This window comes from Streptomyces sp. NPDC127097, assembly GCF_042724075.1.
GTDB lineage: Bacteria > Actinomycetota > Actinomycetes > Streptomycetales > Streptomycetaceae > Streptomyces.
Genome location: NZ_JBHXFI010000002.1, coordinates 1 through 403574 on the forward strand (window position 1 = coordinate 1; position 403574 = coordinate 403574).

The following is a 403574-nucleotide window of genomic DNA, read 5'->3' on the forward strand; positions in this document are numbered from 1 at the left end:
TAACCTGCACCCCGGCGGCGATCGGCGGCCGGCCCGGCCCCGCGCGCCGCGGGGGGGGGTGGGGCCCGCCGGGGGGGCCGCCGGGGGGGGGGGCCGGGGGGGCGCCCGCCGACGCGGGCCCCACCGCGGGAGTCGTGACTGGCATGGGATCGGGCCCTCGGTCCTTACTTTCCGTACGCCTTGGCAGCGGCGGCCTCGAGCCTGCGCGCCGTGGCCTCGGGGTCCGAGGGGTCGCGCAGGAAGTCCTGGAGCAGCTTCCACTCGCCCGCGCCCTGGGTGCCGCCGAAGGCCGCGGGGGCCTGGTCGGACATGTCGAAGCGCACGGAGTTCCCGGCGTCGGTCAGCGACTGCGCCGCCTTGCGGGTGACCTCGTCGTGGTACGCGCCCGCGGGCACCTTCTTGTTGGGCGAGATATAGCCGCCGGCCTTGGCCCACACGCCGGACGCCTCGGGCGTGGCCAGGTACTTCACCAGTTCCATGGCGGCCTTCTTGTGCTTGCCGGCCTTGAGCACCACGGCGGCGTCACCGCCGCTGACCACCGGCGCCTTGCCCTTGTCGACCGCGGGGAAGGGGAAGAACTTGGCGTCCTTGCCGACCTGCTTGTGCAGCTCATCGGTGATCAGTGCGCTGACGAAGTCGCCCTCGTAGACCATGCCCGCGCCCGGCTCGGGGCCGAAGACCTGCTGGACGGACTCGGGGAAGTCGGTGCGCAGTGCGCCCGAACCGCCGCCGGCCACCAGGTTCTTGTCGCCGAAGAGCTTGCCCAGCGTGGTGAGCGCCTTCACCACGGTGGGGTCGGTCCACGGGATCTTGTGGGCGGCGAGCTTGTCGTAGTTCTCCTGCCCGGCCTGGGAGAGATAGATGTTCTCGAACCAGTCGGTGAGCGGCCAGCCGGCCTCGCCCGCGACGGAGAAGCCCGGCACACCCGAGTCGGAGAGCGTACGGCCGGTCTTCAGCAGCTCCTGGTACGTCTTCGCGGGCTTGACCCCGGCCTGCGCGAACGCCTCCGGGCTGTACCAGACCGTCGACTTGTGCGAAGCCTTGAAGTACAGGCCGTAGTAGGTCTTGTCGACCGTGCCGTAGTCCTTCCACACCTGCGCGAAGTTCTTCTTGGCCTCGGCGGCGATCTCCGGCGAGAGGGGGGCCAGCCAGCCCTTCTTGGCGAACTGCTGGAGCACCCCGACCTGAGGCACCATCACCACATCGGGGGCGTTGCCGCCCTCGACCTGGCTGCCGATCACCGTGGAGACGTTGTCGCCGGTGGAGGAGAAGGTGACCTTCGCGCCGGTCTTCTCGGAGAACGCGTCCAGGACCTTCTTGAAGTTCTGCTGTTCCACACCGGTCCAGACGCCGGCGACGGTGATGTTCTCACCGCTCAGCTCCTGCTTGCCGCCCCCGGCGGAGGCCCCGCCGCCGCAGGCGGTGGCGGAGAGCGCCAGGCCGAGCACGGCCGCGCCGGACAGGGCGGCTCGGGTGTGTCGTACTGCGGGTCGTCTCATCGTGGGATTCCCTTCGGGAGAACTGCGGAAGAGTGGGGAGGCGTACGGAGGTCGGGCTGTCGGGGGCTATCGGGGCTCGGGGGTGCCCATCCACCAGGCGGCGGTGGAACCGGGGAGCGTTCCCGCGGGGCAGTCGCCGCTCGCCAGCAGGGGGGCACCCGATACGGGGGCCGACACCGGCTCGGTGCCGAAGTTGATGGCGCAGACCAGGCCGTCGCCACGGACGAACGCCAGGACCTGGGGCGGGGTGTCCAGCCAGCGCAGGGTGCCCTCGCCGAGCTGCGGAAGACTGCGGCGCAGCGCCAGCCCTTCGCGGTACAGGTGCCAGAACGAGCGGGTGTCGGCCAGCGCCCGGTCCGTGGCGTGATCGGCGAACCACTCGGGCTGCGGCAGCCAGGGCCGGGCCGCGTCGGTGCCGCTGGTGAAGCCGAACGGCGAGGCGTGCCCGGACCAGGGCAGCGGCACCCGGCAGCCGTCGCGGATCTTCTCGCGGCTGCCCGTGCGGTGGTAGATCGGGTCGGTGAGGACCTCGTCGGGCAGGTCGACGACCTCCGGCAGGCCCAGTTCCTCGCCCTGGTAGATGTACGCCGCGCCGGGCAGTGCCAGCATCAGCAGCGCGGCGGCACGGGCCCGCGCCGGGCCCAGCCCGCCCGCGGACCCGGCCTGGCCGGCGCCCCCGGGCTCGGCCGCGTACCGGGTGACGGTGCGGACCTGGTCGTGGTTGTTGAGCACCCAGGTGACCGTGGAGCCGGTGCCCGCGATATCGGTGAGCGCCTCGGAGATGACCTTGCGGAAGGTGTCGACGTCCCAGCGCGCGGTCAGCAGGTGGAAGAAGAACGCCTGGTGCAGCTCGTCGGGCCGGACGTAGGCGGCCTGCTCGCTCGGTGTGCGCACCGAGACCTCGCCGACCAGCAGCCGGTCGCGGCCGTCCTGGGCGGTGTACTCCTCGCACAGTGCGCGCCAGTCGCGCCACACCTGGTGTACCTCGGGCTGGTTCCAGGCCAGCGGGTTGACCGAGTCACGGGTCCGCTCGTCGGCCGCCGGGTCGGGGGAGTCGGGCAGTTCGGGGTGCTTGAACAGCCCGGCGGCCACGTCGATACGGAAGCCGTCGACCCCGCGGTCCAGCCAGAAGCGCAGCACGCTGTCGAAGTCGGCGCGCACGGCGGGGTTGCGCCAGTTCAGATCGGGCTGCTCGGGCGTGAACATGTGGAGGTACCACTGGCCCGCGCCGCCCTTCGCCTCCGTGACCCGGGACCAGGCCGGGCCGCCGAACATCGCCCGCCAGTTGTTGGGCGGCAGTTCACCGTGCTCCCCGCGCCCGTCGGCGAAGTGGAAGAGCGACCGTGCCGCGCTGTCCGGACCGTCCGCCAGGGCGGCGCGGAACCACGGGTGCTCGCTGGAGCAGTGGTTGGGGACGATGTCGAGAAGCACCTTCAGACCCAGCCGGTGGGCGTCGGCCACCAGGCGGTCGAACTCGGCGAGATCGCCGTATACGGGGTCGACCTCGCGGTAGTCCGCGACGTCGTAGCCGTGGTCGTGCTGGGGGGAGGGGTAGAAGGGGCTGAGCCAGATGCCGTCCACCCCGAGCTTCTTGAGGTACGCCAACCCCGCCCGCACACCGGCCAGATCGCCGATGCCGTCGCCGGTGCTGTCGAGGAAGCTGCGGACGTAGACCTGGTAGATCACCGCGTCGCGCCACCAGCGCTGTGCCGAGTTCCGGGACGCGGCCCCGGTGGCCGGACCGGGGAGGGAGGGGGAGGGCGTGGAGTCGGCGGAGGAGCCGTTCCCTGCCGTGGCTATGAGCATCTGCCGTGATCCCGTTCTTGCCTGGGCATGCCGTGCGGCTGCAATCGCTGTTATGCATGCATGTTAAGTAGGCATGTCTTTTCGGTGTCAACGAAATGGTCGAAAGTCGCTGAGAGATGCCCGAATTTGCGGGGAATTGTCCATCCGGTCTGTACTTAACAAGTAAGTAGAGCAGGGGTGGGGAAGGTGCTGAGGAGCTCCGAGGTCAGCCGCGGCCGACGAGGGCCGTCAGCTCTCGCGTCAGACGCGCGACGGTGGCATCCGTGCTCCGCCGGTGGAGCAGCGCATCATGCATGACCGCCTGCACCGCCAGGCTCACCTGGTCGTACTGCGGGCTCTTGATCCGCGGCTTGGCCGCCAGCACGGCCCGCTGAAGCGTCGGGAGGTACGGGAATCGCCGCACCAGCTCCGGGTCCTTGTACAGATCGGCCCAGACCGGTGGCAGCGCGCCCTTGGTGAGCACCCGGCGCTGGACCGACTCGGTCGTCAGATAGGAGATCAGCTCGGTGGCCGTCTTCTGGTGCCGCGACTGGGTGTTGACCGCCAGATTGGAGCCGCCCAGCGCGCTGGAGCCCGGCCCGTCGGGACCCGGCAGCGGCACCGCGCCGACCTTCCCCGCCACCTCGGAGGGCCGGGCATTGGCCAGCGCGTAGGCATACGGCCAGTTCCGCAGGAACAGCAGCCGGCCCTCCTGGAAGTCCTTACGGGACTCCTCTTCCTTGTACGTCAGGGCCCGCCGCGGGATCCAGCCCTCGCGCACCCCGTCGAGCAGGAACGACAGACCGCGACGGGCCGCGGGGGAGTCCACCGTCACCCGCGAGCCCTCGCCCGCGAGCACCGTGCCGCCGGCCGACTGCACGGCCTCGACGACATTGGCGGTCAGCCCCTCGTACGGCAGGAACTGGCCCGCGTAACCGTCGAGCCCGTACTTGGGCGCGACCGTCTTCGCCAGGTGTGCCAACTCGGCCCAGGTGCGCGGCGGCCGCGCACCCTCCCGGGCGAGCACGTCCTTGCGGTAGTAGAGCAGCCCGGCATTGGTCACATAGGGGACCGCGTAGAGCCGCCCCCGGAAGGTGGCGGTGTCCACCACGGGAGGAAGGAAGCGCTTCAGCGGGAACCGCGCACCGTCCACGGGCTTGATCCACCCCGCGGCCGCGAACTCCGACGTCCACGCCACATCGATGTTCAGCACATCGAAGCGGTCGCTGTGCGCGCGCAGCTCGGTGACCATCTGCGCCCGCACCTCGTCGGCCGCGTCCGGCAGCTCGACCAGGGTCACCTTCTCGCGCGGATGCCGGGCGTTCCAGCCGTCGAGGACACCCCGCAGATAGCCCGTGAGGTCTCCGCCCGTCACCAGAGTGATCGGGCCCCGCCCGTCCGAACCGCCCGCCGGCTCCCCGGCCCGGGCGCCCGCATGGCCCGCGAACAGCAGAGCGCAGACCAGCAGAGCCCGGCTTGCGGCACGCTTCCACCGCATGGGCTCCTCCTTGAACCAGGCGTCGACGGGACACTGAACCGACAGCCCGCCCCATGTATACCTGTTAGCCATGCGGGATACTAGATCCCGCAGGAAGATGTGACAGCGACCCGGCTCACAGCCGTATGGGGTCAGATGACCGGCAACTAGGGCTGTCCGACAGAACGCCCCGGTGCGGGGAGGGAGAGGGAGAGCGTGCGGCTGCCACTCCTGGCATTGTTGGTCAGCGGCCCCGCGCACGGTTACGAACTCAAACAGGGCCTTGAGAACCTCCTGGGCGCCGCATACCCTCAGCCGAACGTCGGCCAGATCTACGTCACCCTGGGCAGGCTGGAGAAGGCGGGCCTGATCGAGGGAGAGGACGTCGAGCAGTCGGACCGCCCGAACAAGCGCATCTACCGGATCACCGCGGCGGGGCGCGAGACGGTGGACGCCTGGTTCGAGGAACCGACCGCCGAACCACGGGTCCGGGACGAATTCTTCATGAAGCTCGCCCTGGCCCCCCACACCGGGACCGCAGACCAGATCGCCCTGATCAACAAACAGCGCCGCCACTACCTCAACACCATGCGTGACCTGTCGAAACTCGCGGCGGGTGAGGACCGGGAGAACCGGGTGGCACAGCTGCTGATAGAGGGCGCGATGCTGCATCTCCAGGCGGATCTGGACTGGCTGGAGCGCTGTCAAGAGGAGTTGGAATGAACCGGGACGAGCCGTCCGGCCCGATAGTCCGGGCAGCCGGCCTGGTGAAGACCCACCGGCCCGAAGGCGCTGCCCCGGTCCACGCCGTACGTGGCGTCGACCTCAGCATCGAACGGGGCGAGTTCGTCGCCCTCACCGGCCCCTCGGGAGCCGGCAAATCCACCTTGCTGCACCTCCTCGGCGGCCTCGACCGCCCCGACAGCGGCTCCCTCTGGATCGACGGCCGCCAGGTCGACGCCTACAGCGAGGCACGCTGGGCGGTGCTGCGCCGCAACCACATCGGCATCGTCTTCCAGTTCTTCAACCTCGTCTCCAACCTCTCCGTCGCCGACAACGTCGAACTCCCCGCCCTGCTCGCCGGCCGGTCCCCGCGGCAGGCCCGCACCGACCGCGCCGAGCTGCTCGACGAGCTGGGGCTGACCGGCAAGGAGAACAGCACCCCGGGCGAGCTGTCCGGCGGCGAGCAGCAGCGCGTCGCCCTGGCCCGCGCCCTGGTCAACACCCCCAGCCTGCTGCTCGCCGACGAACCCGCCGGCAGCCTCGACAGCAAGGGCACCAAGGAGGTGCTGCGGCTGCTCGCCCGCTTCCACCAGCGCGGCCAGACGATCCTGCTGGTCACCCATGACGCCAGGATGGCCAGCGCCGCGGACCGGGTGATCAGCTTCTTCGACGGCCAGGTCGTCGACGACGCACACCTCGGCGATGCCCCGAAGCGCCCCGCGGCCGGTGTGGCCGACGTACTGAAGCTCAAGGGCTGACCCGGTGCGAGCAGCGGCGCGCTGGACGCAGGCGCATCTGACGGCACACCGCCCCGCGGCGGTGCTCACCGCGCTGGCCACCGCCGGGATCACCATCTCGCTGCTGCTGGCCAGCGCGCTGTTCGCCTATGCGGCCGACCCCTGGCAGCGGGCCTTCACCCAGTCCTCCGGCGCCCACGTATGGATCCACACCCAGGGCGGCGCCCCCGCCGGATCGCTCGCCGGCCTGGACGAGGTACGGGCCACCTCCGGCCCCTTCCGTACGGTCCGCACCACCGCGAGCCTCCAGCCCGGCGACGCCAGGGCGACCCTGGAACTGCGCGGCGCGGCGAAGCGCCCCACCACCGCCGCACCCCAGATCGTCGCGGGCCGCTGGCTGGATGCGGACACCGACGCGGGCACCACCAAGGGCATCGTCCTGGAGAGTTCGGTGGCCCGCGCGATGTGGGCCAAGCCGGGCGACACCATCGTGCTGAGCGGCTTCGCGGCACATCTGCGCGTGGTGGGCGTCGCGGACACCGCCGAGGTCACCTTCCGTGCGGGCGAGACCCCGGGCGTGGCCTGGGTGCTCCCCACCACCCTCGACGCCTCCGACGCCGGCCGTGACCAGCGCGGACGCACCATCGGCCTCCAGCTCGGCGACCCCGCGGACACCGACTATGTCGTCCAGCGGGCGGTCACCCGGCTCGGCGCCGACCAGATCACCGATGTCTCCACCTGGCGGCAGGCCAAGGCCGAGGCCGAAGGTGACAACCAGCTGCTCGGCCGGCTGCTCGGGCTGTTCGGACTCGGCGCGCTGCTCGCCGCCGCGCTGGCGGTGGGCGGTGCCATCAGCACCAGGATCCGCGGACATCTGCGGGACATCTCCATCCTCAAGGCCATCGGCTTCACGCCCGGCCAGGTGGTCCGCATGTTCGTAGCCCTCCACCTCGGCCTGGCGCTGCTGGGCGTCGCCCTCGGGGCGCTGCTCACCCAGGTCGTCGGCACGCTGGTCCCCGGGCGGATCGGGGACGCGATGGCCCTGTGGCGGCAGCTCCCCGGGCACGCCTGGCTGACGCTGGTGATCTCCGGCGGTGTGGTGGCCTTCATCGGCGCGGCGACCTGCCTGGCGGCGTGGCGGGCCGGGCGGGTGTCTCCGGTGCCCGTCGCCCGCGCCGCCACGGCCGCCGGTGGCCGGGCCTCCGCGCTCACCCGCCGGGCGCTCGGCCTCCGGGTCCCGCCGGCGCTGGTCCTCGGCTGGCGGGGTGCCTTCCACCGTCCGCTGCGCTCCTCGGCGGCCGTCGCACGGCTGGCCGTCCCGCTGCTGCTGATCACCATCGCGCTGGGCTCCTGGACCACCCTGGACCGCTTCACCTCGCACCCCGAGAACGTCGGGCTGCCCGCGGCGCTCACCGCGCGCTCCGACACCCTGGACGACCGGGAGCTACGCCAACTCCTCGGCTCCCAGCGGGAGATCACCGCCTACCCGGGCGCCGAGGTCCAGGCACTCGTACCAGGTCAGACCGGGACGATTACCCTGCGCGGGCTCGGCACGGACGCCCGGCCGTACCCCGGTGCCGTGGTGGAAGGGCGCGCCGCCCACGGTCCCGACGAAGCGGTCGCCGGACAGGGCCTGCTCGATCTCCTGGACGCGCGGGTCGGCGACTGGGTCCGGATGACCGTCGCTGGCCGCCCGCATGTCCTCCATATCGTGGGCCGCAGCATCGAGACCACCGACGCCGGCCGGGTCGTCTCCACCACCCTGGACACACTGCGCGAAGGCGACAGCGACGAGGCGGCGCCCGGAGCGTCCGCCCCGCCTCGCCCGGATTTCTACCAGTTGGTCCTGCACCACGGCGCCGACCCGGACTCCGTGCGGGAGGCCCTGTCCAAGGCGTCCGCCGGCCGTCTTGAGGTACGCGAGACACCCAACCCGGCCGACCAGCTGTCCGCGGTCCGCGCCGTCAGCGTCGGGCTGATCGCCGTACTGACCCTGATCGGGCTGGTGGAACTGGCGACGACGGTCGGCGCCGGTGTCCGTGACCGCAGCCGTGACCTGCTCGCCCTCCGGGCCGTCGGCCTCACGCCACGTCAGATCACCGCCGTCATCGTCTCGGCCACCGCCTTCATCACGCTGGCCGCCGCGCTGGCCGGCACGACCCTGGGCGTCCTCGCCTCCCAGTGGCTGATCGACCTCCAGGGCCGCACCAGCGGCTGGGGGAGCGGCATCGCCCAGCGCCCCGCCCCGGGCATCCTTCTGCTGGTCATCGTCGTCGCCGTCCTCATCGCCGCGACGGCCGCGCTCCTCCCCGCCGCCCGCGCGGCACGACGCCGGCTCGCGGACTCGGCCACGGATCTGCTCTAGGGCGACGCCGGGGGGCGCGTGTTCCGTGGCCGGACAAGCGCGAGGTCCCCGACCGGAACCCGGTCGGGGACCCTCATACGCTCGGTGCCGATGCCCGCTAGCGCGCCGTACCGAAGTCCTGCGTCCAGTAGTCGTCGGGCTGTGCGTGACCGACGCCGATCTCCTTGAAGGAGCAGTCGAGGATGTTCTGCTTGTGGCCGGGGCTGGACATCCAGCCCTTCATCACGCTCTCGGGCGAGGAGTACCCGTAGGCGACGTTCTCGCCGTAAGAGCTCCAGTTGTAGCCGGCCCGAGTGATCCGGTCCTCCGGGGACGAGCCATCGGATCCCGTGTGCGACATGTTCCGATGGTCCGCCATGTCCTTGCTGTGGTCCTGAGCGGCCTTTGTCAGCTTTGCGTTCACGGTCAGCGGCGAGCACCCGGCCTTGCGGCGCTCGCTGTTGACGAGTTCCACCACGCGGGCCGTATCGCCGGATGCGGTAGTGGTGGCCTTTGAAGCGCTCGGGGACGCGGCGGGCGCCGGAGTGGTCTTCGCGGCCGGCTTTGACCCCTGATGGGATTTCGACCACCGGTGTTCGTAGGAGGCGTTCTTCCACTGGTCGTGGTGCCGGCCGCCTGCATTTCCCTGCTCGTTCAGACAGGCCATGGCGGCAGAGGGCACGCCCACGGCGCCTATGGCGAGAGCAGCAATCGTTATCTGCCGGTAGCGCCGCGTCTTGCGATGTTTACTCATGCGTGACCTCACTCGGTAATTGCGGAGCGTCCCTGGCGCGGCTGGCTCTGTGCAATCCCCGCGCCTGAGCTGCGAAGACGCCTTGCGATTCGTCATTCTTGGGGCCGCCGTAGGGCAAGGCAACGCACCTCAGTACTACTGCGCTTCGTAGTGCCCGAAGACTCTTGCCACGGATGTCCGGGCATGCTGGTCCGCATTTCGACGCTTTTGGCGTCGCTGTTGCCCCGTCAGATGAACTTGTGCGCTCAAGGCGTGGGTAAAAGCGCCGAGCGGGCCGCGTGGTGGCCGACACGGTGCGAGAAATTCACCGCTCAAGGCGGACAAGTCTCCTATGTCGCCAGGGCGCTCTCTACTATTGGCCGTAGTAGATGCCGCCAATCAATATGACGGATGTCACGATGCTGCGAAATCCGATGGAGGCGGGCGTCGCGGGGGAACCGGACGGCGCCGGTCGGCGTCCTTCCGGCCGTCCGAAGATCGCGAATGCCGGCGGAGGATCTCGCACATGACCGGAACGGCTGCCCGCCACCTCTATCTCGCGCGGCACGGTGCAGCGTCCCCGGACGAGACCACACTGACGGAGAACGGCCGCCGTCAGGCCGCACTGCTCGGTGAGCGGCTCCGGCGCGCCCCGCTCTCGCGCCCGACCGCCCCGCTTCCGTGCTCTTCTACAACGACATGGGCCATCTGCCACCGGAACTTCACTGGACCGGTTTTCCGCCCGAGCTGCACGTCTGAGGGCCGCCTATTCCAACGACTTCTCCGCCTCGATACATGGCATTCCGAGCGGTAGTTGGAGGGCACGGGCCTTTGGCTGTGCCCTCACCTGCCCGTTTTGGAGGGCGAGTGGTATGGCTCTCAGCCGGCGTCGAGCATGGTGCGCCGGAACCCGGGTACCGGGCCAGGACGTCACCCGTACCCATGGAGGAGGGACGTCAACTGATGACCCGTCATGATGCGACCGGTGAGGACCGCACTCCACTGCCCCATGACCTGCCGAGCCACCAGGCCGATGCTTCCAGCCCGGTCCCCGACCCATGGGACCCGGAGCTGTCGGAGGACGAGAGCGACGGGCCCGACGAGACGGTTCCCGACACCGACCAGGCGGGCACCGGGCGGACCGGCGGGCAGAAGGCCGCGGGGTTCCGCACCGACCAGCCCGTTCCGCACGAGCCGGTCGACTGAGCCTGCTGCCGGGGTGTCCGGCCGCCCGATCGTCCTGCTGCCCGACCGCCCGATCGCCCGACCGCCCGACCGCCCGATCGCCCGACCGCCCGATCGCCCGACCGCCCGATCGCCCGATCGCCCGATCGCCCGACGGCCCGGCCGCCCGATTGTCCGGTTGCCTGGCTGTCCGGCCGGCGGGGGGGATCGGCAGGGAACACGCGCCGGGGGGCGGGCGCCAGGGGGCGGGCCCGTCCGTGGCCGTCGGACGGGTGCCGCCCCTCCGCCGTCCGGCGCGGAGGCGTCTTCCGTAGGGCGGCCAGGTGAGGCGGCCCCCGACCCGGCCTGTGCTTCCGGCTTCCGTCACGCACCGCGACGTACATTGCCGTGGGGGCCGTACCGGACCGCCTCACGAGATCGGAATGTGCCAATGAACTGCTATGACTGCACGCCGGACCACGCCGCCACCGCCGCGGTGGCGATCTGCCGGAACTGCGGTGCCGCGCTGTGTCACCAGCATGCCGAGGCCGCCCCGCAGACGGTGGCCCGCGTACAGGGCGTCGGTCAGAGCACGCTGCCGGAGATGGCCCGCCGCATCATGTGCGCGATCTGCCGAGGCGCGCAGCCGGCCTGAGCCGTTCCCGCGGAAGATGTCGCCGGACTCCGTCCGCGGTGCGGGCGAGTTCTGGAGGGAAGAACCGGACCTGACAGCGAGGCGCGCCACAGGCCCGGCCACACCCGTACCCGGGCCGGCGCCGTGGCCGACGGGAGACGGACCATGACGACGACCTTTGTGTTGATTCCCGGTGCCGCGTGCGACTCCTGGCACTGGCATCTGCTGGCGGCGGAGCTGCGGGCCCGGGGGCGTGCGGTGGTGAGTGTGGATCTGCCGTGCGAGGACGACGCGGCGGGTCTGGAGGAGTACGCGGACGCCGTTGTCGCCGCTGTTGCGGGGCAGGGCCGGCTGACGCTCGTGGCGCATTCGTTCGCCGGGTTCACCGCGCCGTTGGTGTGTGCGCGGATGCCGGTGGATCTGCTGGTGCTGCTGGCGGCGATGGTGCCGTTGCCGGGGGAGGCGCCGCAGGAGTGGTGGGCGGCGACGAAGCACCCGGACGCGCAGGTCAGACGGGCCGGGCGGGCGGCCCAGCGGGCGGGGCACGGCACGGGTGCGGAGGGGGTGCCGGAGTCCGCTGTGCCGGGGTCCGCCGCGGACCCGTTCTTCCAGGACCTGCCGCCGGACCTGGCCGCGGAGGCAGCGGTCCGGTGGCGGCGGCAGTCCGAGACCCCCGCCGCGCGGCCATGGCCGCTGGCGGCCTGGCCCGGGGTGCCGACCCGGTTTCTGTTGTGTCGTCAGGACCGGCTCTTCCCGGCACCGTTTCTGCGCGCGGTGGCGGCGGAGCGCCTGGGACTGGTGGCCGACGAGATGGAGGGCGGGCATTTCCCGATGCTCTCCCGCCCGGTTGAGCTGGCGGACCGGCTGGAGGCATACAGCCCGCCTACGGCTGGGTGACCGCCGGCCGGGCGGGGGGCCGGCCATGGGCGTGCTGGCCAGCAGGCCAGGCCCAACGGCGAGCCCGCCGACCGGCGTGACTGTCGAGCCCGACCGGCGTGACCGGCGAGCCCAGCCGACGGGCCCGGCCGGCGAGCCCGGCCCGCAGGCCGCGCCCCCTCCTCAACGCCCCTTAGGGGAAGCCGTGTTCGCCCCCGCGGCCCCGTACGGCAGATGGGAGAGGGCGGCAATCAGCCGCACCGGCAGATACGCGGGCCACCCGGGCCGGGCCACCTGGTAGGAGAAGTATCCGAGGGAGCGGCCCACCTGTACCTCGTCCGGCGTCTCCGCCTCGTAGACGACTCGGCAGGAACCCGCGGCCTTTTTGGCGCGTTTCCAGAGGGCGGGTGCGGGCTTGCGCTCCGCCTCGGTCCGCGGGGTGAAGATCCGGTCGCCGAAGTCCGACCAGGCGAACGGGCGGCTGCCCACCCAGTCCTCGTCGATCACCCTCTTCAACTCCGCCGCACGCTCCGCGTCGGTGGAGCCCCAGGAGGGCGGCACGTTGGTGATCAGGCCGACGGGAATGTGGCGGGCGCGCAGCGCGCGCAGATAGGCGGCGGCACCCGGCGAGTAGCGCACGCTCTTGTCCTCGGCCGTGTGCACCAAGGTCTCACCGAGGTCGAAATACACCACGACACAGCGGCCCGCACGGCCGCCGTCCGCCGCGGTGCGCGGTGCGGCCTCGGCGGCGCCCGCACCCGGCACGGCTAACGCCGCCATACCGCCCAGAGCGAGCAGCATGCGCCAGGTGACTTTGCGCGCGGAGGTGTCTTTCGCGGATGTCTTCTTCATGTGGGGGAGTCCTTCGCGTAGGGGGCAGTCGATCGTATACGCGCCATGTGCACGTCACTAGCGTCTTCGACCGACCCGGGCCGGAAGCGGGGGTGTTGTGCTGCCAAGGGCCGAATTGGCCCACTCCGACGGGCCGTAAGTGGACCTGCCCCCGAACCCGCCGGCTGTCTAACGTCATTGCGTCCACGCGTCATGGGAGAGGCCGGCCGTCCGGCCGTCGTACTCGGGAGACCTGTGTCCCTACGGATCCTGCCGCCGGCCGGTGCACCACGCGTCCTGGCCGCGGCGCAGCTCAGCAACTCGGTCGGCGACGGCGCCTTTTACGTCTGCTCGGCGCTCTACTTCACCCGGGTCATCGGCCTCTCACCCACCCAGATCGGCCTGGGGCTGACCCTGGCATGGGCCGTCGGTTCGGTTGCGGGGGTGCCACTGGGCGCGCTCGCCGACCGCCGGGGGCCGCGTGGCACCGCGATGCTGCTCGCCCTCGCCACCGGCATCGCCGTCGCCTCGTTCCTGTTCATCCGCTCCTTCGTGCCGTTCCTCCTCGTCGTGTGTCTCTACGCCACCGCGCAGTGCGGACTGGCCGCGGCCCGCCAGGCGCTGCTCGCGGGACTCGTGGACCGCTCGGCCCGTACGGGCGTGCTGGCCCACCTCCAGTCGACGCTCAACGCCGGGCTGGCCCTCGGCGCGGCCCTCGGTGGACTGGCCCTCCAGTACGACACCCAAGGGGCCTACCTCGCGGTCTTCGCCCTGGACGCGGTGGGCTTCCTGATCTGCACGGCGGTGCTGCTCCTGCTGCCCGCGGTGGCCCCGGTCGCGGGCCGTACGGGCGATGAGCCGCGGTTCGCGGTGCTGCGGGACCGGCCGTACGCCGTGCTGACCTTCCTCAACGCGGTCCTGCTGCTGCGGATGCCGCTGCTCAGCCTCGCCATCCCGCTCTGGATCGTGGCGCGTACGGACGCGCCGAGCTGGCTGGTCTCGGCACTGTTCGTCCTCAACACCCTTGGCGTCATGGCCTTCCAGGTCCGCACGGCCCGGACGGTGACGGGACTGCGCACCGCCACCCGGGCCGTGCGGCACTCCGGCCTGATCATGCTCGCCTCGTGTCTGGTGTTCGCCTTGTCGGCCGCGGGCCTGGCGCCGTGGGGAGCCGGTGTGGGGCTCGTGGTCGGTGCGGTGCTCCAGCTCGTCGGCGAGATGCTTCAGTCGGCCGGCTCCTGGCAGATCAGCTTCGACCTCGCGCCGGCTCATCAAGTCGGCCAGTACCAGGGCTTCTTCGGCACCGGCGTCCCCTTGGCGCGCACACTGGGCCCTCTGCTGCTCACCTCGCTGCTGGTCACGTGGGGGGTGCCGGGCTGGCTCCTGCTGGGGGCGCTGTTCCTGGTGACCGCGCTGGCGATGGGCGCGGTGGTGCGCTGGGCGGAACGGGACCGGGCACGGCGGCCCGGCCGGTCGGTAAACGGGGCGGAGACGGCACCGCTGACCGCCCAGGCGCCCTGACCACGAGCCCCGCGCCTCCTGCTCCCGAGCCGCGTCCCGTCCGTCCTCCGCTCACTCCCCGCCGCCTCCCGCCTGCCGTTTAGTGATCGTTCAGGGCGCGGCGGGAGCGTGGAGTCCGCATCGGCCAGACGCAAGACAACCGGGGAGCGGCATGCCCACACTTCACCTGAAGAAGATCAAGTGCATCGAGCAGGAGGACTGGACCTTCCATGACGACGTCGTCATCAAGGTCGATGGCGCCGTGGTCAACTTCCATTCGATGGATGCGGGCGACACGGACACCATCGACGAGTACGTCGAGTTCACCGGCAAGGCCGTGATCCAGATCTACGAGGCCGACTACGCCGGCGATGACGACGACTTTCTCGGTGAGCACACCGTCCGGCGCGGCAGCGGCGTGCTGGAGTTCACCGAAGACGACGCCCACTACAAGCTGTCCTACGCGGTGGAGTAGGAAGCCGGCAGTCCTCGGGCGGGCGGCTGAGTACGAGGACTGAGCCGGGACAGTTGAAGACGGTGTGGGCCGGGCGGAAGAGAGCCCGGCCCACACCGTGCTGTGCTGCGGACGACGGCCGGAGGGACGGCACCCGCCGCTCCGGCGCACCGGCACGGATCTGAGTAGAGCTACTCATGACAGCACCGCGCGTCGGCCGCGACGCTGAAGCCGACCCGCACCCGACGCTTCCGAGGCTCATCCATGAAGGCGACGACCGCGAAGGCGACGACCGCTCCCCGCATCCTGCCGCCGGTTCTGCTCGTGGCGGTGCTCCTCGCCCTGGCCCTCTCGGGCCTCCAGCCGCACGACCGCACCACCTGGCTCATGGAGACCTGCTGGGTGATCCTCGGCCTGCCGGTACTGGTCGTGGTGTGGAAGCGCTTTCCGCTCAGCCCGCTCCTGTGCTGTCTGCTCGGCGCGCACGCCCTGGTCCTGATCGTCGGCGGCCACTACACCTACGCCGAGGTCCCGGTGGGGCACTGGCTTCAGGACGCGCTGGACCTCTCCCGCAATCCCTACGACCGCTTCGGCCACCTCATGCAGGGCTTTGTGCCGGCCATCCTGGTACGTGAACTCCTGGTCCGGACCTCCCCCTTGCGCGGCAGCGGCTGGCTGGCCCCGCTGACCGTGTGCGGGTGCCTGGCCTTCAGCGCGTTCTTCGAGATGATCGAGTGGTGGGCGGCGCTGGCCGGCGGTTCCGCGGCCGATGCGTTCCTCGCCACCCAGGGGGACCAGTGGGACACCCAGTGGGACATGGCCTGCGCCCTGCTCGGAGCGATCGTCTCGCTGCTGCTCCTGAGCCGTCTCCACGACCGCCAGCTCGCCCGGCTGGGCACTGGGGAGGCCCGGACCGCCTGATGGCCTCCGGGCCGCTGGTGAGGGTGCTCAGCCCCCGCCGATGGCGAGGGCTATCAGGCCCGTCTTCGTGGCGCCGCCGTCCAGGAACGAGGACCGGGCGGGCGGCGGATACGCGTCGCAGCGCGCGGCTCCCGGCCGAGGCCGGCGGGCTCAGCCCCGGGCGGAGAAGGGGCAGGCCCAGTCGGCAGGCTTGGGACGGCCCGAGTAGCGCCGGGCCTCGGAGAGCTTCTCGTACTCCAGGAGATTGGGGTTGATGGTGCCCTGAAGCTCGATGTCCTGCTTGCGGATCTTCTCGGCCAGCCGGTCCCAGAGGCCGGCGGCCTTTATCCGGTCGAACTGGCGGTGAGAGTTGAAGGCGAGCATCGGGAACGGTGGGCGGCGGCCGACGCGGCTGTGCGTCTCGTGCAGCCCGATCACGAAGAACGGGTGCCCGGCGACGCTGTACGCGAAGGCGCCCGACGACGGGTCGCGGTCATAGCCCTCGGCCCAGGAGTGCGTACGGCTGTCGTGGTCGTGCACCGCCTGGAGCTGCTGCCACAGCAGCTGCTCGAACTCGATCTCCGACACGTTCAGCGGCCCCGAGAAGGTGGCCACGAAACTCGTGAAGGGTTTCGCGGCCCAGTCCACCGTCGCCACATAGGACTCCAGATCCGCCGCCATCTGCTCGGCCGCGGTGTCATCACCGAACCATGTGTAGTGGCGATGGGTGATGCCACCCTGTCGCCATGCTGAACGGCCGGCCAGACAAGCAAAGGAGTCGCCGAGCAGGAACTGCCCGACTTCAGTGGCGGCGGAGACGTCAACCGTCATGTTTGTGACCTTCGGTGAGTAGGCCAATACCCCTGGTGGGGGCCCTGGCGGGGTGGGACCCTGGCAGTCAAGATCGGGCGAGGCCGGTTCGTCAAGACTCAACCGATTCACCCGCTGCGACTGCCCTCACCGACAGCGTCCGGACTGCGGCTGCGATGACCCGCGGCCCCTTGGGACGCGACCTCGCGCGGGCCCGCCGGACGGCTCGTTCCGGCTCGGCGAATGTGGCTCGATCTGCCACGTTTTCGCAGCTCGGGACCATGATCGCCGTGGTGGACCAGGGCGCCCCGACTCTACAGGCGAGGGGGCCGATCGCACGACCGCGGTGTCATTCCGCCTGCGGTGACCGCCCCCGCGGCACGGCCGGCCCGTTCCTGCCGGGGACCTCGTCCCGGGACGGGGTCCGGCTCGGCGCACCGTCGGCGAGGCCCACCACGAGGCAGGGGCCGACGGCGTCGCCGAGCACCGGACGGCGTACCCGTCAGGCAGGGGTGGACGCGGCCTCCTTCTGGGCGGCGGGCGCGTCGGTTCCCTTGGCTTCGGCGCCGGCCGCGGGGCGCGAGTAGAAGACGGTCCTGCCCTGCTTGCTGCGGTGCGCGAGGCCCTTGGCGACCAGCGAGGTCTCCAGGGTGTTGCGGACGGCGGTCTCCGGCGCGGCGTGCTCGGGATGCTCCTGCGTCAGCAGCTTCGTCATCTCCGCGACCGTGCGCGGCTGCTCGTCAAGGAGTCCGAGGACGCGGTCGGCGCGGGTGGCACTCCGCCGTCCCGCGGTGGACCGGGCCGCCTTGGCCTTCCGCGGCTTCTTCTTCGCGTTCGTGCTCTTCGCCGTCTTGGCCGGGGCCTTCGCCGCCGGCTTCGCCTTCGGTGCGGTGGCCTGTGCCCGCCGTGCCGGGGGGACCGTCGCCGGTTTCGTCACCGCGGGTTCGGGCTCGGCCGGCTGCGGTGCGACGGCCGACTTCCGGGCACCGGTTCCGAGGTGCTTCTGGAGGTCCTCCAGCTTCACCCTGAGCTTCTGGAGCTCGTCGATCTCCTTGTCGATGCTCTCCAGTTTGGCAGCTACCTGCGCAGCGAATTCCGAGTCTGACATGACACAGCCTGCTCTCTATCGCCTGGTCGATCTACGGTTGGCTGGATGTTACTCATCTCTCCTGGCAATTAACCCAGAGTTGGGCTTCCTCATCCTCGGGGACATGGCGTACAGGACGGGTTCCACGGCTCAACCGGCTTACTCTCATGGCGAGTTAGAGGCCGGCGCAAGCGTCCGGTGTCAGTCAAGAAATGAGCAGTGAATGAGCCATACGGGACTCACCCGCAGCCGCGTGGACCGCGCACCGGCGAGCTGAACTCTGTCCGCATGTCACTCCTTTGAGGCTTTCCTGCGGTCAACTCATCGATGCCCCGGGAGTCGGTGCCCCGGGAATCGTCCGCCGAGGGGGAGGGGAACCGCGACTCCGATACCCGGTGACCTACGGCTGTGACGACAGACAACTTGTGGGTGTGAAGTGAACTCTCCATGGCGCGCTATTGCTTTTGACAGCTCCGGAGGGGCTCGCTCGGCCGGGGCCGCACGTGAGGGCGTGGTCGTGCCATTGGACGGGAGCTCCGGGACCGCGGGCTGCCCAATACCCGGACCATCCGCCCACACCTGTGCACACCCCGCGTAAACCCTCGAACGGCCGAGCATCATCTGCGCCGCGCCGTCACCGGTAGTAGGACGGAGAAGACCGGTGTGGCGGTGGGCGGTGGGAGGAGTGGCTCGGGTTGAACGTCGTCGTGGATCTCAATCGCTGTCAGGGCTATGCGCAGTGCGCGTTCCTCGCTCCCGAGGTGTTCGCGATGCATGGTGAGGAGTCCCTGCTGTACCACCCGGTCGTGCCGGACGGGCAACTGGAACAGGTGCGCCGGGCCGCGGTGGCGTGCCCGGTGCAGGCCATCGTCATGGGCGAGGAGGCGGGCCCCGGTGCACGGTGAACCACGCGACGGCCGGATCGTCATCGTCGGTGCGTCGCTCACCGGGCTACGGGCTGCCGAGAGGCTCCGCGAGGAGGGATTCGCCGGCTCGCTGACCCTGGTCGGAGAGGAACCGCAGCCCCCTTACGACCGGCCCCCGCTGTCCAAGCAGGTGCTGCTCGGGAAGGTTCCCGCGGGCCACACCGGGCTGCCGCAGCGCCGTGAGCTGGACGCGCGGTGGAAGCTCGGCGTGCGTGCCACCGGCCTCGATCCGATCGAGAAGCGGGTGCTGCTCGCCGATGGCGCGGAAGTGCCCTTCGACCGGCTGCTGATCGCCACCGGAACCCGCGCCCGGCCCTGGCCCCACCCGGCCGAGGCCGCCCTGGACGGGGTCTTCACCCTGCGCACCAGCGACGATGCCCGCCGCCTCGCGGAACGCCTGGACGCCGGACCGCAGCGGGTCCTGGTCATCGGTGCCGGCTTCACCGGTTCGGAAATCGCCTCCGCCTGCCGGGAACGCGGTCTGGCGGTGACGGTCGCGGAGCGGGGACCGGCGCCCCTCGTCGGCGCGCTCGGCGGCACACTGGGCGCGCTCGCCGCCAAATTGCAGCGCGCGCACGGTGTCGACCTGCGCTGCGGAGTGACGGTCACGGCCCTGGAGGGCAACGGCCGGCTCACGGGCGCTCAGTTCTCCGACGGCACCCGGATCGACGCCGACCTCGCCGTGGTCGCCCTGGGAGCGGTCCGCAACACCGAATGGCTGGCCGAATCGGGACTGGCCGCCGGCCCGCGCGGGGTGACCTGCGACGCCGGGTGCCGCGCCTTCGACATGTACGGAATCGTCACCGACGACATCTTCGCCGCCGGTGATGTCGCGCGGTTCCCGCACCCGCTCTTCGAGTACCAGCTGCTCTCCCTGGAGCACTGGGGCAACGCGGTCGCACAGGCGGAGGTGGCGGCCCACAACATGGTCAGTCCGGGGCCGCGCAGACTCCCGCATCTGACCGTACCGGCCTTCTGGTCCAGCCAGTTCGGCCTCAACATCAAGTCGGTGGGTGTGCCCACCTTCTCCGACCAGGTGGTCATCGCCCAGGGCTCGCTGAAGGACGCCCGGCTGGTCGCCGTCTACGGCTACCGGGGGCGGGTCACGGCGGCCGTGAGCGTGAATCAGGCCAGGTCACTGGAGTACTACCAGCGGCTGATCGAGACGGCCGCGCCGTTCCCGCCCGCGCCGGGAGCCGCCGACCAGATGGAGTCCCCGGACCCCGTCCCCTCCGACGTACCGGATCCGAAGCTGCTTTCGCACGGTCCGACCGTCGCCCTCACCGGTCATCTGCCGGACCGACGTCTGACGGTGGTGCAACCGGCCCGCTGAGACCACCGCCAGTTCACAGCGACAGCGATGAGGAGCCCCGCGCATGGCTGCGGACACCTTGTTCCAACGGATCACCGACTACGCCCACCGCGCCGACCCCTATCCGCTCTACGCCGAACTCCGTGAGCATCGGGTGGCGCGGCAGGAGGACGGCAGCTATCTGGTCGGGACCTACCACGAGATCGAAGCGCTGCTCCACGATCCACGGGTCAGTTCGGACCGCCGCAACCGCACCGTCCCGGACGAGACCGAGGCCGGTGACGCGGGACTCCCGCCGGCCTTCATCGGGCTCGACGACCCCGAACACCACCGGTTGCGCAGCCTGGCGATGCGGTCCTTCGGCCCGCCCCACACGCCCGGCCGGATCCATGCCATGTACGGCGAAATCACCCGCATCGTCAAGGGCCTACTGGCCGGCCTGGAGGGCAGGGAACGGATCGACATCGTCGACGACTTCGCCTACCCGCTCCCCGTCACCGTGATCTGCCGCCTGCTGGGCGTACCGATCGAGGACGAGCCGCGGTTCCGCGAGTGGTCGGACGCGATCGTCGCCGGCATCGACCCCAACCCCAAGGAGGACCCCGCGGAGCGCCAACGCGCCGCCGCGGAAGCCCGTAAGACGATGGCGCTGTATCTGGGAGACCTCGCCGAGAAGCGCCGCGACCATCCGTCCGACGACATGCTCTCCGCGTTCGCCGGCGGCGACGACCCCGAGGGCCGGCTCACCCCGCTCGAAATCATGACCACCTCCGTGCTGCTGCTGATCGCCGGCCATGAGACCACGGTCAACCTGATCACCAACGGCGTCCTCACCCTGCTGCGCCACCCCGACCAGCTGGCACGTCTGCGCAGCGACCCCACCCTGATGCCCCGGGCAGTGGAGGAACTGCTGCGCTACGAGCCTCCCGTACAGATGCTCCCGCAGCGCACCCCGTTGGCCGACATCGAGGTCGCGGGGCTCACCGTCCCCAAGGGCGCCCCGCTCATCCTGATGCTCGCCTCCGGCAATCGCGACCCCGAGCGGTTCCCTGACCCCGACCGCTTCGACCCGCTCCGCGAGGACATCCAGCACCTCGGCTTCGGCAGCGGCATCCACAGCTGCTTCGGCGCCCCGCTCGCCCGCCTGGAGGCCCAGATCGCCCTGAACGAACTCCTCCACCACCTCGGCACACCCCGCCTGGCCGAGGACCCGCCGCCGTACCGGCGCAGCCCGGTATTGCGCGGGCCCCGGCACCTGCTCGTCGCGCACGGCTGAGGGGCGGCGCCGCGAAGAGCGCGAGCTCGCCGTTCATCGCCCCCCGGTGTCGGTCAGGGTGTCTTTCCTCCTTCGACAGGCCGCCACGCCTTGACCCGGTACCTAGCTTGCTAGGATGCTAGCATTCCCTCGTGAGTGATGAGGAAGTCAAGCAGTTCAACGTGTACCTGCCGATCGGCCTGATCAAGCAGGTCAAGTACCGCGCCATCGAGTCGGGGATGTCGCTGTCGGCGCTGGTCGCTGACGCGCTGCGGGCCTACCTCGACGACACCGACGGGCAACGGCAATCGACGGAGAAGGAGACCTGACATGACGACCGAAGGAATCGAGGCCGTGTTCCTGACGACCCACAACTGGGGCAAGGCGGCGAAGTTCTTCCAGACGCTGGGCTACGAGCTGGAGTTCTCGACCGACCACAACTCCGGCCGGCTCCGCAATGGCGACGGGCCCTACGTCTTCATCGCCGAGGTCCCCGAGGACCAGGAGCCCCGGACGCAGATCGTGCTGAAGGTGCCGGACGCGGCCGCGTTCCGCCCCGATCCTGCCGTCGAGGTGGTCACGCCGTTCGAGGAAACCCATTACGGGACCCAGGAGATGACCGTCCGCGACCCCGACGGGCGACTGTGGAGCCTCCAAGCTCCCGCCGGCAACTGACCGCATCGGTAACGGAAGGGGACACCATGGCAGGCAAGCAGACCGAGACGCCGGACAACACCGCGCTGCGGACCGCCCTCTGGCGGGCGCTGCACGTTCAGATCGACCCACCACCGCACGTGCTCAAGGACGAGATCGGCTTACAGCTGGCGGCCCCCGACGCCCATTGGCGCAGCCGTCCCGACATGGACCCGCAGGCCACCAGAGGATTCCGGGCGGCCATGGTGGCCCGTGCTCGTTTCATCGAGGACCTGATGGCCGAGCAGGCGGACCGCGGCATCATCCAGTACGTCATCCTGGGAGCCGGCCTGGACACCTTTGCCCAGCGCAGGCCGGAGGTCGCCGCCCGCCTACGGGTCTTCGAGGTCGACCAGCCCGCCACCCAGGCATGGAAGCGCCGCCGCCTGGTCGCACTCGGATATGGCATCCCCGACTGGCTGCACCTGGTACCGGTTGACTTCGAGGCGAGTGAGGACTGGCTGGAGCAGCTGACCGCTGCCGGGTTCGATGCCGGCCGGCCGGCGGTCATCGTCTCCACCGGTGTCACCATGTACCTCACCAAGGAGGCCACCGCGGCCACCCGGCGCCAGATCGCCGGACTCGCACCCGGCTCGACGCTCGCCATGAGCTTCCTGCGGCCGGCCGAACTCGTCGCCGAGGCCGACCGCCCCGGCCTCCGGGCGAGCGAGGCGGGCGCCCAAGCCTCCGGAACACCGTTCCTCAGCTTCTACACGCCACCCGAGATGCTGGCACTGGCCCGCGCAGCCGGGTTCGCGGACACCCGGCACGTGTCGGGAGACGCGCTCGCCGAGCGCTACTTCGCCGACCGCACCGACGGCCTCCGCCCGTCAAGCGGAGAGGACCTCATGCTGGCCACCACCTGACCGCTCGCCAATGCCCGGGGAAGGGTGCTCACCGCTCGCCGCACGGCAAATATTCCCTGTGCGCCGACATGGGTACGTCCCTAGGATCGACGGCGTGATCGACATCCCGGAAGAGCTCGTTGCCACCCAGACCAGGTTCAACGGTGCGGCGGGTCGCGACTTCATCGCGGCGTTGCCGGGGCGGGCCGCGGAGTTCCTGGATCGTTGGGAGCTGAAGCCGACCGGGCCCTCGCTGTGCGGGATGGCGGCGCTGGTCCTGCCGGTGGAGCGGAGTGACGGGACGCCCGCGGCACTGAAGATGCAGTTGCTTGACGAGGAGAGTGAAGGGGAGCCGGTCGCCCTGCGGGTCTGGGACGGCGAGGGCGTCGTACGGCTGCTGGAGCATGACGCGGGCACCAACACCCTGCTGCTCGAACGCCTCGATGAGAAGCGCCACTTGTCGACCCTCGATGACTCCCGTGAGGCCATCCGGATCCTCGCCGAGCTGCTGGCAAGGCTGTGTGCCGTGCCCGCGCCCGCCGGTCTGCGGCAGCTGGGCGACGTCGCGCGGAAGATGCTCGACACGGTGCCGGACGCCGTGCGTGCCGTCGCGGACCCGGCCGAACGGGCGCTCCTCAAGAGCTGTGCGGCGGCCGTGCGCGAGGTCGTCGATGAACCCGGTGAGCGGCTGCTCCACTGGGATCTGCACTACGACAACATCCTCGCCGCGGACCGCGAGCCCTGGCTCGCCATCGACCCCAAGCCGCTGGCCGGCGACCCGGGCTTCGAGCTGATGCCCGCGCTCGCCGATGACTTCGACCCGTCCGAGGTGCGCTACCGCTTCGACCTGATGACCGAGGTGCTCGGCCTCGACCGGCAGCGGGCGGTCGCATGGACGCTGGGGCGGGCGCTACAGAACCTGCTGTGGAACATCGAGGACGGCGAGGACGAGCTGGAGCAGGAGCAACTCGCGATCGCGCGGCTGCTGCTCGGGCGGTGAGTGGGATGACGTCGCGCCGCGGTGGCGCTCTCAGCGTCCCTCGGCCGGCATCGTCGCCCTGGCCGTCCGGGGGCGGGAGTCCTGATCACGTAGGCTCGACGGATGGCGAAGTATTTCGACGTACACCCCGAGAATCCTCAGCGGCGCACCATCAGCAATGTGGCCGACAGCATCCGCTCCGGCGCGCTCATCGCATACCCGACGGACTCCTGCTTCGCGCTGGGGTGCCAGCTGGGCAGCCGCAGCGGCATCGACCGGATCAGGTCGATCCGGAACCTCGACGACCGGCACCACTTCACCCTCGTGTGCCAGAACTTCTCGCAGCTGGGCCAGTTCGTGCACATCGACAATGATGTGTTCCGCGCGATCAAGGCAGCCACCCCCGGCAGCTACACCTTCATCCTTCCCGCGACGAAGGAGGTGCCGCGCCAGCTGCTGCATCCGAAGAAGAAGACGGTCGGCGTCCGCATCCCGGACCATGTCGTCACTCAGGCGCTGCTCGCCGACCTCGGTGAGCCGCTGCTCTCCAGCACCCTGCTCCTGCCCGACGAGGAGGAGCCGATGACGCAGGGGTGGGAGATCAAGGAACGGCTCGACCACGTCGTGGACGCCGTGATCGACTCGGGCGACTGCGGCACCGAGCCGACCACGGTCATCGACTTCTCCGGCGGCGGCGCCGAGATCGTCCGACGAGGGGCGGGCGACGCCTCGCGGTTCGAGTAGCCGCTTTCGCTGAGGGTGTCGCGGTCGTGACGGCCGGCTACCGGTGGAGTTCGCCGCCCACCGGGCCGGGGCGGGCGAATACGTACTCGCCCGCCCGCGGTCGGCATCGTTGCTGGGCGGAGATCAGGAGCGCGGGGTACCGGGCTCCTCGCCTCGCTCCGCCTTCTTCTCCTTGATCCGGGCCGCTTCCTTGCGGACCTCGGCCTGCGTGGCGCGCTCCCGCTCCAGCCACTCGGGGCCTTCCTGCTTCAGCGCCTCGATCTGCTCCGTGGTGAGGGCTTCGGTGACACCGCCACGCGCGAGACCGGAGATGGAGACGCCGAGCTTGGCGGCGACCACCGGCCGGGGGTGCGGGCCGTTGCGGCGCAGTTCCACCAGCCACTCGGGCGGATCGGTCTGGAGTGCGTTCAGCTCGGTGCGCGAGACGACACCCTCCTGGAATTCCGCGGGGGTGGCCTCGAGGTACACCCCCAGCTTCTTCGCCGCGGTCGCGGGCTTCATCGTCTGGGGGGTCTGGTGCGACTTCATGCTGTCAAGGGTATCGAGCATGTGCGCTACCTCCGACCACGACCGGTAACCTGGCGGCGTGACAAGCTCGGAAGCATCCCCGTCGTTCCGGCTCGCGTATGTCCCGGGAGTGACGCCCACGAAATGGGTGCGGATCTGGAACGAGCGGCTGCCCGACGTCCCCCTGACCCTGATCCCGGTGCCCGCCACCGAAGCCTGTGCGCTGCTGCGGGACGGTGGCGCCGACGCGGGTTTCCTGCGGCTGCCGGTCGATGGCACGGATCTCGCCGCGATTCCCCTCTACACCGAGACGACCGTCGTCGTGGTCCCGAAGGATCACCTCGTGACGGCGGTCGACGAGGTGGCCGCGGAGGATCTGGCCGACGAGATCGTGCTGCACCCGCTCGACGAGACCCTCGACTGGGAGCGCCGGCCGGGGGTGCCCGCGAAGGAGCGTCCCGCCACGACGGCGGACGCCATCGAGCTGGTGGCGGCAGGGGTGGGTCTCCTCGTGGTCCCGCAGTCACTCGCCCGTCTGCACCACCGCAAGGACCTCACCTACCGGCCGGTCTCGGACGCCCCCGCGTCGCGTGTCGCGCTGTCGTGGCCGCAGGAGGAGACCACCGACCTGGTGGAGGACTTCATCGGCATCGTCCGCGGCCGGACCGTGAACAGCACCCGCGGCCGCGCGCAGGCTCCGGCCCCGGCGCAGCCGAAGGGCAAGCGCCCCGAGGCGGGCGGCGCACGGCGGAAGCCCGCGGGCGGCAAGCCAGGGGGCAAGGCGGCAGGAAAGCCGGTGGGCAAGTCGGGCGGCAAGGGTTCCCGGAGCGGTTCCGGTGGTTCGGGCGGTTCCGGCGGCCCCAAGGGCGGCAGGCGCGGCAAACCTCGCCGTCGGCCGTAGCTCCGGCGCCGCGCGGCGAGTGCGGGGCTTGGTCGAGTGCGGGTGTCCCTGGGGCCCAACTCCCCGCGGACATATGGAACTTGTTCCGCCGACGGGGCTACCTCGCAGCGGTGTGGACCTACCGCGTGGCGGCGCGCACCGAGCTGGAGGGGCGGCCCCTGTCGCCCGCGGTGTTCGGGTGGGACGGCTGGGACGGCAAGGACCGCTGCGCGATATGTGAAGAGGTGGGCGCGGGGGGCGGGTGAACGCCGTCCCCTCGCGCAACAGGGCTCAGGGCGTGGGCAGTGCGGGGCGTAACTCGGCTCAGGGCGTGGGCAGTCCGGGCCCCGTGCAGTGCACATCGGCGCGTGGCACGGTGCCGTTGGTCAGATAGGCCGCGGCGGTCTCGTCCACACAAGCGTTGCCCCGGCTGGCGAACACCCCGTGTGAGTAGTCGTCGTGGAGGGAGACCAGACGGGAGCCGGGCAGTCGCCGCTGTAGGGCCCGGGCGCCTTCGATGGGGGTGACGGGGTCGTGCTCGGAAGCGATCAGCAGGACCGGTGGCGCCTCGGGGCTGCCGAGCGGCGTACGGTGCGCGGGCCGGTGGTGCCAGTACGCGCACACCGAGGTCTCCATCCCGGTCAGCACCGGCTGGGGGTCGAGCCGCCGCAGCCGCCGGATGTCGGCGAGGACGCGGGCAGGTGAGGGCGCCGGTCCGTCCGCGCATTTGACCGTGCGGTTGGCGGCTTCGTACGTGCGTGACGCGGGGCCGTCGAAGGGTTCCGCCGGGCGCAGCGGGCCGGTGGTGCCGTCGCGCAGATACGTCCGCAGGCCGTCGGCGAGGCCCGCCCAGCGTTCGGTGCGGCCCAGCGCCCGGTAGACGGCGCGGTCGAACTCCGCCGCCCCGAAGCCGTCCACGGGGCGCTCGGCGAGACCGTCCCGCACCCGCTGGTACGCGGCCCGTACGGCAGCTGCGTCGGCACCGAGCCCGAAGCGTTCCTGGTGCCGGGCCACCCAGGCGAAGAACACCGCCCGTTGGCGCACCATGGCCCGGCTCTGAAGGAGATCGAAGTCGTACCACTCCTCGGGGCCGACGACGCTGTCCAGCACCATCCGGCCCACCCGCTGCGGGAATTGCGCGGCGTAGGCGGCCCCGAGGTAGCTGCCGTAGGAGACGCCGAGGTAGCCGATCCGGCGCTCGCCGAGGGCCTCGCGCAGGGCGTCCATGTCCCGTGCGGTCTCGGTGGTCGACAGATGCGGCAGGGCGTCCTTGAGGTGCCGGGCGCAGTCGTCGGCGGTCCGCCGCAGCCCGTCGAGGTAGGTGTGCTCGGCCGTCCGCCCCGCCGGCACCGGGTCCGGTCCCGGGCTGTCGAAGAGGCCGCCCATCGGACCGCAGTCCGCGGGTGCGCTCGCGCCGGTGCCGCGCGGGTCGAAGCCGATCACGTCGTACGAACGCCGCACCGGCTCCGGCAGTTTGGCGCGCTTGGTCACGGCGTAGGGGAGACCTGATCCGCCGGGCCCGCCCGGGTTGACCAGCAGGACGCCCCGCCGCTCGGCGGCCGTTCCGGAGGCGCGGACGCGGGATACGGCGAGGTCGACGTGCTTGCCGTGCGGGTGATTGCGGTCAAGGGGGACGCGCAGCCGGCCGCACTCCACGTGCTCGGGCGCGGGCGGCTTCGGTATGGCGTCCGGGCAGGCGCCGAAGCGGAGCGCCGGTGGTGGGGGAGCGGCGGGCGCGGGGGCGGCCGGGAGCAGGGCGGCGGTGGCCGTGAGGGCGCACAGCAGGCCGGTGCGGCGTACGGCAGGAATCACTGGTCTCGCATTCGGGAGTGCGGCGCAGGGTGCCGCGGGGGTTGGTGATGAAAATGATTATCGTTTACAGTGTGGCTCGGTCAAGCGGACGGCCTCACCAAGGGGCCGCCGCTTCGTCAAGTACCGCCGTCACCACGCCCGTACGACGCTGCGAAGAAGGGACACCGTGGCTCATCTGCTGATGGTCGAGAGCTGGGTCGGAGCGATGAGCAGGCTGCTCCCACGTGCGATCCGGGAGGGCGGAAACGAGTTCAGCTTTCTCACCCGCGACCTGCACCACTACCTGCGCTCCGCGCCCGAGGGCACCGCTCACCCGCTGCTCGGCGCCCGCCATGTGCTGACCGCCGACACCAACGACCTCGAAACGCTGCTGCCGTACGCCGAGCGGCTGCACGCCGCGCTCGGCTTCGACGGTGTGATCACCTCCTGCGACTACTACCTCCCGGCCGTCGCGCGGATCGCCGGCCGGCTCGGGCTGCCCGGCCCGGCGCCCGAGGCGGTCGAGCACGCCTGCCGCAAGGACACGACCCGGCGGGCCCTCGCCGATGCCGGGCTCCCCGGGCCGCGCTTCGCGGTCTGCGCGGACCGGTCCGAGGCGGCCGCCGCCGCGGCGGAGATCGGCTATCCGCTGGTGCTCAAGCCGGTCGACCTGTGCGCGGGGATGTTCGTACGGCGGGTCGACGACGAAGCGGAGCTGGCCCGCGCCTACCGCGCCGTCGAGGGCTTCCCCGTCAACGCCCGCGGCCAGCGCCGGGCGCCCGTGGTCCTCCTAGAAGAGCTGCTGCACGGTCCCGAAGTCAGCGTCGAGACCGTGACGTTCGAGGGGAGCACCCAGGTGGTCGGGGTGACCGACAAGAGCGTCGGCGGGGCACCGGCCTTCATCGAGACGGGCCATATGTTCCCCGCGGCGCTTCCGGCGGCCGATACGGCGGCGGCCGGGGAGACGGCCCGGCAGGCCCTTGATGCGCTCGGACTCGACGGCGTCGTGGCGCACACGGAGCTCAAGCTGACGCCCGACGGGCCGCGTCTGATCGAGGTCAACCCCCGCCCCGCGGGCAACCGCATCACCGAACTGATCCGCCATGTCACCGGTGTCGACATCGCCGCCGCCGCGGTGGAGCTGGCCCTGGGGAAGCGGCCTGACCTGCGTATACGCGACACCGGGCTGCGCAGTGCCGCCATCGGCTTCCTCGTTCCGGATGCCCCGGGGGTACTGGAGGAGGTCGACGGCGCGGACCTCGCGCGCACCGCGCCCGGAGTGCTCGAACTCCGGCTCGCCGAGCCCGGGACGGCGGTCAGGGCGGCCGGCAGCAACAACGAGTACCTGGGACATGTCATGGCCGGCGACGCCGAGGGCCCGGACGCGCGCCGGTGCGTCGAAGCCGTGCTGTCCGGGCTGCGCCCGCGGGTGGTGAACCGATGACCACGCCCACCACCCAGCTGCCTGCCGCGGCCGCTTCGTACGACGACCTCGTGGCCCGTGTCCTCGGCGGTGACTTCGGGCCCGACCCGCGCACCCAGCGGGTCGCCGTCGCCTTCAGCACCCGGCAGGCCGTACGCCATGAGAGCCGCAGCAGCGGCTACCGCAACGAAGTGCTGAGTCTGCGGCTGGCCGGCGCGGTCGGCTCGTGCGCGGTGGAGCCCGGTGAGCTGCCGGACGCCGCGATCGAGGACTGTGTCGGTGCGGACCTGGCCCGCCTGATGGCGCACGAACTGCGCCCGGTGCAGGTGGCCGCCCTCGACACCTATCTGATGCACGTACTCCCGCACACCCCCGCGAACGGCGCCCGGCCCTGGTCGCTGCCGGCCGGGTCGTCCCTGCGGAAGTCCCGGGCCAGGGCACGGGCCGTCGCCGGATTGGTCGACGCCGATCCGGGCGCCCGGGTGCTCGTGGTCGGCGTGGTCAACTCGCTGCTGGAGGCGCTCCGTGCGCGCGGACTGTCGTACGTGCCCTGCGACCTCAAGGGCGGCACGACGGAGTGGGGCGAGCCGGTCCGCACCGATGCGCTCGCCGAGTTGGCGCACTGCGACGCGGTGCTCGCCTCCGGGATGACGCTCGGCAACGGCAGCTTCGAAGCGCTGCGGGAGCACGCCCTGCGCCACGGCAAGCCGCTGGTGATGTTCGCCCAGACGGGCAGTGCGGTGCTGCCGCGGTTCCTCGGCTCCGGGGTGAGCGCGGTGTGTGCGGAGCCGTACCCGTTCTTCTGGCTCGACGGCGGGCCGGGCACCCTCCACCGCTACCGCGCCGACGCACCCGGAGCCGCCCGGTGACCACGGCCGTCCGGCATCTCACCGGTAACCGCGAGCTCCTCGGCCTGCTCGGCCGCACACCGCTCGCCCGGGTCACCACCGACCTCCCCTGCCCGCACCCCGGATTCTGGGCCAAGCTCGAAGGACTCGGCGCGGGCGGTATGAAGGCTCGGGCCGCGGTGTCCATGCTGCTCGGCGCCCGGGAGCGCGGCCAACTACGGCCCGGCGCCCCCGTCGTGGAGTCCACCTCCGGCACCCTCGGCATCGGTCTGGCCTTCGCGGGTCAGGCACTCGGCCATCCGGTCGTGCTGGTCGGCGACACCGAGCTGGAGCCGGCCATGCGCCGGCTGCTGCGGACCCACGGGGTCCGGCTCGAACTCGTCGACCGGCCGGCGGCCGAGGGCGGCTGGCAGGCGGCCCGGCTCGCCAGGCTGCGGCAGCTGCTCGCCGAGCTGCCCGGCGCGTACTGGCCCGACCAGTACAACAACCCCGACAATGTCGCCGGTTACGCCTCCCTCGCCGCCGAGATGGCCGCCGAACTCGACCACCTCGACGTCCTGGTGTGCAGCGTCGGCACCGGAGGCCACAGCGCGGGCGTCGTCGGTCCGCTGCGCCGGCACTGGCCGCGGCTGCGGCTGATCGGGGTGGACGCCACCGGCTCGACGATCTTCGGCCAGCCCGCCCGGGCCCGGCTGATGCGGGGCCTGGGCAGCAGCATCCACCCCCGCAATGTCGCCTACGACGCCTTCGACGAGGTGCACTGGGTCGGCCCGGCCGAGTCCGCCGACGCCTGCCGCAGGCTCGCCACCGGCAACTTCGTCAGCGGCGGCTGGAGCACCGGCGCGGTCGCCCTGGTCTCCGCATGGGCCGCGCGCGTCCACCCCGGAGCCGTCGTCGCCACCGTCTTCCCCGACGGGCCCCAGCGCTACCTCAACAGCGTCTTCGACGACGACTTCGCCACCGCCCACGGCCTGGACCTGGCCACCGCCGCCAGCCGCCCGGTCGAGATCCCGCACCCGACGGCCGCGGAGGCGACCGGATGGACCCGGTGCGGGACGGTCACCGACCCGCTCGTGCCCCCGGGCGCGGGGAGCGGACGCCCGCCCGCCGCGCTGCCCGCCGCCACGCACCACCCCGCCCGCCCCACCACCTGGGAAGAAGCCCCGTGAAGGTCAGCCAGCGCACCGTACGACTCGAACTCACCGAGCCGCTGCGGATCTCCCGCTCCACGATGGCGGCCCGCGATGCCATATGGCTCGCCGTCGAGCACCAAGGCATGCGCGGCTACGGAGAAGCCGTCACCAGCACGTACTACGGCCTGGACGCCGCCCGCCTCGGCCGGCTGCTGCACGAGGCCGGGCGGGAACTCGCCCGCTGCGCCACCCCCGAGAGCGCCCTCGACGCCCTGAGCGCGGGCGAACTGCCCTCGCCCGGCACGCCTCCAGCGGTGACCGCGGCCGTGGAGTCCGCCCTGCTCGATCTCGTCGGGAAGCGCGCCGGCGTCCCCGTCCACCGGCTGCTCGGCGCCCCGGAAGCGCCGCACGCCGCCACCGCCCGCACCATCGGCATCACCTCGTACCGGGCGGCCGCGGAGCAGGCACGCCGGCTGACCCGCCGCGGCTTCTCCGTCCTCAAGATCAAGGCCGGTGCCCCGGACCCCGAGGACGACCTGGACCGCGTCCTGGCGGTCCGCAACGCCGCACCGCACGCCCGGCTGCTGCTCGACCCCAACGGCGCCTGGAGCCCGGCCCTGGCCGACTCCTTGCTGCCCCGCTACGCCGGCCTCGGCGTCGAGGCGGTGGAGCAGCCGCTCGCCCCCGGCGACCCGGAGGCGCTGGCCGCACTCGCCGAGCGCTCGCCGCTGCCCGTCATCGCCGACGAGGACGCGGTCGGCTTCGAGGACGCCCGGCGGCTGGCCGGGCGGGTGCACGGCATCAACGTCAAGCTCGCCAAGTGCGGTGGGGTCACCGCGGCGCTGCGCATCGCCGACCTGCTCGCCGGCAGCGGCACCGCACTGATGCTGGGCTGCCTGACCGCCAGCACCCTCGGTCTCGCCCCGGCCGTCCACCTCGCCGACCGGGCCCGATGGACGGACCTGGACGGCCACTTGCTGCTCGCCCACGACCCCTGGACCGGCATCGGCGGCACGGACGGCACCGTACGCGCCGGCCGCGAACCGGGCCTGGGCGTACGGCCGGTAGACGGCGCAGCACCACCGGGCGAGGAGCCGGCCGGCCGGGAGACGGCGGGCCGGCAGGCGCCGGTTCCGGGCCGTGACGGGGAGGCGGCACAGTGAAGACCTGGCACGAGATGCGTCGCTTCCCGCTCGCCATCCGCCTGCTGCTGATCAATCAGCTCGGCGTCAACACCGGCTTCTACCTGCTCATTCCGTACCTCGCGGTGCACCTGGGCGAAGACCTGGGCATGTCCGCCGCGGTCGTCGGCATCATCCTCGGCGTCCGCAACCTGAGCCAGCAGGGCCTGTTCCTCATCGGCGGCTCGGCCGCCGACCGGCTGGGCGCGCGGCGCGTCATCATCGCCGGCTGCGCGCTGCGGACCGTCGGCTTCGGCCTCTTCGCGCTCGGCGACGGTCTGGCCGTCCTCATCGCGGCATCCGTGCTCAGCGGACTGGCCGGCGCGCTGTTCAACCCCGCCGTACGGGCCTACCTCGCACAGGAGGCGGGCACCCGCAAGGCCGAGGCGTTCGCCCTCTTCAACGTCTTCGCGACCACCGGCGCCCTGATCGGGCCGCTGCTCGGCAGCGTCCTGCTGCTGGTCGACTTCCGGGTCTCCGCGCTCACCGCCGCCGCGATCTTCGCCCTGCTCACCGTCGCCCAGGCCGTCGTACTGCCCGCCTCCGAGGTCGCCCCCGCGACCAACAGCGTCCTCGGCGACTGGCGCGAAGTCCTCGGCAACCGCGTCTTCCTGGCCTTCGCACTGGCCATGGTCGGCATGTTCACCATGCAGAACCAGCTGTATCTGCTGCTGCCGGACGGCGCCCGGCGGGCCACCGGCTGGGACGGCGCGGCCGGTCTGGTCTTCCTCATCGGCACCGTCGCCAACCTCCTGCTCCAGATGCGGATCACCCGCGCCCTCAAGGAGCGCGGGAACCGGGCGCGGTGGATCAGTGCCGGCCTCGGCCTGATGGGGCTCGCCTTCGTCCCGCCGATGGCCGTCGCGGGTCTGGGGGCGCCGTCCGGCGGCCCGGGCGACGCCGTGCTGCGCGCACTGCCCGTACTGGCCGGGGCACTGCTGCTCTACCTCGGCGTCATGGTCGCCCAGCCGTTCGTGCTGGAGCTGATCCCCGCCTTCGGCCGCGCCGAACTCACCGGCACCTACTTCGGACTGTTCTACGTGGTCTCCGGTATCGCCGCGGCGGTGGGCAACACCGTCGTCGGCTGGGCCATGGACACCGGCGAGCACACCCGTACGCAGTGGCTGCCGTGGGCCTGCTGCCTGGGCTTCGGCCTCGTCTCCGCGGCCGGTGTCGCCTGGCTGCACCGGCTGCGCGGTCTGCCGGAGCCCGCCACCGACCCGGCCCCGGCCGCCGCGGCGCCCACGACGACGGCAAAGACCTGACCCCACCATGGAACCGGACATGCACCCCGACAACCTGCTGACCGACAACCTGCTGACCGACAACCCGGAGCTCTACGAGGCCCGCTTCCCCGACACCGAACGGCTCGCCGGCCGCTGGGCCGAGGACTGCCTGCGCCGGCACCGCGCGGGCAGCCGCGTCCTGGACCTCGGCTGCGGCACCGGACGCGACGCCGCGTCTCTGCACCGGGCGGGCCGCACCGTCGTCGGGGCGGACCTCTCCGCCGCGATGCTCGCCCACGCCCGCACCCACCACCCCGGACCGGCCTACGTCCACGCCGACCTGCGCGACTTCGCCCTCGACCAAGGCCCCTTCGACGCCGTCGTGTGCCTGGACAGCGCCCTGCTCTACTGCCACACCAACGCCGAACTCGACGGCTTCCTCGCCTCCTGCCGACGTGGCCTCACACCCGGCGGGCTGCTCGTGGCCGAGATGCGCAACGGCGCCTTCTTCCTCGGCCGCACGGAACTGCTCGACGCCCCGGCCGTCCACGACTTCACCTGGCGCGGCACCACCTACACCTCCACCACCACGCTGTCCGTCGACCGCGCCGCCCAACTCCTGCGCCGCACCCGCATCTGGACCGCCGACGACGGCTCCCCGCCCCACGCGCAGCGCTCCGCATGGCGGCTGCTCTTCCCCCAGGAGCTGCGGTACGCCCTCGCCGCGCACGGCTTCGAGGTCCTCGAACTCCACGACGGGCCGGGGCCGCGCACCGACCCGGCCTGGCACGAAGGCGCCGCGCCCGGCGCATCCGCCGACGGGGACCGGCTGCACCTCGTCGCCCGGCTCGCCCGGCACGACTGACGCCCGCCCCACCTCCCGCCACCCACCCGCGCACAGCAAGGAAACCGCCATGTACGAAGGTCCCGTCCACGACCCACGCTTCCCCGGCCTGCGCCGCCGAGGCTTCCTCGCCGCGGCCGGCGGGGCGGCCGGCCTCGGCGCGCTCGCCCTCGCCGGCTGCACGGGCCCCGGCGAGGGCGCCGCTGAGGGCGGCGGCAAGCCCCGGCGCGGCGGGAAGCTGCGCGCCGCCTTCGCGGGCGGCGGCGCGAGCGAGACCCTCGACCCGCATCTGGCCAACCTCTTCGCCGACGCCGCCCGCGCCAAGGCCCTCTTCGACAAGCTCGCCGACTTCGGCGCCGACCTCGCCGCCGAGCCGCGGCTGGCCGCCTCCTGGGAGCCGAACGCCGCCCTGGACCGCTGGACGGTGCGGCTGCGCAAGGCGACCTTCCACAACGGCGAACCGGTCACCGCCCGCGATGTCCTCTACAGCTTCCGCCGGATCGCCGACCCCAAGAAGGCATTCCGGGCCAAGGCGTCACTGGAGCCCCTCGACCTCAAGGCGAGCCGGGCCGCCGACGAGCGCACCGTCGAGTTCGCACTGAAGCGCCCGACCGCCGATTTCCCCAACCTCCTGGCCGCGTTCGGCGCGTATATCGTCCCCGACGGCGCGACGGACTTCGACACGAAGCCGGTCGGCAGCGGCCCGTTCCGCTTCGTCTCCTTCACGCCCGGCCGCTCCGCCGTCTTCCGGCGCAACGACGACTACTGGGACGGCGCGCCCTACCTGGACCAGCTGGAATTCCTGGTCGCCAACGAGGAGTCCGCACGCCTCAACTCCCTGCTGGGCGGCCAGGTCGAATACGCCCACGAGCTGACACCGACGACCGCCCGCGCCCACGAGGGCAAGGGACAGATCGAGATCGTCCGGCTGCGCAACAGCGCGATGCAGGCGTTCGCGATGAAGACCGACCGCCCGCCGTTCGACGACAAGCGGGTGCGCGAGGCGTTCTTCCTCCTCGCCGACCGCAGGGAACTGGTCGACGGCGCGCTCTCCGGCGCCGGCGAGATCGGCAACGACCTGTTCGGCAAGGGCTACGAGTACTACGCCGACGGTCTGCCGCAGCGCGAGCAGGACCTCGACCGGGCCCGCCACCTGCTGAAGAAGGCCGGCGCCGACGGGCTGCGGGTCACCCTCGACACCTCGCCCGTCGCCGCCGGGTTCACCGAGTCCGCCGCCATCTTCCGGGACCAGGCCGCCAAGGCCGGCGTGCGGGTGAAGGTGGCGATGGGCAGCAAGGACAGCTACTGGCAGGACACCCTCGACTCCGGAACGCTGTGCTGCTACCGCTCCGGCGCGATGCCCATCGAGTCGCACTTCTCCCAGCGCCTGCTGTCCGGCTCCACCACCAACGCCACCAAGTGGCACCACAAGGACTTCGACGCGCTCTACCAGCAGGCCCAGTCCACCCGGAACAAGGAGGACCGGGCCGCCGTGTACGCCCGCATGCAGCGCCGGCTGCACGCCGAGGGCGGCTTCCTGGTCTGGGGCTTCGCCGACTGGATCCTGGGCACCGCCCGCACGGTCCGCGGCGTGGCGCACCGGGCCCCCGCCAACACGCTCGACTGGGCCCGCTTCGACAAGGTGTGGCTCGCGTGACCGGTCTGCGGTCATGGCTGGTCCGGCGGCTGCTGCTCGGTGCCGGACAGACCGTCGCCGTCGTGCTGCTCGTCTTCGCCCTCACCGAGGCGCTGCCCGGCGACGCCGCGGTGGTGCTCGCCGGTGACCAGCCCGACCCCGGGCGGATCGCGGCCATCCGGGAGACCCTGCACCTCGACCGGCCCGCCCACGAACGCCTCGCGGCCTGGACGGCCGGGCTGCTGCACGGCGACCTCGGCACCTCACTGGCCTCGGGCCGCCCGGTCAGCTCCTACCTCGCCGACGGCTTCGGACCGACCCTGCTGCTCGCCGCGCTCACCCTGCTCCTGTTGGTGCCGCTGGCCGGCGGCCTCGGCGTGCTGGCCGCCCGCCACGAAGGACGGCTCGTGGACCGCCTCATCAGCTCGGTGACCCTGGGGGTGTACGCGGTACCGGAGTTCGCCTTCGGGGTGCTGCTGGTGACGGTCTTCGCGCTGCGCCTGGGCTGGCTGCCGCCGACCGCCGTCGGCTACGGCGACGATCTGCTCGCCCATCCCGCGGCGCTGGTGCTGCCCGTAGTGGTGCTGCTGTCCCGCCCGGTGTGCTCGCTGGCGCGGCTGGTCCGCGCCGGCATGATCGAGGCGCTGGCCTCGCCGTACGTCGCACAGGCCCGCCGCTACGGCATCCCCGGCGCGCGCCTCCGCTATGCGCACGCCCTCCCCAACGCCCTTGCGCCCGCCGCCCAGCAGCTCGCCCGCACGGTCGACTGGCTGCTGTGCGGTGTCATCGTCGTGGAGGCCCTGTTCGTGATCCCCGGACTCGGAACGGTCCTGATGAATGCCGTCGCGGAACGCGATGTCCCCGTCATCCAGGGCCTGGCCGTCGTCTTCGGCTGCACCGCCGTCGTCCTCAACCTCGGTGCGGACCTTGCCACTTACCGCCTGGTGCCCCGAACGGGGGTGGCGGCATGAATCCCCGTACGGCCCCCGGCCCGCGCCGCTTCACCCTCGCCCTGCTGATCATCACCGTCCCGCTGCTCATCGCCCTGCTCGGGCCGCTGTTCGCCGGGGAGCCGGGACCACGGGCCGCCTCCTTCACCCTCGGCGGCGGGCACTGGGCCGGCACCGACTTCGTCGGCCGGGACGTCTGGCGGCAGGTACTGCTCGGCGGCCGCCCGGTGCTCCTGACCGCCCTCGCGGCGACCGCGCTGGCCTATACGGTGGCGATCCCGCTGGGCCTCATCGCGGCGCTGACCCACCGCGGTTGGCTGGAGGAGCTGGTGATGCGGCCGCTGGACGTGCTGCTCGCCGTGCCGTCGCTGCTGTTCCTGCTGCTGGTGGCGGCGGTCCTGACGCCCGATGCCGGTGGCCTGGCGCTCCTGGTGGCACTGGTCAACATCCCCGACGCCGCGCGAGCGGTCCGGGCCGCCACCGCCGAAGCGGCCGCCCGGCCCGCGGTCGAGGCACTGCGGATGCAGGGCGAGACCTGGTGGCGGACGGCCATCGGCTACGTCGGCCGGTCGGCCCTGCGCACCCTCGCCGCCGACGCCGGGGTCCGGCTGACCGGCGTGCTGTACCTGGTCGCCACGGCCGCCTTCCTCGGCGTCGGCGCCGAACCGGACGCCGCCGACTGGGCGGTGATGGTCGACCGCAACCGGACGGGCATGTTCATCCAGCCCTGGGCCGTCGTGCTCCCCGCCGTGCTGATCATGGCGTTGACCATGGGCACCAACCTGCTCTTCGACGCCGCCCTCACCCGGCGCGACCGCAGGCCGGGACGGGACCGCCGTGGCCGGAGGCCGGGACGGGGCCCTCGTAGCCGGGGGCTCGCGCAGGACGGTCGCGACGAAGGGCTCGCGCAGGGCCGTCGCGACCAGGGGCCCGCGCATGACCGTCGCGGCCAAGAGCCCGCGCATGACCGTCGCGACGAAGGGTCCGCGCAGGACCCTCGTAGCCGGGGGCCCGCACCAGACCCTCGCGACCAAGAGCCCGCGCCGGACCGAGCACCGAGGCCCGGCCGCACCGCCGCCCCTCCGCCCACCGACGGCCCGCCCCGCGCGCCCGGACGAGACGAGAAGAGCCACCCGTGCATCTGAACGAGGCCGCTGAGGTCCAGGACCTCCGCGTCGACATCGACGGCCGGGCCCTCGTCGACGGAGTGAGCCTGCGGGTGCCACCCGGCCGGATCACCGCCCTGATCGGCGCCTCCGGCAGCGGCAAGACCACCACCGGACTCGCCCTGCTCCACGAGTATCCGCCCGGTGCCACGGTGACCGGCGAGGTCCGCGTCCCCCACCCCCTCGTCGGCTACGTACCGCAGCACCCCGCCACCGTCCTCAACCCCGCCCGGCCGGTCGCCGCCCTCCTCCAGGACATCGCGCGCACCCAGGTACGCCATCTGCCCCGCCGCGCCCGCTGCGCCGCGATCCGGCAGCGCATCCTGCACGCGCTCGCACAGGCCCGGCTCCACGACGGCGAAACCCTGCTGCACCGCTACCCCCACCAGCTCTCCGGCGGCCAACAGCAGCGCGTCGTCCTGGCCCAGGCCCTGCTGACCGGCGCCGGCCTCCTCGTCGCGGACGAACCGACCACCGGCCAGGACGCGGTGACGAAGCAGCAGGTCGCCGAGCAGCTGGCCGCAGTGGCCCGGGAGGGCATCGCGGTACTGCTCCTGAGCCACGACCTGGAGGTCGTCCGCACCCTGGCCGACCACGTCCATGTCCTGCGCGCCGGCCGCATCGTCGAATCCGGCACCCCGGAACAGCTCTGGAGCGGCCCCCAGCACTCCTGGACCCGGGCACTCCTCACCCCCGCCGCCTCCACCGAGCCGCCGCGGAGCCCGCTCGCCCCGACCCCCACGGACGCCGGCAGCCGGGCCGACGAAACCGCCCCCGCCCCGGCTGCCGCCAAGGCGGTGCTCCAGGTCCGGAACCTCACCGCCCGCCACGGCAGGTCCACCGTCCTGCGCACCCCCGAACTGCTGCTCCCGCCCGGCTGTTCGGCCCTTGTGGGCCGCTCCGGCAGCGGCAAGACCACCCTCGCCCGCTGTCTCGCCGGTCTCCACCGCAGCTACGACGGCGAGATCCTGCTGGACGGTGTCGCGCTGCCCCGCAGCCTCCGCTACCGCACCCGCGACCAACTGGCCGCCGTCCAGTACGTCTTCCAGGACGCCCGGGCCGCCTTCGACGAACACCGCCCGGTCCTCGACCAGGTGGCACGCACCGCCGTCCGGCTGCGCGCGGTCCCGCGGTCCGATGCCCTGACCGAGGCCGAGCGCACCTTGAGCACCCTGGGGCTGCCCGGTGACCTCATACGCCGCCGGCCCACGGAGCTCTCCGGCGGTGAACTCCAGCGCGTCGCCCTGGCCCGCGCCCTGCTGGCCCGCCCCCGGGTCCTGATCTGCGATGAGATCACCTCCGGCCAGGACGCGGTCACCCGCCGCAGCCTGTGCACGCTCCTCGCCGACCTCGTACGGACCCACCCGGACCTGTCCCTGGTCCTCATCACCCATGACCGCGACACCGCGACCCTGGCCACCCGTATCGCCGTACTCGACGACGGCCACCTCGTCGAACAGGGCCCGGCCGGCCAACTGCTCACCGCCCCCCAACACCCCCTCACCGCCGCCTTGCTGCAACCGGCACCCGATGTCGGGGTTCACGTCCCCATGAGGGCCTGACGGAGCGTGCCATCAAACGCCTGGGGGGGCCGCCGCCGAGAGGAGCCGCACCACCGGCTCCCCGCCGCCTACACCCCGCTGGGAACGTCCACCAGCCGCATCGGCAGCGACTTCAGCCCGTGAATGAAGTTCGATACCAGCCGCTGCGGCGGACCGGCAACCGCCAGAGCGGGCAGCAGACGGCACGTCTCCTCGTACAGCACCCGCAGTTGCAGCCGGGCGAGGTGGGCGCCCAGGCAGACATGCGGCCCGTCGCCGAAGGAGACATGGGGATTGGCGGACCGGGCCAGGTCCAGGCGGTGCGGGTCGGCGAAGACCCGCTCGTCGTAATTCGCCGAACCGTGGAAGACCACCACCTTGTCACCGGCGCGAAGGGTGCGGCCGGCCAGTTCGGTGTCGCGGGCCGCGGTACGGCGGAAGCTGAGCACCGGCGGATGCCAGCGCAGCAGCTCCTCCACAGCTGCCGCCGTCCCCACGGCGCCCGCGCGCAGCCGGCGGTACGCGTCCGGGTGCCGGGCCAGTGCCAGCAGTCCGCCGGGAGCCGCGCTGCGCACCGTGTCATTGCCCGCGATGGTCAGCAGGAAGAAGAACATCTCCAGCTCGGGCGTGGCCAGTTCCGGGTCCGAGGCGAGCACCGTCATCACATCGTCGCCCGGACACCGGCGCTTGTGGGCGGCCAGGTCCCGTGCGAAGCCGAACATGTCCTGGAGCAGCGCCGGGGAGCGCGGGTTGGCGGGCCGCCCGTCCGGGCCCGCGGTGGCCGGGCCGGCCTCGTCCGGGTCCTGGTAGCCGATGACCCGCCGGGTCCAGTCCAGGAGCAGCCCGCGCTCAGCGGCCGGCACCCCGAGCAGATCCGCGAGGTTGAGCAGCGCGAAGTCGTCGGTGACGGCGGTGACGAGGTCACCCACCCCGTCCCCGGCGCGCGCTGCGGCGACCGCTTCCGAAAGCAGCGCACGGGCCCGCTCGCGGATGACGGCGCCGAAGCGGTCGACCTGGCGAGGGGTGAAGGCCCGGCTGACCGAGCGGCGCAGCCGGCCGTGGTCCGGGGGATCCTGATTGAGCATCATGCGGCGGATGAACGGCAGGTCGGCAGGGTCGGGATCGCGGATCTGGGTGGCGCCCAGGTGCGAGGAGAAGGTGCCGGCGTCCTTCAGGACCCGTACGACGTCCTGATGGCGGGTGACCGCCCAGAAGCCCGGCCCGGCGGGCCAGCCGAGCACCTCGGGCTCCTCCTGCCAGGCCACCGGATACCGGTCGCGCAAGAGCCGGTACGCCGCGTGCGGCAGCCCGTCGGCATAGCCGCGCGGATCGAAGACGTCCGGCACTTCCCGGTCCGCGCCGTCGGCTGCGGATGCCGTCATCCCGCCGCCGCTCCGTCATCGTCGGCGCGCAGGAAGTCCTCCACGGCCCGGATCAGTTCGAGCGGTGTCTCGTCCATGGCGTAATGCCCCGCCGAGGGCAGCTCGACCAGCTCACTGCGGGTGTACCACCGCAGCCAGGTCTGCCGGGTCAGCTCCGCGTTGAGCGCGGGATCCAGCGTGCCGGTCACCGCCAGCGCGGGCACCGCCGACCCCTCGACCTCCGCGACGAACCCCTCCCCGGACCAGGAGTCCAGCCAGGAACGGAACGCCTTCGGATCGCTGCACTCCAGCGACCGCCGCACCATCCGGTCCAGCCAGGCGGCGGGCCGCCGCCCGCCCGTGGTGAAGTCGAGGATGGCCCGCCGGCTCCCCGGGGCGTGGGCAGCGGAGGAGAACAGCTCCCACTGCTCCGGCGGCAGCGGCAGCCCGGAGGCGGGGACCGGAGAGATGCCGACCATCCGGCGCACCCGGCGCGGCGCCGCGGCCAGCACCCGCTGGACGACGCTCGCCCCCATCGAATGGCCGATCACCGAGAACCGCTCCCAGCCCAGCCGGTTGGCGAGCGCCAGCACATCGGCCGCCCCCTCACCGGTGGTGTACGCGCCGGCCGCGTCCTTCGCCTCGCCATAGCCACGGAGATCGACCAGGGTGTACTGGAACGCGTCCTGGTCCAGATCCGGCCGGACCGGGTCGAAGGCCGTCCGGTCGGCGAACCATCCGTGCACGGCGATGACCTTGTGCGATCCCGAGCCGTGCAAGGCATGGGGCAGTACGAAGGAAGCCACGCTCACTCCAACCGTGTGACGGAACCTGCCGGCCGCGCAGGCCAACTACCCAGTGCGACCACAGTGTCCTTAACCTCCCTGCCCTGCAAGGGCGCCACGGGCCTGGTGGGCGGGGAGGAGACAGGTTCACCGGGCGCATCAGCCCGCGTAGCCCTCCTGGTCCTCGCCGTCTTCGTCCTCCTCCTCGTCGTACCAGCCTTCGACCATCCCGACGAGCCGTTCGTCCATCGGATTGCCCACCTCGTCGTCCTCGGCGAGCAGGCGGCGCAGCGTGTTCAGCGGGTACCAGTGCTCACCGGGACCGGCCGCGGGTGCGCCCACGCAGGGGGTGTCCAGGAGTCCCGGCGCTTCTGTCTCGCCGTAGAACGGCGGTACTTCGCCCGTGTCGAAGTCCGGCTCGAACTTCCATACCCACCCCTTGCGGCGGCACAAGACTTCGCCGATGTACCACACGGAGCCTTGGATGAAGAGGGTGCGGCGCTGCTGCGTGATCTCCTCCGTCTCGGTGTACGACTCCCTCACCAGGTCTTCCAGCGCGTCCAGGGAGGCATTGGAGAAGTCGAACGGGGTGACGCCGCCGGCTTCGTGGGCCCAGCGTTCGAAGCCGGTCTGTCGTTCGGTCAGCCATGCCAGGAGATCGGGATGACGGGTCGAGTCGTAGCTATCAGGGGGAGCAGACATGCCGGGAACCGTACCGAAGCCGATCCCTTGGCAGCTTGGCTCCGCACGCACAGATCCTTTGCAGGGACCGGGCCGGTGTCGGCCGGTTGTCGGCCGTGGACGGTGACCTGTCGGTGAGCTGTCGGGGGCTGCCGGGACATTGGAGCTGTGGGCGCCGGTCATCAACGGGGCCGGCCACCAGCACCGGAGTGTCCCGGCTTACGGGAGCGGCGCTTCCGGCGTGACCTGCCGGGTGTCCGTCCGGCGGTGCACGATCTGGAAGGAAGCTCCATGACCACTGACGTGACGATCATCGGCGCCGGGCTCGGCGGCCTCACGCTCGCCCGCGTCCTGCATGTCCACGGAATACCGGCCACGGTCTACGAGGCGGAGCCCTCCCCGGCTGCGCGTTCGCAGGGCGGGATGCTCGACATCCATGACTACAACGGTCAACTCGCCCTTGCGGAAGCCGATTTGATGGACGAGTTCCGCGGCCTCATCCTGGAGGGCCGCCAGGCAATGCGGGTCCTCGACCCGGACGGAACGGTCCAGTTCGAGCAAGCCGATGACGGCACGGGTGGACGCCCCGAGGTGCAGCGCGGCGAGCTGCGACAGGTGCTCCTCGACGCGCTCCCGGCCGGCACCGTCCGGTGGGGCCACAAGGCCAGCGGCGTCCGCGCCCTCGGCGGGGGCCGCCACGAGGTGACGTTCGCAGGCGGCGGAACCGTCGTCACGAGCATGCTGGTCGGCGCGGACGGCGCGTGGTCACGGGTCCGGCCGCTGCTGTCCGCCGCCACACCCGAGTACCTCGGCAGGTCGGTCGTCGAGACCTACCTGTTCGACGCCGACACCCGGCACCCCGCCGCCGCGAAGGCGGTCGGCGGCGGGTCGATGATCGCGCCCACGCCGGGCCGGGAGATCTTCGCGCACCGGGAAAAGGGCGACACCCTGCACGCCTACGTGGGGCTGTCCGGGCCGCAGGACTGGTTCGGCGCCATCGATTTCACCGATGCCGCCGCGGCCACCGCGCGGATCGCGCAGGAATTCGCCGGCTGGGCGCCGGAGCTCACCGCGCTGATCACGGACGCCGACATCCCACCGGTCCTGCGCCCCCTCTACGCTCTGCCGGCCGGGCACCGGTGGGGCCGGGTGCCGGGGGTGACCCTGCTCGGCGATGCCGCCCACCTCGCGGCCCCGAACGGCGAAGGCGCCAACCTGGCCATGCTCGACGGTGCCGAACTCGGCAAGACCCTCGCCGCGCGCCCGTACGACATCGACGCCGCGCTCGCCGAGTACGAGCAGGCCATGTACACCCGCAGCACCGAGGCTGTCACTTTCGAAGGCGCCGAGGCCCACGGGCTCGACTCCGAAAACAACACAGCCCAAGGTCTGATCGCCGCGTTCACCGGACACGAGCAGGCCCAATAGGGCATTCGCCCAGGCGTGCGCCGTAGTCGTGCGGGCCTCGGGCGTCGATGAACCGGCCAGGACCCCGAACCGCGCCCGCCCGGGGCGTCGGCCGGGGGCGCGCCCGCCGCGCGTATGTATCGGATGATCGACAGGGTATGCCACCGGCGCATTCGGACCGCAGCGGCGCGCGCCCGGCCGGAGGGGGGAATCTGTCCCTTAAACCTCCGCTTCGGCTGTCGCGTTTTCCCTCACCACTCGTTGTCGCTCACGTGATTCCCTGCACCAGCCCGACCTCGGGCATCAACAGCACCAAGAGACCGCAGAGCGTCAGCTGGGCCGGACGTATCGCCCTGATCGAACCCGCCCCCAGGTGGGCCCGCTACGCCCGCTATCTCGCGCCCCATTGGAAGGGCATGGCGCGCCTCGACAGCGCCAATGGCATCGGCGCCCTCCCGGCCGCGCTGCTGCTTCTGCTCGCCGGGGCCCTGCTGTTCGGCGCCGGGGGAGCGGGGGCGGCCCTGGCGGTACGAGCCGTCTGCGGCGAGACCCATCTGCTCGGCTTCTGGCTGGCCTTCGACGCCGCCACCGCCCTCGTCCTGGCCACCTCGTATTGGCTGGTGAGCCGCTACGGCCTGCGGTTCTACGACACCGACCCCGCCGACAACGAGATCTGGCGTCTGGTCACCGTCGCCAACACGGCCTGGCGCGCCCTTCCCCGCCCCCACCGCCGTATCCACCAGCCCCGACTGCGCGCCGCCAATACGGCCGCCCGTCTGCTGCTCACCGACCACACCGATACCCGCACCCGCCAGGCCCTGGCCACGCACACCGAACTGCTGCGTCAGCTGTCCGTCGCCGTGCTGCCGGACGCCCCGCCGCACGACCAGGCGGAGGAAGCCCTCACCGCCGCCCTCGCGCATCTGACGGACGAATGCCAGAACCTCCGGGACAGCGCCGCCCCCACCTCACCCACGCCCCTCCCGTCGCTCACCGCCGCCCGGGCATAACGGGCCCGCACCACCGGCCTCGCCCGGCGCCCCTGTCCCTCCCCACGGCGTGCCCGCGCTCTGCCTATCCACCACCACTGAACAGCAGCGCTGCCGGGTCACACCGTGCCGTGGGGCGGACCCGGGTACAGGGGGCCCTGACACCCCGGCCGTGACACCCGGCCCTGACACCCCGGCCGCGTCACTCCCGCACAAGCGCCTCAAGACTGCGCTGGAGATAGCGGCGTTCCGCCGTGTTGTCGGTGCGGGCGAGGGCCTGCTCGTACGCCTGGGCCGCCTCGGCGTCGCGGCCGAGGCGGCGGAGCAGATCGGCGCGGATGGCGTGGAAGACGTGGTAACGGTCGAGGGGGAGACTGTCGACGAGGGCGAGCCCCGCCTCCGGTCCCTCGACCTCGGCCACCGCGACGGCGCGGTTCAGGGCCACGACCGGGCAGCATGAGGGCGAGCAGCCCCACCGGCTCCGGCTCGTCGGGCAGCAACTCGGCCAGGAGCCGTCCGAGCCGGATCGCCTCCCGGCAGAGGTCTTCGCGGACCAGGACGGCGACCGCGCGCCCGTACTCCTCGCGGAACACGCGCCCGACCTCGGCCGCGGTCGCCTCCGGCATACCGGAAGCCACCCGCAGGAGCCGTGCTGAAGCGGCCTGACCTCGATGGGGAGGGTGGTGGCGCGGGCGAGCTTGCGGCCCCATGCGAGCGCGGCGTCGAGGTCGGGCGCCTGGATGACGGTGAACCCGCCGATGTGCTCCTTGCCCTCGACGTAGGGGCCGTCGGTCGTGAGCACCTGGTTGTCCTTCTGCCGCACCACGGTCGCCGTGCTCGGCGGGTGCAGACCTCCGGCGAACACCCAGGCGCCGGCCGCTCGGAGCTCGGCGTTCAGGGCCTCGACGTTCCGCATGACCGGCTCCAGGACCTCCGGCGCCGGCGGGGGCCCGTCCGGCTGGTAGATGCTGAGCAGGTAGTGCGTCATGGTGGGCCTCCTCGGCCGTCGCCTCGCCGGCGCCGGGCCGGCCTCTCACCCTCTATACGAACGGCCCCCTCCCGAATCGACACCGTGACACGACCGGTCGCAGATTTCCTGGCCCGGCCGGGCCGACCCGGTTCGCCGCGGGGCGGCGGAGGCGTTCTCGGCAGGTGCGCCGGCCGCCTGCTCCATTGGGGGAATGCCCGCCCGCACACGTTCGAAGACCGCTTCGCGGTGATACCACCTCTGGGTATGCGCCGAGCGTGCGCACCAGCTCGCGCGCGGCAGTCGTCCCCCTTCCGGCGCTGGTCACGGGAGGGGCGGGAGGCGGTGACGGCCAAGTGCGGAACCGGTCCGGCGGGGAGCGCGAGCGTTCCCCCGACGCCCACGGGAACCGGCCCCGGCGGCCCCGGGGCACCGCGCGGCGTACCGCCCGCGGGGTCCGGGCCCTGGGCGTGCGCCGGGCGAGGGGAGGTGCGCCGGACCGCGGCCCGGGGGAGGGCGCCGAGGTCTCGCCGACACTACGGGTGGTGGCCGGGTACGCCTGGCGCCTGATCATTGTGGGGGCGGCCGCCTACGCGATCTTCGCGGCGCTGGGCCGCTTCCATCTGGTGACGCTGGCCGTCTTCCTGGCCCTGGTGCTGACCGCCCTCCTGGAGCCGGCGGTCAGTCTGCTGAGCCGCTGGATGCCACGCTCGGCGGCGGTCGCGCTCGGCCTCGTGGTCGGCATCCTGCTGCTCTTCACCGTGCTCAGCCTGATCGGGGCGACCGTCGCCGGTGAGTGGGACGGACTGCGCCGGGAGTTCGTCGGCGGCGTGCAGCGCATCGAGCGCTGGCTCGAAGGGCCGCCGGTCCATCTGCGTCCGGGGACGCTCTCCGATCTCCAGGCCCGGATCTCGCGCTTCGTGACCAGCCATCGCGCCACCCTGATCAGCACCGCACTCAGCGGCGTCGGCCAGGTCGTGGCCGTCCTGACCGTGGGAGTACTGGCACTCTTCTGCTCGATTTTCTTTCTGCATTCGGGCGACCGGATGTGGGAATGGTTCGGCGGCCAGCTGCCGGTGGGCGGGCGGCATCCCGTGCATGCCGCCGGGTGCGCGGCATGGATCACCTTCACCGGCTACACCCGGGGCATCGTGGTGGTGGCCGCCATCAACGCCGTTCTCGTAGGAGCGGGACTCTTCGCGCTGGGGATTCCCCTCGCCCTTCCCCTGGCGGTGCTGGAATTCTTCGCCGCGTTCATCCCGCTGGTGGGCTCGCCCGTGGCACTGGCCATCGCCGCCGTGGTGGCGCTGGCCGCGAAGGGACCGGTGGTGGCCGCCGTCGTCGTGCTGCTGATCGTGGTCATCGGACAGATCGAAGGCCATGTGCTGCACCCCCTCGTGATGAGCAAGGCGGTCCGGCTGCACCCGGTGGTGGTGGCCCTCACCGTCATCTGCGGCAGCGTCACCGCGGGAGTGCTCGGCGCGGTGGTCGCCGTCCCGATGGTCTCGGTGGCCTGGTCCGTCTACGGCGTCCTGCGGAGGCCACCCGCCCCGGTCTCCCCGGGGCGCTGAACGGGGATCCGCTCCCCGGGTGAGGCGAGCGCCGGGCCCGGGACGCTCCCCGGGCGGGCCAGGCCGCGGTGCCGCGCGCGGGCGTCCACCTGGACGAAGGCGCGGGCGACCGCGGACAGCCGGGCCACTTCCTTCGCGAAGTCGTCGTGCGGGGTGTGGGGGAACGAGGCCGACGACGCGGGCGGTGCCGGCGGGCCGCTCCGCCTCGCCTGCAAGGCGGTGTGGAGCAGCAGCGCCTCACCCGTCGGCGAGCCGGGCTCGACCGTCAGGCGCAGCGCCTCGGCCCGGCGGCGCACGGCGTCGGTATCGGCGTACGGACGCAGGGCGAGTTGTCCGTCGCGGATCTCGATGACGGCGCGGTAGAGGCAGTAGCCGATGTCGCGCGGCGGCAGTGGACCGCGGCGGCGGAACGGCGGCGGGTCCAGGGTGATGGCGGGTACCGCTTCGGACACCGCGTGCCACAGCGGACGCAGCCGACGGTGGGCCCGGTACTGCGCCGGCCACCGGTACGCGGCGGACAGGTGGACACCCCAGGCCGGCAGCGTCCAGCCGATGATCTGGAGGAGCGAGCCGACATCACCGGAGAGCCAGCCGACCGGGTCGAACGCGTCCATGTCCAGGCCGAGGCCGCGGCCGGTCAGGGTGGTGAGGCGACAGCCGCAGTAGAGCAGGACCAGCGAGGCGCCGAGGCTCATGACGATCATCCCGCGCCGCAGCCAGGAGCGTTGGGCGAGCCCCACGAAGCGCAGCGAGAGCCGGAGCGCCTCGATCTGCCCGATGGCGCAGAGGGAGACGTACAGGCCCATGTGGATGGCGTAGTGCGGTTCCGTCTGGTACATGACGGAGACGGTCTGGGCGCTCCCGTAGTGCTTCAGGGGATCGAGCAGGAAGAAGACCGTGACCACCACGATCAGCGCGGCACTGCACACCTGTATCCGGCGACGGGACTCGGCGTGCGCCCTGTCCGGCGGGTCTGCCCAGTGGACCAGGGCCACCTGCTGGGCGGCGGTCAGCACGATCACCGCGGCCTGGGACAGGACGGTGGTGATGTTCGGGTAGCGCAGGACGCCCGAGAGGACGGTGCGGAAGGGTTCGAGGTCGACGAGGAAGCTGAGGGCGGACGTGAGGAAGTAGACGCAGAGGGCCACCAGCGCGGGGTCATTGCCCGTGCGCCGTGCGGCCGGAAGCTTGTAGCAGAACGCCATCAGCGCGCTGACGCCGGTGATCCAGGCGACGACGGTGAAGAGCATGCGTCAGACCGGGCCCCGGCCGGTACGGCCGAGGGAGTGTTCAAGGCGCGCGAGGAGGCCGGCGGCCTCCGGGGCCGTGCGCTCCGGCCGCACCGGTGGTCTGCGCGAGGCGGCCATCAACAACAGCGAGGCCATGGTCTCCGCCTCACGCTCCTGATGGTCGGCGTAGGTGGAGCGCGCCAGCGTGCGACGGACCAGCGACGGGTCGAGGTCGGGGAAGAGCCGGTACAGATCGGAGGGATCGCCGTCCAGATGTGAGCCGTGGTGGTCGTGGACGATATGCGCGAGTTCATGGGCGACGATGTGGTGCTGATGAAGGCGGGTGGTGCGGCTCTCGTACGCGATGACGTCCGCGGTGGCGGTGGCGAGCCAGAGCCCGTAGAGACTGCCCGCGCCGAGCTCCAGCGGAGTGAGCACGATCGGGCGGCCACGGCGCTCGCCCAGTCGTTCCGCCACCATGGGAATGGTGAATTCCGGCGGTAGGCCCAAGTCGTCGATGAAGTCCTGGCAGGCGTGGCGCTGGCGTTTCAGGTGCCGTGCTGAAAGGGCGCCGACGCGCTTGGCTGAAGGGCGCATGCTCACCGTTCCTCGCGCTGTCCGGGGTCGCTCTGGCGGCTCGTGCACAAGCTGAGGCGCGGAGGTCTACGGAGCACCGGTGCCCGGTGCGCGCTCGCGCGCCGCATCCGGGTCCCGGGGCAGGCCCTCCAGTTCGCGCACCCGCTCGATCACCTCACGGATGGACTCCAGGCTCGCCGGCGAGAGACCGGCCGCCCGCAGCGCCACGGAGTGCACCCCGCTGTCGTGCAGCGCGGTCAGCAGTCCGAGCTGCGCGTCGACCTGCGCGGTGACCTGGTCGTCGAAGAAGTAGGCCGGCGGCACACCGAAGAGCTTCGCGAGCGCCTCGAGATGCCGGAGCGTGGGATTGTCCCGCTGCCCTCGGCGCAGCAGCCAGATGTAGCTGCCGGAGATCGGTACTCCCGATGCGGTCAGGAGCCGCGCCGCTTCCTCGCTGTTGTACGGGCCGCGCCCCGTCGGCGAGACCGTCTCGAAGAGGTGGTTGAGCTTGTCGGCGAGCGAGCGGCCGCCCGGCGTACTCGACTTGTCCACGTGTGGCCTCCCGTTCCGGGCATCAATCTAACGCCACCGCGCACTCCTGGTCGAACGCCGTCTCGGCTGAACGCCCAGGCACAGACGCTGCGTTGACACCTCGTACATGGCTGCCTAGCGTGGCAGCCTTGTGTGATCTCGACTCATGTTGGATCGATCCCCCTGGCGACCCTTCACCAGTCGGGCACCGGACCCGTCCGCGGGCCGGGGTGCCCGCGCTCCGTTCGCCGCTGCCCGGACCCGGCCGGACCGTGGTGCCGGCCGGGCGTGGACCGGAGTGGCAGGAAGCGGGGTCGGCCGCGGCAAGAGGACAAGACGAAAGGGTGTGACGGCAGTTGGAGCGGTTACCAGTCGCGGCGGACGGTGCCGGGCACGAGGCGGGCGGCTGCGGCCGCGACGGGGGAGCGGCGGGCCTACAGGGGCACCGGACCTGGGAGGGGCAGGAGCCCACCCTGGTCGCCCTCGCGCTGCTGCGACCGTCCGACTCGCCCAGGACGGCCGGCGAGGACTCCCGGCATGTACAGGTGCTGGCCGAGTCGGAGACGCCCCTGCCGCCGATCGTCGTCCACCGGCCCACGATGCGGGTGATCGACGGGATGCACCGGCTGCGGGTCGCCGAACTGCGCGGTGAGACGCACGCCAAGGTCCTGTTCTTCGACGGAAGCGAGCCGGACGCCTTCGTCCTCGCCGTACGGCTCAACGCCACCCATGGCCTCCCGCTCTCGCGCGCCGACCGGGCGCAGGCCGCCGACCGCGTGATCCGCAGCCACCCCCAGTGGTCGGACCGGCTCATCGCCGCGGCCACCGGACTCGGCACGCGCACGGTCAGCGCGATCCGGAAGCGTTCAACTGAGAACGGGCGGCAGTTGAACACCCGGATCGGGCGCGACGGGCGTTCCCGGCCCCTGAGCGCGGCCGAGGGGCGGCGCCGGGCCGGCGAACTGATGGCCCGTCGGCCCGAGGCATCGCTGCGCGAGATCTCCGAGGCGGCCGGCATCGCCCTGGCCACCACCCGCGACGTCCGCGAACGCCTCCGTCTCGGCCAGGATCCCGTCCCGCCCAAGCTGCGGGCGGCGGAACTGAAGCAGACGAGTCCGGCCGGCACGGGAGCGGGCGGGGGCCGGAAGGGCGGGGCGGTCACGGTGCGCACCGCGGAGCCGGCGGCGGAGCCGGCGACGGCGCCCCGGTCCGGGACGCATCCCGCCCTCGACATCCTGCGCCGGGACCCCTCGCTGCGGTTCACGGAGGTGGGCCGGCGGCTGATGTTCCTGCTGAGCCTGCACTCCATCAACGCGCCGGAGTGGCAGCGGCTGGTGGACGCCGTCCCCGCCCACTGTTCGCGTTCGGTGGCGCAGGTGGCGCGCCAGTGCGCGGAGGAGTGGCTGTGGTTCGCGGACCGGATCGAGAACAACGGGCGGATGGCGGGCTGACCCGGGCGGCGGGCCGGCCGGCCCGGGAACGGCGGGGAAACACCAAGACGGAGGAGTTTTCGGTGCACAGCAGGGTGGGGAAGTCGGCGGCGACCTGCCGCTTGAAGTGCGGACAGGCGTGTGCGGGGCAGGCGCCCAACACGTCGGGCAATGTCTACTTCGGGGAGGTGCTGCGGCAGGTGGTCTCCCGCCGGTGGTCCCTGAAAGCGGGCACCGTGACGGCCGGGGCGCTGGCTGCCGCCCCGCTGACCGGGACGCCGCGTGCGGCCGCCGCCGGACCGGAGGCCGCCGGACCGGCGGCGGAGGGCCCGGCGGCCGAGGGCACGGCCTTCACCCCGGTGCCGACCGACACCGGGGACCGGGTGGTCGTCCCCGAGGGGTACCGGCACGAGGTCCTCATCCGCTGGGGCGACCCCGTCCTGCGGGACGCCCCGCCCTTCGACTTCGACCGGCAGACCGCGGCCGCCCAGGCCCGCCAGTTCGGCGTCAACAACGACTTCTGCGCACTGCTGCCGCTGCGCGGACACGACCGGTGGCTCATGGTCAGCAATCACGAGTACGCCAGTGAGCCGCTGATGTTCGGCCACTGGGACCCGGACCGGCCCACCGAGGAGCAGGTCCGCACGGCCTGGGAGGCCCACGGACTCTCGGTGGTCCTGCTGGAGCGGGCGCCCGGCGAGGCGGTGCCGCGGGTGCGGACCGATGCGCGCTGGAACCGCCGGATCACCCTCACCACCCCCTGCGAGGTGCGTGGTCCGGCCGCGGGCTCCCGCTATCTGCGTACCTCCGCCGATCCGGAGGGCGTACGGGTCCTGGGCACGATGGCCAACTGCTCGGGGGGAAAGACCCCATGGGGCACCGTGCTGTCGGGGGAGGAGAACGTCCATGTGCCGTTCGCGCACGCCGATGCCGCCCCCACCGCGCAGGAGCGGGCGGCGCTGCGCCGCTACGGCTTCGCGCCGGGACCGTCGCTGCGCAAATGGGAGCGCCACGACCGGCGGTTCGACCTCGGGCGGGAGCCCAACGAGGCCAACCGCTTCGGCTGGATCGTGGAGATCGACCCCTACGACCCGCACTCGACACCCGTCAAACACACCGCGCTGGGGCGTTTCAAGCACGAGGCGGCCAATATCGTCGTCGCGCCCGACGGCCGGGTGACGGCTTACATGGGCGACGACGAACGCTTCGAGTACCTCTACAAGTTCGTCTCCGACCGCCGGATGCGGACCGGCGGTTCGGCGGCGGACCGGGAGCACAACACGACCCTGCTGGATTCCGGCACGCTCTACGCGGCACGGTTCAGCGGCGACAGCCCGGCGGGAGAGACCGACGGTTCCGGACGGCTGCCGGCGGACGGCGAGTTCGACGGGTCGGGGCGCTGGCTGCCGCTCGCCCACAACAGCCGCAGCTTCGTCGACGGCATGACCGCCGAGGAGGTGTACGTCTTCACCCGGCAGGCCGCGGACCGGGCCGGTGCCACCGCCATGGACCGCCCGGAGGACGTCCAGCCGCACCCGGAGACCGGCCGGGTCTACGCCGCACTCACCAACAACGACTACCGGGGCGCGGCCGGTGCGCCCGCCCCGGACGAGGCCAACCCGCGCGCCACCAACCGCGACGGCCACGTCCTGGAGCTGGAGGAACACGGCGGTGACGCGACCGCCGAGCGGTTCCGCTGGCGGCTGATGCTGGTGTGCGGCGACCCGGCCGCGCCCGGCACGTACTACGCCGGATACGACAAGAGCAGGGTCAGCGCCCTCTCCTGCCCGGACAACATCGCCTTCGACCGGCACGGCAACCTCTGGCTGACGACGGACAACTCCGGGCGTCTGGGCAACGACGGGCTCTACGTGGTGCCCACCGAGGGGCCGGAACGCGGCAGGGTGAAGCGCTTCATGACGATCCCCGTCGGGGCCGAGGCATGCGGGCCGGTGATCGAGGACGACTTCGTGCTGCTGTCCGTGCAGCACCCCGGCGAGGTGGAGGGCGCCGACGCGCAGCACCCCGCCTCGCACTGGCCGGACGGCGGAACCAGCCGGCCCCGGGCCGCGGTCGTGGCCGTATGGCGTCCGGACGGCGGCGGCATAGGAATGTCCGGGCCTTCCGGGGCGTAACACATACGGTTCAGGAATCCTGGCCTGCGGTTTTCGGGGTGCATTCTTTCTTCCTTCCCCTGGGCAAAGCGCGGCGCATATAGTCCCCCTCGTGCAATATCCGGGTCCCCTTGGGGCGGTACGGAGTATTCGCCCCGGACGTAGGCAGGTGGCGTGCAGCAATCCGTCAATTTCTCTCCGGCAGCGGATTTCTACGACAAGACGCGAGGAGGTGAACAGCGTGGGCGCCGTATCGCTCCGGCAATTGCGGAACGCACGGACCCCGGCAAGCTCCTCCTCGACGCGGGGATGGGCACCGGTGTGGTGGCCCTCGCTCTGAAGGAAAGTGGCCGCTCCGTCGTGGGGATCGATCTCTCCCACGCGATGCTCACCAAAGCGGTCGCCCGGATCGGGCCCGCGGTGGCCAACGCCTCGCTCACCCAACTCCCCTTCGGCGACGTGAGCTTCGACCAGGCGTACAGCGTCTGGGTGCTGCATGTCGTCGGGGACCAGCGCCGGGGCCTCGCCGAGGTCGCCCGGGTGCTCCGGCCGGGCGGGCGCTATGTCGTCGTCCCCGGCATGATCCTCTTCGACGACCAGCCGGTCAGCCGCATCATGGAGGAGATCCAGCGGCGCACCTCCGAGGCCGACGACCGGGCCGAGCGGATCGTCCCGATCGCCGAGCAGGTGGGCCTGAAGGCCGTGGAGATCGGCGAGCTGGAGGCGGCGGTGCACGAGCACACCCCCGCCCAGATCGCCGACGGTCTCGAACAGCGCATGCTCTTCCACCTCTGGGCGGTGGACGACGCGGTCTTCGACGAGAAGGTGGCACCCCTGGTGCGGGAGCTGCGGGCGCTGCCCGAGCCGGATGCCCCGGTCGTCCGCCGCACCCGCCGGCAGATCGTCGTCTTCGAGAAGCAGGGGTGACCATGGCCGCGGACGAACCCCTCGATCTCGCGGCCGAGCTGGCCGGCACCGGACTGATCGCGATGATCACCGAACCGGATGCGCCCGGTGTCCCGGACGTGGTGCGGGAGTTGGGCGCCGCCGGGCTGCGCGCGGTGGAGCTCACCCTCACCACCCCCACGGCGCTGGACGCCGTGACCCGCGCCGTCGCCACCGGTGCCACCCTCGTGGGGGCCGGCACCGTGCGCGACCGCGCCACCGCCCGGGCGGCGGTGGAGGCCGGTGCCCACTATCTGCTGACCCCGGGAGTCCTCCCCGAAGTCCTCGACGAGGCCGGGCGGCTGGGCGTACCCGTGGTCTGCGGGGCCTTCACCACCACCGAGGTCATGGACGCCTGGCGACTGGGCGCCGCGCTGGTCAAGCTCTTTCCGGCCCGGCTCGGCGGACCCGCGTACACCGCCTCGCTGTGCATGGCCTTCCCCGACATCCCGATCGTGCCCACGGGCGGGATCACCGCGGCCGACCTGCCCGACCACTTCCGGGCGGGCGCCCACGCGGCCGCGCTGGGCCGGCCGCTGATCGGTGACGCCCTGCACGGCGGGGACCTGGCCGAGGTGCGGCCCCGTACCGCCGAACTGCTGGCTGCCGTCAGGGCGGTACGCGCCCGCTGACCGCGCGGTACGCGCCCGGCGCCGCGCGACCGGCCGGCCGAGCGCGCCCCGCCCGTCGCCACCGCCTGCTCTCAATTTCTCCGAGAGAGGAATTCCCGTGTTACTGGACCGTTCGTTCGAGCTTGCCCGGAAAGCCGAAAGAATCGATGCGCTGGCCGCCAAGCGAAAGAATGTCATCGCCTCCGACCAGATGATTGAGGGGGAGTACCCCATATTCGTCGACCGGACCAGCGGCGCATACTTCTGGGACGTCGACGGAAACCGCTATCTCGATTTCTTCCTGTCGTACGGGACCGTCGTACTGGGCCACGCCGACCGCGATGTCGACGACCAGGTCATCGCCGAGATCCGGAAAGGCTTCGCCACCGGGCTGAGCAAGCCCGTGCAGACCGAACTCGTCAGCGAACTCCTGGAGGTGATCCCGGGCGCCGAAATGGCGATGCTGATGAAGACCGGCTCCGATGCCACCGGCGCCGCGGTGCGTCTGTCGCGCTCCTTCACCGGCCGCGACCGCGTCGCCCGCTTCGGCTACAACGGCTGGCACGACTGGTGCGCCCAGTGGGACCACGGCATCCCCCGTGCCACCCGCGACCTCGTGCACACCTTCGCCTACAACGATCTCGACTCGCTGCGCGCGCTGTTCGAGCGGCACCCGGGTGAGATCGCCTGCGTCGTCATGATGCCCTTCGAAGTGGAGCCGCCGGCCCCCGGCTTCCTCGAAGGCGTACGGGAGCTGACGCGCGCGCACGGCGCCCTGCTGGTCCTGGACGAGATGCGTTCGGGCTTCCGGATGGCCGTCGGCGGCGCCCAGGAGTACTTCGGGGTCACCGCGGACCTGGCCACCTTCAGCAAGGCGTTCGCCAACGGCTATGCGATCTCCGCGCTGACCGGCCGCGCGGATGTACTGCGCCGCCTGGACCACGTCCACATCTCCTCGACCTTCTACGCCAACTCCGACGCCATGGCCGCCGCGCTGGCGACCCTGCGGAAGTTGCGCTCGGGGCCGTACCTGGAGCGCATCCACACCCTGGGCAGCCGCCTCCAGGACGGGCTGCGCGAACTCACCGAGAAGTACGCCGCGCCGGTCGAGGTCGTCGGCCATCCGCCCATGCCCTTCCTCGACTTCCGGCTCGGCAGCGCGGAGGAGAACCAGGCGGCCAAGCGGTCCTTCTACACCGAGACCATCCGGGCCGGGGTGTTCTTCCACCCCAATCACCACTGGTTCGTGTGCGCCGCCACCACCGAGGAGGACATCGACACCGCGATCGAGGCGGCGCGCGGCGGGTTCGAGGCGCTGGTTCGGGACGGCTACGCGGGTGTTGCCCGCGCCGGGGAGGCCGCGCGATGACCGCCACCGGGGAGTGGGGGCTGCGGCACCCGCGGACGGTGACCGAGGAGCACTGGGCGGCCGAACAGGAGGTGATCGGTCCCGGACTTCAGGCCGTGATGCTCTGGTCCAGGCTGTGTGTGGAGCGTGCGGACGGTGCGACGCTGACCGATGTCGACGGCAACCGCGTCATCGACTTCCAGGGCGCCGGCGGGGTCAATTCGATCGGGCACGCCGAGCCGCGGTTCGTCGCCGCGATGGGGGCCCAGCTCGCGGTGTCCACGGCCGGCGCCTTCGGCTCACCCGCCCGCCTGGAGATGACCCGCGTCCTGAAGGACTTCCTGCCGCCCGAACTGGACACCGTCCAGCTCTACAGCGGTGGCACCGAGGCCGTCGAGGCGGCGCTGCGGCTCGCCAAGTCCGTCACCGGCAAACACGAATTCCTGTCCTTCTGGGGCGGCTTCCACGGCAAGACCATGGGCAGCCTGGCCCTGACCGCCGGAGCCCGGACGGGCCTGGGCCCGCTGCCGCCCGGCTACTTCTCCGCGCCGTACGCCAACTGCTACCGCTGCCCGTTCAAGCTGAAGGCGCCCGAGTGCGGCTTCGCCTGCGTCGAGCACGCGCGGGACGTCATCAAGGAGAACAGCACGGGGGCGATGGCGGCCATCGTCGTGGAGCCCGTCCAGGGCCGGTCGGGGAACGTCGTGCCGCCGCCGGGCTATCTCGGCGCACTGGCCTCCGTGGCCGAGGAGTTCGACGCCCTGCTGATCGCCGACGAGATGATGACCGGCTTCGGCCGGACCGGCGCCGCCTTCGCCTACCAGCACGAGGACGTCACCCCGGACGTGCTCACCGTCGGCAAGGGCATGGGCGGCGGCTACCCCGTCACCGGTGTCATCGCCGCGGCATCGACCATGGCGGCGGCACCGTTCTCCGACCCCAGCGCCAGTTCCTCCAGCTTCGGTGCCTTCCCGATGGCCTGCCGGGCGGTGGCCGCCACCACGGAGATCCTCACCTCCGACAAGCTCGTCGAGCACACCGCCGACCTCGGCGAACGGCTGCTGACCGAACTGCGCGGCCTGGTGGCCGACGCCCCCCTCGTCGGGGACGTCCGCGGCCTGGGCCTGGCCATCGGCATCGAGCTGGTGACGGACAAGGAGACCAAGGCGCCCGCCCCCAAATCCCTGGTACGGGATGTCTATCTGGCGCTGCTGCGGGCCGGGGTCCTGGTGATGCTCGGCGGCAACAGCCTGCGCCTCTACCCGCCGCTGAACGCCGACCCGGAGCAGACCATGACGGCCGTGGAGATCATCCGCGACACCCTCACCCGCTTCCCGGACGTGCCATGAGCCGCGCACTCGACCGGACCGGCCTGGACCGGCACCGCGCGGCGGCGACGGAGGCCGCCACCCGCGCGGCCGCGGAGCTGCTGCGCCGCCGCACCGCTCCCGGTGACGTCCGCGTCAAGGCCGGGGACGGGCTGGTGAGCGAGGCCGACACGGCGGCCGAGCGGGCGGTGCTGGAGGTGCTGCGGGAGCACACACCGGAGTGCGGGGTGCTCTCCGAGGAGGCCGGGGTCCTGCCCGGACCCGGCCCCCGGTGGATCGTCGACCCGCTCGACGGCACCACCAACTACCTGCGCGGTCTGCCCGACTACGCCGTCGCCCTCGCGCTGGCCGAGGGCGACCGCCTGCTGCTGTGCGTCATCCACTTCCCGGAGACCGGCACCGTCTTCACGGCCGTCGCCGGGGACGGCGCGTACCGCGACGGGGTGCGACTGCGCCCCGCCGGGCCGCCCCCGGGCCGTCCGCTGGTCGGCACCGGCTTCGGAACCGAGGGGGTGGTCCGCGAGGAGCAGTGCTCGGTCGCCGACCGCCTGCTGCGCGCCGGGTTCGAGATCCGTGAGCCCGGCAGCGCCTCCACGGGGCTGTGCCGGGTCGCCTGCGGGGCCTACGACGGGTACCTCGAATTCGGCATCGGCCCCTGGGACGCCGCTCCCGGCGCACTGCTGGTGACGGAGGCCGGCGGCACGGTCAGCGGCTGGGGCGGCGGGCCGTTCGCCGTGGACGAGGGGCATCTGGTCGCGGCGGCACCGGCATTCCACGACAGCTTGGTGACGGCCGGCGGGCCCTGCCCGCCCGCCGTCCGACAGAAGGAGACGGCATGAAAGTGGCGATCGTCGGATTCGGCACCGCGGGCGGGGCCCGGCTCAGCGGATACCGCTCGGTGCCCGGCGTCGATGTGGCCGCGATAGTCGAGCCCGCCCCCGAGCGGCGGCAGGCGGCGGCCGAACAGCTGCCCTACGGGCGGGTGCGGGCGTCCCTGGACGACCTCCTCGCCGAGGGTGGCGTCGACGTGGTGGACGTCTGCACCCCGCCCGCCTACCACGTGCCCCTGGCCCACCGGGCACTGACGGCCGGCTGTCATGTGATCTGCGAAAAGCCGGTCGCGGTCAGCCTCGCGGACGCACAGGGGCTGATCGGGACGGCGCGGAGCCACGAGCGGCTGCTGTATCCGTCGCACAACTACGGCACCTCGCCCATGATGCGTCTGCTGCGGCAGGCCGTGGACGGCGGCATCGGACGCCTGGAGTCGGCCCGCTTCCAGATCCTGCGCGACCGGCACGCGCGCGGGGTGCGCGGCTTTAGGCCCGACTGGCGGCGCTCCAGGGAACTGGCGGGTGGGGGCATCCTCCTCGACCACGGCACGCACTGCGTCTACATGGCCCTGCGCCTGTTCGGCGAGCTGCCCGCCAAGATCTCCTGCACGGTGGGCCGGCCCGCGGGGGCGGCGGACGCGGTCGACGAAGAGGCCGCCGTCCGCATGGACTTCGGCTCCGCGGTGTGCGACATCGAACTGAGCTGGCGGGCCGGGCTGCGGGCCAACCACTACTCGGTCACCGGCACGGACGGCTTCCTGCGGATCGACGACGACCGGGTCACCGCCGACGGGCCCGACGGGCCCCGGGCCCGGGACCTGGCCTCACCCAGCCGTGACCAGGCCCATCTCGACTGGTTCCCGCCGATGTTCGCCGACTTCCGGCAGACGCTGGCGGATCCCGGGCACTGGCACGTACCCGCCGACGAGATCGCCGGGACCGCACGGGTCATCGAGACGGCGTACCGCTCGGCCGCGGCCGGGGGCGCACCCCTGGCGCTGGTCGGCGACGCTCACCTGCCGGGTGTGCACACCGCTTCTCCCGTGTGAGGACGGCCGGACGGGCGCCGGACCGCCCGCCCGGTCCGGGGCGGCGCACCGGCCGCCCCGGACCGCGGGAGCTATCCCGCGTCGGCCCTCGTGCCCCCGTCCAGTGCCCGGGAGAGCAGATCCCGTTCCTCGACCAGGTTGTCGTAGGTCGTCGCGCGTTCATGGGAGGCGAAGTAGTGGCAGATCACCCGGTCGTCGATGCGCGGCAGCCACTCCAGCCGGCCGGAGCGGTAGGGCTCGCCCAGTCCCGCCACCCGGTCCTCGCCCGCCCGTCCGCCGAGCAGCGAGTACGACATCTGCGTCACATAGCGCGGGGCGAACCGGATCTCCGGAGGCAGCCGGGTGAGCATCTCCTCCAGGTAGGCCGGGTCGAAGAACCCGGCCACGTCGGCGCAGGCGAAGCCGCAGCACATGTACGGCACGTACGGCACCCCGGGGAGCCGGTCGGCTATCCAGTGCACGCCCTGCGGCTCCCAGCCCTCCTCGGGCGAGTAGAGGAACGTGGCCCGCTCCGTCGACGGCGCCCCGGCCCAGTGCACCAGCCGGTCGGGACGGGCGAGGAACACCACGTCGCTGTCCATGCTCACCACCGAGCGGCTCCGGCTGAGCAGGAAGTAGTCGACGAGCTGGAGGATGCGCACATTGCCCCGGCGGACGGCCGCGAGCTGCGGATAGCCGGCGAGCAGCGGCTCGATCCGCTCGTCCGCCTCCCGGCGTCCGATGACCCGCAGCCCCGGCACATGCCGCAGCAGCCGGGACCGGTCGCGCGCGGTGAGCGTGCCGTCGTCGTGCACCACCGGGCTGACCTCGGGCCAGTGCAGGGCGAGGGACTTGGCCGCGAAGAGATAGAGCGGCACATGGTCGGAGGAGACCAGGGTGTGCACCTCCGTGTCGCTGCCACCGGTGAACGAGGCCGCGGGGGCGGTCAGCAGCTGACGAGTGAGCGCGGCGGCGGCCCGGTCGTCAACGGCCGGTCCGCCGGCGGGCGTGAGGGCGTGGTGCTGGCTCATGTGGCTCTCCCTAACAGAAGGAGGGAAGCAGTGGATATCGCGACAGAGTATGACGAATCGCCGTTACGGCAAGGGGAGTTGAGGCCGCTCTTCTTCACCTCGCACGAAACCGCGGTGGTGCGGGAGGCGACCGCCCGGCTGATCCCCGGCCCCCGTGACGACCCGGCCGAGGCGTCCCCGGGCGCCCGCGAAGCGGACGTGGTGAGGTACATCGACCGGCTGCTCGGCGCGTTCACGGCCGACCCGCCGCTGATCTACCCGGCCCCGGCCGGGCAGGGCGGTTTCCTGCCGCTGACCCCGGCCCAGCGGGTGGGCTGGCGGCGCCGGATCGACGCGCTCCAGCAGGTCTACCGCGAGGGCACCGCGCTGCTGGACCGGCTGGCCGGCGGCGACTTCACCGCCGTCCCGGCCACCGAGCGCGACACGGTGCTCGGTGACCCGCAGTTGCGGGAGTTCCGCGGGGTGCTCTTCGACCACGCGATCCAGGGCTTGTACGCGGCGCCCGTCTACGGCGACGCCACGGCGCGGCATCCGGGCGGGACGGCCCCGCACACCGCCCTCGGGATGCCCGGCGGCAGCCGGTCGGTCGCCGCGGACGGACCGACCGCCGCGCTCGCCGGCCGGTTCGAGGAGGCCGTACGGCAACTGGTGGCGGGGGTGCTGGATGAGTGAGCGGGCCGTCGTGGTCGGCAGCGGGCCCGGCGGATCGGTGGCGGCCATGGTGCTGGCCGAGGCGGGCTGGGACGTCCTGGTGCTGGAGCGCGGCCCCAACCACTTCGCCGACCTCTCCGCCGCCGCCCCGGACCACCACTTCTCCCCGGACGAGATCCTGGGCCCGCTGCGCCGCTTCGAGTTCCCGGACGCCCTGGCGGAGCCCCGCAGCTACCGCGACCGGGCGCTTCCGGGCGCGGAGCACACCGGCTTCGTCAATGCGCTGCCCGCGGCGGTCGGCGGCGGCACCGTCCACTGGGACGCCAAGACACCCCGCTACTGGGACATCGACTTCGCCAAGCGCTCGCTGCTCGGCCCCGTCGAGGGCGCCGACATCACCGACTGGCCCTTCGGCTACCCGGACCTGGCCCCGTACTACGACGAGGTGGAGACGCTGCTCGGCGTACAGGGCGACGCCACGCAACTGCCCGCCGACCTCACCCTGCGGCACGCCCCGCGCGACACCGCCTTCCCGATGCCGCCCGGCCCTCCGCAGAGCTCGTCGCTGCGGATCGCCGAGACCGCCAAACGCCTCGGGCTGCGGCCCTACCCGATGCCGATGGCCGCCAACTCCCGCCCCTACGACGACAGACCGGCCTGCACCGACTGCGGCGCCTGCTGCGGATACGGCTGCGTCACCCTCGCGCGGGGGAGCGCGCTCACCCCGCTGCGGCGGGCGGTCCGGGCCGGCGCCGAGGTCCGGCCGCTGAGCACCGCGGTCCGGGTGACCCACCGCGGCCGACGGGCCCGCACCGTCGAATACCTCGACTGCACCGGACCGGAACCGGCCCGCCGGAGCGCCCCCGCGGACCTGGTGGTGCTCGCCGGCTCCGCCGTGGAGACCTGCCGGCTGGCGCTGCTCTCCCAACTCCCCGATCCACACGGTCTGATCGGCCGCCATCTGATGTTCCACTGGTACTCCGTCGGCTACGGGCTCTTTCTCCACGAGCGGGTGCACAGCCCCCGCAACCGCAACATCACCCATGCCCTCGACGACTTCGCCGACCCCGGCCACCCGGGCGCACGGGACGCCGCACGGGAGGCCGGACTGGTCCACCTGAGGGGCGGCGTCGTCGAACTGGGCTCGGCACCGCCCGGACGCATCGAGGAGGCGATGCTCTACCGCCGGCTGCTGCCGCGGCTCACCGGCGCCGGATTCGGGCGCGACTTCAAACGCCTGCTGCGGGAGAGCCCGCTGCGCGAGCGGCTGCTGGGCGTCCAGATGCACGGCGAGGACCTGCCGCAGCGCTCCAACACCGTGGCCCTCGACCCCCGGCTGCGGGACTGGCTGGGCGTGCCGGTCCCACGGATCTCCTACGCCCCGCACCGGCACGAGCTGGCCGCCCAGTCCTTCTATCTGCCGCGGCTGGCCGCGCTGTTGCGCGCCACCGGCGCCGACGAGGTCGCCGCCCTGCCGGAGACACGCTCCCTGGCCTTTCCGGACGGTCCCGGGGCCGTACCGGGCAACTTCCACACCCTGGGCGGCATGCGGATGGGCGCCGATGCCCGGACGAGCGTCACCGACGGCACCGGACGGCTGCACCGCATGGACAACGTCCTCGTCGCCGACGGGAGCCTGTTCCCCACCGCGGGCGCCCACAACCCCACCCTCACGATCATGGCCACCGTGCTGCGCAACACAAGGAGCGTGTGATGAGCGAGCTGACCGAGGACGCCTTACGAGTTCCGGGGCCGGCCGGCACCTACGCCTTCGACCCGCGGACCGCGCTGGGCTGGAAGGACATCGGACTGGACGGGCTGGGCTGCTTTCTGCGCTCCGTCGAATCCGTGCTGCTGCACGCGGGATACGACGCCGGCCAGGTGGCCAGGGGGCTCTCCCGTCCGCTGGACCTGGTACGCCGCGGAGAGTGGTACGGACCGGAGAGCGACTACCCGGCGTGCCGACTGCGCTGGGTGGACGAGGAACAGGGCGCCGACGCCTGGCCGGTGATCGAGCGGACGCTCGCCGACGGCCGCCCGGTGGTCCTGATGTACGACGGTTTCCATTGGCCCGGCGACCCCTACGAGGGCGCGCACCACTACCACCACCACATGGTCCTCGCACACCGCCTCGACGCGGACGGGCTGCATCTGCTCGACACCGACGCCCCCGCCGACGAGGGCTACGCCCGCCGGCTGCCGGTCACCGACGGTCTCGTCGCCGCATGCAGCCGCTACGCCCTCGTCGACCACATCGCCCCGCCCGCCCGAGGACGCGGCGCACTGGAGCTGGCCGAGGACGTCATCGCCGCGTCCGTGCGCCCCCTCGCCGAGGACCTCGCGGAACTCCGGGCCTTCCACCGGGACGTGTGGTCCGGAGCGCGGCTGCCGCTGCTGGCGGCCAAGGGCCTGGACGTGATGGTGCTCGGGGACATCCAGCCGCAGCTGTTCCTCCTCGGGCACGCGCTGGACGGCTCCGGGGACACCCGGGTGCAGACGGTGGCCGACGCCCTGCTCGCCGCCGCCCGGCGCGCCCAGAAGCTCGGACTGCTGGTGATGGGACTGCACCGCTACCAGGCCGAGGGCGTCTACAGCCTGGCGCACGAAGAGGTGCGGGTGCTCACCGACCGGCTGGAGGAGCTGCTCGCCGCCCTGTGCGCCTGCGCGGACACCGCCGTGCCGCATGCCGAGGGCGACGGCAGCCGGCTCGTGCGACGGCTGCGCGGCGAGACGGCCTGGTGTTTCGGGGAAGGGCGTCCACTGCCCGAAACCCCCTTCGCGTAACCCGGCCGGCAAAGAGCGGAGAAACCCTGTGGGAGCGTGTGCCACAAGGGTGTTCAGGCATTCCCGGAAACCTGTCACGGTGAATGCGAGTTGCCGAACGACTCCGTTGACATCACTTTCGGGCGGCTATAGCGTCGCGGCTCGAATCGATTTTCCCATTGCTTGGGCAAGGAGGGATTCGCATGGCTGGCGCGGACCGGACGGCCGTTGGGCAGGAACACGCGGACGCCGTTCTCGAAGAAGTGCGACACGTACTGGAAGAGCAGTGTGAAATCCCCTCGGAGCAGGCGAACGCGGTGACCGCGGCCGCTCCCATGGCCGATCTCGGACTCGACTCCATCACGCTGGCTTATGTCTTCACCTATTTCGAGCGCAAGCACGACCTGACATTCGAGAACGGTGACATCGACCCGACGCGCTACACCACCGTCGGGGAACTCGCCGAGGCCATCGCCCGGCGCGTGCACGACCCGGCGGGCCACTGATGAACCCGGCCGTGCCGGGCGCCGCCGGCCTCGCGGACGAGACCGCCCCGGCACCGGACGACCGCCTGGTGATGGCCACCTTCATGGGCCAGTACGACCTGCCGGCGGTCGCCGTGGCCGACACCCTCGGGCTCTTCCCGCTGCTGGCCCGGAGCCCGGCCGGTGCCGCCGAGGCGGCCCGTCGCCTCCGGCTCCACCCCTACAACACCGAGGTGCTGCTCTCCCTTGTCGCGGCCCTCGGTTACCTCACGGTGCACGAGGGTGCCTATCACCTCACCCCCGCCGCCCGCGCGTTCCTGCTCCCCGGCACCGGCCGCTACTGGGGCCCCATGCTCCAGCTCGGCTGGGACGAGAAGTGCACCGCCGTGCAGCTCGCCGTGCGGGAGGGCAAGGCCCACGGCTACCGTGGCCACGCCCTGTGGGAGACACACAGCCGACTCCCGCGCCGGGCCGACCTGTTCACCGCCGCCATGCACGCCCACTCCACCGGGCCGGCCGCCGCGCTGGCCGCCCGGCTGGACCTGGCGGGCGCCGGCACCCTGCTCGACGTCGCCGGCGGCGCGGGAACCTTCGCGGTGGCCCTCGCCAGGCGGTATCCGCAGCTCACGGCGCAGGTGCTGGACCTGCCCGCGGTGGCGGACGTGGCGCGCCGCACCATCGAGGAGGCGGCGGTCGCGGACCGGGTACGGCTGTGTCTCCAGGACATGTTCGACGGCCCCTGGCCCGACGGACAGGACCTGGTCCTGTTCGCCGACACCCTCTGCGACTGGGACGACGACTCCTGCCGCGAGATGCTCGCACGGGCCCGCGCGGCGCTGTCCCCCGACGGCCGGCTCCTCGTGCACCAGGTGATGCTGGACGACTCCCGCACGCTGTCCGCCACCGCGGCCGGCTATGCCCTCGCACTGGCCACGATGTCCGGCGGACGGCTGCGCACCGCCTCCGAACTGGCCGGTCTGCTCACCGAGGCCGGTTTCACCGGCCGTCAACTCACCCCCCTGTACGGCCACTACTCACTCATGACCGCCCGGCGTGTCTGACGCCGGCCGCCGCGCTCCAGGTACTCGACGGGAGACAGACGAAACATGGACACCGTGCCCCGGGTGACCGCGATCATCACCAGCCGCGAGCGGTTCTCCTACGCGGAGGAATCGCTGGCGAGTTTCTTCCGGTACACCAGCATTCCGTGTCAGCTGGTGTACGTCGATGTGAACTCTCCGCAGGGCCGCTGGAACCGCATCAAGCGCATCGCCGAGGAACACGGCATCATCGCCGTCCGTGTCAACAAATACGTATCCCCGAACTGCGCACGCAACATCGGCCTGCGCTATGCGGAAGGCGAGTACGTCGTCTTCCTCGACAATGACGTGGAATACACCGAGAACTGGCTGGAGCCGTTGGTCGCCTGTGCCGACGAGGAGAAAGCGGCCATGGTCGGTCCGCTCTATCTGCATGGTCCGCTGCATGAGCAGACCGTGCATATGGCGGGCGGCGATATGGAATTCTCCGGGGCCTGGGGCGAGCGGGAGTTCGTCCAGACACAGCGCCACTTCATGAAACCCCTCGCCGAGGTGCCCGAGCAGGAACTCCACCGGCAGAAGTGCGACATCATCGAGTTCCACTGCGCCCTGGTGCGGCGGGAGATCTTCGACGCGGTCGGCGGCATGGACGAGGGGCTGCTCACCACCCGTGAACACCTCGACTTCAGCCAGCGCGTCCTGGACGCCGGCGGCACCGTCTGGTTCGAACCCCGGTCGGTGATCACCTACCGGATGCCGCCGCCCTTCGCCCTCACCGACCTGCCGTACTTCATGCTGCGGTGGAGCGACGAGTGGACCAAGGACACCCTGCGCCACTTCGCGAACAAGTACGGCATCAAGCCGTCCTACGTGGAGCGGGTGACCAAGAACCGCAAGGGCCGCCAGTACCTGCTGTTCGAGCAGGTCAAACCCTTCCTGACGAGCGTCCTCGGCGACTCCGGCACCCGTGTCGTCAAGAAGGCGTTCCAGGCCGTGGAACCCGTCGGGAACCGCGCGCTGGTCGAACTGGCCGCCCTGCGCGAACCGGAGCTGCGCTGGGAGACCTACCGGCCCGCGACACCGTCCGCCCGCAAAACCACCACCGGCTCGTGAACGGCACACCACCAGCCGACGAGCCCTTGCCCCGCCTCTTCGTCATCACCGGCATCTGCGGCAGCGGGAAGTCCACCGTCGCCCGCCTGCTGGGGGAGCGCTTCGCGCGCTCCGTCGTCATCGAGGGGGACGTGCTGCGCCGGATGGTGGTCGGCGGCCGGGCCGAGATGGAGCCGGACGCGGGCTGGGAGGCCGTCGCCCAGTTCGAACTCCGCCTGCGCCACCTGGCGTTCCTCGCGGAGTCCTACCTCCACGCCGGCTTCACGGTCATCACCGAGGACAACCTCCTCGGCAGCTACCTCGAACGCTTTGTGGCCCAGCTCAGCACCCGGCCGGTCCACGTGGTGGTGCTCGCCCCGAGCGCGGCCGCGGCCGCCCGCCGCGACGCCGGACGGGACAAGCAGGCATACGGCGCGGAGGGCTGGACGGCGCAGTCCCTCGACGACGCCTTCCGCCGGGAGACCGCCGAGATCGGCCTGTGGCTCGACACCTCCGAGCAGCGGCCGGACGAGACGGTGGACGACATCCTGCGCCGCACGGACGAGAGCGCGCTGTGGTGACCGGCCGGGCGGCGCGGAGCCGGACGGCCGGCTGCCCGCGCCCCGCGGCGGCCGGGGTACTCCCGCCCCGCGGCACGCTCCGCACGGCCCGGTACGGGCCGGCACCCGACGGGATACGCAACGGAAGGGAGACGTGGTGAGCCACGCGTACGAGGGGCGACCTCACACCGCCGCCCCGGGGATCGAGGAACTGGTGCGCCGCACGCTCGCCGAGCGCGTCGGCGCGGAACTCGCCGGTGCCATATCCGCCGAGGAGAAGTTCTCCGACCTGGGCATCGACTCCTTGGACCTGGTGGTCACGCTCGCCACGCTGGAACGGGAATGCGGCGTGCAGCGCATCGCCGACGGCGAACTGTGGGACATCGCGGATTCGGTCGGCTCCCTCACCGCGTATCTGGCCGAGCACGCCACCGTTCTCCCGGGGGAGACCCGGTGACGGCCCGGACCACCACCCCGCAGGCCGTGGCCGTCACCGGGCTCGGCGTTCTCAGCGTCGGCGGCACCGGGACCGACGCCCTGTGGCGGCTGTGCGCCAACGGCGGCGGCACCTTCCGCCCGGTCGAGCACTTCGACGTCTCCGGCACCGGTGCCCGCACCGCCGGATTCGTCCCCGACATGCCCGGCGCGCCCGCGCCGGGCACCGACGGACGGCTCCCGTACCTGCTGCACCGCGCGCTGGCCCAGGCCCTCGCCGACGCCGCCCGGCGCGGCGCCCGTGACCGGGCCCGCACCGCACTCGTGCTCGCCACCACCGACAGCGCGGGCTGCGCCACCGCCGAGGCTTGGCGGGCCTGGGCGGACGGCGGCCGGGAGAGCTGCCGTACCGCCTGGGCCCCGCCCGCCGAGGCCGTCCGCTTCGACGGCCCCGTGCTCCCGGTGGGCAACGCCAGCGCCGCCGGGGCCGCCGCTCTCGGCGTCGGCGCCGATCTGATCCGCAGCGGCGTCACCGAACGGGCCGTGGTCTGTGGGGTGGACACCGTCACCGAGACCGCCTTCCAGGGCCTGGCATCGCTGCGCACCCTCAGTCCCGGTGGCTGCCGCCCGTTCAGCCGGCGCCGGTCCGGCATCCGGATCTCCGAATGCGCGGCGGCCCTCGTACTGGACGGCGACCCCGGCGACGGCTCCGCTCCGCCGCACGCGTATCTGCGCGGCTGGGGGAGCAGCAACGAGGCCGACCAGGCGGCCCGCCCGGCGTCGGAAGGCGTCGCCAAGGCCGTGTCCCGGGCGCTGGCGGATGCCGCGGTGACCCCCGGCGACATCGGCTACGTCAACGCGCACGCGGCCGGTACCCGCCACGGCGATGTCGCCGAACTCGACGCGCTGGAAAGCGTCTTCGGCGACCGGCTCGCCGAGATACCGGTGTCCGGATCGAAGGCCGCGCTCGGCCACTGCCAGGGCGCGGCGGGAACCGTGGAGGCGATCGTGACCGTTCTGACCCTCGCCCGGGGCGAGGTGCTGCCCACCCTCGGCCTGGAAGACGTCCCCGAGCAGTGGTCACACCTCGACTTCGCGCTCGGGCCGCGCAACAGCGCCCCACCGAGCGCGGGCCTCTCCGTCTCCTGCGGGCTGGGCGGCTCCAACGTCGCGGTGGTGTTCGGCCGTGCCGCCGCGTAACGGGGCGGGTGTGGCCGGCCTCGCCGTGCGCAGCGCCCCGCACGACGTCCCCCGCATACCCGACGACCCGGCCGGCTTCCCCCGGATGCCACTGGCCGTACAGGACACCCTCGGCCCGGAGCTCACCCGGGCGGCCGAAGCGGCCCTCGCCGACGCCGGCCTGACCAGGGCCGAGGCCGCGCCGATGGGCTGTGTCACCGCCTCGCACCACGCCACCGCCGCGACCGCCCAGTACATCGCGGCGGTCCTGGACGGCGCCGGGCCCCGGTGGCTCGCCCCGCAGTGCTTTCTGCACTACTCACCGCACGCCCTGACCGGCCGGCTCTGCATCGACCTCGGCCTGGACGGTACGGCCCTGACCCTCACCGGCCCCGCCGCCGGCGTCGACGCCCTCGGATACGCGGCGATGATGGTGGAGTCGGGCCGGTGCTCCAAGGTTCTGGTCGCCGCCGCGCACTGGCCCACACCGTCGCCCGCCGCGCCCGACCGGACCACCCGGCTGACCGTGGCCGCCGCCGTCGTCACCCCGGACGGCGGCCGGGCCCGGCTGACCGGCTGGCAGCCCGGCGGCGGCCACCCCGCCGTACGGCCGGACACCGGTCCGGAGGCCGCTGCCCCGCCGTCCGCCGAACTGACCGATGTCACCGCAGCGTTGCGTGCCCTGGCGTCCTGGCGTGATGGGGACGACGGTGCCGGCACGCAGCTCACGGCGGCCGGTTCGCGCCTGACGGTGCTTCCCGGGAGCGGCCGATGACCACGTCCACGCCGTACCAGGCCCTCGCCCGGTGGGCCGCCGAAGCCCCTGACCGGCCCGCCCTCGTCCACGAGCACGGCAGCCTCGGCTACGGCGCGCTGGCCCGCCTGGTGGCCGGCGCACGGCGGCACCACCTCGGCCGGGGCCACGCCGCGGGACAGCGGGTGGGCCTGGTCGTGCGCAACGATCCGGAGAGCATCGTCGCGCTGCTCGGCCTCGCCGCCACCGGAGCCGAGGTGGTGCTGCACGATGCGCGCAGCACCCGGTACGAACGCGACCGCGCCGACCAGCTGGCCGGCAGCCGGCACCGGATCGACCCGCCCGCCCTCGACGCGGCGCGGGAGGCCGGGGCCGGGGCCGAGCCGCCCGGCGCCGCGCACGCCACCGCGCTGAGCCTGGTCACCTCCGGCACCGGCGGGCTGCCCAAGGTGGTACGCAAGGAGTGGGCCGCGACCTGCGCCAACTCGGCGGCCTTCGCGCACTCCGCGGGCATCACGGGCAGCGACCGCATCCTCTGCACGACCCCGCTCCACCACGCCTTCGCCTTCGGTGCGGCGCTGCTGCCCGCCCTGCACACCGGCGCCGCCCTCGTCCTCGCCCCCCACCCGCCGGCCCCCTCGGCACTGGCGGATGCCCTGCGCACGACCGGCGCCACCGTCGTGCAGTCGGTGCCCTTCCTGTACAGATCTCTGCTCTCCCGTAAGGAAGCGCTGTCCGCGCCCGCGCTCCGGTTATGTGTGTCGGCCGGCGAACCGCTGGACCGGGAGACGGCGCGCGCCTGGCGGTGCGCCACCGGCCGCAACCTGCGCGACCAGTACGGCGCCACCGAACTCGGCCAGCTCGCCTTCGCCGACGACCGCCCCGAAGGGCCCCTCCGGCTCGTGCCGGGCATACGGGCGGCGGTCCGCGACGACCACGGCGTGCTCCGGGAGGGCACCGACGCCGAGGGCGAACTCTGCTTCCGGCACGAGGGACCGCCCGTCGTCTACCGCGGCCTCCCGGAGCTGACCGCCCAGGCCACCACCGACGGCTGGTTCCGCACCGGCGACATCGGCGTCCTGCCCGGCGGCGGCACCGTGCAGATACGGGGCCGGGCCGGCCGCCGTATCACCGTGGCCGGGCGGAAGGTCGACCCGGCCGAGGTGGAACTCGCCCTCAGCTGCGTACCGGGCGTGCGCGAGTGCCTGGTGAGCGCGCCGCCGGCCGGTGCCCCCGGCCCGCCCGACCGGTTCGTGGCCTTCATCGCGGCCGGCCCGGAGGTCACCGAACTGGCGGTGCGCCGCCATCTGGCCGGGCTGCTCTCCCCTTACAAGATCCCCACCCGTATCCATCTGACCGGCCGGCTGCCCCGCACCGGATCGGGCAAGGTGCACGCGGCCCGGCTGTGGCAGGAGGCGGAAGAGCGGTGACCGTACAGACCATCGGCGAGGGCCGGTACGCCCTGGCGTTCCCCGGCGCCGGCTCCCAACTCCCCGGCATGGCATACCGGCTGGTCCGCGACCACCCGGCCGCCCGGGAGGTGCTGGCCCGCGCCGACGAGGCCACCGGACTGCCGCTGGCGCGGCTGTGCACCGACGGCACACCCGCCGAACTCCGGCCGCCCGAACTGTCCCACCCCGCCATCGTCGCCACCGGCCTCGCCTGCGCGGCGGCGCTGCGCACGCACCTGGGCACGCGCTGGGCCCCGCCCGCGCTGCTGGGCGGACACAGCCTCGGACACTTCGCCGCGCTGGTGGAGGCGGGCGCCCTCGGCTTCGCCGACGCCCTGCGCATCGTCGCCGAACGGGCCCGGCTGATGGGGGAACAGGCCCGGGTACGCCCGGCCCTGATGACCTCGGTCACCGGACTGGCGCCCGACCTCGTCACCGGCTGGTGCGCCGACTGCCCGCCGGACCTGGGACAGGCGGTGATCGCCTGCTATAACGGCCCGCGCCACCTCGTCGTCTCCGGCGACGCGGACGCCGTGCGCTGGGTCGCCGGCCGGGCCGCCGAGAGCCCGGACGTCCGCGTCAGCGATGTCGCCACCGGAGTGGCGTCCCACTCCCCGCTGATGGCGCCCGTGCAGAAACAGCTGCGCCCGGCGCTGACCACCGTGCGACTCGCCCCGCCCACCGTGCCCGTGCTGCTCAACAGCGACGGCCGGCCGGCCGACGACGTCGGTGCCCTCCGCGCGGACCTGCTGTGCCAACTGGAGGTCCCGGTGCGGTGGCACACGGCGCTGCGCGCGGTGGTGCGGTCCGGCACCCGGCTGCTGCTCGACACCGGACCGGGCCAGGTCATGGCCAAGACTGCCCACCGGCATCCGGAGCTGACGCCGTTGGCACTGAACGCCATGGAGCCCCTGAAGGCGGTGCTTCCCCTTGGCTGAGCCGCACCCCGGCCCTGCCGCCGCCCCCCATCGGCCCGCCCCGCCCCCGGCCGCGACGGCCCGTGTCGCGCTGGTCAGCGGTGGCAGCCGCGGCATCGGACGGGCCACGGCCACGGCCCTGGCCCGCCGCGGCCATCGCGTCCTGGTCGGCTCCCGCTCCGGGCGGGCCGGCGCCGGACTCACCGGCCTGGTCTGCGATGTGACCGACGCCCAGCAGGTCGAGGCGGCCTTCGCCCGGGCCGAGCGGGACCACGGCCCGGTGCAGATCGTGGTGTCCAACGTCGGGGCCCGCGACGACGGACTGCTGATGCGGATGGAGGAGCGCGCCTTCCGCCGGACCCTCGACACCAATCTCACCGGCGCCTGGCGGCTGCTGCGCCGCGCCGCCGCGGGCATGGCGGACACCGGCTGGGGGCGGGTGGTGCTGGTCTCCTCCGTCGCAGCGGTGCTGGGCACGCCCGGACAGGCCAACTACGCGGCCGCCAAAGCCGGTCTGGCCGGGCTGGCGCGCTCGGCGGCCCGCGAACTGGGCCCGTCCGGCATCACGGTCAATGTCGTGCTGCCCGGCTTCGTCGACACCGACCTCACCCGCGATCTGCCGGCCCGCCGACGGCAGTCGATCCTCTCCGGCGTCCCGCTGGGACGGCCGGGCACGGCCCGGGAAATCGCGGAGACCGTCGCTTTCCTCACGGACGAGCACGCCGGCTATGTCACCGGCGCCGTCGTTCCCGTCGACGGGGGGCTGGCGATGGGGCACTGACGCAGCCGGGCGCGCCGATGCGTCCACGGCACCGGAGATTCCGATGGTCCGGCGGCGGGCGGCCGCCGCAGCAGGGAGCACCCATGCACACACTCCTCGTCGACAACTACGACTCCTACACCTACAACCTCCACCAGCTGATCGCCCAAGTGACCGGCACCGAGCCGACGGTGCTGCGCCACGACGACCCGGCGCTGCGCGGCCCGGACCCGGACCTCGCCGGCTTCGACAATGTCGTCGTCTCGCCCGGACCGGGCCGGCCGGACAACCCCGGGGACCTGGCCCACGCCGCCGGGCTGCTCGCCGCGCCCCGGCTGCCCACCCTCGGCGTGTGCCTCGGGCACCAGGGCATCGCGCTGACCGCGGGCGCGTCGGTGTCCGCCGCACCGCGGCCGCGTCACGGGCATCTGACCCGGATCGAGCACACCGGCAAGGACCTGTTCCACGGTCTGCCCCAGCACTTCACCGGCGTCCGCTACCACTCACTGTGCGTCGCGGACCCCCTGCCTCCGCAACTGGCGGCCACCGCCTGGGCCGAGGACGGCGTCATCATGGGGCTGCGCCATCGCGAACTCCCTTTGTGGGGCGTGCAGTTCCACCCCGAATCCATCTGCACCGAATACGGCCCGGAACTGCTGGCCAACTTCGCCCGGCTCACCGCGGAACACCACGCCACCCGGCCCATACGCCGCCCGGCGCCGTCGCCCGCCAGGCTCCGCGCCCCCGCCGCTCCCGCGGCCCGCGCCGGCCGGACACCGGGCCCGTACCGGCTGCGCACCCGGCGGCTGGGCACCGCCGTCGACACCGAGGCGGCGTTCACCACCCTGTACGCCGACCGGAAGCACGCGTTCTGGCTCGACAGCTCCCGCACCGCACCGGGTCTGTCCCAGTACTCCTTCCTCGGCGACGCCCACGGCCCACTGGCCGAGGTGGTCCGCTACCGCGCCGGCACCGGCACCGTCGAGGTGACCGCATCCGACGGCACCGTCACCCGCACCGACGGCGACATCTTCCGCTACCTGGACACCGAACTGGCCCGGCGCCACCTGCCCGACCCGGGGACGCCGTTCGACTTCACCTGCGGCTACGTCGGCTACTTCGGCTACGAACTCCGCGCGGATCTCGGCTCACCGACCCGGCACACCGCCGCCGAGGACGACGCCGTCTGGATCTTCGCCGACCGTCTGCTCGCCGTCGACCACACCGCGGACGAGACACACCTGCTGTGCCTGTACCGCCCGGAGGACCCCGAAGGCGCGGCCGGTGCCGACCGATGGCTGGACCGTACGGAAGCCACCCTGCGCGCCCTGCCCGGCCCCGCGCGGCTGCTGGAGTGGCCCGCGTCCGACGCCCCGGCCCCCGGCCACCGCACCGAGGACGTCTCCGCACGCGGCGAGGAGCAGTACACCAAGGACATCGCCGTCTGCCGGGACAAACTCCACGAGGGCGAGAGCTACGAGATCTGTCTCACCGACTCCCTGCATGTCGCGTCCACGGCGGACGCGTTGGCCGCCCACCTGGCGCTGCGCCGCGCCAACCCCGCCCCTTACGCGGCGTTTCTGCGGCTGGGCGGCACCGAAGTGGTCTGCTCGTCACCGGAACGCTTCCTGCGCATCCGGCCCGACGGCACCGTGGAGACCAAACCGGTCAAGGGCACCGCACCGCGGGGCCGCACCGCCGACGAGGACGCCCGCCTGCGCCGCGACCTCGCCGCGGACCCCAAGACCCGGGCCGAGAACCTCATGATCGTCGATCTGCTCCGCAACGACCTCGGGCGGGTCTGCCGGGTCGGGAGCGTCGGGGTGCCGCGCCTGATGCACGTCGAGACCTATGCCACCGTCCATCAGCTGGTCTCCACCGTCCGCGGCACGCTCACCCCGGACACGACCGCGGTGGGCGCGCTGGCGGCCTGCTTCCCGGGCGGCTCGATGACCGGTGCCCCCAAGCTGCGCACGATGGAGATCCTCGACGAGCTGGAGACCGAGGCCCGCGGCGTCTATTCGGGGTCGCTCGGCTACTTCGGTCTGGGTGGCGGTGCCGACCTCAACATCGTCATCCGCACCGCGATCCGCACCGGCGGACGCTGGCGGGTGGGAGCCGGCGGAGCGATCGTGCTCGGCTCCGACCCGCAGGAGGAGTACGCGGAGATGCTCCTCAAGGCCGCCGCCCCGCTCCGGGCGCTGCGCCGCCCCGCCGCGGCCGGCACACCGACCACGAACGACCCGTCCACACCCGATCCGGAATGGAGCTCCACCATGCTCGACGCGCGACTGCTCGACCTGCTGGCCTGCCCCCTGTGCAAGGCCGCGCTCGCCCCCGCCGCTTCGGGGGACTCCCTGGTGTGCACCGCCACCGCCTGCGCCCGCAGCTACCCGGTGGTGGACGACATCCCGGTGCTGACGGTGCCGCCGGCGGACGCCACGACGGCCTGAGACCGCGGCACGGGGGAGGACGGCGATGAGCGTCGAGGAGTCAACGGCCCGCGCCACGTCCCGTACACGGCACCCACGAGGGCTGCCGGCCCTGTGGGGGACCGAGATGTGGGAGCGGTTCAGCTACTACGGCATGCGCGCGATCCTCGTGCTCTACCTCGTCGCGCCGGCCGCCCAAGGCGGCCTCGGTCTGCCGCCGACCACCGCGGCCGGCGTCTTCGGCGTCTACGGAGGTCTGGTCAACCTGCTCGCCGTCCCCGGCGGCTGGCTGGCCGACCGCGTGTGGGGCGCACACCGTACGGTCCTCGGCGGCGGTCTGGTGATCGCTGCCGGGCACTGTGCCCTCGCGCTGCCGCTCGGCGCGCCCGGCACTTACCTGGGCCTGCTGCTCATCGCGGTCGGCACCGGTCTGCTCAAACCCAATATCTCCACCATGCTCGGCGGGCTCTACGACGTGCCCGGCGCCCCGGACGCGCACGGCACCGCACGCCGGGACGCCGGCTTCTCCCTCTTCTACCTGGGCATCAACATCGGGGCCTTCGCCGCGCCGCTGGTGACCGGATGGCTGGGCGAACGCGTCGACTGGCACGCCGGGTTCGGCGCCGCGGCCGTGGGCATGTTCCTCGGTCTCATCGTCTACCTGCGCGGCACACGACAGCTCCGCCCGGCCGGCCCACCGCCGCCCACCCCCGCCACCCCACGCCAGCTGCGGCGGGCCGCCGCCTGGGCCGGAGGCGCACTCGGGGGGACGGCGGCCGTGGTCGCCGTCGTCGCGGCGACGGGTCCGGGGGTGCTGGCGGGCGTGCTGTACGCGCTGTCCGCGCTGACCCTCGTGGTGCCCGCCCTGTACTTCGTGGTGATGTTCCGCGCCCCCGGACTGGACGCGGTGGACCGCAGCCGCCTGCGCGCGTACATCTGGATCTTCCTCGCCGCCACGGTCTTCTGGACGATCGCCGAACAGGGCGGCTCCCTCATCAGCCTGTTCGCCCAACGCCACATCGACCGGGCCCTCTTCGGATGGCAGATCCCCACCGGCTGGTTCCAGTCGGCCGGTCCGCTCTACGGCATGCTGCTGGCGGGTGTGTTCGCCGCGCTGTGGCTGCGCCTGGGCCACCGGCAGCCCAGCACCGCGGCGAAGTTCGCCCTGGGGCTGGCCGGCCTCGGCGTCGCGACGCTCCTCATGGCGGGCGCCGGCCTGGCCGCGTCCGACGGCCGGCCGGCCTCCCCCCTGTGGCTGCTCGCCGCCTTCCTCGTCCAGGTGCTCGCCGAACTCTGCCTCAGCCCGACCGGCCTGAGCGTGACCACCCGGCTCGCGCCGCACCGTTTCGCCGGGCAGATCATGAGCCTGTGGTTCCTCTCGGTCGCCGCGGGCAGCGCACTGAGCGCCCACGTGGTGCGGCTCAGCGACACCCTCCCGTACGGCGTGTACTTCGCCGTCCTGGGCGCCGCCGCCCTGCTGTGCGCCGCGGCGGTCGCGCTGGCCCGCACCTCGCTGCGCCGCCTGATGCGCGGGGTGTCCTGAACGTCCCGCCCCGCCGTCAGCGCCGGGCGCCGTGCCCCGGCCCCGTGCTCCCCGTCGCGGACACCCACGCCGCGTACAGATCCGCGTACACCCCCGGCCGCCCCACCAGTTCCTCGTGCGTGCCCTGCTGCACGATCCGGCCACGGTCGAAGACGAGGACCAGGTCGGCGTGTTGGGCCGTGGACAGCCGGTGCGCCACCGAGACCGAGGTGCGGCCGCGGGTCGCGCTCTCCAGTGCCTGCTGGAGCCGTACCTCCGTCGACGGGTCCACCGCCGAGGTCGCCTCGTCGAGGATCAGCAGATCGGGGTCGGCCAGATAGGCGCGGGCGAGCGCGACCAGCTGCCGCTCACCGGCCGACAGGGCATCACCGCGCTGCCCGACGCGGGTGTGCAGACCCGCCGGCAGGGACGCGAGCCAGTCGTCCAGCCCCAGATCGGCCAGCGCCCGGCCGATCTCCTCGTCCGAGGCGTCCCGGCGGGCGAAGCGGATGTTGTCGGCGACGGTGGCGTCGAAGAGGAATCCGTCCTGGGGCACCATCACCACCCGGCGGCGCAGCGATGCGAACCGCACCGTCGTCAGCGGCGTACCGGAGAGCAGCACCTGCCCCGACGACGGATCCGACAGCCGGGCCAGCAACTTCACGAACGTCGACTTCCCCGACCCGGTCTCGCCCACGACCGCGACCCGGCTGCGCGGCGCCACCTCGGCCGACACCTCGTGCAGCACCCGGGGCCCGTCCGGGTACGCGTAACTCACCTGGTCGAACCGTACGGACACCGGACCCTCGGGCAGGTCGGTGCCGCGCTCACCCGGGTCCTGGACCTCCACCGGCGCATCCACCACCGACAGCACCCGCCGCCAGCCCGCCAGCGCGTTCTGTAGCTCGTTGAGCACCTCGTTGGTCATCTGCATCGGACCGATGAACAGCGTCACCAGGAACAGGAACGCCACCAGCTCACCGGCCGTCAGATGGCCTCCGACACCCAGCAGCACCCCCAGCACCACCACCCCGCCGATGGCCGCCGCTGCCGCCACCTCCCCGCCGGAGAGCGTCACCGCCACCAGCCGCTGGGCCCGGCTCTGTGCCCGCCGGTGGCGCTCCACCGCCGTGTCGATCCGCTCCCCGATCAGCTCCTGCGCGTGGTAGGCGTGAATCACCGTGGCACCCACGACGGCCTCACCGGTCACCGCCAGCATGTCCCCGGCCCGGTCCCGCACCCGCCCGTAGGCGTGCGACAGCCGGCGCTGCAACCGCGGCAGCACCAGCAGCAACGGCAGGAACACCGCCCAGACCATCAGCGCCAGCACCCACGAGAACGCGAACATCACCACGCTGCCGACCAGCAGCTGACCGAAGCTGATCACGAGCATCCCCGCGAATTGCAGAAAGGTGCTGAACTGGTCGACGTCTCCGGTGACCCGCGCCACCAGCCCGCCCCGGCGCTCCCCGTCCAGGGACGCCGGGGACAGGTCGTGCACCCGCCGGAACGCCTTGGTGCGCAGCGTGGCCAGCCCCCGCTCGACGGTGCGGTAGAGGCGGTGGTTCATCGCATACGTGATCCACGCGGTGGCCAGCACCGCCACCGCGCACACCGCCGCGGTCACCAGCACCTGCCCCGGCCGCGCCCCGCCCGGTGCCCGGAACCCCTGGTCGATGGTCTGCTGCACGGCGATCGGCACCACCACCCGCCCGGCCGCCGCGAGCAGCGCCAGTACCGCCACCGTGCCCAGCCCCTCCCGCAGTTCGGGGGAGACCTGCACGGCCCGCCGCAGCACGGCGGTGCCGGACAACTGCGGGGTGACGGTGGCCTTCATGCGCTCTGTCCTTCCGTGGTGTCCGCGACGGCGACGACCGCCCCCGGGCCGTTGTCACCGTCGTCGCGGCTGTCGTACGCGTTGACCAGCTCCCGGTAGCCGCGGCAGCGCGCCAGCATTTCCTCGTGCCGGCCCCGGTCCAGCACCCGGCCGCGCTCGACGTAGACGACCTCGTCGGCCAGCGCGATCGTGGCCCGGCGGTAGGCGACGACGAAGACGGTCGAGGGCCGGCGGGCCTCCCGGAGACCCCGCAGGATGCGGGCCTCCACCTGCGGATCCACGCTGGAGGTCGCATCGTCCAGGATCAGCAGCCGCGGCCGCCGCACCAGCGCCCGGGCCAGCGCGATGCGCTGCCGCTGCCCGCCCGACAGGGTCGTTCCCCGCTCCCCGACCCGCGCGTCCAGCTGCTGCGGCAGCCCCCGGACGACATCGGCGGCCTGGGCCAGCTCCAGCGCCTCCCACACCTCCTCGTCACGGAAGTCGAGGCCCAGACAGATGTTGCCGCGCACCGTGTCGTCGAACAGCAGGGTCTGCTGCGGCACGAACGCCAGGGCGGAGGCCAGTTCACCGGGGCGCATATGACGGGCGTCGACCCCGTCCATCTGCACCACGCCGGTGTACGGGTCGGCGAGCCGGACCAGCAGGGTGGCCAGCGTCGACTTCCCCGAGCCGGTGGGGCCGACCACGGCCACGGTGTGTCCCGGCGACGCCTCCAGGCTCACCCCGTGCAGCACATCGGTGCCGGAGTAGGCGTAGCTGACCTCGCGCACCCCCAGCCCGATCGGCCCGCTGTCGGCCAACTTCAGCTCGCCGTGTGGGAGTTCCTCCCGGGCGTCCAGCACGTCGTGCACCCGCTGCCAGCCGACGGCGCTGCGCGGCAGCTCGGCCAGCAACCACCCGAAGGCCCGCACCGGAAAAGCGATCATGGTGAACAGATAGGCCACCTGCACGATGTCGCCCACGGTCAGCGCACCGGCCGCCAGCCGCGCGCTGCCCACGGCCAGCACCGTGAGGATGCCCAGATTGGGCAGCGCGTCCAGCACCGGGTCGAACGCGCCCCGGGTACGCCCCACGGCGATGTTCGCGTCCCGTAACCGCTGCGCGGCCTCCGCGAACCGCCGGGTCTCGGCGTCCTCCTTGCCGAGCGTCTTGACGACCGTCGCCCCGTCGAAACTCTCGTGCGCGATCTCGCTCACCTCGGCGCGCAACGCCTGCGCGCGGGACGCCAGCGGTGACAGCCGCCGTTGATAGACGACGTTCAGCAGGCCCACGGCGGGAAAGACACCCACACTGACCAGGGCGATATACGGATCGACCGTCAGCATCGCGGCCATCGCGGCGAGCAGCATCGCCACCACACCCACCGCGGTCGGCAGCGGAATGACCGGAGCCCAGACCGCCTCCACATCCGCGTTGATGTTGGACAGCAACTGCCCGGCCGGATGCCGCTGATGCCACGCCAGCGGCAGTCGCAGATAGCGGTGCGCGACCTTCCGCCGGTAGGTGGCCTGTAGTCGGAACTGCATGATGCCCGCCCCGACGCGCCGCCCGATGACCCCGATGACGCGCAGCATCGCCACACCGAAGATCGCCAGACCGGCCGCGGCCAGCGCCGCGAACCCCGTGCGGCCCGCGCGGAACGCCGGCATCACGACGTCCTCGGTCACCCACCCGAGCGTCCACGACGTCGCCACCGGGGCCCCGCCGTACAGCAGGCTCGCCGCCAGGGCCCCGCCGAACACCCAGGGTTCCTCCCTGATGGCGACCCGCAGGACGCGCAGCCCTCTTCTCCGCAGGGACGCCCTGCTGCCGGTTGCGGACGGCACATCGGTCGTCACGTCGATCCTTTCGTACGAACAGCGGGCACGGCACCGGTGGCCGGCACCCTCACCCGCGGACTGCCGGGCGGGTCACTGACGGGCTCCCACCGGCTCGGGCAGCCCGTCCAGCACCCGCAGGTCTTCCGGTGTCAGCCGCACCTCGGACGCCCGCGCGTTCTCCTTGAGGAAGGCGGGGTTCTTCGTGCCGGGAATCGGCACCACATACCGGCCGCGCGTCATCACCCAGGCCAGCGCGATCTGCGCGGCGGACGCGCCATGGCGCTCCGCCACCCCCCGAATCCGGTCGACCATCGGCAGATTCGCCGCGAACGCCGCATCCTCGAACCGCGGATTGCCACGCCGCCAGTCGCCCTCCGGCACGTCCTGGGCGCTACGGAACCGGCCGGTGAGGAATCCGCGCCCCAGGGGCGCGTACGCGATACAGGCGATCCCCGACCGTTCCGTGAACGGCAGCAACTGCGCCAAGGCGTCCCGGGTCCACAGGGACAACTCGGCCTGCACCGCCGTCACCGGATGGACCTCGTGCGCGGTGCGCACCTGCTCCGCGGTCACATCGGACAGCCCCAGCATCCGCACCTTTCCGGCCCGGACCGTCTCGGCCATCGCGCCCCAGGTCTCCGCCAGCGGCACCTCGGGGTCCACGCGGTGCAGCTGGTACAGGTCGAGATGGTCGGTCCCCAGACGTCGCAGGCTGGCGTCGACCGCGGCCCGGATGTGCTCGGGCCGGCCGTCGCGGCGCAGCCGCTGCTCCCCGGCCACGAACCCGACCTTGGTGGCCAGCACGGCCTGTTCACGCCGCCCGGCCAGCGCCTTGCCGACCAGTTCCTCGTTGGTGAACGGGCCGTAGACATCGGCCGTGTCGATGAGGTTCACCCCCAGATCGAGGGCCTGCCTCAGGACCCCGGCCGAGGTGCCCTCGTCGCGTCCCGACGGATCGTAGGCCCAGGACATGCCCATACAGCCCAGACCGACGGCGCCGACCGCGGGGCCGTGGGAACCGAGAGTGACGGTGTGCAGCAAGACGAACCCTTTCGTCGGCGGACGCGGATCAACTTCGGCAGGAGCAGGAGCAGGAGCAGGAGCAGGAGCAGGAGCAGGAGCGGGGACGGGGACGGGCCCAGGGCTCAGGGTCCCGGCCGGTTCCCGCGCCGCACCGGCGGACGACCGGCGGACGACCGGCGGACGCGGGAACCGGCCCAGGAGCCGCGGGACACCCGTCAGGCGACGGCGCCCTCGGTCCAGGCCCGGCTGAGGATCTCGTCGACGGTCTCGTCCACCGTCTGTTTCGAGGTGTCCAGCCACAGTCCGATGTCCCGGGGCGTGTCGGCCCGCATCAGCTTGTCCAGGTCCCGCACGGTCCAGTCGGGCCCGTACGCCGTCTTGGGACGGGATGCCTCGCGCGCCTCGACCGCCGCCGGATCGGGGAGCAGCACGACGACCGCGAGCGGCCTGGTCTTGATGAACCCGGTCATCTCGGCGAGGTACTCGCCGATGAGGATGTCCTGCGCGATGACGGTGAAGCCGGCCTGTGCATACTCGTCGGCGCAGTGCGCCGTCAGCCGGTAGCGCAGTTTGAGCTGGGCGACGGCGTGCTTCTCCGCGTCGGGCGTCATATTGATCTGACCCCGGACGATGTTGCGGCGGAAGGTGTCACCGCGCAGGTGGACGGAGCGGGACAGGCGCTCGGCCAGCGCCTGGGCCACCGTGGACTTGCCGGCTGCCTGGATGCCGGTGATCACCACGACGCCGCCGTCGTTCCACGGCCCCTCCGGTGTCACTCGTCCGGGAGCGTGTGCGGTCATAGTGCGGACTCTGCCTTTCTGCTGTGGGCTGGTCGGAACCGGCCGTGCCACCTCAGGCGCGCTCCAGGACCAGCAGGTCCATGGACGCCGGGCGGGCCGTCGAACTGCTCCAGGTGCCGAGCTGCGGCTCGCGTTCCAGCCGCAGCCCGTGCCGCGCGGCGGCCTCCTGGATGTGGTCGAGGCGGTAGGCGATGGCGTAGGTCGGTTCCTGTTCCGAGTGGATGAAGTGCGTCCCCCGGGAATGCGTGAAGGTGAAAGCGGTACGTCCTTCCCGCACCCGCTCAGCGACCATATCGTCCACCAAGTACGCCGTCGCAAAGCATTTGCCGCCGGGTCGCAGAACACGCGCAGATTCGGCCAGATAGTTGTCTACTTCTTCGGGCAGCAGATGGCTGATCAGCCCCACGAGAGCGACCATGTCGAACGCCTGGGCGTCGGCCGGAAATCGGAAGTCCGCAGAGGTGAGAGTCCCTTCCGGGTTATAGATTTCCTGTTTGATGTCGACGTGTGAGAAGCGGAAGTTCGGGTGGCGTGACGTGATGGCCGAATGACACCAGTCGATGGCGTGCGGCACGATATCGAAGCCCAGATAGCTGCCCTCGGTCAGGTACGAGGTGAGCGGAACGGCGATCCGGCCCACGCCGCAGCCGGCGTCGAGCACGTCGTGCGAGGGCAGCAACCCCAACTCCGCGCGCATGTAGTGCGTGATGGACGCGCCGACCTTGGTGAAGTCACCGTTGCCGATGAAGCGGCGGTAGCGCCGCGGCGGCACCATCTTCCGGTCCCGGCCCAGCACCCGGTCCGCGAGGTCGAGCGCCCGCAGCCCACTGCGGTAGCCCAGCGCGCGTAACCGTTCGACGCCTCCTTCCGTACGGGCCGAAGAGGTGTATTTCGTCGACCTGAGGGACTTGAGCTCGGACCTGCTTGCTCCCATGGACATTCCTGTTCCTGGAGGTTTCGTCGCGGACACATCGGGCCCGGCCGGTACCCGAATGCAAACGGAAATCGAGCCACAAAGAAATCCCAGCATGACCACCACGGCGGCAGCCGGTCAACGCGCCGGACCCCGAACACGTACCCCCGTGTTCGGGGTCCGGAATTCCCTTCCCGAACACCCTTGCAAAAGCCCGGAATCCTGTGAGCGTTTTCTGCGGCCGCCGGCCGGGCACCTCCCGGAACGCCACCGGGCCGGCCGGACAGGGCCGGAAAGGCCGCGCCCGGGCACCGAAGAGAGTGCCCGGCCGCGTACGGTCTGCCGGTGATCGCCCGGTCGGCCGCACGGATTGTTGGGCCGGGGCCGATCCGGGTACCTGGCCCTGGAACCGGTCTTCCGGATCGGACCGCCCACGAACGCAGGATTCACGAACCGACGAACCGACGAAACCGCTATCCCGCGGACCCGCAATCCCGCAGACCCCAATCCCGCAAACCGCAGACCCGCAGCCCGCAGACCCGTACACCCCGAATCCGAGGGAGCCGCTGTGAAGTTCGGTGTGTCGACCTTCCTCACCGACCAGGGCATCGCGCCCGCCGCGCTGGGGCGCGCCGTCGAAGAGCGGGGGCTCGACTCCCTGCTCATCGCCGAGCACACCCACATCCCGGTGGACCGCCGCTCGCCCTACCCGGGCGGCGGCGAGCTGCCGCAGATCTACTACCGCACCCTCGACCCGTTCGTCGCGCTCAGCGCGGCCGCCGCGGTGACCGCGCGGATCCTGCTGGGCACCGGCATCGCCCTGGTGGCCCAGCGGGACCCGCTCATCACGGCCAAGGAGGTGGCCTCGCTGGACCTCGTCTCCAACGGGCGGGCCGTCTTCGGGATCGGCGTCGGCTGGAACCGGGAGGAGATGGCGAACCACGGCACCGACCCACGCACCCGCGGCCGTCTCGTGGACGAGCGGCTGCGGGCCATGCGCGAGCTGTGGACGCGGGACAAGGCCGAATTCCACGGGGAATTCGTCGACTTCGACCCGGTCTACTCCTGGCCGAAGCCGGTACAGCGGCCACACCCGCCGGTCTACGTGGGCGGCGGCGAGGCGGCCTTCGAACGGGTGGCCGCCCTGGGTGACGCCTGGCTCGCCAACAGCCTGCCGCCCCAGGAGCTGGGGCCGAAGATCGACCGGCTGCGCGGCATCGCGGGCCGCAACGTACCGGTGACCGTCTATGCGGTGGCGAACGAGCCGGAGATCATCGAGCAGTACACCCAGCTCGATGTGGAGCGCCTGCTGTTCTACCTTCCGACGTTGCCGGAGCCCGAGACCCAGACGTATCTGGACCGGTTCGCGGACACCGCGGCCCGCTTCCGGTGAGCGGCCGGGTGTCGCGGCGTCTGAACGGCCGGGTGCGGCAGTGCCGCGGATGACCGGCGGCCGGGCCCGGGAGTGCTTCGCCCGGGCGCGGATCGCCCGCCTCGCCACCGTCGGCGACACCGGCCGCCCGCATCTCGTTCCGGCGGTCTTCGCGCTGACCGGTGACACCCTGGTCTTCGCCGTGGATCACAAACCGAAGCGCTCGGACCACCTCAAGCGGCTGGCCAACATCCGCGCCCACCCCGAGGTCTGTCTCCTCGTCGACGGCTATGACGAGGACTGGGACCGCCTGTGGTGGGCGCGCGCCGACGGCACGGCCACCGTGCTGCCACCGGCCGAGCGGGCGGCGCCGTCCGCGCACTACGTCGACCTGCTGACGCGCAAGTACCGGCAATACACCGACCGCTCTCCGCACGGACCCGTGGTGGAGATCCAGGTGGCCCGCTGGTCCGGCTGGCACGCCACCTGACCGCTCAGGGCCGGTCCGGTGGGTCGGGGGGAAGGCCCGCACCCGCCCACCGGACACACACGGGTGTCAGGCGCCGATCACGCCGGACTTCGCGATGACGATATCGGCCTTGGTGGCGCCGCTGTGCGAACCGAGCGACTCGATCTTCCGGACCAGGTCCATGCCCTCGGTCACCTCGCCGAACACGACGTGCTTGTTGTCGAGCCAGTCGGTGACGATGGTGGTGATGAAGAACTGCGAGCCGTTGGTGTTCGGGCCGGCGTTGGCCATCGAGAGCTGGCCGGGCTTGGTGTGCTTGAGCTGGAAGTTCTCGTCCGCGAACTTCTCACCGTAGATGCTCTTGCCACCGGTTCCGTTGCCGGCGGTGAAGTCGCCTCCCTGGAGCATGAAGTCGGGGATCACGCGGTGGAAGCCGGACCCTTCGTAGCCGTAGCCGTGCTGGCCGGTGGCGAGCTCGCGGAAGTTCCTCGCGGTCTTGGGGACCACGTCGTCGAAGAGCGTGAAGACGATCCGGCCGGCCGGGTCGCCGTTGATGGTGATGTCGAAGTACACGTCGTTGTTACTCATGACGACAATCCTCACATCCGCCGATCTCGGGCCGGCACCCAGCCCCGGTTTGCCGGTCACGGAGGGGTGCGTCTCCCTGCTCCGCCCTCTCACGCCTTGATCATTCCAGCCGGATTCCGCCCCTCGGCCAGCACCGCCTCGCCGCCGCGCCCGGCCGCGCTCCGGTAGGCGAACCAGGGCAGGAAGAACTGGGTGACCGGGCCGACCGCGAGCGCGTACAGCACCGTGCCCACCCCCACGCTCCCACCGAGCAGCCGCCCCACCACCAGCACGGCGATCTCGATCAGGGTGCGGACCAGCCGGATCGAGTGCCCGGTCACCGCGGACGCACCGGTCATCAGCCCGTCCCGGGGCCCGGGGCCGAAGCGCGCGCCGACGTAGACGGCGACGGACAGTCCATTGAGGACGATGCCACCGACGAGCAGACCGACGCGGGCGGGGAGCCCGAGGTGCTGGGGGAGGAGCCGCAGACCGAGGTCGGACGAGTACGCCAGCACGACGATGTTGGCGACGGTGCCGAGCGTCGGCCGCTGCTTGAGGGGGATCCACAACAGGAGCACCAGCACCCCCAGGACGGCGCTGATCGTGCCGAAGCTCAGCGAGGTGTGCTGCTCCAGCCCCTCATAGAGAACGCTCCAGGGGTTGACGCCCAACGACGCCCTGACCAGCACCGAGAGACTGAAGCCGTACAGGGCGAGGCCGATGAGCAGTTGGGGAAGACGGCGCAGCGGACGCTCACCGACCGGGACGTAGCCGAGCAGGGGTGGCGACGGGCGCGTACGGGAGAGGAGCCGCGCGGACCCGACGGGGCGCCCACCCGGCACCGCAACCTCGCTGCGCTCCTCGCCACGGCGCCGATGGTGACGCTCATGACGTTCCGCACGGTCCTGCTCCATACCGGTCCCCTCCATGGGCGCGCTCCACGCACGCTCGCTGCGCCGTGTGTGCCTCAAGGCCAATGCGGCGAGTCTGTAGAGTGATTGGTCTGGGAAACACGGCCAATTGGGGGAGGGTGGTATGGCGGACCCACATCCGTTCCGGCCGGTGGACCGGGTGGATCGCACCCAACGGACCCTGGGGAGCCGGCAGCTCGCCGCGCTGCTGCCCGACCTGTCGGGGACCCGGCCCGCCTACCGCCACCTGGCCCGGGCCATCAGCGGACTCATCCTGGACGGCCGTATCGCGCTGCACGTCAAACTCCCCGCCGAACGGGAACTGGCCACGGCCCTGCACATCAGCAGGGCCACCATCACCGGCGGGTACGACCTGCTCCGCGAGAGCGGCTACGCCCACAGCCGCCAGGGCTCCGGCACCTGGACGGCCCTGCCCGACGGCCGAGCCCCCAGCGGCATCACCCGTCTCCTCGGCCCCCAGGACACCGCGATCGACCTGGCCAGGGCCGCCCCCGGACTCCCGGAACAGACGCTCACCGAAGCGCTCGCCCGGATCGCCCCGCAACTGGCCGCGCACGTCGACACCCCCGGCTACCACCCCTACGGCCTGCCGGAACTGCGCGCCGCCATCGCCGAACGCTTCACCCGGCGGGGACTGGCCACCATGCCCGAACAGATCCTGGTGACCTCCGGCGCCCAGCACGCACTCACCCTCGTCCTGGGGCTGCTGTGCCGGCCCGGCGACCGGGTCATGGTCGAGAACCCGTCCTACCCGAACGCCCTGGAGGCGATGCGCCGCGGCCGGCTGCGGACCGTGTCGGTCCCGGTGACCGACACCGGCTGGGACATCGAGATCATCGAATCGACCCTGCGTCATGTGGTGCCTCAACTCGCCTACCTAATACCGGACTTCCACAATCCGACCGGCTGTCTCATGCCCGGGGACGAGCGCGCCCGCATCCTGACCGCCGCGCAACGCTCCGGCACCTGGCTGGTCATCGACGAGACCCTGGCCGGCCTCGCCCTCGACGTCCCCGCCCCGCCGCCCTTCGCCACCCACACCACGCCCGGCCGAACCGGCCAGGTCATCACCCTCGGCTCGATGAGCAAGACCCACTGGGGCGGTCTGCGCATCGGCTGGCTGCGCGCCCCCGCGCGGCTCGTCACCGAACTCGCCGGCCAGCGGGTCGCCACCGACATGGGCGGCTCGGTCCTGGACCAACTGCTGGCCCTCACCCTGCTGGCACAGGCCGATGACCTGTTGCCGCCCCGCCTGGCGCAGCTGCGCCGCCGGCGCACCGCCCTGACCGCGGCGCTCACCGCACACATCCCGCAGTGGACCTGGCACCTGCCGCCCGGCGGCCTGTCGCTCTGGGTCGACCTCGGTGAACCCGTCGCCTCGGCGCTGGCCGAGCGGGCGCTGGACTACGGGGTCCGCATCGAGAGCGGCACCCACTTCGCCCCCGACCCGGGCCTCTTCGAACAGCGCCTCCGCATCCCGTACACCGTGCCGCCGGACACCCTGCACGAGGCCGTACGACGCATGGCCACCGCCCTCGCCGACGGCCTCCCGCACCCGCCCACCACCCGGCAACAACCGCACTGGGTCGTCTGAGACCGACCGTTGCGGCTTGCACCTCCCGTAACGGGAGGTCCTACGGTCCGAGTCATGAAGATTGTTGTGCACGACACGGCGTCCACCATGCTCGACCTCCTCCAGCGTCCCCTGGAGGAACGGCCCGACGCCTTCCGGGAAATGCTCAGTCCGCTGAAGAGCGCGATGTCCGCGATGGGAGACATCGATCTGGTCGAGATGCACCAACAGGGCAGTGGCTTCCGCCTCGACCGTGAGGACCCGCGCTATGTGCCCGCCCTGCGCCAGATGCAGGACGCGGGGGTGTGGCACCGCATCGAGGAAACCCTGACCGCCGGGTGGGAGCGGATCAGCGATGCGGTGCCCGGCATCAAGCACGCGGAAACCGTGCATGTCGTCCTGGTGCTCGGCAACCCCGACGACCATCACCTGACGGTCCGCAGCGCCGGCTACTTCGGTGCGGGCGGGTTCCCGGGTGCGATCCACCTGACGATGTGGCCCACCGACACCGCCCTGAAGAAGATCGAGTACGCCGCCGCGCACGAGCTCCACCACAATGTGCGCTACGCGAACGTGGCCTGGGACCCGATGGCCGTCACGGTGGGGGAGCACGTCGCCGCCGAGGGCCTGGCCGAGGCATTCGTACGGGAGCTGGCCGGCGAACAGGCCATGGGCCCGTGGTCGACGGCGCTGACCGGCGCCGGACTGGACAGCGCCTACGAAAGGATCACCGCCGACATCGACGTCGCCGGCATGCAGAACCTGATCGCGTATGTCCTGGGCGACGCCACCGCACAGCTCATGGGCCAACCGCCCGTGGGACTCCCGGACTTCGCCGGTTACCCGGTCGGACTGCGCATCGTGGACGCCCACTTGGCGGCCTCCGGCCTGACCGCCGCCGAGAGCACCGCGCTGCCGGTGCGCGAGATCCTCGCCAACGCGGGCGTAGCGACCAGCGCGTAAGGGGCCCGGCGGCATTCAGGGGGTTGGGGCGTCGGGGGCTTGCCCACGGCGCCCCGCCATGCCTTTTAAATGCGCATTCGGCGGTCCTGGCCCCGAAGAGGGTTACCGGACGGAAACCTCAGATCTCGCGCAAACCTTGCAGCGCGGCGTTGCTCCGCAGGTCGAGCGGTGCCAGGGTTTCGGAAATCACACGTCACCCCACAGTGAAGACCTGGAGGCCGTATGGCTGTCCGTCGTGCCGCTGTCGCCGCTGCGTCTGCGGCTGCGCTCAGTCTTTCCCTGCTGGCCACCTCCTGCGGTGTCAACGGCACCGCGTCCGCCGCCGAAGCCAAGGACCGGCCGCCAGCGAAGAAGGCCGTGGCCACCGGTAGCGGCGGCGCGGTGTCCAGCGTCAATCCGTACGCCTCCCGGGCCGGGATCGAGGTGCTGCGCAAGGGAGGCAACGCCGTGGACGCGGCGGTGGCAACTGCCGCCGCGCTGGGCGTAGTTGAGCCGTACTCCGCGGGCGTGGGGGGCGGCGGCTACATGGTCTACTACGACGCCAAGGCCAAGAAGATCCGCACCATCGACGGCCGGGAGACCGCGCCGCGCCGTATGCGCGCGGACTCCTTCCTCGACCGTTCGACCGGCAAGCCCCTGCCAACCAATGAAGTGATCAACTCGGGTCTGTCGGTCGGCATCCCGGGCACGCCGGCGACGTGGGACAAGGCGCTCAAGAGCTGGGGCACGGTCCCCTTGGCGAAGGCCCTTCGCCCGGCCACCCGAATCGCCCGCGACGGCTTCGTGGTCAACGACGAGTTCCGCGCGCAGACGGAGATGAACGAGAAGCGCTTCCGCGACTTCAAGTCCACCACCGACCTGTTCCTGCCCAAGGGCAAGCTGCCGGTGGTCGGCTCGCGCTTCCGCAACCCCGATCTCGCCCGGACCTATCGCGAGCTCGCCCGTGAAGGCGTCGGCGCGCTCTACCACGGGGACGTCGGGCGCGATGTGGCTCGGACCGTCCAGAAGCCGCCGATGGCTGCCGGCGCCTCGCACAAGGCCCGCCCCGGCCTCATGAACGCGAAGGATCTCGCCGACTACAAGCCCCTGCACAGGGAGCCGACCCGGACCACGTATCACGGCCTGGACGTCTACTCCATGGCACCGTCCTCGTCCGGCGGCACCACGGTGGGCGAGGCACTGAACATCCTGGAGAACTTCCACCTCTCGAAGGCCGACAAGACCCAGGCCCTGCACCACTACCTGGAAGCCAGCCGGCTCTCCTTCGCCGACCGCAACCGCTGGGTGGGCGACCCGGCGTTCTCGGACGTGCCCGCCAAGGAGCTGCTCGGCAAGGACTTCGCCAAGGACCGGTCCTGCCTGATCCGGTCCGACAAGGCGCTGACCAGCCCCGTCGCCCCCGCCGACCCACGCCACCCCGGCTCGGGCTGTGACCACAGGACCGGCAGCAAGCAGCCGCACGAAGGGCCCTCGACCACTCATCTGGTGACCGCGGACCGCTGGGGCAATGTCGTTTCCTACACCCTGACGATCGAGCAGACCGGTGGCTCGGCCATCACGGTGCCCGGACGCGGATTCCTGCTCAACAACGAGCTGACCGACTTCGACTTCGCCCCCCTCACCAAGGGGACGCCGGACCCGAACCTCCCGGGCCCCGGCAAGCGCCCGCGCAGCAGCATGTCGCCGACGATCGTCCTGCGGGACGGCAAGCCGATGATCGCGGTGGGTTCACCGGGCGGTGCCACCATCATCACCACGGTGCTACAGACCCTGGTCAACCGTCTGGATCTCGGGATGCCGCTCCCGGCGGCGGTCGCCGCGCCGCGCCTCTCCCAGCGGAACCAGACCGCGACCGAAGCCGAACCGGCCTTCCTCTCCTCGCCCGAACGGAAGAAGCTGGACGGCATGGGCCACAAGTTCGTCCTCGCCCCGAAGGCATTCACTCCGTCACCGGAGATCGGGGCGGTGGCCGCCCTGGAATTCCTTCCGAACGGCAAGCTCTCGGCGGTGGCGGAGCCCAAGCGCCGTGGCGGGGGATCGGCCATGGTGCTGAAGGAATCCCACTGAGGCCGGGCCTGCGCAGGCCGCCCAATGAAGGCCCACTGATGCACCACGAATGATGCCCGTCCAGTAGGGCCATCCAGTAAGGCCATCCAGTAAGACCGTCCCCCTCCGGGTCATGATCCGGAGGGGGACTGGTCTTTACTGGGTCGTCGCCTCGGGGAACTGCGGTCTTTACGGGGCCGTCACCGTAGGGAACGGAACTGCTATACGGTGCGCCGGGTTCGGTGTCTGTGATGCGGCCGGTGGAGGACGCGATGGGTGGATCGGTGGGGTCGGCGGGCGCGGCGGACGCGGGGGACGCGGGGGAGCTGCAACGACGGCTGGGGGTGCCCGACGCCGTGGTGATCGGCTTGGGGTCGATGATCGGTGCGGGGGTCTTCGCGGCCCTCGCCCCCGCCGCCGGGGCGGCAGGTTCCGCACTGCTCGTGGGCCTGGCGCTCGCGGCGGTGGTCGCCTTCTGCAATGCCACCTCCTCGGCCCGGCTCGCTGCTCGCTACCCGGCCTCCGGCGGCACCTACGTCTACGCCCGGGAGCGGCTCGGCGACTTCTGGGGCTACCTCGCGGGCTGGGCCTTCATCGTCGGCAAGACCGCCTCCTGCGCGGCGATGGCCCTGACCGTCGGCTCGTACGTATGGCCCGGTCAGGCCCATGGGGTCGCCGTCGCGGCGGTGGTCGCGCTGACCGCCGTGAACTACGCCGGCGTGCAGAAGTCCGCCTGGCTCACCCGGGCGATCGTGGCGGTGGTCCTCGCCGTACTCGCCGCCGTGGTGTTCGCCGCCCTCACCTCCGGCCAGGCGGATCCCGTACGGCTGGACATCGGCGACGATGCCTCCTTCACCGGCGTACTCCAGGCCGCGGGCCTGCTGTTCTTCGCCTTCGCCGGATACGCGCGCATCGCCACCCTCGGCGAGGAGGTCCGCGACCCCAGCCGGACGATTCCCCGCGCCGTCCCGCTCGCCCTGGGGATCACACTCGTCGTCTACGCGGCGGTCGCCGTCGCCGCCCTGATGGTGCTGGGCCCGCAGCGGTTGGCGGAGGCGGCGGCCCCACTGTCGGACGCCGTACGGGCCGCCGGTGCCGGTTGGCTGACGCCCGCCGTACGGGCCGGCGCCGCCATCGCTGCCCTCGGCTCTCTCCTCGCGCTGATCCTCGGCGTCTCCCGCACCACCCTGGCCATGGCCCGCGACCGTCATCTGCCGCACGCGCTGGCGGCGGTCCATCCGAAATTCAAGGTGCCCCACCGCGCCGAGCTCGTCGTCGGCGCCGTCGTGGCAGCACTCGCGGCGACCGCGGACGTGCGCGGGGCCATCGGCTTCTCCTCCTTCGGCGTGCTGGCCTACTACGCCCTCGCCAACGCCTCCGCCTGGACCCTTTCCCCCGCCGAAGGCGGCCCACCGCGACTCATCCCGGTGGCCGGACTGGCCGGTTGCCTCGTCCTGGCATTCGCGCTGCCGCTCACGTCGGTGATCTCGGGCACCGCGGTCCTGGCCTGCGGCGCCGCCGCGTACGGCGCCCGGCGCCTGCTCTCCGCCCGCAGTCAACGAGGCTCATGAGCAGGGGCCTCTCCGCCTCCACGGCTCCGCCCGGACTTCCGCACGTGCACCGGCGGCGGCGCGGTGGGACCTCGATGAGGCGCTACGCCCCGGCCTCCCTCCGGGCAAGCACCCTCACAGCGCCCTCGTCATGAACGTACTGTTCGGGTCGGGCTTGTAGTCCGCGAAGGGGCCGCAGTACTGGAACCCGAACTTCTCGTACAGCCTTCGGGCGGGCAGGAAGAATGCGGCGGCACCGGTCTCCAGGCTCAGCCGTGTGAAGGCCATGCCCTGAGCCTCGGCGATGATGTGCTCCAGCAGTTGGGAGGCGACCCCACTCCGCTGCCGCGTCGGCCTGGTACGCATCGACTTCAGCTCCGCATGGCCCGCGTCCAGTCTCTTGATCGCGCCGCAGCCCACCAGACTGTCCCCGTCCGAGGCCGACCAGAAGGTGATGCCGGGCTTCCGGAGGCTGTCGAGGTCCAGGGCGTGCTTGCTCTCCAAGGGCGTGAGGGACCGCATCTGTTGGACGTGCTCGTCGAGAAAACTGGCTATCTCCGGGCCGGAGAGATCGTCCACCACGATCTTCAATGTGCTCACTCTTCTTCCGCCCTTCTTCCGTTCCTGTCGACTGCCGGGCCGGGCCGGGCCGCACCGTGATCAACCGTACCTGGCCGACGTCGCGCCTCCGATCGGCTCCACCAATCGGGCTGACGCCCGGTCAGACCTCACCGCACCCGCTCAGCGGCTCCGTGCCCGCATCAGAGTGGGATGCGAGCTGATTGCTTAGCCCACCTGGCCCCATGGGGGTGGCGGAGACGGCGTGGGCGGCACCTCGTCGTGCTTCCATCTCGCCATGGAGGTGATCACGTGATGACCGCAGACTCATCGCAGGAAAGCTATCCGCAGAGGGGTGCGCCGCGGCGGCGCGTACTGGCCGCGGCTGCCCTGACTCCGATGCTGGCCGGTGCCGCGGCCCCCGCTCGTGCCCTGGGCACCAGGACGGGCGAGGCGCAGGGCCGCCAGGTGATCCAGCCCGTTCCCACCGCCTTGCCGGACTGGGAGGAGGTGGCCCGCGTGCTCAGGCGAAAAGGCGACATGAAGCGTGGGCTGATGTATCACACAGCGCTGCCGCGCCACGACCTCCGGGTGCGCTCGCACCGCGTCGACGTCAAACCGGCGCTCGCTCTCGGCTCGCATGTGTCCTTCGTCCGGTACGCCGACAAGAGCACGTTGTTGATGGGTGACGTGGTGGTCACCGAGCAGGAAATGCAGGAGTTCACTGATGCCCTGCACAAGCACAAGATCGGGCAGACCGCGATCCACAAGCATCTGCTGTCCCAGACTCCCGACATCTGGTGGATCCACGTCCATGCCCACGGCGACGACCCGGTCTCCCTGGCCCGCGGCCTGCGCGCGGCGTTCGACTGTACGGACACCCCGCCCCCGGTGCCGTCGTCCCAGTGGGAGCCCGGCGACCTGGACACCGCCGGCATCGACGCCGCGCTGGGAGTCAAGGGCGTCGTCGACGACGGCATCTACAAGAGCGTCTTCGTCCGCCGCGAGACCATCACCGACGGACATCTGGTACTGCCACCGGGCCTGGGCTCGACCAGCGCGTTCAACTTCCAGCCGCTGGGTGACGGGTTGGCCGCGATCAGCGGTGACTGCGCCATGATCGCGAGTGAGGTCCAGGACGTCCTGGTGGCGCTGCGGCGCGCCGGAGCCCAGCTCGTCGAACTGCACAACCACGGCTTGACGGACGAACCCCGCCTGTTCTTCGTCCACTTCTGGGCCGTGGGTGACGGCGCCAGACTCGCCCGCGCCCTGCGCCCCGCGGTGACCGCCACCAACGTCGTACCGGTCGGCTGACCTCGCGCGGGTGGATGGGCCCGACCCCTCGGGTACCACGTCCGAGCCTCGCCCACCCCCGCCTACCTCACGGTCGGGTCCACCCACAGCCCCCCCATCTGCCCTCCGGAGGGGCCCGGCGCCACCTGGTGCCGGCCCGGCCCCACCTGATGCCACCGCGCACCTCAAGAGTCTTGCCCGCTGTCCTCGGCCAGCTCGTACTCCTCCTCCAGCACTTCGGTGACGTTCTCCCACAGATCGGACTCCACGAGCGGGTCCAGCTGCTGGATCGCTGTGCGGAACTCCGCCAGCGCCTTCAGAGGTTCCGCCCCCTCGAAGCGCGGAGCGAACTGCGCCGCCAGTCCCAGGGCGCCCGCCAGCGCCTTGAGAGAGGAGTGCGCCTCGCCCGCGAAACCCGCCGCGTGGTCCCAGCCGTTGGGGTCATACAGATCGACGCATCCCACCACACCGTGCACCATCAGCGCGAAGTCCTGGCACTTGCCGAACTCGAACGCATACGAGCTGGGCGGCGAATCGTCGTCGGGGGTCCGCCGCCCGAACAGCTCGTCCGGGTCTGCGGCCCACGGACCCCCGGTCTTCAGCCTGCTGGAGTCGAAGTCGATGAACTCGAGGAACCCGTCGAACCGCACGGCGGGGAAGCCGACCGTGGTGAGAAACTCCCGTGTCCCCTCATGCTCCAGCCGCTCGGGCAGCTCCGCCTCCGCAGGCCGCCACAGCGACCCCACCCCGAAACAGGACTCCAGCCACTCCGCCGTGGGGTTCCTGGCTGCCGCCATCCACTCGTTCATGCTCACGTGACTCTCCCGGGCCGCTCCGCCGATGTGACACCAACAGTGAACCCCACGGCACTGACAACCGAGCGAGCGTCAGGCACTCGGCGAGGGACAGGTCTCCAGGCGCCAGATCAGGTCAATGCCGGTCTCACTCGGGGCCGCAGGCCCTTCCGGCAGTTCCACGCGCTCCACTTCCGTGAAACCCAGGCGCCGGGCGACGGCCCCACTAGCGGGGTTCGCCTCGTCATGATGGATCTCGATGCGATCGATGCCAGGCATCCGGCGCCCCGCATGCACCAGCGCGGCAGCGGCCATCGTGGCCAGCCCCTTCCCCGTCCACGCATGGTGGAGCCAGTAGCCGATGTCCAGTCCGCCCGGACCGATCCGACGCATCAGACTGATGCTGCCGACCGCCGCACCGTCCGTGGTGATCGCGTAGTGGTACGCCTGCCCCGAGGCCCACTCCTCCTGGCACCGGGCCAGAAACGCTTCGCCCTGCTCCCGGTCATGACTGGCCGCGAAGGGCATCCAGGGAAGCAAGTGATCACGTGACTCGGTAATCAACTGGTGCAGGATCTCGAGGTCTTCGCCACGCCAACGGCGCAGTGCGACCTGATCCGAGCGGACGGTTTCAGGGGGATGCTCCATGGCCGAGATCCTGAGGGAGCCACGCCGGATCGACAACGTAATTTCCGGGGGGACCAAGAGAACGTCATAACCGGGGCTCGCCCGGCGGCGGGAGAGCTCGAAAGAGGGTGGAGCCCGCAGGCTGATTCAGCCGGTGGACTCTTCGGTGTCGCGTAGCCCGACGCAATCCAGCGCCCAGAAGGTGTCGGAGTAGACGAGGGTGCCGGTCATCCAGGGTTCGTGTGCTGCCAGCCGGACGACTTGGAAGGCGGGGGGCGGGATGCGCAGGGAGGGGGAGCGGAAGCCGAGGGTGTCGGCGCGTTCGAAGCCGCGCCGTGCGTAGTAGTGCGGCGCGCCTTCGAGGAAGACCAGGGGCACCTGCCGGGCGTCGGCCGCTGCGAGGGCGTGCTCGATGAGCCGGGTGCCGATCCCCTGGTCCTGGAACTGCGGGAGCACTCCCAGCGGTGACAGCACCAGTACGTCCACGATCTGCCGCGGCGCGTCCAGCCGGCCGGCGCTCAGCAGCACATGCCCCACCACCTGCCCGTCGACCGTGGCGACGAACGACACCGGCGCCAGGGGCGCTGCCGCGCTCCGAAGGGCGTCCGCGAGAGCCGGCACCCGCTCCTCGCCCTCGAACGCGGCCAAGTGGAGCGCATGTACCGCCGGATGGTCACCGCTCCGCTCCTGACGGATCGTCAATCCTGAATTGCGCGCCGCTGCACCGGTGTTGTCTGTGGTCACGGCCGCGAGCGTAGAGGCACCGCACCCTCCATGCCATCGCATTCCGGCCCACGGCCCGCGGCCTGCCTACCCAGGAAGTTAGCGGGAGGCGGCGGCCAGTCCGCGGATCTCGGTGGCGACGCGGTCCCACGCGCATGCGGGGAATTCGTGGCCCACCTGCGGCAGGAGGACCAGGCGCGCGTCGCGGATCCGGGCGGCGATCGCCCTGCCGGCGCTGGGCTTGATGAGGGGGTCGTCCGCCCCGTGGAGGACGAGCGTGGGCCGGGTGATGGCGCTGATCGGCGGTCCGTGCCACTGGGCGCCGATCTGGCGGCTCTGCGCCTGCTGGTCGTGCATACCGCGGTCGGCGTTGCGCTCGGCGGCCTCCCGGGCGGCCGGCTCGTCGAAGGTGCGGTGGGGCGAGGCGAGGAGACGGGAGACGGCGACGCCGGCCGCGACGGCTCCGTCGGGGGTGTCGGGAAACCTCAGGCGGGCGAACTTCGCCAGGGTCCGCAGGCGTATGTACCGCATGGTCCGCAGCCCCGAGACGTCGCCGGGGACGGCGGCCATGGAGGTGAGGGTCCGGACGCGGCCCGGGTGCCGCAGCGCCACACGTTGAGCGACGGCTCCACCGAGGGAGACGCCCAGCAGATGCGCCGACCGCCACCCCAGGGCGTCCATGACGGCGACGGCGTCATCCGCCATGTCCTCGGCCGTGTATGCCGTCTCGCGCTTGGCGAAGAGCGCGGAGATCGGGGTGCGGGCGGGGGTGGGCGGCAGATGGGTGGAGTCCCCGCTGTCGCGCTGGTCGTACCGGGCCACCGCGAAGCCCCGCGCCGCCAGCATCCGGCACAGCCCGTCCGGAATCCACAAACGGTTGACGCCCAGCCCCGTGGCCAGCAGAAGCGGCTCACCGTCGGCCCCTTCGGTCAGCGCATCGAAGGCCAGCCGCACCGCACCGTTCTCGGCCCAGCGGACCGGGCTCCACAGGTTTTCCGGGGTCGAGGACATACGTACCTCCCATAGTTGCCACCGACGATAACTGCGATCGTTGTTCGCAGTTTAGAGTAGGGGAGGCGTCAGGGGAACGGACGAAGGCAGGTGGGCGAGTGGCTCAGGAACCGGTGACGGTGTGGACGAGGGCTGAACGCGGTGCCCGCGGCCCCCAGCCCGCACACAGCCGCGCGGACCTGACCGCGGTCGCCGTCGAGCTGGCGGACCGGGGCGGCCTGTCAGCGGTGTCCATGCGCCAGGTGGCCAAGGAGCTGGGCACCGGCCAGGCATCCCTCTACCGCTACGTCACCGGCCGTGAGGACCTGCTCGACCTGATGACGGACGCGGTGGCGGGGGAGATCGACGTCGACGTCCCGCTCCAGGGGGATCCCGTTGCGGACCTGGTCGCCCTGGCGGCCCGGGCCAAGGCCGTCCATCTGCGGCACCCCTGGCTGCCCGACATCCCGCCGGAACCTCTGCGGCTGGGCCCGCGGAGCATGGACTACCTCGAATACGCGCTGCGGGCGATGGCGTCCGTACGGCTGCCGGGCCGGACCAAGATGGAAATCGTGGCCCTCATGAGTGCCCTGGTGGCGCAGTTCGCCCGGGCGGAAATCCAGGGCGGCCGCGGGACCACCGGCCGCCAGGCGGCGCAGGCCGCCTACCTGAGTCAGACCGCCTCCCAGGGAGCTCACCCCCATGTCGCGGCCGCCATGGCCGATCAGCCCGGAGCGGCCCCCGCGGAGGATCCCCAGCAGCTGTTCGAGCGGACTATGCACCGGGTGCTCGCCGGGCTCGTCGTCGACGACCTCACCGCGGGCGACGTCGAGAGCGCAGCGACAAGACAGGACGCAGAAGCAGAGCGCGAAGGCGGTGGCCACACTCGGTGAGCCGGCGTCCCTGAGGCCGAGCGGACCGCCCAGGACACCCGCGACGCACCCGTGATGCACCCACGACGCCCACGAAGCCGGCCGCCGTGCCCCCGCCATCCAGACCAGCCACGCCCTGAGCAGGGCCAGGAGCGCGGCAGACGCAACCGATCCCGGTTCGGCACCGCAGGTATTTCTCGACGCCGCGCCGCCCCGGATCACCCCATCGATGTCGGCTGTATGGCTGCGGCGGCGGTGTCGTCGCGGACACGTCCGTCCTCATGGGCACACCGAGAGGCATCATGGTCTGATGAGGGTGTTGCCGGTGTGGTCACGGGTGCGCCGTTGGGTTCCGGCCTTGGTGATCGCTCTTGCGGCGTTGGTGAATCTGCTGACGCCGACCTCGGTGTCGTCCGCTCCACTGCTGGCCGTGGCACCGGTGACGGCGGTTTCGCTGTTCGGCCCGGCCGGGATCGTCGGTGTCGGCCTTTCGGCGATGGTGGTGGAGGCGGGTCTGGCCTTCCTCGGCGGCTCGTACGACTGGCAGGGGGACGCGGCCGTGCAGATCACGCTGGCGTCCGTCACCGCGCTGGCGGTCGGCCTGAACCGTTCCCTGCGCATGCAGCACGCGAGCGCCAGCCGGGCCCGGTACGCCGCGGAGATGGCCCAGCGGGCCGTGCTGCCCAGCCCGCCCAGCCGGCTGGGGGACCTGCGGATCGCCGCCCGCTATGTGCCGGCCGAGGACATGGCGCTGATCGGTGGCGATCTCTACGTGATGCAGGAGACCCCGTTCGGGGTGCGCGCCATGGTCGGCGACGTACGGGGCAAGGGCCTGGCCGCCGTCACGGCCGTCAGCGTCGACATCGGTGTCTTCCGCTACGCCGCCGATCATGAACCTGACCTGCCTGCCCTGGTGGCCTGCATGGAAGAGGCCCTGCTGCGCGAAAGTCAGCGCCGGGAGGGGCTGGACGCGACGGAGGGGTTCACCACCGCCCTGATCGTGCAGTTCGCCGACGATCTGAGCCAGGTCCATATCGTCAACCGCGGCCATCCCGCCCCGGTGCTGCTGCATGCCGACGGCCGGGCGCGCGTCCTGGAGCCGGCGGAGGAGGCGCCGCCCCTGGGCCTCTCCGGCCTGGACTCCTGGGCCTCCCCGGTCGAGACGCACCCCTTCCCGCCCGGGGCGATGCTGCTGTGCTTCACCGACGGCGTCACCGAGGCGCGCGATCCCGCCGGTGTCTTCTACGACCCCGCGGACCGGGTCCCGCACATGGTGCAGTCCTACCTGCGCCAGACGAGCCACTTCCCGGAGCCGTCGACGGTCCTCGACCTCCTCGCCCGCGACGTCAGCCGGCACAGCGGTGGTGCACCCCAGGACGATCAGGCCCTCCTCGCGCTGCACCGGCCGCTGCCGCAGCAGGACCTCCTCGCCCGGCCGCGCCAGGCGTAGCCACCGGGGCCCCGGGGCGCTCCCGGCCCCCACCACGGCCATGGCGGAAGCCCACACGAGCATGTCCGATTGAGGTGTGCCGATTGCCGGCTGTGCGGCTCGGGCATCCTCGCATTGGCATATGCCGCAACGGTGCGCGAAGGGGACATCATGGAGTGGCAGAGCGAGGAGTTCGGGGCTTCCCATGAAGGCATGGCGGGGGCGGTGCTCGCCGATGGCAGTGAGCCCGGACCGGTGTATCTGGACGCCGGCAGCGGCAGCCATATGCACGAGACCAAGCAGTGGTGGGCCTACAACGGCAGGCTGGGCAGACAACGGGCGGACCACATGCGGGGATCGTGCTCATGCGGCTGGCGCGGTGCGCGCCACTACCCGATCGACTGGGATCAGCTGAACGACCGCCGCTACTACGACTACGACCCGCCGGGCCCGTACGAGGACTGGCAGGCGCACATCGACGAGGTGGAGTCCCGTTCGGTGCCGCTGCCCACTGAAGTGGCGGATCTGCTGGACCGGTTGGACGACCAGCTGACGGCGCTGGCCGACCAGGCGCCGCTGGCCGCACTGAAAGCCGTGGCGTCACTGGAGCGCACCACCGGCCGCGTCGGCCGCGAGGCCGCCTGCGCTGCGGAGGCGGATGAGGATTCGTGGGAAGCGATCGGCCAGGCGCTCGGTCTGACCGCGAAGGACGCCCGTTCGCGCCTCACCCGCTACTACCTCAGGAACTGACTCCCGGGCCAGGTCGGCCCGAAGCCTCCGCGTCCTTTCCGCCGCGGGCGGCCGCGCGACCGGACCTGGCTCGCGCGGCCGACCAGGGCCGATCGCCGTTTTCCCGGCGCCCCGAAAGCAAGATCAGCACCCCTCGCCGCCTGCCTGCTCTCTATGCTGACGACATGTTCGATATACCTCTTTCGGCGCTTGAAGTCGCGATGGTCCAAACAGGCGCCCGGGCCGTGGACACCTTGCGCGACACCGCGGCGTTCGCACAGGGAATGGAACGGCTGGGCTACCAACGGATCTGGTACGCCGAGCATCACCATTCGCCCGCGATCGGCGCGTTCCCGCCGGTGGTGCTGACCGCGCACGCTGCCGCTTCGACCGCGTCGATCCGTCTCGGTTCGGGCGGCGTGCTGGCGCCCAACCACGCACCCCTCATGCTGGCCGAGCAGTTCGGAACGCTGGCGGCCTTGCACCCGGACCGTATCGACCTGGGCATCGGCCGCGGGCCCGGCACCTTCGACGAGGCCATCGCACGCGCTCTGCGCCGCGGAGCCGGACCCACGACGGACGCGGAGTACGAGAACGACGTGGCCGCGACGCTGTCCTTTCTGGTCGACGAGGTCGCCCTCGGCCCGCTGCCGGAGCCGTGGCTGCTGGCCTCCAGTCCCACGGGTGCCGCTCTCGCCGCGGGACTGGGCCTGCCGGTCGCTGTCGCACACCACATCCGGCCGGACAACACCCAAGCGGTGCTGGAGCGTTACCGGGCGGAGTTCACCCCGTCGCGCTGGTGCGAGCGGCCCCGGGTGCTGTTGTGCGTGGAGACGGTGTGCGCCGAGACGGCAGAAGAGGCGGCGTGGCGCGTCGGACCGATGGACGTCGTCAAGGCCGGGCTCCTGAAGGGGCTGAGTGAGATCCCCTTCCCCACGCCCGCGGAGGCGGCCACCCACCCCTTCACGGAGGAGGAGCGACGGGCACTGGCCGGCTTCCGCGCACAACAGGCCGTGGGCACGCCGGAGACCGTCATACGCCGCCTCACGGAACTGGCCGGCGAGACCGGAGCAGACGAACTGATGCTGACCACACCGGTCTACGACCTCGATGACCGCATTCGTTCGTACGAGCTCATCAAGAAGTACTCCGGGGGTACGGCAGCATCCTAGGAACCGGGGGTGGGGCAGCGCCCGGCGGGCGCTCCCTCATCCGGCGCGGCCTCGTCAGAGCCCAGGGTTGCGGGCGAGGGCGGTCAGTACGGCCCGGGTCTTGGTCTCGCCGGAGCGCGGCGGTTCGATATCGCGCTTTCGCAGCGCCCGTTCGAGCAGCTTCTCGGCCTCCGCCGCTTCGGCCGTGCTCATGCGGACCGAGACCTCAAGGAAGCGCAGGTCCCTGGTGGTCCACTCCTCGATGGCCACGGGCTGGGGCAGGACGTCCCACTCCTGCTTCCACTTGACGGCGTGCACCGGGCCGAGCGCCCGCAGATCCGTGAGGTCGCCCTTCTTCAGCCCGACGGCGTCTTCCAGGAGGTCGCGGTGCGGCTTGGTGAGGAGGTGGTCCAGCGCTCCGTGCCCGGGGCTGAGCGCCGACTCGATGAGCTTTTCCGTGGCCTTCCGGTCGGCCTGTAGTGAGGCGGACAGCACGGGCGTGAAGGCGGGACCGGTCCGGTCCTCCTCGATCGTGAACTCCCAGTCCTCGTCCTCGTTCTTGCGGTTCTTCTGCCAGTCGTGTGGCAGCGGAGGGCATGGTCGCAGCTTGACAGTCATGTCCGTGTCGCGCTTGGACCCGTGATCCTCGTTGTCCATACGCAGACGGATGATGACCCCGCGGTCGAGGAAGGGCAGCGAGACGCCGTCGCTACCCTTCTCGGGGCTGTCCCAGAAGTGGATGGTGCGACTGCGGCCCTGACCGGCCTTGAGTCTGAGCGCACGGGACGCCTTCTGGGCCTCGTCCCCGGAAAAGCTGATCTTGATTTCCGCGGCCGTGGCCGTTGGAGTCTGTGTCATGGTGCTGTTATTCCACGACGTACCGCACCGTGCATGCTGCGTCACCGCCCTGGTCGACGGGGTGCTGGCCATTCGCCTCACCGGAGCACGCGGGGAGAGCATCACGGCGCCGACCGGGCGACCCCCCGGCTCAAAAGCGTGACCGGCCCTGGAAACACCATCGGGACCGTGGTCGAGAGCCCGGCCCGGCCGAGCCCCCCGAATCGCGGCTGGTCGCCCTGTCCATCCTGGCGATGCTTCGCGTCGCGGCTCGGGAGCTGCACCCATTTGAGGTCCGCACGCACGCAGCGGAAGCTTCGCTGATGAGCTGCCCGACCCGGGCCGCGCCCTGGCGCTGGCCGCCGTCAACGACGCGCTGGCGGGCGGCGGACCCCTCGTACTGACCTGCCGCACGGCGGCATACGTGCAGGCGGTCGCTGCCAGTGACGTGCTCACCGCGGCCGTGGTCATCGAACCGGACCCCGTGCCGGCCCAAGACGCCGTCAGCTACCTGCGCATGTCCACCCCGCCCGGCCTGGGCCAGGATCGCTGGGGGCCGCTCGCCGAGCACCTTCGGCAGCAGCCGAAGTGTCCCGCTGCGACCGCCCTGGCCAGCCCGCTGATGGTCGCCCTGACCCGGTCCGTGTACGCCACGGGCGAGGCCGATCCGGCCGAACTCACCGACTCGGAACGCTTCCCGGACACGCCATCCATCGAGCGGCATCTCCTGGGCGCACTTGTTCCCGTCCTGGTCTCCCGCGCCGCACGGCAGGCCCCCACGGTTTCCAGCAGCCGACCGGTCCACCGCTGGAAACCGGAGCAGGCTCAGCGCTGGCTCACCTGCCTCGCGCAGCAGCTCCACCGGCAGAACACCTATGAACTGGCCTGGTGGCGCCTGTACCAAACGCTGCCGGCCTTGGCCAACACCTGGCCCCGTGCCTGTCTGGTGGCCGCCGGAGCGGCGGTCCTGGCCCTGGTCGGGGAGGCCGCGGCAACGCTCGCCGTGGCCGGCCAATGGGCACCAGGGGAGAGCTTCGACTTCGCAGGTCGCGCGCGCGTCGCCGCGGACACGGCGCTCACCGTCGTCCCGATGTCCCTGGTACTGGTCGTACTCGCCGCTGCCCTGGCGCGCAGGGCACGCCCTGCGCTGTCCGCTGTCTGCCTTGGCGTGATCGTCGGCATTCTTGCCGGGATTCTCGCCGGCCTCGACGCGCTGATCTACGGTGCGCCCGCGGCACAGGTGCTGCCGTGGGTATACACCGACATGCCGCTCCCGGCGTTCGCCTACTCCGTGGTGCTGTTCTGCGTCGGCCTGCCGTACCCGCCCAAGGCGCCCCAACGGGCGACGCTCCGCGCCGGCGGACGCCGGCTCCTGCGCTCCCTCGCGATCGCCCCGCTCCTGGCCATCGCTTTCAGTCTCCTGATCGGCGGCCTCATCAGCATTGACAGTCTGCTCAACCCCGAGGACACCCGAATGGGGGTCTTCTACCGCCCCGCGTACCTGCAAGGGCTGGTTCTCGGAATCGTTCCGGGCTTCGGCCTGGCGGTGCTGCGCTGGGCGCGTGCGCCCCTCGCCGACGACGACTCCGCCACCCCCGCGACCACCCTGAGAGGCGACCGGCACCTGAGCCTGCTGCTGGGTGGCTACGCCGCCCTTACCTTCGTCATCTTCTTCGTCGGCGCATCTCATTCGCCCTACCGGACAGGCGAGAGCGTCGAGGGCATCCTGAGCGCTCTGTGGGCATGGGCGGAAACCATGGCCTACGTCCCCGCCCTGAGCGGACTCCTGCTGGGGCTACTGGCCACTTCCTGGCTCTACTACACGGTCGCCCGCACCTGGCTTGCCCTCCGGGGCCGTCTTCCCTTCCGTCTTCAAGCCTTCCTCTACGACGCCCACCACCTCGGCATCCTGCGTCAGGCAGGCCCCGCCTACCAGTTCCGGCATGCCCTCTTGCAGGACCATCTCGCCACCTTCAGCGCCCCGCCCACCCCGGGTTCCGCGAAGGTCTGAAACCTGCGGCCGTCTGGCCGACGTGCGGCAGGACGTCCTCCAGTTCCTGCATCAGCCGCCGCTTCGGCCGCGCGCCCACCGTCTCCTTCACCAGCTCGCCACCTTGGTAGAGCTGCAAAGTGGGGGCGGCAAGGACATTGCAGGCGGTCATGGTGGCGGGGTTCTCGTCGGTGTTGAGCTTGGCGACGGTCAGGCGATCGGCCTCCTCATGGGCGATTTGGTCCAGGACCGGCGCCAACTGTCGGCACGGACCGCACCAGGGTGCCCAGAACTCGACGAGGACGGGCCGCGCGCTTCGCAGCACCAGTTGGTCGAAGGTGTCGTCGGTTGCGGTGACGACGGCGGGGGCGGTGCTGGTCATCAGGGCGTCCTTTGCTCTCGGGCCGGCGGCTCCGCCCTGTTCACCCGAGACGCTAGACCTTGACACCGGCGTCAAGGCCAGCGCCGGGGTCGGCATCTCACCGGGCTCCCAACCGGTCGCCGAGGTGACGAGGGGTTTCGGACTCGACTTGCTCGTCTAGCGGAATTCGTCCGCATGCTCTTCCGCCCATGAGCGGAACGTGCGCGCCGGCCCTCCGGTGATCTCTTCCACCGTGGACGTGATCACGTGCGATTCGGGCCGCGATTCAGCGCTCGCCAACAGCGCCTCAACGAGAGCGGGCGGCCTGCCGTCGGCGAGCATCTGCCGGCGTGCGACCTGTACGGGGACCGATTCGAAGGTCACCAGGCGGCCGATCGCTTCTCCGATCGCCTGTACCTGCTCGGCTCTGCTCAGTACCTGCGGGCCGGTCAGGACGTACTTCGCGCCCACATGCCCGTCCTCGGTCAGCGCATGTACCGCCACGGCCGCGATATCGCGCTCGTGGATCACCGCCGTAGCGGCGATGTCGGGGCCGCGAACTGCGTGCGTGGTGCGGATCTGCTGGGCCCACCCGCGCCCGTTGGAGGCGATGGTGTTCGACCGCAGGATGGTCCACTCCAGGCCGGATTCTTCGATCAGGCGCTCCATATCGGCGTGGAGCTGGGTAATCGGATCGGTCTGCCGTTCGGCGTCCTCGTTCACACCTGACGAGGAGAGATAGACGATGCGGCGGGCATGCCGTGCGATCGCCTCCAACACGGCGGGCGCGCCCTTGGTCGTAAGGAAGGGCCAGATCAGGAACACTGTGCTGGTGCCCTTCAGCGCGCCCTCCAGCGTGTCCGGCTCGGACAGGTCCCCGCCTGCGACCGTGACTCCCTCCGGAAGCCCGGCCGTTGCGGGCTGACGCACCAGTGCCCGCGCAGCGGTCCCCGTGGCCAGGAGCTGAACCACAACTTGCCGGCCGACATTGCCGGTCGCGCCCGTTACAAGAATCTCACTCATGATCAGGTCAGCCGCGGTCCTGCCCGGAGTATTCCGCCCGCCGGCCCGGTGCGCCGAGGCTGAGGCCGCCTTTCAGCGGCAGCTCGCCGGGCTCGGATAGCCGGTCCCGCGCGTCCTGGAGGACGGCACCATCGAGGACGGCCACGTCTGGGGCCGGTCGCCAGAATTTCTTGTATGGGGAGTGCTTCGCCGGTGCCGACGTCCGGATGGTGGGATGGCAAGGTGACCAACCATTGGGATGGCAAGGTGACTAAGCATCATGAGGCGGCAGCTGTCCGCCCGTTGACCCTGGCCTGGGTGAGCCGGCACTTGGAGGTCGGCGAACGGATCGTCAGAACCGAGGCGCTGCACGGTGGCATCACTGCCGAAGTGCGGAGGCTGACCGTCGGCGCGCGGGACGGAGAGACTCGCGACCTGGTGCTGCGGAGTTTCGTCGACCCGTTCTATGTGGAGCGCGCCGAGGACTGGCTGAAGAGGGAGGCCGGCGCCCTGACCCTGCTGGCGGGGGCCGGCGTGCCGGCTCCTGGACTGGTCGCGGTTGATCCCACCGCCGCGCATTGCGAGTATCCGTCGCTCCTGATGACGCATCTGGGGGGCCGGGCGGTCTTCGACGATGAGGGATTGGCGACGCGGGTTCCTCTGCTGGCCCGTCAACTCGTGGCAATCCATGCGTTGCGACCCGTCGAGCGGCCTCGGGAGTATGTGGCGTTGACGACCGCCGATACCGTCGTGACTCCGAAGGGCGCCGACGCGGCGGTATGGGCCGCGGCGATCGACGTGATCCGCAAGCCCGCGCCGCCCTATGAAGGGCGGTTCCTGCACCGGGACTTCCAACCCGGCAACGTGCTGTTCGACGTGCCGCCCTCAGGGTCGGCAGGTGCCCGGATCACCGGCGTCGTCGACTGGGCGGCGGCCTCCTGGGGTCCGGCGGATCTCGATGTGGCGCACTGCTCGACCAATCTCGCGTTGCTGCACGGCCCGGCGTGGGGTCTGCGGTTTGCTGAGGTGTATGAGGAGGCCGGCGGGGTGCTGGCCGCGGCCGCCCGCGAGCGGCTGTACTGGCGGGTGCGGGACGGGCTGGCGTGCTCGGAAGAAGTGCGGCAGGTGGCGCAGCCATGGCGGGAGGCAGGGAGGACGGAGCTGACGACGCGAGCGGTGGAGGAGCGGCTGGATGCCTATGTCACCGCCCTGATGGACGCGCTGGGCTGAGCCCAAAGCAGCCCAGGCAGCCCAAAGCAGCCCAAGCAGCCAAAGCAGCCCAGGCCCGCGGGCACGGTGGCGGGCGCCAGGCCCGGCTGCCACGTCCGGGAGCGGAGCCGATCGCACATCCGCACCGGGACACCCCATGCGGGCGCTCATGCGCAAGTACGGCGTCGGCTGCGCCGGGGCGGCCCCCTGGTCCCGGCGAACCGAGCCCGCGCGGACCGGTAGTTGAACGGCTCGGCCGCCGCATACCCCTCGGTTCCCATACGACTTGACCGCGCGCCGGTCGCGATGGGCGGCCAGCTTGGCCACCTGGTGCACGATCGGTGGGCGTCGCACGTCGCTCAGCGCACGCGATTGAGCAGGGCGGCGGGATCAGGGTCGGCCTGGAGGGCGCGGAGCAGCAGAGTCCACAGGTCGTGCAGGTGCTCCTCGATGTGGCGGCGTCCCTCCAGGGCATCGGAGACGGTGTGCAGACCGAAGAAGGAGCAGACGATGCCGTGGGCGGTGGTGGCAGGTGGCACATCGGGGGCGAGTTCACCGTTACGGGCGGCTTCTTCGAGTAGCTGTGTAACGGCTTCGATCCAGCCGAGGAACGGTGCGGGGAGCTGGGCGTCGATGGCTTTGCGTTCGGCCCAGAGGCGGGCTCCGGCCCGGACGACGATGTCGTCCCGAAAGGCGCGTGCCACTTCGAAGCTCAGCCCGACGAGCTTCTCCAAGGCCGGCCGGCCGGGCTGCCGGTAGCGGCTGATCAAATGCGGCCAGGTGGCGAAATGTTCCTCGACGATGGCGAGGGCGAGCTTCTCCTTGCTGGCGTAGTGGAAATAGATGGCCCCGCTGGTGCGACCGGAATGTGCACTGATGTCGCTGATGCTGGTACCGGCGTACCCTTTCTCGTCGAACAAGGTTGCCGCCGCCTCGAGAAGGAACCTGCGCGTCGTTTCCGCCCGGATCTGCACGTACACCTCAAACGTTGTCTCGTTCAGCCGGAAGGCAACCTACCGCGCCCCGCGCCCCAGAATTCAAGGGTGCGCATGTTCGAATTTTGGTATTCCCTGGTCGTATGAGCACCTCAACGGTCAGGGTCGTCGGAAAGAGTGAGCCGCTCAGTTGGTCCCATACCGTCGAGCGGGAGCTGGTGCACCGGACCTCGGTGGCGGAGGTCCTCCTTACGGATGTACGGCCGACCGGCACCCCGCACGTCTTCCTGGCGGCGGCGTCATGGCCGCGGGCGCATGTGACGTTCCCCCGCGACGGGTCGCAGCGGCACAGTCCGCTGATTTTGGTGGAAACACTGCGTCAGCTCGGTCTCTACATTCCCTTGCGGTTCTACGCGGTTCCGCAGGTCTTCCGCGCGGTCCTCACCGATCTGCACTTCCACCTCAGCCCCGCCGACGAGTTGCCGGCCCACGCCGGAGCGACCGAAATCACCTGCTCGGCACGCGTCAGCGCCGTACGGCGGGTGCCCGACGAGTCCGCCATCGGACTGCGCCTGAATGTCACCTTCGCCGCGTGTGGGGTGGCCTTCGGCCAAGGCGGCGGGGGCGTGCGCTTCCTGGACGGCGCGCGCTTCACCGCGCTGCGCGCCAGGAGCGCGGTAGCTGCCGCTCCGGCTCGTCCTCCGGAGGCCGGGTACCGCCCGCCGGCCGCGCAGCTGACCGTGAATCACCCGCAGGATGCGGTCCTCACTCTCGACCAGGGCGAGCTGTTGATCTCGCCGGCCGACCCGCTGCACCCGTTCTTCTTCGACCACCCCACCGATCACGTGCCTGGCATGGTGCTGTTGGAAGCCGCCCGCCAGGCCGCCTCGTACCGCAGTCGAGGGAGGCTGAGCCGGCCCTTTTCCGGCCGGCTGAAGGCCACCCGGTTCACCGAACTGGCCCCGCCCGCACGTGTGCTGTGCACTCGGCGCGGCTCGACGTGTGCATTCCGCATCCTCCAGGACGGCACGGAGACGGCCCACGGAATCTTCGGTTATACGTAGAGCACACAATATTGACATTTACGAATTGGTTGACCATTCCGCGTTGCCATCCGTAACGTAACGATCGTTATGTTCCGGCTGGAGCGGGAGAAAACCCCGCCATGGGAGCTGCCCTGCCGGAATCCCTCGGCCCGGTGCCGGGGCGTCCGTGAAACCGACGCTGCCCTGCCTCTTTCGCGACCGGTCACATGGCGCCTGCGGGCCCCTCAGAACGGAATCCCGAATGACCGCAGACAGCATCCTTTCCTGGACCCCCGCGGCCGTCGTTTTCGACTGTGACGGCACACTGATGGACACCGAACGCCACTGGGAGGACGCCCGTGACATGGTGCTGCACAGCTACGGATGCACACCCTCGGCCGAATTCGCGGAAAAGGCGCGAGGGCTGCACTACACCGAATGCGGGCGCTTATTGGCCGATGTGGCCGGGCGACCGGAACTGACCGGGGACATGACGGAAGCATTGCTCCAGAACTTCCGTGAACTCGTCGCCTCGGACCCCACCACCATGCCGGGGGCGCCGGAGTTGGTGCACTCGACCGTGCAGTTCGCCCCGCTGGCCGTGGCCAGCAACTGCCCGCTTGAAGTCGTCGAGTCCTGTCTCGGAATGGCTGGGCTCCGGGACTGCTTCAGCCACATTGTGGTACCCGACGAGACCACGAGACCCAAGCCTCATCCGGACGTCTACCTCACCGCCGCCCAACTCTGTGGGGTGGACCCCGCTGACACGCTGGCCGTCGAGGACTCCCACTGCGGCATCCAAGCTGCCGCAGGCGCGGGCATGCGGGTACTCGGAGTCGGTCCCCGCCCCAGCGACAGGGAGACGGCGTTGGCCGACTGGTGGGTCCCCTCGCTGGCAGAGCCGGCGGTACAGGGGTGGGCCGACGCCCGCATCCCTGACCAGCGCACCGGTCCCACGGGGCCCGGGACCACGACTGCCTGACGGCGGCCCGGCCCGCGGCCGGCCCCCATGACGGCCGCGGGCCCGCGGGCGCTACTGGTGCCGCGCCAGCGGCGAGTAACCAGACGAGTGGCAGGACACGCCTGGCCGGCAACTTCTCTCCACACACGCGCCGCTTGGACACACTGGTCGGCCTGCCGCTCGCCAGTGCTGAGTGCCGGGTTCAGGAGCAGGGGCGTCGCGATGCGGCGTGCTGCTGCTGCCGCAAGCCTGCGCCGTCACACCGTTCCATCGATGAATCGCCGCTTTGCTCGCCCTGCCCCTCGCCCACGGTCGTTCCTCGCCACACACCCCGCCGCGGGGCCGACGGCAGCGGCACCCGGTCGGCCCGGCAGCGTCGGCGCTTCGTATGCTCACGATGCGGGGAACCGGAAGCTGACCACCTTCGGAGGCGAACGACCATGTCGGAACAGCGAGTTGTCCTGGTGACGGGCGGGGGAACGGGAATCGGGGCGGCTACCGCCCGGCTGCTGTGCACGAATGGGCACCAGGTCGTGATCTCCGGGCGGCGGCCCGAGCCACTGCGCCGGGTGGCCGAGGAGACCGGGGCGCTGGCCCACCCTTCCGACGCCGCCGACCCCGAGGCCGTGCGCGAGCTCGTCGAGACGACGGTGACGGCCTACGGGAGACTCGACGGTGTGGTGCTCAACGCCGGAATCGGGCGCGGCGGCGCGGTCGGCGACACCACGGTCGAGGACTGGGAAGAGCTGATGCGGACCAACCTCACGGGCCCGTTCCTGCTGCTGCGTGCCGCGCTGCCGCATCTGCTGGCGGCTCGCGGCGCGGTGGTCACGGTCGCCTCGGTCGCCGCGCTCCGCAACAGCGTCGGCAACGCCGCCTATGCGACGTCCAAGGCGGGTTTGCTCCACCTCTCCCGCTCCCTCGCCGTCGACTACGGGCCGCAGGGGCTGCGGGCCAACGCGGTGTGCCCGGGCTGGGTGCGTACGGAGATGGCCGACCAGCGGATGGCGCGGTTCGCGGCGGAGGCGGGGCTGGCGGGCGGTGCCGAGGCGGCGTACGAGGAGGCGAACCGGCTGACTCCTGCCAGGCGGCCGGGTGATCCGGAGGAGGTCGCCGAGGCAATCGACTGGCTGCTGTCGCCCGCCGCGTCCTACGTCAACGGGGCCGTCCTCAACGTCGACGGCGGGGTGACCACGGTCGGCGTCGGCGGTGTTGCCTTCGACCACCGGATCGAGGCGCGCACCCGCGAAGGCTGAGCGCAACTGGGTGGCGTCCGGAGTGGAAGGTGAGGAAGGCTCGCGCGCATGGTTTCGGTATTGCAGAACGTGGCGATTGACTGTGCGGATGCCTACGAGCTGGCCCGGTTCTGGAGCGGAGTGACGGGTCGTCCACTGCATCCGGAGGACAAACCGGGTGACCGGGAGACTCAGGTGCTGCTGGCGGAGGGCCCGGTGCTGTACTTCAACCAGGTGCCCGAGCCCAAGAAGACCAAGAACCGGATCCACCTGTGTTTGCGCCCTGAGACATCGCGTGAGCAGGAGGTGGCACGGCTGCTCGGCCTCGGTGCCACCTTTGTCACCGATCACCGGAATCCCGATGGCTCTGGCTGGGCAGTCCTCGCTGACCCCGAAGGCAACGAATTCTGCGTTCTTCGCAGCGAGTCCGACCGAGCCGCGATGGGTTCCTGACGCCCCCGCGACATCCTGGCCAGTCTCGTATGACCGCTGGTCACAGCCACTCGTTGAGGGCCGCTACGAGGACGGTCGCCGCGTAGCGGACCGCGAACTTGTCATAGCGCGTGGCGACGACGCGGTGTCTCATTGACGGTGCGTTCTGCGCTCTGCCGTGATCCGTATGTGACCAACGCCCCATAATCTCCCCTGGGCAGGGGATTCAGGAGATGCGTGACCAAGACGGGGGAAAGTCATGACATACCGGCGTGCGGGGTTACCGGCATTGGCTGGAGGGCTGCTGCTCACGGCCCTTCTGTGGTGGGCGGGGGCAAGCGCGCACGCACTGCACCTTCCGGGCGCCACCGGCATGCTCGACGGCCAGGGCGTCGCCGAACTGGAGCGCTGGCTCATCCCATGGTCGTACGACCCTCCGGCCTCGGCCCGGTTCGGCACTGAGGTGTCCGGCGGGATCGGGGGCGCGGCGGGGATCGCCGGCACCAACTACCTTGCGTTGTACACCACCGCGCTTCAGATCCGGTTCGCCGCGGTCTTCGCTTTCTTCATACCTGGCGCACTGCTCCTGGTCCGCAGGCTGCCGCCGGTGCACGGCCGGATGCCGGCCGCACTGCTCGCGGTATGGGCCTGGGGCCTGGTGGCCGGGACCCTGGCGGTGACCGTCTCCGCGCCGTGGCTGATCGCCTCGGGAGGGCGCGGCAGTTACCGCTTCCTGCCCCAGCTGGCGAGCGTCATCTCGTCCGGCCGACAGGTCCTGGTGGTGACCGCGCTGGTCGCGGCTGCCGTGACGGTGGCCATAGCGCGGGTCACGGCCAAGGGGGCCGGTCCGCTGCCGCGCGAGGCCGTCCCCGCGCGCGCCGCCCGCCTGGCCGCCACCATCGGGACCGCCGTGATCGCACTCTCCCTGGTGGTCCTCTCGTACCAGCCGGTCGCCGCCACCCTCCAGGGGGTCTCCCCGGACATCGGGCTGTTCGCCGAACCGGGCGACCTGCTGCGCCAGTGGCTGCTGCTCGGCGCTTGGGCGGGCCCGGGTGGCACGCCGCTCGGTGACTGGATCCTGTACCGCGCCGGCGACGTGCTGCTGCTCGCCGTGGTGTGGTGGGCACTGCGGCGGCTGCCCCGACTGCTCACCCGAGCCACTGTCCCCGCGATGGCGGCCGGCACGGTCTGCGCGACCGTCCTCGGGCTGTTGGCGAGCCAGCTGCTGAGGCTGCCGGTGGACGGGGTGGGCTCCGGCCTGCACTGGGACCTGCTGCACCTGTCCGCCAACATCGGAAACGGTGTCCCGGCCGCCCTGACCTGCGGCCTGGTGGCGGGATCCGCGGCTGCCCTGACGCTGCGGGTGGCCGGGGGCCGTGCGGGGACCGCCGACGCCACAACCTCCGTTCAGGACTCCGCCCGGCCTGAGGACGACCTCTAAGAAGGACGTTTCAGGAGCCGCTGTCCGTTTCTTCATGTGGCTCGGGGTTCGTTGGGCCCGGCGCCCCCACCCATTCACCCAGCCGAGGGGTGCCGGCTCCCGCAGGTGAGTAGACATGCGCGAAGTCGTGCAGATATGCGCGCCGTCGAGCCACTCAGGGAGCACTGACCATGGCAATCCAGCGACGCCAACTCCTGCGATCCGGCCTTTTGCTGGGCGCCGGAGCAGCCCTGCCAACCCTCGCGAACGCCGGACCCGCATCCGCCGCGCCGGCCCTCGTCCGGAGCGGACGCCCCGCCCTCACCCACGGCGTGCAGACCGGCGAGGTCACCGCGCACAACGGCGTCGTCTGGACCCGGGCCGACCGGCCCGCCCGGATGGCGGTCGAGGTGAGCACCCGCCCCGACTTCGCGCGGTCGGCGACCATACCCGGCCCCCTCCTCACGGCCGAGACCGACTTCACGGGCAAGGTCAAGCTGTCCGGGCTGCCCGCCGGAAGCGACGTCCACTACCGGGTGCGGCTCGCCGACCCCGGCGACGCCTCGCTCGTGGGCGAGCCCGCGACCGGCCGGCTGCGCACGGCGCCCGCGAACCGCGACGACGTGCGCTTCGTCTGGTCCGCCGATCTGGCCGGCCAGGGCTGGGGCATCAACCCGGACGCCGGCGGCTACCGCATCTTCCGGGCCATGGGGGAGCGCGACCCGGACTTCTTCCTGTGCAGCGGCGACTTCTGGTACGCCGACGGCGTGATCCCCGAGACCCGGACCCTCCCGGACGGCCGCACCTGGCGGAACCTGGTGACCCCGGAGAAGTCCAAGGTCGCCGAGACCCTGGCCGAGTTCCGCGGCCAGCACAAGTACAACCTCATGGACGACAACCTCCGCGCCTTCGCCGCGGCCGTCCCGCAGATCAATCAGTGGGACGACCACGAGGTCCTCAACAACTGGTATCCGGGCGAAGTGCTCACCGACACCCGCTACACCGAGCGGCGCGTGGACGTCCTCGCCGCCCGCGCCCGGCAGGCGCTCTTCGAGTACCTGCCGATCGAGACGGGTCCCAGCGGCGACGGCCGCGTCCACCGGGTCATCCGCTACGGGCCGCACCTCGACGTCTTCGTACTCGACATGCGCACCTACCGGGACGCCAACAGCGCGAACACCGGACCCGCCACGGACAGCGGGATCCTGGGCGCGCAGCAGGTCGCATGGCTCGAGCGCGAGCTGGCGGCCTCGCGGGCGACCTGGAAGGTGATCGCCGCGGACATGCCGCTGGCGCTCGTGGTGCCGGACGGCGCCGCCCTGGAGGCGATAGCGCAGGGCGACAGCGGCGCTCCGCTGGGCCGCGAAGGGGAGATCGCCCGGATCTTGTCCTTCATCCACCGCCGGCACATCGCCAACACCGTCTGGCTCACCGCGGACGTGCACTACACCGCCGCCCACTACTACGACCCGGACAAGGCAGCCTTCCAGGACTTCACGCCCTTCTGGGAGTTCGTCTCCGGACCCCTCAACGCCATCGTCGCCAACGAGCCCAACAGGCTCGACGGCACCTTCGGCCCCCAGGTGCGCTTCCAGGCCCTCGCCCCGGACGCGGAACACAACAATCCGGCGTACGGCTACCAGTACTTCGGCGAGGTCGACATCGACGGCTCGTCCGGGGTCATGACCGTACGGCTGCGTGACATCGACGGGAAGGTGCTCTACTCCGTGGGGATCGACCCGCAGCGCTGAGGAACCCGCAGAACCGGAAAGGCCGCAGGCCGGGGCGCGCCGTTCGCGCCCCGGCCTGTCGGTTGTGTGTTGTTGAGGCATCCAGGGTGTTTCTGAGGTGCAGCGTGAGGTCTTGAGGTCTCTCCTTGATCAACTACCGACGCGAGTCACCAACCTCATGGCTGAGAACACCCAGCCGCTCGACGGAGGCTACGACGACTGCTGGAAGGAGTAGTCGACCTCGCCATGAGAGCTGCGGTTGTCGACCACTTTCATGCCGCCCATCCGATCCGAAGTCATCCCCCGCGGCCGGCACGAGTCCCCCACCCGCCGTGGAAACCGCCGCGCGACGGGCAACGTCACAATGCGCAGTGCGCACAGGCGCGCTCGGGACGCAGCAGGTGACCGGTGATCGCGCAGCGGCCTCTGTTTGACCTTGACACGGTGACAGGGTTTTCACTGCTTGCCGAGGAGGTGGTCTCGATGACGATCACGGGACAGGACACGGATGGGATACGAGCGCTTCAGGGGTTGGAGGACGGCCGTTCGTCCGTACGGCTGCGGGCTGCTCTGGCGGTCGGCACGACGCCTGACCCGCGCTTCGTCGACAAGCTCATCGAGCGATGCGCGATCGAGCCCGAGTTCCTGGTCCGGGACATGCTGACCTGGGCGCTCACCCGCCACCCGGTGTCCATGACGCTCCCCGGGCTGGTCCGCGAAGTCCGGTCGGAGCGTGCGCAGGCACGGAGTCAGGCGCTGCATACGCTGTCCAAGATCGGGGACCGGCAGGCGTGGCCGGCGATCACACGGGGGCTGTTGTCCGACGCCGACGACGAGGTGGCGCGGAGCGCCTGGCGGGCCGCGGTCGTGCTCGTGCCGGAAGGGGAGGAGTCCGCGTTGGCCGCGGTGCTGGCGACACAGCTCGGGCGCGGTGAGCGGGAGACTCAGCTGAGTCTCAGCAGGGCGCTGGTCGCGCTGGGCCAGGTGATTCTGCCGGCTCTGCATGCTGCGACGACGGCCCCCGGCGAGCGCGTGCGCGCGCACGCGCTCGCCACACACCGGCTGCTGCGCGACCCGGACGCCGGATTCGAGTTCGCGATCGAGGAGGCCAAGCGCGTCGTGGCCCTCGGCGGGTCCGGCCAGGTGGGACGGTAGAAGGTGTTGATCGGTGAGGTGGCGCGACGGTCCGGGGTCAGTGCCCGCATGCTCCGGCATTATGAGTCGCTCGGTCTGGTGCGGCCCTCGGGCCGTACGGGCTCCGGTTATCGGGAGTACTCCGGGCAGGACATCCGGCGGATCTTCCATATCGAGAGCCTGCGGTCGCTGGGGCTGTCGCTGCGTGAGATCGGGCGCGCGCTCGACGATCCCGGCTTCACGCCCTCGGCACTCGTCGACGACCTCATCCGTCAGACACGCGAACGCATCGCGGCGGAGACCGAGCTGCTCACCCGGCTGCGCCGGATCGATGCTGCGGACCCCACCGGCTGGGAGGACGTCCTCCAGACCATTGCGCTCCTCCAGGCACTGGGGTCGAAGAGCGCCGACGCGCGTCAGCGCGCGGCCCTTTCCTCGGTCGATGAGGTTCCGGTGCCGGTGGAGGCCCTGGTCGAGGCGGCACTGAACGAGACGGAGCCGAACGTCGCCGGAGCCCTTCGATGGGCGCTGGCGCGCTCGGGCGACGGCGGTCCGGCACTGCTGGCGGAGGGCCTCGGCTCACCGGTGGCCGCGGTGCGGGAACGTGCCGTGCAGTCCCTCGCCGAGATGCCCGGTGGCGAGGCCACCGTGCGGCTGCGGGAGGCTCTCGCGCACCCCGACGTCGTGGTCCGCGGGTATGCGGCTCTGGCGCTCGGGACACGCGGAGTGGCCGATGCGGTGCCGACCCTCATCGACATGATCGTGGAGGGAAGGAACGACACGGACGCAGCCGATGCACTGAGCGTGCTGGCGAGCGACACCGCGACGGCGGATCAGATCGCGACCGGCCTCGTCGACCGCCTCGCCCACGACACCCACGACGCTGCTGAAGCGCCTGCACGCGGACGACTGACCCAGGCGCTGGCGGGCATCCCGGGGACGACAGCCACACGTGCCCTCGTGGAGCTGTCGCATGACGAAGACCGTGCCGTTGCGTTGACTGCGACGTACCTTCTTCGGCTACGCGACGCGCGGTGACGGACCCCTCCTGGGGCGCCACGTACGCGTCCCCCGCGGGCCGGAGGGGCCTGGAGTGATCACCGTGGGCGAGGTCGGTCTCGTCGATGCAGGTGGTGTGCCCGGAGGAGTGCTCGCCCGGTGCAGCGGCCGGCAGCGAGTGGACAACTGCGGACCTGCGTCAGACCGCGTCGAGGAAGCCGCGGACGGCAGCCGCGAAGCCGGCCTCCGTAGACCTGGAAGCACACCTACGAGGGCCTGGCCGATGGTCTGCTGTGCTTCGCCCAGGACCTCTTCGGCGTCCCGTTCGCCCTCGACGACGGACACGTGGTGCCCTTCGACCCCGAAACAGCGGACTTCACCCCCCTCGGCGACAGCCTCGAAGACCGGACACAGCGGCTCCTGTCCGACCCCCGACGTACGCGGCGCCCGGCCATGCCGGGCTCGCCGGCGTAGCGCCGGCACAGCACCGCATCACCCGGTCATAGCCAAAGGGGCCCGATGCGAAACCGTCGTTGCTGTCGCTGCTCCGCACTCGTGGCGGCTTCCTGCGAGCCCCGGCTGCATGCTGACGGATACGATAGGAGGTCGAATCGACACTCACCATGGACCAGGGATGCGGCCTTCTGCGTCGGCGTCGGCCGCGAAGATCCTGTCCCAGGTGCCGTCCGCCGACCGGCGTTTGTGCCGTTTGTACACTGTCCTCCATGGACCGAAACGCTCAGGCGGATCCCGCCACGGCACCCCAGCGCGCAGGCGGTACAGGACCCCGTCGATGACCCGGCATGGCTGACCAACGGCCGCCGCGCTGCCCGGACGTCGGCAGATGCGACTTCAGTCGGGCCCACTCCACGTGCGTTGAGTCTCCCCGCCCCATGCTCATGCCAACGGCCCGAAGTCGCGACGGCCACATGATCCGCCGGACAGGTCCTAACCACAAGATGCTTAATTGGCCCCCAACGCGCCTGCGCTGGGGGCAAGTCCGCTATTGAGGGGAAGTAATGGAATCTGTGGAAACGGTGCAACACAGGGAAAAGCTCCGTGTGTCGGATGCGTGGTGGCTGACCGCCGCCGGCGCCCTCGGTGTCGCCTCCCAGCTCATCACTTTCATCATTCGCACCGACGCCGCAGAACGCACAGGGTGGATCCTCTACTTAACGGCCTGGGTCCCTCTCATCGCCGGTCTCATCCACTACAAGGCCAGCCGCAACCAGCGAGCCCTCCACCACACACGCATGGCATCCCTGCCGATGCTGCTTGCCGGCGCGGTCATGGTCGCCTTCCACTGGGACGGCTTCCCGCTGCGGTAACCCGCAGACACGCGAAGCGCCGCATCCATCCAAGGCCGGACGGGAACCCTGAGCGGACGCTGTGGCGTCGGCGATCTCCGCGCGGTCCACGGCCACCCGGTGCGTCAGGGCAGCTGCGAACCCTGCCACCAGGTCGCAGGTCAGGGCGGCCGGGGCACCGTTACCGATGCTGGCGGCCCGGGGCAGCAGGCCCCAGCGCAAGCCCGAGCCCGCCCTATCCACCGCCACATTCATCTGCCGCCCGGATGCCGGCCGGCGAACTCACCCCACGCGAACCTTGTGTTCCAACCGAACCCACGGGTCCACCGGCTTGAAGCAAGCCGGTGGACCCGTGGGCTCAGGCTGAAGGGCTTTCGGTTCCTTGACGCATGAAGGTGGCGGGTGAGGGATGCCGGCCCTTCTTCGTGCCGGTGGTGGTGACATCGTCAGCCGCGCACGTGCAGCCCGAAACCCGTGCGGCCCCGAGGTTCCAGTCCCTCCTTCAGGTGCAGCGAGGGGATCTCGTAGTCACCGAAGTTCTGCCGCCGGAACGCGATCGGCTCGGTCGACTCGAGGGTGAGCAGACGTTGCTTCCATGCCTTGGCGATGTCCGGGTAGTCCTCGCCGGTGATCCGGTCGGTGCCGTACAGCACGAAGGGCGGCAGCACCTCGATGCCCGGGTAGTAGAGGATGCCGTGGTGGATCGGGAAGAGCAGATCGTCGATGGGGCCGCTGATCCCGCGAGCGGCGTAATGCGACTCCGGGCCGCCGGCGGTGACCGACAGCAGAGCCTTCCTGCCCGCGAGGGTGCCCTCACCGAAGCGCTCGCCGTACTTGGTGTCGCTGTGCTCGCCGACGCCGTACGCGAAGCGGTAGGTGAACACCCGGTCCACCCAGCCCTTGAGGATCGCGGGCATGGTGTACCACCACAGCGGGAACTGGAAGATGATCGTGTCGGCCCACAGCAGCTTCTCCTGCTCGGCAAGGACGTCCGGGGTGAGCGCCCCGGCGTCGAAGGCCCGGCCCGAGTCCAGGGCGACCTTCAGCGGACTTGAGGCGTGGGGGCCGTAGTCCGCGGCGTCCACGACCGCCTTCCAGTTCATGGCGTACAGATCGCTCACCTGCACCTCATGCCCGGCAGTCTCCAGCGTGGACACCGCGAGGTCCTTCAGCGAGCTGTTGAGCGACTTCGGCTCCGGGTGGGCGTGGACGATCAGCGTCTTCACGGGAACTCCTTCGGATCGGATGCCTTCGATCCTGGGCGCCGCAGCCCCCGGCGTTCAGGGGCGCCTCTTCCATCGGACGGGAATTCCTGGTACTGACAGGGCCACCCTCACGGCCAACACCGAGGCCATACTGGGCATATGGACGATCTTGCGGGCTTCCTGCGGACCCGGCGTTCCCGGGTCGACCCGGCGACCGCCGGCATACCCACCGACAGCCGCCGCCGGGTCGAAGGGCTGCGCCGCGAAGAGGTCGCGCACCTCTCCGGAGTCAGTGTCGACTACTACGTACGTCTGGAGCAGGGCCGCGCGACCCAGCCCTCCGAGCAGGTTCTCGACGCGCTCGCCGGCGTCCTCGACCTCGACGAGACCGAACGCGGGCATCTCTACCGGCTCGCCCGGCAGCGCCGCCGCCGTGTGAAGACGCCGGGCGGGCGGGTCCGGCCGGAGCTGCTGCGCGTTCTCGACCTGGTCACCGACGCACCCGCGCTGATCATGGACCACCGCCTGAACGTGCTCGCCGGGAACCGGCTCGCCGGGCTCCTCTTCGGCCGGCCGGTGCCGGGCCTGAACACCGCCCGGCACATCTTCCTTGAGGAGGCCGAGCGCGGTCTTTACGCGGACTGGGAGAACTGCACCCTCGACGTGGTCGGGCACCTGCGACTGGCCGCCGGCAAATACCCCGAGGACCCCCGCCTGGCCTCGCTCATCGGAGAGCTGGCGATAGGCAGCGAGCGATTCCGCCGCCTCTGGGCCCGCGCCGATGTGCGCGCCCGCACACATGGACGCAAGGCGTACCGGCACCCGCTGGTCGGACTGCTGGAACTGCACCAGGAGAACTTCGCGCTACCGGACGAGTCGGGCATGGAGTTGCTGGTGCTGTCCGCGGCCCCCGGCAGCCCCACCGAGGACGGGCTGCGCTTGCTCGCGGGCCTGGGCGCGGCCAGCGGTGACGCGCATCCCACACTGAACGCTCAGGTCCGCGAGTAACTCAACGACGCCCACCTCTGGGCGGGTTTTCCTCCCGGGCGAGCTGGCGGTAGGCGGTGAACCAGGCGCGCTGGGCCTGCCGGAGGTCGTCGGGGAATGTGTCTCAGCGGCGCCAACGTCCGATGGGGCCGCCTGCGGCCGCCTGAGGACGGGACGGGCTGAACTCCGGCCGGACTCTCGAGTGAGTGCTGTCGGAACCGGCCCACCCGAGCTGATGAGCCCGCGCGCGGGCGGCCGTCGGTTGACGGCCCCCGCGGGATGCTTGCGGGGGCCGTCCCGGCCACTGGACGTCGTTGCCCGTGCCCGTCGGCGGGCCGCTCGGGTTCGGTCAGGCGAGGGCGAGGAAGAGCTTTTCGAGTTCCGCCTCGGTCATCGGGGGGGAGTCGGCCTGTTGCTCGGCGCTGAGGCACTGGCGCATTCCGCTGGCCACGATCTTGAAGCCGGCCCGGTCGAGGGCCCGGGAGACGGCGGCGAGCTGGGTGACGACGTCCTTGCAGTCGCGGCCGGCTTCGATCATGGCAATGACGGCGGTGAGCTGTCCCTGGGCGCGGCGCAGCCGGTTGAGGACCGCGCTCATCGCTTCTTCTTCCACCTTCACCGGACTCCTCCTAGCTCGTGCAGACTGCTTTGTCAGGATACCCCAGTGGGTATATTTCGTCTCAGTGGTGGCTGGGTTCCGGGGCGGGTGCCATCGCCCTGGACGGGCTTTCGGTGCGGCGTGCGCGCCTGCGCTGGAGCAGTATGCCTGCCGCGATCGCAGGGACCGCGGTCAGGACCACCGGGCCGAGCTGGCGGCTGAGGACGAAGACGCTCATGGCGACGACGAACCAGCCGAAGCCGGTGCGCAGGATGTGCTGGGGGATGTGTCCGGCGAAGCGCCCGCCGATGAGGCTGCCGAGGACGGCGGCCGCGGTGACGGCCAGGGCCAGGCTCCGGTCGAGGTGCGCGCCGGAGAGGTGTCCGGCCAGTCCGGCGAACGAGTTCATGGCGATGACCAGGAGCGAGGTGCCGACCGCGATGCCCATCGGCAGGCCGGCCAGCAGTGCCAGTGCGGGCACGATGAGGAAGCCGCCGCCGGCGCCGAGGATGCCGGTGACCGCGCCCACGAGCAGCCCTTGCAACAGCAGGCGGTGCAGCGGGAGTTCGCCGTGCACCTGCCGTGGGGTCTTGCGCGGGCCGCGGAGCATCGCGGCCGCCGTGGCGAGCATCATGAGCGCGAACGCGATCAGCAGCACGGTGTCCGGGATGTACGCGGCCACTCGTCCGCTCGCGTAGGCGCCGGCCATGCCCGACAGGCCGAAGAGGGTCCCCGTGCGCCACTGCACCCGGCCCGCGCGGGCATGGGAGATCAGGCCCGCGAGACCGGTGACGCCGACGACGAACAGCGAGGTGGCGATCGCCTGCTGGGTGTCCTGGCCGGCCAGGTAGACCAGGATCGGGACGGTGAGCATGGATCCGCCACCGCCCAGGACCCCGAGGAAGACCCCGATCAGGAGCGAAGCGGCGAGGGTGAGAGCGCTCACGACCGGCTCCTGAGGGTGGCGATCACCGCGTTGATGTCGGTCCGCGGGCCGCGGTTGTAGGGGAGCTTGGCGAGCAGCATGCCCATGGCACACGTGTTGGTGACCGCGGCGAAGGTGAGGCCGGCTCCGACGGCGATGGCGACCAGGCCCACGCCGGGCACCGCGAGGCCGGCCAGCCCCGAGACGAGCACGATCGAACCGGCGACCAGCCGGACCTGACGCTCCAGTTCCCAGCGCGCCGACCCGCGGGTGACCGGGCCCCCGGCCGCCTCCCACGCGACCATGCCGCCCTGAAGGACGCGCAGGTTGGGCAGCCCGGCGTCGGAGAGCGCCTGCTCGGCCTGGGCGGCGCGGGCGCCGGAGCGGCAGATCAGGACGGTGTCCTCGTCGAGGTGGTGGAGCAGCTCGGCGCGGTGCTCGCGCAGCGTGTCCAGGGGCACGTTGCAGGCGCCGGGGATGTGGACGGTGTGGAACTCGCCGGGAGTGCGGACGTCCAGCAGACGGGGGCCCTTGCGGTCCTTGGTGAGTTCCCTCAGGGCGGCGGCGTCGAGTCCGGCGGGGGTGCCGGCTGCGGTGGTCATGTGGTCTCCGGTGTCAGGTCGGCCGGGTCGGGAGGAATGCCCGCCCGGGGAGGGGTCGGGGTGTGGCGGACGGGCGTCCGGCGGTGCGCTGGGGGCTCCCGTCGGACACCGGCGGATCGGGGGCCGAGAGGTGCGGAGGCTGATGACGGGCAGCCTCCGCGCCGAACCCCGGCGCATTGGGGCGGGCGGTCAGGCGGTGGTGGGTTCGGTGAGCAGCGCCCAGGCGCCGTAGCCGCCGAGCACGTCGGAGACGTCCTCGAAGCCGTGGTGGCGCAGCAGGCTGGCGGCGATGGAGGAGCGGTGCCCGCCGGCGCAGTGCAGCACCAGGGGGCGGTCGGTGGGGATCTCGTCCAGGCGGCTGGGCAGTTCGCTGAGCGCGACATGCAGCGAGCCGTCGATGAAGCCGCCCGCGCGCTCGGAGCAGTTGCGGACGTCCAGGACCACCGGGGGCTGGTCCCCGGCGAGGGCGGTACGCAACTGGTCGGCGGTCAGCCGGCTGGCCGGGGCGACCTCGTCGGGCATCGCCGCGAGGGCGTCGTCGGGGCTGCGCAGGTAGCCGGCGACGCGGTCGAAGCCGATGCGGGCGAGGCGGGTGGTGATCTCCTCCTCGCGGTTCTGCGGTGCGAGGACCAGGATGCGGCTGTCGGGGGTCAGGACGGTGCCGGCCTGCTCGGCGAAGCGGCCGTCGGCGGGGATGTTGATCGCGCCGCGCAGGTGGCCGGTGCCGAACTCCTGGGGGCTGCGGGCATCCACCACTACCGCTCCTGCCGCGCGCTCGGTGCGGAACTCCTCCGCCGACAGCGGCCGGGGTGCGGCGGCCGGGTCGAACAGGTCGCGCTCCTGGCGGTTGAGGGTGGCGTCGTAGCCGAAGTAGCCGGGTGCGGCGGACTGTCCGGCCGCGACGATGGCGACGAACTCGTCCTCGCTCATGGGCCGGCAGGCGTAGTTGGTGGCGCGCTGGGCGCCGATGGTGGACTGCTTCTCGGTGGAGAGATTCTTGCCGCAGGCCGAGCCCGCGCCGTGGGCGGGGAAGACCCGCACTTCGTCGGGCAGGCCCATCAGCCTGTGCTGCACGCTGTGGTAGAGCATCCGGCCGAGTTGCTCGGCCGTGACGCCCACCGAGGCGAGCAGGTCGGGGCGGCCGACGTCGCCGATGAACAGCGCGTCTCCGGTCAGCACTCCGTAGGGGACCTCGTCGGCTGCGTGCTCGTAGACCAGGACGCTGATCGACTCCGGGGTGTGGCCGGGGGTCTCCATGATCTCCAGGGTGACGTCACCGAGGCTGATCCGCTCGCCGTCGGCGAGCTTGCGGATCGGGTACTCGGTCTCGGCGCGCCGCCCGTAGCCGATCCACGCACCGGTGCGGGCGGCCATCTCCAGGTGACCTGCGATGAAGTCGGCGTGGAAGTGGGTGTTGATGACGGCCTCGACGATGAAGCCGCGGGCCTCGGCGTCGGCAAGGTACTCGGAGATGTCCCGGCGCGGGTCGACGACCACCGCCTTGCCGGTGGACTCGTCGGCGATCATGTACGACGCCTGGGAGAGGCAGTCGAGGTAGTACTGGGCGAAGAACACGATGAGCAACCTTCCGATCGAGAGGCCCACACCGGGCGGGCTTTCTATACCCCCCGGGGTATAGAAATTGGCAGGGCGAGGCTGAGGCCGGCCGCCGGTCGGCGACGGGCCGTGGATTCAGGTGTACGGGGAGCGAAGGCGCGCCAGGCGGCGCGGTGGCGGGTCGGTGCGGGTGCGGGTCGGCGGTGGGGGCATGTCCGGCGTGGGCCGTCGCGAAGGCGCTGAGGCCGAATTCGCAGGTCACGCCGTTTCTGTATACCCCCCTGGGTATCTTGATTTCGAACGTAACACCCGTGCGACGCGACCGTCAAATACCCCATGGGGTATCTGCCGGATGCGGCAAGCGGTTCGGTACGGAGGCCGCGTGCGCCGGCAGCGGCTCGTTGACCATGGCCCAGATGCCGAGCGATCGCGGAGATTGATCAGCCCTGACGACGCAGCGCATGAGCATCCGCGTCTTCCTCCCAGGTGAGCTTCCGGGCCTCTCGACAGGCCGAATCCGTCGCGCACCGAGACTGTCCGGATCGGCCTCGTAGTATGAAGTGGGATCTGGACGGCAACGCTCAGCGGTTTCGGGGCAACACGTTCGTGTGCCCGGTGCCGCAGGACTCGGCGTTCTTCAAGGCCGAGCAGCAGGCCATGGCACTCATGAAGGACTCCGACCTCGCGCAGCAGTACGTCTGCCTGCCGCACAACAGCCTGCCGGGCGGCCTCGGCGATCGTGCTGGCATCGGGCAGCGGGAGCATCTGGGTGGGGGAGAGGGCGTTGTTCCTGGGCGCCCCTCCTCCGGGCCTCAGCCGTAAGGCTTGGGCGTGGGCCGACACGGTTGGCCCGGTTTTCCGTTGAAGACGCCACCGCAGGTGCCGTAGCGACGGCCGTTGCCGGTGTAGAGGCGGAGGGTGTCCCAGACTTGGGGTCTGTGGGAGCCGGTGCGGTAGACGTCTTGGGGTTGGTGCGGCTCGCCCACGTTGAAGCGGATCGGCTCGTTGGTGTCCCGGGCTCCCTGCGGGCTGTCCGGACGGCTTTGCCAGAAGGCGTACCGGGAGAGCTTGTCCCAGCTGAGGGTGTGGTTGCGGACCGACCAAGGAGAGGAAAACCGCTGGACGTTGTCGGGATACTGCCGCCATGGCCGTCACTCAGCAGCTCGCCCGCATCCCGGTGGAGTATCTCGCCGCCTGCCGCCAGTTAGCCGGCGAATCACCGGATGGAGATCCCGAATGGAATCCGCCGCCAGAGGATGTTCTGGACCTGGACTGGGCACCCGCCTTGCTTGAACGGGTCTGCGATCTGGCAGGTCTCGATGACGACCATCTGAATGCTCTCCGGCTGGCTACGCAGGGGGACACTTCGATCGACGTCGGCTTCCTCAACACGCATCCGCATGGCATCGCGCCCTTCGGACCTGCTCCCACGGCCTTGTCCACAGCCGAAGTTGCTCACGTCGCGGAACTGCTCGGACAGATCGACTTGCGAGCTGTACTGGCCACCCTGACGACCGACGAGACAGAGGCTGCCCTGATCGGCGGCGGAGCGGGCGGGATCGCCGGGGGCCCGAGGAAGTACTTGCTGGAGCACTTCAATGCCCTCCGCGAGTTCTACCGTGATGCATCCCTACGACGCCTTCAGCTCGTGCTCTGGTGGGACTGAGCCAAGTCTCTCCCAACGGCGCACGGCAGCCCCTGGGAGTTACGTGGACTTCTCCCTGGGGAATTGCGTGAGCGTCCACAGGATTGCGGCATGCCTGCCGACGAACGCGTGACCCGGTCCTCGCTTTCCGATGACGACGCGAGGTGACCGGGCGGGCGCAGTGGCGCCTCAAGGGTCTGCTGGGTTTGGCCGATGGAGCGGACCCGATCTGGGGAGCGCCGGTCGTGTCGGTGAGCCGGGCAGGACGGGGCGTGCCGGTCACCAGTCCCGGGGCCGGTAGCGGGTGAGCGTGTCGCGGAGGTGGTGATCGGGGCCGCGCAGAAACAGGGCGTGCAGTTCGTCGGCGGGGAGTGTGAGGGGGCGGCCGTCTTGGTCGGGGTCGTCGTCGGCCGGGGGGTGTTCGTCGGCGCGGTCGAAGGGGATGGTGACGTAGGGCTGATCGTGCCCGAGGCCGTGGGGGTCGGGTTCGGGCCGGCACTGCCACTGTGCTCCGTGGTGGCGGATGTGGACTTCACCGAGGTACCAGGCGGCGAGGGTGACGAGCTGGCTGTCACGGGCCGCCCTGATGTCCTCGTAGGAGGTGAACCGGCCGCGCAGCAGGTCTTCGAGCGGGTCAAGGGATTCGATGCTGAAGTCCCATCCGCCCATGTCGAACGGGGAGCACGTTTCGAATGAGGCAGCTTGTGTGGCGGTCCATGCGTTCAGCCGTGGGTTGTCCGCCCATTCCCGCTCATCCATGCGCTGCTGTTCTTCCATGTGCGTGACCCTAAAGGACGTCACGTAACTCAGCCGATGGGTGATCACCAGACCGGCGGCGAACCACAGATCGCCCTCCTGCGGACTCACCCACGGCTCCTGCGGGCCGATCAGACTGGTCAGCACCTTCAGGGGATCGACCTCGGGGCCTTCCGCTCCGATCGCAGCGGGGTCGTCGAGGGCCACGAGGAACGGGAAGGCCCCAGATCGTCCGCCCTCGGCACCCGCACCCGGCTGTTCCACCCGCCTCCGGCGGCGATGCCGCGCACGACAAGGGGCAGCGGAGTTTGATGCCCAGCGCACGCGCACCATAGGCGAACAACGACGGGCGACTCGAGGCCCCGCACCCCCTGCTGCCGGTACGCCGACTTCGCGGGACTCATGACCCGTGCCCAGGTGTAGTTCCGCCCGGACCGCTGTGCGACGAGGGCAGCAGTATCCGCACGACCGAGGAAGCCCCACCAGGCGGTACCGGTGGGGCTTCCTCGGTTGTGCACACCGCGCTACCGTTCGCCTGCCCCGGGCCGGTGCGCACCGGCAGTCCTGCTACAGCGGCTCCGGGGCCGCAGTTGCCGGGGTGCCCGCTGTCAGCGATTCCCCGGTGTCCGGGGTGCCTTTCCAGTCTCCCCGCAAGGCCGTCATGGCCAGCAGGCACGACACCAGCGCGGCCGTCCCGCAGACCAGGTACCCGAGCGAGTAGCCCTGGCCCAGCGCGTCCCGGGCCAGGGACACCGCCTGTCCCGGCGCGGAGTCCGGCGGTACCGAATTCACCGCCAGAGGGCCGCCGGCCCGGGCCACCTCTGTGGCAGCGGATTTCGCCGCGGGGGCAAGCGAGGAGGACGACAGGTGGGACTGGAACGCCGAGGAGGCATGGCCGAGGGCGACCGCGCCGATGAGCGCCGGGCCGAGGGTGAAGCCGAAGTCCCGTAGCAGGCTGGTCGATGCGCTGGCCATACCGGTGAAGCGGATCGGCACCGTGTTCACGGCGACGGCGGTGACCGACGCGACGCTGAACGCATAGCCGATGCCGACCAGGCCCAACGGGGCGAAGAGCGCACCGAGCGAGGTCTCTCGTACGTCCAGGGTCGCCATCCAGAAGTCGCCCGTGGCCATCAGCAGCAGGCCCCCGGCGAGCAGCCAGCGCGGATTCGCCCGTTCCAGGAGCCGTGAGACGAGCGGAGTGAGCACCAGTGAGAACCCGCCGAGCAGGACAAAGGCAACCGAGGTCCGCAGGGGGCTCTGGTGCTGGATCACCCCGATGCGGATGCTGGTCGCATAGGCGGTGCCCAGGAAGCTGAACATTCCGACGACGGTGATGACCGAGACGGTGGTGAAGGCGCGGTTGCGGAACAGGTCGAGGCGCAGCAGGGGAGTGGAGGCCCGGTGCTCCGCGAAGCCGAACAGTACGAGGAACACCGCGGCGACGACGAAGGCACCGATCACCGAGGGGGAGCCCCAGCCGTCGGTCGGCCCCTGGATCACGGCGTAGAGCAGGGCGAACAGGCCGACGAGGATGGTGATCTGGCCGCCCCAGTCCAGTGAGCGGCCCTCTGGTGAGCTGGAGTCCTCGGCGAGCAGCCGGCAGACCAGCGCGGTGACCACGGCCAGGGCGGCGACGATCACGAAGGAAAGCTTCCATGATCCGTACGTTCCGGATATGCCGCCGAGAACGGGGGCGACGAAGCCGCCGGTGGAGAGCGAGGCGGTCCAGACCGCGATGCCCCGGGCCCGGTCGCGCGCCGTGTGGGTGCCGGCCGCAACCATGGCGAGCGTGGTGGGGAACAGCGCCGCGGCGCCGAGGCCGCCGACGAGCTGGCCTGCCCACAACTGGGGGACACCACTGGCGGTTGCCGCCACCACCTCGCCGACGGCGATCAGGACCGTGCCGCCGACGAGCAGCCGTTTGCGGCCGAAGAGGTCGCCCAGCACACCGAAGGTCAGCTCCAGTACCGTCACGGGCAACAAGAACGCGTCGGAGATCCAGGTGAGCTGGGAGCCGACCGGGTGCAGGCTGTCCTGGAACAGCCCGTTCAGGGTCGCGGGCATGGCCAGTGCGATCTGGGCGAGACACACCGCCAGGCAGCTCGTGATCAGTGTTGCCTTACGGGTGGCGGGGGAGTGCCCGCGCCGGGCCTCAGTGGCCTTGGTTCCGGGGCTGGTCATCATCTCACTCGCTTCCACGCGTCGTCGGCCTGGCCGGTCGGCCGCCCTGGTCCCGGAGCACGGCCCGCACCGCGCTCAGCCGCCTGGCGGTCCGTGAAGGCACCGGCCACCTGTCCGGCCAGCTTCGCCGTGCTGATCAGCACGGCGCGGCTCGCCGCCGCACTCCGTCCCCCGGTCGCCGCGGATACGGCCGTCAGCAGGTACGGGGTGATCGCCGCGCCGTGCACACCGTCGCGTTCGGCCTGCCGCACGGCGCCGTGGACCGCCCGCTCGATGCGGTCGCCGTCCAGCGCGTGCTCGGCTCCTATGGGCGAGGTGACGACCACCGATCCCGTCGCCCCGGCCTGCCAGTGCAGGTCGATGGCCGATGCCAGGGCCGTGAGCTCATCGGCTCGCTGCGGGTTGGGGAACCCGCTGGAGGTGCAGTGATACGCCGGGAAGTCCGCACACCGGTAGCCGATGACCGGCACCCCCAGCGTCTCCAGATACTCCAGGGTGAGTCCCACGTCGAGAATGCTCTTGGCGCCCGCGCACACCACGGCGACCTGATGGCGCGTCAACTCCAGTAGATCGGCACTGATATCGAAGGTGACCGAGGCGTTGCGGTGCACTCCTCCGATGCCGCCGGCCGAGAGCACCGGAATCCCGGCGAGGCCGGCGATGAGCAAGGCGGAGGCAACGGTGGTGGCTCCGAGACCGCCGGAAGCCAGGACCAGCCCGAGGTCCCGCGTACTGGCCTTGGGAATGCGCTCGGTCGCGGCGAACCGCTCAAGATCGCTCTCGCTCATCCCCACGACGAAGTGTCCGTCGGCGATACCGAGCAGAGCGGGGGTCGCACCTCCCTCGCGCACCGCTTGGCCGATGGCCAGCGCCCATTCCAGGTTCCCCGGATACGGCGGCCCGTGGTTGATGGCGGTGGTCTCCAGCGCCACCACCGGCCGCCCTTCCCGCAAAGCCTGTTCGACCTCGTCACTGAGGCGTAGCAACTGGTGCACATCTCCTCCTTCTTGACCCGGACCTCGCGGCCACCTCGTCGGAATCCGGCCGTGGCCTCTGCTCGTGTCGGGAGTGGCGCCAAGGGTCGGCCCCCTGGCTGAGGTGTGCCTGACGGCGGGCTGACGCGCCCGGCCGCGCGGCCGACCCGTTCCGTCAGCGCCATGTCAGACCGGCAACAGAGCCGGGAAGCAGGGTGTGGATGTCCGGCGCCCGATCAGTGGATGCGGGCGGCCAGGAAAATGCCGAAAGGGGCCCTCAGCATGCTCCCGAGCACTGATGACGACGGCATCGCGGAAGCGGCGCAACGGCTCTGGAACGCACGGGTGAGCAATCTGCCGTGTGAACCGGTCCGCGCACTGCTGGGTGCCGGCGCTATCGACGCCGCGTACGCGGTTCAGGAGGCGAACACGCGGCGCTCGCTGTCCGAGGGACGACGGCTCGTCGGGCGCAAGATCGGACTGACCTCACCGGCAGTGCAGCAGCAGCTGGGTGTCGATCAGCCGGATTTCGGGATGCTGTTCGGCGACATGGCGGTGTGCGACACCGAGGAAATCGATCTCACCGGGCTGATCGACCCGCGCATCGAAGTGGAGGTCGCCTTCGTCCTGGAAACCGGCCTTGCCGAGGAGTGGACGACGACGGCCGACGTGCTGCGTGCCACCGCATATGTGGTCACGGCGATCGAAGTGGTCGACTCACGGGTCGCCGCCTGGGACATCGACATCGTCGACACGGTCGCCGACAACGCCTCCAGCGGCCGGTTCCTTCTGGGCGGGACCCCGGGGCGGCTGGCGGGACTGGACCTGCGGGAGAGCGGAGCGGTCCTGACGGCCGGTGGGGAACCCCTGTCCGTCGGAGCCGGCGCGGCGTGCCTGGGCCACCCGGTGAACGCCGTGACCTGGCTCGCCCGCCGACTGGCCAGGACCGGCCACCCGCTCGCCGCCGGCGATGTGGTCCTGTCCGGTGCCCTCGGCCCCATGGTCCGCGTGGCGCCCGGGACCGTCTATGAAGCACAGGTCTCCGGGCTCGGTTCGGTACGAGCGGCGTTCGCGAAGGGAAAGCACTCATGACAGTACCGGTCGCCGTTCTCGGGTCCGGCAATATCGGCACCGATCTGATGTTCAAGATCCTCCGGCAGTCGAGCAGTCTGCGGATGTCCGCCATGGCGGGGATCGACCCCGCGTCGGAAGGACTGGCACGCGCTCGTCGGCTGGGCATACCGACCACCGCGGCGGGCGCCGAGGGGCTGATCGGGCTGCCCGGCTCCGCGGAGATCGAGATCGTCTTCGATGCGACATCCGCCCGCGCGCACCTGCACAACGCGGCGGTGCTGAGCCCCCAGGGAAAGACCCTCATCGATCTCACACCTGCCGCACTGGGCCCGTATGTGGTGCCGAACGTCAATCTCGACCAACTCGACGCCCAGAACCTCAACATGGTGACCTGCGGTGGCCAGGCCACGATCCCCATCGTGGCCGCGGTGAATGACATGGCACCGGTGGCGTACGCCGAAATTGTGGCCACCATCGCCTCGCGGTCGGCCGGCCCCGGCACCCGGGCGAACATCGACGAGTTCACGGAGACGACCGCGCGCGCGATCGAGCAGGTGGGCGGCGCCGGCCGGGGGAAAGCGATCATCATCCTCAACCCGGCCGAGCCGCCGATGATCATGCGGGACACCGTGCACTGCCTGTGCCCGGACGGGGATCCGGAGGCGATCAGCGCCTCGGTGGAGGCCGCCGTGTCCGCCGTCCGCGCGTATGTCCCGGGCTATCGGCTGAAACAGGCCGTGCAGTTCGAGCGCGTCGACGGTCCCCGGCGCGTTCCCGCACTCGGTGGCTCCTTCACGGGCCTCCAGGTGTCCGTCTTCCTCGAAGTATCCGGAGCCGGCCATTTCCTGCCGGAGTACGCCGGAAACCTGGACATCATGACGTCCGCCGCGGTGCGTACAGCCGAGCGCCTGGTGGAACTCCGGAGAAAGGCAGCGGCCAGGTGAGCACGGTGAATTCCGTCGCAGCGCAGGACACGACCACGGGCACGACCACGGACACGACCACGGGCACGGCGAAGGAAAGCAGCCGGAATCTCTACATCCAGGACGTGACGCTCCGCGACGGTATGCATGCCATCGCGCACCGGTACAGCCTGGATCAAGTGCGGCTGATCGCCGGGGCGTTGGACCGGGCCGGGGTCGATGCGATCGAGATCGCGCACGGGGACGGTCTGGCCGGATCCAGCGTGAACTACGGTCACGGCGCCCACACCGACGCCGAGTGGATCGAGGCCGCCGCCGAGACGCTCACCCGGGCACGGCTGACGACGCTGCTGCTGCCAGGCATCGGCACGATCGCCGATCTCCGACAGGCGCACGATCTGGGGGTGCGCAGCGTCCGTGTCGCCACGCACTGCACCGAGGCGGATATCGCCGCCCAGCACATCTCCTGGGCGCGGGAGCACGGTATGGATGTGGCCGGTTTCCTGATGATGTCGCACCAGGCGCCCCCGGCGGTCCTTGCCGAGCAGGCCCGGCTGATGGAGTCGTACGGCGCGCACTGCGTCTATGTCACCGATTCCGCGGGACGGCTGACGATGGACGAGGTCGCCGCGCGGGTCAGTGCCTACCGTGAGGTGCTGCGACCGGAGACCGAGATCGGGATCCACGCCCACCACAACCTCTCCCTCGGGGTCGCCAACAGCGTGGTGGCCGTTGAACACGGCGCCCGCCGGGTGGACGCCGCGCTGGCGGGCCAGGGTGCGGGAGCGGGCAATGCTCCGCTTGAGGTCTTCATCGCCACGGCCACCCTGATGGGCTGGCGGCACGGCTGTCAGCTCTTCCCGCTCATGGACGCCGCGGACGATCTCGTCCGCCCGTTGCAGGACCGTCCGGTCCGAGTGGACCGGGAGACCCTGGCGGTCGGCTATGCCGGCGTCTATTCGAGCTTCCTCCGCCACGCCGAACGCGCCGCGAGCCGGCACGGGGTGGACGCCCGCTCGATCCTCGTCGAGGTGGGCCGCCGGGCGATGGTGGGCGGCCAGGAGGACATGATCGTGGACGTGGCGCTCGACCTGGCGCGCGATCGCGGCAACCAAGCACACACCGCAGACGACGCGTGAGAGGTCGCCATGAGTGGATGGACTCCCAGGGAACGGCTCGCCGCGCGGCTCGATGAGGCGGCCCGGCGGGGTGAGGCCACCTCGCAGCCCTCACAAGAGGCTCCGCTGAGTGTCGCGGACGCCTACGCAGTGCAGGAGCTGGCCGTCGCCCGGCGGCTGGACCGCGGCGAACGTCTGGTGGGCGTGAAGATGGGCTTCACCAGTCGGCAGAAGATGGCACAGATGGGTGTGGACGAGGTCATCTGGGGCCGTCTGACCAGCGCCATGCTGCTCCCGGAGGGGGACCGGATCGCTCCGGACCACTACATCCATCCGCGGGTCGAGCCCGAGGTCGCGTTCCTGATCGGGCACGACATCCCCGCTGACGCGCCGCCGGAGACGATCACGTCGGCGGTGACCGCGGTCGCCCCCGCCCTGGAGATCATCGACTCCCGGTATGAGGACTTCCGCTTCACCCTGGCGGATGTGGTGGCCGACAACGCGTCCGCCGCCGGGTTCGTCCTCGGTGCCTGGCGGGCCGTGCCGCCGTCGCTGGACTGCCTCGGCGTGCTCCTGGAGGTGGACGGCCGGATCGCCGAGGCCGGGGCCACCGCGGCGATCCTCGGGGATCCATGGCGTTCGCTGGTCGCCGCGGCACAGCTGACCGGGCGGGCCGGGATGCCCCTGCGGGCGGGGTGGGTGGTACTTGCCGGCGGAGCTACCGCGGCGGTTCCGCTGCACTCGGGGGCGCAGGTGCGTGCGGTGATCGAGTCACTGGGTTCGGCGTCGGTGGGGATGGCGACCGGCTCTCCACGGCCTTGACGGTGCGGTTCACGTCGTCGGCCAGCCAGGCCGGAGTCGGCATTCCCGTCTCGTCGCGGAGCTGCCGTGCCTGGGCCAGCAGGCCGGCGGCGCGCTGCCGGTCGGTCAGGCAGACCGTCCGGGCCAGGGCTTCGAGACCCATGGCCAGCATCCAAGGGTCGTGCACCGACTTGCCGGTGGCGACGGCGCCCTCGAAGCACTCCCGCGCCTGCGCCGTCTTTCCGAGGTCGACCAGCACCAGGCCCAGGCAGATACGGGACATCCCTGCCTCCCTGGACAGAGCCATGCGCTCGTAGGACTCCAGGGCGCTGGTGTGCAGGGCACCGGCCCGTTCCAGGTCCTTCTCGGCGCGCACGAGGATGCCCAGGCTGTTGCGGGCACTGGCGGCGGGCTCTTCGGCACCGACCCAGGCAGCGGTGTTCAACGACTCGTGCAACAGGTCACGGGCGGCGTCCGGCTCGCCGCGGAGGATGGCCAGCCGCCCCAGGTCGGCCAGCCGTGCCGCGACCATCTCGGCCAGCCCGAGGCGCCGGGCCAGGCCCAGCCCCTCGTCGGCGAGCGCCGTGGCCTCCTCGTAGCGACCGCGGCATTCGCTGACCGCACCGAGGCGGAACAGCGCGCGCAGCACTCCCCATTGGTCGCCGCTGCGGCGGTAGTGCGTCAGGGCGTGGGTGAACAGATCGGTGGCGCGTTCCACCTGGCCCTGCCAGAAGGCACCGAGTCCGGCGACGAGGTACGAACTCGCCAGCACCCAGTGGTCGGTGTCCTCGTCCAGCCCGTCGAAGGCACGGGCGATATGGGGTGCGGCCTCGTCGTGCTCCCCCTGGCGCATCAGCGCATGTGCCAGAAAGGCGGAGGCGAGGGCGAGATCGGAGTCGGAGCTGCCGGCCGCGGAGCCGACGTCCAGGGCCCTCCGGCCGAGGCGCACGGCGGCGTCGAGGTCGTGGGCGTTCTGCGCGAGGTGGGAGGCCCAGGCGAGCGCGAGGGCATGGACGGTGGGCGAGATGTCGCTGCCGTCCAGCTCCAGCGCGGCGAGCAGCCGTCGGATGCCGCTCTGCTGCTCGGCGCGGATCCACCAGTACCAGGCGAGTGCGCCCGCCAGCCGCTGGGCCGCCTCGGCCTCCTCCTGTCCGAGCAGCCAGTCCAGGGCGGTGTCGAGATTTCCCGTCTCACGTTGCAGGGTGGCCAGCCATGCGGGCTGTTCCGGCCCGCGGACCCGGCGGCCGCCCTCCTCACCGACCGTGAGGAAGTACGCGGCGTGCCGGTCCCGCACCTTTGCGTAGTCACCGGTGGCGTGCAGCCGTGCGGTGCCGTACTCCCGGATCGTCTCCAGCATCTCGTAGCGCGCGTGGTCGCCGGTGGCCACCTCGGCGGTGACCAGGGACTTGTTGACCAGGCGGTCGAGGCAGTCCCGCACGGCCGCCGGGGCGGTCTCCGGCAGGTCGGCGCAGACGGCCGCTGCCGCGTCGACGGTGAATCCGCCCGAGAACACCGAGAGCCGGTCGAGGACCGACCGCTCCGCCGGGGACAGCAGTTCGTAGCTCCAGTCGACCATCGCCGCCAGGGTGCGGTGACGCGCGGTCGCGGTGCGGGAGCCTCCCGTGAGCAGGCTGAAGCGGTCGGCCAGGTCGTGGGTGATCTCCGTGGGGGACATGGTCTTGGTGCGGGCGGCGGCGAGTTCGATCGCCAGCGGAATGCCGTCCAGCCGGCGGCAGATCTCCGCGGCCTGTACGGCGTTCCCTTCGGACAGCCGGAAGCCGGGACTGACGGCACGGGCACGCTCCACGAAGAGCTGGACCGCTTCGTGGCCGGCGATGGCTTCGGGGTCCTCTTCGGCCGGACCGGGGTAGCGCATGGGGGGAACGGGCAGCTGCATCTCTCCGGGAACCCCGAGCGGCTCCCGGCTGGTGGTGACGATGCGCAGCCGTCCGCAGTCCCGCAGCAGTGCTTCCGCCAGCTCGGCGACGGCCTCGACGAGGTGTTCGCAGTTGTCCAGCACCAGCAGCAGCTGCTTTTCCTGGAGGTACTGGAGCAGACGCTCGACGGCGGGCCGTACCGTGCCCGGAGCGGGCGCCGCCTGCATGGTGGTGGACGGCTGCGACCTGACGTCGAGGGCCTGGAGGACCGCGCTGGCGACCCGGTCCGGTTCGGAGACCGGCGCCAGCTCCACCACCCAAACGCCATCGGGCAGCGCCAGGCCGGCGGCGTCGGCCGCTTCCAGGGCCAGTCGGGTCTTCCCGGTCCCGCCGGCCCCGGTCAGGGTGACCAGCCGCCAGGAACGGATGAACTGCCGCACCTGGTCGACCAGGTCATGACGTCCGACGAAGCTCGTCAGGGGCGCTCGGAGGTTGCCCGTGGCCCGCGCGGCCGGGGCGACCGGCGAGGAAGCGGGCCCGAGCAGGCCCGCGTCGTGGATCAGTATCCGCTGCTCCAGCCGCTGTAGTTCCTCGCTCGGGTCGACCCCCAGCTCGTCGACGAGATGGGTGCGGGTCCGCCGGAACGCGCGCAGGGCTTCGGCCTGGCGGCCGGCGCGGTACAGCGCGGTCATGAGCAGGGCGCAGAAGCGCTCCCGGAGCGGGTGTGCCTCGGTGAGAGCGGACAGCTCCGGGATGACCTCGGCATGGCGGCCCACGGCGAGGTCCGCCTCGATGCGGCTCTCCAGAGCGATGAGCCGCAACTCGTCGAGACGGCCGGCTTCGGTCCGGGCGAAGCCCATGTCCAGGACATCGGCCAGGGCGGGACCGCGCCACAGGGCGAGCGCCTCGGACAGGGTGGCGGCAGCGGCCGTCGGCTCACCGGACTTCTGCGCCGTGCGGCCGGCCGCCACCAGGGCCTCGAACCGGTAGACGTCGACGTGTTCGCGGTCCACGTCCAGCCGGTAGCCGCCGCTCTCGGTCACGATCCGCTTGCTGCCCAGCAGCGCCCGGAGCCGCGAGATCTGAGCCTGGATCGTGTTCGCGGGGTGCGAGGGCGAGTCCTCGCCCCAGACCTCGGCGAGGATGCGGTCGGTCGAGACCGCCCTTCCGCTGTGCAGCGCCAAGAGGGCCAGCAAGGTCCGCTGCCGGGGCCCTTCGAGCGGAACCAGCTGGTCCGCGTCGTGGACTTCCAGCCGGCCGAGCAGCTGAACTCGCATGTGAGAAGGGTAACACCCCCGGTCAGCGGCCCCTTTGTCACGCGGCATGGCTTCCGTCGGCACCGTCCGTCTCGAACAGCGGCAGGTCGCGGTAGCGGTCCACCCGGCCCGGTGGCGCGAGGAGCGGCGCGGGGGAGAGCTCGCGGAATTCGCGGTCGAAGTACACCAGCGGCAGCCCGTCGTTCACCTGCACGCTTTCGACCTCGCCGACGAGGATGCTGTGGTCGCCGGCGTCGTACCGGGCGGATGCCCGGCAGACCAGACTGGCCAGCGCGCTGGACAGGACGGGAACGCCGTCCTCGGTGCGGAATCCGGCCCGCGCGAACTTGTCGGCGCCGGCCGTCGCGAACCGCAGGGCGAGTGTGCGGTGCTCGGGCCGCAGCACATTGATCGCGTACCGCTCGGCCCGGCGCAGCAGGTCGTGGGAGCGTGCGGACACCGCCGGACAGAACAGCACCAGTGGCGGCGACAGCGACACGGAACAGAAGGCGCTGGCCGTGATGCCCCATGCCGCGCCGTTCGCGTCGGTGCTCGTCACGATCGTCACGCCGCTGGGGAAGGTGCCCAGCGCCCGGCGGAAGGAGTCAGCGTCCATCGTTGGCCTCCGATACGGTGTCGCGCTGCGCCTCGGCGAGGCCGTCCGGGCGGCCGAGGAAGTCGAAGATCCTCTTGGTGAGGGGTTCCTTGTCGTACGCCTGGAACAGCATGCTCGCCACCCGTTCCGGTGCGCCGAAGAAGAAGCGCTCGTAGAGCGCCTGCCGGGCGCCGAAGCCCGATACGGCGACGTCCTGGGCGAGCCGGAACAGCCCGATGCGCTGCGGGGATTCGAGATTCTCCAGCGCGAAGTAGGTCTCGATGTCACCGGCGACCGCCGAGGCCAGGTCGGCCTGCGCGGGGGTGGCCATCAGCGAGCTGGAGCCGAGGAGCTGGACCAGCTCGACCAGCCGCTGGTACTGCTGCGGGAAGACGTTGCGGGCGGCGTCCAGCGGCATCCGGTCGGGCGTCATCGTGCCCCACTGGTCGGGCCTGGCGTGGGCCTCGCTCGCGGTCAGACATGCCTTCATCAGTTCCACCACACACATCGCCTCGGCGATCTGCGCCTGTGTCTGCGGGGCGCGGTCACGCTGGTTGGCCCAGGTCATCGCGCACAGCAGCCCCACCATGAACTCGGCTTTCGCGATGTTCTTGCAGACGACCTGATGCATCATGTGGATCAGTGAATTCGTCGCGGAATGCACCGAGTTGCACGAGGACGGGTCCTCCAGCAGGAAGATCCGTTCCCAGGGGACCTCGACATCGTCGAACACGACGACGGCGTCCATCTCCTCGAACCGCGCGGAGAGCGGGGCGTCGAAGGCCGACCGGCCCGTGTCGTAGCTGTCCCGGCACAGAAAGCGCAGACCGGGGGTGGCGCAGGGCACGGCGAACGCGAAGGCGTAGCGGGTCGACGACGGGTCGTCCTTGAGCGAGGTGGACGGGAACACCAGGAGTTCGTCGGCCAGCGGACCGAGCGTGGCGAGGAGCCGTGCCCCGCGCACCACGATGCCGCGGTCGGTGTGCCGGACGATCTGTAGGGCGACCTGTGCGCTGGGGATTCCCTGATCGGTGAGCCGCCGGTTGACCGACGGATTCACCAGGGTGTGGGTGAGCACGACGTCGTTCTCCCGCAGATGGCGGAAGTACGCCTGGATGTTCCGGCCGAACTCGGGGTTGACCGCGGTGAAGAACTCCGAGGCCGAAGCCAGCGCCATGATCGACGAATTGAGGTAGTCGGGCGTGCGCCCCAGCATTCCGCCACTCCATCGTGCGGCTTCCAGAAAGGCGGCGGAACGCTTGCCCAGGTCTTCCTGGGTCGCAGGGCGCAGGAAAGACATTCCGACGCGTTCCCCCGACTCGGGTGAGGGGAAGGTGAGAACGTCCCGCAGCTCCGCCTCGTGCTGCCGGCCGAGCCAGCCGCCGAGCGAACTCGCCCCGCGGCGCAGGGCGGGGTGGGAGGTGACGTCCTTGACCGATTCCCCGCCGATCCAGACCTCTCTGCCGTCCCTGAGGCCCTCAAGATATTCCTGTGCAGTGCGCGCACCCATGTGATCGATCCTCCTTCGTTGCTGCGTGGGATGTCTTACCGCGAGCCCTCGACCGGGCTGAAGGCGATGGCCTTCATCTCGATCAGGAGGTGCGGGTGCGGGAGTTGATGGACGGCCACGGTGGTTCGGGTGGGGCCGTTGAAGTCGAAGAACTCCGCGTAGGTCTCGTTGTATCCGGCGAAGTCATTCATGCTGACCAGAAAACTGGTGACATCGACGATGTCGGTGAGCCCCGATCCCTCGGCGTCCAGTATCCGTGCGATGTTCTCGATCACCGCGCGGGTCTGTGCGCGGATATCCAGCGTCACCGTGCCGAACTCATCGGCCTGCGCGCCGATATGCGTGTTGTCCGCACGTCGTGAACTGATGCCCGAGACGAAGACGAAGTCACCGACCCGCCGGAGGTGCGGATACCTGCCACGCGGCACCGCCTGATCGGCGACGACACCCCGGCTTTCCTGACCGTCATTTTCCTGGCTACGCGTCATCGCCGCACTCTCCGTTCCGGTTACGGCCGCCCACTCCGGCACTCAGGGGCATCACGAACGGCCCGGCGACCTCGTGCACGGCGTCGCAGTTCGCACAGGTCCGCAGTTCCTCGCTGCCGTTGAACCGGTCGATGGCGGCCTTGACCTGGACCTCGATGTCCGACAGGCCGAACCATGTCTCGTTGAGCCGGTCACCGCAGTTTTTGCAGTACCAGAGGATGCAATCGGGCTCCTGCTCGGTGCGCACCCGCTGGATGACCGCTCCCCAGGTCCCGGCGGGGCGCAGCGGACAGTGCGGCACCATCGCGGGCATCAGAAGCACATCGCCTTCGCGGACGGTCACGCTCTCGATGCAGCCGTTCTCGTCCCGGTAGTCGACACGAATGTCACCGGTGAGCTGAAGGAAGATTTCATCGCTCGGGCTGATGTGGAAGTCGTTGCGCGAGTTGGGTCCGCGGGACACCATGAAAATGAACTGGGACCCCTCCTTCCACAACTCCCGGTTGCCCACGGGCGGTTGAAAGTGATCGACGTTGTCGTCCATCCACCGCCGCAGGTTGAGAATGACCGGAGACACCGCCATGTTCGACCTCTCTCTCGGGGTCAGCGGCCCGCCGACCCACCGGTGACCGGTGCAGGGCGGGCAGGACCTGATACGCCCATCGTCAGGACCGGCCTGAGAAAGCGCTGACGCGGCACTGACACGTGACTGACGACGCGGATTCCGCCGGCCGCCGGCCGCCGGCCGCCGGGCTAAGGGCCCCGGTTGCCACCGGCATCAGAGACGCAGACCCGCGCGCACATGACGCCCTGCCGTGGTGTGGTGCACCTCGGTCCACTCCGCGAGGCACTCGATGATCGCCAGACCGCGCCCGTGCTCGTCGCTGTCCGCGCCGTCCCGGGAATGGGGCACCGCGGCACCGGAGTCGGTGACCGAGATCAAGAGGATGTCCCCGGCCCGGCTCAGGACGACCGTGGTGTCGGCGTGGCCGTGCTGGACGGCATTGACCGCGAGTTCGTCGATGACCAGCACCGCGGAGTCCCGCGCCGCTTCGGAAACGCCCCAGCGGCTGAGCACCCGCGTCGCGAAGGCGCGGCAGGTGCGCACGAACGGCTCGCGCGAGGGCACGGCCAGCACGGCCCGGTGAGCCGTCTTCCCGGCGTGGTCCATGGTCGGCCACGGCGGGGCCGGAGCGCGCTGCACCGGGGGCGACGCCGGGCCGCTCTCCCGGCGGAGGGCATCGAGCGCGGACTCGTCCACGCGAAGTGCGGTGCTCACCACGTCACTCATCTCCCCCGCCTCCCGGTACTCGTGCTCCTTGGATGCGGACACGAGCCATGCTTCACCGGCGGGCTGATGCGCCCCTTACCGTGCGCTGACATGTGGGCGGCACCGTGCGCTGACCTGCGGGAAGCGCGCCTGCGGACGGCATCACAGCGGCCTGCGCAGCGCGTCGGCCACCTGTAAAGGGGCGCCACGGCGAAGCCGCAGCCCGGCATCCGCACGCCGCCCGACACGCATCAGGTTTCCCGGGGCAACCAATATGCGTACACTGACATTCAGCACACCAACATTCCGTGTGCTGTCATTGAGAAGGAGTCCCTATGCGTCACCCTTCGGATCTGCGGGAACACATTGCGGCGCTGGAAGCCCTCGGCGACCTCGATCGAATCGATACGGAGGTCGACTGGAACCTGGAAGCCGCCGCGCACACGCGCTACAGCGTGGAGCGCCGCCTTCCCGCGCCGCTGTTCCAGAAGGTGAGCGGTGTCGAGGAAGGCTTTCGCCTGCTCGGCTCGCCGGCCGCGCTGAGCGCCGCCCCGGACAAGCCGTTCGCCCGCGTCGCGCTGAGCATCGGCCTTCCGCCGGAGGCCACCGGCCGCGATGTGGTGGACCGCCTGGTCGACACCTGGAGCCGCCCCGGCATCCCCCCGAAGCCGGTCAGCCGCGAAGAGGCCGAGGTCAAGCAGAACGTGCTGCGCGGCGACGACGCGGACCTGACCCGTTTCCCGGTGCCGTTCCTGCACCACGGGGACGGCAACCGCTACGCCAACACCTATGGCGTGATCATCGCCCAGACCCCGGACGGTTCGTGGACCAACTGGTCCATCGCCCGGATCATGATGGTCGACGGCAAGCACATGACCGGCCTCGTGATGCACCCCCAGCACATCGCCCAGGTCTGGCAGCAGTGGGTCGACCTCGGCAAGCCCATGCCGTACGCCCTGGTGCAGGGTGGCGACCCGGCCATTCCGTTCATCGGCGGTGTCCCGCTGCCCGACAATGTCAACGAGGCCGACTACATCGGCGCACTGATCGATGAACCGCTCAAGGTGGTCAAGGCCGAACTGTCGGATCTGCTGGTCCCCGCCGGTGCCGAGATCGTCATCGAGGGCCATCTCTCCATCGAACGCTCCGGCGTGGAGGGGCCGTTCGGCGAATACGCGGGCTACATTCCGACGGAAACCAGCCTCCAGCCGGTCTACAGCGTGGAGGCGATCACCTACCGCGACGACCCGATCTGGCCCATCGTCGCGGAAGGCACACCCGTCGACGAGTGCCACACCTCGCAGACCATCGGCATGGCCGTCGGCGCAGTGGCCGCGCTGCGCGCAGCCGGCCTTCCGGTCACCACCGTCTGGGGCTCGATGTACAGCGCCGGCCACTGGTACGCGGTGACCGTGCCCGCCGACTGGCGTGACCAACTGCCCGGCAGCACGCCCGAGGAGTTCGCCCGCCGGGTCGGCGAGGCCCTCTTCTCGACCAAGTTCGGCCACTGCCTGCCGCAGGTGTTCCTGCTCGACGACGACGTCGACCCCGCCGACGAGCATGTCTTGACGTGGGCACTGGCCACCCGGGTCCACCCCGTGGACCGCAAGGTCTGCTTCGAAGGCGGTCCGATCCTGCCGCTGCTCGCCTGCTACACCGAGGAAGAGCGGCACGCCGCACAGGGCACCAAGGTGGTACACGAGGCACTCCTCCCCGCACCCGGCGAGCGTCAGGTGACCTCCAATTTCGAGCACGCCTACCCCGCCGATGTGCGGGCCAAGGTGCTGGCCCGGCACCGGCGTTGACTCCGATGGGACGCGGGGCGGCCGGGGCCCGGCCGCCCCGCGTCCCCGGGGGCAATGCGCCTCTCCGAATCGGCGCGATGCAGGGCACTAAGGCACGTTCAAGCGAAAGGTACGTACATGCGGTTGGTCGTCGGGATGACGGGCGCCACGGGCGCGATTCTGGGCATCCGCTTGCTGGCGGAACTACGCCGGCAGCCGGACGTGGAGACACACCTGGTCATGAGTCGCTGGGCACGGGCGACCATTGAGCTGGAGACCTCGTGGACGGCGCGGCAGGTCGCGAAACTGGCGGATGCGGTGCACGGCCCCGAGGACCAGGCGGCCGCCATCTCCAGCGGCTCGTTCCGCACCGACGGAATGGTGATTCTGCCGTGCAGTGCCAAGACACTCGCCGCGATCCGGGCCGGTTACGGAAGTGACCTCGTGTCACGGGCGGCAGATGTCGTTCTCAAGGAGCGGCGGCCCCTGGTGCTCGGTGTGCGGGAGACCCCGCTGTCAGCCATTCACCTGGAAAACATGCTGGCCCTCTCCAGGATGGGAGTGACGATCCTGCCGCCCATGCCGGCCTTCTACAACAAGCCCGAATCGGTGGACGACATCGTGGATCACACAGTCGCCCGGGTCATGGACCAGTTCGGCCTCGACAGCCAACGCGCGGTGCGCTGGCAGGGACCTTCCACCGCGCGCGGCGACGGCGTCCCCTCCACGCCGCACAGCCCGGACGCGGCCGTTGCCTGAACCACAGCCGTGCTGCCCCGGCCCCCGGCCGCCCGCCGTGTTCCGGCCCCGGCGCGATCCGCGCCGCTCCACCTGCCCCTGACGCGGCCGAGATCACCCGGCCTGTGCCAAGATTCATCCGGAGCCCCACAGCGTGGCCCCGCTTGCCACCCGCCGGCGCTGCAATGATTCGGAGACACCGCGGCCATGTCCGAGCAGTCCCTCGCCGACACTCCGATGCACCTGTTGCGTCGCGCGCTGCAACAGCTCACCGCGGTCTGGCAAGCAGAGGTTCCCGACCTCACCGCCCCCCAGTACGCCGTCCTCACCGTTCTCGTCGACTCACCCGGCAGCACCCAGGTGGAGCTCTGCAAGGCCACCGCGATCGACCGGTCCACCATGGCCACCATGCTCGACAGGCTCGCCTCCCGTGGCTGGGTCACTCGCGAGGTGGACCCCGCCCACCGCCGCCGTCACCAGGTCCGGCTGACGTCCGAAGGCCATGACCTGCTGCGTCGTGTCGCCCCCGCGGCCGCCCGGGTCAACAACTGGCCGGTCGAGCGGCTCGGCGCTCAGCGGCTGGAGGAGCTCCTGCCGCTGCTGCGGGAGCTTGCCGGGGTGGACGCCGAACACGGCGGCTGAGAGTCGCCTGACCACCGCCCGGCCCGGAGCTCACCCCCGCTCGGCCTCGTCCTCCGCCGGGCCGCTTATCGGTGCCGTCATCGGCAGCCGGCGCACCCCCGGGAGGAAGCCGTCGAGTTCGCCCGGCTCGAAGCGGCACATGCCGACCACGTGCCAGAACTCGCCCGCGATGTCGCCCTCGTACTTGTAGCCGCCGGAGGACGTGAGCGTGGCCCAGCCGCCGGGCACCCCGATCAGGGTGGCCTGTAGGGACGGCTCGCCCTGGGCGGGCACGGTCCACAGCCGTACGGTGCCGTCCTCGCCGCCGGTCGCGAGCAGCGAACCGTCGGGGCTGAAGGCGGCTGAGAGGATCCGGCCCGTGTGGCCGGTCAGTTCGCCGGTCTGCCGACCGTTGCGCGGGTCCCACAGCCGTACGGTCCGGTCGTCACCTGCGGTGGCGACCAGGGGGCGGCTCGGGTGCACGGCGGCGGTCCACAGACGGCCGGAGTGACCGCGGAGCCGCTGTTCCGGCCGGCCGTCGACCCAGACGATCGCGTCGCCGTCCCAGGACGCGCTGACGAGCCAGGCGTCACCGGGCCCGAACGCCACCGTGTAAACGCGGTCCCGGTGCCCGTCGAGTTCGGCGGTCAGCCGGCTGTTACGGACGTCCCAGAGACGGACGACGCGGTCGTCGCAACCGGTGGCCAGGCGCCGGCTGTCGGAGCTGAACGCGATCGACCGCACCCGGCCCCGGTGCTGGGCCAGCGTGGTGACATGGGTGCCCGTGGTGCGGTACCACAGGCGCACCGTGTCGTCGTCGTTCGCGGTGGCGAGCAGTTCGCCGTCGCCGCTGAATGCCTCGGCCCACACATGGTCGGTCTCGGCGTCGATCTCCCGCTGGTACTCGCCCGTGGCGGCGTTCCACAGGTACACGTCGCCGTCGTTGCTGGAGGTCCCCAGGACGGACCGGCCGGCCCCGGCGGGGCTGAAGACCGCCGACACCAACCGGTCGCTGTGTCCGGTGAGTTCCCGCAGGCGGCGGCCGGTCGACGGCTCCCACAGCCGCACGAAGCCGTCGTTGCTGCTGGCGGCCAGGTACGAGCCGTCGGCGCTGAAGGCCAGGGTGCCGATCCGGCGGCCGTGGCCGCGCAGGATGCGCCGGCCCTGGCCACTGGCGGTGTCCCACAGGCGCACCATGCCGTCGTTGCCGGCCGTCACCAGCAGGGGGCCGGACCCGGCACCGCTGAGACCGCTGCGCGGCCGGAACCGGCACGTCCAGACGGAGCCGCGGTGGTCGGCGGGCTGCTGGCGCAGTGGGGTCACCGACCAGCCGGACGCGTCGCCGGAGTCGGGGCGGTCAGGACGGCGTCCTGGGCCGTCGGCCCCCGCCGTGGCGGGCTGCACCCGCCACAGCCGGACCGCGCCGTCACTGTCGCCCGCCGCCAGCAGGCTGCCCTCCATGTCGAACACCACCCGGTACACGGCACCGCCGCTCCGGCCGGGCTGCCCGGCCGGGGTGCCGGACACCGGGTCCCACAGCCGCACCTGTCCGTCGGTGTCGCCACTGGCCAGCAGCGTGCCGCTGGGGTGGAAGTCCAGGGTGTAGACGCGCCCGGTGTGGCCGGTGAACGTGTGGCGCAGCCGTCCCGAGGCCACGTCCCACACCCGCACCGTGCCGCCCCGGCCGCTGCCGTTGTCGCCGGTGGCCAGCAGCGCGCCGTCCGGGCTGAACTGCGCCCGGTTGCAGACGCCTTCGTGGCCGGGCAGATCTCTGCGCAGCCGCCCCGTGCGGGTGTCCCACAGGCGGACGCCCGCGGCCGCGTCGCCGGTGGCCAGGGTGCGCCCGTCGGGACTGAAGACCGCGGTGAAGACGGGCGCCGCATGCCCGGACAGCTCGTGCCGCCGGGTGCCGGAGGCCGTGTCCCACAGGGTGACGGTGCCCTCCGCGTCACCGGTGGCGAGCAGCGTGCCGGTGGCGTCCAGGGAGACCGGCCACACCCCGCTCGGGTGGATCTCCAGCCGGTGCAGACAGGCACCCGAGACGGCGTCCCACAGCCGCACCGTGCCGTCCGCCCCGCCGGTGGCGAGCAGGCCCTGGCGGAACTTCACGGCGTAGACCCGGCCGACGTGCCCCTGGAGGGTGCGCAGCGCGGTGCCGGTGGCGGCGTCACACACCAGGACACCGCCGTCCTCGCTGCCCACGGCGAGCAGTTCGCCGTCCGGGCTGTACGAGACCGGCTCGGGCAACCGGACCGACTGCACGCCGAAGCCGTAGGGCACACCGACCGCGGAGGGCCGGAAGCCCGCGTCGACGGGCATGCCGGGAGCGGCCGCGGCGGAGCGCAGCTCGGGGCTGCGCAGGGTGTCGTCGTCGGTGGTCGTGTCGATCAGCGCGGCCCGGTTCCAGATGCTGCCCTCGGCCCGGATGCCGCGCAGGTCGGCGCGGATCAGCCGGGCCCGGCGCAGGTCCGCGCCGCGCAGATCGGCGCCGGTCAGATCGGCCTCGTCCATCCGCGCGCCGACCAGGCGGGCATCGCGGAGCACGGCTCCGGAGAGGTTGGCGCCGACCAGCTGGGTGTCGCTGAGGTCGGCACGGGTGAGGTCGACGCCGGAGAAGTCGCGGTGGGAGAGGTCCTCGCCTGCCAGCGCGGCACCGCGCAGGTCGGTGTGGGCGGGTACCCGGAGACGGGCGAGCACCTTGACCGCGTTGGCCCGCGCGACCTCGTCGGCCTGACCGCGCCGCCGCGTCTCCCCGTCGGCGTTCTCGTTCCCGCCGTCCAGGACCCGCTCCGCCCACTCCTGGCAGGTGCGGTGGTCGGCGAGGTCGCAGAGGAACTCGACGGTGAGCTGGCTCAACGGGCGGCGGGCCAGCAGCTCGTGCTCGCCGCGGGCGAGCCGGGACGCGGACTCGGAGGCGACCAGCCACTCCACGATGGAACTGTGGATGAACTGGAACAGCCCCTCGTCGCTGCGCACCAGCAGACTGCCGGAGCCGATGGTGTGGGCGGCCTCCCCGGGGGACAGCTGGATGTCCGCGAGCCCTGTCAGCGTCGTCGCGACATCGGTGAGTTCGTCCAGGCTCAGGGTGCTCCGGCCGCTGGACCACAGCCGCAGCGCGAGCGTGGTGACCGCGTCCCACCGCTGGTCGAGGTTCATTCCGGGGGCGGCGCCCGCGCCGCCCTGGCCGCGCTGCTCCTCGAACTGGAGCCAGGAGGTCAGCACCTCCTCGTACAGCCCCGCCGCGCTGAGCGCGCGTCCGGCACCGGCGACGGCGCGCAGCCGGTCGTGGTCGAGGTCGGCGACGAAGCTGAGCAGCCGTGGGTTGCGGCACAGCGCCAACAGGTCGGGGATGCCTTCCAGGAGCCGCACCCGGCGGTCGGCGGACTGCGCGTCTCCGTAGCGGTTGGCCAGGTAGGTGCGGATCTGCTGCGGGGTGAACTCCTGAAGGGCGAGCACCCGGCGCTGCGGCAGCAGTCCGACCCGCTCACCGAGGGCGGTGAGCACCTGTGACTGCGACTTGAAGTGCTGGTTGCGGCTGCTGACGACGACCTTGGCGTGGTCCACGACGGCGTCGAGGAGGACCTGGAGCCGGTCGGTGGCCCGCTCGTAGCTGACGCGGTTGGCCAGTTCGTCGAAGCCGTCGAAGAGCAGGACGATCCGGCCCTGCTGGAACATGTAGCGGAAGGCCCGGAGGTTGACGGAGTCGACGCCGTGGTTGGCCAGGTGAGCGGCGACCAGGCCGTCCAGGGAGTACGCCCGGTCCAGGGTGTTCAGCTCGATGAACAGCGGTACCAGATGGGGCATCTCCTCGGGGATACGGCGGGCGAGCTCCCGCAGCGCGAAGGTCTTGCCGTGCCCGAAGTCCCCCAGGAGCAGCAGGAACCGGCCGTGGTCGGCGTCGAGCAGCCGCAGCATGTCCTCGACCAGCCCGTCACGCTCCTCACCGCCCGGCCGTTCGATCTCCCGGTAGCGCTGCGGGAGGTAGAGGTCGGGCCGGTAGCGCTGGTCGGTGCGCAACCGCTCGGTCTGGGCAGTGACATAGTCGCGAAGGTCCAGCAGGCCCTGGAACTCGGTGAAACTGCGGACGCGGACGCCCCGGCGGCGGGCCCGCTCGCGCAGGTCGCGGGCCGGCGACGGCCCGTCGTGGACGAGTTCCGCGTCGGGTTCGGTGTCGGAGGCGTGGACGTGGTCGAGGAAGCCGTCGATGTCCTCGGCGGAGGGGGTGCCGTGGCAGACCCCCACCCGCTGCTGCCGGACGAACCCGGACTCGGTCCAGGTGACCAGGAGTTGGGGCAGCCGGGCGGTGATACGACGCAGCTGGGCACCTTCGTGGCGGGTACGGCAGACCTCGGCGACCCGGGCGACCAGCTCGTCGAGCGGGTCGCCGAGGGTCCGGGCCTCCACCCCGGGCTCATGGCCCGGCACACTCGGCTCCGCGGTGGGCGGTGCCGGCACGACGGGTGCGCCCTCGTCGGCGCCGGGCTGCGGACGCGGCGGCCCGAACACGCGCTGGGCGCGCCGCCAGCCGGTGTCCACCTGCTCCGGTTCCGTGCCGGGCCGCTCGTGCCACCGGGTGAGGCCGTCGCGGGTGAGGCGCAGGAGCTGGTGCCGGGCGGGCCCGGCCGCGCCGTACACGGGAAGTTCCCCGGCGGTGAGAGCGAGGGATGACATGGCGGACGGCACGGACGGGGCGCGGCGGTCGCTGTCGGGGCCGTGCAGCAGGAGGTGGAGCCGGGGCGCGGTGAGCCGGGCGAGGGCGGCGGTGTCACGGAGACGGCCGGGGCCGTGCGTGGCGCCGGGGCGGTCCCCGTCCTCGTCGACCGGGTGCCGCAGCGCGCCGAGGCGCAGCCAGCCCTCCTCCTCGTACGGGCGCAGGGCCTGGGCGAACCACGCTGCCTGCTCGGGGCCGAGCCAGCCGTACTGGTCATCGGGCCGGTGGCTGTACGCCATCGAGGAGTTGAGGCCCGCGATGACCGTGCGCAGCTCCGGGACGGGGAAGAGGCTCCACGGCTGATCTCCGTCGAAGACGACATCGAGGCCCTGGTAGAGCTCGTGGAACAGCCGTGCGTAGTGCCGCCACTTGGGCCAGTAGGGTGGCTTGGGCTGCATCTCGTCGGCTTCACAGGTGCTGAAGTAGGCGCGGCAGGCGGCCTGGCTGACGTCCTGGCCGCCGGGCACGACGGCGAGGCGGTGCGGTTCGAGGCCGAGCAGCGAGCGCAGGCCGGTGAGGAAGCTGAGGGCCTGGTCGCACTCGCGGGGGCTCCCGGAGGCGGTGAGGTCGCCGGTGACGACGAGGAGGTCGGGCGCGGGCGCACCGGCGTCGGTGAGTTCGACCAGGTCGCCCCAGATGGCCGCCTGGAGTTCGGCCGGGTCCTGGCCGCGGCCGAAGGCGGGTCCGGCCAGGTGCAGTACGGTGACCGCCTCCCGGGCGTGGTGCGCACCGGACTCCTGCGGGTACTGCGGCGAAACCGCGGGGCGGCGGCGCCCCGCCCAGCCGGGGCGGCCGAGCGGCCGGCCGGATCCGGACACCGGCCGCGGGATGCCGGCCGGGGCGCCGGCGCCGGTCCCCGGCCCTCCGGGGTATCCGGGCCGGCTGGTGGGCCGGGCCCGCCCGTCGAGTGCCTGGCCCACCCGGGTGAGCAGCATCTCGCGGGCGGTGCCGGTGTCGGTGACGCCGACCAGGTCGACGTAGGTGATGGTCGCGAGCAGTCCCTCGACGGGGATGTCCTCGACCCGGACGGTCAGCAGTCGGCGCTCCGGTGCATCGGGGTCGGCACGCAGCGCGGCCTGCCACTCCATGCGCCCGTAGCGGGAGCGTTCGTAGTTGCTGGAGAGTACGGCGATGACCGCGGCGGATTCACTCACGCCGCGGTCCATGAAGTCCACGAAGTTGGTGCCCGGCACGAAGTCCCAGGCTTGAAGGACCGTCCGGTAGCCCGCCTCCTCCAGTGTCCAGGCGATCCAGGCCGCCCATCGCTCGTCAGCCGGTGAATAGCTGATGAAGAAGTCCAACAGGCCGGATTCCGGGCGGGTTTCGGGGTCTCCGAATTCCTGACGAGCCACCATGCCTGCCATCCTATGTTTCCTCGTCAAGCGGCTGCACAGCGTTTACCCTTTTGCCTGTGCGTGCCATACAACGCCTGCATCCGCTGGACTGGCTTGCCGTCGGGCTGCTCGCCTGCGGTCTGCTGTTCACGGCGACGGGCCTGCTTCCCATGGAGTCGGCCGGACAGGCGATGGTCCGGATCGGTCCCCTTCTCGCCTTCCTCGCCACGGTCATCGTGCTGGCCGAACTCACCAGCGAGGCCGAGGTTTTCGACGTCGTCGCCTCGGGCGTGGCCCGCGCCGGACGGGGCCGCTACGCACGGCTGTTCGTGCTGTGCGTGGCCTTCGCCTCGATCACCACGATCACCCTCAACCTGGACACCACGGCGGTGCTGCTGACCCCGGTGATGCTCGCGCTGGCCTCCCGGGTGAAGATCGCCGCGGTACCGCTGGCGATGACGACGGTATGGCTGGCCAACACCGCCAGTCTGCTGCTGCCGGTGTCCAACCTGACCAACCTGCTGGCCGCCAACCGTGTGGCGCTCCGCCCCACGGAGATGGCCGCCACGATGTGGGCTCCGCAGCTGGCCGCCATCGCGGTGACGATGGGATGCCTGTGGCTGTTCTTCTGGCGCCGGGGGCGGCGCGGGGCGGAAGGCTACATTCCCCCGGAGCGGCACCGCCCCGGCGACCGGGTGCTCTTCCGGGTGTGCGCCGTCGCCTGTGCGGGGTTCCTGCTGGCGATGCTGCTCGCCGATGTACCGCTGTGGCTGGCCTCCGCGACGGCGGCGGTCGTGGTGGTCGTGGCCTTCGCCGTGCGCCGCCCCGCCAGCCTGCGTCCGTCACTGGTGCCGTGGCGGCTGCTCGTCATGGTGCCCGGCCTGTTCCTGGTGGTGGAGACGGTCAACGTCAACGGACTCCATGAGCTCCTGACCGCCGCGGTGGGCACGGACGGCGGGGTTCTCGGCATGCTCCGCGCCTCCGCGGTCGGCGGCGGCCTGTCGAACGTCCTCAACAACCTGCCCGTCTATCTGGCGGGCGAGTCGGCCGTCCCCCTCGGGAACCACCAGCAGCTGCTCGCCCTGCTCATCGGCACCAATGTCGGCCCGGTGGTGACCCCGTGGGCGTCGCTCGCCACCCTGCTGTGGTTCGAGCGCTGCCATGCCCAGGGCGTACGGGTGCCGCTGCGCAGCTTCATGGCAACGGGCGCGGTGCTCGCGGTGGGTGCGGTGCTGGCGTCCACGGCGGCGCTCGTGGCAACGACATGAGCGGGCACACACGCTCCCCGGTACGCCGGGCAGGCGCCTCGCCCCGCCCGCGCGGCCCGTACCGGACTTCGCGGGCCGGGCGGGATTTCGCGGGACAGCCCTGCGGGACGGGCCTCAGCTCCGGCCGACGAGGTCGAGCAGATAGGGCATGTCCTCCGGGCGGCCGGCGACAAAGCTGCGGTCGCTGTCGGGCCCGGCGAGGGTGCCCCGGAACGTGCTGCCGTCCAGGGCCCGGATCTCCAGCCCCGCCTCCGCCGCGAGCAGCGCCCCGGCGGGGAAGTCGATGAGCTCGGCCCGGTAGCCGACGAACCCGTCGATGTCCCCTCGGGCGAGCATCGACCAGGTCAGCAGCGGTGCCCAGAGTTGCAGCAGCCGACGGGAGCCCGTCTCCAGGGCCGACTTGAGGGCCCGTGCGGCCGGATCGTCGCGGGCGACAGCGTGCCCCTGGGTCCAGGCGAGCAACGGCCCGGAGGCCGCGCGCGGGCCGCTGGGCCCCGTCATCCGTCCCAGCGGTCCGTAGGCCCCACAGCCGGTCAGGGCCGACCAGGTCCGGTCGGTGACCGGCTCGTGAACGACGCCGACCACCGGTGTGTCGTCCACACACAGCGCCACACCGACCACATAGGCGGGCAGCCCGATGACGACGTTGTTGCTCCCGTCGAGCGGGTCGACCAGCCAGGTTCTGCGCGGGCCCGGCCCCGCCCCGGCGTCGCCTCCCAGCGCTCCCGCCTCCTCGGCGAGAATCAGGTCGTGCGGAAAGCGCTCGCGGAGGCGCTGCACGACGAGCTGCTCGGCCAGCAGGTCGAGTTCGGTGACCACATCGCCACGGTCGTCCTTCGGCCGCACGCCATACTCCCCCTGGAAGCGCGAGCGCACCAGCGCGCCGGCCTCCCGTGCGATGGCCACGGCCAGGTGCCCCTCGGCCGCGAACTGCGACAGGGCAAACGCCTCCGTTGCGCACGGCCCTGCCGGCGGCGGCCCCGGCGGGTCTCCCGAGCCGGCCGGGTCATTCCGGGTGGTGCCCATGGATCCTCCTGAGGGCGGACCGCGCGGACCGGGCGGTCCGAACGCCGTCGCATGTCTGTCGTACCACCCGGTGCCCGGTTCCGTGCACCGGTCCGAGGGACAGGTCGGTGTGCTGCGGGACCGAGCGGCCCAGCACCAGGGTGGCCGCGACGCTGCCGCTCGGGACGACAGTGCTGTGGAACTCCCCGGCCGGCAGCCGGTAAACCTCCCCGCAGACGCTGGTCTGCCCGGGGCCGGGCTCGCAGCGCACCAGGCGTGAAGTCGGCTGGATCTCGTCCACCCCCGAGGGGCTGCTGTGCACCTCGAAGACCCTGTGCGTGGGCCGCGCATGCTCCGGACGCACCCGGATACGCAGATTCCCGACCTCGCCGTAGAGCACGAAGCTGGTCAGTTCCCAGCTGTGGCAGTGCAGGGGAGAGGTGGTGAGGGGGACCGGGCCGGCGGCGTCGGGCTCGAAGAGGTGCACACAGACGCCCTGGTCACCGTCGCGCAGCACCGGCAGACAGAAGAAGCCCAGCGGATGGTGGACGGCGTGCAGCTCACGCCGTCCGGCGGCGACCTCTTCGAGCGCGGTGGACGCCGCGCCGAAGAGCAGCTCGGCCCCTCCGTCCCGCCCCATGGCCCGTTCGAGAGTGCCGTAGTCCATGGGGAGTTGCCCGGGGTGTCGGCTTGGCGGGCTCACCTGACCTCCCGAAGGGTGCTGCGGTCTGCGGGCCGGGCGGGACTCTGCGGACACGCCCCAGGCCGCGCACACGAGTGGCCGGTCGCGTCGGGCTCTGCGGCACGGCGCCGGGCTGTGCCTGCAGCCCCGGTGTCGGTCGGCACAACGGCCCTCCTCTCCACGGTCGGCCGGGAAACAGGAGCCCAGGGGCGCCCGGTGGTGCCGGGCGCGCCCAGGCGTGGCAAGACATCAACTCCGGTACGGGTTCTCCGCGTGCAGCGCCTTGTCGATGATTTCACTGACGTCTCTGTCGGTGACGGTGGAGGACAGCGCGAGGTCCAGGCTCTCGAAGAGCTGGCGTGCCTCGTCGACCGTGGGCTCGTCGCTGAGCGGCACCGCGTGGTGCAGGCTGAGGGCGAGGGCCTGCTCCCGGGCCTGGTGCAGCTCGGTGAGGTAGTAGTCGTAGAGCGGACGCCCCCGGTCCACCAAGAGGTTGACCCGGCGCAGGTCGTCCTGCGTGATGATCAGGCACGAGTCCGTCAGGTCGAACCGGAGGGTGGGCACGACGGACGACAGATGCACGTCGATCTCCAGGACGTCCAGCCGCTGCTTGTACCAGCAGGCCGCCAGGACGGTGGCGTACGCCTCCTTGCGGGTGCGCTCGGCGCTCCAGGTCTGCCGCTGCGCCGTGTCCGCCTGACCGCCGTGGAAGGTCCGCCGGAAGCGGGCGTACGCCTCACACGCCTGTAGGTCAGCCGGGTTGACGATGTCGATCTTCATCGTGAGGGAGCGGCGCTGCTCCTGCGCCTTCCGGACGCACTCGGGGAGCGTGACCGCGCGCAGATATGTGCCCGTGCCGCCCTTGAACACCCAGCGGTCGGTGTTCTGACGGGCCTCGTCCAAGGCGCGCCGGACCTCGGTACCGGACAGCGAGCGCACCATGGCGAGGTCTTCCAGCGCCTGCTGTGTCCCGGCCGTGGCCTCCTTGATGTCGGCGACCCGGCGCCGCCGTTCGGTGAGCGAACCGAAGACCAGCGCGGCCAGCACCAGCAGCGTGGCACCGGCGGTGACGTTGTCCGAAACGGCGTCGCTGAAGATGTCCATCAGGCCGACGACCATGGCGCCGGCGATGGCGACGACCCCGTCGAGGTGTCTGAAGGTCCACGCGACCGCAGCCTCGATCCGATTCCCTGTCGATGGTCCTGGCACGTGTCCTGAAGGTGCGTCTCTGCGCGCCACTCGGTCCAACTCCTCCCCCGGGTACCGCAATCGTAGGAGCTGAACCGCATGGTCCGCCAGCAATTACGATCATCGAGGGGTGCCATCTGCGCCACAGCTGCCGCACAGCGATACGTTCCCGGTACCGGGTAACGCCCTGCGGCGTTCGTCGGGAGGCGCGAGACCGGCGATCTTTCCTCGGACCCCGGGCGCAGCCCCTGCGCGAGCTCGTTGAGCAGGAGCGGGCGGCACCCATCAGGTCGTGCTCAGGCGCGTTCGCACAATGCGCATGGACGGCGGAAGAGCCTCGGATCCCACGAACACGGTCTCCTCGGAGAGCCGAATGGTGCGCAGCGAGCTGACCTTCTTGAGGCTGCTCACATCGAAACTGGTCAGCGGGCTTTCGAAGGTGACGGTGTGGAGATTCGGGAAGTACGCCAGCCACTCCCAGGTGGTGTCCGAGTCGGCCTCCACCCACAAATGAGTGAGGCGGGACCCGTCGCAGGCGGTTTGGAACTCCCGAGGTGTGATCGTTCCTGTCATGCGGATGCGACAACGGCCACCGAATCGTTGAAGCGCATGCAATTCCTGTGCATTCGAGACGCAGAAGTAGAGATCTTCCTCTCCGAGGTGGGCAATGACTTCCTCGGCGAATCGATCGCACTCGAAACGACTCCAGACCCTGGCCAGTTCCGAACGGACACGGAGGTCCGAGAGGTCGCGGTATTGCGCCAGTACGGAGATCGCGGCGTCGGTGGCGAGGCGTGTCGCGGACAGCACCGTGAAGTACGCCTCGTCGGCGGAGAGCCCCTGCGGCCCGGGAAGCAGGTCCAGAACGACGGGGCCCACATCGGCCAGAGCGCGCGCCTGATCTGCCGATCGAGGAGGAATCAGTGCCGCGGCCCGCTGTTCCACCTTCATCCGCACATCCGGGTTCAGCTCTGTCGCATGTTCCAAACAGGCCGCTGCCAGCAGATGGAGACGCCTGCTGTCCTTCTCGGATGCGTCACCTCGTTCTATGAGACCGGTCAGCAGCCGGGTTCGCTCCATGGTCCGGGCGTGGGCGACGGACATCCGGATGACGTCTTCCCATTGATCGAGATGCGCGTGCGCGATGAGGAAATCGAAGTCAAGACCTTCCACCGCAGCCTTGGCGCCCAGGTAGTCCTGAAAAGTGCGGTGAATGAAATCCATCGAACCTGCACTGGGTTCGCGCAGGAGACCACTGCGGATCAGCAGGTGGTGATAGATCTCCTCAGCAGTCCCCTGGTCGGCGATCTTCGGCATCGCGGGTAGTGCGTGCTCCAGCAGCTCGACGGCGTCGGCCCGGTCCATCTCGGAACGACCGTTGCGGATCATCCAGTAGGCCAGCTTCTGGATCAACTGGATGTGATGTTCCTCGCCGATGCGGATGGTGCCCGGCTTGTAGATTCCTCGCTCACGGTCACGCCGGGACAGCAGCATGGAGAGAGCGGCGTCGTAGACCTCCTTCCGGCCGTCCGGGAGGTAGCCGCGGCGGTCCTGGTGAAGGGCGCAGATCAGCGCGCACATCAGGGGGTTGGTGGCGAGCCGGCCCAGGTCCGGCTTGGTCCGCACGGACCGCAGGAGATCTGTGGCATAGCGGTCACCAATGCCCGCGGCTTTGTGCCACCGCTTGATGAACTCGGCGACGTTCTCCCGGCTCATCGGAGCAAGGTCGAGCTCTGCGAAGTCGTCACCGACCAACCAGTTCTGGCGTACGGCCGAAGGCCGAGAGGTCACCAGCCACCGGTTGCGGGGGTAGGAACTGACCAGCTCCTGTAACCAACGACGAGCCTCTTGGCGTTCGCTTTCCGGGATTTCATCGATCCCGTCGACCAGGAGCAACCCACGCCCGGACCGCAACACCCTGTCGAACCACCCCGTGGGCTGGAGGTTGGCGATGGGACAGTCCACGGCGGCCAGGAATCCGTCGGGCGTGGGGAGTTTGGCGCCGCCTCGGGTCAGCGTGCGCAGTGGCAGTACAAATGGCACCAGGCCGTAGAGATACAAGAGACGTTCGTCGAGAGCCTTCCGCGCCGTGGATACCGCCAGCCACTGGACGAGCGTCGTCTTCCCTGACCCCGCTACGCCCCGGAGCAACACTCGATCACGGCCGGCCAAGATGTGATCGGCGGGGAGGAGGGTGGGCAGGTCGCGCGTTCCGCCGCCCGCTGCGTCCAAGCTCAGATAGGCGGCGTCGAGCGGCCAATTCTCCGGCGCCTCGGAAAGATCGAGCCCAAAGATGGTCAATTTGCCGTGCTTGGAGGCGATGTACTCGGCGTAGCGCTCCTCGAAAGGCCCGTCGGCCGGCGACGGAGTGCGTGCGATCAGGGAGTCGATCTTGCGAGACAACTCTTCGATCCGACGGCTGTGTTCGATCAGCGTACGGGCCACAAAGGTTGATCTCTGGGTGAAGAACTGAAGGATGTGCAGGCACGCGGTATCGAGCACGCTCGCATGGAGTGTCACCGCGTCGCTGGACAGACCGAGAGTGGCCGAGGGGCTCTGCGACCGCAAATGCCGGGAGAGGGCCAGGTGCCCGAGCTGTACGGCCTGCACGTCGTCCATGTCGATGTAGCCGAGCGATCTCAGCGAGTCCGCTACGGCATGGGCCACAGCACGCTGTTCGTACGGGGGCAGACGTTCCTCGACGCCGGTGGACTGCGCCGCGCGGTTCACCAGTTCCTCGGCGATCTTGTGCAGATCTTCGTCCGACAGGGCTCGCTTCTCGCCCTTGAACGAAACGAGCTTCGAGACGCGCAGCGGCTTGTCGACCAAACCGGCGCCGGGGCCGTCAGCTACGAACAGTTTCTTGACCAGCGGGGCTACAACACTTGAGGCGAGGCGAGCGCCAATGGCGGCAGCTTCCATTTTGCTCCCCGGCTGGTATGTGGACGGCAGCCAACCGTCGGCCCGGCAGCAGCTTAGGAGATGGAGTGAGGGGTTGCCCGGGAAACAGTCCAAGTGCGGTGGCCGGCCGCCCGTCGCTGCCAAGAGGCTGGTCCGGCCGGTCAGGGCGAGCATGGGCCTCCGGGCCGGCAGGGACGGCCGCCGGTGCGCGCACGGGACCCGTCGCGGGTAGGAAGCGGGAACGGGGGGACTGGCTGACACAAGGGCGGGTTGCGGGGCCCCTCGGGCAGACTCGCGGGGGAGGACTTGCGACAGGAGGCACCGTGATGCGCATCCCCGGACCCGAGCACCAGGAGGACGGCGGGCTGAGCGCCGTTGCGGCTGCGGGCGGGCTGCACAGGTACCAGTTACGTCTGCACGAGGCGCACGGGCCCGTCGTGCGCTTCCAACTGCCGGGCGCGGACACGGCCGTGTCGGTCGCCGATCCCGTGCTTCTGGAGGCCACGGCGCACCTCGACAGGCGGCCCGAGGAGCTGTTCGCGTTCCTGGACCCGCTGTGCGAGGCCGGCAACCTGCAAGTGCTGCCCGCCGACGAGCACACCCCCTGGCGCAGACTCCTGCTCTCGGTGCTCGCCGGACGGCCGGCTCACGAGCGGCACTTCGCGCGCTTCACCCAGCTGGCGCGGGAGCTCGCGGACCGCTGGGCGGGGCAGGCCGACGGCGCACCCGTCGAGCTGCAACAGGAGTTGACCGTGCTGTCGCTCCGTATGATCTGCGGGTTCGCGCTCGGCGGCGCGGAAACCGACACGGACCGTGTCGTCGCCGCGTTCGAGGAGGTGCTCACCGAGCATCTCGGGCGGCTCTACCAGGTGCCGCGGGCCGACCCGCGCTCGGCGGAGCGGGCCGAGGCGGCCCTTGCCGATCTGCGTGCGACGGTCGACCGCCTGGTGGCGGCGCACGGCTCGGGTGGCCGCACCGACCCCAGCGACCTGATCGGGGCGCTCGTCGAGGCCGGTCAGAGCCCGGCGCGGATCCGGGACACCGTGATGGTGACGCTGCTCGCCGCCCACCACACCACCGGCGTCGCCGTCTCGTGGACGCTGCATCTGCTGGGCCGCCATCCCGACGCGGCCGATCGCGTCGCCGCCGAACTGGACCAGGTATTGGGCGAGCGCGTCACGCCCGATTACGGTGATCTGCGGCGGCTCACGTATCTGGACATGGTGCTCAAGGAGTCGATGCGCCTGTTCCCGCCCGGCCCGTACGGCGCACGCGAGACGACCGAGGACCTGGTTGTGGGCCCGTACGAGATCCCGGCCGGGACGACGGTGTTCTATCCGTTCTGGGCGGTGCATCTGAACCCTGAGCACTGGCCCGAGCCGGAGCGGTTCGACCCCGAGCGGTTCACGCCGCAGGAGGTGGCCAAGCGGCCGCGGCTCGCGTACGTCCCCTTCGGGATCGGGCCACGCAGCTGCGAGGGCGCCGCTTTGGCCACCGTCGAGGCCCAGCTTGTCCTGGCCGTCCTCCTCAAGCGCCTGCGCTTTCGGCCCGCGCCGGGGCACGAGGTGACGCCGGTGGAACGGTTCGTGCTGTGGGCACGGGACGGGATCCGGATGACGGTGCGGCCACGGGACCTCTAGGGCGTGTCCGATGGGCCAGGCCGGGCCGCACCGATGACGAGCCCTCCAGGGCTGATGACGACCCAGGGGCTTGACCACCTACCTGGGACGCGGGGAGGGTCGCGAGCCCTCCAGGGGTTCGTGGTCTCGCAGGGGCATAGGCGCTTTCAGCAGCCTGAGGGCGGCACAGCAGATGAGGAACACGGTGAGGCAGCAGGAGAGTCCGAGGGTTTCGAGGGGGATGAGGCTGGTGGTGCCGTCGGTGAATACGCAGTCGACGGCCGGTGGCAGAACGCTGCGCTGGGTGTGCACGATGTCGCCGGAGGGTGCGGAGTGAAGATGAGCCACTTGCCGGCGGAAGCACGCATTGTCGAGATCGACGGTCGACAGGCGCATGAGCGGGGCGACTCCCGTGGCCCAGATGGTGGCGGCGGCCGCGGGCGCCAGGACCGTGCCGGCTCTGGCCCAGCGCGGTGTACGCGAGCTGAGAGTCATCGCCCTGGCGGCCGTGCCTGCCACCAGGAGGGCTGCCCCGCACCACAGCAGCCAGGTGCCCGCGGCCGTGGGGTGGCTGGGTCCGTAGGTCGATGAATCCGTCCAGTAGCACGCCAGGCGTGGGGGGAACACGTCGACGCGGACGTGGGTCAGCGGATAGTCGTTGTCGAGGGTCCGCTGCCCGCATACCTCTGCCGGCCGGGTCAGGGCGAAGCCGTAGGCGAGTGTGTGGAGATACCCCACGGTGCCCGTACTCATCCCCAACACCCACCAGCGCCGGTGCCGTGCGGGATGGCACCGGCGTTTCCAGGCCAGGTAGGCGAACACCCCGACGGTTGACCAGATGCCCAGCACCAGCCACAGGAACAGCCACGCAAACACCTTTCGCCCCCTTCGTCTCGTCCCCAGACGGAAGGAGCCTGTTGGCGGTTCCGGGGCCGGGGCAGCCGGCGGCAGCAAATACTCGCTCACGCAACCCACTTCGACGCCCGGAATCCCACTCCACCTTTTCGAGGGGACAGCCCCATGAAATCTGCTCACGCCCGCATCGCGGTCGTCGGCGCCGGCCTCGGCGGCCTTGCCTTGGCTCGCGTCCTACAGCTCCACGGCCGCTCCGTCACCGTCTTCGAACATGACGCCGCCACCGGCGTCCGCCCCCAGGGCGGCAGCCTCGACATCCACGGCGGCACCGGTCAGGTCGCGCTGCGCGCGGCGGGTCTGCTCGACCGGCTCCGCGCCCTGTCCCGCCCCGAGGACCAGGTGTGGCGCGTGGTCGACCCCGTCACCGCCACCACCCTGCCCGTTTCGGGGCCCGAACACGACGACGACAGCCCGGAGATCGACCGCGGGACCGTCTCCCGAAGAAGGCCCGTCCCCGGAGGCGGTCCCTGACGGCGCACGCAGCCAGGCCGTCACCCTGGCAAGCGCGGTCCCGGCACGCTATGGATGGTAAGAGTCCGCATCACGGTGGCCGCGCGGCAACGCGCAGCACAACCACTGCGCAAGGAGACGCCCATGGCCGGACAGCAGCTCCTGACGATCAGCACCGTCGACTACCACGCCGGGGGCGAGCCCTTCCGTATCGTCAGCGAGCCGCCCGTCGCCATCGAAGGCGCCACCGTCGCCGAACGCCGCGTCTTCGCCCTCGCCGACCCCGACGTGGACAACCTGCGCAAGCTGCTGTGCTCGGAACCCCGCGGGCACGCCGACATGTACGGCGGGTTCATCACGCCGCCCGACGACGAGGGTGCCCACCTCGGGGTGCTGTTCTGGCACAAGGACGGCTTCTCCACGGCCTGCGGCCACGGCTCCATCGCGCTCGCCGCCTGGGCCGTGCACACCGGCCTCGTGGCGCGCGACCCCTCGGGCACCACCACTGTCGTCATCGATGTCCCCTCCGGCCGGGTCACCCTGCACGTGCGCACCGACGGCGAGAAGATCACCGGCATCGACTTCGTCAACGTGCCCAGTTACCGCCTCGCCGAACAGGTCACCCTCGCCACCTCACGCGGCGACGTCACCGTCGACATCGCCTACGGCGGCGCCCTCTACGCCCACCTCGACGCGGCCGGCGTCGGCCTGGCCGTCACGCCCGAGCACTACACCGACCTCATCGCCATCGGGCGGGAGGTGAAGTGGGCGCTGAACGACACCGAGTACGCCCGCCACCCCACCGACGACCGCCTCAGCGGCATCTACGGCACCATCCTGTACGACGACCTCGGCGCCGATGCGGACGGCAATCCGCACCAGCGCAATGTCGCCGTCTTCGCCGACGGCCAGGTCGACCGCTCCCCGTGCGGCTCCGGCACCTGCTCGCGCGTCGCCGTCCTCGCGGCGACCGGCACCCTCAAGCCGGGCCGGACTCTCGTCCACGACTCGATCGTCGGCAGCCGCTTCACCGCCCGCATCGCCGAAGAGCTGACCGCCGACGGTCACCGGTCCGTCATCCCGGTGGTCACCGGAACCGCCTACCGTACCGGCGAGCACCGCTTCGCACTCGACCCCGACGACGATCTCGGCACCGGCTTCGTCCTGCGCTAGGGGATGGCCGTTCCTGGCCGGAATTCATCCCGTGCGAGGGCATGCGAAGGGTTTTCTGAGGCGCTCCGGCCGCGGCGGATCACGCGGGGTGTGCGGGCGAATCGGCAGACAGAGTGGCGCGTGCCGAATGGTGAAAGATCAATTCCCCTTGGTATGTCCCGAAGTGACGATCTTTTCCAACTGTGTCCGGTTGAAGGCTTATTGAGGGTTCATTTCTTCTGCTTGAGTGGACCGCGTTGTGTCGCACCTACTGAGGAGGCCATATGGCCGAAGTCAAGAAGGTCGCCCGCCCCGCGGTCACCGCGTCGTCCCGTCCGTGTGCGTTCGTCTCGCCGGACAAGGGCAACGCCCCGACCATCACGCCCGCCCACAAGCAGGCGGAGGTCGTTTCGGCCCCCGCTGAGCAGCGGAAAGAGAGTGCGTCGGCCTAAGGGCTGAGGTTCCCCGGGGCCCCGCCCACCGGCCGGGCCCCGGTCTGTCGCGCGGGCCGGGCCGAGGGCCGGGACCGGTCCGCGTCCCACGGCTCCGCGCCCGGGGCCCTTTTCGCCGACGCAGTGCCGTATGCCGCGCCCCAGGGACGTGCCGTACGTAGCGTCGGAAGTCGTGAGACGCAGGGAGAAGTCTTCGCCATGCAGAATTCGATGTACCAGTCCTCGCGCTACGTCCGCACCCTGCGTGCCGCGGGCAACCGGGATTTCACGTCGTTCGGAGGCCGGCTCGATTCCTATGAGGGTGACGAGCGGACCATGGCCTTTCATTCACTCTTCGGAAATGCGCGGCTGATCGACCGGGACATCGTCGAACTCCTCAAGGAGGCATCCCAGGGCATCAGCTGGGACCGACTGCGGGAGCGGGTCGACGACGCCTCACTGCGCGACCTCGTCGCGGCCCGGTTCCTCGTCGAGGCGGGGCACGACGAGGCCGCGGAGATCGACGGCCTGCTGGAGAGCCGGCAGAGCGCACTCGGCAGCGGCGTGTTCCACTCCTCCATCCAGCTCGTGCTCACCAACGCCTGCAACTTCTCCTGCCAGGGCTGCTTCGCGTACAACTTCGACGGCGGCGTCGAGGAGCGCAACACCTCCGGCGAGTCGGTGAAGCCCGGCCCGGTTCTGGTCGAACTGCGCCGCACGCGTGAGGTCGCGGGCCCCACCCGTCAGGACTCGGGCCCCACGTTCGCCAAGGGCGACTGGAACCACGGCGCGGACGAGGCCCGCAACCCCTCGATGCACATGTCGCGCGAGGTGGCCGAGAAGACCGTCAAGGAGGCCATCGAGCTGCGCAAGGCCAACGGTGGCGGCCATCTGACGGTGTCGTTCTTCGGCGGCGAGCCCACCCTGGCGCGGGGCACCATCCTGCACGTACTGCGCACCTTCGGCGACAGCTACGACGGCGTCACCCTCTCCTACGACCTGACCAGCAACGGCTCCCGCATCGACGACGAGTTGCTGGCGGCGCTGGCCAGGCACCGCGTCGACACCACTGTCTCCATCGACTACCTGGTTCCGGAGACCGGCGAGTTCCGCGGCGGGCAGCAGCAGCGCACCTCGTGGGCCGTGGTCCGCAAGGCGATCCTCGACATGAAGGCCGCGGGCGTCCCGGTCAGCATCACTTCGGTGCTCTCCCAGTACACGTGGGACAAGTGGGGCACCCCGCTCATCGACTTCGTCGCCGAGGCCGGTCTGGAATCCCTGGACGTCATCGTGTCCTTCCAGGCCAAGGAGTTCTTCCAGCAGCACAGCCCGCACGACGTGGCGCAGCGGCTGCTGACCGCCGTCGACTACGGACGGGAGCGCGGCGTGCAGCTCAGCGGCTACTGGTACCAGACCTTCCAGATGATCATTGACGAGGCCAAGTGGGCCGAGCAGGCCGACTACAAGACCTGCCCGGCGGTCGGCCGTCAGCTCTCCATCGAGCCCAACGGCAGCGTCTTCGCCTGCAAGGCCACCGCCCGCAAGCTGGGCACCATCGACGACTGGCGCGGCATCTTCTCCTCTCCCGCCTACCAGGACTACGGCATGCGGGCCTACACCAACGGCCCCGGCTGCCAGGGCTGTGAACTCCAGGGCACCTGCTCGGGCGGCTCCGCCGGAGCGCTGGAGGAGGAGAACGGCTCGATCCAGGTGATGTCGCCCGGCTACTGCGCCTACATGCGCGAGGTGGTGCAGGGCCTCCTGGAGCGCCATCACGCCCAGAGCCTCGCCACGCTGTCCTGAGCCGGGCCCCGACGATCTCCGCACCGGCCCGCCCCCGCGCGAGGCGGGCCGCCGATCCACGACCCGGCCCCACCACTCCGGTCCGGGCCGAGGAAGGGTGACTGGTTCCATGGCAATCATTGGGATGCACTTCGGCCACGACGCGGGGGCCGCGCTCACCGAGGCGGGCGGCTACCGCGTCATCGAGGCCGAGCGCCGCCTGGGGCTGCGCCATGTGTGCGGCGGCAACGGCGGCTTCCCGCAGGCCGCCGCCGAGTGGCTGGCGGAGCTACGGGAGGGGGCGGCGAGCCCGGTGACCGGGATCGCGGTGGCCGACTGGTACACGCCGGTGTGCCAGGTGCTGCCCCCGGCGCTGGTGGAGCTCGTCAACGAGGACGCCCGCTGGACGGCCACCGGCGGCACCGGCCTCGCCGACGCGGTGACCCGGGTGATCAAACCCCTGGACTGGCCGCTGGCCAAGGGGTTCGGCGACATCACCCTGACCGCGGTACGCCACCACTACGCGCACGCCGCCCTCGCGTACTACACCTCAGGGGCCCGCAAGGCCCTGGTGCTGGCCCTGGACGGGACGGGCAACTACGCCGAGTGCGGCATGGTCTGCCTCGGCGACGGCGACCAGCTCACCCCGGTGATGTCCTTCACCAACCGCACCGGCCCGCGCTTCGGTCTGGTCTACGAGGCGCTCGCCCGGCGCGTCCACGGCAGCCAGTTCGACACCGGCAAGCTGCTCGGGCTGACGGCCACCGGGGAGACCGATGCCGCCCTGCTGCCGGTGCTGCGCGCCATGCTCGTCCCGCAGTCCACCCGGCGCGCCTCGCCGGACCTGTACGAGCAGCTCGACGAGGACCGGCTGACCGGCACGGCTCTGCGCTACGCCGACACCTGGTGGGAGTACGACCCGTACAGCGGCGGGTATCTGGACGCGGGCCTGGCCGACTCCTCGGACGACGACGTCGTGCACTCCTTCGGCTCGGTCTTCCCCGACGAGATCCGCACCGCGGACGGGCGAAGCACCCCGGTCGGGACCTCCCCCGACGCGCGCAGCTGCCGGGACCTGGCGGCCACCTTGCAGGCGGCCGTGGAACAGGACCTGACGTCGTTGGTTACCGGTATCAGCCGGCGCTTCCCCAGCTACGCGACGCTCTGCTACGCGGGCGGCTGCGCGCTCAACATCACTGCCAACAGCCGCCTGGTCGAATGCGCCCAGTTCACCCGGGTGTCCATCCCGACCTGCTGCGACGATTCGGGGATCGCGCTGGGCGCGGCGCTGGCCGTCGCCGACCCGGCCGACCGCCCGGCCCTGCTGGGCCGCTCGCGCTGGGCGCCGCTGGCCTACGCCGGACCGCCGCTGGAGGGCCTGGACACGGTGGACGGCGACGACGAGGCCCCGGCCGACGACGGCCTGCGACGGCGACTGGGCGACCTCGGGCTGTCCCTGCGCCGCCCGGCCGGTGACGAGGAGTTCGTTCAGGCCGTCGCCGACCTGCTGGCCGACCGGCGGTGCGTGGCCTGGCTGGAGGGCGGTCTGGAGACCGGACCGCGGGCGCTGGGCCACCGTTCACTGCTGGTCTCGGCCCACTGGAGCGGCGCTCGCCGGTACGTCTCCCAGACGATCAAGAACCGGGAGTGGTTCCGGCCGGTCGCGCCGATCTGCCCGGAAGAGGTGGCCGACCAGTACTTCACCGGGCCCCTGGACCACGCCGAGACCATGCTGTTCGCGGTGCGGGTGCGGCCCGACCGGGCCGGGCAACTCGCCGAGGCGCGGCACATCGACGGTACGGCCCGCCTCCAGACCGTACGGCCGGACGCCCATCCGCTGCTGCACCGGCTGTGCCACGCGGTGGCCGCCCGCACGGAGTTGCCCGTGCTCATCAACACCAGCGCCAACGGCGGCGGCCGCCCTCTGCTCAACCGCCTCGACGAGGCACTGGAGTTGCTCACCGGGACCGAGCTGGACGCCGTGGTGCTGCCCGAACGCCGCCTGATCATCGAGTGATTCCCGTCCCCGTTCCCGTCCCCGTCCAGCGCCCCGTACCCGTATTCCCCGATATCTCCGGCCGGGCGAAAAATGGCCGGAATGACGATGTCGAGGCCGGCCCGTCCCACCCGATCATGTGCAGGCGTCGTGTCCCTGGAGAGTGCCCGTGGCCGCCATTCCACTGCGAGACATCCACAAGACGGAACCGCTGCGCGTCCTGTCCCCCGCGGACTGGGAACAGTGGATCACCCAAGGCTATGTGATCGTCCGTCAGGCGGTGCCGCCGGAGACGGTCGCCGCGCTCACCGAGGGGCTGTACTCCTTCCTCGACATGCGCCCCGAGGACCCCTCGACCTGGGCCTCGCCGCACACCGGCAACGACCGGCTGCCGGGCCACAGCGGGCTGGTGGAGATGTACAACCACCAGGCCCAGTGGGACGTCCGGCAGACCCCGCGGGTCCATGGGGCCTTCGCCGACATCTGGGACCGCACCGACCTGTGGGTCACCATCGACTTCGCCAACGTCAACCCGCCCAACCGGGGACCGCGTGCCTTCGACGGGTTCATCCACTGGGACGTGGACACCTCCGCCGAGCCGCTCCAGGTGAGCTGCCAGTCGGTGCTCTCGCTGACCCACGGCGACGAGGAGATCGGCGGCTTCCAGTGCGTGCCGGAGATCTTCACCGAGTGGGAGAAGTGGCTGAGCGGCCAGCCGGCCGACCGCGATCCGTTCACCCCGGACATCACCGGCTACCGGATCACCACGCCGCAGGTCGCGCCCGGCGACCTGATCATCTTCAACAGCCTGCTGCCGCACGGGGTGCACCCCAACGTCTCCGAGGCCCGGGTGCGCATGGCCCAGTACCTGACCATGGCGCCCGCCTGGGAGGAGAACACCGACCTCCGGGAGGCCCGGGTGAGGTTCTGGCGGGACCGGATCCCGCCGCATCCGCCGCAGGGCGGGGTGCGCAAGGACGAGGCCGAACTGTACGGGCCGGCGACGCTGACCGAACTGGGCGAGCGGTTGCTGGGCCTGCGTGCGTGGCACGAGGGGAGCGTTGTTGGCTAGCACCGCCCCGTCCGGGGCCCGCCCGGTCCGCCGGGCGGACCTGGGCCGTCCGTTCCGCTGGCTGTGGGCCTCGACGGCCGCCTCCAACGCGGGCGACGGCATCACCCGTACGCTGCTGCCGCTGCTGGTGGTCGCGCACCACCCCGACCCGGCGGCGGTCGCCGGGCTGACCACCGTCAACATGCTGCCCTGGCTGCTGTTCGCGCTCCCCGCGGGCGTTCTCGTGGACCGGGTGGACCGGCGCCGGATCGTGCTGGGCAGCAACCTGGTCCGCGCGGCAGCGCTGCTCGGCGCGGCCCTGGTGCTCGTCGACCACGGTCCGCTGGCCCTCCTGTACACGCTGGCGTTCCTGCTGGGCATCGCCGAGACCCTCGCCGACACCGCGGCGCCCGCGATGCTGCCGCGCCTGGTCGACGAACGGCACCTGGAGCGCGCCAACGGGCGGCTGATGGCAGCGACGATCGTGCTCAACGAAACGGCCGGACCGCCCGTGGCGGGCCTACTGGTGGGCCTGACCACCGCCGCGGCGCTGGCCACCGGCGGGGTGCTGTACGCGCTGGCCGCGCTGCTGCTGTTCGGCCTCGCCCCGCTCGCCCGCACCCGCCGCGAGGCGGCACCGGGCGAGGCGGCACCGGGCGGGGCGCGCGGCGGGGTGTTGCGCGACATCCGGGGCGGGCTCGGCTTCGTCCTCGGCCATCGCACCCTGCGGCTCACGCTGGCCGCGAGCGCCCTGTACGGCCTGGTGTTCTCGGCGACCTTCTCGATGCTGGTGCTGCTGAGCCAGGGCACGCTGGGGCTGAGCGCGGCCGGCTACGGACTGCTGCTCGCCGTCGGATCGCTGGGCGCCGTCGCCGGCAGCTGGCTGGCGCCCCGGGCCGCCGACCGGCTGCCCACCGTACGGCTGGCCCGCTGGTCCCTGGTGGCGTCCGGGGCCGCGTACGCCGCGCTGGGCCTGGTCCGCCATCCGGTCCTGGCCGCGCTGGCGCTCGCCGCCAACGGCGTCTTCATGATGGGCTGGAACATCCCCGTGATGTCGCTGCGCCAGCGGCTCACGCCGGAGGACCTCCAGGGCCGGGTGATGAGCGTGTCCCGGCTGTGCGCGTGGGGCACCATGCCGGTCGGCGCGACACTCGGCGGACTGCTCGCCGAAGTCCTGTCCGTGCCCGCGGTGTTCGTGGTGTGCGGCACCCTCCTGGCCGTGGGCGCGCTGCTGCTGCTCGCGCCCCTGCGCGAGGACCACTCCGCACCCGGCGACGCATCCCCGGCGCCCTGCACACCACCACCGTCTTCACCACCACCACCTTCACCACCACCGTCTTCCGGTGCGCCGCCCACCGATCCGCTTCCGCCCACCGATCCGCCTCCGCACAGTGACCTTCTCGACAAGGGATGACCATTGGACACACAGCTCTACGACACGGTGATCATCGGAGGCGGCCCGGCCGGCCTCAACGGCGCGCTCTACCTGGGCCGTTCACGCCGCCGCGTGCTGCTGATCGACTCGGGCGACGCCCGCAACATGGCAGCCGGCGTCATGCACAACGTCCTCACCAACGACGGGGCGACGATCGCGGACTTCCGGGCCCGCTCCCGCGCCCAACTCGCCGCCTACGACGTGACGTTCCGTGACGACGAGGTGATCTCGGCGGAGCAGGACGGCGACCATGTGGTGGTCACCACCAAGGAGTCCGGCACCTTCCGCGCCCGCACCCTGCTGTACGCGGCCGGTGTGCGCTCGGTGCTGCCGCCGGTCCCGGGCCTGGCCGATCTGTGGGGCAAGACCGTCCTGGAATGTCCGTACTGCCACGCCTGGGAGGTGCGCGAACGGAGCTTCGCCGTGTACGGAGGAACCGTGCCCAGCGAGTGCCTGGCCGCGACCCTGACGGTGTGGTCCGACAGCATTACGTACCTCACCGATCGGCGCGAGCTGCCCCAGGACGAGCTGGACCGGCTCACCGCGGCCGCCGTGCCCGTCGTCAACGACAAGGTCAGCGAGGTGAAGCCGCACCCCGAGGGCGTCGAGGTCGTCTTCGAGGACGGCCGGTCCGCGAGCTACGGGGCGCTCTTCCTCCACCTGGACATCGAGCCCCGGGTCGCCCCGCTGCGCCCCTGGTTGCAGGCCCCGGACCTGGAGTCCGTACAGACCGACGAGCGCGGCCGCACCAGCCTGCCCCGGCTGTACGTGGCCGGAGACCTCGGCCGGAACATGCAGCAGGCCGCGATGGCCGCCGCCAGCGGAGGGCTGGCGGGCATGGCCATCAACGCCGACCTGATCCGCGAGGACCGCCCCGGCTCCCTGCCCGAGCCGCCGCCCCCGACCCCGGCTCCCTGAGCGCAGGCCGCCCACCCCGCACCGCCGTGCTCCACGGGCCCACCGCGCCCGGCAGGACGGCCGGACGGCCGGTCACCACGCAAGGCACGACAGCCACGCACCGCGCACCGAGCACCGACGGGAGCCCCATCGCGATGACGTCACCCCGCGCCGAGTTCACCCCGCACATGGAGCACTACACCTTCGTCCTGGAGGACCAGCCCTATCTGGGCTACTTCCAGTACGGCAATGAGAAGACCCCCGTCTACACCACCGACCGGCACGGCTTCCGCGTCACCCCGGGCCCCGGCGGGCTCCGGGCGACGGTCGGCGACGACCGCCCCGACGGCCCGGTGCGGGTGCTCGCGGGCAGCTCCGCGGTCTTCGGCGTGGGCGCCACCGGTGACGCGGCCACGATCACCGCGCGGCTGTGGAACGCCCACGCACCCCGGCTGCCCTGGCTGAACATCGCCGGGCAGAGCCACAACTCGGCCCAGGAACTACTGCTGTTCACCCTGTTCCAGCACGAACTCCCGCCGGTCGCGGACATCGTGCTGCTCTCCGGGGTCAACAATCTGGTGCTCAGCCGGCTGCCCGAGGAGAAGCAGGGCCGGCACGGTGCCTTCTTCGACTGCGGGCCCGCCCCCGACGCCGTACCGCCCCCGGACCAGCGGGTCGCCCACGCCACCGAGTTGACGATCCGCCATCTGGGCGGATGGAAGCGGCTCGCGGACGCCCTGGGCGCCCGGCTGGTCTTCGCGCTCCAGCCGCTCGCGCCCTGGGTGCGCGAGGAACCGCTGCCCCGCGAGAAGCTGCTCTTCGAGGAGCTGGACGAGGTGTCCAACTTCCGCCGGTTCCACAACGACATCTCCACCATGGCGGTGGGCCGCGCCTACGCGGACCGGCTGGCCGCCGGATGCGCCCGGCTCGACGTGCCGTTCCTGGACCTGAACGTGGCGCTGGCCGAGGCCGCCGGCCCGGAGGACTGGCTGTTCATCGACCGGGTGCACTGCACCGATCTGGGATACGACCTGGTGGCCCGGCAGCTGGCGGACCGCCTGGACCTGGCGTGAGGAGCCCCGCGATGCCCGACGACAGCAGCGCGGCGCCCGTCTCGGCGGTCCGCCGCCTCGCCTCCTGGCTGCGGCACCGGGGCCGCCCGGGGCCCGCCCCCGACACCCCGCCGGACCGGTCTGCCGACCCGCCCGCGCCGCCGTCCCGGCTGCGGCCGCAGCCCGAGGACGACGCATCCGTCTACCCCCTGTTCTGACATGGGGACCGGCAAGGGCGGTGCGCGTCCCGACCGCTGGGGCCCCGGCGGGCCGGACGGCCCGGTCCTGGGCATCTCCGCCTACTACCACGACAGCGCGGCAGCCGTGGTGGCCGGCGGCACCCCGCTGGCGGCGGCACAGGAGGAGCGGTTCACCCGGCGCCGCCACGACCCCGGCTTCCCCTCGCACGCCGTCGCCTGGTGCCTGCGCGAGGCCGGGCTGCGCCTCGACGAGCTGGCGGCGGTGGCGTTCTACGAGGACCCGGCGCTGAAGTTCCGCCGGGTGCTGGCGACCTGGCTGGCCACCGCTCCGCACGGCCTCCCGGTGTTCCGCCGGGCGTTGCCGCAGTGGGCCGGTTGGAAGCGGCGGGCCCTCGACGACGTACGGGCGCGGCTGCGCGCGCCGGCCCCCGGACAGCCGCTGCCACCGGTGGTCGCGCACCGGCACCACGCCTCGCACGCCGCCTCGGCGTTCTTCCCGAGCCCGTACCCGTCGGCCGCGGTGCTGTGCGTCGACGGCGTGGGGGAGTGGGCCACGACGACGCTGTGGCACGGCCGCGGCACCGAGCTGGTCCCACTCGCCGAACTGCGCTTTCCGCACTCCCTCGGCATGCTGTACTCGGCGTTCACGTACTTCTGCGGCTTCAAGGTCGACTCGGGCGAGTACAAGCTGATGGGTCTGGCGCCCTATGGCACGCCGCGCTACGCGCCGCTCATCCGGGAGCGGCTGATCGACCTCAAGCCGGACGGCTCGTTCCGCCTGGACCTGCGTCACTTCACCTTCCAGTACGGGCAGACCATGGTCGGCCGGGCCTTCGAGGAGCTGTTCGACGGGCCGCGCCGGACACCGGAAGGCCCGCTCACCGAGCGGGAGTTCGACCTGGCGGCCTCCGTGCAGCAGGTGACCGAGGAGGTGATGCTCCGGCTGGCCCGGACGGCGCTGGAACGCACCGGGGAGCGACGGCTGTGCCTGGCCGGCGGTGTGGCGCTCAACTGCGTGGCCAACGGCCGGATCCTGGCCGACGGGGTCTGCGACGAGCTGTGGATCCAGCCGGCGGCCGGGGACGCGGGCGGGGCGCTCGGCGCGGCGCTGGCCGAGTCACACCGCCGGGGAGCCCCCCGCCCCCACGTAGGGCGCGGCACGGACGCGATGGCGGGGGCGCTGCTCGGCCCTGCTTGCTCCGACCGGGAGACCGAGGAGTTCCTGACCCGGGGTGGGTACCCCGCTGTCCGGCTGCCGGAGCGGGAACTGGTGGAGCGGGTCGCGGCGCAGCTCGCGCAGGGACGGGTGGTCGGCTGGTTCCAAGGGCGGATGGAGTTCGGACCACGGGCGCTGGGCAATCGCTCCATCCTCGCCGACCCGCGCGATCCCGCCATGCAGTCCACCCTCAACCTCAAGACCAAGTTCCGGGAATCCTTCCGCCCGTTCGCGCCCGCGGTGCTGGCCGAGGACGCCAAGGACTGGTTCGACCTGACGCAGGAGAGCCCGTACATGCTGCTGACCGCGCAGGTCGCCGCGGCACAGCGGCGGGAGTGCGGACCCGCGGCAGACGGGGCGACGGGCCTGGAGCTGCTGCGGGTGCCGCGCTCGACGATCCCGGCGGTCACCCATGTCGACGGCTCGGCCCGCGTGCAGACCGTGTCGGCCGAGCGCAACGCGCGCTTCCATGCGCTGCTCACCGCTTTCCGGGACCGCACGGGCTGCCCGGTGCTGGTGAACACCTCGTTCAATGTGCGCGGGGAGCCGATCGTGCGTGACGTCGAGGAGGCGTACGCCTGCTTCATGCGCACCCGGATCGATGTGCTGGTCCTGGGCGACTTTCTGCTGGACAAGCGGGAGCAGCCCGAGTGGCGGGAGGAGGGCGACTGGCGTGCCGGGATCCCGATGGACTGAGCGGCTGCGGTTGCGGTTGCGGCACCTGGGCCTGGCCGCGCTGTACTTCGCGGTGGTCACCCCGGCCGGGCTGTGCGCGCGGGCGGTACGGGACCCTCTGCGGCGTTCCTGGGAAGGCTCCCGGACGAGCTATCTGGACCGCCCGGCCCGCCCCCGCCACCCCTTCGCAGCCTCCCGCCGAGCCCCCTGAGCGGACGTCGGCACACCCAGGCCCTCCGCCGGCGAGCGGCAGGAGGGCACCAGCACGGTCCGGATACCACACACCACCACCGCGGACGAGGCGCCCCGCGTGGCGCTGCGCGCGTGGGCTCACTCGCTTACCGGCCGTCCGGGCTCGTCGCCGACGTCACCACCACGCGGCGCTCACCGAGGACGTGGACGCGCGACTCCGCCTCGGTGAATCCGCATGCCGTCGCCCAGCGGCTCGCGTCCTGCGCGGTGTGGGGCAGCGGCACATCACGGGCGAGGTGACCGGCGAAGCGTTCCGACGGACGGAAGTGGGTGGCCAGGGGCAGCGTGAAGGCCACCCGGCCCCCCGGACGCAGGGCACGCCGCCAGTCGGCCAGTGCCCGGAGTCCCAGGAAGTGCAGCGAGGACGCGCAGAACACGATGTCGAGAGAGTGATCGGCAACCGGCAGCGGCACGGCATCGGCGACCCGCCAGTCGATCGCCGTCGTCCCACGCTCCAGGCCCGCGGCGCGGGCCCTGCCCACCGCGACCATCCCGGGAGACAGGTCGACGGCCAGGACGGGCCGGGCGGTGCCGGGCCGGCTCTGCGCGAGTTGCCGGGCTACGGCTCCCGCTCCGCACGCCACGTCGGCGACCGCGTCGGCCGCGCCCGGGGCCACCCAGGCGATCAGGGCCCGCGCGATCTCCTCGTGGTGCCGGTGATCGTAGCTGCCGGCCAGCTCATCGAAGGCCCCGGCCAGAGTTGCGCTCTGCATCACCGCCCGATCCTAGCCGCCAAGCCTCTCGGCCCGTCCGCAGACAAGACACCGAGCGGCGTCGCGCACGTGCATCCGTCGTCACGGGGTCTGCGCCGCAGCGTCGGGAGCGCCTCGGCGGCCGTGCGGTGTGGTGCGCGTAGCCGCGGTCATCGCCCGCCCGGGGCCGGCAAGAGCGTTCTGCTCGCCACCTGGGCCCGCTCGCGGGCGCAGCACCTTCCCGGACCTCTGGCGTGGGTGACCCTCGACGAGGAGGACAACGTCCGGAGCGGCTGTGCCGGCATCTGATGGCAGCGATGCGGCAAGCCGGTGCCGGACAACGTCGATAACGGGCAACGACCCCCGTTCCGGTACCCCCTACTACCCATCCAGCGGGCAGTAGCCACCCGGAGAAGTTCGGTGGCTGCCACCAGCGCGGGGCGAGGGAGTCGCGGGCGATGATCCTTCTCAAGTTGCCGTACGCAAATTGAGGGGTAAATAGCATGGTGAGGCACCGTAAGCGCATCAGCCGGCGGGGGCTGTTGGTCACGGCGGTGATCGCGACGGGAGCGGTCCTGGCTCCTGTGGCGGTCCAGGCGGCCCCGGCCGACACGGCCGGCGGGAAGCAGAACCCGGTCCGCGCGCTGGAGCAGGCGGCCCACCCGCTGCGCTCGACCGAGCCCGGGAGGAGCACGGCCGACCTGCGTGCCCTGGGTTCGATGATCGGCGACGCCAAGGTGGTCGGCCTCGGCGAGGCCACGCACGGCTCCCACGAGTTCTTCACGATGAAGGAGCGGGTCTTCCGCTACCTCGTCGAGGAGAAGGGCTTCACCACCTTCGCCCTCGAACTGAGCTGGTCCGCCGGGCTCCAGATCGACGACTACCTTCAGACCGGCAAGGGCGACGCCCGCGAGATCGCCGAGGAGACGCTGACCAACACCCCCTGGGACCGTGAGGAGTTCGTGAGCCTCATCGAGTGGATGCGCGACCACAACCGCCGCCACCCCGGCCGCACCGTCCACTTCATGGGCGACGACATCGGCGCCCCCGCAGTGAGCGACGAGTTCTTCGGCCGGGTGACCGGTTACGTGCGGCAGAACCACCCGGAGGCGCTGCCGCGGCTCAACGAGCTCTACACCGGCCTGCGCCCGATCGACGACATCTTCGCCTACCTCCGCAAGCCGCTTGCGGAACGGCAGCAACTCGCCACCAAGGCACAGCAGGCCCTGGAACTGGTCAGCAGCCAAAAGGGCTCCGGCGGAGACGCGTTCGAATGGGCCGAGCAGAACGCCCGCTCCATCGCCCAGACCGCCAAGTTCCTCACCATGAACCCCGACGACCCCGGCACGCTGCCCTCCTTCCAGCGCTTCCGCGACGAGGTGATGGCCCAGAACGTCACCTGGTGGCAGCAGCGCACCGGCCACAAGATCCTGCTGTCGGCGCAGAACGACCACGTCGGCCACGTCGCCGGCTATTCCGAGCTGTACCCCAAGACGCAGGGGTCGTTCCTGCGCGACACGATGGGCAAGAACTACCTCCCCATCGGCTTCACCTTCCATCAGGGCTCCTTCCTGTCGAAGGATGCCGCCCTCGTCGGCGACTGGAAGAAGTTCACCGTGGGCGGCGCCGAGCCCGGCAGGAACGAGCACACCCTCGACCAGGTCCGCTACCGGGACTTCTACCTCGACGCCCGCAACGTCCCGGCCCCCGCGCGGGCCTGGCTGAACGTTGCCCGGCCCACGCTCGGCGTCGGCACACAGTTCCCCGTGAAGCCGCGCGACGTCGCGATCGCCAAGTCCTTCGACGTCCTCATTCACCTTCACGAAGTCCGGGAGGCCGACAAGCGGAAGCCGTGACGGCCCGGCCCCGGCACGAGCCGCTCGCCTCTGCCTGACCTACGGGGAGGCCGGCCTCCCGTCGCGTGTGCCGTCCGCCGGAACGCCCCCGGCCGCGCGGGAGCGTCGACCGGGCCGCTGCCGAAGGCCGGCCTGGAGCACCCTTCCCGGCCGATCCCACAGACCGCCCGGTTCGGGGTACGGCAGGCCGTGCTCCCCGCCCCCGCGACGGACGGCGAGCCGGCTGCGTCATAAGGTCGTCCGCACGGCAGGGGAGGGGAGGGAGGACTGATGGCGATCCGGGAGGGCGCGGCGGCCGGTGGCCCGCGGGCGGGTTTCACAGACACCGTCGTACGGCCCGCGACCGCCGCGGTCAGACAGCTCGCCTCCGGGCTCGGCAGTGCCCTCTCGGCCCTGTTCGTGCTGCTCTGGCTGGCCGTCACCGTCGTGACCGGTCCGATCGGGGTGGGTCTGCTCATGGCACCCGCCGTACTGCGCGCGCTGCACGCCCTGGCCGGCCGGGAGCGCGACCGGCTCGGTCGCTGGGGTCCCGAAGTCGTCGCCCCGGAACCTCCGCCGACGCAACTGCGGCTCGCCCTCGTCGACCCCACCACACGACGGGAGTTGCGCTGGCTGGTCCGCCACGCCACGCTGGGGTTCCTCCTGGGCCTGCTCGGCGTCCTGCTGCCGATCTCAGCCCTCCGCGACGGCACCTTCCCGCTGTGGTGGCGGTTCGCGCCCGAGGAGGTGGCCACTACGTCGCTGGGGCTCGGGACCGTGCAATCCTGGCCGGCCGCGGTCGCCGTCGGCCTGCTGGGCCTCGGCTGGACCGCCATCATCCTGGGCCTCGCCCCCGGCATGGCGCGCTTGCAGGCCCGCCCGGGACGACGACTCCTGGTGGCCGGCCGCGAGACGGACCTGTCCCTGCGCGTCGCCGAGCTCACCGCCACGCGCGCGGCCGCCCTGGACGCCCATGCCACCGAACTGCGCCGCATCGAGCGCTCCCTGCACGACGGCACCCAGAACCGGCTCGTCTCCGTCACCATCCTGCTCGGCGCCGCCCGCCGCATGGTGGCCCGCGACCCCGCCAACGCCGAGGAACTCCTCGAACGCGCACACTCCGCCGCCGAGCAGGCGCTGGCCGAACTGCGTACGGTCGCGCGCGGCATCCTGCCTCCGGTGCTGGCCGACCGGGGGCTCACCGGCGCACTCTCCGGGCTGGCCGCGAACTGCGCGGTGCCCTGCCGGATCGACGTGGACGTACCCGAGCGGTGCGCCGCCTCCGTCGAGGCGACCGCCTACTTCGTCGTGGCCGAAGCCCTGACCAACATCGCCAAGCACAGCGGCGCCGACCATGCCACCGTCACGGCGCGCAGCCGCGGCGGCCGTCTCCACCTGTGCGTCGAGGACGACGGCCGGGGCGGGGCGGACGAGGACGGCGGCTCCGGACTCACCGGCATCCGCCGCCGGATCGCGGCACACGACGGCAACCTCTCCCTGACCAGCCCGTCCGGCGGCCCGACAACCCTTGAGGTGGATCTTCCATGCGGATCGTGATCGCCGAGGACGACCCGTTGCTGCGCGAGGGGCTCGCCCTGCTGCTGCGCGCCGAGTCCCTCGATGTGGTGGCCACCGCGGGCGCCCCCGACGAGGCACTGGACGCCCTCGACGAACACAGACCGGACGTCGCCATCTTCGACGTGCGGATGCCACCGACCCATACCGACGAGGGGATCGTCGCGGCGGTGGAGGCCCGGCGCAGGCAACCAGACCTCGCCGTCCTCGTCCTGTCCGCGTACGTCGAGCAGACCTTCGCGACGGAGCTGCTCACCGGCGGCGTGGGCGGCCTCGGCTATCTGCTCAAGGAACGGGTCGGGCGGGTGGAGGAGTTCCTGGACGTCCTGCGGCGGGTGGCGGCCGGAGGCACCGCCATCGACCCCGAGGTCATCACACAGCTCTTCACCCGGTCCCGTCAGGACACCCGGCTGGACCGGCTGAGCCCTCGCGAGCGGGACGTACTCGTCCTGATGGCCGAGGGGCTGGGCAACAACGCCATCGCGGAACGGCTCGTCGTCACGGACAGCGCTGTCCACAAGCACATCCGCAGCATCTTCGCCAAACTCGGCCTCTCACCCACCCACCGACTGGACCGGCGCGTCGCCGCCGTCCTCCACTACCTGGACGACGCCCGCCGCCGGGCCTGAATCCGGTGCGGCGGGCGCCCCCACGCCGGCAGGTCAGTGGCTTGCCGCGCACCGTAAGAGGTCGCGCAGGCAGGTCGTGTGGGCATCTGGCTGACTGCCATTTCGACGCCCCAAGAGGCGAACGTTGCCTGATGCGGCACTAGGCATGGTGACCGTCCGGCGCCGTGACCCGGATCTTCGATTGGCCGTGCGGCCGCGTCTCCCAGTCGTCCATGAAGCGGGCGGTCAGCCCGTGCCGTTCGGCCAGCCGGATCAGTACGGGGTGCTGTGGTGGCGGCGCAGGCGGCCGACCGCGGTGGCCGTCGGCCTGCTGCTGGCCGGCCTGCTCTACCCTCTCCTGCTGCCCTGCCTGATCGCCGTCTTCACTGTCGCGGTGCACCGCCCCACGCGCACCACGGCCTGGGTCGCGGGCCTCGCCCTCGCCCCCTTCCTGCTCCACTGCGCGTACTTCGTGTCCATGTGGCTCTCCTATTCGGCGTTCACCGCCGAGAAGATGGTGACCGGTCTGCTCGGTGTGGCGCTGGTGGCGGCGGCGGTCGGCTGGGGCCTGTTCGTGCGCGCGATGCACGAGCGCGTCGACCGCGCCGAGACGGAAGCGGCCCGGCGCACCGAGGAGGCACAGCGGGCGGCGCGGGAGGAGATCGCCCGGGAGATGCACGACGTGCTCGGCCACCGGCTGTCACTGCTCAGCCTGCACGCGGGCGCCCTGGAATTCAGTCCGGGGGCGCCCGAGGCCGAGATTGCGCGCACCGCTGCCGTGATCCGGGAGAGCGCGCACCAGGCGTTGCAGGAACTGCGCACCGTCATCGGGGTGTTGCGCGCCCCGACGGCCGAGGAGAGCGGGGGCACTCGGCCACAGGCGGGCTTGGGCGACCTGGAACGGCTTTTCGCGGAGAGCCGCGAGGCCGGTAGGACATCCGGGCCCGGCTGGACGTCACCGCCTCGGAAGCAATCCCGTCCCGTCGGACGCGTCCCCCACCGCCGTACCGGGCGGCGGCCTCGGCCTGATCGGCCTCTCCGAACGGGCCGAGCTGGCGGGCGGCCGGCTCACGTACGGCCGGGGCGAAGGCGGGTACCACCTGAGGGCCTGGCTACCGTGGGCCGCATGATCCGCCTCCTGGTCGTCGACGACGACCCCCTCGTACGCTCCGGTCTGCACCTGCTCTTCGCCGGGGCCGACGGCATCGACGTCGTCGCCGAGGCCGCGGACGGGACCGAAGTGCAGCCCCTGGTCCGCGCCTTCACCCCCCCCACGTCGTTCTGATGGACATCCGGATGCCGGTCATGGACGGTCTGGCCGCGACCCGGCTGCTGCGCAGCCGGCCGCCCACGGGGGGTGATCCGTTCCGCCACCGCTCAGCGCCGTCAGGTGGCGGCGCCATCGCCCCCGTCCGCCACATAGCGCGCCAGCCAGGACGGAAACTCCGTCAGGTCCGCGAGCACCACCTCGGCGCCGGCGGTGCGCAGCTGCGTGGCGTCGCACGGGCCGGTGGCGACCGCGACGGACAGCGCGCCGGCGGTGTGCGCCCCGACGACGTCACCGATGTGGTCGCCGACGTAGACCCGCGCCTGGTGCTTGCGCAGCGCCTCGGCCTTGCCCGCCGCCCACAGGGAGCCGAAGAGGGCGTCCACGGCGAGGCCGAGGTGTTCCAGGTGCAGCTTGGCGTTGGGCTCGTATTTGGCGGTCACCACGATCGCCCGGCCGCCCGCCGCGTGGATCGCGTCGATGGCCTCCCGGGCACCGGGCATGGCGGGCGACGCCGCGACCGCGTACTGCGGATACAGCTCGCGGAAGAGAGCGGCGGTCTCCGCCACCCGCTCCTCGGGGAACCAATGGCGGATCTCGTGCTCCAGCGGGGGCCCCAGCCGGCTCGCCGCGAGGTCGGCGTCGATGAAGGTGCCGGTCCTGGCCGACAGCTCCTGATAGACGGCCTTGATGCCCGGACGCGAATCGATCAGCGTCATGTCGAGGTCGAAGCCGACCGTCAGAGAGTGTGCTGCCATGCCCGCCATTGTGCCTGCGGCGGCATCCCCGGTCAGGGAGGCACGACCCCGGTCCCCTCAGCACCGAGCGCCGCGAACTCGGCCTCGGCCCGGCTCAGCCGGGCCGTACGTAGGCAAGCCCCCAGCCGCCCGCCGGCGCGAGCCACGACCCCAGCGCCGCACCGGCCACCAACAGGAGGACGGCCGGCGTCAGGACACCGACTGGCCCGGCACGGACCGAGGCTCGCTCACGCCGGCGCCGCGGACGAGATTGCCTTCCTGGGCCCGGTGTTCATGGACGAGCCGGACGGCGATGGCGCCCTCCCCCGCGGCGGAGGCGACCCGCTTGACGGACCCGCTCCTGACGTCACCCGCGGCGAAGACACCCGGCATCGTGGTCTCCAGCATCAGTGGCCCACGCCCGAGTGGCTCCCAGATGTTCTCGTCGGCCGCTGCCCGGGCGTCGGCGCCGGTGAGCACGAACCCCCGTCGGTCCAGCGCGACCACGTCCCTCAGCCACTCGGTGTACGGCCGGGCGCCGATGAACACGAACAGGGCGCGGGCCGGCAGTTCGCGACGGTCGCCGGAGGCATTGTCCTCCACGGTCAACGAATGCAGCGTGCCCTCTCCATTGACCTGGCGCACTTCGGTGTGGGTCAGCACCTCGACCTTCGGATGGCGTGTCACCTGGTCCACCAGATAGCGCGACATGTCCTTGCCGAGGTCGCCGCTGCGGACGAGCAGATACACCTTGGGTGCGTATTCGGCGAGGAAGAGCACCGCCTGGCCTGCGGAGTTGCCCCCGCCGACCACGGCCACGGGGTCCATCCGGCACAGGTTGGCTTCGTGGAGGGTGGCGGCGTAGTAGACGCTGGAGCCTTCCAGCCGGTCGATGCCGGGGACGTCGAGCCTGCGGTAGCGCACTCCCGAGGCCAGGACGATGGTGGCGGCCCGGATCTCGGAGCCGTCCGCGAAGGTGAGGGCGTAGCGGCCGTCGCGCGGTTCGAGCGAGGTGGCCTCGGCGGGGACGGTGAGCTGTGCGCCGAATTTGCGGGCCTGGAGCACCGAGCGTTCCATGAGTTCGCCACCCGAGATCCCGGAGGGGAAGCCCAGATAGTTCTCGATGCGTGAGGAGGTGGCGGCCTGGCCTCCGGTGGCCATGGCGTCGACGGCTACGGTGACGAGGCCGTCGGATGAGCCGTAGACCGCGGCGGCGAGCCCGGCCGGGCCCGCGCCGATCACCACCAGGTCGTATTCACCGTCGCCGTGCGCAGAGGTGGGGAGTCCGATGAGGCGGGCGAGGTCCGCGATGCTGGGATTGCGCAGTATTTGCTCGCCCTTCCACATGACGACCGGGGTCTCGTCCGGACGGATGCCGAACCGGCGCAGCAGCGCCTCGGCTTCCTTGTCCTTCTCCAGGTCGATCCATCGGTGTGGTAGCCGGTTGCGGGCGGCGAATTCACGCAGTCGCAGGGTGTTGGGCGAGTAGCACGAGCCCAGGATCCGGAAGCCGGCGCCCAGGCCGATGAGCAGGGACCGGCGGCCGAGGTAGGCGCGCAGAATCAGGTCCCCGAGGGCCGGATCGCGTGCCACCAGGGCCCGCTGGCGCTCCACCGGGACCGCGAGGACCTGGCCGGGCTCGCGTACGACCGCGGTGTCGAACGCCGTCTGCCCTTCGAGCAGACCGAGTTCCCCCAGAAAGCGGCCGGGGCCGTGTACCGCCACGGTGCGTTGGTCGGGACCGCCGTAGTCGTGGACGATCTCGACCACCCCGCTGACGATGGCGAGGAACTCCTCGCACGGTTCGCCCTCGTGGAACAGCACCTCGTCCCGCCGCGTGGGGCGGTACTCGCCGTACTGGGCCAGCTCATCGAGCTGTTCCGGCGTCAGCCGGGGGTAGGCGCCGTGCTGATCGGGGGTTTCGGTGGGTACCCCGACCGGGCCCGCGGCAGTCATCAGACCACGGCCTCGTGGACGTAACACCAGCGCCAGTTCTCTCCCGGTTCGAGGGGCTGCACGATGGGGTGGCCGTCGTTGGCGGCGTGCAGACGGGCGTGTTTGAGTGGCGAGGAGTCGCAGCATCCGACGTGTCCGCAGGTCAGGCACAGCCTGAGGTGCACCCAGGGAGAGCCGAGGCGCAGGCACTCCTCGCAGCCCCCGGGGGTGCGCGGCGTCACCGGGCGCACGAGCGACAGGTGCCAGTCGCTTTCGGTGGTCATGATGGTCGTCCTTCCTTGGCGGACGGGTTCAGCGGCGACCCGCGATGGTCTCCTCGACCCATTGGCGCAGCGCGTGGGCGGGGGCGGCGCCGGCCTGTCGCGCGATCACCTCTCCCTGGTCGAGAAGGAGCAGGGTCGGCATGGCCTGCACCTGGAATCGCTGGGACAGCCTGGGGGCCTGGTCGACATCGACCTTGACGAGTTTGATCTTTCCGGCGAGCTCGCGGGCGACCTGTTCCAGCGCGGGGCTGACCATGCGGCAGGGACCGCACCAGGTGGCCCAGAGGTCGACGAGGACGATGGGCACCGCCTTGTCGGCGATCTCAGCGAAGTCGTCATCGCCGGCATCGACGATCCAGGGCAACGGGGTACCGCAGTTTCCGCATGTGGGGCGCCCGTCCCCCGCTGCCGGCACCCGGTTCTTGCGGCCGCACGAATCACAGACGACCGTCGTGCTCCGGTTCGTTGTCACCGTGCTCACGCAGCCATTCCATGGTCGGCCTGGGCCGGCCTGTCGTACGTCACGACCAGTTCACCGTTCTGGGCGTCGACCCGGATCGCCGAGCCGTCCTGTACATCGCCGCGGATCAGGGCCCGCCCGACGAGTGTTTCGACCTCGTGCGAGATGTAGCGGCGCAGCGGCCGTGCCCCGTAGACGGGGTCGAAGCCCTGCTGGGCGATGAGCTCGCGGGCCCGCTCGGTGAGGTCGACGGTGATCTGGCGTTCGGCCAGGCGCCGGCGCAGGTCGTTGAACTGCAGCTCGACGATGCGCTTGATCTGGTCCATGCCCAGCGGCTTGAACAGCACGACGTCGTCGACGCGGTTGAGGAACTCGGGGCGGAAGTGGCTTTGCAGTTCGCCCATGACCAGGGCCCGTGCCTCGGGTTTGATCTCACCCTCGGGGGTCACCGCGTCGAGCAGATGGGCGGATCCGATGTTGGAGGTCATGATGACGACGGTGTTGCGGAAGTCGACGGTGCGGCCTTGGGCGTCGGTGATCCGGCCGTCGTCGAGTACCTGCAGCAAGGTGTTGAAGACATCGGCGTGTGCCTTCTCGACCTCGTCGAACAGCACCACGGAGTAGGGCTTGCGGCGTACCGCCTCGGTGAGCTGACCGCCCTCCTCGTAGCCGACGTATCCGGGCGGCGCTCCGACCAGTCTGCTGACGGTGTGCCGTTCCTGGTACTCGCTCATGTCGAGGCGGACGATGCTCTCCTCGGTGTCGAACAGTGCCGCGGCGAGCGCCTTGGCCAGTTCGGTCTTTCCGACGCCGGTGGGGCCGAGGAAGATGAACGAGCCGATGGGACGGCGCGGGTCGCGGATGCCGGAGCGGGCCCGGATGATGGCGTCGGTGACCAGCTTGACGGCCTCGTCCTGGCCGATCACCCGCTCGGTGAGGATCTCGTCGAGCCGCAGCAGCTTCTCCCGCTCGCCTTCCTGGAGCCGGGTCACCGGGATGCCGGTCCAGGCGGCGACGATCTCGGCGATCTCGTCCTCCGTGACGACCTCGCGCAGGAGCCGGGTATCGCCCTGCTTGGCGGCGAGCGCCTCCTCTTCGGCGGCCAGCCGGCGTTCGAGTTCGGTGAGTGTGCCGTAGCGCAGTTCGGCGGCGCGGTTGAGGTCGTAGTTGCGTTCGGCCTCCTCCGCCTCCTGACGCACCTGTTCCAGTTCCTGACGCAGCTCCTGCACTCGCCGGATGGCCTGGCGTTCGGCCTCCCACTGGGCGTTCATGGCGTCGGCCTCGGCGCGCAGGTCGGACAGTTCGCGCCGGAGCTCCTCCAGCCGCTTACGGCTGGCGGCGTCGGTCTCCTTTGCGAGGGCCGCATCCTCGATCTCCAGACGGGTCACCCGGCGGGTGATCTCGTCGAGTTCGGCCGGCATGGAGTCGATCTCGGTGCGCAGCCGCGCGCATGCCTCGTCGACGAGGTCGATCGCCTTGTCCGGCAGGAAGCGGTCGGAGATATAGCGGTGGCTGAGGGTGGCCGCGGAGACCAGCGCGGTGTCCTGGATCTTCACGCCGTGGAAGACCTCGAGACGTTCGCGCAGGCCGCGGAGGATGGAGACGGTGTCCTCCACGCTCGGCTCGTCCACCAGGACCTGCTGGAAGCGGCGTTCGAGGGCGGCGTCGGACTCGACGTGCTTGCGGTACTCCTCCAGCGTGGTGGCGCCGATCATGTGCAGCTCACCGCGGGCGAGCATCGGCTTGAGCATGTTGCCGGCGTCCATCGCGCCCTCGGCGCCGCCGCCGGCTCCGACGACGGTGTGGAGTTCGTCGACGAAGAGCAGGATGCGCCCCTCGGCGGCCTTGACCTCGCTCAGCACGGCCTGGAGTCGTTCCTCGAACTCACCGCGGTATTTGGCGCCCGCCACCAGCGAGCTCATATCGAGGGAGAAGATGGTCTTCTCGCGCAGCCCCTCGGGGACGTCGCCGCGGACGATCCGTTGCGCCAGGCCCTCCACGATGGCCGTCTTGCCGACGCCCGGATCGCCGATCAGCACGGGGTTGTTCTTCGTCTTGCGGCTGAGGATCTGGGTGACGCGGCGGATCTCCGCGTCCCGGCCGATCACCGGGTCCTTCTTGCCGCTGCGCGCCTCGGCGACCAGATCACGGCCGTACTTCTCCAACGCCTCGTACGCGGCCTCGGGCGTCGCCGAGGTGACCCGCTGGTTGCCGCGGATGCGGGTCAGCGCGGACAGGAAGACGTCCTTGGTGATGCCGTGTTCCTTGAGCAGCCGTCCCGCCGCGGTCCTGGAGCCCTCATCGGCCAGTGCCAGGACGAGGTGCTCCACGGACACATATTCGTCCTTGAGCCGCTTGGCCTCCTGCTCGGCGGTGTCCAGCAGCTTGGCCAGCCGCTGGGTGACGTACACCTGGCCGGGTGTGGCGCCGGGTCCGGTCACCTTCGGTCTGCGTGACAGCTCGCTCATGAGCGAGGCGCGCAACGCCTTGGTGTCGGCGCCCGCTTGGTCGAAGAGCCGCGGCACCAGCCCGTCCGGCTGGTCGAGGAGGGCGAGCAGCAGATGCTCACCGTCGACCTCGGTCTGGTCCATCCGGCCGGCGATCGTCTGCGCTTCCTGAAGGGCTTCCTGGGACTTCTGGGTGAGCCGGTTCATATCCACGATTCATCACTCCTCGAGCCGGCGTTGCTGCGTCGCAACGCGGCCTCCAGCTCGCTGATCCGGTCGAGCAGGTCGAGCACCAGACCGAGGGAGGCGTAGTTGAGGGGGAGTCCGGCCCGTAGCCGTTGGATGCGGGCGAGAGTTGCGGGCGCGCCCGGGTCGAACCACAGCCGCCCGCTGTGGTCGCGGGTGGCGTCGACCAGGCCGAGGGTGACGAACCGCCGGACGAGATCGGGGTGGAGTCCGGAGCGCCGGGCCACGACGTCCAGGCTGAGTCTGTCGACGGGCGCGAGGGCGTAGTTGCGGACAACGACGTTCAGGGGCCGCTGCTTGTCCGGCGCCGTCGGCCGGCGATGCCCGGCCTCCGGCCCGGCGGCAGCGCGCCGCGGATCATGGGTCATCCTGGCTTCCTCGGGTCGAAGGTGGACACGGCGGCCAGCTCCTCGAAGAGCTCACGCTCCCGGTCGCCGAGTTCGGGCGGCACCATGATCCGGACCTCCGCGTAGAGATCTCCGTTGGTGCCACGGGGGTTGGGCATGCCCTCGCCGCGCAGCCGCAGCCGGCGGCCGCTGGACGAGCCCTTGGGAACGGTGACTTTGGCGGTGCCGCCGGGCGTGGGTACCGGTACCGTCGCGCCGAGCGCCGCCTCCCAGGGCGTGACGGGAAGCGCGACGTGGATGTCCCGGCCCTCCAGGCGGAATCGCGTATCGGGCTTGATCCGTACGCGGAGGTACAGATCTCCCGGGGGACCGTCGTCGCTGCCCCTGCCGCCTTCCCCGGCCAGCCGGATGCGCTGTCCGTCGACCACGCCACGTGGGATGTTGACGTCGTAGGTCTGCTGTCCGCCGAGCCCGGCGAGGGTGATGCTGCGACGGCCGCCGTGGTAGGCATCCTCGACACTGAGCTGGATCTCGGCCTCCTGGTCGGCCCCGGGAACCGGGCCCCAGCGTCCGCCGCCTCCGCCGCGGCCGTACATCCCGCCGAACAGGTCCTCGAAGCTGATGCCGGAGCCGTCGAATCCCTCGCCGAAGTCGGTGAACCGGACCCGGCCGCCGCCGGTGGACCGGCCGCGGCCGCGGGCTCCCGCCCCGGCCCCCACGCCCGCGCCCACCCGTTCTTCCCAGTCCTCCGGGATCTGCCGGAAGTCCTCGCCGAAGCGGTCGTAGCGCTTGCGCGTCTTGGGGTCGGACAGCACGCTGTACGCCTCGTTGAGCTCCTTGAAACGCTCCTCGGCCTGCGGGTCCTTGTTGATGTCGGGGTGGTGTTTGCGGGCCAGCTTGCGGAATGCCTGCTGGATGTCGTCGGAGCTCGCGTTGTGCTGCACCCCGAGCACGTCGTAGTAGTCCCGTGCCATGGGGCGTCACTCCTGCCGCTTGCTGACCATGACGGCCGCGGGGCGCAGCTGCCGGCTCCCCTCGCCGTAGCCGGGACGTATCACCTGCACGACGGTGTTCGGCTCGGCATCGGGGTCGTCGACGGTGCCGACGACCTCGTGCACGGCCGGGGCGAACGGCACTCCGGTCTCCTCGTAGCGGGGATACCCGAACCGGCGGAGCACATCGACGGCCTGGTCGCGTACGGCCTTGACACCTTCGACCACGGCGGACGGATCGGATCCGGCATGGGCGAGCGCCAGGTCCAGATTGTCGACCACCGGCAGCCAGGCCGCCGCGGTACGGGCGCGTTCCTCGTTCCGTACGGCGTCCAGTTCCTTGGCGTGGCGCTTGCGGAGGTTGTCGAGGTCCGCGAGGGCGCGGCGCCAGCGGTCCTGGAGTTCGTCGAGGGCCGCGGCGTGGTCGTCCACCTCCGGCTGCTCCGGGGGCAGGGCCTGGCTCAGCTCGTCCTGCGGCGTCGTCGGCTCCTGTTCGGTGGACATCGCCGCACCTCAGCTCTTGTCGAATTCGGCGTCGACCACGTCGTCGTCGGATCCGGCGGAGCTGCCCGAAGCAGTGCCTGCCCCGGCGTCCGCCGTGGCGCGCTCCTCCGCGGACGGGCCCGCGCCTGCCTGGTGGGAGGCCAGTGAGGCGTGGATCTGCTGGAGTTCGGAGGTCAGCGACCTGACCTTGTCGAGCGGCGCTTCTCCCTTGACGGCTTCCCGGGCGTCGGTGACGAGCATCTCGGCCCGTGCCTTCTCGTGCGCGGGTGCGGCGTCGCCCAGCTCGTTCAGCCGGCGTTCGACCTGGTAGGCGACGGCGTCCAGTTCGTTGCGGGCGTCCACGGCCTCGCGCAGCGCCTGGTCCTCGCCGCGGTGCGCTTCGGCCTCCTGGACCATCCGCTCGACCTCGCTCTGGTCGAGGTTGGAGCCCTCGCTGATGGTGATGCCCTGCTCGGCGCCGGTGTCCTTGTCACGCGCGGTGACGTTCAGGATGCCGTTGGCGTCGACGTCGAAGGTGACCTCGACCTGCGGCTCGCCACGAGGCGCGGGGCGGATGTCCTTGAGCTGGAAGCGGCCCAGGACGCGGTTGTCCCTCGCGAGCTCGCGCTCTCCTTGCAGGACGACGATGTCGACGGCTTCCTGGTTGTCCTCGGCGGTGGAGAAGGTCTCCGTGCGACGGACCGGGATGGTGGTGTTCCGCTCGATGATCTTGGTCATCACACCGCCGCGGGTCTCCACGCCCAGCGACAGCGGGATGACGTCGAGCAGCAGGACGTCCTTGACGTCGCCTTTGAGCACTCCGGCCTGGATCGCGGCGCCCATGGCCACGACCTCGTCGGGGTTGACGCTCATGTTCGGGTCCTTGCCACCGGTCAGCCGGCGGACCAGGTTCTGTACGGCGGGGATGCGGGTGGAGCCGCCCACGAGGATGACCTCGTCGATATCGCTCTCGCTGATCTTGGCGTCGGCCATCGCCTGCTTGACCGGTTCCATGGTCCGCTCGACCAGGTCGGACGTGATCTGCTCGAACGTGGACCGCATGACCGTCTCGGTCAGATGCTTCGGGCCGGCGGCGTCCGCGGTGATGAACGGCAGGCTGACCTGCGTCTGGGTGACCGAGCTGAGTTCGGTCTTGGCCTTCTCCGCGGCCTCGAAAAGCCGTTGCAGGGCCTGCGGGTCGTTCCGCAGGTCGATGCTGTTGTCGCGTTGGAAATTGTCCGCCAGGTGGTCCACCAGCCGCCGGTCGAAGTCGTCACCGCCCAGGTGGCTGTCGCCCGCGGTGGACCGGACCTCGACCACCCCGTCGCCGACGTCGAGCAGGCTGACGTCGAAGGTGCCGCCGCCCAGGTCGAAGACGAGCACGGTCTCGTGCCCCTTCTTGTCCAGCCCGTAGGCGAGGGCCGCCGCCGTGGGCTCGTTGATGATGCGCAGGACCTCCAGTCCCGCGATGCGTCCCGCGTCCTTTGTCGCGGTGCGCTGGGCGTCGTTGAAGTAGGCGGGGACGGTGATGACGGCTTCCGTCACCTTCTCGCCCAGCTGCTTGGCGGCGTCGTCGGCGAGCTTGCGCAGGACCTGTGCGCTGATCTCCTCGGGCGCGTACAGCTTGTCGCGTACCTCGAAGCGCGCATTGCCATGGTCATCGGCGACCACGTCGAAGCCGACGGCCTTCGCCTCGTCGGAGATCTCGTCGTAGCGGCGGCCGATGAAGCGCTTCGCCGAGTAGATGGTTCCCTTGGGGTTGAGGATCGCCTGGCGGCGGGCCAACTGGCCCACGAGCCGCTCGCCCGAGTCGGTGAACGCGACGACTGAAGGGGTCGTGCGGCTGCCCTCGGAGTTCGGGAGAACCGTCGCCTCACCGCCCTCCCACGCGGCGATCACCGAGTTGGTGGTTCCGAGGTCAATGCCGACTGCCTTAGCCATGGGGATACTCCTTCATCGAAAGTCACGGAAGTGTTCGCGCGCCCTGTGCCGCGGGGTCTCACTTCTCGGTGGCGGTGGTGCCGGCCGCCGCGCTCCCGAGCCGGTTGAGCAGCTTGGCGGCCTGATCGGCCACCTCGGCGTCCGCCACGACCTCGTACCGGCTCGGCTGCATCGTGCTGACCGAAGCGAAGTCGCGGCGCCCGCGCTGCACGCTGTACAGGAGCAGTCCGAGCAGCGTGCCGATCACTGCGCCGAAGATCAGCCCGTAAAGGGCCAGCAACAGCGACGACAGCACCGGGTCGAGCCAACTGAGCAGGCCGAAGAGCCAGCCGATCAGTGCACCGGGGAGCGCTCCGGACGCGGCCCCGCTCAGCGCCGCCCTGCCATATCCGACACGGCCGACGACTTGTTCGACGAGTTGCAGGTCGTGGCCGATGATGGCGACTCGTTCCACCGGGAATTCCTGGTCGGACAGGTAATCGACGGCGCGTTCCGCCTCCGCGTAGGTGGGGTAGGACGCGATGGGCCGACGATCCTGCTGGCTCATGTCCCCTCCTCCCGGCGACACGCCACTGCTAGGGGTTCACGGCTGACCGCTTCAGTCTCGCCATCGCAGGCGACCCGCGGCCTGCGCCTGCGAGGCCGAAATCCGCAGGGGATCTCGGTCTGCCAGGGTGAGCTGATCGAGGCCGACATATCCGACAATCTGCGCCATTGGGTACTGTGGATCCCGGGCGGCTCCCTTAGAAAGGCCCGTGATCCCACCATGACCACCACCTCGGGCACGACGGGCCGGTCCCCCCGGACCAGCTGGGGCCGCGAGCACCTGGCGAACCTGTACAGCCTTTTCGTGCTCTCGATGATCATGAATGACGCACCGGACGAGAGCGACGTCCTGACGCGGGCCCTCACGGCCGTTGGCACCCTCGGTCCGTGCCGCGCCGAGGCCGCCTACCTCACGCTCGACAACGGCCTGACCCGCACACCCGCCGACTGGCCCCACACACCCCACCTCGATGCCCAGGTCCGGAGACTGGGCGGTCGGGGCGGGCCGGTCACGGTGCCGGACCGGGAATGGGGCTGGAGCCTCGCGCTGCGCAGCACGGCGGACGCCATCGGCCACCTGGTGGTCAGTGCGCCGTCCCAGCCCACCGATGACGAGTACTTCCTGGTGCAGGTCCTGGCTCAGCAGACCGCGGCGGCCCTGACGCAAGCCATGGCCCGGCGCACGGAACGCGACCGTGCACAGCGATTGCGGCAGCTCAGCGATGACCGCGCGGTCACGAACGCCCGGCTCACCACGTCCGTCTCCGAACTGGAGCATCAGCGCTCCGTCCACGAGATGCTCAGCGACGCCTCCGCGAACGACGACGGCGTACAGGGCATCGCCGAGGCCCTCCACAGGCTCACCGGCTACCCGGTCGCCATCGAGGACCGCTTCGGCAATCTGCGGGCCTGGGCGGGCCCGGGCCGCCCCGACCCCTATCCCAAACCCGAGGCGACCCCGCACGAAGAGCTTCTACAGGATGCGGCCCGCCGGCAGCGGCCGGTGCGGGTGGCGGAACAGGTCATCGCGCTGGCCCAGCACCGTGGTGAGGTCCTCGGCACCGTTGCCCTGATCGACCCCGAAGCAGGCTCCGGCGAGGAAGAACGGTTCGCCCTGGATTACGCCAGCACCGCGCTGGCCCTGGAACTGGCCCATCTGCGCAACCTCGCCGAGGTGGAACTGCGGCTACGACGCGAACTCGTGGACGACCTGATCACCGGCACCGACGACGCGAGCGCCTACGCCCGGGCCGCCGCCGTAGGCCATGACCTGCACGGTCCGCACTATCTCGCCGCCGTGCAATGGACGGGCCGGCCGGCCGACGACACCTTCGTGCAAGCGGTCGGCAGGTCGGCAGCCGGGCTGCGGATGCGGTCACTGCTGGCCAGACTGTCCGGGATGGCCGTCCTCGTACTGCAAGGCCGTCCCCAGGCGAAGGCCCTGCACGAGGCAGTGGGCCGCGAACTCGGCTCGCCCACCGGCTCGATCGGTGTGGGCGGCCGCTGCGACACCCCGAGCGAGATCCCCCGCTCGTTCCAGGAAGCGTTGCGCGCCCTGGAGGTCCGCCAGCGCTCGCAGTCCCCCCACGGCGCCACGACCTTCGACGAACTGGGTCTCTACCGCATCCTGGGGCCGGGCGGCGGCTACCGGGAGGTCGAGCAGTTCGTCCGTGAGTGGCTCGGCCCGCTCCTGGACTATGACGCCGCACACCACTCGGAGCTGGTCCAGACCCTCTCCCAGTACTTCGAGTGCGGTGGCAACTACGACGCCACGGCAGCTGCCCTGGCGATCCACCGCAGCACCCTGCGCTACCGGCTCCAGCGCATCCGCGAGGTCAGCGGCAGTGACCTCGGGGACGTCGACAGCCGGCTGAACCTGCACGTCGCCACCCGGGTGTGGAAAGTCCTGGGCGGCCGACCCTGACCAGGAGGCGAGCGATGCACCGGCGGACAGCGGACACTCCCGTGGCCGCTGTCGCTCACCTGGGCGGAGTACCACTGACTCCCGGCGACCACATCTGTGCCCTGTACCGGGGGCGTGCCGAGCGGGACCAGCTCATGATCCCCTTCTTGGCGGAGGGCCTGAGTGCAGGGCACATCTGCCTCCTCTTGGGCGCCGAGGGCGACGGCTGTACTTTTCGCGACGTCCTGGCCTCGCACGCCCCCGCGGTGGCCCCGGGCGGCAACAGCCTCCAGATCAGGGGCCCGAATGAGTATCTGCGGGACGGGACCTTCGATGGAGACCGCGCACTGGCCCGGCTCTCCGCATGGTCGGACGAGATGTTCCCGTCCGGCAACGACACCTGCGCCCGGCTCGTCGCCGATATGAGCTGGGCCCAGCCCTTGGTGCAGCCCGCCTTCGTCCAGGGCCTGGTCCGGTACGAGATGCACGTGACCCGGTGGCTGCGGTCGTATCCCCAGGTGGGGATGTGCATGTACGACCTGGAGACGTTCCACAGTGACCTGATCGTCCCACTGATCAAGGCCCATCCGAAGGTCTGGCTGAAGGGCATGATCATGGAAAATCCGTACTTCCTCGATCCCGATGAGGAGACCGGGCCACCGGCCCCCGGGGAGACCTGACACCCTCATCCCTCACCGTTCACCGCTCACGCTCACCGCTCCGGCCGTGCGCACATCCCGCCGTCCGGTTCCGGCACGAAACCCCGGCTTGCCGCACGGAACGCGGCGCTGCCTATCCGACGTCCTTGGGTGGCGGAGCCGGGCCGTCACCGCGCCCCCGCCGGAGTTCCTGTTCCCCTTCGGCATCTGCCGCCTCTTCCTCGGGTGCCGGTCGCTCCTGTCGGTTCTCCCGCGCCTCCCGGACCGGCTCGACATCCCGTTCCAGCGGTGTCGTGCCCAGCGCGGCCGTCAGCTCCTCCAGGGCCCCCAGCAAAAGTTCCGCGCCACGCCGCACCACCGGATCATCACCGTCGTCCGCGCCCTCCCAGGCGTCGAGCGCCGCCGCTACCCGCTCCCATCCCGGGGCCCGCCGCTCGCGCACGTCCCGGGCCGCACGCGCGGTGTCCGCCCGCAGGGCCGCCGCGAACAGTGCGGCTTCCGGGACGGGCCGCACCCCTGGCCCCGGCAGATGGGCCTCCAGAAGCATCGCCGCCCGCCCCATCGACTTGAGCGCCTCATACGCGTCCTGGGCCGCACTGCGGGTCAGTCCACGATGCTTCACCGGCTCTTGCTTGGCCCGCTCGAAAGCCTCGTCCCACGCGGCCTCCTTCTTACGGGCGGCAAGCAGTGCCTGCCGCACTTGCGCGCGATGCCCGCCGCCGGGATCCGCGTAGCCGCCGACCACCGCCGCCGCGTACCGCCCGTTCGCGGCGAGCCAGTCCGCGAGATGGTCCAGCAGCCGCGGGGTCTCCCAGGCCGGAAAGACCACATAGGCCAGCATCGCGAGCGCACCGCCGAGCAGGGTCAGCAGCACTCGGTCCCGCACCGTCTGGTGCCACTCCTCGCCCCCCATCCCGAGCAGGAAGACGACATACGCTGCGGCGAAGGACTGCGAGACCGCGTACCCGGTGCGCATCAGCAGGTACATCAACCCGGCCGAGAACACGGCCAGCCCGCCGGACAGATATGCGCCCGGGTGAGCCAACTGCACCACTCCGGTGGCCAGGCCGACGCCGACGAGAGTGCCGGAGAACCGGGCCACGGCACGGGAGTAGGTCTGGTGGAAGTCGGGCCGCAGCACCATGACGGAGGTGACCGGCACCCAGTAGCCGTGGCCCAGTGGAAGCGCATTGCCGAGCAGGTAGCCGAGGCAAGCCGCCCCGGCGAGACGTACAGCGTGCCGGAGAACGGTCGAGTCCCAGGTGAGCTCGCGGCGCATCGCACGCAGCACGACCGGCACCATCCGGAACATGGTCGGACGCACCAGTGCCGGGGCGTTCGCCGCGTGAGTGTCGCTGCTGTCCGCGGTCTCCACGACCTCGCGCAGCAGATCGAACAGCCGCACCGCTGCCAGCCGCGCCGGCCCCCGCAGCACCTCGTCCTCCCCGCTCCGGAGGGCCTCCATGGCTTCGGAGGGCGCCCGGACCGGGGTACCGCGGCGGATCGAGTGGGCAGCGGCGTCCAGCACCTCGCCGGCCGCCTTCAGGAGTTCCCGCGCCCGGTCGCGTTCCGGCCCCTCCGCCGGAGCGCCGATCCGGGGGTCGGCGAGGGAGGCGAGGACCGGGCGGATGCGCTCGGCCAGGCCGCGGGGGCCGTGCAAGGCGGCGGGCCGCCGGCGCGCCTGCCACGGCGTGACCGCGGCGGCGTCGCGGGCCGTCATCATCGGTTCCGGGGCGAAGGGGACCACCGGATCGTGCCGCAGCCGCCGGGCGTAGTCGGCCACGGCGGCGAGGGCGCTGGCGAGCGCATCCCGGTGCGCTCCCCAGCGGCGGATCGGGAACAGCAGGATCAGCGTCGCTTGCACCACACCGCCGAAGGCGATCACCGCGGCGTGCTCCAGCGCCTGCACCACGGTGGTCGGCAGGGTGATGGTCACCAGCATGATGCCGATCGTGGTGGCCGCGACGATCCCGGCGGTCGAGCCCGCGGCCCAGGCCATTCCGGCGCCAAAGGACCACACGGCGAGCAGCAGGAGGAACGGCAGGGGGTGCGCCCCCGCCAGATATCCCAGGAAGGTGCTGAGCGCCAGGCCCGCGCCGGCGGCCAGCGCGAGCACCTTGCGCGGGCGCCAACTCCGCTGGAACGTGGCGGTGCCGGCCGAGAAGGCTCCGAACGCGGCGGACGCGGCATAGGCCGGGGAGACAAGCCACAGCGCGAGCCCGATCACGGTTGCCACTCCGGCCGCGGCGCGCAGCGCGACCAGCGGCTCGAGCCGGGTCCTCTCAATGGTCAGCCCGGAGCGCACGATCAGCCCCAGCGCCCGCAGCCACGTCACGGCGCCGAGCTTAGGGCGAGGCCGGGGCCGTCCGCCGTCAGCCGCACCGTGCACCCGTCCACGTGAGCTACCACGCGGTGCCGCCCGGGGACGCGAGGAGTCCGGCCGGAACGCCGGCCACCAGACGGGGCGATACAGGTGCCGCTGTCACGGGCGCCGGCCCCGCGGCATCCCGATGTGTGGCGGCTGCGCTCGGGTTCCGGGAGCCGGGCAGCCAGCTGGCTGTTCGCGTGGGTGAGTGAGAGCAGCTACGTGGGATCTTCTCCATTCGGTTGTGTCATCGTCTTCATGAGGCGGGGGAGGGGGATGAAGCCCCCTTCTTGTAGGGCGCGGTGAGGGAGCGTTGCCCGGGGCGGTGCGGGGACGGCAGGCGGGGGATGAGTCCGGCTCAGGAAAGGACCTCCAGCATTCCGTGCACATGGGCCACGGCAACCTCTATGTCGGTGTGCTTGTACTGCCCGGCGCGTGACTCCGCGGAGAGGACTCCGCAGCGGTGCACTTTCTCGAAGTCGCCATAGGGGAACTTGTACCGGCCTTTGTTCTCTTCGTTTTGTTCGTCGTCTTCGCCGAGGTACCACTTCCGGTATTCGGCGAAGCCGTGCTGCTCCAGGTAGCGGTTCTCCTCCTCGGCCGAGGGGCGGTGTTCGCTCCACTCGTCCCGGTCGTCGAGGACCACCTGCCGTTCCGTGACCAGCTTCTTCGCGTGCTCAAAGGCTGGTCCATGACTCATACGGCGAGGTAACGCTTCGCGTCCTCTTGGTTACGCCATTTTACGCCGCCGCCAGGCGGCTCTCACGGCCAATTCCGGGAACGTTCCGATCGCTTGGCCTGTCAGGTGGAATAAGCCCCAAGGCTTCGGCCTGGCATGCGCAGGCGTGCTCCGGAGGTGTCTGGAATGCTGGAACCGGCAATTGCGCGCCGGTGGGCGGACAGCCGCCGGTGTGGGGTAGTCACCGAGGGCGAGGAGGCGAAAGGCATGACCGTGATGGGCGTGTCCAGGTTCGAAAGGTTCTTCCGTGCCGCCGCAAGTCTCGACGTGGACAAGAACGATCTGAAGCGGTACAGCGACTTCGTCGACGGCAAGCTCTACGATCTCCTGCTCGTCGCCCAGGCCGCGGCCAAGGCGAACGACCGGGACATCGTCGAACCGTGGGATCTACCGATCACCAAGGGGCTTCAGGAGAGCATTCACCGGTTCCGGCAGCTGGACGAGGAGGTCGAGCTCAAGCCGATCCTCGAGCAGTTGGCCGCGCATCCCCTGCTCGACCGGGCACCCAGTGAGGAGACCGAGGCCCGGTACCCGGAGATCATCGGCGGGCTGAGCGTGGCACTCGCCGAAACCTTCAAGATCATGTACCCCGACGTCAAAAACCCCCAGACCAAGCACTGGGAGGGCGCGACCGCCATCTTCGACCTGCTCCTGTAGCCGGCCCTGCCCGGGTTGCGCAGGTCACCCCTCCCCGCCGCCTTTTGCGGCGCCGGGTCCGTGAGGCCGTCGGCCACACAGACCGTGGCAGAAGCTGGGCCGGAGGTCTCAACGGCCGCTCCAGGTCGGTGAGGAAGACGCCGATGTCCCGGTCGCCGTCCTCCAGGCGAGTGCCGACGATTTCGGCCACGTCGGACACGTCGACCGGCTCGTCCGCCACCAGGGGCGCCGTCACGGTGTCCGCCCGCCCGCGGATGCCCCTGGCGATGCGGCGGCGCAGATCCTCCGGCAATGTCGCGCCTCGTCCCTTCCCCCGGGCTGCCACCATAGGGAGGGTCCGCCCGTTCACCCGTTCGGCAGCACGCCGCGCCTGCGGGCCGGGGCGCCCTTAGCATGCTGACTGTGCGACCCATTCTTCCGAAGGTCGAGGGCGGCCGGGTACAGGGCTTCCTGCAACTCGTCGAGGACGGCATCCACCTCGTCGTCGCAGCGCTCCTCGTAGTTCTCGCGGGGCTCCTGGCCGTCGGGGTCGTCCACGACGTCATCAGGTCGATCCAGGGGCCGTACCGCGAGGATGCGGCCGTTCTCTCCGCCCTGGACAACGGCCTTGTGCTGTTCATCGTGGCCGAGCTGCTCCACACCGTCCGCCTCACCATCAGGAACCAGACCCTCGACGCGGAGCCGTTCCTCGTCGTCGGCCTGATTGCCGGCATCCGCAAGGTGCTCATCGTGACGGCCGAGGCGGAGAAGTCCTTCCGGTGGAACGTCGAGGGGATCGAACTGCTCATCCTGGCGGGGCTGATCCTCGTGATGGCGACAGCGGCGTACGTGTGGCGGCGCTCGACGCGGCCGGGAGACTACTTCCCGCTCCAGGAGGCGGGGCGCTCCCCGGCGCCGGCGCCGTCATCCCCCTCGGTGCGCGGGTCCTGATCCGTCAACCTTCCGCCTCCACGGCCGCCCGCACCCGCTGCTCTTCGCGAGCAGAGCCGACGTCACGTTCCAGGGGCGTGCGGCTCACGGCCGTGGCGAGGTCCGGAACAGCTCAGGGCCACGTTCAGCATGCGGCGGCCGTCCGCCGGGTCGTCGATGCGTAGCAGGAAGTAGGAGCCGGTGTAGGGCGGGGGGCCGTTGCCGCAGCACCGTGCCCTGCATGTCTGCCAGGTCCAGAACCTGTGCCTGGTCGTCCTCCACATCGCACCCGTCCAGCGCGGTGGGCGTGCAGGCCCCCGGAGACTCTCCGAAGCTGGATCAGGCGGTTACCTCTCACCGAAATGGAGACATCATGAGCATTACCGTTGGTGCTCAAGGTGTTCTCCGCGGGATGTTCGGCGCTGACCGGGGTGGAGGCCATCGCCAACGCCGTTCCGATGTTCCGCCAACCACGCGTCAAGCGGGCGCAACACACCGAGCTGCTGCTGGGCGCCATGCTCATCGGGCTGTCGTTGCTGATCCGCCGCCATCACGTGGAGCCACGCGGCGGTGTGACGCTGCTGGCCCAGCTGACCGCCGGCGCCTTCGGGACCGGCTGGCCCTACTACGCCATCAGCCTCATCGTCACTCTCGTGCTGGGCATCGCCGCGAACACCAGCTTCGGCGGCCTTCCGGTCCTGATGAGCGTTCTCGCCAAGGACGACCGTCTCCCTCATCTGTTCGCCCTCCGCTCGGAGCGGCCCGTCCACCGCTGGGGCGTCGTGGCACTGGCGGTGCTGGCCGGCGTCATGCTGGTCGTCGTCAGTGCCGATACCCAGCGCCTGATCCCGCTCTTTGCCATTGGCGTCTTCGTCGGCTTCACCATCAGCCAGATCGGCCTCGTCCGGCACTGGAGCATGCAACGCCCCGACGGCTGGTTGCCCCGGGCGTTGATCAACGGCGTCGGGGCTGTGCTGACCGCCGTCGCCGGGGTCGTCCTGCTCGCTACCAAGTTCCTCGCCGGCGCCTGGATCGTCGTCCTCACCGTGCCGCTGCTGATCCTGCTGTTCTCCCGGATCGAGTGCTATTACACGCGCGTTCGCGACCAACTCGAATTGGACGGCACCCCGCCACGCCCCACACGAACCCACAGTCTGGTCATCGTCCCCCTGGGCAGGGTCGACATGGTCGCCGCTGCCGCCCTCAACGCCGCGTCCTCACTGGGTGATGAGGTCGTCGTGGTCGCCGTCTTCGACGACCGGACGAAAGCAGACGCCATGCGCGCCGACTGGGCGCGATGGAACCCCGGCCCACGGCTCGACATCATCGACAGCCCTCAGCACTCCCTGGTGCATCCAGTCAGCGGCTACGTCGAGCAGGTCGCCGTACTCATTCCCCAGGCGGAACCCCTGCACGGCCGCTACCGGATTCTCCAGAACCAACGGGGCATTCTCATGGCCGGCTTGCTGAGTTCCCGCACCGACGTGGTCGTATGCCTGCTCAAACTCCAGTTGGACCTGTGACTCCGTCACTCACGTGACGGCGCCCCAGTGGCACACCATCAATAGGGGCCTGCCGGCCCGCCAGGCTTATGCACAGTTCTGACCGCCCGCGCGGTCCGGTGCCGGCCAAGCGATGCGCCATCGGGGCGGAAGGTGAACGAACATGACCGTCGCACCAAGGCGAGTTCGCTGTCTGATCTGACACCCTCACGAGCCCTGCCCCTGCCCAATCGGCGCCATCCTTGCTGAGCTGCCGGCCGGCGAGGGATCGGCCGGCTGGGCCGGGCGGGATGCCGGTGGGTGCCTCGGAGCCGGAGGCACCGGCCGCGCGTATTCAGTGCTGACTGGGGTTCGTGCCCAGGAGCCACGCGCATATCGCCCGACCGCACATGGAGCACCTGGTCGGCCAGACCAACGAGTCCTCGTCCATGGCCCAGCTCGATGGCTCGGACATCGTCTACGTTGCCCGGGTTGCCGTCCCCAAGATCATCTCGATCGCGGTGACGATCGGAACCCGCTTTCCGGCTCCCCCCCACCTCCCAGGGCAAAGTGCTCCTCGCGGCGCTGTCCCCACAGCAGCTTCGCGACGTTCTTGCGCAACCCAGCAGATCCGGGATCACCCCCCGCTGGCAGCCCGACGCGGACGAGCTCGAATCCGTGCTCCGGGAAGTCCGCGCCCGCGGTTGGGCCGTGGCGGACGAGGAACTCGCCGGCGGCATCCGGTCCGTTGCGGTGCCCGTACGGGATGGCCACGGGCAGGTGATCGCCGCCATGAACGTCACCGTGAACGCGGCCGAAACCACCCTGGAGACCCTCATTGAGAAGCATCTGCCCCGGCTCTTGCAGGCCGCGAGTGCCATAAGCGCAGACTGGGCCGCCTGGCAGAGCCTCCCTGTCACCACGGCAGGTGGCCCGAGCACCGATCAAGGTCTGCCAGGTCCCGAGTGAAGGGCTCCAAGGCGCGTACCGAGTCGTGAGGGATCCGTGGGATCCGCCTGCGCGGCAGCTCCCGGACCGGTAGATCGCCTTGCGTGACGAGAGTGCAACTCAACAACACGGACTGGGAGTTCAGCCCGAATGGCAGAGCGCGACCTGGGCTGACTGCCTACGCGGTCCGGCCGAGGCGCTGCTCGCCTGCGATCTCTTCGAGACCCGCCCGCGGACAGGACCCGCGCGCCTGTACGTCTCTACGGCCATCGAGCATTCCACCAGGCGCGTCCGGAGCCTGGGCGCCACCGCGCACCCGACCGCGGAGTGGACGTGCGTATGCAGTGCCGCCGCAGCAAGGCTCGGCCCTGTTGGTCCGCAATATGTAGATCATTCACAAAGGGAGGATCATTGAGGACAGTGGTTCTGTTTTGTCTCTCATAGGCAGGGATCGACATGGACACGCCAGGCGCGGCCGGCTCCTCCAGTGGGCCCCTCGACGAGGCGCACCCGGCACTGGCGATGGTCGATGCAGCCGGTGTGATCGTCGGCTGGAACGCCGGCGCGCACAGGTTTCTGGGCTATCCGGCCTCCGAGGTGTTGGGGCAGCCTGCGGCGTCTCTGGCGGTGGGACCCTTGCCCGAAGCGGTGCTTTCGCAGCTGTCCACGCAGCAAGGGTGGAGCGGGAACGTGGTCCTGCGCCACCGGGACGGTCGCCGGCTCGAGTCCGAGCTGCAAGCGTTCGCGCTCTCACAGCACGAGGGGGGCGACGCTCAGTGGTTCCTGGTAGCCGCGCATGCCGATTCCGCCCGGTCCTGCGACGGCGCGCTGATGCACTGGGCATTCGACCAGTCCCCGTTCGCGCTCGCGATCTACGACACCGAGGGCCGGCTGTTGCGGGCGAACGTCCGGATGGCGGGGCTGATCCGCGCCCCAGAGGAAGAGATCAGGGGGCGCCGGCTGACCGATTTCCTGGAGGGACCCGCGTACGAGGCAGCTCAGCGCTACATCGACCAAGTGGGGGCCACCGGTGAGGCCCGGACCCTTGAGAGCTACGCGCGGGTCCCGGGTGAGGAACGCCCGCATGCATGGCGGGTGGATATCGCCCCGCTCAAGGACGCGGACGGACCGGTGCGCGGGGTGAACGTCGCCGTGGCCGACGTGACCCATCAGTTTCTGGCCCGGGAGCGGCTCGCTCTGCTCGACGAGGCAAGCAGGCACATTGGCAGCAGCCTGGATGTCGGGCGTACCTGCCAGGAACTGGCAGATGTGGCCGTTCCCCGGTTCGCCGACGCCATCGGCGTCGATCTGTTCGATGTCGTGTTCCGCGGCGATGAACCGGAGGCCGGTCCGTTTGCTGACCGGGTCGTGCTGCGGCGTGCTGCGCAGCGGCAGGCGGCCGGGATCTCGGCCGGAGCCGTGGTCGAGATCGGTGAATCCCACAGTTATCCGGAGGTGTCGCCGCCCGCCCAATGTCTGTCCACCGGCCGGGCTGCCCTCCACCACCCGGCAGATGCGGATGTCGCCTGCTGGCTCGCGACGGACCCTCTCCGTGCGACCTGGGCCAAGGAACATGGCTTGCACTCGTTCCTGACGGTCCCGGTGCGGGCCCGTGGCAGCACTCTCGGCGTGGTCCACTTCAGCCGCTGCGCCCTGTCTCCGGAGCTCTTCATCGATGACGACCTGCTCATCGCCGAGGAGCTCGTCGCGCGGGCTGCGGTCTGCATCGACAACGCCCGCCGCTACACCCGCGAGCGCATCATCGCCGTGACCCTACAGCGCAGACTGCTGCCCCGTGGCCTGCCGGCGCAGGATGCCCTCGAGGTGGCGTACCGCTATCTGCCCGCCAAGACAGGCGTGAGCGGTGACTGGTTCGACGTCATTCCCCTGCCCGGGGCGCGGGTCGCCCTGGTGGTGGGCGACGTGGTGGGCCATGGTCTGCATGCCGCGGCCACCATGGGCCGCCTGCGCACCGCCGTGCACAACTTCTGTGCCCTCGACCTGGTCCCGGACGAACTCCTGGCTCACCTCGACGAGCTCGTCACGCACATCGATGCCGATGCGGCGGCCGAGGACGACGGGCACAGCGTCACGGGGGCGACCTGCCTGTACGCGATCTATGATCCGGTCTCCGGTAGCTGCACCGTGGCACGCTCCGGCCACCTCGGGCCCGCGCTGGTCCGTCCCGACGGATCCGTGGACTTCCCCGAGGTGCCTGCCTCCGTGCCCCTGGGGCTGGGAGGAGGGGAGCCCTTCGAAGTCGCGGAGTTGCAGGTGCCGGAGGGAAGCAGTCTGGTCCTGTTCACCGATGGCCTTCTCAAGGACCGCACCCGCGACATCGGTTCTGGCCTCGACCTCCTGCGCGAGACGTTGGCCGGCCACCCGGAGCGGGGCCCGGAAGAAGCCTGCCGGGCCGTCATGGACGCCGTGCTCCCGGCCCGCCCCGACGACGATGTCGCTCTGCTCGTCGCACGCACCCGCCTGCTGAATCCGGACTGCGTCGCTCAGTGGGACGTGCCCTCGGACCCCGCAGCCGTGGCACCGGTGCGAGCCAGGTGTCTGCGACAGCTGGAGATCTGGGGACTGGAGGAGACCGCCTTCGCCACCGAGTTGATCCTGTCCGAGCTGGTTACCAACGCCATCCGCTACGGCATCGCGCCCATCACCGTCCGGCTGTTGTACGACCGGCGTCTGATCTGCGAGATCGCTGACGGCAGCAGCACTTCGCCCCACCTGCGCCGGGCGGCCGCCACGGACGAAGGCGGCCGCGGGCTCTTCCTGGTCGCCCATCTCGCAGAGCGCTGGGGCACCCGCTACCTGCCGCGCGGCAAAGTCATCTGGGCCGAACAGGCCCTCCACGAGGGGGAGAAGCAGCCCGGTGAGGACCTGGCCGACATCATGTTGGAGCAGTAGGACGACCCCGGCCGGCGGCATCTCCGGGCACGAGGCCCGTCGGTGCCTGATGCGTGATCACCGGATCATGGTCGAGGTCGCCACCGACTCGGCCATCGTCGCAGTGGTGGGCGCGGGTGCGGTGCCTGGCGTCGACCGTTTCACCGAGGCAGAAGCGCGTCTTTACCGGCGAAGCGGCTGTAGATGGTGCCGACGGCCACGTTGGCGCGGAGAGCAACGTCGGCGATGGTCAGCGCGACGGCGCCGCGCTCGGCCACGAGTTCCTGGGCGGCGCCGAGGATGCGTTCCATGGCGGCGCGACTGCGCCTCTGCTGTGGGGGCCGAGGGGAGCTGTCGGTGGTCGTCACATCGCCGATTGTCGCACCCGGAGTGACTTATGTGAACGCGAACCCACATTCATGTATGGTGGAAACCACCCGAGGGAATGGCCATGCTGCCTCTGTTCCGCCGCAACGCCGAACGCATCAAGCGCAAGCGCAGTGGAGACCGGATACGGCCTCACCCACGCCGGTCGCCCCCTACCGCGAGCCTATGAACCCGAGGAATGACGGCTGATTCCGCCGGGCGGCACCGAGGTGAGGCCACGTATGCGTTCCACCTCGGCGGGAAAGAAGATCCACCGCTACTTCGAGAGGTTCACATGTCATCCGCCGCCCCCAAAACGGCACTTACCAACGTCCGCGTTTTCGACGGTCAGAGGTTGACCGACCCCACGACCGTCGTCATCGACGGCGGCACGATCGGCACCGACGCCGGCGACGCCCGGATCCTCGACGCCGGGGGCACGGTGCTGCTGCCCGGCCTGATCGACGCCCACGTCCACCTGAACGGCCCGGACCACCTCGACCAACTCGCCGCCTGGGGAGTCACCACAGGGCTGGACATGGCGAACTCACCCGAGCAACTGGCCTCGCTCCGCGACGTACCCGGCACCGCCGGCATCCGCAGCGCGGGCACTCCCGTGATCGGCCCCGGCGGCCCCCACTCCCGCTTCCTTGCGGAAGACGCCGTCATCCGCGATGCCGCCCACGCGGCCCAGTACGTCATCGACCGGATCGCCGCCGGTTCCGACTACCTCAAGATCGTCCTGGAAGCGCCCGGCGAAGGCGGTCCCGAAGCCGCCGCGGCCACGGCTCTCGTCGCCGCCGCGCACGCACGGGGGATCCGGGTGATCGCCCACGCCGCCTCACACGGCGCATTCACCATGGCCCTGGACGCCGGGGCCGACCTCGTCACCCACATCCCCCTGGGTACGCCGCTGGACCCCGCGACAGTCGAGCGCATGAGCTCCGAAGGACGTATCAGCGTCCCGACCCTGACCATGATGGAAGGCGTCGCCACCACCCGCGGCGACGAGAAGGCGTTCGCGGGATCCCTGGCGAGCGTCGCGGCCCTGCACCGCGCGGGTGTGCCGGTACTGGCCGGCACCGATGCCAATACCCAGCCCGGCGTACCGTTCCAGGTCCCCCACGGGACAAGCCTCCACCACGAACTGGAACTGCTCGTCACAGCCGGACTGACTCCCGCCGAGGCACTGCGCGCCGCCACCAGCCTCCCGGCCCGGCACTTCGGCCTCACCGACCGCGGCGCGATCGCCCCCGGCCTGCGCGCCGACCTCGTCCTGATCGACGGCGACCCCCTCGCCGACATCCGCGCCACCCGCGCCATCACCGGCGTTTGGTGCGGTGGCATCGAGCACCCCGTCGCCAGTGCCTGACACGAGGCCCTCCCGCATGGATGCAACCGCACCGGTGATCTCCTGTGAAGCCGTTGCCCTACCGATAAAGAGGCTTGCTCATGGAACGGGAGTGGGGCAGTCGGCCTGGGTCTGTGTCTCTGGAGCGGCCGCGGCGGCTCGCGGTGTGGTCAGCCCCAGGACGGGCAGCGCGACAGGGCGGCCGTACGTCGTTGGCGGTGAGGTGGCCATGCAATCCCCGGCTCTCCGCCAGAAGTTACGCGGCTGTGAGGTGCAGCCGGGCGACGCATGGGGACCGACGTCCGTCCGCCGCGTGGGGGAGCATGATGACTGATCGAGGGCACTGGCCGCTGGTCGGACGGGACGCCGAGATGGCTTCGTTGGAGGCGGTGGCCGGCCAGGTGCTGACGGGGGGCCGGCCCCGAGTGGTGCAGATCGAAGGGCCCGCCGGCATCGGGAAGTCGGCGCTGCTGAGCGCCTGGCGGCGGCGGGACGACAGGTTCCGTGTGCTGCGGGCCCGCTGCCATCAGCTGGAACGGGAGAGCGCCTTCGCAGCGGTCCGGCAGCTGTTCCAGCCCGTCGTCGGCTCGGCCGGCGAAGGGGCGGGGGCGGGGGACGGCGGGGCATCCGCGCCGCAGGTCCTGGATGCCGCGGCGCCGTCGGATCCGGCGGCGTACGGGCCCGATGCCATGGCCGCCGCCTTGGACGGGCTCGACGGGCTCGCCCAGCGGCTCGCCGCCCGGCAGCCCCTTCTGTTGGTCGTCGACGAGTTGCAGTGGATCGACCCGTCGTCGCTGCGCTGGCTCGTGCGATTGGTGCGGCACGTGCAGCCATGTCGGGTACTGGTAGCGGTGATCACTCCCACCGCTGAGTTCCGCAGGCCCGATCCGCTGCTCGCAGAGCTCCTCCACCCCTCGCACTGCCACACGATCGGCCTGGGGCCCCTCGGCGTTGTGGACGTGCGAAGGCTGGCACAGATGGTGTGGGAGGGGACGGACCCCGATCCGTCGTTCTGCGCGGCCTGCCATGCCTCCACGGGTGGTCACCCGATGTTCCTGCATGCCCTGCTGTACCACGCCCAGCTCAGCGGTCTGCGGCCCACTGCCGAGTGCCAGGACCGGATCCGCACCGTCTCCCTGCCCACCCTCAGGAGGGAGATACGCCACCGGCTGTCCCAGGGGGCCCCGGAGGCGGTGGAACTGGCGCAGGCGGTGGCCCTGCTGGGCGACGGCAGACCCCGGTCCTTGCTCGCCGCGTACTGCGGGAGGGGGGAGGCGGTGGTACGGGCGGTGGCCTGGGACCTGCGGGGGACTGGCCTGTTACGGGCGGACGGCGAACTCGGTTTCGTCCATCCGGTGGTGCGCGACACCGTCCTCGAGACGATGTGTCCCGACGAACTCAGCCGCGGGCACGCCCGCGCCGCCCAGGTGTCGTACTTCGGCGGACGGCCCGACGAAGAGGTGGCCGAACACCTCCTGGCAGCTGATCCGGTGCAGGGCGCCTGGGCCGTTCCGGTCCTGCGCGGGGCGGCCCGCGAGGCGCTGCGCCGCGGCGCACCGGAGCGGGCCGCCGGCTATCTGCGCTGCGCCCTGCGCCAGCCGCCGCAGACCGGGGAACGCGGCCCCGTCCTGCTGCAACTGGCCGCCGTCACCAGTTGCTACAACGCCGACCATGCCGGGTCGTATGTGTCCGGCGCCCTGGAGTCGCTGACCAACGACACCGACCGTCGTGCCGCACTGGGACTGTTGACCTCCCTCCTGCTGCTGGCCCCCGGATCGGGAACCGCGCTCGCCGCGGTGGACCGTCTGATGATGGACGGGATGCAGGCGGACGGTCGTGGTGCGGAGAGCGAACTGGCCCTGAGCGTGGCGATGTTGCAGTCGCTGCTGGAAGGGGAGCGGCCCACCGACCGTCCTGCGACGCCGGCGGTCGACGTCGACCAGCTGCTCGGCCGCACACCGGGCGAGCGCCAACTCCTCGCCCTGCACGCGTTCCGTGCCCTCCGGGCCGGGCGCCCGGCGTCCTACGTCGGCACGCTCCTCGACCGCGCCGCGGGGACCCTGCCGGTCCTGTCGCACGAGACGTTCCCCCTGCACTGCTTCGTCGCCCTGACCCTGCTGCACCTCGACGAACTCGACCGGGCGGACCGGTGGCGCTCCCAACTCGCCCAGGGAATCGAGGGGAGGGGGAGGGATCTGCTGGCGGGCGCGATGGCGGCCTATCAGGCGGCGTCGGCCCTGCGCAGGGGGGACGTCACGGAGGCGCTCGCCATGGCGCGGCAGGCGCTGCGCCCGGCGCGTGCCGCCGGACGGGTTCCGTACGCGACGACCCTCGACGCCATCAGGATCGACGCACTGCTGGCACAGGGCGACATCGACGCGGCGGAACGGGTGGCGCTCGCCCGCTCCGGGGAGGGGCCGGGTAAAGGGGCCTGGGAGCCACCGTTATTCCTGATGAGCTCGGCGGCGCTGCGCACCGCCCAGGGAGACGCCCGTGCGGCACTCTCCCTGCTCCACGAGTGCGGCCATCACCTCGACGCCTCGGGGACGGTCAACCCGGCTGTCTGCCCGTGGCGCTCCCGGGCCGCCGCCCTGCATCTCGCGCTGGGAGAGGCCGACGCGGCCCGGGAACTCGTCGAGGAGGAACTCGACCTGGCGCGGCAGTGCCGGATCCCACGCGCCATCGGCGTGGCCCTGCGCATGGCGGGGAAGGCGGCGACCGGAGCGCGCCGCCTCGCCCTGCTGGACGAAGCGGTGGAGGTGCTCACGCCGACCCCGGCACGGCTCGAACTCTCGCGGGCCCTGCACGACCTGGGCGTGGCCTCGATGCACCGCGGCGACACGGCCGGCGCACGCAGCGCGCTGCGGAAGGGCCTGGTGCTGGCGACCGAGTGCGGTGCCACGGTGCTCGCGACGCGTTTGCGGCAACGGTTGCACGACGCCGGCGGGCGGGCCGGGAGGGACGAGACCGGTCTGCTCACTCCCGGTGAGGAGCGCGTCAGCACGCTGGCCGCCCAGGGCCACAGCAACAAGGAGATAGCCGAGCGGCTCTTCGTCTCCCTGCGGACCGTGGAGGCCCGTCTCACCGGCGCCTACCGCAAGTTGGGGATCTCAAGGCGAAGTCAACTGGCCGCCGCGATGGCGTCGTTCGCTCCGGGGCGGGGTGAGCGGACGACCCACGGCTGACCGACGATGCCCCCGCGCCAAAGCCCCACCCATATGGGTGGGGCTTTGGCGCGGGTGAAGGGAAGTCGGACAAGGCCGAGGCGCTTTGCTCTCATCGGTGCAGGTCGTGGTTCGCGGTGGCGTTCCCCAGGGTTGTGCGACTCGGAATCTGCGGTTCCACAGACTGTTCCCAGCGGTTTTCCACACGGATTTCCTGAACGACCGAAGCCTTTGCTCCTCGCTGTTCCGGGGGAGTTGTCCGCTGGCTTTACTTACCTCTGACGAAGGGCGTGCCGGTCTCGGTCGAGCAACGAACGGCGTCGCCTTCCGTGGTAATTCCGAGAAAGGATCGAACCATCATGAAGAGGCGCAACAGGGCCGTACTCGGCCTGGTCATCGCGGCTGGCGCATGCCTGCCACTGGGTGTTTTCGCCACCTCGGCATCCGCCGCTTCGGGCACGAACGTCCAGATCCGGCAGAACGCCGCAATCGCCGCCACCACCTGCTACACGTTCGTGGGCGCGGAGGACAAGAACTACTGCCACTACTCGCGCCCCATAGGCGATGTGGTCACGGTGGGCATCCCGCCGAACACCACGCAGGTCCTGATCGACCTGAAGACCTTCCCCTGGGAATCTCCGGCGGACAGCATCACCGTGAACCCCGACAAGAACCGCTGCGTCGAGGTGAGCGGCACCGCCTTCAACGCGAAGCTCCTGGAAACCGGCTGCTGAATCCGGTAGGCGCCGGAGCAACCGAAACTTCCAAGAAATCGGCTCGCGTTGCCGAGAAAGTGAGAACGTTTGATGACCCTTCCCTACCGGGCAGCAATCGCCGTCGCGGTGTCCGTCATGGCACTGGCCATGGCCATGCCGACGGCGTCCGCAGCAACCCCCCAAGACGTCAACGGCCATACCGACAACTGGCTGAACGAGGGCAGTGCAACCGTCACGTACGACAACGGCTCCACGCTGACCAGGCAGTCCGACGTCCTGGAGGCACTCCAGCAGTGCAGCGAGCTGTCCGTCTCGTGTGCCCCGACGACCACCGAGGACGCCGGCCAGATCACCAAGTGGTACGACGCGGAGAACACGGATCTGAACACCGGGCCGATCGAGAATTGCAGCCCGAACGGAAACGACATCACCCAGACCATCACCGCTGGCCACTCCTTCTCCTGGGGGTGGAACATCGGCGCCAGCGTCGATGTGACCGTCGTCAAGGACAGGCTGGGAATCGGGGCCAGTGCGGGATTCTCGCAGTCCAGCACGGAAACCAGCACGGGTGCCGTCGGAATCACCGTGAAGCCCGGCCAGAAGGGCATGCTGAAGCTGGGCTACGACATGGACCGCAAGGTCACCAACGTGTCGATCCAGGGCGGAAAGTTCGGCGGTGCGCAGATCACCGGTCTCCGCACCGAAACGCCCCTCCCGGGCGGCAAGCGCGTGGGTCAGGACATCGTCCCGTGCGACCAGAAGTTGATGAACGGACGCTGAATTCCCTCGCCATCAGAAAGGACACCCCGTGCGTAAGACAAAGCGGTCCATGGCCTATAGCGCCGCCACGCTGTTGCTCGCCCTCGGCGGCACAGCCGTCACGGCTGCGCCCGCCTCGGCCGATTCCGCCGGCCACATAGGTTTCCACAACAGCGGCTGGTTCCTCGTCAAGACCTGCTACAAGTGGGAGGGGTCCACCACTCCGGACAGTTGCGACGACAACAAGGCCATCGGCACGGACTGGGGAGTGGGCATTCCCGCCGATGCAACGGGAGTACGGCTCACCGTACTCGTCCACGGACAGGCGATCGGCGACCTCGAAGCCCCGCAGATCACCGACCTGAAGAGCAATCACTGCTACGAGTTCAGTGGTTACACGTGGGGCCCGTCCCTCACCGAGAAGCAGTGCTAATCCCCTCCACAACGAGGACAGGGACGAGGAAGGAAAAATCAGCGTGCGCGCAATCAAGAAGTCGATGATGCACGGTGCCGCAGTCGTGGGCCTGGCCCTGGCCGGCACTCTCACCGCGGCACCGACCGCATCCGCCAGCTCGGACAACTACATCCAGTTCAGCAACAACTCGGGCTTCCTGGTCGACACCTGCTATCAGTGGCAGGGGCCGGACGGCATCGAGAGCAAGAACTACTGCCACACGTCCAAGCCGGTCGGCCAGACGTGGAAGGCATACTTCCCCGCCGAGGCGACGGGTGCCACCGCGACCGTCACCTTCGCCATGGGCAACGGCGGCGCCAAGGAGTACCTGTACCACCTCGACGCCAACAGCAACCACTGCTACCGGACCACCGGGCTGTGGCCGAACGGTGGGGAGGTGCTCCACACCAACTGCTGAGTGCCGGGCCGGGGCCTGCCGACACCCCCTGGGCAGGCCCCGCGCCCCGCGCGTTCAGACCGTACGGGGTGCCTCGTCCCGGTGCCCGCGACGGACGACCTCGGCCGCCGCTGCACGGGAGCACCTCCCAACCGTGGTAGCAGCGGGCCGCCTCCAGGAGCAGGTCGGGATCCACTGGAACTCGACGGCCTGGCTTGCTGCCTGGCTCGGGCGTGGGCGGCTCCGCCAGGAGAGGTTGAGCGGGCTGCTCCCGGAGCTCGCCGATGCGGCAAGCGAAGCGTCGGCTCTGCCGGACACGTCCGGCGGAAACATGCCGGGTCACCCGGCCGGAGCGTTCCACAGCTCCCGGAGTTCCGCCCAGTCCGGTGCAGGACCCGGCAGGGCGGCGGGTGAGTCGGCGGCAGAGGTGCGCAACCCCCGGAGAACCAGGTCGAGATAGCGCATGTGCAGTGCGGTGGCACGCGCGCCAGGGACGGGGAGCCTGGCCGTGAGGTGTTCGAGCAGCAGCGGCAGGTCGGCGGAGGTGAAGTCGGCACGCAGCACGCCGGCTCGATGAGCGGGCCCCACCAGGGCCTCGAAGGCGGTCCTCAACCGGTCGGATGCGGCGTCGACTTCCTCGGTGGCCGGTAGCCGGCCGCCGAGCACCGGAAGCAGCGGAGTGCCGAGGCCCTGGGCGGACAGCGCGTCGCGCAGGAAGCGGGCGAAGGCCGCCCAGGGCTCCTTCTCCTCGGCGAGAGCCGTGTGCACCAGAGCGACCAGCTGTTCCATGCCCACGATCCTCATCCGCTGGGCCAGTTGCTCCTTGCTGGGATAGCGGCGGTAGAGACTACCCATGCCGATCCCGGCCCGGCGGGCGATCTCGGAGACCGGGGCCTCCCACCCCTGTTCCGCGAAGACCTCGCGCGCGGCTTGCATGAGGCGGATGTCGTTGTGGTCCGCTTCCCGCCGTCGGCCGCGCGGTGCACCGGTTTTTTTGTCACCCATGACCACTGACTCCTCTACATGCGGGCCACGCCGTGGCCTCCGTCGATGGTGAGGACCTCGCCGGTGACGAAGCCCGCCTGGTCACCGGCGAGCATCGCGATCGCTCGGGCCACGTCCTCAGGCTCGGCCACTCGTCCCAAGGGGGTGCGCTCCGCGAGCCGCTGCTGGACCTCCTGCGGCATATGGGCGCTGGCCTCGGTGCGCACAAAGCCTGGCGCCACGACGTTGACGTTGACGCCGAGCGGGCCGGCCTCGAAGGCGACGAAGCGGGCGAAGGTGTTCAGGGCGGCCTTGGCGGTGCCGTGCGCAGCCATGCCCGGGGCGGGCGGGCCATCGGCGACGGCGCTGGAGACGTACACGATCCGGCCCTGCCCTCGGGCGCCCATGATCGCCAACGTCTGCTGGGTGAGGGTGTAGGCGGAAGCGAGTTCGTCCGTCACCTTCGCCTTGAAGTCATCCCAGGCAAGATCCCGGATCGGGGTGGGCGCGAAGCGGGCACCGGCGTTGCAGACAAGCACGTCCAGGTATCCGTCGACTGCGGAGCGCCGCACCAGTTCCGCCGCCTGGCTCGGGTCGAACACGTCAGCCTGCACGGCGAAAGCTTCTCCGCCGTCGGCCTCGATGGCTGCGACCACCTTCTCGGCCGCGTCCCGGTTCGAGAAGTAGTTGACGGCCACCCGGTATCCGCGAGAAGCGAGTTCGCGCGAGGTCGCCGCACCTATCCCCCGACTGCCGCCGGTAACGAGGGCAGTGGGTCGGGTTGTCGACGTCATGGAATCTCCGGTGTTTATCGAACAGCGTCTGGGCAGATCGTACCCGAACGGAGCGGAGCGCTCCGTTCAAACAATGCCCGAGGCCACGACACCGATGTTCCGTCCGCGTTCGGCAGGCGGCGAAACCGACGCGGCGTAGGCCACCGTGGTCCGCACCACGACAGCGAACAGCCCAGCCGCCGCGGTCCCTGCGAACGCCATCCATGCGGCTGGCTGCCGAGGCAGTCAGGATCATGCCCACTGCGGATCGACGGGTGCGCGGCGATGAGTCGGCGCCTGTTGGCGACCGCATTGCCAAGCGGCACCAGTAGCAGCAGCCCTGCCAGATAGCCGAACTGGCCAGTCGCGGTGATCCACCCGGTGAAGCGTCTGCCTTCAGCCGGTGCCGCATCGGGGTGAGGCGCGGATCACACGCGGGTTACGCCCGATCCGGGACGTTCTCACCCTGTTTCTGTTTGGCTGGTGGCTTCGACGGTCACAGGGGGTCTGCACGCATGGCGCTCACACACTGGGGATTCATCTACACGGCGGCCGGGAGCGCCGCAGGCGGCGACTTCAACGTCGTGGACACCGGCACGTGCCGCACTGTCCTCGTCGGCGTGGAGAAGCCCGATCAGGGCCTTGACGCCGCGCGTCGCCTGGTGGACGAGGGCGTGCAGCTGATTGAACTGTGCGGAGGATTCGGTCCTGTTTGGGCCGGGCGCATCATCGAGGCGATCGACGGGGCAGTCCCCGTGGGCACGGTTGGCTACGGTCCTGAAGCAGTCGACCAGGTGCACGCAATCTTCTCCTGATCATGAATGGGAGATCGTCGTTGGCTGTCCAGGACGTCTGCGGGTATGGCCGGAGGTATGCGTCTGTGTCTCGGCCGAACCGGCGGAGCTGTCAGACAGCGGCGGCTGCGGTGTCGTCGTAGACGAGCAGGCCGTCGTGACGCAGCCGCAGCCCCGGGGTCGGCCGGTGGGGCACAAGCCGCTTGTCGTGCATCAGGTGTTGCACGGTGGCGAAGTCGGCGATCAGGCGCCGGTGACAGCGCCACCAGACCGCCTCACTGCACATCACCGTGGTCCGGGAATCCAAGGCTTCGTCGAGCAGTTGGTCCAAAGCGGCCACGAAGGCGGGCTCACGCATGTAGGCGGCATAGCCCCTGAACGAGGCGTTGCGCCAGACGACGTCCGGGGAGTTGGCTGGTGCTTTGCGGAACCCCCCCCAGATCTGGTTCCCAGCGGTAGTCAATGCCCGCCTCCGGCATCCAGCGAGCGAGGCTGCTGCGGGCCAGGTGGGGGTTGCGCCGGCTGCCGGGCCCAATCCGTACGTCCACCACCGATGTCACGTTCGCCCATTGCAGCAGCTCGATCAGCTGCTGCCGATCTGCGGTGCTGTGGCCGAATGTGAGCAGCTCGGACTTACGCATCCGGCCGCGAAATATCGCCGAGCCGCATAGCAGACACGTCCGCCCCGCCGCCCTCCCAGTCGATCACATCGACGCCATGCTCCACGGCGCCCGCCTCTCACTTGCGGTAATCGGCCCTCCGCCTGACCCACCAGTCGTTCCCGGAGGCCGCCCCACAAGGCCGCAGGGTGTCACCGAACGGCACGCGTAGGAACTCGGCCTGGCCGCCGGGGACTTGGCCGTAGAGCGTGGTGAACCCGAAGAGAGAGGCCCCCATGCCGCGGTCGGTGACCTGAGTGGTCTCGCACGGGGAGTGCAGGCCGCGTTGACACATCCAGTACGTGCCGCAGGAGACATTGAAGGGGACCACCACCCGGTCTCCCACCGCCACGTCGGTGACCTCGCTGCCGACCTCCTCAACGATGCCTATGGGCTCGTGGCCGAGCACGTCACCTGGGTCGAGGTAGGGACTGAAGGCTTCGTACAGGTGCAAATCCGAACCGCAGATGCCGGTGGAGGTGACGCGCACGATGATGTCGGTCGGTTCCTGGATCGTCGGATCCGGGACGGTCTCCACACGCACGTCACGCCTGCCGTGCCAGGTCAGAGCCCTCATGGCCACTCCCCACGACGTCTCCCGCTCCGGTGCTCCCTTCCACCATGCGCCTGACGGAATGGGCGCGCAGTTCCGGCTCCCGGAGCCTGTCGGCTGTGAGTGGGCCGGGCTGAGGTGCGAAGGGTCCTGATGGCCCGCAGCCTGGAGGTACGGCGCTCGCGACTGAGGCCCGAAGAGCGCCGTCGAGAGCGCGATGGCGAAGGGCGGGCTCGCCATGGACGAGGAGGGCATGAGGCACAAGGGTCGGAGCCCGGCGTATCGCGTCGCGTCTGCGCCACCTGGTTCGACGCGCGGACCTTTGGGCGCGCTCGCTGCATTATGTGCGCTTCTGCGGGCACCCGGGAGCGGGCGCAGGCACGCCGGGAAAGCCCACTCACAGGAGGTCCGACATGGCAGACGAAGATCCGACCCCTCGCGATCCCGTCACCAAGCACCCGCAGCCTGAATTCCCGCAACAGGACCAGAGCCCTCCGGGGTGGACGGGGCCGATGGATCCGCCGCCCGATCACGGGGAGGATTCCTACCGGGGGAGTGGTCTCCTGGAAGGGCGGAAAACGCTGCTCACCGGAGGCGATTCCGGCATTGGCCGGGCCGTTGCGCTGGCGTTCGCGCGAGAAGGCGCGGACGTGATGTTCACCCATCTTCCCGAGGAAGAGGAAGAAGCGGCAGAGACCACCCGGCTCGTCACGGAAGCGGGCCGCAAGGCCGTTCCGGTTTCCTGCGACATCCGGGAAGAGGAACAGTGCCGACTGCTGGTCGAGGGCGCGGTGGCGGAGTTCGGCCGGATCGACATCCTGGTGAATAACGCGGCCTACCAGATGTCCCAGCCAGATGGGATTCAGGACATCACCACCGAGCAGTTCGACCGGGTGATGCGCACCAACATCTACGGGATGTTCTGGCTCTCCAAAATGGCACTGCCGCACATTCCCAAGGGCGGTTCCATCATCAATTCCGCTTCCGTCCAGGCTTACAAACCCAGTCCGCACCTGCTCGACTATGCGACTACGAAGGGGGCTATCGTCACGTTTACGCAGGGGCTGGCGCAGATGCTGGCCTCTGACGATATCCGCGTGAACGCGGTGGCACCCGGGCCGGTGTGGACGCCGCTGATCCCAGCGACGTTGCCGGACACCGCCAACTTCGGCAAGCAAGCCCCCCTGGGGCGGCCGGCCCAGCCGGCGGAGATGGCGCCCGCCTACGTCTTTCTCGCCTCCTCGCGCGCCAGCTACATCACCGCCGAGATCGTCAACGCCACCGGTGGAACTCCATTGCCTTGAGCGATCGGGGCGATCAGGGAGCCGTGATATCGGAGGGAGTAGGGATGTGACCCGTCAGCCGCTCTCGGGCCGGATCGCGGTAGTGACCGGGGCAGCCCGCGGGCTGGGGGCCTGTATGGCGGACTCCCTCGTCCACCGCGGCGCGACGGTGGCGCTCGTCGGGCTGGAAGAGGGCGAACTCGCGCGGGTCGCGGCGTCGTCCCCCGGTCGCGTCCATTACTGGCTCGCTGATGTAACCGATGGCGCGGCCCTGGCGGAAACCGCCGCCAGGATTCAAAAAGACCTTGGGCCGCCTTCCGTGGTGGTCGGCAACGCAGGTGTGGCCACGGTTTGCTCCTTCCTGCGCTCCGATCCGGCCGTATGGCGCCGCGTCATCGAGGTCAACCTCATCGGCAGCTCCCTCACGGCACGTGCCTTCCTGCCCGGCCTACTCGCCACGCAGGGGTACTACCTACAGATGGCTTCGCTCGCCAGCTTCACCGCCGCCCCCTTGATGTCGGCTTATTGCGCTTCGAAGGCGGGCGTCGAAGCATTCGCGCAAGCCCTCCGCGTCGAGGTGGCTCATCGCGGCGTGGACGTGGGAATTGCCTACCTGAGCTGGGCGGATACGGAGCTCATCGATGCCGTTGCGCTGACGGAACTCCGCACACGAATGCCATGGCCGGCGAAGAAGGTCCATAGCCCGCAGGCGGTCGCGGACCGGCTGGTCCGCGGCGTGGAGAGGAGGGCACCTGCCATCTACGCCCAGCCGTGGGTGCGCGCCGCGCAGGCTCTACGGGGCGGACTTCCCGCCTTCGTCGCGCACTGGTTCCGCAAAGAGCTGCCGAGCCTGGAAAGCCATGGCGGCAGTGCGGAGACCGGGTTGATAGGGGCCGGGGGCCGGGCGGACCATGCGCAGGCCCCCTACCGTGACGGCGCGTGATGTCCACGTGCGAAGCAGAGCCGGCGTTGCGGCACACCTACGTGCTGTTGAGGAGGCGGAGGACAAATGAATTCGCTGGGCCCACGGCAGACATCTGATGGACGCCATGAGTCGGTAGAAGAATGTGCCGACCGACGCTGGAACGAGATGCTCCAGGAAGTCCGCGTCACCCAGACCGGTGTGCAGATCCTCTTCGGCTCAGGCCGGTGTAAGCGTGGTCACCAGTACGTCCCGGTGCGCAGGTCGAGCCGGGTCCAGCGGACGGATCGGTGACACGCCGTGCAGAGTGCTGCGATCGTCCGACAGCAGCAGGGTGGCGGGCTCCTCCAGAGTCGTCGACAGCAGCTCGGCCCCGTCCGCCGTGACGACGGTGCTCCGGCCTCCGATCGCATTGCTTCGGCCGACCAGCAAGGAACTGACCAGCGTCACTCCGTCACGGTGGCGCCCCTCCGGGGTCGGCTGTCCTTCACCGTCGGCCGCGGCGACGACACGGAAAGGGTGCACTTTTACGATCCAGTCCGGGGCGGAGTCGAGGGCGCCCGCGACATGGCCGAGCAGTGACACGACCGAGCGAAGCAGCGGGTCTGCCGCAAAGGCGTTGGTGAGCGGATCAAAGTGACGGACGACGTCGACGTAGAGGGGGTTGCTACGGTCCGGCTGGACGAACGGGCAGTGCGGCAACTGGGAGAGGTCACCGGTGGCGGGTGTGAGCGAGAACCGTCCGTAACGGCGCAGACGGCATGTGCCCCGTTCGGACGCGTACCGGTCCTGTGACAGGTCCTCCCAGTGCATGGCGAAGCGCGACCACTCCTCCTCGCCGCCGGCAAGGTGTGCTCTCACGGTGGCTGCCGCCATCACATGGACCCCGTTCAAAGACACGTGCTCGCGCGCTTCCACCACGGCGGGCCGCGACTCCTGGGAGAGCGCGCTTCCCGTCGCGTCGCTGAAGTTTTCGCCGGTCTCGTCCATGCCCGCCTCCTGATCCTTCTCTGGCGGAAGGCCCTCAGCCCCCACCCACTCCGCTTGGTTTTGGCTCGCGGCGTCCGGGGGCCACGAGCGGCAACGGGGCCGGCAGCGCACTGCGCTCCTCCCGCCAGGCGGCGAGGAGATATCTGGTGAGCCGACCCTCCAAGAATCCAGTGGCACCGATGCCGAAGGCGACATCGGGTTCGAGGTCCGGCTCGTCCTTCAGCAGACCCTCGACCACCTCTCTGCGGACGATTTGTTCATGGACCGCGTCGGCTTCGACGTGTTCGTCGTAGAACCTCTCCGCCGCGGCCCCGGCGCCGGTGCGGCGCATGGTCTCTGCCAGGCGTCGTGACCCTGGCGGCGAGGTCACCTCGACCGTGGCGAAGTGACCGATCAGCGCCCCGCGCAGCGACCGATGGAGTCCCAGCAGAGACATGAGGTTGACGATGGCTAGTGTCTCCGCGGGCGCCAGGTCGACGTAGTGTCCGTAGGCGGTTTCCAGGGCGAGGTCTGCCATGAGGTCGGCGAAGAGCTGCGCGTGGATGTTCTCGGCGCGTCCTGCACCGAACTCGTCGAATTCGATGGCCGCCATCCCGGCCTTGGCACGGCCCCGCAGGCGGGGGAGGACCCAGGCGTGCGGGTCTGCTTCCTTGAGGTGGTACAGCGAGCGGAGGGCCGCGTACTCCCGCAGTTGCCACAGCCGGCCGGCGCGCTTCAAGTAGTGGCTGATGCTGCTGTCGTCGTCGCCGGCGGGCTCGGTCAGTAGCCCGGCCATCGCCTCCCGCGCGCCGAGCGCCGGGACGTCGGCACGCAGGGTCCGGAGGAACTCCTCCTCCAGGTGGCGCCGCACCACCAGCAGTTCGGGGGCCCATTCATGGTCGTCGTCCACGTGGTCGAAGCCCTGATAGTGCAGTTCGTACAGCACGTAGAGGGCGAGCTGGGGATCAGCCCCGTATGGGTCCTTGCGCTGGATCTCCTCCCGGGTCGGCAAGGTGCCCTCCCCGGTGCGGAGCCACGAGATCACTGCGTCGGACAGGCAGCCGCGCGGTCGCGGAAGCTGCGGCCGGGACCGGGCGGCTCCGAGGTCGGCCTTCATCGCTGGTCTCCTTCGGCGGTCCGGTCCGCAGCAGGGCAGCCGGTGTCTTCGGCGGCATCGGAGGTGGGCTTCGAGCGCTGACGGTGGCTGGTGTCGCACCAGGGGTAGCTGCGGCTGCGCCGGCACATGCAGATCGCGACGGTGAAGCGTCGGGAGACGGCTACCGCACCGTCCTCACCCACCACTTCCACGGGGCCCTCCACCAGGAGCGGACCGTTACGGACGAGAGTGATGCGGCGTGGCCGCTCAGGAGTTCTCGGCACGGATGATCACCAATTCTTCCGTCTCCTGGACCCGGTCCAGCAAGCCTTGGCGCCGCAGCCAGGCCAAGCGGGAGCGCAGGACCGGGCCGAACGGTATGACCGCGCGGTCGCTGACCGCCGCCCGTAGCCCTGCGGAGGTCAGTCGCTCCAAGGAGTCCTCGATGCCACACAGTCCGGAATGAACCATGAGCAGCACGCCGCGTGGGCGGAGCGCGCGCGGCGCGGCCTCGCAGATGCGGTCGACGAGCAGCCGGCCGTCGCTTCCCGCGTCCCAGGCCCGCGCCGGCCCCCGGGGAGCCTGATTGCCAGGGGCGGGGACGTAAGGCGGGTTGCTGACGAGTATGTCGAAAGAGCGGTCACCGACAGCTGCGGTCAGATCACCGCGACGCACGGTGACGCGCTGCCGGGAGAGCCAGGCGTTGATCCTTGTGGAGAGCACTGCCCGCCAGGAGATGTCGACGGCGGTGACCAGAGCGCCACGCCGGGCCGCTTCCACCGCGAGGGCCCCACTTCCCGAGCCGAGGTCCAGGAGCTCGGTGCCTGCTCCCACCCCTTCGCGGTACAAGGCTCGCAACAGGAGCCGTGTGTCGTGCTGCGGGAGATACACGCCGGGGAGTGCGACCAGCGGCCGCAGTGCGGGGAGCGTGACTGGCCACGTGCTCATATGGCACCTCCGCCCCGAACGAACATCTGGATGGACCACGCGTCCTCTCCAGCCTGCTGGCTGTCCGAGGTCCCGACCACCCGAGCGGCGATGCCCGGCCGCTGAGAAGCGGTGCGGTCAGGCGTCGGCCATCATCTCTTCCCGCAGGTGCGCGCAAACATGGGTGATGAGGCGACGAGCGCCGCCCACAGGCCGGCGGCTGACCGCTGGCAAGCCGCTTCCTGACTCTCGGCCTGGGATGGAGTCGATCAGCTGGTGGGATGAGCGGGATCTTTCATGATCCACGCTCCGCCGGAGCAAGCCGGCTGCGCGGTGAGCATACTCAGCACTCCTCCCGCCGCGGCTTTGCGCTCGCGGTTCCCGCCGGCAGCAGCCGTGGCCAGGGCGTCGGCCCACCACAGGTCGGCATGGGGCCGAAAGAGTTCCGCAATGTGCGGCAAAGGATGAATTGAGCATCGAGCTGCATACGGTGGGTTCTGGGCGGCGATCATGTCGCACCGGCCACCGTGAGGGGATCGATGTGGAGGGTAGCGACCGTGAGGGCGAGCCCCGGCGTGCCAGGCCGCAGCGACAGCCTGACAAGGCAGCCGACAGCAGCCCGCCACCCCGAGGGAGCTCCGCACATCGACGGGCCGCCGGCGCCTCCCCACTCACCGAAAAGGCTGCCAAGCCCCGTGCCGGTCGTCGTCGGCGCCTCGCCGCAAAGCTGAACACTCCGCCGCCGGGCCCCACACGGCCGGGCTTCTGGCGCAGTCCGTTGCGGGGACCGTGGCTGACGTCGGTGTTCGGGCTGATCCTCCTGGTCGGCATCACCGTGCTGTTCGTGACCGGACTGCTGTCCTACGCCGCGTACAACCCGAACCTGGCACCGGGCAATGACAAGACGCCGGGGAAGGGCTGGCTCGGCTTCTATCTGTTCTCCTGGCCGACCAGCCCGTACTGGCTCTACCGCCTCACCCAGGGAATCCACGTGACGCTGGGCGTGGTGCTGATCCCGATCCTGCTGGCGAAGCTCTGGTCGGTCGTCCCCAAGCTGTTCACCTGGCCGCCGGTGCGTTCACTGAGTCATGCACTGGAGCGGCTCTCGTTGCTGCTCCTCGTGGGCGGGGCACTGTTCGAATTCGTCACCGGTGTGCTCAACATCCAGCTCCACTACATCTTCCCCGGGTCCTTCTACACCCTGCACTTCTACGGCGCCTGGGTCTTCATCGGCGCCTTCGTCGTCCACGTCGCCTTCCGGATTCCCACCATGGCAAGGGCGCTGCGCGGCCGTAGCTTCCGCGGCGTCGTGCGTACCCCCGCCGCACGCACGACGCCCGAAGCGGCGGATGACACCGGCCTGGTGACGCCCCACCCCGCGCCGCCCACGATGTCGCGGCGGGGCGCGCTCGGCCTGGTGGGTGCCGGCTCGCTGGCACTGCTCGTCGTGACGGCCGGGCAAAGCATCGGCGGGGCCCTGCGCAAGACCGCGCTGCTGGCACCGCACGGGCAGGAGCCAGGAAAGGGCCCCAATGGCTTTCAGATCAACAAGACCGCGGCGGAGGTGGGTATCCGTGCCCGCGACATCGGGCCTGACTGGCGCCTGGTCGTACGCGGCCCCGGCCGGGAGCGGATCTTCACCCGCGCGCAGGTGCTGGCGCTGCCGCAGCACACGGCAGCCCTGCCGATCGCCTGCGTGGAGGGCTGGTCCACCGACGACCAGCACTGGAGCGGGGTACGGTTGTCCGACCTGGCAGCCCTGGTCGGACAGCGGCAGAGCCCTCCCGGTGTCTTCGTCGAGTCCGCCCAGCGCGGAGGAGCCTTCAGCTCCACCCACCTGCGCGACAACCAGGTGCGTGACCCCAGGTCACTGCTCGCCCTGCGGGTCAATGGCGCGGACCTCTCCCCGGACCACGGCTATCCGGCGCGGATCATCGTCCCGGCCAACCCCGGTGTGCACAACACCAAGTGGGTCACTCGCCTCACCTTCGGAGCAGCACAGTGAAGGGCTTCCGCACCCGCTACGGCGCCTCCCCCCTGCACCTCTTGCTCGTGCTGTGTTCCTTCGCGCTGGCCGCCTACGCGGGACTCCGGTTGCTGAACGGAGACACGCTCGGCGTCGTCCTCTGGTTCGTGGGCGCCGCGCTCCTGCACGACTTGGTTTTTCTCCCCCTCTACACCGTCACCGACCGAGTGGTGCAATGCGTCTTCCGGCGCAGAAGGGAGGCGACGGACCAGTCGCCCTCGCTGACGGGCCGGATCAACTACCTCCGCGTGCCCGCCTTCGTGGCGCTCCTACTGCACCTCGTCTGGTATCCGCTCATCCTGAACCGGGTCCCGGGCTTCACCTCGTACACCGGACTACCGGCCGATGTGTTCTGGGGCCGCTGGCTGCTGATCACGGCTGCCCTCTTCGCAGCCTCCGCGGTGTGTTTGCTGGTCACCATGTGGCGTGCGCATCCGCCCCGGCCGAGAGCGCACGAAGCCCCTCCGAAGGCGCCCGGCCGACACCAGGCGTAACCAAGGCCGCCAGTTCCGGGAAAGGGCCGGCAGGACGTCGACGAACGGTTGCGTGTGCGGTTCGATGACGGCCGTGGCCGCCTTGGCATGCCCTTCCCCTGGGCCCGTGTCGGCGTTGCCGCGTTGCGTCGCACGGCAGCGGTCACCGGGTGGCAGCCGGGCGAACACTGGTCGGTCGGTGACCGCCACTTCCTGGAGCTGAAGCGGTCCGCCGGCTCTCGCCCAGCACACACGAGACACCAAGGCTGAGGGAAGTTGCGGCAGCGGGCACTGCGTTGCCGGATGGCGGCTCCCGCTCCGGACCCAGGCCGCGCAGCCGTCACCAGCCGGTCAGCAAAAGATGGTTGACGAGGAGGGCGAGGACGGCCTGGGCGGCCAGCCACCGGGCATGAGCCCGGTGTGGGAGCAGCGCGCAGGCGGGGAGCAGCCAGACCGCGAAGGTCAGCCAGATCCGTTCGGTCTCTGCCTTGCTCATTCCGGACAGATCCGCGAGCAGCATCATGCACAACGCCGCAGCGACCAGCACCGACAGTGCACCACGCCCGGCCGGTGACCTACGCCGCATCCCTCGCACGGCCGGCCGCAGAGGTCCGGCGGCCCGGCACAGACCCGCGACCGTGGCCAGGCCCACTGTCAGCACCTGAGCGGCCAGGTTGCCCCAGATGAAGTAGCCGTATGGGCGGACCTTGGCGGCGCCCTGGTAGTAGCGCTCGACGAGGGTCGCGTAGCCGTCGAGCCACCAGAATCCGGCGGCGGTGAAGGCCGCCACCCACGGCAGCACTCCCAGGACCACCAACGGAAGGGGGCGGGCAGACCGGGCGAGGAGGAGGACGGCGGCACCGAGCACGACCAGGACTGTCAGGCCGTAGGAGAGGTACCAGGCAAGCCCCATGAGCAGACCGGCGCCCACAGCCGCGAGGCCGGGCAGGCGCGTGGTGCGGGTGGCCGCCAGCGCGAGCAGCGCCACCGCCCAGGCGGAGACACCGGCGAAATAGCCGTCGGCACTGACACCGATCCACACCGCCGCGGGGGCCAGCACCAGGAACGGGGCCGCTCGCCGGGCCAGTTGCTCACCACACAGCGCTCGCACGGTCACCACGACCGCGGCCGCGAACGACGAACCGACGGTGATGCACCAGGCTGCCGCCCAGGCGCCGCCGGCCAACCCGATACGGTCCAGGCCGACGAACGTCAGCAGTGCGCCGGGCGGGTGGCCGGCCACATGCGCCGGCCAGATGTGGGGCGAGCCGACCAGGATGTGATTCGTGAAGTCCCGGAGGAAAGCGGGCACATCGTGCACGTCGTTCACCGATTGCAGGTATTCCAAACCGGTGGTCAGCCGCTCGGCGACGCCACGCCCCCAACCGTCCACGAGCGCCAGCGACCACGTCCATGCCATTGCCGCGCCCCAGACAGCCGGCACCAGCGCCCGCCACGACAGGCGCCGCGCAGTCGGCGGGCCGTAGACCACCACCAGCGCGGCGACGGCGAGAGCCGCCGGCGTCCCCGGACCGACATGCGGCAGCCACCACGCATACAGCGGAGGCCACCCCAGCCGCAGAATCCCCTCCGAACCGTAAACGGTCCGGTTGAGGAGTCTTCCGATGAGCACCGCCAGCGCAAACAGCACGACCGCGGCCACCACCGCCCACACATCGCGTCGGCACTCGCGTCGGCCCTCCCGCTTCTGCGCACTCGTCGTCACCGCGTGAGCCGGGAAGGCTGACCGTTCGTTGACGCGGGCATCCTTACGGTTCGACACAGCGGATCACATCGTTCGCGGTATGGGCGGCTCGCTCCGGCCGACGGTGTTCTCCTCATCGTGGTGGCCCGGCGGCCGAGCCGGCGGCAGCGGCACGATCGGTCGCCGACGACCACCCCGACAGCCGAACAGGCCGCCGCGGCGCGAGCCGGTGGGCTTCGGCGGATCGCGGCCCGCGCGGGCTTCGGCCTGCTGGAGTTCGATGGGGGTCTACGGAGAAGGGCGCTACGAGTGCCCGGGGCACGGTGTCGTACGGCCGGGGCCGCGCACGGTGGCCGACTTGGAGGCAGGACGTTTTGAACCGCCCTGCCCGAGGTGTGGTGAGTCGCTCGCGCCCGGCCTGGTGGCCGAGGCTGCCCCGCTTGATCCGCGCAACGTCTATGCCGCCACCAAGCTCGCGCAGGAGCACCTTGCCTTCGCGTGGGCGCGCGCCGTCGGCGGGCGGGTGGCCGCGTTGCGCTACCACAACGTGTACGGGCCCGGGATGCCGCGTGACACCCCGTACGCCGGCGTCGCCGCGCTGTTCCGGTCCGCGCTGGAGCGCGGTGAGGCACCGCGGGTGTTCGAGGACGGTGCCCAGCGGCGGGACTTCGTCCATGTCAGGGACGTGTCCCGGGCCAACCTCGCGGCGCTGGACGGTCTGCCCAGCGTCAGAGGATGTCAGCGACCGATAAGTGCCCTTCTGCGCCCCTATATCTCCATTGTCTCCGTAGGGTGAGTGGCATGACCGAGACATCCCCTTCTTCGGCTTCTCCTGTGGACGTGGTGCTGCCCTGCCTCGACGAGGCCGAGGCCCTGCCGTGGGTGCTGGGCCGAATCCCCTCGGGCTGGCGCGCGATCGTCGTCGACAACGGCTCCGTCGACAGCTCGGCGGACATCGCCCGCGCCCTCGGGGCGTATGTCGTCCACGAGCCGCGACGCGGCTTCGGCGCCGCCTGCCACACGGGCCTGACCGCCGCCACCGCCGACGTCGTCTGCTTCTGCGACTGCGACGCCTCCCTCGATCCCGCACTTCTGCCCGCTGTCGGCGGGCCCGTCCTCGACGGTTCCACCGACCTTGTACTGGGCCGCCGCAGGCCCGTTACACGCCGCGCCTGGCCACTGCACGCCCGCCTGGCCAACCTGGAGCTGGCCCGCCTGATCCGCCGGCGTACCGGACTACCGCTGCACGACCTGGGCCCGATGCGCGCCGCCCGCCGCCAGGCCCTGCTCGCTCTGGACCTGACCGACCGACGCTCCGGCTACCCGCTCCAGATGGTGGTCCGCGCCGCCGATGCAGGCTGGCGCGTGGCGGAGACGGATGTGCCGTATCACCCGCGCACCGGCCGCTCGAAGGTCACCGGTACCTGGCGGGGCACGTGGCAGGCGGTACGGGACATGCGCGCCGTCCTTGCCGAGCGGCCCGTCACCGACCGGGTGTCCGTGGCGACCACCCCAGGAACCGGGCGATGAGTGCCCGGCTTACGGACACGCTGCTGGTCATCGCCAAAGAACCGGTGCCGGGGCGGGTCAAGACACGGCTCACCCCGCCCTACACCCCCCGGGAGGCGGCTGCTCTGGCCGAGGCAGCCCTTGCCGACACCCTGCACACGGTGCTCGGGGCCCCCGTCCGGCGCCGAGTCCTTGTTCTCGACGGTGTTCCCGGCCCCTGGCTGCCGCCCGGATTCGACATCGTGCCCCAGGGCGCCGGCGGCCTGGACGAGCGGATCGCGGCCGCCTTTGGCCACTGTGACCGTGGTCCGGCACTCCTGGTCGGGATGGATACCCCCCAACTGACCACGGACCTGCTTGCGGGTGTCGGCCGGGACGGCACCGATGCCTGGTTCGGGCCGGCCGCGGACGGCGGCTTCTGGGCGCTGGGTTTCGCCGACCCGGCGCGCGCCGCAGCCCTTGTGCGCGGCGTGCCGATGTCCACCGACCGCACTGGGGCGATCCAGCGGCGTCGACTTGCCGAAGCGGGGCTGAGCGTGAGCGACCTGCCGGTGCTGCGTGATGTGGACACCGCCGCCGACGCCGCCGAGGTCGCCGCCTGCTGCCCTCCCGGCTCACGCTTCACCACCACCCTGAACTCGCTGGCGGACGCCGGTCGGTGAGCGGCACGGCAAGCGGTAACGACTCAGGCCCTCGCCGGGTGGACCACGCGGACTGTGGCCCGAAGGTATCTGCAGAGCGTGGCGGTATGGCCTGTCCGACTCAACACGAGATCGCGCCCAAGCAGCTCGCGACGGCGTTGTCATCTTGGCCGTCGGGTGTGCGGCAGGCAAGGTCATGGGCGAAAGGCCACCAGCAGATCAACCAGGTAGGTCTCCTCGACCGCGTCATCAGGGAAGGCAGCGTTCAGCAGCCTGCGTTCACCGGCGAAGAACGTACGCGCACGAGCCTCGTCCAGGACGAGGAAGGCTGAGCGGCTGCCGATGTTGGCCAAGTGCATGTCGAGGGGGACCACCCGGGTCCAGCGCACCTGGCGGCGTGTGACCCGCAGACCCGTCAGGCCCGCCAGCCGGATGGCGTCGCTGTCGCCGGGGCGCGTGGCGGGCCTCAATTGCGTTCCGCCGCAGCGCGCGATGCGCTCGTGCTGGGCACGTATCCACGGAACGTCGAAGGCGGTGGTGTTCCACCAGATCGCCAGTGCACCGGCTGGGCTCAGGACACGCAGTGCTTCCGGGACGGAGCGGGTCGGATCGGTCCACTGCCAGGACTGCGCGTAGGCGATGAGGTCGCAGGAAGCGTCGCCCAGAGGCAAGGCATTGCCGTCTCCACGCACGACCAGCACCTCCGGAAGCGCCCTGCGGCACTCGCGGGCCATGGCCTCGCCGGGCTCGACGGCGATCACCTCGGCACCTCTCTCGCGCAGCAGCGCGGTGGCAATCCCGGTGCCCGCGCCGACATCGGCGACACGGGTACCGGCCAGGCGGTCACCGATGAGTTCCTCGATGGCATCGAAGAGCGCAGGCGGATACGAAGGCCGGCTGGCCGCGTACTGGGCGGCGGCCATATTGAACGAGTGTGCGCGGGAGATGGCTGTCATCTCCCCATCATCGAGCCGCAGTTGGGCAACAGGAGGCCGATCGCCACCAACTCGGCGATCACTTCCGGGCACAGCATTGGTGGGGCGCCCGATGGTCGAAGCGCGTCCCGATGAGCGACAGCCGAAGCGATGCCGGCCGGATGAGGACTATCTCCCTTCCAATTGCTCAACTTCGTCATCGAGGCCAACGACCTCCAGCCTCGGCGCGCCATCCAGCGCTTCAAGACCGAACTCGGCGGCCTCAAGGGACGCCGCATCGCCCTCCTGGGCATGACCTTCAAGGCGGGAACCGACGATCTCCGCGAAGCCCCCAGCGCGGTCATCGCCGCCCGACTGCTCGCGGAGAGTGCCGAGGTGCACTGCTGGGCCGGACCGGGGACTTGCAGCCGGTTGCGCCGACGTCACGGCGCTCCTGGCGTACGGCGGCCGTCGTGGCGATGGCCCTGACCGTGATGGCGGTTGGCTGCGGAGTGCCGGCGGTTGCCTCTCATCCCATCGGTCGGGTGTGCGGCAGCCTGATGGGGAACGGACGGGGCCCGGCCATCTGGCCGGGCCCTTGCCATACCGCTTTCGAGCCGGCGCCGGCGCCCAGTAGCTCCCGGGCGCGGGCGTCTGCTAGATGATGATCGGGTTCGCTTCCACGACGCAGCCCGATCCGATCACCACCAGCGTCTCCACCGGCACGGTGTCGAGAATCTTGCCGAAAAAGGCGACCGAGTCGGTGCAGTACAGCTGGGTCCGAGCGGTTTCGCTGGCGCGGAGCACGACCGGGCCATCCTTGGGGTAGGGGTATTTCTCGGAGTACGGGTCGGTCCGTACAGCCTTGTCGCAGCCCAGGCCGAGGCCGCTGGCTTCCGCCAGCCCCAGCTGCTTCGCCACCTCGTTGATCTTGTCTACGGGATAGCCGAGCGGGGGGTGTTTGAGATCGACCGTGCCCAGTGAGCATGCCCGTGCCGGGGTGCCTTCAGGGGCTGCCTCGGCAGGTGAGGCCAAGGCGATGGTGGCCAGGACGACGGAGGCGGCAGTAAGAGTCCTCTTCATGTTCCTGATGGTTGCCCGTACTAGGCCAATAGGGGTGGTCTTCAAGGCTTAAGCGCGAATTCTCCGCACTTCCTCGGTTTTTTGCGTGCTCCAGGGCCTGCTCAGGTCACCAGTAGTGCTTCGTCGGGTCAGGGCTGCGCTGGTGCTCCATGGCCGTCACCCTTGGAGGCGGCCTCCCGGATGAGCGGCTCGAACTCCCGCCGTACGTAGGCGTCGAACGGCTCCGTCAGCGCGCCGTCGATCACCCGCCGCACCCGGTGCTTCCCCGCGAACTCCTTGATCGCAGCGCGGGAATCCGGCTCCACACCTCCGCCAACGATCAGCACCCCGAACTCCTCGGTCCCCAACAGCTTTCGGGCCTCCTCGTCGGTGCTCACTCCCTCCGCGTCAAAGCCGTCCGCGCGCAGCGTGGCCAGCACCTCCGCCACCCTGGCGGGCGTTCTTCCCAGCACCAGCGTCCTCATGGCCGTTCCTCTCCGGTACATCAACATCGGCGTCCCCGAACTTAGAAGCTCAACGGCAGTGCCGTCGGCTCAACCACGGCGGCGGCCGGCAGGGCGGGGCGGCCGTGCACGGACCGCAGCCAATGATTACCCGCGAGTAACTTGGCGTAGGGTGCTGGCAGTTGCGGGCTGTTGGCCCGCCGGCTGTCTGTAGGGCAGACCGCTATCGCACGGCACAACGGGCTGCCACCACGCGTAGCCCGTGCAACGGAAAGGAACGCCTCATGGCCGCCCCACGTCGGCTTCGCGCCATACTGCTGCCGCTGACCCTGGTCGTCTCCGCAGCCACCCTGGGCACCGGAGCCGCAGTGGCCGTACCGGAGGACAAGCCCTCCGGGACCACGCCCAGTCCCACTGAGCAGCGCCCCACCTGGGCCATCGCCCACCGGGTGCTGACCACGGGCGGGGTGACCACGGCGCTCGCGAACGGGGCCAACGCGCTGGAGATGGACGCAACGGCCTGGCGCAAGGGCTGGTGGGCCGACCACGACGGTACTCTCACCAGCTACGGTGACACCATGTCGGCCATGTTCGACCAGGTGGCGAAGGAGCATGACGACGGGCGTCAGGTCTCCTTCGTCTGGCTGGACATGAAGAACCCCGACTGGTGCGACAGCAACGACCCCAAGTGGCTCCACTGCTCCGTGGCCGGGCTGCGGGACATGGCGCGCAAGAAGCTGGAGAGCAGGGGCATCCGGGTGCTCTACGGCTTCTACGGCAAGGAGGGCGGCAGTGGCTGGAAGAACGCCCTCGCTGACCTGAACTCCAAGGAGGCGGTCAGCTACAGCGGTGATTACGCGCAGGTCCGGGACGGCTTCGCCGAGCACGGGCCGAACGTCCCCGGCAATCAGCGTGTGATGGACAAGGGCGAGTTCAGCATGGCCTTGAAGTTCGGCAGCATCCGCAAGGAGCTGGAGGCCGGCAGGAAGGCCCGGGACGCCGGAGAGCTCGCGCAGACCGTCGGCTGGACGGTGGGCAAGGGCGACGGGGAGCGTGCCGCCACCCTGCTCGACTCCTCCGGCGGGAGCGCCGCCGTGGACAGCCTGATCTACGGCAACCGGATGTCGTGCTACCCGGACGGCGTCAGCGGCCCGAAGGGCTGCGGCACGGACGACAGCGCGGTGCGCGAGTCACTCTCGTACATCACCGACTATGTGAAGGCCCACCCGGACACCCGCCGGATGGCCACCTCCCGGGACATCCCCTTCGGCAGCTGACGCCCCGAGCTGCCCCGCCCGGCCCCGGGGTCCGTGTCAGCTCCGTCGCCGCCCAGCCGTGTCCGGGGACCGAGTCGTACGCGGCGGTCCCCGGACACGGCTGGGCGCGGGTGAGCGCCCAGGCTTCCCGGACGGCCCGTTATCCGACCTGATCGCCGCCGGCTGTGGCCACGGGCCGTCCGTCACCGCTGCGTCGGCGCCACCACCGCACCGCTACCTGGTACCGGTGACCGTCTGCCGCCGCTCCGATGATCAAGCGGACTGGTCCGTTCCGGGCAAGCGGGCCCAGCGGGTGGTGCCGTCCTCGTGGTTGCGGGTGCCGTACGCGGTGGCCAGAGCGCCGACGATATCCATGCCGCGGCCGTGCTCGTCCTGGTCGGGGGATGCCGCCCACGCCCCCTTTCGCGCGGACGGGCCGCCGTTGGTGATGCCGACCCACACCCGCAGCCCCGCATGCTCAAGTCGCACGTGCAGGGCCAGCGGCGGCCGTGTGTGCTGGACGGCGTTGGTCACCAGCTCGGATACCACCAGCACCACCGACGCGGCGGCGTCCTCGGCGAGCTGCCACTGTTGCAGCTGTTGCAGCCACGACCGGACCATCTGGCGGGCCTGCCTGACTGCCTGCGGATGGTGCGCCAGCCGACACGACGTGTGGTGGCCAACAGAGTGGCAGGTCCGCCAGATGGTCCGGTCGTGGGGGCCCGGCCTTCCTGGCGCTGCCGGCCGCGACGGGGATCGTCGGCTTCCGGACCGGTCGGGAACGGCGAAGGCGTGATTTCCATGATCGTCTGCCGAAAGTGGGGGCATGGGTGATCGGACACATCCAGCTTGCACAGTGGCCCCCGAAGGGACAGCCGAAGAACTACGCACATGGCCACCCGGATATTCGCTACCCGCTCTTCGGAACACCGGTCCCCGCGCGGCCCCCTCGCGGGCAAGAGGTGGAGCGACGCCCGGACAGTGCCTGCGGGTACCGCCCCGGTGGGTATCCCTACGGGTCGTTCTCCCCTCACGGAATCCGGGCCTGTCGCGCATGATCGCGGACATCGCCGCTGGTGGCGCCGAGCACATCGGGCCGACGCCGACCGTCCGCCCGTCCGACCGAGGGGGAATCATCCGCACATCCGACCCGCACGACGGACCGTGCCCGCACTACCGGGCAGCCCGGCTGCTGCACGACAAGGACGGTCCGCTGGAGGAGGTCGCCGGCCATCTGCTCGCCGCCGCGCCGGCCGGCCGGGCGTGGGTCGCCGGCGCGTTGCGTGCCGCTGCTCGCCTGGCCACGGCACGTGGTGATGCCGAGTCAGCCGTGACCTACCTTCGGCGCGCAGTGCGCGAACTGCCCGCATCAGGGCGGGGTGCGCTGCTGGCCGATCTCGGTCGGGCCGAGGCGCCGGCTCACCCCGCAGCAGCGGTACGTCACTTGTGCGCCTCGCTGGACGAGCTCACCGCTCCGCGGGCGCGGCTGGAAGTGGTGCCCGTACTCGCCGACGCCCTCGTGCGAGGACAACGGGGATGCCAGGCGGGCGAGCTCCTCGAACGTGAGGCCAGCCTGCTGGCCGCGGCCGAACCGCCGCGCAACGGTGCGGTGTTCGGTCTGCGACTGCATCGTGCACTGATCGAGCTGAACGACCTGAACAAGCGGCCCTGGATGGGCGAGAGGCTGGCCGAGCTGACGCCTGCCGGTGACGGTGAACGACGGGCGGTGCGGGCGCTGCATGCGGCCTTGGCGGTCGGCAGTCCCGCCGATGCAGCCGCTGTGGCCGCGTACGCCCGGGATGCGCTGGACCCCGCACCGCCGCACGATGCCGTCTTCGCCTCTGCGACCGGCTTGGCCGCCCTGGCCCTGGTCTGGTGCGACCGGCTGGAGGAGACGACCGCATTCCTCGACCGCCTGTCGGAACAGACCCCATGGCACGACTCCGCGCCGGTGCGGACGCTGCTGGCGATGGGACGGCACGAAGTGGCCTACCGGACCGGCCGCCTTCATGCCGCCCTCGATGCGGGACGCCGCTGGCTGGGCCTGACCTCGGCCCGCCGCGGAAACGCGATGGTGCCCCTCGCTGTCGCCGGATTGCTGCGGGTCCTGGCGGAGACCGGACGGTCCGAGGAAGCCGAGCCGCTGCTGCGTTCCGTCGGCTCCGATCGGTACGGAACGCTGTGGCAGTGGGCGCACCTACTGGAGGCGCGGGCGCGGCTGCGTCTGGTTCAGGGCGATCTCCCTCGGGCTCTGGAGGACTTGCAGGAATGCGGACGCCGCCAGATCGCCTGGCAACGGGACAACCCGGCCATCCTGCCGTGGCGATCTGTCGCCGCGCTCACCCACCGAGCACTGGGCCGCCCCGGGCAGGCCACGCGCCTGGCACACCAGGAACTGGAGCAGACCCAGGGCTGGGGGACGCCTCGCGCCCTCGGTATCAGCCTGCGCACCGTTGGCATGATCACGCGCGGCCGGGCCGGCCTGAAGACGTTGGAGGATTCCGTCGGATTGCTCGAAGAAGCCGGGGCCACACTCGAACAGGCCCGGTCGCTCGTCGAGTACGGCACCTTGCGCTGGGAGGCCGGGCATGGCCGGGTGGCCCGTGAGGTGACCATGCGCGGGCTGGTACTCGCCCGGCAGTGCGGAGCCACCGGACTCGCCGATCTGGCCCGCGAGCGTCTGCGTGCCTTCGGCGCACGGCCCCGCCGAACGCAGGCGGTCGGGGTTTCGGCATTGACCGCGAGCGAACACCGCGTTGCGCAGCTGGCCGCCCGCGGGCTGACCAACCGGGAGATCGCCGAAACCCTGTTCATCACGCAGCGGACCGTCGAGAACCATTTGACCAGCGGGTTCCGCAAGCTCGGCATCACTGGCAGACGGCAGTTGGCGCCTTTGCTCGACAGGGAACGGCCGTGACCGGGCGGCGGGCCGGTTCTTCTGGAACACGTCCCCGCCGTCCGGCGCCGAGCGGAGCAACGGCCGTTGGTCTACGGTTGGTTGCCGGCGTTCCCGGCCCGCCCCAGTCCCGCCCACTGCATCGCCCCGAACACCATCACGGCGACGCCGATGAAGCCCACGTAGGCGTCGCCGAAGGGCGTGAGGGGAAACCACGCCCGCCCGGCCGCGATGATCGCTGTGCAGCCCACCGCCCATACGGCGTTGAGGAGGACGGCGCTGACGGCGATCGGCCGGATGACGGCCGGGCGGGTGCCCGCGTACCAGAGTGCGGCGGCGTAGACCGCCAGGAACCCACCCTGGGCCCAGTGCAGCCACGTGGGAAGGCCGAGCAGCGGGTCCAGCGCCCTGGCGCCCAGGAGGCTGAGGGCCGCGACGAGCCCGGAGACGGTGCCGTCCAGCTTCAGGGCGAATCGCAACAGCTCATCGTTCCCGGCGGACCCCGAGATGCCGGGACGGTTGGTTGTTTCGTCCATCATGCGGCTTTCTCCTTCAGGCCGTGCTGACTGTGACGCGGGTGATGAGGTCGGCGACCTCCTGGGGGTGGGACACGGGCGAGGAGTGGCTGGACGGCACCGAGGTGATCACCGCCCCCATCCGCTCGGCCATGAAGCGCTGCGCCACCGGCGGCAGAGCCTTGTCCTCCTCGGCCACCTGGTACCAGGAACGGATCGAACGCCATGCCGGCTCGCCGGAAGAGGCTTCCAGACACCTCAGCGCGGAGGGCTTCTGGACCGCGGCCAGCACGTTCGCGCGCACCGCCGGCACATCAGCAGCCCACACCTCGCGGTAGCCGTCCGGGTCCAGCCCGCAGAGCCCGTCCTCGTACGGCCGGACCGCCTCGCCCACCGTCGCCCCGAACCCCTGCAAGATCTGAAAACTGCTCTCACCCCTGTCCGGAGCGAATGCCGCCACGTACACCAGTGCCGCGACGTGGGACGCCGCCACCCTCACATTGGTGATCACCGTTCCGCCGTAGGACCAGCCGGCCAGGACGACCGGCCCTGATATGCGCTCCAGCACCCGCTGGGTCGCCGCCACGTCGTCCGCCAAGGAGGTCAGCGGCAACTGCACCGCCGTCACCCGGTGCCCGGCGTCGTGCAGGAACGGGATGACCTCGCTCCAACTGGATCCGTCGGACCACAACCCATGTACCAGCACCACATCTGTCACGGTCATCGATTCCTCTGCTCGTATTCGACAGCCCTGTCCGCTCGTCCTCGGCCGCCCGCTCGCGGGGTGCCGGGGGCACTCGCCGCCGTGGGGGGAAAGCACGGCGGCGAGTGGTGGAGGAGGGCCTCACGAGGAGCAAGCCTGCCGGGACGGAGGCGGCCATGGATCACGGAATCTCCGTGAGAATTGGCCTCCCCGGGTGCCGGCCGGCAGCAGATTGCCTGGCCTGTGGCGGGCGTCTACGGTGTGGGCATGGGCGGCAACGTCCGGGGAGCCGGCGCGCTGCCGGCTGATCTGACCCGGTTCATCGGGCGACGGCGGGAGCTCGCACAAGCCAGGACGTTGCTGTCGCGAGGGCGGCTGCTGACGCTGACCGGGCCGGGCGGGATCGGGAAGACCCGGCTGGCGTTGCGGGTCGCAGCCGATGTGCAGCGGTCCTTCCCCCGTGGGGTGTGGCTGGTGGAGCTGGCCGCTCTGGAGGACGGGGACCGGCTGGCGCAGACCGTGGCGGCACGTCTTCGGCTGGGCAACGAGGCAATCGGAGATCCGCTGGCCGGCCTGGTGGAGCAGGTGGCCGGTGAGCGGATGTTGCTGGTGCTGGACAACTGCGAGCACGTACTGGATGCCAGCGCGGCGCTGGTCGCCACCTTGCTGAGCGCGGCGCCGGAGCTGCGGGTTCTGGCGACGAGCCGTCAGGTGCTGGGACTGTCCGGGGAACATGTGCTGCCGGTGCCTTCGATGGTGCTGTCCGAGGACAGCGGTCTGTCCCCGGAACTGTGCGACGCGGTGGCGCTGTTCGCCGACCGGGCGGCCGCGATGCGACCCGATTTCACGCTCACCCCGCAGAACGTGGAGGTGATCCATGAGATCTGCCGCCGCCTGGACGGCGTTCCGCTGGCGATCGAGCTGGCCGCGGCCCGGCTGCGTGCCCTGTCGGCACAGGACATCCTGCTCCGTCTCGATGACCGCTTCGCCCTGCTCACCGCAGGGTCCCGGGCCGCGCTGCCGCGTCAGCGGACGCTGCGGGCGGCGATCGACTGGAGCCACGACCTGTGCACGGACCAGGAACGCCTGCTGTGGTCACGGCTCTCGGTGTTCTCCGACGGCTTCGACCTGCCGGCGGCCGAGCAGGTCTGTTCCGGAGACGGCATCCGGCAACAGGACGTACTCGACCTGGTCGTCGGCCTGGTGGACAAGTCCGTCCTGGCCGGCGAGGAGCGGGGGGCGCGGATGCGGTACTGGCTGCCGGACACGCTGCGCCAGTACGGGCGGGAGCGGCTCGTCGCATCGGGTGAGGAGTACGTCCTGCGGGAGCGGCACCGTGACTACTACCAGGCGGTGGCAGAGCAGGCCGAGGCGGAATGGTTCGGCCCCGGCCAGTTGGCCTGGTTCACCCGGCTGCGGGCCGAACACCCCAACCTGCAAGCGGCCCTGGAGTTCAGCCTCGGTGAGCCCGGTGGGACGCGGGTGGCGATGGGCCTGGCCGCTTCGATGTGGATCCACCGGCTCGGCTTCGGGTCCTTCAGCGAGGGCCGACGATGGCTGGGCCGGGCCCTCGCGAGCGATGAAGAGCCGAGCCCGCAGCGGGCGAAAGCCCTGTTCGTCGATGGTCTGCTGGCCGTACTCCAGGGAGATATCGGGGCGGCCGACAGCCGGGTGAAGCAGTGCCGAGCTCTCGAAGGAGCCCTGGGAGAAGACCCGGACCTGCTCCGCGCCAGGGTGACCCTCGCAGGGCTCGTGGCTCTGTTCCAGGGAGACTTCGCCGAAGCGGTCGCACGGCTGAAGGACGCGCTCGCGAGACACCAGGCGGCCGGGGACGCGGGGCACGCGGCGGTCACTTCCTTCATGCTCACCACCGCCTGCGTGGATCCCGGCGACCCGGCCGGCACCGTCCACGCCGAGCGGTGCCTGGCCCTGTGCGAGGCCCACGGTGCCCAGTGGTCGCGCACCCATGCGCTGTGGGCCCTGGGGCTCGACCACTATCGACGCGGCAGGCACCAGCGGGCCGGCACGCTGGTCCGGCACGCGCTGAGGGACAAGCCGCTCTCGCACGATCAGTGGGGTGTGGCCCAGTGCCTGGAGGTGCTGGGATGGTGTGCGGCCGCGGCGGGCCTCGGCGAACGTGCCGCCACGCTGATGGGCGCGGCCGACGCGACCTGGCGGGTCGCCGGATCCGCGCTCACCGGGCTCGGCCATCTGCACGCCGGCCACCAGGAGTGCGAGTCATCGCTGCGCGGCGAGATGGGCGACGCCGCGTACACCGCTGCCGTCGAAGCGGGTGGGCGGCTCAGCTTGGAACAGTCCGTCACCTACGCCTTGGAAGAGTCCTTGGCTCCCACCCCGCCGCCCGCGAACGAGGCGTCGGCGCCGCTGACCCGACGCGAACGCCAGGTCGCGGGACTGGTCGCCCAGGGCATGACCAACAAGCAGATCGCCGCCGAGCTGACGATCTCCCGGCGCACCGCTGAGGGGCACGTCGAACACATCCTGACCAAACTCGGCTTCACCTCACGGGCCCAGATCGCCGCGTGGGCGGCCACAAACCAGGAAGCCGGCGCCCGGCAGAGCGCCCCGACCGCTCCGTGACCGCGGCAGCGCGGTGCGCGAGCTGCGGCTCGACCCCGCCGCGTCAGTGCGGGCCCTGCGCAAGGGCGCGGCCGATGCGCTGACCTGGTCCGGGGCTATCGCGCATACTGGAATGTATGCCGCATATGGGCGGGCTGTACGAACGAAGCGGCGAGCTCACGGCCTTGCGGGCAGCGATGGACGCGACCCTTGGCGGCCATGGAGAAGCCGTGATGATCGAGGGTGCGCCCGGAATCGGTAAAACCAGTCTGCTGGCCGAGGCCAAGCGGCTCGCTGTTTCCACCGGCTTCCAGGTGGCCAGCGCGCGAGGATCGGAACTTGAGAGCGACTTCCCCTTCGGTGTGGTGCGGCAGCTTTTCGAACCGCTCCTTGCGCGGATGGCAGCGGAAGATCGGCAGCGCATTCTGTCCGGCACCGCCGGTCAGGCGGCGATCGTGCTCAAAAAAGTCGTACCCGAGCACTCCCTGGGCGGCGATTTCTCCATCTTTCATGGGCTGTACTGGCTGACCGCAGATATCTGCGAGAAGCAGCCCCTGGTCATTACGGTCGACGATATGCACTGGGCGGACAGCGATTCGCTGAAATTTCTCAGCTATCTCATGCCGCGCCTTGAGGACATCCCGACCTGCGTGGTGGGCACTCTGCGGCAATTTGGAGAATATGGCCAGTCGAATACGCTTGACCAGATCGTCACCGCACCGCCCGCGGTGCTCGTTTTTCCGTCCAAATTGAGTGCCGAGGCATCGGCCTCGCTCATCATCAGTGAATTCGCGAAATCCGGGTCACCCGAACCGGAGGACGAGGACTTTCTCGCCGCCTGCTGGTCCGCGACCGGCGGGAACCCGCTCCTGCTCAAGGAGCTCACCGAGGCACTCACCACCGAGCACGTCGAGCCGACCGCGGCGCACATCCCGCAGGTCTACGCCCTGGGCCCGCGCGCCATCGCCCGGCGAGTGGCGATGTGGATGCGGCGGCTCCCCCAGGGCTGTGCCCCACTGGCCCGGGCCATCGCGGTGCTCGGGGACGGTGCGGGTCTGAGCCATGCGGCGGAGCTGGCGGGGCTTGACCGGGACGATGCGATGCAGGCTGCGAAGAGCCTTGAGCACGCCCGGATCCTCTACATCGTCCCCTCGGACGAGATGAAGCCCCGGATGGGGTTCGTGCATCCGCTGGTGCGGGCTGCCGTGTACGAGGAGATCGCACCGGCCGACTCCCACCGCGCACACAAGACCGCCGCGCGCCTGCTCCGGGACTCCCAGGCCGAGATCGAGAAAGTGGCCCTGCACCTGCTGCGCACCCTGCCCTCCGGTGACGCCGCGACCGTGACCATGCTCTGGTCGGCGGCGCGGAGTGCCCTGGCCCGCGGCTCGCCGGAGACCGCGGCGAAGTATCTGCGCCGCGCTCTGGCCGAGCCTCCGCCGACCGGGGACCGCTTGGACCTGCTCTTCGATCTCGGCAACGCCATGCGGCGGGTGGACAGCGCGGCAGCCGTTCAGTACCTCAGCGAGGCACACGAACTGGCCGGGCCGTCACGGCAGCGCGTCGAAATCGCACTGTCCCTCGGCGACGCGCTGCTCGCGCTCCGGCGCTCCGAAGAGGCCCTGGCGGTCTGGCAACAGGCCCTGGCCCGTACAGCGCCCGAGGACACCGAACTGCTCTACCAGCTGAACGCCTGCATTCTCTCGATTCCCCTCTACGAACCCGGCCGGCCGGATCTGCGTCAGGACATCCTCGGCCGCGTTGCGGAACTGCGCTCCCCCAAACCGAGCGAGAGCATCGGCGGCCGGTACCTGGACTGCGTCATCGCCGGCCATGACACCGTCATCGGCGACCCCCGCGCGGTCGTACGGGCACAGCGTGCACTCCACGAGGACACACCGGCCCGGCCGTCCGACGGACAGTCGTCCCTGTCCTTCGGCTGGCTGGCCCTGATCAGCGCCGACCGCAAAGAGGTCCTTGCCAGTCTGGACGCCGCGGTCGAGCAGGCGCACCGGCAGGGCTCGGTCAACGACCTGACCGGAGCGCTGACCTACCGCGCGATGGCGTGGCTGTACCGGGGCAGTCTCGAAGAGGCCGCCGCGGACGCGATGCACGCCGTCGAAACGTCCTCACCAGGGCTGCACCGGCTGGTCCTCGGCCCCGTCCAGGCCGAGGTGCAGATAGAGCAGGGCGCACTGTCCCGTGCGCAGGCCACCCTGGAGTGGACCGGAGTTCCCGATCCCGCGCCGCTCACCGGCCTGATGTACTACGTGCTGTACAGCCGGTCCCATCTGCTGCGCGTCCAGGGCCGCACCACGGAGGCATTCCACGCCGCGCTGACCGCGGGCCAGTCGTTCAGCGCGGCCGGCGGGGACAATCCCGCCCTCGTCCCCTGGCGGTCGGAAGCCGCGCTGTGCCTGCATCTGCTCGGCCGGGACGAAGAAGCCAGGGCCCTGGCCGACGCGGAACTGAAGCTGGCCCGCTACTGGAGCGCGCCCCGAGCCCTCGGCCGCGCGCTGCGCATCGCCGGCACCCTGAGCGAAGGTGACGCGGACGTCGGCCTGCTGCGCGAGGCCGTCACCCGGCTGAAGGGGTCCCCGGCCCGCCTGGAGTACGCCAAGGCGCTGGCGGACTACGGGGCGGCACTGCGCCGGCACGGAGTACGGAACCAGGCGCGGACCTCGCTCAGCGACGCCCTGGACATCGCCGAGGCCCGGAGCGCGGCCCCCCTCGTGCAGCAGATCCAGGACGAGTTGCACGCGGCCGGGATCCGCCCGCGGCGGCACGCGGTCACCGGTCTGCATTCGCTGACACCGAGTGAGCACAGGGTCTACGACCTCGCCGTTGCCGGACGCACCAACCGGGAGATCGCCCAGCAGCTGTTCGTCACGGCCAAGACCGTGGAGGCGCACCTGTCCAACGTCTACCGGAAGGTCGGCGTCACCAGCCGGCGCCAGCTCAGCGGTCTGTCCGAGCAGACCGACGCGACGGAAGAACCGGAGTGACTCATGTCCGCCGCGCCCGATGCGAAGCCGCCCGGAGCCCCGGACCCACCGCGGAGCGGGTCGCGCAGCAGCCGCGGAATGCGCTTCGCGCCCCGAATCTGGCACAAGCTGCTGGCCATCTGCATCGCCCTCATGGTCCCGCTCGGGCTGGCCACGTTCTACCTGGTCGACCAGCAGAACAGTAAGATCGACTTTGCCCGTACCGAGCTGAGTGGCGTTCAGTACCTGCGCCCCGTGAGCGCATTGCTACAGGACCTCTCCGATCGCCGTGCACTGCTGCACCGCGAGAGCACCGGAGAGCCCGTGCCGAGGAGCCGGGTCGCGGCAGCCGACCATGCCGTCAACGAAGGCTTCACGGAGCTCACGAAGGTCGACCGACGGCTGAGGGAGCCGCTGCGAACGACCGTCTCCGACCTTGCCGCCAAGGGAAAGGGCCCGCTGGCACCCGCGGCTCTGCGTCACGACTGGGCGCAGCTGTCCTCGGCTCCGTCCGGCGACCGCGCCGACGTATCGCGGTACAACCGGCTCATCGGGAGGCTCCTGGCGCTCGGTTCCTACGTCGGAGACACCTCGAAGCTGATTCTCGACCCCGACCTCGACACGTACTACACGATGGCCGGCCTGCTGCTCCGCGAGCCGCAGATGATGAACCAGCTCTACCAGATGGCGGGCACGGGAGACTCGATCCTGGCCCAGGGCGGCAAGTCCGACAGCGACCGGGTCCGCATCGCCCACGACAGCACGGGGCTCAAGCAGAACCTCCTTCAGCTCAACAGCGATCTGAACCGGGCTTTCGAGTCCACCTCCCACACCGGACTCCGCCCCGCGATCCAGCCCCTGTTGGCCAAGGCGACCTCATCGGCCCGTGAGGTGACCGGCACCGTGAACCGGGAGTTCACGAACGGCGCCCGGAGCGATATCCCGCGGGCCGCCTGGGAGGCCCAGACCAACGGCGCCATCCGGGCGAACGCGAACCTGTGGAAAACCCTGTTCGACCAGGAAGACCAGATGCTGAACGCCCGCCTGGACAACTTCCACGACCGCAACCTGCGGGTCCTGGCCGGCATTGCCGCGGTCCTCGCCGCGATCATCGTGGCGGCCGCGCTGCTCTCCCGGCGTATCACCGGCAATCTGGCGGCCGTGGTGCACGCCGCGCAGGCCCTCGCCGCGGGCGACCTCACGCGCCGCGCGACGGTACGGAGCCACGATGAGGTCGGCGCGATGGCCACCGCCTTCAACGTCATGGCCGGGAGGCTCCAGGAGAGCTACTCCGTCGTCGAGGAGGAGGTCCGCCAGCGCACTTCGGAGCTGCATGAGAAGACCGAATCCCTCAGCCTGCTCCAGCATGTGGCCTCCGCCGCCAACGAGGCGGAGACCTGGGAGGACGCCGTGCGGACGGTCCTGGACCTGGTGTGCCGGCACATGGGGTGGCCGCTCGGCCACGTCTACCTCGTCGTCGAGCCCGCGTCCGGCTCGGGCCCCCGCACCGGCCGACCCACTCCGGACGCGGAGCTCACCGTGATGCCCATCTGGCACGTCGATGAACGCAACCTGCGGATGTCGCTGCACGACATCGCGGCGGCAGCCGGGCTGTACGAGCCGAAGGGCCTCCCCGCCACCGTGCGCGCGACCGGCCGCCCCGCCTGGGTGCGTGACATCACCGCGGACTCCTCCGGGTCCGGCAAGCCGTCGCCCGTCGTCGCGAGCTCCGGGGTGACCGGCCGCATCGCCCTCCCCGTCGTCATCGGACGGGATGTCGCGGCGGTCCTCGATTTTCTGACCCCGGAGGCCATGGAGCCGGATGACGCCTTGCTGCGGCTGATGCTCGACGTGAGCACGCAGCTCGGGCGGGTACTGGAGCGGTCCCGCGCCGCCGCGGAGCTCCAGGCGTCCAAGGAGGCGGCAGAAGTCGCCACCCAGGCCAAGAGCGCGTTTCTCGCCACCATGAGCCATGAGATCCGCACGCCGATGAACGCGGTGATCGGCATGACCGAGATTCTGCTCGACACCCCGCTCAATGCCGAGCAGGCCGAATTCGCGCATATCATCCAGAGCAGCGGTAACAGCCTGCTCACCATCATCAACGATATCCTTGACTTCTCGAAGTTCGAGGCCGGAAAATTCGATCTCAGACTCCAGCCGCTAGAGCTTCGCCAGTGCGTGGAATCGGCCTTCGACTTCGTTTCCCCGATGGTAGCGGAAAAGCAAGATCTCGACCTGGCGTACATTATTGACCCAGAATTGCCGGAAGAAATTATCGGGGATATCGATCGACTGCGCCAGATCATCATCAATCTGCTCAATAATGCCGTGAAGTTCACGGAAGCCGGCGAGGTCGTCCTCAGGGTCGGTTTGGCCGACTCGGAACCGGACGCCTCCGGGGAGCCGCCGGAAACGGGCCACGCGCCCGCTGCAAAGGATGCGGACGACACCATCCGGCTCCACTTCTCCGTGAGCGACACCGGAATCGGAATGGCCTCGGACCGCCTGGGCCAGCTGTTCCGGCCCTTCGAACAGCTCGACACCTCCACCACCCGGCGTTTCGGTGGCACGGGACTCGGGCTGGCCATCAGCAAGCGGCTGGCCGCGCTCATGGGCGGCACGATGTGGGTCGAGAGTGAACTGGGAGTGGGGTCGACCTTCCACTTCACCGTGGAAACGCGAAAAGTCCCCGAAGGCATGCGTACCAGCCATGTGGTCTCCCGTATCGATCTCCGGGGAAAACACCTTCTGGTCGTGGACGATAAATCCACGAACCGGATGATCCTCACCCACCAGGCGAGCGCCTGGGGGATGGTGGTGCGAGCCACCGGATCGCCGCAGGAAGCCCTCGAATGGGTCCGGCAGGGCGATCCGTTCGACATTGGAATTCTGGATATGCAGATGCCGGACATGGACGGCGTCATGCTCGCGGAAGAGATCCGCCGCCACCGGAGCAGGGAGGAACTGCCGTTGTTCCTGCTGACTTCTGTTGGCCGTCCCATGACGTCCCAGAGGAGCCTGGCAGATTTCTCCGGATACCACACCAAACCCATCCGGGCGGCCGAACTCTACGCGGACCTCTGCCGCACACTGCTGGGCACCGCGGCATCCAGCGAAACGCCCCGCGCGGCACAGCGGCCGGAAGCAGCGGAGAGCCGCCGCGCGCCCCTGCGCATCCTCCTGGCCGAGGACAACCTGGTGAACCAGCAGCTGATCGTCCGGATGATCCGGAAGATGGGCCACTCGGTGAATACGGTCGGCAACGGAGCCGAAGCGCTGGAGTCACTGCGGCACACGCCCTATGACGTGGTCCTGATGGATGTGCAGATGCCGGTGATGGACGGCCTGGACGCCTCCCGGCGGATCCACCGGTCCCTGTCCGCCGCGGAACGGCCGTACATCATCGCCCTCACCGCGAACGCGATGAGCGAGGACCGCGACGCCTGCCTCGCCGCCGGGATGGACGACTACCTGAGCAAGCCCCTGCGCGGCGTCGATCTCGCCGAGGCGCTCGACCGTGTGCCACACGGTCCCCCCGCGCCGAGCCCGGAGGCTGCGCAGCCTGCGCGGAGCCCGGAGACGGCAGCGCCCGCATCCGGCCCGGAGGAGACAGCGCCGCCCGTCCTCGACACCCCCACTTTCCGGCGCCTGGTCGGCTCCTTCGGCAAGGAATTCGTCAGTCAGCTCGTCGATGCCTTCCTGGAGGACTCCCCCCAACTGATCGAAAGTCTTCGTCGCAGCCTCGACGAGGGGGACGGAAGCGAATGGCGTCGGGCAGCTCACACGCTCAAGTCCCACGCACACACCTTTGGATTCCCGCGGCTCGTTCAGCCGTGCCAGGACGCGGAGGACCTCGGCGCCACCGGGGATCTGAGCGAAGCGGCACCGCTGGTGTCCCGCATCGAAGTGGAATACCGCGCCGCGAGAGACGCGCTGGTCGCACAGAGAGCGGAGCTTGACCATGATGGGTAACGCTGTGGCGGACAGCAACGCCGTGACGGACGGAACCGGCAGAAAAGGGCGCGTGCTGGTCGTGGACGACGACCGTACGAATCGCATGATGCTCACCTATCGCCTGGAAATGGCCGGGCTGGAGACGGCGACATCCGAGAACGGGCTTGAGGCTCTCCAGATGCTGCGGGAGAGCGACTTCGATGTGGTGCTGCTTGACATCCTCATGCCGGGGATGGACGGCTACGCGACGCTCGAGGTGATGAAGCACGATCAGCAGCTCAGCCGGACACCCGTGATCATGATGTCGGCCGTCGGCGATCTGGACAGTGTCGTCCGCTGCCTCGAAATGGGTGCCGAGGACTATCTGCCCAAGCCCCTGGATCACCTCCTGCTGACCTCAAGGGTCGACAACATCCTGCTGAAGATCCGCCTGGAGCAGGTGGAAGAGGGGCTCGGCCGCATCACTGACGCCGTGCAGGCCATGGCCGGCGGTGCGCTCCCGGCCGGGGCCCTGGACCAGCTCGCCGGGCAAACCGGCTCCGTGGGCCGGCTGGCGCGGCAGCTTCAGCAGCTCGCGGCGGTGACCTCGCACGATGAGCGCATTGACGCGGGGCGAGGGAAGAGCCACCACGCTGAGTAGCCCACGCTTGCCGCACGCAATCAGCCCTGGCAGACGGGCGTGGTCGGCGGACACCGGCCCGTCCCCGGCTTCCTCGCCCCCGGCACCCGTAGCCGCGCCCAGCGCCGCACCGTGCCCTGTTTAGGGGGCGTACTGGGGGGTTCCCCTAACGACACCCGTTCGGTGCCGGTGCAGGCTGATTTACATCAGCTCACCGTCACCACCGATGGAGCGGACATGAGAGGTGGGGTGGACGTCATGACCCGGGATTCTGTGCGCACGCCACAGCCTTCCCGGGGACACCAGCGGAGCCCGTGTGACCTCCGGACTCGCCCGGCCGCCCGCTGCCCCACCGGGAAGCGAGGGAAGACAGATGTTCCCCGAACCAGAGCCGGCCCCGGGCACGGCCCGACTGCCGGCGGCGGGCACAGGGGTGACACCGTATGCGTTCTCCGGGGCCGTGCCTCAGGAAAGGGCTCTCGTAAGGCGGCGTCAGCCCCATCGATCCCAGGCTTCCGCCGCAGCGGATTCCGTTCGCCCGGACCACATCGTCATGAGCACCGTCGTTCGCGCACTCCGTGATGCCGCACGTGACGGCGTACTGCTCCCGCTGTGTCGTCTGCTGGGGCGGCTGGCGGCGGCCACCGCCGCAGGGGGCACTCGGCTGTCCCGGTACCTGCGGAAGACGCGCGGCAAGGTGGTCTCCCAGCTGCTCGACCCCCATGTACACGCCGTGCCCCAGGCCCGCCGGATCATCCGGGCCGAGCTGGCCCGATGGGGGCTGCACGAGCATGCCGATACCGCTGAACTCCTGGTGAGCGAACTGGTGACCAACGCGCTCCAGCATGCCTGGGGCCCCATCCGGCTGCGGATGTCCCACTCCGTCGATGGCCGGACACTGCGCTGCGACATCGCCGACGGCTGCCCCGCCACCCCGCCGGCCGCCCGCCCGCCCGCTCGGACCGACGAGGAACACGGCCGCGGACTGCACCTGGTCGAGCAGCTCTCGACCCGCTGGGGCATCCTGCGCACCCCCGCAGGGAAGCTCATCTGGTTCGAACTGGGCACCCCCGGCAGGGCCCGTCGGCCGAGGCGTCTGCGGCGGAGGTTCTTACCCGCGCCCCGAGGCCGGGGCCGCACTCGCCGCACCGCACGACGGCGCGTCCGGCGCCCGTTCACACACCGTCTTCGTCGCCACCCGAGGTGACGTGTCCGCGCACGGCGGTACGGAAGGCGATCGGGGACTGTCCGGCGCGCCGGTGAAAGTACTTGCTGAAGTTGGTGGCGCTGGAGAAGCCGAGCTGGGCGGCGATGCGTGATGCCGACTGGTCGCCGTGTGCCAGCAGGCGCCTGGCCTCCAGGATCACGCGTCGGTCGATGAATTCCTTCGCGCCGATGCCCGCGGCGGCCAGCGTGGCCCGGGAGAGGGTGCGGGCCGAGTAGCCGAGGGCCTGGGCGTAGTCCTCCAGGCGGCGGCTGCGGATGAAGTCGCGTTCGACCGCGTCCCGGAAGCGGAGATAGGTCTCACCGGGTCCGGGGGCCGGGCTGCCGACCGGGGCGGTGAGGTGGGCGAGGCGCAGGACGAGGACTGCCAGCAGATGGCGTAGCACCGCCACATGAGCTTCGACAGGGAGCCGGCGCAGGGCCTGGAACTCAAGTGCCAGATGGGCGGTGGCCGTTTCCAGGGCGTGAAGGTCCTCCACGTCGGGGACCTGGAGGACCATGGCGTGCCGGTCGTCCACGGCCGCGGCGGTCACCGGGCCGGGGTCCAGGAAATCGCGCTCGAAGAGGATCAGTGTGCCTTCGGCCTCTTGCAGGTCGCCCCATTGCTGCACCTGCCCAGGGCGTACCCACAGCCAGGAACCGGGCTTGAGCGCGTAGCCGGTGAAGTCGATGGTGTGCCACAGGGAGCCGCTGGTGACGGTGACCAGATGGTGAAAGGCCGGACGCTGGGGCGTAGTGAGACCGGCCTTACCCATCCGGACAGGGGCTCGCTTCCGGGGTTGAGCGCAGGGCTGTGCGGCGTTCTCGGCGCGACGCGGGAGAAGCCACATCGGCAACCGACGGGCGTGTCAACGCCGCCGGCACCCGAGGACGCGGCGCTGGGCGACCAGGGCGGTGAGAGCGGCCCCGGCGAGGGGGGCCAGCAGATAGGCCCACAGGTATGCGGGCAGGCCCGCCCAGATGGCCGGGCCGAACTGGCGGGCGGGGTTGGCCGATCCGCCGGTGAGGGTGCCGAGGATGACGATGACCATGGCCGCGGCGGCGGGGACGGCCACCGGGATCCACTTCGTCAACAGGGGGCGTGACAGGAGGAAGAGCGCCACCGCGGTGATCGCGGCCGTGGCCGTGGCCTCGGATGAGGTCCGCCAGGACCCGGTGCTGCTCCGCGCGCGTGAACTGGCCGTCCACCAGCAGAGCCTCGCGATCACCGGTGATCAGTACGGATGACTTGTGCAGGCCGGGGTCGCCGGCGGTGTGCACGGTGTAGGTCAATGCGGACATGGCAGTCCTGCTTTCAAGAGAGGAGAGTGCGAACGGGCTGAGGAGGACGCCTGGTTCAGGCGGCGGCGTCGAGGCGTTGGTCCAGGGCGCGGGTAAGGGCGTCGGCCGAGGCGACAGGTCCGCCCAGGCGATCGGCCCCGTGCGCGGTGTGCAGCAGCAGCGTCGGGTAACCGTCGACGCCCAGCCGGCGCACTTCGAGGAAGTCCGCCTCGGCCTGGGCGCGGGCGGCACCCGAGCCGTACGCGGCGGCCACCGCATCGGCATCCAGCCCCAGCCCGGCAGCGATGTCCCGGTACACCTGCACATCGGACAGGCTGCGGCCGTCGATGTACCAGGCGCGTTGCATGGCAGCGGCCGCATCCAGAGCATGCGCACCCGGCCGGCTGCGCAGTGCGGCCAGGCCCGTGGCGGCGTCGGTCGAGTCCATGACCAGAGTGCCCTCGGCGAGCACCTGCTCGTAGCCAGGACCGAAGGTGACACCGGTCAGCTCGGTGATACGGGTGTTGGCAGCGGGAACGTGGGGGTAGGCCGCCACCGGCAGCGCTCGCAGAGAGGTGAACAGCCCGCCCGACACCACACGCAGGTCGATCCGGTCGGCGTTGGCATCGGCGAATGCATGCAGGGCCGGGCCGAAGCCGTAGCACCAGCCGCAGTAGGCATCGAAGACGTAGGTCAGTTGGGTGCGCTCCACGGAGCTCATCACACGTCCTTTCCGGATTCCGTCGCCGGCCGCGCTTTGCTCGCCGAGCGACAAGCCCGCCCTCATCGGGGACGCGGCCCTCCTCTCGCGTCCGGTGCCGGGCTCCGGTGTGCCGGAGAACGGCAACTGATCACCCCGCATACCCGGGTGCCCGGCCCACCGTGGGCGATCAACCCGCGGACGGACGAGCCGGAGAACCGGGGGACAAGGAGAGTCATGATCGTCATCACTGATGCCACCGGGAACATCGGCCGCGCCTTGGCCGGGCGACTCGTCGCCGCCGGCCGGCCGGTACGAGCGGTGAGCCGTGATCCGGAGCGCGCCGCGCTCCCCTCAGGAGTGGAGGTGATGCCGCTCGCGTCAGACGGGCTGTTCGAGGGGGCATCGAAGCCCTTCCTCCACGTGCAGGCCACGGGTGACGGCATCGCCACCGTCCTCGACAGAGCCAGGGCCGCCGGCGTACGGCACGTCGTCCTGCTCTCCTCGGGCCTCATCCAGGAGGGCGCCGACGGGACAAACCCGATCCACATAGCGCACGCGGCAGCCGAGCAACTGGTCCGCGCCAGTGGTCTGGAATGGACGTTCCTGCGCCCCACCGTCTTCTCCGCCAACGCCCTCCAGTGGGCCCCGCAGATCCGCGTGGGCGACACCGTGCGCGGGCCCTTCGCGGACGCGGCATCCGCGCCGATCCACGAGGACGATATCGCCGCGGTGGCCGAGAGGGCCTTGCTCGACACCGGTCACCATGGCGCCGTCCACCGGCTCACCGGGTCCGAGGCGACGACGACCAGGGGGCAGGTCACCACCCTCGGGCGGGTGCTCGGTCTGAACCTCCGCTATGTCGAAATGCCTGCGGAGGAGGCGGAGTCCGCCCTTTCGGCGCACATGCCGCAGCAGGTGGCACGGGGCGTACTGAAGTCCTTCGCCGCGATGGTCGGTTCCCAACCCGAGATCACCGCGACGGTGCAGAACGTCACCGGGCACCCGGCACGCACCTTCACGGCGTGGGCCGAGGCACGCTGCGTTTGAGGTCGGCGTTGACCAGATCGTCGGGGTTCAGCTCGGGCGAGTACGAGGGCAGGAGGTGCAGCTCGATCTGGTCCTGATGGGCTGCGAGCCAGGCCCGGACAGTCTTCGAGCGGTGGGCCGAGTGCCGGCCGACGATCAGTGGACCAGGCGGGTGGAGAGGCGCAGGGTCGCTGTGGCGCTGTGGCTGTGCCCGGTTCGTCTTTCCGACGCCGTCACGGGGCCGGCCACAGCGTCCGAGAGGCTCGACGGCGGACGAAGGCGCCACCGCGGTCTCGGCGGGGGGCCGCACCGGCATCTCGGTCATGACAGGTCTCCTAGGAATCAGAGACCCACCTGTCAACAACCTCCGTCAGTTTTAGAAGCAGTTGCGCCAACTTCAGGCGCCCATGACCTGGGCCAATTACCTGTCGTCCGCAGACTTCTGGGTTCGCACCCTGCAGAACTGGCAGTCCGAACTGCTGGCCATCGCCTCCATGGCCGTACTTGCCATCTACCTCAGACCACGCGCACATGGAGACCGGCTGGGCACCATGATGGCCGTCACCCTGATGGTCCGGTTTCCTCGCGGCGGTGGTTTCAGGCAGATAGCTTGACGACGAGTCTGCTCTCGCATTCCGCCCGAGCGGGCCAGAGCCCCAAGGCCATGCGCGAGCAAGCTGAAGCAGGGGGAGGTGCTGGCCGGGAGATCTTTCTCATCCGGGGCAAGCAGTTGGTCCGTGCCCGTGCGGTAGGAGGTACACATGTCGGGTGAGCAGCGTCCCTCCGGGGCGGAAGGTGCGCAGAATGGCCAGGAACCAGGGGCCGGGATATGGAAGTGGGCTCGTGAGCTCAACTCGGACCGTGCCATCTCGACTGTCGGGGGAACGCCGATCGCGATTCTGGGGGGATTTTCGCTCAGCAATGCGGTGGTAGCGGCGAACGAACCCCAAGGAGTATGGCGTGAGATAGCCATTGCGTGCTTCGGGATCGCGGTAACCTTCTTGGTTTCTGCTCTGCTGTTCATTCTCATGGCGACCCGTTATACCTCCAGCCCCAGGGAGCGGCTGGAGTGGGAGCCGGAAGCCAGGTGGCAGTCGGAAAAAATGGAAGATATCCGGAGGTATCAGCGTCAGGACAAATGGCTGCTCGAACACTACTTCAGAAATATCGCTTGGGCCACCACCATCGGAATCGCGGGTGCCTTGCTGGGCATGGCCGCGCTGCTTATCTCCTCCCATATCTCCTGGGCGGTCATTTTCGTGGTGTTCCTGCTGTTTTCATGCTCTGTCCTTGCGGTATTCGCTAATTTTCAATGGCCTAGGTGGATCTTTCCGCGCCCGGAAAACGCGCCGGATGTTCCACTGCCTGTTCTGACCCAGGAAGAATGGGACTGGGTGCGCAAGTAACCGCTGCCACTCACGGTGTCCCGTGCCCGCCGCTCACTCGCCACGCCCCAGGTCCCCGGCGGGCACCTGGGTGGCGGGAATGTCGACGGACTGCCGCCCCGCCGGTGACGCGGAAAACCGCTGAGCCACCGCGCGGTCAGGCCGGTCGGCCGTGTTCCTCCGCTGGAAAGCTCACCACGAATGCCGTTCGCCCAGGCCGGCTCGTCAGGGTGACCGTGCCGCCGTGCGCGGTGACGACGGCCTGCACAATGGCGAGTCCCAGTCCGGTGCTCCCGGCGGCGCGCGAGCGGCTGTGGTCTGCGCGCACGAAGCGGCCGAAGATCTCGACCTGGATTTCGCCCGGGACTCCCGGGCCGTCGTCCGCGACGGTCAGCCGTGTGCCGCGCTCATCGGCCGTCAGCTGCACGCTAACCGTGGTTTCCGCGGGCGTATGCGTACGAGCGTTGGCCAGTAGATTTCCGATCACCTGGTGCAGCCGGTGCTTGTCCCCGGTAACGGTCACTGCCTTCTCGGGAAGATCGAGCAGCCAGCGGTGGTCAGGGCCGGCCGCCCGGGCATCGTCCGTCGCATCGAGTACCAGGCGGGTCAGATCCACCGGTGTGTGCTCCAGGGCTCGGCCCGCGTCGAGCCGGGCGAGCAGGAGAAGGTCGTCCACCAGGCGGCTCATCCGCTCCGACTCCGACTGGATGCGGTCCAACGCGCGACGGACATCGCTGGGAACGGGCCCCTCGTGCCGCAGGGCCAGTTCGGCGTGGCCCCGGATGTTCGCCACTGGTGTGCGCAGCTCGTGACTGGCGTCGGCGGCGAAGTACCGCAGCCGCTCCTCACTCGCCTGACGGCGCTCCAGGGCGTTGCCGACATGGCCGAGCATACGGTTCAGGGCGGTGCCCAGCTGCCCGGCCTCGGTGCGCGGGTCCGCCACGGGAACGGGCGCGGGCATGTCCACCTGGCCACTGGCAAGCGGCAGATCGGCCACGCTTGCGGCCGTGGCGGTGACCCGCCGCAGGGGGCGAAGGGACAGTCGTACCCACATCGCTCCTACGACGCCGGTGACCACCAGTGCCCCGCCGAAGACTGCCGTCTCCACTGCCTCCAGCCGGTGCACGGTCTCTTCGACCGGGTGCAGCGGAAGGCCCGTGACAAGGACATCGCCGTCGTCTCCCGGAACGGCGTTGACACGGTAGCGCCCCAGCGCGGAGAGCCGGATGCCGTGGCCGGCGCCGTCGGGGGGCAGACCGGCCAGTGCCCGGCGGTCCGCGCCGGTGAGTGGTACCCGCACATCGGCAGCCGCACGGACAACGGCCGCCTGCGTCGGCGTGCCGTGCAGCAACCGTGCGCCGAACGTGCCCTCCGACTGGCCGCGGGTGTCGGGGCGGTTGTCGACGTCCGGCCTCGCCTCGTGCTCCAGGCTTGCCGCGAACCGGCCGGCGGAAGCGGTGAGCTGCTGGTCCAGGCGGCGCACGAGAAAGCCTTCGAGCGCGAAGACCGTGCTCACCCCTACGGCCACACACGCCAGGGCGAGGAGGGCGACCAGGCCCGCGGTGAGCTGGCCGCGCAAGGTGCGCGGGAGGATCCGGGTCATGCTGTGACCGGCTTGAGGACGTAGCCGACGCCCCGGACGGTGTGGATCATCGGTGCCCGGCCGGCGTCGATCTTCTTCCGTAGATAGCTGATGTAGAGCTCGACGACATGCGACCGTCCGCCGAAGTCGTAGGACCAGACCCGGTCGAGAATCTGTGTTTTGGACAGCACCCGTCGTGGATTGCGCATCAGAAATCTCAGCAGCTCGAATTCGGTACGGGACAGCTCGACAAGTTCGCCGGCACGAATGACCTCCCTCGCCTCCTCGTCCATCACCAGGTCTCCGACGACGAGGCGGTCGCCCTCCGGCTCGCGTGCCATGCCGGCCCGACGCAGCAGACCACGCAACCGCGCCAGCACCTCTTCCAGGCTGAACGGCTTGGTTACATAGTCGTCGCCGCCCGCGGTGATCCCCGTGACGCGATCCTCGACCGCGTCACGGGCGGTCAGGAAGAGGATACAAACCGTGTCCAAATCCTGGCGCAACAGGTGCAGCACCCGTAGCCCGTCGATGTCGGGGAGCATCCAGTCCAGGACGACGGCGTGTGGGCGGAAGACCCGGGCCACGGAGAGGGCGGTGGCGCCGTCAGGTGCGGTACGGACCGACCAGCCCTCGCCTTTCAGAGCACCGGAGAGCACCTCGGTGAGGTCCGGCTCGTCGTCGACCACGAGGACGCGGACCGGAGAACCGTCGTCGCTGTGTAGGTGGGCGGTGGTGCGGTGGTTGTCCATGGTCTCTCCAGGATCCCTCCTGCTCCGGCGTACGGAGACACGGTCCTGCTCTGAGTTTCCTGTGAATCCGCCGTGCATCGCCTCATGGCGCCCTCGCTCAGAGGATCTTCAGAGGTTTCGCTGCGACGGTGGCACCCACCTCGGAAAGGGAGCCGTATGAGCACCATCTCGCCACCCCGCCGCGGTGCTGTCCGCAGCCGGATCCGGCGCCGTTCGCCATCCCTCGTCCCGCTTTTGGTACAGGCCGTGATCTGGGCGGGCGCCGCTGGCGTGCTCGGCCTGTGGTGGACCGGCACCACGTCAGTGGTGGGCCGGCCGGACTGGCTGACAGGTGCCGGCCGCATCACCGGACTGCTCGCCGGCTACGGCTGCGCGGTACTGGTCGCTCTCATGGCCCGGGTTCCACTGCTGGACCACAGGCTCGGCACGGACCGTCTGGCTCGTTGGCACGCGATGGGCGGCCGGTACACCCTCTCCCTCGTCCTCGCCCACACCCTGCTGATCGTCTGGGGGTACTCCCTCGCCTCGCACAGCGGCGTCATACAGGAGACGACCGCCCTCGTCCTCGACTATCCCGACATGCTCAAGGCCACCGCGGCTTTCCTGCTGCTGAGCGGCACCGCAATCGTCTCGGCGCGGGCCGCCCGCCGCAGAATGAGCTACGAGACCTGGCATTACCTGCACTTCGCCACCTATCTGGCCGTCTTCCTCGCCTTCGGCCATCAGATCTCCAACGGCGCCGACTTCGTGGGCCACCGGCCTGCCCAACTGGCCTGGTACGCCCTCTACCTCGCGGTGACCGCGCTCATCGCCTGGTACCGCTTTCTGGTTCCCATTCGGCGGTCACTGCGCCACCGGCTCCGTGTCACCGACATCTGCCAGGAGGCACCGGGCGTGGTCTCGGTGCATCTCACCGGCAGGTACCTGACCGAACTGGGCGCACAACCGGGCCAGTTCTTCCGCTGGCGCTTCCAGGCGCCGGGCCTGTGGTGGACCGCAAGTCCGTACTCCCTCTCCGCGCCGCCACTCCCTCACCGCCTCCGGATCACGGTGAAGGCGGCAGGCGGGCACAGTGCGGCCTTGGCCCGGCTGCGTCCCGGCACCCGGGTGTGGGTCGAAGGCCCGTACGGCGGCTTCACCGCGGCGCGCAGCAGCGCCGACAAGGTGCTGTTGCTCGCCGGAGGCATCGGCATCACGCCGCTGCGCACACTGTTCGAGACCCTCCCCGGCGAGGTCACCCTCATCTACCGGGCACGACGGCCCGAGGATCTCGCGCTGCGGGCCGAGCTCGATGCCATCGCCGCAGCCCGCGGTGCGGCCGTGCACTACTTCGTCAGCGAACCAGCCGGGTACTCCTGCCCGTTGACGGCCCGCGCGCTGAAGGGCCTGATACCTGACCTGGCCGCGCACGAGGTGTACCTGTGCGGGCCACCCGGGATGACCGAAGCCGCCCGGCGTGCCCTGCGGGGCGCCGGCGTGCCCCGCCGCCACATTCACCACGAGTCGTTCGAGTTCTGAGGAGCCGCCGCGTGCACCGAGCCGTTCTCACTACCGTGACCACCAGCACCCTGGTCGTCCTGCTGCTCACCCTGAAGCCGCACCACAGCGCAGGCCCGGCGGACGGGACGGTGGGCTCCGGCGTCGCCCCGGCACCCACATCCGCCGGCACCCCACGCCGCGGCTCCGGCCCCGCCAACGGCACATACACCGGAGCCCCGATCGACACCAGGTACGGCACCGTGCAGGTCGAGGCCACCGTCAGAGCCGGCCGACTGGCGGCCGTCAAGGTGCTCCAGGCGCCATCCGAGCACGGCCGTGACCGGGAGATCGCCTCCTACGCCCTGCCACGTCTGACGCAGGAGGCCCTGAGTGTCCACAGCGCCCACATCGACGCGGTGTCCGGCGCCAGCTACACGAGTACCGGCTATGTCCGGTCCCTCCAGAGCGCACTGGACAAAGCCGGTGTCTGAGCGCGGGCGCGGCCTGCGCCATGTCGAGCATGTGATGGGTACGGTGTTCTCCTTCGACATCCGCGACACACCCACCGCAGCCATCGAATCCGCCCTGCGTGGCGCTGTCGCCTGGCTCCACCACGTCGACAGGGTCTTCTCCACCTTCCGTCCCGACAGCGTCATCAGCCGCCTGGCACGAGGCGAGATAGGGCGTGGCGACTGCTCGTCGGAGGTACGCGATGTGCTCGACCTCTGTACGCACGCCGGCCGCGTCACCGGCGGCTGGTTCAGCCACACACCGGATGGCGCTCTCGACCCCTCGGGCCTGGTCAAGGGATGGGCCGTCGAACGTGCCTGGCGGATCCTGCGCGAGGCGGGAGCGCACAACACCTGCGTGAACGGCGGCGGCGACCTCCAGCTCAGCGGGGAGTCCGCCCCGGGCGTTCCCTGGTCAATCGGCATCGCCCACCCCCAGCGCCCCGGCGAGCTGTACACCATCGTTACCGGTCACGACCTTGCAATCGCCACCTCGGGCACCGCCGAACGCGGCACACACATCCTCGACCCGTACACCGGCGCACCCGCCGACGGCCCCGCTTCCCTCACGGTGGTCGGCCACCGTCTGACCATGACCGACGCCTACGCGACAGCAGCCGTTGCCATGGGCGCGAGGGCAAGAACCTGGCTGGAACGCCTCGACGGCTACGAAGGCTTCGCGATCCTGCGAGATGGCCAGTCATGGCGAACACGGGGGTTTCCGGGCACGGAGAGCCGCCGAGCCGGGTAGCCAGGTGGCCGACGCGTTCGCGTGAGCACCCGTCCTGGTACCTGGCGGGCCCAGTGGCCTCGTCCGGACGTGCGTAGGTGAACCGGGTCCACCGACTTCGGCGAGCAGTTCACTCGGGACATGATGCACGTACCTCACTGACCGACAGGGGAGTGGTGCGCGAGCTCCTGCTCGATGCGGGCGATGACCGGTTCGACGGCGGCCAAGACGTGCGGCGACAATCCGGTGCCATGGCTGGTGTCGGCGGCCTCGACGGCGTAGATAAGGAGTTCTTCGGGGAGTTGGTCCAGTGTATGGGCGAGTTGGACGGCGTCGCCGAGCGTGAAGCCGTGCGAGTTGGTCTCGCGGTGGGGCGTTCGCCACTGATCATCATGGAGCCGGAGCCGGTGGATACGGCCGGGCCGGGCCGGACGGACGCGGGCGGCATCCACCAGGATGGCCAGGTCGGCACCGTCCCAGGCATTGATGAGGCGGGTGGGTTCACCGTCGGTGATGGTGAGCCTGGTGCCGTGGGGGAGGGGCCGCTGTGCGAGGCCGGCCACGACGGCCCAGCCCACGCCGTCGTCGCGCCGGTAGTCATTGCCGACGCCGATAATCGCGATCCGCGGGGTGGCTGGCGAAACATCCATGACGGACTGTCTTCCCGTCCTGCGCGGCACGACGTCCCTCCCGCGGCGCGGTCCGTCACTTCGGACCCGTCCGGGGTATGGGAGCGGCCGTATGGCCGCAGCGGGAGCGGCCGCCCCGTGCCCGCGGAGCCAATGGCGCATGGTGCGCGCCTTGGCGAGATCCACTCCGGAAGGCGGGCGATGACGCCGATGGGGGAGCTTGGCATCGAGCCTCAGGGACGGCCGGGGGGCGACTCGGGACCGCCCGGAAGGTTCGTTCGGCCTTTCGGTCCAGGGCCGACGCCGGCCTGTGCGGCTTTCCTGCGGCGGGGCCACAGGAAGAAGACGGCCACCGTCGCGGCGAGGGCGAGAACGGCCGTCACCGCCATCGTGTCAGCGACACCGGACGAGAACGCCGAGGTGGCTGCCTGCACCACGCTGCGCCGGAGGTCGGGCGGCAGTGAGGCGATCGCTTCCTGGAACGACGAGGAGTTCACCAGCGCCTGCCGGGCCTGGGTGATGTCCGCCGGAGTCAGCCCCGAGGCGTCGATGACAGACGCTGCTTCTCTCGTCGTGAGTTCTCTGGCGATCGCGGTGAGGACGGCGACCCCGAGAGCACCGCCGAGCATGCTGGACATCTTGAACACACCGGCCGCGGTGCCCGCGAGGTCGATCGGGACCTCTCCGACGGCCGTATCGGCCACCGGGGTGCTCACCAACCCGAGACCGAGCCCGATGGTGAAGAGCGCGACGGCGAGGTACTCCGTCGAACTGCGTGTACCGAGGGAACCGAGCAGGCCCAGGCCGGCGCTGGCCACGACGAGCCCCAGCACAGAGGGCAGACGGCCGCCCCGCCAGTTTTCGAGCCTGCCGCCGAGCGGAATGCACAGGAAGACCCCGACCGTGGCAGGCAGCATCAGCAGTCCGGCTTCCACCGCGCTGTAGCCGCGGGCGTTCTCCAACCAGAGCACGAGGAGGAAGCTCATCCCGGCGAAGGTGAAGTTCATCGTGAGGTTGGCCGTGAGCGCGCCGTTGTAGGCCCGGATCCTGAACAGATTCAGGTTCACGAGCGGGTGGCGCACACGCCGTTCGACGAACCACCACATGGCCAACAGCGCCACGCTCGCGACGAACAGGGCCACGATCAGAGGGCTTCCCCAACCCACGCTCGGCCCTTCGGTGAGCGCGTACAGCAGCGCGAAGACCGCGAGAACGACGGACGCCAGCCCCAGCCAGTCGATCGTGCGCTCGGCCTCCTCGTCGCGGGACTCCGGAGTCGTGGCCCGGACGACCACGAGCGTGACCGCAGCGAGCGGCAGGTTGATCCAGAACAGCCAGCGCCAGCCGAGGCCGTCGGTGATGACCCCGCTGAGTGCGGGGCCGACGGACAGCCCGCCCCAGGCCACCGCCTGCCAGATGCCAAACGCCCTGGTCTCCGCCTTTCCGGAGAACGCGGGCGGAATGAGCGCGAGCGAGGCCGGCAGAATCAGCGCGGCGCCGATGCCCATGAGACCGCGGCCGAGAATCAGCCATCCGGTATGGGGCGCGAGCGCGGCCGGCACCGAGAAGGCAGCCATCAGCACGATGCCCACTTCCAGCATCCGGCGACGGCCGAAGAGATCACCGAACTTGCCGGCGGCGATCACCAGCGCACCGGTGACCAGACTGAATGCGTTGTTCGCCCATTGCAGGCTCGACAGGTTGCCGCTGAATTCGTTGGCGATCTGGGGCATCGCCACCCCGAGGTCACCGAACGTGAGCCAGACCATCCCGGCGGCCGTGCAGGTCGCGGCCAGCGAGATCCACCGGTGCGTAGTTGTGAGGCCGCTGGAGGATCGTTCGGTCGTCACGAGGCTCCCGTTCCATGCTGTCCCCGTACGCGGTCAGCGCTACTCGGATGCGTACGGAGCGTAACGGGCCCACTGGGCAGCGGTTCATCTGCCGCGCCCGGCGACCCCGTACGTCCCACCCTGTTCGCCCATCGCCGCGCGGACCCGTGGCGCCCGGTGATATGTGCACGCTTGAGTCGCCGGGTGGCTGACCTGTCTGGCTGGTGGGGAGTATGCGCGTCGTCGGTGACCTGCCCCAGGCAGGCCAGGTGGCTGCAAGTCCGTCTCTTTTCGGGCCGAGGTCACTCGTGCGGGACGACCGCGACCGGGGCCGGGCAGTGGTGCATGACGGCGTGGGCGATGTGCCCGATGCGGGCCGGCCCGGCCGAGAGGCGGTTGGCGCGCCTGCCGATGACGACGAGCCCGGCGTCGGACCCGGCATCCACCAGGTGGTGCGCGGGCTGTCCGATCACGGATTGCTCGATCACGTCAATGCCCGGGTACTTCTCCTGCCACCGCCGCAGCGCGATCCGCAGCGCATCGGTTTCCTGAGCCGTCAGGTCGGCCCGCAGACCCGGTTCCACGCCGATGCCATAGGCGAAGAAGGCCGGTGGGTTCCAGCCGTGGATCACCCGCAGCGGAGCCGCCCGCAGCGAGGCGGTCTCGAAGGCGAACCGGATCACGTCAAGGCAGGGCCGGCTGAGGTCCAGGCCGAGGACCACCGGGCGGTACGGCATCGCCGTCAGCGGCCGTCCGTCAGTGGCCAGCCTGTGCTCGTCGACGGCGGTCGTTCCGGCCCGTACGAGCACGACCGGCCGCTCGATGTGCGCGACGGTGGACATCGCGACGGAACCGATGAAAAAGCCGGCCAACCTGCCCAGGCCCTCGCTGCCGATGGCCAGCAGTTCGGATTCCTTGGCCACATCGCACAGCACCTCCGGGGGCGGGCCCGTGAGATGGTCCGCGGCGATCTCCAGATCCGGGTAGCGATAGCGCAATTCCGCGGCGGCCTCGTGGGGTACGCGCTCGGACCACAGCCGGGGTGCGTCGGTTCCCACGAGCGGTGCGTGGGTGTAGGGCTGCCACTCCCAGGTATGGACGAGCCGTAGCGGCAGGTCCCTGCGCAGTGCCTCACGGGCACCCCAGTCCGCGGCGGCGAGACTGGCGGGTGAGCCGTCCAGGCCGACGGCCACGGGGCGGGTCATGGTGCGCCTCCAGCACGAGCTGTTCAACGATTCGCTTCCACCGTGGCCCGGCGGGGGCGGTTGCGGTGATGGGCTGCAGGGCCTTATCGCGGGCCGACCGGCCCCTGTCCCGGGACGTCGGGAATCCGTTGATAGCCGGGCACGCCCCCCGTGTGGCGGCACGAAGCCCGGTGTACGGGGCCGGTCGGTCCCCACACGGGTCATATCGGCCCCATCTGCCCGGATGCCTTGGCTGCCACCGTATGAGGCAGGGCATGCACCGCGTGCCTCAGCAGCAGGAGGTTTTGCTGTGAACACTCCCAGCCAGCCGGCCGTGGCCCACGGATCCCGGCTCCGGCCCGCTCTGCTGACGTTTCTCGGCGGGGTCGGCACAGTCACCGGCAGTAAGTTCCTCGTCGAGACCGACCACGTCCGGCTCCTGGTCGACTGCGGCCTGTTCCAGGGCATTGCCGATCTGCGGCGCCGCAACTGGCGCCGGTTGCCGTGCGACGCGGACAGCGTCCACGCGGTGGTCCTGACCCACGCTCACCTCGACCACTGCGGCTATCTCCCGCGTCTGGTCCGCGGCGGATTCCATGGCCCGATCCTGACGACCGCGAACACGGCGCGGCTCGCTGCGATCGTGCTGCGTGACAGCGCTCGCCTCCAACAGGAGCAAGCGGCCCACGCCAACGAGCACGGCTGGTCCAAGCACCGCCCCGCCCACCCGCTCTACACCATCGAGGACGCGGAACGCGCCGTGAGCATGTTCGACCCTGTGCCCTTCGCCGAGCAGGTCGAGATCGAAGCGGGCACCACGCTCAGCTTCCACCGGGCCGGCCACATCCTCGGCGCGGCGTGGGCCCACCTCACTCTGGAGGACGGGCACACCCTCGCCACCAGCGGTGACCTCGGACGGCCGGGACATGCACTGCTGAGGCCACCGCAGCCGTTTTCCGGCGCGGACGTCCTCCTCATGGAGTCCACCTACGGCAACCGACATCACCAAGAGGAAGCGGGCCGTGAGACATTCGCCCGCGTCCTGGAACGCACCCTCGAACGCGGCGGTTCCGTGGTCATCCCGGCGTTCGCAGTCGACCGCACGGAAGTGGTTCTCCATGAACTCGCAGCATTGCGCGAGAGCGGCCGGCTGCCCGCAGACGTGCCCGTTTTCGTTGACAGTCCGATGGCATTGGCCGCGTTGGACGTGTACGTGGATGCGATCCGGGAAGGCTCGCCCGAACTGCGGCCCGAAGTACTTGCGGCCGGCGGAGCGGCGCTGAGCCCCGAACCGTTTCTCGCCGCACGCTCGGTGCAGGAGTCGATCGACATCAACCACACGCCCGGCCCCGCCGTCATAGTCTCCGCGTCCGGCATGGCCACCGGCGGACGCGTGCTGCACCACCTCCGCAGGCTGCTACCCGACTCGCGCAACTCCGTGGTGGTGGTGGGCTTCGCCGTGCAGGGAACCCGCGCCCGCGACTTGGTGGACGGCGCCCGCGTTCTCAAGATGTTCGGTGAGTACGTTCCGGTGCGGGCCGAGGTCGTCGACCTACCGCACTTGTCCGCGCATGCCGACCAGGCACAGATCCTGGACTGGCTGCGCGCCGCCCCGGTACCACACGTCACCTACCTCGTGCACGGGGAGCCGGAGGCGTCGGCCGCTCTCAGGGACCGGATCGACCACACGCTGGGGTGGACCGCGGTGGTACCCCGTTCCGGAGAGCACGTACTGGTGCGCTGAGCCGCCGCATCTCCCAGGTACCCAAGAACGGGCCGCGGCCGTGGAGGCAGCAATGAGCAACAGAGAAGTCGAAGTGTCGTTCACCGGTGGGGAGTCGTACCGAATCCGAGTGGGTGGGCACGAGCTGGCCGTCGACCAGCCGGCCGATACGGGTGGCAGTGACAGTGGGCCCACACCGGTCGAGCTGTTCGTCGCCTCGCTCGCCTCGTGCGTGGCGTTCTATGCGGGGCGTTTCCTGGACCGGCACGGGCTGCCGCGCGGTGACCTCGGTGCCGCGGCGGACTTCGAGATGGCGGACGACGGCCCGGCGCGGGTCGCCCGAGTACGCATACGTGTCCGGGTGCCGGCTTCCGAGCCCCTGAACCAAGCCAGGAAGGAGGCGCTGCGCGCGGTGGTGCACCACTGCACGGTCCACAACTCGCTGCTGCGGCCGCCCGAGGTGTCGATCGACGTGGAAGCAACCTGACGTGTGGCGCGCGGCTCACCGGCACGACGGATCGACCTGCCCATACGGTCAGGGACCACCGGCCCTACCTCTGGTCAGGGCCGCGCGCACGGTGAGGGCACGGAGCGACCCGGGTTGGCCGTTCGCGCGCATCGTGGGAGACATCCGTGCTGGTCAATGGGGCAGTGACGACACGCCGCCACTCGCCCGCACTGACGGTACGGCCCGCCCGGCCTCGGCCCCAGGCCCTTCGGCCCATGCGCGCAGGACCGGGGTCCCTGATTCTGGAAGCAGAACCAGGCGTCGGAAGGTCTCGCGATGGCATGGGAAACGATCCGCAAGGCCGCCACACCGGGCGTCCCGCCGAACCTAGTCGACTACGCACAGACCTGCTCCGATTTCACCTGGTCACGGGCGCGTCACGAGCTGGACGGGCTACCCGGCGGCACGGGGCTGAACATGGCGTACGAAGCCGTCGACCGGCACGTGGCAACGGACCGTGGCGGCAAGGTGGCGCTGAGGTGCGTCGGTCGTGACGACACCGTCGAGACGGTCACTTACGCCGAGCTGGCGCGCCGGACGGCCCGCTTCGCGAACGCCCTGCGCTTGCTTGGCGTCGGTCGTGGTGACGCGGTGTTCACGTTGCTCGGCCGGTGCCCCGAGCTCTACACAGCCGTGCTGGGCACTCTGAAGAACACCAGCGTGCTGTGCCCTCTCTTCTCCGCGTTCGGCCCCGACCCGGTCGAACAGCGCCTGCAGCTCGGTGATGCCCGCGTGCTGGTCACCACCGCGGCCCTGTACCGGCGCAAGGTCGCGGACCGCAGAGCGTCGCTCCCTGGCCTTGCGCACGTCCTCATCGTCGGCCCTGGCGCCGAAGACCTGCCGGGCACGTTGTCGTTCGACATGCTGACGGCCGCCGCCCCCGACCAGTTCACCATCCCGCCGACCTCACCTGAGGACACGGCTCTGCTGCACTTCACCAGTGGAACCACCGGGGCCCCCAAGGGCGCGATCCACGTCCACGAAGCGGTCGTCGCCCACCACGCCACGGCTTCCTACGCGCTCGATCTGCATCCCGAGGACGTGTACTGGTGCACCGCGGACCCCGGCTGGGTCACCGGCATGTCGTACGGCATCATCGCGCCGCTGGTCCATGGCGTGACGCTCGTGGTCGACGAGGGCGACTTCGACGCCCGGCGCTGGTACCGGATCCTTGCCGAGCAGCGGGTCGGGGTCTGGTACACCGCGCCGACGGCGCTGCGCATGCTCATGCGCACCACACTGGGCCAAGAGCACCACAACGTGCCCGCCGCGTACGACCTGTCGGCGCTGCGCTTCGTCGCGTCCGTCGGGGAGCCGCTCAACCCCGAGGCCGTGGTGTGGGGGCAGGAGGTGCTGGGCCTGCCCGTCCACGACAACTGGTGGCAGACCGAGACCGGTTGCATCATGATCGCGAACTTTGCCGGCTGTGAAATCCGGCCCGGCTCGATGGGGCGGCCGGTGCCGGGCGCCGAGGCAACGGTACTGGAACGAGGTGAGAACGGCCGGGCGCTGATCACCGACGGCCGGGTGACGGAGGTGGAAACCCCCGGCGTCGAGGGTGAGTTGGCTCTGCGTCCCGGCTGGCCGTCGATGTTCCGCGGCTATCTGCACGACAAGGAGCGCTACGAGGCGACGTTCGCCGACGGCTGGTATCTGACCGGGGACCTGGCCCGGCGGGACGAGGACGGCTGGTACTGGTTCGTCGGGCGGGCTGATGACGTCATCAAGTCGGCTGGGCACCTGGTCGGCCCCTTCGAGGTGGAGAGCGCGCTGATGGAACACCCGGCGGTCGTCGAGGCCGGGGTGATCGGCCGGCCTGACCCCGTAGCCGGGAACATCGTCAAGGCGTTCGTCTCCCTGCGACCCGGCACTGAACCGACGGCCGCGCTGGAGCGTGAGCTGCTGGCCTTCGGGCGCCGCAGGCTGGGCCCCGCCGTCGCGCCCCGCGAGATCGCCTTCGACCAGAACCTGCCACGGACCCGCAGCGGGAAGGTGATGCGCCGGCTGCTGCGCGCACGCGAACTCGGCCTGCCCACCGGCGACCTGTCCACGTTGGAGGGATCCACATGAGTCCGGCCCGCGGCACCCACAAGCGTCGGACCGCGACCGGCGCGGACCGGACGGCACGTGCCGGGCACCGCAGCGAGTTGCTCAGCGCCATGCTGCGCATCCGGCGCTTCGAGGAGCGCTGCGTCGAGCTGTACAGCGCCGCCAAGATTCGCGGCTTCGTCCACCTCTACATAGGGGAGGAGGCCGTCGCCGTCGGCGTCAACGAAGCCCTGACCGCCGAGGACGCAGTGGTCGCCACCTACCGCGAGCACGGCCATGCGCTGGCCCGCGGTATCACCGCCGAGGCCGTCATGGCCGAGATGTACGGCAAGACGACCGGCTGCAGTGGAGGTCGCGGCGGATCCATGCACCTCTTCGACGCCGACCGCCGCTTCTACGGCGGTAACGCGATCGTGGCCGGCGGACTTCCCCTGGCCGCGGGGCTCGCACTCGCCGACCATATGCGCGGGCAGCACCGGGTCACCTGCTGCTTCTTCGGTGACGGCGCCTACGCCGAAGGCGAGTTCCACGAGACGGCGAATCTGGCCGCCCTGTGGGGCCTGCCGTTGCTGTTCGTCTGTGAGAACAACCTGTACGCCATGGGCACAGCCATCGAACGCCACGAGGCGCAGACCGACCTGGCCCTGCGTGCCGCCTCGTACGGCATGGCGGCATGGGCGGTGGACGGCATGGACGCCGAGGCCGTGGAGCGCGCGGCCCGCCGCGCCGCCGAGAGCATCCGGGGCGGCGGTGGACCCCACTTCCTCGAAGTGCGCACCTACCGCTTCCGCGCCCACTCGATGTACGACCCGGACCGCTACCGCGACAAGGCGGAGATCGAGCGGTGGAAGGCCCGGGACCCGATCACCCGGCTCATGGACCGTATGCGCGAGGACGCTGAGCCGGTCGAGAAGCAGCTCACGGCGATCGAACGCCGGATCGCCGAAGAGATCGAGGCCGCCGTCGAGGCGGCCGAGCGGGCGCCCGAAGAACCGGTGGAAGACCTGCTGCGGTACGTCACCAGCGCTCCCCGGGAGGTGACGTGACGATGGCTGCCGACCGGCCGGAAGAGGGGAAGACGACCTACCGTGAGGCGATGCGTGAGGCGCTCGGCGAGGCGCTCCGCGCCGATGACCGGGTATTTCTCATGGGCGAGGATGTGGGCCGGTACGGCGGCTGTTTCGGTGTGAGCCTCGGCCTGCTGGAGGAGTTCGGGCCGGAGCGGATCCGCGACGCCCCGCTGTCGGAGTCGGCGTTCGTGGGTGCGGGGATCGGCGCGGCGCTGTCCGGGCTGCGGCCGATCGTTGAGATCATGACCGTCAACTTCAGCCTCTTGGCCCTCGACCAGATCCTCAACAACGCGGCCACCCTGCTGCACATGTCGGGCGGCCAACTGCCCGTTCCCCTCGTGATCCGGATGACGACGGGCGCGGGCCGGCAGCTCGCCGCCCAGCACTCGCACAGCCTTGAAGGCTGGTACGCGCACATCCCGGGCGTCCGGGTGCTCGCGCCGGCGACGATCGAGGACGCCCGGTACATGCTGGCCCCGGCGCTGGCCGATCCCGACCCGGTACTGATCTTCGAACACGGAAGTCTCTACAACGCCGCCGGTGAACTGGCCCCGCTCACCACCACGGTGGACCTGGACCACGCCGCGATTCGTAGGCGAGGCACCGACATCTCCCTGATCACGTACGGTGGTTCGCTTCCGAAGGCGCTCGAAGCGGCGGAAGAGCTGGCGGTCGACGGAATCAGCGCGGAGGTCGTCGACCTGCGCACGCTGCGGCCCCTCGACGATGGGGCCATCGCCGCTTCCGTGGCGCGTACGCATCGCGCGGTGGTCGTCGACGAGGCGTGGCGTACGGGCAGTCTCGCCGCGGAGGTGTCGGCGCGGATCGCCGAGGCATCACTGTACGAACTGGACGCGCCGGTCGAGCGGGTGTGCAGCGCGGAAGTCCCGATCCCGTACGCCCGCCCGCTCGAACAGGCCGCTCTTCCGCAGACCGCCGGCATCGTTGCGGCCGCGCACCGGGCGGTGGACTGACGATGGCCGAGTTCACGATGCCGTCGCTGGGCGCCGACATGGACGAGGGGATGTTGCAGGAGTGGCTGGTGCGGCCCGGTGACCACGTACGCAAAGGGGATCCGGTCGCGGTCGTCGAGACCGCGAAGTCCGCCATCGAGGTGGAGTCCTTCGAGACGGGCACGGTGGGGCAACTGCTTGTGGAGCCGGGCACGACGGTCCCGGTGGGCACACCGCTCGCGCTGATCGAGCCGGCGGAGGAGCTTGCGGCATCCGAGAAGCCGCGGGAGCGCGCGGGACCCGAGCAGCTTCGGAAGGCGGAGAAGCTTCGGAAGGCGGAGAAGGCACGGCCGAAGACGCGGCAGGCCCCGGAGCGGGGGCCGAGGGCTCAGCCGATGCCGGGCCCCGCGGAAGCCCCGTTGTCGTCCGCTGCCCACCCTGCTCATGCCGCCCACGACCGTGCCCCCGGCGAAGAGGGACCCCTGATCCGGCATCTCGCCGAGCGGGCCGGAGTCGACCTGGACATTCTTCACGGGACCGGACGCGGCGGGCGCGTCACACGTGCCGACGTCGAGCGGGCCGCCGCGACACACCCATCGCGTGCCCGGGTCACGCCTTTCGCCCGACGGCTGGCCCGTGAACTCGGCGTTGAACTCTCCGCAGTGACGGGTACCGGCAAGGACGGCGCCATCCGCGCGGCCGATGTTCGCGAGGCGGCCCCCGGCCCGACGGTGACGGCTCAGCCGAAGAGCGCCGACGCGGCCCGTGCTCGTCCTTCCGCGGAACGCCGGCCGACGGGGATGCGCGAGGCCATCGCAGGCCTGATGACCCGAGCGAACCGGGAGATCCCGCACTACTACCTGTCTACCACGGTTGACATGTCGGCCGCGATGAACTGGATGCATGAGCACAACCGCCGCTGCCCGGTCGGCGAGCGGCTGCTTCCCGCCGCCCTGTTGCTCAAGGCCGCGGCTCGCGCGGCCCGCGAGGTCCCCGAACTGAACGGCTTCTGGTCCGATGGAGGCTTCACCGCAGGCGCGGGAGTACACCTGGGCGTGGCGGTGTCGCTCCGCGGCGGAGGGCTCATCGCCCCCGCCCTGCACGATGCCGACACCCTCGAACTCCCGCAGCTGATGGCGGGTTTGAAGGACCTGGTCGCGCGCGCCCGTACGGGCAGGCTGCGCGGCTCCGAGGTGTCCGACGCCACCATCACGGTCACCAACCTGGGGGACCAGGGGGTGGAAGCCGTCCTCGGCGTGATCTACCCGCCGCAAGTGGCCCTGGTGGGCTTCGGGCGGGTCGTCGAACGGCCGTGGGCGGTCGACGGTCTGCTCGGCGTGCGGCCCGTGGTCACGGCCACCTTGTCGGCCGATCACCGGGCCACTGACGGGGCCGTCGGGGCCCGCTATCTCACCGCGGTCGATCGCCTCTTGCAGAACCCGGAGGAGCTATGAAGCGCGACGAAGCACTGGAGATGGTGAAGGAAACGCTGGCCGAGATCGTCCCGGACGCCGATTTCACGAAGCTGGGGCGTGACGACAAGTTCCGGGACGCTCTGGAACTTGACTCCCTCGACTTCCTGAGCTTCATCGAGACCCTCGGCAAACGCGCCGGGATCCGGATCGAGGACGAGGACACCCCGCACCTCACCACACTGGCGGACAGTGCGGACTTCCTCGTTGCCCGCACGGAGGACGGGCCGTGAACGAATGTGCCGGGACACCTTGAGGTACGCGCGTGTGCACGCTCCACTGCGGAGGCCGTGGCGGAAACCGGGAGAGGAGGCGGCCGATGAACATCTCGAAGGTGATGAGTACTCCGGCGGTGACCGTCCCGCTCGGGACGCAACTGCGGGAGGTGGCCCGCCGGATGGAGGAGTACGGCGTCGGTTGCGTGGTGGTCACGGACGGCGGGACGATGCAGGGCATCGTCACCGACCGCGACCTCGCGGTGCGCATGCTGGCCGCGGGCCTGGACGCGGAGGACCGGGTGGATGCGGTGATGACCCTGCCTGTGATCACGGTGGACGTGACCGACGACATCCATGTGGCATACCGGACCTTCCGCAACTCCGGGGTTCGCCGCCTGCCTGTGCTGGACGGGCACCGGCCCGTGGGCATGCTGGCCGTGGACGACCTGCTCCTCGATGTCTTCCAGCGGTTGGGCGACCTGCTGGGCCCGGTTTCCTGGAGCATGCTGGAGGGATCATCCGGGTCGTGCACCACGGATCAGGGCTGAGTGGGGCCGGTTGATGAAATCCCTGGCCCCGACCGTGGCAGGTACGGCGGACAGCCTTGAGACCCGGTCGTCGGTCGTCGCGGCCGGTTCCGGCTTGCGGGCCGCTGCCGCGCTCGGACCGGCCGAGTACTCCGCGGATCTCGCGTCCTGCCCCTATCTGCCGCCGGGGGAGCAGGCCGACGACGACTACCCGCTGATCACGGTCACCAGGCGGCGGCTGACTCACTACAACTCCGAAACATGACCCAGCTGCTGACGCCCGGTGACTCCAGCCGGCGACCGGAGGGCCGCCACCGGAGCGGACGTCCCTGTGTGCAGACCGTACGGTCGGGGGACGTCTTCGCCGCGCTGGACACCTCGCCACGGGGACTGACCGCAGCGGACGCGGTGGCGCGGCGGGACCGAGACGGCCCCAACGAGCTCCCGCGCGCCGGCCGCCGAGGATGGTGGTGGCGGCAGCTGGCGGCGCAGTTCACCGACCTCTTCGCTATCGTCCTGCTCGTCGCGTCGGCCGTCACCTTTCTTGCCTACGAGCTGCAACAGCCCGGCGATGCGGGCACGTTCCGACTGGCCGTGGCCATCCTCGCCGTGGTGGTACTCAACGCGTCCATCGGTTTCGCCCAGGAGTACTCGGCCGGGCGGACCGCGCAGTCGCTGCAGGCGATGGTGCCGCACACCTGCCGGGTGCTGCGCGACGGGGAGCGGCGGGAGCTCCCCGCACGCGAACTCGTGCCCGGCGATGTCGTGGTCCTGGAGGCCGGGGACGCGGTGCCGGCGGACTGCCGCCTGGTCGAGGCGCACGAGGTCGCGGTGAACAACGCTGCTCTGACGGGGGAGAGCGACACGGTTGGCCGCACCGTCGACGCAGAGGCGGTCGGACCGCTGCTTGAGGCCCGCAACTGCGTGTTCATGGGCACGGATGTCATCGCGGGGTCGGCGAAGGCCGTGGTGTTCGCAACCGGCGCGGCAACCGAGTTCGGACGGATCTTCCGGCTCGCGGCGGCGGCGCCGAGGCAGAAGACCCCATTGCAGCTCCAGGTGGCCTCGATGGCCCGCCGGGTGGCGGGCGTGGCCCTGGCGATCGGCGCGGCGCTGTTCGCGGTGCGCCTGCCCACGGGGCAGCCGTTCGTGGGAACCTTCGTCTTCGCGCTGGGTGTGATGGTCGCCCTGGTACCGGAGGGCCTGCCCGCGACGCTGTCCGTGTCGCTGGCGATCGGCGTACGGCGCATGGCGCGCAGGCATGCGCTCGTCAAGCAACTGCTGGCGGTGGAGGCTCTGGGCTCCACCACGGTCGTGTGCACGGACAAGACCGGGACGCTGACGCAGGCGGAGATGACCGTCGCGCAGGTGTGGGCCGGCGGTGCATTGCATCCGGTTTCGGGGGTGGGGTACGCACCGGTCGGTGAGGTCAGCGATCCGGCGCCTGTGCACGAGCTGCTCAGGGCAGCGGCGCTGTGCTGCAACGCCCGGCTGGTGCAGCCCTCCGGACACGGCGGCTGGCGGGTGCTCGGCGACACCACCGAGGGAGCGCTGCTTGTCGCAGCGGCGAAGGCCGGCATCGATGTGGCCGCCGAGGAGACCCGTGCCCCGCGCGTGGCGGAATACCCGTTCGACTCGATCCGCAAACTGATGAGTACGGTCCATCGGGCTGCGGGCGGCGCCGGCTACCGTGCTTACGTCAAAGGCGCCCCGCAGGAGATCTTCGCCCGCTGCACCGACATCGACCGGAAGGGCGAGCGGCGGCCACTGACGGACGAGCTGCGAGCCGAAGTCATCGCGACCAACGACCGACTGGCTTCTCAGGGACTGCGCGTGCTGGCGGCGGCGTGGCGACCGGTGACCGGTCCCCACGCCACTCAGGACGAGACCGAGTCGGGGCTCACCCTGCTGGGCCTGGTCGGCATGCTGGACCCGCCACGGCCGGAGGTCAGCGACGCGGTGGACGCCTGTCGGCGCGCGGGCGTCCGTATCGTCATGGTCACCGGTGACCACCCGCTGACCGCGGAGGCCGTCGCCCGCCGCGTGGGCATCGTGCGGCGGTCCGCCCCAACCGTGGTGACCGGCGCACGCCTCGACACCATGGACGACGAGGCCCTGGGCGGCCTGCTCGCCAAGCCTTCGGAACTGCTGCTGTGCCGGGTCAGCCCCGAGCACAAGATGCGCGTGGTCACCGCCCTTCAGCGGCGCGGCGAGGTGGTCGCGGTCACCGGCGACGGCGCCAATGACGCCCCAGCCCTCAAGCACGCGGACATTGGCGTGGCCATGGGAGCCTCAGGGACGGATGTCGCCCGGGAGGCCGCGGTCATGGTCCTGTTGGACGACTCGTTCGCCTCCATCGCCACCGCCGTGCGGCTCGGCCGTTCGGTCTACCAGAACATCCGCAAGTTCCTGGTCTACCTCTTCAGCCACAACATCGCCGAGCTCGTGCCGATCCTGGCCGCGACCTTCGCGGGCTTCCCGCTCGTCCCGATCACCGCCGTACAGATCCTGGCGATCGACCTCGGCTCCGACGTCCTGCCTGCCCTCGCGCTGGGCGCCGAGCCGCCCGAACCCGACGTCATGGACCGCCCGCCACGCTCGCGCCGGCAGCCGCTGTTCTCGGCCGGTGTCATGGGACGCATCCTGTTCCTGGGCGGTATCCAGGCGCTCGGCGTGTGCGTCGTCTTCTTCTGGCACATCGATGCCTCCGGGATCCCGTACTCCCACTTCACCGAGGACGACACCGCCTACCGGGAGGCGATCACCATGGTCCAGGCGGGGATCGTGGTCAGCCAGTTCTTCAACGCGCTGGCGGTGCGCACCGACCGGCAGAGCATCTTCCGGGTCGGGCTGCTGTCCAATCCGTGGCTGCTGGCCGCAGGGTGTTCCGGCATCGGCCTGATGGCGGCGATCAGCTATCTGCCCGCGCTGCAGGCTGTCTTCCACACCGCCCCGCTGGCCGCGACCGACTGGGCGGCCCTGGCGGTGTTCGGCGTATTGCTGCTGGTCGCCGAGGAAACCCGCAAGTGGTGGCTGCGGGGCCACCGGCCCCGAGGCGAGAAGGGAGGAAAGCGATGAGAGTGATCATCGTCGGCTGTGGACGGGTGGGATCCAGGCTCGCCGCCAGGCTCGCAACCGAAGACCATGACGTACGGATCGTCGACCGCGCGCCCAAGACCCGCAGGCTGTTGCCCGTAGGCTTCCCGGGCCGGTTCCACGAAGGAAACGGCTTCAGCCGTACGGTACTTGAGGCCGCCGGAATCAATCACGCCGATGCGTTCGTCGCCGTTGCCGCCAACGACAGCAGCAATGTCGTCAGTGCGCGGACGGCCAAGGAGACGTACCGGGTCCCGATCGTTCTCGCCCGGGTCTACGATCCCGGCCGCGCCGACCTCTACCGTGAGCTCGGCATCCCGGCCATCGCCAGCGTCCGCTGGACGGTACATCAGATCCACCAGATGTTGCTGCACCGCCACCTCACACCTGAACTCTCCTTCGGCAACGGCGAAACCCTTCTGGTCCGCTCCGAACTGCCCGCCTATCTTACGGGCCGGCGGCTGACCGAGTTCGATGTCGACGGTGAGATCCGCGTCGTGGAGGTCACCCGCGCGGGCCGCTCGCTGGTGCCCGCGCACAGCACTCTCGCCGAACCGGGGGACCTGGTCACCTTCGCTGTCGCAGCGACCGCTCTCGGCCGCCTGCGCGGTTTTCTCGACAAGGAGTTGGGGACGTGAAAGCCCTCATTGTCGGTGCCGGCCGACTGGGCACCCAGGTCGCCCAGGTGCTCGCCGCCGCTCAGAACGATGTCACCCTCGTCGACCATGACGAGGACCGGATCGCCGAACTCAAAGGCCGCCTCACCGTACGACTCGTGGCGGGAGACGCCTGCGAGCCCGCCTTCCTTGAGCACACCGGCGCCCTCACCACCGACCTCCTCATCGCCGCCACCGGCAACGATGAGGACAATCTCGTGATCAGCCTGCTCGCCAAGCGCCGGTTCGACGTCCCGCGCGTCGCCGCCCGCGTCAACGATGCGGAGAACACCTGGCTGTTCGACCACCGCTGGGGCGTAGATGTCCCCGTCCCCGCTGCCACCCCACTGATCTCCCTCATCGAGGAAGCCACTGGTGCTACCGACACCGTCGCACTGCTCCGTCTCAGCAAGGCAGGAGTCAATGTCATCGAAACCGCGATCACCACGCGGTCCCGTGCAGCCGGCCGGGCCCTCGCCGAGATCGTGCTCCCTGCCGGTACGGTCATCGCCACCGTCATCCGGGACGGCCAGCCCACCGTGCCCACCCCGGAGGTGCGGCTCCAGCCCGGCGACGAACTTCTCCTCGTCTCCCACACCGCGACCGAGCAGGAGATCCACGCCGCATTTCAGTGACACCCGGCGCCGCACGGGCCTCCGGCCGGGAAGTCAGGAGGCGGCGCAGACGACCTCGACGAAATGGCCGACCTGCTCTTCCGTCAGGTGACGAGCGAGATCCGCTTCACTGATCATTCCCACCAGCCGATGGTCAGAGATGACAGGAAGCCGCCGGATCCGGTGTTCCTCCATGGCTCGGAGTACCTGGTCCGCGTCGGCTTCGGCATCGATGGTGATGGGCTTGCCCTGTTCGAGTGCGCCCGCGGTCATGGTCTTCGGGTCCTTGCCCTTGGCGATGCACTTCACCACGATGTCACGGTCGGTGATGATCCCGTGCAATCGGTCGTCGGGCCCGCAGATCGGGAGGGAGCCGATGCCCAGCTCGCTCATCCGCCGCGCGGCACTCTCCAGGGTTTCGTCCTCCTTCACGCAGGTACCGCCGGCGTGCATGATCTCTCGTGCCGTGGTCATGGCCCCTCCTCCTGCTCCGGAAAGCCCGCCCACCCGGCCGGGCGTCCAAGAAGTTCCGTGTACGCAAAGGCGAGGAGGACCACCCACTTCTCGCGGGTCCCGATTGCGCGGTGCGCGGTTTCTCTCCGCTGCTCCGCGTCTCCGATGTCCTCCTCGTCACTTTCAGTAAAGGTCGCCGTGCCCGATGCGGCATAGGGCCCAATGGGCATCCCCCCGGACCAAGTGGCCCAGCCCCGGTGCGCCGGGCACAGGCAACGGCCATCGCGGGACAACGGAGGGGGCCTGCACCCATTCGGCGAGTGTTCCACGGAGCGGTCCGCGGGTACGCCCCGGGGCACGGGGGGCACAGAGAGCGGCATACCCCTCGGATCGGTGCGAAAATGACCAGACAGGCGGCTGGTCGTTCTTCCCGGGAGGTGGCCGTGAGCGACTCCGAATGCCCTGCCGCCCGGAAGGAAACCCACCGCGCTGCACAAGGCCGAACCTCGGCCACGTGGGAAGAGCACCGCCATAACATGTTGCGGCGCTATCTCGGTGCGGTGGCGTCCACCGCACCGCCGAAGACCGGCGAGGAGACGGCCGACCGGGGGAAGGCCACACCACCCCGTTCCCAGGACCGCCCCCAGGTACGGGTACGCGACGTGATGAGCGTGCCCGCGGTGTCGGTCCCCGGGGACACGCCGTTCCTGGACGTGGTGCACACGCTCTCCCGCGAGCACCTGAGCGCCGTGCCCGTAACCGATGCCGACGACCACGTGCTCGGAGTGGTGTCCGAGTCCGACCTGCTCGCCAAGGCCGCCACGACGGCCGCCCCGCGTCCGCCCGGCCCGATCGGCAGGCTTCGCGAGCACCACCTCTACGAGAAGAGCCGGGGAGAGACCGCAGCCACCCTCATGACCGCCCCGGCGATCAGTGCCCATCCCGGAGACCTGGTGACCGACGCCGCCAGGACCGCCGCCCGCTCACGTGTCAAGCGGCTGCCCGTCACCGATCACCACGGCCGGCTGGTCGGTGTCGTGAGCCGGATCGATCTGCTGCAGGCCCTGGTCCGCGATGACACCGAGATCCGCAAGGAGATCACGTCCCGGATCCTCCGGCACGAATTCTTCCTCGACCCCGGCGACTTCGAGGTGACGGTCGAAAACGGCGTGGTCACCATTACGGGCAGGATGAACGCGCCCCTCATCCCGAAGCTGCTGGAGTCGGTCCGGGGCATCGAGGACGTCGTCGAGGTGATCGATCACCTCAAGGGCACGACCTGACAGGTTCCTGACCGGAGGAACTGGCCTTTCTGCGGGGAGCAACCGTCGATCAGCGGAGTGAGCGGTGCTGTCGGCGGTCTGCGGATTGCTTGCGTGAAGCGCGCCGATCGAGCGGCGGTGTGATGTCGGGGACCGTGGTCACCGCTCTTCATCTTCTTCGCGGAAGCCGCGCAGCGTTGACCCTTGGTGCTCGTGCTTGGCAGTGGTTTCGGCATCGGGCTGATGGGTCCGAAGGCCAGGTCCTGTGGTGCTCGGCAGGGGTGTGCTGTGCCAGCGTCGGAGGCGGGAGGAGTTGGCGACCACGGAGAGCGAGGACAGGGCCATGGCGGCTGCGGCGAGGACGGGGCTGAGGCGGATGCCCCATGGCGGGTAGAGGGCGCCGGCGGCGACGGGGATGCCGACGGCGTTGTAGATCAGGGCGAAGAACAGGTTCTGGCGGATGTTGCGCATGGTGGCGCGGGAGAGCTGGATGGCGGTGACGACGCCCCCCAGGGAGCCGGAGATGAGGGTGATGTCGGCGGCTTCGATGGCCACGTCGGTGCCGGTGCCGATGGCCAGACCGACGTCGGCGGCAGCCAGCGCTGGTGCGTCGTTGATGCCGTCGCCGACCATGCCCACGGTGCGCCCCTCCCGTTGCAGGCGGTGGATCTCATCGGCCTTGTCCTCGGGCAGTACCTCGGCCAGGACGCGGTCCACGCCGACCTGACGGGCGATGGTCTCGGCGGTGCGGGCGCTGTCGCCGGTGATGATGACGACCTCCAGGCCGAGCCGTTGCAGCGCGGCGATGGCGGTGGCGGAGTCGCCCTTGACGGTGTCAGCGATGGCGAGCACCCCGGCCGGACGGCCGTCGACGGCTGTGAGTACCGGGGTCTTGCCCTGGGCCGAGAAGTCGGCCGCGATGAGGGCCAGTTCGGTGGTGTCGAGCCCGGCCCCGGCCAGGAGGAGTGCGGTGCCGACGTGGACCGTTCGGCCCCCGACGGTGGCCTGTGCCCCTTTGCCGGTGACGGAAGTGAAGCCGCTTGCCGTGGGCAGCGTCAGGCCGTGGTCGTGGGCGGCGGTGACGATGGCTGCGGCGAGGGGATGTTCGCTCAGTTCCTCGACGGCTGCCACCAGCGTCAGTACGTCCTCCTCGTCGAACCCGCCGACTGTGCGTACGTCGTTGAGGACGGGTTTGCCTTCGGTGACGGTGCCGGTCTTGTCGAGGACGATGGTGTCCATCTTATGGGCGGTTTCCAGGGCTTCGGCGGAGCGGATGAGGATGCCGGCCTGGGCGCCCTTGCCGGTGCCGACCATGACCGACAGCGGGGTGGCCAGGCCGAGCGCGCAGGGGCAGGCGATGATCAGTACGGCCACGGCGGAGACGAGCGCGAGGGTGAGGGCCGGTGCTGGGCCGATGGTGAACCAGAGGGCGAAAGTGCCTACGGCGATGGCGATCACCGCCGGCACGAAGTAGGCGGAGACGGCGTCGGCGAGCCGCTGGATCGGGGCCTTGGAAGCCTGCGCCTGTTGCACGAGGCGAATGATCTGGGCGAGCATGGTGTCCGCGCCGACCTTGCTCGCGCGCACCGTCAGGGATCCGGTGCCGTTGACCGTGGCGCCGATCACGGTGTCCCCGGCGCGTTTGGTGACAGGCATCGGCTCGCCGGTGACCATGGACTCGTCCACCGGCGAGGTACCCGAGGAGACTTGGGCGTCGACCGGAACTTTCTCGCCGGGGCGGATCAGAAGCATGTCTCCCACGATGACGTCCTCAACCGGGATCTCGGTCGGGTTGCCGTCGCGGATCACCCGGGCGGTGCGGGCCTGCAGGCCCAGCAGGGCGCGGATGGCTTCGCCGGTGCCCGCCTTTGCGCGGGCCTCCAGCAGCCGGCCGAGCAGGATCAGGGTGAGGATGACGCCGACGGCTTCGAAGTACACCTCGCGCACCTCGCTGGGCAGCAGGCCGGGGGCGAGGGTGACGAGCAGACTGTAGCCGTAGGCAGCCGTGGTGCCGAGGGCGATGAGGCTGTTCATGTCGGCGCCGCGATGGCGCAGAGTCAGCCAGCCGGTGGAGTGGATCGGCCAGCCGGTGTAGAGCATCACCGGGGTGATCAAGGACAGCTGCAGCCAGTGGTTCAGCAGCCACCCCGGCACCCAGTCGGCGCCGAACAGCTCATGTGCCATCACCCCGAAGAGGACAGGGAGGGTGAGGACCGCACCCACGGATACGCGATGGGTCAAGTCCGCTGTCTCCGCATGGCGTTCGGCTGCCTCAGCCGCCTCCTCAGCCGCCGCATCGCCTCCCTGTGAGGGCGCTGCGGCCGCCGTAGCGGAGGACGGCGGGCCGGGGACCGTGTCCTGGCCGACGGCAGAGGCCGGTTCCTCGGTGCCGGTGCTGCCGTCGGCCTCCACCAGCAGGGTGCCGTGGATCATGTTCATCCCGCAGGCGAAGCCGAAGGCCCCGGCCCGGTCGGGGCTGACTCGTACGGTGGTCCGCGCGAACGCGGGCAGCCCCGCGCTGACCCGCAGGTCCGGGAAGATGACGCGGGAGGTGCACTCCCCGCTCTCCTGCCGGTCGAAGACCAGCTCGACGGGTACGCCCTGGCGTACGCGGATCACGTCCGGGCGGTAACCGCCCCGTACGGTCACCTCGACACGCTGCACCCCGCCCTCCAGCCGGGCGGTCCGGGCCCGGCGCGGGCCGAAGAAGAACCAGCCCAGCCCTGCGAGCACTACGCTCGCGGCGACAATCACAACGACATCGATGACATCCATGGCGGACGCCCTCTCGTGTCCTCTCCGTGGGGATACCCCCAGCCTGTGCCCCGAGTCTGTATGCCGCTACCCCGGTGGGGCCGGGGCTGAACGGCCCGGGGCACGGGCCCTCCGGCCCTGCCCTTCCGGGTGAGGAAAGGGGAGCGTGGCAGTGATGCTGAGAGAGGCCCCGTCATGACGAAGAAGGGCCATTGTGGCCTGCATGCGCTCGCGGCCGCGGCCACCGCCGTGCTGCGTCGCCGGCGCCCGGCGGAGCCTGAGGCCGTGCGGTACCCGCCGCCGGAAACGGATTGGCGAGGACCGATGACTGCCTCCGTGATCCGCAGTCAGAGATCAACGCGCCCCAGCCGATCGGCTTGCAGGCCGTTCGCCCTGAGGTGTGAGAGCCACCTGACCTTCACATGGTGGCTGGAGTGGGTGCCCAGCGGTTCCCGTCGTGGGGCCGATGGGCCCTGCTCATCGTCGCGTCCACGGGCGGACACTGGAATGAGGGTGAGAACTCGCCGGTGAAGGTGGTGAGGGCGATGATGTACTGGGATGGTGGCGGCTGGGCCTGGATGGCCTTTATGCCCCTGGTGTGGATCGTGCTGATCGGTCTGGTGGTCTGGGTGGTCATCCGGCTGGCGCACGGGTCCTCCGGCACAGGCACCGGCACCGGCGCACGCGAGGGCGAGCGGCGGGAATCCCCGCAGGAGATCTTGGATCGCCGTTTCGCCTTGGGAGAGATCGACACAGACACCTACTCGCAGGCGAAGAAGCGGCTCGCCGAGCATCAGCCGGGGTCGCGGTGAGCGTGCGGCTGCTCGCTTCGCCCTTGCACCAGGGCCCCGCACGGGAGCCCCCACGTTGGATGCCCACACGCTCACAGTCTTCTGCCTGCCCGCGAGGGAAGTTTGGCGGGCAGGCAGCGCTCGGCCTGTCGGGGTCGCGCCCTCCGCGTGCCCTGACAAGCGGTGCCTCACCGTCAATGCGGGCGCCTCTGGCCTTTCCCAATCCGCCCCGCAGCCTGCTTTGAAGCAGTTCACCGGACTCGCATCAACAGCCTCCTTTGACCGGCACCGCGCGCTCTCGTGGCGCCGATGAGTTTCCAAGTGATCGGTCCAACAGCTGGTGTGGCGCGGCCTTCCGTACGAGGTGTCACGCGCCGCGCCCGAGGGCTCTCGCCGGAGCCTTGCCGGGGCTCCTTGAGGGGCACGCCAGGCCAGCGGGTCGCGACTCATCAGTTTCAGACGAATACCGTCTGTTATTGATGGCTCGACGCTATGGCTCTGACCTTGAGGCTGTTAAGTGGGGAATGATCAAGTTTCTGGCCAGCGAGTTCCCGGTGCAGGTGGCCAGAAACCCACGCTCGGACTGCACCGATCCGGATGCGGAGGGGACAGTTTCGCGAGCGCCGGGGCCAGGTAGCCGAGCGTCGTCCGCGAGCGCACCATGGAACGCATCTGGACCAGTCGATTCGCGGAGGTGACCGCGATGAACATGCCCGTTCGACACCGGCCCGGCAGCCTGCTGGAAAGCGCTGCGCCCTCCCTGGGCTGGGGTGGCCCCATCACCTCGGAGATCGATGAACTTTTCCAGCGGATGGGGCAACTGCTGGAGTCCGCCGGCGCGGCGCCCTCGCTGGGCGCAGGGATGCACTGGGCGCCACTGGCGGATATGCATGAGACGGATGACGCCTACATCATCGAGGCGGAGCTGCCCGGTGTGAAGCGTGACGACATCGACGTCGAGGTCAGCGGCCAGGGGCTGCACATCTCCGGCGAGTACAAGCAAAGCGAGCGCGAAGGCGTACTGCGCCGCACCACCCGCCGGACAGGCAGCTTCGAATATCGGGCCCTTCTGCCCGCCGACGTGCAAGCCGAGGAGGTCACGGCGAGCCTGGCCGACGGAGTCCTGACAGTGACAGTCCCCAAGACGCAGGCCACGAAGCCACGGCACATCGACATCACGACCTGAGACTGCCGACAACACGCCATGGGGGGGTGGGAGCCTTGCAGCACCCGCCCCCTACCCGGGGGCCGTCGGCGTGTGACCACGCGCCGAGGGGTCGGGCACTTCGTCGAATCCATCTGTGACTGCTTGACCGCGTGACGGTCGGTCACTCGCTGTGGTACAGCCTGGCGACATCGACCAGGAGAACCTCCCCCCTGGCTTCGGCCGCCCGCAGTTCCGGCCCGAACCCGATCCCGCTGTAACAAGCCGGCACGGCTCCGCTGACGTCCTCGCCGGAAGTGCCGAGGACGGACAGAGCATGGCGCAGCCGTTCCAGGTGGTGGATATCCATCGTCTCGTTCCAGCGGGTAAGACCGACCGAGAGCAAGACTCCGGGCCGTCCGTCGACGTTCCCTCGTACCGCCACGTCCACATCGAGACGAGTGTGCCCTGCGGCGCCGGAGGCAGCGCCGCGCGCGGCCGTTTCCGGTTCCCCTTCGAAGGTCTCGGAGCCGGCGTATGCGGTGGCCCAGTCCCGGCAGAGCTGGGCAAAGCATGGTGCGGCAACGGCGGAGTCGAACGTGGCGCGGGCGCTTTGCCACACGTTGGCGGCGTCGTCCTGCTCGATCGCGGCGCGGTGGGGCCAGGCGACGGCATGCTCGAATGCCAGCAGCGGCTCGGCAATGCGGTAGCGCGTCAGTGCGGGCCGGAACGCATCCGGCTCTGCGTGCAGCAGCCCACGCTTCTGCAGCACGGCCAGGACGTGGGACACGTCGGTCAGCTGGACTCCGATGCCGTCGGCGATCTCACCGGGAGTTGAGCGTCCTGCTGCGATCGCGACCAGCGCGGAGTGGGACAGCGCACGGTCCGCGTGATTCTCCTCCGCCAGCAGATTGCGTGCCTCCCAGAAGAGGGGGACACGGGGGTTGAGGACGGTTCTGCACACCCATGCGTCGAAGTCATGCGGGTCGGTAGGGGTGTCGTCACACACCAGGTCACCCCGATAGGCGGGGGTGCCGCCCACGACGGCGTACACCTGCACGGCAAGTCGCGGGGATCGGATGCCCCAGAACCGCGCCGCTTCGCGGAAGTCGAAGGGCCGCACCAGGAGCTCCAGCGAGGCGAGCCGGTGCAGGGACGACGGGCCGGAGAAGAGTCTCCGCATGAGGGAGGGGGTCCCGCCGCTGAGGATGAGACGGGCCCGATTGTGCCGACGCACCTGGTGCAGACGGCGGTAAGCACCGTGAATGACGGACGGCAGCGCCGGGCTTGAGCCCACAAGGTCGGGGAAGTTGTCGATGATCACAGGGGTCGGGTGCTGATCACCCAGTGCCAGCAGCGCGTCCACCGCATCCTCCCAGCGCTGCCAGCGCGGTGGATGTGCCGCCCGTGTATGTTCCCCGAAACGCTCGGCGAGGCGGTGCAGAGTTTCGGCTTCTGCCGCCGCATGCCCGTCGAAGTAGAAGCCGTCAGCGGCCCTGGCGACGGCTTCCAGCAGAAAAGTCTTGCCCTGCCGACGCTGTCCTGAGACCAGGCCGAGCGTGGCCCCAGGGCGTGGATCGCATGCGAAGTCAACCAGGTCGGCCCACTCCACCTCCCGATCAAACAGTCGCTCGGGCTTTGCCAGGTGGGCAGCGGCACCCGATGGTGACACGGACCGCTCCCCTCGTTCGGCGACCGACGGCGTCGTGGTCCCTCCATTACATCGCCGACGCCGCGACCACGCCCTGCCGATTGGTCCGTCCGGGTGCCCGTGAGCTGTCGTACGTCACCGGAGCAGGCCAGGCGATAAGGCTGGGCCGCCTCGGTTCGGGCCGTGGCTATGGGGCCCGTAACAAGATCAGCACTGCTCCGGCATCTGTTGCGGAGCCGGAGGTCACGATCGCCGCCCCGTCGCTCCAGCCGTTCGCTCCCCTGGAGTGGAAGACCTGCCGCCGACACCATGGCGACCGCCGTTTCGTCCTGCCGGCCGCCTCGTCACCCCATGTCGGTCGGGTGCTGATCGGGAGGGGCCGCCGACCACGCGACGGCGCCATCGAGTTCGTCGTAACCGAACCGTCGCACTTCGGCCTGGACGAAGTGGTTCGCAAGATGGGGTACCAGACCGGCAAGCTTGCTGTCGGCCGCCAGCGCTACCCTTCTGACCTTCCGGTGGTGGTCGCGGACGAAACGTACATGCCGGAGCAGACTGCCGACGTTCTCCCAGCCGGGAAACGCTCGCGCATGGACCACGACGCCGGCCAACTCATCATGTACTTCGAGCCAGCTGTCGACAGTCAGCGCCAGGGCTTCGAAGTCCTGTGCCCGCAAGGGCTGTTCGACCTCGGCCACAAGAACCTGGGTCTCCGGCAGGAGCCGGTGGGAAATTCCGGGTCCCTCAGGCAGCGAGCTCAACCAGCGGAGGGCCTCGTCACGCTCCTGGTTGCCGAAGACGCGTACGGGGCAGGGCATCAGAAAGCTCGTGAGCCGGGTCGACTCACGGATCCAACCGATGTCGCTGACGACCGCGCAGCCCTCGAACAGCCGCAGGGAGGACATCCCGATCTTGAGGTCCTCCCAGCCGGCCCCTGGGCTGAACGACCGGAACTCCGGACCGAACTCATACAGGAGCCGGATACGGCGACCTTCGCTGCGTGCCCCACTGACGAGAGGCCCGATCACCCTCTCGTAGTCGGTCTTCGACACGGTTCCGGCCGCCTTCACCGCATCGACTCCGGCCGGCGCATCCTTGAGTCTCTCCAGCATGTCGCCCTTCTTTCAGCGCCTTTGCGAGGTGCAGCCGAACCGACGCTCGGCGCACATCACGGCGCGCCCGGCTTCCTGTTTCTCCTGAGTTATCTCACGTCCAATTTGGGTGCAATTGGGCGTGAGTAGTGCATTAATGGCCATTGCTGGCTGAGGGTGCGGTCGTGGTGCGGTGCAAGTAGCGCGTGCGCCCCGCCTCCAGCCGGGCGATGGGTACGCGGTAAGGGGAGCAGGAGACGTAGTCCAGTCCCATCGAGTCGAAGAAGCGGATGGAATCGGGGTCGCCGCCGTGTTCGCCGCAGACACCAACGGGCAGGCCGGGGTGGGCGGCGCGGCCCTCGTCCAGTGTGAGGGCGATCAGACGGCCGACTCCGTCGATGTCGAGGGTCTCGAAGGGGGAGGCGTCGCAGATGCCTTGGGCGAGGTAGGCGGGGAGGAAGGAAGCCTCGGCGTCGTCGCGGGAGAGGCCCCAGGTGGTCTGGGTGAGGTCGTTGGTGCCGAGAGAGAAGAAGTCGGCTTGCCGGGCGATGGGGCCGGCTGTCAGGGCGGCCCGGGGAAGTTCGATCATGGTGCCGATGGGGCAGTGCACGTCGATGCCGGTGGCCGTGGAGACTTCGGAGAGTGTGGCGGTCACTTCGTCCCGTGCCCGGGAGAGTTCTCGCACCGTGCCGACGAGCGGGATCATTATCTCGGCGTGGGGCTCGCCACCGTTGCGTCGGCGCTGGGCGACGGCCTCGCCGATGGCTCGCGTCTGCATGGCGTAGAGGCCGGGAGTCACCAGTCCGAGGCGGACCCCGCGCAGTCCCAGCATGGGGTTGTGCTCGTCGAGGCGCGAGACGGCGTCGAGCAGGTGCACGTCATGTGGGTCGGGTGCTTCCCCGCTTGCTCGCAGGGTGGCGATGCGCTCGGTCAACTCGGTGCGGTCCGGGAGGAATTCGTGCAGCGGGGGGTCCAGCAGACGGATGGTGACAGGCAGTCCGTCCATGGCGGCCAGGATCGAGGTGAAGTCGTCGCGTTGCAGGGGCAGCAGGTCATTCAGCGCCTGCCGGCGGTCCGCGTCGGTCGGCGCCAGGATCATTGCCTCGATGAGGCGTCGGCGTTCGCCGAGGAACATGTGCTCGGTGCGGCAGAGGCCGATGCCGCTTGCCCCGAAGCGTCGGGCGCGGACGGCGTCTTCGGGTGTGTCGGCGTTCGCCCGGACCGCCAAGCGTCGCACATGGTCGGCCCGTTCCAGTGCATGGGCGACCGCAGCGCTCAGCGCGGTGGGTTCCTCGCCGTACTCGAAGTAGCGCATGACGTCGGACTCCACCATGGGAAGCTCGCCCAGGTGCACGGTGCCTGTGGAGCCGTCGACAGAGAGCACTGTGCCTTCTGCCACCCGGATGCCGTCAGTGGTGGTGAAGGCGCGTTCCGCCGGGTCGATGGCCAGCGTCTCGGTGCCACAGACGCAGACCCGGCCCATACCGCGTGCCACCACGGCCGCGTGGCTCGTCTTTCCGCCGCGGCCGGTGAGTACCGCGCATGCGGCGATCATGCCGGGCAGGTCGTCAGGGCTGGTCTCGCGGCGGATGAGGACGACGTTCTCCCCGAGATCCGCCCGGCGCACTGCCTCGGCCGAGTCGAAGACCGCGGCACCGACCGCCGCACCGGGGGACGCGGGAATCCCGACCGCGAGCGGCGGTTCGGCGTGAGTCGTCTCGAATCGCGGGAACATCAATTGGCTGAGCTGCTCGCCTGTCACCCGGCCCAGCACCTCATCCGGGGTGATCACGTCCGCGTCGATGAAGTGGGCGGCGATGCGGAAGGCGGCCTCCGCGGTGCGTTTGCCGATCCGGGTCTGGAGCATCCACAGTTTGCCGCGTTCGATGGTGAACTCGGTGTCGCACAGGTCGCGGTAGTGCTTCGTGAGTGCCAGCAGGCATTCCTGGAGTTGCTGGAACGACAGTGGGTCGATTCGCTCCAGCTCCTGCAGCGGTACGGTGTCGCGGACACCGGAGACGACGTCCTCACCCTGGGCGTTGGGCAGGTAATCGCCGTAGGCGCCCTCGCGTCCGGTGGCCGGGTCGTGGGTGAAGGCCACACCGGTGCCGGAATCGGGGCCGAGGTTGCCGTAGACCATGGTCTGGACGGTCACCGCTGTGCCCAGGTCTTCGGGGATGTGCTCACGGCGCCGGTAGACCTTCGCTCGCTCGCCGTTCCAGGAGCGGAAGACGGCATGTACGGCGCGTTGTAGTTGCCTGGCCGGGTCCTGTGGGAAGTCCTCGTTGGCCGCCGTCTTGATGATCTCCTTGAAGTGGTCGACGACGAGAGGGAGTTCGTGCGCCTCCGGGTGGCGTGCCAGTTCCGAGGCGAAGAGGTCCGGGCCCACATCCAGCACGGTGACGCCGTACATCTGCAGCAGACGACGGTAGGAGTCCCACGCGAAGTCGGCGTTGCCGGATGCCTCGGCCAAGGCGCGCACGGTCGTGTCGTTGAGCCCGACGTCAAGGATCGTCTCCATCATGCCCGGCATGGAGCGCTGAGCCCCCGACCGTACGGAGAGCAGCAGCGGGTTCTCAGGATCGCCCAGGCGGCGGCCCGTGGCCCGCTCCAGGGCGGCGAGGTGCTCGGTGAGTTCGCCGGTGAGCTGTTCGGGCTCGCTGCCGGTGGCCAGGAAGGCCCGGCATGCCTGGGTGGTGATGATGAACCCGGGGGGCACGGGCAGGCCCATGCGGGTCATCTCGGCAAGGTGGGCGCCCTTGTTTCCAAGGAGGTGGGCCATGCCCTGGCCGCCGTCGGTGAAGTCGTACACGTAGCGGATCATGAAAATGAACCTTCCTGGCCGGCGCCGAGGTCAGTCGTGGGGGACGACGGCCACCGGGGCCGGGCAGTGGTGCAGTACGGCATGAGCGATGGGGCCGATACGAGGCGGGACGGCCCGTGGAGAGCGGGTGCGCCGCCCGATGACGACGAGGTCGGCGTCGGTTCCGACGTCCAGCAGATGGTGCGCGGGGTGTCCGATGACGGCTTGCTCGGTGACGTCCACGGCCGGGTACTTCTCCCGCCACGGCTGTAGCACCATTCGCATGGTTTCCGTCTCGTCGGCTGCGATATGGGTTTCCCCGCTCGGGTCCACTCCGACGCCGGGGGCGCCGTAGAAGGCCGGAGGTTTCCCACCGCGTACCACCAGCAAGGGAGCGGCTCGTAGTGCCGCGGCGTCGAAGGCGAAGCGGAGCACCTCGTCGCAAGGCCGGCCGAGGTCGAGGCCGAGGACCACCGGTCGTGCTGAGACGGCCGCCGGATGCTCGTCCTCTTCTGCGGTCGGGGCGCGGACCAGGACGAGGGGCCGTTGGGTGTGCGCGGCAGTGGCCAGTGCGACCGAGCCGAGCAGGAAACCGGCGAGGCCGCCGATGCCCACGGTGCCGACCACCAGGAGTTCGGCTTCTTTGGCGGCTTCGCACAGAACTTTCGGGGGTGGCCCGATGAGCCGTTCTGCCGTGATGCCGAGGTCCGGGTAGCGGCGGTGCAGCCGGGCGCGTATCTCGCGTGGGACGCCCTCGGACCAGCGCCGGGCGTATTCGGGTCCTTCTGGCGGAGCGTGGGAATAGGGCTGCCACTCCCACGCATGGACGAGCCGCAGCGGTAGGTCCCTGAGCTGCGCCTCCCGAGCGCCCCAGTCAGCGGCGGCCAGGCCCGCAGACGATCCGTCCACACCGACAGTTACGGGGTACGTCATGGGGTGTCTCCGGGGGAGTGAGGGCATCGGTCCCTCTCCACGCTGCGCGGACCGCACGGCTGAGGGGAGGGGCCGCAGGGCCTCGTCACGGGCCGACCGGCCCATTGAGGGCGCGGATGGAGTGCGCGCTGGACGGTGTACTGCGCCGAACGGAACGTTGACGATCAGCAGACGAAGGGGCCGGCCGGCCCCTGCCCGGGGCGGACGGACACGCGCAAGCTGAAGATGTGTGGCAGCGGCCGCGCGACGGCATTCCGTACCGAGGAGGCGTCATGGAGCACACCCCGTGCACGGTCAGCGATGTGATGACTCAGACGGTGGTGGCTATCGGCCAGGAGGCGCGTTTCAAGGAGATCGTCCAGACGATGGAGCAGTGGAAAGTCAGCGCTCTGCCTGTACTTGTGGGGGAAGGCCGGGTGATTGGGGTGGTCTCCGAGGCCGATCTGCTGCCCAAGGAGGAATTCCGGGAGGCGAACCCCGACCGTATGGAACAGCTGCGGCAGCCGGAGGAGGTGCGCAAGGCCGACGCCCTGACGGCGGGGGAGCTGATGACCGCGCCTGCCCTGACGGTGCATGCCGGCGAAACCCTTGCTCAGGCGGCGCGGACCATGGCGTACAAGTCGGTGAAGCGGCTTCCCGTGGTCGACAGCGAGGGAATGCTGCAGGGCATCGTCAGTCGCTCGGACCTGCTGAAGGTCTTTCTCCGGTCCGACGAGGACCTTGCGGCGGAGGTACGCGCGGAGGTCGTGGACCGGCTGTTTCCCGATTCCGCAGAGGAGCTGTCGGTCAGCGTCACCGATGGGGTGGTCGCCCTCAGCGGCCGGACACGCAACATGTCGCTCATTCCCGTGGCGGCACGGCTGGTGCGGGCGGTCGAGGGCGTCGTGGATGTGACGTTCGACCTCAAAGGATTGGATTCCGAACGGACAGGGCCGTCGGTGGTGGGCCGCAATGTCGAGCATCTGTAGGGGCCGGGCCCACCAGGGATGAGGGACTCACGATGCACGGCTGGCATACAGAGGCGGGCAGAGGGCCGGTCGGTCGCTCGGCACGGCACCGGACGGCCCTCGGGCCGAAGGCGCACGACGACGGATCGTAAGGGGCAGAGGCCATGAGGAAGGGCATCGCCACGACGGACATCGTCTCCGGTGCACGAGAGATCTGCGCACTGCTGTCCGACGGAAGTACGGTTCGGCTCCGTCCGGCGCGCCCGGAGGATCGTGGACAGGTAGTCCGGCTTTACAGCGAGATGTCCGCGGACAATCTGCGCAGCCGTTTCTTCGCAGTGAGCCGCCGCTCCGGCGAGCAGGCCGCCGACCGGCTCTGCGCGCCTGCTGAAGCCGGCCACCGCACGCTGGTGGCGGTGCACGGCGACCGGCTCATCGGTGTCGCCGAGTACGAGATCGGTGACGACCCCGCCTCCGCCGAGATCGCCTTGGCGGTCGCCGACGACTTCCACCACCGAGGCGTCGGCACTCTGCTGCTGGAGCACCTCGCCCACATCGCACGCGAGAACGGCCTCTCCGCTTTCACGGCCGATGTGCTCGCCGACAACCACCTCATCCACAAGGTCTTCGCCGACCTCGGCCTGCGCGTCACACGTCAGTACGACGGACCCACGGTGCGCGGGGTCATCCGGCTCGAACCGGACGAACGCTACTTGGCAGCGGTGGACGACCGGGGCCGCACCGCCGACACCGCGAGCTTGCAGCCACTGCTGCGTCCCCGTTCCATCGCGGTGATCGGAGCCGGAACCCGATCAGGTTCGGTCGGCCGGGCCGTACTGCACAATCTGCGTGAGGCCCACTTCAACGGGCTGCTCTACGCAGTGAACCCGCGCGCGCACACCGTGCTGTGCGTCCCCGCCCATGCATCCGTCACAAATCTTCCTCACCCGCCCGACCTCGCCGTCATCGCGATACCGGCTGCCGCCGTCTGCGAAACAGTGGTCCAGTGCGGAAAGGCCGGAGTCAGAGCGCTGGTGGTCCTGTCATCGGGTCTGGACGAGAGCGCGACCGCGGAACTGACCGAGGCATGCCGCCACTGGGGCATGCGGATGGTCGGCCCCAACTGTCTGGGCATCGCCAACACGGAAGAGTCCGTTCGCATGGACGCGACCTTCGCGGTGACGAAGCCGTTGCCGGGTACCGCGGGGGTCGCCGTACAGTCCGGCGGAGTCGGCATCGCACTTCTCGACGGGCTCTCCCGCCTGGGTATCGGCATTTCCGCCTTCGTCTCGCTCGGCGACAAGCGCGATGTCAGCAGCAATGATCTTCTGCAGTGGTGGGAGGGCGACGGCAGGACCGAACTGGCGCTGCTGCACCTGGAGTCGTTCGGGAACCCTCGTGCTTTCTCCCGTACGGCGCGGCGTGTGGCCCGGAGTATGCCGGTGCTCACGGTCGATGCCGGACGGTCGGAAGCAGGCCGTCGTGCTGCCGCCTCGCACACGGCGGCAGCGGCAACCCCCACCATGACCCGCCGGGCACTGTTCGCCCAGGCCGGCATGACCGCCACTCGCACCCTTGGTGAGCTGCTGGACACTGCGGCCCTGCTGCACTCGCAGCCGCTGCCTGCGGGCGGGCGGGTCGCCGTGGTCTCGAACGCCGGTGGCGCCGGAGTGCTGGCCGCGGATGCCTGCGTGGACGCGGGACTGACCGTCTCCGAGTTGCCGCCGGACCTCAGGGGAGAGCTGCTTGCCCTGCTGCCGGCAGGCGCCAGCTCCGGAAATCCGGTCGATACCACACCGGCAGTGACCGCGCAGGAATTGAGCGACTGCGTGGACCGGCTTGCGCGCTCCGGAGCCGTGGATGCGGTCCTGGTGGCTCTGGTGCCGACCGCGTTGAACACGGCCGTTGGTGCTGACCTCGGCACTGCGGTGACCTCGGTGTCGAGGGGCCGTCCCGGTGTACCGCTTGTCGTGGCGCTGCTCAATCAGCCGGAGCGCGTCCGCTTGCTGCGCACGGAAGGTGGGCAGGCGGTGCCCTCCTATGGCGAACCGCAGTCGGCTGCCCAGGCCCTGTTCCACGCCGCTGAACGGGCACGCTGGCTGGCCAGGCCACTGGGCAGGAGTGTGGAGCCGGCCGGCATCGACGGGACAGGCGCACATGCCCTCGTGGACGTATTTCTCGCGCGGGATCCGGCCGGCGGCTGGCTGGATGCGCGAGAGACCGCACGGCTCCTCGACTGCTACGGCATACCCCGGCTGCCGCAGGCATGTGTCACCACTGAACGGGAGGCCGTCGAAGCCGCTGCACGCCTGGCGGGACCCGATGGCGCGGCCGTGCTCAAGGCGCAGGGGCCCGGTCTCCTTCACAAGAACGAGCGGGGCGCCATCCAACTCGAACTGCGCGGGGCGCCTCAAGTACGCGCCGCCTACCGTGATCTGACCCGCCGCCTCGGCACCGCCATGACCGAAGTTATGGTCCAGCCGATGGCTGCCCGTGGCGCGGAGCTGCTGGCCGGTGTCGTCCAGGACGAAGTGTTCGGAGCACTGCTCCTTTTCGGCCTCGGTGGGACCCTCAGCGAGCTGCTTGCCGACCACGCCGCGCGCCTTGCCCCTCTCACCGACATCGAGGTGCACGAACTCATCACCGCACCGCGGTGTGCGCCCCTGCTGTTCGGTTACCGGGGCAGCGGCCCGGCCGACGTCGCGGCGCTGGAGGACCTGCTGGCACGCATCTCCCGGATGGCGGACGACCTTCCCGAACTTGCCGAGGCGGAGTGCAATCCGGTTATCGCCGGTCCGGACGGCGTCACCGTCGTCGACGCCCGGGTCCGTCTGCTGCCGCGCCACGCGCGCGCCCCCTACCTGCGCCGGCTTCCGTGAGGCCGGGCACGAGCCGAGGGAAGGCAGGCGATGAAGCGTCGACAGGTGGGAAGTGTCATGACCGGGGATGTCGTGCGCGCGTACCGCGGGACATCCACCGAAGAAATGGTGCGGTGGCTGGCGGAGTACGACATCAGCGGTCTGCCCGTGGTGGATGGCGATGACAAAGTGATCGGCGTGGTCTCCGCCACTGACCTGGAGCCGGTGCGGCGTAGGACCGGAAGTGGCGCCAACCCCGATGCCGGCGAGTTGATGTCGGTTCCGGCTCGCACGGTCCGTGCCGATGACTCTGTTGTCCGTGCGGCCCGCCTCATGAGCGCGAGCGGCGTCGAGCGGCTTCCCGTGGTCGATGAGGAGGCACGGCTGGTCGGCATGATCACCCGGCGTGATGTGCTTCAGATCTTCGCCCGTCCGGACTCCGCGATCCGCGACGAAGTCATGGACGAGATCGTGGTGCGGACGTTGTGGCTGAGCCCGCGGAGCGTAGAAGTGTCGGTCCACGACGGCTTGGTGACCGTTGCGGGGAGCTTGGAGAGCAGCGGGCAAGTAGCCGTTGCGATACGGATGATGCGACAGGTCGACGGCGTCACCGCGGTGGTCAATCGCCTCACCTACCGGCGCGAGGCTCCCTACCAAGAGCCGATGTAGCCCGTCGTCGAGAAGACGGTCAAGAATCACATCTCCCGCCTGTTGGCGAAATCGGTTTGTGGAGCGGCGTAGCCGGCTGGCTGTCCTCGCCACCCAGGCCGCGCCGTCTGGATGCGGCCACCGGGACGACTCAGAGCTGAGGGGTGCCCTACGGCGAGCGTCCCCCCGACGGCGGGCGCAGCGGCACTCGCCATACCAGTGTCGTCCCGCCCTCGGGCGGTGCCTCAAGGGTCATCTCACCGCCCAGGCTTTCTGCCCGTTTCGTAAGGTTGCGCAACCCGCTGTGCCGGCCATCGCCCCGCATGCCGACACCGTTGTCCCTCACCGTCAGTCTCAGATTTCCGCCGCGGGCGACCAGCGATACGTTCGCAGTGGTGGCATGTGCATGCCGCGCGATGTTACTCAGCGCCTCGCCGAGTACGGCAGGCACATGCTCGGCGATCTCTGCCGGCACTTCTGTATCGACGAGCCCCTCCATATGAAGTGCCGGCGCGAAGCCCAGTGTGCGGGTTGCCTGCTCCACCACGTTGACTGTCCGGGCCCGCAGGCCGTGGGCGGCCCGGTGCGTGTCGTGCGTGCGGAGCCCGAAGATGGTGGAACGGATGATCTTGATTGTCTCGTCCAGACCATCCACGGCTCGCAACAGCCGTTCGTTGGCTTCCGGGTGATCGACGAATCGCAGCGCACTTTGCAGCGTCATGCCCGTGGCGAAGAGACGTTGGATAGCCAAGTCGTGCAGGTCACGTGCAATGCGTTCGTGGTCCTTGAGCAGGGCCAGCTGCTCGATGCCCTGGCGTTGATCAGCCATTTCCATGGCAAGGGCTGCCTGACCGGCAAAGGTGAGCAGCGGCTTGGTCTCGGGTTCGGTGAACGGGTCACGACCGCGGAGCCGGGCCAGCAACAACACGCCGCGCACCCGCTCGCCGGCGGTCATCGGAACGGCGACCGCGGGTCCGAGCCCGGCCCACCGGGGTGGGCCGGCGGTGATTCTGGGATCGTGCTCGACGTCAAGGCTGATCAACGAGCTTCCGGCAGTGAGTGCGGCGCCGAGGAACGATCCATGGCGGGGGAGGACCAGACCGCGGTGTGCACCGGCATCCACGCCCATGGCGAGTGCCACCCTCAAACGGTCGTCCTCGTCGGGCAGCGCCAGCACACCGAGGTCGGCCGTCAGGATGCGCACAGCGTGGTCCACGATCGTCTTGAGCACATCGGTCTGGCCCGCTCCGGGCAGCAGACCTGCGGCGATCTCGCCGTTGGCCTCCAGCCACCGCTGGCGGTAGCGGGCCTCCTCGTACAGACGCGCATTTTCGATGGCCACACCGGCTGCCACCGCCAGCGTCGACAGCACCGTCTCGTCTTCGGCGTTGAACTGTCTGCCCCCGCGCTTCTCCGTGAGGTAGAGATTTCCGAAGACCTTGTCGCGGACCTTGACAGGTACTCCGAGAAACGAACGCATCGGTGGGTGATTCGGCGGGAATCCGTATGACGAGGGGTGTTCGCCCAGCTCGGCAAGGCGTAGCGGCGAGGGATGGCGGATCAGCTCACCCAGAATCCCGTGTCCCGCTGGAAGACCGCCAATGGATTCGGCCACCTCCTCGGTGATCCCGACTGTCAGGAACTGGGAGATCCGGGATGCGTCGCCGATCACGCCGAGCGCTCCGTATTCGGCGTCCACGAGTGCGACCGCGGCCTCGACGATGCGGCGCAACACTTGTGGCACCTCCAGATCCCTACCCACGGAGAGCACCGCTTCGAGAAGCAGAATGGGCAGCCGGCCCCCGCTTCGTTCCACCGCCCGGAGGTGTTCTTGCAACTCCTCCGGAAGCGCAACGACCTGCGAATCCGCGGCTCCGAGCCGACCAGGAATCTGTTCAACCACCACGCCCTCCGGTGCGGCCGCCCGGCGGGCGCGGTCACACCTTCCACGGTAGTGACCGCAGGCGGATGAGCACTTCGGACGGTGGGCCGTTCGGCCCCTCGTAGCGCCCATCGGCTCATTGGCCGAAAGGCGGGCCGTAGAGCAGTCTCGATGGGAACGGATATGCGTACCGCTGTCGCCGGCGAACGCCGACACGGAAGTACCCAGCCCTCTTAGTGCCCGGTCAGGACGGCTTTCTTTCACCGTCCCCGAAGGAAGGGCAGCCATGGAGCCGGAAATCATCACTGTTGGTCTCGACGGATCAGCAGAAAGTCTGGCAGCTGCACAGTGGGCAGCCGACGAAGCGGACCGGCGGCACTTCGTGCTGCGACTTCTCCACGCCTGGATACTGCTCGCCGCCGAAGCGGCGGACACGCCGCCCGATCGCGATCAGAACGCCGGTGCGCGGCGGATCGTCCGCCAGGCCCTGGAAGTGGTGCGTGAACGCCATCCGCATCTGCAGATCATTGAGGATCTGGTGGGCTCCGAGGCCGAGCCCGCACTGCTGCGCGCAGCGGGCGAGTCGCGAATGACCGTGCTGGGCTCGCGGGCTCTCGGCACGTTGGGCAGCTATGTGTTCGGCGATGTCAGCCTGGGCGTTGTGGGCCGGGCCGACGGGCCGGTCGTTCTCGTCCGCGGGGGCGGACGTGCGCAACCGGACCGTGCTGAGTCCGCGGGCCCCCCGAACGGCCCCGGATCACGGGTCGTCGTCGGCATGAGCCTGAATGGGCCCTGCGAACCTCTCCTCGCATTCGCTTTCGATGCCGCGCTGAGCCGTGGACTTCCGCTACAGGTCGTACACGGGCGCCCGCTCCCTGTGCAGGCATACGCGCCCTGGGGCGTGGACCCGGATGCTGCTACGGAAGCCGCCAAGGACGCGGACGGTGAGCTGCGGGACGTCATCGGTCCGTGGCGTGCCCGCTTCCCCGACGTTCCGGTGGAACTGACCGTGCTGACGGAGAGCGCGACCCGGGCCATTGTCCAGACGGCCCCGGGAGCCGAGCTTCTGGCCGTCGGCCGTCGGCGGCACCGACGGTTCCTCGCGCCGCGCGTCGGCCCGGTCGCGCACGCCGCCATCCACCACGCGACCTGCCCCGTGGCCATGGTTCCCCATGACTGAGTACGGCGCTCAGTAGCCCGTGGGGCGGAGTACCGAGGGATTCGTGTCCACGATGCCACTGTGGGCCGCCTCCGCTGTCGGCAGGAAGAGGGGTGACTTTCCCCTGGGGAGGGGCCGACCGGCCTCATTGAGGAGTCCGAGGTCAGGGCTTCCGGCCGTCAGATCTCCGATCACTGCCCGGTCGGAGCGCCGGATGTCCTCCTCAATGCGTTGGATGAGTGGTCCGACCGCGGCTGCGACCCGCGGTGACAGTCCAGGGCCGAGGCCGATGCCGGCGGCTTCGACGGCGTAGACAAGCAGCCGCCCCGGCAGCCGATCCAGCGCCTGGGCATGGCGCGATGAATTCCCCGGCTCGGCCTGCGAGCTCTGCTGCGCAGGTGTGGCCGGCTGATATCCGGGCCCGTCCGGGTGGTCGCCGGGGGCCGTATGGGCCACGGCAAGGCCCGTCGGCCCATGCCGTGGACCCGTGCGGCCACACACTGACCGGGTTGGCATGATCCATGCCGGAAGGCGGGCGATGACGGGCGACGGAACCACCGCGGTGATCGGCACGGACGGGCTTGACGCGCTGGTCAGGGCGCTGGCCGCGCGTGGCCGCACGGTCATCGGGCCGACCGTGCGGGACGGGGCGGTCGTGCTGGCCGAGATCGCCGGCGGTGAGGAGCTCCCTTACGGCTGGGGCGTCGAGCTGGAGGCCGGGCACTACCGGCTGCGCCCGCGCGAGGACGGCGCGGCGTTCGCGCACAGTGCCGGCCCTCAGTCGTGGAAGACGTTTCTGCACCCACAGAGAGAGCGGGAGTGGACGGCCGACCGCGGTGCCGACGGCGCGCTGACGGTGACCCAGGATGACGCACCCCAGCCCTCGTACGCGTTCCTCGGGGTGCGCCCCTGTGACCTACGGGCCATCGCCGTTCAGGACCGTGTGCTGTCCGGCGGCCGGCACACCGACAGCCGATACCGAGCTCGCCGGGAACGGGCCTTTCTGGTGGCCGTGGAGTGCACCGAGCCGGGAGCCACCTGTTTCTGCACGTCCATGGGCTCTGGGCCCGCCGTCGATGGCGGCTACGACCTGGCGCTGACGGAGGTGGTGGACAGCAGCGGCCACCGGTTCTGGGTACGGGCCGGCAGCGACGAAGGCGAATCCGTGCTCGCCGAGCTTCCGCGCCGGCCCGCCGACGGTACGACCGAGTCCGCGGCCAGGGAGGCGGTCGCGGAGGCGGCAGATCGTATGGGACGCAGCATGCCGCCCGTGGACCTACAGATGCTGATGCGCGACACTTTGCACGCCGAGCGCTGGAACGATGTTGCCTCGCGGTGCTTGACCTGCGGCAACTGCACCATGGTGTGCCCGACATGCTTCTGCACCACCGCTGAGGACGTGACCGACCTGAAGGGGGACCACGCCGAGCGGTGGCGGCGCTGGGAGTCCTGCTTCGACCTGGACTTCTCGCATCTGCCGGGCGGGCCGGTACGGGCGTCCGGGCACAGCCGCTACCGGCAGTGGGCCACGCACAAACTCGGTACCTGGTATGACCAGTTCGGAAGTTCGGGCTGTGTCGGCTGCGGGCGGTGCATCGTGTGGTGCCCGGTCGGCATCGACATCACCGAGGAGGCCCATGCCCTGCACCGGGAGCGCCAGGCCGCCGGCGGACCGGAGGGGGCCGCTCCATGACGGCCGGCGGGCACGGCTTCCTGAGCGCACTGCCCCCCGGCCCTCGCGACCAACTGCTCGGCTTCGCCCACGACGCGTCCTTTCCGGTGGGCCGGCGCATCTTCGACGAGGGCGGAACGGCCGATCGGTTCTGGATCATCCGCTCCGGACGAATCGCCCTCGACGTGCATGAACCGGGCCGTGGCGAGACGGTGGTCGAGACCTTGGGCGAGGGGGAACTGCTGGGCTGGTCCTGGCTCTTCGCTCCCTACCGCTGGCACCTGGGCGCACAGACACGGAGTGCGGTCGAGACGTACGAGTTCGACGCGCAGCAGGTCCGGGCCGAGATCGACGAGGACCCCGTCTTCGGTCTTGCGATCACGCGGTGCGTCGCCGCGGTGGCCATCGGCCGACGGCTGCGTGCCGCCCGTACCCGCCTGCTGGATCTGTACGGCCCGCCCGGCGGCAGGGCCGTGGCGGCCGGCGGGGAAGCACCGTGACGACCGCCCGCCCAGCCCTTGTGCCGCTCCCGTACCGGGTGGTGGGGCGCACGGAGGAGACCCCTGACACCGCCGAAATCGTCCTGGAACCCGTGGCATCGGCACTGCCGCCGTTCGGTCCGGGGCAGTTCGCGATGGTGTACGCCTTCGGCGTCGGCGATATCCCGCTGTCGCTCAGCGCCATCGATGGGCAGCGGCTGACCCACACCGTCCGTGCCGTCGGTGCGGTCTCCCAGGCATTGCATGGCCTACGGCTCGGGGAGAGCGTTGGGGTGCGGGGCCCGCTGGGGGCCGGCTGGGAGCTGCCCACCGACGCCGGGCGTGATCTGCTGATCGTCGCCGGCGGTCTCGGACTCGCGCCGCTGCGGCCCCTGGTGCGCGAAGTGCTCGCCGCGCCGCAGCGATTCGGGCGTCTGAATGTCCTGATCGGTGCCAGAAGCCCCGGCGACCTGGTCTGTGTAAACGACATCGACGCATGGCGGGAGGCCAGAGCCCGTGTCCAGGTCACGGTCGACCGCCCCGACGGCGCATGGCAAGGGGATGTGGGTGTGGTGACCGCCCTCCTCGACCGCGCCGACTTCGACCCGGACAACGCGACCGCCTTCGTCTGTGGGCCCGAGGTGATGATCCGGGCGACCGCCCGTGAACTTGCCCACCGTGGCCTCGACCCGGACCGGATCCGGATCTCCCTGGAACGCACCATGCACTGCGGCACCGGCCACTGCGGCCACTGTCAGCTCGGCCCGCTGCTGCTGTGCCTCGACGGACCGGTGGTCACCTGGAGCCGAAGCGAACCGCTCCTTTCCGTACGGGAGTTGTGACATGGTGGAGATGCCGGAGAGGCGCCCGCAGTTGGCTGTGTGGAAGTTCGCCTCCTGCGACGGCTGCCAGCTCACTCTGCTCGACTGCGAGGACGAACTCCTCGGCATCGCCGAGCAGGCCGAGATCACCCACTTCCTGGAGGCATCCAGTGCGCCCCGACCGGGCCCTTACGACCTGTCGCTGGTCGAGGGCTCGGTCACCACCGAGCAGGACGCCGAACGCATCCGGGACATCCGCGCGGCTTCCCGCCGTCTCGTCACCATCGGCGCCTGCGCCACCGCCGGTGGCGTCCAGGCACTGCGCAATTACGCCGATGTCGCCGAGTTCCAAGCCGCCGTCTATGCCCGCCCGGACTACATCGACACCCTCGCCACCTCCACCCCCATCAGCGCACACGTGCCGGTCGATTTCGAACTGCGCGGCTGCCCCATCGACCGGGGCCAGCTCGTCGAGGTCATCACCGCTTATCTGGCCGGCCGGACGCCCGACGTGCCCGCCCACAGCGTGTGCTTCGAATGCAAGCGGCGCGGCACCGTCTGTGTGACGGTCGCGCACGGCACCCCCTGCCTGGGGCCGGTCACCCACGCCGGCTGCGGCGCGCTGTGCCCCGCGTACAACCGGGGCTGCTACGGCTGCTTCGGCCCGTCGAACTCCACCAACTTCCCCTCTTTCATCCCGCTGTTGCGCCGTGACGGCATGGAGACCCTGGACGTGGTGCGGGTGCTGCGTACGTTCAACACCGCCGCGCCGGAGTTCGAGGCGGCCGTACGAAAGGAATTGCCGGGGTGACCCGAAGCGAATCGAAGGTGCTGCGGGTGGAATCGCTCGCCCGCGTCGAAGGGGAGGGCGCGCTGCACCTGCGCCTTGACGACGGCGAGCTCGCCGCGGCCCAGCTGAAGATCTACGAACCCCCGCGCTTCTTCGAGGCTTTCCTGCGCGGACGCTCCTACACCGAGCCGCCCGACATCACCTCGCGGGTGTGCGGCATCTGCCCGGTGGCCTACCAGATGAGCGCCTGCCGCGCGGTCGAGGACGCCTGCGGCATCGTCGTGGACGGGCAACTGGCAGCGCTGCGCCGACTGCTCTATTGCGGCGAGTGGATCGAAAGCCAGACCTTGCACATCTACCTGCTGCACGCTCCCGATTTCCTCGGCGGCGACAGTGTCATCGACCTCGCGCGCACCCATCGCACCGACGTGGAGCGCGGTCTCGGTCTCAAACAGACCGGCAACGCCATCATGGAACTGCTCGGCGGCCGTGCCATCCATCCGGTCAACGTACGTCTCGGCGGCTTCCACCGCGTACCGAAAAAGCCGGAACTGCGGCACCTCGCGGAAAGGTTGAAGCGTGCCCGGGATGACGCGGAGGCGACCGTGCGCTGGGTGGCTGGCTTCGATTTCCCCGAGGCCGGCATCGACACCGAGTTGCTCGCGCTCGCCGAACCCGGCAGCTACGCCATCGAATCCGGGACCCCCACCGCGATGGCCGCTCCGGGTTCCGCGGGCCTGCCCGCGGACAGCGACCGTGCACTGCCCACCCGCACCTTCCCCCTCCACACGTTCCCCGATCATGTCGTCGAGACCCAGGTGCCGCACTCCACCGCCCTGCACTCCCTGCTCGACGGGCGCCGCCACCTCACCGGATCGCTCGCCCGCTACGCCATCAGCGGCCGCTGGCTGCCGCCCGAGGTACGCCAGATCGCACAGGAGGCCGGATTGGGCGACCCATGCGAGGGGACGGTGTGCCGCAACCCGTTCCGCAGCATCGTCGTCCGTGCCGTCGAGGTGCTGTACGCGGTCGGCGAGGCCCTGCGCCTGATCGACGCCTACGAACCCCCGCCCGGCCCGTACGTCGAGGTCCCTGCACGGCCCGGTATCGGACACGGCGCGACGGAGGCACCCCGTGGCCTCCTCTACCACCGCTACGCCCTCGATCTCCACGGCATCATCACTGAGGCCACCCTCGTCCCGCCGACGGCCCAGAACCAGGGCACGATCGAACAGGATCTGTTCCGCACGGTGCAAGATCGCCTCCGCGCCGGCGACCGTCCCACCGATGACGAACTGACCGCTCTGTGCGAACGAGTGATCCGTAACCACGATCCGTGCATCTCCTGCTCCGCGCACTTCCTCGACCTGACCGTCGAGCGCGAGGCATGACAGGGCCACCAGGCCCCCGAGCCTGCCCCGGGGGCACACGCACCGTGCCCGAGCGGTGCCTTTCCGCACCCGGAGGCCCATCTTCAGGCGTCGTGAGCGTCGAAACTCAGACCCGCGGTACGACCGCGACCGGGCAAAGCGAATGGTGCAGAACGGCGAAGACGACGGGGCCCAGAAGCATCGGTGTGCGTTGCATCCGACGCCCGACGACCAGCAGGCTCGCCTGCGAGCAGGCCCCCAGCAGCACCGCTGCCACTCTGCCCCGTTGCACGTGTCCGATGACGGGAACAGCGGGAAACCGCTCCCTCCACGGCGCCAGGATGTCAGCAAGCTTCTTCTCTTCGCCGACCGCAGGCTCGTCTTCATCCGGTGACGGGCTGAGGGTGGCGGGCGCAAAACCGACGAGTCCAGGGGGCTCCCACGCCCGCACGGCGCGCACACTGGCGTGATGGGCCTCGGCGGCGGCGAACGCAAAATCCAGCACTACCTCCCCCTGCGTCCCGGCCTCCTGGACGCCGACCACAACCTCGGGTCTCCCGTAGGCGGTGCTCTCCTCCTCCCGCACAATGACGACCGGGCAGCGCGCGCGTCCCAGAACGTGCAGGCTGACCGAGCCGAGCAGGAAGCCGGAGATGGCGCCGTGCCCACGCGATCCGAGCACAATCATCGTGGCCCGCCCACTGCGGTCCACCAACGCGTCCACCGCCTGTTCAGAGACCTGTTCGGTAGTGACCGGGATTCCGGGATGCAGTTCGAGCGCCATGGCTTCGGCCGAGCCGAGTACCTCGGCTCCGTAACGCTGCTTGTTCGCGGCCTCCTGGGCGATGGGGAGATTCAGGGGCTGGGAGACCCAGGAATGCAAGAGGTGAAGCGAGAGGCCCCGGGCTGCTGTCTCCTCGGCCCCCCAGCGCACCGCGGGCACGCTGTTGCCCGTTCCATCCAGCCCTACGAGGACACAACCACCCATGACGCACCTCCGCCGCAGTCAGGGCTGCGGGCGCAACCTTCCTCGTTTCCAGCATCGCGGCGGCGCTGACGCATACCCCTGGGCCTATCGGGACCTACCGGGGGATACGGGGCGCTGGGTGCCGCGGACTCGGCCGTTCTCGTCCCGGCGCTACCGGGCGGGGGAGTCCTTGGAACGGGGCTCAAGATGCCGGATGTGCGCATCGGGGCCGGGAAAGATGACCGATACCTCGTCGGTGTCCGACCAGAGTACGTCGTAGGGCGGAGTCCCGTCCTCATGGTGCAGTCCGACGATTTCCCCGTCCCGCCGAATGCCGCCCGTGGTCGGACTCTCGACCACGAGCTGATCGCCGATGTGTGCCTTCACGGCTCTCACTCCCTTGCACATGCGTGTGCCGTGTTTCGACAGTGCCACGGCGTGGCGCACGCGAGTATGAGACGAAGAGCCCGAAGTGGGGAGGCATGATGGCCTGGGCTGAAATCAGGGCCGGTCGGCCCCTTGGCGGAGTCCGGATGGATCTCCTCCGAGGTACCCGCGTGCGCTTTACTGAACGTTTCTCCGCCGTTGAGCCCCCACCACCAGCAGCTCCGTCTGGGACGCGGCCTGCAGCGGGCATCCACGGAGGGCGGCCTCATCGGCGCCCCAGCCCACCGCGCGCAGGGCGTCAGCAGAGCCGTCGATGCCTACGACCAGAGGAAGCTCCATGCGGGACACCGCCTGATGAGGAAGGGCGCCTGTAGGCCCGCCGTCAGCTGCCATTGTGTGGCCGGGGTGAACGGCGCAACAGGGGCTCAATGGCCCAACAGCGACCCGTTCGGCCTCGGACCGTGAGGGCAGGTGTGGTGGCCCTACGTACCCATGCGGGGTGCCCCTGCGGATCGGAAGCTGGTGGGAGAGCACGAGTGTGCACGGCGGTGCCGGGAGGCGCCGGGCGGATGTCGCATCGCGGAGGTAGCCATGAGCAGCCAGCCGAAGGAAAGCGGCCGCATCGTCGTCGGGGTCGACGGATCGCCATCGTCCAAGGAGGCATTGCGCTGGGCAGTACGGCAGGCGGGCCTGACCCACGACAGCGTCCATGCGGTGATCGCGTGGGAGTACCCGCCCCTTTATGGTTCGATCGGCTGGCTCGATGCGCCGCAGTCGCTGGCGAGGGACATGAAGGTGTGGGCGGAACAGACCCTCGACGACGCCATCAAAGAGGTCGTGAAGAAGGGCGACACTGCGAGGGTCGAGCCGACTGTGGCGTACGGAACGGCCGCGACCGTGCTGCTGGAGGCGGCACGCGGCGCCTCACTCCTGGTCGTGGGCAGCCGTGGACTGGGCGGCTTCAGCCGGGCGCTCCTGGGATCGGTCAGCCAGCACTGCACCCAGCACGCCCCCTGCCCGGTTGCCGTCATACGGGGCAAGTGAGATCGGGCGGGTGAAACCCGGCTGCCGCCGGCCTCTTGGTCACGCCCGCCAGCCGGCGAGAAACGTCTGGCGTGCGTCGGTGACCTGGGAAGACCTGGCGACACGCGTGCCGCACCGATTCCTTCGCGCGGCTTCCGGGGTGGTGGCCGCCCCGGTGAATGACCCCACCGTGGGGCCCATCGGCCCACCGCACCGCGACGAACAGCCCTTGCGCCGTATCTCGGCCGCGTGCGCACTCTGTTGGTGACCGGCAAGGCAAGGCATGTCGGCACATCGTCGGCCTGGAACCGGGAGAGCGTCATGACCACCGCACCATTGCTCCATGTGCTGCCGCCGGAGGGACGCGCACGACTGATGCAATTCGCTCACGAGGTGACCTTCCCGGCAGGCACGCGGATCTTCGAAGAAGGCAAACCCGCCGACCGCTTCTGGATCGTCCGCACAGGTTCGGTCAATCTCGATATTCAGGTGGCAGGCCGACGACCGACGGTCGTCGACTCGCTGGGGCATGGCGATCTGCTGGGATGGTCATGGCTCCTGCCGCCGTACGCCTGGCGGATGGGTGCGGAGGCATTCACCCCCGTGCGGGCATATGAGTTCGACGCGACGGCGGTACGTGCTTTGTGCGAAGCGGACCCGGTCCTCAACCTGGCTGTGACCCGCCGCGTCCTCGACGTCGTCGCCCGCCGCCTTCAGGCCACGCGGCATCGTCTGCTCGACCTCTATGGCCCTGGGGCGAGCACCATGCCGGCCCCGCCGTGAAACGGCGCGTAACTGCGGGAGCGAGGGTGCGCCCCGCCGCCTCATCAGAGCCGAGCGGCCCGCCCTTCGTCTCCGTCCGGCCCTGCTGCCTGGCGGCCGACCGTGCGACGGTGGCGGAAAGGGCAGTTCGCCGAGGTGAGAGAGGCGGTGGGGACGATGGTGGGCCCCCTGGTAGTGGGTGTGGACGGATCGGACGCCAGTTTCCGTGCGCTCGACTGGGCGGCGGACGAGGCCATGCTCCACGAACTGCCACTGCGCTTGGTCTACGCCTCCCGGTGGGAGCGATACGAGGGCACGGAACTCGCGCTGGGCATCGACCGTCCTGCCGAACGGGTTCTTGCCGACAACATCGTCGGTGGCGCGGCCGAACGCGCGACGTTGCGTCACGCGGACCTCGACGTCTCCACGCAGGTTCTGGCTGACGACCCGGAGGCCGTGCTGCTGCGGGAGGGGCTCGACGCATCCGCTGTGGTGGTGGGCTCGTATGGGCGAGGCGCATTCACTGGCCTGTTGCTGGGGTCCGTGGGGCTGGCCGTAGCGGCCCGGGCCCAGTGTCCGGTGATCGTCGTGCGCGGAGACAAGGCGGGACTGGAAGGGACGCACGAGCGCATCCTTCTTGGTGTCGGTGATGCGGCCAAAGGCTCGGAAGCCGTCCGGTTCGCCTTCCGGGAGGCCGAGGCTCGCGGCTGCGCCCTCGAAGCCGTGCGCGCCTGGCGCAGCCCCGCACACGAGAGCACCGACCATCCGCTGCTCGCCGGAGAGCCGGAGCGTTACCACGAAGACCGGGCAGCGGCCCTGCTGGACGAGGGGCTCGCGGAGGAAGTCGGGGAGCACCCGGCGGTGCGGGTACACCGTGCCACGGTCGAGGGGCCGGCCCACAGGGTAATGGTGCACCGCTCCGCCGCCGCGGACCTGCTCGTGATCGGAGCACAACGCAGACACAGCCAGTTCGGCCTCCAGCTGGGCCGGGTGGCTCATGCCGCTTTGCATCACGCCGCGTGCCCGGTCGCGGTCGTGCCTCAACCGGCGTGAGGGCTCAGTACCGGAACGCCCCGGTCGGCGCGATCTCTGGGACCGGGGCTTCTCTGCTCTTCCGGCAGACCGAGTCGCGGCGCGACGCGGCGCCGGGACACCGAATGCTCATGCTCGCGACGTCGCCGTCGAGGACGCATGGGCGCCCATGACACGAATCCGGCGGCCGGTGATCCGATGCGGATGGATCGCGATCCACTGGTGGCGTCCATCTCCTACCCATGGGCCGGTGTGGGCGCATTCCTCCAACCGGCGGATCTCGTAGGGGCTGGTGACCACATGGGCGTGCCCCGCGACCAGGACGCTCCAGCCCTGGCTGAAGGCGTCATCGACGTGATCGACCTCCAGAGCGACATCCTGGCCGGCTGCTGCCGCCGGGCCGGCTTCCGGTGCGGTGCGGTAGGCGATCAATTCGTCCGCGACGGTGTAGTTCACGGGGAAGATGGCCGGTGCGTCATCGATGGTTACTGCAATTCTGCCGACGCCGTGGGTGGAGAGCCGCTCGCGGCACTCCGCCTGGCTCAGAACCAGTACCTCGGGATGCGCCGCGGCCTTGCCGAAGCCCGCAGGCAGTTCCATCGTCCCTCCCACAAGTTCAGCCACCGTCGTCTCCAGGGCACTGGCGAGGCTCAGCATGAATCCGATACCCGGGTCCGCCGCACCTTCTTCCACGTACTGGAGGTACCCCGGTGACGCAGCCGCCCGGGCTGCGACCTCCTCGCGCGTCAGGCCCAACTGCTGCCTGCGCAGCATGGCCCGCCGCCCCAGGTCACTGTGCGTCCGGGAGACCTCTGAGCCGGGGCCTGTCTCGGGGTTTGTCATCGTGTACACATCCCTCTGTCGTCCCGGATGCCCGGGGCCGGAGCCTCGTCCCGAGCGGTGGGCCCGGGCCCGTGGTGGACGCGTGCGTTCAAGGCGCCTGTCGCAGCGCACAAAATGGACAAGGTGACTCCATGCCCAGGGTCGGCCCGCGCCGAGGCCCGGCACATGGGCCGGTCGGCCCTTGCCCGAGGTGCACCGGCCCCATCTGCCCGGACACCGCTCGCCCGGTTTCAGCCGTGCGGGACGACGGCTACCGGACACCCGGCATGGTGGACGGCTGCGGAGACCGACACAACGGGGAGCTCCGGGTGGGACGACCGGACACCGACGGTGATGACGTCGTTCATGACCGGGCCCGGCCCCCTTCGGCTGAGGCGGCGGGGCCGGCAGCCATGGCCGGCTTCAGGTCCTCGGTGACCGAGACGACACCGTCGACACTGGCGCACATGCGTACCAGCACCGGAATGAGGAGGGTGTTTTCCACCGAACCGTGCAGCGCCACCTGCCCCCGCTCGACCTCAGCGGTCACACCAGCAGCCCCGAGACGGGCTGTGCGCCCGATGACCTCCCGGGTGATCTCCTCCTGAATCGACCTGTCCTTGCGCAGGAAGACGCGCAGCAGGTCGCTCCGGCTGACGATGCCCAGCAGGACGTCCGTCTCATCGACCACCGGGAGGCGCTTCAGGTGTTGCACCTCCATGAGGCGTGCCGCCTCGACAACAGTCCACTCCGGATGGGCGCAGACCGCAGGAGCCGACATGAGTTCGGAGGCGGTGCGCCCCTCCGCTCGTGCCCGTTCCCACGCCTCAAGGTGCGGCAACGGCGTCCTGCCGGAGAGATCGGACTGGTCGGCTGCCTTCCGCAGCAGATCAGCCTCCGAGACGACCCCGGCCGGTCTGCCGAGGCTGTCGAGTACCGGCACAGCGCTCACGGCGCTGTCGGCGAGTTTCTGCGCGATGTCCTTGAACGGTGTATCGAGTTGAACGCTTGCGACCTTCCTGGTCATGAGCTCGCTTATCGTGCGGTGCTCCATCTCCGGCTCCTTTCGCCAGGGCGCCGGGCGCCTTGCCCCACACCTCAAGGGTGATCGGAGCGGCGGCTGTCCCGGCATGAGCCACTCGGCCCCACCGGACGGCCGGCAGGCCCGGAGAGGGCCCGGTAGGCTGCGCATCAGGGACCTATGGCCCCTGACCCAGGAAGCAGCGCTCCCACCAAGCTGGAGGCGTCCGTCGATACGCTTGCTGCCCGTCCGGGAGGCTCCCGGTGTTCATCCAGACCCTCGATGACACGTTGGTCAAGAGCCTGGTCGCCGACGCCGTCGCCGCGCCCTCCATGCACAATGCCCAGCCTTGGTGCTTCAGCTACGCGCGGCACAGCCGCGCCTTCACGCTCTCCGTAGACCTCGAGCGCGCCCTGCCGCACGCCGACCCCACGACCCGGGGCATGCACTTGGGCTGTGGAGCCGCACTGTTGAACCTGCGCGTCGCCGCTGCACATGCCGGGCATCGGACGAGGACGACCCTCCTGCCCGACCCCCATGCTCCGGCGCTGCTGGCCGTCATGCGGCTGGATGATTGCCGCGAGCCCGCAGACGAGCCCCTCCCCGGTCTCCATCCCGCCATCCACGACCGGCACACCAGCCGTTTTCCCTTCTCGGAGCGCCAGATCCCGGAGAGCGTCCGCGGGGCCCTGACCGCGGCCGCAGCCGGAGAAGGAGCACGGTTGACCTTTCTCACCACCCCGCACCGCGAGACCGTGCTCGACTTGATCACGCACGCCGAGGGCTACAACCGCATGGACGCCGACCGCGAGGACGAACAGCGCCGCTGGACCCATGGCACCTCTTCCGAGGAGATCACCGCCGGCATCCCCGAGGACGCTTTCGGTCCCGTGAAACGCAGCGGATCGGCTCCCACCCGGGATTTCGCCGGCCGACGCACGGTGGCCGGTCGCGCGTACGCGGACTTCGAACGCTGTCCCCAGCTGGCGTCACTCAGCACCACGAGCGACGGTCCGGCCGACTGGCTCCGCGCGGGCCAGGCACTGGAACGCGTCCTGCTCCTGGCCACGCTCCAGGGGCTTGCGAGCTCCTTCGCGACTCAGGCCGTCGAATGGCCGGACCTGCGCTGGATCCTGCGCGACCCGGTCTCCGGGACAGGTCATGTGCACATGATCCTTCGCTTGGGTTACGGCCCGCGGGGACCTCGCACCCCGCGTCGGCCAGTTGAGCAGGTGCTGACGATCAAGCCGTGAATCGAGGCCGGCTGAAGGACGACGGCACAGCGGACAACCAACCACGCCCGTGAGATCCAGGTGTGCCCTCCTCGGCCCCCGGCCGGCAGGGTGGCTGCTCACTCCGGCGTGTTTCCGCGCTCTCCGGCCTGCCGTGCGGCCCACCGGCGTCGTACCGCATCCTCGTGCTCACTCTGTTCCAGCGCGAGTCCGACCCGGGCGAGGGCACTTTCCAGGCGGGGGATCCAGTGGCGGCGTAGGGCGCGGACCCGCTGACGGGTGTTCAGCAGTTCTGCCCCGACGATCCGGGCCGCAGCTTGTGCGGCGGCGTACTCGGCGGCCGCCTGCACCGCCTCACGGTAGGCCGCCTCGGCTTGCACCAGAGCGGTGTTGCTCGGTGCGGCCGAGGTGGGAGTCCGGTCCGGGACCGCGCAGGAGGCCGTGGATGGATGCCGCACTCCCATGGTGGACGTCTCATGAACGGTGATGTCCACTGCGCCGACGCCTGCTGCCGCTGCTGCCAGCGCGTGCTCACCGCCCAGGACAACTGCTCTCAGCAGCCAGGTTTCCGCCTGCCTCGTCTGGTCGTGCCACCGTTTGGTGCAAGTTCGCTCGGCTTCGAGGAGGAGCTGGTGCCGCGTCCGCAGGATGTGCAGCTTCTGTTCGAGGAGGTCGGCTCCGCGCAGGGCGGCATCCAGGCTGCGCCGAAGACGCAGACGGCCGGCCCGCGAGGGCGGCGGGGTACGGACCACAGAGGTCATCCTGCCGTCCCTCCCTCGACGTTTCCCGCCACTGTCTCCTGCGCACCGTGCGCGTCGAGCAGGCCGGCCGGCAGCATGGACAGCTGGCTGCGAGGGAGCGTGAGCAGCACCTGCCAGGCGCCCTCCAACGTCTCGGCCAGTGTGCGTAGTTCGTCGCTGCGCTGATTCATGAAGTGCCGCAGGAACGCCTCGTCGAAGTCGAGGTAGCGGCGGTCGGTCGCACTGAGCCCCGACTGCCCCACCAGGTCGGCGAGTTCTCGTACCTGCCGTGCGCGGGCGAGGGCGGCAAGCATCTGTGCCGCGACGTCCAGATGGTCGAGGCGGGTGCGCCCGGGGCCCGCGCCCTTGCGCATCAGGCGGGACAGCGAGGAAAGGGCGTCCACGGGCGGGTACACACCCCGGGCGTGCGTCTCGCGCGACAGCACGATCTGGCCTTCGGTGATGTAGCCGGTCAGGTCCGGGACCGGATGGGTGATATCGCCGGCGGGCATGGTCAGCACAGGCATGACGGTGACGGAACCGGGACGGCCATGGATCTTCCCGCACCGTTCATAGAGCGAAGCGAGGTCGCTGTAGAGGTAACCGGGATAGGCGCGGCGCGCCGGGATCTCGCCGCGGGCCGCGGAGACCTCACGCAGCGCCTCGGCGTAGCTGGTCATGTCATTCATCACCACGAGCACATGGCGCCCGCCGGTGAAGGCGAGGTGCTCGGCGACGGTCAGCGCGACGCGTGGGGTGAGGATCCGTTCGATGACCGGGTCGTCGGCGGTGTTGAGGAGCAGTACCAGTTCGCCCGCCGCCGAGCGCTCCTCCAGAGCGTCACGTACGAAGGCGGCATCGGGGTGGGTGAGGCCCATCCCGGCGAAGACCACGCTGAACGCCTCACCACCTGCGGTCGCCTGGGCGGCGATCTGAGCAGCGAGTTCAAGGTGAGGCAGTCCGGCCACGGAGAACACCGGCAGCTTCTGCCCCCTCACCAAGGTGGTCAGCCCGTCGACGGCGCCGACACCGGTGAGCACCGGTTCGGACGGCGGTTCGCGCCGCACCGGATTGATCGGGCTGCCGTTCACCGCCGCGTAGGTCTCCCCGAATACCGGCGGCCCGTCGTCGATGGGCTCACCGCGTCCGTTGCAGACCCGCCCCAGCCACCCCGGCCCGACCGGGATGCGCAGTGGCGCTCCGGCGAAGGCCACCCGGAGGCCGGCCGGGTCCATTCCGGTGGTCTCCTCCAAAACCTGCACGACGGCGAGTCCCCGGTCCACTTCAAGCACGAGGCCGTGCCGTCGCTCGCCCGACTCCATGGTGATCCGGACGAACTCGTCCCAGCCGACCCCTGACACTCCTTCGATCACGGCGAGCGGACCACGCAGCTCGCGCACCGCCGTGTACTCGACCTCGCCCCAGGCGGTCACCGTCGGTCTTCTCCCGCACGGCCGACCGCCGAAAGGCGCCGGCGGTCCGGCGCACCATGGCCGTTCACCGCACCTCCCGGAGCCTGGCGAGCACGATGTCCCGCCGAGCTGCCACTCCCGCGGCGTCATCCGGGCCGACCTCCTCGCGTGCGCGCACCACCGGTCCGAAGTCCACCTCTTCGACAGCACCCGCGGGCACGCCTGCGTCGACCAGCTCCCGGCAGTGGTCGACGACCGCGAACACCGCGTCGACCAGGGCCGCGGTCTTGTCCGCGGCGCAGTACGCGTCCAGGGGGGACAGCGCGCTCTGTTGGAGCACCGCCTCGCGCACCAGCCGCCCCGCGAGGATGCTGATGCGCTCCTGAGCAGGCAACGCGGCGATGCCGATCAGGTCGACGAGATCGGACAGCCGGTCCGCCTCGGCCAGCAGCGTGGCCACACGGTCGCGCCGCGCGGGCCAGGCCGGATCCCCCGTGGCTGCCTGCCTGGCGCCGAGCGCCACCGCGTCACGGGAGAAGGATCCCGACCAGGAGACGGCCGGGTAGTGGCGGGCATAGGCGAGATCGCGGTCCAGTGACCACAGGCAGCGCACAAACCGCTCGGTCTGCGCGGTGACCGGCTCGGTCAGGTCGCCACCGGGCGGGGACACCGCGCCGATCACGGTGACCGAGCCCCGGCCGCCGCCGAGCGTGGTCACGGCTCCCGCCCTCTCGTAGAACGCGGCGATCGCCGAGGCGAGGTCCGCGGGGTATCCCTCCTCCGCGGGGAGCGCGCCGGTGCGGGAGGCGAACTCCCGCAGGGCCTCGGCCCACCGCGAGGTCGAGTCGGCGATGACGACGACGTCCAGCCCCATGTCCCGGAAGTACTCGGCGACCGTGGCGCCCGTGTAGATGCTGGCCTCGCGCGCCATCATCGGCATGTTGGAGGTATTGGCGACGGTCACCGTCCGGTCCGCGAGCCGTCCGCCGGTGCGGGGATCCTCAAGGGCGGAGAGTTCGGCGATGACGTCGGCCATCTCGTTGCCCCGTTCCCCGCAGCCGACGTACACGATCACGTCGGCGTCGCACCACTTGGCGATCTGCTGCAACAGCACGGTCTTCCCGGTGCCGAAACCGCCCGGCACGGCGACCGTGCTGCCCCGGGCGACCGGAAAGAGCAGGTCGATCACGCGCTGCCCGGTGTTCAGCGGTTCCTGGTCGCGGACGCGCTCGCGTACCGGTCGCGGCCGCCGGACGGGCCAAGAGGTGCTGGTCCGCACCTCGGTGCCCCCCACCACAGCCACCACTGCGTCCTGCGGAACGGAGCCCTCCGCAGAGATCCGCTCCACCACCCCGCAGGAGCCCGGTGGGACCAGGACCTGTATCCGCACCGGTCCCGGCCCTCGGAGTTCGCCCAGGACTTCGCCCTCCGAGAGCCGTGTCCCCGCGCCTGCCTTCGGGAGGAACGACCAGGCGGGCTGCCCGGCCCCGGCCCGGGCGGCGCCCGGGAGGAGCCATTCCCCGGCGCCGGACAGCGGGCGCAGCAAACCGTCGAAGATTCCGCCGAGCAACTGAGGACCGAGCCGGGCCGAGAGCGGGCTTCCGTGCGGGAACGCGGTATCGCCAGGAGCAAGTCCCCCCGTGTACTCGTATGCCTGGACGGTGACGGTGCCGCTGCTGATTGCCACCACTTCGCCGGGCAGCCCGGCCTCACCGAGCGAGACCAGGTCGTACATCGCGGTCCCGTCGGCGTACTCCATCTCGACCAGCGGACCGGCGACGCGCAGGATGCGGCAGGGGTTCCCGGGCGGCTCGCCCCGCAGAGCCGCCTCGGGCGACGGGGCCCCAACAGCCGTTCCGGATGTGGCCCCTACGGTGCCCATAGCGTCTCCACCTCGGAACCGAGCCGGTCCAGTGCATGCGCGGCGAGGGCATCCAGTGTGCAGTCGACGCGCCGCCCCGCGGCATGAGCGATCACACCGCCATCGGGGTGCTCCGTGACCTCCGCGTCCGGTCCGAGGAGCAGGCGGGCGCACCGTGCCAGCCGGTCGAGCACGGCGTCGTAGTCGGCTGTGTCCCGCAACGCCCGGACGCGTTCGGTGGCGCGCAGGCGAAGCTGCTCGTACGCCTTTCTGCGCACGCCCAGCTCGCGGGCCCTGGCGGTACGACGCGCTTGTATGAGGACCGCACGCCCGGCGGCCTGACCCTCCGCTTCGCCCTGTCGACGGGATGCGTCCAGGATCGCCTCCCCTTCGGCCCGGGCGGCGTCCAGCAGGTCCGCCGCCTCGCGGTCCGCCTGGGCGAGGAGGGACCGGGCCTCGGAGTTGGCAGCCCGGAGGAGTTCGGTACGCACGGGTTCCAGCGCGGCACCGGCCTCATCGGGGACCGGCGTCCTCATGGGGGCAGCACCGCGGTGAGCGGAGGGATGCGGTGGAGCACCGCCGGTCCCAGGGCGTCGGCCGCCGCGGGCGTGAGAATCACCAGGCCGGCCTCCGCACGCACGTCCCGCCATGCCGCGCGAACCACGTCCGGCTCCTCGGCGACGAGGACGGTGACTCCGGCCAGAGCCAGCCCCGCCACCCGCACCTGCTCGCCGATGGCGGCCACGCATCCCATGGTCAGGCCTTTCCGATGAGAATGATCGCGACGACCAGGCCGTAAATGGCGATGCCCTCCGCGAGTCCGACGATGACCATGGCCCGGCCGAAGAGTTCGGGCCGTTCGCTGAGCGCCGCCAGCGCCGCGGCTCCGGTGTAGGCGACGGCGATCGACGCCCCGATCGATGCACCGGCCACCGCGATCGCCGCACCGATCAGCGCAGCGGAGCCGGAGCCGGTGTTCTGCGCGGCCGGCGCAGTGGTGGCGGCTTGCGCGGCCCCGTCACCGAGGGCCGGGACCAGCAGCGCCGCCGCGCCCACGAGCAGGAGCGCATCGGCGGCGACCACCCAGCGCAGGGCCGTCCGTCCGGAGCGGCGCAGCACCAGCCGAGTGAGGGCGAAGACCACCGCGACGACGGGGAGAGCGATGAGCCAGGTGATCACTGTGCCACCTCCGTGTGCTGTACGGGCAAATGCCAGGGACGGAAGGGACGGCCCTGGCTCTCGAAGACGCGGGAGAAGAGTTCGTAGAATTCGAGGCGCAACGCCTGAACGCCGGCGATCAGGGCCTCCAACGCGAAGGCGAGGGCGTTGCCCACGACGAAGACGACGACGGCCGCGACCAGCGCCACACCACCCATTCCCGCCAGCCCCGTGGTGCCTTCCCACACGATCGCGCCGAGCGCGGCATGGGTGAGCCCGAAGGCCGCCAGCCGCGCGAACGAGATGACGTTCGATCCCATCCGCACCACCACGTCGAAGAGCTGCACACCCGTCTGGGCGGCGCCGCCCACGCCCCCGGCGGTCGTTGCGTACAGGCCGTACCCGGCCAGGAGGAGGCCGATGAGCGCAACCACCGCCCCTGTGAGCGCGAAGCCGGTGCGGCCCAGATAGAGCGCGCCGGCGGTCAGGGCGAGCCCGAGAAAGAGTGCTGTTCCCGCGATGCCGGAGGCCGCGTACAGAGCCCCCGCCGCGCCGTGTTCCCGCCAGCGGTTGATGATTCCGGCCCCGTAGGCGAGCACGAGCAGCGCCGCACCGAGACCGACCGCCGTGGCGAGCAGGCGTACGGGCTCGTCCAGGGGATTCAGCCAGAGGACCGGCAGTGCTCCGGTCGGGCCGAAGAATTCGCCGTAGGCAACACCCGCGAGCATGCTGGCGCACCCGGCTCCGGCTACGAACGGCCACAGGACGCGGAGCGACGCCAGACGGCGGGGGCGACCGCGACGCAGCAGCAGCCCTGCGACCAGCAGCAGTGCGCCGTGCCCGGCGTCGCCGAACATCACGCCGAACATCAGCACGTAGACGATCCCGGCGGGCAGGGTGGGATCGAGGTCGGCGTACGGCACGGTCCCGTACGTCCGGACCAAGGGGGCGAAGGAACGTCGCATGGCACCGGTGCCGCGCAGCATGGTGGGCGGGTCGATTCCGCGGGGACTACGCAGCGGCACCAGTGCGCCGCCGGCTCCGGCGATGCGCTCGGCGGTGGCGGGGACTTCGGCGGCGGGGCACCATCCGGCGAGTGCCGCGACGGCGCCGTGCCGGACCGTGCCGGCGAGGCGCTCCTCCAGCTGTGCCTCGCCCGCCAGCAGATCCGTGCGCCCTGCGCGCTCCAGCGCGTCGAGGTCGGGCGGGACGGTGCTGAGAACAGGGTTCTCCGCCTCGGTGCGAGAACGCTGCATCCGTCGGGTGGCTGATCCCGGCGCTCCTGGCCCACTGTCGTCGATCCGGTCGACCTCGACGCAGCCCGCCTCGGCGATCTCGACAAGTGTTTGTCGCAGAGCCTCGTGCGGGGCGACGATCGCCACCCGCTGCATGCGGACGGGGATTGTCGCCTCAGCCCGGAGCATCGAACACCTCCGTCGGTCTGCCGCCGCGCGCGGCCAGCTCCAGCGCACCCCGCACCCGCCAGGCGTCCGCGGACAGCACGGCGACGGCACCGATCACCGGCCCGGAGCCCCAGTGGGATCCGCGCAACAGCTCGGACCCGTCCTGTTCCAGCCGCTCCCACCAGCGTGCCTCTGCCCGCCATAGCTCCGCCGGCTCGTCGATCCCGTCCAGCGCCCAGCGCGCGATGACCGGCAGATGCTGCCGGAAGTCGGCGAATGATGCCGTACGCACCGCTGCCGCGCCGAGCAGCTGTCCCGCACGCCGAGCAGCCGGCTCTGCCAGGCGGCGGCCGACAACGAACACTTCGCGGCCGACCAACAGTGCCATGCGGCCCGCTGCCCAGCGCGCGGCCTCGGGCAGGGCGGCCGCCGTCCGCACGGCGGCGGAGGCCCGCATTCCGGTGGCCACCGCCGCCGGCGACTCGGCTCCTGGGTCTCCCCACACGGAAGCGGCGAGCGCGGCCCGCAACTCCGGAGGTGAGGTCGTCCGGGAAATCCGTGGCCAGGCGGTCGCCAGGGTGCCGAGCCGGTAAGGCCGGGCGGGCCGGGGGAGCCCGGTTCCCTCCATGGCGCGGAGGTGCTGCTCCGTGTTGGCGATTTCGAACCCGGCGGCGAGCAGACGGACGGCTTCTGCACCGCTCCGGGGCTGCCAGCCCGCCAGCACTCGCAGGTGCCACAACAGGGCTTCACTTACTGCTCGTTGAGTGTCGGACAGGGACATCTCGGGACGGAGTTCGTGCCGGTAGGCCGTGGCTCCCAAGTAGCGCACGGCATCGTCGAGCGTGGGCCCCGCGGCTACTTCCCGGGCACCTCCGGCTCCAAGACACCGGGACAGCATGGCCCTGGCCCGGGTGACACCGGCTACCCACCCGCCGCCCATCGCGTCCCCCCTTCCCCAGGAGCTCCGGGCACATCGGGCGCCTTCCGCTCACCCGTCCCCGTATCCTCGAGTTCCTCGGCCACGAGTGCCGACACCCGGTCGAGCAGGAGAGGCATACGCGCGTTGGCCCGTCGGCGCACCACAGCCGCCTCGCGCTCCGCCGATGCGAGTAGCTCCGCTGCCTCCGCCTCGGCGGCACGGCGCGCCCGGTCGGCGCTCTCCGCCCGTAGGCCGGGGGCGCGAGCGTGTGCCCGTGCGACGATCTCCGCGGCCTCTCGTTCGGCTCCGCGCCGGGTCTCTGCGGCCCTGTGCGTGGCTTGCTCACGGATGGTCCGTGCCTCTGCTTCGGCACGCTCCAGCAAGGCGAGCGGTGGCTCCAGTTCGGCCGAGCGTTCGGCGGAACGGTCTGCGGGCACACCCCCGGGCGCCGCCCGGCCGGGTGAGCCGGCCGGGCGGAACCGCATCAGGAAATCCCGGAATCCGGCCACGAGCTCTCCTCAAGGTCAGCCCCTGTTTCGAGTCTCCATGCTGGGAGCGGCAGTGTCGCGCCGGGTTGGGCCGTCCCCGGGCACGGGCCGGACGGACCGGCATGTGCCCGGGGCATGGCTGATCCTGCGGCGGTCGGACTCCTTGGGGCGATGAGTTCGCCGACTTCCCCCGGCCGGCAGCACCGCTCAGGGCTCACCTGTCCAGCGGCCTCGCGGGACCGGCGCGCGCACCGTACCCGTGCGGCCGCCCGGGGCGGCGCCAGGCGGATGCTCCGGGCACAGCCATCTCTGCAGGCGCATCACGACATGACCGAGCCCGGAGAGTCCGGCTGCGATCGCGAGGTCGGTGAGCGGCAGTGGCTCCGTGCCCAGCAGGGCCTGTAGCGGTGGCAGATAGACGCCTGCTGCCTGTAGGCAGAGGGCTGCGCCCACGGCGACCAGCAGGAAGGGATTGGCAAGGCTGCCGGGCCGGGCACGAGAGCCGAGGGCGACACCCAGTTGGGTCGCGCCGAGGACCAAAAAGACCATGGTCTGCCAGGGACGGCCGGTCTCCCGTGCCCAGACCCCGGCCATCAGGGTGACTGTGGTGACGAAGGCCCCCATGACCAGGATGCGTGGCCACAGGCCGGCGCCCAGCACGCTTTCCTCTGGTGGACGTGGCGGGTGGCGCATCACCTCCGGCTCGACGGGTTCCGCCCCGAGGGCGACACCGGGCAGGCCGTGGGTGAGCAGGTTGATCCAGAGGATCTGGGCGGGCAGCAGGGGCAGCGGCATCCCCAGGAAGGGTCCGAGGAGCATGACGAGGATCTCCGCGGTACCCCCGGCAAGGGCGTAGAGCAGGAACCGGCGCACATTGGCGTAGACGCGGCGCCCCTCCTCGACCGCGGAGACGACCGTGGCCAGATTGTCGTCGGCGAGGACGAGATCGGCTGCCTGGCGTGCCACTTCGGTGCCGCGCTGCCCCATGGCAACGCCGATGTCGGCTCTGCGCAGAGCCGGCCCGTCGTTGACCCCGTCCCCGGTCATCGCCACCACGTGTCCGGTCTCGCGCCATGCCTCGATGATGTCGAGTTTCTGCTCGGGCGTGGTCCGGGCGAAGACCCGCGTGCAGGTCAGCTCGCCCGCTGCGCCCTGCCGGATCTGCTCGCCGGTCGTGACCGTGTCCCTTCCCGAAGCGATGCCGAGACGTTCGGCCAGTGCCCGGGCGGTGAGGGGGTGGTCGCCGGTGATAAGTACGGGGGCGATACCGGCTTGCTTACAGGCGGCGATGGTGGCGGCAGAAGTGCTCCGGGGTGGGTCCAGGATGCCGATCAGACCGAGCAGAGAGAGTTGGGTCTCCCAGGTGTCGGGACGTTCGGACCGTGCTGCAAGATCGCGCGTGGCGACGGCGAGCACCCGGTGGCCGCCGCGCGCCAGCTCCTCGGCGTGTGCGGCCGCCCTCGCGAGCACGACCGGCCCGTCAGCCAGGACGTCGGGCCGGAGCACGGACTCCGGCGCGCCCTTGCACACGAGGTGTAGGCCACTGTCCGGCCGTTGGTGCACCGTCGTCATCCGCTTGCGACCCGGCTCGAAAGGGACCTCGTCCACCCGTGGCAGCTCGCGGTCCAGCGCTCTCCGGTCCAGCCCGAACCTGGCCCCGGCCGCGAGCAGGGCAGCCTCCGTGGGGTCCCCCAGTGCCTGCCACTCCGTGCTGCCGTCCGAGGGGGGCTCCAGCGCGGCGTCGTTGCAGAGCAGCGCGGCACTCACCAGTGCGGCGAGGTCAGGTGCGCCGCTCGCGATGACCGCCTGGCCGGCGCGCAGAACGCGACCCTCCGGTGCGTAGCCCGTCCCCACGACCGTGGCTTCTCCGCGTGGTGTCCAGAGTCGCTCTGCGGCCATCCGCCCCTCGGTCAGTGTGCCCGTCTTGTCGGTGGCGATCACGGTGACGGACCCCAGCGTCTCCACGGCGGGCAGACGGCGGACGATGGCGTGTCGCTCCGCCATGCGCCGTGCTCCGAGGGCCAGGGCGAGCGTGACGACAGCGGGCAGCGACTCCGGAACCGCGGCAACGGCGAGGCTGATCGCCGCGACGATCATCAGCTCCACCGGCTGCCCGCGTATCAGCCCCAAGGCCAGGACCACGGCGCACAGCGCAACGGTGACGGCCGCCAGAGTGCGACCGAACCCCACCAGCCGGCGCTGCAGCGGCGTCAGTCCGGGCGCGGTGCCCAGGAGTGATGCGATGCGGCCCAGGGTGCTCGCTGCGCCGGTGGCGGTGACCCGGACGCGGCCGTGACCCCGGACGACGACCGTGCCTGCCGACACCGTGCCACGCGAGAGTTCGCTGCCAGGAGCTTTCTCCACCGGCACGGACTCGCCGGTCAACGACGACTCGTCCAGCAGAAGCGCTGCCGCATCCAGTACGTCACCGTCCGCCGGTGCGATGTCGCCCTCGGCCAGCAGGACCAGGTCCCCCGGCACCACGTCGGCCGCTGCCACGGATCGTTCCGCGTCGTCCCGTATGACCCTGGCGGCAGGTGCACTCATCGCCGACAACGCCGCCACGGCCTCCTCCGCCCGTACTTCCTGGACGACACCGACCACGGTGTTCACGGTGATCACGAACAGGATGACGGCAGTATCGCGGAAGTCGCCGGTGGCGACCGTCAGAGCGGCGGCCACGAGGAGCACCACGATCAGTGGGTCTCGCAACTGTTGCAGCACGCGTCTCCATACCGGAGTACGCGGCTGTGCCGGCAGAGCATTGGGACCGACGTCCCGCAGCCGCCGCGCAGCCTCCGTCCCTGACAGGCCCCCCGAGGTGGTGGCGGCGCTCCTGGACTCCTCGACGCCCACTCCGGCCTCCTCATTGGCCGCTCCGGCGGTTCGCACCTGTCACTGACGCTACGCGCGAAGTGGCTGCCGAGCAGGGGGCCGGGTGGCCGGGGCCGACTTCCGGACGGGAAGCGACAACGCATCGAGTGCCGGCCTCTTGGTCCACCGGCGGTGCTGCTCGGCGTCCGGCGAACGCCTCACTGGGCCCACTTCGGTGCCACCTGGCCCTACCTGTGGAGCATCGGGGCGAGGCAGGCTCGTGAGCACAAAGCTCCCGCACGGGCAACCGAACAGGGCCGGCCACGGCACTCCGAAGGGACAGGCCAGAGGTGAGGCATCGCAGTGTCGCAGCTCTGATGACGCCCAACGCCGTCGCCGTCCGGCCCGGGGCTCCGGTTCGGGAATCGCGCACCCGCTCGATGAGTACGACATCACCGCCGTACCCGTCGTCGATGAGGACGAGCGTCCCGTAGGGGTGGTGTCCGAGGCCGATCTGCTGCACAGGAAGACCACGAAGGCCGGGTCGAGTACCGCCGACTCCCTCATATCGAGCTCATATCGAGCCCTGCTGTGATGGCCCGCCCCGAGTGGAGCGTCGTCCGGGCGGCCAGGACGATGGAAGAGGAGAGGGGCAAGTGGCTGCCCGTGGCCGATACCTCCGGTGATTGACCGGCTCACCTACGTACACGACGGCACCGCCCCGCAGTGGCAGAGGCAGCAGGAGCCGGCCCGACGTCCCAGTAACCGCCTCCGGAAGGAGAGGGAGCATGAGCAGCTACGACGTGCACGACCCGGTGGTAGTGGGGGTTTCCCGCTCGGCGAAGAGTCGTAGAGCGGTTGACTGGGCTGCGGATGCCGCGACAAGGCGAGGGCGATCGCTGTGCTTGGTGCATGCCCAAGAGTGGCCCGCCGGTGCGGCTCCGAAAGACCGGCACGACTTGCCCGACCAGGTATGGGCTTCGCATTTCCGCGCTGCCGGGCAGTCGCTGCTGGACGACCTCCGAGAGGCGGCAGCGATCCGGGTGCCGGGGCTGCAGATCACCACTCGACTGCTTGACGGGCGTCCGACGGCCGTGCTGCGTGAGGTTGCCGAAGAAGCTTCTCTGCTGGTGGTCGGTGCCCACCGGGTGTCGGGGCCGGGCGAGGCCGTCACTTTCGGCCGGGTCGGCCCGGCCCTCGTAGGGCACCCTCCGTGCCCGGTGGTACTCGCGCTGGAGCCGACACGCGAGGATGCCCGGTTCGGTCCCGTCATGGTGGGGGTGGACGGTTCCACGGCTTCGGTGCCGGCAGTCGCGTTCGCCTTTGAGGAGGCTGCTGCCTGGGGCGCGGAACTGCTGGCGGTACAGGTACGGCGCCCACGCCACGGTGACTGGCCCCAGGACCTTCAGGAGTCCCTCCTCGATGTCTCGGAGGCTCTTGCCGGTTGGCCGGAGAAGTATCCGCAGGTCGTGGTGCGACAGGAGGCAGTCGTAGGGAACCCGCCGGTCAAGCTGGCCGAGGCGGCCGCGGAAGCACGCTGCCTGGTGGTGGGGTCACGCGGCGTGGGCGGCTTCCGGGGCCTGATACTCGGCTCGACCAGCCGTACCCTCTCGCACATGGCACCCGGCCCTCTGGTGGTCGTCCCACGGGAGGCCGAGTGACGGCAGACTGCGACGGGCTGGGGCCGGCCGTGCGCAGAACACTCGGTATCGCCCTTCACGTGGCCGCTGGCAGCGGTCATCTCCTGGTTGATGAAGACCCCGAAGCCGGGCAGGGTCTCATCACCACCGTCCAGCGCCGACGGACCCGGTCCGGCAGATGCCTTCGCTGGGCGACGGATTGCCTCAGGAACGGAGAACGCCAGGCTTCGGTTGGTCAGACGTGAGAGGGACGCAGACGGGGTATCAGCCCGGCCGAGCGTCAGCCGGTGCCCACAGGAGAGCCAAACGATGCTTCTAGGACGGCGCGCTGAGCGTCAGGCGATCGAACGGCTACTCACAGACGCGCGGTCGAGGCGCAGCGGTGTGCTGGTGGTGCGCGGTGAGGCCGGTATCGGTAAGACCGCGTTACTGGAGTATGCCCGTGGCGCCGCGTCGGGATTCCGGGTGGAGCGTGCCGCTGGTGTGGAGTCCGAGATGGAGTTCGCGTTCGCGGGTTTGCACCAGTTATGTGCACCGTTGTTGGACCGGCTGGGTGCGCTGCCCGACCGCAGCAGGCCGCCCTGGGTGTGGCGTTCGGGCTGAGTGCCGGGGATTCGCCGGACCGGTTCTTGGTCGGGCTGGCCAGCTTGAGTCTGCTGGCCGAGGTCTCCGAGGAACGGCCGCTGCTGTGCTTGGTGGACGATGCGCAGTGGCTGGATGCGGCATCCGCAGAGACCCTTGCGTTCGTAGCGCGGCGGGTCGACGCCGAGCGAGTGGCGCTGGTGGTCGCGCTGCGCGACCACAGCCCCGACCCGAGCGACGCGCACCCCTTCGCTGGGCTGCTGGAGCTGGGCCTGGACGGGCTCGGTGAAGCGGATGCGCAGGCGGTGCTCGCCACAGGGGTCAGGGCACCGCTGGATGAGCGGATACGTGACCGGATCATCGCCGAAGCGCGGGGGAACCCGCTGGCGCTGCTGGAGCTGCCCCGAAGCGCAGAGCCGGTGAAGCTGGCGGGTGGATTTGGGCCGCCGGATGCACTGAGCGTGCCGCGCAGGATCGAGGAGAGCTTCCAGCGCCGGTCACGCAGCCTGCCGGCCGAGACGCAGTTGTTGCTGCTGGTCGCGGCGGCTGAGCCGCTCGGCGATACGGCGCGGCTGCGGGGTGCGGCCGAGTACCTGGGCATCGACGCCGAGGCAGCTGCACCGGCGAAGGCGGCGGAGTTGCTGGAGATCGGCGCCCGGGTGCGGTTCCTGCATCCGCTGGTGCGCTCGGCGGTCTACCGTGCCGCCGCACCGTCTGACCGGCGACGCGTGCACCGCGCGCTGGCTGCGGCGACCGACCCGCAGGCCGACCCCGACCACCGCGCCTGGCACCGTGCGCAGGCCACGCTCGGGGCCGACGAGACGATCGCGGTGGAGCTGGAGCGCTTGGCCGGCCGGGCATGGACCCGCGGTGGGCCGGCCGCCGCGGCCGCGTTCTTGGAACAGGCGGTGGTGCTGACCCCCGAACCCGCCGACCGTGCACGCCGGGCGCTGGCCGCCGCACACGCCACGCACCAGGCCGGCGCGTCCGAAGCCGCCTTGGAGCTGCTGACGGTTGCGGCGGCCGTACCGCTGGATCCGCTGGGACGCGCCCGGGGGGAGCTGCTGCGCGCCCAGATCGCGTTCGATACCACCCGGGGCAGCGGCGTGCCCGGGATGCTGCTGGACGCCGCCAAGACACTCGTCCCGCTGGATGTCGAGATGGCCCGCCAGACCTACCTGCAAGCACTCGAAGCGGCCGTAGTCGCTGGTTCCTTCGGCCGCGGTCGCAGGGTGCTGGAGGTGGCCGAAGCCGCCCACGCCGCGCCCCCACCGCCACACCCGCCAGGGGTGGTGGACCTACTGATCGACGGGCTGGTGACCAGGGCCACGCAGGGATACGAGGCGAGCGTGCCCAGCCTGCGGCGGGCACTGGGGGCGCTCGGCAACCACGATCGCGATCCCCGCACCGCAGCAGCGGACGACAACCGCCGCTGGCTGTGGCTGGGCAGCCGCGTCGCGGTGGCGCTGTTCGACGACGAGACGGTGCATGAGCTGGCCGGCCGCCGCGTCCGGCTCACCCGCGAAGCCGGCGCACTGTCCGAACTGCCCGCCGCGCTGGACTATTTCGCCGTCGTGCTCATACACACCGGCGAGCTCGCCCACGCCGCCGAGCTCGTCGCCGAGGCCACCGCGATCCAGCCGGCGACCCTCACCGTCACCAGGATCATGCTCGCCGCCTGGCGCGGCCGGCGGGCCGAGACCTCCGAGCTGTACGCGGCCATGGTCCAGGACGCGACCCGGCGCGGCGAGAGCGCGGTGGTCACCGTGGCCCAGTACACGCTGGCCGTGCTGCACAACGGCCTGGGCGACTACCGCGCCGCGTTCGACGCCGCGGCAGGCCCGAGCGACTCCGACGAGCTGGAGCACAGCAACCTGGCCCTGCCCGAGCTCATCGAGGCGGCCGTCCGCGCCGGTGAACCAGCCCCAGCGGCCGCCGCGCTGGAGCTGCTCAGCTCGCGAACCCGCGCCAGCGGCACCCAGTGGGCGCTCGGCCTTGAGGCACGCTCGCGAGCGCTGACCAGCACCGGGCCGACCGCCGAGGCGCTGTATCGCGAGGCGATCGAGCGGTTTGGATGCTGCCGGATGGTGACCCATCTCGCCCGCGCCCACCTGGTCTACGGCGAATGGCTGCGCCGCGAAGGCCGGCGTCAGGCCGCCCGCGAGCAACTCCGCACCGCCCACGAACTGCTGTCCGGCATGGGCGCAGAGGCATTCGCCGCCCGCGCCGCCCGTGAGCTGCGCGCCACCGGCGAGCGGCCACACAAGCCAACTGCCCGGCCGACCGATGCGCTTACCGCCCAAGAGCTGCACATCGCGCGGCGGGTGGCCACCGGGGCCACCTCCAAGGAGGTCGGCGCACAGCTGTTCTTGAGCCCGCGCACCATCGACGCGCACCTGCGCAACATCTTCCGCAAGCTGGGCCTCACCTCCCGCCGCCAGCTCAGGGACATGCAGCTTCCCTGACCCCCGGGGCCGCCGTGCGCCCGAGAGGTATAGGCGATGTTCGCCTACGCCACCGGCCTCCCGCCCGAGAGGTGTAGGCGATGTTCGCCGATGCGACGGCAGTGCGGCAGCGCCGAGTATGAATACGCGTCCGGGACAGCTGCCCCGGACAGGCTCGGACGGGACGTTCTGACAGAGATGTGCTGCATCACGGTGCGGCGTCTCTACCGGCGACGGGAACTGACGCGCACCCATGAACGATGAGGGGAACAACTACCCGCCCGACCCGCTCGAATTCCTGATGACCGCAAACTGCGGCACACAGATCGACGAGAGGAAGACGGAAAATGAAGAAAACTCTTGTGGCAGGTGTCATCGCGGCAGCGTGTGTGACAGTAACGACGGTTGGCCTGGGAGCGACGCCGGCCAGCGCCGATCCCAACGACTGCCCCAAAGGATATGTATGCGTCTGGGACAACAGCAATTACGAAGGACGTTTCGTCTTCGTTCCCGGAACTGAACGTCCCAATGTCGGGGAATACATGAACGATCGGACGACCTCCCTCAGGAACCGCACCGGTTCCCACGTCTGCTTCTACCAGAACTCGGACGGCAAGGGATCCCTCCTGGCGAGGGTGGGTCCAGGCGATTCGCGCCCCAACATCGGATCGACAGCCAACGACAGGATCTCCTCGTGGAAGGCATGCTAGCTAGGGCCTTTCGCCGGAGCTTCACACCCCGCCGTTCCCAGCGACGCATGTCCGGGTGAGCACAGGCCAACGGACGCTGGCCTCGGGGCTACTCTGTCGCCGACGGGGCTCCCGGCAGGACGGAAGTTCGACCGAGATCCGACTGTCTGCGAGGGAGCCCCGTTGGGCACTCAGCCTGTCACCGCCGCCTACCGATCTGCCCCGACAGCGGCCCACCCGGGGTCGGTTCGAAGCCCCAGAACGAGGCTGGAGCCACAGTTCGGCGACCTGGATATGTCGGTGAGTTCGGGAACAGGTGTCTCTCAGCTCCTCGGCGCACACGGACTTGGCCAGGCGTTCGTCTGGTTCGCCACCATCCCGGCCGCCGCGGCGATCCTGGCCACGCTGACTGAGGCTGCACAGGCCAGGACGTAAGCGTTCATGCCCGTGCATGGTCCCGTCCTCGCTCCGCCGCACCCTGGGGCCGCATCCGCCGCTCGGCGGCCGGGTAGGACGGAGACGGCCCGATCGGCCGGCGCGCGCTGGACCGGGCGTGGCGCGTGATCGTATTCGTTGAGCGAATACCCCATTCTGGGCGTGAGGCGGTGAGCCGGGAGGTTTCCTTGAAATGGCTGATCACGCTGATTGGCGTGGCGATGGTGCTGATCATCCTGCGGGACGTCTTTCACACCCTGTGGCACCCCACCCGGCACGGGGGGCTGAGCAGGGTCGTCATAACGCTCTTGTGGCGGCTGTCCACCCGGGGCCGCAAGAGCAGTAGGACCGCTGGGCTGGCCGGGCCTGTCGGCATGGTGACCGTGGTGGCGACGTGGGCCTGTGCCATGGCCGTGGGCTGGGCCCTGGTGTACTGGCCGCACATGCCGGAAGCGTTCTCCTTCTCCGGGGCGCTGGAGCCGTCCGAGCACTCCGGGCCGGTGGACGCCCTGTACCTCTCACTGGTGACCGTCGCCACGCTCGGCCTTGGCGACATCGCCCCCTCCGCCGACTGGCTGCGCATCGTCGCACCGCTGGAGGCGCTGGTCGGCTTCGCGCTGTTGACCGCCACGGTCTCCTGGATCCTTGGCATCTATCCGGCCCTGGCCCGGCGACGGGCGCTGGCACTGCGCATCTCGCAGCTGAGTCGCGCCGAGCCGGCGGCCGGCCAACCGGTTGCTGACGCGGGGGCGGCCGTTCTCGGTCAACTCGCTGCCGACATCGCACGCACCTGCGTGGACTTCCTCCAATACCCCGAGTCCTACTACTTCCACGACGGGCCCGGCGACATTTCGCTGGCCCTCACCCTCGGCTACGCCGCCGACCTCGCCGAGCTGCGAACCGGCCACCCGGGTTCTCGGAGCGCCGCGGCCGTGCTCGCCACCGCCCTCGACGATCTCGCCACCGTGCTCGACCAGCGGTTCCTGCACACGGGGGGTCCGCGACAGCAGGTGCTGGCCGCCTACGCCCGCGATCACGGCAGCTGACGGGCTGGTCACGAGGTGGCCGCGGCGGGAAGACCAGGCTGGGCCGGCGCGGGACCGGATGCGGTGGGGACCGTGAGGACCATGGTCATGCCGCCGCCGGGAGTGTCCTCGGCGTCGAGGGTGCCTCCGATGGCCTCGGCGAAGCCGCGGGCGACTGCCAGGCCGAGGCCGACGCCTGTGCCACGAGGCGCGTCACCGTAGCGTTGGAAGGGCGCGAAGATGCGGTCCTTCGCGTCGTCAGGGACGCCCGGGCCGCGGTCGACGACACGTATCTCGACGCGGTCACCCAGTGTGCTGGCATGTACCAGTACGGGTTCGCCGTCGGGGCTGTACTTCACCGCGTTCTCGACGATGTTGGCGACCGAGCGTTCCAGCAGGCCCGGGTCGACGGCGACCATCGGCAGTTCTTCGGGGATGTCGAGGATGACGCTGTCTTCGGGGACGCCGCCGAGCGCCATCGGGACCACTTCGTCGAGGTCGATCTCGCGGATCAGGGGTGTGACGGTGCCGGTCTGGACGCGGGACATATCGAGGAGGTTGCCGACGAGGTGGTCGAGGCGGTCGGCGCCTTCCTCGATGCCGGCGAGGAGTTCGGCCTGGTCCTCGTCGGACCATTCGATGTCGTCCGAGCGCAGGGAGGAGACGGACGCCTTGATGCCGGCCAGGGGAGTGCGCAGGTCGTGGCTGACGGCGGCGAGCAGGGCGGTGCGAATGCGGTCTCCTTCGGCCAGTTTGCGGGCGTGGTCGGCCTGGAACTGGAGGCGCTGATGGTGCAGGACGACGGCTGCCTGTGCCGCGAAGGCCGCCAGCACGCGGCGGTCCTCGGCGGGCAGGACTCGGCCCGACAGCGCCAGTGCCATGTGATCGCCGACGGGCATGTCGACGTCCGCGTCCTCCGGGCGTCCGGGGGGACTGGCGTCGCCCACCCTGTCGGTGCACGTCCAGGGAGCTGTATCAGTCTCGCGCTCCAGAAGCGCCACGGACTCCATGGCGAAGGTTTCGCGCATCCTTTCCAGGAGGGCATCCAGGCTGGTCTCGCCGCGCAGCACGCTTCCGGCCAGGAAAGAGAGGATTTCCGACTCGGCGCGTAGGCGGGCCGCTTGGTGGGTGCGCCGGGCCGCGAGGTCGACGACGGAGGCGACCGCGACCGCCACCAGGACGAAGATGGCGAGGGCCAGGATGTTCTTGGGGTCCGCGATGGTGATGCGGTGCACCGGTGGCGTGAAATACCAGTTCAGCAGCAGGGAGCCGAACGCGGCTGACGCCAGCGCGGGAAGGAATCCACCGAGCAGTGCCGCCGCCACGGTCAGCGTCAGGAACAGCAGCATGTCGTTGGCGAGACCGAGGTTCGCATGGACATTCGTCAGCAGCAGTGTCAGCAGCGCCGGTCCCACAACGCCGGCCAGCCAGCCCCAAATGGTCCGGGATCGTCCCAGCCGCGTGCCCCGGGCGACGGGCAGCCCACGGCCCTTGGCGACCTCCTCGTGCGTGACGATGTGGACATCGAGGTCCGGCCCGGAGTCGCGGGCGACGGTCGCGCCGACGCCGGGGCCGAAGATGTACTGCCACGCCTTGCGGCGGGAGGAGCCCAGCACGATCTGGGTTGCGTTCACTCCCCGGGCGAATTCGAGGAGGGCAGAGGGGACGTCCTCGCCCAACACGTGGTGGAAGGTGCCACCCAAGTCCTCAACCAGCGTGCGCTGGACGGCGAGTTCCTTGGGGGAGCCGGCGGCCAGCCCGTCGCTGCGGGCGATGTAGACGGCGAGCACCTCGCCGCCGGCGCCCTTCTCGGCGAGGCGGGCGGCGCGCCGGATGAGCGTACGGCCCTCGCTGCCGCCCGTCAGGCCGACGACGATCCGCTCCCGCGATCCCCAGATCTTCGAGACCTGGTGTTCGCTCCGGTACTCCTGGAGGTATTCGTCGACCCGGTCGGCCACCCACAGCAACGCCAGCTCACGCAGTGCGGTCAGATTGCCCGGCCGGAAGTAGTTCGACAGCGCCGCATCGACCTTGTCGGGCTGGTAGATGTTGCCGTGCGCCATCCGGCGCCGCAGCGCGTGCGGAGACATGTCGACCAGCTCGATCTGGTCGGCACGGCGCACCACCTCGTCGGGAACGGTCTCCTTCTGCCGCACACCGGTTATCGACTCGACGACATCCCCGAGCGACTCAAGGTGCTGGATATTCACCGTGGAGATCACATGGATCCCGGCTTCCAGCAGTTCCTCGATGTCCTGCCAGCGCTTGGCGTTGCGGGAGCCGGGGATGTTGGTGTGCGCCAGCTCGTCCACGATCGCCACGGCCGGCTTGCGCTCCAGGACCGCGTCCACGTCCATCTCGGTGAAGACCGAGCCGCGGTACCGCAGCTCCCGGCGCTGAATCTGCTCCAGGCCGTGCAGCATCACTTCGGTCCGGGGCCGGCCGTGGTGCTCCACGAAGGCGACCACACAGTCCGTGCCACGCTCCATGCGCCGGTGCGCCTCGGACAGCATGGCGTATGTCTTGCCGACGCCCGGTGCAGCGCCGAGATATATCCGAAGTTTGCCGCGCGCCACGTGGTTCCGATCTTGGTGTCTGCTGGCCAGGGAGCTGAGCGTCAAACAATCACGCTTCGAAGCGATAGCCCATTCCCGGGGCGGTGAAGAAATGCCGGGGATGCGCCGGGTCGGCTTCCAGTTTGCGTCTCAGCTGAGCCATGTAGACACGGAGGTAGTTGGTCTGCGTGTCGTAGGAGGGGCCCCACACTTCTTGGAGCAGCTGCTGTCGCCCGACGACTCGTCCGCTGTTGTGTACGAGTACCTCCACCAGATGCCACTCGGTGGGGGTGAGCCTGACATCACGCCCCTGGCGCCGGGCCTTCTTGGCGAGCAGATCGAGCGTGAAGTCCTTGGTCTCGATGACCGCGGAATCAGCGGACGGACTGGCCGTCTCGGTCCTGCGGGCCGCGGCGCGCAGCCGGGCCAGCAGTTCGTCCATGCTGAACGGCTTGGTGATGTAGTCGTCGGCCCCCGCGTCGAGAGCGGCGACCTTCTCATCGGAGGTTCGGCGGGCGGAGACCACCAGGATCGAGGCCCGGCTCCACCCTCGCAGCGCTTTGATCACGTCGATGCCCTCCATGTCCGGCAGACCCAGGTCGAGCAGGACGACGTCCGGTGGGTGCGTGGCGGCAAGCCGCAGGGCGTGTGCGCCGTCGGGTGCGGTGTCCACGTCGTAGCCGCGCGCCTTGAGATTGATCTCAAGAGCCCGTACGAGCGGTGGTTCGTCCTCGACCACCAGCACCCGGGTCATCGGTGTCACCTTTCCGTTGTGCGCGATGACCGTGGGTCGTGGGGGGGGGGGGGTGGGGGGGGCGGGCGCGGCGGGGGCGGGGGGTGGGGCGTATGCCGTGGGGGAGGCGGGATTGCGGTGGGCGCAGGCGTGGGGGGGGGCCGCCCCGCCCCCCCCCCCCCACGACACGGTCACTCACTTCTTGACGAGTTCCTTGACCGCGATGTTGAGCTTCAGCACGTTCACCGAGGGCTCGCCCAGAAAGCCGGCCGTTCGGCCGTCGGTGTTGTCCTTCACCAGCTTCTCGACCTGTGCCACGCTCAGCCCGTTGTGCCGGGCCACCCGCTTGATCTGGATCTCGGCGTAGTCGGGGGAGATGCCGGGGTCGATGGCGGAGGCCGAGCCGGTGACCGCGTCCTTGGGGACCTCGGACTGCGGCACGCCGTTGAACTCGGCGACCTGCTCCTTCGCCGCCTTGACGTTCTTGACCAGCGTGGGGTCGCTGGCGCCCAGCTGGCTGGAGCCGGTGGCCATCGGATCGTAGTTGCTGTTGGACGGGCGGCCCTGGAACCACTTGGGGTCGGGCTTGGCCGTCCCCTTGATGTTCCAGCTCTGGCCGATGAGCTCGGAGCCGACGACCTTGCCGTCGGCCTTCACCTCGGAGCCGTTGGCCTTGTCGTGGAAGAGCCCCTGCGCGATGCCGGTGACGGCCAGCGGGTAGATGACGCCGCAGACGACAGTCAGGACCAGCAGGATGCGCAGCGATGCCCAGGCCAGCCGGAGGGTGCTTGCTACGGAGTTGTTCATGGCGATCAACCGATTCCGGGGATGAGGGAGATGAGCAGGTCGATGATCTTGATGCCGATGAACGGTGCGATCAGTCCGCCCAGGCCGTAGATGCCGAGGTTGCGGCGGAGCATCTTGTCGGCGCTCATCGGCCGGTACTGCACCCCCTTCAGGGCCAGTGGCACCAGCGCGATGATGATCAGCGCGTTGAAGATTACGGCGGACAGGATCGCGGACTCGGGCGAGGCCAGGCCCATGATGTTGAGCTTGTCCAGGCCGGGATAGGCGATCGAGAACATCGCCGGGATGATCGCGAAGTACTTGGCGACGTCGTTGGCGATCGAGAAGGTGGTCAGCGCGCCCCGGGTGATCAGCAGCTGCTTGCCGATCTCGACGATCTCGATGAGCTTGGTCGGGTTGGAGTCGAGGTCGACCATGTTGCCGGCCTCCTTGGCGGCCGACGTACCGGTGTTCATCGCCACGCCGACGTCCGCCTGGGCCAGTGCCGGGGCGTCGTTGGTGCCGTCGCCGGTCATGGCGACGAGCTTGCCGCCGGCCTGTTCGCGCTTGATGAGCGCCATCTTGTCCTCGGGCGTGGCCTCGGCGAGGAAGTCGTCCACGCCCGCCTCGTCGGCGATGGCCTTGGCCGTCAGCGGGTTGTCGCCCGTGATCATGACGGTCTTGATGCCCATCCGGCGCAGCTCGACGAAGCGTTCGCGCATGCCCTCCTTGACGACGTCCTTGAGGTGGATGACACCCAGGACGCGGGCGCCCTTGTCGTCCTCGACGGCCACCAGCAGCGGCGTTCCGCCGGCCTCGGAGATCTGGTTGGCGAGCTGGTCGGTGTCGTCGGCCACCCGACCGCCCTGCTCGGTGACCCACGCGATCACCGAGGCGGTCGCGCCCTTGCGGACCTTGCGGTCGACCCCGTCTTCGACGAGGTCGACACCGCTCATCCGAGTCTGCGCCGTGAACGGCACCCACTCGGCGTCGACCAGCTCGCCCTGGTGGCGCTCGCGCAGCCCGTACTTTTCCTTGGCGAGGATGACGATCGAGCGGCCCTCGGGGGTCTCGTCCGCGAGCGAGGAGAGCTGCGCGGCGTTCGCCACCTCGGCCTCGGTCGTGCCCTTGACCGGGACGAACTCCGCGGCCTGGCGGTTGCCGAGGGTGATGGTGCCGGTCTTGTCGAGCAGCAGCGTCGAGACATCGCCCGCGGCCTCGACGGCCCGTCCGGACATCGCCAGGACATTGCGCTGGACCAGCCGGTCCATGCCCGCGATGCCGATCGCCGACAGCAGCGCACCGATGGTGGTGGGGATCAGGCAGACCAGCAATGCGGTCAGCACGATCATCGAGGTCTGCCCGTCGGCGCCCGCGTAGATGGCGAAGGGCTTCAGGGTGACGACGGCCAGCAGGAAGACGATGGTGAGCGAGGCGAGCAGGATGTTCAGTGCGATCTCGTTGGGGGTCTTCTGCCGTGCGGCCCCCTCGACGAGGTTGATCATCCGGTCGATGAAGGTCTCACCGGGTTTGGTGGTGATCTTGATGACGATGCGGTCGGAGAGCACCTTCGTCCCGCCGGTGACAGCCGAGCGGTCACCGCCGGACTCGCGGATGACCGGAGCGGACTCACCGGTGATCGCCGACTCGTCGACCGAGGCGACGCCTTCGACGACGTCGCCGTCACCGGGGATGATGTCGCCGGCCTCGCAGACGACCAGGTCGCCGATGCGCAGTTCCGTACCGGGTACCTCCTCCTCGGTGTCCCCGGTGAGGCGGCGGGCCACGGTGTCGGTCTTGGCCTTGCGCAGGGTGTCGGCCTGCGCCTTTCCGCGCCCCTCGGCGACCGCTTCCGCCAGGTTGGCGAAGACCGTGGTCAGCCACAGCCAGGCGGCGATCGCCCAGCCGAACCAGTTGCCGGGATCCTTGACCGCCAGCGCGGTGGAGACCACCGAACCGATCAGAACCACGAACATCACGGGGGACTTCACCATCACCCGCGGGTCGAGTTTGCGGAAGGCGTCCGGCAGCGACTTCAGCAGCTGCTTGGGCTCGAAGAGCCCCGCGCCGACCCGGCCCTCCTCCTTGTGGCCGGTCGGCACATCGCTGTGCGGGGCCCGCGTGGGGGTAACCATGGACATGTCGTTCTCGTGCTTCTGTGTCTCGATGGTCATGACGACAGCCCTTCAGCAAGCGGGCCAAGGGCCAGCGCCGGGAAGAAGGTCAGACCGGTGATGATCATGATCGTGCCGACGAGCAGCCCCGTGAAGAGCGGCTTCTCGGTACGCAGGGTGCCGGCGGTCTCCGGGACCGGCTTCTGCTCGGCCAGTGAGCCCGCCAGGGCAAGCACGAACACCATCGGCAGGAATCGGCCGAGCAGCATGCACAGGCCGATCGTGGTGTTGAAGAACGGTGTGTTGGCGCCGAAGCCGGCGAAGGCGGAACCGTTGTTGTTCGATCCCGACGTGTAGGCGTACAGCACCTCGGAGAAGCCGTGTGCCCCGATGTTGGTCATGGCTTCCTTGCCGTCCGGCAGGGCGATGGCCACCGCCGTGCCGATCAGCACGAGCGCCGGAGTGATCAGGATGTAACAGGCCGCGAGTTTGATCTCGCGGGTGCCGATCTTCTTGCCCAGGTACTCCGGCGTGCGGCCCACCATCAGGCCCGCGATGAACACCGCGATGATCGCCATGATCAGCATGCCGTAGAGGCCCGACCCCACACCGCCGGGTGCGAGTTCGCCGAGCATCATGCCCAGCAGCAGGACGCCACCCGACAGACCGCTGAAGGAGTCGTGGAAGGAGTTGACCGACCCGGTCGACGTCATCGTCGTGGAGACGGAGAACAGCGACGAGGCGCCCTCGCCGAACCGCTGTTCCTTGCCCTCCATCGCGCCGCCGGCAAGGTGCGAGGCGGTGCCCGGGTGGGCGTACTCCAGCCAGGTCACCGCGAGGACGGCGGTGAACCAGATGATGCCCATGGCCGCGACGATCGCGTAGCCCTGCTTGAGCGAGGCGACCATCTTGCCGAAGACGCGGGGCATCGAGAACGGGATCACCAGCAGCAGGAAGATCTCCAGCAGGTTCGAGAGGCCGTTGGGGTTCTCGAAGGGGTGCGCGGAGTTGGCGTTGAAGTACCCGCCACCGTTGGTGCCCAAGTCCTTGATGGCTTCCTGGGAGGCCACCGCGCCGGGGCTGAGGGCCTGCTTGTCACCGGTGAGGGTGGTGATGTGGTGGATGTCGCCAAAGTTCTGGATCGCACCGCACGCCACCAGGATGATCGCGGCGATCACTGCGATCGGGACCAGGATGCGGATGGTGCCGCGCACCAGGTCGGCCCAGAAGTTGCCCAGGTCGCCGGTGCGGGAGCGGGCGAAGCCGCGTACCAGCGCTATGGCGACGGCCATGCCGACGGCGGCGGAGACGAAGTTCTGCACGGCCAGACCGGCGGTCTGGGTGACGTGGCTCATGGCCACCTCACCCGAGTACGACTGCCAGTTGGTGTTGGAGACGAAAGACGCGGCCGTGTTGAACGCCTGGTCCGGGCTGATCGGCTTGAAGCCGAGCGACAGCGGCAACTTGTCCTGCACACGCTGCAGCGCGTACAGGAAGAGGACGCTGACGGCGGAGAATATGAGAATGCCGCGCAGGTACGCGGGCCAGCGCATCTCCGCGTCGGGGTTGGCGCCGACGCTGCGGTAGATCCACTTCTCTACTCGCAGGTGCTTCTTGGAGGAGTAGACGGCGGCCATGTAGTCGCCGAGCGGGCGGTGCACCAGGGCGAGCGCCCCGATGAGCGCGGTGACCTGGAGCACATCAGCAAGAACGGGGCTCATATCCGGGGCTCAGAACCTCTCCGGGAATACAAGGGCGAGGACGAGATAGCCCAACAGGGCGACGGCCACGATCAGGCCGACGAGGTTTTCGGCAGTCACAGCTTCGTCACCCCCTTGGCGACGAGGGCCACCAGCGCGAAGACCGCGATCGTGGTGACCACGAAGGCCACATCGGCCATCGTGAACTCCTGAGGAGAGGTGCGGTTGAACGGACAAGGAGAGCGAACCGCGGGGATGGCTCGTTTTCGCCCTCGTTGACGGGGCCCTTACGGCCGTTAGCGCAACCTTGACGGCTCTCTAACACCTACAGGATTGCTGTGGCCAACGCTTTCGGTGAGCTGTGGTTGGGGGCGGTGCGATCCCAGCACGACGAGCCATCCGTCCCCCCATCCGCCGCTGTGGCCATCATCGTCGGCATGGCGGCCAAGAGATGTGGCCGCCTCTTCAGCGCCGCCTTGCGCCGACGGCGAATGAGTGCGGCGCCAGCCGGGCGGCGCGCTGCATCCGGGGAGCTACGACCCGCTGCGGCCACTCCCGTGCGGCGCCGTGTGCCCGAGGAGTTCGGCCAGCCCGTGGCGGGTGGTGGCCAAGACGACGCGGTCGTCGGGTTTGAGGACGTAGCCGGGATGGAGGTCCCAGACGAGGCCAGAGCGGTGCTCTTCGGTGTCGCGGGGGCGGGGGGAGGCGAGGTCGGGGCGTCGGTCGTCGGGTGTGGCGGCGTCCAGGGCCAGGACACGCCAGGCGCCAGGGCGGAAGGCTTCGGCCACGGTGCGGCCATCGAGCTGCGGGTGGCCGGCGACGGTGAGGGCGGCGATGAGCAGGACGCGGCGTTCGACGGGGATGGCACCGAGGATCTGGCGTCCCATCATGGCGCCGGCGAAGGCGGGAGCGGCGAGGGTGGAGACGCTGCGGCTCCGGGTGAGGGCGTCGGGGTGGGCGGTGCGCAGGGTGCGGTAGACGGCGGTGGCGAAGTCGTCGTCGTACAGGCGCAGCGCCACCCGCAAGTCGGCCTTCAGGGAACGGGCATAGAGGGCGGCTTCGAGGTTGGTGGTGTCGGAGCTGGTGAGAGCGAGCAGGGCATGCGCACGGTGGATCTTGGCGGCTTCCAGAATGTTTTCTTCGGTGACATCGCCGATGACGGTGGGTACGCGCAGGCGTCGGGCGAGCGCGATGCCGCGGGCCCCGGGGTCCTCTTCGACGCAGACGACGGGAATGTCGAGTTCGCGCAGCCGCGCCAGGACGCGGGTGCCGATCTTTCCCAGTCCGAGGAGGATGACATGCCCGGACAGTCCACGGGGCGGGTGCCGCAGCTGGGAGGCGGTGCGGAAGGTGCCCAGGGCTTCCAAAACGGCCGCGACCATGACCGGCAGGAGCAGCAGTCCGAGGACTCCGGCGAGGAGCTGGAGGACCTGTCGGCCGGTGCGTTCGCCGATAGCGGGGTCGTTGATGGCGAAAAGGTCCAGCACGGTCATGTAGGCGGCGTGGCGGGGGTCGTCGCCCGTCACGATCCAGGAAGTGATGGCCAGCGCGAGGACGGCTGCTGCGGCCCCGGCGAGCGACCACCGCAGTCGGCGCGAGAACAGCGAACCCAGCGGGGCCGACCGGCCTGCCAGCAGGCCGGTGCGGGTCGCCGGGCCTTGGTAACTGATGGCTTCCAGGACCACGGTGCCGCGTCCGGTGGCGGCGGCCACGCTTCGGTCATCGGGAAGAAGCAGCGGTGCCTCGTCCCCGCTGCTGTCCGACCCTTCGGTGCCGGCGGGGTCGTTGGCGGTGGCCGAGAGGAGGGCGAGGGTGCACAGGCCAGGGTCGGCGATCTCGCCACGGCCGGGCGGGGTGCGTTCTGCTGCCCGTAGCAGGAGTTCATCGGCCTGGACGACCTTGCTGCTGCCGGCTATGGCAGTGGCGGCGAGAGCGGGGGCGGCGGTGTCCGCGTCGGAGAGCACGGTCGTAGAAGCCTCCAGCTCTGCCGCATCCATATGGGGCGCGGCAAGGATGGCGGTCTGGTCGAGCAGTTCCTCCAGGTGCTGCCCGAGTTTGCGGTTGTAGAGCCGGATCACCAGCCGCAGGCGGGGGTTGCGGCGACGGGCGATCAACGCGGCCCGGATGTTGGTCTCGTCGTCGTCATAGACGAGGGCGAGCGCTGCGGCGCGCTCGATCCCGGCCTCGGACAGCACTGCGTCGTCCACTGCTGATGACTCCAACGTTGCGATGAGGGCGCGCTGTTGGACGGCGGGTACCCTCGGCTGGGAGCCGGTGGCCCAGGTCATAGCGACCGTCACCCGGTCACGTAGTGCCGTGGCACGTCCGGCGCGGCGTTCCGTCATGGGAGCCTGTGCCCGGTCGGAGTACTGCGCAGGCGGCACGACGAGCACCACAGACCGGCCGTAGATGCCCCGCAGCTCGGTGGCCAGCCGTGGGGCGAGAGCGTCGTCGCCGCAGATGACCATGTGACCGGCCAGAGTGCTGTGTTGGGCCTGATGAGGAAGTGTGGACACACATAGGGGGACAGGGCCGAACGGCACACGGTTCCCACCGGTCTGGCGGCCTACGGGCTGTTGCTTGCGGGGCCTGCGACGCTCGTCCCGCCGGTAGCGGCACTCAGTTCCAGAACCAGGTGTCCTTGGCGCCCGGGTGGGGGGCGAACGGCTCAAGGCGGCGTCGCACGGCCCTGCCGCGGGCTCTCACCCACCGTGCGCGAGGTGCGAGACCAGCCACTCCTCCTCCGGCTAGGGCAGCCGCAGCGAGTACGGCGAAGCGCAGCGTATCGGCGGTGCCGTCCCAGTGCAGTTCGCCGTAGCGGTGGACGATGAAGCCGTTCAGCAGCATCCAGCAGATCGGCCCGGCAAGGAGCGCGGGCAGCATTCCGCCCCGCAGGCCGGCGGCGCACGCCAAGACCGAGAGGAGGACCAGTGCGACGAGGGGGTGAGCGGAGAGGTGGGCAGCGGCGAAAACGGCGATGGCGCCGAACGTGATCAGCCACCTCGTCGGCACTGAGGGCATCCTGTTGACCTTCACGGTCGCTCGCGCAGTCGGAGCGGCCGGCGCCACTTACATCTAATATCGCCCCTTGTGAGGCTTTCCTTCTCCAAGAAGTTCCTCGTCGGCCGCCCGCTGAGCACTCGCCAGATGGGTGAGACGCTGCTTCCCAAGCGGCTGGCGCTACCGGTGTTCTGCAGCGACCCGCTGTCCTCGGTCGCCTACGCCACCGAGGAAATCCTGCTGATCCTCGCCCTCGGTGGATCGGCGCTGCTGCACCTGGCCTGGTACGTCGCGGCCGTCATCGTCGCGCTGCTGGTGGTCGTGATCGCCTCCTACCGCCAGACGTGTTACGCCTACCCGAACGGCGGCGGCGCCTACGCCGTCAGTACCGACAACCTGGGCCAGACAGCCGCCCTGACCGCCGCCAGTGCCCTCCTGGTCGACTACGTGCTGACCGTGGCCGTCTCCGTGGTAGCCGGCGTCGCCGCCATCACCTCGGCCGCACCCTCACTGGCAAACCATGCGGTGTCGATCTCGACCGGCTTCGTGCTCCTGCTCATGCTCATGAACCTGCGCGGAGTCAAGGAATCGGGCCGGGCCTTCGCCGTCCCCACCTACGGCTTCGTGCTGGGCATCTACCTGATGTTCGCCTTCGCCGCCGTACGCCTGGCTTCCGGCCACACCATCCGCGCCGAATCCGCCGACCTGCCCGTCCACGCCGCTGGAAGCTACGCCGGTATCGCGCTGGTTCTGCTGGCCATGCGCGCCTTCGCCTCCGGCTGCACCGCACTCACCGGTGTCGAAGCGATCAGCAACGGCGTACCCGCCTTCAAGAAACCCAAGAGCCACAACGCCGCCGTCACCCTGACGATCATGGGCGCCTTCTCGATCTCCATGTTCGTCGGCATCACGGTGCTCGCGCTCGACTACCACGTACACGTCGCCAGTAACCCCACGGAGCTGGGGCTGCCCGCGGACGCCTCCGAGCCCACCGCACTGGCCCAGATCGCCAAGGCGAGCTTCGGCGACGCCACCGTCCTCTTCTACTACGTCCAGGCGTTCACCGCCGGGATCCTCATCCTCGCCGCCAACACCGCCTTCAACGGCTTCCCGCTGCTGGCCTCCCTGCTGGCCAAGGACCGCTACCTGCCGCGCCAGCTCCACACCCGCGGCGACCGCCTGGTGTTCTCCAACGGCATCATCCTGCTGGCGCTCGCCGCCATCGGCCTGATCATCGCCTTCAAGGCCGACGTCTCATCCATCATCCAGCTCTACATCATCGGCGTCTTCGTCTCCTTCACCCTCTCCCAGGCCGGCATGGTCAAGCACTGGAACAAGGAACTCGCCCAAACCAGCGCCCCTTCGGCACGCCGGCACATGCACCGATCCCGAGTGATCAACGCCGTCGGTGCCACCTTCACCGGCATCGTCCTGGTGATCGTCCTCATCACCAAGTTCCTGCACGGCGCATGGATCGTTACCATCGCCATGCCACTGCTCTTCTTCGTGATGAAGGGCATCCGGCGCCACTACGAGCATGTGGCCGCCGAACTCTCCGTCCCCGCAGACGCCCGCGCCGAACACCCGTCACGCAACCACGCCATCGTCCTGGTCTCCAAGATCCACGCACCCACCCTGCGTGCCATCGGCTACGCCCGCTCCATCCACCCCGACACCATCGAGGCCCTGACCATCTCCGTCGACCCCGAGGAGACCGACGCCCTGCGCGCCGCCTGGGACGCCCACCAGTTCGACGTTCCGCTCGTGGTCCTCGACTCCCCCTACCGCGAGATGACCCGCCCGGCACTCGAATACATCCGCACCCGCCACCGGGAAAGCCCCCGCGATGTGGTCACCGTCTTCCTCCCCGAATACGTCCTGGGCCACTGGTGGGGCCAACTCCTCCACAATCAGAGCTCATTGCGCCTCAAGGCTCGATTGCTGTTCACTCCAGGCGTGATGGTCACCAGCGTCCCCTTTCAACTGGATACCGTCGCACAGCAGAGCCCAGCCGCTGCCGACCAGGGCCCGGACGAACCACGGCGCCAGCGGTAGGAACAGGCACGCAGCTGGTCCCTCGCGATCCACGAGGTGCTGAGGCAGCGATTCCCGGTCCGTCAGCACGCTGAATTGCCTGTTTTTTTCGGCGCCCTACGGTGGGCTCGTGCAGGTGGCGGCTTCGCCCGGCGTCGAGCCATCGGGCGAGGGGGCGGTATGCGACGCCTGACCGCTGCGGTCCCCACCACCTCGACGTACTCCAGCAGCACTACCAGCAACGTCCGTACGCCAAGGAAGAACTCGCAGCCGGGCCGGCCGGCATTGCGTTCGTAGCGGGTGCCGGCCCGGGTAGCGGCGGAGTGGGCAGATAGAGCCTGCGGTCGATCAGCGTCCGGCCACCGCCGGCTGCATAGGCGAGGAAGTCGCCGACCTGGCAATTCTCCGTCCGTCCCGCGGTTCCGGAGTACTGACGCTGGACACCTGCCGAGCGCACGCCTTTCTTGAGGAAGCCGGTGTCACCAACGACCAGCCCGGCCAACCGTCAGGGCAAACACCGTTGCAGTACTAACCACTGGATGCTTCGAGGAGTGCGTGCAGCAGGTGGGCGGCGGTGATCACACCGAGCAGGTGCGTGCCGTCCTCGGCCTGCTCGGCGACGGCGATCAGTGGGCTGCGTACGCGGGCCATGAGGGCCGCCACTTCCAGCGCGGTGTCATCAGGGTCCGCGATGGGGGGCGGCGGTGCGTTGGTGGGCAGGCAATCGCCGACGCTGCGTCCGGCCAGGGCCCGGCAGAGCTGGTCGGCGTGCTTCTCGTCGACGACCGCGGCGAGGGTCGGGTCCTCGATCACATACTCCGGCACCAGGACCTTGACCATCTGGGAGGCCGGGAGGATCGCCCTGGGCTCGCCGCGCTCGTCGAGCACCAGGAGCCCGGGGAGTCTGTGCTCGGCCATCAGCCGCGCCGCTGCCAGGGCGTCGCTGTCGACGCTCACCGATTCGTAGTCAACGGCCAGATCTCGTGCGCGCACGGTCGGCTCCTTGTCTGTTCGGGGTGTCCCTGGTCCCAGCGTCGCCCACGATGGGCCTCCCGGTGATGACGTTGATGCGACACATACGCCGCATGCTGGGCCCCGGCGGGGCCTGCTCCGATCCTCCGTTTGCCCACCGGGCAGTCAGCGCTGCCCCGGCGTGCGCCAGCGCGAGCCCGTCACGCCTACTCGCCGTGGTCTTCAGCTTCATTTCCGTTCGTTCCTGTCCTGGCTCACGAGCCGTCCACGATGTACGCGGTCAGCACCCCGCCGAGGAGGGCCGCCATGGCCCGGGTCGCTTCCGCCGGATGCGAGCGCGCCGCCGAGGGCGGCCGCGGAGGCAGCGCCTGCCGTCGGCCGCTGTTCTGTTCGTCAGGAAGCGCCATCGCCGTCGGACTGTGCCTGGTCGGCCTATCTCCTCGAGTGCGGTGCGGACCACGAGTGCTGCCACGACGGCACCGCATCCGAGTGCGGCCTGGGTCCTTGTGGTCATCGGTCAGGCCAGGGCGAAGTAGCGCAGCCACACGTACCCCGCCGAGACCGCCACCGTGACCGCGGTGACGACGAGGCCGTACTTGGTGAACTGCCAGAAGGAGATGGGGGTGCGGTTGCGTTCGGCGATGCCGAGGACGACGACGTTGGCGCTGGCGCCGATGGCGGTGGCGTTGCCTCCGAGGTCTGCCCCGAGGGCCAGGGCCCACCACATGACGTGGTCGCCGGAGCCGCCCATGGCAGTGACGAGGTCACTGGTGATGGGTGCCATGGTGGCGACGTAGGGGATGTTGTCGACGATGCCGGACAGCACGGTCGAGGCGCCGAGCAGGAGCATGGACCCGCCCAGTTCGTCGTCGCCGACCACCTGCGCGAGGGCCTTGGACACCTCGCCGATCACGCCGGTCTCGATGAGTCCGCCGATCATGATGAACAGCCCTGCGAAGAAGGCCAGCGTGGGCCACTCGACCTCGCTGAGCACGTCGCTGGTCTCCGCGGTGGAGACGGCGACCAGCAGGCCGGCGCCGAGGAGGGCGACGATGCTGGGCTCGTAGTGCAGCACGGGATGCAGGACGAAGCCGGCGACGACCAGGGCGAGCACGATCAAGCCCTGGACGAGGAGCCGGGGGTCACGGATCGCCTCGCGCTCCTCCAGCTCCATCACCTCGGCGCCCCGGGCCTCGTCGTACTGAAAGGACGAGCGGAACAGGACGCGGCACAGCGCGATGAGCACCAGTATCAACAGGGCGGACAGGGGAGCGAGGTGGACGAGGAAGTCGTTGAAGGTCAGTCCGGCCCGGCTGGCGATGATGATGTTCGGCGGGTCGCCGACGAGGGTGGCGGTGCCACCGATGTTGGAGGCGAGGACCTCGGCGATCAGGAACGGTGCGACCGGGAGTGCCAGGCGCTCGCAGACCAGCAGGGTGACGGGGGCGATGAGCAGCACCGTGGTGACGTTGTCGAGCAGCGCCGAGGCCACCGCTGTGATCACTATCAGCATGACCATCACGCGGAAGGGCTTGGCTTTTGCTCTCTTCACTGACCAGATGGCCAGGTACTCGAACAGGCCGGTCTTCTTCAGCACGCCGACGATCATCATCATGCCCATCAGCAGGAAGATGACGTTCCAGTCGATGCCGCTGTGCTCGGAGTGGAAGGCCGACTTGTCGTCGGTCGCCCCGATCGCCAGCATCAGGCCGGCGCCGCCGAGGGCGGCGGCCACCCGATGGATCTTCTCGGTGATGATCAGGGCGTACGCGCCGATGAAGACGACGATCGCGGCCCAGCTGTGCCAGTCGTTCATTGTTCTCCGATGAATCGTTCCATCAGGCGGGCGGCTTTGATCGCCCCCACCAGCCTGGCCTGGTCCGCGTGGGGTTCGATGACGGAGGTCGGCCACGGCCCCTGGGCGCTGGGCTCTGTGAGGTCACGCGCGCACATGGCCGGTCTCCTTGCTGAGGAGTGTTGCCGTTTCGTCGCGGTCGCGGTCGGCGGGGATGCCGGTGAGGTCCTCGACGTGGAAGAGGCGGGCGATCGGGACGTCCGTGCTGCTGTGCGCGATGATCGAGGTCGCGATGCAGACCGCGATGAGGGTGTACGCCTCCTGCCCTTGCGGGATGCCGGATTGCAGCACCAACAGGCCGTAGACGACGGACGCGAAGCCCTTCGGTCCGAACCAGGCGGCGACCAGTTTCTCCCGGCGGTCGAATCGCGTTCCGATGAGCGACAGCAGCAGCGAGGCCGGCCGGATGAGGACGATCGCCAAGATAACGGCGGCGTATCCGCCGAGGGACAGGTCGCCGAAGAGCTGTGGGGTGAGCAGGGCGCCGAAGACCAGCAGTGCGGCGAACTTGGCCAGTTCGGCCAGTGCCTCGCCGAGCGGCTCGAACGCCGACTTCGCCTCAGGAGACGCAGCGGTGAGCACGGCACCGGCGGAGAAGGCGGCGAGGTAGGGGTTGGCGTGGGTGAGGTGGCACAGCCCGTACAGGATGATCCCGATGGCCAGCGGCAGCAGCGGCTGCAACTTCGGCTCGGAGCCGAGCAGCCGGAAGCGCACGAGCCCGTTGACGAGGAGAGGCAGCAGGATGCCGAGGGTCAGCCCGAGGCCCAGCTCCAGCCCGATCTTCCCGAGCGATGCGTCCGTGTGGCCGGCCGTGGGTCCGGCCGCGGCGATCAGGATGAGGACGAGGGGCAGGGCGAGGCCGTCATTGATGCCGCTCTCCACGTTCAGCAACTGCCGGAGCCTGGCGGGGACTTCCTTGCGCCCGACGATCGCCGAGGCGAACACCGGGTCGGTGGGCGCCAACACCGCTCCGACCAGGAATGACGTTGTCCAGTCCAGGCCCACCAAGTAATGCGTGACCAGGGCCATTCCGACGAAGGCGAGCGGCATGCCCAGACCCAGCGCGCGGGCCGGGTTCTTCCAGTTCTCGCGCAGTTTCGGGAAGGAGACGTGCATCCCGTCGGTGAACAGCACCGCGAACAGGGCGAGATCCGCCGTGACCGAGACGATCTCGCTGTCCGGTGTGATGTGGATCAGGCCGAGGAAGCCGTCGCTGACCAGCGCCCCGCTGACGAGGAAGAGCAGCGAAGTGGACAGGACTGTACGGGCGGCGAGCCCGGAGAGCAGCACCGCGATGAGCAGCGCGACTCCGAAGACGGCAACGAGCACCATGGATATCCCCGATCGGCAAAGAGAGCTCTCTCCAACTCGCCGACCAGACTTCCCGGCACACCGCGGGGAACCATACCTGCTCTTTACGCGATTTTGACAGGTCTCTAGCGCGCATCCGTGGCCCGCCCTTGTTGCCGGAGCCCGGCAGGGAAAGCAGGGCTTTCGACCTTCAGGCCCCGGTTCCGCGTAACGGAGCGGTCTCGCTTGCTGCGACTTCGAAAGCTACCCGCCGTTATGTGACCTGCCTCACTAATGGATTGGTAAAGGGCGTGCTAAAACTGCGCAACACCGCAGGCGGCCCACCCCTCGTCGCTGCGCGGAGTGCCGGCACGCACCGGCAGCACGACCAGGGTGCACGGTCCGAGTCCGCGGACCGTGTCCCCCGCGGGTCGCCGACCGGACACGGCGTTCGCCCAAGACTGCACACCTACCGGCGCAACCTCCCGTGCGCTGGTCCCTGCGCCACCGAGGTAGTCATCGTGTCTCTCGATGCATTCACCAGCTCTGTCGACACCGCAGTCAGCTCGTTCTTCGAACCCATAGCTGCCTGGCTCGGCGAAGTCGTCTTCTACTCCGTTCCCGTCGGTGGGACGGAACTGCCCCTCATCGTCGCCTGGCTCGTGGTCGCCGGTCTCGTCTTCACCGGCTGGTTCGGTTTCGTGCAGATCCGCAAGTTCCGCCTCGCCGTCGACGTGGTGCGCGGCAAGTATGACGAGAAGGGGTCGGCCGGCGAGGTCAACCACTTCCAGGCGCTGACCGCCGCGGTCTCCGGCACCGTCGGTCTCGGCAACATCGCCGGTGTCGCCGTCGCCGTCTCCATCGGCGGTGCCGGAGCCACCTTCTGGATGATCCTCTGCGGCCTGCTCGGCATGGCCACCAAGTTCGTGGAGGTCACCCTCGGCGTGAAGTACCGCGAGTTGCACGCCGACGGAAGCGTCTCCGGTGGCCCGATGCACTACCTGCCCCAGGGGCTCGTCGACCGCTTCGGCAGCCGCGGCAAGACCCTCGGCAAGGTCCTCGCCACCCTGGCCTCCGCCATGGTCCTGTTCTTCGGCCTCTTCGGCGGCAACCTCTTCCAGGTCAACCAGAGTTACGCCCAGCTCGTCTCCGTCACCGGCGGCGAGAGCGGCGTCCTGGGCTCCTCCGCCGGCGCGCTGTTCTTCGGCGTCCTCGTCGCGGCGCTCGTCGGCATCGTGCTGCTCGGCGGCATCCGCTCCATCGCCTCCGTCACCAGCAAGCTCGTCCCCGCCATGGCCGCCATCTACATCGTGGCCTGCCTGACCGTGATCCTCACGAACGTCACGGCCCTGCCCTCCGCCGTCGGCACCATCATCGAAGGCGCCTTCAACCCCGAAGGTGTGGCCGGTGGTGTGCTCGGCGCCCTGATCATCGGCTTCAAGCGCGCCGCGTTCTCCAACGAGGCCGGTCTGGGCTCCGCCCCGATCGCGCACTCCGCGGTCAAGACCAAGCACCCCGCCAGCGAGGGCCTGGTCGCCCTGCTGGAACCGTTCATCGACACCGTCGTCATCTGCACCATGACCGCGCTGACCATCGTCATCGCGAGCCCGGACAGCTGGAAGGTCGGCAACGGCGACGCCCAGGGCGTCACCATCACCTCCGACGCCTTCGCGACCGTCATGCCCTGGTTCCCGTACATCCTGACCGTCGCGGTGCTGCTGTTCGCCATCTCGACGGTGCTGACCTGGGGCTACTACGGCCTCAAGGCATGGTCGTACCTCTTCGGCCGCAGCAAGGCCAGCGAGCTCACCTACAAGGTCGTCTACACCCTGTTCGCCGTGGCGGGCTCGCTGCTGACCCTGCAGACGCTCATCGACATGGCCGACGCCGTGCTCTTCATGCTGGCCGTCATCAACATCATCGGCCTCTACCTCCTCGCCCCGGTCGTCAAGCGCGAACTGAACTCCTTCCTGGAGTACGTCCGCGCCCGCAACGCCGGTGAAACCGACGGGGCCGACGAAGACCAGGAGCCGGTGAAGACCACCGTCTGACCGCCCCCGCGGCCCGGCTCCTCAAGCGGGGTCCGTATGCGCTCGCGCCTTGCGTATACGGACCCCGCTTACCTGCGTATCGGCAGGTGAATGCGTCAGTTGGTGCTCTCGCTGATCCTGGGCTCGTGTCGCCGTCCTTGACCCGAGGAGCACTGCACGCCGTACCGGCCAGTCGAGGTCTTACCTCGCCGCCGCTGCTCTGTTCGCTGTTGCAGTCGCGGGGCAGAAACAGAACCCGTGCGTTTCTACGTGGCGGCCGTCTCGGTTACGACTCAGGAAACGGTTGGAGTGACACGCTGTCTGGGCCCGTCCTGCGCGGCCGGTAGGCCCGACGCTCGGAGGCCGGGCTACTCCACCGGAGCATCGGAGGTGGGCTGGCCCGGAACCTCCGGCAATGTGGAGAGGAGGTCGGGGCGCTCTTCGACCACGAGGTGTCCGGCCTCGGGAATCACACCCAGCTCAGTGCCGAGGGTGGCGCGCACTGCCGGGCTGAGCCGCCGTGGTGGGAGGAAGGCATCGTGCTCGCCGGTGACGACCAGGCGGCGTATCGATCGCGCGGGCGGGGTGGCTGCGCCGGGCGCCCCGCTGGAGCGTGAGTGCCGGGCTACCAGAGTCATCCAGTGCACCAGTTCCTCGCGCGGTGGACGGCCAGGCGCGAGCATGGCACGCAGGAGCCGTGTGCTGTGTGTCGGTGCCGGCCGCAGGAACCAGGCGGCCGAGGCTGCCAGCACCGTGGGGGTCAGCCTCAGCCTGGACAGTCCGGCAGGGGAAACCAGGATGAGCCGGTCAGTCCGTGGACAGTCGCTGGACAGGGCAATAGCAGCACCGAAGGAGTGGCCCATCACCGTTACCGGCTCGGACGAGATCTTCGCGATCACCTCGCTCAGCCACGCCCCGTACCAGGACAGCCGGCCGCCGGAAAGGCTGCGTTCGCCGGAACTGAGACCGGGCTGGCCCGGGACGTCCACCAGCAGGACCCGGTGGCCGGCGGCGACCAGGGCGGTGGCCAGTGGTAAGGACGTGGCAGCGTTGAAGTTGGTGCCGGGGACGAACACGACGGTCGTTGCGCCCGATCCGGCGAGGACCACGTGGGTCGGTGCGCCCTTGGCGGTCACCGTCCTGCGTTCGTGCGGCACCGGCCATGCGGCGAGCTGGTCGAGGCACCAGCGTCGGATGAGTTCTCTGCCCGTCGTACTGCGGTAGATCGATGCCACGGGTCGAGTATCGCGCCTCGTCCTGAGCCATGCCATGCGAAGAGCCTTAAGGGTTGGGCAAGTTGTGACGCAGGCTCCCAGGTCGTTACAGCTCCTTCGCCGGCCAGTCGAGCAGACGGGCGCCGATGACGGCGGTGTGGAGGGTGTAGCGGTGCACGGGGTCGGCGGGGTTGGAGCCGGTGAGTTGACGGATGCGCTCCAAGCGGTAGGTCAACGCCCGGACGCTCAAGGACAGGCGCCGGGCGGCTTCCGCGGCTACGCATCCCGAGTCGAAGTACGCCGTCAGGGTCTCCAGCAGCGGTTCGGCGCCGCCACGGGCCTGGCGGAGGGAGCCGAGCGCGCTGCGGACGAGGTCGGCCATGGCCTCGCGGTCCCGGGTGAGGACGGGGTAGACGAGGAGGTCGGCAGCGTGCAGAACGGGGTCTTCCAGGTTCATGCGCTCTGCCAGGTCGAGGGCGTTGAGGGCCTCTTGGTAGGACTGGACGACTCCGCCGGCGCCGGGGTGCGTGCGACCCACCGCGACCCGGCCTCCGTCCGTGGCTGCGTAAGCCTGCTTGGCGAAGTAGGTCAGGACGTCCGTCTGGTCCCCGGGGGCAATGCAGATCAGGCGGCCGTCCTTGGTGGTGAGCAGTATCTGCCGGTCGCCGAAGCGCCCCACGAGGGCGAGGTCCACGCGGCGTGCGACCGGATCGGCCTCGGAGTAGGCAGCGGTGCCTGCGGCCACCGCGACGGCGTGGGCGTGGGAGAAACGCAGGCCGAAGCGCTCCGCGCGTTCGGCCAGACGCCCCAGATCGGCGCCACCGTGGAGCAGATCGTCGATGAATTCGCGGCGTTCGGCCTCTTCTTGGCGTACGGCGAGGTGCTGGGCGCGTTCGTAACCCTCGGCGAGGGCATCGACCGCCTGCGCGACGGCGGCGAGGGCACTGTCGGCGGGAGCCGAGGCATGGCGTGGCCAGGCGGTCCGCGTAACGGCGAGATGACTGTTGATCAGGGCGCGCAGGCTGTGGCCTGCCTCGGCCGCCTGTTCTCCCACCGTGCGCCGCGACGCGAGTTCGTCACGGTTCAAGCGGCGCCCGGTCTGGGCCACTTCGTCAAGGATCTTGTCGTATCCGAGCAGGAACTCCTCGGGTATGTCCCGCCTTGCCACTCGTCCCCACCCCTTGGTTATTACTTGTGCCTTCTTAACACACGGAGGTCGGGACGCTCCGTGGAGATCCGAAGGCCGCTACCGGACAGGCAGGAGCCCGCCGGCAGCCAGCTGCCGACGGGCTCCTGCCCTCCCCTGTTGGATGGTTAGTCAGTGATCGGGACCTGCCCATTGGCGGCGGCCCGCTCAGGGACAGCCGCCTCCGTCTTCGAGGCCGCGCCGCCGCGCCGGGTGATGCCCTTGAGCATCTCGGCGAGGTCGACCCCCGTGGTGGAGCTGAGCAGTTCCATGCCCTGAGCGACGTTGTCGGCGACCGTACGGGACAGCTGGCTCGCGCCGTCCGTCGAGATCACGGTCATCTTGTCCACGGCGCTGAGCGGTTCGGACGCCTTGGCGACGACCTGCGGCAGCGCCTCGACCAGCATCTGGAGCATGGCCGCATCGCCGTACTGCGCGAAGGCGTCGGCCTTCTTCTGCATCGCTTCGGCCTCAGCCGTGCCCTTCGCGGCGATCGCCGCCGCATCGGCCTCGCCCTCGATCCGCACCGCCTCGGCGAGCGCCGCACGGTGCAGCTTCTCGCCCTCACCGGTCAGCCGGGCCCTCTCGGCCGCCGCTTCGGCTTCCTTGACCTGGGCGATCCGCCGGGCCTCGGCCTCCTGCTCGGCCTGGTAGCGGGCGGCATCGGCCGGCTTGCGGACCTTGGTGTCCAGTTCCCGATCGGTGAGCGCGGCCTGCCGCTCGGCGACCTTCTCCTGCTCGGAGAGGACCTCCTGCTGACGCGCGGCCTCGGCGAGGGGGCCCGCCGCATTGGCCCGGGCGGCCGCGGCCTCGGTCTCGACGCGGATCTCGGCCTGCTTCAGATTGAACGTCCGCTCGGCGATGGCGATCTCCTCGGCCGCCTTGAGCCGGGCCTGCTCCGAGGCGCGCTTGGCGTTCGCCTCGGCGATGTCGGCCTCCTGGCGGGCGCGGGCGGCCTCCGGCCGGCCCAGGTCCTCCAGGTAGGAGCCCTCGGTGGTGATGTCCTGGATCTGGAAGGCGTCCAGAATCAGGCCCTGCCCGGACAGGCTGGTTTCGGCTTCCTCCGCGACCTGTCCGGCGAAGGCGGCGCGGTCGCGGATGATGTCCTCGACCGACATCCGCCCGACGATGGCCCGCAGCGCGCCCGAGAGCACTTCCTGGGTGAAGCCGACGATGCCGTCCTGTTGCTGGAGGAAGCGCTGGGCCGCGGCCCGGATCGCATCCTCGTTGCCGCCGACCTTCACGATCGCGACGCCTTCGAGGTTGGCCTTCACACCGCGCAGGGTGACGGCGCCCCGGACAGCGACCGGGATGTGCCGGCTGGACAGGTCCAGGGAGAACCGCTGCTGGACGAACGGGACGACGAAGACACCGCCACCGACCACGACTTTCTGGCCGCTGTTGTCGATGCTGACCTGGCCGGTCTCCGGGTCGATGGACTTCTGGCCTCGCCGTCCGGTGATGATGAACGCTTCGTTGGGCCCCGCGACCTTGTAGCGGGTGATGACGACGAGGGCGAGCAGGACGAGGAGTACGACGACTCCTACGACGGCGACAATGACTGGACTCATATCGGATCCCCCCTGCCTTCCCAGGGGTCGGCAGATCGAGTGGTGGTCTGTGTCTGACCGGTGAGTTCCGGTCTTTGCTGACGTGGGTGGACAGCTCGGGCGGGTGGGCTGAGAGGTGTGCTGGTCAGCGCTCGACGGGCCGTACGGCGACCGAGGTGGACGAGAGTGACGCCTCCACCCAGATCTCGGTACCGCGTGCCACGGGTACCGCGCTCCTGGCCGCCAGCTTCACGGGATGTCCCGCGAGCCGTACCAGCACTTCGCCGCAGCCGTCGGCGGGAATGGCAGTCACCACCGATCCCGCGGTGCCGACCAGGTCCTCTTGACGCGGAGTGGCGTCGGTCTGATCGCGCATCAGCGCACGGCTGAACTTCCATGCGAGCCAGCCCGCGGCGACTCCGGCCGCGACGCCAACTCCCGTGGCGGCACCGGCACCCAGGACGGTACCGCCCAGCACGATCGCGCCGGTGAACCCGAACATCGACAGGAAGCCCGCGACCACCGGGAGCGACAGCAGACCGTCGAAGAACCCGTCGAGGACGCCGCCGAAGACCCCTTCGAGGACACCGTCAAAGACCAAGGCGAGTACGAGCAGCACGATGCCCGCTATGCCGAGGCCAAGAAACCAGGCCACCTGGACATGCCCCCTCGTTCTCTTGAATCGCCTGAACCAGGAAGGATCGTCGCACGCACAACCGAGCTGAAACATTGCCGGTTTCCGGCAACCTTTACGCGTCTTTAATGCCGCCTCGCGTCACCCGGGTCCGGCGCAGACGTCCGAGGTCTGCCGACAAACCCTTCTCCTGACCGTGACAGCACACGGAGGACGAGGGGCGGGCGTCGCCTACGAGGCCGACGTCATCGCCCCGGCCACGCACTGCGGCTGGAGCGTGGTGCTGACCGCCTACTTCAGCTCCCGCGACCAGGGCCTTCGGCCCTGTACGAGACCGGCGGCGCATACAGGCGCCGCGGCGCCCACTCGGCCACGGTGAGCCCGGCGAGTCGCTCGGCGAGCTCGCCGTCGTGCTGATCGGTCACGACGCCGGCCAGCGCGGGGTCCTCGGCGATATAGGCGGGGATGAGCTGCCGGATCAGCTGGGATCCGGGCACGATCGCGTAAGGCTGGTTGTCGGCATCAAGGACCAGCAGGGCCGCCAGCGACTGCCCGGCCAGCAACCGGGCCGCGTCGATCGCGTTGTCGTCCGTGGTCACGAAGGGGAAGGGCTCGGCAAGATCCTGTGCACGCATGACGGCCTCTCTCACATTCCGCCCCCGGCACGACCGTGCCCGGGGCTGGCCTGCTGGTAGATGTCGGGCACGCCATCGGCGTCCTCATCCTGGTCCTCGGCCTCGCACAAGCGGCGGTAGATCCCGTTGCGCCGCTTGACCAGAAGGGCGGCCAGACCTGCGGCGATGAGCGAGCCGAGCAGGACGGCGGCCTTGATGTGCCTCGCGTCAGCCGGGTCGGGGAAGGCGAGCTCGCCGATCAGCAGGGAGACGGTGAAGCCGATCCCCGTCAGCACCGCCAGCGCGAGCACATCCGCCCACGCCAGATCCGGATTCAGCCGGGCGCGGGTGAACCTGGCCGCCAGATAGGTGCCGGCGAAGATCCCCACCGTCTTACCCACGACCAGTCCGAGAACCACACCCAGCGGCTCCGGGCGGGTGAACACCTCACCGAGCGCGCCGCCCGAGACGCTCACGCCGGCGGCGAACAGGGCGAACAGCGGCACGCACACGCCGGCCGAGACAGGTCGCAGCAGATGCTCCGTGCGCTCCCCGGGCGACGCCTGCTCACCCGCATCGCGGGTGGTGCGAAGGATCAGTCCCATCGCCACCCCGGCCACGGTGGCGTGCACCCCGCCGATGTACATCAGCGCCCAGACCGTCACCCCGAGCGGCACGTACCACCACCAGCCGCGCACCCGGTGCCGCTGGAGCAGGTAGAAGGCAACCAGCCCGGTGAAGGCGCCGGCGAGCGCGGCCGGGTTGAGGTCGGCGGTGAAGAAGATCGCGATCACCAGGATGGCGCCCAAGTCATCGACCACGGCCAAGGTCAGCAGGAAGGCCCGTAGGGCGGAAGGCAGGTGGGTGGAGAGCACCGCGAGAACCGCGAGCGCGAAGGCGATGTCGGTGGCCATCGGCACCGCCCACCCCGCCCCGCTGCCTCCGCCGATTCCGGCGGTCGCCAGGTAGAAGGCGGTCGGCACCGCCATGCCGCACACGGCGGCGACCACCGGCAGGGCCGCGGTGGCCGGGGTCCGCAGCTCTCCGACCACCAGCTCGCGTTTCAGCTCGATCCCGGCGACCAGGAAGAAGACGGCCAGCAGCCCGTCCGCGGTCCAGTGCCCCACCGACAGGTCCAGCCCGAGCGACGATATCCCGAAGTGGAAGTCGCGTATCTGCTCGTAGGTGCCGCTGAAGGGGGTGTTCGCCCACACCAGCGCCACCACGGCAGCCGCCAGCAGCACCAGCCCGCCGACCGTCTCCGTGCGCAGGGCCCGGGCCACCTGCACCCGCTCCGGCCAGGGCAGCAGACCAAGGAAGACGGAACGCTCACGGCGGGCAGCACGCATCCGAGACCTCCGGGGCATCGGCATGTGGGCACACGGCCCCTTCAATCGCCGACCAGACTTCCCGGCACACCCCGCATCTTTTGACGCGTTCTTTAGACACTATCCGCCGCGGCCCTGTCAGGGCCAGATGGGTATCTCGGTCGTGCGGCTACCTCTCGCGTCGAGGTCAGAGCCGTGGGTGTCGCTGGTGCCCGGGGGCAGCCCGTCTGACCCTTGATGTCACACGACTCTTCGGGCGCTTGCATGGAGAAATGTGCATGACATGAACCAGCGGCGGATGAGGCGCTGACGGTGATGGAGACCGGCGGGTTCGCGGGTCTTCTCCGGGCTCGACGGCGGTGCACGCCTGGCTGCGCATGGCCGCTGCCCGGCCATGGTGGTGCGGGGCGAGCCCGACCGGACCGGCCGTCCTGCTGGGGCGGACGGTTCATCGGCGGGCAGGGGGCGGTTTCCCGCCGGTCAGGGCAAACCATCACGATCACGGACCCCAGCTGCCGTGTCAGTGCTGCCCGGCGTTCCGGGAGGTAGCTTGGTGGAGAAGGCCCTTGAAGGAGGGCGATTCGATGCCGTGGTTCGTATGGCTGCTCGCCGCCGCGGCACTGGGTGCCGCGGAGTTCTTCACCCTGACACTCGTCTTCGGGTTGCTGGCGGGCGCCGCGTTGGTTGCCGCCGTAGTTGCTGGTGTGGGCATCGGGATACTCGGCCAGCTCGTGGCCCTCGGAGCAGCAGTGGCAGCAGGTCTCGTCATCATCCGTCCTATCGCGTTGCGGCATATGGCACAGCAACCCCTCCCACGCGAGGGCAGCGATGCGCTGATCGGCAAGCGGGCCGAGGTCATGCAAGAGGTCACCGCGACCCGCGGCCTGATCAAACTCTCCGGCGAAGAGTGGTCCGCCCGCGCCCTCGACGAGAGCCTTGTGATCCCGGTGGGAGCGCTGGTGGATGTCATGGAGATCGAAGGCGCCACGGCCATCGTCTACCCCCGCCAACTCCTTCCATGAACGCCTGAACACCGGGGAACGGAGGCACCGTGGATCCAGTTGTCATCCTCATTCTTGTGGCGGCCATTGCTGTCGTCTTCCTCGTGGCCTCCACTGTGCGGATCGTCCCGCAGGCGCGCCGCTACAACATCGAGCGGTTCGGCCGATATCGCCGGACGCTGCAACCCGGCCTGAACTTGGTCGTGCCGGTGGCGGACCGCATCAACACCAAACTCGACGTGCGCGAGCAGGTCTATTCGTCCGACCCCAAGCCGGTGATCACCGAGGACAACCTCGTGGTGAACATCGACACCGTGCTCTACTACCAGATAACTGACCCCAGGGCGGCGGCCTATGAGGTCGCTGATTACCTGCATGCGATTGATCAGCTGACCGTGACCACGTTGCGGAACGTCATCGGCAGCATGGACCTGGAGGAGACGCTCACCTCGCGTGAGGAGATCAACGCCCGGCTCCGCACCGTCCTCGACGATGCCACCGGCAAGTGGGGCATCCGAGTCAACCGCGTCGAGATCAAGGCCATCGATCCACCGAACACCATCAAGGAAGCGATGGAGAAGCAGATGCGGGCCGAGCGTGACAAGCGCGCGGCCATCCTGCACGCGGAAGGGGACCGGCAAGCCAAGATCCTTACCGCAGAAGGCACGAAGCAGAAGGACATCCTGGAGGCACAGGGCACGCAACAAGCCATGATCTTGCGAGCGGACGGCGAGGCAAAGGCGGTGGAGCGTGTCTTCCAGGCCGTCCATCGCAACAACGCCGACCCGAAGGTCTTGGCCTACAAGTACCTCGAGACGCTCCCGCACTTGGCGAAGAGCGACAACAACACGTTCTGGGTGATCCCAGGGGAGCTGACCGAAGCAGTTCGGACCGTCACCAGTGCGTTCGGTGACCAGTCGACGGTGGCTCCTGCCAAACCTGCGCAACCTGAAGAAGCAGTCGCCGCCGACGCTGACGACACGTCTGATGAAGGCCGGACCTGGGTGCTCGAGGCAGGCTCGACGGCTTCGCTCGACGCTGCCACGGCTGCGGACGAGGCCGTGAAGCAGGCTGCCGCTGCTGTGAGCGACGCCAAGGCGGAGGCCGAGGCCGCGGCTGCGAAGTCGCCACAGGCACCCCGCCGGGGGAAGACGTCCGACGGTTGAGCCGATCCTCGGGCGGCTGGGCGAAAGTCTCCACCTCGTCTCACAGCAGACCAGGCGCCCACCGGTGGCGCCGCCGCACTTCACCTTGCACCGGGCGCCTGCGCAACCACCTCGCCCGCCATCACCGGCAAACTCAAGGCGTGCCCCTCGGCTGGACGCCGTCCGCATCAGCACTCGCGATCGACTCTCGATGCTTACGACATCGGTCAGGGTCCTGGCCTCTCTCCCGGCGCCGGAGCACCGCCCGGGGCAAGTCGACCGCGCCCAGGCCGATGCCGAGCAGGGAGGGTCCAGTTTGTTGGCCAGGGTGGTGGCGAGGGTCGGTGCGCCGACGGCGTACTGCTTGCGATGGGGGTGGTCGGCCTCGGCATCCTCGGTTCACCTCCGCTTCCGCGGAGAGGACCCACCCCCGAGCAGTGCCGGGCCCTGCCGGTGGAGCGCCGGCTGAGGTGATTCTTCGATGTCGGCGCGTGAGGCAAGGAGTTCAGCCCAGTTGCGCCCTCGGGGTGGTGCGCTGCGCCGAATGGGTGGCGAGCCATCGAATTTCTTGTCGGCGGGGAGGCCAGATGGCTTACTGGTGATATCGACCAGGTGGGCTGCCCATCCCTCCGCTGGGGAATGCGGCTCAGTGGCATCTGCCTGCGCATACTGGCACAGGTGTGCGAGGGCGCCCATCGGAGGAAGCCGTCGGCCGACGCGCTCTTACGCTGCATCGGCTGATGAGGGTGGCTCATATGTACGTTGAAGGGGACGTTGTGCGAGCCATCAACCTTTTTCGATTACTGGCTGGGATCGGCGCGACCGGTGGGCTCCTGCTCACCGCCCCGGCGGCCCACGCGGCTGCCGTAGGCTCGGCGCAAGTGGTGGTCGTGCCGTGCAGCGAGACGGCATTGGTCAGTGCCGTCGACGCGGCCAACGCCGCCGGGGGCGGTGACCTGATCCTCGCGCCATTCTGTACCTACGCCCTGACCGGCGCACACAGCACGGGTGGCAGCGGGGGACCGGCGGGCTTACCGAACATCACCACGCCGATCACCATGACCGGGCTGGCCACCGAGATCACTCGCGCGTCGAACACGCCCTCCTTCCGCATCATCGAGGTAGACGGTCCCTCGCAATTCCCGGATGCCCACGGGCAGCTCACCTTGGCCACGGTCACGATCAGCAACGGTGACGCCGGCCTCGGCGTGGGCGGCGGCATCGCCAACCTCGGCGGGTCGGTGACCATGACCGCGGGCGGTGTCCGGGGCAGCCACGCCTCATACGGCGGCGGCATCTACACGGACACCGCGCTGACCATGACCGCCAGCGGCGTCACCGGTAACGGCGCCACCGTCAACGGCGGCGGCATCTACCGGAACGCGGGCTCCGTCACGCTACTCGCCAGCAATGTGTCCGGCAACGCCCCCAACAACTGCGCCGCCACCGCCCCTTTGCCCGCCCCCTGCTGACACCAGCCGGGAACTCAACTTGCCAGCTTGCGCGACAAGTTCTCGGCGCGCTGGGCGAACACGCCCTCGCCTGCTCCGTACTGCGCTGCGATCGCGAAGTTGAGCGAGGCTGACGGTGCCTCATGTTGGGGCGCCGCGTCGCTTCACATAGGACGACCGCCGAGACGCCCTGAGGCAACCGCCTTCACATGTTCTCCCGCCCCACTGCGCCCACTGGGACATCCCCAAGCGGCTGCGGGCCGCGTCATCCATCCGCCTGCTCTTCGCTCACTTGCAGCGCGGCGGCAGGCACGTTCGAAGGAGAAGATCATGGCAACCATCACCTCGTTGGTGGACACCACAACGGCGACCAATCAGGGCAAGACCGGGGACACCGTCCAGATCAACGGCTCGTCTCTGTCGACCACAACGAGGGTGAACTTCGGTACGGCGGCAGTCACTCCGACAAGTGTCACCGCCACCCAGGTCACCTTCGTGGTGCCCAACTCGGCGCCGTGCTCCGGCCAGGTCTCGGTCAGCGTCACCAGCAGCGCAGGTGCCACCAGCAACGCGCTGCCGTTCTTCGTCATCGCCACACCGACCACGACAGGGACGAGCGTCACCTGCGTGTCGGCCGCTACCGGTGGCGCGGTGACGCTGTTCGGCACCAACTTCCTCACCGGGACGCAGGTTGGGGTGGGCACCGTCGGCAACGTGGCGGTGACCCCTACCCAGCCGAACCAGGTCACCTTCACCGCCCCGGCCAACCCCGGCCAGGTCGGCACCGTGTCGACCCAGCCGGTGACCATCACCACCGCCGGCGGTACCAGCTCCTCGGGCACCACCCAGATCGACTACTACCTCGCGCCGGCCATCACCTCCGTGCTGCCCACCTCGGGTACCGGGGGAGACCAGATCACTGTCAACGGAACCGGTTTCGTCGGCGTCGACACCGTCACCTTCACCGACAGCGCAGCCGCCACTGCCACAGCGGTCTTCACCCCCGTGAGCGACACCCAGCTCGTCGCCACCGTGCCCGGCGGACTCGCCGCCGGCGCCGGAACCATCACGGTCCACACCTGCGGCGGCAACTCCAACGCCCAAGCCTTCACCCTCACCTGACCGTCGGGGACGGCCGGGCACAACGGCCGACCCCACGTCGCCGCCTGTCCCGCAGCGCCTGACGCGGACAGGCGGCGACGCCCCACCCCCTGGCCACGACCGCCGGCCAGGTGCGGCCTTCCAGGCGGTACAAGAAGGAGAAGAGCATCATGGCCCCCGTAGTGACCGGCGTCAGCCCCGCCCAAGGTGCCCCAGCGGGGGGCACCAGTGTCGTCATCATCGGCTCTGGCTTCACCGGTGCCACCCTGGTCCGATTCGGCCCCAACGGCACCAACTTCGTCATCGTGAGCGACACGCTGATCACGGCCAGGACGCCCGCGGGGACCGGAACGGTCCAGGTCACGGTCACCGCGCCGACCGGCACCAGCAACCAGAACGTGCTCTTCACCTACACCTCAGTCCCCACCCTCAGCAGTCTCAGCCCCGCGTCGGGTCCTACTTCGGGTGGCAACACGGTGACCCTCACTGGCACCAATTTCTTGGGTGCTACTTCGGTGAAGTTCGGTGCCAACGTCGCCACGATCCTCACCGTCACGGCCACGCAGATCACCGTCATCGCGCCTGCGAACACCGGCACCGTCGCTGTGACCGTCACCACGCCCGGCGGCACCAGCAATGCTCTCAGCTACACCTACGTTGCTGCTCCGGTTCCGGTTCTCAGCAGTCTCAGCCCCGCGTCGGGTCCTACTTCGGGTGGCAACACGGTGACTCTCAACGGCACCAACCTCTCCGGTGCCACTTCGGTGAAGTTCGGGAGCAATTCGGCGGTCATTCTCACCAATACCGCGACCCAGATCACCGCCCTTGCGCCCTCCGGGGCACCGTCCTCGGTGAACGTCACCGTCACCACTGCCGGCGGCACCAGCAATCCCCTGCCCTACTTCTACATCGCGGCGCCCGTCGTCAATGATCTGTCCACCCACCTCGGCCCAGCCACCGGAGGCAACACGGTCACCGTCTTCGGCAGCAATCTCACGCTCACCAGCGCCGTGAACTTCGGGGGGAACCCGGCCACCGCCATCACCGTGGTTTCCGACAACCAGCTGAGCGTGACCGCTCCGGCCGGGACCGGCACGGTCGTCGTCACCGTCACCACGCCGGGCGGGACCAGTACGGCGGCCACCGGAAATCCGTACTACACGTATCTGGGGGCGCCCGTCCTGAGCAGCCTCACCCCCTCCCACGGCACGGACCTGGGAGGCGATGCGATCGTGCTGAGCGGCAGCAACCTCACATACACCGACGCGGTGACCTTCGGCGGCACCCCGGCCTCGTTCGCGGCGGTCTCCGACACCCAGGTCGTCGCGACCAGCCCGGGCGGAGCACCCGGCACGGTGAACGTCGTGGCGCACACCCCGGCCGGAAACAGTAACGCCCTGCCCTACGTCTACGACCCGTCCTGAGCCACTGGCTGACCAACCGTCGGCCGCGGTGGCGATCGATCCGGAAAACAGGAAAAGGAAAGCGTCATGGTTCCGGTAGTGATCAGCGTCAGCACCAGCCCATACGCTTCAGCAAGAGGTACTTCGTCCCCCGGCCGCAGCACCGGTGTCACCAGCGCCTCGGTCGTCCGCAGGGACGGCGTCCCCGAGCCGGGGGGACGTCATGGAGCCGAATGAGCCGCTGTTGGCAGACGAGATCCCAGTGGGGCACGCACCCATCGTGGCCTCGATCACCCCGGACAGCCGGTACCTCTACGTGACGAACTTCGGGAGCAGCAGCGTCAGCGTCATCGACACGACCACCCGCAGCGTCATCACCACGATCGGTGTGACCAGCGGGCCGTGGGGGGTCACAGTCGCCCCGGACGGGCTGCGCGCCTATGTGGCCTGCTTCGGAACCAACAGTGTGGCGGTCATCGACACCGCCACCCGCACCGTCATCGCGACCCTCACCGGGTTCCTCTTTCCCCGGGGGGTGGTGGTTTCTCCGGACGGGCAGCGCGTCTATGTGACGGAGTACGGCGGCAACCAACTGGACGTCATCGACACGGCCACGCACACCATCGTAGACACGGTCACCGGGCTGCCCATCCCCTTCGGCGTGGCGGTCAGCCACGACGGACTGCTCGCGTACGTCACGCGCAACGGCGACGACAGCGTCTCCGCCATCGACCTGATCAGCAACGAGATCACTGATACGGTGCCGGGCTTCCACGCGCCGTCCTGGCCGGTGGTCACGCCGGACGACCTCACCGTCTACGTGGTCAACAACGGCAACGAGACGGTGAAGGTGCTGACCGCACCGTCCGGTGTACCCCGACGTCGGGCCCATGTCAGGTGGGACGACGGTCGAGATCTTCGGAGAAGGACTGCGCAACACCACCGCCGTACGCTTCGGCTGCCAACCGGCCGTCTCCTTCACGGTCCTCAACGCCCAGGAGCTCCTGGCCGTCTCGCCGCGCCTCGTCACGGACGTCAAGATCGATGCCACCATCGGGCAGAACACCACTCGAACCGTAGGCCGGTTCTACTACCTCCCGGACTCGGTGCTGAGCAGCATCAGCCCGACGTCCGGCCCGCTGAGCGGGGGCGGCACCCTTACCCTTACCGGCCACGGCCTGATCACCACCACATCGGTGCGCTTCGGCACCGTGGCCGTCACTCCGTCGTCCGTCCTGGACGACCGGATCACCGTGACGGTGCCGCCCGCGCAGACAGCCGGCAGCGTGCCGGTCACTGTGGTCACGCGGAGCAACTCCTACGGGCGGTCCACCTTCACCTATGTGGGACAACCCGGCATCACCTCCGTGACCCCGTCCTCAGGTTCAACCGCAGGCGGTGACCCAGTCCTGATCGTGGGCACCGAACTCGCGTCCACCCAGTCGGTGACGGTCGGCGGCATCGCGGCCGACTTCGGGGTCATCTCCAACACCCGGATCTCCGCGGTCACTCCCCCCGCGGCCGCCCCCGGCCCCGCGAACGTCACCGTGACGACAACAGGCGGCACCACCACCGCGCCGGGGGCCTTCGTCTACACCTGATCGCCGAAGCCAAGCCCCGCACCCCTCACTCGGTGCTAGGCGAGCGGCAGCCGAAACAGCCGACTGCCGGGTGGACGTTGGCGGGCACCGTTTTGGCAGGTCCGAGCCGCGTGAGCGGGCGCTGGACTACCTCGGCCCGATCTTATTCGGTGGCGGACTCGCTTTCACTGCTGTCACCCCATTGCCCCGTCTGCCGAGCACCCGCGTGGAGCCTGCACCTTCTGCCCGGAGCCAGGATGAACGCGGCGGGCACGGTGCGTGCCGCGACATCCCGGCCGGTCTTTCACCGCCCCGGCCCTGTGGCCGCCTCCCGACTCCGGGGTGGTTGCGGCGTAGCGCCGACGACGGCTTCCGGCGCCCGACATGGGCAGCAATAGTGCGGCGGAGAAGCCGCCCGCCCGGCGTGGCCAAGGCGGCACTGCGTGCTCGCCGTGGCAGCAGATGGTTTCAGGGCCCCAGAAGCGGCCGCCCGCGCGCCCTCAGCTGTCAATAGCCGGACGCAGCCTGTTGCCTCTCTCCAGGCATCCAGCTGCGTCCGGCGTTCGTCCCCACACGCGGGGCTGAGGTTCAGCGACCGACGGCCCTGGGCAGCTGGTCCTTCATTTCCCTTTCGTTGAAAGTGTGAGTGAAGCTGGCGCGCGGTGGCCCGCGCAGCTCATCCTGCTGAAGCATGGGAGATCGGGAAAGAGAGCGAATCTGCCGGTCCGGGCAACGACCGAATCGCGATGCTCTGACGCCGAGTCAAACTCCGCAACGCCTGCCGGGCGGGCCGTAGGTACGCCACCGCGTCCGGGGTCTGACACGAGGTCCATGACGGCGCCACTGGAGTCACGTGAGGAGAACGCGATTGCGAAGGAGCGGGAAGCCGGCGCGGCCGAACCTCTTGCGTCTCTCCTGCTCCGGGCAAGATCTGTTTGAAGACGGACCCTGGGGCGTATGTCAAATTTCAAGAGTGGTTCGTCTGTCAGACCTGTCTGAGAGGCTCCGGGCATGGAGATGACATTGCAGCTGACGATCGACTGCTCCGATCCGCAGAGAATGGTGGCGTTCTGGGCCCGGGCCCTGGGCTATGTGCCCGAGCCCGCGCCGGACGGGCACGCCACGTGGCGCGCCTACTGGGAGGCGATGGGGGTGCCTGCGGAAGAGCTGCCGACCGGGGCCGGCGACATACCGGAGTCGATCGTCGATCCGGCGGGTCGCGGCCCGCGCGTGTGGTTCCAGCAGGTTCCGGAGCCGAAGACCGCCAAGAACCGGTGGCACTTCGACCTGAAGGTCGGTGGTGGCCGTGATGTCCCGCTGGACATCCGCGCGCGGCGGGTCAGGGCCACTGTGGACCAGCTGGTCGAAGCCGGTGCCACTGTGCTGAGGATCAAGGACGAGCCGGACATGGGGCTCTACGCCGCAGCAATGCAGGATCCTGAGGGCAACGAGTTCGACGTCGTCTGAGGGCCGTTGCGATGGTGCTGGTCACAGCCACTCGTTCACGGCTGCGGCCAGCACGGTCGCCTCGTAGCGGACGGGGAGCTTGTCGTAGCGCGTGGCCCTTGCCGTCGGCCAGGGGTTGGAGCCGGGTGAGGATCCGGTGCCAGGTGCCGTCCCGCTGCCATTGGCGGAGGTCGTAGATCCGCCTCCTCGGCCCGTACTCGATGGGCACGTCCCGCCGCGGCACACCGGTCCGGACCCGGGATCGTATGCCGTCGATCAGCTACCTCCGAGGCCAGACAGGCGGCCGCCCCACCCTCGTCCCCTTCGGCAACAACGGTTCCAACACCGCCCACTGCTTGTCCGTTTGATCTCCCCGACCCATGAACCGTGATCATTCACTGCCCGAGATCCACTTTCGAGACACGGCCTGGTGCAGCGCCGCATTGATCTCGTGGGGGTCGTTGTTCCGCTGTCAGCAAGAGACGCGGGTTGCTGACAGCGGGGCAGTGACGTGTCAGTTCTTGACGGGCACGGTCGCGCGGGCGGATAGCGCGGCGTTGACCTGTGCTGGGTCGAAGGCTGCGGGGTCGAACTGGTCGGCCGAGTCAAGGCCCAGCCATTCCAGGCGGTCTTCGTGTTCTTCGTGGTGGGGATCGGCAAGGATCTCGATGAGGTAGTCGTATCCCCACATGCCGCCGCAGTCCTCGGGCGGGCAGGCTCGGCGGCCGGTGAGGCATCGGGGGTAGGCGGTGTCCGGCTCGGGCTCGGTGCCGTCCGCGAGGTCGCCTTCGCACTCCTGCTGTTCGCCATAGCGGCCCTCCTGCCATCGTGCCTGCCGTGTGCCGACGGGACGCGTGGCCCCTGCCGACGACAATGATCAACGCGATTCCGGAGCTGGGGAAGTGGGGGCGTGTGCCGGTGGAAAGTCCGTTCCAGGTCGCCTGGGACAGTGAACAGCGCACGATACTGGAGGAGTTGACGCGATCGCGGACCGCACCGTTGCGCCGGGTGCAGCGGGCCCGGGCCGCACTGGCCCGTGCGGACGGTGACACGAACGCGGCTGTTGCCCGCGCCCTTGGCGCGCATCTGGACACCGTGCGGCGCTGGCGCAAGCGGTTAGCCGCCGAGGGCCTGGCCGCGCTGGAGGACCGGCCCCGGCCGGGCCGCTCACGCCGCTACGGCCCCGACGTGCACCTGGCCATCATCGCCACCGTCACCTCCGACCGGCCCGCCACCGACAGCCGGTGGACCCATCGGTCCATAGCCCATCACTTGGCCTTTACCGGCATCTCAGCGTCCCAGGCCGGCCGGATCCTGGCCGACCTCGACCTCAAACCGCACCTGGTGCGGGGCTGGCTCACCCGACCAGAGGATCCCGGCTTCTATGCCAAGGCCGCCGAGGTGTGCGCGCTCTACCTGCACCGCCCGCCCCACTCGGTGGTGCTCAGCGTGGACGAGAAGACCGCGATGCAGGCCCGCTCCCGACGCCATCCGACCCGGCCGGCCCCGGCCGAATCGAGCGGCGCGAGTTCGAGTACCGCAGGCACGGCACCGCCTCCATCGTCGCGGCCCTGGACGTGCACACCGGGCAGCTCCTGGTCGAGGACATCACCCGCAACGACTCGGCCGCCTTCATCCGCTTCCTGCGTCTGCTGGATCGCAGCATCGGCCCGGCCCTAACCATCCACCTGGTCCTCGACAACGGGTCGTCCCATGCCTCGAAGGCGACCCGAGCCTGGCTGGCGGCGCACCCACGATTCACCGTCCACCACACGCCCAAACACGCCTCGTGGCTCAACCAGATCGAGATCTTCTTTTCGATCCTGGCCCGCCGACTGCTGCGACGCGGTGAGTTCACCTCGCGCCAGGACCTCATCGGCCAGATCCGCGACTTCACCCTCGCCTACGACGACGAGGCCCACCCGTACCGCTGGACCTACGACGGCACCCCACTCAAAGCCGCATGACCCTCGCAAGATCAATGCGGCGCTGCACTAGGTGTGCTGTCCCGGCACGTTGGTGACAGGCGACATGCCTATGAGGGTGCTTGAACGAGGTGAGAGCCTTCTGGCTCGGTGGGATTGCGACATCTACCGCCGAAGCTCAGGAGGCCCTCGTGATCCACCGTAACGCCCCGCTGACGCCGACCGGCAGGCTGCGTCTGGCCCGGTGCGTCGTCGACGACGGCTGGCCGCTGCGCCTCAGATCCGTCTCGCCGAGGCCGAAGAAGCCGAGCACAGAGGTGATGTTGGTGGCGGTGCCGATCACCGGGACCGTGCGGATGGCGTAGCCGATGACATTGCGCCCTGGTGAAAACATACCTCAACGGTGAAATTCGCTGGCGGAACGGATGTGGACGTCAAGCCTGCCAAGAAAATCTCCAACGCCAACATCCATGCCGGATCGGCGTACACGTGCAGGGCGTACTGGGGGCTTACACACTGACCGAGCCCCCGTTGCCTGAGCCCTGCTCCGTCGTCCGGCGAGGACCGGCGGGTGACGCCCGCGCCGACGGAGGCGGAACTTGCCCCCGGTGGGCGCGGTGCCGAGATGCAGGGGCGTAGGCGCGGGAGGGGTAGGACAGCGCGCTGCCTGCTCGTCCGCCGTAGCCACGGCTTGCTGTTCCCGGCACATCGCCAGGATGGCCACACCCGCATTGGCATGCGCAGATGGGCCCCGTATTCCCATGAGCCCTTAGACAGACAGTCGAGCGGCTGCGGCCGTTCTTGCCGGTCAGCAACAGGCGTTGTGGCAGGTGGCGGGACCTGTGCTGGGTTTGGCCTGGTCCTCGGACTGACGGCCCACACACCCCTCGCTCCCCTCCGTCGCCGGGGCGTCCCGTCCGGCGGCGGGGAGCGTGCGGGACTCCTGCCTGGCCAGCTTGGCGGTCACCTGCGTGCTGCGCGAGCGGCGGGTGCGGCTTCCCGGGTGACCCGGCTGCCAGACATTGGCGTACGGACCGGCAGTTGACGAGAGTCTGGTGGCCGTGCAGGGCCGTCCCCCTCGGCCGCGCAGGAGGGACGGAGCGCTCTCCATCCGTTCGCAGACGATCAGGTTCTCGGGCTGACCGACCAGCATGTACCGGCCGTGCGAGGCGGGCTTACTACCCGGCCCGTACGCGCGCAGCAGCTCCTCCAGGCGCTGCGCGTAGCCGTCCCGCTCGTCCTCGCGTACGGCGCAGGGGGCTGTTCGCACGGACGTAGCCACCACGAAGAGATCACACAGCACTGCTAGCGAAGCAGTAGCTGCTGTGGGGCTTTGGTGGAGAGACTTCTGGGCGTGCCTGACAACTCGCTGTTCATCGCTGGCCTCACTGGTGCGACGGCTATCGCGGCCAGCTCGCTGGCGAGCTGGCTCACCAGCAGGGGCAACATCCACGCTGCTCGGATCCAAGGGGATGATGGCGGGGTGTTGGTCAAAGCAGAGACGGCGAAATGGCCGTGCGCTCGGCCCGCTGCCCACGCTGCTGGAACCAGGCGGAGGCTGCCGCTTCAGGCGAAACCGACGGCAGGACGTGATCGGACTGCGCCTCCCCATGACTGCTGGTCACGGTGAGCCGAAAACACCGGACGGTCAGCCGAAGAGGAGGTCGACGTCCTTCTCGAGGCAGAGCCGCAGGACGACCACCGACTGGCGGGCGTCGTCGATGTGCCGTTGGAGAAGCGGGCCGATGCGTGAGCCGTCGTGGCCCGTCCACCGTCCCGGCGGACGGGCCGGTCCACGAGGCCGCTCGGACGAGCTACGGCAACGTTCCAAACTCTCCGCCCTTAGCCCGAACTTCTCCAAGGCCCCATGTAATCAGACCAGCCAGATCAGTGGCCGTCCCCCGCGCTTTCGCAACAAGCCCTAGGGGGCAGGCGTCCGGGGCGACGGAACCTGGACAGCTGCGAATGGCTCTACCAGAGCACGCAGACTACGCAGATCCAAGACATGTGTTATGAAAAACCTGGCATTACATGACTTGGAGCGAATCGATGACTGCATTCGAAGGTCAGCTTGTGGGTCGTGCAGCTGAGTTGGCGGAGCTGTCCAGGTTGGCGGAGGCCACGCTGGCAGGCGTGGGGCACGCCGCGTTCGTCGTGGGTGAGGCCGGTCTCGGGAAGACCACGGTGCTCGAGCAAGCCGCGGCCGCCGCAGAGCGCAGGGGCCTGCGCGTGCTGAAGGGGAACGCCCAGGAGCGGTCAGAGGCATGGCCGTTCGCCTTCATTTCAAGCTGCTTGGGGCTGGAGGAGTCTCCCCTGGGTGCCCGGCGGGCCCGCGTCGCCGAGGTGCTGGGTGGCGATGCCCGGTACGGGGCGCCGGGTGCCAGGACCGAGGCGGCTGGGGCGTATGCCGCGGCGAGCGAAGCGCTGATCGGAGTGGTCGAGGACCTGTGCGCCCAGGGCCCGCTGGCGCTGTTCCTCGACGACCTCCAGTGGGCGGACTCGGCAAGCGTGGCCGTGCTGCACGAGCTGGTGCGTTCGGTGCATCAATTGCCGCTTCTGGTGGTGGGAGCGCACCGACCCGTGTCCGGAGCCGGGGAGGTCAGCCATCTGTCGGGGAGCCCGACCGCCGGAAATCGCACCCTGCTGGAGCTGGCATCCCTCGATACGGAAGCCGTGGCGGCTCTGCTGGCAGACCTCTGCGGCCGGCCGGCCGGTCCGCGGCTGCGCCGCATGGCCGAGGGGGCGGCAGGAAACCCGCTGTACATCACCGAGTTGGTCGCCGCGCTGAGGCACGAGCACGTCATCGAGACCGGTGAGTCCATGGTGGACGTCGCCGCCGGCTGCTCGCTGCCGCCGTTGCCTGCGCTGGTGACGCACCGGCTTCGCCATCTGCGTGATGACGTGTTGCAGGTGCTGCGCGTTGCCTCTGTATTGGGCGCCAGTTGCACCACCGCCGAACTCGCAGCTGTGGTGGACCTTCCGCTCCACGATCTGCTGGCCGTCATGGCGGAGGCCGAGGCAGCCGGGGTGCTGCTGGACACCGGCCGACAGCTGCGCTTGCGACATGAGCTCATCCGGCACGCCTTGTACGACGCCGTGCCGGGGTCGGTCCGGGCCATGCTGCACATGAGAGCAGCGCAGTGTCTGGCCAAGGCAGGGTCAGCTCCCGAACGCGTCGCCGAGCACCTCCTCAACGGGTTGCCGAGCCCGGACTTCCTGATCACGTGGCTGCAAGAATCCGCGGCACGGCTCACCACGCGGGCACCCGCCATGGCTCTGCGGCTGCTCACCACGGCGCTGGAACTCGGCGACCCCACGGATGCCGGGTACGCCAACCTCCGTCTCCACCGTGCCCTTGCGCAGCTTTCCTGTGGTCTCCTTGCCGAGGCGGAGGAGAGTGCCCGCTGCGCCCTGGCCAAGGCTCCTGACCCCGGGTGGGGATACCTGATGCGCTGGATCGTCATCCAGGCCGCGTTCGCCCGTGGCCGGCCTGACCTGGCGCTGGCGGAGGCGCGGGCCGGATGCCGGAGCCCGGAGGTGCCGGCGATCGAGGCGGTCCGGCTTCAGGCGTTCAGCGCCGTATGCCTCTTCGCGATGGGCGACCTCACCGAAGCCGGCACGGTCGCCTCACGTGCCCGGAACACAGCCTACAAAGCCGGGGACAATCAGGCCCTGGCCGATGCCTTGAGCGTGCTGGCAGCCAAGCGCTTCCTTGAGGCACCTGACGCCGAGGCGGTTGAACTTGCGCGGCAGGCGGTCCGCATCAGGCCCGACACGGTGCACCCGGCGCAGTGGATGGGGATGCAACTCGCGCTGGTGAACTGCTACATCGCCCTTGACCTCGGGCACGATGCCCGGCGGACCCTCGCCGTCATACGCATCCCGGCGGAGCGCACCGGAGGGATATTTCTGCCCTGGTACCACCTGGCCTGCGCGCTCCTCGCGTTTCACACGGGGCGCTGGGACGATGCGCTGGCGGAGGTCGCCTCAGGTCTCGCCTGGGGAGGCCAGGACGTGCTGAGCCGGACGCTGCGGGCGGTGGCGGCGTTGATCGCCGTGCACAGAGGTACGCGTCCCCTCGCCGAGGCATATCTGACCGCTCCGGTGCCCGAGGAGGGCAGCCTGGCGGTCGCGCCGTTCTACGAGTATCTGCCGTTGCGCGCCGGCGTCCTTCTGGACGAAGCGCAGGGCGACATCCAGCGCGCCTACTCCCGACTCGCCGAGGCGTTCGGAAGCGGCCGCCCAGGTCAGCGGTACCTCAGCTTCCTGACACCCGATCTGGTCCGCCTGGCTCTGGCACAGGGGGACCTTGCGAACGCGCAGCGATACGCCGCCGTCGCGCAACAGCGCGCCAACCACAGCGGCGGCCCCAACCAGCTCGGCGATGCCTACCGTTGTCAAGGCATGCTGAGCGGTGATCCGGATCTGCTCATGGAAGCGGTCCGCTGCTACCGCAGCGCTCCGCGGCCGCTCAGTGCGGCACACGCCCTTACCGATGCGGCGGAACTGCTGGCCCGTAGCGGACAGCTGACCGAGGCCCGCGTCCTGCTCGATCAGGCGCTGGACACATTTACGCAGATGGGCGCGGTCTGGGACGTGGCCCAGGCGACGTCCCGGCTGCGTGCAGTCGCCGTTCGCCGGGGCTCACACAGGCCCCGAACCGGTTCTCGCGACGGCTGGGAAGCACTCACCCACACCGAGCACCTGGTTGCGGAGTACGTGGCCGAGGGGTGTTCCAATCCCGAGATCGCATCCCGGCTGTCCATCGCCCGAAGCACCGTCAGCACCCATGTGTCCAGCATCCTCAGAAAGCTGGGAATGACCTCACGGGTCGAAATCGCCGCGGAGGTGACCCGGCGGCAGAAGTCCGGGGTGGCACCTCGGCAGGACTGACCGCAGGTCACCACGGCCCGGCGCCCGGAAATCGAGAACTATATCCACCAAGTGAAGGATGTTCCTCCACTTGTCCGCCCATACATTGGCGGTGCCACGGTGGTCTGGGCGCACGGGGTGGACCGGTGCCGCTCGGGGCACCTGGCCGTCCCGAAGAGCACAGCTCACCGGAACGAGGACCAAGAACCAAGACCACTGAGGCCCCCACAGGCCGGGGCAGCCAACGACCGTCGCGGTGCCGGCGGTCCCGGTTGCGGCGCTGGGAATCGTGCAGCAAGCAGCAGGCCGAGTTTCACCGGATGCGCATCCACCTGCTGCGCGGTCACCTCAGCGTCAGGTGGTCGCAGTGCCGGAAACGCGAAGAAAAGACGAAAGGGAAAAGGCTCATGCCCACTGAACAAGTCCCACGAAATGCGAAGCGAAGAATTCCGACGTTCCTGGCCGTCGCACTCACCATACCGCTGTCACTGCTGGCTACCACGCCGGCTCATGCAGAAGACCCCTCGTGTGACAAGAGTTCCCACACCGGCTGCATGACCATCGCCGCCGTGCAGCACGATGACTCCGGGCTGTCGGAAACCATGAACCCGAATGGCGCCGTTGATCTGCTCAATGACGGCTCCTCGGACAGCAACGACGTCGTCCTGCGGCCCACGGACAAGGGCACGGTGCCGAGCGACCAGTGGAGCTTCAAGCCCAACCCCAACAACGACGGCAGCTTCCAGATCGCCAACAACATCCCCAGCAAGAGCGGCTGCGCCGAAATCGACGAAAATGGCTACCTCACCATGGACGTCACCTGCGATGCCACAAACCAGAAACAGCTGTTCTACGCCCAGCCGGTCACCAACGCCCCGGCCAACACCTACCTGATCCGGCGCGTCGACAACGACGAATGCGTCACGTCGCACTATGACCAGTACGCTTCCCCGTTCGCCGGCGGTGCCGCCCTCCAGATGAAGTCCATTGGCTGCACCGACGGAGTGGGCGCCAGCGGGGGAGCCACCATTGAGCAGTGGACCGCGACCGCGGCCCCCGGTGACGGGGCAAGCGGCCCGACCGTCGATGATCTGGCGACGCAGTACGCGCTGACCCAGCACAACAACGGATCCGGCGTCATCACGGCGAGTTCGTACACCATCACCGACGACTCCCGGCCCGCCTACCTCGGGCCCTACCAACTCGTTTCCACATCCAGCGAAGAGCAGGGCTCCAACCCCGTCTGCAAGAACGCCAGCGGGCCTTCCGGCGGCAGCTTCACCTGCTCCATGAACTGGTCGCAGTCCACCGCGGACATAGTCACCGAAACGGATCAAGTCGGCGTCAATCTCACCATCGGACCGGGCTCGGAGGCCAAGAGTCCACTGAAGACCGACGTCCAGGTGGGATACCAACACACCTGGACCGAGAGCCAGACCACCACTGAGTCATCGGGCTCCAGCGTCAGCATCGATGTTCCGCCCGGCCAGACAGCGTGGGTGGCGCGAGCCCTGGCGCTCAAGACGACCACCGGCGACTGGACATTCAGCAACGATGTCGGGTCGACGTGGACGCACCACATGACCGTCACCATGCCGGTGGAGGGCATCGACAATGTGCACAGCGTCATCGCGAAATGCACCACGGACTCCACGGACGCCGGGTGCACTTCCTCCAAGCCCAGTGGGGTGTAGTCAGCTGGAGCGAGTCGCCCGTGCGAAGCGGGCACAGCCATCTGCCACCGGCGAACGCCGCGGAGGCTCCTGGCCCATCCGTACGACTGTGAACTGAAGGCCGGCTGAACAGACTGGTTGCGCCTGACGGACACACGGTCTTTGACCCGGCGAGCTGATTGATCCCGGCTGCCTCGCACATCCGAGGCAGCCGGGATCGGTGTTCGCGAGCTCTGCATCGCAGAAAATGCCCACCGCCTGATACTCCAGCTGTAGATCGCGATCTTGCCGTCCTGCGCCATCGCGCCCTGAGCGGATGCCGGATATCTCGCCTACTCCACCCGGCGCGGACACCCGGCGATCGACCGGGAACTGCATGTCCCCCGTTCCTGGACCGAGGGTACGGCCCGCTGCCAGATCGCCGGGATACCCGACACCGTCAGCTTTGTCACGAAGCCCGCACCCGCCGCTCGCATGATCGGCCGCGCCCTGGACGCTGGCGTCCCCGCGTCCTGGGTAGTCGGCGACGAAATATGCCTTCCTCGCCGTCGTCCGCGCCGACGAACGCGGTCGCCATCCCTGGCCGGACGAGCTGATGCCGCTCACCTGCAACGAGATTCAGGGCCTGTTCAACGCGCTTGTCGTCCGGCTCGTCCACGACACGACCCACCGGCTCCTCTGGTCCCATCGGCGACACCGCCACCAGGCCCGAACCCAGACCAGCCACTGCCGGCAACAAGCCGCTCAGGCATGAAGCTGGAGTCCTAGGCGGCGACTGTTTCTGATCGGCCTGAGGTCAAATCCGACCGCGGTGCGAACTGCGCACAATCGGTCGTATAACGACCAGACCGAATCGGTCCAGGGTTCCGTGCTTCTCCAGCACGGCCTTGAGGTCCCTGGCGAACTCCGCGTCTTGCGGGCCGAGCGGTTCTACGTCTTCGAAGCGAGGAAGGTGGTGCGATGCACGGCTGGTCTGCGTAGGCATGCGCATCTCCCTTCGACCGCGCTCTGCGGTCTCAAGCACCGTAGGCACGTGGTGAGTTGCGGCAGAAGCGCCCGGCAGTCAGGGATCCAACGCGAGCCGGACGGCGCCTGGCCCGCCTCGTGGAACGCCACGTCCCACGGCTGCTCACTGTGGTGGGCATCGGGCCGGACAGAGCCGTCACCTTCACTGCCGCCTCCTCCTGGCTCGCACTGGTGGCGGAAACATTGCGGGCCGCGTTGAACGTACCCGCCCGGGCCGCCCCTGAGTGGCGGACCCGGTCGCAGAATTAGTAAGCATCGGTGTCACCAACGTTTACATTCGTGGTGCGGGCCGACATGCTGTGGGGGATGCCCCTTTCGTGCAACCGAGCCGAGGACCGGAGCCCATGAAGACAGCACCCAGGACGACTGCCCGCCGCCTGCTTGGCCGCCTGCCCTGGGTCGATCCCGGCCGCGCCCCTTTGCTGGCCAGGACGGCATTCGTCACCGGCGCGAGCTCCGGAATCGGTCGCGCCCTCGCTGCCGAGTTGTGCGCCCGCGGGTACGACGTGTTCCTCACCGCGCGAAGGACTGCCGCGCTGGAGGAGCTTCGTGCTGATCTCATGGGCAAGTACCCTCGGCGTAAGGTGGAACTCGCCGGACTCGACGTCACGGACCATGCCGCCGTGGTCAAAGCACTCGATGACGCGGCATCAGTATTGGGCGGGCTTGGCGTTGTCCTTGCCAACGCCGGGGCGGACACCGAGGGCGACGTGGGCTCCGGTCACTTTGCAGACCACCGCGCCGTCGTTGAGGTCAACCTCATCGGCGCGATGGCCACCATCGACGCTGCGACCGCCCTCCTCCGCAAGCAGGGCGGCGGCCAGATCGTTGGCATCTCCTCGGTGGCAGCCTCCGCCGGTCTGCGCGGTGGTGCACCGTACTGTGCCTCGAAAGCCGGACTGTCGACTTACATGCAGTCGCTGCGCACCGAGACATGGACGAGTGCGATCACCGTCACCACCATCCTGCCGGGCTATATCGACACTGCGATCAACGAGGTCTTGGGAGGCAGGCGACCGTTCCTCATCGACGCCCGTCTCGGGGCCAGGAAGATCATGGACCGGGCCGAATCCGGTGCTCACACCGCAGCCGTGCCGCGTTTCCCCTGGGCGCTCGCTGCCAGTCTGCTCCGCAGGGCTCCGGACTGGATGATCGCCAGGTTCCCGGCGTGACCTCCGTCGACCGTGCTTGCTGGGACAGCACACCCAAGCAGTAGGCGGGCGGGTGCGCGGTGGCCGGGTACGTGACTTGCGCGGCTGCCTGACACGGATCGCGCCAGGTGGGGCAAGCCCACGTCCGGCCGGGCGCCTCCAGGTCCGTGGCGTCGGGGCCGGGTCGACGCGCTGGGGCTGGATGAGAACGGCACGCCGTTGATGTCTCGCCCTTGTTGGTCTTGACCTTGACCTGTCTGGGCCCGCCCAGCGCTGCCAAGACCTTTCGTAGCAAGCGGACAGGTGTGTGGGGCGCCGTCCGGCAGTAGGTACCGCAGCGCTACGTGGAATCGGTTGATGATCCGGGTGCATTCGCCGGCCAGGTCGTCATCGTTGACGGGATCTTGAGTTCCGCAGTGTGCCGACGCAGAACGCCGATGATGTTTGCACTCGATGACCAATGGTGTCACCATAGGTTCAAAATCGTCTGATCACTGGAGGTTCGAAGTGGTGGATGGCATGGGAGGACCGGGCCGAGCGCTGACGGCAGGTGCGGCAGCCGTGGGCCTCGCGGCCGGGGCGAGGTGGCTGTGGCGACATCAGGGTGAGGTCGCGACCTCGCGGCCGTTCAACGAGTGGACCTTCACGCACACCTCGGCCCTGATGCCGACCGAGACCGTGCCGCGTTCAGTGGAGCCGCGATCGCTGCGCTACGCGCCTATAGCCCTCGACGGGTGGACCTACGAGTACGCCGGCGAGCGGCGCACGCTGGCAGACCTGCACAAGCGCACATTCACCACCGGGTTCGCGGTCCTGCACCGCGGACTGCTGGTGCACGAGTCCTACCCGGGGTGGTTTGCCTCGCCGCAGGCCCGCTTCCAGCTTTTCTCCCTGACCAAGTCGGTCACCTCGATGCTCGTCGGCATCGCGCTGGAGGAAGGAGCCATCGCCTCGCTGGACCGGACGGCGGTCTCCTACCTTCCGGAGCTGGCGGGCACCGCCTACGACAACCGCTCGATCGAGCATCTGCTGCACATGAGCAGCGGCGCAGCTTTCGTGGAGAAATACACCGACCCGGACGCAACGATCTCGCGCTTCGAGCACGCGGTCTTGGGCGACGGGTCGCTCCTGGAGGTGCTCCGCACGGTGCCAAGCGTCGCCAAGCCGGGGACGGTGTTCAACTACTCCACGATGGACTCCCAGGTGCTGGGCTGGGTGCTGGAGGCGGCGACGGGGATGTCGCTGGCGCGGTACGCGGGGGAGCGGTTGTGGAAACCCATCGGCGCGGAGCTCGACGCACATTACTTCCTCACCCGGAGGCATCCGCGCACGGCGCTGGGCGGGGGCTCGTTCAACGCGGGGGTACGGGACATGGCGCGGCTGGGCCTGCTGATGGCGCGCGGCGGAGTGCTGGACGGTCAGCAGATCGTGCCCCAGGCGTGGGTCGAGCGCAGTCGCGGCGCGGGCCTGGCGCATCTGGAGGTCGGAGCGCTCGGGCCGGACATCCCGCCGCACTACGGGTACGCCAACCAGTGGTGGACGCTGGGCGGCGCACGCCGGGCCTTCACCGGAGTGGGCATCCACGGGCAGTTCCTCTGGGTCGATCCGGAGGCCGACGTGGTGGTGGTCAAGACCAGTGCCTGGCCCACGGCGGATGACTTCGACCGGGACGCCGAGACGGTACGGGCGCTGACCGGCCTCGTCTCGCACCTGGAGGCGAGCGGCTGAGCAGTCGCTCGTGGTCCCGGAATCCGCGGTGACAGCGGATGGATAGGATGGTCGCCATGACGGAATCCGGGACCAAGGCCGCGCCTGAGGCGAAGCCCCGACGGGGCCGTCCGCCTTCCACGTCGCTGAACCAGGGACTGATCCTGGACACCGCGCTCGCCATCATCGAGCGCGAGGGGGCCGACGCGTTGACGCTGCGTCGCCTGGGCACCGAACTGGGAGCCAACCACACAGCGGTACTGAGGCACTTCGCGGGCAAGGACGAGATCCTGCTGGGGCTCGCCGAGCGGCTGATCGAGGAAGCGATGGACGGCTTCGTGCCGTCCGCGGGCTGGCGGCAGACGCTGGAGTCGATGGCGAGCCGGGTGCGCGCGGCGTGTTTGGCGCACCCTCAGGTCGCGGTGCTCGTCGCCACCCGCGTCTCCCGGCGCGCGGCGGAGTTCCGCGGGGCGGACGTGGTGATCGGCGCGCTGCGCCAGGCCGGCTTCGAGGACCGCGACGCCGCCCGCTACTACCGGTCGCTGGTGGACACCGCCATGGCGCTGGCGTCCTACGAGGCGGCTGTCACCGCGCTCGACAGTGCGTCCCTGGAAGGGGACCGGATGGCCTGGCGTCGCGAGTACCTGGCCGTCTCCCCGGCCCGGTACCCGGACCTGGCGGCGGTGGCCCCGTTCCTTGCCGAGGCCGACGAGGACGACCAGTTCGGGACGACGCTCGGACTGCTCCTCGACGCCGTCGAACTCCGCGCACGCGCAGGCCGGTAGCCGGCTTGCGCGAGGCCGCCGGTCCGATACTCCTGTCGGTGTCAGGCGCGGTGGGTGACGGTGCCGCCGAGCATGGTCAGCGCGATGGGCGCGTCGGCGAGTTCGTCCGCGGGGGCGTGCACGGGGTCTGCGCCGAACACGGTGAGGTCGGCGCGGTAGCCGGGCGCGATACGCCCTGCCGACCCTTGCTCGCCGGCGACCTTCGCGGGGTTCGTGGTCATGCCATGGAGCGCGGCGAGCGCATCGAGTGCCTGCCCGGGTGCGACCGGAGCGGCGTCGGGACGGCTGGGCAGGCGGCGCAGGCGTGCGGTCGCGAGGACTTCCCGCGGGTCGTAGTGGGCGATGGGCCAGTCGGAGCCGAGGACGAGGGTGGCACCGGTGGCGTGGATGTCGCCGGTGCACCAGGCGCGATGCGCGCGCTCGTGCCCGAGCCGGCGGGACCACTCATCAGTGTGTTCGGCCCGGGTGTAGGCGGCGTGGGTCGGCTGCATCGAGGCGGCGACGCCCAGCTTCGCGAAGCGCCCGGTGTGTTCCAAGGGCAGGGACTCGATGTGCTCGATGCGATGCATGACGGAGCGGGTGCGGACGCTTTCAAGGGTGTCGAGGACGTGCTGGACGCCGGCGTCGCCGACCGCGTGGGTAGCGGTCTGGATGCCCGCGGCCGCGAGACGGTGCACGGCGCGCGCGTACGCGGAGGGGTCGCGCCAGAAGGATTTGGTGCCCTCGCCGTGGCAGTCGGCGTGTTCCAGCCATGCGGTGCCGCCCTCGACGGTTCCGTCGATGAAGAACTTCACGGCACCGAGCTGCCAGTACCGGCCGTGCCGGCCGTGGTCGCGGATCAGGCTGTCGAGCTCGTCGTCGGTGACCCCGGGCATGCACCACGGCGCCAGCCGCAGCCGCAGCGGCAGCTCGCCCTCGTCGTCGAGTGAGGCGACCAGGTCGAGGGCGTCGCCTTCGCAGTCCATGACGTGCCCGCCGGTCAGGCCCACGGCTGCCATCTCATCGAGGAGAGCGCGCAGTCCGGCGCGGCGCCGGGCCCGGTCAGGGCGCGGGACGATGCGCTGGACGAGGGCCATGGCAGCAGCTTCCAGAAGGTGCCCGGTGGGTCGGCCGTCCGGGTCGCAGACGACGGTGGAGCGCTGTGGGAAGAGACGGGGGCCGGTCACGCCGGCCAGGTGCAGGGCTCTGGTGGAGGCGAGTGCGGAGTGCCCGTCGTACAGGCCCAGCAGCGCGGGGACGTCGCCGAGCACGTGGTCGATGGCGGCTGCGGTGAGGGGGATGCCGTCGAAGGCGCTGTGTTCGAGGCCGAAGCCGGTGACCCAACCGCCGCGGGGGGTGGACCGGGCGGCGTTCGCGAGGACGTCGCGCAGTTGGTCGAGGGTGGCGACGGCGGAGAGGTCGATACCGCTGGCCAGGTCGAGGCCCAGGACGGGGTGGGTGTGGCCGTCGACCAAGCCCGGGGTGAGGTAGCAGTGCTCGACGTCGATGATCTCGGTGTCCGGGCCGCGCCAGTCGCGGATGTCGTGGTGGTCTCCGACGGCGGCGATCAGGCCGTCGGTGACGGCGACGGCGGTTGCGCCGGGCTCGTCGGGGTTGAGGGTGTGGATGCGGCGGGCGAGGACGATCGTGTCGGCCTGCGGCATGGACTGGCTCCTGGCATCGAGGAGGGCAGGGTGGCGAGACTGCGGCGGGGGAGGAGTCGGGCGGCCCGGAACGCATGAGTCCTGGGCTCCGGTTCAGCTTGCTGCGGGAACCTCGTGCGGCTGGGCCAGGCCGTCGTAGGTCTCGCGGCGCTTCGAACGGACCACGGCGGCGACGGCGTACCCGGCGACGAGGACGACGGGTACGCAACCCATCAGGACGTTGTTCACGGTGGCCGACGCGCCGGTGAGGAGGACCATTTTGCTGATCATGAGGTAGAGCGCGCCTGCCATGAGCACCGCGGAAACGGCCGGCGCCACCACGGTGCGCAGCACGCCTTCGTTGTGGGCGGTGCGCTGGAAATACAGCAGGACGGCGAGTGCCGTGAGGGCCTGTAGCAGCACGATTCCGATGACCCCGGGGGTGTTCACCCAGATCAGCAGCTGGCGGTAGGGGTCGGCGTGGGCGATCGCGAACGCGGCGACGACCACGACGGCGAGTGCGGTCTGCAGGACGCCGGCGGTGTGCGGGGAGCCGTGCTTGGGGTGCGTGCGGCCGAGGCGGGCGGGCAGGATGCCTTCCTGAGCAAGGCTGAAGGTGTAGCGGTTGATCGCGTTATGGAAGGCCAGCAGCGCGGCGAAGACGCTGCTGATGATCAGCACGTACATGGCGTCCGCGGCCCAGCTGCCCACGTACTGGTCGGTCACGTGGAACACCACGGACGTCGGGTCCTTGGTGATGATCTGCACCGCCTGATGGACGCCGACCGCTTCGATGATGGTCCAGCAGGTGAAGGCGTAGAAGACGGCGAGGAATCCGACGGCAATGTAGGTGGCGCGGGGGACGGTGCGCTTGGGGTCGCGGGCTTCGCCGCGGTAGATCGCGGTGGACTCGAAGCCGATGAAGGCGCCGAAGGCGAACGCGAGGAGGATCCCGGTGCCGGGGCTGATCGCGTGCGTGGGAGCGAACGACGACAGCTCCAGGCCGTGCGCTCCGCCCTGCACGACGACAGCGACGTCGGTGAGGGCGAGTATGCCGGTCTCGGCGAAGAGCAGGACACCGAGCAGCTTTGCGCCGAAGTCGATGTTGCGGTGGCCGGCGAGGGCGACCAGGATGATCGCAGCGAAGGCATAGACGGACCACGGGATGTTGACACCGACAAGGGCGTGGACAGTGGCCTGGGTGGCGCTCGCGAACAGTCCGTACAGGCCGATCTGCAAGGCGTTGTAGGCGAACAGAGCCAGACATGCAGCCGCGATGCCGGTCCGGGCACCCATGCCTCGGGTGATGTACGCGTAGAACGCCCCGCCTGCGTCGACGTGACGGGCCATCGTGGTGAAGCCGATGGAGAAGATGGCCAGTGCGATGCCGGCGAACAGGTAGGCGGCGGGTGCGCCAATGCCTCCGGACATGATCGCGAACGGAGCGATCCCGGCCATGACGGTCAGGGGAGCCGCCGCCGAGACCACGAAGAAGGCAATGTCGCCCGTGCCGAGGTTGCCGTGCAGTGCCTGGGGCGGAACAGCGGTGGTGTGCGGGGAATCTGTCATGGTGGCTCCCATCGCGGGGTCAAGGATAAGGCGGGTCCGGTCGAGGACACTCACCGTTATCTAAACCGTTTCGGTTTAGATGGCTGGAAGGTAACCGGTGCGGCGGTGCAGAGGAAGAGGCCGGAGTGTCTCGAAAGCGTCACGGGGCGGCCGGGCTTCGATGGCCAGGTCTCGCGTAGCGCTGCTGGATGGCGAACGCCATCGCCGGCACCGCTGGGGCAATCGCTGACGGGGCCGGGGGTTGCGCCGTGTCGGCGTGGCGGTACGGGATCGCCGCTGTTGCGGGCCACGGGTTGTCGCCGGTTCGGCGCTCCGGATCCGAGGGCGCCGGGACGGTTAACTAAACTGTTTCGATTTAGGTAACTGGGCGCTAACATGTAGGGCACCGGGCAGGGCGGACCTGCAGGGTCCCCAAGAGATCGTCATGACGGAGGCTGCCGAGATGGCCAGGCCGCGCGTAGCACTGCTGGACCGGGAACGCATCGCCAATGCTGCCCTGGCGATCGTTGACGAGACCGGGGACTTCACCGTGCCCGCGATCGCCCGAGCGCTGAACGTGCAGACTTCTTCCCTGTATCACCACGTCGACGGACGTGCGGGCGTTATAGAACTGCTGCGCGAGAAGGTCGTCGACGCGATGGACTACGACCAACTGCATCGGATTGACCAGCGTCCTTGGCAGGAGGTCTTGGCCTGCTTCGCCCGGTCCTACCGCGAGGCGTTCGCCGCCCATCCGCACATCGTGCCCATCCTCGCCACCACCACCGTCCGCGCACCTCTCGTCATCAGCGCGTACGAGCGGGTGATCGCCATGCTGCACGAGGCGGGCTTCCCTGAGCGGGACTCCCTGGCCATGGTGACCGCGCTTGAGAACTTCATCATCGGTTCCGCGCTGGACCTGGCTGCACCCCCCGTCATGTGGGAGATCCCCGAGGCGGCCGAGGCCCCAGAACTGGCCAAGGCCCTGGAAGCGGTGCCTCGTGACGCCGAACGCGCCGAACGCGCCGACCGAGCCTTCGAGGCCGGCCTGGCCGCCCTGCTCGCAGGCTTCACCGAAAGCCTCCCTTCCCGTTGAACCGTCCTGGCAGAGCCGGCCCCGATGTCCATGTCCTGGAGCCGCCGGGCGCGTAGTTGCCGGGAGGGGGCCGTTGGCTTCGGCGTGTGGCGGCGGGCGTTGCCGGCGTGGCGGTGCGGGGTGGCGGTTGTTGCGGGCTGTGTCGGCCGGGGTTTTCCCTGGGTTCAGTCGGCGAGGTGGGGACTGCTCTCCTGGGGGTGCGGGAGGGGCAGCGTGAACCAGGTGGTTTTGCCGGTGGGGGTGCGGGTGCTTGCCCAGGCTTCGGTGAGTGCGTCGAGGAGTTCGGTGCCGCGGCCGCTTTCGGTGTCCGGGGTGGCGGTGCGGCGCTGCGGGCTGGTGGGGTTGGTGTCCTCGATCTCGCATCGCAGGGAGGTCCAGAGGATTCGAATGGTGAGGCGGATGGGGCCGGGGGCGTAGCGCAGGGCGTTGGTGATCAGCTCGCTGACCAGGAGCTCTGTGGTGTCGCTGAGGTCTTGCAGGCCCCAGTCGTGCAACTGCGCGGTGGTCTGGTGGCGGATGCGGCCGACTTCGGCCGGGTCGCAGTGCACGGGCCAGGAGGTGTGCCGGTCACCGGTGTGGGGGGCGGCCGGGAACGTGGGCTGGGGTGACCTCGTGTCGTGCGGCGGCAGTGCCGGGGCCCTGGTGGCTTCCATTGCAGGTCCAGAGGGGGTGGGCGTCCGGGTCGGGCGCGGTTTATCTAAACCGTTTCGATTTAGATAAATGCAAACTAACACGTGTGCCCTCGGGTAGGAAGACCTCAGAGCGTCCCGATTTGTCGGGTATCGGTGAGGCGATGCCGTGCATGGCCGCGGCCGTACACGTCACATCGCCGGTTCTGCCCATAGGTCGGGCGGAACGATGCCGACGGACCGGCCATGGGGGTCCAGGAGGCGCCCGAGCAGCTTGTCCTGGCGCAAGGTGATCACGCGGTCGACGATGTCGAGACGTGGGTGCACGGCGGCGAGCTGGGTCTCCAGGCGCAGGATGTCGCTGACGGAGTGCAGGCTGGCCTGGAGGATGAGGTTGTGCGGTCCGCTGACGGCGGCGCAATTGCGGATTTCGGGTAGCCGGATGAGGGCGTGGCCGATCTCGGGGAGATGGCTGGGTGGGACTCTGACCCCGAGGGTGACAGCGACGGGCCAGCCGCCGAGAGGGCGTGCGAAGTCGCAGCGGAACCGCAGGAGACCACGGCGGATGAGCTGTTCGATGCGGCGTTTGACGGTGTTGAGGCTGAGGCCGAGGTCGTCGGCCAAGTGCTGGTAGGGAGCGCGTCCGTCCTGGGAGAGCCGGGTGATGAGGGTGCGGTCGCAGGAGGTGATCTCGCCCGGTGCGACCGGGAATTCGGCCGGGGGTGGCCCGGTCAGCTGGGCACGTTGGCCGGGGGCCAGGGCGGCGATGCGCCATCGGCCGCCCTCGGTGAACATGTGGGTGACGATCCGGGCCTGCACGGTGGTGATGCCGGGAAGGTGGGGGAGCAGGTCGAGGGTGTAGCCGGACAGGGCTGAGAGGTCGCGTGTGGCGACGGTGGCGAGGATGTCGTGGCCGGCTGCTGTGCGCTCGATCGTGAGCATGTGGGGGTGGCCGCTCAGCGCCTGGGCGACCTGGGCGGTGGCCTTCGGAGCGCAGCCGATCACGACGAAGGCCACACAGATCTGCTCGAACAGGTGCGGGCCGGGTGAGATTCCCACCCAGGCGGCGCCTTGGCCGGACAGCCGGCTGAATCGGCGGGCGACGGTTACGGGGTCGATCTCCAGGGCGCGTCCCAGCTCGGTCCATGAGGCCCGTGGCCTTAGCTGCAGGGCACTGATCAGCGCCAGATCGCCCTCCGTCAGCAGCGCTGGTGCGTCATCCTGCGCACCACGGCCTACTGAGTCAGAATCCTGCGTATCGCGTCCTGCATGCATCACATTCCCATTGTGGACCGCAGACCCGCACACGGCGGGCGTGAAGGAGGTCGCACCATGGCGTACGGCGATTATCAGAACGAGATCTACATGGACGGGCTGCGCGGCGTGCTGCCGCCCTTCCCGATGACCTACGACGACCTGGAGCCGCTCGCTCAGGCCGCGATGCCCGCCTCGATCCGCTCCTACGTCATGGCCGGAGCCGGTGACGAGCACACCCAGCGCGCCAACGTCACCGCATTCGAACACTGGGGTCTCATCCCGCGCATGATGGTGGGAGCCGCGGACCGGGATCTGTCCGTCGACCTGTTCGGGATCCGCTTGCCCTCACCGCTGTTCATGGCTCCGGTCGGCGTGATCGGCCTGTGCGCACAGGACGGCCACGGCGATCTGGCCACGGCCCGCGCCGCCGCCCGCACCGGCGTCCCGATGGTCGCCTCCACGCTGAGCGTCGATCCGCTGGAGGAGGTCGCCGCCGAGTTCGGCGACACCCCGGGCTTCTTCCAGCTCTACACACCCACTGACCGGGAACTGGCCGAGAGTCTGATCCACCGTGCAGAGAAGGGTGGGTACCAGGGCATTGTGGTCACCCTGGACACCTGGATCACCGGCTGGCGCCCCCGCGATCTTGCCGTCAGCAACTTCCCCCAGTTGCGCGGACATTGCCTGACCAATTACACCAGCGACCCCGTCTTCCGCGCCCGTCTCGCCCGCAGTCCGGAGGACGACCCGGCGGCCGCGGTCGCCGAGTGGGTGGGGATCTTCGGTAACCCTCTCACCTGGGACGACCTGTCCTGGTTGCGTTCGGTCACCGACCTGCCGCTGATCCTCAAGGGCATCTGCCACCCTGACGACGTTCGCCGCGCCAAAGACGGCGGCGTGGACGCTCTCTACTGCTCCAACCACGGTGGACGCCAAGCCAACGGCGGCCTGCCCGCCCTCGACGTCCTGCCCGGCGTGGTGCAGGCCGCCGACGGCATGCCTGTCCTGTTCGACTCCGGTGTCCGCACGGGAGCCGACGTCATCAAGGCCCTCGCTCTGGGGGCCACCGCCGTCGGCGTCGGCCGCCCCTATGTGTATGCGCTCGCCTACGGCGGCGAAGCCGGCGTCGTCCACGTCCTGCGTTCCCTGCTCGCCGAAGCTGACCTGATCATGGCCGTGGACGGCTATCCCACCCTCGCCGATCTCAGCCCCGACTCCCTCCGCCGCCTGACCTGACCTGACCTGCGCGGTGCAGGATTCCTGCTGCTCCGTCGGGCGGGACGCCGGGCATCTGCGCGACACACGTCGCGTGTGAACATCGTTGACACCATTGGTTCAAAAAGAGAGAATGCTGCATCGCGACGCGGCTGAACCGGTTTGGCCGTACCGGAAGGTTCTTGAGTTCGCCATTCCTCACCTGTGCGCACGGCCGGCCTCCTGTACCGGAAAGCCGGCACCGCAGGAGGTCCGCGAGCAGCGGCGGATCGTCGACCGGTATGGGCCGTTCGTCTCTTTACCGCGCATCCAATCCGTTCCGCCATGGCGCGACGAACTGGGGCCGCGGCAGGCCGTACTCAGCCGCTTTCCGGGACGTGACCGACACAGGAAGGGCTGTTGTCCGGCCGGTTCGGGAGAACAGGCCGCGTACAGGCCAGGCCGTGAACCAGGGAACCCCTGGAGCCGTGGCGTGATGGAGAGTGAATCGACATCAGGAGGAACACATGACCAACACGGTGCCCGAAACGATGCGTTCGGCAGTGGGACCCATGCCTGCCGGGGCGGTCATCCCGCAGCCCCCGGCATTCACTTCGGCGCAGGAAGAGAGGGCACACCGGAAGCGGGAGCTGGCAGCCGGATTCCGCATTTTCGGCAGGCTCGGATTCTCCGAAGGAGTCGCAGGGCACATCACGGTTCGTGACCCGGGGAATCCGGAGCTTTTCTGGGTCAACCCGTTCGGCATGAGCTTCAGCCAGATCAAGGCATCCGACCTCATCCTTGTCGACCAGGACGGGAACGTGATCGAGGGCAACCGGCCGGTCAACCGTGCCGCGTTCGTCATCCATTCCCAGGTTCACAAGGCGCGCCCGGACGCTCTGGCTGCCGCGCACGCGCACTCCCTGCACGGCAAGGCGTTCTCCAGCCTCGGCATCCCGCTCGACCCGATCACCCAGGATGCCTGCGCCTTCTTCGAAGACCACGGGCTGTACAGCGACTACACCGGCGTGGTCACCGATCTGGAAGAGGGCCGCCGCATCGGGAAAGCGCTCGGTTCCCACAAGGCCGTCATTCTGCAGAACCACGGCCTGCTCACGGTCGGGCAGTCCGTGGCCGAGGCGGTGTGGTGGTTCGTCACCATGGAGCGTTCTTGTCAGGCCCAGTTGCTGGCGATGGCGGCCGGCACGCCCAAGCACATCGACCGGGACACGGCCCTGCTCGCCCGGGAACAAGTGGGCACCCCACTGGCCGGATGGTTCCAGGCGCAGCCACTCTGGAACCAGATCACCGTTTCCGACGCCGACCTCGCCGGCTGACCCACTCCCATCGGTTCAGGGTTGCTGCGCGGTGCACAGAGCTGCAGCCGTCGCCCCGACCCTCAACTGGCGTTGCGTGCATGCGTACCGCACCCGCGTCGGTCCGGACGCACGCCCACTCCTATGAAGAAGTGTGCGAAAGGCAGGTATGTCTCAACCTCTTGCGGCACAGGAAAGCAAGCCCGCATGCCGATGGCGGCGGAGCCCGGAGGGACGGTTCGTAGGACTCAACGTGGGCCTACTGGTGCTCCACATGGTGCTGGCCTCGGCCGCCAAGCCACAGCTCGCGAGCGACGCGGTCGGCCAACTCACGGTCGGTTCCCTGCTGCTCATCGGGCAGGGCGTGCTGTTGTTGTGGACCGCCTCACGGTACGCGTCGGCCCCCGTCTCGGAAAATGGAGGTGAGAAATGACGGGCAGCCTGCTGGCCATGATCGTGCCGATGTCGAACGACACGCGCACGATCCTGCTCATGGTGTTTCTTGGCTTTCTCGTTGGCGCCCTGTTCTTCTGTCTATTCCTGGGTCCGGAGCAGGATCACGTCGACGTCTTCTACCGAGGCCGTCAAAGCACTCTCTTCAGCGCCGTGTTGGCGATGGTGGGCGTGTGTGTTCCGGCCAGCACGCTCCTGGGGATGACGGGCACGATCAGTCTCTTCGGCTACGACGGCATGTTCATCGCCCTCAGCGTGCTGTTCGCGCTGGCACTGCTGCTCATCCTCGCAAGGCCGCTGAGGCGCCGCGGACGCTTCACCATCGGCGACGTGTGCGCACCTCCCACCCGGGGCCGGGCTCCACGAGTCGCAGCGGGCATCGTCACCCTTGCCGTCTGTCTGCCCCTGCTCATGTTCGAACTCGCCAGCGCCGGCATCAACACCGCGCTCCTTCTCGGGTTCGCCGGCAGCGGCGCCCGGTCGGTCTTCACCATCATGATCGGTGTCCTGATCGTTTCAGCCACCGTGTTCGGCGGTATGCGTGGCGCGACTGCCCTGCAGATCGTCAAAGGCATCGTGCTGTTCGCTGCATGCGCCGCCGTCGTCATCCTGGTGTTGCAACACTTCGGCTTCGACCCAGGCGCCCTGCTTCAGTCCGCGCGGAGCCACAGCTACCGCCCGGAGGCGTTCCTGAGCCAGGGAATGAGCACGGTACCCCGAGCCTCCGATGCCGTCGGGACAGCCGACTTCGTGGGCCTCCAGGTGACCATCATCCTTGGAGCGGCCGCCATGCCCCATGTGGTCATGCGCATCAATACCCTCTCCGACGACGCCACTGCGGCGTCAGTCGTCTGCCGGGTGATGTACGTGGTCGCAGCCTTCATGGCCGGAACTGTGGTGATGGGCCTGGGAGCAGCCGCACTCGTCGGCAGCGAGCGCATAGTTTCCGCTGACACGGGCGGAGCGGGCGCGCTGATGCTGCTGTCCGCGAGCCTGGCCGGTGGTCCCTCCAGCGCCGGCGGGGCCGCCGTGTTCATCCTCGTTGCGTGCGCGCTGTTGGTGACCGTGCTGGCAGCGACGGCGAGCGTCACCTTGGCTGCTGCCGCAGCGGTCGCGCACGACATCTCCCCGCACACCCACGGGAGGCAGTCCGGAGGATCAGAGGTCGCTGCGGCACAATGGGCCGCGGCCCTTGTGGGCACAGCGGCTATCGCGCTGGCAGTGGCCGCGCGGAACGAGAACATCCAGCAATTGACCGCCATTGCACTGTCCGTCGCCGCCTCCAGCCTCTTGCCTGCCCTGGTGTACTCGCTGTTCTGGCGTCAGTACACCCACCGCGGACTCCTGTGGACTCTTTACGGCGGCATGGGAGCCACCCTGGTTCTTCTTCTCTTCTCGCCGCGCGTCAGTGGCGTTCCCTCGTCCCTGTTCCCGTCATGGCATCTTGACTGGTTTCCACTGGAGAACGTTGCCCTGGTCTCGGCACCGGTGGGCTTTCTCCTCGGCTATCTCGCCACGGTGCTGGGCAGACCGGCGCGCGGGCGGAGGTCATCGAGCAGGAGGATGACCGAGCCGGTTGACGGCGGCGGCCAGGAGCACCTGCGGGGAACTACCTAGAGCAGCGACAGGCCGGCCGGGATGAGGTGCGCGCGTATCTGGCGTTCCGCGCGCACCTCATCCCGGCCGGGCACGTATGAGCAGCGTGCCGCTGAGTTCGTTCTCCTGCGGATCGAGATCACTGAGGCACATGCCGACGGACGGACCGTCGGTTCGTCGGACGACCGGAGCCGTTGTGCGCACGGTGGTGACCACACGGTGCGCACAACGCGGAGGCAGCGGCTCTGGTGTCGCTCACTGGGTGCGCACGCTGGTGTTGCGGTGCCCCAGTTCGGTGAGGGCCCGGTCGAGGGTGTGGGTGAAGAAGTCGACGGCGGTGGGGTCGAGGCACAGCGGCGGCTTGATCTTGAGGATGTTGAGGTGGTCTCCGGTGGGCTGGACGATGACGCCGAGGTCGAGCATGCGGTCGCAGAGTTCGGCGGTCTCCTCGGTGGCGGGTTCCACGGTGGTGTGGTCGCGGACGAGTTCGAGGCCGAGGTAGAGGCCGGTGCCGTGGACGGCGCCGATGATGCCGTGGCGGGCTGCGAGGGCTTGAAGCCCGGCCTTGAGACGGACTCCGGTGCGGATGGCGTTGCCCTGGAGGTCCTCGTCCCGGAGGGTGTCGAGGACGGTGAGGCCGGCGACGCTGGAGACGGGGCTGCCGCCGGTGGAGGAGAAGAAGTAGCCCTGGTCGCGGTATCGGTCGGCGATGGCCCGGGTGGTGATCACGGCGCCGAGGGGGTGGCCGTTGCCCATGGCCTTGGCGACGCACACGATGTCGGGCACGACCTGCTGTTGCTCGAAGCCCCAGAACCAGGTGCCCAGGCGCCCGTAGCCGACCTGGATCTCGTCGGCGATGGCCAGTCCGCCGTGCCTGCGCACCGCCGCGTACACCTGGGCGAGGTAGCCGTCGGGGAGGGCGACGCCGCCTGCGTTGCCGTAGTAGGACTCGCTGAGGAAGGCGCCCGCCGGGCGGCCGGAGGCGGCCAGGTCGTCGATGATGCGGACCGCCTCGGGGGCGTACCGGGCAGCCTGCTCGCCGCGGTGCAAGCCGCGGTACGGGTTGGGTGAGTCGACGGTGTGGACCCAATTCGGGCGACTGGCGAGGGCGTTGGGGTTGTCCTGGAGCGAGGTGGAGACGGCGTCGGAGGCGTAGGTCCAGCCGTGGTACGCCTCTCGCAGGGCGACGAGGTCTTGCTGTCCGGTCGCGCCGATGGCGAGCCGGATCGCGAGATCGGCCGCCTCGGAGCCGGAGTTGACCAGGAAGACGGTGTCCAGCGGGTCGGGCAGCAGCGCGGTGAGGCGTTCGGTGAACTCCACGACGGCGGCGTAGTGGAAGCGGGAGTTGGTGTTGAGTCTGCGCAGTTGCCGCGAGATCGCCTGTTCGACGCGGGGGTGGGCGTGGCCGAGCGGGGTGACGTTGTTGACCATGTCGAGGTAGGAGCGGCCCTCGGCGGAGACCATGTAGTGGCGCCAGCCGCGTTCCATGCGGGGCGGGTTGTCGTAGTAGTGCTCCTGAACGGTGGCGAAGGTGGCGTCGCGTCGCGCGAGCAAATCCGGCTGCGGAGCGGTCCCGGCGGCCGGCAGGCCGAGCAGCGGGGCGGGGTCGGCGGTGAGCGCGAGCCAGCCGGGGGCGTACTCGGGTCGCACCAGCGGTGGGACGACGGGTGCGTCGAGCTGCTGAAGAGCGACGTGGACGCGGGTGCCTGCGGGCAGGGCGACCAGGTGGTCACCCGCGCGGACGCGTGTGGCGGCGGGCAAGGTGGGGTGGACGGTGTCGGGGAAAGTCAGATGCAGCGCGTGGGGACCGCAGGTGACGGCCGTGTGGCCGGGCGCCGCCCGCAGCACCTCACCGTCGCCGGGCGCCTGTAGAACCGCGGGCTCATCGAGCCACACATCGATACCGGTGGCGATGGTGGCGGGCGAGGTGGCGGACAGGGCCGGGGTCGCAGTGAGCCGAGCCTGCCCGTAGCGGGTGGCGGCAGCCACGGCTTCGTGGGCGAGGAGGGCCGACGCGAGGCGGTCTTCGGCTGCTTCGTCCAGCCAGGCGCCGTGGTCCATGGCGTCGGCCTCGACGGAGAGGTCGAGCACGGAGATCTGGCCGAGGTCCAGTCCCGCCACCAGCGGCTGCGCGGGTGCAGGGACGGTGGCTCGGTGGCAGGCCAGGCCGAGCGTTTCGGTGATCAGGTGGGTCATGACCGCGGTCGGTACTGCGGTGGCCTGCTCGAAGATGCGCCACTCGCGGTCGAGGGCGGCATGGGCGTAGGCGTTGTCGCCGTCGATGGCGGCCTGGTGCTGTCCGCTGACGACCAGGGTGGCTGCGCGGAGGACGACCAGCGGCCACAGGGCCGCCGCCTCGTCGGCGGAGAGCGGGCGGATCTCGTGGAAGGCGCGGACGGCGGGCAGGACGTCGTGCGGTTCCATGCCGTCGTGGTGGAGCATCGAGGACAACGGCATGGCCAGCTCGCACACCGCCCAGGTGTCCGTGAGGTCGCCGAAGTCGATGATCCCTTCGGGCCGCGGCAGCGGGCTGTCGGGTGAGCGGACCAGGTTGTCGTCGGTCAGGTCCAGGTGCACGGCCTGGCGCGGGAGTCGCTCGGCGACCTTCAGCACAGCGGCCCAGGCATCCGTGGTCGCGGCGAGCACGGCGGACCGGCGCTCCGCCTGCGGTAGGTGATCCAGCAGTCGGGCGACCACGCGGTCGGCGTGGCGGGGATCCCATTGCAGGACGCGCTCCAGCCCCGGGTGTTCGAAGGGCTGGAGGGCGGTGCTGACCTGGCCGGCGATGCGGCCCATGGCCGCGACCGTCCCGGGCGACAGGTGGCGCGGGCCCGACAGTGTTCCGCCGGGCAGGTGCCGCAGCAGGCGGGCAGTGACCGGGCCGCCGCCGGTGTGCACGAGGGCGGTGCGACGGTTGCCGTCGGCGTCGCGCAGCACGGTTGCCAGACGTAGGCGGGGCTGTGCTTCGGCGATCAGGTCGGCGGCGGTGTCCTGGGCGTCGATCTCGGTCGCGGTGAACGCCGGGTTCGCGATCTTGAGGACGGCCGCAGGCGCGCCGTCGTCGTCGGTCATCAGGAAGTTGGCGTCCTGCTGGCTGCCCAGCGACTCGGCTCGGACCGTGAGACCGAAGTGCTCAGCGGCGATCCGGCGGGCCTGGTCGGTCGTCAGCCGCGGGGCGGGCAGCGCCTGTTGGGTGAAGAAGTCGACGGTGGGGGACTGGTCGTACGTCATGCCGGGTTCCTCAGCTTTTCGGTGAGGGGGAGGGGAGAGGGAGGTGTGGGGGAAGGCCGGCAAGGGATCGCGCCGGCTGGCCGTGGGGACGGTGGCCCGCCACCAGCGAAGGGCTGCACATCAGCAACCGGAGAAGTTCCTGACCACACCGTTGTCTCGCCCGTGACGTCAGGCAGGCGTACGCAATCGACGTCCCGCAGGAAGTGGTGGGTGTGGATCCGAAGGCGGAGGACGGGCCTAGCCGCGCTCCTCCTGGATGCCGTTGCCGCCGTCCACGGTGAGCACCTGCCCGATGATGTAGCTCGAGTCCGGGGAGGCCAGGAACGCGACAAGCGCGGCAACCTCGTCGGGTGTGCCCGAACGGCCCGCCAAAGTAGCTGTACCCATCCTCCGCTCGCGTTCGGTGCTGGATCCGGTAGCGATCCAGCCCGGCGCCACGGCGTTCACGGTGACGTGGTGCGCGGCAGTCTCCACAGCCACGGCCCGGGTCAGGCCCACGAGTCCCGCCTTGGCGGCGTGGTAAGCAGCATCCCCCGCATAGGCCATAACCGGGCCCGAGACCGAGGCGATATTCACGATCCGCCCGTAGCCGGCCTCGACCATGGGTCGCACGGCGGCTCGAGTGACGTGGAACGCGGTGTCCAGATTCCGCCGTAGCGCAGAGTGCCACTGAGCGTTCGACAGCTGGCTGAATGGTGCCGACTGCTCGGGATCACTCACCGAGGTCATCCCCGCGTTGTTGACCAGGACATCAAGCCCGCCGAAACGTTCCAGGGCTATCTGCACCAAAGACTCAGCAGCAGCGGGCTCAGTCAAGTCGGCCACTACGGCGACAGCCTCAACCCCTTGCTCTGCCAGCTCGGCGACACGCTGACGGATCCGCTCCGTCGTCGCGGTCAGCACTACTCGATTTCCCTGAGTCCCCAGTCGCAGCGCGCAGGCAAATCCAATGCCATCAGGGTTTCCCGCCCCGGTCACGATCGCGACGCGGGCTCGACTGCCTTCCGCCGTCATCGGTTTGTCCTTTGCTTGTCGTCGCTCGGAAGAGCCCGTACAGGCGGCTCCTGCATCTGGCATGCACACGATCGCTAGCCAGAGGCTGAGGGTGCCGAGATGGGGCTTACCTAAACCGAATCGGTTTAGGTAAGGTCGCAGCGTAGCAGGTTGCACGTTCCGCTCGGCTCTTCGAGCGGAAGGCGTCTGAGAAGGGAGTTGTCCTTGAGAACGAGGCGAGCAGTGAGAAGGGCTACGTTGGCAGCGGTCGGAGCCGCCGCGGCCCTGGCGGTCGCGTCCAGTGGCACGGCCCACGCGATCGGAGGCGGGGCGGAGGCGAAGACCAGTCCGAGCTCTGTCGTCTACGTCGGACCCAACCGTTGTTCGGGAGCCTTGATAGCTGCGCAGTGGGTGCTGACGGCTCGGCACTGTGTAGTGCCGGACACGGCGAATTTCGCCGTTCATCGGAACGAACCCGAACCAGTAGCAATCACGGTCGATAAGACATACCTGGCTCCGTTCAGCGACATGGCGTTGCTTCACCTTTCGACTGAAGCGGCGGGAGCAAACATCTTGGGCGGCGACAAGGGCTCGAATGGATACATCCCGCTGGACGGCGATGCCTCAATTCCCGCACATGACACCGCAGTAACCCTCATGGGCTACGCCGGCGGCACCCTGAAAGCGGGCGAAGCAAAGGTCAGCAAGAGCAACACCATCCAGAATATGGAAGCGACCGCCCAAGCGGCGGGTGCACTCACCGGATACGCCGAACCGGGCGACTCAGGAGGGCCCATCCTCCGCAAGGACAGCAATGGTCAACTGGCGCTCATCGGCATCATTTCAGGCGGAGGCGGCCCCCCGACCAGCCGTTGGACGGGTGGCGGCTCCCTCTGGCAGACCGACGGCAAGGGCGGGACCATGACGCTCAGGCAATGGATCAGGGACACAAGCGGGATCTGACAGACCCGTTTTCCGCGGGGCGTTGAGGGCTGACGCGTAATCCCTGGCGGGCGCACGACGACAGCTACGGGACCTTGCGGCGTTGCCGGGACGTCCGGATACGCTCAGTATCCGGACGTCCCTCCGCCTTGCGCTCCGCATTGCTTCGCCCCGGCTCTTCACGCGTTCTCCGGAGGCTCCGGTCCGGCGTGCTCCTAGGCACTGTCTGACAAAGGATCTTGGGTGGGTTCTCGGAGCCAGAGGAGGAGTGAGGCCAGGTGGACTCCGGCCCGGTAGCGGTGGGCAAGTTTGTCGAGGCGGGTGGCGATCGCGCGGAACTGCTCGCCCTCGACATCCAGACTCCCGGGCTCCACACGGCCTGGCCCGTCCAGATCGGCGTCACGGACAGGAAGGGCAATACCCTCTTCGACGAACTCGTCAACCCGCTGGCCGACATCACACCTGAAGCCAGTTGAAACCGACGGGTTCCCGGATTCTGGCAGTAGAACGGCCACGAACCCGCCGCAGGAAGTCCGTTCCGACCGGCAGACTTCAGCGAGTTCGTGGCCGTTCTTCATGGCGCTCTGAGCTCAGTTCGGCAGTGCGGCGAGGTAGCGCTTGACGCCAGAGTCGAGTCGGAGCTTGTCCGGGGTGCCCGGGAACTCGCGGACCGCCTCCAGAAGTTCACGTTCGGGCGGTCCGGTGATCTTGACGTCGATCACGTTCAGGAGCTCGTCCCACTTCTTCTGGGACAACGAACGCTGCAGCTGGCTTGAGATCTCGGCGTTGGCGAAGGCCCGGAGAGCGAGTGAAGCCTGCTCCGGGTCGAATCGGCCGATCAAGTCGAGGTAGATCGGGTTGGCGACGTCCGCCTCGCCGTGGCCGTTGGTGAGGAACACCGTGACCAGGGTCTTGACGTACTGGCGGACGAGGTTTCCCGGAACGGACCCGTGCTGTCCGACGAGCTCGGCGAGCCGGCGGGCCACTCGGGGCTCGTTGTAGAAGTTGTCCCAGGCGAGATGCACGTTCAGCAGGTCTTCGATCGCCTCGGCCAACTCCGTGACCTTGATCTCCTGGGGCAGGTAACTGCCGCCCTGCACAAGGTCGATGAGCTGACGAGCTAGGGCTGCCTGTGCCTGGTCGGCGTTGGCCAGGAAGCGCGCGAGGCGGGTGCCGCACCAGAAGCGGGTGTCCTCGGAGACGTAGGGCCAGAGCTTCGGCCAGAGCTCCCGGATGTTGTCGAGGGCGTGCGGTTCACCGCCGATGGCGGTGTAGACCCTGCCTGGGCCGACCTCCAACACCCGGACGAGGGCAAGGTCCGCTTCGACCACGACCACTACCTCAAGATCTGGTCCCTCATGAACGCGAAGATCGCCGCAGACTTCCTGCTCCTCGACGAAGCGCAGGACACCAACCCCGTCGTCGAGCAGATTCTCAACAACCAGCGCAGCCACGCCCAGCTCGTCATGGTCGGCGACTCCGCCCAGGCCATCTACCAATGGCGCGGCGCCAAAGACGTCATGACCGGCTTCGACGGCACCGCCCTGGCCCTGTCGAAGTCCTTCCGCTTCGGTCCCCTCCTCGCCCACGAAGCCAACCGCTGGCTCGCCATCGCCGATGCACCCATCCGCCTGCAAGGCAGCGAAGCGATCCCCACCGAACTCGGCTTGGTCCCCTGCCCGGACGCCGTCTTGTGCCGCACGAACGATCAACACCCTGCCGGCAACCCTCCGGCCAACCCACCTTTGCTGCTCACCCTGGCCGACCCTGGACGGCGGGCACATTTGTCGGTGGTGCCCGATACCGTCAGCGCGGACAACGGCAGAGGGGGCCCGGTGGTACGGAAGCTCGACCCGGAGATCGCGCGGAAGCGGATGATCAGCTACGGCATGGAACCGACTGTGCCGTATCCAGGGTGCGTCGACGCCCCGTGGCCAGGTATCTGTCTGGCGTGTAAGCAGCCTGCAAGCCCAACGCTGAGCAACGCGAAACGCCAAGGTGTCTGCGCGCCCTGCGGACAAGATCTGGCTGCTGAGGCCCTGCGGCTGCCTCTCTCTGAGGTAGTGCGTGCCCTTGAAGGCCGTGGCGCCATTGTCGTCGGCGACTATAAGAACAACCGAGAGGGGATCGAGTGCATCTGCTTGAGGTGTGGCGCCTTGATCTACCCGGCGTACTCGAATGCCATGCGTAAGGGCGTGGGACTCTGCGATAAACAGTGCAAACGAGACCGCATCGGTGACAGTAACCGTGCCGACGCCGAAGAAGCCGCAGAGTTTGCCCGGGCCAATGACTTGATCCCGCTCGCTCCGTACACCGGAGCAGACGATCCGTGGCCATTGGAGTGTGCGCGTTGCGGTCACGTAGGCAGTAAGACAACCTATAGCGTCATCAAGCAGCTCGGGCATGTTTGCACGGCGTGCGGTCGCGTTCGCACGGCTAACGCACGGCGCTTGCAATCAGCCTCCGCCTTACAGAGCATGCTGGATGCCAAGCTGAAGCCTGATGTCCCGTACCCGGGCCGTGTAAATGATCCTTGGCCCTGCACCTGCATGGTGTGCAAGGTAAAAATTCGTCCCGGTCCGCGCCTGAACGACATCCGGAACGGTGGTCAAGGTGGCTGCACAACGTGCTCGGATACAAGTTTCAAGCAGGGGGAGCCAGCGCACATCTACCTCGTCGTCAACTACGAGATCCGATTTCTAAAGTGGGGGAAGGCTAACGACGTGGTAAATCGTCTCCGGGAACACGCACGCCAGGGTTTCGGTCACGAGGTGGGCCGCTGGTCATTTGCACTCGGCGCCGAGGCTACGTTGGTAGAGAGGGCGATCAAGGCCGAAGTTCGGGCGCTAGGTGCGACCACCCAAGCCGATAAAGGGCTCATGCGATATAAGGGCTACACCGAGACCGCCAGCATGGATGAGGTCACCGTCACTGAGGTCCTCGCCATCATCCAGCGACTGGTCAGCGCCAGTCCGGACCTGCCGATCCCTGCTGACGTCCTTGTAAGCGTCCCTCACCCCAGACTGATCGGAACGCCGCGCGCTCAACAGTCCTCTGGCTCGTCGGACGGGCCCTCGGTCACCAACTCGGTCCGGTAGCCCTGGTCCTTTGACGTGAAGACTCCTCTCGCTTTTACCGTTGAGGCTGGCTCACGGCGTCCACAGCGGGGAAACCCAGTGCGGTGTCGACGAGTCGGCCAGCAGCGACGTCACACCCCCGGGAACACCGAGCCTCCCTAGCCCGGGTCTTCACTCGTCCGAGGTGCCGCCGCCGGAGGAGGCCGACCACCCCCACGCAGGTTTCCCTGTCAGGTCCTTGTGTTCACGTCTTGTGGCTCCTCTAGGTGGCGGCGCGCGGTGGCGGCCGTCGAAGGTGCGGGACGGCCATCCAACGAACGGGATGAGCAGTTCCTGTAAGACCAACTCTGCCGTGTTTACAGGCGCGTTGTGGGCTCTTCGATGAATTCGACGGGCCCGTTCGCGGGCGGCTCACAATTCATCGCCGATGTCCCGATGCTCCGCGCACCCAGACTCGTCGAAACCGACACCGCCCAAAAATCCAACGTTCTAGCTCTCGCTTCCGCTTTCGTCTCGGTGGGGCGACAGCCCGAATTCATCCAGGAAGTAGCCCCGCGCATTTCTGAAGTGCCCTGAGCGTCCCTGGACTGCTTTGGACTTCTGTCGGCTCTCGGTCAGCTGGCCGTGGTGGACTCTGTCTTCGCTACCGAGGGCAGCGAGCGCACAGCGTTGTCGTGGAATGAGGCGTGGATCGGCACGAGGTCTTCGCCGCTGGTGTCGTCGAGGGCGGTGACGTTGATGCCGATCTCCGGGATGTCGCTGTCGATCGCCGCGACGCGGCTGCCGCAGGTCGGGCAGAAGCCGCGCTTCGCCTCACCGGGGAAGGTCTCGTACCAGGTCGGCTCGCCACCCTCGCCGATCCAGGTGATCGTCTCGAAGCCCACCCACCACATCACGGGGGTGCCGCCGAGTTTTTGGCAATGTCCACATTCACAGGTGTGGGGGAAGACTGCGGGGCCCTGGGCGGTGAAGCGGATGCGACCGCAGAGGCAGCCGCCGGTGCGATCCTCGGCTGCTTCGGTTCGGTGGGCGTCGACGGCGGGGGTGGCGTTCATCAGGTGATCTCCCAGGTGTGATGGGCAAGTTGGGCAGATCAGTGTGCCATCGCTTCCACGACCGCCAGGACGCTGTTATCGGCTCTCGCCCGGCCGCGTGCGCCGATTGCGGAGGTGCCACGGGGTTGGGCGACGAATGTGCGAGTAGTAGGCGTACAGGAAATCCCGGTGAGATTGATCTTGGTCAGCTAGCACACCGTTCCGCGGCCTCACTGAGGTTCACGGAAAGATCGTCGAGCGGGTGCCGACGCTGGCTACGGTCCGCCTCGTGCCGGTGGAGTTTCTGACTGATGAGCAGGCCGAGGCGTACGGGACGTTCACCGAGGCGCCCACGCACCCGGAGCTGGAGCGGTTCTTCTTTCTCGATGATGACGACCGCGATCTGATCGCGCTGCGTCGTACGGACGCGCACCGGCTGGGCACCGCGGTGCAGATCTGCACGGTCCGCTATGTCGGCCGGTTCCTGGGCGAGGACCCGCTCGCCGTGCCCCGGTTCGAGCACCGCGTGGACCTGAGCACCTGCACCCTGACCGTCGAGCGGCCCGGCAGCGACCCGCTCGTGCTCCGCCCGCAGGGTGAAGCCGCGCTGGTCGCCCGGCTCACCCAGTACCCCCCCGCGCGGTGACCTGCACGAGCTCACGGCCCCGGTCCCGTTCGTCGACCCGGCCAAGCCCGGCGGCATCGCCGTGGTGCTGCAGGAGCTGCCCGCGAAGGTCGGCGGCCTGTAAGCCCCCGCAGTTCGTACTGGGCATCACACCTTCGGCGCGGCCGGACCTCACACCCCGTATCCCTCCCGGTAGAACGAGGGCAGCTGGGCCACCCCTTGCAGCGTTTTGGTCTCCGCAGCAGGCTTTGGTCCGAAAGCTTCGCCGGAACATGGCCGGAGGGAACCTTCCATGCAGGTGCGAGGGTGCGGTGGTTGCGGTTAGGGGAGCCTTGCCAGGAACCGTACGGGCGCGGGGTGCCTGCCGATGCTGGCGGAGCCGTCGGTGACCATGCCGGGTTCGGCGCCTGGCAGGGCGCGCAGCGGGATGGTGTAGACGAGGCGAGCAGGCCGCGCTCGACCAGGGGGCGCCGTACGGCGCGGCCAGGGCTACACCCTGCGCGTGACCGCCGTCCCGGCCGTGCACAGCCGGCTCCTCGCCCGCTGCCAGCCGCTCGACGGCGGCCAGGGCGTCCCGGCTGTTCCTGCCCAGCGCAAGGCCCGCCGTGAGTACGAGAACCGCGTCAGCACCCTCGAGCCGACCGGCCCGTGATCGTTCTCACTGATACCCGCTGTACACCGAGGTCACCAGTCTCCTTACGCCCGGCGACAGCGGACGCGGAGCACCAGACGCCGGTGGATCGGCGGGTCTGATCTGCGGCCCTGGCTCGGACTTGCCGATGTGCATGTCCTGGGCAGTCGCGGTTCGTTAGCGAAGAGTCAGACCAGTTGGATCACACCGGGGAAGCGGCAGGAGCGGCACATGAGAGAGCTCACGAGCAAAGCCAGTTCGACACGGTGATCGCCCAGGACCAGTACACCCTGGTCATGTTCTTTGCTGTCTGGAGCGGGCCGAGCAAGCAAATCTCACCGGTCGTCGAGAAGCTTGCGGTGAAGCATCCCGAGATCGCGTTCGCCTCGGTCGATGTCGACGCGACGGCCGAAATCGGGCATGAAGTCGGCGTGAGGGGAATGCCGACCTTCGTCCTCTTCCGCCGGGGCGAGAAGGGCGGTGAGGTGGTCGGGGCCGGCTCCTCGGCGCTGATTGCCATGATCGACGAGACGAAGGCGGCCTGACGGCCACCGCCGAAGAGGTGTCGATGCCCTCACCTCTGCGCGGCCGGTCGGGCCCGGGCCGCGCAGAGGGCTGTAGGGCAACGGGCATGTCCGGTGGCTGGGAGGAGTACCGGGCGTGCCCGCCGCTGATCCGGGCGCGGACGGCCTTGCCGCAGACGCCTGTGCGCCGGGCGGCGCGGGCCGGGTCGGGGCGTCCGCGGTCACCGCCGGCTTGGCGGATCAGCCGGCCCGGCGTTCGAGGTGCGGACGGTCCATCCGGCGTCGCGCCAGGTGTCGGTGTTCAGGGTGCCGCGTCCGTTGATGAAGCGCGGGGTGGCGGTGCGGTCGGCGGATCGGGGTGGGTCGATGTGGGAGAACTGCGGCCACTCGGTCAGGTGCAGCAGCAGGTCGGCAAACTCCCTACAGAAAAGCCGCAATCTCCGGGGCCTGATCATGGCTGCGGTGAGGAGGAGGTGCCCCGCCGTCTGCCGAGAGGCGGTGGGCCGTCCGCGCTACCTGTGGAGGGCGTATGCGAGGGCTTCGTCGAGGAGTTCCCGAAGGGCCGAGGAGGTCGGTGCGAGGGCAGTGGCGAGCAGTGCCGGGCCGCTGGCCAACGGTGTGAGGACGGCGCACCCGTCCCGGGACCCCTGGCGGAGGAGGACGGGCTCGCGGGGGGTGTTCATCTCCGGGTTGACGAGTAGGAGTTGGCCGACGGCGCGGTGTCCGTGCAGGACAGCTGGGCCGTCCCAGCCGGGTTCTGGGTCCCCATATGCCGTCTGCTGATCGAGCAGTGGTTTTCCGGCGCGGTGGATCAGGAGTCGGCTGACGAGGTGGCCCGGTTCCTCGTTGGCCCGGCCCAGGAGCTGTTCCTCTCGCAGTAACAGCCGAGAAGTTGCGGCGAGTTCGACGGTGTAGGTCTGTCGGAGGTTGCTGCCGGCGGCGCTGATCAGTGGCTGGGGCAGCCAGCGCAGGCTGGTGTGTTCGCCGACGGTGAGCCGTACGTCGTAGTGTGCCGGGGCGGTGGTGGGCCCGCGCAGGGCGAGCGTGGCGGCGGCCGTCGTAACCTCCAAGGCGGCCCGGTTCCCGGCCGTGATGTCGATGGTGAGCCGGTCGCCGCCGAGGGGGGCGCTCATCGCGCCGATGATCCCCACCTTGGCGGTGTTCTTGTCGCTGCGCATGCGTCGGAGGTGGAACGGGCCGTCACTGTGCAGCTGCGGAAGGGTGGTAGTGCGTCCGTTGTAGGTGGCGTGGATGCGGGCTGTTGCCCGCACTCCTTGCGGGTGTCCGGTGGGCGCGTCGGTGCCGGAGAGGTGTCCGGTCGACGCTGCCTGGTCCGTGGCGAGTTGTGGGGCGGCCTTCATACGGCTGCCTTGGTGTGCCACTCGGTGAGGTGGGCGGTGATCCAGTCGGCGACCTCGCGGATGCCGTCGTCGGAGGTGAGGCTGGTGAACATGACGGGAAGGTCGCCGCGTTGCCGTTTGGCGTCGGAGGCCATGGTGGCGAGGTCGGCGCCGACGTGCGGGGCGAGGTCGGTTTTGTTGACGAGGAGGAGGTCGGCGGTGGTGATGCCGGGGCCTCCCTTGCGAGGGATGTCGTCGCCGCTGGAGACGTCGATGACGAAGATCTGCACATCGACGAGGCCCTTGGAGAAGGTGGCGGTTAGGTTGTCGCCACCGGACTCGACGAGCACGAGGTCGAGGGGATGGAGGGTCTCCTCCAGGTGTTCGACGGCTTCGAGGTTGGCGGAGATGTCGTCGCGAATCGCGGTGTGTGGGCAGGCGCCGGTCTCCACCGCGGTGATCCGCTCGGGCGGCAGCACGGCCTCGCGCAGCAGGTACTCGGCGTCCTCTCGGGTGTAGATGTCGTTGGTGACGACGGCGATAGACCATCGGTCGCGCAGGGTGCGGCAGAGCGCGGCGACGCTGGCCGTTTTGCCGGAGCCGACGGGCCCGCCCAGGCCGACACGGAGGGCTCGGCGGCTGCCGTCGACGCGGAGCGGCTCGGCGCTGTGGGTGTGGCGCTGCGGCATGGTGTCGGGGGGGTCGAGGTGCACGAAGAACTCCAGGTGGGCAGGGAGGGTGTCAGGAGGCGAAGAGCCGGACGGTCCAGGCGGCGTGCTGTTCACCGGTGATGTCCAGCAGCGGCGAGGACGCCGACGGCAAGGCGTCGACGCCCTCGACTGCGACGCGGTCGGCGGCCTGGGCGGCAGCTTCGGCGACGGCGTCGATGTCGGTGCTGAGGCGGGCCAGCAGCCCGGAGGCGTCGAGCGGGTCGAGGCTGAGCAGGCGCACTGCCGCGGTGGCCGGGCCGCCGGCGTTCTCGTAGGCGGCGGCATGGGCGGCGTCCAGTGGGGTGAGCCCGGCGGCCCGGGCGGCCAGGCCCAGCACGATCGGCTGGTGGGCGCCCTGGGGACGTGCGGCGGCCAGCCGTTCCAGGTCCTCGGAGGGGAAGGTGGCACGGGCTGCGCGCATCATCTGCCGGCCGAGCCGGCGGGCGACGGCGCGCAGCGCGGGGGCGGGAGTGCGTGCGTCGGCGGCGTTGTCCAGCAGCAGCGGGTCGATGCCGGCTGCGGCTGCGGCTGCCAGGCCGGCCGTGGTCAGGCCGGTGGTGTGCAGACGGCCGCGGCAGAATGCCTGAAGGCTGTCGGTGTCGTGGACGGCTTGGTGAGCGATGGCGGCTTCGACGCCGCCGGAGTGGGCGTGCCCTCCTGCGGGGAAGCGGCCGTCGGCCAGCAGGAGCAGGGCTGCACGGCTCATGGGTGAGCGGCTGCCTTTCGCAGGGTCGGAAGTGTGCCGAGCGTCGGCGGTCGCGGCCTGCCCGCCCGGGGGCCCGGCCGCGGTGCTGTTGCTCCGGCGGCCGGGCAGAAGGCGGCTTTTAGAAGAGGAAGTACCGCTGTGCCAGGGGTACTTCGGTGACGTAGGAGCGCGGCACGGTCGCACCATTGAGTTCGGTGCGGGTGTCGGTCGTTCTCGCGCCGCCGATGGTGACCTCGAAGCTGTTGTGGTCGACTTCGAGGCTGTCGGGCACGGTGTCGTTCAGTTTCATGTCGGCCTTCGTGACATGCCGGGTGCTGGTGATGTCCACGAAGTCCTTGCCGAGCCCGAGACCGGGATGACTGCTCGTGCCGTCTCCGTTCAGGTTGCCGGCCACGCCCGGAGCCGTGAAGTTCACCGAGTTGCGTCCCGGGGAGCGGCCTGTGGAGCCCCAGACCGGGCGCGGCTGATAGGGCTGCGGCGTGGGGATCGACGCGTTGGCGTCGCCGACCTGCGCGTACGCGAGCTGGCCGCCCTTGAGAAGCATGTGCGGCTTGACGCCGAAGAACTTCGGCTCCCACAGCACCAGGTCGGCGAGCTTCCCCGTCTGCACGGAGCCGACGTGGCCGTCGATGCCGTGCGTGATCGCCGGGTTGATCGTGTACTTGGCGACGTACCGGCGCGCCCGGAAGTTGTCGTTCGGCTGCCGCTGCCGGTCGTTGAAGGAGTGCTGCTTGTCCTGGTGGTCCTCGTTGTCCTCGCGGATCGTTCGGACGTTCGCGCTCTGCAGGTCTTCAGGCAGCGGGCCGTAGCGGGCCTTCATGACGTGCGCGGTCTGCCAGGTACGCATGATCATCTCGCCGATGCGGCCCATCGCCTGGGCATCGGAGGACATCATGGAGATGGCGCCCATGTCGTGCAGGAGGTCCTCCGCGGCCATGGTGGACGGCCGGATCCGGGAGTCGGCGAAGGCCATGTCCGCCTCAATCTCCGGGTTGAGGTGATGGCACACGATCATCATGTCCATGTGCTCCTTGACGGTGTTGACCGTCAAAGGACGCGTCGGGTTGGTCGAGGCCGGCAGCACGTTCGGCTCCTTGACCAGCTCGATCATGTCCGGCGCGTGACCGCCGCCGGCACCCTCGACATGGAAGATATGGATGGAGCGTGCCTTCTTCTCGGTGAACTTGCCCCCGGCGTCCCTGCCGTCGCCGGTGAAGGCCGCCCGCGTGCTCTCCAGGAACCCCGACTCGTTCAGCGAGTCGGCGTGCAGAGCGAGCTGGACCCCGCGCTCTTCACAGACATCCAGGGCCCGGTCGATCACCGCGGGCGTGGCGCCCCAGTCCTCGTGAATCTTGAAACCGCAGACACCGGCGTCCACCTGCGCGTTGAGCTCGTGCTCGTTCATCGTGCTGCCCTTGCCGAGCAGACCGATGTTGACCGGGAACTCATCCAGCGCCTCGAAGACCCGCCTGATGTGCCATGCGCCCGGGGTCACGGTGGTGGCCGTACTGCCCTCGGCCGGCCCCGTGCCGCCGCCGATCAAGGTGGTCACCCCCGAAGCCAGCGCCTCGTGGATCTCCCCGGGGCAGATGAAGTGGACATGGGTGTCCACACCACCTGCGGTGAGGATCCGCCCATTGCCGGAGACCACCTCGGTGCTTGGCCCGATGACGAAGTTTGTCGGCGTCACCGGCGGGGCTGGCTTCGTGGGCCCACGATCCGGCATCTCGAAGCTTGCGATCTTGTCCATCGTCTCGGGGTTGTACGCCTTGCCGATGGCCGCGATCCTGCCGTCGCGGACACCGATGTCGGCCTTGACCACGCCCCACCAGTCGAGGATCAGCGCGCCCGTGATGACGGTGTCCACGGGCCTGTGGTCCGTGGCCTTGCCCTTGCCGTCCCTCCCGTCCCTGGCGAGGTGCGACATTCCCATCGACTCGCGGATCACCTTGCCGCCGCCGAAGACCATCTCATTTCCGCTGTACGAAGGCCCGCCGCTCCAGTCGGCCTCGATCTCCAGCGTGAGATCGGTGTCGGCGAGCCGGACCCGGTCCCGAGTAGTCGGCCCGTACAGCGCGGTGTAATCCGCCCGCGTCAGCTCATTACTCGACTTCGGGGCGTTCTTCACCGGCTTCGGCGCCTGGCCGGGGGCTTGTCCCTGCGGGTTGCTCATCGGACGATCCCCTCGCGCAGTCCCTGGATCTTGGTCAGGTCGCTGGTGCTGCTGCCGCCGGCCGTGACAGCACCCTGGATCTGCACCAGTTCCACACAGCACTCGTCGCCCGGTTCGAAGCGCACGGACGTGCCGGCGGCGATGTTGAGCCGTCGGCCCTTCGCCGCCTCGCAGTTCCACAGACGGCGGTCATCCGGGACTGCCTGACCGGCCGGGACCTCGATGCTGAGGACCTTGAGCCCCGGGTTGACCTCGGCGAAGTGATAGTGGGAGGCGACCTGAATGGGACGGTCCGACTCGTTCTTCACCTTGATCTTCGTCCGGCCCGGCCCTGGCAGAGTGGCGGCGTCCTCCTGCAGGCTGACGCCCTGGGCGTCCCCGTCCAGGTGCACGTTGAAGTAGATCGCGTCGTACCGGGCGGCCTTGTCGTCCTCGTCGCAGCACACAGGCGAGTCGCCGCTGTCGCCGCAGCCGACCGGGGGGCCTGGCTTGCGGGGCGGCTGGGGGTGCTCGACCTTGCCCGGGTGGACCGAGTGGTCCTCGCTCTCCTCTGCGCCCTCCGGGATCGGGTCGTGGATGGTGACCAGCTTGGTGCCGTCCGGGAAGGTGGCCTCCACCTGGACGTTCTTGATCATTTCCGGGACGCCGTCCATCACCTCATCACGGGTGAACAACTGCCGACCCGAGTCCATGATGTCGCTGACCGTCTTGCCGTCGCGCGCCGCCTCAAAGACGTGCACCGTCAGCAGGGCCATCACTTCTGGATAGTTGAGGCGCAGCCCGCGCTCGCGGCGCCTTTGCGCAACGTCGGCCGCGACATGGATCAACAGGCGCTCCCGCTCATGCGGAGTCAAATGCACGATGAGCCATTTCTCTTGGTCGTACAGTGCATGCGGCCAGGCACGCCGGAGACCACGAACACGTCCCCCAAGCCGGCAACCGGGCGCCCCTCGATCATCTGCGGGCAAGATCAGCTAAAGCGACCAAACAGCAGACAAACCACACCACCTGATGAATCCGCGAGGCGTGACACTCATCCGGCCCTCGACGCGCTGCTCAATGGGCTGGGCGAGGAGCGGTCACCGGCAGCAGCGGAGGCCAGAGGCCCTCAAGCCGACTCGAATATCACGGCCCTTGACCTCGACCACGGCCTTGAGCTCGGCAACCGCTCCATCGACATCCTCGCCCGCGTCCAGTCGAGCCGGGCCAAGGACGACATCCGAGAGTTCAATGCCGCCCTCCCCCCCGGCGGCGCGAGTCGGCCGTCCGCGCGTTCATCCACCGGACCCGCGAGGAGCTTGGCGTCGCCGCCTGACGCCCTGCTCTCTCCCTTAGTCGCCGGAGGGGTGGAGCGGGATGACGTTGTCGGGGGCGGGGTGGTCCTGGGCATCGGGTTGCCGGAGGATGAGGACGGCCGCTGCAAGGGCCATCTGCTCCGCTCGATGCCGGGACGCGGCCTCGGCGGCCCGGGAGTCCTTGAGAGCTTCCTTCAGGCGGACGACCTCTTTGCGAAGCCGACTCTCGACTTCCGGTGTCTGGTGCGTTTCCGTACGCACCCGCGCGTAGAACTCCTCCTTGAGGTCGGCGTGGCGCTTCTGCAGAGCCATGCGGTGAACACCGGCCTCTGCGGCGAGAGCGACCACCGTGAGGCTGCCGTTGGAGCAGGTGGGCTGGCCGGCCAAGAGGCGGTCCATGGCCGCGCGGATGCGGGTGCGTTCGTCAACGTGCTGTTCGTTCATGCGACAGCTTCCTCGGCGGTCTGGGCGGCGGAGTCGTGGGCGTCGGCGAGCGCGCGGAAGCGGTCGGCGGTCCGGTGGAGCCGGTTGCCCAGGGGATGGGGCACGTTGGCTGCTTTCGCATCGAGCCGCTCGGCGTGCTCTCGTGCCGCGCGTGCGTGACTGTCGGTGCGGACCGCGTTGCCACAGCCGAGCTGGCAAGCAAACTGGTTGGGTGCCGTCGCCCCAGGCTCCGGGTCGCAAAGGGCCGTGTCGCGCTTGAAAGCGCAGATGAGGAACGCGTCCGGGTTGTCGAAAAGCACGAGGCCATCGCGCGCGAGGAACTTGGCGGCGGCCTTCGGGGTGGTCAGGGCGCCTTCGAAGCCGGGCATCGAGGTTGCTCCGACGATCGCCCGCCGAGCTGCCGGTCCGGAGATCTTCTCGCCGGCCGCAGTGGCGTCGCGCGGCCGCGCCGCGGTCTGCGCGGCCGCGAGGGCGGTCTCGACGTCGAGCTCCCCGTGGAACCCCCGACGACCGCGGTTGCCGTAGCCGGTGGAGGTGCGGGCGTCCAGGGCGGTGCGCATGTGTCCGTACTGGATGGCGAGGGCGACCAGACCGCCGGGGCGGCGGGCGATGTGCCAAGCGAGGGTTCTGCGCAGGCGACTTAGTCCAAGGTTGCCGTGCGGGTCCTCCGGCACCATCTGGGCGTCCAGGCCCTGGGCGGTGGCCTCCTGGTTGATCCACGACACGAGATTCTCGACGCGGCGGTCCAGGGTGCCCCGCTTCAGCGCACCGTGGTGCTTGCGCTGGGAGACGACATCGTGGTGGGTGGAGCTGAACAACAGCTCGCCCTTGGGGACGATGCGCTCCAGAATCCGGATGGCGTTCACGACGGGGGTGATCGCGACCCAGGGGACGGCGCGCTCCTCACCAGCGGAGATGTGGTGGCCGTCAGAGTCGCGGACGTTCTTGTAGTGGTGGGCTCGGATCAGATGCCGCGGCCTGGAGCCGTCGGGGTTCGGTTGCGGGTCGGGACAGCAGCCGGACCGCAGCGACCGCGCCTCCTGGGGGCGCATCCCGGTCAAATACAAGATCACGATGGCGGCGGCCGTGGCCAGGTGACGCACCAGAATCGGCGTCTCCTCGTAGTCCATGAACTGCGCCAGGGCCGCCCCTCGATCCGGCCGGTCACCGGCACCTGCATCGGGCTGGGGCCGGGCCGCCGGGCGGCGAGCGCACGGAGCCCGCGCCGAGTAGCGAAGTCGTGGACCTGGTTCCAGCTAGCTCCCGTGACCGCCGCGACGTAGTGATGGGCCAGGGTGATGCCGTGCTTTCGGCTCACGGTGGCGGGCAGGGGAGCCCCGGAATCAACCAGCGGCTGCAGGTAGTTCTTGACGGCCGCCAGACCCCCTCGGGCGCTCGGCGTGGCCGTCACGCGGGCGTGCATACGACGGCGCTCGGCCCAGGCGGCCAGGATGTCGTCGGAGAAGTCCTCGACCATGCGGATCGACCAGGTGAGCAGAGGAGCGATTGCGGTCGGATCCAGTGGCTCGGTTCTGTTCTCCCCGCCGGTGCCTCCCGTCTCGGCAGGCAGATAGTCGTCGATGCCCTCGTCCACCCGAGGAGGCCGCGTAATGCCGCACGGGCTGGCCGACAACTGGTCGAAGGCCCACAGGTCCGAGAGCCAGCGCAGAACCGTCAGGGCATAACCGCGCGTGCAGCCGCTGGTGGCCTTGGCGGCGTACGCCTTCCAATGCTCCATGGTGCAGTCGCTGAGCTGGGAGACGCCTTGCCGACCGAGCCAGCGGGAGAACTTCAGCCACTGCAGGATGTTGTCGCGCATGCTGATGACGCCGTCGCGTGTCCGGTTCTGAAAGCCCCGTTCCTGGATGTAGGTGGGGCGCAGCTCGCCGTTGATCAGGACCCAGACGATGCGCCGGACCTCGCTTCGCAGGATGGCCGGGCACTTCCTCAACTGGGTGTGGACGCGGGCCGCCACGTCCAGCGGGGCGACGGGCAGGCCGGCATGGACGCTGCCGTTCGTCCCACGCTCCATGGGCAGCGCGACGCCCACGGGAACGATCGGGCCCAGTGGCGTGTGGCTCCGTTCCCAGTCGGGGTGCGGTGTTACCTGCGCCGTGTACACACGTCAAAGCGCTCCGTCGGTCGCCCGGGCGTGCTGCACATTGACCTCGTGCTCGACTCCTTCGATCAGGAGCCGACGCTGTGTCACATCTTCCCAGGACAGGTTAGTACGGTGCTGTGCCCGCCCGCCGTCACCTCGAGGCTGCGGAGGTGACGCAGGAAGAGCAGGGAAGCGTCGTTCCAGTCCTCGAACCATTCAAGGAGCTGGGCCGCGGTCGGTGTGCCGGGGGCCAGCGGGATGCGGAAGACGGTCCACTCGGGTCCGGAGATCCCGTCGGGGAGTTCCGGCGGCGCCGCGGGTTCGAGGTTGGTACCGGAGAAGCGCACGTGGAGTGGGTGGCAGTGCACCTCCCACACCGTGGTGAGTGCCCTGAGCGTGGACAGTCCGATGCCGAACCGGCCGGTGACTTCGGCGTCGGCTGTCTTGCCGCTGAGCCAGGGCATGCCGAGCGGTAGGACATCAGCCAGGCGCAGGCCGGCTCCGTCGTGGGCGACCAGAATGTCGTCGGACCGCAGCAGGATGCGCAGCTGTCCGGCTCCCGCATCGTCGGAGTTCTGGACGAACTCGGAGAGGACCTGGAGCCGGTCGGTCGAGAGTGTCTTGGCGCCGTGCAGCGCGCCCTCGGCCATCTTGCGGTGGACCCCACGGCCGCTGCGCAGCCCCTGATCGAGAAGCCGGACGGCGCGTGCCGCTTCTTCCGAGGTCGGCACCTCCACTCCCGTAGATGCATCCGGATCTTCCAGAAGCGTGTGTACCGCAGCCGCGAGAGCGTCCACGTCCGTATCCCTCCCCTTCGGTGCCTTGTGATGTCGACAAGCCTGGGGTCCTGGACGGTTCCCGATGATCGGGCTGGCGTGATCCAGCCATGTGCGTAAGGTGCCGCGGCGTGCGGTGCAGTTCGGCTAAACGATGTCGGCACTGCGGGTGCAGGCAGCGGGGCGGATGACATCACGCTCCGGCAGGGTGCTGAATGCGGCGGAAACTGATTCCGATCGCCCTTCGGCTGTCAGACCGGCCTGGTAGAGGGCCTCGGCTGGATTGGGCGGTGCAATCGTCCGGTGCCGCAACGCTACGTCGCCCGCGAGGTGTTCCACCTGGTCAGGCCCACACAATCATGATCCCCGTCATAGGGGCATGTGAGAGGTGAGAAACCCCCCTGGCTGGCTCCGCGGGGGCTCGTCCTGCGATGGGCTTGCCATGGGTGTTCAGTGACGGCAGCGGTAGGTCGTGCTTTTGAGGTACGGCTGAACATATGCCGCAGCCTTCCGCTCTTCGCCCCCACCGGCCCGGCGCCCGCTGCGGCCTGATCGACTTCATGGCCGTTGCAGGCTCATGGTGGGTTACGGCAGCCCCCTATGGCAGGAAGCTCCGCGCTGTGCTCTGCGGCAATTGGCTTTCGTTGCGGAGCGCCGGACGATAGGCAGCCGGGGTGACACTGCAGGTGCGGGTGAACCATCGAGGGAGATGAGTCTGGTCGGCGAAGCTGGCCTCGGCGGCCGCCGTCGACGGTGCCGTGCCCTCGGCCAGGAGTGCGCGGGCGCGGCACAACAGTAGGGCGCGCTGGTAGGCACTCGGCGCGAAGCCATACACCGCACGAAAGCCCCGGTACAGCGCGAAGCGACTGCCCGCAGTCGGCGCGCGCGTTGAGCCGCCACCCGCGCTCGCCGCGCCAAAGACGCGCGAGGAGGCTGAGAGGTCGAGGCACTCTCACAGTGCGAAGGGCGGGTAGGCCAGAGACGGATTGACCACCTCGGGATCACGGACCTCGCGACGCGCTGGACACCGATCACAGGTTCATGGGGCGTGCAATCCGAACGCGATATTCCGCCAGGGGCTACCGGGGTCCGTGGTGAGGATGCGGTGTGGACTCAGTGCGGACCCGTAGGCGTGGCCGAATGCCTCCTCGTCGAAGCGCAGTACGCGGCCCAGGATGTAGCCGGCGGAGAACTCCTCCCAGGATGCGTACCGTTCCCGGCACAGCTCACCGGCAGCGGTCACGGCCCGGGCTGCCTCGGGTTCCTCGGCGAAGCGCGCACCCAGCCCCCATCGAGCGAAGTTCACCGCACGGCCGTAGTCGTAGCCAAGGGCTGAGGTGACGTAGCCATCAGGCGGCAGGAGCCCGTCGGCGCGGAAGCGGGCTTCGTAGCGAACGATCTGGCCGATGAGGGACTGCACTTCGGCGATGTCTTCCTGGGCGGCGCCGCGCTCACGCAGACGATCGGTGGCCACCTGCCGCCACAACTGTGGGTCGCTGTGAGCCCCGGGGACACTTCGGGCGATGGCGCGGCGCACCATCAGCGCGAACTCCGGCTGGGGCGGGCTGTTCTGGCCGTTGAGCAGGTGTGTGAGCTGCTGAAGCCAGTTCGCCCGGTCGGTGACGCCCCAGGATTCGCGCAGCAACTCGACGTCTTGGTGGTAATCGTTGTAGACGTCGCCGAGGTCGTTCCAGAACACCTGGTTGTGTACAGCGAGGTGGGAGCCGCAGGCCAGACCGTGTGCGAGCGGGCCGTGCAAGGGGCCGGTGTTCTTCGTGATCAGTGCGTCGTCGTCGTGGCCGCGCTGCGGCACTTGCTTTTTGAGGGCCTTCCAGTGCCGCCGGGTATTACGGGCGTCTGGGAAGTATGCCTCGCTCGGGGTACCGGGATTGATCAGCAGCCCGGCCGTTTCCTCGCCCCACCACTCGTACGACGGGACCGGCAAACTGATCTGCTGGGCCACCACGTCGGGGCGGCGAGCCAGCAGCTCGCCGCGGGTGTGAAGAGCGATGTGCTCACGGCCGTCAGGGGTCCGGAAGGGCAGCCACGGGGCGGCGCGCCCCTTGGCATGAGCCCGCTCTCTGAACACGTACACGAACGTGTCCGCCTGCAACAGCACCCGTATGTAGCCGTCCCAGTCCCCGCGCCATTTTGCCTCGGTCAGTGCGTGTTCGACAGCTGTCGGCGGCATCTGGGCCGGGACGTTCCATGCCGCGGCCCCCGTGATTGGTATCCCCATAGGACACAGACCATATCGACCGTGAGGCGTGGGGCCATTCCAGGGGATCGCCGATTGCTCTGTCAGCAACCGGTGTTCGCCGCATTTTGAGCCGGGATGGCTGATTCGAGACTCTGTCGAGTATGGGAACGATGCGTCATTCTGAGCCGAGTGGTTGGTACTTCAACTGGTTGAGTGCGTGCTGTGCTTGGGGGAGCCGGTGGCCTACGTTCCAATTCTCAAGGGCAAGGCGGGGGAGTTTCTGGCACTGGGGCATGCGTCGGCGGAGGTGCAGTCCCAGATTCGTCCGGTGATGGAGGTCGTGCCCGACTGCGACGTTCGGGATCTTCTGGAGACCTTCTGTGACCGTGCGATGGAAGATGTTCCGAATGGAATGGTCCTCACGGTCGACTGCGGAGCCTTGCCGGCAGCGCGGGTACTCAAGGGCGATGCTGGCGGTCCGATGGTGAGGGTCGGCGAGTCGCTGAGCTGGCGCCAGGTCGCGATGTGCCCGGTCTTCAGAGGTACTGATACCGACGAGACGCTCGCCGAGGTTCGTGCGGTGATGGCGTGGCACCAGCAGGGCGGTTGTCTACGCATCTCGTCGGCTCGTGACGCACAAGAATGCCGCCCGGACGATGAACGAGTCCGCGAGATGCTCCGAACACTCCGCGCTGCGCCGGAGGAAATAGATCTGATCATTGACGCTGGGCCTGTGCATTCTCGGGATGGAAGGACAGCACTGGCAGTTGAGGTGCTGGACACGCTCGAGCACATGACGCAGTGGCCTTGGCGCCATGAGTGCGTGGCTGCTGGTGCCTTCCCGGTAAATCTGACGAATTTCCCGCGCGGACGAGCAACGCCGGTAGTGAGGGAAGATGCGCTTCTCTGGAAGCAGGTTCGCGACCAGTGGCGTGGAGAAGTGCCTGACTTCGGCGACTTCGGTGTGACGCACCCGCGAATGCCTCTCCAGGCTCGTGGGACTCCGCATCCCAACATGCGTTACACCACGGCGGCAGATTGGCAGGTCTTTGTCTATCCAAAGACCCGTCCCGGCAACGACGACTTCTTCACCCTCAGCCGTGACCTGGTCTCCTCGCCCTACTGGCCGCCCACCGGCGCGGGTACGTCGTGGGGAGACGCTCGTCTTGAGGAATGTGCGAAACGGCGGCGGGCGAAAGCAGGCGGCGGGACGGAGTGGCGAGCGTGGGCGACCTCGCACCATCTGGCCGTCGTGTCGTCGAGGCTCACTGCTTTGGGCTGCCCCTGAAGCATCTTCCACGCTCCCTGTTCCGTCCCAGGTGGCGCGGATGTTCGTAGGGCTATACAGGGCGCCCATCTCCGCGTGCGCGGAGATGCGCCGCCGTATCAGATCGCCACGCTTGAAACTGCTCTGCGCTCCGAGTGATCGCAGGCCATGCCGCCTGGGTATACCGGTTGATGTACCCGCGCGCTGGGTTCTGGCTCGTGAGAAATCGGACCCGAGTGTCCGGTCCGTTCTTCGTCGATCACCAGTGCGGGATGTGCTGCTGCCGGGTTGTTGAGGCGTGTCCCAGGGATGGCCGTGCTGTGAACTGGGCACTGCCTCACTGCTGACCGCTTCGATGGCCCGGTGGCGTGGGCCTGCAGGCTCCAAGAGTAGGAGGTGCGCCGTGATGAACCCCCCCAAGTCCTGGACGCGGTCCACCTGTTGTGGGCGAGGTCATCCTTGGCGTGGATACACACCGGGATGTTCATGTGGCCGTCGTGCTCTCCACGGGCCAAGGCGGGGGATGCGCCGGTGCAGTGCGCCCGCCTGTTCAAACTGGCCAAGGACTCCGCCGTCAAGGCCCGCACGCAGGCAATCAATCAGCTCAAGGCTGTCCTGATCACCGCCGATCCGGACCCGCGCGAGCAACTGGCGGGGCCTGAAGAATCCGGCCCTAGTCAGGACTTGCGCGCAATTCGGAGATCATGAGGGCGGCGACGGCGCGAGAGCTGCCGTGGAGCAAGCCACCCGCATCACCCTGTGCCTGTTGGCTCAGCGGATCGATCAGCTGACCGGGCAGATTCGTGGCTTGGAGCGACGCCTGACTGAACTGATGGAGCGCCATTTTCCGCAGGTTACTCGCCCGGGTGGGGATCGGCCCGGACAGTGCCGCCACCTTGCTGGTCACGATGGGTGACAACCCGGAACGTCTGCGGAGCGCGGCGTCGTTCGCGGCGCTCTGCGGGGCCGGCCCCGTCGAGTACTCCTCCGGCCGTCAGCATCGCCACCGCCTCAACCGCGGCGGCGATCGAAGAGCCAATGCCGCCCTGTATCGGATTGTGCAGTCACGGCTCCGGTTCGATGCGCGTACCCGCATCTACTACGAGCGGGCCTCGCGGAGGGCAAAACCCGGCGCGAGATCATCCGCTGCCTCAAACGCTACGCCGCCCGGGCAGTGTTCAACCTGGCCCGGTATGGCATCGGGCCCCGCGAAATGGCTCAAGCCGGCTGATCGTCCGCATCGGGACCAGCGTTTGGGAAATCCGCCGCGCCAGTGGTCGCATGGCGCTCTCGCCGGCTTGCCCCACACGCCGACCAGGCAGCGCAAAGGGGCGCTGCGATCCGCGTGCTCCACGGGCAGTGGACGACAGTGCTGGGAGCTGGCGATGGGCGTTGACCCTTAAATCCCGGCCTCGCCGGGGAGGATCAGGCTGATGCGCTGGCCGGGGTTGAGGCGGATCGGGAGGCCGGTGGCGGCGAGGTGATGGCCGGTGGTCTGTTGCCACTGGTTCCAGGTGTCGGGGGCGTGGGCGGGGAATGCGTGTTCCCGTGCCGCCGCTGGTGCAGGAGAGAGCGCTCCAGTCGGCTGACGCCTGGGCCCGCCCCCTCCCGTGGGGTCCAGCGGTACTACACCCGCCTGACCGTCTCGTAGTCGGCCGCTTGCCTGGCCCACACGGGAGACACGAAACGTTCGCCCTCTGAAGGCGAGGAGTGCCCGGGACACGGGGCCAAGAGTTATCACCCCGAGCTGGCCGAAATCGTTCGACGTCGAGCAGAATGCGGGGCATGACGGAGGGCGCGACAGAGGAAGACATCATCGAAGCCGCATGGGGGAAGCTGCTCACCACCCGACGCGTGGATGGCCAGTTGCTACGCGCCGCCTACGCCGAGCCCCGACTACGGCAGCTGTTCCCTTGGGTCGGCATGGCCGAGTTGCACTTCAGTCGGTGCACAGAGCCGCGTTGGACCTGGGACATCCCGTTCATCGCCCCGATGATGGGCGGCGGCTTCTTCGTCGGCGGCCCCTCACGGTCCCAGAGCGTCGGCCCCGCCCCGACCGCGGAGGCTGCCATCGGGATGGTGGTCGAACGACTCCCGCCAGACTGCGGTCGCGCCTTCGTCGGCACGCCCGAGGAACTGGCCGAAAAAGAACAGTCAGGGTAGTCAGGGCGGATGCCCCAAAGACCTTATAAGCCAGCTGAGGGCTGCCCCGACGTGGGGCGGCCCTCAACGGTTGGGGTGGATGGCGTCAGGAAGCGGCCAGGTGGTTGGTGAGGTGGAGGGCGTCGGTGGCCACTGTCAGAGCAGCCTGAAGTCCGGTGATCTCGTACAGCGTGGGATGGACGATGAGAGTCCAGTCCCCGTTGGATGCCGAGGGCGGCGACCCTCCGCTCGCAGGTGCCGGGAGCGGGACTCGGTGGTCGC

At 70.0% G+C, this 403574-nt stretch carries 346 protein-coding genes and 21 pseudogenes; 207 read left to right on the plus strand and 160 right to left on the minus strand.

Annotation, left to right across the window (positions count from 1 at the left end; all coding sequences use genetic code 11):
- Nucleotides 1-164: 164 nt before the first annotated feature.
- The 3 genes from ACFWJW_RS01890 to ACFWJW_RS01900 all read right to left on the minus strand — a co-directional run bounded on the left by ACFWJW_RS01890 (nt 165) and on the right by ACFWJW_RS01900 (nt 4782).
- Nucleotides 165-1499 carry an ABC transporter substrate-binding protein gene (locus tag ACFWJW_RS01890; protein ID WP_387233464.1) on the minus strand — a complete coding sequence of 445 codons (1335 nt, stop codon included), beginning with the start codon at nt 1497-1499 and terminating at the stop codon, nt 165-167.
- Nucleotides 1500-1565: 66 nt separating this feature from the next.
- Nucleotides 1566-3305, minus strand: a complete 1740-nt coding sequence (locus ACFWJW_RS01895; RefSeq protein WP_387233467.1) for a glycoside hydrolase family 13 protein — start codon at nt 3303-3305, stop codon at nt 1566-1568.
- Nucleotides 3306-3510: 205 nt separating this feature from the next.
- Nucleotides 3511-4782 (minus strand): ABC transporter substrate-binding protein, encoded by a 1272-nt coding sequence (locus ACFWJW_RS01900; RefSeq protein ID WP_387233470.1) that lies wholly within the window; start codon nt 4780-4782, stop codon nt 3511-3513.
- Between the two features lie 195 nt (nt 4783-4977).
- On the opposite strand from ACFWJW_RS01900, the gene ACFWJW_RS01905 reads away from it, so the two are divergent.
- Genes ACFWJW_RS01905 through ACFWJW_RS01915 form a run of 3 tightly spaced genes read left to right on the plus strand, consistent with a single transcriptional unit; the run spans nt 4978 to nt 8586 of the window.
- Complete coding sequence (locus ACFWJW_RS01905) at nt 4978-5484, plus strand: PadR family transcriptional regulator (RefSeq protein WP_042153336.1); 507 nt, start codon at nt 4978-4980, stop codon at nt 5482-5484.
- Nucleotides 5481-6242, plus strand: a complete 762-nt coding sequence (locus ACFWJW_RS01910; protein WP_387233473.1) for an ABC transporter ATP-binding protein — start codon at nt 5481-5483, stop codon at nt 6240-6242. The genes ACFWJW_RS01905 and ACFWJW_RS01910 overlap by 4 nt, the downstream gene beginning before the upstream one ends.
- Nucleotides 6243-6246: 4 nt before the next feature.
- A complete protein-coding gene (locus ACFWJW_RS01915) occupies nt 6247-8586 on the plus strand; it encodes an FtsX-like permease family protein (RefSeq protein ID WP_387233476.1) in 2340 nt (779 codons plus the stop codon).
- A gap of 97 nt (nt 8587-8683) precedes the next feature.
- Here ACFWJW_RS01915 and ACFWJW_RS01920 read toward each other — a convergent pair whose 3' ends face one another.
- Complete coding sequence (locus ACFWJW_RS01920; protein WP_387233479.1) at nt 8684-9319, minus strand: CAP domain-containing protein; 636 nt, start codon at nt 9317-9319, stop codon at nt 8684-8686.
- 505 nt (nt 9320-9824) lie between these two features.
- Here ACFWJW_RS01920 and ACFWJW_RS01925 point away from each other — a divergent pair.
- From ACFWJW_RS01925 to ACFWJW_RS01940, 4 genes and pseudogenes are all read left to right on the plus strand, one after another.
- Nucleotides 9825-9954 (plus strand): annotated as a pseudogene (locus tag ACFWJW_RS01925) (histidine phosphatase family protein); the annotation flags it as partial.
- 307 nt (nt 9955-10261) lie between these two features.
- A complete protein-coding gene (locus ACFWJW_RS01930) occupies nt 10262-10504 on the plus strand; it encodes a hypothetical protein (RefSeq protein ID WP_386679859.1) in 243 nt (80 codons plus the stop codon).
- A gap of 409 nt (nt 10505-10913) precedes the next feature.
- A complete protein-coding gene (locus ACFWJW_RS01935; protein ID WP_387233482.1) occupies nt 10914-11117 on the plus strand; it encodes a DUF2180 family protein in 204 nt (67 codons plus the stop codon).
- A 144-nt stretch (nt 11118-11261) separates the two neighbouring features.
- A complete protein-coding gene (locus ACFWJW_RS01940; RefSeq protein ID WP_387233485.1) occupies nt 11262-11993 on the plus strand; it encodes an alpha/beta fold hydrolase in 732 nt (243 codons plus the stop codon).
- Between the two features lie 162 nt (nt 11994-12155).
- Here ACFWJW_RS01940 and ACFWJW_RS01945 read toward each other — a convergent pair whose 3' ends face one another.
- Nucleotides 12156-12824: a hypothetical protein gene (locus ACFWJW_RS01945; RefSeq protein WP_387233488.1), complete on the minus strand. Its 669-nt coding sequence runs from the start codon at nt 12822-12824 to the stop codon at nt 12156-12158.
- A 234-nt stretch (nt 12825-13058) separates the two neighbouring features.
- On the opposite strand from ACFWJW_RS01945, the gene ACFWJW_RS01950 reads away from it, so the two are divergent.
- The 3 genes from ACFWJW_RS01950 to ACFWJW_RS01960 all read left to right on the plus strand — a co-directional run bounded on the left by ACFWJW_RS01950 (nt 13059) and on the right by ACFWJW_RS01960 (nt 15678).
- Nucleotides 13059-14324, plus strand: coding sequence for an MFS transporter (locus tag ACFWJW_RS01950; RefSeq protein ID WP_387233491.1), 1266 nt, complete (start codon nt 13059-13061; stop codon nt 14322-14324).
- Between the two features lie 151 nt (nt 14325-14475).
- Nucleotides 14476-14778: a hypothetical protein gene (locus tag ACFWJW_RS01955; protein ID WP_387233494.1), complete on the plus strand. Its 303-nt coding sequence runs from the start codon at nt 14476-14478 to the stop codon at nt 14776-14778.
- Between the two features lie 243 nt (nt 14779-15021).
- On the plus strand, nt 15022-15678 hold the full coding sequence (locus tag ACFWJW_RS01960) for a DUF2238 domain-containing protein (protein WP_387233496.1): 657 nt from the start codon (nt 15022-15024) through the stop codon (nt 15676-15678).
- A 150-nt stretch (nt 15679-15828) separates the two neighbouring features.
- On the opposite strand, the gene gntA is transcribed toward ACFWJW_RS01960, so the two are convergent.
- Together gntA and ACFWJW_RS01970 are read right to left on the minus strand one after the other, a co-directional pair.
- Nucleotides 15829-16488 carry a guanitoxin biosynthesis heme-dependent pre-guanitoxin N-hydroxylase GntA gene (gene gntA / locus ACFWJW_RS01965; RefSeq protein WP_387233499.1) on the minus strand — a complete coding sequence of 220 codons (660 nt, stop codon included), beginning with the start codon at nt 16486-16488 and terminating at the stop codon, nt 15829-15831.
- 481 nt (nt 16489-16969) lie between these two features.
- Nucleotides 16970-17575 carry a hypothetical protein gene (locus tag ACFWJW_RS01970; RefSeq protein ID WP_387233501.1) on the minus strand — a complete coding sequence of 202 codons (606 nt, stop codon included), beginning with the start codon at nt 17573-17575 and terminating at the stop codon, nt 16970-16972.
- A 674-nt stretch (nt 17576-18249) separates the two neighbouring features.
- Here ACFWJW_RS01970 and ACFWJW_RS01975 point away from each other — a divergent pair.
- The 8 genes from ACFWJW_RS01975 to ACFWJW_RS02010 all read left to right on the plus strand — a co-directional run bounded on the left by ACFWJW_RS01975 (nt 18250) and on the right by ACFWJW_RS02010 (nt 24308).
- Nucleotides 18250-18459: a ferredoxin gene (locus ACFWJW_RS01975; protein ID WP_387233504.1), complete on the plus strand. Its 210-nt coding sequence runs from the start codon at nt 18250-18252 to the stop codon at nt 18457-18459.
- The gene (locus ACFWJW_RS01980) at nt 18449-19813 is read left to right on the plus strand and encodes an NAD(P)/FAD-dependent oxidoreductase (RefSeq protein WP_387233507.1); all 1365 of its coding nucleotides are present in this window, start codon (nt 18449-18451) and stop codon (nt 19811-19813) included. The genes ACFWJW_RS01975 and ACFWJW_RS01980 overlap by 11 nt, the downstream gene beginning before the upstream one ends.
- A gap of 43 nt (nt 19814-19856) precedes the next feature.
- Nucleotides 19857-21068, plus strand: a complete 1212-nt coding sequence (locus tag ACFWJW_RS01985) for a cytochrome P450 (protein ID WP_387233510.1) — start codon at nt 19857-19859, stop codon at nt 21066-21068.
- Between the two features lie 131 nt (nt 21069-21199).
- Entirely contained in the window at nt 21200-21376 is a 177-nt protein-coding gene (locus ACFWJW_RS01990) for a CopG family transcriptional regulator (RefSeq protein WP_387233513.1), read from the plus strand.
- Between the two features lies 1 nt (nt 21377).
- The gene (locus ACFWJW_RS01995; RefSeq protein WP_387233516.1) at nt 21378-21722 is read left to right on the plus strand and encodes a VOC family protein; all 345 of its coding nucleotides are present in this window, start codon (nt 21378-21380) and stop codon (nt 21720-21722) included.
- Nucleotides 21723-21748: 26 nt separating this feature from the next.
- A complete protein-coding gene (locus ACFWJW_RS02000; protein ID WP_387233519.1) occupies nt 21749-22606 on the plus strand; it encodes a class I SAM-dependent methyltransferase in 858 nt (285 codons plus the stop codon).
- 85 nt (nt 22607-22691) lie between these two features.
- Nucleotides 22692-23585 (plus strand): aminoglycoside phosphotransferase family protein, encoded by an 894-nt coding sequence (locus ACFWJW_RS02005; protein WP_387234344.1) that lies wholly within the window; start codon nt 22692-22694, stop codon nt 23583-23585.
- A gap of 102 nt (nt 23586-23687) precedes the next feature.
- Entirely contained in the window at nt 23688-24308 is a 621-nt protein-coding gene (locus ACFWJW_RS02010) for an L-threonylcarbamoyladenylate synthase (protein ID WP_387233521.1), read from the plus strand.
- Nucleotides 24309-24431: 123 nt separating this feature from the next.
- Here the strand turns inward: ACFWJW_RS02010 and ACFWJW_RS02015 are convergent, their stop codons facing one another.
- Entirely contained in the window at nt 24432-24836 is a 405-nt protein-coding gene (locus ACFWJW_RS02015; protein ID WP_387233524.1) for a DUF5997 family protein, read from the minus strand.
- 58 nt (nt 24837-24894) lie between these two features.
- Here ACFWJW_RS02015 and ACFWJW_RS02020 point away from each other — a divergent pair, with 58 nt between their 5' ends.
- Nucleotides 24895-25716 carry a LysR family substrate-binding domain-containing protein gene (locus ACFWJW_RS02020; protein WP_387233526.1) on the plus strand — a complete coding sequence of 274 codons (822 nt, stop codon included), beginning with the start codon at nt 24895-24897 and terminating at the stop codon, nt 25714-25716.
- Nucleotides 25717-25796: 80 nt separating this feature from the next.
- Nucleotides 25797-25961 carry a hypothetical protein gene (locus ACFWJW_RS02025; RefSeq protein WP_387233528.1) on the plus strand — a complete coding sequence of 55 codons (165 nt, stop codon included), beginning with the start codon at nt 25797-25799 and terminating at the stop codon, nt 25959-25961.
- A 58-nt stretch (nt 25962-26019) separates the two neighbouring features.
- On the opposite strand, the gene ACFWJW_RS02030 is transcribed toward ACFWJW_RS02025, so the two are convergent.
- Nucleotides 26020-27507 (minus strand): alpha/beta hydrolase, encoded by a 1488-nt coding sequence (locus ACFWJW_RS02030; RefSeq protein WP_387233531.1) that lies wholly within the window; start codon nt 27505-27507, stop codon nt 26020-26022.
- Nucleotides 27508-27673: 166 nt separating this feature from the next.
- Here ACFWJW_RS02030 and ACFWJW_RS02035 point away from each other — a divergent pair, with 166 nt between their 5' ends.
- The 10 genes and pseudogenes from ACFWJW_RS02035 to ACFWJW_RS02080 all read left to right on the plus strand — a co-directional run bounded on the left by ACFWJW_RS02035 (nt 27674) and on the right by ACFWJW_RS02080 (nt 39455).
- On the plus strand, nt 27674-28930 hold the full coding sequence (locus ACFWJW_RS02035) for an ATP-grasp domain-containing protein (RefSeq protein WP_387233534.1): 1257 nt from the start codon (nt 27674-27676) through the stop codon (nt 28928-28930).
- Entirely contained in the window at nt 28927-29778 is an 852-nt protein-coding gene (locus tag ACFWJW_RS02040; protein WP_387233537.1) for a Rossmann-like domain-containing protein, read from the plus strand. Before ACFWJW_RS02035 ends, ACFWJW_RS02040 begins: the two co-directional genes overlap by 4 nt.
- On the plus strand, nt 29775-30926 hold the full coding sequence (locus ACFWJW_RS02045) for a PLP-dependent cysteine synthase family protein (protein ID WP_387233539.1): 1152 nt from the start codon (nt 29775-29777) through the stop codon (nt 30924-30926). The genes ACFWJW_RS02040 and ACFWJW_RS02045 overlap by 4 nt, the downstream gene beginning before the upstream one ends.
- Nucleotides 30923-32053: a mandelate racemase/muconate lactonizing enzyme family protein gene (locus ACFWJW_RS02050; RefSeq protein ID WP_387233541.1), complete on the plus strand. Its 1131-nt coding sequence runs from the start codon at nt 30923-30925 to the stop codon at nt 32051-32053. Before ACFWJW_RS02045 ends, ACFWJW_RS02050 begins: the two co-directional genes overlap by 4 nt.
- Nucleotides 32050-33336, plus strand: a complete 1287-nt coding sequence (locus ACFWJW_RS02055) for an MFS transporter (protein ID WP_387233544.1) — start codon at nt 32050-32052, stop codon at nt 33334-33336. Before ACFWJW_RS02050 ends, ACFWJW_RS02055 begins: the two co-directional genes overlap by 4 nt.
- Nucleotides 33337-33355: 19 nt before the next feature.
- Nucleotides 33356-34162: a class I SAM-dependent DNA methyltransferase gene (locus ACFWJW_RS02060; protein WP_387233547.1), complete on the plus strand. Its 807-nt coding sequence runs from the start codon at nt 33356-33358 to the stop codon at nt 34160-34162.
- Between the two features lie 49 nt (nt 34163-34211).
- Entirely contained in the window at nt 34212-35798 is a 1587-nt protein-coding gene (locus tag ACFWJW_RS02065; RefSeq protein ID WP_387233550.1) for an ABC transporter substrate-binding protein, read from the plus strand.
- Nucleotides 35795-36748: an ABC transporter permease gene (locus ACFWJW_RS02070; RefSeq protein ID WP_387233552.1), complete on the plus strand. Its 954-nt coding sequence runs from the start codon at nt 35795-35797 to the stop codon at nt 36746-36748. The genes ACFWJW_RS02065 and ACFWJW_RS02070 overlap by 4 nt, the downstream gene beginning before the upstream one ends.
- A pseudogene (locus ACFWJW_RS02075) lies at nt 36745-37575 on the plus strand (ABC transporter permease); the annotation flags it as partial. The gene ACFWJW_RS02070 and the pseudogene ACFWJW_RS02075, both read left to right, overlap by 4 nt.
- Nucleotides 37576-37862: 287 nt before the next feature.
- Nucleotides 37863-39455, plus strand: a complete 1593-nt coding sequence (locus ACFWJW_RS02080; protein WP_387233554.1) for an ABC transporter ATP-binding protein — start codon at nt 37863-37865, stop codon at nt 39453-39455.
- A gap of 68 nt (nt 39456-39523) precedes the next feature.
- Here the strand turns inward: ACFWJW_RS02080 and ACFWJW_RS02085 are convergent, their stop codons facing one another.
- From ACFWJW_RS02085 to ACFWJW_RS02095, 3 genes are all read right to left on the minus strand, one after another.
- Nucleotides 39524-40816, minus strand: a complete 1293-nt coding sequence (locus ACFWJW_RS02085) for a cytochrome P450 (RefSeq protein WP_387233557.1) — start codon at nt 40814-40816, stop codon at nt 39524-39526.
- A complete protein-coding gene (locus ACFWJW_RS02090; protein ID WP_387233560.1) occupies nt 40813-41601 on the minus strand; it encodes an alpha/beta fold hydrolase in 789 nt (262 codons plus the stop codon). The genes ACFWJW_RS02085 and ACFWJW_RS02090 overlap by 4 nt, the downstream gene beginning before the upstream one ends.
- A gap of 138 nt (nt 41602-41739) precedes the next feature.
- Nucleotides 41740-42282, minus strand: coding sequence for a hypothetical protein (locus ACFWJW_RS02095; protein WP_387233563.1), 543 nt, complete (start codon nt 42280-42282; stop codon nt 41740-41742).
- Nucleotides 42283-42552: 270 nt separating this feature from the next.
- On the opposite strand from ACFWJW_RS02095, the gene ACFWJW_RS02100 reads away from it, so the two are divergent.
- On the plus strand, nt 42553-43689 hold the full coding sequence (locus ACFWJW_RS02100) for an FAD-dependent oxidoreductase (RefSeq protein WP_387233566.1): 1137 nt from the start codon (nt 42553-42555) through the stop codon (nt 43687-43689).
- Nucleotides 43690-43940: 251 nt separating this feature from the next.
- Complete coding sequence (locus tag ACFWJW_RS02105; RefSeq protein ID WP_387233569.1) at nt 43941-44678, plus strand: hypothetical protein; 738 nt, start codon at nt 43941-43943, stop codon at nt 44676-44678.
- A 181-nt stretch (nt 44679-44859) separates the two neighbouring features.
- Here ACFWJW_RS02105 and ACFWJW_RS02110 read toward each other — a convergent pair.
- Together ACFWJW_RS02110 and ACFWJW_RS02115 are read right to left on the minus strand one after the other, a co-directional pair.
- A pseudogene (locus tag ACFWJW_RS02110) lies at nt 44860-45217 on the minus strand (DUF6596 domain-containing protein); the annotation flags it as partial.
- Between the two features lie 83 nt (nt 45218-45300).
- Nucleotides 45301-45645 (minus strand): annotated as a pseudogene (locus tag ACFWJW_RS02115) (YciI family protein); the annotation flags it as partial.
- Nucleotides 45646-46166: 521 nt separating this feature from the next.
- On the opposite strand from ACFWJW_RS02115, the gene ACFWJW_RS02120 reads away from it, so the two are divergent.
- A complete protein-coding gene (locus ACFWJW_RS02120; RefSeq protein ID WP_387234347.1) occupies nt 46167-47195 on the plus strand; it encodes an AI-2E family transporter in 1029 nt (342 codons plus the stop codon).
- On the opposite strand, the gene ACFWJW_RS02125 is transcribed toward ACFWJW_RS02120, so the two are convergent.
- The 3 genes from ACFWJW_RS02125 to ACFWJW_RS02135 all read right to left on the minus strand — a co-directional run bounded on the left by ACFWJW_RS02125 (nt 47147) and on the right by ACFWJW_RS02135 (nt 49552).
- Nucleotides 47147-48445: an MAB_1171c family putative transporter gene (locus tag ACFWJW_RS02125; protein ID WP_387233572.1), complete on the minus strand. Its 1299-nt coding sequence runs from the start codon at nt 48443-48445 to the stop codon at nt 47147-47149. The two genes, ACFWJW_RS02120 and ACFWJW_RS02125, sit on opposite strands and share 49 nt — an antisense overlap.
- A 3-nt stretch (nt 48446-48448) precedes the next feature.
- A complete protein-coding gene (locus ACFWJW_RS02130) occupies nt 48449-49021 on the minus strand; it encodes an ImmA/IrrE family metallo-endopeptidase (RefSeq protein ID WP_387233575.1) in 573 nt (190 codons plus the stop codon).
- Nucleotides 49022-49087: 66 nt separating this feature from the next.
- Nucleotides 49088-49552 (minus strand): helix-turn-helix domain-containing protein, encoded by a 465-nt coding sequence (locus ACFWJW_RS02135; RefSeq protein ID WP_387233578.1) that lies wholly within the window; start codon nt 49550-49552, stop codon nt 49088-49090.
- A 335-nt stretch (nt 49553-49887) separates the two neighbouring features.
- On the opposite strand from ACFWJW_RS02135, the gene ACFWJW_RS02140 reads away from it, so the two are divergent.
- The 8 genes from ACFWJW_RS02140 to ACFWJW_RS02175 all read left to right on the plus strand — a co-directional run bounded on the left by ACFWJW_RS02140 (nt 49888) and on the right by ACFWJW_RS02175 (nt 59186).
- Complete coding sequence (locus ACFWJW_RS02140; protein ID WP_387233581.1) at nt 49888-50982, plus strand: ParB/RepB/Spo0J family partition protein; 1095 nt, start codon at nt 49888-49890, stop codon at nt 50980-50982.
- 62 nt (nt 50983-51044) lie between these two features.
- Nucleotides 51045-53096, plus strand: a complete 2052-nt coding sequence (locus ACFWJW_RS02145) for a PhoX family protein (RefSeq protein WP_387233584.1) — start codon at nt 51045-51047, stop codon at nt 53094-53096.
- 153 nt (nt 53097-53249) lie between these two features.
- Complete coding sequence (locus tag ACFWJW_RS02150; RefSeq protein ID WP_387233586.1) at nt 53250-54002, plus strand: class I SAM-dependent methyltransferase; 753 nt, start codon at nt 53250-53252, stop codon at nt 54000-54002.
- Nucleotides 54003-54004: 2 nt separating this feature from the next.
- Nucleotides 54005-54652, plus strand: a complete 648-nt coding sequence (locus ACFWJW_RS02155) for a bifunctional 4-hydroxy-2-oxoglutarate aldolase/2-dehydro-3-deoxy-phosphogluconate aldolase (RefSeq protein ID WP_387233589.1) — start codon at nt 54005-54007, stop codon at nt 54650-54652.
- 97 nt (nt 54653-54749) lie between these two features.
- Nucleotides 54750-56000 carry an aspartate aminotransferase family protein gene (locus tag ACFWJW_RS02160; RefSeq protein WP_387233592.1) on the plus strand — a complete coding sequence of 417 codons (1251 nt, stop codon included), beginning with the start codon at nt 54750-54752 and terminating at the stop codon, nt 55998-56000.
- Nucleotides 55997-57328, plus strand: coding sequence for an aspartate aminotransferase family protein (locus ACFWJW_RS02165; protein WP_387233594.1), 1332 nt, complete (start codon nt 55997-55999; stop codon nt 57326-57328). Before ACFWJW_RS02160 ends, ACFWJW_RS02165 begins: the two co-directional genes overlap by 4 nt.
- A complete protein-coding gene (locus ACFWJW_RS02170) occupies nt 57325-58146 on the plus strand; it encodes an inositol monophosphatase family protein (RefSeq protein WP_387233597.1) in 822 nt (273 codons plus the stop codon). The genes ACFWJW_RS02165 and ACFWJW_RS02170 overlap by 4 nt, the downstream gene beginning before the upstream one ends.
- Nucleotides 58143-59186: a Gfo/Idh/MocA family protein gene (locus ACFWJW_RS02175; protein ID WP_387233600.1), complete on the plus strand. Its 1044-nt coding sequence runs from the start codon at nt 58143-58145 to the stop codon at nt 59184-59186. The genes ACFWJW_RS02170 and ACFWJW_RS02175 overlap by 4 nt, the downstream gene beginning before the upstream one ends.
- A gap of 71 nt (nt 59187-59257) precedes the next feature.
- Here ACFWJW_RS02175 and ACFWJW_RS02180 read toward each other — a convergent pair whose 3' ends face one another.
- Nucleotides 59258-60196, minus strand: a complete 939-nt coding sequence (locus ACFWJW_RS02180) for a hypothetical protein (RefSeq protein WP_387233602.1) — start codon at nt 60194-60196, stop codon at nt 59258-59260.
- A 30-nt stretch (nt 60197-60226) separates the two neighbouring features.
- On the opposite strand from ACFWJW_RS02180, the gene ACFWJW_RS02185 reads away from it, so the two are divergent.
- The 15 genes from ACFWJW_RS02185 to ACFWJW_RS02255 all read left to right on the plus strand — a co-directional run bounded on the left by ACFWJW_RS02185 (nt 60227) and on the right by ACFWJW_RS02255 (nt 76258).
- A complete protein-coding gene (locus ACFWJW_RS02185; protein ID WP_387233605.1) occupies nt 60227-60868 on the plus strand; it encodes a gluconate 2-dehydrogenase subunit 3 family protein in 642 nt (213 codons plus the stop codon).
- Complete coding sequence (locus ACFWJW_RS02190; RefSeq protein ID WP_387233608.1) at nt 60861-62561, plus strand: GMC oxidoreductase; 1701 nt, start codon at nt 60861-60863, stop codon at nt 62559-62561. The genes ACFWJW_RS02185 and ACFWJW_RS02190 overlap by 8 nt, the downstream gene beginning before the upstream one ends.
- On the plus strand, nt 62561-63631 hold the full coding sequence (locus ACFWJW_RS02195) for a hypothetical protein (RefSeq protein WP_387233610.1): 1071 nt from the start codon (nt 62561-62563) through the stop codon (nt 63629-63631). Before ACFWJW_RS02190 ends, ACFWJW_RS02195 begins: the two co-directional genes overlap by 1 nt.
- Nucleotides 63632-63813: 182 nt before the next feature.
- Nucleotides 63814-64116: an acyl carrier protein gene (locus ACFWJW_RS02200; protein ID WP_387233613.1), complete on the plus strand. Its 303-nt coding sequence runs from the start codon at nt 63814-63816 to the stop codon at nt 64114-64116.
- Nucleotides 64116-65156 (plus strand): methyltransferase, encoded by a 1041-nt coding sequence (locus ACFWJW_RS02205; protein ID WP_387233616.1) that lies wholly within the window; start codon nt 64116-64118, stop codon nt 65154-65156. Before ACFWJW_RS02200 ends, ACFWJW_RS02205 begins: the two co-directional genes overlap by 1 nt.
- Nucleotides 65157-65201: 45 nt before the next feature.
- Nucleotides 65202-66248: a glycosyltransferase family 2 protein gene (locus tag ACFWJW_RS02210; RefSeq protein ID WP_387233619.1), complete on the plus strand. Its 1047-nt coding sequence runs from the start codon at nt 65202-65204 to the stop codon at nt 66246-66248.
- Nucleotides 66245-66808 carry an AAA family ATPase gene (locus tag ACFWJW_RS02215; RefSeq protein WP_387233621.1) on the plus strand — a complete coding sequence of 188 codons (564 nt, stop codon included), beginning with the start codon at nt 66245-66247 and terminating at the stop codon, nt 66806-66808. Before ACFWJW_RS02210 ends, ACFWJW_RS02215 begins: the two co-directional genes overlap by 4 nt.
- 136 nt (nt 66809-66944) lie before the next feature.
- A complete protein-coding gene (locus tag ACFWJW_RS02220; protein WP_387233624.1) occupies nt 66945-67244 on the plus strand; it encodes an acyl carrier protein in 300 nt (99 codons plus the stop codon).
- Nucleotides 67241-68422: a beta-ketoacyl synthase N-terminal-like domain-containing protein gene (locus tag ACFWJW_RS02225; RefSeq protein WP_387233627.1), complete on the plus strand. Its 1182-nt coding sequence runs from the start codon at nt 67241-67243 to the stop codon at nt 68420-68422. Before ACFWJW_RS02220 ends, ACFWJW_RS02225 begins: the two co-directional genes overlap by 4 nt.
- Complete coding sequence (locus ACFWJW_RS02230; protein WP_387233630.1) at nt 68409-69176, plus strand: hypothetical protein; 768 nt, start codon at nt 68409-68411, stop codon at nt 69174-69176. The genes ACFWJW_RS02225 and ACFWJW_RS02230 overlap by 14 nt, the downstream gene beginning before the upstream one ends.
- A complete protein-coding gene (locus ACFWJW_RS02235) occupies nt 69173-70585 on the plus strand; it encodes a class I adenylate-forming enzyme family protein (protein ID WP_387233633.1) in 1413 nt (470 codons plus the stop codon). The genes ACFWJW_RS02230 and ACFWJW_RS02235 overlap by 4 nt, the downstream gene beginning before the upstream one ends.
- Nucleotides 70582-71544 (plus strand): ACP S-malonyltransferase, encoded by a 963-nt coding sequence (locus tag ACFWJW_RS02240; RefSeq protein ID WP_387233635.1) that lies wholly within the window; start codon nt 70582-70584, stop codon nt 71542-71544. The genes ACFWJW_RS02235 and ACFWJW_RS02240 overlap by 4 nt, the downstream gene beginning before the upstream one ends.
- A 70-nt stretch (nt 71545-71614) precedes the next feature.
- Nucleotides 71615-72304: an SDR family oxidoreductase gene (locus ACFWJW_RS02245; RefSeq protein ID WP_387234350.1), complete on the plus strand. Its 690-nt coding sequence runs from the start codon at nt 71615-71617 to the stop codon at nt 72302-72304.
- An 83-nt stretch (nt 72305-72387) separates the two neighbouring features.
- Nucleotides 72388-74736: an aminodeoxychorismate synthase component I gene (gene pabB, locus ACFWJW_RS02250; protein ID WP_387233638.1), complete on the plus strand. Its 2349-nt coding sequence runs from the start codon at nt 72388-72390 to the stop codon at nt 74734-74736.
- A 25-nt stretch (nt 74737-74761) separates the two neighbouring features.
- Entirely contained in the window at nt 74762-76258 is a 1497-nt protein-coding gene (locus ACFWJW_RS02255; RefSeq protein ID WP_387233641.1) for a peptide MFS transporter, read from the plus strand.
- A gap of 16 nt (nt 76259-76274) precedes the next feature.
- Here the strand turns inward: ACFWJW_RS02255 and ACFWJW_RS02260 are convergent, their stop codons facing one another.
- From ACFWJW_RS02260 to ACFWJW_RS02280, 5 genes are all read right to left on the minus strand, one after another.
- Nucleotides 76275-78074 carry an ABC transporter ATP-binding protein gene (locus ACFWJW_RS02260; protein ID WP_387233644.1) on the minus strand — a complete coding sequence of 600 codons (1800 nt, stop codon included), beginning with the start codon at nt 78072-78074 and terminating at the stop codon, nt 76275-76277.
- Entirely contained in the window at nt 78071-79912 is a 1842-nt protein-coding gene (locus ACFWJW_RS02265) for an ABC transporter ATP-binding protein (RefSeq protein ID WP_387233647.1), read from the minus strand. Before ACFWJW_RS02265 ends, ACFWJW_RS02260 begins: the two co-directional genes overlap by 4 nt.
- A 72-nt stretch (nt 79913-79984) precedes the next feature.
- Complete coding sequence (locus ACFWJW_RS02270) at nt 79985-80932, minus strand: aldo/keto reductase (protein ID WP_387234351.1); 948 nt, start codon at nt 80930-80932, stop codon at nt 79985-79987.
- A gap of 200 nt (nt 80933-81132) precedes the next feature.
- Nucleotides 81133-81717, minus strand: a complete 585-nt coding sequence (locus tag ACFWJW_RS02275) for an AAA family ATPase (RefSeq protein ID WP_387233649.1) — start codon at nt 81715-81717, stop codon at nt 81133-81135.
- 52 nt (nt 81718-81769) lie between these two features.
- On the minus strand, nt 81770-82651 hold the full coding sequence (locus ACFWJW_RS02280; RefSeq protein ID WP_387233652.1) for a class I SAM-dependent methyltransferase: 882 nt from the start codon (nt 82649-82651) through the stop codon (nt 81770-81772).
- Between the two features lie 547 nt (nt 82652-83198).
- Between ACFWJW_RS02280 and ACFWJW_RS02285 the strand changes: the two genes are divergently transcribed.
- Nucleotides 83199-84023: an LLM class F420-dependent oxidoreductase gene (locus tag ACFWJW_RS02285; protein ID WP_387233655.1), complete on the plus strand. Its 825-nt coding sequence runs from the start codon at nt 83199-83201 to the stop codon at nt 84021-84023.
- Nucleotides 84024-84063: 40 nt separating this feature from the next.
- Nucleotides 84064-84492: a TIGR03668 family PPOX class F420-dependent oxidoreductase gene (locus ACFWJW_RS02290; RefSeq protein WP_387233658.1), complete on the plus strand. Its 429-nt coding sequence runs from the start codon at nt 84064-84066 to the stop codon at nt 84490-84492.
- Nucleotides 84493-84558: 66 nt separating this feature from the next.
- On the opposite strand, the gene ACFWJW_RS02295 is transcribed toward ACFWJW_RS02290, so the two are convergent.
- Nucleotides 84559-85059, minus strand: coding sequence for a peptidylprolyl isomerase (locus tag ACFWJW_RS02295; RefSeq protein WP_387233661.1), 501 nt, complete (start codon nt 85057-85059; stop codon nt 84559-84561).
- 89 nt (nt 85060-85148) lie between these two features.
- Complete coding sequence (locus tag ACFWJW_RS02300; protein ID WP_387233663.1) at nt 85149-85955, minus strand: YitT family protein; 807 nt, start codon at nt 85953-85955, stop codon at nt 85149-85151.
- Between the two features lie 121 nt (nt 85956-86076).
- Here ACFWJW_RS02300 and ACFWJW_RS02305 point away from each other — a divergent pair, with 121 nt between their 5' ends.
- From ACFWJW_RS02305 to ACFWJW_RS02320, 4 genes are all read left to right on the plus strand, one after another.
- Complete coding sequence (locus ACFWJW_RS02305; RefSeq protein WP_387233666.1) at nt 86077-87567, plus strand: PLP-dependent aminotransferase family protein; 1491 nt, start codon at nt 86077-86079, stop codon at nt 87565-87567.
- 54 nt (nt 87568-87621) lie between these two features.
- On the plus strand, nt 87622-88509 hold the full coding sequence (locus tag ACFWJW_RS02310; protein WP_387233669.1) for a DUF2268 domain-containing protein: 888 nt from the start codon (nt 87622-87624) through the stop codon (nt 88507-88509).
- Nucleotides 88510-88731: 222 nt separating this feature from the next.
- Complete coding sequence (ggt, locus tag ACFWJW_RS02315) at nt 88732-90576, plus strand: gamma-glutamyltransferase (RefSeq protein ID WP_387233672.1); 1845 nt, start codon at nt 88732-88734, stop codon at nt 90574-90576.
- A 251-nt stretch (nt 90577-90827) separates the two neighbouring features.
- Nucleotides 90828-92126 (plus strand): APC family permease, encoded by a 1299-nt coding sequence (locus ACFWJW_RS02320; RefSeq protein WP_387233675.1) that lies wholly within the window; start codon nt 90828-90830, stop codon nt 92124-92126.
- A 114-nt stretch (nt 92127-92240) separates the two neighbouring features.
- Here ACFWJW_RS02320 and ACFWJW_RS02325 read toward each other — a convergent pair whose 3' ends face one another.
- Entirely contained in the window at nt 92241-92696 is a 456-nt protein-coding gene (locus tag ACFWJW_RS02325) for a GNAT family N-acetyltransferase (RefSeq protein WP_387234354.1), read from the minus strand.
- A 282-nt stretch (nt 92697-92978) separates the two neighbouring features.
- On the opposite strand from ACFWJW_RS02325, the gene ACFWJW_RS02330 reads away from it, so the two are divergent.
- Complete coding sequence (locus ACFWJW_RS02330; protein ID WP_387233678.1) at nt 92979-93977, plus strand: DUF1259 domain-containing protein; 999 nt, start codon at nt 92979-92981, stop codon at nt 93975-93977.
- Nucleotides 93978-94141: 164 nt separating this feature from the next.
- On the opposite strand, the gene ACFWJW_RS02335 is transcribed toward ACFWJW_RS02330, so the two are convergent.
- The 4 genes from ACFWJW_RS02335 to ACFWJW_RS02350 form a co-directional block, all read right to left on the minus strand.
- The gene (locus ACFWJW_RS02335; protein WP_387234356.1) at nt 94142-94765 is read right to left on the minus strand and encodes an SUKH-4 family immunity protein; all 624 of its coding nucleotides are present in this window, start codon (nt 94763-94765) and stop codon (nt 94142-94144) included.
- A 78-nt stretch (nt 94766-94843) separates the two neighbouring features.
- Nucleotides 94844-95398 (minus strand): GNAT family N-acetyltransferase, encoded by a 555-nt coding sequence (locus tag ACFWJW_RS02340; protein WP_387233681.1) that lies wholly within the window; start codon nt 95396-95398, stop codon nt 94844-94846.
- Nucleotides 95399-95524: 126 nt separating this feature from the next.
- On the minus strand, nt 95525-96121 hold the full coding sequence (locus ACFWJW_RS02345; RefSeq protein WP_387233685.1) for a GNAT family N-acetyltransferase: 597 nt from the start codon (nt 96119-96121) through the stop codon (nt 95525-95527).
- A gap of 78 nt (nt 96122-96199) precedes the next feature.
- Nucleotides 96200-97111, minus strand: coding sequence for an alpha/beta fold hydrolase (locus ACFWJW_RS02350; protein ID WP_387233688.1), 912 nt, complete (start codon nt 97109-97111; stop codon nt 96200-96202).
- 98 nt (nt 97112-97209) lie between these two features.
- Here ACFWJW_RS02350 and ACFWJW_RS02355 point away from each other — a divergent pair, with 98 nt between their 5' ends.
- The 4 genes from ACFWJW_RS02355 (at nt 97210) to ACFWJW_RS02370 (ending at nt 101292) form a co-directional block, all read left to right on the plus strand.
- On the plus strand, nt 97210-97983 hold the full coding sequence (locus ACFWJW_RS02355; RefSeq protein WP_387233691.1) for a TetR/AcrR family transcriptional regulator: 774 nt from the start codon (nt 97210-97212) through the stop codon (nt 97981-97983).
- Between the two features lie 340 nt (nt 97984-98323).
- Nucleotides 98324-99412 (plus strand): PP2C family protein-serine/threonine phosphatase, encoded by a 1089-nt coding sequence (locus tag ACFWJW_RS02360; RefSeq protein WP_387234359.1) that lies wholly within the window; start codon nt 98324-98326, stop codon nt 99410-99412.
- A gap of 150 nt (nt 99413-99562) precedes the next feature.
- A complete protein-coding gene (locus ACFWJW_RS02365; protein ID WP_387233694.1) occupies nt 99563-100141 on the plus strand; it encodes a hypothetical protein in 579 nt (192 codons plus the stop codon).
- Between the two features lie 164 nt (nt 100142-100305).
- Nucleotides 100306-101292 carry an MsnO8 family LLM class oxidoreductase gene (locus tag ACFWJW_RS02370; protein ID WP_387233697.1) on the plus strand — a complete coding sequence of 329 codons (987 nt, stop codon included), beginning with the start codon at nt 100306-100308 and terminating at the stop codon, nt 101290-101292.
- Nucleotides 101293-101346: 54 nt separating this feature from the next.
- Here ACFWJW_RS02370 and ACFWJW_RS02375 read toward each other — a convergent pair whose 3' ends face one another.
- Nucleotides 101347-102129 carry a hypothetical protein gene (locus tag ACFWJW_RS02375; protein WP_387233700.1) on the minus strand — a complete coding sequence of 261 codons (783 nt, stop codon included), beginning with the start codon at nt 102127-102129 and terminating at the stop codon, nt 101347-101349.
- A gap of 403 nt (nt 102130-102532) precedes the next feature.
- On the opposite strand from ACFWJW_RS02375, the gene ACFWJW_RS02380 reads away from it, so the two are divergent.
- Nucleotides 102533-104119 carry a hypothetical protein gene (locus tag ACFWJW_RS02380; protein ID WP_387233703.1) on the plus strand — a complete coding sequence of 529 codons (1587 nt, stop codon included), beginning with the start codon at nt 102533-102535 and terminating at the stop codon, nt 104117-104119.
- Here the strand turns inward: ACFWJW_RS02380 and trxA (ACFWJW_RS02385) are convergent.
- Together trxA (ACFWJW_RS02385) and ACFWJW_RS02390 are read right to left on the minus strand one after the other, a co-directional pair.
- Nucleotides 104082-104480 (minus strand): thioredoxin, encoded by a 399-nt coding sequence (gene trxA / locus ACFWJW_RS02385; protein WP_387233705.1) that lies wholly within the window; start codon nt 104478-104480, stop codon nt 104082-104084. The two genes, ACFWJW_RS02380 and trxA (ACFWJW_RS02385), sit on opposite strands and share 38 nt — an antisense overlap.
- 156 nt (nt 104481-104636) lie before the next feature.
- The gene (locus ACFWJW_RS02390; RefSeq protein ID WP_387233708.1) at nt 104637-105482 is read right to left on the minus strand and encodes an NAD(P)H-binding protein; all 846 of its coding nucleotides are present in this window, start codon (nt 105480-105482) and stop codon (nt 104637-104639) included.
- Between the two features lie 282 nt (nt 105483-105764).
- Between ACFWJW_RS02390 and ACFWJW_RS02395 the strand changes: the two genes are divergently transcribed.
- Nucleotides 105765-106691, plus strand: a complete 927-nt coding sequence (locus tag ACFWJW_RS02395) for a phosphotransferase family protein (RefSeq protein ID WP_387234362.1) — start codon at nt 105765-105767, stop codon at nt 106689-106691.
- A 338-nt stretch (nt 106692-107029) separates the two neighbouring features.
- On the opposite strand, the gene ACFWJW_RS02400 is transcribed toward ACFWJW_RS02395, so the two are convergent.
- A complete protein-coding gene (locus ACFWJW_RS02400; RefSeq protein WP_387233711.1) occupies nt 107030-107650 on the minus strand; it encodes a ScbR family autoregulator-binding transcription factor in 621 nt (206 codons plus the stop codon).
- Between the two features lie 98 nt (nt 107651-107748).
- Between ACFWJW_RS02400 and ACFWJW_RS02405 the strand changes: the two genes are divergently transcribed.
- From ACFWJW_RS02405 to ACFWJW_RS02440, 8 genes are all read left to right on the plus strand, one after another.
- Nucleotides 107749-108669: a ScbA/BarX family gamma-butyrolactone biosynthesis protein gene (locus tag ACFWJW_RS02405; protein WP_387233714.1), complete on the plus strand. Its 921-nt coding sequence runs from the start codon at nt 107749-107751 to the stop codon at nt 108667-108669.
- Nucleotides 108670-108892: 223 nt separating this feature from the next.
- Nucleotides 108893-109612: an HAD family hydrolase gene (locus ACFWJW_RS02410; protein ID WP_387233717.1), complete on the plus strand. Its 720-nt coding sequence runs from the start codon at nt 108893-108895 to the stop codon at nt 109610-109612.
- Nucleotides 109613-110031: 419 nt separating this feature from the next.
- Nucleotides 110032-110847, plus strand: coding sequence for an SDR family NAD(P)-dependent oxidoreductase (locus ACFWJW_RS02415; RefSeq protein WP_387233720.1), 816 nt, complete (start codon nt 110032-110034; stop codon nt 110845-110847).
- A gap of 48 nt (nt 110848-110895) precedes the next feature.
- Nucleotides 110896-111279, plus strand: coding sequence for a VOC family protein (locus ACFWJW_RS02420; protein ID WP_387233723.1), 384 nt, complete (start codon nt 110896-110898; stop codon nt 111277-111279).
- Between the two features lie 238 nt (nt 111280-111517).
- Entirely contained in the window at nt 111518-112699 is a 1182-nt protein-coding gene (locus ACFWJW_RS02425) for a hypothetical protein (RefSeq protein ID WP_387233726.1), read from the plus strand.
- A gap of 170 nt (nt 112700-112869) precedes the next feature.
- A complete protein-coding gene (locus tag ACFWJW_RS02430; RefSeq protein WP_387233729.1) occupies nt 112870-114429 on the plus strand; it encodes an alkaline phosphatase D family protein in 1560 nt (519 codons plus the stop codon).
- 462 nt (nt 114430-114891) lie between these two features.
- The gene (locus ACFWJW_RS02435) at nt 114892-115563 is read left to right on the plus strand and encodes a HEAT repeat domain-containing protein (RefSeq protein ID WP_387233732.1); all 672 of its coding nucleotides are present in this window, start codon (nt 114892-114894) and stop codon (nt 115561-115563) included.
- Between the two features lie 3 nt (nt 115564-115566).
- Nucleotides 115567-116580, plus strand: coding sequence for a MerR family transcriptional regulator (locus tag ACFWJW_RS02440; RefSeq protein WP_387233735.1), 1014 nt, complete (start codon nt 115567-115569; stop codon nt 116578-116580).
- A gap of 511 nt (nt 116581-117091) precedes the next feature.
- Here the strand turns inward: ACFWJW_RS02440 and ACFWJW_RS02445 are convergent.
- A pseudogene (locus ACFWJW_RS02445) lies at nt 117092-117436 on the minus strand (transposase); the annotation flags it as partial.
- A gap of 166 nt (nt 117437-117602) precedes the next feature.
- Here ACFWJW_RS02445 and ACFWJW_RS02450 point away from each other — a divergent pair.
- Nucleotides 117603-117869 (plus strand): hypothetical protein, encoded by a 267-nt coding sequence (locus tag ACFWJW_RS02450; protein ID WP_387233739.1) that lies wholly within the window; start codon nt 117603-117605, stop codon nt 117867-117869.
- A 425-nt stretch (nt 117870-118294) separates the two neighbouring features.
- Here ACFWJW_RS02450 and ACFWJW_RS02455 read toward each other — a convergent pair whose 3' ends face one another.
- Nucleotides 118295-119074: an NAD(P)H-dependent oxidoreductase gene (locus ACFWJW_RS02455; protein WP_387233742.1), complete on the minus strand. Its 780-nt coding sequence runs from the start codon at nt 119072-119074 to the stop codon at nt 118295-118297.
- Between the two features lie 138 nt (nt 119075-119212).
- Here ACFWJW_RS02455 and ACFWJW_RS02460 point away from each other — a divergent pair, with 138 nt between their 5' ends.
- Nucleotides 119213-120061: a helix-turn-helix transcriptional regulator gene (locus tag ACFWJW_RS02460; protein WP_387233744.1), complete on the plus strand. Its 849-nt coding sequence runs from the start codon at nt 119213-119215 to the stop codon at nt 120059-120061.
- Nucleotides 120062-120389: 328 nt separating this feature from the next.
- Here ACFWJW_RS02460 and ACFWJW_RS02465 read toward each other — a convergent pair whose 3' ends face one another.
- From ACFWJW_RS02465 to ACFWJW_RS02480, 4 genes are all read right to left on the minus strand, one after another.
- Nucleotides 120390-120638, minus strand: a complete 249-nt coding sequence (locus ACFWJW_RS02465; RefSeq protein WP_387234364.1) for a metal-sensitive transcriptional regulator — start codon at nt 120636-120638, stop codon at nt 120390-120392.
- Between the two features lie 82 nt (nt 120639-120720).
- Nucleotides 120721-121584 (minus strand): sulfite exporter TauE/SafE family protein, encoded by an 864-nt coding sequence (locus tag ACFWJW_RS02470; RefSeq protein WP_387233747.1) that lies wholly within the window; start codon nt 121582-121584, stop codon nt 120721-120723.
- Entirely contained in the window at nt 121581-122165 is a 585-nt protein-coding gene (locus tag ACFWJW_RS02475) for a rhodanese-like domain-containing protein (protein ID WP_387233750.1), read from the minus strand. Before ACFWJW_RS02475 ends, ACFWJW_RS02470 begins: the two co-directional genes overlap by 4 nt.
- A 189-nt stretch (nt 122166-122354) precedes the next feature.
- Nucleotides 122355-123740, minus strand: coding sequence for a rhodanese-like domain-containing protein (locus ACFWJW_RS02480; RefSeq protein WP_387233752.1), 1386 nt, complete (start codon nt 123738-123740; stop codon nt 122355-122357).
- Nucleotides 123741-124277: 537 nt separating this feature from the next.
- Between ACFWJW_RS02480 and ACFWJW_RS02485 the strand changes: the two genes are divergently transcribed.
- Nucleotides 124278-124544, plus strand: coding sequence for a DUF1868 domain-containing protein (locus tag ACFWJW_RS02485; protein ID WP_387233754.1), 267 nt, complete (start codon nt 124278-124280; stop codon nt 124542-124544).
- 322 nt (nt 124545-124866) lie between these two features.
- Complete coding sequence (locus ACFWJW_RS02490; protein WP_387233757.1) at nt 124867-125388, plus strand: DUF1877 domain-containing protein; 522 nt, start codon at nt 124867-124869, stop codon at nt 125386-125388.
- A 258-nt stretch (nt 125389-125646) separates the two neighbouring features.
- Here ACFWJW_RS02490 and ACFWJW_RS02495 read toward each other — a convergent pair whose 3' ends face one another.
- The 3 genes from ACFWJW_RS02495 to ACFWJW_RS02505 form a co-directional block, all read right to left on the minus strand.
- Nucleotides 125647-126387 (minus strand): hypothetical protein, encoded by a 741-nt coding sequence (locus tag ACFWJW_RS02495; protein ID WP_387233759.1) that lies wholly within the window; start codon nt 126385-126387, stop codon nt 125647-125649.
- 303 nt (nt 126388-126690) lie between these two features.
- Nucleotides 126691-128307: an MFS transporter gene (locus tag ACFWJW_RS02500; RefSeq protein ID WP_387233762.1), complete on the minus strand. Its 1617-nt coding sequence runs from the start codon at nt 128305-128307 to the stop codon at nt 126691-126693.
- Entirely contained in the window at nt 128307-129302 is a 996-nt protein-coding gene (locus ACFWJW_RS02505) for a pseudouridine-5'-phosphate glycosidase (protein WP_387233765.1), read from the minus strand. The genes ACFWJW_RS02500 and ACFWJW_RS02505 overlap by 1 nt, the downstream gene beginning before the upstream one ends.
- Nucleotides 129303-129563: 261 nt before the next feature.
- Here ACFWJW_RS02505 and ACFWJW_RS02510 point away from each other — a divergent pair, with 261 nt between their 5' ends.
- Genes ACFWJW_RS02510 through ACFWJW_RS02525 form a run of 4 tightly spaced genes read left to right on the plus strand, consistent with a single transcriptional unit; the run spans nt 129564 to nt 133218 of the window.
- Nucleotides 129564-130373 (plus strand): 2-keto-4-pentenoate hydratase, encoded by an 810-nt coding sequence (locus ACFWJW_RS02510; RefSeq protein WP_387233768.1) that lies wholly within the window; start codon nt 129564-129566, stop codon nt 130371-130373.
- On the plus strand, nt 130370-131299 hold the full coding sequence (locus tag ACFWJW_RS02515) for an acetaldehyde dehydrogenase (acetylating) (protein ID WP_387233771.1): 930 nt from the start codon (nt 130370-130372) through the stop codon (nt 131297-131299). The genes ACFWJW_RS02510 and ACFWJW_RS02515 overlap by 4 nt, the downstream gene beginning before the upstream one ends.
- A 5-nt stretch (nt 131300-131304) precedes the next feature.
- The gene (gene dmpG / locus ACFWJW_RS02520; protein ID WP_387233773.1) at nt 131305-132417 is read left to right on the plus strand and encodes a 4-hydroxy-2-oxovalerate aldolase; all 1113 of its coding nucleotides are present in this window, start codon (nt 131305-131307) and stop codon (nt 132415-132417) included.
- 9 nt (nt 132418-132426) lie between these two features.
- Nucleotides 132427-133218 carry a 2-keto-4-pentenoate hydratase gene (locus tag ACFWJW_RS02525; RefSeq protein ID WP_387233776.1) on the plus strand — a complete coding sequence of 264 codons (792 nt, stop codon included), beginning with the start codon at nt 132427-132429 and terminating at the stop codon, nt 133216-133218.
- Here the strand turns inward: ACFWJW_RS02525 and ACFWJW_RS02530 are convergent.
- The 6 genes from ACFWJW_RS02530 to ACFWJW_RS02555 all read right to left on the minus strand — a co-directional run bounded on the left by ACFWJW_RS02530 (nt 133115) and on the right by ACFWJW_RS02555 (nt 140256).
- A complete protein-coding gene (locus tag ACFWJW_RS02530) occupies nt 133115-136351 on the minus strand; it encodes a BTAD domain-containing putative transcriptional regulator (protein WP_387233779.1) in 3237 nt (1078 codons plus the stop codon). The genes ACFWJW_RS02525 and ACFWJW_RS02530 overlap by 104 nt on opposite strands.
- A 37-nt stretch (nt 136352-136388) precedes the next feature.
- Entirely contained in the window at nt 136389-136946 is a 558-nt protein-coding gene (locus tag ACFWJW_RS02535; RefSeq protein ID WP_387233782.1) for a flavin reductase family protein, read from the minus strand.
- On the minus strand, nt 136936-138435 hold the full coding sequence (gene hpaB, locus ACFWJW_RS02540) for a 4-hydroxyphenylacetate 3-monooxygenase, oxygenase component (RefSeq protein WP_387233785.1): 1500 nt from the start codon (nt 138433-138435) through the stop codon (nt 136936-136938). Before hpaB ends, ACFWJW_RS02535 begins: the two co-directional genes overlap by 11 nt.
- 35 nt (nt 138436-138470) lie before the next feature.
- Nucleotides 138471-138923, minus strand: a complete 453-nt coding sequence (locus ACFWJW_RS02545) for a RidA family protein (protein ID WP_387233788.1) — start codon at nt 138921-138923, stop codon at nt 138471-138473.
- The gene (gene nbaC / locus ACFWJW_RS02550) at nt 138913-139506 is read right to left on the minus strand and encodes a 3-hydroxyanthranilate 3,4-dioxygenase (RefSeq protein ID WP_387233791.1); all 594 of its coding nucleotides are present in this window, start codon (nt 139504-139506) and stop codon (nt 138913-138915) included. The genes ACFWJW_RS02545 and nbaC overlap by 11 nt, the downstream gene beginning before the upstream one ends.
- A gap of 195 nt (nt 139507-139701) precedes the next feature.
- On the minus strand, nt 139702-140256 hold the full coding sequence (locus ACFWJW_RS02555; protein WP_387233794.1) for an ATP-binding protein: 555 nt from the start codon (nt 140254-140256) through the stop codon (nt 139702-139704).
- Nucleotides 140257-140528: 272 nt separating this feature from the next.
- On the opposite strand from ACFWJW_RS02555, the gene ACFWJW_RS02560 reads away from it, so the two are divergent.
- From ACFWJW_RS02560 to ACFWJW_RS02570, 3 genes are all read left to right on the plus strand, one after another.
- Nucleotides 140529-141998 carry a UbiD family decarboxylase gene (locus ACFWJW_RS02560; RefSeq protein WP_387233797.1) on the plus strand — a complete coding sequence of 490 codons (1470 nt, stop codon included), beginning with the start codon at nt 140529-140531 and terminating at the stop codon, nt 141996-141998.
- A 117-nt stretch (nt 141999-142115) separates the two neighbouring features.
- Nucleotides 142116-142736, plus strand: a complete 621-nt coding sequence (locus ACFWJW_RS02565) for a non-oxidative hydroxyarylic acid decarboxylases subunit B (RefSeq protein WP_387233800.1) — start codon at nt 142116-142118, stop codon at nt 142734-142736.
- Nucleotides 142737-142922: 186 nt separating this feature from the next.
- Nucleotides 142923-143357, plus strand: coding sequence for a MarR family winged helix-turn-helix transcriptional regulator (locus ACFWJW_RS02570; protein WP_387233803.1), 435 nt, complete (start codon nt 142923-142925; stop codon nt 143355-143357).
- Between the two features lie 30 nt (nt 143358-143387).
- On the opposite strand, the gene ACFWJW_RS02575 is transcribed toward ACFWJW_RS02570, so the two are convergent.
- A complete protein-coding gene (locus ACFWJW_RS02575) occupies nt 143388-149402 on the minus strand; it encodes a TIR domain-containing protein (RefSeq protein WP_387233806.1) in 6015 nt (2004 codons plus the stop codon).
- A 56-nt stretch (nt 149403-149458) separates the two neighbouring features.
- Here ACFWJW_RS02575 and ACFWJW_RS02580 point away from each other — a divergent pair, with 56 nt between their 5' ends.
- Entirely contained in the window at nt 149459-150649 is a 1191-nt protein-coding gene (locus ACFWJW_RS02580) for an SLC13 family permease (protein ID WP_387233808.1), read from the plus strand.
- 114 nt (nt 150650-150763) lie between these two features.
- On the opposite strand, the gene ACFWJW_RS02585 is transcribed toward ACFWJW_RS02580, so the two are convergent.
- The 4 genes from ACFWJW_RS02585 to ACFWJW_RS02600 all read right to left on the minus strand — a co-directional run bounded on the left by ACFWJW_RS02585 (nt 150764) and on the right by ACFWJW_RS02600 (nt 156446).
- On the minus strand, nt 150764-151675 hold the full coding sequence (locus ACFWJW_RS02585) for an inositol monophosphatase family protein (RefSeq protein ID WP_387233811.1): 912 nt from the start codon (nt 151673-151675) through the stop codon (nt 150764-150766).
- The gene (locus ACFWJW_RS02590; protein WP_387233814.1) at nt 151656-152321 is read right to left on the minus strand and encodes a hypothetical protein; all 666 of its coding nucleotides are present in this window, start codon (nt 152319-152321) and stop codon (nt 151656-151658) included. Before ACFWJW_RS02590 ends, ACFWJW_RS02585 begins: the two co-directional genes overlap by 20 nt.
- A 264-nt stretch (nt 152322-152585) precedes the next feature.
- Nucleotides 152586-153545, minus strand: coding sequence for a hypothetical protein (locus ACFWJW_RS02595; protein WP_387233817.1), 960 nt, complete (start codon nt 153543-153545; stop codon nt 152586-152588).
- 264 nt (nt 153546-153809) lie between these two features.
- Nucleotides 153810-156446 carry an NACHT domain-containing protein gene (locus ACFWJW_RS02600; protein WP_387233820.1) on the minus strand — a complete coding sequence of 879 codons (2637 nt, stop codon included), beginning with the start codon at nt 156444-156446 and terminating at the stop codon, nt 153810-153812.
- 305 nt (nt 156447-156751) lie between these two features.
- On the opposite strand from ACFWJW_RS02600, the gene ACFWJW_RS02605 reads away from it, so the two are divergent.
- A complete protein-coding gene (locus ACFWJW_RS02605) occupies nt 156752-158065 on the plus strand; it encodes a cytochrome P450 (protein WP_387233823.1) in 1314 nt (437 codons plus the stop codon).
- 78 nt (nt 158066-158143) lie between these two features.
- Here the strand turns inward: ACFWJW_RS02605 and ACFWJW_RS02610 are convergent, their stop codons facing one another.
- Nucleotides 158144-158920, minus strand: a complete 777-nt coding sequence (locus tag ACFWJW_RS02610) for a hypothetical protein (RefSeq protein ID WP_387233825.1) — start codon at nt 158918-158920, stop codon at nt 158144-158146.
- Between the two features lie 144 nt (nt 158921-159064).
- On the opposite strand from ACFWJW_RS02610, the gene ACFWJW_RS02615 reads away from it, so the two are divergent.
- From ACFWJW_RS02615 to ACFWJW_RS02670, 12 genes are all read left to right on the plus strand, one after another.
- Nucleotides 159065-159430, plus strand: coding sequence for an FAD-dependent monooxygenase (locus ACFWJW_RS02615; protein WP_387233828.1), 366 nt, complete (start codon nt 159065-159067; stop codon nt 159428-159430).
- 123 nt (nt 159431-159553) lie between these two features.
- Complete coding sequence (locus tag ACFWJW_RS02620; RefSeq protein ID WP_387233831.1) at nt 159554-160582, plus strand: proline racemase family protein; 1029 nt, start codon at nt 159554-159556, stop codon at nt 160580-160582.
- A gap of 263 nt (nt 160583-160845) precedes the next feature.
- Nucleotides 160846-161013, plus strand: a complete 168-nt coding sequence (locus ACFWJW_RS02625; RefSeq protein ID WP_159032259.1) for a hypothetical protein — start codon at nt 160846-160848, stop codon at nt 161011-161013.
- A gap of 198 nt (nt 161014-161211) precedes the next feature.
- Nucleotides 161212-162795 (plus strand): radical SAM protein, encoded by a 1584-nt coding sequence (locus ACFWJW_RS02630; RefSeq protein WP_387233834.1) that lies wholly within the window; start codon nt 161212-161214, stop codon nt 162793-162795.
- A 109-nt stretch (nt 162796-162904) separates the two neighbouring features.
- Nucleotides 162905-164791: a carbamoyltransferase C-terminal domain-containing protein gene (locus tag ACFWJW_RS02635; protein WP_387233837.1), complete on the plus strand. Its 1887-nt coding sequence runs from the start codon at nt 162905-162907 to the stop codon at nt 164789-164791.
- Between the two features lie 148 nt (nt 164792-164939).
- Nucleotides 164940-165842 carry a phytanoyl-CoA dioxygenase family protein gene (locus ACFWJW_RS02640; RefSeq protein WP_387233840.1) on the plus strand — a complete coding sequence of 301 codons (903 nt, stop codon included), beginning with the start codon at nt 164940-164942 and terminating at the stop codon, nt 165840-165842.
- Nucleotides 165835-167235 carry an MFS transporter gene (locus ACFWJW_RS02645; RefSeq protein ID WP_387233842.1) on the plus strand — a complete coding sequence of 467 codons (1401 nt, stop codon included), beginning with the start codon at nt 165835-165837 and terminating at the stop codon, nt 167233-167235. Before ACFWJW_RS02640 ends, ACFWJW_RS02645 begins: the two co-directional genes overlap by 8 nt.
- A gap of 3 nt (nt 167236-167238) precedes the next feature.
- On the plus strand, nt 167239-168174 hold the full coding sequence (locus tag ACFWJW_RS02650; RefSeq protein ID WP_387233845.1) for an NAD(P)/FAD-dependent oxidoreductase: 936 nt from the start codon (nt 167239-167241) through the stop codon (nt 168172-168174).
- A gap of 134 nt (nt 168175-168308) precedes the next feature.
- On the plus strand, nt 168309-169226 hold the full coding sequence (locus tag ACFWJW_RS02655) for an SGNH/GDSL hydrolase family protein (protein ID WP_387233848.1): 918 nt from the start codon (nt 168309-168311) through the stop codon (nt 169224-169226).
- Nucleotides 169227-169237: 11 nt separating this feature from the next.
- Nucleotides 169238-169423: a hypothetical protein gene (locus ACFWJW_RS02660; protein WP_387233851.1), complete on the plus strand. Its 186-nt coding sequence runs from the start codon at nt 169238-169240 to the stop codon at nt 169421-169423.
- A gap of 1 nt (nt 169424) precedes the next feature.
- Nucleotides 169425-171317: a carbamoyltransferase gene (locus ACFWJW_RS02665; protein ID WP_387233854.1), complete on the plus strand. Its 1893-nt coding sequence runs from the start codon at nt 169425-169427 to the stop codon at nt 171315-171317.
- Complete coding sequence (locus tag ACFWJW_RS02670; RefSeq protein ID WP_387233857.1) at nt 171295-171507, plus strand: hypothetical protein; 213 nt, start codon at nt 171295-171297, stop codon at nt 171505-171507. Before ACFWJW_RS02665 ends, ACFWJW_RS02670 begins: the two co-directional genes overlap by 23 nt.
- Nucleotides 171508-171634: 127 nt before the next feature.
- Here the strand turns inward: ACFWJW_RS02670 and ACFWJW_RS02675 are convergent, their stop codons facing one another.
- Nucleotides 171635-172261, minus strand: coding sequence for a class I SAM-dependent methyltransferase (locus ACFWJW_RS02675; protein WP_387233860.1), 627 nt, complete (start codon nt 172259-172261; stop codon nt 171635-171637).
- Nucleotides 172262-172743: 482 nt separating this feature from the next.
- Between ACFWJW_RS02675 and ACFWJW_RS02680 the strand changes: the two genes are divergently transcribed.
- The 3 genes from ACFWJW_RS02680 (at nt 172744) to ACFWJW_RS02690 (ending at nt 176279) form a co-directional block, all read left to right on the plus strand.
- The gene (locus ACFWJW_RS02680) at nt 172744-174096 is read left to right on the plus strand and encodes an erythromycin esterase family protein (protein ID WP_387233863.1); all 1353 of its coding nucleotides are present in this window, start codon (nt 172744-172746) and stop codon (nt 174094-174096) included.
- A gap of 270 nt (nt 174097-174366) precedes the next feature.
- A complete protein-coding gene (locus tag ACFWJW_RS02685) occupies nt 174367-175632 on the plus strand; it encodes a sensor histidine kinase (protein ID WP_387233865.1) in 1266 nt (421 codons plus the stop codon).
- Nucleotides 175620-176279: a response regulator transcription factor gene (locus ACFWJW_RS02690; RefSeq protein ID WP_387233868.1), complete on the plus strand. Its 660-nt coding sequence runs from the start codon at nt 175620-175622 to the stop codon at nt 176277-176279. Before ACFWJW_RS02685 ends, ACFWJW_RS02690 begins: the two co-directional genes overlap by 13 nt.
- Before the next feature lie 139 nt (nt 176280-176418).
- On the opposite strand, the pseudogene ACFWJW_RS02695 reads toward ACFWJW_RS02690, so the two are convergent.
- A pseudogene (locus tag ACFWJW_RS02695) lies at nt 176419-176535 on the minus strand (methyltransferase); the annotation flags it as partial.
- Between the two features lie 306 nt (nt 176536-176841).
- On the opposite strand from ACFWJW_RS02695, the gene ACFWJW_RS02700 reads away from it, so the two are divergent.
- A complete protein-coding gene (locus ACFWJW_RS02700; protein WP_387234367.1) occupies nt 176842-177543 on the plus strand; it encodes a hybrid sensor histidine kinase/response regulator transcription factor in 702 nt (233 codons plus the stop codon).
- 101 nt (nt 177544-177644) lie between these two features.
- Here the strand turns inward: ACFWJW_RS02700 and ACFWJW_RS02705 are convergent, their stop codons facing one another.
- The 10 genes from ACFWJW_RS02705 to ACFWJW_RS02750 all read right to left on the minus strand — a co-directional run bounded on the left by ACFWJW_RS02705 (nt 177645) and on the right by ACFWJW_RS02750 (nt 187944).
- Nucleotides 177645-178283, minus strand: coding sequence for an HAD family hydrolase (locus ACFWJW_RS02705; protein ID WP_387233871.1), 639 nt, complete (start codon nt 178281-178283; stop codon nt 177645-177647).
- Nucleotides 178284-178472: 189 nt separating this feature from the next.
- A complete protein-coding gene (locus ACFWJW_RS02710; protein WP_387233874.1) occupies nt 178473-180218 on the minus strand; it encodes an FAD-dependent oxidoreductase in 1746 nt (581 codons plus the stop codon).
- Nucleotides 180218-180481, minus strand: coding sequence for a UBP-type zinc finger domain-containing protein (locus ACFWJW_RS02715; protein ID WP_069571164.1), 264 nt, complete (start codon nt 180479-180481; stop codon nt 180218-180220). Before ACFWJW_RS02715 ends, ACFWJW_RS02710 begins: the two co-directional genes overlap by 1 nt.
- Nucleotides 180482-180509: 28 nt before the next feature.
- Nucleotides 180510-180953: a thioredoxin gene (trxA, locus tag ACFWJW_RS02720; RefSeq protein WP_387234370.1), complete on the minus strand. Its 444-nt coding sequence runs from the start codon at nt 180951-180953 to the stop codon at nt 180510-180512.
- A gap of 5 nt (nt 180954-180958) precedes the next feature.
- Entirely contained in the window at nt 180959-183601 is a 2643-nt protein-coding gene (clpB, locus tag ACFWJW_RS02725; RefSeq protein WP_387233878.1) for an ATP-dependent chaperone ClpB, read from the minus strand.
- Nucleotides 183592-184002: a chaperone modulator CbpM gene (locus tag ACFWJW_RS02730; protein WP_366044797.1), complete on the minus strand. Its 411-nt coding sequence runs from the start codon at nt 184000-184002 to the stop codon at nt 183592-183594. The genes clpB and ACFWJW_RS02730 overlap by 10 nt, the downstream gene beginning before the upstream one ends.
- A complete protein-coding gene (locus ACFWJW_RS02735) occupies nt 183999-184955 on the minus strand; it encodes a DnaJ C-terminal domain-containing protein (protein WP_387233881.1) in 957 nt (318 codons plus the stop codon). Before ACFWJW_RS02735 ends, ACFWJW_RS02730 begins: the two co-directional genes overlap by 4 nt.
- 6 nt (nt 184956-184961) lie before the next feature.
- Nucleotides 184962-185477, minus strand: coding sequence for a nucleotide exchange factor GrpE (locus tag ACFWJW_RS02740; RefSeq protein WP_387233884.1), 516 nt, complete (start codon nt 185475-185477; stop codon nt 184962-184964).
- Between the two features lie 9 nt (nt 185478-185486).
- Nucleotides 185487-187397, minus strand: coding sequence for a molecular chaperone DnaK (dnaK, locus tag ACFWJW_RS02745; RefSeq protein ID WP_387233887.1), 1911 nt, complete (start codon nt 187395-187397; stop codon nt 185487-185489).
- 58 nt (nt 187398-187455) lie between these two features.
- On the minus strand, nt 187456-187944 hold the full coding sequence (locus ACFWJW_RS02750; RefSeq protein WP_387233890.1) for a general stress protein: 489 nt from the start codon (nt 187942-187944) through the stop codon (nt 187456-187458).
- 219 nt (nt 187945-188163) lie between these two features.
- Here ACFWJW_RS02750 and ACFWJW_RS02755 point away from each other — a divergent pair, with 219 nt between their 5' ends.
- The gene (locus ACFWJW_RS02755; RefSeq protein ID WP_387233893.1) at nt 188164-189867 is read left to right on the plus strand and encodes a PucR family transcriptional regulator; all 1704 of its coding nucleotides are present in this window, start codon (nt 188164-188166) and stop codon (nt 189865-189867) included.
- A 14-nt stretch (nt 189868-189881) separates the two neighbouring features.
- Nucleotides 189882-190526, plus strand: coding sequence for an MEDS domain-containing protein (locus tag ACFWJW_RS02760; RefSeq protein ID WP_387233895.1), 645 nt, complete (start codon nt 189882-189884; stop codon nt 190524-190526).
- Between the two features lie 112 nt (nt 190527-190638).
- On the opposite strand, the gene ACFWJW_RS02765 is transcribed toward ACFWJW_RS02760, so the two are convergent.
- The gene (locus tag ACFWJW_RS02765; RefSeq protein WP_387233898.1) at nt 190639-192840 is read right to left on the minus strand and encodes an FUSC family protein; all 2202 of its coding nucleotides are present in this window, start codon (nt 192838-192840) and stop codon (nt 190639-190641) included.
- 388 nt (nt 192841-193228) lie between these two features.
- Nucleotides 193229-193570, minus strand: a complete 342-nt coding sequence (locus ACFWJW_RS02770) for a hypothetical protein (protein WP_387233899.1) — start codon at nt 193568-193570, stop codon at nt 193229-193231.
- Nucleotides 193571-193816: 246 nt separating this feature from the next.
- Here ACFWJW_RS02770 and ACFWJW_RS02775 point away from each other — a divergent pair, with 246 nt between their 5' ends.
- From ACFWJW_RS02775 to ACFWJW_RS02795, 5 genes are all read left to right on the plus strand, one after another.
- Nucleotides 193817-194266, plus strand: coding sequence for a DUF1931 family protein (locus ACFWJW_RS02775; RefSeq protein ID WP_018092870.1), 450 nt, complete (start codon nt 193817-193819; stop codon nt 194264-194266).
- A 393-nt stretch (nt 194267-194659) separates the two neighbouring features.
- Nucleotides 194660-195196: a phosphate-starvation-inducible PsiE family protein gene (locus tag ACFWJW_RS02780; RefSeq protein WP_387233902.1), complete on the plus strand. Its 537-nt coding sequence runs from the start codon at nt 194660-194662 to the stop codon at nt 195194-195196.
- A 368-nt stretch (nt 195197-195564) separates the two neighbouring features.
- Entirely contained in the window at nt 195565-196698 is a 1134-nt protein-coding gene (locus ACFWJW_RS02785; protein WP_387233905.1) for an amino acid permease, read from the plus strand.
- Between the two features lie 528 nt (nt 196699-197226).
- Entirely contained in the window at nt 197227-197625 is a 399-nt protein-coding gene (locus ACFWJW_RS02790; protein ID WP_387233908.1) for an IclR family transcriptional regulator C-terminal domain-containing protein, read from the plus strand.
- A gap of 435 nt (nt 197626-198060) precedes the next feature.
- On the plus strand, nt 198061-200517 hold the full coding sequence (locus ACFWJW_RS02795) for a SpoIIE family protein phosphatase (protein ID WP_387233910.1): 2457 nt from the start codon (nt 198061-198063) through the stop codon (nt 200515-200517).
- Between the two features lie 140 nt (nt 200518-200657).
- Here the strand turns inward: ACFWJW_RS02795 and ACFWJW_RS02800 are convergent, their stop codons facing one another.
- The gene (locus ACFWJW_RS02800) at nt 200658-200864 is read right to left on the minus strand and encodes a helix-turn-helix domain-containing protein (RefSeq protein ID WP_387233913.1); all 207 of its coding nucleotides are present in this window, start codon (nt 200862-200864) and stop codon (nt 200658-200660) included.
- Between the two features lie 293 nt (nt 200865-201157).
- Between ACFWJW_RS02800 and ACFWJW_RS02805 the strand changes: the two genes are divergently transcribed.
- From ACFWJW_RS02805 to ACFWJW_RS02830, 6 genes are all read left to right on the plus strand, one after another.
- Nucleotides 201158-202234 carry an amidohydrolase family protein gene (locus ACFWJW_RS02805; protein ID WP_387233916.1) on the plus strand — a complete coding sequence of 359 codons (1077 nt, stop codon included), beginning with the start codon at nt 201158-201160 and terminating at the stop codon, nt 202232-202234.
- Between the two features lie 305 nt (nt 202235-202539).
- Complete coding sequence (locus tag ACFWJW_RS02810) at nt 202540-205398, plus strand: ATP-binding protein (protein WP_387233918.1); 2859 nt, start codon at nt 202540-202542, stop codon at nt 205396-205398.
- Nucleotides 205399-205736: 338 nt separating this feature from the next.
- Complete coding sequence (locus ACFWJW_RS02815; RefSeq protein ID WP_387233921.1) at nt 205737-206111, plus strand: hypothetical protein; 375 nt, start codon at nt 205737-205739, stop codon at nt 206109-206111.
- 72 nt (nt 206112-206183) lie between these two features.
- On the plus strand, nt 206184-206873 hold the full coding sequence (locus ACFWJW_RS02820) for a hypothetical protein (protein WP_387233924.1): 690 nt from the start codon (nt 206184-206186) through the stop codon (nt 206871-206873).
- Nucleotides 206874-206901: 28 nt separating this feature from the next.
- The gene (locus tag ACFWJW_RS02825) at nt 206902-207285 is read left to right on the plus strand and encodes a hypothetical protein (protein WP_387233927.1); all 384 of its coding nucleotides are present in this window, start codon (nt 206902-206904) and stop codon (nt 207283-207285) included.
- Between the two features lie 43 nt (nt 207286-207328).
- Nucleotides 207329-207724, plus strand: a complete 396-nt coding sequence (locus tag ACFWJW_RS02830; RefSeq protein WP_387233929.1) for a hypothetical protein — start codon at nt 207329-207331, stop codon at nt 207722-207724.
- Between the two features lie 318 nt (nt 207725-208042).
- On the opposite strand, the gene ACFWJW_RS02835 is transcribed toward ACFWJW_RS02830, so the two are convergent.
- From ACFWJW_RS02835 to ACFWJW_RS02845, 3 genes and pseudogenes are all read right to left on the minus strand, one after another.
- Nucleotides 208043-208708 carry a TetR/AcrR family transcriptional regulator gene (locus tag ACFWJW_RS02835; protein WP_387233932.1) on the minus strand — a complete coding sequence of 222 codons (666 nt, stop codon included), beginning with the start codon at nt 208706-208708 and terminating at the stop codon, nt 208043-208045.
- 14 nt (nt 208709-208722) lie between these two features.
- Nucleotides 208723-209481 (minus strand): SDR family oxidoreductase, encoded by a 759-nt coding sequence (locus ACFWJW_RS02840; RefSeq protein WP_387233934.1) that lies wholly within the window; start codon nt 209479-209481, stop codon nt 208723-208725.
- A 69-nt stretch (nt 209482-209550) separates the two neighbouring features.
- A pseudogene (locus tag ACFWJW_RS02845) lies at nt 209551-209843 on the minus strand (MFS transporter); the annotation flags it as partial.
- A 132-nt stretch (nt 209844-209975) separates the two neighbouring features.
- Between ACFWJW_RS02845 and ACFWJW_RS02850 the strand changes: the two are divergent.
- Nucleotides 209976-210275 carry a DUF6506 family protein gene (locus ACFWJW_RS02850; protein ID WP_387233937.1) on the plus strand — a complete coding sequence of 100 codons (300 nt, stop codon included), beginning with the start codon at nt 209976-209978 and terminating at the stop codon, nt 210273-210275.
- A 91-nt stretch (nt 210276-210366) separates the two neighbouring features.
- On the opposite strand, the pseudogene ACFWJW_RS02855 reads toward ACFWJW_RS02850, so the two are convergent.
- Together ACFWJW_RS02855 and ACFWJW_RS02860 are read right to left on the minus strand one after the other, a co-directional pair.
- Nucleotides 210367-210895: pseudogene (locus ACFWJW_RS02855) on the minus strand (DUF488 family protein).
- Nucleotides 210896-211058: 163 nt separating this feature from the next.
- Nucleotides 211059-211490, minus strand: a pseudogene (locus tag ACFWJW_RS02860) (alcohol dehydrogenase catalytic domain-containing protein); the annotation flags it as partial.
- A 389-nt stretch (nt 211491-211879) separates the two neighbouring features.
- Here ACFWJW_RS02860 and ACFWJW_RS02865 point away from each other — a divergent pair.
- From ACFWJW_RS02865 to ACFWJW_RS02875, 3 genes and pseudogenes are all read left to right on the plus strand, one after another.
- The gene (locus ACFWJW_RS02865; RefSeq protein WP_387233940.1) at nt 211880-212770 is read left to right on the plus strand and encodes an SDR family oxidoreductase; all 891 of its coding nucleotides are present in this window, start codon (nt 211880-211882) and stop codon (nt 212768-212770) included.
- Between the two features lie 46 nt (nt 212771-212816).
- Nucleotides 212817-213692 (plus strand): SDR family oxidoreductase, encoded by an 876-nt coding sequence (locus tag ACFWJW_RS02870; protein WP_387233943.1) that lies wholly within the window; start codon nt 212817-212819, stop codon nt 213690-213692.
- A gap of 66 nt (nt 213693-213758) precedes the next feature.
- A pseudogene (locus ACFWJW_RS02875) lies at nt 213759-213890 on the plus strand (DUF6328 family protein); the annotation flags it as partial.
- Here ACFWJW_RS02875 and ACFWJW_RS02880 read toward each other — a convergent pair.
- The 4 genes from ACFWJW_RS02880 to ACFWJW_RS02895 are packed head-to-tail and all read right to left on the minus strand — an operon-like array spanning nt 213891 to nt 216684.
- Complete coding sequence (locus ACFWJW_RS02880) at nt 213891-214661, minus strand: 2OG-Fe dioxygenase family protein (protein ID WP_387233946.1); 771 nt, start codon at nt 214659-214661, stop codon at nt 213891-213893.
- 34 nt (nt 214662-214695) lie between these two features.
- Entirely contained in the window at nt 214696-215757 is a 1062-nt protein-coding gene (locus tag ACFWJW_RS02885; protein ID WP_387233950.1) for an iron-containing redox enzyme family protein, read from the minus strand.
- Complete coding sequence (locus tag ACFWJW_RS02890) at nt 215754-215948, minus strand: CDGSH iron-sulfur domain-containing protein (RefSeq protein WP_387233952.1); 195 nt, start codon at nt 215946-215948, stop codon at nt 215754-215756. The genes ACFWJW_RS02885 and ACFWJW_RS02890 overlap by 4 nt, the downstream gene beginning before the upstream one ends.
- 55 nt (nt 215949-216003) lie before the next feature.
- On the minus strand, nt 216004-216684 hold the full coding sequence (locus ACFWJW_RS02895; RefSeq protein ID WP_387233955.1) for a HemK2/MTQ2 family protein methyltransferase: 681 nt from the start codon (nt 216682-216684) through the stop codon (nt 216004-216006).
- 706 nt (nt 216685-217390) lie between these two features.
- Between ACFWJW_RS02895 and ACFWJW_RS02900 the strand changes: the two genes are divergently transcribed.
- Together ACFWJW_RS02900 and ACFWJW_RS02905 are read left to right on the plus strand one after the other, a co-directional pair.
- Entirely contained in the window at nt 217391-218668 is a 1278-nt protein-coding gene (locus ACFWJW_RS02900; RefSeq protein ID WP_387234373.1) for a molybdopterin-dependent oxidoreductase, read from the plus strand.
- On the plus strand, nt 218665-219183 hold the full coding sequence (locus ACFWJW_RS02905) for a hypothetical protein (RefSeq protein WP_387233958.1): 519 nt from the start codon (nt 218665-218667) through the stop codon (nt 219181-219183). Before ACFWJW_RS02900 ends, ACFWJW_RS02905 begins: the two co-directional genes overlap by 4 nt.
- A gap of 319 nt (nt 219184-219502) precedes the next feature.
- On the opposite strand, the gene ACFWJW_RS02910 is transcribed toward ACFWJW_RS02905, so the two are convergent.
- Nucleotides 219503-220888 carry a hypothetical protein gene (locus ACFWJW_RS02910; protein WP_387234376.1) on the minus strand — a complete coding sequence of 462 codons (1386 nt, stop codon included), beginning with the start codon at nt 220886-220888 and terminating at the stop codon, nt 219503-219505.
- Nucleotides 220889-221144: 256 nt separating this feature from the next.
- Between ACFWJW_RS02910 and ACFWJW_RS02915 the strand changes: the two are divergent.
- From ACFWJW_RS02915 to ACFWJW_RS02925, 3 genes and pseudogenes are all read left to right on the plus strand, one after another.
- A pseudogene (locus tag ACFWJW_RS02915) lies at nt 221145-221588 on the plus strand (NAD-dependent epimerase/dehydratase family protein); the annotation flags it as partial.
- An 80-nt stretch (nt 221589-221668) separates the two neighbouring features.
- Entirely contained in the window at nt 221669-222397 is a 729-nt protein-coding gene (locus ACFWJW_RS02920) for a glycosyltransferase family 2 protein (RefSeq protein ID WP_387233960.1), read from the plus strand.
- Nucleotides 222394-223038 (plus strand): DUF2064 domain-containing protein, encoded by a 645-nt coding sequence (locus ACFWJW_RS02925; RefSeq protein ID WP_387233964.1) that lies wholly within the window; start codon nt 222394-222396, stop codon nt 223036-223038. The genes ACFWJW_RS02920 and ACFWJW_RS02925 overlap by 4 nt, the downstream gene beginning before the upstream one ends.
- Before the next feature lie 173 nt (nt 223039-223211).
- Here ACFWJW_RS02925 and ACFWJW_RS02930 read toward each other — a convergent pair whose 3' ends face one another.
- Nucleotides 223212-223973 (minus strand): class I SAM-dependent methyltransferase, encoded by a 762-nt coding sequence (locus tag ACFWJW_RS02930; protein WP_387233967.1) that lies wholly within the window; start codon nt 223971-223973, stop codon nt 223212-223214.
- A gap of 162 nt (nt 223974-224135) precedes the next feature.
- Between ACFWJW_RS02930 and ACFWJW_RS02935 the strand changes: the two genes are divergently transcribed.
- Nucleotides 224136-224420, plus strand: a complete 285-nt coding sequence (locus ACFWJW_RS02935; RefSeq protein ID WP_387233970.1) for a UDP binding domain-containing protein — start codon at nt 224136-224138, stop codon at nt 224418-224420.
- Nucleotides 224421-224588: 168 nt separating this feature from the next.
- On the opposite strand, the gene ACFWJW_RS02940 is transcribed toward ACFWJW_RS02935, so the two are convergent.
- Nucleotides 224589-225014, minus strand: coding sequence for a hypothetical protein (locus ACFWJW_RS02940; protein WP_387233973.1), 426 nt, complete (start codon nt 225012-225014; stop codon nt 224589-224591).
- Nucleotides 225015-225142: 128 nt separating this feature from the next.
- Nucleotides 225143-225478, minus strand: coding sequence for a hypothetical protein (locus ACFWJW_RS02945; protein WP_387233976.1), 336 nt, complete (start codon nt 225476-225478; stop codon nt 225143-225145).
- 263 nt (nt 225479-225741) lie between these two features.
- Between ACFWJW_RS02945 and ACFWJW_RS02950 the strand changes: the two genes are divergently transcribed.
- The gene (locus ACFWJW_RS02950) at nt 225742-226734 is read left to right on the plus strand and encodes a phospholipase (RefSeq protein WP_387233979.1); all 993 of its coding nucleotides are present in this window, start codon (nt 225742-225744) and stop codon (nt 226732-226734) included.
- A gap of 252 nt (nt 226735-226986) precedes the next feature.
- Here the strand turns inward: ACFWJW_RS02950 and ACFWJW_RS02955 are convergent, their stop codons facing one another.
- Entirely contained in the window at nt 226987-227850 is an 864-nt protein-coding gene (locus ACFWJW_RS02955) for an ATP-binding protein (protein WP_387233982.1), read from the minus strand.
- Between ACFWJW_RS02955 and ACFWJW_RS02960 the strand changes: the two genes are divergently transcribed.
- Nucleotides 227768-229630, plus strand: coding sequence for a LuxR C-terminal-related transcriptional regulator (locus ACFWJW_RS02960; RefSeq protein WP_387233985.1), 1863 nt, complete (start codon nt 227768-227770; stop codon nt 229628-229630). The two genes, ACFWJW_RS02955 and ACFWJW_RS02960, sit on opposite strands and share 83 nt — an antisense overlap.
- 71 nt (nt 229631-229701) lie before the next feature.
- Here ACFWJW_RS02960 and ACFWJW_RS02965 read toward each other — a convergent pair whose 3' ends face one another.
- Nucleotides 229702-230148 carry a hypothetical protein gene (locus tag ACFWJW_RS02965; RefSeq protein ID WP_387233988.1) on the minus strand — a complete coding sequence of 149 codons (447 nt, stop codon included), beginning with the start codon at nt 230146-230148 and terminating at the stop codon, nt 229702-229704.
- Between the two features lie 13 nt (nt 230149-230161).
- Nucleotides 230162-230848, minus strand: coding sequence for an alpha/beta fold hydrolase (locus ACFWJW_RS02970; protein ID WP_387233991.1), 687 nt, complete (start codon nt 230846-230848; stop codon nt 230162-230164).
- Nucleotides 230849-231094: 246 nt separating this feature from the next.
- Here ACFWJW_RS02970 and ACFWJW_RS02975 point away from each other — a divergent pair, with 246 nt between their 5' ends.
- From ACFWJW_RS02975 to ACFWJW_RS02995, 5 genes are all read left to right on the plus strand, one after another.
- On the plus strand, nt 231095-233428 hold the full coding sequence (locus ACFWJW_RS02975; protein ID WP_387233994.1) for an ATP-binding protein: 2334 nt from the start codon (nt 231095-231097) through the stop codon (nt 233426-233428).
- A 176-nt stretch (nt 233429-233604) separates the two neighbouring features.
- The gene (locus ACFWJW_RS02980) at nt 233605-236412 is read left to right on the plus strand and encodes a helix-turn-helix transcriptional regulator (RefSeq protein WP_387234379.1); all 2808 of its coding nucleotides are present in this window, start codon (nt 233605-233607) and stop codon (nt 236410-236412) included.
- Nucleotides 236413-236490: 78 nt separating this feature from the next.
- Complete coding sequence (locus ACFWJW_RS02985) at nt 236491-240366, plus strand: response regulator (RefSeq protein ID WP_387233997.1); 3876 nt, start codon at nt 236491-236493, stop codon at nt 240364-240366.
- 4 nt (nt 240367-240370) lie between these two features.
- A complete protein-coding gene (locus tag ACFWJW_RS02990; protein WP_387233999.1) occupies nt 240371-240988 on the plus strand; it encodes a PleD family two-component system response regulator in 618 nt (205 codons plus the stop codon).
- Nucleotides 240989-241520: 532 nt separating this feature from the next.
- A complete protein-coding gene (locus tag ACFWJW_RS02995) occupies nt 241521-242174 on the plus strand; it encodes an ATP-binding protein (protein ID WP_387234001.1) in 654 nt (217 codons plus the stop codon).
- On the opposite strand, the gene ACFWJW_RS03000 is transcribed toward ACFWJW_RS02995, so the two are convergent.
- Both ACFWJW_RS03000 and ACFWJW_RS03005 read right to left on the minus strand, forming a co-directional pair.
- Nucleotides 242143-242946 carry a helix-turn-helix domain-containing protein gene (locus ACFWJW_RS03000; RefSeq protein WP_387234005.1) on the minus strand — a complete coding sequence of 268 codons (804 nt, stop codon included), beginning with the start codon at nt 242944-242946 and terminating at the stop codon, nt 242143-242145. The genes ACFWJW_RS02995 and ACFWJW_RS03000 overlap by 32 nt on opposite strands.
- Nucleotides 242947-243039: 93 nt before the next feature.
- Complete coding sequence (locus ACFWJW_RS03005; RefSeq protein ID WP_387234008.1) at nt 243040-243222, minus strand: aquaporin; 183 nt, start codon at nt 243220-243222, stop codon at nt 243040-243042.
- Between ACFWJW_RS03005 and ACFWJW_RS03010 the strand changes: the two genes are divergently transcribed.
- The gene (locus ACFWJW_RS03010) at nt 243209-243418 is read left to right on the plus strand and encodes a hypothetical protein (RefSeq protein ID WP_387234011.1); all 210 of its coding nucleotides are present in this window, start codon (nt 243209-243211) and stop codon (nt 243416-243418) included. The two genes, ACFWJW_RS03005 and ACFWJW_RS03010, sit on opposite strands and share 14 nt — an antisense overlap.
- A 109-nt stretch (nt 243419-243527) precedes the next feature.
- On the opposite strand, the gene ACFWJW_RS03015 is transcribed toward ACFWJW_RS03010, so the two are convergent.
- Complete coding sequence (locus ACFWJW_RS03015; protein ID WP_387234013.1) at nt 243528-244172, minus strand: DsbA family protein; 645 nt, start codon at nt 244170-244172, stop codon at nt 243528-243530.
- A gap of 216 nt (nt 244173-244388) precedes the next feature.
- Between ACFWJW_RS03015 and ACFWJW_RS03020 the strand changes: the two genes are divergently transcribed.
- Nucleotides 244389-245201, plus strand: a complete 813-nt coding sequence (locus ACFWJW_RS03020) for an NAD(P)H-binding protein (protein WP_387234015.1) — start codon at nt 244389-244391, stop codon at nt 245199-245201.
- Here ACFWJW_RS03020 and ACFWJW_RS03025 read toward each other — a convergent pair.
- Nucleotides 245185-245340, minus strand: a pseudogene (locus ACFWJW_RS03025) (transposase); the annotation flags it as partial. The gene ACFWJW_RS03020 and the pseudogene ACFWJW_RS03025 overlap by 17 nt on opposite strands.
- Nucleotides 245341-245560: 220 nt before the next feature.
- On the opposite strand from ACFWJW_RS03025, the pseudogene ACFWJW_RS03030 reads away from it, so the two are divergent.
- Nucleotides 245561-245794: pseudogene (locus tag ACFWJW_RS03030) on the plus strand (DUF6766 family protein); the annotation flags it as partial.
- Nucleotides 245795-245941: 147 nt separating this feature from the next.
- Nucleotides 245942-246586 carry a hypothetical protein gene (locus tag ACFWJW_RS03035; RefSeq protein ID WP_387234018.1) on the plus strand — a complete coding sequence of 215 codons (645 nt, stop codon included), beginning with the start codon at nt 245942-245944 and terminating at the stop codon, nt 246584-246586.
- Nucleotides 246587-246722: 136 nt separating this feature from the next.
- Here ACFWJW_RS03035 and ACFWJW_RS03040 read toward each other — a convergent pair whose 3' ends face one another.
- Both ACFWJW_RS03040 and ACFWJW_RS03045 read right to left on the minus strand, forming a co-directional pair.
- Nucleotides 246723-248168, minus strand: a complete 1446-nt coding sequence (locus ACFWJW_RS03040; protein ID WP_387234021.1) for an ATP-binding protein — start codon at nt 248166-248168, stop codon at nt 246723-246725.
- Nucleotides 248165-248899: a response regulator transcription factor gene (locus ACFWJW_RS03045; protein WP_387234024.1), complete on the minus strand. Its 735-nt coding sequence runs from the start codon at nt 248897-248899 to the stop codon at nt 248165-248167. The genes ACFWJW_RS03040 and ACFWJW_RS03045 overlap by 4 nt, the downstream gene beginning before the upstream one ends.
- Before the next feature lie 156 nt (nt 248900-249055).
- Here ACFWJW_RS03045 and ACFWJW_RS03050 point away from each other — a divergent pair, with 156 nt between their 5' ends.
- From ACFWJW_RS03050 to ACFWJW_RS03060, 3 genes are read left to right on the plus strand one after another with little or no spacing between them, the layout of a single operon-like run.
- A complete protein-coding gene (locus tag ACFWJW_RS03050; protein WP_387234026.1) occupies nt 249056-250417 on the plus strand; it encodes a ferric reductase-like transmembrane domain-containing protein in 1362 nt (453 codons plus the stop codon).
- An 11-nt stretch (nt 250418-250428) separates the two neighbouring features.
- A complete protein-coding gene (locus tag ACFWJW_RS03055) occupies nt 250429-250869 on the plus strand; it encodes an FMN-binding protein (RefSeq protein WP_387234028.1) in 441 nt (146 codons plus the stop codon).
- Nucleotides 250870-250903: 34 nt separating this feature from the next.
- Nucleotides 250904-251638, plus strand: coding sequence for an FAD:protein FMN transferase (locus ACFWJW_RS03060; protein ID WP_387234382.1), 735 nt, complete (start codon nt 250904-250906; stop codon nt 251636-251638).
- A gap of 134 nt (nt 251639-251772) precedes the next feature.
- Here ACFWJW_RS03060 and ACFWJW_RS03065 read toward each other — a convergent pair whose 3' ends face one another.
- The 3 genes from ACFWJW_RS03065 to ACFWJW_RS03075 all read right to left on the minus strand — a co-directional run bounded on the left by ACFWJW_RS03065 (nt 251773) and on the right by ACFWJW_RS03075 (nt 255280).
- Entirely contained in the window at nt 251773-252267 is a 495-nt protein-coding gene (locus tag ACFWJW_RS03065; protein WP_387234030.1) for a hydrogenase maturation protease, read from the minus strand.
- 212 nt (nt 252268-252479) lie between these two features.
- Nucleotides 252480-254015: an MFS transporter gene (locus ACFWJW_RS03070; protein ID WP_387234033.1), complete on the minus strand. Its 1536-nt coding sequence runs from the start codon at nt 254013-254015 to the stop codon at nt 252480-252482.
- 362 nt (nt 254016-254377) lie between these two features.
- Nucleotides 254378-255280: a universal stress protein gene (locus tag ACFWJW_RS03075; protein ID WP_387234036.1), complete on the minus strand. Its 903-nt coding sequence runs from the start codon at nt 255278-255280 to the stop codon at nt 254378-254380.
- Between the two features lie 289 nt (nt 255281-255569).
- Here ACFWJW_RS03075 and ACFWJW_RS03080 point away from each other — a divergent pair, with 289 nt between their 5' ends.
- The 12 genes from ACFWJW_RS03080 (at nt 255570) to ACFWJW_RS03135 (ending at nt 268166) form a co-directional block, all read left to right on the plus strand.
- Nucleotides 255570-257003, plus strand: a complete 1434-nt coding sequence (locus ACFWJW_RS03080; RefSeq protein WP_387234039.1) for an MBL fold metallo-hydrolase RNA specificity domain-containing protein — start codon at nt 255570-255572, stop codon at nt 257001-257003.
- Nucleotides 257004-257055: 52 nt separating this feature from the next.
- Entirely contained in the window at nt 257056-257469 is a 414-nt protein-coding gene (locus ACFWJW_RS03085; RefSeq protein ID WP_387234042.1) for an OsmC family protein, read from the plus strand.
- A 297-nt stretch (nt 257470-257766) separates the two neighbouring features.
- Nucleotides 257767-259560 carry an acetate--CoA ligase gene (acsA, locus tag ACFWJW_RS03090; RefSeq protein ID WP_387234045.1) on the plus strand — a complete coding sequence of 598 codons (1794 nt, stop codon included), beginning with the start codon at nt 257767-257769 and terminating at the stop codon, nt 259558-259560.
- A complete protein-coding gene (gene pdhA / locus ACFWJW_RS03095; RefSeq protein WP_387234048.1) occupies nt 259557-260585 on the plus strand; it encodes a pyruvate dehydrogenase (acetyl-transferring) E1 component subunit alpha in 1029 nt (342 codons plus the stop codon). The genes acsA and pdhA overlap by 4 nt, the downstream gene beginning before the upstream one ends.
- Before the next feature lie 2 nt (nt 260586-260587).
- Nucleotides 260588-261583: an alpha-ketoacid dehydrogenase subunit beta gene (locus tag ACFWJW_RS03100; RefSeq protein ID WP_387234050.1), complete on the plus strand. Its 996-nt coding sequence runs from the start codon at nt 260588-260590 to the stop codon at nt 261581-261583.
- A gap of 2 nt (nt 261584-261585) precedes the next feature.
- Nucleotides 261586-263016 (plus strand): 2-oxo acid dehydrogenase subunit E2, encoded by a 1431-nt coding sequence (locus ACFWJW_RS03105; protein WP_387234053.1) that lies wholly within the window; start codon nt 261586-261588, stop codon nt 263014-263016.
- Nucleotides 263013-263267 carry an acyl carrier protein gene (locus ACFWJW_RS03110; protein ID WP_387234056.1) on the plus strand — a complete coding sequence of 85 codons (255 nt, stop codon included), beginning with the start codon at nt 263013-263015 and terminating at the stop codon, nt 263265-263267. Before ACFWJW_RS03105 ends, ACFWJW_RS03110 begins: the two co-directional genes overlap by 4 nt.
- An 86-nt stretch (nt 263268-263353) precedes the next feature.
- Complete coding sequence (locus tag ACFWJW_RS03115; RefSeq protein WP_387234059.1) at nt 263354-263800, plus strand: CBS domain-containing protein; 447 nt, start codon at nt 263354-263356, stop codon at nt 263798-263800.
- A 13-nt stretch (nt 263801-263813) separates the two neighbouring features.
- The gene (locus ACFWJW_RS03120) at nt 263814-264044 is read left to right on the plus strand and encodes a hypothetical protein (protein WP_387234062.1); all 231 of its coding nucleotides are present in this window, start codon (nt 263814-263816) and stop codon (nt 264042-264044) included.
- Nucleotides 264041-266857, plus strand: coding sequence for a cation-translocating P-type ATPase (locus ACFWJW_RS03125; protein ID WP_387234064.1), 2817 nt, complete (start codon nt 264041-264043; stop codon nt 266855-266857). Before ACFWJW_RS03120 ends, ACFWJW_RS03125 begins: the two co-directional genes overlap by 4 nt.
- A complete protein-coding gene (locus tag ACFWJW_RS03130) occupies nt 266854-267513 on the plus strand; it encodes a potassium channel family protein (protein WP_387234067.1) in 660 nt (219 codons plus the stop codon). The genes ACFWJW_RS03125 and ACFWJW_RS03130 overlap by 4 nt, the downstream gene beginning before the upstream one ends.
- Nucleotides 267510-268166: a potassium channel family protein gene (locus tag ACFWJW_RS03135; RefSeq protein WP_387234068.1), complete on the plus strand. Its 657-nt coding sequence runs from the start codon at nt 267510-267512 to the stop codon at nt 268164-268166. Before ACFWJW_RS03130 ends, ACFWJW_RS03135 begins: the two co-directional genes overlap by 4 nt.
- 33 nt (nt 268167-268199) lie before the next feature.
- Here the strand turns inward: ACFWJW_RS03135 and ACFWJW_RS03140 are convergent, their stop codons facing one another.
- Nucleotides 268200-268619 carry a CBS domain-containing protein gene (locus ACFWJW_RS03140; RefSeq protein WP_387234071.1) on the minus strand — a complete coding sequence of 140 codons (420 nt, stop codon included), beginning with the start codon at nt 268617-268619 and terminating at the stop codon, nt 268200-268202.
- Nucleotides 268620-269134: 515 nt separating this feature from the next.
- Between ACFWJW_RS03140 and ACFWJW_RS03145 the strand changes: the two genes are divergently transcribed.
- On the plus strand, nt 269135-269881 hold the full coding sequence (locus tag ACFWJW_RS03145; protein ID WP_387234074.1) for a CBS domain-containing protein: 747 nt from the start codon (nt 269135-269137) through the stop codon (nt 269879-269881).
- Between the two features lie 138 nt (nt 269882-270019).
- Here ACFWJW_RS03145 and ACFWJW_RS03150 read toward each other — a convergent pair whose 3' ends face one another.
- A complete protein-coding gene (locus ACFWJW_RS03150) occupies nt 270020-272635 on the minus strand; it encodes a heavy metal translocating P-type ATPase (RefSeq protein WP_387234077.1) in 2616 nt (871 codons plus the stop codon).
- 413 nt (nt 272636-273048) lie between these two features.
- Here ACFWJW_RS03150 and ACFWJW_RS03155 point away from each other — a divergent pair, with 413 nt between their 5' ends.
- Nucleotides 273049-273426, plus strand: a complete 378-nt coding sequence (locus ACFWJW_RS03155) for an SHOCT domain-containing protein (protein ID WP_387234079.1) — start codon at nt 273049-273051, stop codon at nt 273424-273426.
- A 640-nt stretch (nt 273427-274066) separates the two neighbouring features.
- A complete protein-coding gene (locus tag ACFWJW_RS03160) occupies nt 274067-274591 on the plus strand; it encodes an Hsp20/alpha crystallin family protein (protein WP_387234082.1) in 525 nt (174 codons plus the stop codon).
- 142 nt (nt 274592-274733) lie between these two features.
- Here ACFWJW_RS03160 and ACFWJW_RS03165 read toward each other — a convergent pair whose 3' ends face one another.
- The 4 genes from ACFWJW_RS03165 to ACFWJW_RS03180 form a co-directional block, all read right to left on the minus strand.
- On the minus strand, nt 274734-276161 hold the full coding sequence (locus ACFWJW_RS03165; RefSeq protein ID WP_387234085.1) for an ATP-binding protein: 1428 nt from the start codon (nt 276159-276161) through the stop codon (nt 274734-274736).
- 383 nt (nt 276162-276544) lie between these two features.
- Nucleotides 276545-277312: an STAS/SEC14 domain-containing protein gene (locus ACFWJW_RS03170; protein WP_387234088.1), complete on the minus strand. Its 768-nt coding sequence runs from the start codon at nt 277310-277312 to the stop codon at nt 276545-276547.
- Nucleotides 277313-277445: 133 nt separating this feature from the next.
- Nucleotides 277446-280115, minus strand: a complete 2670-nt coding sequence (gene ppdK / locus ACFWJW_RS03175) for a pyruvate, phosphate dikinase (RefSeq protein ID WP_387234090.1) — start codon at nt 280113-280115, stop codon at nt 277446-277448.
- 30 nt (nt 280116-280145) lie between these two features.
- Nucleotides 280146-281027: a universal stress protein gene (locus ACFWJW_RS03180; protein WP_387234093.1), complete on the minus strand. Its 882-nt coding sequence runs from the start codon at nt 281025-281027 to the stop codon at nt 280146-280148.
- 272 nt (nt 281028-281299) lie between these two features.
- Here ACFWJW_RS03180 and ACFWJW_RS03185 point away from each other — a divergent pair, with 272 nt between their 5' ends.
- The 3 genes from ACFWJW_RS03185 (at nt 281300) to ACFWJW_RS03195 (ending at nt 285501) form a co-directional block, all read left to right on the plus strand.
- Nucleotides 281300-281995, plus strand: coding sequence for a CBS domain-containing protein (locus tag ACFWJW_RS03185; RefSeq protein ID WP_387234095.1), 696 nt, complete (start codon nt 281300-281302; stop codon nt 281993-281995).
- A gap of 143 nt (nt 281996-282138) precedes the next feature.
- Nucleotides 282139-284853: a GNAT family N-acetyltransferase gene (locus ACFWJW_RS03190; RefSeq protein WP_387234097.1), complete on the plus strand. Its 2715-nt coding sequence runs from the start codon at nt 282139-282141 to the stop codon at nt 284851-284853.
- A gap of 57 nt (nt 284854-284910) precedes the next feature.
- Nucleotides 284911-285501 carry a CBS domain-containing protein gene (locus tag ACFWJW_RS03195; RefSeq protein WP_387234100.1) on the plus strand — a complete coding sequence of 197 codons (591 nt, stop codon included), beginning with the start codon at nt 284911-284913 and terminating at the stop codon, nt 285499-285501.
- A gap of 148 nt (nt 285502-285649) precedes the next feature.
- On the opposite strand, the gene ACFWJW_RS03200 is transcribed toward ACFWJW_RS03195, so the two are convergent.
- Nucleotides 285650-287383: a GAF domain-containing protein gene (locus ACFWJW_RS03200; protein WP_387234103.1), complete on the minus strand. Its 1734-nt coding sequence runs from the start codon at nt 287381-287383 to the stop codon at nt 285650-285652.
- A gap of 265 nt (nt 287384-287648) precedes the next feature.
- Between ACFWJW_RS03200 and ACFWJW_RS03205 the strand changes: the two genes are divergently transcribed.
- From ACFWJW_RS03205 to ACFWJW_RS03230, 6 genes are all read left to right on the plus strand, one after another.
- Complete coding sequence (locus ACFWJW_RS03205; protein WP_387234106.1) at nt 287649-288542, plus strand: universal stress protein; 894 nt, start codon at nt 287649-287651, stop codon at nt 288540-288542.
- 517 nt (nt 288543-289059) lie between these two features.
- A complete protein-coding gene (locus ACFWJW_RS03210; RefSeq protein WP_387234109.1) occupies nt 289060-290214 on the plus strand; it encodes a 4Fe-4S dicluster domain-containing protein in 1155 nt (384 codons plus the stop codon).
- Nucleotides 290211-290693 (plus strand): cyclic nucleotide-binding domain-containing protein, encoded by a 483-nt coding sequence (locus ACFWJW_RS03215; RefSeq protein WP_387234112.1) that lies wholly within the window; start codon nt 290211-290213, stop codon nt 290691-290693. The genes ACFWJW_RS03210 and ACFWJW_RS03215 overlap by 4 nt, the downstream gene beginning before the upstream one ends.
- Nucleotides 290690-291514: an FAD/NAD(P)-binding protein gene (locus ACFWJW_RS03220; protein ID WP_387234115.1), complete on the plus strand. Its 825-nt coding sequence runs from the start codon at nt 290690-290692 to the stop codon at nt 291512-291514. The genes ACFWJW_RS03215 and ACFWJW_RS03220 overlap by 4 nt, the downstream gene beginning before the upstream one ends.
- 1 nt (nt 291515) lies before the next feature.
- Nucleotides 291516-292304: an oxidoreductase gene (locus ACFWJW_RS03225; protein WP_387234117.1), complete on the plus strand. Its 789-nt coding sequence runs from the start codon at nt 291516-291518 to the stop codon at nt 292302-292304.
- Entirely contained in the window at nt 292301-293674 is a 1374-nt protein-coding gene (locus tag ACFWJW_RS03230) for a Ni/Fe hydrogenase subunit alpha (protein ID WP_387234119.1), read from the plus strand. Before ACFWJW_RS03225 ends, ACFWJW_RS03230 begins: the two co-directional genes overlap by 4 nt.
- A 106-nt stretch (nt 293675-293780) precedes the next feature.
- Here ACFWJW_RS03230 and ACFWJW_RS03235 read toward each other — a convergent pair whose 3' ends face one another.
- Together ACFWJW_RS03235 and ACFWJW_RS03240 are read right to left on the minus strand one after the other, a co-directional pair.
- The gene (locus ACFWJW_RS03235) at nt 293781-294641 is read right to left on the minus strand and encodes a universal stress protein (protein WP_387234122.1); all 861 of its coding nucleotides are present in this window, start codon (nt 294639-294641) and stop codon (nt 293781-293783) included.
- A gap of 150 nt (nt 294642-294791) precedes the next feature.
- Nucleotides 294792-295007, minus strand: a complete 216-nt coding sequence (locus tag ACFWJW_RS03240; RefSeq protein ID WP_387234124.1) for a DUF1918 domain-containing protein — start codon at nt 295005-295007, stop codon at nt 294792-294794.
- A 591-nt stretch (nt 295008-295598) separates the two neighbouring features.
- On the opposite strand from ACFWJW_RS03240, the gene ACFWJW_RS03245 reads away from it, so the two are divergent.
- The 3 genes from ACFWJW_RS03245 to ACFWJW_RS03255 all read left to right on the plus strand — a co-directional run bounded on the left by ACFWJW_RS03245 (nt 295599) and on the right by ACFWJW_RS03255 (nt 297845).
- The gene (locus ACFWJW_RS03245) at nt 295599-296051 is read left to right on the plus strand and encodes a universal stress protein (RefSeq protein WP_387234127.1); all 453 of its coding nucleotides are present in this window, start codon (nt 295599-295601) and stop codon (nt 296049-296051) included.
- Between the two features lie 300 nt (nt 296052-296351).
- Entirely contained in the window at nt 296352-296813 is a 462-nt protein-coding gene (locus ACFWJW_RS03250; protein ID WP_387234130.1) for a Crp/Fnr family transcriptional regulator, read from the plus strand.
- Between the two features lie 156 nt (nt 296814-296969).
- On the plus strand, nt 296970-297845 hold the full coding sequence (locus ACFWJW_RS03255; protein WP_387234385.1) for a universal stress protein: 876 nt from the start codon (nt 296970-296972) through the stop codon (nt 297843-297845).
- A 108-nt stretch (nt 297846-297953) separates the two neighbouring features.
- On the opposite strand, the gene ACFWJW_RS03260 is transcribed toward ACFWJW_RS03255, so the two are convergent.
- Together ACFWJW_RS03260 and ACFWJW_RS03265 are read right to left on the minus strand one after the other, a co-directional pair.
- On the minus strand, nt 297954-298667 hold the full coding sequence (locus tag ACFWJW_RS03260) for a helix-turn-helix domain-containing protein (RefSeq protein WP_387234133.1): 714 nt from the start codon (nt 298665-298667) through the stop codon (nt 297954-297956).
- A gap of 343 nt (nt 298668-299010) precedes the next feature.
- A complete protein-coding gene (locus ACFWJW_RS03265) occupies nt 299011-299700 on the minus strand; it encodes a CBS domain-containing protein (RefSeq protein ID WP_387234136.1) in 690 nt (229 codons plus the stop codon).
- Nucleotides 299701-299930: 230 nt separating this feature from the next.
- On the opposite strand from ACFWJW_RS03265, the gene ACFWJW_RS03270 reads away from it, so the two are divergent.
- On the plus strand, nt 299931-300920 hold the full coding sequence (locus ACFWJW_RS03270) for an Acg family FMN-binding oxidoreductase (protein WP_387234139.1): 990 nt from the start codon (nt 299931-299933) through the stop codon (nt 300918-300920).
- Nucleotides 300921-301018: 98 nt separating this feature from the next.
- On the opposite strand, the gene ACFWJW_RS03275 is transcribed toward ACFWJW_RS03270, so the two are convergent.
- The 9 genes from ACFWJW_RS03275 to ACFWJW_RS03315 form a co-directional block, all read right to left on the minus strand.
- Nucleotides 301019-301660 (minus strand): V-type ATP synthase subunit D, encoded by a 642-nt coding sequence (locus ACFWJW_RS03275; protein WP_387234142.1) that lies wholly within the window; start codon nt 301658-301660, stop codon nt 301019-301021.
- Nucleotides 301657-303072 (minus strand): V-type ATP synthase subunit B, encoded by a 1416-nt coding sequence (locus ACFWJW_RS03280; RefSeq protein WP_387234145.1) that lies wholly within the window; start codon nt 303070-303072, stop codon nt 301657-301659. Before ACFWJW_RS03280 ends, ACFWJW_RS03275 begins: the two co-directional genes overlap by 4 nt.
- Before the next feature lie 64 nt (nt 303073-303136).
- Nucleotides 303137-304933, minus strand: coding sequence for a V-type ATP synthase subunit A (locus ACFWJW_RS03285; protein WP_387234148.1), 1797 nt, complete (start codon nt 304931-304933; stop codon nt 303137-303139).
- The gene (locus ACFWJW_RS03290; RefSeq protein ID WP_387234151.1) at nt 304921-305448 is read right to left on the minus strand and encodes a hypothetical protein; all 528 of its coding nucleotides are present in this window, start codon (nt 305446-305448) and stop codon (nt 304921-304923) included. Before ACFWJW_RS03290 ends, ACFWJW_RS03285 begins: the two co-directional genes overlap by 13 nt.
- Nucleotides 305445-305666 carry a hypothetical protein gene (locus tag ACFWJW_RS03295; RefSeq protein ID WP_387234155.1) on the minus strand — a complete coding sequence of 74 codons (222 nt, stop codon included), beginning with the start codon at nt 305664-305666 and terminating at the stop codon, nt 305445-305447. The genes ACFWJW_RS03290 and ACFWJW_RS03295 overlap by 4 nt, the downstream gene beginning before the upstream one ends.
- 2 nt (nt 305667-305668) lie before the next feature.
- Nucleotides 305669-306091 carry an ATP synthase subunit C gene (locus tag ACFWJW_RS03300; protein ID WP_387234158.1) on the minus strand — a complete coding sequence of 141 codons (423 nt, stop codon included), beginning with the start codon at nt 306089-306091 and terminating at the stop codon, nt 305669-305671.
- On the minus strand, nt 306088-307461 hold the full coding sequence (locus tag ACFWJW_RS03305; RefSeq protein ID WP_387234160.1) for a V-type ATPase 116kDa subunit family protein: 1374 nt from the start codon (nt 307459-307461) through the stop codon (nt 306088-306090). The genes ACFWJW_RS03300 and ACFWJW_RS03305 overlap by 4 nt, the downstream gene beginning before the upstream one ends.
- Before the next feature lie 19 nt (nt 307462-307480).
- On the minus strand, nt 307481-308413 hold the full coding sequence (locus ACFWJW_RS03310; protein WP_387234163.1) for a V-type ATPase subunit: 933 nt from the start codon (nt 308411-308413) through the stop codon (nt 307481-307483).
- 674 nt (nt 308414-309087) lie between these two features.
- Nucleotides 309088-311772: a cation-translocating P-type ATPase gene (locus ACFWJW_RS03315; protein ID WP_387234166.1), complete on the minus strand. Its 2685-nt coding sequence runs from the start codon at nt 311770-311772 to the stop codon at nt 309088-309090.
- A gap of 272 nt (nt 311773-312044) precedes the next feature.
- Here ACFWJW_RS03315 and ACFWJW_RS03320 point away from each other — a divergent pair.
- The 5 genes and pseudogenes from ACFWJW_RS03320 to ACFWJW_RS03340 all read left to right on the plus strand — a co-directional run.
- Nucleotides 312045-312378: pseudogene (locus ACFWJW_RS03320) on the plus strand (CBS domain-containing protein); the annotation flags it as partial.
- A gap of 104 nt (nt 312379-312482) precedes the next feature.
- Complete coding sequence (locus tag ACFWJW_RS03325; protein ID WP_387234168.1) at nt 312483-313355, plus strand: universal stress protein; 873 nt, start codon at nt 312483-312485, stop codon at nt 313353-313355.
- Between the two features lie 288 nt (nt 313356-313643).
- A pseudogene (locus ACFWJW_RS03330) lies at nt 313644-316381 on the plus strand (ATP-binding protein).
- Between the two features lie 326 nt (nt 316382-316707).
- A complete protein-coding gene (locus ACFWJW_RS03335) occupies nt 316708-317070 on the plus strand; it encodes a peptidase inhibitor family I36 protein (protein ID WP_387234171.1) in 363 nt (120 codons plus the stop codon).
- Between the two features lie 602 nt (nt 317071-317672).
- On the plus strand, nt 317673-318530 hold the full coding sequence (locus ACFWJW_RS03340) for a potassium channel family protein (RefSeq protein WP_387234174.1): 858 nt from the start codon (nt 317673-317675) through the stop codon (nt 318528-318530).
- 8 nt (nt 318531-318538) lie between these two features.
- On the opposite strand, the gene ACFWJW_RS03345 is transcribed toward ACFWJW_RS03340, so the two are convergent.
- The 8 genes from ACFWJW_RS03345 to ACFWJW_RS03380 all read right to left on the minus strand — a co-directional run bounded on the left by ACFWJW_RS03345 (nt 318539) and on the right by ACFWJW_RS03380 (nt 329409).
- The gene (locus ACFWJW_RS03345; RefSeq protein ID WP_387234177.1) at nt 318539-321085 is read right to left on the minus strand and encodes an ATP-binding protein; all 2547 of its coding nucleotides are present in this window, start codon (nt 321083-321085) and stop codon (nt 318539-318541) included.
- Nucleotides 321086-321134: 49 nt separating this feature from the next.
- Entirely contained in the window at nt 321135-321818 is a 684-nt protein-coding gene (locus tag ACFWJW_RS03350) for a response regulator (protein ID WP_387234180.1), read from the minus strand.
- 174 nt (nt 321819-321992) lie between these two features.
- Entirely contained in the window at nt 321993-322604 is a 612-nt protein-coding gene (gene kdpC / locus ACFWJW_RS03355; RefSeq protein ID WP_387234183.1) for a potassium-transporting ATPase subunit KdpC, read from the minus strand.
- A 5-nt stretch (nt 322605-322609) separates the two neighbouring features.
- Nucleotides 322610-324757: a potassium-transporting ATPase subunit KdpB gene (gene kdpB, locus ACFWJW_RS03360; protein ID WP_387234185.1), complete on the minus strand. Its 2148-nt coding sequence runs from the start codon at nt 324755-324757 to the stop codon at nt 322610-322612.
- A complete protein-coding gene (gene kdpA / locus ACFWJW_RS03365) occupies nt 324754-326418 on the minus strand; it encodes a potassium-transporting ATPase subunit KdpA (RefSeq protein WP_387234188.1) in 1665 nt (554 codons plus the stop codon). The genes kdpB and kdpA overlap by 4 nt, the downstream gene beginning before the upstream one ends.
- A gap of 9 nt (nt 326419-326427) precedes the next feature.
- Entirely contained in the window at nt 326428-326517 is a 90-nt protein-coding gene (kdpF, locus tag ACFWJW_RS03370; RefSeq protein ID WP_073447570.1) for a K(+)-transporting ATPase subunit F, read from the minus strand.
- A gap of 413 nt (nt 326518-326930) precedes the next feature.
- Nucleotides 326931-328865 (minus strand): NAD-binding protein, encoded by a 1935-nt coding sequence (locus tag ACFWJW_RS03375; protein ID WP_387234388.1) that lies wholly within the window; start codon nt 328863-328865, stop codon nt 326931-326933.
- 151 nt (nt 328866-329016) lie between these two features.
- Complete coding sequence (locus ACFWJW_RS03380) at nt 329017-329409, minus strand: DUF4118 domain-containing protein (RefSeq protein ID WP_387234191.1); 393 nt, start codon at nt 329407-329409, stop codon at nt 329017-329019.
- A gap of 135 nt (nt 329410-329544) precedes the next feature.
- Between ACFWJW_RS03380 and ACFWJW_RS03385 the strand changes: the two genes are divergently transcribed.
- A complete protein-coding gene (locus ACFWJW_RS03385; RefSeq protein WP_387234391.1) occupies nt 329545-331452 on the plus strand; it encodes an APC family permease in 1908 nt (635 codons plus the stop codon).
- Between the two features lie 304 nt (nt 331453-331756).
- Here the strand turns inward: ACFWJW_RS03385 and ACFWJW_RS03390 are convergent.
- The 5 genes and pseudogenes from ACFWJW_RS03390 to ACFWJW_RS03410 form a co-directional block, all read right to left on the minus strand.
- A pseudogene (locus ACFWJW_RS03390) lies at nt 331757-331924 on the minus strand (transposase); the annotation flags it as partial.
- 35 nt (nt 331925-331959) lie between these two features.
- Complete coding sequence (locus tag ACFWJW_RS03395) at nt 331960-332424, minus strand: CBS domain-containing protein (RefSeq protein ID WP_387234194.1); 465 nt, start codon at nt 332422-332424, stop codon at nt 331960-331962.
- Nucleotides 332425-332657: 233 nt separating this feature from the next.
- Complete coding sequence (locus ACFWJW_RS03400; RefSeq protein ID WP_387234196.1) at nt 332658-332810, minus strand: hypothetical protein; 153 nt, start codon at nt 332808-332810, stop codon at nt 332658-332660.
- A 110-nt stretch (nt 332811-332920) separates the two neighbouring features.
- Complete coding sequence (locus tag ACFWJW_RS03405; RefSeq protein ID WP_387234199.1) at nt 332921-334219, minus strand: SLC13 family permease; 1299 nt, start codon at nt 334217-334219, stop codon at nt 332921-332923.
- Nucleotides 334220-334342: 123 nt separating this feature from the next.
- Nucleotides 334343-335590, minus strand: coding sequence for a cation:proton antiporter (locus ACFWJW_RS03410; RefSeq protein WP_387234201.1), 1248 nt, complete (start codon nt 335588-335590; stop codon nt 334343-334345).
- 479 nt (nt 335591-336069) lie between these two features.
- Here ACFWJW_RS03410 and ACFWJW_RS03415 point away from each other — a divergent pair, with 479 nt between their 5' ends.
- On the plus strand, nt 336070-337599 hold the full coding sequence (locus tag ACFWJW_RS03415) for an alanine/glycine:cation symporter family protein (protein ID WP_387234204.1): 1530 nt from the start codon (nt 336070-336072) through the stop codon (nt 337597-337599).
- A 347-nt stretch (nt 337600-337946) separates the two neighbouring features.
- On the opposite strand, the gene ACFWJW_RS03420 is transcribed toward ACFWJW_RS03415, so the two are convergent.
- From ACFWJW_RS03420 to nhaA, 6 genes are all read right to left on the minus strand, one after another.
- Nucleotides 337947-338813 (minus strand): alpha/beta fold hydrolase, encoded by an 867-nt coding sequence (locus ACFWJW_RS03420; RefSeq protein WP_387234207.1) that lies wholly within the window; start codon nt 338811-338813, stop codon nt 337947-337949.
- Nucleotides 338814-338898: 85 nt separating this feature from the next.
- Complete coding sequence (locus ACFWJW_RS03425; protein WP_387234210.1) at nt 338899-339960, minus strand: PucR family transcriptional regulator; 1062 nt, start codon at nt 339958-339960, stop codon at nt 338899-338901.
- Between the two features lie 146 nt (nt 339961-340106).
- A complete protein-coding gene (locus ACFWJW_RS03430; protein WP_387234213.1) occupies nt 340107-341549 on the minus strand; it encodes a flotillin family protein in 1443 nt (480 codons plus the stop codon).
- A 124-nt stretch (nt 341550-341673) separates the two neighbouring features.
- On the minus strand, nt 341674-342183 hold the full coding sequence (locus tag ACFWJW_RS03435) for a hypothetical protein (protein ID WP_387234215.1): 510 nt from the start codon (nt 342181-342183) through the stop codon (nt 341674-341676).
- A gap of 275 nt (nt 342184-342458) precedes the next feature.
- Nucleotides 342459-342797 (minus strand): hypothetical protein, encoded by a 339-nt coding sequence (locus tag ACFWJW_RS03440; protein WP_387234218.1) that lies wholly within the window; start codon nt 342795-342797, stop codon nt 342459-342461.
- An 11-nt stretch (nt 342798-342808) separates the two neighbouring features.
- Nucleotides 342809-344125: a Na+/H+ antiporter NhaA gene (gene nhaA, locus ACFWJW_RS03445; protein WP_387234221.1), complete on the minus strand. Its 1317-nt coding sequence runs from the start codon at nt 344123-344125 to the stop codon at nt 342809-342811.
- A 563-nt stretch (nt 344126-344688) separates the two neighbouring features.
- On the opposite strand from nhaA, the gene ACFWJW_RS03450 reads away from it, so the two are divergent.
- From ACFWJW_RS03450 to ACFWJW_RS03475, 6 genes and pseudogenes are all read left to right on the plus strand, one after another.
- Nucleotides 344689-345126 (plus strand): NfeD family protein, encoded by a 438-nt coding sequence (locus ACFWJW_RS03450; RefSeq protein ID WP_387234224.1) that lies wholly within the window; start codon nt 344689-344691, stop codon nt 345124-345126.
- Between the two features lie 29 nt (nt 345127-345155).
- A complete protein-coding gene (locus tag ACFWJW_RS03455; RefSeq protein WP_387234227.1) occupies nt 345156-346271 on the plus strand; it encodes an SPFH domain-containing protein in 1116 nt (371 codons plus the stop codon).
- Nucleotides 346272-347026: 755 nt separating this feature from the next.
- On the plus strand, nt 347027-347722 hold the full coding sequence (locus ACFWJW_RS03460; protein ID WP_387234230.1) for a hypothetical protein: 696 nt from the start codon (nt 347027-347029) through the stop codon (nt 347720-347722).
- 309 nt (nt 347723-348031) lie between these two features.
- The gene (locus ACFWJW_RS03465; protein WP_387234233.1) at nt 348032-348823 is read left to right on the plus strand and encodes an IPT/TIG domain-containing protein; all 792 of its coding nucleotides are present in this window, start codon (nt 348032-348034) and stop codon (nt 348821-348823) included.
- A gap of 149 nt (nt 348824-348972) precedes the next feature.
- On the plus strand, nt 348973-350226 hold the full coding sequence (locus ACFWJW_RS03470; RefSeq protein WP_387234235.1) for an IPT/TIG domain-containing protein: 1254 nt from the start codon (nt 348973-348975) through the stop codon (nt 350224-350226).
- A gap of 202 nt (nt 350227-350428) precedes the next feature.
- A pseudogene (locus ACFWJW_RS03475) lies at nt 350429-350818 on the plus strand (YncE family protein); the annotation flags it as partial.
- On the opposite strand, the gene ACFWJW_RS03480 reads toward ACFWJW_RS03475, so the two are convergent.
- Nucleotides 350770-351003, minus strand: a complete 234-nt coding sequence (locus tag ACFWJW_RS03480) for a hypothetical protein (RefSeq protein ID WP_387234238.1) — start codon at nt 351001-351003, stop codon at nt 350770-350772. The pseudogene ACFWJW_RS03475 and the gene ACFWJW_RS03480 overlap by 49 nt on opposite strands.
- 71 nt (nt 351004-351074) lie before the next feature.
- Between ACFWJW_RS03480 and ACFWJW_RS03485 the strand changes: the two genes are divergently transcribed.
- Together ACFWJW_RS03485 and ACFWJW_RS03490 are read left to right on the plus strand one after the other, a co-directional pair.
- Nucleotides 351075-351806 carry an IPT/TIG domain-containing protein gene (locus ACFWJW_RS03485; protein WP_387234240.1) on the plus strand — a complete coding sequence of 244 codons (732 nt, stop codon included), beginning with the start codon at nt 351075-351077 and terminating at the stop codon, nt 351804-351806.
- Between the two features lie 990 nt (nt 351807-352796).
- Entirely contained in the window at nt 352797-353252 is a 456-nt protein-coding gene (locus ACFWJW_RS03490) for a VOC family protein (RefSeq protein ID WP_387234243.1), read from the plus strand.
- A 493-nt stretch (nt 353253-353745) separates the two neighbouring features.
- Here ACFWJW_RS03490 and ACFWJW_RS03495 read toward each other — a convergent pair whose 3' ends face one another.
- Nucleotides 353746-354105, minus strand: a complete 360-nt coding sequence (locus ACFWJW_RS03495) for a plasmid pRiA4b ORF-3 family protein (protein ID WP_387234246.1) — start codon at nt 354103-354105, stop codon at nt 353746-353748.
- Nucleotides 354106-354239: 134 nt separating this feature from the next.
- On the opposite strand from ACFWJW_RS03495, the pseudogene ACFWJW_RS03500 reads away from it, so the two are divergent.
- Nucleotides 354240-355195 (plus strand): annotated as a pseudogene (locus tag ACFWJW_RS03500) (IS630 family transposase); the annotation flags it as partial.
- Nucleotides 355196-355334: 139 nt separating this feature from the next.
- On the opposite strand, the gene ACFWJW_RS03505 reads toward ACFWJW_RS03500, so the two are convergent.
- Both ACFWJW_RS03505 and ACFWJW_RS03510 read right to left on the minus strand, forming a co-directional pair.
- Nucleotides 355335-355550 (minus strand): hypothetical protein, encoded by a 216-nt coding sequence (locus tag ACFWJW_RS03505; RefSeq protein WP_387234408.1) that lies wholly within the window; start codon nt 355548-355550, stop codon nt 355335-355337.
- Between the two features lie 414 nt (nt 355551-355964).
- A complete protein-coding gene (locus tag ACFWJW_RS03510; RefSeq protein WP_387234249.1) occupies nt 355965-356426 on the minus strand; it encodes a hypothetical protein in 462 nt (153 codons plus the stop codon).
- A gap of 803 nt (nt 356427-357229) precedes the next feature.
- Between ACFWJW_RS03510 and ACFWJW_RS03515 the strand changes: the two genes are divergently transcribed.
- The 6 genes from ACFWJW_RS03515 to ACFWJW_RS03540 all read left to right on the plus strand — a co-directional run bounded on the left by ACFWJW_RS03515 (nt 357230) and on the right by ACFWJW_RS03540 (nt 366370).
- Entirely contained in the window at nt 357230-360049 is a 2820-nt protein-coding gene (locus tag ACFWJW_RS03515) for an AAA family ATPase (protein WP_387234252.1), read from the plus strand.
- A 533-nt stretch (nt 360050-360582) separates the two neighbouring features.
- A complete protein-coding gene (locus ACFWJW_RS03520; RefSeq protein ID WP_387234255.1) occupies nt 360583-361722 on the plus strand; it encodes a hypothetical protein in 1140 nt (379 codons plus the stop codon).
- Nucleotides 361723-362073: 351 nt separating this feature from the next.
- A complete protein-coding gene (locus tag ACFWJW_RS03525; RefSeq protein WP_387234394.1) occupies nt 362074-362469 on the plus strand; it encodes a transposase in 396 nt (131 codons plus the stop codon).
- A gap of 602 nt (nt 362470-363071) precedes the next feature.
- A complete protein-coding gene (locus tag ACFWJW_RS03530; RefSeq protein WP_387234258.1) occupies nt 363072-363899 on the plus strand; it encodes an SDR family NAD(P)-dependent oxidoreductase in 828 nt (275 codons plus the stop codon).
- Between the two features lie 498 nt (nt 363900-364397).
- On the plus strand, nt 364398-365606 hold the full coding sequence (locus tag ACFWJW_RS03535; protein ID WP_387234261.1) for a serine hydrolase domain-containing protein: 1209 nt from the start codon (nt 364398-364400) through the stop codon (nt 365604-365606).
- 56 nt (nt 365607-365662) lie between these two features.
- A complete protein-coding gene (locus ACFWJW_RS03540; protein ID WP_387234264.1) occupies nt 365663-366370 on the plus strand; it encodes a TetR/AcrR family transcriptional regulator C-terminal domain-containing protein in 708 nt (235 codons plus the stop codon).
- Nucleotides 366371-366411: 41 nt separating this feature from the next.
- Here ACFWJW_RS03540 and ACFWJW_RS03545 read toward each other — a convergent pair whose 3' ends face one another.
- Both ACFWJW_RS03545 and ACFWJW_RS03550 read right to left on the minus strand, forming a co-directional pair.
- A complete protein-coding gene (locus ACFWJW_RS03545; RefSeq protein ID WP_387234267.1) occupies nt 366412-368013 on the minus strand; it encodes an amidohydrolase in 1602 nt (533 codons plus the stop codon).
- Nucleotides 368014-368106: 93 nt separating this feature from the next.
- On the minus strand, nt 368107-369561 hold the full coding sequence (locus ACFWJW_RS03550) for an APC family permease (protein ID WP_387234269.1): 1455 nt from the start codon (nt 369559-369561) through the stop codon (nt 368107-368109).
- Between the two features lie 424 nt (nt 369562-369985).
- Between ACFWJW_RS03550 and ACFWJW_RS03555 the strand changes: the two genes are divergently transcribed.
- Complete coding sequence (locus ACFWJW_RS03555; protein ID WP_387234271.1) at nt 369986-370636, plus strand: TetR/AcrR family transcriptional regulator C-terminal domain-containing protein; 651 nt, start codon at nt 369986-369988, stop codon at nt 370634-370636.
- A 164-nt stretch (nt 370637-370800) separates the two neighbouring features.
- Here ACFWJW_RS03555 and ACFWJW_RS03560 read toward each other — a convergent pair whose 3' ends face one another.
- Together ACFWJW_RS03560 and ACFWJW_RS03565 are read right to left on the minus strand one after the other, a co-directional pair.
- Nucleotides 370801-371289, minus strand: coding sequence for an ATP-binding protein (locus ACFWJW_RS03560; RefSeq protein ID WP_387234274.1), 489 nt, complete (start codon nt 371287-371289; stop codon nt 370801-370803).
- 168 nt (nt 371290-371457) lie between these two features.
- Nucleotides 371458-372540: an Lrp/AsnC family transcriptional regulator gene (locus tag ACFWJW_RS03565; RefSeq protein WP_387234397.1), complete on the minus strand. Its 1083-nt coding sequence runs from the start codon at nt 372538-372540 to the stop codon at nt 371458-371460.
- Between the two features lie 57 nt (nt 372541-372597).
- Here ACFWJW_RS03565 and ACFWJW_RS03570 point away from each other — a divergent pair, with 57 nt between their 5' ends.
- The 4 genes from ACFWJW_RS03570 (at nt 372598) to ACFWJW_RS03585 (ending at nt 377102) form a co-directional block, all read left to right on the plus strand.
- Nucleotides 372598-373758, plus strand: coding sequence for an alpha-hydroxy-acid oxidizing protein (locus ACFWJW_RS03570; protein ID WP_387234277.1), 1161 nt, complete (start codon nt 372598-372600; stop codon nt 373756-373758).
- 485 nt (nt 373759-374243) lie between these two features.
- Nucleotides 374244-375053: a class II aldolase/adducin family protein gene (locus ACFWJW_RS03575; protein ID WP_387234280.1), complete on the plus strand. Its 810-nt coding sequence runs from the start codon at nt 374244-374246 to the stop codon at nt 375051-375053.
- Nucleotides 375054-375285: 232 nt separating this feature from the next.
- Nucleotides 375286-375465, plus strand: coding sequence for a hypothetical protein (locus tag ACFWJW_RS03580; RefSeq protein WP_387234282.1), 180 nt, complete (start codon nt 375286-375288; stop codon nt 375463-375465).
- A complete protein-coding gene (locus ACFWJW_RS03585; protein WP_387234286.1) occupies nt 375462-377102 on the plus strand; it encodes a cation acetate symporter in 1641 nt (546 codons plus the stop codon). The genes ACFWJW_RS03580 and ACFWJW_RS03585 overlap by 4 nt, the downstream gene beginning before the upstream one ends.
- Before the next feature lie 234 nt (nt 377103-377336).
- Here the strand turns inward: ACFWJW_RS03585 and ACFWJW_RS03590 are convergent, their stop codons facing one another.
- Nucleotides 377337-380312, minus strand: a complete 2976-nt coding sequence (locus ACFWJW_RS03590) for an aminotransferase (RefSeq protein ID WP_387234288.1) — start codon at nt 380310-380312, stop codon at nt 377337-377339.
- 237 nt (nt 380313-380549) lie between these two features.
- Nucleotides 380550-381326 (minus strand): SDR family NAD(P)-dependent oxidoreductase, encoded by a 777-nt coding sequence (locus ACFWJW_RS03595; protein ID WP_387234291.1) that lies wholly within the window; start codon nt 381324-381326, stop codon nt 380550-380552.
- 222 nt (nt 381327-381548) lie between these two features.
- Between ACFWJW_RS03595 and ACFWJW_RS03600 the strand changes: the two genes are divergently transcribed.
- A complete protein-coding gene (locus ACFWJW_RS03600; protein ID WP_387234294.1) occupies nt 381549-382268 on the plus strand; it encodes a trypsin-like serine protease in 720 nt (239 codons plus the stop codon).
- A 194-nt stretch (nt 382269-382462) separates the two neighbouring features.
- On the opposite strand, the pseudogene ACFWJW_RS03605 reads toward ACFWJW_RS03600, so the two are convergent.
- Together ACFWJW_RS03605 and ACFWJW_RS03610 are read right to left on the minus strand one after the other, a co-directional pair.
- A pseudogene (locus tag ACFWJW_RS03605) lies at nt 382463-382591 on the minus strand (IS5/IS1182 family transposase); the annotation flags it as partial.
- 246 nt (nt 382592-382837) lie between these two features.
- Nucleotides 382838-383578: a hypothetical protein gene (locus ACFWJW_RS03610; RefSeq protein ID WP_387234296.1), complete on the minus strand. Its 741-nt coding sequence runs from the start codon at nt 383576-383578 to the stop codon at nt 382838-382840.
- A 27-nt stretch (nt 383579-383605) separates the two neighbouring features.
- On the opposite strand from ACFWJW_RS03610, the gene ACFWJW_RS03615 reads away from it, so the two are divergent.
- The gene (locus ACFWJW_RS03615) at nt 383606-385345 is read left to right on the plus strand and encodes a UvrD-helicase domain-containing protein (protein ID WP_387234299.1); all 1740 of its coding nucleotides are present in this window, start codon (nt 383606-383608) and stop codon (nt 385343-385345) included.
- Between the two features lie 593 nt (nt 385346-385938).
- Here ACFWJW_RS03615 and ACFWJW_RS03620 read toward each other — a convergent pair.
- A complete protein-coding gene (locus tag ACFWJW_RS03620; protein WP_387234302.1) occupies nt 385939-386379 on the minus strand; it encodes a GFA family protein in 441 nt (146 codons plus the stop codon).
- A 268-nt stretch (nt 386380-386647) separates the two neighbouring features.
- On the opposite strand from ACFWJW_RS03620, the pseudogene ACFWJW_RS03625 reads away from it, so the two are divergent.
- From ACFWJW_RS03625 to ACFWJW_RS03635, 3 genes and pseudogenes are all read left to right on the plus strand, one after another.
- Nucleotides 386648-386869 (plus strand): annotated as a pseudogene (locus ACFWJW_RS03625) (DUF4158 domain-containing protein); the annotation flags it as partial.
- Between the two features lie 616 nt (nt 386870-387485).
- The gene (locus ACFWJW_RS03630; protein ID WP_387234304.1) at nt 387486-387635 is read left to right on the plus strand and encodes a hypothetical protein; all 150 of its coding nucleotides are present in this window, start codon (nt 387486-387488) and stop codon (nt 387633-387635) included.
- Between the two features lie 176 nt (nt 387636-387811).
- Nucleotides 387812-388159, plus strand: a complete 348-nt coding sequence (locus tag ACFWJW_RS03635) for a thioredoxin family protein (protein WP_387234307.1) — start codon at nt 387812-387814, stop codon at nt 388157-388159.
- Between the two features lie 200 nt (nt 388160-388359).
- Here the strand turns inward: ACFWJW_RS03635 and ACFWJW_RS03640 are convergent, their stop codons facing one another.
- The 13 genes and pseudogenes from ACFWJW_RS03640 to ACFWJW_RS03700 form a co-directional block, all read right to left on the minus strand.
- Nucleotides 388360-388575: a hypothetical protein gene (locus ACFWJW_RS03640; protein ID WP_387234309.1), complete on the minus strand. Its 216-nt coding sequence runs from the start codon at nt 388573-388575 to the stop codon at nt 388360-388362.
- A 75-nt stretch (nt 388576-388650) separates the two neighbouring features.
- On the minus strand, nt 388651-389499 hold the full coding sequence (locus tag ACFWJW_RS03645; RefSeq protein WP_387234312.1) for an urease accessory protein UreD: 849 nt from the start codon (nt 389497-389499) through the stop codon (nt 388651-388653).
- Nucleotides 389496-390191 carry an urease accessory protein UreG gene (ureG, locus tag ACFWJW_RS03650; protein ID WP_387234315.1) on the minus strand — a complete coding sequence of 232 codons (696 nt, stop codon included), beginning with the start codon at nt 390189-390191 and terminating at the stop codon, nt 389496-389498. Before ureG ends, ACFWJW_RS03645 begins: the two co-directional genes overlap by 4 nt.
- A gap of 28 nt (nt 390192-390219) precedes the next feature.
- Nucleotides 390220-390894: an urease accessory protein UreF gene (locus ACFWJW_RS03655; protein ID WP_387234318.1), complete on the minus strand. Its 675-nt coding sequence runs from the start codon at nt 390892-390894 to the stop codon at nt 390220-390222.
- Nucleotides 390895-391012: 118 nt separating this feature from the next.
- Nucleotides 391013-393067, minus strand: a complete 2055-nt coding sequence (locus ACFWJW_RS03660) for an urease subunit alpha (RefSeq protein WP_387234321.1) — start codon at nt 393065-393067, stop codon at nt 391013-391015.
- On the minus strand, nt 393064-393513 hold the full coding sequence (locus ACFWJW_RS03665) for an urease subunit beta (RefSeq protein ID WP_387234400.1): 450 nt from the start codon (nt 393511-393513) through the stop codon (nt 393064-393066). The genes ACFWJW_RS03660 and ACFWJW_RS03665 overlap by 4 nt, the downstream gene beginning before the upstream one ends.
- Before the next feature lie 117 nt (nt 393514-393630).
- Nucleotides 393631-393927, minus strand: a pseudogene (locus ACFWJW_RS03670) (urease subunit gamma); the annotation flags it as partial.
- Nucleotides 393928-394398: 471 nt separating this feature from the next.
- Entirely contained in the window at nt 394399-394806 is a 408-nt protein-coding gene (locus ACFWJW_RS03675; protein WP_387234324.1) for a hypothetical protein, read from the minus strand.
- Nucleotides 394803-395936, minus strand: coding sequence for a hypothetical protein (locus tag ACFWJW_RS03680; RefSeq protein WP_387234327.1), 1134 nt, complete (start codon nt 395934-395936; stop codon nt 394803-394805). The genes ACFWJW_RS03675 and ACFWJW_RS03680 overlap by 4 nt, the downstream gene beginning before the upstream one ends.
- Nucleotides 395876-396856, minus strand: coding sequence for a hypothetical protein (locus ACFWJW_RS03685; protein WP_387234330.1), 981 nt, complete (start codon nt 396854-396856; stop codon nt 395876-395878). The genes ACFWJW_RS03680 and ACFWJW_RS03685 overlap by 61 nt, the downstream gene beginning before the upstream one ends.
- A 155-nt stretch (nt 396857-397011) precedes the next feature.
- Nucleotides 397012-397638 carry an ATP-binding protein gene (locus tag ACFWJW_RS03690; RefSeq protein ID WP_387234333.1) on the minus strand — a complete coding sequence of 209 codons (627 nt, stop codon included), beginning with the start codon at nt 397636-397638 and terminating at the stop codon, nt 397012-397014.
- A 643-nt stretch (nt 397639-398281) separates the two neighbouring features.
- Entirely contained in the window at nt 398282-398539 is a 258-nt protein-coding gene (locus ACFWJW_RS03695) for a helix-turn-helix domain-containing protein (RefSeq protein WP_387234402.1), read from the minus strand.
- A 183-nt stretch (nt 398540-398722) separates the two neighbouring features.
- Entirely contained in the window at nt 398723-399922 is a 1200-nt protein-coding gene (locus tag ACFWJW_RS03700) for a DUF1266 domain-containing protein (protein ID WP_387234336.1), read from the minus strand.
- Nucleotides 399923-400121: 199 nt separating this feature from the next.
- On the opposite strand from ACFWJW_RS03700, the gene ACFWJW_RS03705 reads away from it, so the two are divergent.
- The 4 genes from ACFWJW_RS03705 (at nt 400122) to ACFWJW_RS03720 (ending at nt 403313) form a co-directional block, all read left to right on the plus strand.
- Nucleotides 400122-401171: a hypothetical protein gene (locus ACFWJW_RS03705; RefSeq protein WP_387234338.1), complete on the plus strand. Its 1050-nt coding sequence runs from the start codon at nt 400122-400124 to the stop codon at nt 401169-401171.
- A 459-nt stretch (nt 401172-401630) separates the two neighbouring features.
- Complete coding sequence (locus ACFWJW_RS03710) at nt 401631-401858, plus strand: hypothetical protein (RefSeq protein ID WP_387234341.1); 228 nt, start codon at nt 401631-401633, stop codon at nt 401856-401858.
- A 200-nt stretch (nt 401859-402058) separates the two neighbouring features.
- Nucleotides 402059-402553 (plus strand): transposase, encoded by a 495-nt coding sequence (locus ACFWJW_RS03715; protein ID WP_387234405.1) that lies wholly within the window; start codon nt 402059-402061, stop codon nt 402551-402553.
- A gap of 382 nt (nt 402554-402935) precedes the next feature.
- Nucleotides 402936-403313: a DUF6193 family natural product biosynthesis protein gene (locus ACFWJW_RS03720; protein ID WP_355793305.1), complete on the plus strand. Its 378-nt coding sequence runs from the start codon at nt 402936-402938 to the stop codon at nt 403311-403313.
- Nucleotides 403314-403574 lie beyond the last annotated feature (261 nt).

Coding starts and splice junctions, on each gene's coding strand:
- ACFWJW_RS01890 (WP_387233464.1), bottom strand. CDS start 1,499: ATGAGACGACCCGCAGTACGACACACCCGAGCCGCCCTGTCCGGCGCG.
- ACFWJW_RS01895 (WP_387233467.1), bottom strand. CDS start 3,305: ATGCTCATAGCCACGGCAGGGAACGGCTCCTCCGCCGACTCCACGCCC.
- ACFWJW_RS01900 (WP_387233470.1), bottom strand. CDS start 4,782: ATGCGGTGGAAGCGTGCCGCAAGCCGGGCTCTGCTGGTCTGCGCTCTG.
- ACFWJW_RS01910 (WP_387233473.1), top strand. CDS start 5,481: ATGAACCGGGACGAGCCGTCCGGCCCGATAGTCCGGGCAGCCGGCCTG.
- ACFWJW_RS01920 (WP_387233479.1), bottom strand. CDS start 9,319: ATGAGTAAACATCGCAAGACGCGGCGCTACCGGCAGATAACGATTGCT.
- ACFWJW_RS01930 (WP_386679859.1), top strand. CDS start 10,262: ATGACCCGTCATGATGCGACCGGTGAGGACCGCACTCCACTGCCCCAT.
- ACFWJW_RS01935 (WP_387233482.1), top strand. CDS start 10,914: ATGAACTGCTATGACTGCACGCCGGACCACGCCGCCACCGCCGCGGTG.
- ACFWJW_RS01940 (WP_387233485.1), top strand. CDS start 11,262: ATGACGACGACCTTTGTGTTGATTCCCGGTGCCGCGTGCGACTCCTGG.
- ACFWJW_RS01945 (WP_387233488.1), bottom strand. CDS start 12,824: ATGAAGAAGACATCCGCGAAAGACACCTCCGCGCGCAAAGTCACCTGG.
- ACFWJW_RS01955 (WP_387233494.1), top strand. CDS start 14,476: ATGCCCACACTTCACCTGAAGAAGATCAAGTGCATCGAGCAGGAGGAC.
- ACFWJW_RS01960 (WP_387233496.1), top strand. CDS start 15,022: ATGAAGGCGACGACCGCGAAGGCGACGACCGCTCCCCGCATCCTGCCG.
- gntA (WP_387233499.1), bottom strand. CDS start 16,488: ATGACGGTTGACGTCTCCGCCGCCACTGAAGTCGGGCAGTTCCTGCTC.
- ACFWJW_RS01970 (WP_387233501.1), bottom strand. CDS start 17,575: ATGTCAGACTCGGAATTCGCTGCGCAGGTAGCTGCCAAACTGGAGAGC.
- ACFWJW_RS01985 (WP_387233510.1), top strand. CDS start 19,857: ATGGCTGCGGACACCTTGTTCCAACGGATCACCGACTACGCCCACCGC.
- ACFWJW_RS01995 (WP_387233516.1), top strand. CDS start 21,378: ATGACGACCGAAGGAATCGAGGCCGTGTTCCTGACGACCCACAACTGG.
- ACFWJW_RS02000 (WP_387233519.1), top strand. CDS start 21,749: ATGGCAGGCAAGCAGACCGAGACGCCGGACAACACCGCGCTGCGGACC.
- ACFWJW_RS02010 (WP_387233521.1), top strand. CDS start 23,688: ATGGCGAAGTATTTCGACGTACACCCCGAGAATCCTCAGCGGCGCACC.
- ACFWJW_RS02015 (WP_387233524.1), bottom strand. CDS start 24,836: ATGAAGTCGCACCAGACCCCCCAGACGATGAAGCCCGCGACCGCGGCG.
- ACFWJW_RS02040 (WP_387233537.1), top strand. CDS start 28,927: ATGACCACGCCCACCACCCAGCTGCCTGCCGCGGCCGCTTCGTACGAC.
- ACFWJW_RS02060 (WP_387233547.1), top strand. CDS start 33,356: ATGCACCCCGACAACCTGCTGACCGACAACCTGCTGACCGACAACCCG.
- ACFWJW_RS02065 (WP_387233550.1), top strand. CDS start 34,212: ATGTACGAAGGTCCCGTCCACGACCCACGCTTCCCCGGCCTGCGCCGC.
- ACFWJW_RS02085 (WP_387233557.1), bottom strand. CDS start 40,816: ATGACGGCATCCGCAGCCGACGGCGCGGACCGGGAAGTGCCGGACGTC.
- ACFWJW_RS02095 (WP_387233563.1), bottom strand. CDS start 42,282: ATGTCTGCTCCCCCTGATAGCTACGACTCGACCCGTCATCCCGATCTC.
- ACFWJW_RS02100 (WP_387233566.1), top strand. CDS start 42,553: ATGACCACTGACGTGACGATCATCGGCGCCGGGCTCGGCGGCCTCACG.
- ACFWJW_RS02125 (WP_387233572.1), bottom strand. CDS start 48,445: ATGCTCTTCACCGTCGTCGCCTGGATCACCGGCGTCAGCGCGCTGATG.
- ACFWJW_RS02130 (WP_387233575.1), bottom strand. CDS start 49,021: ATGCGCCCTTCAGCCAAGCGCGTCGGCGCCCTTTCAGCACGGCACCTG.
- ACFWJW_RS02155 (WP_387233589.1), top strand. CDS start 54,005: ATGGCCGCGGACGAACCCCTCGATCTCGCGGCCGAGCTGGCCGGCACC.
- ACFWJW_RS02165 (WP_387233594.1), top strand. CDS start 55,997: ATGACCGCCACCGGGGAGTGGGGGCTGCGGCACCCGCGGACGGTGACC.
- ACFWJW_RS02170 (WP_387233597.1), top strand. CDS start 57,325: ATGAGCCGCGCACTCGACCGGACCGGCCTGGACCGGCACCGCGCGGCG.
- ACFWJW_RS02175 (WP_387233600.1), top strand. CDS start 58,143: ATGAAAGTGGCGATCGTCGGATTCGGCACCGCGGGCGGGGCCCGGCTC.
- ACFWJW_RS02180 (WP_387233602.1), bottom strand. CDS start 60,196: ATGAGCCAGCACCACGCCCTCACGCCCGCCGGCGGACCGGCCGTTGAC.
- ACFWJW_RS02190 (WP_387233608.1), top strand. CDS start 60,861: ATGAGTGAGCGGGCCGTCGTGGTCGGCAGCGGGCCCGGCGGATCGGTG.
- ACFWJW_RS02195 (WP_387233610.1), top strand. CDS start 62,561: ATGAGCGAGCTGACCGAGGACGCCTTACGAGTTCCGGGGCCGGCCGGC.
- ACFWJW_RS02200 (WP_387233613.1), top strand. CDS start 63,814: ATGGCTGGCGCGGACCGGACGGCCGTTGGGCAGGAACACGCGGACGCC.
- ACFWJW_RS02205 (WP_387233616.1), top strand. CDS start 64,116: ATGAACCCGGCCGTGCCGGGCGCCGCCGGCCTCGCGGACGAGACCGCC.
- ACFWJW_RS02210 (WP_387233619.1), top strand. CDS start 65,202: ATGGACACCGTGCCCCGGGTGACCGCGATCATCACCAGCCGCGAGCGG.
- ACFWJW_RS02235 (WP_387233633.1), top strand. CDS start 69,173: ATGACCACGTCCACGCCGTACCAGGCCCTCGCCCGGTGGGCCGCCGAA.
- pabB (WP_387233638.1), top strand. CDS start 72,388: ATGCACACACTCCTCGTCGACAACTACGACTCCTACACCTACAACCTC.
- ACFWJW_RS02255 (WP_387233641.1), top strand. CDS start 74,762: ATGAGCGTCGAGGAGTCAACGGCCCGCGCCACGTCCCGTACACGGCAC.
- ACFWJW_RS02260 (WP_387233644.1), bottom strand. CDS start 78,074: ATGAAGGCCACCGTCACCCCGCAGTTGTCCGGCACCGCCGTGCTGCGG.
- ACFWJW_RS02275 (WP_387233649.1), bottom strand. CDS start 81,717: ATGACCGCACACGCTCCCGGACGAGTGACACCGGAGGGGCCGTGGAAC.
- ACFWJW_RS02280 (WP_387233652.1), bottom strand. CDS start 82,651: ATGGGAGCAAGCAGGTCCGAGCTCAAGTCCCTCAGGTCGACGAAATAC.
- ACFWJW_RS02295 (WP_387233661.1), bottom strand. CDS start 85,059: ATGAGTAACAACGACGTGTACTTCGACATCACCATCAACGGCGACCCG.
- ACFWJW_RS02300 (WP_387233663.1), bottom strand. CDS start 85,955: ATGGAGCAGGACCGTGCGGAACGTCATGAGCGTCACCATCGGCGCCGT.
- ACFWJW_RS02305 (WP_387233666.1), top strand. CDS start 86,077: ATGGCGGACCCACATCCGTTCCGGCCGGTGGACCGGGTGGATCGCACC.
- ACFWJW_RS02310 (WP_387233669.1), top strand. CDS start 87,622: ATGAAGATTGTTGTGCACGACACGGCGTCCACCATGCTCGACCTCCTC.
- ggt (WP_387233672.1), top strand. CDS start 88,732: ATGGCTGTCCGTCGTGCCGCTGTCGCCGCTGCGTCTGCGGCTGCGCTC.
- ACFWJW_RS02320 (WP_387233675.1), top strand. CDS start 90,828: ATGGGTGGATCGGTGGGGTCGGCGGGCGCGGCGGACGCGGGGGACGCG.
- ACFWJW_RS02330 (WP_387233678.1), top strand. CDS start 92,979: ATGACCGCAGACTCATCGCAGGAAAGCTATCCGCAGAGGGGTGCGCCG.
- ACFWJW_RS02335 (WP_387234356.1), bottom strand. CDS start 94,765: ATGAACGAGTGGATGGCGGCAGCCAGGAACCCCACGGCGGAGTGGCTG.
- ACFWJW_RS02340 (WP_387233681.1), bottom strand. CDS start 95,398: ATGGAGCATCCCCCTGAAACCGTCCGCTCGGATCAGGTCGCACTGCGC.
- ACFWJW_RS02350 (WP_387233688.1), bottom strand. CDS start 97,111: ATGTCCTCGACCCCGGAAAACCTGTGGAGCCCGGTCCGCTGGGCCGAG.
- ACFWJW_RS02365 (WP_387233694.1), top strand. CDS start 99,563: ATGGAGTGGCAGAGCGAGGAGTTCGGGGCTTCCCATGAAGGCATGGCG.
- ACFWJW_RS02370 (WP_387233697.1), top strand. CDS start 100,306: ATGTTCGATATACCTCTTTCGGCGCTTGAAGTCGCGATGGTCCAAACA.
- ACFWJW_RS02375 (WP_387233700.1), bottom strand. CDS start 102,129: ATGACACAGACTCCAACGGCCACGGCCGCGGAAATCAAGATCAGCTTT.
- trxA (WP_387233705.1), bottom strand. CDS start 104,480: ATGACCAGCACCGCCCCCGCCGTCGTCACCGCAACCGACGACACCTTC.
- ACFWJW_RS02390 (WP_387233708.1), bottom strand. CDS start 105,482: ATGAGTGAGATTCTTGTAACGGGCGCGACCGGCAATGTCGGCCGGCAA.
- ACFWJW_RS02405 (WP_387233714.1), top strand. CDS start 107,749: ATGAGCACCTCAACGGTCAGGGTCGTCGGAAAGAGTGAGCCGCTCAGT.
- ACFWJW_RS02410 (WP_387233717.1), top strand. CDS start 108,893: ATGACCGCAGACAGCATCCTTTCCTGGACCCCCGCGGCCGTCGTTTTC.
- ACFWJW_RS02415 (WP_387233720.1), top strand. CDS start 110,032: ATGTCGGAACAGCGAGTTGTCCTGGTGACGGGCGGGGGAACGGGAATC.
- ACFWJW_RS02420 (WP_387233723.1), top strand. CDS start 110,896: ATGGTTTCGGTATTGCAGAACGTGGCGATTGACTGTGCGGATGCCTAC.
- ACFWJW_RS02425 (WP_387233726.1), top strand. CDS start 111,518: ATGACATACCGGCGTGCGGGGTTACCGGCATTGGCTGGAGGGCTGCTG.
- ACFWJW_RS02430 (WP_387233729.1), top strand. CDS start 112,870: ATGGCAATCCAGCGACGCCAACTCCTGCGATCCGGCCTTTTGCTGGGC.
- ACFWJW_RS02435 (WP_387233732.1), top strand. CDS start 114,892: ATGACGATCACGGGACAGGACACGGATGGGATACGAGCGCTTCAGGGG.
- ACFWJW_RS02460 (WP_387233744.1), top strand. CDS start 119,213: ATGGACGATCTTGCGGGCTTCCTGCGGACCCGGCGTTCCCGGGTCGAC.
- ACFWJW_RS02465 (WP_387234364.1), bottom strand. CDS start 120,638: ATGAGCGCGGTCCTCAACCGGCTGCGCCGCGCCCAGGGACAGCTCACC.
- ACFWJW_RS02475 (WP_387233750.1), bottom strand. CDS start 122,165: ATGACCACCGCAGCCGGCACCCCCGCCGGACTCGACGCCGCCGCCCTG.
- ACFWJW_RS02485 (WP_387233754.1), top strand. CDS start 124,278: ATGAAGTGGGATCTGGACGGCAACGCTCAGCGGTTTCGGGGCAACACG.
- ACFWJW_RS02490 (WP_387233757.1), top strand. CDS start 124,867: ATGGCCGTCACTCAGCAGCTCGCCCGCATCCCGGTGGAGTATCTCGCC.
- ACFWJW_RS02500 (WP_387233762.1), bottom strand. CDS start 128,307: ATGACCAGCCCCGGAACCAAGGCCACTGAGGCCCGGCGCGGGCACTCC.
- ACFWJW_RS02510 (WP_387233768.1), top strand. CDS start 129,564: ATGCTCCCGAGCACTGATGACGACGGCATCGCGGAAGCGGCGCAACGG.
- ACFWJW_RS02515 (WP_387233771.1), top strand. CDS start 130,370: ATGACAGTACCGGTCGCCGTTCTCGGGTCCGGCAATATCGGCACCGAT.
- ACFWJW_RS02525 (WP_387233776.1), top strand. CDS start 132,427: ATGAGTGGATGGACTCCCAGGGAACGGCTCGCCGCGCGGCTCGATGAG.
- ACFWJW_RS02530 (WP_387233779.1), bottom strand. CDS start 136,351: ATGCGAGTTCAGCTGCTCGGCCGGCTGGAAGTCCACGACGCGGACCAG.
- ACFWJW_RS02535 (WP_387233782.1), bottom strand. CDS start 136,946: ATGGACGCTGACTCCTTCCGCCGGGCGCTGGGCACCTTCCCCAGCGGC.
- hpaB (WP_387233785.1), bottom strand. CDS start 138,435: ATGGGTGCGCGCACTGCACAGGAATATCTTGAGGGCCTCAGGGACGGC.
- ACFWJW_RS02545 (WP_387233788.1), bottom strand. CDS start 138,923: ATGACGCGTAGCCAGGAAAATGACGGTCAGGAAAGCCGGGGTGTCGTC.
- nbaC (WP_387233791.1), bottom strand. CDS start 139,506: ATGGCGGTGTCTCCGGTCATTCTCAACCTGCGGCGGTGGATGGACGAC.
- ACFWJW_RS02560 (WP_387233797.1), top strand. CDS start 140,529: ATGCGTCACCCTTCGGATCTGCGGGAACACATTGCGGCGCTGGAAGCC.
- ACFWJW_RS02565 (WP_387233800.1), top strand. CDS start 142,116: ATGCGGTTGGTCGTCGGGATGACGGGCGCCACGGGCGCGATTCTGGGC.
- ACFWJW_RS02570 (WP_387233803.1), top strand. CDS start 142,923: ATGTCCGAGCAGTCCCTCGCCGACACTCCGATGCACCTGTTGCGTCGC.
- ACFWJW_RS02575 (WP_387233806.1), bottom strand. CDS start 149,402: ATGGTGGCTCGTCAGGAATTCGGAGACCCCGAAACCCGCCCGGAATCC.
- ACFWJW_RS02585 (WP_387233811.1), bottom strand. CDS start 151,675: ATGGGCACCACCCGGAATGACCCGGCCGGCTCGGGAGACCCGCCGGGG.
- ACFWJW_RS02590 (WP_387233814.1), bottom strand. CDS start 152,321: ATGGACTACGGCACTCTCGAACGGGCCATGGGGCGGGACGGAGGGGCC.
- ACFWJW_RS02600 (WP_387233820.1), bottom strand. CDS start 156,446: ATGGAAGCTGCCGCCATTGGCGCTCGCCTCGCCTCAAGTGTTGTAGCC.
- ACFWJW_RS02605 (WP_387233823.1), top strand. CDS start 156,752: ATGCGCATCCCCGGACCCGAGCACCAGGAGGACGGCGGGCTGAGCGCC.
- ACFWJW_RS02615 (WP_387233828.1), top strand. CDS start 159,065: ATGAAATCTGCTCACGCCCGCATCGCGGTCGTCGGCGCCGGCCTCGGC.
- ACFWJW_RS02620 (WP_387233831.1), top strand. CDS start 159,554: ATGGCCGGACAGCAGCTCCTGACGATCAGCACCGTCGACTACCACGCC.
- ACFWJW_RS02625 (WP_159032259.1), top strand. CDS start 160,846: ATGGCCGAAGTCAAGAAGGTCGCCCGCCCCGCGGTCACCGCGTCGTCC.
- ACFWJW_RS02630 (WP_387233834.1), top strand. CDS start 161,212: ATGCAGAATTCGATGTACCAGTCCTCGCGCTACGTCCGCACCCTGCGT.
- ACFWJW_RS02635 (WP_387233837.1), top strand. CDS start 162,905: ATGGCAATCATTGGGATGCACTTCGGCCACGACGCGGGGGCCGCGCTC.
- ACFWJW_RS02655 (WP_387233848.1), top strand. CDS start 168,309: ATGACGTCACCCCGCGCCGAGTTCACCCCGCACATGGAGCACTACACC.
- ACFWJW_RS02660 (WP_387233851.1), top strand. CDS start 169,238: ATGCCCGACGACAGCAGCGCGGCGCCCGTCTCGGCGGTCCGCCGCCTC.
- ACFWJW_RS02665 (WP_387233854.1), top strand. CDS start 169,425: ATGGGGACCGGCAAGGGCGGTGCGCGTCCCGACCGCTGGGGCCCCGGC.
- ACFWJW_RS02675 (WP_387233860.1), bottom strand. CDS start 172,261: ATGCAGAGCGCAACTCTGGCCGGGGCCTTCGATGAGCTGGCCGGCAGC.
- ACFWJW_RS02680 (WP_387233863.1), top strand. CDS start 172,744: ATGGTGAGGCACCGTAAGCGCATCAGCCGGCGGGGGCTGTTGGTCACG.
- ACFWJW_RS02685 (WP_387233865.1), top strand. CDS start 174,367: ATGGCGATCCGGGAGGGCGCGGCGGCCGGTGGCCCGCGGGCGGGTTTC.
- ACFWJW_RS02690 (WP_387233868.1), top strand. CDS start 175,620: ATGCGGATCGTGATCGCCGAGGACGACCCGTTGCTGCGCGAGGGGCTC.
- ACFWJW_RS02700 (WP_387234367.1), top strand. CDS start 176,842: ATGCACGAGCGCGTCGACCGCGCCGAGACGGAAGCGGCCCGGCGCACC.
- ACFWJW_RS02705 (WP_387233871.1), bottom strand. CDS start 178,283: ATGGCAGCACACTCTCTGACGGTCGGCTTCGACCTCGACATGACGCTG.
- ACFWJW_RS02710 (WP_387233874.1), bottom strand. CDS start 180,218: ATGACTGCCGCGGGCCCGGTCGGGGTACCCACCGAAACCCCCGATCAG.
- ACFWJW_RS02715 (WP_069571164.1), bottom strand. CDS start 180,481: ATGACCACCGAAAGCGACTGGCACCTGTCGCTCGTGCGCCCGGTGACG.
- ACFWJW_RS02730 (WP_366044797.1), bottom strand. CDS start 184,002: ATGACCCATGATCCGCGGCGCGCTGCCGCCGGGCCGGAGGCCGGGCAT.
- ACFWJW_RS02735 (WP_387233881.1), bottom strand. CDS start 184,955: ATGGCACGGGACTACTACGACGTGCTCGGGGTGCAGCACAACGCGAGC.
- ACFWJW_RS02740 (WP_387233884.1), bottom strand. CDS start 185,477: ATGTCCACCGAACAGGAGCCGACGACGCCGCAGGACGAGCTGAGCCAG.
- dnaK (WP_387233887.1), bottom strand. CDS start 187,397: ATGGCTAAGGCAGTCGGCATTGACCTCGGAACCACCAACTCGGTGATC.
- ACFWJW_RS02750 (WP_387233890.1), bottom strand. CDS start 187,944: ATGAGCCAGCAGGATCGTCGGCCCATCGCGTCCTACCCCACCTACGCG.
- ACFWJW_RS02755 (WP_387233893.1), top strand. CDS start 188,164: ATGACCACCACCTCGGGCACGACGGGCCGGTCCCCCCGGACCAGCTGG.
- ACFWJW_RS02760 (WP_387233895.1), top strand. CDS start 189,882: ATGCACCGGCGGACAGCGGACACTCCCGTGGCCGCTGTCGCTCACCTG.
- ACFWJW_RS02770 (WP_387233899.1), bottom strand. CDS start 193,570: ATGAGTCATGGACCAGCCTTTGAGCACGCGAAGAAGCTGGTCACGGAA.
- ACFWJW_RS02775 (WP_018092870.1), top strand. CDS start 193,817: ATGACCGTGATGGGCGTGTCCAGGTTCGAAAGGTTCTTCCGTGCCGCC.
- ACFWJW_RS02780 (WP_387233902.1), top strand. CDS start 194,660: ATGCTGACTGTGCGACCCATTCTTCCGAAGGTCGAGGGCGGCCGGGTA.
- ACFWJW_RS02795 (WP_387233910.1), top strand. CDS start 198,061: ATGGACACGCCAGGCGCGGCCGGCTCCTCCAGTGGGCCCCTCGACGAG.
- ACFWJW_RS02805 (WP_387233916.1), top strand. CDS start 201,158: ATGTCATCCGCCGCCCCCAAAACGGCACTTACCAACGTCCGCGTTTTC.
- ACFWJW_RS02810 (WP_387233918.1), top strand. CDS start 202,540: ATGACTGATCGAGGGCACTGGCCGCTGGTCGGACGGGACGCCGAGATG.
- ACFWJW_RS02815 (WP_387233921.1), top strand. CDS start 205,737: ATGAAGAGGCGCAACAGGGCCGTACTCGGCCTGGTCATCGCGGCTGGC.
- ACFWJW_RS02820 (WP_387233924.1), top strand. CDS start 206,184: ATGACCCTTCCCTACCGGGCAGCAATCGCCGTCGCGGTGTCCGTCATG.
- ACFWJW_RS02835 (WP_387233932.1), bottom strand. CDS start 208,708: ATGGGTGACAAAAAAACCGGTGCACCGCGCGGCCGACGGCGGGAAGCG.
- ACFWJW_RS02840 (WP_387233934.1), bottom strand. CDS start 209,481: ATGACGTCGACAACCCGACCCACTGCCCTCGTTACCGGCGGCAGTCGG.
- ACFWJW_RS02850 (WP_387233937.1), top strand. CDS start 209,976: ATGGCGCTCACACACTGGGGATTCATCTACACGGCGGCCGGGAGCGCC.
- ACFWJW_RS02865 (WP_387233940.1), top strand. CDS start 211,880: ATGGCAGACGAAGATCCGACCCCTCGCGATCCCGTCACCAAGCACCCG.
- ACFWJW_RS02880 (WP_387233946.1), bottom strand. CDS start 214,661: ATGGACGAGACCGGCGAAAACTTCAGCGACGCGACGGGAAGCGCGCTC.
- ACFWJW_RS02885 (WP_387233950.1), bottom strand. CDS start 215,757: ATGAAGGCCGACCTCGGAGCCGCCCGGTCCCGGCCGCAGCTTCCGCGA.
- ACFWJW_RS02895 (WP_387233955.1), bottom strand. CDS start 216,684: ATGAGCACGTGGCCAGTCACGCTCCCCGCACTGCGGCCGCTGGTCGCA.
- ACFWJW_RS02920 (WP_387233960.1), top strand. CDS start 221,669: ATGACCGAGACATCCCCTTCTTCGGCTTCTCCTGTGGACGTGGTGCTG.
- ACFWJW_RS02925 (WP_387233964.1), top strand. CDS start 222,394: ATGAGTGCCCGGCTTACGGACACGCTGCTGGTCATCGCCAAAGAACCG.
- ACFWJW_RS02930 (WP_387233967.1), bottom strand. CDS start 223,973: ATGACAGCCATCTCCCGCGCACACTCGTTCAATATGGCCGCCGCCCAG.
- ACFWJW_RS02940 (WP_387233973.1), bottom strand. CDS start 225,014: ATGAAGAGGACTCTTACTGCCGCCTCCGTCGTCCTGGCCACCATCGCC.
- ACFWJW_RS02945 (WP_387233976.1), bottom strand. CDS start 225,478: ATGAGGACGCTGGTGCTGGGAAGAACGCCCGCCAGGGTGGCGGAGGTG.
- ACFWJW_RS02950 (WP_387233979.1), top strand. CDS start 225,742: ATGGCCGCCCCACGTCGGCTTCGCGCCATACTGCTGCCGCTGACCCTG.
- ACFWJW_RS02960 (WP_387233985.1), top strand. CDS start 227,768: ATGATCGCGGACATCGCCGCTGGTGGCGCCGAGCACATCGGGCCGACG.
- ACFWJW_RS02955 (WP_387233982.1), bottom strand. CDS start 227,850: ATGATTCCCCCTCGGTCGGACGGGCGGACGGTCGGCGTCGGCCCGATG.
- ACFWJW_RS02965 (WP_387233988.1), bottom strand. CDS start 230,148: ATGATGGACGAAACAACCAACCGTCCCGGCATCTCGGGGTCCGCCGGG.
- ACFWJW_RS02970 (WP_387233991.1), bottom strand. CDS start 230,848: ATGACCGTGACAGATGTGGTGCTGGTACATGGGTTGTGGTCCGACGGA.
- ACFWJW_RS02975 (WP_387233994.1), top strand. CDS start 231,095: ATGGGCGGCAACGTCCGGGGAGCCGGCGCGCTGCCGGCTGATCTGACC.
- ACFWJW_RS02980 (WP_387234379.1), top strand. CDS start 233,605: ATGGACGCGACCCTTGGCGGCCATGGAGAAGCCGTGATGATCGAGGGT.
- ACFWJW_RS02985 (WP_387233997.1), top strand. CDS start 236,491: ATGCGCTTCGCGCCCCGAATCTGGCACAAGCTGCTGGCCATCTGCATC.
- ACFWJW_RS02995 (WP_387234001.1), top strand. CDS start 241,521: ATGAGCACCGTCGTTCGCGCACTCCGTGATGCCGCACGTGACGGCGTA.
- ACFWJW_RS03000 (WP_387234005.1), bottom strand. CDS start 242,946: ATGGGTAAGGCCGGTCTCACTACGCCCCAGCGTCCGGCCTTTCACCAT.
- ACFWJW_RS03010 (WP_387234011.1), top strand. CDS start 243,209: ATGACGATGACCATGGCCGCGGCGGCGGGGACGGCCACCGGGATCCAC.
- ACFWJW_RS03005 (WP_387234008.1), bottom strand. CDS start 243,222: ATGGTCATCGTCATCCTCGGCACCCTCACCGGCGGATCGGCCAACCCC.
- ACFWJW_RS03015 (WP_387234013.1), bottom strand. CDS start 244,172: ATGAGCTCCGTGGAGCGCACCCAACTGACCTACGTCTTCGATGCCTAC.
- ACFWJW_RS03020 (WP_387234015.1), top strand. CDS start 244,389: ATGATCGTCATCACTGATGCCACCGGGAACATCGGCCGCGCCTTGGCC.
- ACFWJW_RS03035 (WP_387234018.1), top strand. CDS start 245,942: ATGTCGGGTGAGCAGCGTCCCTCCGGGGCGGAAGGTGCGCAGAATGGC.
- ACFWJW_RS03040 (WP_387234021.1), bottom strand. CDS start 248,168: ATGACCCGGATCCTCCCGCGCACCTTGCGCGGCCAGCTCACCGCGGGC.
- ACFWJW_RS03045 (WP_387234024.1), bottom strand. CDS start 248,899: ATGGACAACCACCGCACCACCGCCCACCTACACAGCGACGACGGTTCT.
- ACFWJW_RS03050 (WP_387234026.1), top strand. CDS start 249,056: ATGAGCACCATCTCGCCACCCCGCCGCGGTGCTGTCCGCAGCCGGATC.
- ACFWJW_RS03060 (WP_387234382.1), top strand. CDS start 250,904: ATGGGTACGGTGTTCTCCTTCGACATCCGCGACACACCCACCGCAGCC.
- ACFWJW_RS03065 (WP_387234030.1), bottom strand. CDS start 252,267: ATGGATGTTTCGCCAGCCACCCCGCGGATCGCGATTATCGGCGTCGGC.
- ACFWJW_RS03070 (WP_387234033.1), bottom strand. CDS start 254,015: ATGGTCTGGCTCACGTTCGGTGACCTCGGGGTGGCGATGCCCCAGATC.
- ACFWJW_RS03075 (WP_387234036.1), bottom strand. CDS start 255,280: ATGACCCGCCCCGTGGCCGTCGGCCTGGACGGCTCACCCGCCAGTCTC.
- ACFWJW_RS03085 (WP_387234042.1), top strand. CDS start 257,056: ATGAGCAACAGAGAAGTCGAAGTGTCGTTCACCGGTGGGGAGTCGTAC.
- acsA (WP_387234045.1), top strand. CDS start 257,767: ATGGCATGGGAAACGATCCGCAAGGCCGCCACACCGGGCGTCCCGCCG.
- pdhA (WP_387234048.1), top strand. CDS start 259,557: ATGAGTCCGGCCCGCGGCACCCACAAGCGTCGGACCGCGACCGGCGCG.
- ACFWJW_RS03100 (WP_387234050.1), top strand. CDS start 260,588: ATGGCTGCCGACCGGCCGGAAGAGGGGAAGACGACCTACCGTGAGGCG.
- ACFWJW_RS03105 (WP_387234053.1), top strand. CDS start 261,586: ATGGCCGAGTTCACGATGCCGTCGCTGGGCGCCGACATGGACGAGGGG.
- ACFWJW_RS03110 (WP_387234056.1), top strand. CDS start 263,013: ATGAAGCGCGACGAAGCACTGGAGATGGTGAAGGAAACGCTGGCCGAG.
- ACFWJW_RS03115 (WP_387234059.1), top strand. CDS start 263,354: ATGAACATCTCGAAGGTGATGAGTACTCCGGCGGTGACCGTCCCGCTC.
- ACFWJW_RS03120 (WP_387234062.1), top strand. CDS start 263,814: ATGAAATCCCTGGCCCCGACCGTGGCAGGTACGGCGGACAGCCTTGAG.
- ACFWJW_RS03125 (WP_387234064.1), top strand. CDS start 264,041: ATGACCCAGCTGCTGACGCCCGGTGACTCCAGCCGGCGACCGGAGGGC.
- ACFWJW_RS03130 (WP_387234067.1), top strand. CDS start 266,854: ATGAGAGTGATCATCGTCGGCTGTGGACGGGTGGGATCCAGGCTCGCC.
- ACFWJW_RS03140 (WP_387234071.1), bottom strand. CDS start 268,619: ATGACCACGGCACGAGAGATCATGCACGCCGGCGGTACCTGCGTGAAG.
- ACFWJW_RS03145 (WP_387234074.1), top strand. CDS start 269,135: ATGTTGCGGCGCTATCTCGGTGCGGTGGCGTCCACCGCACCGCCGAAG.
- ACFWJW_RS03150 (WP_387234077.1), bottom strand. CDS start 272,635: ATGGATGTCATCGATGTCGTTGTGATTGTCGCCGCGAGCGTAGTGCTC.
- ACFWJW_RS03160 (WP_387234082.1), top strand. CDS start 274,067: ATGGAACGCATCTGGACCAGTCGATTCGCGGAGGTGACCGCGATGAAC.
- ACFWJW_RS03170 (WP_387234088.1), bottom strand. CDS start 277,312: ATGCTGGAGAGACTCAAGGATGCGCCGGCCGGAGTCGATGCGGTGAAG.
- ppdK (WP_387234090.1), bottom strand. CDS start 280,115: ATGATCCGCTACGTGTACGACTTCACCGACGGCGGCCAGGGCATGGCC.
- ACFWJW_RS03180 (WP_387234093.1), bottom strand. CDS start 281,027: ATGACGTACCCCGTAACTGTCGGTGTGGACGGATCGTCTGCGGGCCTG.
- ACFWJW_RS03185 (WP_387234095.1), top strand. CDS start 281,300: ATGGAGCACACCCCGTGCACGGTCAGCGATGTGATGACTCAGACGGTG.
- ACFWJW_RS03190 (WP_387234097.1), top strand. CDS start 282,139: ATGAGGAAGGGCATCGCCACGACGGACATCGTCTCCGGTGCACGAGAG.
- ACFWJW_RS03195 (WP_387234100.1), top strand. CDS start 284,911: ATGACCGGGGATGTCGTGCGCGCGTACCGCGGGACATCCACCGAAGAA.
- ACFWJW_RS03205 (WP_387234106.1), top strand. CDS start 287,649: ATGGAGCCGGAAATCATCACTGTTGGTCTCGACGGATCAGCAGAAAGT.
- ACFWJW_RS03210 (WP_387234109.1), top strand. CDS start 289,060: ATGACGGGCGACGGAACCACCGCGGTGATCGGCACGGACGGGCTTGAC.
- ACFWJW_RS03215 (WP_387234112.1), top strand. CDS start 290,211: ATGACGGCCGGCGGGCACGGCTTCCTGAGCGCACTGCCCCCCGGCCCT.
- ACFWJW_RS03225 (WP_387234117.1), top strand. CDS start 291,516: ATGGTGGAGATGCCGGAGAGGCGCCCGCAGTTGGCTGTGTGGAAGTTC.
- ACFWJW_RS03235 (WP_387234122.1), bottom strand. CDS start 294,641: ATGGGTGGTTGTGTCCTCGTAGGGCTGGATGGAACGGGCAACAGCGTG.
- ACFWJW_RS03245 (WP_387234127.1), top strand. CDS start 295,599: ATGAGCAGCCAGCCGAAGGAAAGCGGCCGCATCGTCGTCGGGGTCGAC.
- ACFWJW_RS03250 (WP_387234130.1), top strand. CDS start 296,352: ATGACCACCGCACCATTGCTCCATGTGCTGCCGCCGGAGGGACGCGCA.
- ACFWJW_RS03255 (WP_387234385.1), top strand. CDS start 296,970: ATGGTGGGCCCCCTGGTAGTGGGTGTGGACGGATCGGACGCCAGTTTC.
- ACFWJW_RS03260 (WP_387234133.1), bottom strand. CDS start 298,667: ATGACAAACCCCGAGACAGGCCCCGGCTCAGAGGTCTCCCGGACGCAC.
- ACFWJW_RS03265 (WP_387234136.1), bottom strand. CDS start 299,700: ATGGAGCACCGCACGATAAGCGAGCTCATGACCAGGAAGGTCGCAAGC.
- ACFWJW_RS03275 (WP_387234142.1), bottom strand. CDS start 301,660: ATGACCTCTGTGGTCCGTACCCCGCCGCCCTCGCGGGCCGGCCGTCTG.
- ACFWJW_RS03285 (WP_387234148.1), bottom strand. CDS start 304,933: ATGGGCACCGTAGGGGCCACATCCGGAACGGCTGTTGGGGCCCCGTCG.
- ACFWJW_RS03290 (WP_387234151.1), bottom strand. CDS start 305,448: ATGAGGACGCCGGTCCCCGATGAGGCCGGTGCCGCGCTGGAACCCGTG.
- ACFWJW_RS03295 (WP_387234155.1), bottom strand. CDS start 305,666: ATGGGATGCGTGGCCGCCATCGGCGAGCAGGTGCGGGTGGCGGGGCTG.
- ACFWJW_RS03305 (WP_387234160.1), bottom strand. CDS start 307,461: ATGCAGCGGGTGGCGATCGTCGCCCCGCACGAGGCTCTGCGACAAACA.
- ACFWJW_RS03310 (WP_387234163.1), bottom strand. CDS start 308,413: ATGGGCGGCGGGTGGGTAGCCGGTGTCACCCGGGCCAGGGCCATGCTG.
- ACFWJW_RS03325 (WP_387234168.1), top strand. CDS start 312,483: ATGAGCAGCTACGACGTGCACGACCCGGTGGTAGTGGGGGTTTCCCGC.
- ACFWJW_RS03335 (WP_387234171.1), top strand. CDS start 316,708: ATGAAGAAAACTCTTGTGGCAGGTGTCATCGCGGCAGCGTGTGTGACA.
- ACFWJW_RS03350 (WP_387234180.1), bottom strand. CDS start 321,818: ATGACCCGGGTGCTGGTGGTCGAGGACGAACCACCGCTCGTACGGGCT.
- kdpC (WP_387234183.1), bottom strand. CDS start 322,604: ATGAACAACTCCGTAGCAAGCACCCTCCGGCTGGCCTGGGCATCGCTG.
- kdpB (WP_387234185.1), bottom strand. CDS start 324,757: ATGACCATCGAGACACAGAAGCACGAGAACGACATGTCCATGGTTACC.
- kdpA (WP_387234188.1), bottom strand. CDS start 326,418: ATGAGCCCCGTTCTTGCTGATGTGCTCCAGGTCACCGCGCTCATCGGG.
- ACFWJW_RS03375 (WP_387234388.1), bottom strand. CDS start 328,865: ATGGTCATCTGCGGCGACGACGCTCTCGCCCCACGGCTGGCCACCGAG.
- ACFWJW_RS03385 (WP_387234391.1), top strand. CDS start 329,545: ATGGGTGAGACGCTGCTTCCCAAGCGGCTGGCGCTACCGGTGTTCTGC.
- ACFWJW_RS03400 (WP_387234196.1), bottom strand. CDS start 332,810: ATGGCGCTTCCTGACGAACAGAACAGCGGCCGACGGCAGGCGCTGCCT.
- ACFWJW_RS03405 (WP_387234199.1), bottom strand. CDS start 334,219: ATGAACGACTGGCACAGCTGGGCCGCGATCGTCGTCTTCATCGGCGCG.
- ACFWJW_RS03410 (WP_387234201.1), bottom strand. CDS start 335,590: ATGGTGCTCGTTGCCGTCTTCGGAGTCGCGCTGCTCATCGCGGTGCTG.
- ACFWJW_RS03430 (WP_387234213.1), bottom strand. CDS start 341,549: ATGAGTCCAGTCATTGTCGCCGTCGTAGGAGTCGTCGTACTCCTCGTC.
- ACFWJW_RS03440 (WP_387234218.1), bottom strand. CDS start 342,797: ATGCGTGCACAGGATCTTGCCGAGCCCTTCCCCTTCGTGACCACGGAC.
- nhaA (WP_387234221.1), bottom strand. CDS start 344,125: ATGCGTGCTGCCCGCCGTGAGCGTTCCGTCTTCCTTGGTCTGCTGCCC.
- ACFWJW_RS03450 (WP_387234224.1), top strand. CDS start 344,689: ATGCCGTGGTTCGTATGGCTGCTCGCCGCCGCGGCACTGGGTGCCGCG.
- ACFWJW_RS03465 (WP_387234233.1), top strand. CDS start 348,032: ATGGCAACCATCACCTCGTTGGTGGACACCACAACGGCGACCAATCAG.
- ACFWJW_RS03470 (WP_387234235.1), top strand. CDS start 348,973: ATGGCCCCCGTAGTGACCGGCGTCAGCCCCGCCCAAGGTGCCCCAGCG.
- ACFWJW_RS03490 (WP_387234243.1), top strand. CDS start 352,797: ATGGAGATGACATTGCAGCTGACGATCGACTGCTCCGATCCGCAGAGA.
- ACFWJW_RS03505 (WP_387234408.1), bottom strand. CDS start 355,550: ATGTTTTCACCAGGGCGCAATGTCATCGGCTACGCCATCCGCACGGTC.
- ACFWJW_RS03520 (WP_387234255.1), top strand. CDS start 360,583: ATGACCATCGCCGCCGTGCAGCACGATGACTCCGGGCTGTCGGAAACC.
- ACFWJW_RS03530 (WP_387234258.1), top strand. CDS start 363,072: ATGAAGACAGCACCCAGGACGACTGCCCGCCGCCTGCTTGGCCGCCTG.
- ACFWJW_RS03535 (WP_387234261.1), top strand. CDS start 364,398: ATGGGAGGACCGGGCCGAGCGCTGACGGCAGGTGCGGCAGCCGTGGGC.
- ACFWJW_RS03540 (WP_387234264.1), top strand. CDS start 365,663: ATGACGGAATCCGGGACCAAGGCCGCGCCTGAGGCGAAGCCCCGACGG.
- ACFWJW_RS03545 (WP_387234267.1), bottom strand. CDS start 368,013: ATGCCGCAGGCCGACACGATCGTCCTCGCCCGCCGCATCCACACCCTC.
- ACFWJW_RS03550 (WP_387234269.1), bottom strand. CDS start 369,561: ATGACAGATTCCCCGCACACCACCGCTGTTCCGCCCCAGGCACTGCAC.
- ACFWJW_RS03555 (WP_387234271.1), top strand. CDS start 369,986: ATGACGGAGGCTGCCGAGATGGCCAGGCCGCGCGTAGCACTGCTGGAC.
- ACFWJW_RS03560 (WP_387234274.1), bottom strand. CDS start 371,289: ATGGAAGCCACCAGGGCCCCGGCACTGCCGCCGCACGACACGAGGTCA.
- ACFWJW_RS03565 (WP_387234397.1), bottom strand. CDS start 372,540: ATGCATGCAGGACGCGATACGCAGGATTCTGACTCAGTAGGCCGTGGT.
- ACFWJW_RS03570 (WP_387234277.1), top strand. CDS start 372,598: ATGGCGTACGGCGATTATCAGAACGAGATCTACATGGACGGGCTGCGC.
- ACFWJW_RS03575 (WP_387234280.1), top strand. CDS start 374,244: ATGACCAACACGGTGCCCGAAACGATGCGTTCGGCAGTGGGACCCATG.
- ACFWJW_RS03585 (WP_387234286.1), top strand. CDS start 375,462: ATGACGGGCAGCCTGCTGGCCATGATCGTGCCGATGTCGAACGACACG.
- ACFWJW_RS03590 (WP_387234288.1), bottom strand. CDS start 380,312: ATGACGTACGACCAGTCCCCCACCGTCGACTTCTTCACCCAACAGGCG.
- ACFWJW_RS03595 (WP_387234291.1), bottom strand. CDS start 381,326: ATGACGGCGGAAGGCAGTCGAGCCCGCGTCGCGATCGTGACCGGGGCG.
- ACFWJW_RS03615 (WP_387234299.1), top strand. CDS start 383,606: ATGAACGCGAAGATCGCCGCAGACTTCCTGCTCCTCGACGAAGCGCAG.
- ACFWJW_RS03620 (WP_387234302.1), bottom strand. CDS start 386,379: ATGAACGCCACCCCCGCCGTCGACGCCCACCGAACCGAAGCAGCCGAG.
- ACFWJW_RS03645 (WP_387234312.1), bottom strand. CDS start 389,499: ATGAAGGCCGCCCCACAACTCGCCACGGACCAGGCAGCGTCGACCGGA.
- ACFWJW_RS03655 (WP_387234318.1), bottom strand. CDS start 390,894: ATGAGCCGTGCAGCCCTGCTCCTGCTGGCCGACGGCCGCTTCCCCGCA.
- ACFWJW_RS03660 (WP_387234321.1), bottom strand. CDS start 393,067: ATGAGCAACCCGCAGGGACAAGCCCCCGGCCAGGCGCCGAAGCCGGTG.
- ACFWJW_RS03675 (WP_387234324.1), bottom strand. CDS start 394,806: ATGAACGAACAGCACGTTGACGAACGCACCCGCATCCGCGCGGCCATG.
- ACFWJW_RS03680 (WP_387234327.1), bottom strand. CDS start 395,936: ATGGACTACGAGGAGACGCCGATTCTGGTGCGTCACCTGGCCACGGCC.
- ACFWJW_RS03700 (WP_387234336.1), bottom strand. CDS start 399,922: ATGGGGATACCAATCACGGGGGCCGCGGCATGGAACGTCCCGGCCCAG.
- ACFWJW_RS03710 (WP_387234341.1), top strand. CDS start 401,631: ATGTTCATGTGGCCGTCGTGCTCTCCACGGGCCAAGGCGGGGGATGCG.
- ACFWJW_RS03715 (WP_387234405.1), top strand. CDS start 402,059: ATGGGTGACAACCCGGAACGTCTGCGGAGCGCGGCGTCGTTCGCGGCG.
- ACFWJW_RS03720 (WP_355793305.1), top strand. CDS start 402,936: ATGACGGAGGGCGCGACAGAGGAAGACATCATCGAAGCCGCATGGGGG.